465 protein-coding genes, 10 tRNA genes, 1 other RNA gene and 2 pseudogenes (2 of these 478 only partly in view) are annotated in these 437780 nt (G+C 67.3%); 244 read left to right on the forward strand and 234 right to left on the reverse strand.

Annotated elements, in window-relative coordinates; genetic code table 11:
* Nucleotides 1–748 carry the 5' portion of a potassium channel family protein gene (locus tag LT974_RS12710; RefSeq protein WP_232588009.1) on the reverse strand. 470 nt of this gene lie to the left of the window's left edge, so 748 of the gene's 1218 nt are visible here — the first part of the coding sequence; the start codon lies at nucleotides 746–748; its stop codon lies beyond the left edge, outside the window.
* Between the two features lie 82 nt (nucleotides 749–830).
* Here LT974_RS12710 and LT974_RS12715 point away from each other — a divergent pair, with 82 nt between their 5' ends.
* Complete coding sequence (locus LT974_RS12715) at nucleotides 831–1994, forward strand: NAD-binding protein (protein ID WP_232588010.1); 1164 nt, start codon at nucleotides 831–833, stop codon at nucleotides 1992–1994.
* On the opposite strand, the gene LT974_RS12720 is transcribed toward LT974_RS12715, so the two are convergent.
* The 7 genes from LT974_RS12720 to LT974_RS12750 form a co-directional block, all read right to left on the reverse strand.
* On the reverse strand, nucleotides 1995–3437 hold the full coding sequence (locus tag LT974_RS12720; protein WP_232588011.1) for an HPP family protein: 1443 nt from the start codon (nucleotides 3435–3437) through the stop codon (nucleotides 1995–1997).
* A gap of 44 nt (nucleotides 3438–3481) precedes the next feature.
* Nucleotides 3482–4210, reverse strand: a complete 729-nt coding sequence (locus LT974_RS12725) for a nucleoside phosphorylase (RefSeq protein ID WP_232588012.1) — start codon at nucleotides 4208–4210, stop codon at nucleotides 3482–3484.
* 44 nt (nucleotides 4211–4254) lie between these two features.
* Complete coding sequence (locus LT974_RS12730; protein ID WP_232588013.1) at nucleotides 4255–5184, reverse strand: WD40/YVTN/BNR-like repeat-containing protein; 930 nt, start codon at nucleotides 5182–5184, stop codon at nucleotides 4255–4257.
* 36 nt (nucleotides 5185–5220) lie between these two features.
* Nucleotides 5221–6111, reverse strand: a complete 891-nt coding sequence (locus LT974_RS12735) for a carbohydrate kinase family protein (protein ID WP_232588014.1) — start codon at nucleotides 6109–6111, stop codon at nucleotides 5221–5223.
* A 24-nt stretch (nucleotides 6112–6135) separates the two neighbouring features.
* Nucleotides 6136–6954: a DUF63 family protein gene (locus tag LT974_RS12740; RefSeq protein ID WP_232588015.1), complete on the reverse strand. Its 819-nt coding sequence runs from the start codon at nucleotides 6952–6954 to the stop codon at nucleotides 6136–6138.
* A 124-nt stretch (nucleotides 6955–7078) separates the two neighbouring features.
* A complete protein-coding gene (locus LT974_RS12745; RefSeq protein ID WP_232588016.1) occupies nucleotides 7079–7555 on the reverse strand; it encodes a hypothetical protein in 477 nt (158 codons plus the stop codon).
* Nucleotides 7556–7726: 171 nt separating this feature from the next.
* The gene (locus LT974_RS12750) at nucleotides 7727–8671 is read right to left on the reverse strand and encodes a ribose 1,5-bisphosphate isomerase (RefSeq protein ID WP_232588017.1); all 945 of its coding nucleotides are present in this window, start codon (nucleotides 8669–8671) and stop codon (nucleotides 7727–7729) included.
* Between the two features lie 79 nt (nucleotides 8672–8750).
* Here LT974_RS12750 and deoC point away from each other — a divergent pair, with 79 nt between their 5' ends.
* Both deoC and LT974_RS12760 read left to right on the forward strand, forming a co-directional pair.
* The gene (gene deoC / locus LT974_RS12755) at nucleotides 8751–9389 is read left to right on the forward strand and encodes a deoxyribose-phosphate aldolase (RefSeq protein WP_232588018.1); all 639 of its coding nucleotides are present in this window, start codon (nucleotides 8751–8753) and stop codon (nucleotides 9387–9389) included.
* Between the two features lie 73 nt (nucleotides 9390–9462).
* Entirely contained in the window at nucleotides 9463–10716 is a 1254-nt protein-coding gene (locus LT974_RS12760) for a tRNA (N(6)-L-threonylcarbamoyladenosine(37)-C(2))-methylthiotransferase (protein ID WP_232588019.1), read from the forward strand.
* A gap of 76 nt (nucleotides 10717–10792) precedes the next feature.
* Here the strand turns inward: LT974_RS12760 and LT974_RS12765 are convergent.
* From LT974_RS12765 to LT974_RS12775, 3 genes and pseudogenes are all read right to left on the reverse strand, one after another.
* Nucleotides 10793–12049 (reverse strand): annotated as a pseudogene (locus LT974_RS12765) (RNA-guided endonuclease InsQ/TnpB family protein).
* Nucleotides 12050–12213: 164 nt separating this feature from the next.
* Complete coding sequence (locus LT974_RS12770; RefSeq protein WP_232588020.1) at nucleotides 12214–12714, reverse strand: hypothetical protein; 501 nt, start codon at nucleotides 12712–12714, stop codon at nucleotides 12214–12216.
* Between the two features lie 71 nt (nucleotides 12715–12785).
* On the reverse strand, nucleotides 12786–12932 hold the full coding sequence (locus LT974_RS12775) for a hypothetical protein (RefSeq protein ID WP_232588021.1): 147 nt from the start codon (nucleotides 12930–12932) through the stop codon (nucleotides 12786–12788).
* 98 nt (nucleotides 12933–13030) lie between these two features.
* Here LT974_RS12775 and LT974_RS12780 point away from each other — a divergent pair, with 98 nt between their 5' ends.
* Nucleotides 13031–13303 carry a hypothetical protein gene (locus LT974_RS12780; RefSeq protein ID WP_232588022.1) on the forward strand — a complete coding sequence of 91 codons (273 nt, stop codon included), beginning with the start codon at nucleotides 13031–13033 and terminating at the stop codon, nucleotides 13301–13303.
* Here LT974_RS12780 and LT974_RS12785 read toward each other — a convergent pair whose 3' ends face one another.
* Together LT974_RS12785 and LT974_RS12790 are read right to left on the reverse strand one after the other, a co-directional pair.
* Nucleotides 13304–14197, reverse strand: a complete 894-nt coding sequence (locus LT974_RS12785) for a cation diffusion facilitator family transporter (protein WP_232588023.1) — start codon at nucleotides 14195–14197, stop codon at nucleotides 13304–13306.
* Between the two features lie 40 nt (nucleotides 14198–14237).
* Entirely contained in the window at nucleotides 14238–14780 is a 543-nt protein-coding gene (locus LT974_RS12790; RefSeq protein ID WP_232588024.1) for an HIT family protein, read from the reverse strand.
* A 122-nt stretch (nucleotides 14781–14902) separates the two neighbouring features.
* On the opposite strand from LT974_RS12790, the gene LT974_RS12795 reads away from it, so the two are divergent.
* A complete protein-coding gene (locus LT974_RS12795) occupies nucleotides 14903–15103 on the forward strand; it encodes a DUF7835 family putative zinc beta-ribbon protein (protein ID WP_232588025.1) in 201 nt (66 codons plus the stop codon).
* On the opposite strand, the gene map is transcribed toward LT974_RS12795, so the two are convergent.
* From map to LT974_RS12815, 4 genes are all read right to left on the reverse strand, one after another.
* A complete protein-coding gene (gene map, locus LT974_RS12800) occupies nucleotides 15100–15990 on the reverse strand; it encodes a type II methionyl aminopeptidase (RefSeq protein WP_232588026.1) in 891 nt (296 codons plus the stop codon). The two genes, LT974_RS12795 and map, sit on opposite strands and share 4 nt — an antisense overlap.
* 126 nt (nucleotides 15991–16116) lie before the next feature.
* On the reverse strand, nucleotides 16117–16929 hold the full coding sequence (locus LT974_RS12805) for an ABC transporter permease (RefSeq protein WP_232588027.1): 813 nt from the start codon (nucleotides 16927–16929) through the stop codon (nucleotides 16117–16119).
* The gene (locus LT974_RS12810; protein WP_232588028.1) at nucleotides 16929–17861 is read right to left on the reverse strand and encodes an ABC transporter permease; all 933 of its coding nucleotides are present in this window, start codon (nucleotides 17859–17861) and stop codon (nucleotides 16929–16931) included. The genes LT974_RS12805 and LT974_RS12810 overlap by 1 nt, the downstream gene beginning before the upstream one ends.
* Before the next feature lies 1 nt (nucleotide 17862).
* Complete coding sequence (locus tag LT974_RS12815; protein WP_232588029.1) at nucleotides 17863–19017, reverse strand: ABC transporter substrate-binding protein; 1155 nt, start codon at nucleotides 19015–19017, stop codon at nucleotides 17863–17865.
* A gap of 214 nt (nucleotides 19018–19231) precedes the next feature.
* Between LT974_RS12815 and LT974_RS12820 the strand changes: the two genes are divergently transcribed.
* The gene (locus LT974_RS12820) at nucleotides 19232–20332 is read left to right on the forward strand and encodes an ABC transporter ATP-binding protein (protein WP_232588030.1); all 1101 of its coding nucleotides are present in this window, start codon (nucleotides 19232–19234) and stop codon (nucleotides 20330–20332) included.
* 204 nt (nucleotides 20333–20536) lie between these two features.
* Here LT974_RS12820 and LT974_RS12825 read toward each other — a convergent pair whose 3' ends face one another.
* Nucleotides 20537–21469 (reverse strand): isoaspartyl peptidase/L-asparaginase, encoded by a 933-nt coding sequence (locus tag LT974_RS12825; protein WP_232588031.1) that lies wholly within the window; start codon nucleotides 21467–21469, stop codon nucleotides 20537–20539.
* 152 nt (nucleotides 21470–21621) lie between these two features.
* Here LT974_RS12825 and icd point away from each other — a divergent pair, with 152 nt between their 5' ends.
* Both icd and LT974_RS12835 read left to right on the forward strand, forming a co-directional pair.
* Nucleotides 21622–22881 carry an isocitrate dehydrogenase (NADP(+)) gene (gene icd, locus LT974_RS12830; RefSeq protein WP_232588032.1) on the forward strand — a complete coding sequence of 420 codons (1260 nt, stop codon included), beginning with the start codon at nucleotides 21622–21624 and terminating at the stop codon, nucleotides 22879–22881.
* A gap of 149 nt (nucleotides 22882–23030) precedes the next feature.
* On the forward strand, nucleotides 23031–23318 hold the full coding sequence (locus LT974_RS12835) for an SUI1 family translation initiation factor (protein WP_232588033.1): 288 nt from the start codon (nucleotides 23031–23033) through the stop codon (nucleotides 23316–23318).
* 4 nt (nucleotides 23319–23322) lie between these two features.
* On the opposite strand, the gene LT974_RS12840 is transcribed toward LT974_RS12835, so the two are convergent.
* On the reverse strand, nucleotides 23323–23670 hold the full coding sequence (locus LT974_RS12840; RefSeq protein WP_232588034.1) for a hypothetical protein: 348 nt from the start codon (nucleotides 23668–23670) through the stop codon (nucleotides 23323–23325).
* A 106-nt stretch (nucleotides 23671–23776) separates the two neighbouring features.
* Between LT974_RS12840 and LT974_RS12845 the strand changes: the two genes are divergently transcribed.
* On the forward strand, nucleotides 23777–24301 hold the full coding sequence (locus tag LT974_RS12845) for a DUF5817 domain-containing protein (RefSeq protein ID WP_232588035.1): 525 nt from the start codon (nucleotides 23777–23779) through the stop codon (nucleotides 24299–24301).
* A 46-nt stretch (nucleotides 24302–24347) separates the two neighbouring features.
* Nucleotides 24348–24689 (forward strand): hypothetical protein, encoded by a 342-nt coding sequence (locus tag LT974_RS12850; protein WP_232588036.1) that lies wholly within the window; start codon nucleotides 24348–24350, stop codon nucleotides 24687–24689.
* Here LT974_RS12850 and LT974_RS17785 read toward each other — a convergent pair.
* Together LT974_RS17785 and hmgA are read right to left on the reverse strand one after the other, a co-directional pair.
* On the reverse strand, nucleotides 24686–24820 hold the full coding sequence (locus tag LT974_RS17785) for a hypothetical protein (protein ID WP_269785400.1): 135 nt from the start codon (nucleotides 24818–24820) through the stop codon (nucleotides 24686–24688). The two genes, LT974_RS12850 and LT974_RS17785, sit on opposite strands and share 4 nt — an antisense overlap.
* Before the next feature lie 69 nt (nucleotides 24821–24889).
* Nucleotides 24890–26149: a hydroxymethylglutaryl-CoA reductase (NADPH) gene (gene hmgA, locus LT974_RS12855; RefSeq protein WP_232588037.1), complete on the reverse strand. Its 1260-nt coding sequence runs from the start codon at nucleotides 26147–26149 to the stop codon at nucleotides 24890–24892.
* 109 nt (nucleotides 26150–26258) lie between these two features.
* Here hmgA and LT974_RS12860 point away from each other — a divergent pair, with 109 nt between their 5' ends.
* On the forward strand, nucleotides 26259–26600 hold the full coding sequence (locus tag LT974_RS12860) for a thiamine-binding protein (protein WP_232588038.1): 342 nt from the start codon (nucleotides 26259–26261) through the stop codon (nucleotides 26598–26600).
* Nucleotides 26597–27751: a thiamine ABC transporter substrate-binding protein gene (locus tag LT974_RS12865; RefSeq protein ID WP_232588039.1), complete on the forward strand. Its 1155-nt coding sequence runs from the start codon at nucleotides 26597–26599 to the stop codon at nucleotides 27749–27751. The genes LT974_RS12860 and LT974_RS12865 overlap by 4 nt, the downstream gene beginning before the upstream one ends.
* A gap of 298 nt (nucleotides 27752–28049) precedes the next feature.
* Here the strand turns inward: LT974_RS12865 and LT974_RS12870 are convergent, their stop codons facing one another.
* Nucleotides 28050–28691, reverse strand: a complete 642-nt coding sequence (locus LT974_RS12870; RefSeq protein WP_232588040.1) for a hypothetical protein — start codon at nucleotides 28689–28691, stop codon at nucleotides 28050–28052.
* 155 nt (nucleotides 28692–28846) lie between these two features.
* Between LT974_RS12870 and LT974_RS12875 the strand changes: the two genes are divergently transcribed.
* From LT974_RS12875 to nadC, 4 genes are all read left to right on the forward strand, one after another.
* Entirely contained in the window at nucleotides 28847–30364 is a 1518-nt protein-coding gene (locus LT974_RS12875; protein ID WP_232588041.1) for an amidohydrolase, read from the forward strand.
* Between the two features lie 202 nt (nucleotides 30365–30566).
* Nucleotides 30567–31691: a quinolinate synthase NadA gene (nadA, locus tag LT974_RS12880; protein ID WP_232590263.1), complete on the forward strand. Its 1125-nt coding sequence runs from the start codon at nucleotides 30567–30569 to the stop codon at nucleotides 31689–31691.
* A 2-nt stretch (nucleotides 31692–31693) separates the two neighbouring features.
* Nucleotides 31694–33232, forward strand: a complete 1539-nt coding sequence (locus tag LT974_RS12885) for an L-aspartate oxidase (protein WP_232588042.1) — start codon at nucleotides 31694–31696, stop codon at nucleotides 33230–33232.
* Entirely contained in the window at nucleotides 33219–34028 is an 810-nt protein-coding gene (gene nadC, locus LT974_RS12890) for a carboxylating nicotinate-nucleotide diphosphorylase (protein ID WP_232588043.1), read from the forward strand. Before LT974_RS12885 ends, nadC begins: the two co-directional genes overlap by 14 nt.
* Here the strand turns inward: nadC and gpmI are convergent, their stop codons facing one another.
* Nucleotides 34029–35609 (reverse strand): 2,3-bisphosphoglycerate-independent phosphoglycerate mutase, encoded by a 1581-nt coding sequence (gene gpmI, locus LT974_RS12895; RefSeq protein ID WP_232588044.1) that lies wholly within the window; start codon nucleotides 35607–35609, stop codon nucleotides 34029–34031.
* A 52-nt stretch (nucleotides 35610–35661) separates the two neighbouring features.
* Nucleotides 35662–35925, reverse strand: coding sequence for a hypothetical protein (locus LT974_RS12900; RefSeq protein ID WP_232588045.1), 264 nt, complete (start codon nucleotides 35923–35925; stop codon nucleotides 35662–35664).
* Between the two features lie 160 nt (nucleotides 35926–36085).
* Between LT974_RS12900 and LT974_RS12905 the strand changes: the two genes are divergently transcribed.
* From LT974_RS12905 to LT974_RS12915, 3 genes are read left to right on the forward strand one after another with little or no spacing between them, the layout of a single operon-like run.
* Nucleotides 36086–37336 carry a DNA double-strand break repair nuclease NurA gene (locus LT974_RS12905; protein WP_232588046.1) on the forward strand — a complete coding sequence of 417 codons (1251 nt, stop codon included), beginning with the start codon at nucleotides 36086–36088 and terminating at the stop codon, nucleotides 37334–37336.
* 60 nt (nucleotides 37337–37396) lie between these two features.
* Entirely contained in the window at nucleotides 37397–38155 is a 759-nt protein-coding gene (locus tag LT974_RS12910) for an ABC transporter ATP-binding protein (protein WP_232588047.1), read from the forward strand.
* Nucleotide 38156: 1 nt separating this feature from the next.
* Nucleotides 38157–39764, forward strand: a complete 1608-nt coding sequence (locus LT974_RS12915; RefSeq protein ID WP_232588048.1) for a hypothetical protein — start codon at nucleotides 38157–38159, stop codon at nucleotides 39762–39764.
* Here LT974_RS12915 and LT974_RS12920 read toward each other — a convergent pair.
* Nucleotides 39761–40102 (reverse strand): DUF7113 family protein, encoded by a 342-nt coding sequence (locus LT974_RS12920; protein ID WP_232588049.1) that lies wholly within the window; start codon nucleotides 40100–40102, stop codon nucleotides 39761–39763. The two genes, LT974_RS12915 and LT974_RS12920, sit on opposite strands and share 4 nt — an antisense overlap.
* Nucleotides 40103–40198: 96 nt before the next feature.
* On the opposite strand from LT974_RS12920, the gene LT974_RS12925 reads away from it, so the two are divergent.
* Together LT974_RS12925 and LT974_RS12930 are read left to right on the forward strand one after the other, a co-directional pair.
* Entirely contained in the window at nucleotides 40199–42040 is a 1842-nt protein-coding gene (locus LT974_RS12925) for an ATP-binding protein (protein ID WP_232588050.1), read from the forward strand.
* A 73-nt stretch (nucleotides 42041–42113) separates the two neighbouring features.
* On the forward strand, nucleotides 42114–42539 hold the full coding sequence (locus LT974_RS12930) for a universal stress protein (RefSeq protein ID WP_232588051.1): 426 nt from the start codon (nucleotides 42114–42116) through the stop codon (nucleotides 42537–42539).
* Nucleotides 42540–42751: 212 nt separating this feature from the next.
* Here the strand turns inward: LT974_RS12930 and LT974_RS12935 are convergent, their stop codons facing one another.
* Nucleotides 42752–43918, reverse strand: coding sequence for a KaiC domain-containing protein (locus LT974_RS12935; protein WP_408611722.1), 1167 nt, complete (start codon nucleotides 43916–43918; stop codon nucleotides 42752–42754).
* A 118-nt stretch (nucleotides 43919–44036) separates the two neighbouring features.
* On the opposite strand from LT974_RS12935, the gene LT974_RS12940 reads away from it, so the two are divergent.
* Both LT974_RS12940 and mptA read left to right on the forward strand, forming a co-directional pair.
* The gene (locus LT974_RS12940; protein WP_232588053.1) at nucleotides 44037–44864 is read left to right on the forward strand and encodes an NAD(+)/NADH kinase; all 828 of its coding nucleotides are present in this window, start codon (nucleotides 44037–44039) and stop codon (nucleotides 44862–44864) included.
* Nucleotides 44865–44934: 70 nt separating this feature from the next.
* Entirely contained in the window at nucleotides 44935–45867 is a 933-nt protein-coding gene (mptA, locus tag LT974_RS12945; RefSeq protein ID WP_232588054.1) for a GTP cyclohydrolase MptA, read from the forward strand.
* Here mptA and LT974_RS12950 read toward each other — a convergent pair whose 3' ends face one another.
* Both LT974_RS12950 and LT974_RS12955 read right to left on the reverse strand, forming a co-directional pair.
* Complete coding sequence (locus tag LT974_RS12950; RefSeq protein WP_232588055.1) at nucleotides 45868–46668, reverse strand: TrmB family transcriptional regulator; 801 nt, start codon at nucleotides 46666–46668, stop codon at nucleotides 45868–45870.
* A gap of 238 nt (nucleotides 46669–46906) precedes the next feature.
* Nucleotides 46907–48529 carry a DUF255 domain-containing protein gene (locus LT974_RS12955; RefSeq protein WP_232588056.1) on the reverse strand — a complete coding sequence of 541 codons (1623 nt, stop codon included), beginning with the start codon at nucleotides 48527–48529 and terminating at the stop codon, nucleotides 46907–46909.
* 99 nt (nucleotides 48530–48628) lie between these two features.
* Here LT974_RS12955 and LT974_RS12960 point away from each other — a divergent pair, with 99 nt between their 5' ends.
* The 5 genes from LT974_RS12960 to LT974_RS12980 all read left to right on the forward strand — a co-directional run bounded on the left by LT974_RS12960 (nucleotide 48629) and on the right by LT974_RS12980 (nucleotide 50756).
* Nucleotides 48629–49225, forward strand: a complete 597-nt coding sequence (locus tag LT974_RS12960; protein ID WP_232588057.1) for an FxsA family protein — start codon at nucleotides 48629–48631, stop codon at nucleotides 49223–49225.
* A gap of 65 nt (nucleotides 49226–49290) precedes the next feature.
* A tRNA-Ile gene (locus tag LT974_RS12965) sits at nucleotides 49291–49364 on the forward strand.
* 172 nt (nucleotides 49365–49536) lie between these two features.
* Nucleotides 49537–50115, forward strand: coding sequence for a hypothetical protein (locus LT974_RS12970; RefSeq protein ID WP_232588058.1), 579 nt, complete (start codon nucleotides 49537–49539; stop codon nucleotides 50113–50115).
* Between the two features lies 1 nt (nucleotide 50116).
* Nucleotides 50117–50524, forward strand: coding sequence for a hypothetical protein (locus tag LT974_RS12975; RefSeq protein WP_232588059.1), 408 nt, complete (start codon nucleotides 50117–50119; stop codon nucleotides 50522–50524).
* A 1-nt stretch (nucleotide 50525) separates the two neighbouring features.
* Nucleotides 50526–50756, forward strand: coding sequence for a hypothetical protein (locus tag LT974_RS12980; RefSeq protein ID WP_232588060.1), 231 nt, complete (start codon nucleotides 50526–50528; stop codon nucleotides 50754–50756).
* A 13-nt stretch (nucleotides 50757–50769) separates the two neighbouring features.
* Here the strand turns inward: LT974_RS12980 and LT974_RS12985 are convergent, their stop codons facing one another.
* The gene (locus LT974_RS12985) at nucleotides 50770–50985 is read right to left on the reverse strand and encodes a hypothetical protein (protein WP_232588061.1); all 216 of its coding nucleotides are present in this window, start codon (nucleotides 50983–50985) and stop codon (nucleotides 50770–50772) included.
* 2 nt (nucleotides 50986–50987) lie between these two features.
* Here LT974_RS12985 and LT974_RS12990 point away from each other — a divergent pair, with 2 nt between their 5' ends.
* From LT974_RS12990 to LT974_RS13000, 3 genes are all read left to right on the forward strand, one after another.
* Complete coding sequence (locus LT974_RS12990; RefSeq protein ID WP_232588062.1) at nucleotides 50988–51290, forward strand: hypothetical protein; 303 nt, start codon at nucleotides 50988–50990, stop codon at nucleotides 51288–51290.
* A 323-nt stretch (nucleotides 51291–51613) separates the two neighbouring features.
* Nucleotides 51614–51820, forward strand: coding sequence for a hypothetical protein (locus tag LT974_RS12995; RefSeq protein WP_232588063.1), 207 nt, complete (start codon nucleotides 51614–51616; stop codon nucleotides 51818–51820).
* A 29-nt stretch (nucleotides 51821–51849) separates the two neighbouring features.
* Nucleotides 51850–52116, forward strand: coding sequence for a hypothetical protein (locus tag LT974_RS13000; RefSeq protein ID WP_232588064.1), 267 nt, complete (start codon nucleotides 51850–51852; stop codon nucleotides 52114–52116).
* Between the two features lie 237 nt (nucleotides 52117–52353).
* On the opposite strand, the gene ahbB is transcribed toward LT974_RS13000, so the two are convergent.
* Nucleotides 52354–53385, reverse strand: a complete 1032-nt coding sequence (gene ahbB / locus LT974_RS13005; RefSeq protein WP_408611687.1) for a siroheme decarboxylase subunit beta — start codon at nucleotides 53383–53385, stop codon at nucleotides 52354–52356.
* A gap of 117 nt (nucleotides 53386–53502) precedes the next feature.
* Between ahbB and LT974_RS13010 the strand changes: the two genes are divergently transcribed.
* The 4 genes from LT974_RS13010 (at nucleotide 53503) to LT974_RS13025 (ending at nucleotide 55722) form a co-directional block, all read left to right on the forward strand.
* Nucleotides 53503–54561 carry an anthranilate phosphoribosyltransferase gene (locus tag LT974_RS13010; protein WP_232588066.1) on the forward strand — a complete coding sequence of 353 codons (1059 nt, stop codon included), beginning with the start codon at nucleotides 53503–53505 and terminating at the stop codon, nucleotides 54559–54561.
* A 48-nt stretch (nucleotides 54562–54609) separates the two neighbouring features.
* On the forward strand, nucleotides 54610–55206 hold the full coding sequence (locus tag LT974_RS13015) for a peptidylprolyl isomerase (RefSeq protein WP_232588067.1): 597 nt from the start codon (nucleotides 54610–54612) through the stop codon (nucleotides 55204–55206).
* Nucleotides 55207–55257: 51 nt separating this feature from the next.
* Nucleotides 55258–55599, forward strand: a complete 342-nt coding sequence (locus LT974_RS13020) for a ferredoxin (protein WP_232588068.1) — start codon at nucleotides 55258–55260, stop codon at nucleotides 55597–55599.
* A gap of 40 nt (nucleotides 55600–55639) precedes the next feature.
* Nucleotides 55640–55722: transfer RNA gene (locus tag LT974_RS13025), tRNA-Leu, on the forward strand.
* Nucleotides 55723–55970: 248 nt separating this feature from the next.
* On the opposite strand, the gene crcB is transcribed toward LT974_RS13025, so the two are convergent.
* Both crcB and LT974_RS13035 read right to left on the reverse strand, forming a co-directional pair.
* Nucleotides 55971–56327: a fluoride efflux transporter CrcB gene (crcB, locus tag LT974_RS13030; protein ID WP_232588069.1), complete on the reverse strand. Its 357-nt coding sequence runs from the start codon at nucleotides 56325–56327 to the stop codon at nucleotides 55971–55973.
* Entirely contained in the window at nucleotides 56327–56707 is a 381-nt protein-coding gene (locus LT974_RS13035) for a CrcB family protein (protein WP_232588070.1), read from the reverse strand. Before LT974_RS13035 ends, crcB begins: the two co-directional genes overlap by 1 nt.
* A gap of 101 nt (nucleotides 56708–56808) precedes the next feature.
* On the opposite strand from LT974_RS13035, the gene LT974_RS13040 reads away from it, so the two are divergent.
* Nucleotides 56809–57261, forward strand: a complete 453-nt coding sequence (locus LT974_RS13040) for a DUF5813 family protein (RefSeq protein WP_232588071.1) — start codon at nucleotides 56809–56811, stop codon at nucleotides 57259–57261.
* Between the two features lie 248 nt (nucleotides 57262–57509).
* On the opposite strand, the gene LT974_RS13045 is transcribed toward LT974_RS13040, so the two are convergent.
* Together LT974_RS13045 and LT974_RS13050 are read right to left on the reverse strand one after the other, a co-directional pair.
* Nucleotides 57510–57737, reverse strand: coding sequence for an Lrp/AsnC family transcriptional regulator (locus LT974_RS13045; protein WP_232588072.1), 228 nt, complete (start codon nucleotides 57735–57737; stop codon nucleotides 57510–57512).
* Nucleotides 57738–58418 (reverse strand): potassium channel family protein, encoded by a 681-nt coding sequence (locus tag LT974_RS13050; protein WP_230891642.1) that lies wholly within the window; start codon nucleotides 58416–58418, stop codon nucleotides 57738–57740.
* An 88-nt stretch (nucleotides 58419–58506) separates the two neighbouring features.
* Here LT974_RS13050 and LT974_RS13055 point away from each other — a divergent pair, with 88 nt between their 5' ends.
* On the forward strand, nucleotides 58507–58743 hold the full coding sequence (locus LT974_RS13055; RefSeq protein ID WP_230891643.1) for an Lrp/AsnC family transcriptional regulator: 237 nt from the start codon (nucleotides 58507–58509) through the stop codon (nucleotides 58741–58743).
* Here LT974_RS13055 and LT974_RS13060 read toward each other — a convergent pair.
* Nucleotides 58740–59786 (reverse strand): thiamine pyrophosphate-dependent dehydrogenase E1 component subunit alpha, encoded by a 1047-nt coding sequence (locus LT974_RS13060; RefSeq protein WP_232588073.1) that lies wholly within the window; start codon nucleotides 59784–59786, stop codon nucleotides 58740–58742. The genes LT974_RS13055 and LT974_RS13060 overlap by 4 nt on opposite strands.
* Nucleotides 59787–59851: 65 nt before the next feature.
* On the opposite strand from LT974_RS13060, the gene LT974_RS13065 reads away from it, so the two are divergent.
* Nucleotides 59852–60166: a hypothetical protein gene (locus LT974_RS13065; protein ID WP_232588074.1), complete on the forward strand. Its 315-nt coding sequence runs from the start codon at nucleotides 59852–59854 to the stop codon at nucleotides 60164–60166.
* Here LT974_RS13065 and LT974_RS13070 read toward each other — a convergent pair.
* Both LT974_RS13070 and tmk read right to left on the reverse strand, forming a co-directional pair.
* Complete coding sequence (locus LT974_RS13070; RefSeq protein WP_232588075.1) at nucleotides 60155–60580, reverse strand: hypothetical protein; 426 nt, start codon at nucleotides 60578–60580, stop codon at nucleotides 60155–60157. The two genes, LT974_RS13065 and LT974_RS13070, sit on opposite strands and share 12 nt — an antisense overlap.
* A gap of 2 nt (nucleotides 60581–60582) precedes the next feature.
* Nucleotides 60583–61173, reverse strand: a complete 591-nt coding sequence (gene tmk / locus LT974_RS13075) for a dTMP kinase (protein ID WP_232588076.1) — start codon at nucleotides 61171–61173, stop codon at nucleotides 60583–60585.
* Nucleotides 61174–61425: 252 nt separating this feature from the next.
* On the opposite strand from tmk, the gene LT974_RS13080 reads away from it, so the two are divergent.
* From LT974_RS13080 to LT974_RS13110, 7 genes are all read left to right on the forward strand, one after another.
* Complete coding sequence (locus tag LT974_RS13080) at nucleotides 61426–62331, forward strand: complex I NDUFA9 subunit family protein (protein ID WP_232588077.1); 906 nt, start codon at nucleotides 61426–61428, stop codon at nucleotides 62329–62331.
* 173 nt (nucleotides 62332–62504) lie between these two features.
* The gene (locus tag LT974_RS13085) at nucleotides 62505–63686 is read left to right on the forward strand and encodes a tubulin/FtsZ family protein (protein WP_232588078.1); all 1182 of its coding nucleotides are present in this window, start codon (nucleotides 62505–62507) and stop codon (nucleotides 63684–63686) included.
* Nucleotides 63664–64449 carry a hypothetical protein gene (locus LT974_RS13090; protein ID WP_232588079.1) on the forward strand — a complete coding sequence of 262 codons (786 nt, stop codon included), beginning with the start codon at nucleotides 63664–63666 and terminating at the stop codon, nucleotides 64447–64449. Before LT974_RS13085 ends, LT974_RS13090 begins: the two co-directional genes overlap by 23 nt.
* 3 nt (nucleotides 64450–64452) lie before the next feature.
* Complete coding sequence (cofC, locus tag LT974_RS13095; RefSeq protein WP_232588080.1) at nucleotides 64453–65097, forward strand: 2-phospho-L-lactate guanylyltransferase; 645 nt, start codon at nucleotides 64453–64455, stop codon at nucleotides 65095–65097.
* A gap of 51 nt (nucleotides 65098–65148) precedes the next feature.
* Nucleotides 65149–65601 carry a hypothetical protein gene (locus LT974_RS13100; RefSeq protein WP_232588081.1) on the forward strand — a complete coding sequence of 151 codons (453 nt, stop codon included), beginning with the start codon at nucleotides 65149–65151 and terminating at the stop codon, nucleotides 65599–65601.
* The gene (cofG, locus tag LT974_RS13105; protein WP_232588082.1) at nucleotides 65598–66722 is read left to right on the forward strand and encodes a 7,8-didemethyl-8-hydroxy-5-deazariboflavin synthase subunit CofG; all 1125 of its coding nucleotides are present in this window, start codon (nucleotides 65598–65600) and stop codon (nucleotides 66720–66722) included. The genes LT974_RS13100 and cofG overlap by 4 nt, the downstream gene beginning before the upstream one ends.
* A gap of 39 nt (nucleotides 66723–66761) precedes the next feature.
* Entirely contained in the window at nucleotides 66762–68837 is a 2076-nt protein-coding gene (locus LT974_RS13110) for an adenosylcobalamin-dependent ribonucleoside-diphosphate reductase (RefSeq protein WP_232588083.1), read from the forward strand.
* Here the strand turns inward: LT974_RS13110 and LT974_RS13115 are convergent.
* Both LT974_RS13115 and cofH read right to left on the reverse strand, forming a co-directional pair.
* The gene (locus LT974_RS13115; RefSeq protein WP_232588084.1) at nucleotides 68834–69376 is read right to left on the reverse strand and encodes a metal-dependent hydrolase; all 543 of its coding nucleotides are present in this window, start codon (nucleotides 69374–69376) and stop codon (nucleotides 68834–68836) included. The two genes, LT974_RS13110 and LT974_RS13115, sit on opposite strands and share 4 nt — an antisense overlap.
* A 19-nt stretch (nucleotides 69377–69395) precedes the next feature.
* Entirely contained in the window at nucleotides 69396–70769 is a 1374-nt protein-coding gene (gene cofH / locus LT974_RS13120; RefSeq protein WP_232588085.1) for a 7,8-didemethyl-8-hydroxy-5-deazariboflavin synthase subunit CofH, read from the reverse strand.
* 150 nt (nucleotides 70770–70919) lie between these two features.
* On the opposite strand from cofH, the gene LT974_RS13125 reads away from it, so the two are divergent.
* The 4 genes from LT974_RS13125 to LT974_RS13140 all read left to right on the forward strand — a co-directional run bounded on the left by LT974_RS13125 (nucleotide 70920) and on the right by LT974_RS13140 (nucleotide 73755).
* Nucleotides 70920–72029, forward strand: a complete 1110-nt coding sequence (locus LT974_RS13125; RefSeq protein WP_232588086.1) for a phosphoribosylaminoimidazolesuccinocarboxamide synthase — start codon at nucleotides 70920–70922, stop codon at nucleotides 72027–72029.
* Nucleotides 72026–72364 carry a VanZ family protein gene (locus LT974_RS13130; protein ID WP_232588087.1) on the forward strand — a complete coding sequence of 113 codons (339 nt, stop codon included), beginning with the start codon at nucleotides 72026–72028 and terminating at the stop codon, nucleotides 72362–72364. The genes LT974_RS13125 and LT974_RS13130 overlap by 4 nt, the downstream gene beginning before the upstream one ends.
* 60 nt (nucleotides 72365–72424) lie before the next feature.
* Nucleotides 72425–72574 carry a hypothetical protein gene (locus tag LT974_RS13135; protein WP_232588088.1) on the forward strand — a complete coding sequence of 50 codons (150 nt, stop codon included), beginning with the start codon at nucleotides 72425–72427 and terminating at the stop codon, nucleotides 72572–72574.
* 101 nt (nucleotides 72575–72675) lie between these two features.
* Nucleotides 72676–73755, forward strand: a complete 1080-nt coding sequence (locus tag LT974_RS13140; RefSeq protein WP_232588089.1) for an archaeosine biosynthesis radical SAM protein RaSEA — start codon at nucleotides 72676–72678, stop codon at nucleotides 73753–73755.
* Nucleotides 73756–73774: 19 nt separating this feature from the next.
* Here LT974_RS13140 and LT974_RS13145 read toward each other — a convergent pair whose 3' ends face one another.
* The 3 genes from LT974_RS13145 to purS are packed head-to-tail and all read right to left on the reverse strand — an operon-like array spanning nucleotide 73775 to nucleotide 75245.
* Nucleotides 73775–74266, reverse strand: coding sequence for an MOSC domain-containing protein (locus LT974_RS13145; RefSeq protein ID WP_232588090.1), 492 nt, complete (start codon nucleotides 74264–74266; stop codon nucleotides 73775–73777).
* A gap of 53 nt (nucleotides 74267–74319) precedes the next feature.
* On the reverse strand, nucleotides 74320–74994 hold the full coding sequence (purQ, locus tag LT974_RS13150; RefSeq protein WP_232588091.1) for a phosphoribosylformylglycinamidine synthase I: 675 nt from the start codon (nucleotides 74992–74994) through the stop codon (nucleotides 74320–74322).
* Nucleotides 74991–75245, reverse strand: a complete 255-nt coding sequence (gene purS / locus LT974_RS13155) for a phosphoribosylformylglycinamidine synthase subunit PurS (protein WP_230891662.1) — start codon at nucleotides 75243–75245, stop codon at nucleotides 74991–74993. Before purS ends, purQ begins: the two co-directional genes overlap by 4 nt.
* Nucleotides 75246–75379: 134 nt before the next feature.
* Here purS and LT974_RS13160 point away from each other — a divergent pair, with 134 nt between their 5' ends.
* Nucleotides 75380–76393, forward strand: a complete 1014-nt coding sequence (locus LT974_RS13160; RefSeq protein ID WP_232588092.1) for a formyltetrahydrofolate deformylase — start codon at nucleotides 75380–75382, stop codon at nucleotides 76391–76393.
* Here LT974_RS13160 and LT974_RS13165 read toward each other — a convergent pair.
* Genes LT974_RS13165 through LT974_RS13195 form a run of 7 tightly spaced genes read right to left on the reverse strand, consistent with a single transcriptional unit; the run spans nucleotide 76390 to nucleotide 81751 of the window.
* The gene (locus LT974_RS13165) at nucleotides 76390–76812 is read right to left on the reverse strand and encodes a CBS domain-containing protein (protein WP_232588093.1); all 423 of its coding nucleotides are present in this window, start codon (nucleotides 76810–76812) and stop codon (nucleotides 76390–76392) included. The two genes, LT974_RS13160 and LT974_RS13165, sit on opposite strands and share 4 nt — an antisense overlap.
* A gap of 47 nt (nucleotides 76813–76859) precedes the next feature.
* Nucleotides 76860–78614, reverse strand: a complete 1755-nt coding sequence (gene arcS / locus LT974_RS13170) for an archaeosine synthase subunit alpha (RefSeq protein ID WP_232588094.1) — start codon at nucleotides 78612–78614, stop codon at nucleotides 76860–76862.
* A 44-nt stretch (nucleotides 78615–78658) separates the two neighbouring features.
* Nucleotides 78659–80131, reverse strand: coding sequence for a tRNA guanosine(15) transglycosylase TgtA (gene tgtA, locus LT974_RS13175; RefSeq protein ID WP_232588095.1), 1473 nt, complete (start codon nucleotides 80129–80131; stop codon nucleotides 78659–78661).
* A gap of 43 nt (nucleotides 80132–80174) precedes the next feature.
* Nucleotides 80175–80348 (reverse strand): hypothetical protein, encoded by a 174-nt coding sequence (locus LT974_RS13180; protein WP_232588096.1) that lies wholly within the window; start codon nucleotides 80346–80348, stop codon nucleotides 80175–80177.
* Between the two features lie 38 nt (nucleotides 80349–80386).
* On the reverse strand, nucleotides 80387–80944 hold the full coding sequence (locus LT974_RS13185; RefSeq protein WP_232588097.1) for an NUDIX hydrolase: 558 nt from the start codon (nucleotides 80942–80944) through the stop codon (nucleotides 80387–80389).
* 58 nt (nucleotides 80945–81002) lie between these two features.
* On the reverse strand, nucleotides 81003–81539 hold the full coding sequence (locus LT974_RS13190; RefSeq protein ID WP_232588098.1) for an AAA family ATPase: 537 nt from the start codon (nucleotides 81537–81539) through the stop codon (nucleotides 81003–81005).
* Between the two features lie 59 nt (nucleotides 81540–81598).
* On the reverse strand, nucleotides 81599–81751 hold the full coding sequence (locus tag LT974_RS13195) for a hypothetical protein (RefSeq protein ID WP_232588099.1): 153 nt from the start codon (nucleotides 81749–81751) through the stop codon (nucleotides 81599–81601).
* Between the two features lie 316 nt (nucleotides 81752–82067).
* Between LT974_RS13195 and LT974_RS13200 the strand changes: the two genes are divergently transcribed.
* Entirely contained in the window at nucleotides 82068–82514 is a 447-nt protein-coding gene (locus tag LT974_RS13200; protein ID WP_232588100.1) for a type IV pilin, read from the forward strand.
* A 164-nt stretch (nucleotides 82515–82678) separates the two neighbouring features.
* Here LT974_RS13200 and LT974_RS13205 read toward each other — a convergent pair.
* A tRNA-Pro gene (locus tag LT974_RS13205) sits at nucleotides 82679–82751 on the reverse strand.
* Nucleotides 82752–82924: 173 nt separating this feature from the next.
* Here LT974_RS13205 and katG point away from each other — a divergent pair.
* Entirely contained in the window at nucleotides 82925–85144 is a 2220-nt protein-coding gene (gene katG / locus LT974_RS13210) for a catalase/peroxidase HPI (RefSeq protein WP_232588101.1), read from the forward strand.
* A 63-nt stretch (nucleotides 85145–85207) separates the two neighbouring features.
* Here katG and LT974_RS13215 read toward each other — a convergent pair whose 3' ends face one another.
* Together LT974_RS13215 and trmY are read right to left on the reverse strand one after the other, a co-directional pair.
* A complete protein-coding gene (locus tag LT974_RS13215; protein WP_232588102.1) occupies nucleotides 85208–85651 on the reverse strand; it encodes a TIGR00725 family protein in 444 nt (147 codons plus the stop codon).
* Nucleotides 85651–86241 carry a tRNA (pseudouridine(54)-N(1))-methyltransferase TrmY gene (trmY, locus tag LT974_RS13220; protein ID WP_232588103.1) on the reverse strand — a complete coding sequence of 197 codons (591 nt, stop codon included), beginning with the start codon at nucleotides 86239–86241 and terminating at the stop codon, nucleotides 85651–85653. Before trmY ends, LT974_RS13215 begins: the two co-directional genes overlap by 1 nt.
* 310 nt (nucleotides 86242–86551) lie before the next feature.
* Here trmY and LT974_RS13225 point away from each other — a divergent pair, with 310 nt between their 5' ends.
* The gene (locus LT974_RS13225; protein WP_232588104.1) at nucleotides 86552–87835 is read left to right on the forward strand and encodes a tRNA pseudouridine(54/55) synthase Pus10; all 1284 of its coding nucleotides are present in this window, start codon (nucleotides 86552–86554) and stop codon (nucleotides 87833–87835) included.
* A complete protein-coding gene (gene rnhB / locus LT974_RS13230) occupies nucleotides 87832–88470 on the forward strand; it encodes a ribonuclease HII (protein WP_232588105.1) in 639 nt (212 codons plus the stop codon). Before LT974_RS13225 ends, rnhB begins: the two co-directional genes overlap by 4 nt.
* On the opposite strand, the gene LT974_RS13235 is transcribed toward rnhB, so the two are convergent.
* Complete coding sequence (locus LT974_RS13235) at nucleotides 88467–90074, reverse strand: Na+/H+ antiporter NhaC family protein (RefSeq protein WP_232588106.1); 1608 nt, start codon at nucleotides 90072–90074, stop codon at nucleotides 88467–88469. The genes rnhB and LT974_RS13235 overlap by 4 nt on opposite strands.
* 112 nt (nucleotides 90075–90186) lie before the next feature.
* On the opposite strand from LT974_RS13235, the gene nucS reads away from it, so the two are divergent.
* Nucleotides 90187–90999, forward strand: coding sequence for an endonuclease NucS (gene nucS, locus LT974_RS13240; protein WP_232590266.1), 813 nt, complete (start codon nucleotides 90187–90189; stop codon nucleotides 90997–90999).
* Here nucS and LT974_RS13245 read toward each other — a convergent pair.
* The 4 genes from LT974_RS13245 to LT974_RS13260 form a co-directional block, all read right to left on the reverse strand.
* Nucleotides 90996–92048 (reverse strand): sensor histidine kinase, encoded by a 1053-nt coding sequence (locus tag LT974_RS13245; protein ID WP_232588107.1) that lies wholly within the window; start codon nucleotides 92046–92048, stop codon nucleotides 90996–90998. The genes nucS and LT974_RS13245 overlap by 4 nt on opposite strands.
* Before the next feature lie 67 nt (nucleotides 92049–92115).
* Entirely contained in the window at nucleotides 92116–93654 is a 1539-nt protein-coding gene (locus LT974_RS13250) for a preprotein translocase subunit SecD (RefSeq protein WP_232588108.1), read from the reverse strand.
* On the reverse strand, nucleotides 93651–94511 hold the full coding sequence (secF, locus tag LT974_RS13255) for a protein translocase subunit SecF (RefSeq protein WP_232588109.1): 861 nt from the start codon (nucleotides 94509–94511) through the stop codon (nucleotides 93651–93653). Before secF ends, LT974_RS13250 begins: the two co-directional genes overlap by 4 nt.
* Before the next feature lie 54 nt (nucleotides 94512–94565).
* On the reverse strand, nucleotides 94566–95165 hold the full coding sequence (locus tag LT974_RS13260; protein WP_408611723.1) for a metal-dependent hydrolase: 600 nt from the start codon (nucleotides 95163–95165) through the stop codon (nucleotides 94566–94568).
* A gap of 102 nt (nucleotides 95166–95267) precedes the next feature.
* On the opposite strand from LT974_RS13260, the gene LT974_RS13265 reads away from it, so the two are divergent.
* Nucleotides 95268–95570, forward strand: coding sequence for a hypothetical protein (locus LT974_RS13265; protein WP_232588111.1), 303 nt, complete (start codon nucleotides 95268–95270; stop codon nucleotides 95568–95570).
* Here LT974_RS13265 and LT974_RS13270 read toward each other — a convergent pair.
* The gene (locus LT974_RS13270; RefSeq protein ID WP_232588112.1) at nucleotides 95567–96034 is read right to left on the reverse strand and encodes a DUF5812 family protein; all 468 of its coding nucleotides are present in this window, start codon (nucleotides 96032–96034) and stop codon (nucleotides 95567–95569) included. The genes LT974_RS13265 and LT974_RS13270 overlap by 4 nt on opposite strands.
* Nucleotides 96035–96042: 8 nt before the next feature.
* Nucleotides 96043–96609 carry a hypothetical protein gene (locus LT974_RS13275; protein WP_232588113.1) on the reverse strand — a complete coding sequence of 189 codons (567 nt, stop codon included), beginning with the start codon at nucleotides 96607–96609 and terminating at the stop codon, nucleotides 96043–96045.
* Between the two features lie 322 nt (nucleotides 96610–96931).
* Here LT974_RS13275 and LT974_RS13280 point away from each other — a divergent pair, with 322 nt between their 5' ends.
* From LT974_RS13280 to LT974_RS13290, 3 genes are all read left to right on the forward strand, one after another.
* Entirely contained in the window at nucleotides 96932–98209 is a 1278-nt protein-coding gene (locus LT974_RS13280) for a glucose-6-phosphate isomerase (protein ID WP_232588114.1), read from the forward strand.
* Between the two features lie 42 nt (nucleotides 98210–98251).
* Nucleotides 98252–99286 (forward strand): CPBP family intramembrane glutamic endopeptidase, encoded by a 1035-nt coding sequence (locus tag LT974_RS13285; protein ID WP_232588115.1) that lies wholly within the window; start codon nucleotides 98252–98254, stop codon nucleotides 99284–99286.
* A 68-nt stretch (nucleotides 99287–99354) separates the two neighbouring features.
* Entirely contained in the window at nucleotides 99355–99489 is a 135-nt protein-coding gene (locus LT974_RS13290; RefSeq protein ID WP_232588116.1) for a CopG family transcriptional regulator, read from the forward strand.
* Here LT974_RS13290 and LT974_RS13295 read toward each other — a convergent pair.
* A complete protein-coding gene (locus LT974_RS13295) occupies nucleotides 99486–99944 on the reverse strand; it encodes an NOB1 family endonuclease (protein ID WP_232588117.1) in 459 nt (152 codons plus the stop codon). The genes LT974_RS13290 and LT974_RS13295 overlap by 4 nt on opposite strands.
* Entirely contained in the window at nucleotides 99944–100186 is a 243-nt protein-coding gene (locus LT974_RS13300) for a PRC-barrel domain-containing protein (protein ID WP_059057654.1), read from the reverse strand. Before LT974_RS13300 ends, LT974_RS13295 begins: the two co-directional genes overlap by 1 nt.
* 147 nt (nucleotides 100187–100333) lie before the next feature.
* On the opposite strand from LT974_RS13300, the gene LT974_RS13305 reads away from it, so the two are divergent.
* The 4 genes from LT974_RS13305 to LT974_RS13320 all read left to right on the forward strand — a co-directional run bounded on the left by LT974_RS13305 (nucleotide 100334) and on the right by LT974_RS13320 (nucleotide 103989).
* The gene (locus LT974_RS13305) at nucleotides 100334–100816 is read left to right on the forward strand and encodes a plastocyanin/azurin family copper-binding protein (protein WP_232588118.1); all 483 of its coding nucleotides are present in this window, start codon (nucleotides 100334–100336) and stop codon (nucleotides 100814–100816) included.
* Nucleotides 100817–100895: 79 nt separating this feature from the next.
* Complete coding sequence (gene infB / locus LT974_RS13310) at nucleotides 100896–102698, forward strand: translation initiation factor IF-2 (RefSeq protein WP_232588119.1); 1803 nt, start codon at nucleotides 100896–100898, stop codon at nucleotides 102696–102698.
* A 435-nt stretch (nucleotides 102699–103133) separates the two neighbouring features.
* Entirely contained in the window at nucleotides 103134–103388 is a 255-nt protein-coding gene (locus LT974_RS13315; protein ID WP_232588120.1) for a hypothetical protein, read from the forward strand.
* Between the two features lie 52 nt (nucleotides 103389–103440).
* Nucleotides 103441–103989: a hypothetical protein gene (locus tag LT974_RS13320; protein ID WP_232588121.1), complete on the forward strand. Its 549-nt coding sequence runs from the start codon at nucleotides 103441–103443 to the stop codon at nucleotides 103987–103989.
* A gap of 187 nt (nucleotides 103990–104176) precedes the next feature.
* Here LT974_RS13320 and LT974_RS13325 read toward each other — a convergent pair whose 3' ends face one another.
* Together LT974_RS13325 and LT974_RS13330 are read right to left on the reverse strand one after the other, a co-directional pair.
* Nucleotides 104177–104548 (reverse strand): DUF5811 family protein, encoded by a 372-nt coding sequence (locus tag LT974_RS13325; protein ID WP_230888011.1) that lies wholly within the window; start codon nucleotides 104546–104548, stop codon nucleotides 104177–104179.
* Between the two features lie 68 nt (nucleotides 104549–104616).
* Nucleotides 104617–105090, reverse strand: a complete 474-nt coding sequence (locus tag LT974_RS13330; RefSeq protein ID WP_232588122.1) for a pyruvoyl-dependent arginine decarboxylase — start codon at nucleotides 105088–105090, stop codon at nucleotides 104617–104619.
* A gap of 224 nt (nucleotides 105091–105314) precedes the next feature.
* Here LT974_RS13330 and LT974_RS13335 point away from each other — a divergent pair, with 224 nt between their 5' ends.
* Entirely contained in the window at nucleotides 105315–105995 is a 681-nt protein-coding gene (locus LT974_RS13335; protein ID WP_232588123.1) for an IS6 family transposase, read from the forward strand.
* Between the two features lie 162 nt (nucleotides 105996–106157).
* On the opposite strand, the gene LT974_RS13340 is transcribed toward LT974_RS13335, so the two are convergent.
* Nucleotides 106158–106676 carry a hypothetical protein gene (locus LT974_RS13340; RefSeq protein WP_232588124.1) on the reverse strand — a complete coding sequence of 173 codons (519 nt, stop codon included), beginning with the start codon at nucleotides 106674–106676 and terminating at the stop codon, nucleotides 106158–106160.
* 139 nt (nucleotides 106677–106815) lie between these two features.
* A complete protein-coding gene (gene pan2, locus LT974_RS13345; protein ID WP_232588125.1) occupies nucleotides 106816–108048 on the reverse strand; it encodes a proteasome-activating nucleotidase Pan2 in 1233 nt (410 codons plus the stop codon).
* A gap of 105 nt (nucleotides 108049–108153) precedes the next feature.
* Between pan2 and LT974_RS13350 the strand changes: the two genes are divergently transcribed.
* Nucleotides 108154–108789, forward strand: a complete 636-nt coding sequence (locus LT974_RS13350) for an IS6 family transposase (protein WP_232588126.1) — start codon at nucleotides 108154–108156, stop codon at nucleotides 108787–108789.
* A gap of 44 nt (nucleotides 108790–108833) precedes the next feature.
* Here LT974_RS13350 and pepF read toward each other — a convergent pair whose 3' ends face one another.
* From pepF to LT974_RS13385, 7 genes are all read right to left on the reverse strand, one after another.
* The gene (gene pepF / locus LT974_RS13355; RefSeq protein ID WP_232588127.1) at nucleotides 108834–110630 is read right to left on the reverse strand and encodes an oligoendopeptidase F; all 1797 of its coding nucleotides are present in this window, start codon (nucleotides 110628–110630) and stop codon (nucleotides 108834–108836) included.
* 78 nt (nucleotides 110631–110708) lie between these two features.
* Nucleotides 110709–111503, reverse strand: a complete 795-nt coding sequence (truA, locus tag LT974_RS13360; protein ID WP_232588128.1) for a tRNA pseudouridine(38-40) synthase TruA — start codon at nucleotides 111501–111503, stop codon at nucleotides 110709–110711.
* Between the two features lie 3 nt (nucleotides 111504–111506).
* Nucleotides 111507–112805, reverse strand: a complete 1299-nt coding sequence (hisS, locus tag LT974_RS13365) for a histidine--tRNA ligase (RefSeq protein WP_232588129.1) — start codon at nucleotides 112803–112805, stop codon at nucleotides 111507–111509.
* 50 nt (nucleotides 112806–112855) lie between these two features.
* Entirely contained in the window at nucleotides 112856–113731 is an 876-nt protein-coding gene (locus LT974_RS13370) for a DMT family transporter (RefSeq protein ID WP_232588130.1), read from the reverse strand.
* Nucleotides 113732–113788: 57 nt separating this feature from the next.
* Nucleotides 113789–114382 carry a DUF7411 family protein gene (locus tag LT974_RS13375; protein ID WP_232588131.1) on the reverse strand — a complete coding sequence of 198 codons (594 nt, stop codon included), beginning with the start codon at nucleotides 114380–114382 and terminating at the stop codon, nucleotides 113789–113791.
* A gap of 3 nt (nucleotides 114383–114385) precedes the next feature.
* Entirely contained in the window at nucleotides 114386–114745 is a 360-nt protein-coding gene (locus LT974_RS13380; RefSeq protein WP_232588132.1) for a DNA-binding protein, read from the reverse strand.
* 96 nt (nucleotides 114746–114841) lie between these two features.
* Entirely contained in the window at nucleotides 114842–115297 is a 456-nt protein-coding gene (locus tag LT974_RS13385) for a 30S ribosomal protein S19e (RefSeq protein ID WP_232588133.1), read from the reverse strand.
* A gap of 140 nt (nucleotides 115298–115437) precedes the next feature.
* Between LT974_RS13385 and thiL the strand changes: the two genes are divergently transcribed.
* Nucleotides 115438–116298, forward strand: a complete 861-nt coding sequence (thiL, locus tag LT974_RS13390; RefSeq protein ID WP_232588134.1) for a thiamine-phosphate kinase — start codon at nucleotides 115438–115440, stop codon at nucleotides 116296–116298.
* Here thiL and LT974_RS13395 read toward each other — a convergent pair.
* From LT974_RS13395 to LT974_RS13410, 4 genes are all read right to left on the reverse strand, one after another.
* The gene (locus tag LT974_RS13395; protein ID WP_232588135.1) at nucleotides 116295–117410 is read right to left on the reverse strand and encodes a site-2 protease family protein; all 1116 of its coding nucleotides are present in this window, start codon (nucleotides 117408–117410) and stop codon (nucleotides 116295–116297) included. The two genes, thiL and LT974_RS13395, sit on opposite strands and share 4 nt — an antisense overlap.
* 124 nt (nucleotides 117411–117534) lie before the next feature.
* On the reverse strand, nucleotides 117535–117789 hold the full coding sequence (locus LT974_RS13400) for a DUF7123 family protein (protein WP_230888023.1): 255 nt from the start codon (nucleotides 117787–117789) through the stop codon (nucleotides 117535–117537).
* A gap of 272 nt (nucleotides 117790–118061) precedes the next feature.
* Complete coding sequence (locus LT974_RS13405; RefSeq protein ID WP_232588136.1) at nucleotides 118062–118823, reverse strand: molybdopterin synthase; 762 nt, start codon at nucleotides 118821–118823, stop codon at nucleotides 118062–118064.
* A gap of 41 nt (nucleotides 118824–118864) precedes the next feature.
* Entirely contained in the window at nucleotides 118865–119131 is a 267-nt protein-coding gene (locus LT974_RS13410; RefSeq protein WP_232588137.1) for a hypothetical protein, read from the reverse strand.
* Between the two features lie 103 nt (nucleotides 119132–119234).
* Here LT974_RS13410 and pyrH point away from each other — a divergent pair, with 103 nt between their 5' ends.
* The 3 genes from pyrH to LT974_RS13425 are packed head-to-tail and all read left to right on the forward strand — an operon-like array spanning nucleotide 119235 to nucleotide 123450.
* A complete protein-coding gene (gene pyrH / locus LT974_RS13415) occupies nucleotides 119235–119960 on the forward strand; it encodes a UMP kinase (RefSeq protein WP_232588138.1) in 726 nt (241 codons plus the stop codon).
* A 1-nt stretch (nucleotide 119961) separates the two neighbouring features.
* Nucleotides 119962–121608 (forward strand): lysine--tRNA ligase, encoded by a 1647-nt coding sequence (gene lysS / locus LT974_RS13420; protein WP_232588139.1) that lies wholly within the window; start codon nucleotides 119962–119964, stop codon nucleotides 121606–121608.
* 51 nt (nucleotides 121609–121659) lie between these two features.
* On the forward strand, nucleotides 121660–123450 hold the full coding sequence (locus tag LT974_RS13425) for a site-2 protease family protein (RefSeq protein ID WP_232588140.1): 1791 nt from the start codon (nucleotides 121660–121662) through the stop codon (nucleotides 123448–123450).
* Between the two features lie 15 nt (nucleotides 123451–123465).
* Here the strand turns inward: LT974_RS13425 and LT974_RS13430 are convergent, their stop codons facing one another.
* A complete protein-coding gene (locus LT974_RS13430; protein ID WP_230888029.1) occupies nucleotides 123466–123987 on the reverse strand; it encodes a PadR family transcriptional regulator in 522 nt (173 codons plus the stop codon).
* Between the two features lie 322 nt (nucleotides 123988–124309).
* Here LT974_RS13430 and LT974_RS13435 point away from each other — a divergent pair, with 322 nt between their 5' ends.
* The gene (locus LT974_RS13435) at nucleotides 124310–125926 is read left to right on the forward strand and encodes a heme-binding protein (RefSeq protein WP_232588141.1); all 1617 of its coding nucleotides are present in this window, start codon (nucleotides 124310–124312) and stop codon (nucleotides 125924–125926) included.
* A gap of 138 nt (nucleotides 125927–126064) precedes the next feature.
* On the opposite strand, the gene LT974_RS13440 is transcribed toward LT974_RS13435, so the two are convergent.
* Complete coding sequence (locus LT974_RS13440) at nucleotides 126065–127123, reverse strand: aldo/keto reductase (RefSeq protein WP_232588142.1); 1059 nt, start codon at nucleotides 127121–127123, stop codon at nucleotides 126065–126067.
* A 163-nt stretch (nucleotides 127124–127286) separates the two neighbouring features.
* Between LT974_RS13440 and LT974_RS13445 the strand changes: the two genes are divergently transcribed.
* From LT974_RS13445 to LT974_RS13460, 4 genes are all read left to right on the forward strand, one after another.
* Nucleotides 127287–128198: an acyltransferase gene (locus LT974_RS13445; protein WP_232588143.1), complete on the forward strand. Its 912-nt coding sequence runs from the start codon at nucleotides 127287–127289 to the stop codon at nucleotides 128196–128198.
* Nucleotides 128199–128278: 80 nt separating this feature from the next.
* Complete coding sequence (locus LT974_RS13450) at nucleotides 128279–128524, forward strand: DUF7577 domain-containing protein (RefSeq protein ID WP_232588144.1); 246 nt, start codon at nucleotides 128279–128281, stop codon at nucleotides 128522–128524.
* On the forward strand, nucleotides 128521–129231 hold the full coding sequence (locus LT974_RS13455; protein ID WP_232588145.1) for an Nmad3 family putative nucleotide modification protein: 711 nt from the start codon (nucleotides 128521–128523) through the stop codon (nucleotides 129229–129231). Before LT974_RS13450 ends, LT974_RS13455 begins: the two co-directional genes overlap by 4 nt.
* A 32-nt stretch (nucleotides 129232–129263) precedes the next feature.
* A complete protein-coding gene (locus tag LT974_RS13460) occupies nucleotides 129264–129524 on the forward strand; it encodes a glutathione S-transferase N-terminal domain-containing protein (RefSeq protein ID WP_232588146.1) in 261 nt (86 codons plus the stop codon).
* Between the two features lie 296 nt (nucleotides 129525–129820).
* On the opposite strand, the gene LT974_RS13465 is transcribed toward LT974_RS13460, so the two are convergent.
* A tRNA-Gly gene (locus tag LT974_RS13465) sits at nucleotides 129821–129891 on the reverse strand.
* Between the two features lie 121 nt (nucleotides 129892–130012).
* Between LT974_RS13465 and LT974_RS13470 the strand changes: the two genes are divergently transcribed.
* Entirely contained in the window at nucleotides 130013–130819 is an 807-nt protein-coding gene (locus LT974_RS13470) for an NAD+ synthase (protein WP_232588147.1), read from the forward strand.
* Here the strand turns inward: LT974_RS13470 and LT974_RS13475 are convergent.
* A pseudogene (locus tag LT974_RS13475) lies at nucleotides 130816–131554 on the reverse strand (enoyl-CoA hydratase/isomerase family protein). The gene LT974_RS13470 and the pseudogene LT974_RS13475 overlap by 4 nt on opposite strands.
* Before the next feature lie 59 nt (nucleotides 131555–131613).
* Between LT974_RS13475 and LT974_RS13480 the strand changes: the two are divergent.
* Both LT974_RS13480 and LT974_RS13485 read left to right on the forward strand, forming a co-directional pair.
* On the forward strand, nucleotides 131614–132276 hold the full coding sequence (locus LT974_RS13480) for a DUF7114 family protein (protein WP_232588148.1): 663 nt from the start codon (nucleotides 131614–131616) through the stop codon (nucleotides 132274–132276).
* Nucleotides 132277–132320: 44 nt separating this feature from the next.
* Nucleotides 132321–132392, forward strand: a tRNA-Thr gene (locus LT974_RS13485).
* 34 nt (nucleotides 132393–132426) lie between these two features.
* Here LT974_RS13485 and LT974_RS13490 read toward each other — a convergent pair.
* Nucleotides 132427–133266, reverse strand: a complete 840-nt coding sequence (locus tag LT974_RS13490) for an aldo/keto reductase (RefSeq protein WP_232588149.1) — start codon at nucleotides 133264–133266, stop codon at nucleotides 132427–132429.
* A 150-nt stretch (nucleotides 133267–133416) separates the two neighbouring features.
* Between LT974_RS13490 and LT974_RS18035 the strand changes: the two genes are divergently transcribed.
* The 4 genes from LT974_RS18035 to LT974_RS13510 all read left to right on the forward strand — a co-directional run bounded on the left by LT974_RS18035 (nucleotide 133417) and on the right by LT974_RS13510 (nucleotide 136385).
* On the forward strand, nucleotides 133417–133623 hold the full coding sequence (locus LT974_RS18035; protein WP_456298799.1) for a DUF7501 family protein: 207 nt from the start codon (nucleotides 133417–133419) through the stop codon (nucleotides 133621–133623).
* Between the two features lie 608 nt (nucleotides 133624–134231).
* Nucleotides 134232–134999, forward strand: coding sequence for a dihydrodipicolinate synthase family protein (locus LT974_RS13500; RefSeq protein ID WP_232588151.1), 768 nt, complete (start codon nucleotides 134232–134234; stop codon nucleotides 134997–134999).
* A gap of 57 nt (nucleotides 135000–135056) precedes the next feature.
* Nucleotides 135057–135824 carry a DUF6517 family protein gene (locus LT974_RS13505; protein WP_232588152.1) on the forward strand — a complete coding sequence of 256 codons (768 nt, stop codon included), beginning with the start codon at nucleotides 135057–135059 and terminating at the stop codon, nucleotides 135822–135824.
* Nucleotides 135825–135914: 90 nt separating this feature from the next.
* Entirely contained in the window at nucleotides 135915–136385 is a 471-nt protein-coding gene (locus tag LT974_RS13510) for a DUF7384 family protein (protein ID WP_232588153.1), read from the forward strand.
* 6 nt (nucleotides 136386–136391) lie between these two features.
* Here the strand turns inward: LT974_RS13510 and rdgB are convergent, their stop codons facing one another.
* From rdgB to LT974_RS13560, 10 genes are all read right to left on the reverse strand, one after another.
* The gene (gene rdgB, locus LT974_RS13515; protein ID WP_232588154.1) at nucleotides 136392–136946 is read right to left on the reverse strand and encodes an RdgB/HAM1 family non-canonical purine NTP pyrophosphatase; all 555 of its coding nucleotides are present in this window, start codon (nucleotides 136944–136946) and stop codon (nucleotides 136392–136394) included.
* Between the two features lie 37 nt (nucleotides 136947–136983).
* Nucleotides 136984–137259 carry a DUF5808 domain-containing protein gene (locus LT974_RS13520; RefSeq protein WP_232588155.1) on the reverse strand — a complete coding sequence of 92 codons (276 nt, stop codon included), beginning with the start codon at nucleotides 137257–137259 and terminating at the stop codon, nucleotides 136984–136986.
* Nucleotides 137260–137299: 40 nt separating this feature from the next.
* Entirely contained in the window at nucleotides 137300–138979 is a 1680-nt protein-coding gene (locus LT974_RS13525; RefSeq protein ID WP_232588156.1) for a bifunctional N(6)-L-threonylcarbamoyladenine synthase/serine/threonine protein kinase, read from the reverse strand.
* Between the two features lie 8 nt (nucleotides 138980–138987).
* Nucleotides 138988–139122 carry a 30S ribosomal protein S27ae gene (locus tag LT974_RS13530; protein ID WP_232588159.1) on the reverse strand — a complete coding sequence of 45 codons (135 nt, stop codon included), beginning with the start codon at nucleotides 139120–139122 and terminating at the stop codon, nucleotides 138988–138990.
* Nucleotides 139122–139433, reverse strand: a complete 312-nt coding sequence (locus LT974_RS13535; protein ID WP_230888051.1) for a 30S ribosomal protein S24e — start codon at nucleotides 139431–139433, stop codon at nucleotides 139122–139124. The genes LT974_RS13530 and LT974_RS13535 overlap by 1 nt, the downstream gene beginning before the upstream one ends.
* Before the next feature lie 78 nt (nucleotides 139434–139511).
* Entirely contained in the window at nucleotides 139512–140147 is a 636-nt protein-coding gene (locus LT974_RS13540) for a GTP-dependent dephospho-CoA kinase family protein (RefSeq protein WP_232588160.1), read from the reverse strand.
* A gap of 1 nt (nucleotide 140148) precedes the next feature.
* On the reverse strand, nucleotides 140149–140346 hold the full coding sequence (spt4, locus tag LT974_RS13545; RefSeq protein WP_059057698.1) for a transcription elongation factor subunit Spt4: 198 nt from the start codon (nucleotides 140344–140346) through the stop codon (nucleotides 140149–140151).
* A complete protein-coding gene (locus tag LT974_RS13550; protein ID WP_059057699.1) occupies nucleotides 140347–140910 on the reverse strand; it encodes a DNA-directed RNA polymerase in 564 nt (187 codons plus the stop codon). It lies immediately after the preceding gene.
* On the reverse strand, nucleotides 140911–141336 hold the full coding sequence (locus LT974_RS13555) for a twitching motility protein PilT (RefSeq protein ID WP_232588161.1): 426 nt from the start codon (nucleotides 141334–141336) through the stop codon (nucleotides 140911–140913). It abuts the gene before it with no gap.
* Nucleotides 141336–142574 carry a translation initiation factor IF-2 subunit gamma gene (locus LT974_RS13560; protein WP_232588162.1) on the reverse strand — a complete coding sequence of 413 codons (1239 nt, stop codon included), beginning with the start codon at nucleotides 142572–142574 and terminating at the stop codon, nucleotides 141336–141338. The genes LT974_RS13555 and LT974_RS13560 overlap by 1 nt, the downstream gene beginning before the upstream one ends.
* Before the next feature lie 168 nt (nucleotides 142575–142742).
* On the opposite strand from LT974_RS13560, the gene LT974_RS13565 reads away from it, so the two are divergent.
* Nucleotides 142743–143729 carry a DUF5787 family protein gene (locus tag LT974_RS13565; RefSeq protein WP_232588163.1) on the forward strand — a complete coding sequence of 329 codons (987 nt, stop codon included), beginning with the start codon at nucleotides 142743–142745 and terminating at the stop codon, nucleotides 143727–143729.
* A gap of 19 nt (nucleotides 143730–143748) precedes the next feature.
* Here the strand turns inward: LT974_RS13565 and LT974_RS13570 are convergent, their stop codons facing one another.
* The 4 genes from LT974_RS13570 to LT974_RS13585 all read right to left on the reverse strand — a co-directional run bounded on the left by LT974_RS13570 (nucleotide 143749) and on the right by LT974_RS13585 (nucleotide 151175).
* Entirely contained in the window at nucleotides 143749–144567 is an 819-nt protein-coding gene (locus LT974_RS13570) for an MBL fold metallo-hydrolase (protein WP_232588164.1), read from the reverse strand.
* The gene (locus LT974_RS13575; RefSeq protein WP_232588165.1) at nucleotides 144564–145880 is read right to left on the reverse strand and encodes an ATP-binding protein; all 1317 of its coding nucleotides are present in this window, start codon (nucleotides 145878–145880) and stop codon (nucleotides 144564–144566) included. Before LT974_RS13575 ends, LT974_RS13570 begins: the two co-directional genes overlap by 4 nt.
* 256 nt (nucleotides 145881–146136) lie before the next feature.
* On the reverse strand, nucleotides 146137–147819 hold the full coding sequence (locus LT974_RS13580; RefSeq protein WP_232588166.1) for a flippase activity-associated protein Agl23: 1683 nt from the start codon (nucleotides 147817–147819) through the stop codon (nucleotides 146137–146139).
* Nucleotides 147820–148115: 296 nt separating this feature from the next.
* Nucleotides 148116–151175 (reverse strand): FAD-binding and (Fe-S)-binding domain-containing protein, encoded by a 3060-nt coding sequence (locus LT974_RS13585; RefSeq protein ID WP_232588167.1) that lies wholly within the window; start codon nucleotides 151173–151175, stop codon nucleotides 148116–148118.
* A gap of 122 nt (nucleotides 151176–151297) precedes the next feature.
* Here LT974_RS13585 and LT974_RS13590 point away from each other — a divergent pair, with 122 nt between their 5' ends.
* The 3 genes from LT974_RS13590 (at nucleotide 151298) to LT974_RS13600 (ending at nucleotide 154123) form a co-directional block, all read left to right on the forward strand.
* Nucleotides 151298–152443: a thiolase family protein gene (locus LT974_RS13590; protein WP_232588168.1), complete on the forward strand. Its 1146-nt coding sequence runs from the start codon at nucleotides 151298–151300 to the stop codon at nucleotides 152441–152443.
* A 436-nt stretch (nucleotides 152444–152879) separates the two neighbouring features.
* On the forward strand, nucleotides 152880–153644 hold the full coding sequence (locus LT974_RS13595) for a glycosyltransferase (RefSeq protein WP_232588169.1): 765 nt from the start codon (nucleotides 152880–152882) through the stop codon (nucleotides 153642–153644).
* Nucleotides 153641–154123: a GtrA family protein gene (locus LT974_RS13600; RefSeq protein ID WP_232588170.1), complete on the forward strand. Its 483-nt coding sequence runs from the start codon at nucleotides 153641–153643 to the stop codon at nucleotides 154121–154123. The genes LT974_RS13595 and LT974_RS13600 overlap by 4 nt, the downstream gene beginning before the upstream one ends.
* 6 nt (nucleotides 154124–154129) lie before the next feature.
* Here LT974_RS13600 and LT974_RS13605 read toward each other — a convergent pair whose 3' ends face one another.
* The 4 genes from LT974_RS13605 to LT974_RS13620 all read right to left on the reverse strand — a co-directional run bounded on the left by LT974_RS13605 (nucleotide 154130) and on the right by LT974_RS13620 (nucleotide 160167).
* Nucleotides 154130–155992 carry a cation:proton antiporter domain-containing protein gene (locus LT974_RS13605; protein WP_232588171.1) on the reverse strand — a complete coding sequence of 621 codons (1863 nt, stop codon included), beginning with the start codon at nucleotides 155990–155992 and terminating at the stop codon, nucleotides 154130–154132.
* Nucleotides 155993–156083: 91 nt separating this feature from the next.
* Nucleotides 156084–158021: an AMP-dependent synthetase/ligase gene (locus LT974_RS13610; protein WP_232588172.1), complete on the reverse strand. Its 1938-nt coding sequence runs from the start codon at nucleotides 158019–158021 to the stop codon at nucleotides 156084–156086.
* A gap of 5 nt (nucleotides 158022–158026) precedes the next feature.
* Nucleotides 158027–158941 carry an MBL fold metallo-hydrolase gene (locus LT974_RS13615; protein ID WP_232588173.1) on the reverse strand — a complete coding sequence of 305 codons (915 nt, stop codon included), beginning with the start codon at nucleotides 158939–158941 and terminating at the stop codon, nucleotides 158027–158029.
* 53 nt (nucleotides 158942–158994) lie between these two features.
* A complete protein-coding gene (locus LT974_RS13620; RefSeq protein WP_232588174.1) occupies nucleotides 158995–160167 on the reverse strand; it encodes an inorganic phosphate transporter in 1173 nt (390 codons plus the stop codon).
* A gap of 135 nt (nucleotides 160168–160302) precedes the next feature.
* Here LT974_RS13620 and serS point away from each other — a divergent pair, with 135 nt between their 5' ends.
* Both serS and LT974_RS13630 read left to right on the forward strand, forming a co-directional pair.
* Nucleotides 160303–161682, forward strand: coding sequence for a serine--tRNA ligase (gene serS, locus LT974_RS13625; RefSeq protein ID WP_232588175.1), 1380 nt, complete (start codon nucleotides 160303–160305; stop codon nucleotides 161680–161682).
* A gap of 80 nt (nucleotides 161683–161762) precedes the next feature.
* A complete protein-coding gene (locus LT974_RS13630) occupies nucleotides 161763–162731 on the forward strand; it encodes a TIGR03557 family F420-dependent LLM class oxidoreductase (RefSeq protein WP_232588176.1) in 969 nt (322 codons plus the stop codon).
* Here the strand turns inward: LT974_RS13630 and LT974_RS13635 are convergent.
* A complete protein-coding gene (locus LT974_RS13635) occupies nucleotides 162683–163048 on the reverse strand; it encodes a nuclear transport factor 2 family protein (RefSeq protein ID WP_232588177.1) in 366 nt (121 codons plus the stop codon). The two genes, LT974_RS13630 and LT974_RS13635, sit on opposite strands and share 49 nt — an antisense overlap.
* Nucleotides 163049–163148: 100 nt before the next feature.
* Here LT974_RS13635 and LT974_RS13640 point away from each other — a divergent pair, with 100 nt between their 5' ends.
* Complete coding sequence (locus LT974_RS13640) at nucleotides 163149–163676, forward strand: DUF367 family protein (protein WP_232588178.1); 528 nt, start codon at nucleotides 163149–163151, stop codon at nucleotides 163674–163676.
* A gap of 259 nt (nucleotides 163677–163935) precedes the next feature.
* Here LT974_RS13640 and LT974_RS13645 read toward each other — a convergent pair whose 3' ends face one another.
* Both LT974_RS13645 and LT974_RS13650 read right to left on the reverse strand, forming a co-directional pair.
* On the reverse strand, nucleotides 163936–164463 hold the full coding sequence (locus LT974_RS13645; RefSeq protein WP_232588179.1) for a hypothetical protein: 528 nt from the start codon (nucleotides 164461–164463) through the stop codon (nucleotides 163936–163938).
* 468 nt (nucleotides 164464–164931) lie between these two features.
* The gene (locus LT974_RS13650) at nucleotides 164932–165339 is read right to left on the reverse strand and encodes a hypothetical protein (RefSeq protein WP_232588180.1); all 408 of its coding nucleotides are present in this window, start codon (nucleotides 165337–165339) and stop codon (nucleotides 164932–164934) included.
* A 366-nt stretch (nucleotides 165340–165705) separates the two neighbouring features.
* Between LT974_RS13650 and LT974_RS13655 the strand changes: the two genes are divergently transcribed.
* A complete protein-coding gene (locus LT974_RS13655) occupies nucleotides 165706–165849 on the forward strand; it encodes a 50S ribosomal protein L40e (RefSeq protein ID WP_230888073.1) in 144 nt (47 codons plus the stop codon).
* Nucleotides 165850–166073: 224 nt separating this feature from the next.
* On the opposite strand, the gene LT974_RS13660 is transcribed toward LT974_RS13655, so the two are convergent.
* Nucleotides 166074–166682: an MBL fold metallo-hydrolase gene (locus tag LT974_RS13660; protein WP_232588181.1), complete on the reverse strand. Its 609-nt coding sequence runs from the start codon at nucleotides 166680–166682 to the stop codon at nucleotides 166074–166076.
* A gap of 106 nt (nucleotides 166683–166788) precedes the next feature.
* Here LT974_RS13660 and LT974_RS13665 point away from each other — a divergent pair, with 106 nt between their 5' ends.
* The 3 genes from LT974_RS13665 to LT974_RS13675 are packed head-to-tail and all read left to right on the forward strand — an operon-like array spanning nucleotide 166789 to nucleotide 168197.
* On the forward strand, nucleotides 166789–166968 hold the full coding sequence (locus LT974_RS13665; protein ID WP_232590268.1) for a DUF5786 family protein: 180 nt from the start codon (nucleotides 166789–166791) through the stop codon (nucleotides 166966–166968).
* A 33-nt stretch (nucleotides 166969–167001) separates the two neighbouring features.
* Nucleotides 167002–167568, forward strand: a complete 567-nt coding sequence (locus tag LT974_RS13670; protein WP_232588182.1) for an endonuclease dU — start codon at nucleotides 167002–167004, stop codon at nucleotides 167566–167568.
* A gap of 32 nt (nucleotides 167569–167600) precedes the next feature.
* On the forward strand, nucleotides 167601–168197 hold the full coding sequence (locus LT974_RS13675; RefSeq protein ID WP_232588183.1) for a uracil-DNA glycosylase: 597 nt from the start codon (nucleotides 167601–167603) through the stop codon (nucleotides 168195–168197).
* A gap of 1 nt (nucleotide 168198) precedes the next feature.
* On the opposite strand, the gene phnE is transcribed toward LT974_RS13675, so the two are convergent.
* The 3 genes from phnE to LT974_RS13690 form a co-directional block, all read right to left on the reverse strand.
* Nucleotides 168199–169209, reverse strand: coding sequence for a phosphonate ABC transporter, permease protein PhnE (gene phnE / locus LT974_RS13680; RefSeq protein ID WP_232588184.1), 1011 nt, complete (start codon nucleotides 169207–169209; stop codon nucleotides 168199–168201).
* Nucleotides 169206–169949, reverse strand: a complete 744-nt coding sequence (gene phnC, locus LT974_RS13685) for a phosphonate ABC transporter ATP-binding protein (protein WP_232588185.1) — start codon at nucleotides 169947–169949, stop codon at nucleotides 169206–169208. Before phnC ends, phnE begins: the two co-directional genes overlap by 4 nt.
* A gap of 87 nt (nucleotides 169950–170036) precedes the next feature.
* Nucleotides 170037–171059: a phosphate/phosphite/phosphonate ABC transporter substrate-binding protein gene (locus LT974_RS13690; protein ID WP_232588186.1), complete on the reverse strand. Its 1023-nt coding sequence runs from the start codon at nucleotides 171057–171059 to the stop codon at nucleotides 170037–170039.
* Between the two features lie 130 nt (nucleotides 171060–171189).
* Here LT974_RS13690 and hisH point away from each other — a divergent pair, with 130 nt between their 5' ends.
* Nucleotides 171190–171900: an imidazole glycerol phosphate synthase subunit HisH gene (gene hisH / locus LT974_RS13695; RefSeq protein WP_232588187.1), complete on the forward strand. Its 711-nt coding sequence runs from the start codon at nucleotides 171190–171192 to the stop codon at nucleotides 171898–171900.
* A gap of 233 nt (nucleotides 171901–172133) precedes the next feature.
* Here the strand turns inward: hisH and LT974_RS13700 are convergent, their stop codons facing one another.
* The gene (locus LT974_RS13700; protein ID WP_232588188.1) at nucleotides 172134–172472 is read right to left on the reverse strand and encodes a hypothetical protein; all 339 of its coding nucleotides are present in this window, start codon (nucleotides 172470–172472) and stop codon (nucleotides 172134–172136) included.
* Between the two features lie 236 nt (nucleotides 172473–172708).
* On the opposite strand from LT974_RS13700, the gene LT974_RS17790 reads away from it, so the two are divergent.
* The 6 genes from LT974_RS17790 to LT974_RS13725 all read left to right on the forward strand — a co-directional run bounded on the left by LT974_RS17790 (nucleotide 172709) and on the right by LT974_RS13725 (nucleotide 178665).
* Nucleotides 172709–172840: a hypothetical protein gene (locus tag LT974_RS17790; protein WP_269785407.1), complete on the forward strand. Its 132-nt coding sequence runs from the start codon at nucleotides 172709–172711 to the stop codon at nucleotides 172838–172840.
* Nucleotides 172833–173885, forward strand: coding sequence for an isocitrate lyase (aceA, locus tag LT974_RS13705; protein WP_232588189.1), 1053 nt, complete (start codon nucleotides 172833–172835; stop codon nucleotides 173883–173885). The genes LT974_RS17790 and aceA overlap by 8 nt, the downstream gene beginning before the upstream one ends.
* Nucleotides 173878–175188, forward strand: coding sequence for a malate synthase AceB (gene aceB / locus LT974_RS13710; RefSeq protein WP_232588190.1), 1311 nt, complete (start codon nucleotides 173878–173880; stop codon nucleotides 175186–175188). Before aceA ends, aceB begins: the two co-directional genes overlap by 8 nt.
* A gap of 318 nt (nucleotides 175189–175506) precedes the next feature.
* Nucleotides 175507–176625, forward strand: a complete 1119-nt coding sequence (locus LT974_RS13715) for a tRNA (guanine(26)-N(2))-dimethyltransferase (RefSeq protein WP_232588191.1) — start codon at nucleotides 175507–175509, stop codon at nucleotides 176623–176625.
* Between the two features lie 22 nt (nucleotides 176626–176647).
* Nucleotides 176648–177844 carry a YihY/virulence factor BrkB family protein gene (locus LT974_RS13720; protein WP_232588192.1) on the forward strand — a complete coding sequence of 399 codons (1197 nt, stop codon included), beginning with the start codon at nucleotides 176648–176650 and terminating at the stop codon, nucleotides 177842–177844.
* Nucleotides 177841–178665, forward strand: a complete 825-nt coding sequence (locus LT974_RS13725; RefSeq protein WP_232588193.1) for a phosphatase PAP2 family protein — start codon at nucleotides 177841–177843, stop codon at nucleotides 178663–178665. The genes LT974_RS13720 and LT974_RS13725 overlap by 4 nt, the downstream gene beginning before the upstream one ends.
* Before the next feature lie 51 nt (nucleotides 178666–178716).
* Here the strand turns inward: LT974_RS13725 and glnA are convergent, their stop codons facing one another.
* Nucleotides 178717–180093: a type I glutamate--ammonia ligase gene (gene glnA / locus LT974_RS13730; protein WP_232588194.1), complete on the reverse strand. Its 1377-nt coding sequence runs from the start codon at nucleotides 180091–180093 to the stop codon at nucleotides 178717–178719.
* Nucleotides 180094–180217: 124 nt separating this feature from the next.
* Here glnA and lrp point away from each other — a divergent pair, with 124 nt between their 5' ends.
* Complete coding sequence (lrp, locus tag LT974_RS13735) at nucleotides 180218–180679, forward strand: HTH-type transcriptional regulator Lrp (RefSeq protein ID WP_232588195.1); 462 nt, start codon at nucleotides 180218–180220, stop codon at nucleotides 180677–180679.
* Between the two features lie 251 nt (nucleotides 180680–180930).
* Here the strand turns inward: lrp and thsB are convergent, their stop codons facing one another.
* The 6 genes from thsB to LT974_RS13765 form a co-directional block, all read right to left on the reverse strand.
* Nucleotides 180931–182595 carry a thermosome subunit beta gene (gene thsB, locus LT974_RS13740; RefSeq protein ID WP_232588196.1) on the reverse strand — a complete coding sequence of 555 codons (1665 nt, stop codon included), beginning with the start codon at nucleotides 182593–182595 and terminating at the stop codon, nucleotides 180931–180933.
* Nucleotides 182596–182765: 170 nt separating this feature from the next.
* Entirely contained in the window at nucleotides 182766–182987 is a 222-nt protein-coding gene (locus tag LT974_RS13745; protein WP_232588197.1) for a TRAM domain-containing protein, read from the reverse strand.
* A gap of 50 nt (nucleotides 182988–183037) precedes the next feature.
* Nucleotides 183038–183316 (reverse strand): hypothetical protein, encoded by a 279-nt coding sequence (locus tag LT974_RS13750; RefSeq protein ID WP_232588198.1) that lies wholly within the window; start codon nucleotides 183314–183316, stop codon nucleotides 183038–183040.
* Nucleotides 183317–183584: 268 nt separating this feature from the next.
* Nucleotides 183585–183666, reverse strand: a tRNA-Ser gene (locus tag LT974_RS13755).
* Nucleotides 183667–183712: 46 nt separating this feature from the next.
* Nucleotides 183713–183901: a hypothetical protein gene (locus tag LT974_RS13760; protein ID WP_232588199.1), complete on the reverse strand. Its 189-nt coding sequence runs from the start codon at nucleotides 183899–183901 to the stop codon at nucleotides 183713–183715.
* Nucleotides 183902–184285 (reverse strand): Rid family detoxifying hydrolase, encoded by a 384-nt coding sequence (locus LT974_RS13765; RefSeq protein WP_232588200.1) that lies wholly within the window; start codon nucleotides 184283–184285, stop codon nucleotides 183902–183904.
* Between the two features lie 117 nt (nucleotides 184286–184402).
* Here LT974_RS13765 and LT974_RS13770 point away from each other — a divergent pair, with 117 nt between their 5' ends.
* Nucleotides 184403–185245 carry a hypothetical protein gene (locus tag LT974_RS13770; RefSeq protein WP_232588201.1) on the forward strand — a complete coding sequence of 281 codons (843 nt, stop codon included), beginning with the start codon at nucleotides 184403–184405 and terminating at the stop codon, nucleotides 185243–185245.
* Here LT974_RS13770 and ilvA read toward each other — a convergent pair whose 3' ends face one another.
* Entirely contained in the window at nucleotides 185246–186475 is a 1230-nt protein-coding gene (gene ilvA / locus LT974_RS13775) for a threonine ammonia-lyase (RefSeq protein WP_232588202.1), read from the reverse strand.
* Nucleotides 186476–186741: 266 nt separating this feature from the next.
* On the opposite strand from ilvA, the gene LT974_RS13780 reads away from it, so the two are divergent.
* Nucleotides 186742–188043 (forward strand): MATE family efflux transporter, encoded by a 1302-nt coding sequence (locus LT974_RS13780; RefSeq protein ID WP_408611724.1) that lies wholly within the window; start codon nucleotides 186742–186744, stop codon nucleotides 188041–188043.
* 244 nt (nucleotides 188044–188287) lie between these two features.
* Here the strand turns inward: LT974_RS13780 and citZ are convergent, their stop codons facing one another.
* Nucleotides 188288–189424: a citrate synthase gene (gene citZ, locus LT974_RS13785; protein WP_232588204.1), complete on the reverse strand. Its 1137-nt coding sequence runs from the start codon at nucleotides 189422–189424 to the stop codon at nucleotides 188288–188290.
* A gap of 184 nt (nucleotides 189425–189608) precedes the next feature.
* Between citZ and LT974_RS13790 the strand changes: the two genes are divergently transcribed.
* Nucleotides 189609–190802 (forward strand): potassium channel family protein, encoded by a 1194-nt coding sequence (locus LT974_RS13790; RefSeq protein ID WP_232588205.1) that lies wholly within the window; start codon nucleotides 189609–189611, stop codon nucleotides 190800–190802.
* A gap of 1 nt (nucleotide 190803) precedes the next feature.
* Here the strand turns inward: LT974_RS13790 and LT974_RS13795 are convergent, their stop codons facing one another.
* Entirely contained in the window at nucleotides 190804–191397 is a 594-nt protein-coding gene (locus tag LT974_RS13795) for a hypothetical protein (RefSeq protein WP_232588206.1), read from the reverse strand.
* Between the two features lie 50 nt (nucleotides 191398–191447).
* Nucleotides 191448–191735 carry a DUF7536 family protein gene (locus LT974_RS13800; RefSeq protein WP_232588207.1) on the reverse strand — a complete coding sequence of 96 codons (288 nt, stop codon included), beginning with the start codon at nucleotides 191733–191735 and terminating at the stop codon, nucleotides 191448–191450.
* 85 nt (nucleotides 191736–191820) lie between these two features.
* On the opposite strand from LT974_RS13800, the gene LT974_RS13805 reads away from it, so the two are divergent.
* A complete protein-coding gene (locus LT974_RS13805; RefSeq protein WP_232588208.1) occupies nucleotides 191821–192777 on the forward strand; it encodes a succinylglutamate desuccinylase/aspartoacylase family protein in 957 nt (318 codons plus the stop codon).
* Nucleotides 192778–192983: 206 nt separating this feature from the next.
* Complete coding sequence (locus tag LT974_RS13810) at nucleotides 192984–194057, forward strand: pyridoxal-phosphate dependent enzyme (RefSeq protein ID WP_232588209.1); 1074 nt, start codon at nucleotides 192984–192986, stop codon at nucleotides 194055–194057.
* A gap of 2 nt (nucleotides 194058–194059) precedes the next feature.
* Here the strand turns inward: LT974_RS13810 and LT974_RS13815 are convergent, their stop codons facing one another.
* Nucleotides 194060–194275: a DUF7511 domain-containing protein gene (locus tag LT974_RS13815; protein ID WP_232588210.1), complete on the reverse strand. Its 216-nt coding sequence runs from the start codon at nucleotides 194273–194275 to the stop codon at nucleotides 194060–194062.
* A gap of 92 nt (nucleotides 194276–194367) precedes the next feature.
* Complete coding sequence (locus LT974_RS13820; protein ID WP_232588211.1) at nucleotides 194368–195630, reverse strand: tRNA(Ile)(2)-agmatinylcytidine synthase; 1263 nt, start codon at nucleotides 195628–195630, stop codon at nucleotides 194368–194370.
* 141 nt (nucleotides 195631–195771) lie between these two features.
* Here LT974_RS13820 and LT974_RS13825 point away from each other — a divergent pair, with 141 nt between their 5' ends.
* Nucleotides 195772–196734 (forward strand): transcriptional regulator, encoded by a 963-nt coding sequence (locus tag LT974_RS13825; protein WP_232588212.1) that lies wholly within the window; start codon nucleotides 195772–195774, stop codon nucleotides 196732–196734.
* Nucleotides 196735–196788: 54 nt separating this feature from the next.
* Here the strand turns inward: LT974_RS13825 and LT974_RS13830 are convergent, their stop codons facing one another.
* The 5 genes from LT974_RS13830 to LT974_RS13850 all read right to left on the reverse strand — a co-directional run bounded on the left by LT974_RS13830 (nucleotide 196789) and on the right by LT974_RS13850 (nucleotide 200791).
* Nucleotides 196789–197034 (reverse strand): glutaredoxin family protein, encoded by a 246-nt coding sequence (locus tag LT974_RS13830; RefSeq protein ID WP_232588213.1) that lies wholly within the window; start codon nucleotides 197032–197034, stop codon nucleotides 196789–196791.
* A gap of 91 nt (nucleotides 197035–197125) precedes the next feature.
* Entirely contained in the window at nucleotides 197126–198514 is a 1389-nt protein-coding gene (locus tag LT974_RS13835) for an NCS2 family permease (RefSeq protein ID WP_232590271.1), read from the reverse strand.
* 161 nt (nucleotides 198515–198675) lie between these two features.
* Entirely contained in the window at nucleotides 198676–199389 is a 714-nt protein-coding gene (locus tag LT974_RS13840) for a phosphoribosyltransferase family protein (protein ID WP_230888111.1), read from the reverse strand.
* A 97-nt stretch (nucleotides 199390–199486) separates the two neighbouring features.
* Nucleotides 199487–200014, reverse strand: coding sequence for an orotate phosphoribosyltransferase (gene pyrE, locus LT974_RS13845; protein WP_232590273.1), 528 nt, complete (start codon nucleotides 200012–200014; stop codon nucleotides 199487–199489).
* Between the two features lie 231 nt (nucleotides 200015–200245).
* Complete coding sequence (locus tag LT974_RS13850) at nucleotides 200246–200791, reverse strand: CDP-2,3-bis-(O-geranylgeranyl)-sn-glycerol synthase (protein ID WP_232588214.1); 546 nt, start codon at nucleotides 200789–200791, stop codon at nucleotides 200246–200248.
* A gap of 90 nt (nucleotides 200792–200881) precedes the next feature.
* Here LT974_RS13850 and LT974_RS13855 point away from each other — a divergent pair, with 90 nt between their 5' ends.
* The gene (locus LT974_RS13855) at nucleotides 200882–201721 is read left to right on the forward strand and encodes a proline dehydrogenase family protein (protein WP_232588215.1); all 840 of its coding nucleotides are present in this window, start codon (nucleotides 200882–200884) and stop codon (nucleotides 201719–201721) included.
* 48 nt (nucleotides 201722–201769) lie between these two features.
* Nucleotides 201770–202360: a DUF502 domain-containing protein gene (locus tag LT974_RS13860; RefSeq protein ID WP_232588216.1), complete on the forward strand. Its 591-nt coding sequence runs from the start codon at nucleotides 201770–201772 to the stop codon at nucleotides 202358–202360.
* On the opposite strand, the gene LT974_RS13865 is transcribed toward LT974_RS13860, so the two are convergent.
* Nucleotides 202361–203287, reverse strand: a complete 927-nt coding sequence (locus LT974_RS13865) for a branched-chain amino acid transaminase (protein WP_232588217.1) — start codon at nucleotides 203285–203287, stop codon at nucleotides 202361–202363. It abuts the gene before it with no gap.
* A gap of 143 nt (nucleotides 203288–203430) precedes the next feature.
* Between LT974_RS13865 and arcD the strand changes: the two genes are divergently transcribed.
* On the forward strand, nucleotides 203431–204882 hold the full coding sequence (gene arcD, locus LT974_RS13870) for an arginine/ornithine antiporter ArcD (protein ID WP_232588218.1): 1452 nt from the start codon (nucleotides 203431–203433) through the stop codon (nucleotides 204880–204882).
* Nucleotides 204883–204902: 20 nt separating this feature from the next.
* Here the strand turns inward: arcD and LT974_RS13875 are convergent, their stop codons facing one another.
* The 5 genes from LT974_RS13875 to LT974_RS13895 form a co-directional block, all read right to left on the reverse strand.
* A complete protein-coding gene (locus tag LT974_RS13875; protein WP_408611725.1) occupies nucleotides 204903–206588 on the reverse strand; it encodes a Na+/H+ antiporter NhaC family protein in 1686 nt (561 codons plus the stop codon).
* Between the two features lie 174 nt (nucleotides 206589–206762).
* A complete protein-coding gene (ribB, locus tag LT974_RS13880) occupies nucleotides 206763–207425 on the reverse strand; it encodes a 3,4-dihydroxy-2-butanone-4-phosphate synthase (protein ID WP_232588220.1) in 663 nt (220 codons plus the stop codon).
* Nucleotides 207409–208116 (reverse strand): CTP-dependent riboflavin kinase, encoded by a 708-nt coding sequence (locus LT974_RS13885; protein ID WP_232588221.1) that lies wholly within the window; start codon nucleotides 208114–208116, stop codon nucleotides 207409–207411. The genes ribB and LT974_RS13885 overlap by 17 nt, the downstream gene beginning before the upstream one ends.
* Nucleotides 208117–208185: 69 nt before the next feature.
* Nucleotides 208186–209142: a 4-demethylwyosine synthase TYW1 gene (twy1, locus tag LT974_RS13890; protein ID WP_232588222.1), complete on the reverse strand. Its 957-nt coding sequence runs from the start codon at nucleotides 209140–209142 to the stop codon at nucleotides 208186–208188.
* Nucleotides 209143–209198: 56 nt separating this feature from the next.
* On the reverse strand, nucleotides 209199–210209 hold the full coding sequence (locus tag LT974_RS13895; RefSeq protein WP_232588223.1) for a WD40/YVTN/BNR-like repeat-containing protein: 1011 nt from the start codon (nucleotides 210207–210209) through the stop codon (nucleotides 209199–209201).
* A 239-nt stretch (nucleotides 210210–210448) separates the two neighbouring features.
* Between LT974_RS13895 and argS the strand changes: the two genes are divergently transcribed.
* Complete coding sequence (argS, locus tag LT974_RS13900) at nucleotides 210449–212203, forward strand: arginine--tRNA ligase (protein ID WP_232588224.1); 1755 nt, start codon at nucleotides 210449–210451, stop codon at nucleotides 212201–212203.
* 154 nt (nucleotides 212204–212357) lie between these two features.
* Here the strand turns inward: argS and LT974_RS13905 are convergent, their stop codons facing one another.
* Entirely contained in the window at nucleotides 212358–213200 is an 843-nt protein-coding gene (locus tag LT974_RS13905) for a MinD/ParA family ATP-binding protein (RefSeq protein WP_232588225.1), read from the reverse strand.
* Between the two features lie 147 nt (nucleotides 213201–213347).
* Between LT974_RS13905 and prf1 the strand changes: the two genes are divergently transcribed.
* Together prf1 and LT974_RS13915 are read left to right on the forward strand one after the other, a co-directional pair.
* A complete protein-coding gene (gene prf1 / locus LT974_RS13910) occupies nucleotides 213348–214598 on the forward strand; it encodes a peptide chain release factor aRF-1 (protein ID WP_232588226.1) in 1251 nt (416 codons plus the stop codon).
* A gap of 330 nt (nucleotides 214599–214928) precedes the next feature.
* Nucleotides 214929–215198: a DUF7571 family protein gene (locus LT974_RS13915; protein ID WP_230891807.1), complete on the forward strand. Its 270-nt coding sequence runs from the start codon at nucleotides 214929–214931 to the stop codon at nucleotides 215196–215198.
* Nucleotides 215199–215521: 323 nt separating this feature from the next.
* On the opposite strand, the gene LT974_RS13920 is transcribed toward LT974_RS13915, so the two are convergent.
* Nucleotides 215522–216517, reverse strand: coding sequence for a radical SAM protein (locus tag LT974_RS13920; protein WP_232588227.1), 996 nt, complete (start codon nucleotides 216515–216517; stop codon nucleotides 215522–215524).
* Between the two features lie 119 nt (nucleotides 216518–216636).
* Here LT974_RS13920 and LT974_RS13925 point away from each other — a divergent pair, with 119 nt between their 5' ends.
* The gene (locus LT974_RS13925) at nucleotides 216637–217734 is read left to right on the forward strand and encodes a DUF373 family protein (protein WP_232588228.1); all 1098 of its coding nucleotides are present in this window, start codon (nucleotides 216637–216639) and stop codon (nucleotides 217732–217734) included.
* Here LT974_RS13925 and LT974_RS13930 read toward each other — a convergent pair.
* From LT974_RS13930 to LT974_RS13945, 4 genes are all read right to left on the reverse strand, one after another.
* A complete protein-coding gene (locus LT974_RS13930; protein ID WP_232588229.1) occupies nucleotides 217731–218573 on the reverse strand; it encodes a polyprenyl synthetase family protein in 843 nt (280 codons plus the stop codon). The two genes, LT974_RS13925 and LT974_RS13930, sit on opposite strands and share 4 nt — an antisense overlap.
* Nucleotides 218574–218721: 148 nt before the next feature.
* Nucleotides 218722–219696, reverse strand: coding sequence for an electron transfer flavoprotein subunit alpha/FixB family protein (locus tag LT974_RS13935; protein WP_232588230.1), 975 nt, complete (start codon nucleotides 219694–219696; stop codon nucleotides 218722–218724).
* 58 nt (nucleotides 219697–219754) lie between these two features.
* Entirely contained in the window at nucleotides 219755–220555 is an 801-nt protein-coding gene (locus LT974_RS13940) for an electron transfer flavoprotein subunit beta/FixA family protein (RefSeq protein ID WP_232588231.1), read from the reverse strand.
* Between the two features lie 87 nt (nucleotides 220556–220642).
* A complete protein-coding gene (locus LT974_RS13945) occupies nucleotides 220643–221791 on the reverse strand; it encodes a helix-turn-helix transcriptional regulator (RefSeq protein WP_232588232.1) in 1149 nt (382 codons plus the stop codon).
* A 209-nt stretch (nucleotides 221792–222000) separates the two neighbouring features.
* On the opposite strand from LT974_RS13945, the gene LT974_RS13950 reads away from it, so the two are divergent.
* Both LT974_RS13950 and LT974_RS13955 read left to right on the forward strand, forming a co-directional pair.
* Complete coding sequence (locus LT974_RS13950) at nucleotides 222001–223206, forward strand: DUF7094 domain-containing protein (protein WP_232588233.1); 1206 nt, start codon at nucleotides 222001–222003, stop codon at nucleotides 223204–223206.
* A gap of 51 nt (nucleotides 223207–223257) precedes the next feature.
* Entirely contained in the window at nucleotides 223258–223719 is a 462-nt protein-coding gene (locus LT974_RS13955; protein WP_232588234.1) for a type IV pilin, read from the forward strand.
* Nucleotides 223720–223744: 25 nt separating this feature from the next.
* Here the strand turns inward: LT974_RS13955 and LT974_RS13960 are convergent, their stop codons facing one another.
* The gene (locus LT974_RS13960) at nucleotides 223745–224389 is read right to left on the reverse strand and encodes a methyltransferase domain-containing protein (protein ID WP_232588235.1); all 645 of its coding nucleotides are present in this window, start codon (nucleotides 224387–224389) and stop codon (nucleotides 223745–223747) included.
* A 105-nt stretch (nucleotides 224390–224494) separates the two neighbouring features.
* Here LT974_RS13960 and ahaH point away from each other — a divergent pair, with 105 nt between their 5' ends.
* From ahaH to LT974_RS14015, 11 genes are all read left to right on the forward strand, one after another.
* Nucleotides 224495–224827 carry an ATP synthase archaeal subunit H gene (gene ahaH, locus LT974_RS13965; protein WP_232588236.1) on the forward strand — a complete coding sequence of 111 codons (333 nt, stop codon included), beginning with the start codon at nucleotides 224495–224497 and terminating at the stop codon, nucleotides 224825–224827.
* On the forward strand, nucleotides 224814–227018 hold the full coding sequence (locus LT974_RS13970; RefSeq protein WP_232588237.1) for a V-type ATP synthase subunit I: 2205 nt from the start codon (nucleotides 224814–224816) through the stop codon (nucleotides 227016–227018). The genes ahaH and LT974_RS13970 overlap by 14 nt, the downstream gene beginning before the upstream one ends.
* Before the next feature lie 59 nt (nucleotides 227019–227077).
* Nucleotides 227078–227293 (forward strand): F0F1 ATP synthase subunit C, encoded by a 216-nt coding sequence (locus LT974_RS13975; RefSeq protein WP_232588238.1) that lies wholly within the window; start codon nucleotides 227078–227080, stop codon nucleotides 227291–227293.
* Between the two features lie 22 nt (nucleotides 227294–227315).
* Nucleotides 227316–227903 (forward strand): V-type ATP synthase subunit E, encoded by a 588-nt coding sequence (locus tag LT974_RS13980; RefSeq protein WP_232588239.1) that lies wholly within the window; start codon nucleotides 227316–227318, stop codon nucleotides 227901–227903.
* Nucleotides 227900–228949, forward strand: coding sequence for a V-type ATP synthase subunit C (locus LT974_RS13985; protein WP_232588240.1), 1050 nt, complete (start codon nucleotides 227900–227902; stop codon nucleotides 228947–228949). Before LT974_RS13980 ends, LT974_RS13985 begins: the two co-directional genes overlap by 4 nt.
* Nucleotides 228946–229287 carry a V-type ATP synthase subunit F gene (locus LT974_RS13990; protein ID WP_232588241.1) on the forward strand — a complete coding sequence of 114 codons (342 nt, stop codon included), beginning with the start codon at nucleotides 228946–228948 and terminating at the stop codon, nucleotides 229285–229287. Before LT974_RS13985 ends, LT974_RS13990 begins: the two co-directional genes overlap by 4 nt.
* Nucleotides 229284–231035, forward strand: a complete 1752-nt coding sequence (locus LT974_RS13995; RefSeq protein WP_232588242.1) for an ATP synthase subunit A — start codon at nucleotides 229284–229286, stop codon at nucleotides 231033–231035. The genes LT974_RS13990 and LT974_RS13995 overlap by 4 nt, the downstream gene beginning before the upstream one ends.
* A complete protein-coding gene (locus tag LT974_RS14000; RefSeq protein WP_232588243.1) occupies nucleotides 231035–232453 on the forward strand; it encodes an ATP synthase subunit B in 1419 nt (472 codons plus the stop codon). Before LT974_RS13995 ends, LT974_RS14000 begins: the two co-directional genes overlap by 1 nt.
* A 210-nt stretch (nucleotides 232454–232663) precedes the next feature.
* Nucleotides 232664–233344 carry a V-type ATP synthase subunit D gene (locus tag LT974_RS14005; RefSeq protein WP_232588244.1) on the forward strand — a complete coding sequence of 227 codons (681 nt, stop codon included), beginning with the start codon at nucleotides 232664–232666 and terminating at the stop codon, nucleotides 233342–233344.
* 47 nt (nucleotides 233345–233391) lie between these two features.
* Nucleotides 233392–233784, forward strand: coding sequence for a DUF6276 family protein (locus LT974_RS14010; protein WP_232588245.1), 393 nt, complete (start codon nucleotides 233392–233394; stop codon nucleotides 233782–233784).
* A 103-nt stretch (nucleotides 233785–233887) separates the two neighbouring features.
* Complete coding sequence (locus LT974_RS14015; protein WP_232588246.1) at nucleotides 233888–234364, forward strand: TRAM domain-containing protein; 477 nt, start codon at nucleotides 233888–233890, stop codon at nucleotides 234362–234364.
* On the opposite strand, the gene LT974_RS14020 is transcribed toward LT974_RS14015, so the two are convergent.
* Nucleotides 234361–236430, reverse strand: coding sequence for a hypothetical protein (locus tag LT974_RS14020; protein WP_232588247.1), 2070 nt, complete (start codon nucleotides 236428–236430; stop codon nucleotides 234361–234363). The two genes, LT974_RS14015 and LT974_RS14020, sit on opposite strands and share 4 nt — an antisense overlap.
* Before the next feature lie 90 nt (nucleotides 236431–236520).
* Nucleotides 236521–238587, reverse strand: coding sequence for a hypothetical protein (locus LT974_RS14025; protein WP_232588248.1), 2067 nt, complete (start codon nucleotides 238585–238587; stop codon nucleotides 236521–236523).
* A gap of 121 nt (nucleotides 238588–238708) precedes the next feature.
* Here LT974_RS14025 and LT974_RS14030 point away from each other — a divergent pair, with 121 nt between their 5' ends.
* Entirely contained in the window at nucleotides 238709–239182 is a 474-nt protein-coding gene (locus tag LT974_RS14030; protein ID WP_232588249.1) for a Tfx family DNA-binding protein, read from the forward strand.
* A 1-nt stretch (nucleotide 239183) separates the two neighbouring features.
* Here the strand turns inward: LT974_RS14030 and LT974_RS14035 are convergent, their stop codons facing one another.
* Nucleotides 239184–240179: a mannose-1-phosphate guanylyltransferase gene (locus tag LT974_RS14035; RefSeq protein ID WP_232590275.1), complete on the reverse strand. Its 996-nt coding sequence runs from the start codon at nucleotides 240177–240179 to the stop codon at nucleotides 239184–239186.
* A gap of 201 nt (nucleotides 240180–240380) precedes the next feature.
* Here LT974_RS14035 and LT974_RS14040 point away from each other — a divergent pair, with 201 nt between their 5' ends.
* Genes LT974_RS14040 through LT974_RS14050 form a run of 3 tightly spaced genes read left to right on the forward strand, consistent with a single transcriptional unit; the run spans nucleotide 240381 to nucleotide 242356 of the window.
* Nucleotides 240381–241313, forward strand: coding sequence for a replication factor A (locus LT974_RS14040; protein ID WP_232588250.1), 933 nt, complete (start codon nucleotides 240381–240383; stop codon nucleotides 241311–241313).
* 1 nt (nucleotide 241314) lies between these two features.
* On the forward strand, nucleotides 241315–241905 hold the full coding sequence (locus tag LT974_RS14045; RefSeq protein WP_232588251.1) for an RPA family protein: 591 nt from the start codon (nucleotides 241315–241317) through the stop codon (nucleotides 241903–241905).
* Nucleotides 241906–241951: 46 nt separating this feature from the next.
* Nucleotides 241952–242356: a CopG family transcriptional regulator gene (locus tag LT974_RS14050; protein WP_232588252.1), complete on the forward strand. Its 405-nt coding sequence runs from the start codon at nucleotides 241952–241954 to the stop codon at nucleotides 242354–242356.
* On the opposite strand, the gene LT974_RS14055 is transcribed toward LT974_RS14050, so the two are convergent.
* The 4 genes from LT974_RS14055 to LT974_RS14070 all read right to left on the reverse strand — a co-directional run bounded on the left by LT974_RS14055 (nucleotide 242357) and on the right by LT974_RS14070 (nucleotide 244887).
* Nucleotides 242357–242809: a DUF5814 domain-containing protein gene (locus LT974_RS14055; protein WP_232588253.1), complete on the reverse strand. Its 453-nt coding sequence runs from the start codon at nucleotides 242807–242809 to the stop codon at nucleotides 242357–242359.
* Nucleotides 242810–242855: 46 nt separating this feature from the next.
* Nucleotides 242856–243224 carry an arsenate-mycothiol transferase ArsC gene (locus LT974_RS14060; protein ID WP_232590277.1) on the reverse strand — a complete coding sequence of 123 codons (369 nt, stop codon included), beginning with the start codon at nucleotides 243222–243224 and terminating at the stop codon, nucleotides 242856–242858.
* A gap of 135 nt (nucleotides 243225–243359) precedes the next feature.
* Entirely contained in the window at nucleotides 243360–244505 is a 1146-nt protein-coding gene (arsB, locus tag LT974_RS14065; RefSeq protein WP_269785410.1) for an ACR3 family arsenite efflux transporter, read from the reverse strand.
* A complete protein-coding gene (locus LT974_RS14070) occupies nucleotides 244498–244887 on the reverse strand; it encodes an ArsR/SmtB family transcription factor (RefSeq protein ID WP_232588254.1) in 390 nt (129 codons plus the stop codon). The genes arsB and LT974_RS14070 overlap by 8 nt, the downstream gene beginning before the upstream one ends.
* Before the next feature lie 122 nt (nucleotides 244888–245009).
* Here LT974_RS14070 and LT974_RS14075 point away from each other — a divergent pair.
* Nucleotides 245010–245082, forward strand: a tRNA-His gene (locus tag LT974_RS14075).
* Nucleotides 245083–245467: 385 nt separating this feature from the next.
* Here the strand turns inward: LT974_RS14075 and LT974_RS14080 are convergent.
* From LT974_RS14080 to LT974_RS14090, 3 genes are all read right to left on the reverse strand, one after another.
* Nucleotides 245468–246640, reverse strand: a complete 1173-nt coding sequence (locus LT974_RS14080; protein WP_232588255.1) for a CBS domain-containing protein — start codon at nucleotides 246638–246640, stop codon at nucleotides 245468–245470.
* A gap of 71 nt (nucleotides 246641–246711) precedes the next feature.
* Nucleotides 246712–247932 (reverse strand): iron-containing alcohol dehydrogenase family protein, encoded by a 1221-nt coding sequence (locus LT974_RS14085; protein ID WP_232588256.1) that lies wholly within the window; start codon nucleotides 247930–247932, stop codon nucleotides 246712–246714.
* A gap of 1 nt (nucleotide 247933) precedes the next feature.
* Nucleotides 247934–248899 (reverse strand): ring-cleaving dioxygenase, encoded by a 966-nt coding sequence (locus LT974_RS14090; RefSeq protein ID WP_232588257.1) that lies wholly within the window; start codon nucleotides 248897–248899, stop codon nucleotides 247934–247936.
* A gap of 126 nt (nucleotides 248900–249025) precedes the next feature.
* Here LT974_RS14090 and LT974_RS14095 point away from each other — a divergent pair, with 126 nt between their 5' ends.
* From LT974_RS14095 to LT974_RS14115, 5 genes are all read left to right on the forward strand, one after another.
* Complete coding sequence (locus LT974_RS14095) at nucleotides 249026–249211, forward strand: hypothetical protein (RefSeq protein WP_232588258.1); 186 nt, start codon at nucleotides 249026–249028, stop codon at nucleotides 249209–249211.
* Nucleotides 249208–250065: a BKACE family enzyme gene (locus LT974_RS14100; protein ID WP_232588259.1), complete on the forward strand. Its 858-nt coding sequence runs from the start codon at nucleotides 249208–249210 to the stop codon at nucleotides 250063–250065. Before LT974_RS14095 ends, LT974_RS14100 begins: the two co-directional genes overlap by 4 nt.
* 25 nt (nucleotides 250066–250090) lie before the next feature.
* Nucleotides 250091–250471 carry a cupin domain-containing protein gene (locus LT974_RS14105; RefSeq protein ID WP_232588260.1) on the forward strand — a complete coding sequence of 127 codons (381 nt, stop codon included), beginning with the start codon at nucleotides 250091–250093 and terminating at the stop codon, nucleotides 250469–250471.
* Between the two features lie 252 nt (nucleotides 250472–250723).
* The gene (locus LT974_RS14110; RefSeq protein ID WP_232588261.1) at nucleotides 250724–252778 is read left to right on the forward strand and encodes a DEAD/DEAH box helicase; all 2055 of its coding nucleotides are present in this window, start codon (nucleotides 250724–250726) and stop codon (nucleotides 252776–252778) included.
* A 69-nt stretch (nucleotides 252779–252847) separates the two neighbouring features.
* Nucleotides 252848–254659 carry a cbb3-type cytochrome c oxidase subunit I gene (locus LT974_RS14115; RefSeq protein WP_232588262.1) on the forward strand — a complete coding sequence of 604 codons (1812 nt, stop codon included), beginning with the start codon at nucleotides 252848–252850 and terminating at the stop codon, nucleotides 254657–254659.
* On the opposite strand, the gene LT974_RS14120 is transcribed toward LT974_RS14115, so the two are convergent.
* Together LT974_RS14120 and LT974_RS14125 are read right to left on the reverse strand one after the other, a co-directional pair.
* Entirely contained in the window at nucleotides 254660–255082 is a 423-nt protein-coding gene (locus LT974_RS14120; protein ID WP_232588263.1) for a DUF6789 family protein, read from the reverse strand.
* A 14-nt stretch (nucleotides 255083–255096) separates the two neighbouring features.
* Entirely contained in the window at nucleotides 255097–255378 is a 282-nt protein-coding gene (locus tag LT974_RS14125; protein WP_232588264.1) for a pro-sigmaK processing inhibitor BofA family protein, read from the reverse strand.
* Between the two features lie 92 nt (nucleotides 255379–255470).
* On the opposite strand from LT974_RS14125, the gene LT974_RS14130 reads away from it, so the two are divergent.
* Nucleotides 255471–255543: transfer RNA gene (locus LT974_RS14130), tRNA-Pro, on the forward strand.
* A 95-nt stretch (nucleotides 255544–255638) separates the two neighbouring features.
* Here the strand turns inward: LT974_RS14130 and LT974_RS14135 are convergent.
* The 4 genes from LT974_RS14135 to LT974_RS14150 form a co-directional block, all read right to left on the reverse strand.
* The gene (locus LT974_RS14135; protein ID WP_232588265.1) at nucleotides 255639–256406 is read right to left on the reverse strand and encodes a hypothetical protein; all 768 of its coding nucleotides are present in this window, start codon (nucleotides 256404–256406) and stop codon (nucleotides 255639–255641) included.
* Between the two features lie 100 nt (nucleotides 256407–256506).
* Nucleotides 256507–257166: an HhH-GPD family protein gene (locus tag LT974_RS14140; protein WP_232588266.1), complete on the reverse strand. Its 660-nt coding sequence runs from the start codon at nucleotides 257164–257166 to the stop codon at nucleotides 256507–256509.
* A gap of 44 nt (nucleotides 257167–257210) precedes the next feature.
* Entirely contained in the window at nucleotides 257211–259217 is a 2007-nt protein-coding gene (locus LT974_RS14145; RefSeq protein WP_232588267.1) for a BbrUII/HgiDII family restriction enzyme, read from the reverse strand.
* On the reverse strand, nucleotides 259204–260262 hold the full coding sequence (locus LT974_RS14150) for a DNA cytosine methyltransferase (protein ID WP_232588268.1): 1059 nt from the start codon (nucleotides 260260–260262) through the stop codon (nucleotides 259204–259206). The genes LT974_RS14145 and LT974_RS14150 overlap by 14 nt, the downstream gene beginning before the upstream one ends.
* Nucleotides 260263–260450: 188 nt before the next feature.
* Between LT974_RS14150 and LT974_RS14155 the strand changes: the two genes are divergently transcribed.
* The 4 genes from LT974_RS14155 (at nucleotide 260451) to LT974_RS14170 (ending at nucleotide 264734) form a co-directional block, all read left to right on the forward strand.
* A complete protein-coding gene (locus LT974_RS14155) occupies nucleotides 260451–262421 on the forward strand; it encodes a hypothetical protein (RefSeq protein WP_232588269.1) in 1971 nt (656 codons plus the stop codon).
* Complete coding sequence (locus LT974_RS14160) at nucleotides 262418–263470, forward strand: hypothetical protein (RefSeq protein ID WP_232588270.1); 1053 nt, start codon at nucleotides 262418–262420, stop codon at nucleotides 263468–263470. Before LT974_RS14155 ends, LT974_RS14160 begins: the two co-directional genes overlap by 4 nt.
* Nucleotides 263471–263517: 47 nt before the next feature.
* Nucleotides 263518–264141, forward strand: coding sequence for a DUF6339 family protein (locus LT974_RS14165; RefSeq protein WP_232588271.1), 624 nt, complete (start codon nucleotides 263518–263520; stop codon nucleotides 264139–264141).
* A gap of 320 nt (nucleotides 264142–264461) precedes the next feature.
* Nucleotides 264462–264734: a hypothetical protein gene (locus LT974_RS14170; RefSeq protein ID WP_232588272.1), complete on the forward strand. Its 273-nt coding sequence runs from the start codon at nucleotides 264462–264464 to the stop codon at nucleotides 264732–264734.
* Nucleotides 264735–264743: 9 nt separating this feature from the next.
* Here LT974_RS14170 and LT974_RS14175 read toward each other — a convergent pair whose 3' ends face one another.
* Nucleotides 264744–265034: a DUF7526 family protein gene (locus LT974_RS14175; protein ID WP_232588273.1), complete on the reverse strand. Its 291-nt coding sequence runs from the start codon at nucleotides 265032–265034 to the stop codon at nucleotides 264744–264746.
* Nucleotides 265035–265328: 294 nt separating this feature from the next.
* Here LT974_RS14175 and LT974_RS14180 point away from each other — a divergent pair, with 294 nt between their 5' ends.
* From LT974_RS14180 to LT974_RS14205, 6 genes are read left to right on the forward strand one after another with little or no spacing between them, the layout of a single operon-like run.
* The gene (locus LT974_RS14180) at nucleotides 265329–270929 is read left to right on the forward strand and encodes an LAGLIDADG family homing endonuclease (protein WP_232588274.1); all 5601 of its coding nucleotides are present in this window, start codon (nucleotides 265329–265331) and stop codon (nucleotides 270927–270929) included.
* Nucleotides 270930–271205: a DUF7854 family protein gene (locus LT974_RS14185; RefSeq protein ID WP_232588275.1), complete on the forward strand. Its 276-nt coding sequence runs from the start codon at nucleotides 270930–270932 to the stop codon at nucleotides 271203–271205. It begins immediately after the preceding gene.
* Between the two features lie 48 nt (nucleotides 271206–271253).
* Complete coding sequence (locus LT974_RS14190) at nucleotides 271254–271592, forward strand: DUF7855 family protein (protein ID WP_232588276.1); 339 nt, start codon at nucleotides 271254–271256, stop codon at nucleotides 271590–271592.
* Nucleotides 271589–272413, forward strand: a complete 825-nt coding sequence (locus LT974_RS14195) for a DUF7856 family protein (RefSeq protein WP_232588277.1) — start codon at nucleotides 271589–271591, stop codon at nucleotides 272411–272413. The genes LT974_RS14190 and LT974_RS14195 overlap by 4 nt, the downstream gene beginning before the upstream one ends.
* Nucleotides 272414–272439: 26 nt before the next feature.
* Nucleotides 272440–272937 (forward strand): DUF7857 domain-containing protein, encoded by a 498-nt coding sequence (locus LT974_RS14200; RefSeq protein WP_232588278.1) that lies wholly within the window; start codon nucleotides 272440–272442, stop codon nucleotides 272935–272937.
* The gene (locus LT974_RS14205) at nucleotides 272934–273587 is read left to right on the forward strand and encodes a MinD/ParA family ATP-binding protein (RefSeq protein ID WP_232588279.1); all 654 of its coding nucleotides are present in this window, start codon (nucleotides 272934–272936) and stop codon (nucleotides 273585–273587) included. Before LT974_RS14200 ends, LT974_RS14205 begins: the two co-directional genes overlap by 4 nt.
* Before the next feature lie 2 nt (nucleotides 273588–273589).
* On the opposite strand, the gene LT974_RS14210 is transcribed toward LT974_RS14205, so the two are convergent.
* A complete protein-coding gene (locus LT974_RS14210) occupies nucleotides 273590–274447 on the reverse strand; it encodes a transcription initiation factor IIB (protein ID WP_232588280.1) in 858 nt (285 codons plus the stop codon).
* A gap of 173 nt (nucleotides 274448–274620) precedes the next feature.
* Here LT974_RS14210 and LT974_RS14215 point away from each other — a divergent pair, with 173 nt between their 5' ends.
* Entirely contained in the window at nucleotides 274621–275127 is a 507-nt protein-coding gene (locus tag LT974_RS14215; RefSeq protein WP_232588281.1) for a DUF7858 family protein, read from the forward strand.
* Nucleotide 275128: 1 nt separating this feature from the next.
* Here the strand turns inward: LT974_RS14215 and LT974_RS14220 are convergent, their stop codons facing one another.
* Genes LT974_RS14220 through LT974_RS14240 form a run of 5 tightly spaced genes read right to left on the reverse strand, consistent with a single transcriptional unit; the run spans nucleotide 275129 to nucleotide 277725 of the window.
* A complete protein-coding gene (locus LT974_RS14220; protein WP_232588282.1) occupies nucleotides 275129–275872 on the reverse strand; it encodes a ParA family protein in 744 nt (247 codons plus the stop codon).
* A gap of 47 nt (nucleotides 275873–275919) precedes the next feature.
* A complete protein-coding gene (locus LT974_RS14225; protein WP_232588283.1) occupies nucleotides 275920–276354 on the reverse strand; it encodes an HIT family protein in 435 nt (144 codons plus the stop codon).
* A 31-nt stretch (nucleotides 276355–276385) separates the two neighbouring features.
* Nucleotides 276386–276841 (reverse strand): thioesterase family protein, encoded by a 456-nt coding sequence (locus LT974_RS14230; protein WP_232588284.1) that lies wholly within the window; start codon nucleotides 276839–276841, stop codon nucleotides 276386–276388.
* Nucleotides 276842–276866: 25 nt separating this feature from the next.
* Nucleotides 276867–277505, reverse strand: a complete 639-nt coding sequence (locus LT974_RS14235; protein WP_232588285.1) for a uracil-DNA glycosylase — start codon at nucleotides 277503–277505, stop codon at nucleotides 276867–276869.
* 1 nt (nucleotide 277506) lies between these two features.
* Complete coding sequence (locus LT974_RS14240) at nucleotides 277507–277725, reverse strand: DUF7860 family protein (RefSeq protein WP_232588286.1); 219 nt, start codon at nucleotides 277723–277725, stop codon at nucleotides 277507–277509.
* A gap of 54 nt (nucleotides 277726–277779) precedes the next feature.
* On the opposite strand from LT974_RS14240, the gene LT974_RS14245 reads away from it, so the two are divergent.
* Nucleotides 277780–278043: a hypothetical protein gene (locus tag LT974_RS14245; protein ID WP_232588287.1), complete on the forward strand. Its 264-nt coding sequence runs from the start codon at nucleotides 277780–277782 to the stop codon at nucleotides 278041–278043.
* 57 nt (nucleotides 278044–278100) lie between these two features.
* Nucleotides 278101–281382, forward strand: a complete 3282-nt coding sequence (ileS, locus tag LT974_RS14250) for an isoleucine--tRNA ligase (RefSeq protein WP_232588288.1) — start codon at nucleotides 278101–278103, stop codon at nucleotides 281380–281382.
* Between the two features lie 45 nt (nucleotides 281383–281427).
* Here ileS and prs read toward each other — a convergent pair whose 3' ends face one another.
* Nucleotides 281428–282276, reverse strand: coding sequence for a ribose-phosphate diphosphokinase (gene prs / locus LT974_RS14255; RefSeq protein ID WP_232588289.1), 849 nt, complete (start codon nucleotides 282274–282276; stop codon nucleotides 281428–281430).
* A gap of 25 nt (nucleotides 282277–282301) precedes the next feature.
* Nucleotides 282302–283138 carry an HVO_0234 family beta-propeller protein gene (locus LT974_RS14260; protein WP_232588290.1) on the reverse strand — a complete coding sequence of 279 codons (837 nt, stop codon included), beginning with the start codon at nucleotides 283136–283138 and terminating at the stop codon, nucleotides 282302–282304.
* An 89-nt stretch (nucleotides 283139–283227) separates the two neighbouring features.
* Between LT974_RS14260 and LT974_RS14265 the strand changes: the two genes are divergently transcribed.
* Both LT974_RS14265 and glmM read left to right on the forward strand, forming a co-directional pair.
* Complete coding sequence (locus LT974_RS14265; protein ID WP_232588291.1) at nucleotides 283228–283656, forward strand: hypothetical protein; 429 nt, start codon at nucleotides 283228–283230, stop codon at nucleotides 283654–283656.
* The gene (glmM, locus tag LT974_RS14270) at nucleotides 283653–285017 is read left to right on the forward strand and encodes a phosphoglucosamine mutase (RefSeq protein WP_232588292.1); all 1365 of its coding nucleotides are present in this window, start codon (nucleotides 283653–283655) and stop codon (nucleotides 285015–285017) included. Before LT974_RS14265 ends, glmM begins: the two co-directional genes overlap by 4 nt.
* Here glmM and LT974_RS14275 read toward each other — a convergent pair.
* The 4 genes from LT974_RS14275 to fer all read right to left on the reverse strand — a co-directional run bounded on the left by LT974_RS14275 (nucleotide 285014) and on the right by fer (nucleotide 288511).
* Entirely contained in the window at nucleotides 285014–286147 is a 1134-nt protein-coding gene (locus LT974_RS14275) for a DUF7118 family protein (RefSeq protein ID WP_232588293.1), read from the reverse strand. The two genes, glmM and LT974_RS14275, sit on opposite strands and share 4 nt — an antisense overlap.
* A 469-nt stretch (nucleotides 286148–286616) precedes the next feature.
* Nucleotides 286617–286982, reverse strand: coding sequence for a phosphoribosyl-AMP cyclohydrolase (gene hisI, locus LT974_RS14280; RefSeq protein ID WP_232588294.1), 366 nt, complete (start codon nucleotides 286980–286982; stop codon nucleotides 286617–286619).
* 42 nt (nucleotides 286983–287024) lie between these two features.
* Nucleotides 287025–287963 carry an A24 family peptidase C-terminal domain-containing protein gene (locus LT974_RS14285; RefSeq protein ID WP_232588295.1) on the reverse strand — a complete coding sequence of 313 codons (939 nt, stop codon included), beginning with the start codon at nucleotides 287961–287963 and terminating at the stop codon, nucleotides 287025–287027.
* A gap of 158 nt (nucleotides 287964–288121) precedes the next feature.
* Nucleotides 288122–288511 carry a ferredoxin Fer gene (fer, locus tag LT974_RS14290; RefSeq protein WP_232588296.1) on the reverse strand — a complete coding sequence of 130 codons (390 nt, stop codon included), beginning with the start codon at nucleotides 288509–288511 and terminating at the stop codon, nucleotides 288122–288124.
* 145 nt (nucleotides 288512–288656) lie between these two features.
* On the opposite strand from fer, the gene hisA reads away from it, so the two are divergent.
* Both hisA and hisB read left to right on the forward strand, forming a co-directional pair.
* Complete coding sequence (hisA, locus tag LT974_RS14295) at nucleotides 288657–289379, forward strand: 1-(5-phosphoribosyl)-5-[(5-phosphoribosylamino)methylideneamino]imidazole-4-carboxamide isomerase (RefSeq protein WP_232588297.1); 723 nt, start codon at nucleotides 288657–288659, stop codon at nucleotides 289377–289379.
* 249 nt (nucleotides 289380–289628) lie between these two features.
* The gene (gene hisB / locus LT974_RS14300; RefSeq protein ID WP_232588298.1) at nucleotides 289629–290270 is read left to right on the forward strand and encodes an imidazoleglycerol-phosphate dehydratase HisB; all 642 of its coding nucleotides are present in this window, start codon (nucleotides 289629–289631) and stop codon (nucleotides 290268–290270) included.
* 51 nt (nucleotides 290271–290321) lie between these two features.
* On the opposite strand, the gene LT974_RS14305 is transcribed toward hisB, so the two are convergent.
* Both LT974_RS14305 and LT974_RS14310 read right to left on the reverse strand, forming a co-directional pair.
* Nucleotides 290322–290618, reverse strand: coding sequence for a hypothetical protein (locus LT974_RS14305; protein ID WP_232588299.1), 297 nt, complete (start codon nucleotides 290616–290618; stop codon nucleotides 290322–290324).
* Nucleotides 290619–290710: 92 nt separating this feature from the next.
* The gene (locus tag LT974_RS14310) at nucleotides 290711–291286 is read right to left on the reverse strand and encodes a hypothetical protein (protein ID WP_232588300.1); all 576 of its coding nucleotides are present in this window, start codon (nucleotides 291284–291286) and stop codon (nucleotides 290711–290713) included.
* A gap of 167 nt (nucleotides 291287–291453) precedes the next feature.
* Between LT974_RS14310 and LT974_RS14315 the strand changes: the two genes are divergently transcribed.
* On the forward strand, nucleotides 291454–292809 hold the full coding sequence (locus tag LT974_RS14315; protein ID WP_232588301.1) for a tyrosine-type recombinase/integrase: 1356 nt from the start codon (nucleotides 291454–291456) through the stop codon (nucleotides 292807–292809).
* 4 nt (nucleotides 292810–292813) lie between these two features.
* Here the strand turns inward: LT974_RS14315 and LT974_RS14320 are convergent, their stop codons facing one another.
* The gene (locus LT974_RS14320) at nucleotides 292814–292978 is read right to left on the reverse strand and encodes a hypothetical protein (protein ID WP_232588302.1); all 165 of its coding nucleotides are present in this window, start codon (nucleotides 292976–292978) and stop codon (nucleotides 292814–292816) included.
* 1845 nt (nucleotides 292979–294823) lie between these two features.
* Between LT974_RS14320 and LT974_RS14325 the strand changes: the two genes are divergently transcribed.
* On the forward strand, nucleotides 294824–295354 hold the full coding sequence (locus LT974_RS14325; RefSeq protein ID WP_232588303.1) for an ACT domain-containing protein: 531 nt from the start codon (nucleotides 294824–294826) through the stop codon (nucleotides 295352–295354).
* On the opposite strand, the gene LT974_RS14330 is transcribed toward LT974_RS14325, so the two are convergent.
* Entirely contained in the window at nucleotides 295351–295641 is a 291-nt protein-coding gene (locus LT974_RS14330; RefSeq protein ID WP_232588304.1) for a hypothetical protein, read from the reverse strand. The two genes, LT974_RS14325 and LT974_RS14330, sit on opposite strands and share 4 nt — an antisense overlap.
* A 146-nt stretch (nucleotides 295642–295787) precedes the next feature.
* Here LT974_RS14330 and LT974_RS14335 point away from each other — a divergent pair, with 146 nt between their 5' ends.
* The gene (locus LT974_RS14335; protein ID WP_232588305.1) at nucleotides 295788–296462 is read left to right on the forward strand and encodes an IMPACT family protein; all 675 of its coding nucleotides are present in this window, start codon (nucleotides 295788–295790) and stop codon (nucleotides 296460–296462) included.
* Nucleotides 296463–296517: 55 nt separating this feature from the next.
* Nucleotides 296518–298623, forward strand: coding sequence for a S9 family peptidase (locus tag LT974_RS14340; RefSeq protein WP_232588306.1), 2106 nt, complete (start codon nucleotides 296518–296520; stop codon nucleotides 298621–298623).
* A gap of 123 nt (nucleotides 298624–298746) precedes the next feature.
* On the opposite strand, the gene LT974_RS14345 is transcribed toward LT974_RS14340, so the two are convergent.
* Nucleotides 298747–298983 carry a DUF7569 family protein gene (locus LT974_RS14345; protein WP_408611688.1) on the reverse strand — a complete coding sequence of 79 codons (237 nt, stop codon included), beginning with the start codon at nucleotides 298981–298983 and terminating at the stop codon, nucleotides 298747–298749.
* Nucleotides 298984–299058: 75 nt separating this feature from the next.
* A complete protein-coding gene (gene upp / locus LT974_RS14350; RefSeq protein WP_232588308.1) occupies nucleotides 299059–299739 on the reverse strand; it encodes a uracil phosphoribosyltransferase in 681 nt (226 codons plus the stop codon).
* 114 nt (nucleotides 299740–299853) lie between these two features.
* On the opposite strand from upp, the gene LT974_RS14355 reads away from it, so the two are divergent.
* Together LT974_RS14355 and LT974_RS14360 are read left to right on the forward strand one after the other, a co-directional pair.
* Nucleotides 299854–300546, forward strand: coding sequence for a DUF5828 family protein (locus tag LT974_RS14355; protein ID WP_232588309.1), 693 nt, complete (start codon nucleotides 299854–299856; stop codon nucleotides 300544–300546).
* A gap of 64 nt (nucleotides 300547–300610) precedes the next feature.
* Nucleotides 300611–301786, forward strand: a complete 1176-nt coding sequence (locus LT974_RS14360; protein ID WP_232588310.1) for an inorganic phosphate transporter — start codon at nucleotides 300611–300613, stop codon at nucleotides 301784–301786.
* A 13-nt stretch (nucleotides 301787–301799) separates the two neighbouring features.
* On the opposite strand, the gene LT974_RS14365 is transcribed toward LT974_RS14360, so the two are convergent.
* The gene (locus tag LT974_RS14365) at nucleotides 301800–303173 is read right to left on the reverse strand and encodes a hemolysin family protein (RefSeq protein ID WP_232588311.1); all 1374 of its coding nucleotides are present in this window, start codon (nucleotides 303171–303173) and stop codon (nucleotides 301800–301802) included.
* A 103-nt stretch (nucleotides 303174–303276) separates the two neighbouring features.
* Between LT974_RS14365 and LT974_RS14370 the strand changes: the two genes are divergently transcribed.
* From LT974_RS14370 to LT974_RS14380, 3 genes are read left to right on the forward strand one after another with little or no spacing between them, the layout of a single operon-like run.
* On the forward strand, nucleotides 303277–303567 hold the full coding sequence (locus LT974_RS14370; RefSeq protein WP_232588312.1) for a glutaredoxin family protein: 291 nt from the start codon (nucleotides 303277–303279) through the stop codon (nucleotides 303565–303567).
* Nucleotides 303567–304085 (forward strand): redoxin domain-containing protein, encoded by a 519-nt coding sequence (locus LT974_RS14375; RefSeq protein WP_232588313.1) that lies wholly within the window; start codon nucleotides 303567–303569, stop codon nucleotides 304083–304085. Before LT974_RS14370 ends, LT974_RS14375 begins: the two co-directional genes overlap by 1 nt.
* 45 nt (nucleotides 304086–304130) lie before the next feature.
* Complete coding sequence (locus tag LT974_RS14380; protein ID WP_232588314.1) at nucleotides 304131–304730, forward strand: L-threonylcarbamoyladenylate synthase; 600 nt, start codon at nucleotides 304131–304133, stop codon at nucleotides 304728–304730.
* A gap of 15 nt (nucleotides 304731–304745) precedes the next feature.
* Here the strand turns inward: LT974_RS14380 and LT974_RS14385 are convergent, their stop codons facing one another.
* The 4 genes from LT974_RS14385 to LT974_RS14400 are packed head-to-tail and all read right to left on the reverse strand — an operon-like array spanning nucleotide 304746 to nucleotide 307484.
* Nucleotides 304746–305423, reverse strand: a complete 678-nt coding sequence (locus LT974_RS14385) for a CRISPR-associated protein Cas4 (RefSeq protein ID WP_232588315.1) — start codon at nucleotides 305421–305423, stop codon at nucleotides 304746–304748.
* A 37-nt stretch (nucleotides 305424–305460) separates the two neighbouring features.
* Nucleotides 305461–306087, reverse strand: a complete 627-nt coding sequence (locus LT974_RS14390) for a hypothetical protein (protein WP_232588316.1) — start codon at nucleotides 306085–306087, stop codon at nucleotides 305461–305463.
* Nucleotides 306084–306722 carry a hypothetical protein gene (locus LT974_RS14395; RefSeq protein WP_232588317.1) on the reverse strand — a complete coding sequence of 213 codons (639 nt, stop codon included), beginning with the start codon at nucleotides 306720–306722 and terminating at the stop codon, nucleotides 306084–306086. The genes LT974_RS14390 and LT974_RS14395 overlap by 4 nt, the downstream gene beginning before the upstream one ends.
* Before the next feature lie 60 nt (nucleotides 306723–306782).
* Entirely contained in the window at nucleotides 306783–307484 is a 702-nt protein-coding gene (locus LT974_RS14400) for a conditioned medium-induced protein 4 (protein ID WP_232588318.1), read from the reverse strand.
* A gap of 105 nt (nucleotides 307485–307589) precedes the next feature.
* Between LT974_RS14400 and LT974_RS14405 the strand changes: the two genes are divergently transcribed.
* The 4 genes from LT974_RS14405 (at nucleotide 307590) to LT974_RS14420 (ending at nucleotide 311777) form a co-directional block, all read left to right on the forward strand.
* Nucleotides 307590–308171 carry a biotin transporter BioY gene (locus LT974_RS14405; RefSeq protein ID WP_232588319.1) on the forward strand — a complete coding sequence of 194 codons (582 nt, stop codon included), beginning with the start codon at nucleotides 307590–307592 and terminating at the stop codon, nucleotides 308169–308171.
* Nucleotides 308171–308869 carry an energy-coupling factor ABC transporter ATP-binding protein gene (locus LT974_RS14410; RefSeq protein WP_232588320.1) on the forward strand — a complete coding sequence of 233 codons (699 nt, stop codon included), beginning with the start codon at nucleotides 308171–308173 and terminating at the stop codon, nucleotides 308867–308869. The genes LT974_RS14405 and LT974_RS14410 overlap by 1 nt, the downstream gene beginning before the upstream one ends.
* The gene (locus tag LT974_RS14415; protein ID WP_232588321.1) at nucleotides 308866–309573 is read left to right on the forward strand and encodes an energy-coupling factor transporter transmembrane component T family protein; all 708 of its coding nucleotides are present in this window, start codon (nucleotides 308866–308868) and stop codon (nucleotides 309571–309573) included. Before LT974_RS14410 ends, LT974_RS14415 begins: the two co-directional genes overlap by 4 nt.
* Nucleotides 309574–309641: 68 nt before the next feature.
* A complete protein-coding gene (locus tag LT974_RS14420; RefSeq protein ID WP_232588322.1) occupies nucleotides 309642–311777 on the forward strand; it encodes a (Fe-S)-binding protein in 2136 nt (711 codons plus the stop codon).
* Between the two features lie 54 nt (nucleotides 311778–311831).
* Here the strand turns inward: LT974_RS14420 and LT974_RS14425 are convergent, their stop codons facing one another.
* Both LT974_RS14425 and LT974_RS14430 read right to left on the reverse strand, forming a co-directional pair.
* The gene (locus LT974_RS14425) at nucleotides 311832–312365 is read right to left on the reverse strand and encodes a GNAT family N-acetyltransferase (RefSeq protein ID WP_232588323.1); all 534 of its coding nucleotides are present in this window, start codon (nucleotides 312363–312365) and stop codon (nucleotides 311832–311834) included.
* Nucleotides 312366–312419: 54 nt separating this feature from the next.
* Nucleotides 312420–313664, reverse strand: coding sequence for an MFS transporter (locus LT974_RS14430; RefSeq protein ID WP_232588324.1), 1245 nt, complete (start codon nucleotides 313662–313664; stop codon nucleotides 312420–312422).
* A 320-nt stretch (nucleotides 313665–313984) separates the two neighbouring features.
* On the opposite strand from LT974_RS14430, the gene hemB reads away from it, so the two are divergent.
* From hemB to LT974_RS14470, 8 genes are all read left to right on the forward strand, one after another.
* The gene (gene hemB, locus LT974_RS14435; protein WP_232588325.1) at nucleotides 313985–314971 is read left to right on the forward strand and encodes a porphobilinogen synthase; all 987 of its coding nucleotides are present in this window, start codon (nucleotides 313985–313987) and stop codon (nucleotides 314969–314971) included.
* A gap of 655 nt (nucleotides 314972–315626) precedes the next feature.
* A complete protein-coding gene (gene hemL, locus LT974_RS14440; protein WP_232588326.1) occupies nucleotides 315627–316964 on the forward strand; it encodes a glutamate-1-semialdehyde 2,1-aminomutase in 1338 nt (445 codons plus the stop codon).
* Nucleotides 316965–316995: 31 nt separating this feature from the next.
* Complete coding sequence (locus LT974_RS14445; RefSeq protein ID WP_232588327.1) at nucleotides 316996–317460, forward strand: hypothetical protein; 465 nt, start codon at nucleotides 316996–316998, stop codon at nucleotides 317458–317460.
* Nucleotides 317461–317492: 32 nt separating this feature from the next.
* On the forward strand, nucleotides 317493–318008 hold the full coding sequence (locus tag LT974_RS14450; RefSeq protein WP_232588328.1) for a hypothetical protein: 516 nt from the start codon (nucleotides 317493–317495) through the stop codon (nucleotides 318006–318008).
* A 179-nt stretch (nucleotides 318009–318187) separates the two neighbouring features.
* The gene (gene hemC, locus LT974_RS14455) at nucleotides 318188–319384 is read left to right on the forward strand and encodes a hydroxymethylbilane synthase (RefSeq protein ID WP_232588329.1); all 1197 of its coding nucleotides are present in this window, start codon (nucleotides 318188–318190) and stop codon (nucleotides 319382–319384) included.
* The gene (cobA, locus tag LT974_RS14460; RefSeq protein WP_232588330.1) at nucleotides 319381–320112 is read left to right on the forward strand and encodes a uroporphyrinogen-III C-methyltransferase; all 732 of its coding nucleotides are present in this window, start codon (nucleotides 319381–319383) and stop codon (nucleotides 320110–320112) included. The genes hemC and cobA overlap by 4 nt, the downstream gene beginning before the upstream one ends.
* The gene (locus tag LT974_RS14465; RefSeq protein ID WP_230891879.1) at nucleotides 320109–320834 is read left to right on the forward strand and encodes a uroporphyrinogen-III synthase; all 726 of its coding nucleotides are present in this window, start codon (nucleotides 320109–320111) and stop codon (nucleotides 320832–320834) included. The genes cobA and LT974_RS14465 overlap by 4 nt, the downstream gene beginning before the upstream one ends.
* Nucleotides 320835–320879: 45 nt before the next feature.
* Complete coding sequence (locus tag LT974_RS14470; RefSeq protein WP_232588331.1) at nucleotides 320880–322283, forward strand: single-stranded-DNA-specific exonuclease RecJ; 1404 nt, start codon at nucleotides 320880–320882, stop codon at nucleotides 322281–322283.
* Here LT974_RS14470 and LT974_RS14475 read toward each other — a convergent pair.
* Nucleotides 322280–323323, reverse strand: coding sequence for a dipeptidase (locus tag LT974_RS14475; RefSeq protein WP_232588332.1), 1044 nt, complete (start codon nucleotides 323321–323323; stop codon nucleotides 322280–322282). The genes LT974_RS14470 and LT974_RS14475 overlap by 4 nt on opposite strands.
* Nucleotides 323324–324136: 813 nt before the next feature.
* On the opposite strand from LT974_RS14475, the gene LT974_RS14480 reads away from it, so the two are divergent.
* Nucleotides 324137–324460 (forward strand): DUF5783 family protein, encoded by a 324-nt coding sequence (locus LT974_RS14480; protein ID WP_232588333.1) that lies wholly within the window; start codon nucleotides 324137–324139, stop codon nucleotides 324458–324460.
* Between the two features lie 71 nt (nucleotides 324461–324531).
* Entirely contained in the window at nucleotides 324532–324888 is a 357-nt protein-coding gene (locus tag LT974_RS14485; RefSeq protein ID WP_230888231.1) for a NifU family protein, read from the forward strand.
* 69 nt (nucleotides 324889–324957) lie between these two features.
* On the opposite strand, the gene LT974_RS14490 is transcribed toward LT974_RS14485, so the two are convergent.
* The 4 genes from LT974_RS14490 to LT974_RS14505 all read right to left on the reverse strand — a co-directional run bounded on the left by LT974_RS14490 (nucleotide 324958) and on the right by LT974_RS14505 (nucleotide 326783).
* Nucleotides 324958–325251 carry a DUF7130 family rubredoxin-like protein gene (locus LT974_RS14490; RefSeq protein ID WP_230888232.1) on the reverse strand — a complete coding sequence of 98 codons (294 nt, stop codon included), beginning with the start codon at nucleotides 325249–325251 and terminating at the stop codon, nucleotides 324958–324960.
* 88 nt (nucleotides 325252–325339) lie between these two features.
* Nucleotides 325340–325573 (reverse strand): hypothetical protein, encoded by a 234-nt coding sequence (locus tag LT974_RS14495; RefSeq protein ID WP_232588334.1) that lies wholly within the window; start codon nucleotides 325571–325573, stop codon nucleotides 325340–325342.
* Nucleotides 325574–325689: 116 nt separating this feature from the next.
* Nucleotides 325690–326166, reverse strand: coding sequence for a hypothetical protein (locus LT974_RS14500; protein ID WP_232588335.1), 477 nt, complete (start codon nucleotides 326164–326166; stop codon nucleotides 325690–325692).
* A complete protein-coding gene (locus LT974_RS14505) occupies nucleotides 326166–326783 on the reverse strand; it encodes a DUF7344 domain-containing protein (protein ID WP_232588336.1) in 618 nt (205 codons plus the stop codon). The genes LT974_RS14500 and LT974_RS14505 overlap by 1 nt, the downstream gene beginning before the upstream one ends.
* Nucleotides 326784–327134: 351 nt before the next feature.
* Here LT974_RS14505 and LT974_RS14510 point away from each other — a divergent pair, with 351 nt between their 5' ends.
* From LT974_RS14510 to LT974_RS14535, 6 genes are read left to right on the forward strand one after another with little or no spacing between them, the layout of a single operon-like run.
* Nucleotides 327135–327881, forward strand: coding sequence for a hypothetical protein (locus tag LT974_RS14510; RefSeq protein WP_232588337.1), 747 nt, complete (start codon nucleotides 327135–327137; stop codon nucleotides 327879–327881).
* 14 nt (nucleotides 327882–327895) lie between these two features.
* Nucleotides 327896–328480, forward strand: coding sequence for a hypothetical protein (locus tag LT974_RS14515; protein WP_232588338.1), 585 nt, complete (start codon nucleotides 327896–327898; stop codon nucleotides 328478–328480).
* A 59-nt stretch (nucleotides 328481–328539) separates the two neighbouring features.
* Nucleotides 328540–329979 (forward strand): DUF1102 domain-containing protein, encoded by a 1440-nt coding sequence (locus LT974_RS14520; protein ID WP_232588339.1) that lies wholly within the window; start codon nucleotides 328540–328542, stop codon nucleotides 329977–329979.
* Between the two features lie 58 nt (nucleotides 329980–330037).
* A complete protein-coding gene (locus LT974_RS14525; protein WP_232588340.1) occupies nucleotides 330038–330916 on the forward strand; it encodes a hypothetical protein in 879 nt (292 codons plus the stop codon).
* Nucleotides 330917–330941: 25 nt separating this feature from the next.
* The gene (locus tag LT974_RS14530) at nucleotides 330942–332108 is read left to right on the forward strand and encodes a signal peptidase I (protein ID WP_232588341.1); all 1167 of its coding nucleotides are present in this window, start codon (nucleotides 330942–330944) and stop codon (nucleotides 332106–332108) included.
* 57 nt (nucleotides 332109–332165) lie between these two features.
* Nucleotides 332166–333377, forward strand: coding sequence for a DUF5305 family protein (locus tag LT974_RS14535; protein WP_232588342.1), 1212 nt, complete (start codon nucleotides 332166–332168; stop codon nucleotides 333375–333377).
* 33 nt (nucleotides 333378–333410) lie between these two features.
* Here LT974_RS14535 and LT974_RS14540 read toward each other — a convergent pair whose 3' ends face one another.
* The 3 genes from LT974_RS14540 to LT974_RS14550 form a co-directional block, all read right to left on the reverse strand.
* Entirely contained in the window at nucleotides 333411–339023 is a 5613-nt protein-coding gene (locus LT974_RS14540; protein WP_232588343.1) for a DNA-directed DNA polymerase II large subunit, read from the reverse strand.
* On the reverse strand, nucleotides 339023–339442 hold the full coding sequence (locus LT974_RS14545; protein ID WP_232588344.1) for a PPC domain-containing DNA-binding protein: 420 nt from the start codon (nucleotides 339440–339442) through the stop codon (nucleotides 339023–339025). Before LT974_RS14545 ends, LT974_RS14540 begins: the two co-directional genes overlap by 1 nt.
* An 86-nt stretch (nucleotides 339443–339528) precedes the next feature.
* Nucleotides 339529–339696, reverse strand: a complete 168-nt coding sequence (locus LT974_RS14550; RefSeq protein ID WP_230888236.1) for a DUF7556 family protein — start codon at nucleotides 339694–339696, stop codon at nucleotides 339529–339531.
* A gap of 181 nt (nucleotides 339697–339877) precedes the next feature.
* Here LT974_RS14550 and LT974_RS14555 point away from each other — a divergent pair, with 181 nt between their 5' ends.
* From LT974_RS14555 to LT974_RS14615, 13 genes are all read left to right on the forward strand, one after another.
* On the forward strand, nucleotides 339878–341719 hold the full coding sequence (locus tag LT974_RS14555) for an ABC transporter substrate-binding protein (protein ID WP_232588345.1): 1842 nt from the start codon (nucleotides 339878–339880) through the stop codon (nucleotides 341717–341719).
* 157 nt (nucleotides 341720–341876) lie between these two features.
* Complete coding sequence (locus tag LT974_RS14560; RefSeq protein WP_232588346.1) at nucleotides 341877–342893, forward strand: ABC transporter permease; 1017 nt, start codon at nucleotides 341877–341879, stop codon at nucleotides 342891–342893.
* 3 nt (nucleotides 342894–342896) lie between these two features.
* Complete coding sequence (locus LT974_RS14565; RefSeq protein WP_232588347.1) at nucleotides 342897–344381, forward strand: ABC transporter permease; 1485 nt, start codon at nucleotides 342897–342899, stop codon at nucleotides 344379–344381.
* Complete coding sequence (locus LT974_RS14570; protein ID WP_232588348.1) at nucleotides 344381–345466, forward strand: ABC transporter ATP-binding protein; 1086 nt, start codon at nucleotides 344381–344383, stop codon at nucleotides 345464–345466. The genes LT974_RS14565 and LT974_RS14570 overlap by 1 nt, the downstream gene beginning before the upstream one ends.
* Nucleotides 345463–346809 (forward strand): ABC transporter ATP-binding protein, encoded by a 1347-nt coding sequence (locus LT974_RS14575; protein WP_232588349.1) that lies wholly within the window; start codon nucleotides 345463–345465, stop codon nucleotides 346807–346809. Before LT974_RS14570 ends, LT974_RS14575 begins: the two co-directional genes overlap by 4 nt.
* A 3-nt stretch (nucleotides 346810–346812) precedes the next feature.
* Nucleotides 346813–347250: a DUF7555 family protein gene (locus LT974_RS14580; protein WP_232588350.1), complete on the forward strand. Its 438-nt coding sequence runs from the start codon at nucleotides 346813–346815 to the stop codon at nucleotides 347248–347250.
* Between the two features lie 60 nt (nucleotides 347251–347310).
* Nucleotides 347311–347910 (forward strand): DUF7529 family protein, encoded by a 600-nt coding sequence (locus tag LT974_RS14585; RefSeq protein ID WP_232588351.1) that lies wholly within the window; start codon nucleotides 347311–347313, stop codon nucleotides 347908–347910.
* 76 nt (nucleotides 347911–347986) lie between these two features.
* Entirely contained in the window at nucleotides 347987–348844 is an 858-nt protein-coding gene (locus LT974_RS14590) for a CBS domain-containing protein (protein ID WP_232588352.1), read from the forward strand.
* Nucleotides 348837–350564 carry a glycine--tRNA ligase gene (glyS, locus tag LT974_RS14595; RefSeq protein ID WP_232588353.1) on the forward strand — a complete coding sequence of 576 codons (1728 nt, stop codon included), beginning with the start codon at nucleotides 348837–348839 and terminating at the stop codon, nucleotides 350562–350564. The genes LT974_RS14590 and glyS overlap by 8 nt, the downstream gene beginning before the upstream one ends.
* A 2-nt stretch (nucleotides 350565–350566) precedes the next feature.
* Nucleotides 350567–351130, forward strand: a complete 564-nt coding sequence (locus tag LT974_RS14600) for a dolichol kinase (RefSeq protein ID WP_232588354.1) — start codon at nucleotides 350567–350569, stop codon at nucleotides 351128–351130.
* Between the two features lie 264 nt (nucleotides 351131–351394).
* A complete protein-coding gene (locus LT974_RS14605; RefSeq protein ID WP_232588355.1) occupies nucleotides 351395–355318 on the forward strand; it encodes a DEAD/DEAH box helicase in 3924 nt (1307 codons plus the stop codon).
* Nucleotides 355315–355824, forward strand: a complete 510-nt coding sequence (cgi121, locus tag LT974_RS14610) for a KEOPS complex subunit Cgi121 (RefSeq protein ID WP_232588356.1) — start codon at nucleotides 355315–355317, stop codon at nucleotides 355822–355824. Before LT974_RS14605 ends, cgi121 begins: the two co-directional genes overlap by 4 nt.
* Nucleotides 355825–355866: 42 nt before the next feature.
* Nucleotides 355867–356241, forward strand: a complete 375-nt coding sequence (locus LT974_RS14615) for a hypothetical protein (RefSeq protein WP_232588357.1) — start codon at nucleotides 355867–355869, stop codon at nucleotides 356239–356241.
* Nucleotides 356242–356631: 390 nt separating this feature from the next.
* On the opposite strand, the gene LT974_RS14620 is transcribed toward LT974_RS14615, so the two are convergent.
* From LT974_RS14620 to LT974_RS14635, 4 genes are all read right to left on the reverse strand, one after another.
* Nucleotides 356632–357378 (reverse strand): Yip1 family protein, encoded by a 747-nt coding sequence (locus tag LT974_RS14620; RefSeq protein ID WP_232588358.1) that lies wholly within the window; start codon nucleotides 357376–357378, stop codon nucleotides 356632–356634.
* A 62-nt stretch (nucleotides 357379–357440) separates the two neighbouring features.
* Nucleotides 357441–358172 carry a DUF2270 domain-containing protein gene (locus tag LT974_RS14625; RefSeq protein ID WP_232588359.1) on the reverse strand — a complete coding sequence of 244 codons (732 nt, stop codon included), beginning with the start codon at nucleotides 358170–358172 and terminating at the stop codon, nucleotides 357441–357443.
* 3 nt (nucleotides 358173–358175) lie between these two features.
* A complete protein-coding gene (locus tag LT974_RS14630) occupies nucleotides 358176–358724 on the reverse strand; it encodes a DsrE/DsrF/DrsH-like family protein (RefSeq protein WP_232588360.1) in 549 nt (182 codons plus the stop codon).
* The gene (locus tag LT974_RS14635) at nucleotides 358721–358957 is read right to left on the reverse strand and encodes a sulfurtransferase TusA family protein (protein ID WP_232588361.1); all 237 of its coding nucleotides are present in this window, start codon (nucleotides 358955–358957) and stop codon (nucleotides 358721–358723) included. Before LT974_RS14635 ends, LT974_RS14630 begins: the two co-directional genes overlap by 4 nt.
* A 210-nt stretch (nucleotides 358958–359167) precedes the next feature.
* On the opposite strand from LT974_RS14635, the gene LT974_RS14640 reads away from it, so the two are divergent.
* The 4 genes from LT974_RS14640 to LT974_RS14655 all read left to right on the forward strand — a co-directional run bounded on the left by LT974_RS14640 (nucleotide 359168) and on the right by LT974_RS14655 (nucleotide 362083).
* Nucleotides 359168–360343 carry an MBL fold metallo-hydrolase gene (locus tag LT974_RS14640; RefSeq protein ID WP_232588362.1) on the forward strand — a complete coding sequence of 392 codons (1176 nt, stop codon included), beginning with the start codon at nucleotides 359168–359170 and terminating at the stop codon, nucleotides 360341–360343.
* A complete protein-coding gene (locus tag LT974_RS14645) occupies nucleotides 360344–360829 on the forward strand; it encodes a YeeE/YedE family protein (RefSeq protein ID WP_232588363.1) in 486 nt (161 codons plus the stop codon).
* Nucleotides 360830–361188: 359 nt separating this feature from the next.
* Nucleotides 361189–361593, forward strand: coding sequence for a DUF6691 family protein (locus LT974_RS14650; protein WP_232590281.1), 405 nt, complete (start codon nucleotides 361189–361191; stop codon nucleotides 361591–361593).
* 58 nt (nucleotides 361594–361651) lie between these two features.
* Nucleotides 361652–362083, forward strand: coding sequence for a helix-turn-helix domain-containing protein (locus LT974_RS14655; protein WP_232588364.1), 432 nt, complete (start codon nucleotides 361652–361654; stop codon nucleotides 362081–362083).
* A gap of 15 nt (nucleotides 362084–362098) precedes the next feature.
* Here LT974_RS14655 and LT974_RS14660 read toward each other — a convergent pair whose 3' ends face one another.
* Both LT974_RS14660 and LT974_RS14665 read right to left on the reverse strand, forming a co-directional pair.
* The gene (locus tag LT974_RS14660) at nucleotides 362099–363319 is read right to left on the reverse strand and encodes a permease (protein WP_232588365.1); all 1221 of its coding nucleotides are present in this window, start codon (nucleotides 363317–363319) and stop codon (nucleotides 362099–362101) included.
* A gap of 120 nt (nucleotides 363320–363439) precedes the next feature.
* Nucleotides 363440–363512, reverse strand: a tRNA-Gln gene (locus LT974_RS14665).
* A gap of 151 nt (nucleotides 363513–363663) precedes the next feature.
* Here LT974_RS14665 and LT974_RS14670 point away from each other — a divergent pair.
* A complete protein-coding gene (locus tag LT974_RS14670; protein WP_232588366.1) occupies nucleotides 363664–364248 on the forward strand; it encodes an IMP cyclohydrolase in 585 nt (194 codons plus the stop codon).
* A 25-nt stretch (nucleotides 364249–364273) separates the two neighbouring features.
* Nucleotides 364274–364933, forward strand: coding sequence for a metallophosphoesterase family protein (locus tag LT974_RS14675; RefSeq protein WP_232588367.1), 660 nt, complete (start codon nucleotides 364274–364276; stop codon nucleotides 364931–364933).
* A gap of 21 nt (nucleotides 364934–364954) precedes the next feature.
* On the opposite strand, the gene LT974_RS14680 is transcribed toward LT974_RS14675, so the two are convergent.
* Nucleotides 364955–366139 (reverse strand): aspartate kinase, encoded by a 1185-nt coding sequence (locus tag LT974_RS14680; protein ID WP_232588368.1) that lies wholly within the window; start codon nucleotides 366137–366139, stop codon nucleotides 364955–364957.
* A gap of 136 nt (nucleotides 366140–366275) precedes the next feature.
* On the opposite strand from LT974_RS14680, the gene LT974_RS14685 reads away from it, so the two are divergent.
* Entirely contained in the window at nucleotides 366276–366653 is a 378-nt protein-coding gene (locus LT974_RS14685; protein ID WP_232588369.1) for a hypothetical protein, read from the forward strand.
* Here LT974_RS14685 and LT974_RS14690 read toward each other — a convergent pair.
* The 4 genes from LT974_RS14690 to LT974_RS14705 all read right to left on the reverse strand — a co-directional run bounded on the left by LT974_RS14690 (nucleotide 366650) and on the right by LT974_RS14705 (nucleotide 369615).
* Nucleotides 366650–367498: an ABC transporter permease gene (locus tag LT974_RS14690; RefSeq protein WP_232588370.1), complete on the reverse strand. Its 849-nt coding sequence runs from the start codon at nucleotides 367496–367498 to the stop codon at nucleotides 366650–366652. The two genes, LT974_RS14685 and LT974_RS14690, sit on opposite strands and share 4 nt — an antisense overlap.
* Nucleotides 367495–368418, reverse strand: coding sequence for an ABC transporter ATP-binding protein (locus tag LT974_RS14695; protein ID WP_232588371.1), 924 nt, complete (start codon nucleotides 368416–368418; stop codon nucleotides 367495–367497). The genes LT974_RS14690 and LT974_RS14695 overlap by 4 nt, the downstream gene beginning before the upstream one ends.
* 72 nt (nucleotides 368419–368490) lie before the next feature.
* Nucleotides 368491–369273: an ABC transporter permease subunit gene (locus tag LT974_RS14700; protein ID WP_232588372.1), complete on the reverse strand. Its 783-nt coding sequence runs from the start codon at nucleotides 369271–369273 to the stop codon at nucleotides 368491–368493.
* A gap of 87 nt (nucleotides 369274–369360) precedes the next feature.
* Nucleotides 369361–369615 carry a hypothetical protein gene (locus LT974_RS14705; protein ID WP_232588373.1) on the reverse strand — a complete coding sequence of 85 codons (255 nt, stop codon included), beginning with the start codon at nucleotides 369613–369615 and terminating at the stop codon, nucleotides 369361–369363.
* Between the two features lie 85 nt (nucleotides 369616–369700).
* Between LT974_RS14705 and LT974_RS14710 the strand changes: the two genes are divergently transcribed.
* Nucleotides 369701–371452: an excinuclease ABC subunit C gene (locus LT974_RS14710; RefSeq protein WP_232588374.1), complete on the forward strand. Its 1752-nt coding sequence runs from the start codon at nucleotides 369701–369703 to the stop codon at nucleotides 371450–371452.
* On the opposite strand, the gene LT974_RS14715 is transcribed toward LT974_RS14710, so the two are convergent.
* The 3 genes from LT974_RS14715 to uvrB all read right to left on the reverse strand — a co-directional run bounded on the left by LT974_RS14715 (nucleotide 371453) and on the right by uvrB (nucleotide 375405).
* Nucleotides 371453–372304, reverse strand: coding sequence for an ABC transporter permease subunit (locus LT974_RS14715; protein ID WP_232588375.1), 852 nt, complete (start codon nucleotides 372302–372304; stop codon nucleotides 371453–371455).
* Entirely contained in the window at nucleotides 372301–373266 is a 966-nt protein-coding gene (locus tag LT974_RS14720; protein WP_232588376.1) for an ABC transporter ATP-binding protein, read from the reverse strand. The genes LT974_RS14715 and LT974_RS14720 overlap by 4 nt, the downstream gene beginning before the upstream one ends.
* Before the next feature lie 72 nt (nucleotides 373267–373338).
* Nucleotides 373339–375405, reverse strand: a complete 2067-nt coding sequence (gene uvrB / locus LT974_RS14725) for an excinuclease ABC subunit UvrB (RefSeq protein WP_232588377.1) — start codon at nucleotides 375403–375405, stop codon at nucleotides 373339–373341.
* A 238-nt stretch (nucleotides 375406–375643) separates the two neighbouring features.
* On the opposite strand from uvrB, the gene LT974_RS14730 reads away from it, so the two are divergent.
* The 4 genes from LT974_RS14730 (at nucleotide 375644) to LT974_RS14745 (ending at nucleotide 378667) form a co-directional block, all read left to right on the forward strand.
* Nucleotides 375644–375919, forward strand: a complete 276-nt coding sequence (locus tag LT974_RS14730; protein WP_232588378.1) for a DUF7553 family protein — start codon at nucleotides 375644–375646, stop codon at nucleotides 375917–375919.
* A 464-nt stretch (nucleotides 375920–376383) separates the two neighbouring features.
* Nucleotides 376384–376884: a metallophosphoesterase family protein gene (locus tag LT974_RS14735; RefSeq protein WP_232588379.1), complete on the forward strand. Its 501-nt coding sequence runs from the start codon at nucleotides 376384–376386 to the stop codon at nucleotides 376882–376884.
* A 60-nt stretch (nucleotides 376885–376944) separates the two neighbouring features.
* Nucleotides 376945–377706 (forward strand): coenzyme F420-0:L-glutamate ligase, encoded by a 762-nt coding sequence (locus tag LT974_RS14740; RefSeq protein ID WP_232588380.1) that lies wholly within the window; start codon nucleotides 376945–376947, stop codon nucleotides 377704–377706.
* Complete coding sequence (locus LT974_RS14745; RefSeq protein WP_232588381.1) at nucleotides 377693–378667, forward strand: 5,10-methylenetetrahydromethanopterin reductase; 975 nt, start codon at nucleotides 377693–377695, stop codon at nucleotides 378665–378667. Before LT974_RS14740 ends, LT974_RS14745 begins: the two co-directional genes overlap by 14 nt.
* Here the strand turns inward: LT974_RS14745 and LT974_RS14750 are convergent, their stop codons facing one another.
* Complete coding sequence (locus tag LT974_RS14750; protein ID WP_232588382.1) at nucleotides 378668–378874, reverse strand: hypothetical protein; 207 nt, start codon at nucleotides 378872–378874, stop codon at nucleotides 378668–378670.
* A gap of 72 nt (nucleotides 378875–378946) precedes the next feature.
* Between LT974_RS14750 and LT974_RS14755 the strand changes: the two genes are divergently transcribed.
* Nucleotides 378947–379162: a DUF7573 domain-containing protein gene (locus LT974_RS14755; RefSeq protein WP_232588383.1), complete on the forward strand. Its 216-nt coding sequence runs from the start codon at nucleotides 378947–378949 to the stop codon at nucleotides 379160–379162.
* Nucleotides 379163–379290: 128 nt separating this feature from the next.
* Here LT974_RS14755 and LT974_RS14760 read toward each other — a convergent pair whose 3' ends face one another.
* A complete protein-coding gene (locus LT974_RS14760) occupies nucleotides 379291–379467 on the reverse strand; it encodes a hypothetical protein (protein WP_232588384.1) in 177 nt (58 codons plus the stop codon).
* Between the two features lie 522 nt (nucleotides 379468–379989).
* Here LT974_RS14760 and yciH point away from each other — a divergent pair.
* Complete coding sequence (gene yciH / locus LT974_RS14765) at nucleotides 379990–380283, forward strand: stress response translation initiation inhibitor YciH (RefSeq protein WP_058980746.1); 294 nt, start codon at nucleotides 379990–379992, stop codon at nucleotides 380281–380283.
* Between the two features lie 99 nt (nucleotides 380284–380382).
* On the opposite strand, the gene LT974_RS14770 is transcribed toward yciH, so the two are convergent.
* Both LT974_RS14770 and LT974_RS14775 read right to left on the reverse strand, forming a co-directional pair.
* On the reverse strand, nucleotides 380383–380748 hold the full coding sequence (locus LT974_RS14770) for a rhodanese-like domain-containing protein (RefSeq protein WP_232588385.1): 366 nt from the start codon (nucleotides 380746–380748) through the stop codon (nucleotides 380383–380385).
* A 47-nt stretch (nucleotides 380749–380795) separates the two neighbouring features.
* On the reverse strand, nucleotides 380796–381368 hold the full coding sequence (locus LT974_RS14775; protein WP_232588386.1) for an NUDIX hydrolase: 573 nt from the start codon (nucleotides 381366–381368) through the stop codon (nucleotides 380796–380798).
* 93 nt (nucleotides 381369–381461) lie between these two features.
* Here LT974_RS14775 and LT974_RS14780 point away from each other — a divergent pair, with 93 nt between their 5' ends.
* A complete protein-coding gene (locus LT974_RS14780; protein ID WP_232588387.1) occupies nucleotides 381462–381899 on the forward strand; it encodes a metal-dependent transcriptional regulator in 438 nt (145 codons plus the stop codon).
* On the opposite strand, the gene LT974_RS14785 is transcribed toward LT974_RS14780, so the two are convergent.
* From LT974_RS14785 to LT974_RS14800, 4 genes are all read right to left on the reverse strand, one after another.
* A complete protein-coding gene (locus LT974_RS14785; RefSeq protein WP_232588388.1) occupies nucleotides 381900–382319 on the reverse strand; it encodes a DUF5809 family protein in 420 nt (139 codons plus the stop codon).
* 24 nt (nucleotides 382320–382343) lie between these two features.
* Complete coding sequence (locus tag LT974_RS14790) at nucleotides 382344–382721, reverse strand: DUF5810 domain-containing protein (RefSeq protein ID WP_232588389.1); 378 nt, start codon at nucleotides 382719–382721, stop codon at nucleotides 382344–382346.
* A gap of 22 nt (nucleotides 382722–382743) precedes the next feature.
* A complete protein-coding gene (rimI, locus tag LT974_RS14795; protein ID WP_232588390.1) occupies nucleotides 382744–383247 on the reverse strand; it encodes a ribosomal protein S18-alanine N-acetyltransferase in 504 nt (167 codons plus the stop codon).
* A gap of 103 nt (nucleotides 383248–383350) precedes the next feature.
* Nucleotides 383351–385336: an aconitate hydratase gene (locus LT974_RS14800; protein ID WP_232588391.1), complete on the reverse strand. Its 1986-nt coding sequence runs from the start codon at nucleotides 385334–385336 to the stop codon at nucleotides 383351–383353.
* A 165-nt stretch (nucleotides 385337–385501) separates the two neighbouring features.
* Here LT974_RS14800 and LT974_RS14805 point away from each other — a divergent pair, with 165 nt between their 5' ends.
* Nucleotides 385502–385978 (forward strand): deoxyuridine 5'-triphosphate nucleotidohydrolase, encoded by a 477-nt coding sequence (locus tag LT974_RS14805; RefSeq protein ID WP_232588392.1) that lies wholly within the window; start codon nucleotides 385502–385504, stop codon nucleotides 385976–385978.
* Between the two features lie 28 nt (nucleotides 385979–386006).
* On the opposite strand, the gene LT974_RS14810 is transcribed toward LT974_RS14805, so the two are convergent.
* Nucleotides 386007–386555, reverse strand: coding sequence for a DUF7504 family protein (locus tag LT974_RS14810; protein ID WP_232588393.1), 549 nt, complete (start codon nucleotides 386553–386555; stop codon nucleotides 386007–386009).
* A 165-nt stretch (nucleotides 386556–386720) separates the two neighbouring features.
* On the opposite strand from LT974_RS14810, the gene LT974_RS14815 reads away from it, so the two are divergent.
* The 6 genes from LT974_RS14815 (at nucleotide 386721) to LT974_RS14840 (ending at nucleotide 392744) form a co-directional block, all read left to right on the forward strand.
* Entirely contained in the window at nucleotides 386721–387374 is a 654-nt protein-coding gene (locus LT974_RS14815) for a DUF502 domain-containing protein (RefSeq protein WP_232588394.1), read from the forward strand.
* Nucleotides 387375–387709: 335 nt separating this feature from the next.
* A complete protein-coding gene (locus LT974_RS14820) occupies nucleotides 387710–388564 on the forward strand; it encodes a helix-turn-helix transcriptional regulator (protein WP_232588395.1) in 855 nt (284 codons plus the stop codon).
* Between the two features lie 113 nt (nucleotides 388565–388677).
* On the forward strand, nucleotides 388678–389874 hold the full coding sequence (locus tag LT974_RS14825; RefSeq protein WP_232588396.1) for an ABC transporter substrate-binding protein: 1197 nt from the start codon (nucleotides 388678–388680) through the stop codon (nucleotides 389872–389874).
* Nucleotides 389875–389878: 4 nt separating this feature from the next.
* On the forward strand, nucleotides 389879–390991 hold the full coding sequence (locus LT974_RS14830; RefSeq protein ID WP_232588397.1) for a FecCD family ABC transporter permease: 1113 nt from the start codon (nucleotides 389879–389881) through the stop codon (nucleotides 390989–390991).
* Nucleotides 390991–391944: an ABC transporter ATP-binding protein gene (locus LT974_RS14835; RefSeq protein WP_232588398.1), complete on the forward strand. Its 954-nt coding sequence runs from the start codon at nucleotides 390991–390993 to the stop codon at nucleotides 391942–391944. The genes LT974_RS14830 and LT974_RS14835 overlap by 1 nt, the downstream gene beginning before the upstream one ends.
* A gap of 5 nt (nucleotides 391945–391949) precedes the next feature.
* Nucleotides 391950–392744, forward strand: coding sequence for a DUF7260 family protein (locus LT974_RS14840; protein WP_232588399.1), 795 nt, complete (start codon nucleotides 391950–391952; stop codon nucleotides 392742–392744).
* A 260-nt stretch (nucleotides 392745–393004) separates the two neighbouring features.
* On the opposite strand, the gene LT974_RS14845 is transcribed toward LT974_RS14840, so the two are convergent.
* The gene (locus LT974_RS14845; protein WP_232588400.1) at nucleotides 393005–393145 is read right to left on the reverse strand and encodes a hypothetical protein; all 141 of its coding nucleotides are present in this window, start codon (nucleotides 393143–393145) and stop codon (nucleotides 393005–393007) included.
* A gap of 25 nt (nucleotides 393146–393170) precedes the next feature.
* Nucleotides 393171–393656, reverse strand: coding sequence for a type II toxin-antitoxin system death-on-curing family toxin (locus LT974_RS14850; RefSeq protein ID WP_232588401.1), 486 nt, complete (start codon nucleotides 393654–393656; stop codon nucleotides 393171–393173).
* Between the two features lie 332 nt (nucleotides 393657–393988).
* Here LT974_RS14850 and LT974_RS14855 point away from each other — a divergent pair, with 332 nt between their 5' ends.
* The 4 genes from LT974_RS14855 to LT974_RS14870 all read left to right on the forward strand — a co-directional run bounded on the left by LT974_RS14855 (nucleotide 393989) and on the right by LT974_RS14870 (nucleotide 397590).
* A complete protein-coding gene (locus tag LT974_RS14855; RefSeq protein ID WP_232588402.1) occupies nucleotides 393989–394675 on the forward strand; it encodes a nucleotidyltransferase domain-containing protein in 687 nt (228 codons plus the stop codon).
* The gene (locus tag LT974_RS14860; protein ID WP_232588403.1) at nucleotides 394675–394908 is read left to right on the forward strand and encodes a hypothetical protein; all 234 of its coding nucleotides are present in this window, start codon (nucleotides 394675–394677) and stop codon (nucleotides 394906–394908) included. The genes LT974_RS14855 and LT974_RS14860 overlap by 1 nt, the downstream gene beginning before the upstream one ends.
* Complete coding sequence (locus tag LT974_RS14865) at nucleotides 394896–395165, forward strand: hypothetical protein (RefSeq protein WP_232588404.1); 270 nt, start codon at nucleotides 394896–394898, stop codon at nucleotides 395163–395165. Before LT974_RS14860 ends, LT974_RS14865 begins: the two co-directional genes overlap by 13 nt.
* Nucleotides 395166–395868: 703 nt before the next feature.
* Nucleotides 395869–397590, forward strand: a complete 1722-nt coding sequence (locus LT974_RS14870; protein ID WP_232588405.1) for a hypothetical protein — start codon at nucleotides 395869–395871, stop codon at nucleotides 397588–397590.
* A 142-nt stretch (nucleotides 397591–397732) separates the two neighbouring features.
* Here the strand turns inward: LT974_RS14870 and LT974_RS14875 are convergent.
* The 3 genes from LT974_RS14875 to LT974_RS14885 all read right to left on the reverse strand — a co-directional run bounded on the left by LT974_RS14875 (nucleotide 397733) and on the right by LT974_RS14885 (nucleotide 399957).
* A tRNA-Arg gene (locus tag LT974_RS14875) sits at nucleotides 397733–397805 on the reverse strand.
* Nucleotides 397806–397856: 51 nt separating this feature from the next.
* The gene (locus tag LT974_RS14880; RefSeq protein ID WP_408611726.1) at nucleotides 397857–399212 is read right to left on the reverse strand and encodes an MATE family efflux transporter; all 1356 of its coding nucleotides are present in this window, start codon (nucleotides 399210–399212) and stop codon (nucleotides 397857–397859) included.
* A 163-nt stretch (nucleotides 399213–399375) separates the two neighbouring features.
* Nucleotides 399376–399957, reverse strand: a complete 582-nt coding sequence (locus LT974_RS14885) for a 2Fe-2S iron-sulfur cluster-binding protein (RefSeq protein ID WP_232588407.1) — start codon at nucleotides 399955–399957, stop codon at nucleotides 399376–399378.
* A 93-nt stretch (nucleotides 399958–400050) separates the two neighbouring features.
* Between LT974_RS14885 and LT974_RS14890 the strand changes: the two genes are divergently transcribed.
* On the forward strand, nucleotides 400051–400632 hold the full coding sequence (locus tag LT974_RS14890) for a DJ-1/PfpI family protein (RefSeq protein WP_232588408.1): 582 nt from the start codon (nucleotides 400051–400053) through the stop codon (nucleotides 400630–400632).
* Between the two features lie 240 nt (nucleotides 400633–400872).
* On the opposite strand, the gene LT974_RS14895 is transcribed toward LT974_RS14890, so the two are convergent.
* Entirely contained in the window at nucleotides 400873–401826 is a 954-nt protein-coding gene (locus tag LT974_RS14895; protein ID WP_232588409.1) for a decarboxylating 6-phosphogluconate dehydrogenase, read from the reverse strand.
* A gap of 103 nt (nucleotides 401827–401929) precedes the next feature.
* Here LT974_RS14895 and LT974_RS14900 point away from each other — a divergent pair, with 103 nt between their 5' ends.
* The 4 genes from LT974_RS14900 to LT974_RS14915 all read left to right on the forward strand — a co-directional run bounded on the left by LT974_RS14900 (nucleotide 401930) and on the right by LT974_RS14915 (nucleotide 405003).
* Nucleotides 401930–402184 (forward strand): hypothetical protein, encoded by a 255-nt coding sequence (locus LT974_RS14900; RefSeq protein ID WP_232588410.1) that lies wholly within the window; start codon nucleotides 401930–401932, stop codon nucleotides 402182–402184.
* A gap of 75 nt (nucleotides 402185–402259) precedes the next feature.
* The gene (locus tag LT974_RS14905; RefSeq protein ID WP_408611689.1) at nucleotides 402260–403105 is read left to right on the forward strand and encodes an ABC transporter ATP-binding protein; all 846 of its coding nucleotides are present in this window, start codon (nucleotides 402260–402262) and stop codon (nucleotides 403103–403105) included.
* A 150-nt stretch (nucleotides 403106–403255) separates the two neighbouring features.
* Nucleotides 403256–404377 (forward strand): FecCD family ABC transporter permease, encoded by a 1122-nt coding sequence (locus LT974_RS14910; RefSeq protein WP_232588411.1) that lies wholly within the window; start codon nucleotides 403256–403258, stop codon nucleotides 404375–404377.
* A 209-nt stretch (nucleotides 404378–404586) separates the two neighbouring features.
* A complete protein-coding gene (locus LT974_RS14915) occupies nucleotides 404587–405003 on the forward strand; it encodes a hypothetical protein (protein ID WP_232588412.1) in 417 nt (138 codons plus the stop codon).
* A gap of 214 nt (nucleotides 405004–405217) precedes the next feature.
* On the opposite strand, the gene LT974_RS14920 is transcribed toward LT974_RS14915, so the two are convergent.
* Complete coding sequence (locus tag LT974_RS14920; RefSeq protein WP_232588413.1) at nucleotides 405218–406369, reverse strand: ABC transporter substrate-binding protein; 1152 nt, start codon at nucleotides 406367–406369, stop codon at nucleotides 405218–405220.
* 254 nt (nucleotides 406370–406623) lie between these two features.
* Between LT974_RS14920 and LT974_RS14925 the strand changes: the two genes are divergently transcribed.
* Genes LT974_RS14925 through LT974_RS14935 form a run of 3 tightly spaced genes read left to right on the forward strand, consistent with a single transcriptional unit; the run spans nucleotide 406624 to nucleotide 410884 of the window.
* Nucleotides 406624–409263 (forward strand): valine--tRNA ligase, encoded by a 2640-nt coding sequence (locus tag LT974_RS14925; protein WP_232588414.1) that lies wholly within the window; start codon nucleotides 406624–406626, stop codon nucleotides 409261–409263.
* A 43-nt stretch (nucleotides 409264–409306) separates the two neighbouring features.
* Complete coding sequence (locus LT974_RS14930; RefSeq protein WP_232588415.1) at nucleotides 409307–409723, forward strand: CBS domain-containing protein; 417 nt, start codon at nucleotides 409307–409309, stop codon at nucleotides 409721–409723.
* Between the two features lie 57 nt (nucleotides 409724–409780).
* A complete protein-coding gene (locus tag LT974_RS14935) occupies nucleotides 409781–410884 on the forward strand; it encodes an aminopeptidase (RefSeq protein ID WP_232588416.1) in 1104 nt (367 codons plus the stop codon).
* Nucleotides 410885–411018: 134 nt separating this feature from the next.
* Here the strand turns inward: LT974_RS14935 and rnpB are convergent.
* An RNA gene (rnpB, locus tag LT974_RS14940) (RNase P RNA component) lies at nucleotides 411019–411473 on the reverse strand.
* A gap of 258 nt (nucleotides 411474–411731) precedes the next feature.
* Between rnpB and LT974_RS14945 the strand changes: the two genes are divergently transcribed.
* Nucleotides 411732–412367: a TIGR00296 family protein gene (locus tag LT974_RS14945; protein ID WP_232588417.1), complete on the forward strand. Its 636-nt coding sequence runs from the start codon at nucleotides 411732–411734 to the stop codon at nucleotides 412365–412367.
* 15 nt (nucleotides 412368–412382) lie between these two features.
* On the opposite strand, the gene LT974_RS14950 is transcribed toward LT974_RS14945, so the two are convergent.
* Together LT974_RS14950 and LT974_RS14955 are read right to left on the reverse strand one after the other, a co-directional pair.
* The gene (locus tag LT974_RS14950; RefSeq protein WP_232588418.1) at nucleotides 412383–413537 is read right to left on the reverse strand and encodes a nicotinate phosphoribosyltransferase; all 1155 of its coding nucleotides are present in this window, start codon (nucleotides 413535–413537) and stop codon (nucleotides 412383–412385) included.
* A gap of 67 nt (nucleotides 413538–413604) precedes the next feature.
* Nucleotides 413605–415044 (reverse strand): Hvo_1808 family surface protein, encoded by a 1440-nt coding sequence (locus LT974_RS14955; protein ID WP_232588419.1) that lies wholly within the window; start codon nucleotides 415042–415044, stop codon nucleotides 413605–413607.
* Nucleotides 415045–415380: 336 nt separating this feature from the next.
* Between LT974_RS14955 and LT974_RS14960 the strand changes: the two genes are divergently transcribed.
* The gene (locus LT974_RS14960; RefSeq protein WP_232588420.1) at nucleotides 415381–415953 is read left to right on the forward strand and encodes a cysteine hydrolase family protein; all 573 of its coding nucleotides are present in this window, start codon (nucleotides 415381–415383) and stop codon (nucleotides 415951–415953) included.
* A gap of 96 nt (nucleotides 415954–416049) precedes the next feature.
* Here the strand turns inward: LT974_RS14960 and LT974_RS14965 are convergent, their stop codons facing one another.
* Complete coding sequence (locus tag LT974_RS14965) at nucleotides 416050–416868, reverse strand: hypothetical protein (protein ID WP_232588421.1); 819 nt, start codon at nucleotides 416866–416868, stop codon at nucleotides 416050–416052.
* Nucleotides 416869–416918: 50 nt separating this feature from the next.
* Between LT974_RS14965 and LT974_RS14970 the strand changes: the two genes are divergently transcribed.
* From LT974_RS14970 to LT974_RS14980, 3 genes are all read left to right on the forward strand, one after another.
* Entirely contained in the window at nucleotides 416919–417590 is a 672-nt protein-coding gene (locus LT974_RS14970; RefSeq protein WP_232588422.1) for a lipoate--protein ligase family protein, read from the forward strand.
* A 238-nt stretch (nucleotides 417591–417828) separates the two neighbouring features.
* Nucleotides 417829–419142 carry a dihydroorotase gene (locus LT974_RS14975; RefSeq protein WP_232588423.1) on the forward strand — a complete coding sequence of 438 codons (1314 nt, stop codon included), beginning with the start codon at nucleotides 417829–417831 and terminating at the stop codon, nucleotides 419140–419142.
* Nucleotides 419143–419189: 47 nt separating this feature from the next.
* Nucleotides 419190–420101 (forward strand): carbamate kinase, encoded by a 912-nt coding sequence (locus LT974_RS14980; protein WP_232588424.1) that lies wholly within the window; start codon nucleotides 419190–419192, stop codon nucleotides 420099–420101.
* Here LT974_RS14980 and LT974_RS14985 read toward each other — a convergent pair.
* The 5 genes from LT974_RS14985 to LT974_RS17795 form a co-directional block, all read right to left on the reverse strand.
* The gene (locus LT974_RS14985; protein WP_232588425.1) at nucleotides 420098–420448 is read right to left on the reverse strand and encodes a DUF7268 family protein; all 351 of its coding nucleotides are present in this window, start codon (nucleotides 420446–420448) and stop codon (nucleotides 420098–420100) included. The genes LT974_RS14980 and LT974_RS14985 overlap by 4 nt on opposite strands.
* Nucleotides 420441–421358, reverse strand: a complete 918-nt coding sequence (locus tag LT974_RS14990) for an ABC transporter permease (protein ID WP_232588426.1) — start codon at nucleotides 421356–421358, stop codon at nucleotides 420441–420443. Before LT974_RS14990 ends, LT974_RS14985 begins: the two co-directional genes overlap by 8 nt.
* The gene (locus LT974_RS14995; RefSeq protein WP_232588427.1) at nucleotides 421355–422368 is read right to left on the reverse strand and encodes an ABC transporter permease; all 1014 of its coding nucleotides are present in this window, start codon (nucleotides 422366–422368) and stop codon (nucleotides 421355–421357) included. Before LT974_RS14995 ends, LT974_RS14990 begins: the two co-directional genes overlap by 4 nt.
* A 49-nt stretch (nucleotides 422369–422417) precedes the next feature.
* Nucleotides 422418–424055, reverse strand: coding sequence for an ABC transporter substrate-binding protein (locus LT974_RS15000; RefSeq protein ID WP_232588428.1), 1638 nt, complete (start codon nucleotides 424053–424055; stop codon nucleotides 422418–422420).
* 150 nt (nucleotides 424056–424205) lie between these two features.
* The gene (locus LT974_RS17795; RefSeq protein ID WP_269785414.1) at nucleotides 424206–426935 is read right to left on the reverse strand and encodes an ABC transporter ATP-binding protein; all 2730 of its coding nucleotides are present in this window, start codon (nucleotides 426933–426935) and stop codon (nucleotides 424206–424208) included.
* A gap of 82 nt (nucleotides 426936–427017) precedes the next feature.
* On the opposite strand from LT974_RS17795, the gene LT974_RS15020 reads away from it, so the two are divergent.
* Nucleotides 427018–427515 carry a DUF7529 family protein gene (locus LT974_RS15020; RefSeq protein WP_232588429.1) on the forward strand — a complete coding sequence of 166 codons (498 nt, stop codon included), beginning with the start codon at nucleotides 427018–427020 and terminating at the stop codon, nucleotides 427513–427515.
* Here the strand turns inward: LT974_RS15020 and LT974_RS15025 are convergent.
* A complete protein-coding gene (locus LT974_RS15025; protein WP_232588430.1) occupies nucleotides 427512–428135 on the reverse strand; it encodes a DUF5806 family protein in 624 nt (207 codons plus the stop codon). The genes LT974_RS15020 and LT974_RS15025 overlap by 4 nt on opposite strands.
* Nucleotides 428136–428669: 534 nt before the next feature.
* Here LT974_RS15025 and LT974_RS15030 point away from each other — a divergent pair.
* Genes LT974_RS15030 through LT974_RS15040 form a run of 3 tightly spaced genes read left to right on the forward strand, consistent with a single transcriptional unit; the run spans nucleotide 428670 to nucleotide 429927 of the window.
* Nucleotides 428670–429038: a universal stress protein gene (locus LT974_RS15030; protein WP_232588431.1), complete on the forward strand. Its 369-nt coding sequence runs from the start codon at nucleotides 428670–428672 to the stop codon at nucleotides 429036–429038.
* A gap of 1 nt (nucleotide 429039) precedes the next feature.
* Entirely contained in the window at nucleotides 429040–429588 is a 549-nt protein-coding gene (locus tag LT974_RS15035; RefSeq protein ID WP_232588432.1) for a GNAT family N-acetyltransferase, read from the forward strand.
* Between the two features lie 45 nt (nucleotides 429589–429633).
* Nucleotides 429634–429927, forward strand: coding sequence for a hypothetical protein (locus LT974_RS15040; protein WP_232588433.1), 294 nt, complete (start codon nucleotides 429634–429636; stop codon nucleotides 429925–429927).
* Here the strand turns inward: LT974_RS15040 and LT974_RS15045 are convergent.
* Entirely contained in the window at nucleotides 429919–430362 is a 444-nt protein-coding gene (locus LT974_RS15045) for a universal stress protein (RefSeq protein WP_232588434.1), read from the reverse strand. The genes LT974_RS15040 and LT974_RS15045 overlap by 9 nt on opposite strands.
* Nucleotides 430363–430456: 94 nt before the next feature.
* On the opposite strand from LT974_RS15045, the gene LT974_RS15050 reads away from it, so the two are divergent.
* From LT974_RS15050 to LT974_RS15065, 4 genes are all read left to right on the forward strand, one after another.
* Nucleotides 430457–430888 (forward strand): universal stress protein, encoded by a 432-nt coding sequence (locus LT974_RS15050; protein ID WP_232588435.1) that lies wholly within the window; start codon nucleotides 430457–430459, stop codon nucleotides 430886–430888.
* 66 nt (nucleotides 430889–430954) lie between these two features.
* Nucleotides 430955–431983, forward strand: coding sequence for a hypothetical protein (locus tag LT974_RS15055; RefSeq protein WP_232588436.1), 1029 nt, complete (start codon nucleotides 430955–430957; stop codon nucleotides 431981–431983).
* A 53-nt stretch (nucleotides 431984–432036) separates the two neighbouring features.
* Entirely contained in the window at nucleotides 432037–433116 is a 1080-nt protein-coding gene (locus LT974_RS15060; RefSeq protein ID WP_232588437.1) for a DHH family phosphoesterase, read from the forward strand.
* Nucleotides 433113–433910: a BtpA/SgcQ family protein gene (locus LT974_RS15065; protein WP_232588438.1), complete on the forward strand. Its 798-nt coding sequence runs from the start codon at nucleotides 433113–433115 to the stop codon at nucleotides 433908–433910. Before LT974_RS15060 ends, LT974_RS15065 begins: the two co-directional genes overlap by 4 nt.
* Before the next feature lie 11 nt (nucleotides 433911–433921).
* Here the strand turns inward: LT974_RS15065 and LT974_RS15070 are convergent, their stop codons facing one another.
* The 3 genes from LT974_RS15070 to LT974_RS15080 are packed head-to-tail and all read right to left on the reverse strand — an operon-like array spanning nucleotide 433922 to nucleotide 435746.
* On the reverse strand, nucleotides 433922–434839 hold the full coding sequence (locus tag LT974_RS15070; protein ID WP_232588439.1) for a carbohydrate kinase family protein: 918 nt from the start codon (nucleotides 434837–434839) through the stop codon (nucleotides 433922–433924).
* Between the two features lies 1 nt (nucleotide 434840).
* Nucleotides 434841–435278, reverse strand: a complete 438-nt coding sequence (locus LT974_RS15075) for a DUF5807 family protein (RefSeq protein ID WP_232588440.1) — start codon at nucleotides 435276–435278, stop codon at nucleotides 434841–434843.
* A gap of 42 nt (nucleotides 435279–435320) precedes the next feature.
* The gene (locus tag LT974_RS15080) at nucleotides 435321–435746 is read right to left on the reverse strand and encodes a 30S ribosomal protein S6e (RefSeq protein WP_232588441.1); all 426 of its coding nucleotides are present in this window, start codon (nucleotides 435744–435746) and stop codon (nucleotides 435321–435323) included.
* Between the two features lie 146 nt (nucleotides 435747–435892).
* Here LT974_RS15080 and LT974_RS15085 point away from each other — a divergent pair, with 146 nt between their 5' ends.
* Nucleotides 435893–436171 (forward strand): hypothetical protein, encoded by a 279-nt coding sequence (locus LT974_RS15085; protein WP_232588442.1) that lies wholly within the window; start codon nucleotides 435893–435895, stop codon nucleotides 436169–436171.
* Here the strand turns inward: LT974_RS15085 and LT974_RS15090 are convergent.
* Nucleotides 436168–437109 carry an ABC transporter permease gene (locus LT974_RS15090; RefSeq protein ID WP_232588443.1) on the reverse strand — a complete coding sequence of 314 codons (942 nt, stop codon included), beginning with the start codon at nucleotides 437107–437109 and terminating at the stop codon, nucleotides 436168–436170. The two genes, LT974_RS15085 and LT974_RS15090, sit on opposite strands and share 4 nt — an antisense overlap.
* Nucleotides 437106–437780, reverse strand: the 3' portion of a protein-coding gene (locus LT974_RS15095; protein ID WP_232588444.1) for an ABC transporter ATP-binding protein. It continues 285 nt past the right edge of the window; 675 of the gene's 960 nt are visible here — the last part of the coding sequence; the start codon falls outside the window, past its right edge; its stop codon occupies nucleotides 437106–437108. Before LT974_RS15095 ends, LT974_RS15090 begins: the two co-directional genes overlap by 4 nt.

Here is a 437780-nt window from a genome sequence, read left to right on the forward strand (position 1 = left end):
CGACGGTGCCGTCGACGCGCTCCTCGCCCGCCAGCACCGAGACCTCGTCGCCGCGCGCGATGCCCGTAGGGACGAGCGCGCTCACCGACACCGCGCGCTTCCCGACCGGCGTGCGCTTGGAGACGCCCGCGGCGGGCGGCGCTGCGGCGACGGTCGCGCGGCCGTGCTCGTCGACGGTGACGGACGCCTCCTCGACGTCGAAGTCCGACCGCAGGCGGTCGGCGAACCGCGTCTCCAGCTCCGAGAGCGGGAGGTCAGCGGGGAAGCGCCACTCCGCGTCGTGAATCGACGCGCGCAGCGACTCCGGCAGCGGCGGGTAGCCTTCGAGGTCGCGGACGCCGCCGACGACGCTCACCGTGACCTCGTTGCGGCCGCCGACGAACTCGATGGCGTCGGTGTGGAGCGTGCGCTCGCGCAGCGACTTCAGGCTGAGCCGACGCGGGAGCGACGCGCCCATCTTGTCGCCGACCGAGTGCGTGTAGAACGTCAGCATCGCGACGACCAGCAGCGCCACCACCAGCGTCGTCGAATTCGCCGCCTGCGTGATTGTCGGGTCCGCGAACGCGAGGAAGCCGCCGTTGACCCCCGCGAGCGCGACGCCCAGCACCACGACACCGAACGCGGGCACGGAGAGCCCGGTGACGTACCGGAAGAGGAAGCCGAACCCGAACGACACCAGCGCCGGAATCACGCCAGCCAGCAGCCCGAGATAGATGCCGTGCAGCGCCTGCACGGGAGTGGAAGTCATACGACCGAGCACTCGCGCCCGGGACAAAACGCTACCGACGCGTGCCGTTGACGTTAAGACGGGGCACCACGCGCGTGGATGTATGGACGTACCGGGCGTGAAGCGAGTGACCGGACGGGTGGCTGTCGCGTTGACCCTCGCGGTCGCCGCGCTGTCGGTCGGCGTCGGCATCCTCGGCATCGTCGACCCGACCGCGAACTTCGGACCGTTCGCCCAGTACATTCCGCCCGCAATCAGTCAGACCGCGGGGTTCACCGGCTCGCTCACCGGCTTCCTGATGGTGATGAGCGCGTTCGGGCTGCGCCGCGGCCTCCGGGCGGCGTGGTACTCGACGATGGTGTTGCTCCCGGTCACCGCCGGCCAGGGGCTCGTGCAGGCGACGCCGTACTCGGTGCCGCTGGTCGTGCTGTCATTCGTCGCGTTCCCCGTGCTCGCCGTCGCGCGCAGCCGCTTCGACGAGCCGATTTCGCTGTCCACGAGCGCGGTCGCGGCGGGCGGCGCGCTCGCCGGCGTGCAGGCGTACGGCACCATCGGGACGTACGCGCTCCGCGGCGAGCGCGGGTTCACGGGCGTGAACACGATGCTGGACGCGTTCTACTACACGCTCGTCACCTCCAGCACCGTCGGCTACGGCGACGTCACCCCGACCACGCAGGAGGCGCGGCTGTTCTCGCTGTCCGTGCTCGTACTCGGCACCGCGAGTTTCGCCATCGCGCTCGGCGCGCTGCTCGGCCCCGCCCTCGAAGCCCGGTTCGCGAGCGCCCTCGGACGCATGACACAGAGCGACCTAGAGTCCCTCGACGGCCACGTGGTCGTCGCGGGCTACGGCGACCTGACGGAACCGATTCTGAGCGAACTCGCCGCCAGCGGCCGCCAGCTCATCGTGTTGACCGCCAGCGACGGTGACGCGTCCGCGCTCCGCGAGCGCGACGTGAACGTACTCGTCGGCGACCCCACCGACGAGGAAACCCTCGACCGCGCGGGCGTCGAACGCGCGCGAGCGGTCGTCGCGGCGACCAACGACGACGGCGAGGACGCGCTCGCGGTGCTCACCGTCCGCGAGAGCCACCCCGACGTACGCGTCGTCGCCGCCGCCACGGAGCAGGAGAACGAGCCGAAGCTCCGGCGCGCGGGTGCGGACGTCGTCATCAGCCCCGCGGTCATCGGCGGCCGGCTGCTCGCACGCTCCGCACTCGGCGACGAGAACGCTGAACAGGAGGCCGCCGACGTGGGCGACGAAGTGTAGTCAGGCGGTGTGGACGACCGCGATGTCCGTGTCGAGGTCGCGGACGCGCTCGTAGGTCGGCCGCGAGAAGAACTTCGAGGCGGCCGAGCGGTCGGTGCTCGCGCCGAGGAACACGAGGTCGTAGTGGGCGTCGTTTCGCTCGACGAACGCCTCGATTGACGACCGCGAGACGCGCGTCTCGCAGCGCGTGCCCACGGTCTCCGTGAGGTTCGCGAGCATCGACTCGGTGCGGCGGCGCTCGCGCTCGGTGTCGATGCACGAACAGACGCTGATGGAGCCGTTCCGGCCGGCGAGGCGCTCGGCGTAGTCAAGCATCGCGTGTGCGACGTTGGAGGCGCTGCGCACGGGGACCATGATGCGCTTCCAGCGCGTGCGCTCGCCGGTCGACTGGAGCGCGACGACGTCGACGTCGCTCCCGAACAGCGTCCGCAGGAACGGTGTCAGCGTGCCGTCCTCGTCGCACTCGAAGGGCGTGACGACGAGGTCGCAGTTCGCTTCGTCGGCAGTCGAGAGCACCGTCCCCGCAGGGTTGGCGTTCGCCACCGCGACCGCCACGTCGCACGGGACGCCGACGCTCGTCTCGATGCGCGCGGCCTGCTGTTCGAGTTCGCGCGCGGCGGCGTCGGCGGCCCGCTCCTCGGCGGTGGACTCGGCGTCCTCGACGTAGTCCGCGCCCTCGCCGCCGATGCATTCGCGCTCGGCGGCCGCGATTGCCTCGTCGTCGACGACGTCCAGCAGCACGACCTTCCCGGCGTCGTGGGCGGCGGCGATGCGTGCGCCCAGCATCGCGGTCTGCTCGGCGGTCTCCCCGCGCATCGGCACGACCACGTGGTCGTCGGCCTCCGTCGTCCGGTAGAGGTAGCGGGCGCGCTCCTCGTAGAATTCGCGTCGCCACAGCACGAACACGACCGCGACCAGCGACGCCGAGAGCGCGACGGCGACGACGTACGCGAACTGGGCGGTGCCCGTGACGAGCACGAGCAGCGCCGTCGAGAACGCGGTCGGGAGTTCGAGGTCCAGCGCCCACGTCGCGGCGCTCGTGAGGAAGACGCCGAGCGCGGCCGCACCCGCGTCGAGGCCGATTGCGGACGTCGGGACGCCGTACGCGAGCGCCGTGAGTTCGACGGCGGCCCAGCCGCAGAGCGCGCCGACCGTCAGCCCGCCGACGAACGTCCTCGGGTTCGAGTAGCGGCCCTCGGGCTCGGCGAACAGCGTGTACGTCCCCGACGCCAGCGGCGGGAACAGGAGGAAGGAGACGACGTCGACCGTCTCCGAGAGCAGCGTCACCAGGCCGACGAGCAGCGGCACGAACAGCAGCACGCAGACGTGGAGGAGGTTGCTCGTCGTCTCCAACCACTTCCGGAACGAGCGGAGTTCGCGGCGCTCGATGCGCGCGGCGCGCTGCCGGGCCGCCGCGAGCCGCCGCCGCAACTCCGAGAACATGTGCACGCAGTCGGCGAGCCCGGCAGTTGGGTGTTTCGGCTGGCCTACGCGAGTCGCGTCACGGCGTCCAGCGAGATGTCGATGGCGCGCGCGACGTTGTTCTTCGCCTTCTCGGGGAGTTCGTCGTCGCTGTCCGCGCCCTTCTGCGTGCCGGCGACGAGGTTGCCGTCGACCGTGCAGATGGCGCCCGCGGCGAGGTCCTTGCGGCGCGCCAGCGAGAAGACGGTCGCGGCCTCCATCTCGACGGCGAGCAGGCCGGCGTCGTTCCAGTCGTCGACGAAGTCCTCGTCCTCGTTGTAGAACGCGTCGTCGCTCACAATCGGTCCTACGTGAACCTCCTCGTCGTTGGCCTCGGCGGAATCGACGACACTTGTGAGCACGTCGTAGTCCGGGACGGCCGGGTAGACGGCGGACTCGTAGCGCTTGCTCGTTCCCTCCTCTTTGGCGGCACCGGTCGCGACAATCATGTCGCCGACCTCGATGTCCGCCTGGAGCGCGCCGATGGTGCCGACGCGGAGGAACGTCTTCACGCCCACGCGCGAGAGTTCCTCGACGGCGATGGCTGCGGAGGGACAGCCGATGCCGGTCGAGGAGATGGTGAGGTCGACGCCGTCGTAGGTGGCGTTGACGACCTTGTACTCGCGGTTCTCGGCGACGACCTCGCTGTCGTCGCAGTGGCTAGCGATGCGGTCGACGCGGCCCGGGTCGCCGGGCAGCAGCGCGATGTCGTGGACGTCGCCTTCCTCGACTAGCAGGTGGGGCTGTTTGGCCATGCCAGCGATTCGACGCTCGCGGAGAAAAAGAGCGGGGATTGCGGTCAGCGCGCGACCAGTCCACGTGGTCGTTCGGATTCCAGCGCAGCGGGCCACTCCGTGTCGATTCCGGTCCACGACGCGCCCCAGTCGTCGGTCTCGAAGAGCCCGCGGTTCGTCACCGCGACGGCTTCCCCAGGGCCAGTCGTCGCGAGCACGGACGCGAGCAGTCCGTTCGGTCCCGGTAGGTCCTCGCAGCGCTTCCAATCAGCATCTGCGCCGTCCTTACGGAAGACTGCGCTGCTGGCGGTGCCGGCGTCGTGGGCGCTACGCGGGCCGTTCGCGGCGGAGACGAGCACGCGCTCGGGGTTGGCGGGGTCGCAGACGACGCTCCAGCAGTACGTGCGGTCGAGGCCCGCTTCCACGGTGCGCCAGGAGTCGCCGCCGTCCTCGGTGACGTAGAAGCCGTCGCCGGCGGCCGAGTACGCGAGGTCCGGGCGGTCGTCGTGGGTCGCCATCGAGTGCGTGTCGTACGGACCGGAAGGCACGCGGTCCTGCCACGTCTCGCCGCCGTCCGGCGACAGCACGAGCGCGCCGGCTTCGACAGCGACGTAGAGCCGTTCGGACGTAGGTTCGACCCACCGGACGTGGTGCGTGGAGGGCCGCGGTGGGAACGCCCAGTCGTCGCTGGACGGCAGGTCGGTGAGCCCCTCGCGCTCGGTGAACGTCTCGCCGCCGGGCGCGTGGTAGACCGCGCTCGGCTCGGTTCCCGCCCAGACGCCCGACTCGTGGACGGCGACTGCGGTCACGTCGCCGACGTCCGCGACGCGCGTCCAGTCCTCGGTGTCGGACTGGCGGTAGACGCCGTCGCTGGTCCCGCAGTAGACGCCGAACGGGCCGGCGTCGAGACACTGCACGTCGTCGGAGCGAACCGTCTGGAGGCTGCCGTCGTCGAACGAGAGCACGCGGTCGGGGAACGCCGCGAGGAGTCGCATACAGTCGGCTACACGAGCCAGCCCCCTAAACGTGGGTCAGAACTGCTGGGCGAGGAACGCCTCGACTTCCGGGTACGTCGGCGCGGTGCGCGCGCCTTCCGCTTGCGCCGCGAGCGCGCCGCAGGCGTTGGCGAACTCCAGCGCGCGCTCGTAGTCGTCGGGGTGGTCGAGGAGGACGGCGATGAAGCCGGCGGCGAAGGCGTCGCCAGCCCCCGTCGTGTCCACGGGTTCGACGTCGAAGCCGGGGTGCTCGAACGAGCCCGTGGGCGTGTGGACGGTCGCGCCCGCCGCGCCGTGCTTCACGACGACGACGCGGTCGCCGACATCCGATTCGGCGTAGGTGGCGTCTTCTTCGAGGATTTCGAGGGCTTCGCGGTCGTTGACGAAGAGAACGTCACAGCGCTCGATGGTCGCCGCGTAGTCTCGCTCGTCGAGGCGGCGGCCGGGGTCGAACGAGACCGTCGCGCCGGCTTCGGTGGCGAGTTCGGCGACGCGCGTGGCGGTCTCGGGACGCTGGCTGGTGAGGTGGACGTGGTCGGCGGCCCGGACGTAGTCGGCGTCGACGTCCGCGGGCGCGACGGCTTCGTTGGCGCCGTCGTTGCCGAGCACCATCACCTCGCCGTCGCCGTCCACGACGAGGTACTTGACGCTCGTCTCGGCGTCGTCGACGACGCGGAGGCCGTCGAGGTCGACGCCGACGCGGTCGAGCTCCCGGCGCGCGAGCAGCCCGTTCTCGTCGTCGGCGACGCTCCCGACGAGCCCGGTGTCGACGTCGAAGCCCGCGAGCGCGACCGCGGCGTTGGCGGCGCTCCCGCCCCCGGAGCGGCGCTGGGAGACGATGCTGGCTTCGCCGTCGGGCTCGGGGAGGGCGTCGACGCGGAGCGTGACGTCCCAGTTGACGTGGCCGGCGGCGACGACACGAACCATGTGCCGGCGGTTGGGCCGGTCGCGCTAAAACCCTGCGGGATTCGCGGCGATGAAGAGCAAGACGTTGTGCGCGCCGGGACCGAGACCGACGGCGGCGACGACCGCTAGCAGGAGGTTCCCCTCGACGGGGTCTTCGCGGACGTACTCGGCGAGCAGGAGGACGACTGCGGCACCGAGCGCGGTCTTCACGAGGACGAACAGCCAGCCGACGCCGATAACCGAGGCGGTCGGGAGTTCAGCGGCAGCGTGCATGATGGCGGCGGAGAGCGGCGTCTGCTCGCCGAACCCGAGCACGTCCACGCCGACCGCGGTGGAGGTGCCGTCGAGGACGTGCGCGAAGACGGCGAGCGCGCCGGCACCGCCGACGGCGGCGACGTCGTCCGGTCGCAGTTGCTCGACTACCCACCACGCGACGTGCCCGATGACGGCGGCGGCGACGACGGCGCTGAGCGGCCACGCCAGCGTCAGCGTGTCGTGCGCGAGGCCGTAGCCGACGGCGGCAGCGGTTGGGAAGACGGCGAGCACGCCGCCGAGAGCTGCGGTGGCGAGCAGCGGGCGAGCGGTGCGTCGCGCGGCGAGCCACGTCGCGCCCGCGACGGTGAACGTCGTCGCGTAGACGGTCGGGGAGCCGAAGAACGGCGCGACTGTATCGGGGTAGAGGTCGAGTTGGAAGCAGACGTACAGCGTCGACCCGAGCACCATCCACGGGGCGAACGCGAGGACGGTGCGGTCGGTGACGGGCGGCGCTTCGCGGACGAGCAGCCACCCGACCGCGAGCACGGCGGCAGCGACGACCGCGAGGTACGGGAGCGACGGGAGCGCGAACCCGGAAGGCAGGACCATACCGGGAAGGCGGTTTCGTGCCTCGAAAGCCTTGTCGTTCCGGCGCTCGGCGGATTCCGGGCTCCACTGGGATCGAACAGTTCGACGGCTTCGTGAACGAACCAACCGCCAGATGATGGACGCATTAATCGCCGCCGACATCAACGGATTCGACGGCTCGACCGTTATGATAGACGCTGTACGACTCGAACTCATCCATCTTGTACGTAATCCGTATCCGGTACTCGATGCGATTCGGACAGTCCTCCGCGGAGTCCGAGTCGACAGTCCCGACATCGAGGCGGAGTTCGGTGTCTTCGACGACGTAACTGGCATCGCGGAGCACGGCCGTCCTCCGCGAATCGCCGTCGGCAATCCACCCCTCTACAGTTACTTGCTTTTCCGACGGTTCCACCGTGAACTCCGCTTTGTTCTGTTCACTGAGATTCTCAGTGCTCTGCAGACACTCGCTGTCGAGCGTCTCGAAGCTAATTTCCAGATTCGGGTCATCGATGTACGTCGTCGGGTTGGCGGTGGTCGTCTCGTTTCCCGAGGGAGTAACGCTCGCGCAACCCGAGATGAGCACAGTAGCGGCGGTGGACAGGAGGGCTCTCCGTCGCATGACGGGAGACACATGAATTGAACAAATAAGTTTTTATTACTGTCTTTGTTATTACAGATGGTGGATGTTTTATCGTTCTATGGTTTCTTTTCCAAATTGCGATAGAAGGCGGAGCAATAAGCGCCGGATGAGTGCCACTAGAGGTGGACGACTTCGGCAGCTTCGTGCCACTCACTCCTCCGCCCACGGCTCGCTGGTGCCCTCGCCGTACAGCTCCCGCATCAGCGTGACGACGCTCTCCGGGGGGAACTGACCGCGCTCGGTGACGATGGCGTCGACGTACCGCGGCGGCGTCACGTCGAACGCGGGGTTCTCCACGTCCGGGTCCCCCATCTCGGCGCGCTCCTCGTCGCCGAGTACTTCGGTCTCGTCGCGCATCTCGATTTCGACCGTGTGGCCGGTGAGCGTGTCCGGGTGGAGCTTCAGCGTCTGCGCGGCGACCATCACGGGGACGCCGCGCTCGCGGGCGGAGACGGCGAGCATGCTGGTCCCGATTTTGTTGACGACGGAGCCGTCGGCGGCGATGGAGTCCGCGCCCACGAGCACGTGGTCGACGTCGTCGAGGTAGCGCCGCGCGGCGTTGTCCACGACCATCGTCACCGGGACGTCCCACTCGCGGAGCTGTTTCGCGGTGATGTGGCCCTGCTTGCGTGGGCGCGTCTCCTTCACGACGGCCTCGATTTCCTTGCCGTCGTCGAGCGCGGCTTCGACGCACGCCAGCGCGTCCGTGGAGTGGCAGTGCGTCATGATGGTGTCGCCGTCCCGCAGGCGGTTCGCGCCGATTGCGCCGAGGTCGTCCTGCGCGCGGTCCAACTGGTCGCGGAAGCGCTCGGTCGCCTCGATAGTGGACGCGCGGAGGGCCGCCACGGAGTCGCCATCGACCTCGTTGAGCACGTAGCGGAGCGCGTTCGGCAGGCTGACCGCGGTCGGACGAGTGTTCCGCAGGCGGCGGGCCGCCGCCCGGAGTTCCTCGCGGAAGCCCGCGGGCGTGTCGGCGTCGCTGTCGCGGGCCTGCGCTTCCAACGCCTCCGCGGCGGCGCGCGCGATGGTCGCCGCGCCCCTGACTTCCATCTCCGCGATGTCCTCGGCGGTGGTCTCGACCTCCGGTGCGAGCATGCCCCCCGGTTCGTGCCGCGGGTAAAAGGGGTTGGCGTCCACCGGCCGACTTTTCACGTGGCCCCGCCTCGCCTCACGTATGAACCGCGAGGAGCTCGCCGCGCGCATCGACCACACCGTACTCGGCCCCGTGACGACGCCCTCGGATGTCGAGCGCGTCGTCGAGGAGGCCACCGAGTACGGGATGAACGTCTGCATCCCGCCGTGTTACGTCGCCGACGTGCGGAGCTACGCGCCCGACGACCTCACGGTCGCCACCGTCGTCGGATTCCCGCACGGCCAGCACGCCACGGCAGCGAAGGTCAGCGAGGCCCGCATCGCGCACGCCGACGGCGCGGACGAACTCGACGTCGTGACGAACGTCGGCCGCCTGAAGGCCGGCGAACTGGACGCCGTGCGCGACGACCTCGAAGCGGTCGTGGACGCCACGCCGCTGCCCGTGAAGGTCATCATCGAGACGCCGCTGCTCGACGACGAGGAGAAACACGACGCGTGCCAGGCCGCCGAAGACGCGGGCGCGGACATGGTGAAGACCGCGACCGGCTTCTCCGACGGCGGCGCGACCGTGCCGGACGTGGAACTGATGAGCGAGTACCTCCCCGTGAAGGCCAGCGGCGGCGTCGGCGACTACGCGGACGCGCAGGCGATGTTCGACGCGGGCGCCGAGCGCATCGGCGCGAGTTCCGGCGTGAACGTCGTGGAGACGCTCAACGAGTAGGCAGTCCTCGCCGGGAGCGTCGCCGGCTATCGTCGTACTTTTGCCCGCGGACGGCCAACAATCGAGTCAACGCATGGCCCAGTACCACATCGAGACGTACGGGTGTACCTCGAACCGCGGCGAGAGCCGCGAAATCGAGCGACGCCTCCGCGACGCCGGCCACCACAAGGTCGAGGGGGCCGACGAGGCGGACGTCGCCATCCTCAACACCTGTACGGTGGTCGAGAAGACGGAGCGCAACATGCTCCGGCGGGCCGAGGAACTCGAAGACGAGACGGCCGACCTCATCGTCACGGGCTGCATGGCGCTCGCGCAGGGCGAGGAGTTCGCCGACGCGGAGGTCGACGCTCAGGTCCTACACTGGGACGACGTGCCGGAGGCCGTGACGAACGGCGAGTGCCCGACGACGACGCCGGACGCCGAACCCATCCTGGACGGCGTCATCGGCATCCTCCCCATCGCCCGCGGCTGCATGAGCAACTGCTCGTACTGCATCACGAAGCAAGCGACCGGGCGCGTGGACTCCCCGCCGGTCGAGGAGAACGTCGAGAAGGCGCGCGCGCTCGTCCACGCCGGCGCGAAGGAGATTCGCATCACCGGCCAGGACACGGGCGTCTACGGCTGGGACGAGGGCGAGCGCAAACTCCCCGAACTGCTCGAACGTATCGCCACCGAAATCGAGGGCGACTTCCGCGTTCGCGTCGGGATGGCCAACCCCGGCGGCGTCCACGGCATCCGCGAGGAACTCGCCGCGGTGTTCGCCGAGCACGACGAAATCTACAACTTCCTGCACGCGCCCGTGCAGTCGGGCAGCGACGACGTGCTCGAAGAGATGCGCCGCCAGCACGAGGTCGAACAGTACGTCGACATCGTGGAGACGTTCGACGACTACCTCGACGAGTGGACGCTCTCGACGGACTTCATCGTCGGCTTCCCCACGGAGACCGAGCACGACCACGAGCAGTCGATGGCGCTGCTGCGGGAGACGCGCCCGGAGAAAATCAACGTCACGCGGTTCTCCAAGCGCCCCGGCACGGACGCCGCGGAGATGAAAGGCCTGGGCGGCCAGACGAAGAAGGACCGCTCGAAGGCGATGACCGACCTCAAGATGGCCGTGGTCGGCGACGCCCACGAGGCGATGGTCGGCACCGAGCGCGAGGTGCTCGTCACCGAGCAGGGGACCGGCGACTCCGTGAAGTGCTACGACGGCAGCTACCGCCAGATTATCGTGCAGAACGCCTCCGACTACGGCCTCGAACCCGGCGACTTCACGACCGTCGAGGTTACCGGCCACCAGACTGTCTACGCGTTCGGCGACCCCGTGTAAACTACCCCACCCTACTTCGCTCACCCACAAGGGATTCGCTCGTTGAGGGTGGGGCTTTGATGTGGACCCCCGGGAATCAGCTGTCGGCGGTTGGCCGATAGCCGTCACCGTTCAGTGTCCCACCATTTAGACGCACGTCTACTGGTGCGTCTGCGCTCCCCGACGTGGGCGAGGAACGCAGGCTGTGCTGTCGCTTCCGCATATATCGGAGCGCGACGTTTTTCGCGCCGTTGTAATCCGCGTTGATTTCGTACCCACACTTCAGACACTGGAACTGCTCACCGTCCCGGTTATCTTCGTGGGTGAACCCACAATCAGTCCGAGAACACCGTTGGCTCGTGTGGGCAGGCTCTACCTGTTCAACCGCGACACCTCGTTCTGGAGCTTTGTATTCGACGTACTCGACGAGACGGCGGAACGCCCACACGTGATGCCAGTCAGCGTGAGGGAGTCGCTCTCGAATATCCGTCAACTCCTCGAACACGATCACGTCGCAGTCGTAGGCAACCGCTTCGGCAACAAGCTCGTTGGCGACCGTGTGGATGTACTGTTTCCGCCACGCTCGCTCTCGGTTCCCGAGTCGAAGCACGGCGTTGTGAGCGGCTTGTGTGCCACGCTGTTGCATTTCCGCCCGACGGTTCTCGAACTCGTGGATCCAGTGGTCGTACTCGTCATCACTCCAGAATGTCCCTGTGCTAGCGACGGCGAGACTGTTCACACCGAGGTCGATACCGAGGACTGTCTGGTGCCCGGTATCGGCCGAACCCTCGATTTCAACAGCCTCTCCATCTCCGTCTACTTTCCGCGTTTTGACGTGGAAATAAAAATCGTCGGTCGCTTGGTCGTACTAGAGTGTACTCGTCCGAAACTCGTACTCCTCGGACAAGACGTACTCTTCGTATGGTGTGGGACTGTCCGCTGGCAGCTCGAAATCACACTCGATGCGTCCGTTCACCGTGGAGAGTGAGATTTTGTTTCGGTAGAACGTCGCACTGCGCTTGTCGTACACCATACTCCAGGAGGTGAACTCTGGTTTGTTCGTCCGCTTGCCGTTTTTCCAGCGGTCAACACCGCTATCGACGGCGTGGACGGCACGCCGGATGGCTTCTTGGACGAGGTTTGCCGTCAGATCAGTCTCCTCACGGAGCCGGTCGTACAGCGCATCTCTGGCTGTTACGTTCGAGGTAACGCAGTCTTCGTAGCTGGTGTTGTCCCAGCAGTAGTCACTGGCTTCGTTCGTGCAGTAGAGGAATTGCTCGGCGGTTTCGTGGAGGTCGTCGCGGTACTCGTCGGGTACGACGAGTTTGACCGGCGCGGTACGTCTGACCTCCATACTTCAGATGTTATCCTATCGGTACTTAATGATTCAGGAGTCGGGACGCTATTGGCTCGTGGGTTGTCGTGAGTGTCGGCTTCCTCCCCGGCCTACTCGCTTCGCGCTTCCGACCAGTCGGAAGCCCTCGCTCCTTGAGGCCGCGGGCTCCGCCTCGACACTGCTCACGCGCCCAACTCACCCGCGGACCGCCGTGCGGCGTACTCGATGCCGACCGTGAGTGCGGTCGCGGCCGACAGTATCGGCCCGAAGAAGAGCGCCCACACCCACAGGATGTCGGTCTCACCGCCGATGCGGAGGAACAGGTACCACGTCGCGGCGACGGTGGCGAACACCGCGACCGGGCCGGCGACGAGCCGCCAGCGGGCGAACGCGTACGCGGCGAATCCGGCCTGCGCGACGGCGACGACGAACGCGAGGGCGAGCCAGGCCGCAAGCAGGTGTAGGCCGCCGTAGTCGGGGAACGGGTACGCGGCCCAGTACCGGACGGCCCACCAGAGCACCAGCGACGCGACAGTCACGGGGACGCCGACCAGCGCGGCAGCGCGTCGGGGCGACCGGTCGGCCACGCGGACGGTCGCGAGCGCGGCAACGAGCGCTGCGCTGCCCGCGACGACGACCGTCACGGCGGTACTGCCGAGGACTGGCCAGGGCTGCCCGGGCATACACGTCGACTCGCAGCGACGCCACTTGACGGTGCGGGCACTCTCGAACGTGCTGCGAGCGCCCGCCGCTGCTACCGCTTCGTCTGGACGTTCGTGCTCCCGCACTCGGGGCACTTCGTCATCGACCCGAGCGTGGGATGGGTCCCGGACGCCCAGTTGCCGTTCGGGGGTGCAGTTCGGCCGCATTCGAGACACTGGAGCTGTCGGGCCTCGCTCATGGGAGAGCGTTCGGCGGACCCCCTCATAGAAGTTCCCGCCGATGCGGTCCTGACTGCCACAGTACCTTTGTGGTTGTGAACGTGTGTCATTACTAGCGATGGCGGCACTCGTCGAACAGCTCTACGACGTGCGACCCGGCGACGACGTCGTCGTCGAGACTGACGACGGCACGCGCGTCGCGGGGCGGCCGTCGCGCATCGAGCGCGACGAAGCCGGCGTCCGCATCGAACTCTGTCCCGGCCCGCGGAACGCGCCACAGTACCGGGTGCGCGCCGTCAGAACAGCGGACGGCTGGGAGCCGCCGCGCGTCGAACGCCGACCGATGGGTGGCGAGTGGACGGACTGCGGCGAACTCGCGGCACTCGCGTAGCTACTCGGGGTCGTCGCCCTTCCACTCGCCGAGCTCCTTCGGGTCGACGTGGACGAACACGTCGTCGACCTCCGGAATCTCGCGCACCGACTCGATGATTGCCGTCTCGATGTCGTGGGCCTCGTAGAGGCTCATCTCGCCCTCGACCTCGACGTGGAGGCTGACGTCGACCTCCGGGCCGACGTAGTGGGCGACGACGTCGTGTGCGCCCTCCACTTTGGGGTGGGCGAGCGCGCGGTCGAGAATCTCCTCGCGGAGGTCCTCCGGGGGTGCAGCGCCGACGAGGTAGTTGACGTTGTCGCGGACGATTTCGTAGCCCGTGTAGAGGATGCCGAGCGCGACCACCAGCGCCGCCACGGGGTCCAGAATCGGGTAGCCGACGGCGGAGCCGACGACGCCCGCCAGCGCCGCGCCCGCGGTGAGGATGTCGTTGCGGTTGTCGAGGGCAGTCGCGCGAATCGCCGGCGAGTGGTAGCGTTCGGCGACGTCCAGGCAGTAGTGGTAGAGCACGTACTTCCCGACCGCGGTGCCCGAGAGCACGACGACGCCGGCGAGCCCAGCGCTGCGGCCGTACGTCCCCGCAAGCAGGGAGGTAGACGCCGACCAGATGACGGCGACGCCAGCTCCGAGCACGCCAACGGCAACGAACAGCGAGACGAACGGCTCGATGCGCTCGTGGCCGTGTGGGTGCTCGAAGTCCGGCGGCTGCGTCGTGAGGTAGAGGCCGCCGAGCACGACCAGCGAGTACGCGACGTCCGCGAGGCTGTTGACCGCCTCGGAGCCGACCGCGATGCTGCCAGTCGTCCACCAGACGGTCGCTTTCGCGGCGACGAGGGCGAGGTTCGCGGCGAAGACGACGCCGCCGACCCGCCGGACCGCCGATCTCCGGTCCATCGACACGACCTACCCCGCCCGGGGGGTTCGGTGTTTCGATTCAGTCGAAATCGAGGCGCGGCGCGCCCGCGTCCGTCTCGACGGCGGCGGGGTGGGCGGCGAACGCCTCGTGGAGGCGGTCGTAGGACTCGTCGAGGGCTTCGACGACGACCTTCGTGTCGCTGACGACGGGCATGAAGTTGGTGTCGCCGCTCCAGCGCGGCACGACGTGCGTGTGGAGGTGGTCGTCGATGCTCCCACCCGCCGCGCCGCCGCCGAGGTTGAGGCCGGCGTTGAAACCGTCCGGCCCGAACGCGTCGTCGAGGGCGTCGAAAGTCGCCTGCTTGAGACGCGCGTGGCTCAGCAGCGTCTCGTCGTCGAGGTCGGTGTAGTCGCCGGTGTGCGCGTGCGGGACGACCATGCAGTGCCCGGGGCTGTACGGGTAGTTGTTCAACATCACGAACGCGTGCTCGGCGCGCGCGACGACGAGGTGCTCGCGGTCGTCGCCGCGCTCGGGGTACTCGCAGAACACGCAGTCGACGTCCTCGTTCTTCTCCTCGCGTTCCACCCACTCGATGCGCCACGGCGCGAACACCTGGTCCATAGACGGGAGTTGTCGGCCCGCGTCAGGTGCTTTTCGGTGGCATTCATGTCAGCCGTTCACATTCACCAGTTTGGCCGATTATTTACCGCCGGCAACTAGAATATACGATCGAAGTGGTACTGATGGCCAGCAAGACCCCTCAGGCCGACGCGATGACGGAGCCGTGTCAGAACTGCGGGTACGAGACCCCGCACACGGTCACCGTCGAACTCCGGACGGAGAGTGCCGACGACCAGAACGCGGCGTTCTCCCGGGAGCCCTATCGGGTAGCGACCTGCCGCGAGTGCGGCGACGTGCGGGCCACGCGGATGAACGACGCCTAGTTCGTCGTGACTTCGCAGCCGTCCTCGGTGACGATGAGCGTGTGTTCGTCCTGACTGACGAGCGCGCCCTCGCTCTCCTTCAGCACCGGGTACGACCGAACGATGTCTGCCATTTCGAGCCGCCGGAGACTCATCTCCGCGCGAGGCGCGTCCAGCCACCGCGCCGCGAACGGCAGCCCGTCGAACCGTTCGAGGTCGTCCAGGAGTTGGCGCGCGCGGCGGTCCCGGACGCTGCCCTCGCCGACGACTTCGTAGATTTCGGTGGCCGACCCCTCCGAGACCTTCCCCGTCCCGTCGGTGGCGAACGGCTCGATGGCGAGCACGTCCCCGACCTGTAGCTCCGTGCCGGACTCGACCGAGCGGTTCGGCACGTTCGGCCCCGTGTGCGCGTCGTAGACGTCGACGCCGTGGCCCGTCAGATTGACCACGGGGTTGTAGCCGTACGCCTCGATGACGTCCTGAATCTCCGCGCCGATTTCGCCCGTGTGGACGCCCGGCTCCACCGCGTCGACGGCGGCGGCGAGGGCTTCCTCGGCGGCTTCCACGAGTTCGGGGTTCCCGGAGAGGTCGACGGTCGTCGCGGCGTCCGCGATGTGGCCGTCCACGTGCACGCCGACGTCCAGACACACCATCTCTTCGCCGAACTCCGTGTCGTCGTCCGCGCCCGGCGCGGCGTGGCTGGCTTCCTCGTCGACGCTGATGTTGACGGGGAACGCCGGCTCGCCGCCGAGTTCACGGATGCGCTCCTCGGCGAACTCCGCGACCGCCAGTTGCGTGACGCCGACCTCGACGCGGTCGGCGGCCTCCTCCATCACGTCCGTCAGAATGTCGCCGGCTTCCACGTACTTCTCGTACGCCTCGGAGCCGACTTCGACGCTGTCTGCCATGCGTGCGTGTTCGCCCGAACGCCGGAAAGAGGTTGCGGGATTGCGCGGTCCACGTTCAATTACTCCTCGGGGAACCACTCGACGTCGCCGCGGAACGCGTCCGAGGAGGCGCTCTCGGGGAAGCTCCTACTCGCCGGCTGTGACGGCGCCGACGACGTTGCCGACGTTCATCGCGACGGCGAGCACCACCGCGAGCACGAGGAGGACGAGTGTCGCGATGACGTTGAGCCGCGGCGCCGTGCCGTACGCGAGCATCGCGTACATCGTCGTGGTGAGGACGTCCGTCGTCCCGGAGACGAAGTACGCGCGCACGAACTCCTCGAAGGAGCGAATCCACGCGAACAGGAACCCGGCGGCGATGGCGGGTGCGACCGCGGGCAGCGTCACGTCGCGGAACGCCTCGATGGGGGATGCGCCGAGGTCACGGGCGGCTTCTTCGAGGCTCTCGTCGAAGGCGGTGAGCCGCGCGGAGACGAGTAGCACGACGAACGGCAGCCCGTAGACGGCGTGCGTGAGTACGGTCGGAACGAACCCGGGAGTCAGGTCCAGGATGGTCCGGAGGTAGATGAGCAGGCCGATGCCGAGCACGACGCCCGGCACCACCATCGGCAGGATGACGGCGACCCGGAACGCGCCCGACAGCGGGAAGTCGTAGCGCACGAGCGCGACGCTCCCGGGGACGCCAACCGCGGTCGCGGCGGCGGCCGCCAGCGTCGCGATGCTGAAGCTGTTGGCGACGCTGCGGAGCAGGTCCTCGTCGGCGAGCGTCGCCCGGTAGTGCGCGAGCGTGAGCCCCTCGAAGGGGAACAGCGTCGACGCGTTCTCGGCGACCGAGAGCGCGACGATGAACACCAGCGGCACCCAGAGGAATGCGAGCACGACCGCGGTCCACCCGGTGAGCGCCTGGGAGAGCAGGCGGCCGCGAGTAGTCGCCGCCATCACTGCGCACCGCCGGCAGAGGCGCCGAGCCGCGCGTACCGCACGGCGACGGCGAAGGCGATGGCGACGAGCACGACCACGAACGTCGCGGCCGCGCTCGCGCTGGCGATGTTGTACGACTCCACTCGTCCGGCGATGAGCTGCCCGACCATTAGCACGGTCGACCCGCTGAGGAACTGCGGCGCGACGAACGCGCCGAACGACGGCACGAACACGAACAGCGACCCGGCGACGACGTTCGGCAGCGTGAGCGGCCAGATTACGTCACGGAACACCGCGACGCGCGAGGCGCCGAGGTCGCGAGCGGCCTCCACGAGGTCGAAGTCCACGGCGTCGATGCCGGCGTACAGCGTCAGCAGCATGTACGGGAACTGGGCGTGTGCGAGCCCGACGACGATGGCGGGGACGCCGAAGTCGAACGCGCCGACCGGGCCGAGGCCGAGCAGCGCCGCGAGGTCGTTGAGCACCCCGCCCTCCCCGAACAGCAGGTACCACGAGTAGAGGCGCACGAGGTACATCGTGAAGAACGGCAGCAGTACGAGGAACACGACGATTCGGCGGCCGCGCTCGCGGCGGGCGAGCGCGTACGCGACCGGGAACGCCGCTACCAGACAGACCAGCGTCGTCGCGGCCGCGACGCCGATAGAGAGCGTCAGCGACTGGAAGAACGGCGTCGTCCAGAACGGCGTGCCGTCGAACAGCGCGGCGTAGTTCGCCGCCGACGGCTCCCAGATTATCTCGTAGGCGTCGCCGACGCGGGCGAACGACAGCGCGACCATGAACGACAGCGGCGCGAGCAACAGCGCCGCAAGCAGGCCGCCGCTGGGTGCCAACAGCGCCGCGAGCCGCGCCCGCCGCGACCCGAACGCGCGCCGGAGTGCGCCGCTCTCCGCGGCTCCCGCTCCGTTCGCGTCGGCGTCGGCGCCCGCCATCTCAGGCCGTCTTCACTTCCTCCCACACCGACCGCCAGGCGTCCTCGTCGTCGACGGCCTTGAACGGAATCATGCCGTCGAGGCGGCCGGGGTCGATGGAGCCGTAGAGTTCGTTGCGGCGCTCCGAAAGGTGTTCGGAGGTCTGGGGGTTAACGCTGGGCGCGTGCCCCTCGCGGGCGAGCGTCGCGCCGCTCTCGGGCGCGATGTACTCGTCGACGACCTGCCACGCGAGGTCGGAGTGGTCGGTTTGCTTGGAGACGACGGCCGCCTCGAACCACGACATCGACCCCTCTTTCGGCGTCGCCATCTTCACCCAGTCGTTGCCGTCTATCCACATGTTGGTGAGGTTCATGCGGCCGGAGTGGCCGACGTGGAAGTCGCCCTTCTTGATGCCCTTCACGAACGACGCGTCGCCAGCGATGTAGCTGGAGAGCAGCGACTGCTTCTGGTCGACGAGCACCGACTTCACTTCCTCCAGCTGGGACTCCGAGAGCGTGATGCGGTCGCCCTCGAAGGCGTCGTGGAATCCGAGGTGGAGCGCCGCGGCGGTCATCGCCTTGAAGTGGTTGTCGTAGAGCGCGACCTTCCCGCTCAGGTCGACGCCCTCGACGCCCTCGAAGAGCACGCTCCAGGACTCCTCGTGCTCGGGGACGTCCCGGGAGTCGTACCCGTATCCGTAGAATCCGAAGCGAATCGGCACGCCGTACGGTGTGCCGCCGGCCGACAACTGACCGTTCGTGAACTCCTTGAACTTCTCGTAGAGGTTCGGATAGTTTTCGAGGTCGTCGAGCGGCGCCGGCTCGACGAGCCCGGCCTCCGCGAACCGCGGAACGTAGTTGTTGTTCGGGACGGCGATATCGTACTGTTCGTCCTGGCCGGACTGCCATCCGGAGAACATGTCCGCCGAGGATGTCGACTTCGTGATTTCGATGTTCACGTCGACGGCCGACTCGACGGCCTCCACGACGTCGTCGCGGGCGTAGTGCTCCCACGTGATGACGTTGAGTGTCGGTGTGTCCGACCCGCCACCGATGCAACCCGCGAGCGCCGTCGTCGTCGTCGCCGCGCCCGCTGCCGCGAGGAACGACCGACGGTTCACCGTGCCGCGGCCGGCGCCGTCCGGAGCGCCGCTCGCGGTGTCGTCGTGCGTGGTCATTATACTGCCGCACAGTAATTTCGCCCAGCGAATAAGGGGGCGAATACACGCAACACGTGTGGACACTCGTGACGGAGCCAACAGCCGGTATCGGGAATTCGAGCCCTCGAAACTCCTTCTACCGGCACAACCCGCCAGTGCGTAGCGTTACAGAAAGCGGCAATATAGGCGGACGGCAACGGGCGCATACGCGGCTACTTGTTAGCGCGAGCCGATGGACGCAGGTGCAGACGGACGCAGCGTCGCGGCCGACAGCGACGTTCTCGTCGAACTCGACGGCGTGCGGAAGACCTACGGGGAGACAACGGCCGTCGAGGACGTGACGCTGCGCGTCGAGCGCGGCGAGTTCTTCACGCTCGTCGGGCCGTCGGGCTGCGGGAAGACGACGACGCTGCGGCTCGTCAGCGGGTTCGAATCGCCGACAAACGGCGCCGTCCGTATCGACGGCCACGATGCCACCGGCGTCCCGCCGGAGCGCCGCGACACGAACCTCGTCTTTCAGCACCACGCCCTGTTCCCGCACATGACCGTCGCCGAGAACGTCGGCTACGGCCTCCGCAAGGACGACAGCGTCTCCGGCGACGAGCACGACCGCCGCGTCGCCGAGATGCTCGAACTCGTCGACCTCGACGGGTTCGGCGACCGGTCGCCGCCGGACCTCTCCGGCGGCCAGCAACAACGCGTCGCGCTCGCCCGTGCACTCGTCAACGAGCCCGCCGTGCTGTTGCTCGACGAGCCGCTGGCGAGCCTCGACCGCAAACTCCGCAAGGAGATGCAGTCGGAGCTACGCCACCTGAACGGCGCCGTCGACGGCTCGTTCTTCTACGTCACCCACGACCAGGAGCTCGCGATGGCGACCTCTGACCGCATCGGTGTGATGCGCGACGGCGAAATCGTGCAGGTCGGGACGCCCGAAGACGTCTACCGGAACCCCGCGTCCCCGTTCGTCGCCGAGTTCGTCGGCGACACCAACCTGCTCGACGGCCGCGTCGAAACCGCGGACGGCACGCCGACGCTGACCGTCGGCGACTGGCTCTCAGCCCCCGTCGAGACGGACGCCACCGGCGACGTCACCGCGTCGATTCGCCCCGAGATGCTCCAGCGCGTCGACGACCCGACCGCCGCCGGCGCGTTCCCCGCCGACGTCCGCGAACGTACGTTCCAGGGCGAATCGGTCCGCTACCACCTCGCCCCCACCGAAGCAGGGGGCGACGTCGAACTCCTCGCGTCAGTCCACGACCCCAGCATGCCACTGTCCACGGGGGACCAGGCGACGTTTGCGGTCACCGGCGACCCCGTCGTCTTCGACGACTGACGGCTCGCTGGCGCTGGTATAGTACTCGACGCGTCTCCCTACGGTCTCTCATTCCGCGGCAGTTCATTACGCTCACTTCCCCACCGTTCGCGGGTCACGCCGTTCGCCGTAACGTGGTTCGGAGCGAGCGGCAGCGAGCGAGAACCACGCTGCTCGCGGGTCGCTTCGCTCCCCGCTCGCGATAACGAGGGTCTTCGCTGACGCTCAGACCCTCGCTGTCTGCATCTGCTCGGAGTTGAACGCCTCCCCGACCGTCCCGTCGCTCCCGAGCACGATGACGCCCGCCGACGACCCCGTGAGTTCGCCGAACTCGGCGATGGCGCGGTCGGCCGCTTCCTGCGCGTCCAACCCGGATTCGAGGTGGCGGACGGCGCGCCGCGTCAGCGTCGCCTTGGCGATGTCCTCGCCCGCACCCGTCGCGGAGGCAGCGCCCGCGGGCGCGGCGTAGAACCCCGAACCGATTTGCGGAACGTCGCCGACACGGCCCGCGAGTGCGAGCCAGCGCCCGCCCGTCGACGTCGCCGCAGCGAGGTTGTCACCGTCGAATGCGACCGCGCCGACGGTGTCGTGGTCCTTCTGGTCGCGCCCCTCGGGGTCCTTGCTCGCGGCGCTACCGCTCGCTCGTTCCGTGGCCTCACTCCGTTCGGCCACGCGCTCCCCAAATTTGTCCTGAATCCAGTCGAGGTGGTCGAGCGGGCTTCCATCGGGGTGGTCGTCGAGGTCGTCCCAGCGCTGTTGGGTGTCGTCGCTCCAGAGGTCGCACTCCACGTCGACGCCGACGTCGGCGGCGAAATCGACGGCATGGACGCCGTTCAGGAGGACGTGGGGTGTGTCCTCCATCACGGCGCGTGCGACCGAGATAGCGGCCTCGACGCCGGGCATCGACGCCGCCGCGCCCGCCCCCCTATCGCTGGTCATCACACCCGCGTCCGTGCGAATCACGCCGTCGGACTGGACCGCGCCGCCCGTACCGGCGTTGAACCGGGTGTCGGCTTCGAGGATGCGAATCGCGGCTTCGACCGCGTCAACGGGGTCGTCCTCGCTCGCGCCCGCGTCGACCGCCTCGTCGAGTGTCGCCTGGCGCGGCACCGGTTCGTCCACGCTCGTGCCCGCGCCGCCGTGTACGATGACCTGCATACGGCGACCTGTCTGGCCCGGACGCTTAGTGTGTGCGGATTCGGGCGGCGTACCGCGGGAGAGCGACGGTTCCGCGCGCGCTACGTCACGTGTTGACGTGCCTGCGCGAAACAGCAGTCCTTTTAGGCGCATCGGGTGACGTTGATACGATTATGAGCTACGAGAACGTCGACATCCCCGAGAGCGGGGAGAAGATTACCTACGACGAGGACGCCGACGAAATCCAGGTTCCGGACAACCCGATCATCCCCATCATCTTCGGGGACGGCATCGGGAACGACGTCGCCCCCGCCGCACAGAACGTACTCGACGCCGCCGCCGAAGCGACCGGCCGCAACATCGAGTGGGCGCGCGTCCTCGCCGGCGAATCCGCACGCGAGGAGTACGACGAGAACCTCCCCGAGGAGACCGTCGAGGCCATCCGCGACCACCGCGTCGCCATCAAGGGCCCGCTGACGACCCCCGTCGGTGCCGGCTTCCGCAGCCTCAACGTCGCGCTCCGCAAGAAACTCGACCTCTACGCGAACGTCCGCCCCACCTACTACCTCGACGGCGTCCCCTCCCCCGTCAAGAACCCCGAGGCGATGGACATGGTGAACTTCCGGGAGAACACCGAGGACGTCTACGCCGGCATCGAATGGGAGGCCGGCACCGACGACGTCGAGGCGGCCCGCGACTTCGTCGAGGACGAGATGGGTGTTGATGATGTGATTCACGACGGCCCGGTTGGAATCGGCATCAAGCCCATCTCGGAGTTCGGCACGAAGCGCCTCGTTCGCCGTGCCATCGAGTACGCCATCGAAAACGACCGTGACTCGGTGACGCTCATCCACAAGGGCAACATCATGAAGTTCACCGAGGGCGCGTTCCGCGACTGGGGCTACGAGGTCGCCGCCGAGGACTTCCCCGAGGAAACCATCGATGAGGACACCCTCTGGGAGGAGTACGACGGCGACGCCCCCGAGGACACGGTCGTCGTCAAGGACCGCATCGCGGACAACATGCTCCAGCAGCTCCTGACGCGCACGGACAACTACGACGTCCTCGCGATGCCGAACCTCAACGGCGACTACCTCAGCGACGCCGCGGGCGCCCAGATCGGCGGCCTCGGCATCGCGCCCGGCGCGAACTTCGGCGACGGCCGCGTGCTCGCCGAACCCGTCCACGGCTCCGCGCCCAAGCACGCCGGCAAGGACAAGGCGAACCCGACTGCGCTGATTCTCTCCGGCAAACTCATGCTTGAGTCCATCGGCTGGGACGACGCCGCCGACCTCGTCCACGAAGCCGTCGAGAACCAGATTAGCGAGCACCGCGTCACCTACGACCTCGAACGCCAGGTCGAAGGCGGCGTCAAGCTCTCCACCTCCGAGTACGCCCAGGAAGTCGTCGAACGCATCAAAGCTCTCGCCTAAGACGAGGTCTTCGAACCCTCGGCTCGCACCGAGGACGTCGAGGACATCGCGTAACTCGCACCCCCACGTTCCGTTCTTCTTTCGACGCGCTACCGGCCAGCGACGCGTCGGCGACAACGCATATGCGTCTCGATAGCGTACTTCGAAACGTGCCAGAGGACAACGACTTCGGCGGCATCGACGTACCGGGGATGGAAGACATCGCGCGGGCCGAGCAGGAGCTGTCGGTCCACGTCGAGCGCCGCACGTACGACAAGCCCGTCACGGTCGTCGAGGGGTTCGACCCGGAGGTCACCGACGTCGGCGACGTGGCGACGACGCTGAAGAAGCGCCTCGGCGCGGGCGGCACGGCCAAAGAGACCAGCGTCGAGGTGCAGGGCGACCACGAGGACCGCGTGAAGGACGTCCTCGAAGAAGAAGGCTTCAACGTCGAGTAACGGGTCAGTCCGCGAGCGGGTTCGCGGGCACGCCGACCTGCTCGTGGCGTCGATAGACGTAGGCGGCGGCGACCAGTGGCGCGACGAGCGGGACGGCCATCAGGAAGTACAGGACCGAGGGCGTCCACGCTCCCGTGGCGGCGAGGTACTGTTTGTCGAAGTAGAGGAACGCCGGCGAGCACAGCGCGAGCAGGAAGCCGAGTGCGACGACGGCGAACACCGGGAGCATCGCGAACGGGTCCGGCGGGAGGACGACGCTGAGCGCGAGCGTGACGGGGAACGTCGCCGCGAGGAGCGCAATCGGCACCCACCAGCGGTCGCTGCGTCCCGTGTCGGCGGGTGAGTCGGTCACAACGGAGACGACGACACGGGCCGGTATCAATATTGGCCACGTTCGCGCCGGCAGCGACCGCGCGCGGACGGGACGTTTATGGGCGAAGCCGCCCGAATCTGGGACGATGACGTACGCGGTCGTCGGCTGCACGGACTGTGGCGCGCTGTGGGTCGTGGAGGGACGCCCCGACACCTCGGGGTGTCCGCGCTGCGAGCGACGCCACCAGTTCTCGAAGCTCCGGAAGTTCGTCCAGACCGACGACGAGGACCACGCCCGCGAGGTGCGGGCGTCGATGCTCGCGAACCGCGCGGGCCACGGCGACGCGTTCGCGGAACTGGACGACTTCACGACGCTCGGCGACTTCGCGGAAGACGCGGGGATGAGCGACGAGGAATTCCTCGATTCGGCTGGCGTCGACGTCGAGGCGGTGTCGGCCGTCGAGGAGCACGTCGAGCAGTCCGGGCGCAGCCTCGGGAAGCGCGAGGCCGTGCGGACGGCGCTGCGCGAACTCGACGAGCCCACGGAAGCCGAGGTGAAGGCGTTCGCGGCGGAGCACGGCGTCGATGGGGACTACGTCGAGCGCGCGCTCGACAAACTGCGGCGTGCCGGCGACGTCACCGAGTCCGGCGATGGCTACCGGTTACTGTAGCCGGCGACCCACACGTTCTTGCCGGTGGCTGTGCGACGTTCCGACGATGGACGGACGGCTGGCGCGAGTCTGGCAGGTCGTCGTCGGTGTGACGCTCGTGAGCGCAGCGGTCGTGGTCGTGCTGGCGAGCACGGACCCGTCGTGGCCGGTGCCTGGGGTGTCGACGCTGGCGGCGCTGGCTGGCGTGTTTGTGGCCGGGTTCACGCTCGCCGCAATCCTGCGCGTGCTCGCCGGCGAACACGACTACGGCGTCGGGAACCTGCTCGCAGTCGTCGGCTGGCTCCTCCTCCTCGTCGGCGAGCTGCTGGAGAGCGAGGCCGCGACCGTCGGCGGGATTGCGGTCGTGTTGGCGGCGGGCGCGTACCTCGTCTGGCTGGCGGTCGATTAGAGCGGGCCGCTGGGGAGCGCGCGCAGCAGCGTCAAGGAGAGCACGAGCACCGTGAGCAGGAGCTTCAGCACCCGGAGCACGCGCACCGCCCACGACCGGTCCTCCGGCTCGTCGCCCGAGTGTGCGTTCATATCCCAGTACAGGGCGTGGGGTGAAATAACTCCGTGTCTGCCGCACGGTGAAACTGAAAGTACTCCGGGTTAGCGGCCGAGTTCCGCGTGCGCCGAGGAGAGGTGGCGGGACGCGAGTGCGGCGAGCAGGCTGAGTTCGCCGGCGAGCGCACCCGCAGCGATGATTTCCGCGAGCGCGTCGGCGTTCGCGCCGGCCGGGTCGCCGCCCCCGCGCACGCCGAGGACGTCCAGCGCCTCGCGCTGCGTGGGGAGTTTGGTGCCGCCGCCGACGGTGCCGACTTCGAGGCTCGCGAGGTTCACCGAGGCGTAGAGTTCACCGGCAGACGAATCTGCCGAGCCCGCACTCGCTTCGCTCGCGCGGACATCTCCCCTGGCTTCGACGGTCGTGATGGCGTTCGAGCCCTCGACGACCTGTGCGGCGTCCTGCCCGGTCGCGAGGAAGACGGCGGCGACGGTGTTCGCGGCGTGCGCGTTGAACCCGAAGCTGCCGGCCTTCGCGGAGCCGATCAGGTTCTTGCGCGTGTTCGCTTCCTCGATGGCCTCGGGGGTGGTGTCGAAGCGCTCCTCGACGACGTCCCGGGGGATGGTGACGTCCGCGGTGACGGTGCGGCCGCGGCCCTCGACGGCGTTGATGGCGGCGGGTTTCTTGTCCGCGCAGAGGTTCCCGGAGAGCGCGACGAGTTCCGCGGGCGTCTCCGCCTCCACCACGTCGGCGGCGGCTTCGGTGGCGATGGTGGCCATGTTCATCCCCATCGCGTCCTTCGTGTCGTAGGCGAACCGGAGGAAGACGCTGTCGCCGACGACGTACGGCGTGACCTCCGTGAGTTCGCCGTGGCTCGTGGTGCTCTCGGCGACCTCGCGGAGCGCGTCGAAGTTGTCCTCGACCCACTCCGCAACCTCCGCGCCCTCGGTGACGTCCGCGACGCGGAAGACGGGTGCGCGCGTCATCCCAACTTTCGTCACCCGGGCGTTCGCGCCGCCCGCCGCCGTAATCGCCGAGCAGCCGCGGTTGACGGAGGCGACGAGCGCGCCCTCCGTCGTCGCCAGCGGGAGGTAGAACTCGTCGTCCGCAGCCCCGCCGTTGACCGCGATGGGGCCGGCGACGCCGAGCGGGAGCTGGGTGCCGCCCGCGAGGTTCTCGATGTTCGGGCCGACCTCGTCGGCGTCGAACGCGAACGCGCCCGTGGCGTCGAGACTGGCGTCGGTCTCGCGTTCGAGGAGTTCGCGGCGCGCGGCCGCCGCGGTGTCGGCATCGGCGTGGCCTTCGAGTTCGTAGAGCCGGAGGTCGCCGTCCTGCACGCGGTCGGCGAGGTCGCTGGCGTCGGTCATACCGGGGCGTCGTCGGCGCGACGCCCTGAAGGTTGCCCTTTCACGCGCGACGGCCGACTCCTCGTGGTAAATAGTGGGTTATATCACTCCGTAATCCAGAGTCGCGGGTATGACAGTCACCGCGATGCTGTCGGTCGCACCGCTGGACAGTCCCGACGTGGATTTCGACGCGGAGATAGCGAAGGCCATCGACGCGCTCGACGACTACGACGTGCGCTACGAGACCCACCCCATGGAGACCACCATCGAGGCCGACAGCCTCGACGAGGTGTTCGCCGCGGCGCAGGGCGCAACCGAGGCCGTGGACGCGAGCCGCGTCAGCACGAAGCTCAAAATCGACCACTTCCGTGAGGAGGACCTCGCCGTCGAGGAGAAAGTCGACCGCGTGGAGAACCACCTCGGTCGCACGGCCGCCAGCGACGACGCGCGCAACGGAGGGAACGAGCAGTGAGCCGGGAGAGCGGCGAGCGTTCGTCGTCGCGCCGGGCGTTCGTCGCAGCAGTCGGAAGCACGACTGCGCTCGGCCTCGCGGGCTGCATCGGGTCCACGGACACGAGCGAGACGACCACGACCACCGGAGGAACGACCACGACCACCGGCGGGACGACCGCGACAACGTCGGGCGAGCCGCAGTCGCTGAGGGTCGGGACGACGCAGGCGTACGTCGACGCGGTGTCCACGAGCGCCGGCGATTGGGTGAAGGCGACGTTCGAGTCGGAGTACGACGTGGACTTCGAGTGGGTCGTCCGCGAGAACGAGCTCAACGACTTCATCCAGCGCAAACAGCAGGGCGCCGCCCTCGGCGCGGACGGCTACGTCGGCGTCACGCCGACGGGGCTGGTGCGCGCGGACCGCAACCTCGACGAGTCGCTGTTCGCGGCGTTCGACACCTCGCGCATCTCGAACAGCGACGACGTCGTGGACGCCTACCGGTTCGACCCCCAGCAGCGCGTGCTCCCGACGGGGTCGTCGTACGTCTGCATCGTCTACGACGAGAACGAGGTGGACGCGCCCGAGACCCTCGACGACCTCACGAAGGACGCGTGGGCGGACAGCCTCATTCTCGCCAACCCCCAGGACACGGTGACGGGGCTGAGCTTCCTGCTGTGGACGGTCAAGGAGTACGGACCGGACGGCTACCTCGACTACTGGGACCGCCTCGTGGACAACGGCCTCCAGACTTCGGGGTCGTGGAACGCCGCCTACACCGCGTACTCCAACCAGGAGGCGTCGATGGTCGTCTCCTACAGCACCGACCAGGTGTACGCCTCCCAGAGCGAGGACACGGACATGGCGCGCCACCAGATTGCGTTCCCGAACGACCAGGGGTACGCGTACGTCTCCGGCGTCGCGCAGTTCGCGGACAGCGACAACGACGACCTCCTGCACACGTTCGCGGACTTCATGCTGGAGGCCGAGACCCAGCGCGAGGTCGCGGTGAAGAACGTCGGCATCCCCACGGTCTCGGACGCCAGCCTTCCCGAGGAGATGCAGCAGTACGCGCACGTTCCCGAGAACAAACTCCAGTACGGCTACGAGACGCTTCGGGACAACGCCGACGAGTGGCGCGAGGACGTGTCGCGTCGCATCGCCACGCAGTAAGCTGCTCGAAGCGCTTCTGGCCCGGCAGGACAGCAACTCTGCTATTCAGTACGGTAGAAAACGTCGAGAATTGGGAGTGGAGTTACTCTCGGCCGCGGATACGGCGAACCGCGACACGGATGCTGTCAATAGGGCCGAGATTGGGGGAGTTCGACATCGTCACTCCCCAATCCGACTCCTTACGCGACGTTTCACGCGGCTTCTCGCGTGATTTCTGGTCACTCGGAGTCATGGCTCAGTTAGACGTAAGTTGCCGCTCACAATTAAGTTTTGGCTAGTACGCTGATAGTGCCTGCAGTCAGTAGCCGTTGTCCCCATACATAACTCGGGTGAACACTTCGTCAGAGTTGAACAGTAGTCCGATAATTGCTATCCCCGAGAGCAGTTCTACAGCGAATACTAGAATGGACAGCTGCGAGCCCCGGATTTCGAGGAGGCCGACCGAGAACCCCCCGACGAAGTAGATAATTCCCGAGATTGCGAAGGTAATCGCCCACGTCAGTGCGTAGGCGTTGAATCGATGCACGACTGTGTTGCGTTGAATCCAGATTCCGTATGATTCGGACAGCTCCTCTAAGAACTCCACACGACTCAGCCGGCCAGTTTTCCCTACAGCAGTCGGGTCGATACCCACCTCAACGTTAGAGGACGTATACGCCATACTCGCGATGACCGAGGAGACTAACATCAGGAGAATTCCGGCACCGATGTGGAGATTGAAGAATCCATTCACGGGGATTCGGTCTGCCTGAACGGTGATCGAAAGCCCGCTGGCGAGAACACCGAGCGTAAGGATGTTTACTCGAAGGAGTTTGACCGCCTTGTCGTCCTCACCCTGGATTCTGGACACCTGTTTGTCCATCGTGTGGCGTGCTTCCAGACAGGCGGATCGGAGGTTCTCCGCGTAGGCCTCGCTGTCGTCGTCAGGCCCAGAGCTCATGCTTTCTGTGTTATATTCGGGGCATAAAAATTTGGCTCTAGGGGATCGAATAATTACACGCTCCCACGAGGCAGTGCACTGGATTCTCCAACGATAGTACAGCCGCGGCGACCGCTTCCCGAACGTCTAAGCGGCCGGCCGCCCGCCTTCGAGACATGACTGCGGCAGCCGACCTCGTGTTGCGAAACGGCGAGGTCCACACGCTCGGCGGCGCCGAGGAGACCTACGACGCGCTGGCGGTCCGGGACGGGCGCGTCGTCCAGCTCGCCAACGACTACGACGTCGAGTTCCTCGTCGGGACCGGTACCGAGGTACTCGACGTCGACGGCGGCGTCGTCCTCCCCGGATTCGTGGACGCGCACACGCACATGGAGACGGTCGGCCAGTACGGCGTCCACGCGGACCTCCGCGGCGCGAGCGGCCCCGAGGAAATCACGGAACGCCTGCAGGAGCGAGCAGCGGAGACGGACGAGGAGTGGGTTCTGGGCTACGGCTACGACGAGTCCGCGTGGGACGCCGACGACCTCCACCAGTCCGACCTCGACGCCGTCAGCGACGAGCGACCGGTCGCGGCCATCCGCGAGGACATGCACACCGCGACCGTGAACGCCGTCGCGCTCGACGCGTACGGCGAGGAGATGCCCGACGGGGACGTGCTCGGCGACGGCCGCATCGTCGAGGACGCCGTCGAAGTCGTCTACGAGGCGACCGAACCCGACCCCGAGGAGACCGAGTCGCTGCTGCGCGCGGCCCAGCGAGAAGCCAACGAGAAGGGCGTGACGTGCGTCCACGACATGGTGCGCCAGTCGCACTCGCCGCGGGCGTTCCGCGAACTGGACCTCGCCGACGAACTGACCGTCCGCGTGCGGCTGAACTACTGGAGCGACCACCTCGACGCCCTCCTCGAAACCGGCCTGCGGACGAACCACGGCTCCGGGATGGTCGAGGTTGGGGGCGTGAAGACGTACACGGACGGCAGTCTGGGCGGCCACACCGCGAAGCTCTCCGAGCCGTACGCGGACGCCCCGGATGAAGCCGGACAGTGGGTCGTCGACCCCGGCGATTTGCGGGAGTTCGTGGCGCGCGCGGACGACGCCGGCCTTCAGGTGACCGCGCACGCCATCGGCGACGAGGCAATCGACGCCGTGCTCGACGCCTACGAGGCGTGCGCGGATGCAGGGGAGAGCCGCCACCGCATCGAGCACGCCGAACTCGCCAGCGACGACGTAATCGAGCGCATGAGCGAGTTGGGCGTGGTGGCGTCGATGCAGCCGAACTTCCTGAAGTGGGCCGGCAGCGAGGGGCTCTACGAGGACCGCCTCGGCACGGAGCGCCGCGAGGCGAGCAACCGCTTCCCCGCCTATCGAGACTCGGATGTGCCGCTCGCGTTCGGTAGCGACTGCATGCCGCTGGACCCGCTGCTCGGCGTCCACTACGCCGTGAATCCGCCGACGGAGCCACAGGCGCTGTCAGTGACGGACGCGCTGCGCGCGTACACCGCGGGCGGCGCGTACGCCGGCTTCCGCGAGGACGAAATGGGGACAATCGAGGTGGGCGCATTCGCCGACTTCGTCGTGCTCGACGAGTCGCCGTGGAAACAGCCCGAGGCAATTCGGGACATCGACGTACAGGCGACCGTCGTGGACGGTGACGTCGTCTATCGCACGGACTGACGAATCCGCCTGTTCTGCAGATTGTTTCTTCGGAGTGTAATTCAACTCTCCATTCACCCGTCTATCCGCCTTCACTCGGAGTTTTGCCGATTTATTTTGTTTCAGGCTATAGTATTCTACTGGAGGCGATTATTGAAGAGAAAATATTTTCAAAGAAGGCGTTCGATGGCTATCGATACACCGGTGATCACACGTGCCAAATATGGACACTGCGGCGTTCGAGACGGACCTGAGCCTGTTCAAGTACGACAACCTGGAGCAACTCCCGGCCGAGTACCGGGCCCTCGACGCCGAGGAGCGCACGGAGCGCATCGAGGCGGCGAGAGAGGAACTCGGTGACGACGTGGTCGTGTTGGGTCACAACTACCAGCGTCGGGAAATCATCGAGCACGCGGACTTCATCGGGGACTCCTACCAGTTGTCGAAGGAGGCCGCGAACGCCGACGCCGACTACGTCGTCTTCGGCGGCGTGACGTTCATGGCCGAGTCGGCGGACGTCATCACTGACGACGACCAATCGGTCATCCTGCCGTCGATGGAGGCCTCGTGCCCGATGGCCGGGATGGCCGAAGCGCTCCAAGTCGACGCGGCGTGGGCCGACATCACCGCGGCAGCGCCCGACGAGGACGTCGTCCCCATCACGTACATGAACTCTTACGCCGACCTGAAGGCGTTCTGCGCCGAACAGGGCGGTCTCGTCTGCACGTCCTCGAACGCCCACCGCGCCTTCGAGTGGGCGCTCGAACGCGGCGACAAGGTGTTGTTCCTGCCGGACAAGCACCTCGGGGAGAACACCGCCCACCGCCTCGGCATAGCGGACGCGACGGTCGAGTGGGACCCGTGGGACCCCGACGGCAAGGACGCCGACGAGGTGGCGGACGCCGACGTCGTGCTCTGGGACGGCTACTGTCAGGTCCACGAGCGCTTCACGACGGACCACGTCGCGCAGGTGCGCGAGGACCACCCCGACGTGAACGTCGTCGTGCATCCCGAGTGCCGCCGCGAAGTCGTTGAAGCCGCGGACGTCGTCGGGTCCACGTCGACCATCACGCAGACTATCGAGGACGCCGACCCCGGGGAAACGTGGGCCATCGGCACCGAAATCCATCTTACGAACCACCTGCAGCGCTGGCACCCCGAGGTCGAGGTGGTGGCGCTCTGTGGGGACGCCTGCATGGACTGCAACGCGATGCGCCAAATCGACCCGAACTACCTCGCGTGGGTGCTCGAAGAACTGGTCGCGGGCCGCGAGCGCAACGTCGTCGAAGTCGCGCCCGAGGAGCAGGAACTCGCGCAGGTCGCCCTCGACCGCATGCTGGAGGTGTGACGATGGCCGACGAACACACCGCCGACGTGCTGGTCGTCGGCAGCGGCATCGCCGGGTGTGCCGCCGCGCTCGCCGCCGCGCGCGACGACGCTGACGTGTTAGTCGCGACGAAGGCCAGCAAGCCCGCCGACGCGAGTTCCGACTGGGCGCAGGGCGGCATCGCCACCACGCGGGGCGACCCAGCGAGCCTGAAAGCGGACGTCCTCGACGCCAGCGCCGCGACTGCCGACGAGGACGCGGTGGACGTGCTCGTCGAGAACGCCGCCGACGCCGTTCGGGACGTGCTCGTGGACACGCTCGACGTGCCGTTCGACGAGGCCGGCGACGACTACGACTTCGCGCAGGAGGCGGCGCACTCAGAGGAACGAATCCTGCACGTCGACGCGAACACTGGTCGGCACGTCCTGCGGCCGTTCCTCGCGCACCTCGACGATCACCCGAACGTGCGACTTCTCGAAGACACCGCCGCACTCGACTTGATTACTCACGAAGGCCGCGTGTACGGCGTGCTCCTCGACTCGTCGCAGGACGGCACCCCGGCGTTCGCGGGAGCGACGATTCTCGCGACGGGCGGCATCGGCGGCTGTTTCCGTCGCACGACTAACCCCGAGCACGCGACCGGCGACGGCGTCGCGATGGCCGCGCTCGCCGGCGCGGGCGTCGCGGACATGGAGTACGTCCAGTTCCACCCGACGGTCTACGACAGCGACGACCCGTTCCTGCTCTCGGAGGCAGTTCGTGGTGAGGGTGCCGTCCTGCGGAACGGCGACGTCTCCGAGCCCCGTGATTCGGTGGCTCGGGAAACGCAGTCTCCCGGCGGCGAGCGCTTCATGCCCGCGTACCACCCGGACGCCGAGCTCGCGCCGCGGGACGTCGTCGCGCGAGCCGTCGACACGGAACGCGAGGCGACGGGCGAGGTCACGCTGGACGTCTCGCCGCTGGAGTTCGAATCCGAGTTCCCGGGTCTCGCCGCAAAGTGCGAGGACCGCGGCGTCGACTGGGAGACTGGAATCCCCGTCGCGCCCGGCCAGCACTTCCTCTGTGGCGGCGTCGCCGTCGACCACGAGGGTCGTGCGAGCCTCGATCGCCTGTTCGCCGTCGGGGAGTGCGCGCGCACCGGCGTCCACGGCGCGAACCGCCTCGCCAGCACCAGCCTCCTCGAAGGACTTGTCTGGGGCTTGCGCGCGGGTGACGCGGCGGTCGGCCACGAAGCCGAGCGGGTGGAGACACCGGACCTACTGGACCGCGATCCCGACCTGTCGGCACGCTTCGCCGACGAGAAGTTCCACCGCTTGCGTCGCGTGATGGAGGAGTGCGTCGGCCTGCGCCGCGCGCCGAGTGACCTCCAGCGCGCCCAGAGCGTGCTCCGACGGCTGAAAGGAGAAGTCGACGCGTACGTTCGCACGCGCACGGCCCGCAGCCTCTACGAACTCCGGAACGCCGCCGTGACCGGGCTGCTGGTCGCGCGAGCGGCCGCCGAGAACGACCAGAGCGTGGGCTGTCACTACGTCGAGCGCGAGGGGAGTAATGCCAGTCACTGACGCCGTCGTCGAGCGGTGGCTGCGCGAGGACTTGGGCCACCACGACGTGACCAACGACGTGCCCGGCGAGACGGACGGTCGACTCGTCGCCAAGCAGTCAGGGGTCGTCGCGGGTCTCGACGCCGGAACGAGCGTCTTCGACTACCTCGGCTGTGACGCCGACGCGACCCGCGAGGACGGCGACCGCGTGGCCGCAGGCGACACCGTGTTGACCGTCGAGGGGCCCGCGAAGGCCGTACTGCGGGGCGAGCGTGTCGCGGTCAACGTCCTCGGCCACGCGTCCGGGGTCGCGACGAAGACGCGGCGCGCCGTCGACGCCGCACGCGAGGGGACCGAGGACGTGGCGATTGCGGCGACGCGGAAGACCACCCCGGGGTTGCGGGGCGTGGAGAAGCGCGCCGTCGTCGCGGGCGGCGGGGACACCCACCGCCTCGACCTCTCGCATATGGTGATGGTGAAGGACAACCACGTCGCGGAGATGGGACTCGAAGCCGCCGTCGCGCACTTCCGAGAACGCGCGTCGTTCGCCACCAAGATAGAAGTCGAAGCGGAGGACCCGGCGGATGCGGCCCGAGCGGCCGAGGCCGGTGCGGACGTCGTACTCTTGGACAACATGACTCCTGCGGAGACTCGGGAGGCCGTCGAAGCCCTCTCGGACGACGTGCTCGCGGAGGCCAGCGGTGGGATTACCGTCGAGGACGTGCCGGCGTACGCCGCGACGGGCGTCGACGTGATCTCGATGGGAGCGCTCACGCACTCCGCGCCCGCCCTCGACTACTCGTTCCGAACCGACTAATTAGTCGAGCAGCGACGTTCCGGTCATCGCCGTCGGTCGCTCCACGTCCAGCAGGTCGAGCAGCGTCGGCGCGACATCCCGGAGTGCGCCGCCCTCGCGGACGTCGCTGGCGTCCTCCTCGCTCTCCTCGGCGGGGCGGTGGACGAACGGGACGGGGTTGAACGTGTGTGCGGTGTGGGGGTCCTCGCGGGTGCCCATATCGTCGGCGTTGCCGTGGTCGGCGGTGACGCAGACGTCGGCGCCGGCGTCGCGGAGTGCGGGAACGAGGCGCGCGAGCTGGCTGTCGACGGTTTCGACGGCCTCGATGGCGGCCTCGTAGTCGCCGGTGTGGCCGACCATGTCGGGGTTCGCGTAGTTCAACACGAGCACGTCCGGGTCGTCGGATGCGAGCACGTCGAGCGCGACGTCAGTGACGTCCTCGGCGCTCATTTCGGGCGCGAGGTCGTACGTGGGGACGTCCGGGCTCTCGACGATTTCGCGGCGTTCGCCCGCGAACTCCACCTCGCGGCCGCCGTTCAGGAAGTACGTCACGTGAGGGTACTTCTCGGACTCGGCGACCCGCAGTTGGGTGAGGGAGTGCTCGGCGAGTACTTCGCCGAGCGTGTCCGCGGGGCGCTCGGACTCGAACGCGACCGGGAGGTCGAACGTCTCGTCGTACTCGGTCATCGTCGCCACCGGCACCTCCGGTGGGTCCGTCGAGACGCCTTCTTCCTCCCAGTCGTCGGGGCGGATGTCCGCGAGCATGCGGACGAGTTGGCGCGCGCGGTCCGCGCGGAAGTTGCAGAACACGACGGCGTCGCCCTCGCTGAGTGCGTCCCCGCCCCTCACGATGGTGGGTTCGACGAACTCGTCGGTGTCGCCGCGGTCGTAGCTCTCCTGGACTGCTTCGACCGCGGATTCGGCGCGGTGGTCGCCGTTCCGGTTGACGATGGCGTCGTACGCGCGCTTCGTGCGCTCCCAGTTCTGGTCGCGGTCCATCGCGTAGTACCGCCCGACGACGGTGGCGACGTCGCCGGTGTCGTACTCGTCGGTGACTTCTCGGAGGGTTTGGAGGTAGTTCTCGCCGCCGTGGGGTGCGGTGTCGCGGCCGTCCATGAACGCGTGCGTGGTCGCGGGGAGGTCGCGGCTGGCGGCGCATTCGAGGAGCGTGTGGAGGTGTTCGTGGTCAGAGTGGACGCCGCCGTCGCTGACGAGCCCCATGAAGTGGACGCGGCTGCCCGTGCGTTCGACGTGGTCGAGCGCGCCGCTGATGGCGTCGTTCTGGCAGAGCTCGCCGTCGGCGATGGCGTCGTTGATGCGGGTGTACTCCTGTCGAACGACGCGGCCGGAGCCGATGGTGAGGTGGCCGACCTCGCTGTTGCCCATCTGGCCGCGCGGGAGGCCGACCTCGCGGCCGTGCGTGGTGAGCGTACCGAAGCCGCCGCGGCGCGAGTACTCGTCGAAATTCGGCGTGTCCGCCGCCGCAACTGCGTTCAGTCGGTCCCGCGAGTCTTGCGAGTGGGACGTCGAGGCGGCTTCGCCGCCTCGGAAGTCGTGGTCGGCGAGCCCCCAGCCGTCGAGAATCACCAGCGCGGCCTGCATGTTCGGGGGTCCGCGGGCCGCCCGTATTTACGTGTCGTCTTCGGCCAGTGCGTCAGTCGCCGTCGGGCGCGCGGGCGTCCGCCGTCGCGTCGACGTCGAACTCGGCACCGCAATCCGCGCACGCCATGTGGCGACCGGGAACGGTGCGTTGGGCCGCGACGAGCCCGCACTCGGGGCAGACGCTGTACGGTCGCTCCTCGGCGGGTGCGCCGGGCTCTACGGCCATCCGAATCCACGCGTCTGGGTCGGCTTCGTCGTAGAGTTCCACGCCGTCGTCGGTGCGTCGCCAGTTGACCGTGGAGTCGCCCTGCGACATCTACCCCACCCTCTCTCCCGCGACCATTTAACTATTCTGACAAAAGTTAGCTCGCCCACGAGTAAACGCCGCCATCTGGTGGTTAGTGCGAGTGAAGAAATCGTCCCCCGGGGCCGCGCGAACGACTGCCTATTTGACCCTCCGCGCCCGAGGGACGGCCATGACCCTCGACCCCGTCCACTTCGACGGCATCGCGGAACTCGCGAGCCAGATTCGCCACGAGGTGGACGCCGAGGAGCACCGCGACGTCGCCGAGGAGACGTGGGCGAACTCCCTCGACCCGCTCTACGGCGACGACGGCCCCGTGCTGGAACCGCTCGCGGAACAGCGGCGCTCGGCCGCAGATGTCGAAGAGTTGGCGCTCCAGTCGTCGCCGTTCGACACCGCCCACGGCCTCGACTCTGGCACCATCAACCCGAAGACGTTCAAGAACGGGCTCGTGCTGGACCTCGCCCAGGCCGCGATGAGCGCGACGCCCAGCGACCTCGACCTCCACCGCTCGCGCACGGTCATCACGAGCGTCCACTCCAACGACGCCACCGTCCGCACAGATACGGACTGGCGCAAGTGGGACGAGGGGTACAGCCGCGGCCGCATCGTCCACACGACGCCGCTGGCCCGCGACCAAGAACGCGTAGTGCACGGCCTCGCGCTCTACCTCGCGGAGAGCCACCACGCCCTCGAACACGCCGACGATGTGGACGACCTCCTCCTGCTGGACGGTCCGGTCTACCCCAAGCAGCTCGTGAACTGGGCGGACCGCCACGCGAGCCTCGCGGACCTCGTCACCGAGAACGAGCTCGTCGGCGAGGTGCTGGAGAACTACGTCCGCCTCGTCGAGCGCTTCGCCGAGAAGGACGTGCCGCTGGCGGGCTTCGTGAAGAGTCCAGCGAGCCAGGCGCTCGTGCGCGCACTCCGCGACCGCGGCCGGCCGACGCCGTGGGCTAGCGACGCCGCGTTCTTCGGGCAGGTGCTCGAACGCCGCGAATTTATCGACGGCGACGACTACCACCGCATCACCGACGAACTGGCGTGGACGGGCTGGTTCACGTCCACCCTCGGCGCGGACGGCGTGTTCGCCGATTCCAGCGAACTCGGCGTCGAACGCGAACTCCCCGCGGAGTGCTACGAGGTCGCGTTCTTCGTCGTCTACGACCCGCGCACCGACCTCGTGCACAAGGTCGAACTGCCGCGCGCGTTCGCCGACAGCGAGGACTGCCGGGACGCCGTCGAGCGCTACGTCACCAGCCAGGTTGCCGCGGAAGCCGGGCCGCCCAAGCCCGTCGGGAAAGCCGACGAACTCGCGCGCATCGGCGCGACCGAGAAGGAGGAACTCGTCCGCAAGCTCGAGCGCTCCTTCGACAGCCGGCGCGACGAGAACTACGACGACCAGCGCTGGTCCGAGAGCTGATTGCGCGGCCCGCGAACCCGCGTCTACCTTTAAGTCGAACGAACCAGCAGTTCCGAGTGAATGACCGACCGCGCCATCGAGACGCGCAACCTCACGAAGCGGTACGGCGACGAGACCGCCGTCGAGGGGCTGGAACTCGCCATCCCCGCCGGCAGCGTCTACGGTTTCCTCGGCCCGAACGGTGCCGGGAAGACCACCACGATGCGGATGCTCACGACGCTCACGAAACCCAGCGACGGCACCGCGACGGTCGCGGGCGCGGACGTCACAAACCGCGATGCCGTCGTCTCGAACGTCGGCTACCTCTCCGAGGAGCCGCCGCTGCACGCCGAACTCACGGCCCGCGAGCAACTCCGGTACGTCGCCGGCCTCCGCGACCTCCCCGAGGCGGAGGCCGAGGCGCGCATCGACGACCTGCTCGGCCGCTTCTCGCTGGCCGGCGACGCCGACAAGCGCATCTCGGCGTACTCGAAGGGGATGAAACAGAAGGTCGGCATCATCCAGGCGATGCTCCACGACCCGGCCGTGCTCTTCCTCGACGAGCCGACGTCGGGGCTGGACCCCCGGGCCGCCCGCACCGTCCGCGACACCATCGCAGACCTCACCGAGGGCGACGCCACCGTCTTCCTCTCGACGCACATCCTCCCAGTCGTCGACGAGCTCGCGGACACCGTCGGCGTGCTCTACGACGGTCGCCTCGTCACCGAAGGGTCCCCGGAGCACCTCAAGACCCGCGCGGAAGCCGGCGACGAGCGCACGCTCGAAGACGTCTTCCTCGAAGTCACCGGCGGCATCGGTGACGCGGCCGAGGAGGCCTGAGATGCCCGCGTTCCCGGACCCGAACCACGCCGCCCGCATCGCCGTCAACGAGCTCCGCATCGCGTGGCGGACGCTCCGCGGGAAGAGCACCGCCCAACTCGCGTCCGTCGGCATCGTCGCCGTCTTCGGCGTCGCATTCACTGCGGCGGCCGCCTACGGCGCGTACCTGGGTGGCCGCGGCCTCGCAGAGAACCCTGGCGAACTGAGCCAGCTCGTCAGCCTCGTACCCGCCGGTCTCGCCACCATCACGCTGTTCATGGCGGCGTACCTGACCGTCGTCCAACTCGGCGACATCGACGTCCGCGACGGCTACCTCACCACGGTCCCCGCCCGCGACGTGGTCGGCGGCCTGCTGCTCGCGGGCTACGTGCGCGCTTCGGGCTTATTCGTCGCGCCGCTGCTGGTCGCCTCGGTCGCGTTCGCGGTCGGCGCGGGCTCCCCGGTGGCGTTCCCGCTCGCCGCGCTCGCCGTGCTCACGCTCACCGCGACCGCGTTCCTCGTCGGCTTCCCAATCGGTGTCGGCATCGCCTATCTCGCCAGCCGGTCGGCACTGGTCGCGCGGTTCAAGACGCTCATCGGCGCCGCCGCGTTCCTCGCGTACTTCGGACTCATCGTCTCCGGGACGTTCGACGAGGCTATCGACCCGATTATCGGCGTCGCGCAAGCCTCGCCCGTCTCGTGGTACGCCGACCTCGCTACGCTCGCGGTCGTCCCCTCCGCGAGCGCCGCGAAAGCCGGTGTCGTCCTCGCTGGCTCCATTCTCCTCGGCGCGGGCGGCGTGCTCGCGAGCGTCCGGCTCTCCGAGCGCCGCTGGTACACCGAGAGCGTCGAAGCCAGCGAACGCGAAACCGACTCCGTCTCCGGCGGCCGCCTCGATCGCCTCGTCGGGCGGCGGCCCGCGTGGGTCGCGCGGAAGAGTTGGCTACGCGCCCGCCGTGCCCCCATCAAACTCGTCTTCGTCGCCTACCCCGCGTTCCTGCTCGTGACGCCCGTGCAAGCGAGCGTCGAAGCCGGCCACGTCACCGCCTCGCTCCCGCCGTCGATTGCGCTGTACGGCGCGTGGATGACCGGCGCCGCGTTCACCCTCAACCCGCTCGGCGACGAGGGCGCAGTGCTCCCGGTCACCGCGATTTCGGGCGTCTCGGGTCGCGACTTCGTCGGCGGGCTCGTCGTTGCGAGCGCCGTCTTCGGCGTCCCGCTGACGGTCGCCGTCGCGGGTGGGCTCGCCGCCCTCAGTCCGCTTCCCCCGGTCGCGCTCGTATGTACGGTCGTCGCGGCCGCCGTCCTCCCGGTGCTTGCGGCTGCGCTCGCGGCTGGCGTGGGCACGACCTACCCAAAGTACGACGCCACCAGTATCAGCCGCAGCCGCGAGGTCGTCGTCCCCTCGATGTGGGCGTTCGGCGTCTACACGCTCGCGTTCCTGCTCACCGCCGGCATCGCCACCGCCGTTCAGGTCCCCGCGGCTGCCAGCGGGCTCGCAAACCTCCTCGGTGTCGCCGACGCCGCCGTCCACGTCGGCGCGCTCGCTGTCGGCGTGTTCCTCGCAGGAATCCTCGCGACCATCTCTGTCCGAATCGCGGTGCGCGCGTTCGACGACTACACCGCCTAGAGCTCGGCTTCGTGCTCGGGCTCGACCTCGATGTCGACGTCCGCGGGGTCGACGCCGATGCGCGCGAGCTGCGTGCGGACGTGCTCGCGGGCCGCGTCCAGCGCCTGCTCGCGCGTGTCGAACCCGCGCGGCATCGGTGATTCGAAGGCGACGTTGACGTCTCGCCCGCCGACCTCCTGGATGCTCCCGCCGCTCTCCACGGCGTAGAACTCGTCGCAGACCCAAACGTACGGCGCTGCCTCGTCGGGTGCGCCCTTGAACGACGGCGCTTCCTCGCCGCGCTCGTACAGCGTCCCCGTCAACGTCGTCCCGGCCGCCGAACCGCGCACCAGCAACATGCACGGCTGTACGGACGCGACGAGCATAAGCACGCGGACGCGGACGCACACAGCGCGAGGGAAAGCGGTTAGTGCGCGGCCCGCCACTCCGAGAGCATGAGCGACCTCGGGGACTTCGCGGACCACGACCGCGGCGACGACGCGGACACCGCCGAGAGCGACGCGGACACCGCCGACGACTTCGAACGCCCGGACCTCGACGACACCGGCAGCGACGACGGCCTCGGCGCGCTCGCGGTCTCGGAAGGCCTGCGCATCCACGAGGACGGTCAGGAGACCGCGCTGAAGGCGTACGTCACCGCGAGCAACCGGTCGTCGGTCCGGCTGGGCTCGTACCTCGTCGCGCCGTACCCCGGCGGCGAGAAGCTGTTCTGCAAGATTACCGGCCTGGAGTACGTGCAGGCGTTCCAGAGCGACGACGCCACCGAGATTCACGCGCGGCGCGCGATGCGCTCGGAGAGCGTCGACGAGCAGGACTACAAGTTCCTCGCGGAACTCGAACCCGTTGCCGTCCTCTACCGGGACAGAGAGGGACGAAGTCCCTCAGGCAATCGGACGCAGTCCGATAACGGCGACGACCTCAAGCGCCGGATGGCCGACCGCGTCCCGAAGCCCGAGACAGTCGTCCGAGAAGCGGACGACGCCACCGAAATCAAGACCGGGCTGAAGATTCCCGAGGACGGCGTCTTCCTCGGCCACCTCTCGGTCGGCGGCGAGAAGGTGCGGACGGCCGCCGAACCGCCGACCATCGACTACCGCGTGAAAGACGACTACGAGGCCGGCGACCCGCTGGTCTTCCGGCACACGCTCGTTGCGGGCGGGACGGGGTCGGGGAAGACTCACTCCGCGAAGAACGTGCTCCGGCAGTACCTCCACGAGGACCGCCGCTATCCCGTGGACACGGGCGGCGCGGAGCGCCGGATGGCGGTCGTCCAATTCGACCCCCAGGACGAGTACGCGCAGATGCACGACGACAACCCCGAGGCCGACGCCGGCGACGAGCGCCGCTGGGAGACACAGGGGCTCGCGCACGGGGGCCACGACGACACGGTCGCGTTCGTGCCGAAGGTCGGGTCGGCGTCGTACGCCGCCGACCACCACGACGCCGAGCGCGTCGAATTCACGATTCCGTTCTCGATGGTGCGGTCGAACCCGTGGCTGGTCGCGTCCAGCGGCCTCAACGACAATCAGTACGGCGCGCTCCACTTGCTGCTCGACCGGTTCTTCGGGCAGTACGGACAGGGCGGCACGTACGAGGAGTTCTGCTCGTTCCTCGACGACCCCGCGCTGAAGGAGGAACTCGACGAGTCCGGGCGCGTCCACGAGGCGACCTACGAGGCCGTGCTCCGGCGCGTTCACGGGATGCCGTCGGGGCTGTTCGACCAGGACGCGCGCCCGATTACGGAGCTCGTCGAAGACCGCCAGTTCGTCCGCCCGGGCCGGCTGTCGGTGGTGCCGACCTACCACATCAGCGACTCGCGAGCCGCCGAGACGGTGGTGCTGGCGGTGTCGAGTCTGCTCGTCGACCAGAAGCTCTCGAACGACCCGCGCTACGAGACCATCAAGGAGACGCCGCTCGTGGTCGGGATGGACGAAGCCCACAACTTCCTCGCGGACGCCGACAGCGTGCAGGCGAACAAGGTCGTCGGGAAGTTCACGGAAGCCGCCAAACAGGGCCGCAAGGAGCGCCTGGGCCTGTTCCTCATCACCCAGGACCCCCAGGACATCGCCGACCCCGTGTTCAAGCAAGTGAACACGACGGTCGTGTTGAACCTCGGGGACGAGGACGCCATCAACGCCGTGAACATTCCGTCGTCGCTGCAGTCGAAGGTCCCCTACATGGAGAAGGGCCAGATGGTCGTCTACTCGCCGGACAACTCCGAGCCCGTCGAGATTCAGGGGCTGCCGACGTGCCTGACGCGGCACGGCCGGGACTGACCACGGACGCCCCGTCGGGCGGTCCGCGGCCCATAGAATTTTCACCCGGGCTAGTGAACTTCGAGCCGACACCATGACGAAGATTCTCGTTCCCGTCGACGGTTCCGAGCAGTCGAAGGAAGCCCTGGAGTACGCCCTCGAACACTTCAAGGACGCCGATATTACGGCCATCAACGTCATCGACCCCATCGAGGCCGGGTACACGGCGCAGGCGACCGTGCCGGGCTACTCTGAGGAATGGTTCGAGCAGGCCAAAGACGCCGCCGAGGAGCTGTTCGACGAGGCCCAGCAGATTGCCGACGAGTACGACAAGGACATCGAGACAACGACGGAGGTCGGGCGACCGAGCCGCGCCATCGTCGACTACGGGGAGGAGAACGACTTCGACCACGTCGTGATGGGGAGCCACGGCCGCTCGGGTATCTCCCGCATCCTCCTCGGCAGCGTCGCCGAGAGTGTCGTGCGGCGCTCGCCGGTACCGGTCACGATAGTCCGATAGTACCTTTTGCTGCGGTCGCGCGCTTGCGGCGCGCTCGTCTGCTCACGGGCGCGTAGCGCCCGTTCGCACGGCCAGCGAGACCTACGGTCTCGCTCGGCTGGCAAAAGCTACGCTAAAAGCACTCCTCGTCGTTCGAAAGACGGCGGAGTGCTTTTTCCGCAAGTTTTTGCAAGCGAGCGGCCGGAGGCCGCGAGCGCAGCAAAAAGTGCGTTCTAGAAAATATTCGCTTGCCGATAGACACTGATACCCTGATGGGTGATTTCGTAAGGTTTCGTCTCGCGAGAGTGGTTGGCGTCCCGAATCTTCTGGATTTCGACGGCCAGACGGGTTTCGCGGAAGTCCTCGGGGCGGATGTAGCGGAGGACGACGACGGCGTCGGTGAGGTATTCGATGATGCCGTGGCGGGAGGCGAAGGGGTTGTCTTCGGAGGCTTCGCTGGTGAGCATCGTGGTGACGCCGGCGTCCTTGAGCGCTTTCGTGAAGTCGTAGATTTCGGTGCGGCGGACCGACTGGTCGTCGTACATCATCTCCAGAAGGGAGACGGAGTCGAGGACGAGGCGGCTGGCACCGAACTCCTCGACGAGCCGCGGGAGTTCGTTGCGGATGCTGGTGAGGGAGTTGGCCATCTCGATGGGGTCGATGTCGACGACCGCGAGATTTCCCTCCTCGGTGTGGCGGTCGAACTCCCAGCCTTTCTCGGTGGCGCTCTGGACGACGCGCTGCCGGGACTCTTCGAGCGTGATGTAGACGGCGCGTTCGCCGTTCTGGATGGCTTCGTGGAGGAACTGGAGGCCGAACGTCGTCTTCCCGGTCCCGGCGCCGCCGATGGCGACGATGAGCGAGCGCTCGGGGACGCCGCCTTGGACCATCTCGTCGAGGCCTTCGATACCGAAGTCGATGCGCGCGATGTCGGATTCGTACTCCTCGTCCTCCTCGAAGCCGCCGGGCCCGCCCGCGCCGACATCGGCGTCGAGGTCGAACCCGAAGTCGTCCTCGCCGCCGGACGGGGCGGCACCGGGACCACCGCCGCCGCCACCGCCGAATGCGGCCGCGAAGTCGTCCTCGAAGAGGTCTTCCTCGCCGCCCGTCGGTTCGCCATCAGCACCGCCGCCGAACGCTTCGGCGAACTCGTCGACTTCGCTCTCGGGGCCCGGCTCCGCTTCGTCCTCGGGCTCGGCTGGCGTCGGTGGTTCGGACGACGCTTCGCCGAACTCCTCCGGCGGTTCGGACGGCTCCTCGGGCGCTTCACTGAACGCTTCGCTCGGCTCCCCGGATTCGGACCCCGACGGCTCTTCTTCGGGTTCCGCTTCCGATTCCGCCTCGGTCTCCTCTTCGAAGGCCTTCTCGAACCAGTCTTCGTCCTCCTCGTCAGCCACGATGACGCCTCCGTACCGCGGCGCACTGCGCCGTCGGCTCCATGTCCGGGTGGTCGGGACACAGCGAAAAGTAGTTTCCGCCGCCCGCGGGTTTTTCAAGCACGGCTCCCCGAGTGAGCGTATGCGCGTTGGAATCGTCGCACAGCGGGGGAACTCGCGGGCTGCGTATCTCGCCGCGGACGTCCGCGAAATGCTCGCTGGCGGGGACGTTGAGGTGTGGCTGGACACGGCGACGGCGGACGCTCTCGACGGCGACGGCCACGAGGTCGCGGAGTTCGACGCCTGCGACCTCGTAGTGAGCATCGGCGGGGACGGCACGTTCCTGTTCGCGGCGCGGGGCGCGGGGTCGACGCCGGTGCTCGGCGTAAACCTCGGGGAGGTCGGCTTCCTGAACGCGGTCGCGCCGGAGGACGCCGTCTCGGCGGTGCGCCGGGAGGTCGAGCGCTACCGGGAAACCGACGAAGTGCGCCACCGAGAAGTGCCGCGGGCGGCGGCGTCGGGGGAGCGCGAGTGGTCGCTAACGCCGGCGCTCAACGAAGTCGTGATTCAGGGCGACCAGCGCGGCCACGGCCACGGCATCGACATCGAGGTGCGCGTGGACGGCTCGCTGTTCGAGGCGACACACGCCGACGGCGTCCTGATTGCGACGCCGACCGGGAGCACCGCGTACAACCTCAGCGAGGGCGGCCCGCTCGTGCAGCCGGGCGTCGGCGCGTTCGTCGTCAACGGCATGTGTGCGGACGAGGCGATGCCACCGCTGTTGACGCCGGTCGGCGGCGAGGTCACGGTGCGCGTGGATGGCCCGGAGTACGCCGTCGTCTCCAGCGACGGGTCGAACCGACAGCGCGTGAAGACGCCCGAAGTAATCACCGTCGAGGCAGCCGACGAACCAGCGCGCGTCGCCGGCCCGGACTCGGACTTCTTCCAGGCGCTGAAAAAGCTCAAATAACTATTCGGCGAACGGGAGCAAGTCGCCGGAACGGAAAGGGTTAGTGAGCTACCAGCCCTACCGCGGGATAATGAGCCAGCAGCTGCCGGACGTACAGGCGACGGAGCCGGAGGTTGCAGTCGGATTGAGTCAGGTCGGGGTGACGGGCGTCGAGAAGCTCGTGAAAATCGCCCGCGAGGACAAGCGCCCCATCGTGTTGACCGCGGAGTTCGAGGTGTACGTCGACCTCCCGCAGGGCCGGAAGGGCATCGACATGAGCCGGAACATGGAGGTCATCGACGAGACGCTCGAAGACGCCGTCTCCGAGCCCGTCTACCGCGTCGAGGAGATGTGCGGGGAGACCGCCGAGCGCCTGCTCGACAAACACGAGTACACGACGACGGCCACCGTCGAGATGGAGGCGGAGTTGATGATTCGGGACGAGACGCCCGCCAGCGGCCGCCCGACGCAGGGCACCGTCGACATTCTCGCGTCCGCGACCGCCGAAGAGGGCGAGCCGACCCGCGAGGAAATCGGCGCGCGCGTCGTCGGTATGACTGTCTGCCCGTGCAGCCAGCAGATGATGAGCCAGCACGCCCGCGAGAAACTCCAGGACCTCGGCGTCGGCGAGGAGAACGTCCGGGGATTCCTCCAAGAAGTCCCGCAGGCCGGGCACAGCCAGCGCGGGCACGCGACGCTCACCATCGAAACGTCCGGCGACCCGGACATCGACCTGATGGACCTCGTGGACGTCGCGCGGGACTCGATGAGCGCGCGCATCTACAACCTCGCGAAGCGCCCCGACGAGGACCACATGACGTACGCCGCCCACGCGAACGCGAAGTTCGTCGAGGACTGCGTGCGCTCGATGGCCGAGGACGTCGTCTCGGAGTTCGACCACCTCGACGACGACGCCGTCGTCACGATGAAGCAATCCAACGACGAGTCCATCCACCAGCACAACGCCCACGCCGAGCGCGTCGCGGAGTTCGGGGCGCTAAAGCAGGAAGTGAGCGGCGAGTAGTCAGTCCAGGGTCGCGGCGTCGGTCCACGTCTCCGCAAACACCTCGAAGACGTCCGCGGCGAACGTCGAGTCGTGGAGGTCTATCATCGCGAACGACTCGTCGGGCTCGACGGGGTTCGTCACTTCCAAGCAGACTTCGGCGTCGTCGACGATGGTGACGTTGCCCTCGACGACGGGGCCGATGCGGACCTCGTAGCCCGGGTGTTCGGCGAGCACGGTGACGTAGCGCTCGTTGACCTCGTCCGGGATGTTCGAGGAGAGGTCCTGGGAGATGAGCACGGAGACGTCGACGCCGCGTTCGAGCGCGTCTTCGAGGTGGTCGACGATGCGGCTGGTGGTGTCGGCGACGTCGAAGCTCGTGGATTCGAAGCCCGCCAGCAGCCGGATGGAGTCGTCGGCGGTGTCGATGCGTTCGAGCAGGAGGTCAAGCGAGTCCGCGGGGCCGAGCGCGGCCGTCCAGAACCCCTCCTCGGGCTCGGAGGGCGTCTGGAGGTCGGATTCCAGCTCGTCGACGACGGCCTCGTACTGGTCGGCCTTTTCCCGGAGTTCGCGCTTGCGGTCCTCCAGCAGGCGGTCGAGGGCGGTCTCGGGTTCGACGGCGACGTACTTCTTCGGGCGGCTGGCGGCCTGGCTTCGCACGAGATGCTGTGACTCGATGCTGCCGAGCACGTCGTAGATGCGACCCATCGGTACGCCGCTCTCCTCGGACAACTCCTTGGCAGTTGCCGGCCCGGTTCGGAGGAGCGCGCGGTACGCGCCGGCTTCGTACTCCGAGAGGCCGAGGTCCCGCAAATCAGCCATGTTGTTGCCTATTCGACAGCCGACGTGAAAAACGCTGCGCCGGTTTACGCCGCTGCGCCGCGGCGCTCACTCGAGCGGGTCCGGCGGCCGGGCCTCGATGTACGGGAGGTCGTCGAGCAGTTCGTCGAGGTCGACCGGAGAATCAGGTTGCTCGTGGGCCATCACCAGCGGCTACGCCGCGAACCGCCTTGAAACCCGATTTAGAGGGGTCCGTCGGACGCCGGTGGTCTCCCGAGAGCTATTGAGTGTTCGCGACGAGTTCCGCGAGCGCTTCGGGGGAGTCGACGGCCTCGCTGGTGCCGTCGGCCTCGACGAGCCACGCGGTCCCCGACTCGCCGTCGACGTTCGGGACGACGACCTTCTCGTGGTCGGCCATCCGGAGCGCCGCGCGGTGGAGGTCGCTGCCGGCCTCGTCCGCAACTTCGACGACGAGCGGGTCGCCAACGACCCGGGACGCGGCAGTGCCGTACGCCGCGACCTGTGCGCCCATGCGCTCGGCGGCACCGGCGAACGCGCCGACGGCGTCCGACGCGGCCTCGTGGTAGCGCGCGTCCCGCGTGAGGTAGTGGAGGTCCACGAGCGCGTCCGCCATCACGGCGGTGTCGTCGATGGGACGCAGCGGCTGGTCGAGCAGGCCAGCGCCCTCCAGGGGGCCGTCGAGGAACGCGCCCGTCGCGTCCTGCAGGTCGTCGATGGTGGCGTCCGCGACGGCGACCGCGGTGTCGAGGTAGTCGCCGCCGAGGACTTGGGCCGCCGATGCGAACGCCTGCACGACGCGCGCGCGGTCCGCGAGCAAGCCAGTCGGAGCGTCCGGTTCGTCGAAGTGGCGGACGGTCGCGCCGTCGACGAGTTCGTCCCGGAGGTAGTCGAGCGTGCGCTCGGCGTATCGGGTCGCAGTGTCGTCGTCGGTGTACGCCGCGAACGCGAGCAGGGCGTCCGCGGTGAGCGCGTTCACGTCCGCGTACGCCGTCTCGTCTATCGGGGGTTCCGCGTGGCTCGCGCGCTCGTCGGCGGACTGCTCGAAGTACTCGCCGGCGGCCTGACTCCCGCCGAACGCCTCGCCCGTCCACAGCGTGCCCGTCGCGTAGTCGATGGTGTGCTCGGCGGGCTCGCGGTAGTCCTCACTGCCCGTGTGGAGGTACGCCGACGCGAACGCGCGCAGCAGGCTGGCGTTCTCCGCGAGCACCTTCTCGCGCTGCGGGTCCGACCAGTCGCGGCCGTGCGCGAACCGGAAGAACCCGCCGTCCACGTCGTCCGCGAGGTTTCTCCGGACCGCGTCGAGCGTGCGCAGCGCCTGGTCGCGCTCGCGCTTGAGCGCGAACTCGACGGTCGCCGGCAGCGGGAACTTCTCGTCGGTCCCCCAGCCGCCGTGCTCGGGGTCGAACTGCTCGCCGAGCTGGCCCGCGAGCAGCCGCTCGATGTCGCCGTTCACGGGGCCGACCGGTGGCTCGCCGCCGCGGAGCGCGCGCGGCACGCTCCCCGCGTCCTCGCCCTGCTCGTCCCACGTCTCGCGGACGCGCTGGAGCACCTGCCGGAACCCCTCGGGTTCGAGGAACGTCGCACCCGCGAGGTGGTCGCCTCCGGGCGTCACGAACACCGTCGACGGGAACCCGCCCATGTTGTAGCGCTCCCGCACCCGCGGGTGGCGGTCGGCGTCCACGCGCACCGGCACGAAGTCGTCGTTGACGTTCGCGGCGATGCGCGGCTCGGCGTACGTCCGTTCGTCCATCTGCCGGCACCAGTCGCTCCACGACGTCACCAGCGACACCAAGAGCGGCACGTCGCGCTCGGCGGCCTCCGCGAAGGCCTCCTCGCCCCACTCGCGCCACTCCACGCGCGTCGCGTCGGCGGACTCGTCCATACGTCCGCTGCGCGGCGAACCCGGGAAACCGTTTCGACACGGGCGAACGCCGCCGCGCCCAACAGAAAGGCTATGAATCGCGGACGGCTACCCCGGCGTATGCCCCGACTCCGGTGGCTGTTCCTCGCGCTCCTCGTGATTCCGCTGGCGGACGCCCTCTTCCTGGTGTTCGTCGCGGGGCAGGTCGGCTGGCAGGTGACGGTCGCGCTCGTCGTCCTCACCGCCCTGCTCGGCACGCTATTCGTGCGCGCGGAAGGCCGCCACACTCTCCGACGCATCCAGCGCTCGCTCGCGCAAGGGAAGACGCCGACCGACGAACTCGTCGACGGCGGCCTGCTCATCGCCGCCGGCGCGTTCCTCCTCACGCCCGGCCTGCTGACGGACGCGCTGGGCTTCCTGCTGGTCTTCCCGGTCACCCGGTACCCGTTCCGCTACGCCGTCAAGGAGTGGGTCATCAAGCCCAAGCTCGAGCAGAAGACCGGCGGGTTCGCCACCGGGAACGTCTACACGTTCGGCTTCCCCGACGACGACAGCGGCGGCCCGTTCGCCGGCGCGGGCGGCGACGACGGTCCCGGCGGCAGCGGCCCGTTCGGCCCGGGCGCAGCGGCCGGCAGCGACGACGACGACACCATCGACCTCGACGAGGATTCCTACGACGTGGAATTCGAGGACAACGACGACGCCGACACCCGATGACGCACGACGGCGCGCTGTCGAAAGGAAACCCTTAATTGTACCAGCGGCAAACGTCCGGATGCGTTGGGCCAGTAGCTCAATTAGGTAGAGCGCCACTCTGATAAGGTGGAAGCTTCCGGTTCAAATCCGGACTGGCCCACTTCCTTTCTCTGTCGTTAACTGTGAGAGTCTTCTATGCGTTTGGTTTGAGAGTGACGAGTGCTGGTTTTCAACTAACAGCGTATGAATAACTAATACATGAGCCAAACTTCGTTTGAGCACCCCACACAAACACAGCGTGCGAAGGAAATCGAAGTCGAGAAAGAATAGAGATGCCCGACTACGACATACATTATACGGGTTTCTCGGCTCACTACGCTCCTCAGTCGATGAAAGATCTCCCAGTAGACCTCAGGCAACAACCAGAAGCCGCGAACGAAACTACGGTTCTCCCCGAGGATGACGTCCTGGTGGGTATTGACTGGCTTAACGCGTTCGTAGACCACGTTCCGAGAGGCGAGCTAATCTCCGGGAGCCACAACGAACTGACGCTACACTTCGAAAATCAAGGTGAGGACTTCCTGGAATCGGCCTATATCCCCTCGCTTGAAGTTGTCCAGCATCTTGGAGGTAGTACACAGATGACAAAGGGGTTCGATAGTGTCCCTTCGGTCGACATCCCTCCTGGCGAGACGAGTGACGTATCTATAACGGTCGAACCCCCTCTAGTCCCTGGACTAGCACAGGTCAAGTTCGCTCTGTTCACCGATGACGACGACAGAGTTCTACTAACCACCGCGAACGAGGATGAAGTGCGCTCTCACGAGCAATTAACCACAGTCAGCGACAGAGATCAGATCCGGACGATATTCCAGTTGAATCGGGACAACAATAGGCCCGAAAAATACTAAGATGAGTTCATCAAACGACAATCTTGACTCGGGTCACGATAACCCTCTATCGCCGGGAAGAGCTACGGAGCAGGTCGTTGAGACCGTTGATGTAACCTTCCAAGACCTATCAGAAAAGGACCAAGAAAGAATAAAAGACGAGGTCACCAAGAACCTGATAGAGACTGCGCCGATAGAGTCTCTGGTGATGACATACATGCAATCCCACGCGGAAGACGGTGAACTACAGCAAACGGTTCACCGTGTTGCCCGTCAAGTCGCCGCGTTAGTGGGTGCTACCCTCGTATTCGGGCTTATCGCAGTGTATGCCATCTGGTACGGAGTCACCAGCGGCGTGCTGCCGGTCGCCGCTACCGGGGTTCTGCTTCTCGGCGTGATTTTCTATCACCTCATGAGGCTCCGCGCCTGAAATGTCTCGGCTCAAGGGCCTCGGAAACGTCGCGAAACATCTCAACGCGGAGTGGGTAGCGAAAATTATCATCCTCCTCGGAATCTGGGCTTGGGGACCCCTATTCGGTGGGCTGGAAATGCAGGCGAATGTCCCCCTCGCACATCTAGTCCTTATGAGTCTCGCCATCATCTTCGCAAACCGGCTCTACGAAGACATACTCGAACCCCTACTTTCCCCCGACGGGAACTAGCCGCTTTTCTCCGTTACAGACTCGACACCACGGGGAAGAGCACGTGTCGCCAGAACGCATCGAGCGGCGTCCACACTCCGAAGGCGTGCTCGACGACGTCGTCGGCCGCGATGACTACGCCCGCGAGCGCTACGAGACGAGCGGGGAGCGGATACGCGCCCCAGAGCAGTCCGAGCGTGCACCAGGTTCTCCTCCCGAACGGTTTTGCTCTCTCGCCGCCACTGCCCACTCATGACCGACGACGTAACCGAGCTCGTGGACGACCTCCACGAGCGGGCGGCGGCGTTGAGCGGCGACGACGCGGCGCTCGGCGAGCTGTTCACGCCGGGGTTCATGGAGCGACACACGGACGCGGCGACGTTCCGGGGGTTCCTCGACGACAGCGACTGGGAGGTGGCGACGCGGTCGGACTTCGCGGCCATCGACGAGGCGGCGTTCGACGAGTACGTCGCGGCGCGCACGTCGTTCCCGGACTGGGAGGCGATGCTCGGGCAGGCCAGCGAGGAGTGGATGGCGCGCCAACTCGTCGGCTGACCGGGTTTTTGCAGGCACTGCGACTGCGCGCCGCTTTGAGTAGGGATGGGCGGGTACGGGGACGTGGGCATCGACACCAAACCCGGTGCCCGTTGGTCCCCTCCCCCGCTGACCGTCGAGGCCGACTGCCCCCACGCCCCACTCGATTCGGCCTCGACGTCGCGGGCTTCAGTGTCCCCGCTGGCGCGCCGCCGTATCCGTCGCGGCCGGCACTTTCCTGCATCGAACGCCGAGCGCAGCGACGGTCCCGCGAGCACGACGTGCCGTCGTCGGCGCGCGCGGGGAACCGGGGCTTTGACGCGGGCGGAGCGCGAACGCCCGGTATGGATTCACGCGTGGCGCTCGGACTCGTCATCGCCGCCGGGGTCGTGCTCCCCGGAGTCGCGAACTACTTCCTGCACCAGGCCGGCTTCTCGACGGTTGGCGCGGCGGTGTGGGCCGTCGGCTACGCGTCGATGGTGCTGGTGGTGTGGTACGGGTGGATTCGCCCCCTCGACCTCACCGGGCCGGACGGCGGAACGGAACCTTAAAGGGGATTTCGCGGCGAAATCCAGCCAGCATGGCGTTCACACCGCTGCCCCTCGTCGACGACTTCCTCGTGAACTACCACGTCGGGCACGCGCTCCTCGTTCTGTTCGCGTTGTCCATCGTCGGCACTATCCCACTCGGCTCCCGGAAGGTCGTGGCTCTGAACGCGTCGCTGTTCGGCGTCATCTTCTTCGTGACGCCCGCCTCACAGCTCGGCGGCGACCCGTTCACGTACCGGTTCCTCGGCGTCGCGCTGCTCGTCATCGCGCCGATTCTGTACACCACCGCGCGCGAGTAGCGAGCGAAGTCGCCGACTGCATCGGCGTCGGACGCCACTCGAATTCTCCTTTCGACTCCCCCGACAACGGTAGCTACTCGCCGACCGAACGCTAGCTACTCGCCGACCAAGTCGTCGTAGCGCGCGCCCGTCTGCTTCAACGTTTCGCTCGCACCTTTTTCTCGTTGGGTATGCGAAGCACACCCGCCTCGAAAAATCTGCACCAAAAAAAGCCGCTCCCTCACGGTCGCGGCCAAACTACTCGCCGACCAAGTCGTCGTAGCGCGCGCCCGTCTGCTTCAACGTTTCCTCGGAGTAGAGGCGCTCGTGGTCGAACGGCAGGTACTCGTCGGCGAGTTCGTCGATTTTCTCGTCGACGGCGTCGCTCTCGCGGCCGTGAATCATCGTGAAGAGGTTGTACGGCCAGTCCTGATCGGGACGACGCGGGCGGTGATAACAGAGCGTCACGTAGGGGAGTTCGCCGACGCTGACGCCGCGCTCGTCGAGTTCGTCGTCGGGGACGTTCCAGACGACCATGCAGTTGGCGTCGAAGCCGGTGACGACGTGGTTGACGACGCAGCCCACGCGCTTGATGCAGCCGTCCGCGAGCAGGCGTTCGGTAGCCTCGAGGACGTCCGCGACGGGCGCACCGATGGCGTCCGCGATGTCCCGGTACGGCGTCGCCGACAGCGGGAAGCCGTCCTGAATCGCGAGCAGGAGGTCGGCATCCAGCGTAGAGAGGTCGCCCGCCGCGCTCTCGCTGATGCGGGTCGCGGAAACCCCGGTGCTATCGAGACTCTCCCGCGCAAATCTGTCGCCGTTCACGACCGGGAACTCGAGGTCGATGTAGTAGTCCGTGAGCATCGGGAGGTTCAGCACCTCGCAGCCCGTCCGCGCCTCGATGTCGGCGAGAATCTCGTCGCGCTTCTCGCGGCTGCCGGCGGTGACGACGAACCACTGGTTGTACTCGTGGTCCCGGCGGTAGTTGTGATTGACCTGCTGGTAGCCGTTGATGACGTCGGCGACCTCGTCGTCGCGGTCGGCGGGCGCGCGCACGGCGGCGAGCGTGGACGACCCGATGACGGGTGGGTTGAGGACGGCACCGAACCGCCTGAAGACACCCTCATCGTGGAGGCGTTCGACACGTTCGAGCGCGTCGGCTTCAGTGACACCGAGGTCGTCGGCGACGACTTCGAACGGGCGCTCCCGAATCGGGAACCCGCTCTGGTACTCGTCGATGAGGCGTGCGTCCACGTCGTCGACGCGTTCGCGCCAGTCGGCGGCGGCCATTACCACGCGGTTGGGACTGCGTCGGCTACTGTTTACCGGTTCGTCGGCGGGCCGACTCGCGGGCCGCGCTCATCGAAACCGGGTGGATTTACGCGGGTGGAAATCCAACACGTCGACATGAGTGATTCGCACGGCGAGTGGCCGTTGCAGCGCCTGATGACGGAGGTCGTCGGCTCCGGGCCGAAGTCCGCCGAAGACATGTCCCGCGAGCAGGCGATGGAAGCATTCGAGCGCATCCTCGACTTGACGCCCGACCAGACGACGCTGGGCGCGTTCTGGCTGGCGAACCGCTGGAAGCGCAACAACGGCGAGGAACTCGGCGCGTACGTCGACGCGATGCGCCGGGAGAGCGTCGTCGCCGCCGAACCCGACGCCGACCCCGTGGACTGCGGCGCGAACTACGACGGGAAGGGCGACTCCGCGATTCTCGGCGTCGCCGCCGGCGTCGTCGCGGCTGCTGCCGGGACGCCCGTCGTCGTCCACTCCGGCGACCGCGTCCCGACCCAGAAGCAGGACGCCTACAAGCACGTCCTCGACGAGCTCGGCGTCCGGACCGGCCTCGAACCCGAGGAGTCCGCCGCGATGGTCGACGAGCACGGCTTCGGGTTCTACTACCAGCCGAACTTCAATCCCGTCGTGGACGCGCTCTGGGACCGCCGCGACAACATGGGCGTGCGGACGTTCGTGAACACCGTCGAGACGCTCGCGAACCCCGCGAACGCCGACACCCACCTCGGCTCGTTCTACCACCTCGCGTTCGCGAAGAAGGTCGTCGAGACCGCGCGGGAGAGCGAGGACGTCGGCTTCGACCGCGTGCTCATGTTCCAGGGGATGGAGGGCTACGACGACATCCGCCCCGGCTCGACGACGGTCGCCGAGTGGTCCGAGGGGGACGACCTGGAGGACTTCACCATCGAGACCGAGGACTACGGCATGGACATCGAGAGCGCGGACCTCGAAGTCGACGACGTCGCCGCCGACTCCGCCGAGATTACGGCGGACGTGCTCGCGGGCGACCGCCGCGACCAGTTCGCGGACGCCGTCAAACTCAACGCCGCGCTCCGCATGTACGCCGGCGAGGACGTCGACTCCATCGACGAAGGCATCGAAGCCGCCGCCGACGTCATCGCCAGCGGGCGCGCGGAGAGCCTGCTCGCGGACCTCTGCTCGTTCTAGTCGTTCTGAGTAGGTAGCGTTATCCGAGTTCGTCGCCTTCGCTGGGGTATGACCAAGAAGGCGACCCTCCACACGAGCGAGGGCGACATCACGGTCGAGCTGTACGACGAGAAAGCACCGACGACGGTCGAGAACTTCGTCAAGCTCGCGAAGGACGACCCCGCCGCCGGCGCCGACCCCGCGCCCGACACGAAGACGTGGGAGGACCCCGAGAGCGGCGAGGTTCGGGGCGACTCGCTGTACCGCGACGTCGCGTTCCACCGCGTCATCGAGGACTTCATGATTCAGGGCGGCGACCCGACCGAAACCGGTCGCGGCGGCCCCGGCTACGAGTTCGAGGACGAGTTCCACGACGACCTCCGTCACGACGACGCTGGCGTGCTCTCGATGGCGAACTCCGGCCCGGACACGAACGGCAGCCAGTTCTTCATCACGCTGGACGCCCAGCCCCACCTCGACGACCGGCACGCGGTCTTCGGGAAAGTCACGGACGTCTCCGAGCGAAACTCGGACGGCTCGGAAGACGAGCAGAGCGAGTCTTCCGGTGGCATGGACGTCGTCGAGGAAATCGGCAACGTCGACACCGACCGCAACGACCAGCCCGAGCGCGACGTCGTCCTCGAATCCGTCAAGATTCACGACTGATCGGGCTCCGGCGACCGACAGTTCAAAGCCCTCCAGCACTAATTCTGGCGCATGACTGACGACGCGGATGCCGTCGACCCCAGCGACATCGGCGAAACCGACGCCCCGCCAGTCGACGAGAAACCCTACAAGCTCGTCTTCGAGGCGAACAAGTGCTTCGGCGCGGGCAAGTGCGCGGAAGTCTCCGCGAATTGGGAGATGGACCTCGCCTCCGGGATGGCCAAGCCCGTCTCGTACTTCTTCGACGAGGACGGCCTCGACCACAACGTCGCCGCCGCCGACGCCTGCCCCGCGAAGAAAGGTGAGGGCGTCATCCACGTCGTCGACCGCCGCACGAACGAGGAAATCGCGCCCGACCCCCACGGCGACGGCACCCTCTCCGTCGACTGGTAGGACCGTAACGGACTTCTCCCCGCGGACTCCACGACGTAATGCGAGGATGGCCGAGCGGCCAAAGGCGGCGGGCTTAAGACCCGCTCCCGTAGGGGTTCGTGGGTTCGAATCCCACTCCTCGCATGCGACCTTTTGCGCTGCGGGCTGGCTCCGGGAGACCAGAGGTCTCCCGTGCCCTCGTTCACTACGTTCACGAGGACTCCGCCAGCCCTCGGCAAAACCTCGACCAAAAGCACTCCTCCCTCACTTCGCTTCGCTCCGTTCGGTCGTCGGCCCGCGCTCCCTGCGGTCGCGCGGTGAATCGCGACGCTCGGGCTTTTCAAGCCGCTCGCGTCGCGAATGCTACCTGTGGCGAACTCAGTCGCTACGAGCTACGCCACCAGCAGCCACGCCAATCCAATCGCCACACCAGCGCCGACCAGATTCCCGAGCGCGTGGAACGCGGCCGCGCCGAATCGCTCGTTCTCCACGAGGCCGACGACGTCCACGCTGAACGAGGAGAACGTCGTGAACGCGCCGCAGGCCCCCGTGCCGAGCAGCAGCATCGCGTCGTCGTTCGCGCCGGCGAACGTGAGCGCAGCGAGTACGAACGTCCCGAGCACGTTCACGACGAGCGTGCCCGTTGGGTAGCCCTCGGTCTGGACGGCCTCGCCGACCGCGTACCGGAGGACGGCGCCGAGCGCGCCGCCCAGGCCCACGAGTATCGGGGACGGAAGGAGGAGGTCCATCACGCGCCACCTCCGTAGCGAACGACGAGTGCGCGCCCGGCGACCACGCCGAGGAAGCCGAGCAAGTAGTTCGCGGCGACGTTCGCGACCATCAGTTCCGGCGAGACGCCCGCAGTCTGGACGGCGAACGTGCTGTACGTCGTCAGCGAGGAGAGGAAGCCAGTGCCGAGGAGTCTCTGCGCGCGCTCCCCGAGCGCGTCGCTGTCGGCGGCTACGTAGACGAGCACACCGAGCGCGAGGCTGCCTGTGGCGTTCACAACGAGCGTGCCGGGCAGGCCGGGCGCGAGCAGCGAGACCGCGTACCGGAGGTTCGCACCCGCGAACCCGCCGACGGCAACGAGCGCGAGCACGGCCAGCGCGCGGCGGTAGTCTAGTCCCATCGCTTCGAGCGAATCGCCGAAACGTGCGTGACAGCACTACTTACGGGCGTCGAAGTCCCGGAGCGCAACACCCAACTGCGAGCGTCACCTCCTAGCTCGTAATGACTGACATCGAGCAGGAGCTCGCCGACCACGGGCGTTTCACCCGTGCGGACGGCGAGTTCGTCCCGACGACGAACGACTGGGATGCCACCGTTTCAGTCGACGACGAGGCGGTCGAAATCACGGTAGTCGTGCCGACGCTGGACGCCGCGACGAAGGACGACGTGGCTGACGTCGTCGAGGACGGCTGGTACGACACGTTCGAGCGCCGCGTCGTCGACGCCGACAGCGTCACGCTCGCGAACGACGTCGAGGTCGAATCCGTCTCCCGCGAGGGCGGCGACATCACCGTCGAAATCACGTTCTCCCCCCGAACCGGGAAGGTGGCCGACGACGCGCTCGCGCTCGTCAACTACGTCGAAGGCACGTGGTTCCAGGGCGTCATCCCCGGCTACGACTACGTCGAGCAGGTCGACCAGATGCGCCAGCAGGCCGCGCAGAACGCCCAATAGCCACTTTTTGCGCTGCGCTCGGTCGGCATAGCCGCCCTCGCTCGCGGATACCTACCAGCCATTACGTAGTCAGTAACTGAGTATCCGGTGGCCGAGTGGTTCGAAGAACCCGAGGTCGCCGGTTCACTGCGCGAGTGAGTGAAACGAGCGAGCGCAGGCCGACGAACGACTGTAGGGAGTGAGGAGTGCTTTTTCCGCAAGTTTTTGCCGAGGGCCGCCGGAGGCGGCCCGCAGCGCAAAAAGTGCGATTACATGGAAATGTACGTCTCGGTGTCTTCGACGCCGTCCGTGTGCTGAATCTCGTCGGCGGCGATGTCCTTGACGTCGGTGGGGGAGTCGACGTCGAGTTTGGCGATGACGTCGACGTCGCCGGCGACGATGTGGGCGTCGATGACGCCGTCGGTGTCGGCGATAGCACCTAGGAGACGGTCGGCCTCGCCGGTGTTGGCTTTGACGAGGACGTAGGCGGTGACCATCTACGCCACCTCCGTGGCGGCGGTGGCTTCGCCGACGAGTATCTGGCGGACGTCGTCGAGCGCGTCGAACTCGGCGAGGACGGCGATGCGGTCGCCGACTTCGAGCGTGTCGTCGGGGAGCGGGAGGCCGAGCGCGCCGTCTTTCTTCCCGAACGCGAGCAGGCGGGCGTGGGAGGGGAGTTCGAGTTCGCTGAGCGTGTAGCCGTGCATGGGGGCGTCTTCGGTGACAGCGAACTGCACGATCTGGAGGTTCTCGGCGAGGTCGGCGATGGCGGTGACGTTGCCGCCGAGGAGCGCGTTCTTCGCGCCGATTGCGCCGAGGCGTTCGGGGTAGACGATTTCGTCGACTTCCTCGGCGTACTTCCGGTAGATGTTCTCGCGGTAGTCCTCGTCGATGCGCATGACGGTGCGGCAGCCGTGGTGTTTGCCGACCATGCAGGCGACGAAGTTGGTGTTGAGGTCGCCGGTGAGCGCGCCGAGGGCGTCCACTTCGTCGACGCCGGCGCGTTCGAGGGTGTCCTCGTCGGAGCCGTCGCCTTCGACGACGGCGAACCCCTCGTTTTTCGCGCGCTCGGCCTTGTCGTAGTCGTTCTCGACGACCGTGACCTCGTGGCCCTCGTTGTGCGTGATTCGGGCGGTTCGGAGGCCGACGCGCCCGGCACCGACGATGAGGATGTGCATACGCGTGGTAAGGCGGGGGAGCGCCAAATAGGTTTGTGCTGCGTTACCACGCAACAATACTTTTGGCGTCGCCCGCCGAACGGAGCGTATGGTTCACGCGTTCATCATGGTGAAAACCGGGGCGGGGACGGCCGCCGACGCCCGCGACCGCGTCGCCGACCTCGACGGCGTGGTCGCGTCCCACGTGGTCGCGGGCAAGTACGACGTCATCGCGGAGGTCGAGGGTAGCGAGATGCAGGACGTCCTCGGCACGGTGTCGAACCGCATCGGGACGGTCGCGGGCGTCACCGAGACGAAGACGTACATCTCGCTGTCCGCCGCCTAGAACTCCTGTTCCTGCGGGTCGTGGGTTTCGAGGTGCGACTCCAACCACGCCTTCTGGTCGTCGACGCGGGGCGTGCGCCCGGCGTACGCGTAGTCGAAGACCTCGTCGACGTCCGGTTCGCCGACCGCTTCGGCGGCGTCGATGGCGGCGTCGAGTTCGGCTTCGGCCTCGTCCCAGCAGCCCGCGACGAACTCGTCGTCGACGACGCCCTGCTCGCGGAGGTACGCCTCGTAGCGCTCCAGCGGGTCGGCGGTCCGCCACTCCGGCAAGTCCTCCTCCCCGGAGCGGTAGCGCTCGGGGTCGTCGCTCGTGGTGTGCGCGCCCTGTCGGTACGTGAGGCTCTCGACGAGCACGGGTTCGCCCGCGCGGGCGTCGTCGAGCGCGTCGCCGACGGTCTCGTAGACGGCGACCGGGTCGTTGCCGTCGACCTGCACGCCCTCGAAGCCGTAGGCCTCGGCTTTCACGGCGATGGAGTCGCTCGCGGTCTGTTTCTCGCGTGGCAGCGAGATGGCCCAGTTGTTGTTCTCGCAGAGGAAGACGACGGGCGCGTCGAAGACGCCCGCGAAGTTCATCGCCTCGTGGAAGTCGCCCTCGCTGGTCGCGCCGTCCCCGAAGTACGCGACGACTGCGTCCGCGTCGCCGGTGTAGTTCATCGCCATCCCAGCGCCGACGGCGTGGGGGAGCTGGCTCGCGATGGGGACCGCCTGCGGGAAGTTGTTGACGTCGTGGTCGGAGTGGCACTCAGCGTACCCCCGCCGGAAGAGGAGGATGTCGCTGGCGGGGACGCCGCGGGCGAGCTGCATCGCGTTCGAGCGGTACGTCGGGAACAGCCAGTCGCCGTCGGCCATCGCGTGCGCGGCCCCGACCTGCGAACCTTCTTGCCCGCGGAACGGCGGGTAGCCCGGCATCCAGCCGCGGCGCTGGAGGGAGAGCGCGCGCTCGTCGAACTCCCGCGCGAGAACCATGTCTCGAAATAGGTCGCGTGCGGTCGCCTCGTCGAGGGCGGTGTCGACGAGGACCCGTTCCCCGATAGCACGGTGCATACGGGCCCGTCGACGCACAGTCACTTACCGATAGCGAAAAACGGCCCGGGCACCAAGACAGGGGTATGGTCTCGGTCGTCACCGCCGCCGGCGTCGGCATCATCGTGCTCGTGCACACCGCGATTGCCGCCGTCGGCGCGCGCTACTTCCGCATCACCCTCGCGACGCGCTGGGGGTCGGTGCTGTACACCGCCGTCCTGATTCCGCTCGTCTACGTCGTCACGACGCTCGCGCTCGGCGTGCTCGGGCTCGGCGCGGGCGCGTTCGAGGATCCCGGCCGGCTCATCGTCGTGACGTGGGCGTTCCCGTTCTTCCTCGGGTGGTCTATCGACCTGTTCTGGATTCCCGCTCCCGAGGAATTCGAGGACTCACCGGAGTAGGTGGACGACGAAGAGCGCGGTCAGCGTCGGAGCGACGGTGAGTTCGCCGAACCCCGCCAGCGCCGCGACGGCCTCCCAGACGTAGCCCACGCCCAGCGTGCCGAACGTCGTCGCAGCGACGAGCGCGCCGCCGACGACCCGGACACCGACGACAGCGCTGCTGTCGACTGTGAGCGCGAGCACGGCGTCCACAATATCGAAGAGGAGGACCGCTGCGAGGACAGCACGTTTCGAGACGCGACGCCGCGGCCCCTCTCCGGGTGCGGGCCACAGGATGCGGAAGTTCTCGGGGAACAGCGACGGTAGGCGAATCGGTGGCAGTTTCAGGGAAAGGCCGCCGTCGTCGCTGTCACGGTCGCCGTCGTCGGCACGGTCGATGTGGTCGCCACCGTCTCCGCGGTCGTTGTTGGGCATCGCTACTCGGCGGCGAGTACGCGGTCGAGGACGTCCTCGGCGTCCGCCAGGACTGCCTCCGGGGACTGGGTGGCGTCGATGCGGACGAACCGCTCGGGCTCGTACTCGGCGAGCTGCTCGTAGTTCTCGCGGACGCGACTGAGGAACTCCACCTGCTCGAACTTGTTCGTGGCGCCCGCGCGAGCGGCGCCGGTCTCGGGGTCGACGTCGAAGAACAGCGTGACGTCCGGCGGGCGCGTCCACGGCTGGTGGATGCCGCGGACGTACTCCATCGGGCGGTCGACGACGCCGTCGAGCGCGACGCCCTGGTAGGCGAACCGGGAGTCCGAGTACCGGTCCGAAATCACGACGTCGCCGCGGGCGAGTGCGGGCTCGACGACCCGCGAGAGGTGGTCGGCGTGGTCGGCAGTGAAGAGAAACAACTCCGCGAGGGGGTCGGCGTTGACCTCGGCTTCGGAGCGCCGGACGGCCTCGCCGTACCACGAGTCCGTGGGTTCGTGGGTGAACGTGTAGCCGTCGCAGCGGGCGTCCCGCAGGGCCTCCCAGACCGTGGTCTTGCCGCTGCCGTCGATGCCCTCCAGCGTGACGAGCATGCCCGAACGACGACGACGGACGTACTAACGGCTTCGGGTTCCAGTTCGAGCACGGTTCACTGAAGATGACCTTCTGACGCGGAAAACGACCAGAAATCCCCCGCCCCCTTTCAGTCCCACCCGCTACCGGCTATCGAATGGTCCCCACGAGAGCATAACACGAACTGAACTCCCAGACCCGGCCGTTCCCGCCGATATATTACCCCCTGATGCGGGCATAGTTTTAGGGAGTTGCCGGCCGTCTTCGGTGATATGGACGTGCTGGTCACTGGCGGAACGGGATTCATCGGGACGCATCTGTGCCGGGAACTCGACGAGCGGGGCCACGAGGTGACCGCGCTCTCGCGGCACCCGGAGGAGGCGGCCCTGCCCGACTCCGTGGAGACGGTGGTCGGCGACGTGACCGCCTACGACTCCATCCGGTCGGCCGTCGAGGGCCACGACGCGGTCGTGAACCTGGTGGCGCTGTCGCCGCTGTTCAAGCCCAGCGGGGGCGACGACCGCCACTTCGAGGTCCACCTCGGTGGCACGGAGAACGTCGTCGAGGCCGCCGAGGAAGCGGGCGTCGACTACCTGCTCCAGTTGTCCGCGCTGGGCGCGGACCCGGACGGCTCGACGGCGTACATCCGCTCGAAGGGCCGCGCCGAGGAAGTCGTGCGGAGTTCCGACCTCGCGTACACCATCGTGCGGCCATCGGTCGTGTTCGGCGAGGGCGGGGAGTTCGTCTCGTTCACGAAGCAGTTGACGACGCCGTACGTCACGGGGCTGCCGGGCGGTGGCCGGACGCGGTTCCAGCCCATCTGGGTCGGCGACCTCGTGGGGATGCTCGCGGCCGCAATCGAGGACGAGTCTCACTGGGGGGAGACGTACGAACTCGGCGGCCCCGAGGAGTTGACGCTCGGGGACGTGACGCGGCTGGTCTACCGCTCGGAGGGGAAGTCCGTCCGGATTCTCCCGGTGCCGATGCCGCTGGCGGGTATCGGGATGCGGCTGGCGGACCCGCTGCCGTTCGTGCCGTTCGGCACCGACCAGTACCGGTCGCTGAAGTTCGACAACACGGTCGACGACAACGACGCTGAGGCGTTCGGCGTGGACGAATCCGAGTTGACGACGTTGGATGAGTTCCTCGGTGGAGACGGGGAACACGTCAGCTCGTAGAGAGTAGTCGTCAAGCTTAAACATCCCGAGGGGTCCGGCCGGGAGCGTCCCCAACGGAGAGTCCCAGACTGCGCCCCGTCCGGCGAAAACCAGTTTCGCCGCTGAACCGTCGGACACGTGTCTGCAAAAGCCTTATACCCTCGTTTCTACTCTAATTGTGCAAAGGGTTCCGTATGAAACTGGCAATGATCGGGTTCGGCCAGGCGGGCGGTAAAATACTCGACAAGTTCCTCGAGTACGACAAGCGGCACGACTCCAACATCGTGCGTGCCGCGGTCGCCGTCAACACCGCTAAAGCCGACCTCATGGGCTTGGAGCACGTTCCACAGGAGAATCGCGTCCTCATCGGACAGTCCCGCGTGAAGGGACACGGCGTCGGCGCCGACAACGAACTCGGCGCGGAAATCGCCGAAGAGGACATCGACGAGGTGCAGGGTGCAATCGACTCTATCCCGGTCCACGAGGTCGACGCGTTCCTCGTCATCTCCGGGCTTGGCGGCGGAACGGGCTCCGGCGGCTCCCCGGTCATCGCCAAACACCTCAAGCGCATCTACACCGAACCCGTCTACGGACTCGGCGTGCTGCCCGGCAGCGACGAGGGCGGCATCTACACGCTGAACGCCGCGCGGTCGTTCCAGACGTTCGTGCGCGAGGTGGACAACCTCCTCGTGTTCGACAACGACGCGTGGCGCAAGTCCGGCGAGTCGATGCAGGGCGGCTACGACGAAATCAACGAGGAAATCGTCACCCGCTTCGGCATCCTCTTCGGTGCCGGCGAAGTCGAGCAGGGCGGCGACGTCGCCGAGAGCGTCGTCGACTCCAGCGAAATCATCAACACGCTCGCCGGCGGCGGCGTCTCCACGGTCGGCTACGCCTCCGAAGGCGTCGACAACAACACCTCCGGCAGCGGCCTGCTGTCGCGGTTCACCGGCAGCGACGACAACGCCGTCGAGGACTCCGCCTCGACGACGAACCGCATCACGAGCCTCGTCCGGAAGGCGGCGCTCGGCCGACTCACCCTCCCGTGTGAAATCGAGGGCACCGAGCGCGCGCTGCTGGTCACCGCCGGCCCGCCGAAGTACCTCAACCGGAAGGGCATCGAGCGCGGCCGCAAGTGGCTCGAAGAGCAGACCGGCTCGATGGAGGTCCGCGGCGGCGACTACCCCGTGCCGAACTCCCAGCAGGTCGCGTCAGTCGTCCTGCTGTCGGGCGTGAACAACGTCCCGCGCATCAAGGAGCTACAGGAAGTCGCCATCGAGGCGCAGGACAACATCGACGACATCCGCGAGGAAAGCGAAGAGAACTTGGAGGAATTGGTCGAAGACGACGACGATGAACTTGAACCGCTGTTCTAAGCTAGCGGTCGCTCTCGTCGTCCTCCTCGCGGTCGCCGCGGTCCCGGCAGCTGCCGTCTCGATTAGCGGCGACGCGCCGGGTAGCGTGCAGGCTGGCGCACAACAGGAGACGACGTTCACCGTCGCCGACCCCTTCGAGAGCTACGAGGAGTGGACGCTCCAGGCGGAGACGGACCTGACCGACGTCACGTGGCAGATCGTCACGTTCGACAACGCGGGCAACCAGATCGACGAGGCGACGCTCACGGGGCAGTCGGTGAGCTACGACTTCGCGGCGTCCAGCGGCGCGGTACGCGCCGAAGTCACCATCGTCGGCACGGTGCCGTCGTCGAACGCGTGGTCGTGGAGCTACGACCCCGCGCAGACGATTACGTACGCGGAGTTCGTGCAGGCCCAATCCGGCGGTGCCAGCAACACGCTGGAAACGTACAGCACGCGGCCGTACACGACCGCGAGCCAGGAGGCACGCACCGCCATCAGTGACGCCGAGGCCGCCATCGAGAAGGCCGAGAGCGCCGGCGCGAGTGTCGGCGGCGCGAAGAGCGACCTCCAGGACGCCATCGAGTTCTACAACGGTGGCAACTTCGAGCAGGCGATTAGCAACGCCGAGCAAGCCGAGTCCGCCGCGAACAGCGCGGCGTCGTCGGCCGAGCGCACCGACCTCATCATCATGGTCGCCGCGGCGCTGGTCGTCCTGCTGTTGCTGGCTGGGGGCGTCTACTGGTACCTCCAGCAGCGCGACAGCTACGACAAACTCGGCTGAGGGATGCGAACCCTCGTCCCGTTCGACCCGACGAACCCGAACACGCGCCTCTCTTCCCTTCTCTCCGACGACGAGCGCCGAGCGTTCGCCACGGCGATGCTAACCGACGTTCTCACCAGCATCCGCCGAGCGGGTGGCGCGCCGACCGTGCTGGCGACTGCGCCACTCGACACCGACGTGGACGCGCCAGTAGCGGTCGACGACCGGTCGCTCTCGGTCGCGGTGAACGACGCACTCGCCGACGAACTCCCGGCTGCGGTTGTGATGGCGGACCTCGCGCTCGCTACGCCGGACGCCCTCTCGCGGATGTACGACGCCGACGCCGACGTGGTCGTCGCGCCGGGTCGCGGTGGCGGGACGAACGCGCTCGTCGTCCGCCACCCCGATTTCGGCGTGGACTACCACGGCACCTCGTTTCTCGACCACCTCGCCGCCGCCGACGCGGTGGGAGCGTCCGTCGAAACGGTGGACTCGTTCCGGCTCGCCGTCGACGTCGACGAGCCCGCCGACCTGCTCGACGTGCTCGTACACGGTGACAGCGCGGCCGACCAGGGGGAGGCCACGAGCCGCGCAGCCGCCGACTGGCTCCGCAACGCGGGCTTCCGGGTCGCCGTCGCGGACGGTACACCCGAGGTTGTCCGGGACTGACGCGGGCTGAGGAACCAAACGCCTAAACGACGGCCAGCCGACCGCACGGGTATGCAGCCGTTGCAACTCGCGCGGGCGGCCGCGGCGCTGCTCGGGCTGGCAGTGCTGGCGGCGGCGCTGTTCCAGGCCGTGCTGGCGACGCTGGCCGAACTCGGCGTGCCGTCGTGGGCGGCGTCGCCGACGGCCGTCGGCGCGGTGCTGCCGCCGGTGCTCGCGCTCGCGGACGCGTACACGCCGCTGGGGAGCCACGGCCGGACGGCCGCGCTCCGCGAGCGGCCCGCCACCCGTCTCGCCGCGGACGCGCTGCTGGCGGCGGCGGTCGGCGGCGTCGTCGGCTACGCGGGCAGCCAGCTCCTCCTCTCCGCGAGCGCGAGCAGTCTCGCGGAACTCGTCGTGGTGTCGGGGGCGTCGCTTTCGGGGTACGCGACGTTCGTCGCGCGGAACCTCGACGCGTACGCCGGCCGGGGCCCGGAGCCGGACGTCGAGGAGGAGATGCGGCCGTGAGTTCGATTCCGGGGGCGGACGCGTACGGCGTCGACGTCGAGATTCGAGACGCCGACCGGGAGGCCGCGCTCGCGGTCCGTCCCGAGGACGTCGAGACCGCCGAGGAGTTGACGTTCGCGCGCAACGTCTTCGTGCCGCTGACGACCGCGTGCCGGTACACGTGCACGTACTGCACGTACTACGACCCGCCCGGCGAAGCCGAACTGATGAGTCCCGAGGCCGTCCGGGAGACGTGTCGGACTGGCTCGGCGGCGGGCTGCACGGAGGCGTTGTTCACGTTCGGGGACGACCCCGACGACCGCTACACCGAAGTCCACGACCAGCTCGCCGAGTGGGGGTTCGACTCCATCCACGACTACCTCCGGCGCGCCTGCGAAATCGCCCTGGAAGAGGGACTGCTGCCGCACGCGAACCCCGGCGACCAGACGCGCGAGCAGATGGCCCACGTCGCGGACGTGAACGCGTCGATGGGCGTGATGCTGGAGACGACGGCGGACGTGCAGGCCCACGGCGGGCCGCGCGCGAAGAACCCCGGCCAGCGCCTGCACACCATCGAAGTGGCGGGCGACCTCGGCGTGCCGTTCACGACGGGCATCCTCGTCGGCGTCGGCGAGGACTGGGGCGACCGCGCGGACAGCCTGCTCGCGATTCGGGCGCTCCACGAGCGCTACGGCCACGTGCAGGAGGTCATCGTCCAGCCGGTCAGCCCGAACGAGCGCTGGACCGAGGACCCGCCGAGCCGCGAGACGATGCGGCGCACGGTGGCGATGGCGCGCGCGGTGCTGCCCGAGGACGTGGCAGTACAGGTGCCGCCGAATCTCGCGGACGCCCGCGCGCTGCTGGACTGCGGCGTCGAGGACTTGGGTGGCGTCTCCCCGGTGACGAAAGACCACATCAATCCCGACTACGCGTGGCCCGCGCTGCGCGAACTGGAGGACATCGCCGACCACGGCGGCGTCCCGCTGCGCGAGCGCCTCCCGGTCTACGAGCGCTTCCTCCCCGAGGACGGGCGCGAGAACGAGTGGGTGAGCGAGCGCATCGGGCGCGCCATCGAGTCCGGCGAGCGGTATCAGGCGGTGCTGTCGGGCGAACCGCTGGACGCGCACGGCCCCCAACACTAACCGCGCGGGCGTCGAAATTCGGGTAACGCGGCTAGTCCCATGCCCGAGGACGTCACGCTCCCCCGGAAGCGCGTGCGCGCCGACACGGTCGAGGAACGGCTCACGGACAACGCCGTCGAACACATTCTGCCGGCGCGGTACCTGCTCCGCGACGAGACCGGCGAGGTCGTGGAAACGCCCGCGGAGCTGTTCGAGCGCGTCGCCGACGCCGTCGCCAGCCCGGAAGACGACGCGGCGTTGTGGAGCGACCGGTTCTACGAGCTGCTGACGGGCCTGGAGTTCGTGCCGAACTCGCCGACGCTGATGAACGCGGGCGGGCCGCTCGGCCAGTTGTCGGCGTGCTTCGTGATGTCGCCGGAGGACGACTTGGACGACATCTTCGAGACGGTGCGGCGGGCGGCCCGCGTGTTCCAGTCGGGTGGCGGCGTCGGGTACGCGTTCTCGGAGCTGCGGCCGCGCGGCGACGTCGTCGCGGAGACCGGCGGCGTGGCGTCCGGGCCGGTGTCGTTCATGCGCGTCTACGACCAGATGTGCGAGACGGTGAAGTCGGGCGGGAAACGACGTGGCGCGCAGATGGGCGTGTTGCGCGTTGACCACCCGGACGTCGGGCGATTCTGCGTGGCGAAACGCGAGGAGGGCGAGCTGGAGAACTTCAACGTCTCCGTGGCGATCACCGACGACTTCCTCGACGCCCTGGACGCGGGCGAGGCGTACGAGCTCACGAACCCGCGGACGGGCGGAGTCCACGAGGTGACAGAGGCGACCGCGCAGTTCTACAACGCGAGCCACGCGGACGCCGACCCGCGGGTAGTCCCACAGAACTTCTGGCGGGACTACGGGGACAGCGTCGCGGGCGTCGACGAGTTCCGGGGCGACCTCGTGGAAGTTGGCGAGCCGATGACACTCCCAGCTAAATTCGTCTGGCGGCTACTCGTCGACGGCGCGTGGCGGAACGGCGAACCGGGCGTGTTCGCGGTCGACCGCGCGAACCGCGAGCACTCCTTCGACGTCGACGAGCACCCCGAGCATCGCATCGAGGCGACGAACCCCTGCGGCGAGCAGCCCCTCGAAGACTTCGAGGCGTGCAACCTCGGGCACGTGAACCTCTCGCTGATGGCAGCCGAGGACGCGCCGCTATGGGGTGAGTTCGAGCACGACGGCGACCTCGAAGCGCGCGTGGACGCGTTCCTCGACGAAGCGCTCGACACCGAACGCCTGGACCGCGTGACGCGCTGGGGGACGCGCTTTCTGGACGACGTGGTGACGGCCAGCGACTTCCCGCTGCCCGAAATCGAGCAGACGGTCTCGGAGATGCGGAAGGTTGGCTTGGGCGTGATGGGGTTCGCGGAGCTACTCGTCCAGTTTGGCGTGCGCTACGGCAGCGACGCGGGCGTCGAAATCGCCGACCGGGTGATGGCGCACATCGACCACGTCGCGACGGAGACGAGCCGCGAACTCGCCGCCGAGCGCGGGAAGTTCCCGAAGTGGGACGAGTCGAAGTACGCCGAGCCGACGGCGTATCCGGAGTGGTTCCGCCGGCACACGGCCGAGGACCCCGGAGCGTGGGCGGACGGCTACCCGATTCGGAACCACGGCGTGACGAGCGTCGCGCCGACCGGCACGACCTCGATGATAGCCAACACCTCGGGGGGTTGTGAGCCCATCTACGAGGTCGTCTACTTCAAGAACGTCGGCCGGGACGTGCAGGGAGCCGAGCCGCTCGTGGAGTTCGACGACTACTTCCTGCGCGTGCTGGAGGCCAACGGCGTGGACGTCGACGCCGTCGAGGCGGAAGCCAAGCGCCTCCTCAAGGCGGGCGAGTTCGAGGGCGCGCAGTCGCTGTCGGTCCCCGACGAGATTTTGGAATTGTTCCCGACCGCGCGCGAACTCCCGATGGACGCCCACGTGCGGGTGCAGGCGGCGTTCCAGGCGCACGTGGACGGCGCGGTCTCGAAGACCATCAACGTCGCCCACGACGCCACCCGCGGGGACGTCGCGGCCGCGTACCGGCGCGCCATCGACCTCGGCTGCGTCGGCGTCACCGTCTACCGCACGGGCTCGCGAACGGCGCAGGTGCTCACGACGAAGCCCGAGGAGACCGGGAGCGTCGACTAGTCCAGCAGGTCGGGGAGGCGCTTGCGGGCGAGCGCGTAGCCGACCGACACCGCGAGCATTCCGACTGTGAGCCGTCGCACGAGTCCGTCGTACAGCGCGAGCCCCGGAATCGAGAGCACGACGGCGGCGAGCAGGTCCTCGGGCGCGCCGTCGTAGCGAATCCAGCGCCGCGGGCGAATCCACTGACTGCGGGTGTGGGAGTAGACCCCGCGCTGGTCGTCGTTCACCCACGGGCGCGCGCCGAGCCCGCCGCCGAGCGCGTCGGTGACGGAGTGGACGGCCGCCGACAGCACGAAGAACGCGGCAGCGACCGTGAGCGCCGACGGCGAACCGACGGCGATGCCGAACGCCGCGGCGGCCAGCGGCCAGTAGTGCTCGGGATAGTGCAGCGTCTTCCGGTGTTCGAGCACGCCCAGGTCGAGGTCCGGGAAGACGCCGCCGGCCATCGCGGCGAGCGCGGCGGGCACGGCGAACTCGGGCGCGACCCAGAACAGCGGCGTCGCGAGCAGGACGCCCATCGCGGCGTGGGTCGTGGCCATCACGGCTGGCTCCCTCCCATCAGTCGTCGGCGCTCGCGGTGCCGCGCGAGCCGTCGGTGTCGCGGTCGGGAACGAGCGGCGTGCCGTCGGCCTGCGGGCCGAGCTGTGGGCCGAGCGTGTCGGCGTCGGGGTCGAGGACGCGGCGCTCGGTGTAGTCCGTGGAGCGCTCGACGGGCGTGCGGCCGATGGCCGAAATCATGTCGGCGTAGTCGGCGACCGAGCGGAACTCGCCGTGTTGGCCGCCCGCGCGCTTCGTAATCTCCTCGCTGAGGATGGTGCCCATGAAGTCGTCGGCGCCGCAGTTCAGGAGTTTCAGGCCCTTCGCGTTCCCGAACTTCACCCACGACGACTGGATGTGCTCGATATTGTCCAGGTAGAGGCGCGCGACGGCGACGAGGAGTTCGTCCTCGGCGTCGCTCGCCCCGGTTTCGACGACGCCACGGTCGTACAGCGGCGTCTCCTGATGGATGAAGGATAGCGGGACGAACTCCGTGATGTTACCGGTGCGGTCCTGGAGGTCCCGAATCACGTCGAGGTGGCGGACGCGGTGGGCAACGTTTTCGACGTGGCCGTACATCATCGTCGAGGTCATCGGGAGGCCGACGTCGGCGGCGGCCTCCATCGCGGCGACCCACTCGCCGGTGTCGATTTTCCCGGGGCAGATGACGTCCCGCACTTCGTCGACGAGGATTTCGGCGGCCGTCCCGGGAACGGTGTCGAGGCCGGCGTCGGCGAGTTCGCGGTAGACGTGGCGGTAGCTCCAGTCGACGCCGCGCTGGGCGTGGTGGGCTTCCTCGGGAGTCATCGAGTGGACGTGCGCGCCGGCGTCGCTCATCGCCGCGATTTGCTCGACGTACGTGTGCGGGTCGGTGGTGTAGCGCTCGGGCGGCTTGTAGTTGTGCTCGGGGTCGTCGGGGTCGAGGGCGGCGCGGTGGTCGTCGTTCAGGCCGAACGCGGGGTGGAGCCCCGAGACGGAGGTGACCTCGTAGACGCCGCGCTCGACGGCGTCTTTCACGACGTCGTGGGACTCCTGGGGCGTCTTCGTGAAGCCGGCGTGGTCGTCGGGTTCGTCGACCTCGAAGTTGTGCGCGGTGTCCTTGAAGTTGCAGAACAGACAGCCCGTGTTGCAGGCCGTGGTGACGTTGTTGTTGACGTTCGCGACGAACGTCACCTCGTCGCCGACGACCTCGGCGCGGCGGCGGTCGGCGGCTTCGAGGACGAGTTCCTTCCGCCGCGGGTCGATGCCTTCGGTGTCTGTGCCGGTGGTGATGAGTTCGATGCCGTCCGCGACGGAGAGCCGGCGGCCGTCGCGGGCGTTCGCCAGCGCGTTCTCGAACGACTGGTCGGTCTCGGGGACCACGTCGAAGTCGAACTCGCTGGCGGCGTCGGACATGTTCGAATCCACCGCGGCCACCGCCAAAAAGCCTGCCACAGCGGCCACCCCTTCGAAGTGATGCGCGAACGTGAACATCTCCACTCGAAGTGCTGGGGTTGTGGGCACGGGAGTGAAAGATTCATGGTGGTTGCCGTCGCGCATACAGCCATGACGAGCGTCAAAACCCTCCGCGTGGAAGCCGGGGCGACGCGGGACGCGCTGGGCCGGGGCGTCTTCGAGTTCAGCGACCGCTACTCGGTGTTCGACTGGGGGGAGATGCCCGACCTGATTCCGGGGAAGGGCGCGAGCCTCTGCACGATGGGCGCGTTCAACTTCGAACTCCTCGAAACCGAGGGCGTCCCTACACACTACCGGGGGGTCCGCGCGGAACCACGTTCCGCGGAACGTGCGAGCGGGGAGCGCAGCGACCCGCGAGCGGACAGCGACGGCGAGACCGTCGCGCTGGCGGACGCCGACGAACCGCCGACGGAGATGGAAATCGCGCTCACGCAGGTTCCGGACCTCCCCTTCGAGGGCCACGACGCCGACGGGACCAACGGGGAAGCCATCCACGGCGGCTACGACTACGGCGCGTACCACGCCGCCGCGGACGGCAACTACCTCGTGCCGCTGGAAGTCGTCTTCCGGAACAGCGTGCCCGTCGGGTCGAGCCTCCGCAAGCGCCGCGACCCCGGAGAGTTCGACCTCGACTACGCGGAGTGGCCCGAGGGGCCAGTCGACCTCCCCGAACCCGTCGTGGAGTTCTCCACGAAGTACGAGGAGCAGGACCGCTACCTCTCGCGCGAGGAGGCCGACGCCATCGCGGGCCGCGCGAGCATCGAGGAGCTGGAGGGGCTGGCGCGCCGCGTGAACGAGGTCGTCACCGAGCGCGCCGAGAAGGTCGGCTTCACGCACGAGGACGGGAAAATCGAGTGCCTCTACGTGGACGGCGAGGTGCAGGTCGCGGACGTCGCGGGGACGTTCGACGAGAACCGCTTCGCGTACGAGGGCCGAGAAGTATCGAAGGAGGTCGTCCGGCAGTACTACAAGCGCACCGACCCCGTCTGGGTCGACGCCGTCAGCACGGCCAAAGCAGAAGCAGACGAGCGCGGCGTCGCGGATTGGCGCGAACTCTGCGAGGCGTCCCCGGACCCGCTCCCCGCGGACCTCGTGCAGGCGACCGCGGACATGTACGCCGCGGGCGCGAACCGCTATACGGGCCACGAGTGGTTCGACGCGCCGCCGCTGGCCGACGCGCTCGCCGCGTTCGAGGAGTGACGCCGCGACGCTGGCGCGTCCTCGCGGTGGTCTCGATAGCCGCCGTGCTCGCGGGGTCGCTCGCGCCCGGCGCGACAGCCGGCGGGCTGCCCGCGGGTGTGGACAAATTCCTCCACGCCGCCGGCTACGCGATGATTGCGCTCTCGCTGGCGGGCGCGCAGCGAGCCGAGACGGGGCGGACACTCGTTTCTATCGTACTCGCTACGGCGCTGCTCGGCGTCGGCATCGAGGTCGTCCAGCCGCTCGTCGGCCGGACCGCGAGCCTCCTCGACGCCGTCGCGAATCTCCTAGGCGCGACGGCCGGCGCGTTCGGCTGGTGGGTCCGGACGAACTGACTGCGGTCGACACCCGCCGCGACCACGAAGTACATCAACGCGGAGCCGCGAGCCACAGACATGTTGAAGCACGCGACAGTCATCGACGCGACAGTCGGCCGGAGCTCGCAAATCGGCGTCTCGACGCCCGACGAAGACGAAGACGGCGAGGAGCAGCGCGCGGCATCAGTTGCTCGGCTGGTGTCGTGGTGTCGTCGTCTCGGTCTCTGATTCTCGGAACCCCGCGATTCGACGGCAAAACCGTCCGTTCTCGACGTGCGGACGAACGACCAGACGAAGCCGCTTTACGCCCGCGACGACACCAACTAGCCATGAGCGAGCCGAGCGCGGAGGTCTACGAGCAGGGGCGTGGGATGGACGCCCACAACAAGGTGATGCGGGAGCTGCGCGACGAGAAGGGCGCGAAAGACTACGCGCCCGACGAGCCGACGCGCGTCTGGCTAGACGAGGACAACACGCCGGACGGCGTCTACCAGAGCCTCACCATCATCCTCAACACCGGCGGGTGCCGGTGGGCACGCGCCGGCGGTTGTACGATGTGCGGGTACGTCGCCGAGTCCGTGGAGGGCGGGACGGTCGCCCACGACGACCTGATGGCGCAAGTCGACGCCTGCCTCGAACACGAGCAGGACGAAGCCGACGAGGAGAGCGGCCTGATAAAAATCTACACGAGCGGGTCGTTCCTCGACGAGCGCGAGGTGCCCGCCGAGACGCGGCAGGCCATCGCCGAGACGTTCGCGGACCGCGAGCGCATCGTCGTGGAGAGCCTCCCGGACTTCGTCGACAAGGCGAAAATCGAGGACTTCACCGCAGTCGGCCTGGAGACGGACGTCGCCGTCGGCCTGGAGACCGCGACGGACCGCGTGCGCCACGACTGCGTGAACAAGTACTTCGACTTCAGCGACTTCGAGGCGGCCTGCGCGGAGGCCCGGCAGGCGGACGCCGGCGTGAAGGCGTACCTGCTGATGAAGCCGCCGTTCCTCTCCGAGTCCGAGGCCGTCGAGGACATGAAGAAGTCCGTGCGGGAGTGCTCGGAAGTCGAGGGCTGCCACACGGTGTCGATGAACCCGACGAACGTCCAGCGGTACACGATGGTCGACCAACTACACTTCCGTGGGGGCTACCGGCCACCGTGGCTCTGGTCGGTCGCGGAGGTGCTGGAATCCACCGCGGACGCCGACGCCATCGTCGTCTCCGACCCGGTCGGCCACGGCAGCGACCGCGGCCCGCACAACTGCGGGGAGTGCGACGACCTCGTGCAGGAAGCAATCAAGGACTTCGACCTCCGGCAGGACCCCTCCGTGTTCTCGGAAGTGTCCTGTGAGTGCGAGGCGACGTGGGACGCGGTCGTCGAGCGCGAGACGAGCTACAACCTCCCGCTCGCCGAGTAGCGCGGACCTCGGTTACAGTTCAGTCGAGCGGTTCGACCGTGTCGCCGGGGCGAATCACGCCCGTTTCGAGCACGTCGGCCCGGAGGCCGCCGCGGTGCGCGAGCGCGTCGAGGACGTCTTCTCCGAGGAGGTCCTGCAGGTACTCGCAGGGTTCGCACAGCCGGTGGCCTCGGCAGACGACGCTACCGACCCGGAACCGCGTGCCGACGAGGTGGTTCAGCGCGACGTCCTGCGTGACGACGTTCCGGCGGTGCTCGCCGGGCGCGAGTTCGATGCCCGCCTCGCGCTCGATTGCCTCCACGGCTTCCGACTCGATGAGCGTCAGGTCGTAGCCGTCCTTTCGGTCCTCGTCGGCGTCCCACGTGACGAACGTCCCCGTCTCGATGTCGCTGAAGTAGCGGTCGCCGCGGAGGCCGCGTCCGGCGACGGCTTCGACGTCGCTGCGCTCGACCATCTCGACGCCGGCGTCCGGCGCAGTGTAGATTCGTTCGGCAGTGCCCACACCGTTCATACGCACCGAGTGGGTCTCTGGGGAGAAATACGTTCGCCGCGCGCCGACTCGTGTTACGCGAACGCGTCGAGGACGCCCTGTCCGTCCGTGAGTCCGAGTTCGGGGAGCGTCGCGCGCTCGGGGTGAGGCATCAGGACGGCGACGGACTCGTGCTCACCGAGCACGCCCGCGACCGCGCCCGTGGAGCCGTTCGGATTCGCAGTGTCGGATACCTCGCCGTCCGCGTCGCAGTAGCGGAACAGCACGCGGTCCTCGCTGACGAGGTCGTCGTAGCGCTCGTCGTCGATTTCGAAGCGCCCCTCGCCGTGCGCGATGGGGAGCGTGAGGACGTCGCCTTCGTCGTAGGCGGCCGTGAACGGCGTGTCGGCGTTCTCCACGCGGACGTTGACGTGCTCGCACTGGAAGCGCGCGCTCGCGTTCGTCGTGAACGCGCCCGGCGTGAGCTTCGACTCGCAGCCGATTTGCGCGCCGTTGCAGACGCCGAGGACGGGCACGCCGTCGTCGGCGAGGTCGCGCACGTCGTCCATAATCGGGGAGTGCGCGGCCATCGCGCCGGCGCGGAGGTAGTCACCGTACGAGAAGCCGCCGGGGAGGACGACGCCCGTGGTGTCGGCGGGGAGGTCGTCCTCGTGCCAGACGATTTCGGCGTCGACGTCGACGTGCGCGAGCGCGCGGACGGCGTCCCGGTCGCAGTTCGAGCCGCCGAAGCGGATAACGGAAACTGTCATTCTGCTGCTTCGACGGTTACGTCGTAGTCGTGGATGGTTGGGTTCGCGAGCAGACGGTCGGCCATTTCGCCTGCGCGGGCGGCCGCTTCGTCGCTGTCGGCAGCGTCGAGGTCGATTTCGAAGCGGTCCGCCGACCGCAGGTCCCCGAGCTCGAAGCCGAGGCGTTCGAGGGCTTTCTGGGTGGTCTCGGCTTCCGGGTCGAGGACCCCGTGCTTGAGTCGGACCGTCACCGTCGCGGTGTACGCGGTCATCGCGCTGATGTGTGCGTTCGTGGTCAAAGACTCTTTTGGAAGTGTTCGAAGATACACGAACGTGCCTACTGTCGGCTGCGCCGATTCCTGCGCGAAGGACGCCGCTTATGTCCGACGACGCCCTGGGGGCGTGTATGCCGAAGCCGAACGGCAGTCCAGAGACGGCAGCGACGACGAACGACCTGACCGAAATCACGGTCGTCGGAGCCGACCGCACGGGAATCGTCGCCGAAGTCACTGGACTGCTGTTCGAACACGGGGTCAACGTCGAGGACATCGAGCAGACCGTCCGCGACGGCGTCTTCCGCATGACGCTGCTGGCCGACACCAGCCCCATCGACGACGCCGACGACCGCTGGGAGGCCGAGGACGAAGCCGAGCCCGCCGACCTCGCGGGCGACGCGACGACGCGCGCGGCGTTCCGCGAGCGCCTCGCCGACATCGGCGACCAACTCGGCGTCGACGTCCGCGTGCGCTTCCCCGACGAACGCGACGAGGGCGTCGCCGTCCTCGTCACCAAGGAAGACCACTGCCTGCGCGCGCTGTTGGACGCCGACTTCGACGCCGAAGTTCGCGTGGTCATCGGGAACCACCCCGACCTCGAATCCGTCGCGCGCGAGCACGACGTCCCGTTCTACGACGTCGGCGACGGCACCGGTACCCCGGACGAGGAGCGCCTGCTCGACCTGCTCGACGAGTACGACGTCGACCTCGTCGTGCTCGCGCGGTACATGCGCATCCTCAGCCCGGACGTCGTCTTCCGGTACGCCGGCCGCATCATCAACATTCACCCGAGCCTGCTGCCCGCATTCCCCGGCGCACAGGCCTACCGGCAGGCCGTCGAAGAAGGCGTCCGCGTCGCGGGCGTCACCGCCCACTACGTCACCACGGACCTCGACCAGGGCCCGATTCTCACCCAACGCGCGTTCGACGTGCCGCCGACGGCGACCGTTCAGAACGTGAAAGACCGCGGGCAGCCCCTCGAAGCCGACGCGCTCGTCGAAGCCGTCCGCGTCCACCTCGCCGGCGACGCGACGGTCCGCCGCGGCAGCGTCGAAGTCACCGGCGACCACCAGTTCGGGATGCCCGACGAAGCCAGCGCGGCGAATCCCGATAGGCCCGTGGACGCGCCGCCCGCCGACGACTAGTCCGCCCACTCGTCGCGGCGCTCGTCGGCCTCGCGGGCCGCCGCGAGCAGGTCGGCCTGCGCTTCGAGGAGGTCCGTCGCCGTGACGATGCCAACGAGGTCGAGCCCGTCCGCGGCCGGGAGGTGGTGGATGCCGTAGTCGAACATCCGCGCGGCCGCCGCGCGCACGGTCGCCGACGGCTCGACAGTTATCAGCGGGCGGCTCGCGGCGGCGTAGACCGGAATCTCGCTGAGCGGCCGGTCGTACTCGTGGCCAGCCTCCATCACGTCCACCTTCGTGAGAATCCCCGCCGGGTTGCCGTCCTTCTCGACAACGACGCTACCTGTCCCCTCGTCGAGCATCCGTCCGACGGCCTCGCGGACGCTGTCGTCGGCCGGCGCCGCGAGCACGTCCGTGGACATCACCTCGCTCACCCGCATAGGTAATTGTTCACACACCACGGTCGTAGCTCTTTCGCCCGCGCTCGCTACGTTTGCTCGCTGTGGCGCACGTCGACGGCCATCCCGCGCGTCGCGTCGGCCATCGCCGGTCCGGGCATCGCCGCGCGCCCGATTGCGAACGCCTTCGGCCCCTCGACGACGACCTCGTCCCCGACCCGGATGTCGTCGTCGGCGTCGACGACGCCCGGCGCGAGCACGCTGCCCTCGGGAACGAACGCGTCGATTTCCACGCGCTTGGTCGGCGCGTCGCTGGCCACCCACTTGCGCGCGCCGGCGAGCGTGAACGACAGCGTCCCGTACTGGGGGACCAGCGCCGCCAACTGCTCGCCGTCGCCGTCCAGCGCCTGCAGTTTCGGATACCGGCCCTGCACCGTGAGGTCGTCGAACAACTCGTCGCCCGCGCCGTCCGCGATGAAGTAGTCGGCGACCGCGCGCAGCGTCGCCTTCTCGCGCTCCTCCACCCAAATCTTGGGCTCGCCCGCGAGCGCCGCGTTCAGCTCGCCGAGGCTCTCGTCGGTCGTCGGGTGGTCCTCGACCGTGAACTCGAAGGGCACGTCGACCTGGCCCGCGACGCGCTCGCAGATGTCGCGGTAGCCCTCCTCGGGGACGTGCGCGATGACGCGCGGGTAGTCCGTGCGGTCGATGTACTGCTTCAGCACGCTCGCGACGAAGTCCTTCTCCTCCTCGCTCCACCGCCCCGTCACCACGCTGTCGTAGTGCTGAGCGGGGTACGTCAGCTCCAACTCCTGCGGGACGACGCCGATTGGCGACGTCATCGAGACCATATGTGCGCGGTAGTTGGCGGCGTCCTGGAACTGCCGGTGGCTCTGACTCTCGCTGTACGGCTTCTTCGCCGAACACGGCACCAGCAGGAGCGGGTGGCCGTCGAGGCGCTTCTGGTAGCGCGTGGTCACGCGCTCGGCGAAGCGCTGAATCTCGACGCGCCGGAGCGTGTCCTCGGTCGCCGACAACAGCAGCGAGTCCCGCATGACGGGCGTGTGCTCCTCCAGGTAGGCGTACTGCTGGTCGAATTCGCGGAACGCCGCGGTGACCCACGCCTCGTGGCGGGCCTGCCCCTCGACGTAGTCGCGTAGGCGGCCGTCCCGAATCCGGCGGCGCACGCGGCCCAGTTCCGCCTGCAGCGCGTTGACGTTGTGGTCGACGCAGTCCTCGCGGTCGAACGCCGCGACGGGCTGCTGGCACGCCGGGCACGAGCACGGCAGTTCGTCGAGGTCTTCGAGGTCGTAGGCACCCTCGGTAGTGAGGTAGCGTCCCTGCGTCCCGCGAACGACGGCGCGGTCGGCGTCCACGAGGTCGACGCCCGCGTACACGAGCACGGCGACGTTCCGCGGCGTCGCCACCCCGGAGAGGTAGAGCGCGGTGTCGTCGGGAATCGCCTCGCGCGTGTCGACGACAGCCTCCCGGAACGCCGCGCCGTGCCCGACGGTTCCGGGAGCGCCCGACAGCACGTACGCGTCCGCGCCGTAATCGTCGGCGGTCTGCGGAGAGACGACGGCCGCGCTCGGGAACTCGACGTCGGGGTAGTCCGGCGCGAACGACTCCTGGACTTCCTCGGCCGTTCCGGACGGGAAGCCGCGGTACGGCAGCACGGTCAACACGGACTCGTCGCCCTCTGGCGTGTCCTGTCGCTGGACCCACTCGCTGCCCGCGTCCTCGACGACGTCGTCCGCGAGCGTCGGCGTCGTCACCGACTCGGCGAGCCGGAGCTCGCCCACGCGCGCCGCGGCGTCGCGCGCGTGCACTTCGAAGTACTCGGTCATACACGCAGTTCGGGGCCGCGCGCCCAATTGCCTTGCCTTTCGACCTACTCGCCGTCCGCGTCGATGTCCACGGTCTCGACGTCACCGGGCACGCGGTCGAGCGCGGAGTCCGGCCAGCCGCGGTGCGCGAGCGTGAACTCCGTCTCGGGGTTCGCGGCCACGAGTGCGGCGACGCCGTCGGCGGCGGCCTCGTAGCCCGCGCGGTCCATGCGGTCGGGCGTCTCCGCGGTCAGCGGGTACGTCGTGGACAGCGAGCGCGGGAACGGGCCGAACGGCGGCGTGACGTTCCACCACTCGTCGAAGCGGTCGTTCCCCGAGCCCTCCGTGAGGAGCACGTCGCCCTCCGCGGAGAGGCGTTCGAGGCGGCGGTGGTGGCGCACGACCTCGGGGCGGCGCGCGCTGTCCGCGGACGTGTAGAAGAACGCGTCCTTGCTCGCGGGGTCGGTGGCTTCCAGTTGCTCGCTGTGGTCGAGGAGCGCGCGGAACCCGTCGAGGGTGCGGGGGTGGGCGTGTGCACGGGCTTCCACGAGTTCCATCAGGTTCCCGGACTTGATGGCCTGTTTGACGCGCCGGAGTTCGCCGAAGGAGACGTGGAGGTTGTGCTCCGCGAGCAGTTCCTCGCGGGCGGCGTCGCCCATGCGCTCGACCTCGTCGGGCGCGTGCTCGGTGCAGACCGGGCACTCGCAGGGGAAGTAGTGGAGGCTGTCGAGGTGCTCGGTGCCGTGGACGGTGAGGTAGCGGTCGTCGCGGGCGTAGATGGCGTACGCCGCCGAGTCCAGGAGGTCACAGCCGAGTGCGGCGGCGAGCGCGAACATCATCGGATGACCCGCGCCGAACAGGTGGACGGGCGCGTCCCGACCGAGCCCGCGCCTCGCCGCCAAGACGGTTTCGGCGACGTCGTCGTAGCGGTACTGGTTCATCATCGGTACGACCGCGCCGACCGGGAACAGGTCGAGGTCCGTGTTGTAGGCGTGCCGCGCGGCCTCCTCGCGGAGGTCCGTGTGCGTCGCGCCCTGGACGGGCGCGTTCACGAGCATGTCGCCGACGTCGACGGTCTCGGCGAGTTCGAGGCGCTCCTGGGTGGTCGCGAGTTCTTCTTCGGCCTGCTCGCGGCTGGCGTCCGGCGGGGTCGGGATGTCCACCGGCGTCCCGACGTCACTGCCAATATCGTGCTGGAACTGGAGAATCTCCTCGGTGGTCGTGTCGATTTCGCCGTACTCGGCGAGCTGGAAGCTCCCCGAATCGGTCATGATTGCGCCGTCGAAGCCCAGCATCTCGTGGAGGCCTTCGTCGAGCGCGCGCTCGTGGAGGTCCGGGTCGTTGTTGATGATGTAGGAGTTTGTGATGAGCATCTCCGCGCCGAATTCCGGGAACCGCGACGGCTCCACGGTTATCAGGTTCGGATTGACGACCGGCATCAGCGTCGGCGTCTCCACGGTCACGCCCGCTCGCGGGACCTCCAACTCGCCGATGCGGGCCGCGCCGTCCTGCGCGGTCACCTCGAAGACCTCTCTCATTACTCGTGGGTAGCCAGCGGCGGCGCGTAAGGGTTTCTTTGTGCTACTCGCTGGTCTCGACGTAGAACACGCGCTCACGGGGGATGCGGCGGACGGTCCGGCCGTCCTCGCTGGTCACGAGCCAGTGGCCGGTGTCGTCGTTGAAGCCGAGATTCGAGTCGCTGGTCTGCCAGTCCGTGACCCCGCCCTCGGGGTCCTCGTAGATGATGACGCCCATACCGGAGCGTTGCGGCCGCCCGCGATAAAGACGGCGGCCTACCCGACTTCGTAGTTCAGCACGCCGAGCGCGGTGCGCCCGTCCCGAATCTCGCCGCTCCGGACGGACTCGAGTAGGTCGTCGTAGGGAGTCGTCGTCACGCGGATTGACTCGTTGAAGTCGAGGTCCTGCTCGCCGGTCGGCCGGCAGCCCTCCGCGAGGAAGTAGTGGTGGACGGCGTCCGCGACGCCGTTGGTCGGCTCGAACTCCCCGAACTTTTCGACGGACTCCGCCTCGTAGCCGGTCTCCTCTGTGAGTTCGCGGTGGGCGGCTGCCGCGAGGTCGGCGTCCTCGCTCTCGACGCCGCCAGCTGGCAGCCCACGGTTCACGCGTCCGACGGCTTGTCGCCACTCCTCGATGAGCACGACGTCGCCGTCGGGCGTGAACGCCAGCAGGACGACCGCGGGGTCGTCGACGAGGTAGTCGAAGTCCGTCTCCGTGCCGTCCGGCAGCCGGACCTCCTCGTGGGCGATCTCGAACCCCGGGCACTCGTAGGCCACGCTGCGGCTGGTCGTCTCCCACGCCAGCGGGTCGGCCGGCGAATCCTCCTCGGTCACGAACGCGGGTTCGCGCCGCGTCGAAAAAAGGCTGCCGCGACCGCTCGCCCGGCCGCGTTCAGAACAGCACGTCGACCTGCTCGCGGGTCGACGCCAGCCCCTCGGAGTTGTCCACGACGGCGTGCTCGCGCTCGATGCTGTCGAAGGACTCGCGGTACTGCTGGTGGATGGCGAAGTCCGCGTCGCTGGCGTCGCCCGAGCGCTGGCGGATGCGCTCCCGGACGACGGCCTCCTCGCACTCGACTTTCACGAGCGTCGCCGGCACGCCGAGGTCGTTCGCGGTGTTTTGGACGCTGTCCCGGAGGTCGCGGTGCTGGAAGGTTCCGTCGAGCACGACGCTGTCGCCACTGCGGACGACTGTGGCCGCGCGCTCGAACAGTTCGTCGTAGACCGCGCGCATTTCGGCGTCCGTGTACTCGGGGTCCGGGAACAGGTCGTTCCGGACGACGTCGGTCCGCAATAGCTCCGCGTCGAGCAGGTCGGCGGCGTGTTCGGCGACGGTCGTCTTCCCCGCGCCCGGCAGCCCGCAGACCACCACGATGCGCGGCTGCTGTTCGCCGTTCGATGCGTTCGCTGCGGCGCGCTCCCCGCTCACAGTAATCGACTGAGAAACGGCGCGCCCGGGATATGAACCTGTGGAATCCGTGCCGCGGCCTATCGCAGTTCGATACCGGACTCCGCGCTGAACTCCTCGGCGCACGTCGCACAGAGCACGAGCTCCACCTCCGTCGGCTCGGTGCCGCCCTGCGTGAACCGGACTGTGTACCCCTCGACGTCTCCCCCGTCGCCGCAGTTCGTGCAGGCCATCTGGTCGCCTTACTACGTCGGTCCCCGAACCGTTCATACATGATTTGTCGAGCCGTTTTACGTGGCGGGTCCCGGAACGCCCAGCAGGTCCGAGTGACCCACACGGATTCGATTCGACCCCGCAGAACTGTCGGTAAACCACCGTTAAGCAGTCGTTAACACGGCTCTCGGAACTAGTAAGCCCAGCGCCATTTGGAGAGGGAAGTTAAGTACGGTGAGCCGTTAGAAGCGCTAAGCACGGATTCGGCACGGAGGGGGAAGTTCCACGCGCGACGGGTCACCGTCGCAGCCGTTCCGGTCGCGTGCAGCAAACACCATGAAGAAAATCACTATGTTCGAGATGCCGGACGACGACGAACGCGGCGTATCACCGGTTATCGGCGTCATCCTGATGGTCGCGATTACGGTCATCCTCGCCGCGGTCATCGCGAGTTTCGTGCTCGGGTTCGGGGACCAAGTGAGTCAGAACGTTCAGGCTGGAGCGGATATTAGCGAAACTGATGACGGGTCGGTTACCGCAACTTGGATTAGCGAAGGGAACGCGGACCACCTGAATGTCTCCGTGTCGGACGATAGTAATGTTGCGTTTGATGAATCCAGTATAACCGGTTATGCCGAAATCCAACAAGTCGGCAATACAGCCACACTAACCACTGATGGGGATTCCCCACCTTATGATGTAACTGTGACCGTGACAGCCGTCGGTAGTGGCGGTTCACGGACAGTCGTTGCTCAGGAAGAGGTCTCCGTCGGATCAAGCTAACCGTTAAGCTCTTTCCGTCTTTTACGTATACGAATATATCTGATTGAGTGAGCGTGAAGAACCGGCGGCTCCGCGAGTAGGTCCGAGCGCGGAGGCTCACGTAGACCATCCCGTAGAGCGGTCGCTAAGTGTCGAGAAATGCGGGAAAAGGGGTATATGTGAAGTGGGCCGGCGCGAATTCGAATCGCGGTTACGGCCACCCGAAGGCCGAAGGATACCAAGCTACCCCACCGGCCCGCGTTTCTACGTTGTCTCGTTGTCGGTTTAACGCTTCCGAATTGCAGGAATCGAGGGGGCGGGAATGACACTCTCGGCGGCGAATACGGCGTGCTAACACGCTTCACAGTTGGTAATTGCCAACGTCATCGTTAACCGGGAGGCACGTCTGGTCGTGCGTAGGTAGTACTTCGATGAGCAACGACAAACCCGATCGCGGCACGGACGACCTGCGACCCGACGGGGGAAGCGGGGAACACTGGGAACCGAAAGGCGTCGACGACTGGTGGCCGAACCTGCTGGACGTCGACGTGCTCGACGACAACCGCCGCAACGTCGGTCCCCTTGAGGAGGACTTCGACTACGCGGACGCGTTCGAGGACATCGACTACGAGGAGTTGAAGGCGGACATCCAGGACGTCATGACGACGTCCCAGGACTGGTGGCCCGCCGACTACGGCACCTACGGCCCGCTGTTCATCCGGATGGCGTGGCACAGCGCCGGCACGTACCGGACCATCGACGGGCGCGCTGGCGCGGCCGGCGGCCTCCAGCGCCTCCCGCCGGAGAGCAGCTTCCCGGACAACGTGAACCTCGACAAGGCCCGCCGTCTGCTCCAGCCGGTCAAGGAGAAGCACGGCCGCAAGCTCTCGTGGGGCGACCTCATCATCCTCGCCGGGAACGTCGCCCTGGAGACGATGGGCTTCGAGACGTTCGGTTTCGCGGGCGGCCGCGACGACGAATTCAAGCCCAACCACGCCGTCGATTGGGGGCCCGAAACCGAGTGGGAGACCACGTCCCCCGAGCGCTTCGAGGACGGCGAGGTCGGCAACCTCAAAGACCCGCTCGCGAACACCGTGATGGGGCTCATCTACGTGAACCCCGAGGGGCCGTACGGCGAACCGGACGTCGAGGGTTCCGCGGCAAACATCCGCGAGGAGTTCAGCCGGATGGCGATGGACGACGAGGAGACGGTCGCGCTCATCGCCGGCGGCCACACGTTCGGGAAGGTCCACGGGGCCGACGACCCCGAGGAGCACGTCGATGTCGAGCCCGAGGACGCGCCGATCGACCTGCAGGGTCTCGGCTGGGACAACGACCTCGGCGAGGGCAAGGGCCCCGACGCGATTACCAGCGGCATCGAGGGTCCCTGGAACTCCGCGCCGACCCAGTGGGACATGGGCTACATCGACAACCTGCTGAACCACGACTGGACCTCGGTCAAAGGTCCCGGCGGCGCGTGGCAGTGGCGGCCGGTCGGCGACGACGTGGAGGACGCGCCGGCCCCACACGACCCCGAGGACACCGAGGAGCCGATGATGCTGACGACGGACGTCGCCCTCAAGCACGACGACGACTACCGGGAGATTCTGGAGCACTTCCAGGAGAACCCCGACGAGTTCCAGGCGGCGTTCGCGAAGGCGTGGTACAAGCTCATCCACCGCGACATGGGGCCGCCGGAGCGCCTCGTCGGCCCGGAAGTCCCCGAGGAGACGTTCGTCTGGCAGGACCCGCTCCCGGACGCGGACTACGACTTCGTCGGCGACGAGGCGGTCGCCGAGCTCAAGGAGGCACTGCTGGACTCCGACCTCTCGCGCCAGCAGCTCGTGAAGACCGCGTGGGCGTCTGCGTCGACGTACCGCGACAGCGACAAGCGCGGCGGTGCCAACGGTGCGCGCGTCCGCCTGGAACCCCAGCGTAGCTGGGAGGTCAACGAGCCCGACGAACTGGAGACCGTCCTGGCGACCCTCGAAGACGTCCAGGGAGACTTCAACAGTTCGCGCTCGGACGACGTCCGCGTCTCGCTCGCCGACCTCATCGTGCTCGGCGGGAACGCGGCCGTCGAGCAGGCGGCCGCCGACGCCGGCTACGACGTGGACGTGCCGTTCGAACCGGGCCGCACCGATGCCACGCAGGAGCAGACCGACGTCGAGTCCTTCGAAGTGCTCGAACCGAAGGCCGACGCCCTCCGGAACTACCTCGGCGGCGGGTACGACGACCGCCCCGAGGACCGGATGATCGACAAGGCCGACCTGCTCGACCTGTCGGCCTCCGAGCTGACGGTGCTGGTCGGCGGCATGCGCGCGCTCGGCGCGACGTACGGCGACGCCGACCGCGGCGTCTTCACGGACGACCCGGGCACGCTCACGAACGACTTCTTCGTGAACCTGCTCGACATGGACTACGAGTGGGCGGCCGTCGACGAAGACGAAGAACTCTTCGAGGTCCGCGACCGCGAGAGCGGCGACGTCGAGTGGGAGGCCACTCGCTTCGACCTCATCTTCGGGTCGAACGCCCGCCTCCGCGCCATCGCCGACGTCTACGGCGCGGACGACGCCGACGAGAAGTTCGTCGAGGACTTCGTGGACGCCTGGAGCAAGGTCATGAAGCTCGACCGCTTCGACCTCGAATAGCCCGGCTCCGCCCACTGCTCTGCGATTCTTTCTTTCGCGCTCGCTCCGCCAGCCTTGCGGCCGTCAGTCGACGCGCGCTTCCACGTAGTCCACGGCGTCCGCTGGCGTGTCGACGTCCTCGACGTGTGGTGCGTCGGGCGCACCGAGCCCCGCAATCGGCCGGTCGTAGATTGAACTGAAGCCGATTTCCGAGAGCGTGCCGCCCGCGCCGTCGACCGCGATGACCGCATCGCCGTTCATAACGACAAGCGCGTTCCGCGCGTGTCCCATGCTCGTCGCGATGGCCGTCTCGACGTACTCGTTGGCTGCATCGCGGTCCTCACCCGGGAGGATGCCGATTGTGTGGCCACCGGCTTCCCTCGCGCCGCGGCAGGCCGCGCGCATCACGCCACCGAGCCCGCCGCAAACGACGGTGTGCCCGCGCTCCGCGAGCAGCCGACCGACTTCGCGGGCGTTCTCGACGGCTTCGTCCGGTGGCGCGCTCGCGCCGATGACACTGACGCGCATCAGTACTCGGTGAAGCCGTCGGTGTCGAGGTAGTTGTGTGCGACCGTGATCGTGTGGTCGGCGTGCAGGATTTCGGGGCCGACGCGGACGCGCTGGTCGCTGCGGTCCGCGAGGAAGACGGCTTCCTCTTCGGTGAAGTCCTCGTGGTCCGAGAGCACGAAAATCGGGTCCTCGGGCGGTTCGACGGCCGCGAGCGCGTCGCCGTCCTCGTGGAGTTCCACGACGGTGCCGTCGAGGTCGTCCAACACCGTCCGGAACCCGCGCTTGGAGACGTGGATGCCGGGCGTCGACTCGGCCTCGCGGTGGCCGATGGCGCGGTCTTTCGCTTCCAGCGCTTGCTTGAGCAGGCCGGCGATGTTGCGCTCGTCGGGATTCATGTACCGCAGCTCACTGCCGTCGATGCGGACGGTGACCTCGTCGGCGAGCACGAGGTGCACCTGGACGGCCGTCCGGATGTCGTGCGAGAGGAACAGCGCGGCGTTGACGCACCGGCAGAGCACGTCCAGACGCCCCGCGCCGCCCGCGAGGTCGTCCAACGAGAAGTCGGGGTCGGTCGGCGCGTGGTGGCCGAGAACGACGAACTGGCGCATACCGACCCATCGCAGCCACGCGATTTACTCCTATCGACCGACCACAGCGCAGCCGATTGAACAGTCGCCCCCTGGTGGATTGAAAGGGCGAGGGCGTCTGCGGGAACCCCGACGACGTAAGCACCGCAGGGAGCAAAGCGACTGAGGAGCGCAGCGAGTCGCGGGACCGCAGACGCCCGAGGGCTTTCAGAAGGAAACAGAGCGAACAGCGGCAAAGACGAGACAACGAACGGTGAAGAGACGAGACGAAGCGGCGAATCACAGGCTAGAGACCGAAGAGTACGTACCAGCGGCCCCCGACACAACACCCATGACAGTCTTGGAGGACGCGCGACGGGTGCTGGCGGAGGACCCGATCTGCGACGCGTGCGTGGGTCGGTGTTTCGCGGAGCGGAGTTTCGGGTTGACGAACGCCGAGCGCGGGCGGGCGCTTCGGACGACTATCGCGCTGGCGGACGACGAGCCGTACGAGGGCGTCGACCCCTCCGAGTGCTGGGTGTGTGAGGGCGCGTCGGGGCGTTTCGACGAGTTCGCGGACCTCGTCGTGGACGCGCTCGCGGGCCAGAACTTCGACACGTACCAGGTGGGGACGCAAGCGCCGCCGCTCGTGGAGGAGAACGAGACGATGCTGCGGGACATCGCGGACTTAGCGGAGGACGCCGGTGAACTGTTCAAGTCCGAGTGCAACCGCGAGGTCGGCAAGCGCGTCGGCCGGGAGACGGGCGCGGACGTGGACTTCGAGCGCCCGGACGTGCTCGCGGTGCTGGACGTCGAACACGAGACGGTGAGCGTGACGGTGAACTCGGCGTTCGTCTACGGCCGGTACCGCAAGCTCGAACGCGGGATTCCGCAGACGAAGTGGCCCTGTAGCGACTGCAACGGAACGGGGACGCTCGTGGACTCGCCGTGTCCACACTGCGAGGGGACCGGCTTCCTCTACCCGGAGAGCGTCGAGCAGTTGACCGCGCCACCCGTAATCGACGCGATGGACGGCGAGTCGGCGTCGTTCCACGGCGCGGGCCGCGAGGACATCGACGCGCTGATGCTCGGGACGGGGCGGCCGTTCGTCGTCGAGGTACAGGAGCCACAGGAGCGCCACCCGGACCCCGAGGAACTGGAGGAGGCCATCAACGAGTACGCCGACGAGAAGGTCGAAGTCGAGGGGATTCGGCTGGCGTCCTACGAGATGGTGGCGCGCGTGAAGGAGCTGGACGCACGGAAGCGCTACCGGGCGCAAGTGGAGTTCGGCGAGCCGGTCACGGAAGAGGGGTTCGAGGCCGCACTCCTGGAGCTGGACGGCGCGACCATCCAGCAGGAGACGCCCCAGCGCGTGAAACACCGGCGCGCGGAGAAGGTCCGCGAGCGCGAGGTCTACGACATCGAGGGCGAACGAACCGACGACACGCACGCCGTCGTCGAAGTGGAGGGCGAGGGCGGGCTCTACATCAAGGAACTCGTCTCCAGCGACGAGGGCCGCACGGAGCCGAGTCTCGCGGGCGTGCTCGGCGTCGACGCGGAGGTGACGGCGCTAGACGTCGTGACCGTCGAGGGCGAGCGCGACGAGTTCGAGGACGAGGAGTTCTTCCGGGAATGAGCGAGCGGTTCGGCGTGGACGAGGCCGGCAAAGGCCCCGTCCTCGGGTCGATGTTCGCGGCGGCGGTCGTCGGCTCCACCGAGAACCTTCCGGCGGGCGTCGCGGACTCGAAGCGGCTCTCGCCCGCGCGCCGCGAGGACCTAGACGAGCGAATCCGCGAGCGTTGCGAGGTCGGCGTCGCCGAGATTCCCGTCGAGCGCATCGACGACCCCGAGACGGACATGAACACGCTCACCGTGGACGCGCAGGCGAGCGCGCTCGACGCGGTCGCGGCGGACGGCCTCGCGGGCTACGTGGACGCGGGGGACGTAGACGAGGCACGGTTCGGCCGGCGGGTCGCCGAGGGCGCGGCGGCCGACGTGGACGTGACCGCCGAGCACGGCGCGGACGACGAGTACGCGCTCGTGGCGGCGGCGAGCATCGTCGCGAAAGTCGCCCGCGACAGCCACGTCGAGGACATCGCTTCGGAGTACGGTGACGTGGGCTCGGGCTATCCGAGCGACCCGACGACGCGAGATTTTTTGCGGGAGTACGTCCGCGAGCACGACGCGCTGCCGGCGTGTGCCCGGGAGTCCTGGCAGACCAGCAGGGACGCGCTCGCGGCCGCCGAGCAGTCCGGGCTCGAGGAGTTCTAGTCGTTCTCGGGCGTGGGGACGTCGCTCTGCTTGGGATCGATACCGCGGCGGTTTGCGTCGAGTTCCGAGAGCCCGTAGACGAGCGCGACCAACAGGCCGACGCCAATCGGGAGCAGCAGCCACGGCGTGACGCGCGTGTACCCCCAGACGACGAGCAGGAGCGCGGAGACGGCCACGACAGTAACTGCGTAGTACAGTTGCGTGCGTACGTGGTCGATGAGGTCCGCGCCCGTGAACGTCGCCGACAGCACCGTAGTGTCGGAGATGGGCGAGGCGTGGTCGCCGAAGATGGCACCCGAGAAGACGACGCCGACGGCGGCCGCGACCATCGTGTGGCTGCCCGCGAGGTTCCACGCGACTGGCACCGCGATGGGCGTGACGATGCTCATCGTCCCCCACGAACTCCCCGTGGAGAACGCGACGAACGCCGCGGTGAACAGCACGATTACGGGGAGTAGCTCCGGCGACAGGAACTGCTCGACGGCGTTCGCGACGTAGGTTCCGGTGCCCAGCGCGTCGACGACGTTCCCGATGGACCACGCGAGCACGAGAATCGTCACCGCCGTCAGCATGATTCCGAACCCGTCGATGGTGGTGTCGACGCTCTCCCCCAGCGAGAGCACGCCGTACGCGAACCCGAGGACGTACGTGGAGACGACCATCGCGAACGACCCGAAGATGAGCGCGAGCGCGTAGTCGGCGTCCACGACCATGTCGTAGAGGCTGGCGTCCGGCGCGTACCCCGTGTACAGCGCGGAGCCGACGGTGACGAGGATGAGCACCGCGATGGGCGCGAAGAAGGAGAGCAGTTTCGGGTTCTCCGTCTTGGGTTCGCCGAGCGTGGCTTCGACGTCCTGCATCGGGCGGGCGTCCTCGCGGGTGACGTTGCCCGTGGTGGAGGCGCGGTGTTCGGCACCGAGCATCTCCCCGTAGTCCCGGCAGGAGAGCACGACGATGGCGACCATCGCGATGGCGAGAATCGCGTACATGTTGAACGGAATCGACTGCAGGAACACCGCGAAGGCGTCGGGGCGGTCGGCGGCTGCGACGCCCGCCGTCTGGTAGCCCGTCTCTATCATCGAGAGCTGGAACGCCACCCACGAGGAGATGGTGAGGGTGGCGACCGGCGCGGCCGTCGAGTCCACGATGTAGGAGAGTTTCTCGCGGGAGACGCCGAGGAAGTCGGAGACGTCTTTCATCGTGGAGCCGACGACGGCGGTGTTCGCGTAGTCGTCGAAAAAGAGGAGCAGCCCCAGCAGCCACGCAACGACGCCCGCGGTGCGCTTGCTGTCGATGTGGTCGAGCGCCCAGTCGCGGACGGCGTGGGAGCCGCCGAGCCGCCAAATCATCGCGACCGCCGAGCCCAACAGCAGCGTGAAGATGATGATTTGGGCGTGGAAAATGGAGCCTTCCCCATCTGCGGTCACCTGTGAGATGGAGCGCGCAATCCAGTCGAAGGTCTGTGCGAGGCCGACGCCGCCGGTGAAGATGACGGCGCCGGACCACACCCCGAGGAACAGCGACAGCACCGCCTTCCGCGTGATAATGGCGAGTGCGATGGCGAGCAACGGGGGGACGATAGAGAGGACGCCGAACTCGGACATACCTCCACCTTTCGCTCTAATGGCTTAAATGCCACTCTGGAGCGCTGACGCCGCCGGCCTGCCGCGGGCAATCCACAGCTTTATCGGTCGGCACGGCAACCGAGTGGAGACGATGGTCGTACAGCGACTGGACGCGCCCACCCCCGAGGAGTTCGTCGCCGCGGCGAAGGCGGCGTTCCGGGACGGCGCGGTGTTGACCGTACAGGCCCGCTGCGAGGTCGAGTACGAGGGCCGCACCAGCGGCTACCTCGACGAGGGCGACCGGCTGCTCGTCGCGAAGCCCGACGGAACCTTCCTCGTCCACCAGCCGACCGGCCACAAGCCCGTCAACTGGATGCCGGGCGGCGGCACCGTCGAAGCCCGCGAGAGCGACGGCGACGCGGTCCTGCTGGCGCGCCGCAGTAACCCCAGCGAGCGCGTCGAAGCCCGTATTCTGGAGGCGTACGGCGTCACGCGCTTCGAGGCCGAGGACGGCGCGACCTACGAGGAGTCCGGCACCGAGGCGGAGATGCACGAATACATCCAGAACAACCCCGAGAGCCTCGAAGACGGCCTGCGCATCGTCGAGCACGAACGCGAGACGAAGTACGGGTTCGTGGACTTCTACGCCGTCGATAGTGAGGGGGCGCCCGTGGTCGTGGAGGTCAAGCGGATTCAGGCGACGCTGAACCACTTCGACCAGCTCAAGCGCTACGTCGAACTGTACAGCGAATCGAACGGCGGCGAGGGGCGCGAGTCGACAGACGAGCGGTCCTCGATTGTGAGCGGCGACGCCGCGAACGACGTGCGCGGGATGTTGGTCGCGCCGTCCGCCTCCGAGCGCGTGCGGCGCGCGCTCCGCGACAACGACATGGAGTTCGTGGAGCTCGCGGAGTTCGGGCTGGACGCGAAGGGCGCGACGGAAGCCAAACTCAGCGACTTCTAGGCGGCGGGGAACGAGAGCACGACCTCGTTGCCGTCCTCGCGGTCGCCAAAGGAGAGGTCGCCGTCGTAGGCGTCGAGAATCCAGCGCACGAGCCAGAGGCCGACGCCGCTGCCGTGGCTGAGTTGCGTAATTTCGCGCTCGCCGGTCACCGTCTCCCGCTCGACGTCGGGAATCTCGGGGCCGTCGTCGCGAACGACGACTTCGACGCGGCCGTTCGTCTCGGTGACTTCGACGCCGACCCACGGCTCGTCGCTGTCGTTGTGCTGGATGGCGTTCTCGACGAGTTCGCGAATCGCGTCCGCGAGGTAGTCGCCGGCCACGGCCGTCGCATCGGTGGCAGTCACCTCGATGGTCGTCCCGGGATGCTCCTCGCGGAGGTCGGTGACGACGTCGGCGACGGCGCTGCCCACGTCGTAGGGACGGGGTTCGGGCGGGTTCTCGATGAGGTCGCGGATGGTCGTGATGTGTTCGTGGAGTTCCGCGAGTCGCTCGCCGGAGCCGTGGACGTCGTCGGCGAGGTCGTCGCTCGTCTCGTCGTCGGCCATCCGGACGCGCGTCGCGTAGCTGTACAGCCGTTGGGCTTCCGTGCGGAGGTTGTGGCGGACGAGTCGCGAGAGTACGTCGAGTTTCTCGTGTTCGCGGGCAAGTTCGCGGGCGCGGATGCGGCGCGCGTCGTTGACGCCGATGAGGACGTGCGCGACGGCGCTGACGGCGACGACGACTGTGCCGGAGAAGACGGGCGCGGCGGGCAGCGACGCGACCGCGGACTGGTAGGCGTACAGCAGCGCGAGCGCGGCACCGATGACGACGACGCCGAGCGCGTTCCAGCCGGCGATGCCGAGCGTCTGCCGGAGCGTGAACTCCGCGCGGTAGACGACGTAGCCGGCGGCGACGAGCGCGAGGCCGACGAGCGCGCCGAATCCCGCGAGCAGCCACCCCGAAGTCGGTGGCTGTGTGCTGAGCACGTGTCGCCCCATCACGGCGACGACGATGCCACCCGTGAGGCTGATGGTGGCGCTGGCGGCGGCGCGCCACGTATCTGTGTGCATAGTCGGTATGCGTCCGTAGGCAGGTTAAGCGTGGTGCTCGCGGCGGCCGACGAAAAAGACGGCGGCGTCAGTGCTCGCCGGTGAGGAGCCGGCGGAGGATGTCCCCGTACGCGGGGCGCGTGACGAGCACGCCGATGAGCACGCCGAGGATGGTGATGATGGCGAACCCGCGGAGGTCGCCGAGGCTGAGCACCGCGAGCGGACTCATCGCGATGATGGTGGTGACCGCGGCGGCCCCGATGACCCACAGCGCCTTGCGGAATCGGCTCTTGAACACGCGCTGGGAGCCGATTTCCTTGGTCATCACCTCGTCGGCGATGATGACGAGGTCGTCGACCCCGGTCCCGATGACGGCGATGAACCCGGCGATGTGCGAGAGGTCCAAGGCCAGCCCGCTCACGGCGGCGAATCCGAGCAGGATGACGACTTCGGCCAGCGCCGTGAACACCATCGGTATCGCGACCCGGGGGTCGCCGTACCGCGCGAACACGACCAGCGCCATCGCGATGGCGGCGGCGATACCGGTCACCAGCGACAGCGGCTTGTACCGCTCGGCGAAGCTCGGGGAGACGTAGTAGGAGTCCTGGAATTCGAGTTGCGTCGGGAGCGCGCCCGCCTGGAGGTTCACGCGCAGTTCGCGGGCTTCCTCCATGGAGTTGGCCGTGATGACGAACCGCGGGTCCTGCACGAAGTCGCCGTTCTCGAAGCTCTGGGCGAGGTTCGCGCGGACGCCGGCGTCGTAGACGACTTCGCCGTCGAGGACGGTGAGCAGGCAGTAGCCGCCGTCCGGGAACTGACAGTTACTGGTGCCCTGGCTGGACGTGAAGCCGTACTGGCGCATGTCCGCGGCGAACTCCTCGGCGGCGTCCTGCGTCAGCGAGACCGGCACCGACGGCCGTCCGTCGATGACTCGCGCGGTGCTGACGTCGCTGCGCTGGAGTTGGGAGTGCGAGAGCACCGTGGCGTTCGTCTGGTTGCCGTTCTGTGGGTAGTACGCCAACATCTCGACCTCGCCGCGCCCCTGGATGAGCGAGCGCACCTCGGAGGCGTTCTGTCCGGGGACTTCGACGACGATGTAGTTCCCGCCGGCCTGCGTCCGCGTGGAGTAGACGGAGGCCCCGGAGAAGCCCGTCGCGTCGATTTTCGTGGAGATGGTGTCGACGATTTCGCTCCGCGTCGCGGACGTGACGCCGCTGGAAACCGAGTCGTAGCTGTACCCCAGCGAGTCGAGGGCGGTCCTGACTTCGGCGGTCGTGTTGTTCGCGTACACTTCCACGACGTCGGGGCTGTCGGCTGCCGGGCGGTCGCGCGCGGTCACGCTCCCGGGTTCGAGCGAGAGCGCGTCGGCGACGTCGGCTTCGAGGGCTTCGCGTGCGCTCTCGTTGGTCGGAACGTCGACGCCCGACGCGGTGACGCCGACCGCGGTCGCACGCAGCCGCACGCCGCCGGAGAGTTCGAGGCCGTACTGGAGGTTCGTCGGCCGTGACGCGGCCTCCTCGTCCCCGCTGGCGGACGCGCCGATGCCCGGCGCGAACAGCGCGACCGACGAGCCGAGCAACAGGACGACGAGGAACGCGACCCGCCAGTTCTCGCGGAGCCAGCTCATCGCGCCACCCCCTCGAACTTGTACCAGCGAAGCAGTGTGACGTTCATCATGTAGGTGTTCACGAGGTCAGTCGTCAGCCCGAAGACGAGCACCAGCCCGATGTCCGTGAGCAGTTGGATGCCGAAGACGTAGGAGACGATGGTCATCACGATCATCGTGACGATGGAGGTCACGGTCATCGTGACACCGGTACGCATCGCGCGGTGGACACTCTCCCAGAACCCCCCGGAACGCCGGAGGACGTGGTTGTTCAGGAGGATGTCGGAGTCGACGCTGTAACCGATGAGCATCAACAGCGCGGCGACGGTCCCCAGCGAGAGCTCGATGCCGAAGACGTTCATCAGCGCGATGGGGACGACGATGTCGCTGAACGCCGACAGCACGACCGCGATGGAGGGAACGAACGTGCGGAAGAGGAGGAAGACGACGGCGCTCATGCCGAGGAAGGCGATGGCGAGTCCGAGGAGCGCGAGCTGCTGGGTGGAGCTACCGAACGAGGGCGCGATGCCCTGCGACTGGACGACCTCGAAGCCCGCGTCCCTGGCCTGCTGGGAGATGGCCTGCGTTTCGTCGGACTGGAACGTGATGAGGTACTGGGAGCCGCTCGTGCCGATAGACCGGATGGACTCGTGGTCCCGCTCGAACGCGGCCGTAATCTCCGATTGGGGCGCGTCCGATTCGACCACGAGCTCCGTTCCGCCGGTGAACTCGATGCCGGGGTCGGCCGGCCATCCCGTGAGGGCGAACGACGCGCCCACGACTGTGAGCGCGATTACCAGCAGGGCCAGCGGCGGAGCGACGAGCTGCCGCATGGAGTACTGACTGAGGTCGACCTCAGGGACCTCGAAACTGGGCATGAGTGCCGGTCGGGAGCGAGCGAGGTTAAGGCTTCTTATACCCAGCCAGCAGGACTACGGCGCGAACCGCTCGGGGACGTGGCGGCGGACACCGTCGGGCACCTGGGCGAACAGCCACGTCGCGATGGCGGGGAGGCGCTTTCGGACGACGACGTAGCCGGCCGAGAAGACGAGCGCGCCGGCGACGACCTGCTGGACGCTCGGGCCGAACGCCAGCGACGCGGGTACGCCGAAGACGGCGGCGACGGCGAGGTCCTCGGGGGCGCCGTCGTAGCGGACGAGCCGGCGCGGCGGGAGCCACCGACCGTGGAAGTGGCTGTAGACGGCGCGTTCACTGGTGGCCTCCCACGGTTCGAGTTCGAGACCGCCGCCGAGCGCGTCGCTGGCGGCGTGGAGCGCGGCGGCGACGAGGAAGACGGCCGCAGAGACGGTCCACGTCGTCGGCGAGACGAGCGCGACGACGGCGGCGACGGCCGCAGCGGCGCTGTAGTAGACCGGGAAGTGGAGGGTGCGGCGGTGGCCGGCGTAGAGGTCGAGGTCGGGGAGGACGCCGCCCGCGAGGCCGGCAGCGGCCACAGCGACCCCGAACTCGGGCACGACGAGTGAGACGAGCGCGGCGACCGCCAGCCCCACGAGCGCGTGTGTCGTCGCCATCATGGATGTGCTCTCTAGGCGGGCAGCCGGCTTGAAGATGTCGCCTGTCGAAGAACAGAATTCGGCGGTGGGTGTAAACCGGTCGTTCACGTACACGCACCCATGACCACGGTCACCGTCTCGTATCCGGCGGACGTCAGCGACTGGGAGCGCGACCAGTTGACGACCGACCACGTGCGGGCGTACCTCAAGCGGTCGAACCAGCGCGCCAGCGAGGGGGACACGTGGACTATCTCCGTGAGCGCCGGCTGTGGCGTCACCAGCCCAGAGATTCCGCTCCGCGTCGAGCACGTCGCTGGCGAAACGGCGCTCGACGAGACGGCCGAACTGGCGTTCGTCGAACGGGAAGCCGCCGGCGTCGACGCCGGCTGGGACGGCCAGAGCGAAGCGAGCCCGGAGAACTAGGGCAGGTAGCGGACGCTCACGAAGTCCTCGCCGGAGCGGACTTCGACGCGCTCGATGCCGATGCGGGCGGCGCGTGCGACCGTCTGCTCGTCGTCGAGCACGTCCTCGACAGTCTGCTCGACGCCGTCTTCGGGCACGCCGAGCACGTGAACTTCGCCGATACCCGCGCGCTCGACGGTCTCTATGTCGCCGGCGTCGAGACCCGCGGCAATCTCCTTGGATTTGGGCGTGGGCGTCTCGTCGCTGGCTTCGACGGGAATCTGCTTGCGCTCGACGACCTCGACGACGCTGTACGTGACGTTCATCGGCGGGTCCGGCGCGACCGTCGCTTCCAGCACGTCGCCTTCCGCCAGCCCCGGGTTCTCCGAGAGCGTGTGGACCTGCGCGTCCGTCACGTCCGAGAGCACCGCGGAGCCGTCCGCCGCGCTGGTGACGAGGAACGTCGCGGTCTTCTCGTCTGTCATCGACGGGCCTAGGCCGTCTCGCCGTTTCCGTGTTTCGACGCGAAGCCCCGGTGGACACCGTAGACGACGAGCGCGCCTGCCAGCACGAGCAGCGGCGACGCCACGGACGGAATCGCGTAGAGGAGTTCCACGACGGGCGCGAAGACCCCGGACGGTTCCGGGCGCGTAATCGCCTCGCTGCCCGACCCGAACTCCGCGGGCATCGACGCCACGAGCGCGAGGTAGACCGAGACGACGAAGACGTAGCCGGCAGCGCCGAGTGCGGCGTCATAGCGGTCGGCGACCTGTCGCTCTCGGCGGTGCCGGTTCGCGACGAACAACACCGGCGCGACGATGGGTACGAACACGAAGAGGCCGACGACAACGTAGAACGTCCGCGAGAGCGTCAGCGACCCGCCACCGGCGCCCGTCGTGTTCCCGATGAGTACGAGCAGCCCACCGACCGCGAGCGCGACCACCATCGCCGCGACAACGGTGCTGACGACCACGTAACTCCGAAATAAGAGCGAGTCGGACTGCCGGAACGCGTACGGGTACGCCGTCAGCAGTCCGGAGTAACTGTCGAACCGTCCCATTACACGAGATTCGGCGCTACCGGAGCAAAAGTACGGCGACTCGCCACAGTCGGTGGACACAGTTCCTGAATCTCGGACGTGGTTCGAGAACCAGAAAGCCCCCTCCCGCTCGCGGCACCTGCCTCGCTGTGCTCCTCGCTCACTGCGTTCGCTGCGGTGCTTGCGTCGGCACGCGCCGCGACCGGTCGGCCCCTTTCAGTCCCGGGAGACTCGCTCCGCTCGTCTCCCGACCCACCGCCTGCTACCGGGTGTCCGGACAGCGAACTCGGCCGGCGGCAGCGAGAGGCCAGCTCTTAAGCACGCCGCCGTCCCGGTACCCCACATGCACGTAGACGTGGGCAACGCCCTCGCGGTGGAGGCGACGCCGGGCGTCCCCGAGGACGCACTCGAACGACTGGACGACCGCGTCAGGGACGCACACGAGCGCATCGTCGCGGGGATGACCGGCGCCGAGTTCGGGTACGCGGCGCTGAATCTCCCGAAGACCGCGGACCCGGCCGCGATAGAACAGGCGGTCGAGCCGTTCGCGGACAGCGACGTCCTCCTGAACGTCGGCATCGGCGGGAGCGCGCTCGGCGCGGCGACGCTCGTGGACGCCCTCGACGGCGACCTGGACGCGTACTTCCTCGACAACGTCGACCCCGAGCACGTCACCGGGCTCCTGGAAGACATCGACCTCTCGCGGGCCGTCGTCCACATCGTCTCGCGCTCGGGAACGACCGCGGAGACGCTCGCGAACTTCCTCGTCGTGCGCGACGCGATGGAGGATGCGGGCGTCGACTGGACGGAGCGGACGTTCGTCACGACCGGGCCGGAGGGGAACCTCCGCGACCTCGCCGACGAGCACGACCTGCCCGCGCTCGACGCGCCCGAGGGTGTCCCCGGGCGGTTTTCCGCGCTCTCGACGGTCGGGCTGCCGGCTGCCGCGCTCACCGGCCACGACGTCGAAGCGATTCTCGACGGTGCGCGCGAGGGCCGCGCGGCGCTCACGGGGTCGCTGTTCGACTGCCCGGCGTACGCGTACGGCGCGACGGCGTACGCCCTCGACGTCCGCGGCGCGGGCATCAACGCGATGATGCCGTACGCCGAATCGCTGGAGACGTTCGCGGAGTGGTTCGCGCAACTGTGGGCGGAGAGTCTGGGGAAGGACGGCCTCGGGCAGACGCCCGCGCGAGCGCTCGGCGCGACCGATCAGCACAGCCAACTCCAACTCTACCGCGCTGGCCCCCGGGACAAACTCGTGACGCTCGTCCGAACGCGCGAGCGCGACGACCGCGAGATTCCGGAAACCGAACTGGAGGGGCTGGACTACCTCGCGGGCGGTAGCCTCGGCGAACTGCTGGACGCGGAGTTCGAGGCCACGGAAGCGAGCCTCGCCGAATCGGGCGTCCCGAACGTCCGCATCGAAATTCCGCGAATCGACGAGCGCTCGCTGGGCCGCCTGCTCTACGACGTCGAAGCCGCCTGCATCCTCGCGGGCGAACTGTACGAGGTGGAGACGTTCACCCAGCCTGCCGTCGAGTGGGGGAAAGAAGCCGCACGCGGCCTGCTCAGCGGCGAGCGCGGGCTCCCGGAGAAGACCGAACTCGTCGTCGAGTAGGACAACGGCACGCCTTTGTCCGAGCAGGCCGGATTCGGCAGCGTGAACGACCGGTACGCACAGACCGTCGGCTTCGTCGTCGCGGGCGTCGGGCTCGCCGCCACGTTCCTCGACTGGCCGGCCGACGCCACGCTCGCCGCACGCGCCGCCACCGGGTTTGCGCTGCTCGCCGCCGCCGCGTTCGGCGCGCGCCGGCACGGCGTCGACGTCCCGCGGCTCGACCTCGTCGCCGGCCTCGCGGGCGGTGGACTCGCAGTCGCCGCGACGGTCGGCATCAACGCCGCGACGACGGGACTGCCGCGTGGCCCGCCGCTCGCGCTGCTCGCTGGACTCGGGACGGTCGGCGCGGCAGTCGCGGCGAACGCGGGGCTGGACGCCGACGCGATCCGCGCCCGCGAAAAACACCTCGTCGTCGGCGTGGTCGTCTCGCTGGCCGCGCTCGTGTTCGGGTCGCTACTCGCGACCGTCGCTGTCGGCGTCGTCCCTGACGATCCGCTCGTCACAGTGCCCGTCAACACCGCCGTCGCGAGCGTCGGGTATGGACTAGCTGGCGTCGCGTTCGTGACGTGGTACGACGGCGGCATCGACGCCAGCCGGCCGTCGCGGGACGACGTGAAAGTCGCGGCTGTCGGGGTCGTCGCCATCTTCGCGGTCCACTACGCGCTCGTCGGGCTCGTTGTCTTCTTCGACCTCCCGCAGACCAGCCACACGCTTGTCGAGACCGCGCGCGAGCACCCCGGAATTTTGCCGCCGCTGGTCGTCCTCTCGTATCTCGCGGTCGGCCCCGGCGAGGAACTGCTCGCGCGCAACGGCGTCCAGAAGTACCTCTACGGTGCGTTCTCGCGGCGCGGCGCGGTCGTCGTCGGCTGTCTCGTGTTCACCGGCGCGCACGTCCTCGCGTACGCCGGCACGGGCGCGACGCCGGGCGCGGTGCTCGTGACGCTCGGCCGGCTATTCGTCGTCTCGCTCGTGCTCGGCGTGACGTACGAGCGCACGGACGACCTGTTCGCGCCGGTCGTCGTCCACGGCACGTACGACGCCGTCCAGTTCGCGGCCGCGTACGTCGCGTTCACCTGACGCACAGCGGCGGCCGTCTGACGCGGGGCTGACTAAGTATTACGGTCCGTGCTGCCGAATCAAACGGTATGCCTCGGAAGTACTCCGTCGTCTGTGGGGACTCTCTCGCATCGGACGTCGAGGAGTTGGCGCGGGAGTACGGGCTCTCCGAGCAGGAAGTGCTGCGCCAACTCATCGAGAACGGGCTCGAAGAGATTGACTAGCGGGGGCGCTTGCGCGCGAGGTCGCTGCCACAGACCGGGCAGCGCTCCTTCGATTCGTCGAACTCGCGGCCACAGCCCTGACACTGGAAGTTCCAGTTCCGGCGCTCGCTGATTCCTTCCTGCTCGATGACGTCGACGCCGACGCCGAGTTCGTCGGCGGCGTTCTGCACCGCGTAGTCGTCCGTGACGACCGTGCCGTCGAGTTCGTACGCCGCCGCCAGCAGCCGGAGGTCCGTCTCGGAGAGCACGTCGAGGTCGCCGGTCGTGCGCGCGGCTTCGCGGGCCGCCGCGAGCGCGGCCTCGCCCGGTACCTGCACCTGCATGCCGCCGCCCGCCATCGCGTCGTAGCGGTACGCCGCAGCGTCCTCCAGTTCGTCCCGGACGGCGGGAATCGACGCCGTCTCGCCGTCGGGCTCGTAGTCGTGGATGAACGCGGAGGCGTCGAGGACGTACACTATCGCTGAACGACGATGTAATCTTTGACCGCCTGCACGCGCCCGACGGGGACCCGGTAGTGGCCCTCGCCGTCGGTCGGGAAGTTGACGGTGACGTTCGAGTCCTCCAGCGGCTCCACGAGGAGGTCTTCGAGCTTCCCGCTCTTGAGGTCCATCGTGATGTTGTACAGCATGCCCAGTTCCGTGCCGTCCGACCCCATCACGGCTTTCCCGGAGAGGTTCTCGGCGAGGATGTCGGCCATACCCGGGAATCTCGGCTGGGATTCACATAAACCCCGCGGGGTCGTCGGACGCGCGACGCACGGCCCGCGGTTTCGTGGCCGATGCCGACGGCGAGTGGGGCGAGAGTTGGGAAAGTACTCAAGCAGGAAGCGCCGAAACGAGGGGGCATGAGACGCCGAAAACTCCTCGCGGCGGGTGCGAGCGCGCTGGCCGCGGCGCTCGCCGGCTGCACCGGTGGCGACGATTCCGGGACGGCGACCGGGACGACCGACCAGACCGCCACGACCAGTGAGCCGACCACGGCACCCGACCAGTCCGCCACGACCAGCGAGCCGAGCGCGACACCGACCGAGAACGGGAACGCGACTGTCGTCACCGTCGCGCCGGACGGCAACCTCGAATTCGCGCCGGAGTCGGTCACGGTGGCTGCCGGAACGACCGTGCGCTGGGAGTGGGACGGCAGCGGACACAACGTCCGACCCGCCAGCCAGCCGGCCGACGCCGACTGGACGGGAACCGAAGGCGGGAACGGGAAGACGTACGGCAGCGGCCACAGGTACGCGCACGCGTTCGAAGTGCCCGGCCAGTACGACTACTACTGCGCGCCACACAAGTCACTGGGCATGCGGGGCAGCGTCGTCGTGGAGTGACCAGCGACCCGTGACGATGGAATTATACGCCGCCGCCCGCTCTGTTCGGTCAACAACCGTTCTCTCGGAGGATTCTACTATGTCCGACGCAGACACCACCGAAGACCCCGGGGAGCTGCGGACGCCCATCGTCGCGGTCCTCGGCCACGTCGACCACGGGAAGACCAGCTTGCTCGACAAGATTCGCGGCTCCGCCGTCATCGAGGGCGAAGCCGGCGCTATCACCCAGCACATCGGCGCGACCGCCGTGCCGCTGGACGTCGTCAGTGAGGTCGCGGGGAGCCTCGTCGACCCCACGGAGTTCGACCTCCCCGGGCTGCTGTTCATCGACACGCCCGGCCACCACTCGTTCTCGACGCTACGCTCGCGGGGCGGCGCGCTCGCCGACATCGCCATCCTCGTCGTGGACGTCAACGACGGCTTCCAGCCCCAGACGGAGGAAGCCATCCGCATCCTCAAGGACACGGGGACGCCGTTCGTCGTCGCCGCGAACAAGATCGACACCATCCCGGGCTGGAACCCCACGGCGGACGCGCCCGTCCAGCAGACCTACGAGAACCAGTCCGACCGCGTGCGCAGCCAACTCGACGAGGCGCTGTACGAGCTCATCGGCGAACTCTCCGGTGCGGGCTTCTCCTCGGACCTCTACTGGCGCGTGCAGGACTTCCAGTCGAACATCGGCGTCATCCCGGTGTCCGCGGAGACCGGCGAGGGCGTCCCCGACCTCCTCACCGTGCTGATGGGGCTCGCACAGCGGTACATGAAGGCCGAGATGGAGGTGAACATCGACGGCCCGGGTGCCGGCACCGTGCTCGAAGTCAAAGACGAGCGCGGGTTCGGGACGACGCTGGACGTGATTCTCTACGACGGCACCATCCGGCAGGGCGACCAAATCGTCGTCGGCGGAACTAACGACACCATCGTCACCGAGGTACGCGCGCTCCTGAAGCCGCGCGAACTCGCGGAGATTCGCACGGAGAAGCGCTTCGACGACGTGGAGTCGATGCAGGCGGCGGCCGGCCTGAAGATTGCCGCGCCGGACCTCGACGAAGCGATGGCGGGCGCGCCGGTCCGCGTGGTCGGCGACCGCGACGTCGAGGACGTCGTCGAGGAAGTCGAAGCGGAACTGGCGGAGGTCGCCGTCGAGACCGCCGAGGAGGGCGTCGTCGTGAAAGCCGACACGCTCGGCAGCCTCGAAGCGCTCGCGAACGCCATGGAGGAAGCCGAGATTCCCGTGATGTCCGCGGAAGTCGGCGACATCGCGCCCCGCGACATCGCGATGGCGACGACCGCCGACGACGACAAACACCGCACCATCCTCGGGTTCAACGTGGACGTGCTCGGCGACGCCGAACAAAAGGCCGAGAACGAGGACGTCCGCATCTTCGACAGCGACGTCATCTACCAGCTCGTCGAGGACTACGAGGAGTTCGTCGAGGAGCGCGAGCGCGCCCAGCAGGAAGCCATCTTCGAGAACATCGTCCGGCCGGCGCGCTTCCGCATCCTTCAGGACCACGTGTTCCGGCAGAACGACCCAGCGGTCGTCGGCGTCGAAGTGGTCTCGGGGACGCTCAAGCGGAACACGCCGGTCGGCCTCATGGAGGGCAACGAACTCCACCGCGTCGGCGTCGTGAAGGGCATCCAGGACCAGGGCGAGGACGTCGACGAGGCGCGCGCGGGCAACCGCGTCAGCGTCTCCATCGACGGCCCGACGGTCGGCCGCGACATCAAGGAGGGCGACGAGCTCTGGGTGGACCTCCCCGAGAAGCACGCGAAAGTCCTCGAACAGGAACTCAGCGAGGAGATTCCGGCCGACGAGCGCGAGGCACTGAAGGCGTACCTCGAAATCCAGCGGAAACGCGACCCCTTCTGGGGGAAGTAGGTCTGGATTTATACACAATCTCTTTACAAGCCACCTGACAGTGTGCCTAAAGAACAAATCAACTTCGGTCGTTCTTTGTTAAGATTTGACCGAGGGGTTTGAAAAAGGATTTATTGCATCCTTATCGGATACAATTGAGAAGTTTATGGCTGTTAACAGAACGAATAGCATCTGCTTGGAAAACGTACAAATAGGAGACTAGCGGGTGGCGAATAGACTGTTTTATACAGGGGGTTACGGCCAACCAGTGTGTATGCGTATGTGTCTATGTAAAACCACTCGATAGTACTTGCTTTGCTGTTGAGTGTGCGCTAAGGGCCTATTCCTGATTTTTATACCCCGATTGGATTTTGAATATAATGTGCGTGCGTCGGTTTATACGTGCCACCGCATATACCCTTGTAGTGTATGAGATCCAATCATACAGAAGGAGAAATGAAGCAACTCATCCACGATGCAATTTGGAATGAGTTGCCAGATGAAAAGCGCCATGAGTTGCTAGAAGCAGACGAGATCAAGATTCTCGGAACTGAAATGGGCGCAACCAAAGCGTTAGTCCAGAATCGACTGCTAGACCACTTTGAGTACAAGCACTGGGTTGATACTGAGGTCGATGGAACAGAAGTGATGTTCAAAATCCTCGAAGACCGAGGAATAGCCCACGATAAGGTACTGTTCAGTATTAAGTAAACTTCCTATCGCAGTCCTAACTGTTAGGTAGGTATAGCGTTGTTGTGAGAATATGAACAGGCGAACCTACCTTGCTTCTGTTAGTGTCGGTACTGCATCGTTGCTCGCTGGCTGCTCTAGTAGTGGAGACAGTAACGAGACCACTACGAGCCTAACTACTACAGAACAAACAACGACTACGCAGACAACAACTACTGCGCCCGCAGAACACGAATATGCACCTGACCCGTGGAAGAACCTCGAAGCAGACCGAGGAGAGACTTCAACGACAATAACAGGGCAAGCAACCCTCGGAGCAGGACAGTACGCTATACGGCAAGCCCAGTTTAATCAACCGCTAAATGTGGAAGTTAGCGTTACCGTTCAAGACGGCAGTGCTATCGATATTTTTGGAATGAGTCCAGACGAATTTGACCGCTTCAGGGACCGTGAAAGCCCAGTCTACTATGACGGTTTTTACGAGACGGAAGTATCAGATACGACGATAACAGGGTCGATGCCAGCAGGAGACCATCGCCTCGTTTTCGATAACTCTCCTGTGTTTGGTTCTGAGCCGAGCGGGGAGGTTACGTTTGATTTCGAGACAGTGATTAGCGCCTGAGTATCTGCCTTAGGTCTCGTTCATGGTCCCGGTACGACGCCGTGCTTGCTGCGATACCGCTGGCGTTCGCTATCGCGTTCGTCTTCAAGGCGGCCGTCTAGGCGTCGCGCGTCGAGAGCGCGGCGTTCGGCTCGCTGGGTGCGGTACCGATGACGGCGTACGCGCTGTTTCTGGTCCCGCCGGAGAACTAGCGTGCGGTCTGCGGAACGTCGTCGCCGAGCGCGTGCTTCACCTGGAGGGCGGCGCTGGCGGCGAGGCCGCGCGCGACCTCCTCGCGGTCGTCGTCCGGAATCAGGTCGTCGTCGGCGACGCCGTCGAACTCGGGGGTGAACCCGGCGCTGACGGGGTTGCCGGCGGGCGGTCGAACGGCGACGGTGACCTGGATGCCGTTCGAACCCGAGCTAATCTCGGAGCCGACGACGTACTCGTCGGGCAGGAAGTCCCGCGTGCGAGCGGTAATCTGGGAGATGCTGTCCTGGAGCGCGCGCCGTTGCGTCCCCGTGAGGTCGGGTTCGGGTTCCGACGGCTCGGCACCACTGTACGGCGTGTTCCCGTGCATTCGCTGTTAGTAGGGTACCCCCACGTAAAGGCCTTTTAGTTTGGGTGGTATTCACACAGTCCGGCCGCTCAAATAATTGGTTCGCTGTCACCATACGCGGCGACCACGACCGCCGCCGCGTACTCGCCGGCGTCGGCTTCGGTGCTGGTCGTACGCACCGTCGCGTCGTCGAACGACCAGTCGCGGAGGTCCATGCCCGCGTCGATGCCGGTGCGCACGCGCGCCTCGACGTCCGCGGCGTCCGTGTCGCCGGCGACCTCGTAGAACAAGCCCGGGCCCTCGTCGCTTTTCGCCCACGCGAGCGCGGCGCTGACGTGGCGCGGCCCGGCGGCGTTGGCGTGCGCCTCCACGACCGTCAAGCGGTTCCCGGCGGGGCCGAGGTCCGGCGCGGTCCCCACAGCTTCGACGTCGGTGTCCGCGGGAATCACCGACGACACCGTGACGAGATTGTAGTTGTGGACGCCCGCGTCCGCGAGCGCGGCGTCGTAAGCCGCCATCTCCGTGGGCGCGGTGCCCGTCCCCCAGACGACGCTGATGGTCATACGAATGCGTCAGAGCGCGCGATACAAGAGGAGTGCGCTCCGGCGGAGAGCGCGCGGCCTTCAAATCCGATTACATAATTTATTGGAAATTACAGCAGATTCAGTGAAGTTATACTGAACTCACCACGGCGAGCTATCATAACAAATCTTGAGAATGTACAATCAACCGGCACTGTCTAGTTAAGCCAGTTTGAGAAGTGAGCAGGTCGTTGGGTGAGTTTGGGATGAAGCTCGCAAACCTGCTCAGTGAGTGCTTTGGGGCGGATTTAGAAGAAACTTGGGAGCGTGAGCGGACAGCAACGCCCGTCAGGGCGTTTGCTGTCCGCCTTCACGCGACTGGTTGTTCGCTCAGAGAGACAACAACGATTCTCGCGGAATTAGGTGTTGAACGCTCTCATCAAGCCGTTTGGCAGTGGGTACATCGGCTGGCTGACAGCGTTTCCGACCCGCCGACGGCTTCGCCGTCGCGGGTCGCGGTTGACGAAACTGCTGTCAAAATTAACGGTGAGTGGTCTTGGTTGTACGCTGCAATAGACCTTGACACGAAACTCATTCTTGACGTTGCGTTGTTCGGACGCCATGGCACGGATCCGGCGGCTGCGTTCCTGTCTGGACTGGCGGAGAAACACGATCTCTCAGACACCACGTTTCTCGTCGACCAGTTCGGCTACCGGACTGCCCTTGCTCGGCTAGAGCTGAACGGTCGGGTTGACTACACCGACCGAAACCTCATCGAAAAATGGTTTCACACCCTCAAAATGCGACTCGACCGTTTCCATAACTCGTGGGTGGGCAGTCGGCGGAGCGTTCGCCAGTGGCTTGCGCCATTTGCACATTACTACAACCACCTCAGGCCGCACCAATCGCTCGATGATCGAACACCAGCCGGCGAGGTCCTAAACTAGACAGTGCCGCTTGAGTAGTCGCTTCCTTGGTATAGGATTTCGTATGCCATTCCAAACTTCACAATTAACCCCTTATTATTAAATATTTTTAACAGAAATGTACAATATGTTCAATCATTTAGGAGGAGAGTTTTTTTTTTTAATTAGGAGAGGTTAGATATATTACCTATGAAGAGTGAAGGTAGAGTGAATATATGCAAGGAGAAACCCGGGAACCATTGCTATCGTATGCGCTATAAGTCGGAAAAGGAAATTCCCGCCAACGTAGATCGAAGATCCAACAGAAACCGCGAGAAATAGACCACCGGAAATCTTTCTTAACCGATCTGAACCACAGCCAAATGCCCCTCCCGTTGCAGCTGGGATGGTTCCTAAACCAATAACAAAAAATATCATCTCTTCATCCAGCAATTTTAGGGAGAATTCAGTAAATCCTAAAGCCGCACTAGTAAATATCAGAGTTACAGTTCCGACTGCTCCGAGAACGGATGTTGAACGGAGCTTACCAGTGATAGCCACGAAAATTGCTTCTCCGAATAGTATAGATAGGAATATAATTAGTAGCCAGTGCCCCGTAGATGGAAGGCTATCCGGTGACCCATTCCCATTTACAGCCCCGAGGATGAATATCCCGTATATAACTACAACCGCGATTAGTACTGATATAATCCGACGGAGCATGTTACATGCGTTATCATCTTTAAGTATAAGTTTTCTGGGAGTGAATAATTCTATGCGGCCTCGTAATTGACTATCTCAGAGACAGAGCTGCTCGTTTTATAATGGAAACTACCGGAGAAATAAGGGCAGAGTCCTGTGGTTACCGGATGTAGCTCGGGTAGTTCGGGCCGACATCGTCCTCGCCCTCGGCAACGAGCTTCTCGTAGGCCGCGTCGAAGTCCTCGCGGCGGACCTCGTCGCGGTCGTCCCGAATCGCGAACATCCCCGCTTCCGTGGCGAGGCTCGCGAGCTGTGCGCCGGAGAAGCCCTCGGTCTCCCGCGCGAGATCCGCGAACGCCACGTCGTCGGCGACGTTCATGTCGCCCGCGTGGATTTCGAGAATGCGCTCGCGGGCCTCCTCGGTCGGGTTCGGCACTTCGATGAGGCGGTCGAAGCGACCGGGACGGAGAATCGCGGAGTCCAGCATGTCGAAGCGGTTGGTGGCGGCGATGATGCGGACGTCGCCGCGCTCGTCGAAGCCGTCCATCTCGCTGAGCAGCTGCATCATCGTGCGCTGGACCTCGGCGTCGCCGCTGGTCTTCGAGTCCGTGCGCTTGGCGGCGACGGCGTCGATCTCGTCGATGAAGATGATGGCGGGCTCCTTCTGATCGGCGAGCTCGAAGAGGTCCCGGACGAGCCGCGAGCCCTCACCGATGAACTTCCGGACGAGCTCGCTGCCGGCCATCTTGATGAACGTCGCGTCCGTCTGGTTCGCGACGGCCTTCGCGAGCATCGTCTTCCCGGTGCCCGGCGGGCCGTGCAGGAGCACGCCGCTCGGCGGCTCCACGCCGACCTTCTCGAACTTCTCGGGGTTGACGAGCGGGTCCTCGACGGCCTCCCGGACCTCGCGGAGCTGCTCGTCGAGGCCGCCGATGTCGTCGTACTCGACGGTCGGCGACTCGTCGACTTCCATCGCCTGCGCGCGGGCGTCCGTCTCGTCGTCGAGGACGCGCTGCACGCTGAACGAGTCGTTGATGGCGACGCGGTCGCCCACTTCGAGTTCGTCGGCGAGCCGCGGGGACAGCTCCGTGAGGACTTCCTGGTTGTTGCCGTGCTGCTTGATGACGGCGCTGCCGTCCTCGGGCAGGTCCTCGACGGTGGCGAGGTACAGCGACGCGGTTTTGAGCGTCTCGTTCTCCCGCTGGAGGCGGTCGACCTCCTCGCGGAGCTCTTCGCGACGCGACTCGACGTCCTCCAGCTGGGACTGCAGCTGCTCGTGGATGTCGAGAATCTCTCCGTAGTGGTCTTGGAGCGCGTCGAAGTGTTCGTCCGGCGACGACTCGGGGTCGACGTCGAGCGTCGGCCGGTCAGGTAGTGAAGGACTACGCGACATTCGTTGGTGGTTGTAGGGGCCGCGCGTAGAAGTTCCTTTGGGTAGGCGGAACGGCGGTGTTCAGATAAGGATTGAAAGATGAGGCGGAGCGTTTTCTGAGTGTCTATGCCCGAAAACGCTCGCCTCAACGGGAATATCGACCAGATCGACTTAGAGTTTGTTGAACGAGAAGCGACACCGCAGCTGCTGATGAAGCTCAGTATTCAGCTCCATCTTGCTGGACTCTCACTTTCGAATACTGTCTCAATTCTTGAGCTATTCGGTGTCAATCGAGCTCGATCCACCGTTCATAATTGGGTGCACAAGGCCGACCTACAGCCCGAGTCTGGACGGAATCCGGATCACGTCGCGGTTGACGAAACCGTGATCCGACTCAATAACGAGCAATACTGGCTGTACGCCGCTGTCGATCCCGACACAAACAAATTACTCTATACAAAGCTTGAACCGACGCGTACGAACGTGATTGCTCGCTCGTTTTTCGCACAGCTCCGGGAGAAACACGACGTCGATGATGCCGTGTTTCTCGTTGATGGCGCACCCACGCTGAAAGACGCCTGCAACCGACACGGCCTCCGATTCCAGTATGAAAAACATGGGAATCGGAATGCTGTCGAACGTGTCTTTCGAGAGATAAAACGACGAACCTTATCGTTCTCAAACTGTTTCAGCAACGCCGAAGCAGATACCGCCGACGATTGGCTCAGATCCTTCAGCTTCGCATGGAATCAGCTTATCTGAACACTACCAGAGATAGATGATAGGCGGTCAAACCACAGGTATCGCTATTCTAGCAGTTCGACCGCCTCATCAAGGTGTTCTTCGTAAACATCGAGAGCGGTCTCGATGAACTTGGAGTTAGTTACGTCGACCCCGGCGTGGTCGAGGATATCGATGGGGTACTCACTGCCGCCCAGTTGCAGAGCCTCACGGTACTGGGTCGCAGCTTCATTACCACCTTCATTTAGGATCCGGTCAGCAATTGCAACTGCAGAGCTTATTCCAGTCGCATATTGATAAACATAAAAATTATAGTAGAAGTGCGGGATGCGCATCCACTCGCTGCGGATGTGGTCGTCGACGACGGCGTTCGCGTAGTAGGCTTCCTTGCGCTCGCCGTACACCTCGTCGACGCGGTCCGGCGTGAGCGCCTCGCCGTCCTCCGCGAGCGAGTGGAGACGGTGCTCGACGTCCGCGAACAGCGTCTGCCGGTACAGCGTCGAGCGGAACCGCTCCAGGTACTCGTTGAGGATGTGCTTGCGGAAGTGGTCGTCCTCGACGGTGTCCAGCAGGTGGTTGACGAGCAGCGCCTCGTTGACCGTGGAGGCGACTTCCGCCACGAAGATTTCGTAGTCCGAGTAGACGTAGGGCTGCTGTTCACTGGTGTACTGGCTGTGGAGGCTGTGCCCGAGTTCGTGGGCGAGCGTGAACATCGAGGAGATGTCGTCCTGGTAGTTCATCAGGATGAACGGCTGGGTGTCGTAGGTCCCCCCGGAGTACGCGCCCGAGCGCTTCCCGCGGTTCTCGTAGACGTCCACCCAGCGGGACTCTAACCCGTCGGCGACGCGGTTCTGGTAGTCCTCGCCGAGTGGCGCGACCGCCTCGACGACGCGCTGCTTGGCCTCCTCGTAGGGGACTTCGGGGCTCTCCGAATCCACGATTGGCATGTAGAGGTCCCACATCTGGACCTCGTCGACGTCGAGCGCCTCGCGCTTGAGGTCGACGTGGCGGTGGAGCTTGTCGAGGTTGTCGTCGACGGTCTCCACGAGGTTGTCGTACACCTCCGTGGGGATGTTCGCGCCGTCGAGGGCGGCCGCGCGGGCGGTGTCGTAGTTGCGCGCCTCCGCGAGCTTGACGTCCTTCTTGACCTGGTTCTTCATCGTCGCGCCGATGGTGTTGCGGACGTCGCCGATGGTCTCGAAAAAGGATTCGTGGACGGTCTGGCGGAACTCGCGGTCGGGGTTCTTCAGGAGCTTCGTGAAGTTCGCCTGCGAGATTTCGACGGCCTCGCCCTCGGGGTCCTCGACGGTCGGGAATTCGAGGTCCGCGTCCGTCAGCATGTTGTACGCGTCACTCGGCGCGCCGAGCACCTCGCCGAGGTCGCTGAGCAGTTCCTCAACCTCCGCCGAGCGCGTGTGCGGCTTCATGCGGAGGACGTCGTCGAAGTAGTGCTCGTAGGTCGCCAGTTCGGGCTCTTCTTCGACGAATTCCTGAAGTTCCTCGCGCGTGCAATCCTGCAGTTCCGGGCCGAAGAACGAGCTCGCGCTGGAGACGTCCGCCATCAGGCTGGACGCCCGCGCCCGCAGCGCCTGGTAGTGCTGGTCCCGCGTGTCCTCGTCCGAGCGCATGCGGGCGTACGCCGACACCTGCTCGGCTTCGCGGTGGATTTCGTCCCGGAGCTGGAGGGCTTCGAGGAGGGTCTCGCCGGACTCGGTGAGTCGCCCCTCGTAGGCTTCGAGGTCGTCGAGCCGCGACGCGACGTCCTCGTAGGCGGCTTCCCAGTCGTCGTCGGTCGCGTAGATGCTCTCCAAGTCCCACGTGTGTTTCTCGGACAGCTCGCTGCGTTCGGGAACGCTGCTCATGGCGTGTTCGTTCGGTGCAGGCCGGTTAAACGTTGATGAACGACGGGGCGATTGCCGGCGCTCGGCCGCGAACGTAACTCACAGGGAGTCGGCGACGTGACCGGCGACGCGCGCTCTCGCACGGCGTTCCTCGCGCAGGTCCGCGAACATCTCCCGAGTCGCGGCTGCAGCGGGCGGCTCGGCGTCGAAGTCGAGGTCGTAGTCGACATCGTGGAGCACCAACGGCCCCGCCGGCGCGGGCGGTACGCCCTCGGGTCCCTCGATTGGTTCGGCGGCGAGCAGCCGGTCGATGCGGTCGAAGTCGCCGCCGCCTGCGACCGCCTGCACGAGCGCGACGACGCGGCGCACGAGTTCGCGGCAGAATCCGCTCGCGCGCAGCCTCACCACCAAAAAGTCGCCTTCACGCTCGATGCCACCCGACACTTCGCGGACGGTGTTCGTGTCGTCGGGGGTGAGGTTGTGGAAGTCGTGCTCGCCGAGCAGCCGGTCGAGCGCGCGGCGCGCTCGCTTGTCGTCCTCGTCTCCAGCGAGCCAGAAGTACCGATACTCCCGCCAATTCGCGTCGTGAGTCGCATGAAAGTCCGCGGGCGCGTCGGCAGTCGCCCACGTGCGGAGCGGCCCGGAGAGTTCACTGTTCAGCCCGGACGGCGTCAGCCACGTGGGTGCGTCGAATGCGATGGTCTGCGCGCGCGCCGACACGCCGGCATCCGTGCGGCCGGCGGCGGCGTAGCCCGGTGGTTTCTCGCCCTCGAAGACGCCTAGGCGTCGGAGCGCGCCGAACAGTTCGCCCTCGACGGTCGTGACGTCGGGCTGGCGCTGGAACCCGTAGTAGGGGCGGCCGTCGTAGGCGACGCGGAACGCGCGACGGGGCATTCGTCAGGCGAAGTCCTGGTACCGAGGTTCGTCCCGGTCGCCGGGGAAGTCCTCGAAGGGCGCGGTGGTCTGGTCGCCGCTCGCCATGTCCTTGACGGTAACTTCGCCGTTCGCGAGGTCCTGCTCGCCGACGATGACGACGGTCGCCGCGCCGATGCTGTCGGCGTAGTTCATCTGCGCGCCGAAGCTCCGGTTGGCCACGTCGCTCTCGACGACGTGGCCGCGGGCGCGGAGGTCGCTGGCGACGCGCGCCGCCTCTGCCTCCGTGTCGCCGACCTGGAGCACGTAGTAGTCCGTCGCGAGGTCGCCCTCGGGGCGGACGCCAGCGCGCTCCAGCAGGAGGTTCAAGGGCGCGTGACCGGGCGCGACGCCGACCGCGGGCGTGGGCTGGCCGCCGAACGACTCGATGAGGTCGTCGTAGCGGCCGCCGCCGAACACGGAGCGCCCGATGTCGCCGGTGGCGTCGAAGCACTCGAAGACGACGCCGGTGTAGTAGTCGAGGCCCCGAGCTGTGGTCAGCGAGATGTCGCAGTACTCGCGGACGCCGAGGTTCTCGGCGGCGTCGAGGACCGCCTGGAGGTTCTGGACGGCGTCCGCGACGCGCTCGGTGCCGGCGAACTCGACGAGTGCGTCGAGGTCGTCGCCCGCAAGCAGGTCGTCGAACTGTTCGGCCTGGTCGTAGGAGAGGCCGGCGTCCGCGAGGCCGTCGAGGTACTCCGCCCGCTCGATTTTCTCGCGCTTGTCCACGACGCGGATGGCGTCCTCGGTGTCGACGTCGGCTTCGAAGGCGTTCAGCAGACCGCCGAGGATGTCGCGGTGGGAGACGCGGAACTCGAAGTCCTCGCCCGTGAGGCCGAGACTCGTCAGGCCGTCGGCGGCGACCGCCAGCACTTCGGCGTCCGCGCGCGGGTCGCTGGAGCCGAAGATGTCGACGTTCGTCTGGTAGAACTCCCGGAAGCGGCCCTGCTGGGGCTCCTCGTAGCGCCAGAACGCGCGCGTCGAGTACCACTTGATGGGCTTCGAGAGCTCCTGCTGTTTCGCGACGACCATGCGCGCGACCGTCGGCGTCAGTTCGGGCGTGAGCGCGACGTCGCGGCCGCCCTGGTCGGTGAACGAGTAGAGTTCGTCGACGATGCCCTCGCCGGACTTGTCGACGTACAGCTGCGTCGACTCCAGCGCGGGCGTCCCGATTTCCCGGAAGCCGTACCGGCGCGCCGCGTCCTCGACGGCGTCCATCGCCTCGCGGCGCGGCCCCATCTCCTCGGGGTAGAAGTCGCGGAATCCCTTGAGTCGGTCGTACATACCCCGTGGTTCGCCCGTGCCGCGCTTGAAAGCTTCCGTTCGCGGGGAGGCTACACGGCAATCAGACCGACGCCGACCACGGCGAGCACGGCAGCGCCGAGCCGCCGGCGCAAGCCGGGTTCGCCCAACAGTATGCAGCCGAGCAGGACGGCGACGATGGCCTGCCCGTTGACGAGCGTCGAGGCGATGCTGGCGGGTGCGCTAGCGAACGCGAGCGCGGTCACGTGCTCGGCGACTGCGACCCCAGCGCCGGTCACTGCGAACTTCCCGAGAAACGGCCGGATTCCGGTGACGGGCCAGCGACGGAGCGCGAGCGGCACGACCACGACGGCGACGCTCCCGAGATACACTGGCACCCAGAGCCGCGTCGGGAACGTGAACCCGTCGAGGACGACCCGGCGGCCGACGTCGCTGACGGCGAACAGCGCCGCCGAAACGAGCGCGAGTTGGGCGGCCCGGGAGTGGACGGCGCGCCGGAACGGTTCGAGGACGTCCCCGCCCTCGTAGTTGGCGAGGTAGACCGCGGTCGTGGCGACGACGATGCCGGCGACCGCCGTCGGTTCGAGGTACGCGCCGAGCACGAGCACCTCGATGGGCACGACGAACACCGGGACGATTTTCGCAATCGGCGCGACGTAGGAGACGTCGCCGACGGCCAGCGCCTGCACCGAGACGACGAACGCGAGCGCGCCGAACACGACGGTGCCGGCGAACACCGTAATCGACCACGCGTCCATCGGCGGGAACGCCGGCAGCCCGTTGCCGCCGGTCGCGACGGCGAACGGGAGGTACCATACGATGGCAGCGGCGTTGACGAACACCGTGAGGACGGCACCGTGTACGCCCACGAAGTATCGTTTCAGCGCGAAGAGATACACGCCCCACAGGCCCGCGGCGGCAAGCGCGTAGACTAACCCGGACTCCATTCACGCGAACGGAATCCGCGCCGAGAGAAGAGTGGTTCGATTGCGGACCGCCGACAGCTACTCGCGGAGGCCGTGGACGTACGTCTGGTCGTGGTCGGGGAACACCTCGCGGATAGCGTCCTCGCCGTGTTCCTCGCGGAGAATTGCGCGCAACTCGGCCTCGTAATCGGCGCGCGGAATCTCCTCGCTGGGGCCGACCTCGACGTCGAGTTCGGCGTCCACGAGGCGGTCGACGGCGCCGCGGCCGAAGCCGGCCAGCGGCGAGAGGTAGTCGACGCCGTGGCGGTCTTCGAGGCTCTGGGCTTGCGCCCGCGAGACCGTGGGCACGCGGTCGTCGCGGCGCGTGCCGTCGGCGACGGCGTCGAAGTCGAGGGCGGCGACGGCTTCCAGCGCTTCCTCGTGGACGTGCTGGATGCCGTTGCGCGGGTAGCCGTCCTCGCGCATGCGCTCGACGGCGTCTTTGGCGACTTCGCGGTCGAGTTCCAGCGCGCGGAACGCGAAGCCGGCGGCGTCGGCCGCCCGCTCGGCGTGCTCGTGCTCGTCAGTCACGCCGAAGTGCGCGGTGACGAGCGTGACGTCGTAGAACCGCTCGACGAGCAGCGCCGCCAGCGTGGAGTCCTTCCCGCCGCTGTAGAGCAAGCCCAGCCGCATCGCCTACCGGCGGTTGATGTTGAAGCTCTGGGAGTCGGGCTTGAGTTCGCGGAGCAGGTCTTTCATCTGCTCCTCGTCGATCTGGTCCTGGAGGCGACCGGACTGGGCGAGCGCGAGAATCTGCTGTTCGGCCTTCTCGGCGAACTCTGGCTTGCTCATCTTGATGGTGTTGAGGCGCTTGCGCGCGCCGTCGGTGAGGTGCTGTTTGAGCAGCGCCTGCTTCGGCTGTTCGGCCTGCTCACGCTGGGCCTGCTGGGCCGCGCCGGCGTCACCGCCGCCCTGCTGCTGTTTCTGCTGCTTGAGCTGTTCTTTCTTCTGCTGGCGCAGTTCTTCGAGCCGGTCGTCGTCCGGGCTTCCACTCATACGCGACAGTAGTCGGTGAATCCGGATAATTCTGACGCAACAGGGTGGTAGCGCCGTGGCTACGCGGGCAAGAACGGCGGAAAAGCGGCGGTAGCGTTACGCGTAGCGTTCGAGCTCGGGACGGTCGAGCGCTTCGATGACGTCGCCGGCCGTCTCGTCGAGGAGGCTGCGACCCTCGGCGGTGACGACGCGACCACGGTTGTGCTGCTGCTCGACGAGGTCCTCGTCTTCGAGCTGCTGGAGCGCGGTGCGGACGATGTTCCGGGAGCTGGACGTGCTGTCCGGCGGGGAGACGCCGTATCGGTTGGAGCCGTCGGTAGTGTCGCCGTAGGCCGTCGCGAGGCGCTTGACGCCGATGGGGCCTTCCATCGCGACCTTGCGGAGGATGCTGGCGGTGCGGCGCGCCCAGAAGTCTTCCTGCTCGGGGGGGAGTTCGCGGCCAACGCCGGTCTTTGCGAACTGCGCCCAGTCCGGTTCGTCGAGTCGGTCTTCGAGCTCGCTCGCGAGCTCGTCGACGAGCTCGTCAGCGGGAGCGTCGTAGAGGGTTGCCATTACGCGGAATTCACGTCGGATTCGTTTAAAGCCATCGTTAGGGACTCGTGCGGCGTCGTCGGGGCCTTCCAGTCGCCGACGGCGAGAGCGGGCGCGCACGCATCCGGGGCGTTTTAGGCCGCGACTGCGAACCCGGGGACATGAACGAACGGGCGGCCCTCGACGTGGTCGGTGGGCTCGTCGCGGGCGCCGGCGACGACGCCGCGGTCGTCGACGACACGGTGTTCACCATCGACATGCTCCACGAGACGACCGACTTTCCGGATGGCACGACCCGGTACACGGCGGGCTGGCGGTCGGTGGGCGCGTCGCTGTCGGACGTCGCCGCGATGGGCGCGGACGCGACGGCGGCGGTCGGCGTCTACGGCGCACCCGACTTCGACAGGAGCGAACTGCGCGCGTACGTCGAGGGCGCGCTGGACGTCTGCGAGGCGGTCGACGCGGAGTACGTCGGCGGCGACCTCGACGGCCACGACGAGTTCACGGTGGCGACGGCCGCCATCGGCCGCACCGACGACCCCGTCCTCCGGGACGGCGCGAGTCCGGGGGACATCCTCGTCGTGACGGGTGCACTGGGCCGGACCGCCGCAGCCATGCAGCAGTTCGACTCCCGAAATATCGAGCGGGCGAACGAGCTGTTCCGGTTCGAGCCGCGCGTCCGAGCGGGCCGTGTGCTCGCCGGGCACGCGACCGCGATGATGGACTCCAGCGACGGGCTCGCGCGCTCACTCCACCAGCTCGCGGAAGCCAGCGACTGCGGGTTCGCGGTGGACGGCGACGGCGTCCCGGTCGCCGACGAACTCCGCGGTGCCGTCGAGGACCCACTCGACACGGCCGTGACGTACGGCGAGGACTTCGAACTCGTGGCGACCGTACCCGAGAATGCGGTCGGAGCGGTGCGTGAGGCGGCGGACGTTCCAGTTTCGGTCGTCGGCGAGGTCACGGCGTCGGACGTGACGCTGGACGGCGAGCCGCTGGCGGACCGCGGCTGGACGCACTAGCCGACGATTTGGATGGGGACGGGCATGAAGCAGAGCGCGCCGAGGACGAACGTGAGCACACCGACGGCGACCCGGCGCCGGTCCAGCGACGCGTCGTCGACGGGGTCGACGCCGCCCGCGAACGTGATGACTGTCGCGATGATGCCCCAGACGATCCAGATGCCGGCGGTGTTGCCGGCGTCCGCGACGAGCCACTGGTAGCCCGCGAGCGCGAACAGCGCCGTCGGTACGAGGGGGGCGACGCGGTCGGCGTGCTCGCCGACCAGCGACCGGAGGACGTGGCCGCCGTCGAGTTGGCCGACCGGGATGAGGTTCAGGAACGTGACGAACATCCCGATCCAGCCGCCCATCACGACCGGGTTGATGGACTTCGCGGGGTCGCTGTAAGCGAGCGGCTCGCCGAGGACCGCGGCGATGGCCTGCAGTAGTGGTGGGTACGCGAACTGGACTTCGACGGCGTTCGCGGAGTTGACGAGTTCGGGTGGCACCGTGACGGGCGGCAGCGAGAGCCCGATGGCGGAGACGACGATGGCGGCGACGAGCCCGGCGAGCGGGCCGGCAGCGCCGATGTCGAAGAGGGCCTTCCGGGAGGGAATCCGGCCGCGCATGCGGATGACCGCGCCCATCGTCCCGAACAGCGACGGGAACGGGATGAAGTACGGGAGGGAGGCGTCGACGTCGTGGTAGCGGCTCATCGCGTAGTGGCCGAACTCGTGGACGGCGAGCACGCCGACAACCGCGAACGTGAACGGGAGCGCCTGCACGACCGCGGGCGAGAACGGGTCGACGTAGTACCAGCTCGCGCCGACGAACAGCGTCGACGCCAGCGTCGCGACGAACAGCGCGACGTTCGTCCACGGGATGCCGCCGTTGTCGGTGGCGGCGTCGTGGGGTTCCGCGACGAGAACGAGTTCGCCCGTGCGGCGCGCGAGCCGGACCTCGTAGCCGTGCTGGCGGAACGCCGGCCAGACGGTCTCCATGAGGGTCTCGCGGTCGGTCGCGGGGTCGCCGAAGTAGAGCACGCGGCCGTCGTCGCGGCGCACCTCGTAGACGTCGAAGACCGACGCGAACGAATCCGGGCTCGGAGCACCGTCGGGCGGCTGTGCCGACATCACCGGTGCTTACCGTTCCAGCGGTTTAAGGGCTGTCGGGAGACGCGCAGCTCCTGAGTTCGAAAAGCGGGACGCGAAGGGGGCTGCTGTTGTTCAGGGCGGGCGATGCGAGCGCGAGCGGCGATTACGCCGACTGCACGCGCCAGGTGGTGGCGCTCGTGTACGACCACTTCTCGACTTCGAGGTCGGTCGCGGACTTCGAGAGCTTCACCATGAGCGCGCCGATTTCCTTCGGGGAGAGGTCGACGTCGTCGGCGATGAACTTGCTCTTGAAGTACACCTCGCCGTCGGCGGCCTTCTCGCGGAGGTACGCCTTGAGCCGCGTCTCCTTGTCCTGCGGTTCGTCGGCGTCGGCGGAGGGGGATTGGGTTGCGCTCATCTTCGACTCAGCCTACTGGCTACGGGAGGTTATAAAGGGGTGAACGTTCGGGCAGATTCGGGCGATTTCAGCCGTAAATCGGATTTGGTGAACAATTTACGACCGTTCGAGAGTCGTTTAGATATTTTATAGCGGTTCTAGAGTGATTGTTTCCGGCCCTTATCTGTGTTATTAACGTCGGACGCACGGCGGTCAAAATCCGCCGTAGAACCGCGGTTGGGCGGCAGTATCGGCAGTGAAATCGTCGGCGCGCGGGAGAATGGTGGCCGCGACTACTGCTCGTGCTTCCAGAACTCGTCCTCGACGGTGACTTCCTTCTTGAAAATGGGGACCTCCTCCTTGAGCCGGTCGATGCCGTCCTCGACTGCCTCGAAGGCCTCGCCGCGGTGGCCGGCCAGCACCGCGACGAAGACGATGTCCTCGCCGGCTTCGATGCGGCCGACGCGGTGGTGGAGGCGGACGTCGAGGACGCCGTCGCGGACTTCCAGTTCTTCGCGGATGGTCGCGGTGCGCTCGGCGGCGACGGCGGCGTACTTCTCGAAGGTCAGCGACTCCGTCCACTCGTTGTCCTCGTCTTCGAGCGCGCGGACGCGACCCGTGAACGTCGCGATGGCACCCGAGTAGTCGGCGCGCGGCGACCGCTTCAGTTCTGCCACCAGCGAGGCCAGCGTCTCGAACGGATCGGCGGCCTCGACGGCTCCGACGGCGGCATCAATGTCCGGATTCTCGGCGTCCACCCGAAGCGCAGGGTCCTCGACGGCGGCGTCGTCGACGGTAATCTGGGGGACGCGCGCGTCCGGGAAGCCGACGAGCAGCGCGTAGTCGTGGTCCTGCGCGAGGTCGTCGAGCACGTCGTCGGCGGAGCGGTCGCCGCCAGCGCCCGTCCATCCGTCGCCGACGGTGTACGTGGTTCGATTTGGAGTGTCGGGGTCGCCGGCGCGAACGATACCGACGCGGCCGCGTTCGGCGAGCCGGTCGGCGAGGCGGTCCGCGACGCCGTCGGCGCCGTCGCCGACGATGCCGTGTAGTTGCATACTCGCACGTGGGGGTGCTCGCGGCTTGTAGGTGTCGCCAGCTACCGCGCCCGCCACCACCGCCAGCCGAGCCACAGGCCCACGAAGAGGAAGACGATTGCGACCACGTTGAGCACGTCGTCGTAGGGCGACGAGAGCAGGTCGCCAATCTGGAGCAGTGAGTACGCCAGCCAGAGGAGCGCGGCGGACGTCAGCACGAGCGCGCGGGTCGGCGGCAGCGAGCCGAACTGGTACCGCCACGCCACCCCGAACAGCACGAGCAACCACGCGAGAGTCAGGAGGACGGCCGGGTCGGTGACCGCGACCATACCGGGATGACGAGCGGCGACCGGATAACTGTTCGTCGCGTTCGCAGCCGCTGCTCGGGAGTTGACAACCCTTAAGGACGCAACAGGGCTATCACGGTGTAGTATGCGTGTCGTTGTTTCTATCGGCGGAAGCGTCCTCGCGCCCGACCTCGCCCACGACCGGGTCGAGGAGCACGCCGCCGCCATCGAAGAACTCGCCGACGCCGGCTGCGAACTCGGAGCCGTCGTCGGCGGCGGGGGTGTCGCGCGGGAGTACATTACGACGGCGCGGGAGCTCGGCGCGAACGAGATCGAGCTCGACGACATCGGCGTCGACGTCACGCGCCTGAACGCCCGCCTACTCATCGCGGCCCTCGACGGCATGGCGGCACCGAGCCCCGCCGAGGACTACGAAAAGGCCGGAGAAGCGATTCGCCGCGGTGACGTCGCCGTGATGGGTGGTGTGGTCGCCGGCCAGACCACAGACGCCGTCAGCGCGGCGCTCGCGGAGTACACGGACGCCGACCTGCTGCTGTACGCGACCAGCGTCCCCGGCGTGTTCAGCGCGGACCCCAACGAGGAGGCCGACGCCGAGCGCTTCGAGGAGATGACCGCGGGCGAACTCGTGGACATCATCGCGGACATCGAGATGAGCGCGGGGTCGTCGGCGCCCGTCGACCTGCTCGCCGCGAAACTCATCGAACGCTCGGGCGTGCGCACCATCGTCCTCGACGGCACCGACCCCTCCCGCATCGTGGACGCCGTGCTGTACGGCGAGCACGACGGGACGGACATCATCCCCGAGGGCACCGCCGACCAGATGACGTACTGGGCGGACAACGAGCGGTAACATGCATTCCGAAGACGACCCCTACATTCTCGGCGACGAACGCGGCTTCTGGGCCGACACCGCCGCCGACCGCGTCCTCGACCGCGACTCCGAGCAGCCAATTGTCATCAAGGGCGGCATCTCGCCGTCGGGCGTCCCCCACCTCGGGAACATGAACGAAATCGTCCGCGGCTACTTCGTCGCGGAAGTGCTGCGCGAGCGGGGCTACGACGTCCGCCAGATTTTCACGAGCGACGACCGCGACCCGCTCCGGAAGCTCCCGCGGAAGCTCGCGAACCTCGACGGCGACCTCGTCGACCTCGGGGACGTGAACGCGGGCGCGCTCGGGCAGAACCTCGGTGCCCCCTACACCGCGATTCCGGACCCGTTCGGCTGCTGTGCGTCGTACGGCGCGCACTTCTCGAATCTCATCGAGGAGTCCGCGGAGCTGCTGGGCATCGACGTGGAGATGGTGTCGAACACCGAACTGTACGAGGACGGCGACCTCGAAGCCGTCACGGAGTTCCTCCTCGAGAACCGGGAGACGGCCCGGGAGGTGCTCGGCGAGTACCAGGCGAAAGTCGACGCCGACTACGTGCCGTTCCGGCCCATCTGCGAGAACTGCGGGCACGTCACCGAGACCGACGCCATCACCGGCATCGACCTCGACGAGGGCGTCGTCGAGTACGAATGCAGTGATATCGAAGCCGGCGACCGCACCATCGAGGGCTGCGGGCACGAGGGCACCGCGAGTCTGCGCGACGGGAAGCTCCCGTGGCGCTTCGAGTGGCCCGCGCAGTGGCAGGTCTTGGGCGTCGACTTCGAGCCGTTCGGCAAGGACCACGCGGAGGGCTCGTGGCCCTCCGGGACCGACGTCGCGCGCAACGTCCTCGGCGACGAGCCACCGGTCCCGATGGTGTACGAGTGGTTCACGCTCGACGGCGAGCCGTTTTCCTCCTCGGAGGGCCACGTCGTCCTCGTGCAGGACGTGCTTCGCCTGCTGGAATCCGAGGTAGTCCGGTTCTTCTTCAGCAAGAACCCCCAGCGCGCCCGCGACTTCTCCGTCGAACGGCTCGACCAGCTCGTCGACGAGTTCGACCGCATGGAAGCCGTCTACTTCGGCGAAATCGACGCCGACGAGGACGAGCGCGAGCACGCCGAGCGCGTCTACCCGCTCATCGTGGACGACCCCCGCGAGGAGCGCATCCGCATCCCGTACACGTTCGCGGCCGTGCTCGGGATGACCGACGACCCCGCGCTCCGCGAGGAAATCGCGCGCCGCGAGGGCCACATCCCCGAGGACGCCCCCGACTGGGCAATCGAAGCCGCGCTCGATCGCGTCGAACGCGCCCGCGAGTGGGCTCGCCGCACGGACAACGAGTTCAACTACGACCTCAAGCGCACCGAGCTACCCGACCACGACTTCGACGACGCCACCGAAGCCGCCCTCGACGAGCTCGCGGCGTTCCTCGAAGCCGAGGACCCCGACGGGGACGAGCTCCAGGGCGAAATCTACGAGGCCGCCAAGCGCCACGACGTCGACATCGGCGCGTTCTTCTCGGCGGGCTACCGGCTGTTCTTCGACGAGGACCAGGGCCCGAAACTGGGGCCGTTCCTGGCGAAGCTCGACCGCCAGTTCGTGCTCGGGCGGCTCCGCCGGCGGCGCTGACCCCTTCGGATACCCAACGGCTTTTGCCGCGTGACCCCTGATTTCCCCGTAATGGATATCTGGACGGTCCTCGGCGTCGCCCTACTCGCGTACTGGGCCGGCGTGTCGTGGGCGAAGGCCCGCAACCTACTGCCGTCGTTCGCCTCCGCGACCGGACCGATTCTCACCCTCCACACGAAGCGCGGGAAGCGGCTGCTGGAGTGGGCCGCCACGCCCGAGCGGTTCTGGCGCGCGTGGGGGAACTTCGGGCTCGGCGTCGCGCTCGTCGTCGCCGCGGGCACGCTGTTCATGCTGATCACGTCGGCCGCGTCGACGCTCGCGAACCCGCCCGCGCCCTCCGCGGTGAACCAGCCGCGGAACGCGCTCGTCATCCCCGGCGTCAGCGACTTCATGCCGCCGTCCGTCGCCGCCGAGATCGTCGTCGGACTGTTCGTCGGGATGGTCGTCCACGAGTTCGGCCACGGGCTGCTCTGCCGCGTCGAAGGCATCGAAGTGGATTCGATGGGCGCGGTGCTGCTCGCGGTGCTCCCCATCGGCGCGTTCGTCCAGCCGGACGAGGAGAGCCAGCGCAACGCGGACCGCGGGTCGCAGGCGCGCATGTTCGCCGCGGGCGTGACGAACAACTTCCTCGTGGTCGTGGTCGCGTTCGCGCTGCTGTTCGGCCCGGTCGCGGGCGCGGTCGGCGTCGCAAGCGGCGGGCTCGTCGGCGACGTCTACGACGGCTCCGCGGCCGCGGCGGCCGGCGTCGGCGCGGGCGACCGCGTCACCGAAGTGGCCGGCACGCCGGTCGCGAACAACTCGGAGTTCCAGCAGGCGCTCCACGACGCCGAGAGCCGCGAAGTCACAGTGACGCTCGCGGGCGGCGAGCAGGTGCGCGTCGACCGCCACCTCCTCGTGACCGGGGTCGCCGCGGACTCGCCACTCGCCGACCTCGATACGGGGAGCGTCCTCACCGAAGTGAACGACACTGAGGTGTACACGCAAGCCGGCCTCGAAGCCGCCGTCCAGAACCGGACGGTCGCGACCTTCGAAACCGCCAACGGGACGAGCGTCACGGCACCAGCCGGCGCGTTCGTCACCATCGTCCCGAACGCGCCCGCAGACGAACACGGCCTGCCCGCCGAGGACGACGTCATCGTGACCCGGATGGGCGGCGAGCGCATCGCCACGGGGGGGAACATGCGGGACGCGCTTGCGGCGCGCGAACCCGGCGAGACGGTCACCGTCGAAGCGTACGTGAACGGAACTGTCGAATCCTACGAGGTCACGCTGGGCGAGCAGGACGACGGCTCCAGTTACTTCGGCGGCGTCATCGCCCCCGGCGTCAGCGGCCTCACCGCGTCCGGGTTCGGCGCACAGCTCTACCCCGCGGAGGCGTTCCTCACGCTGGTCTCCGGGAACGTCGACGGCACGGGACTGGGACTGCTGCTCGGCGGCGCTGCCAGCGGCCTCGTCGGCTTCCTCCAGGGCATCGCGGCGGCGCTGTTCCTCCCGCTGCTGAGCCTCATCGACCCCACGCTCGCGTTCAACTTCCCCGGGTTCGCGGGCGTGAACGAGAACTTCTACGTCGTCGACGGCGTCGTCCCGGATGCCGCCGTGTTCGTGTTCGCGAACGTCCTGCTGTGGACCGGGTGGATCAACCTCAACCTCGCGTTCTTCAACTGCATCCCCGCGTTCCCGCTGGACGGCGGCCACCTGCTCCGGACGGTCGCCGAAGCGGTCACCGCACGGCTCCCGATCAGCGACCGGCAGGCGGTCACCCGCGCAATCACCACGAGCATCGGGCTGACGATGCTCGCCAGCCTCGTAATCATGTTCTTCGGGCCGCAGTTGCTGAGCTAAAACAGGACCGGCCGGCTACTCCTCGAAGCCCATCCGCTCGGCGAACTCCTCGGGCGTGTCCTCGACGCGCTCGAACTCGTCGAAGTAGTACTCGTGGTGGCGGATGAGCTGCTCGGCGATCCACGCCGAGAACGCCTCGTCGAAGCGCCACCCGTCGCCCTCTTCGGGGTTGTCCACGGCGAAGCGCTCGTCGGTCGCCAACACCGCGAACACGTGGTAGAACCCCAGAATCACGTCCGTCACGTCGTCGGCCGTCTGGCCGACCTCCTCGCGCTTCTCCGCGAGCTTCTCGCGGCCCGCCTCCGTGATTTCGAAGTACTTCCGGTCGGGCTCGTCCTCGACCTCGATGCGCTCGGCGTACCCTTCCTCCTCGAACTTGTACAGAATCGGGTAGACCGACCCGTAGGAGGGCTCCCAGTGGCCGCCGCTGAGGTCCGTGATTTCCTTGAGAATCTCGTACCCGTAGCGGGGTTGTTCCTCCAGCAGTTCCAACACGAGATACGAGACGAGCCCTTTCGGCGGACCGCTCTTGCGCATTCACGCGGACGTTCCGCAGTTCGGCGGGAAAACGTTTCGGTCGCGGCTATCTGTCCCGTTTTCGGAGACTGACGCGGCGACCGGCTTCCTCAGCGTGTCCTCGAAAGCCCCGGCACGCTCGCTGCCTGCGACTCGCTGCGCGCTTCCCTCTCTCGCTGCGCTCGTTCGGTGCAGTGCTTGCATCGCCTCGGCTAGCGACCGCGCCGCCCCTTTCATTCCACCCGTCTGCTGGCTGGTCGGTTCTACACGAGACAGCAGGAGTGCCGACTGCTAACAGGACTGGTTAGGAAAACCCTTCTACGGCGAATCCGAACACCCGGGCATGGTAGACGCGCCGCAGACGGAGGAGGGCTGGTTCGCACTCCACGACTTCCGCACCGTGGACTGGGACGCGTGGCGGGACGCGCCCGAGCGCGACCGCGAGAGCGCACTGGCCGAAGCCGAGTCGTTCCTCGAACACCGCGAGGCGCTGGCCGGCGCGGACCAACGGCCCGCGGAAACGACGAGCGGCGAAGCCGCGAGCGACGCCGAAGCGGGCGACTCCGCGGTGTTCTCGATCACCGGCCACAAGGCCGACCTCCTGTTCGTCCACTTCCGGGAGACCCTGGACGAACTCGACCGCATCGAGCGCCAGTTCGAGAGGACGGCGTTCGCGGAGTACACCGAGCAGGCGCACTCCTACGTCTCGGTCACCGAGATTTCGGGGTACACGAGCCCCGAGTACTTCGAGGACCCCGAGAGCGTCGACGCGGGCCTCCGGAACTACATGGAGGGGAAGCTCACGCCCGAGATTCCCGAGGACACGTACGTCTCCTTCTACCCGATGAGCAAGCGCCGCCAGCCCGAGCAGAACTGGTACGACCTCCCGATGGAGGAGCGCGCGGAGCTCATGGCGGGCCACGGCGAAGTCGGCAAACAGTACGCGGGCAAAATCAGCCAAGTCATCGCGTCCTCCGTGGGCCTCGACGACTGGGAGTGGGGCGTGACGCTGTTCGCGGACGACCTCACGGACGTCAAGGACATCGTCTACGAGATGCGCTTCGACCCCGCGTCCTCGAGGTACGGCGAGTTCGGCGACTTCTACGTCGGCCGCCGCTTCCCGCCCGAAGACCTCGCGGCGTACATGGCCGGCGAGGAAGTCCCGACGCCCGAGGACGAAGGCCACGCGCACGCCCACGGCGAGAGCGAGCACGCGCACGGCGAAGGCGGCCACGGGCATGGCCACGGTGACAGTCACGACCACGGCGACGGCCCTGACCACGGTGACGCCGACGGCCACCACGACCACGGCGACGAAGAAGAGGAGAGCGAGGGCATCCGCGGCGAGCTCGAAGACCTCGACATCTACGCCGGCCAGCCCCACGGCGAGGACGTCTACGCGACGGTCCTCTACTCGGAGGCCGACACCGACGAACTGTTCGAGGAAGTCGAGGGCCTCCGGAGCAACTTCGACCACTACGACACGCACGTCAAGACCGCCGTCTACGAGGGCCGTAAGACGGATCGCGCCGCCGTCGTCTCCATCTGGGACACCGCCAGCGCCGCCGACACCGCCGCCGGCTTCCTCTCCGAGCTCCCCGACATCGTCTCCCGCGAGGGTCTACGACCCTCGGAACGAGCGAGCGGCGACGCCGCGAGCCGCGCCGGCGGGGAGTCCGGCTTCGGCACGATGGGGATGTTCTACGAGACCAAGCCCGAGCACACCGACGACTTCGTCGAGAAGTTCGACACCGTCGCCGACGTGCTCGCAGAGATGGAGGGCCACTTCGAGACCGACCTGATGGTGAACGTCGAAGACGAAGACGACATGTTCATCGCCAGCCAGTGGGCCTCCAAGGAGGACGCCATGGCGTTCTTCCGCAGCGACGACTTCGCCGACACCGTCGACTGGGGCCGCGACGTGCTCGCGGACCGCCCGCGACACGTCTTCCTCGCGTAAATTTTTGCGTCGGGGGTTCGCTCGCTCTGCTCGCGAACCCCGCTCGCAAAAAGTCACATAAAAAGGCCGCGCTCACTTCGTTCGCGCGGTGAAACGCCTCGCTTCGCTCGGCGTATGCTTCTCCGCGGTGGTTCGCTCTTAGTCAGCGGAGCCGATGAGCCCGGCTTCCTGCAGGTCTTCGCCGTCGACGCTCGTGCGGTAGTCCTCGTGGCTCATGCCGTCGAAGCGGTCGACGCCGAAGTTGTCCTCGTAGAGGTCCGCGACGCGCTCGCGCTCCTCGTCGCTGATGGCGGGCGTGTCGGGCGCGGCGACCCACTCGTCGATGTCGGCCTTCGAGCGGAACGTCGGCGTGACGGTCGCAACCTCGTCGAAGCTCAGGAGCCACTGGATGGCGGCCTGGCCCATCGTGCGCTCGCCGTTCCGCTCGAGGAAGCGGAGGGCGTCGACCTTCTCCCAGCCCGTCTCGTACCACTCCTCCGGGCGGAAGCCGCGGTGGTCGCCCTCGCCGAGTTCCGTGTCGGGGGTGACCTGCTCGTTCAGGAGGCCCGAGGAGTGCGGGACGCGCGGAATCAGGGACGTGGCGGCGTCCTGCTCGCGGACGTACTCCACGAAGTGGTTGTGGACGTCCTGTTCGAGCACGTTCCCGACGTACTGTACGGAGTCGAACGCCTCCTCGATTGCCTTCTCGCCCTCCGCGAGCCAGCCGATGGAGGGGCCGAGCGCGACGCCGATGGCGTCCGCGCGGCCGTCCTCGCGGAGCTCGTCCAGCAGCTCGAGGACGTCGGGCGTGAGTTCGGCGACGTCCGGGTTGTGGAGCTGGAGCACGTCGACGTGGTCCACGCCGAGGCGGTCCATGGACTTCTCGACGGCGTCGCGGAGGTAGTCGACGCTCATCTCCTTCGGGAGTTCACCGTGGCCCGCCTGCGGGTTGTTGTAGAAGTCGTAGCCGACCTTCGTCGCGACGGTCATCTCGTCGCCGTGCTCGGCCAGCACTTCCCCGAGCAGTTCCTCGCTGCGGCCGTGGCCGTAGACGTCGCCCGTGTCGAAGTACGTGATGCCCTGGTCGAGCGCGTACTCGACCATCTCGAGGGCGTCGTCCTCGTCGCGGTCGCCCCACCAGTCGGTGCCGATGACCCACGCGCCGAACCCGACTTCGCTGACCTCGACACCGGAGTTCCCGAGTTCGCGATGTTGCATACGCGCCAGTTGGGGAGACGCCCACTTAGCGGGTGCGGTTCCAGCGGGGTTCCCAGCGGGCGGAGTCGGCGTCGATACCGGCCCGCGAGCGGGTTCCGTGCCGATTCCGGGGCTTGCCGTCGGGACGGAAACCAATATCAGTGCCCGCGGCCGAGGTAGGGGTATGACCAAGCGCCACGTCTCCCTCCCGGACGACGCGGAGGCGACCCTCCGCGGGTTCGTCTCGGAGGTGGACGACCGACTCGCGACCGCGAGCGGGCCCGACGACCTCGCGGACGCCGTCACGGAGACGCTCGTGGACCTCCACGGCGCCCGCGACGCCTACGAGAGCTGGCAGAACGACGAGCACGTCTCGCCGACCGAGGCCGCGCGGCTGGCGAACTTCGACCCGCGCAACGCCACGCTCGAATCCGAGTACTACGCCGAGAAGGACGAGGACGCGTTCGCGCGCTCGAAGCCCCTGCAGTGGCTGTGGCGGCAGTTCGACAACACGCCGCTGGCGGACAACGTGGCGTTCGCGCTGCGCTTCCGCAGGATGCTCGCCGACCACCTCTTCGAGAGTATCGGCGACGGCGTCCGGCTGTTCAAGGGCATCTCGATGACGTACGGCCACAACATCGAGATGGGCGACAACGTCGTCGTCCACGACGACGTCCACCTCGACGACCGCGGCGAACTCACTGTCGGCGACCGCGCGAGTATCAGCGACGGCGTCCACATCTACACGCACGACCACGACGTCGTCGACCAGACCGTCGTCGAGAACTACCACACCATCGTCGGCGACGACGCCCGCGTCACGCAGGGCGCGCTCGTCCGCGCTGGCGTCCGCGTCGGCAAGAACGCCGTTGTCGGGTCGCGGGCGGTCGTCCAGAACGACATCCCCGACCACCACATCGCGGTCGGGATGCCCGCCAAGAGCATCAAAATCAAGCCCGGCTGGGAGTCCGAAGCCGAGCCGGTCGACGAGGCAGGCGAGAACCGCCAAGCGGAACGCCGCCTCGACTACGACCGCCCCGACGACCTCGATTCTTTCGACGAATTTCAGCGCGACCTGAACCCGCCGGACGCGTGAGAAAAGGGTCGGCTGAGTGAGTGCCACGGCCCGCACTGATGGGCGAAGGGCTGAATAGGCTCGCCGTGTTACGCCTACACATGGAATGGGGGTTGTTCGTGCTCGCGGTGCTGCTCGTGGCGGCGCTGCAGTTCGCCGTGTGGCGACGCCTCCAGAGTGAAGACGCCGGAACGCCGGGGGAGTCGGGCGTCGGCGACGGCGCTCGCTCGGGGAGCGGGCAGCCCTCGTCGGACGACGCCTCCAGCCTGCTGTGTCCGTCGTGTGGTGCCGAGAACGACGCGAGCTACCGCTTCTGCCGCGAGTGCGTCGCGCAACTGCATCCGTGACGCGGGCGGTCGCAATCAACGTCGCGGCGAACACGAACCAGCCGGGGTTCCGCGGGCCGCTGCGCGCGGACGGGTCGTTCGTCTACGTCCCGATTCCGGAGAGTGAGCCGACCAACGAGCCGACGCCGACGTATGCGGACCTCGACTTTCCCATCGAGATTCCCGACGACCTCCGCCAGACGCCGGTCCACCTCGACCCATCGTTCGCGGGGTACCCGTGCTGCGAGCGCTACACGTACGGCGACCCGCACGGCCTGAAAGCCCGCCCGCTGCTGGATCTCGACGCCGACGACCGCGTCTACTTCTACGCGACGCTCGACGCGCCAGCGGACCCAGCGGCGTGGATGGCCGACGACTGGGGGACCTACGTCATCGGCGAGTTCGTGCTCGCCCGCGACCCCGTGACGGGCGAGGCGTTCGAGGACCTGCCCGAGCGCGAACGTGCGGCGTTTGCGGGGAACGCCCACCTGAAACGCGACCCCTTCGACGCCGCCGTGCTGCTCGCTGGGTCCGACGACTCTCGACTCTACGACACCGCCGTCCCGCTGAGCGGCGCGCGCGGCGTCGACGCCAACCGCGCGGTCACCGAGTGGTCCAGCGACTCCGGGAACGGCCCGTGGTGGCGGCGGGCGCTCCGCTACGACGACGCCGCTCACGAGCGCCTCCGCGAGTGGGTGCAGCGGGAGTCGTACCCGCCGGTTCGCTGACGTTTACGTGGCTGGCCCGCCAACCCCCACACATGCTGGAACTGTACCAGTCCGAAGGCTGCCCGCACTGCGCGAAAGTCCGCGAGAAGCTCTCGGAGCTCGGCGTCTCCTACGTCACCCACAACCCACGGCTTCCGGGTGGCGCGGGTGGCGACGTCACGAACGAACAGACCTACGAGGAACTCCAGAACGGCGGCGAGGACCAGATTCCGTACCTCGTCGACACCGCCCGCGAGGAAGCGCTCTACGAGAGCGACGACATCGTCGACTACCTCGACGAACACTACACCTGACGGCGGCGCAGCAGCTACTCAGTTCGATATTCTTCGACCTCACGAACGGACAGCGACAGAGCAGTCGCTGTCCGGGTCGAGTGTCAGAGAAGTGCGCCGACCGGGAGTGAGCAGTCCGCAGGACTGCGAACATCGGAAGACGCCAGCGTCTTCCGGGAATTGAACCAGAGTCAGACGTGCTCGCTCACGTCGTTCGCTGCGCGCGACTGACAGGGCTCAATTTCCCTCGCGCATCTACCGAGATATCGAACGGCCAGCGACACAGCCGTCGCTGGCCGGTTCGAGTGTGAGAGGAGTGCGCCGTCCGGGAATTGAACCCGGGTCGCGGGCTTGGGAAGCCCGAGTCATACCACTTGACCAACGGCGCGCGGGGCGTCTGCGAGTAACTGACCGCCCCACTTGAACGTAGCGTTTCGGGGAGTGGGCGCGCGTTCACAAATCCCGGGGGTGGAGTGGGTTTTAGTCGGCCGCCGCCGAACGACGAGACGATGACTGCGCCAGACACGATTGCGCCGCTGGACTTGCGCTTCTCCGAATCGGAGTTGGCCGCGCGCCGCGACCGCATCCAGTCGTTCGTTCGGGAGACGCTGGAAGCCGCGGGCGCTGACCGCTGCGTGCTCGGGCTGTCGGGCGGCATCGACTCGACGACGGTCGCACACCTCGCCGTGGACGAACTCGGGACTGACGCCGTTCACGGGCTCGTGATGCCGGGCAAGGTGTCCAGCGAGCAGAACATGAGCGACGCCGAGCGCGTCGCCGACGACCTCGACATCGAGTACGACGTCGTGGAAATCGACCCCGTCGTCGACCTCCTGACGGACCTCTATCCGCCCGCGGAGGGCGACCAGCTCGCCGTCGGGAACGCGCGGGCGCGAACGCGCGCCGTGCTCAACTACCTCGTCGCCAACTACGAGAACGCCGTCGTGCTCGGCACCGGCAACCGCACGGAAGCGCTGGCGGGCTACTTCACGAAGTACGGCGACGGCGCGGTCGACTGTCACCCCATCGGGAACCTCTACAAGATGCAGGTGCGCCAGCTCGCGCGCGACCTCGGCGTCGAGGAGGACCTCGTGACGAAGACGCCGACCGCGGAATTGTGGGCCGACCAGACGGACGAGGCGGAACTCGGCGTCGACTACGACACCATCGACGCGGTGCTGGCGCTCCACGTCGACGGGAACGTCCCGGCGGGCGCGACGGCCGACCACCTCGGGATTCCGGACGGCGCCGTGGAGACGGTGCGCGGGCTCTACGAGCGTAGCAAGCACAAGCGCGCGGTGCCGCCGACGCCCTAAGTCTCGAACGGCCCGTCGGCCAGGAGGCGGGCGAACGCGTCGGCTTCCGCCCGGTCAGAAGATTCGCGGTCGGCTTCCGAGGTGAGCAAGCCGGCGAGTTCGCCGAGGGCAGCCGGGTCGTTGGCCGCGATTTCGTCCACGATCGTTCGCGGGTTCTCGACGATTCTGGAGACCAGACCGATGTCGCGGGCGGTCTCGGCGTCGATGGTGCGCCCGGACAGCGAGAGGTCCGCAGCGTGTGTGGACCCGACCGCGGCGGGGAGCCGACGGGTGCCACCCCACGCGCCGAACACGCCGAGCGAGACGCCGGGTTCGGCGAACGTCGCCGCCGGCGTGCAGACGCGGATGTCGCAGGCGAGCGCGAGTTCGACGCCGTCGTCAGAACGCGATGCGTTCTGACTGGCTCGCGAGAGCTTTGCTCTCGCGAACGCCACCACGTGCCGCGCCGTCCACCCCCGCAACGACGACGCTGTCCGCGTCCTCGATGGCGTTCATCGTACGCTAGCCGCGGCGCGCGAACGCCTCGCCGCAAGGCCCATCGAGACCGTGGACGGTATCGAGGTCGGCACCCGCACAGAACGCGTCCCCAGCGCCGTGGACGTACACGACCGGCTGGTCGGCGTCCGTCACGCCCTCGCGGAGGCCGTCGAGTGCCTGCGGCGTGAGCGCGTTCCGGGCGGCCGGCCGGTCGAGGGTCACCACGCGGACGGCCTCGTCGGCTTCCACGCGAAGCATACCGGACCGTGGCGGTGGTTTCCAAAGGTCTTTGCCGTTCCCGCCGCTACCTTCGGTCGATGGAGGAGGCCGAGCAGGCGCGGGCTGCCACCCGGGACGCCGTCGCGGACATCGAACCCGACGGCCTCCGGGTGGTCATCGACGACCACGTCGCGTCGTCCTCGATGCTCCCCGGCGTACTCACGATGCTGAGCGCCCGCGTCGTCGACGGCTCAGTCGACGACGACGCGGTGACGCGACGAGCGGCGGGCGTCCAGCTCATCTACGAGGGACTGCGCACGACGCGGGACCTCGTCACCGAGGAGCCGTGGGCGGACACCGACGAACAGGACCCTAGCGACGACCTCGACGTGCTCGCTGCGGACGTGCTCGTCGCGCGTGGCTTCCGGCTGCTCGCGCGCACCGAGGCCGCCGGGCACGCGGTCCAGACAGTCCGCGAGTTCGGCCGCCAACAGACCGACGAACAGGAGGGGCGGACGTCGGCGTCGCGCTCGCTTGAATCGAACGTCTTCGAACTCGCGGCCATCGCGGGCGGCACCGCGGCGGGCGGCGAGACGCCGGTCGCGCTCCGCCAGTACGTCGTCGGCCTCGCGGACAACGCGGCCGTCCCGCTGCCGGGCGCGGGCGACGCGCTCCCCGAGGAAGTCGAGGACGTGATGGCGAGAGTCGGCAGCCGGCAGGGGGACGAACGGGTCAGCCCGACGTCGACTGCGGACCGCTGAATCGAAACTCATAAAGAAGTCCTCGTGCCTTCATACGAATGCGTGCCTGGGTAGCTTAGCGGTAAAGCGCGTCCTTGGTAAGGACGAGACCGCGGGTTCAATTCCCGCCCTAGGCTCTTCTTCCGAGCGATTCACCGAGTAGCGCTGTGGCTACTCGGAGATGCCGTACGTGTCGCCGGTCCAGTCGCGTGCGGGGAAGTCGTAGACGGGCTGGTGGTGGTCGATGTCGTCGATGCGGGCGTGGTCTTCGTCGTCGAGTTCCCAGTCGAAGACGTCGAGGTTCGCGCGGACGTGCTCGGGCGTCGAGGACTTGGGGAGCGGGACGACGTCGTTCTCGACGGCCCACCGGAGCACGACCTCCGCGGGCGAGCGCTCGTACTTCTCCGCGACTGCCTGAATCGTGTCGTCGGCGAAGACTTCGGTGCGCGCCAGGGGTGCGGCGGCTTCGACGACGGTGTCGGTTTCCCGGCAGTAGTCGACGACGTCGTCCTGGGTGTTCCAGGGGTGGTACTCGATTTGGTTGACGGCGATGGGGGCGTCGCTGACGTGGTGGGCGCAACTGAGCTGGTAGGCGCTGAAGTTCGAGACGCCGACGTTCCGAACCTTGCCCTGCTCGTGCAGCGTCGCCATCGCATTCATCGTCTCCCGCAGCGAGATGGCGGGGTTGGGCCAGTGCACGAGGTAGAGGTCGAGGTAGTCGGTGCCGAGGCGGTCCAGCGTCGCCTCGCAGGATTCGATGACGGACTCGTAGTCGAGGTGTTTCGCGAGGACTTTCGAGGTGAGGAAAACGTCGTCGCGGTCGTACTCCGCGAGTGCGTCCCCGATTTCGGCTTCGTTGCCGTAGCCTTCGGCGGTGTCGACGTGCGTGTAGCCGGCGTCGAGGCCGGCACGCACGGCGTCGCGGACGGTGTCGCCGCCGATGTCCCACGTGCCGACGCCGATTGCGGGGAGTTCGTCGCCACTCGGGAGCGTCTTCGTCGGTGGTGTCATCGTCGCACCGTTGCGCGGAACCCCCAAAGGCGTTTGGCTCGTCGACAGTTTCGCGGAGCGACGGACCACCTAATTGGCATATAACCACGTTATACCAAAATAACCTGTATACGGAACAGCGTTATATTCTCTCGCTGCCGAGACTCGGACATGGCAACGAAGAACCCGAGCACCGACGCACACGAATCAGACGCGTACGAATCGGACCCCCACGAGTGCCCGTTCTGCGGGGAATACGTCGCCTCGCCGGGGAAGGGGTTCATGCTGCACGTCGAGGAGAATCCCGAGTGTGACGCGGACTTCGACGCGTGGCGCGATCGCGTCGCCAACGACGTCCCCGGCGGGTGGGCGGGGTAGAACGCAGGCGGAGGGGCCGCCGACCACGTCGGAGTGACGCGGGTCGGCGTCCTCGACCTCCGCGGCGACGCGTTCCTGTACGGCGTCCTCGACCTCCGCGGCGACCTGCTCTTCGAGACTCTGCTCGTAGATGCGCATATTTTCCTGGACGCGCAGGAAGTAGCCGAGCACGAGCCCGCCCTGGAGCGCGGCGACGCGGGCGTCCATCCCGAAGACCAGCAGGTAGCCGAAGCCGAGACTGAACGCCGCCCCGTAGACCACGTCGACGTAGAACTGCGTCTGCCGTCCACTGAACGCGGACATCGCTCGGTAGTACGCACTCACCCGTTCCCTATGCTGCGGGACGCGGAAGTCGGACGCGACGGCGTTGAGACGCCGCGGAAACGCGTCTGCGGCAGAGCGACTGTAGTCGGGTTCGGCCATCGTTCTCGAACGGCCAGTGGACGCGAGGCTCGTGCGAGAACGCGAAAGCGGGAGTGGGGAGTGCGGACGCGCGGGGGAGAGTCGAACGCGCGTCCAATCGATGGGTGCCTCCTCGTGCGTAATAAAGATTCGTCAGACACGCCGCGGCACGAAAGGCTACAGGGCAGGGAGCCGTCGGGCCGCGTATGAATGGACTCGGTGTGCCACTGATGACGCCCTTCGACGGGACCGGGAGTGTCGACCACGACGCGCTGGCGGCCCTCGCGGCGTGGGTGACCGACGAGGGGGCCGACTTCCTCGTGCCCTGCGGGTCGAACAGCGAGGTCGAACTGCTCACCGCCGGCGAGCGCGCGGCCGACGCGGGGGCGGACGGCTCGCTCGTCGTGACGCCGTTCTACTACGACCACGACCAGGCCGACCTCGCCGCCTACTACCGGGAGGTCGCCGAGCAGTCGGCGCTCCCGGTGTACCTCTACAGCGTCCCCGCGTACACGAGCGTGGAGCTCGCGCCGCGGACTGTCGAATCACTGGCGACGCACCCGAATATTGCGGGTATGAAAGACTCCGCGGGCGATCTCGCGGCGTTCCAGCGCACCCGGGAGTACACCGCCGGCGCCGACTTCGAGCTGTTCGTCGGGAGCGGCGGCGTGTTCGCGGCCGCACTCGACGCGGGCGGGGACGGCGGCATCCTCGCGGTGGCGAACGTCGTCCCCGAGCGCGCCGACGAAATCGCCGAACTCCACACCGCCGGCAAGGACGAGGCGGCGCGCGACGTGAACCGCCGCATCCTCGACCTCAACCACGCGGTCACCGCGGAGTACGGCGTTCCCGGGTTGAAAGCCGCGATGCGCTCGCGCGACCGGCCCGCCGGAACCGTCCGGTCGCCCCACCGGCCCGTCGACGACGACGCCGCGGCGGAACTCGCGGCGCTCGTCGGCGAAGCGCTGCCGTAGCTTGCGGCGTTGCGAGCGTCGGAAGACCCTTTAGCGCGGAGCGACCGATGTTGTGGCATGAATCGACGCAGATTCCTCGGCGCCGCCGGCGTGGTTGGGCTCGGCGCGCTCGCGGGCTGTTCGAGCGCGGTCGGCTCCGTCGCGCCGCCGTCCGTCCCAGAGGACCAGCTCTCCGAAGGCGGGTGGACGCAGACGAACGAGAGCGAGGAGACTGTCTTCGAGCAGAGCTACGGCCCCGTGACGGTCACCGCGAAGTCCACGTCCGTGACCTACGAGGACGAGGCGCTCGCCGCCGCCATCCGCGAGAAGGCCCTCGGGCAAGTCGACGGCACGCTCGCCATCTACTCGGCGTCACACATCAACTTCTCCCCGGACCTCAACAACCTCCCGGGCGGCGCCGGCCGCTCGGAGCTGCTCTCGGAGGTCGAGTCCGCCGCCGAGTCCCAGTTCGAGCAGCGGATGCGGGACAACGGCCTGGAGAACGTCACGAAGACCGGCGAGACGGAGTTCCAGACGGATTCGGGAGCCAGCCCCGGCATCAGCACGTTCCGCGGCGAGTTCCCGGTCGGCACGATGGAGTACGAAGCCAGCGAGGAGACGTTCACCATCGACGCGGGTGCCATCGAGGTCGCGGGCGACCTCGCGGTGTGGAACGAGGACGACTACGTGGTCGTCGCGGGCGGCGCGTACCCCGGTGAGAACTTCACGACGACCACCGAGAAAGAGCTCTCCGAAGCCATCTCGGTGACCGTCGACGTCGACCTCGGGCTCACCCCCAGCGAGTACCAGAGCGAGGTCCGCGGGCTGATGGCGGCGACAGAATGACCACGTGGCGGGACCTCTTCGACCGCGCTGCCGACCACGATACCGACGTGGCCGGCGTGCGCGCGGCGTTGGCCGAACGCCGGGCAGACGATGAGTGACGTGAGCCCCGCTCGGGTCGCCGCGGACGCCGACGTGCTCGCTGCCGACCTCTTCGTAGACGGCGACGCGCGCGCCGCCCTCGACCACGTGCGCTCGCATTCGTGGGCCGACCTCGTCGCCAGCGAGCCGCTGCTCGACGACGCCGAAACCGTGATTGCGGCGCTCGGCGACCCCGCCCTCGCCACGGACTGGCGCGAACGCATCGAGGCCGAGGCGACACTCGTGAGCCACCCCGAGGGCGACCAGCCCGCGCTCGGTGCCGCGCACGCCGGCGACGCCGCGCACGTCCTCACGTACGACGAGACGCTGCGCTCGGCGCGCACCGGCATGGAACTGAAAGGGCGCGTGGACGTCAGCGTGAAGGCGCCGGACGCGTTCGCGCGGCTGTTCGACCCGGAGAAGCTGTACCCAACAGTCGTCGGCGGCGACTACCCCGGCCCGGACCGCGACCCGCGCGAGTAGGAGTTGTCAGTCCTGGCGTTCCGCGAGCCAGTCGGCGAGTTTCGCGAGCGCGCGACCGCGGTGGCTGAGCGCGTTCTTCCGCTCGGTGTCCATCTCCGCGAACGTCTCGCCGTCGTGCTCGAAGATCGGGTCGTAGCCGAACCCGCCCTCGCCGCGCGGCGCGACGATGGTGCCCTGCACGGCCCCGGAGAACGTCTCGGTCACGTCGCCGTCCGTGTACGCGACCGTACAGCGGAACGCGCCGCGACGGTCCTCTAGGTCTTCGGCGAGGTCCCAGACGCGCTCGATACCGAGCGTGTCCTCGACGTAGGAGGAGTACGGGCCCGGGAATCCGTCGAGCGCGCGAACGAAGAGGCCGGCGTCGTCGACGATGATGGGGACGTCGGCGTCCTGGGCCTCGTAGGCGTCCTCCGCGCCGCGCGCGGCGATGTCGGCGAGCGCGTCGCTCTGAATCTCGGTGTAGTCGTAGTCGTGCTGGGTGACGTCGTAGATGTCCGCGAGATACTGTTCGGCCTCCCCGACCTTCCCGGGGTTCGTCGTCACGAACCGGAGCGTGCGCATACCGACGCGTCGGCGCGCACCGAGTTGGATGCGTCGATTAGTCGTCGACGACGACTTCCACGGCTTCCTCGACGGCGCCCTCCTCGTCGTCGCCCTCGCTCTGCTGTTGCTGCCAGAGCAGCACGCCAGCGACCGCCAGCACGACCCACGACCGCCAATTCGCGAGGTTCAGCGTGTAGCCGATGCCGAACGGCTTCTCCACGAGCATCCCCTCGCCGGGCTGCCAGTACGACTGCAGCATCCGGCTGAGCTTCGGGCGCTCGAAGTTGTACGGCACGCCGAACAGTTCGCCGCTGGACGGTTTCTCGGGCATACTCGTGGGTTCGGCGCCAGCCCCCAAATCAGTTTGGGGGCTACTGGTAACGCCCGCGCCCCTCGATGGCGCGCAGTTGGTCGAGCACCGATTCGTCGCCCGCCTCGCGGTAGGCGGCCTCGAACGCTACCGTCAGCGGCTCGGGGTCGTCGGCGGTGCCCGCGAGGCTCTGCTCGAAGACGTGGCAGTCCATCGCGTGGTCCTCGACGTCGTCCGTGTTGTAGCCGAGCCCGAAGTCGATGAGGAACGTGCGGTCGTCGCCGTCGCGCTCGCGGGTCGCTTCGCTCCCCGCTCGTTCGTTCCGTGACCGCTTCGCGGTCACGCGAACATTTCGCGTCGTCGGGTCCCCGTGGACGAACCCGGCGTCGTGAATCGTCGCGAGGTGGCGACCCACGTCCCGGACGCGGGACTCGGTGAGTGCGTCCCGGAGGTCGGTGTCGCCGACGTGCTGGAGCGTGAGCGTCGACTCGGGCACGTCGATGTCCCAGACGAGGGGCGTCGGGACGCCGTGTCGGCGCGCCTCGCTCGTGAGGCGGGCTTCGAGGACGGTGCGGTCGCGGCGCAGGCGGGCGTCCAGGGAAGGATGGCGGTACGCTTTCGGGAGGCGCGCCTTCGTCACGTGGTCGTTCTCGAACGTGACCGTGGCCTCGGCACCCTGCAGGACGTCGCTGTCGGGGCGCGCGGGCGGCTCGGGCTCGCGCCACGTCACCGGCACCTCGTCGGGCCGGAAGTTCGAGTCGATAGCCGAATTCTCGATGTCGAGCGTGTCGCCGGCGCGCGCCATCTTCTCGCCGAGCACCGCAATCATCCCCGCGTTGTCGCGCAGGAAGCGCGGTTCGGGCGCGAAGAAGTCCGCGCCGCGCTGCTCGCACATCGCTTCGAGCATCCCCCGCAGCCGGTCGTTCTGCGCGACGCCACCCCCCAAGACGAGTTCGTCCCGGCCGGTCAGCGAGAGCGCGCGCTCGGCGACCTCCGCGAGCATCGCGAACATCGTCTCTTCGAGCCCGCGGCAGACGTCCTCGACGGCCGTGCTGCCGTTGCGCTCGCCCTGCTCGCGCGACGAGCCCGTGCTCGCGTCGCTCGCGCGGACGCTGTCGTACTCCTGCTTGGCGGCGCTCATGATGCCCGAGAAGGAGAAGTCCATCCCCTTCACGACGTACGGCAGGTCGATGTACTCGCCGTCTTTGGCGTGGGCTTCGACTTTCGGGCCGCCGGGATGAGACCAGCCGACGTGGCGCGTGAACTTGTCGAGGGCGTTCCCGACGCCCGTGTCCATCGTCTCCCCGAGCACGCGGTAGCGGCCGTTCCGGTACGCGAGCACGTGGGCGTTCGCGCCGCTGGCGTTCAAGCAGACGGGCGCGTCGAACCCGGAGCGGTGGCGCCCGATTTCGAGGTGCGCCACCATGTGGTTGACGCCCACGAGGGGGACGTCCAGCGTCTGCGCGAGCGCACGCGCCGCGGAGCCGACGATGCGCAGGCACGGACCGAGACCGGGGCCACGGGAGAATGCAACCGCATCTATCTGGCCGTCGCTCTCGTCGAGGATGGTCTCCACGACCGCAGGAATCGCCGACCGCATGTGTTCGGCGGCCTCCCGCGGGTGGATGCCGCCGCTCTCTGGCACGTACGCGTCGGACTTGATGCCGACAGAATCAGTCTCGGAATCGTACAGCGCCGCGCTCGCACACCACGCAGTGCCCTCGATTCCGAGAACCCGCATCTACCGGGTCAGTCCCACTCGGTGTAGCCGCACTTCCCGCAGTACTGCCGGTCGCCGTGGTCTGCGAGGAAGGTGTCACCGCAGCGCGGGCACATCTCCTTGTCCGCCGTCCCGTCGTCGTTGTAGTAGTCGCTCCGCGGCATTATTCAGCCTCCTCCGCCTCGGCTTCCTCCTCCGCGCCGATCTTGTTGCGGTCGAGCATGTGCTCGTGTTCGACTTCCGCGGCGTCCTCCGGGGAGTCGTAGGTCTTCGCGCGGCCGACGGTCTTGCGCATCCCGAACTTCGTGTCGAGCTCGTGGACGACGACCTCCTCGGAGTCCTTGTCGAGTTTCGCTGCGAGGCTGTCCCGCACGGAGAGCCGCGACGGCGTGGCGTCCTCGTGTTCTATCTCGAATTTGACCTCAGTCCGGTGAAGCAGGGGGTTGTCTTCCTGCTCCAGAATCTCGATTTCCATGGTCAGTTGTTCGTATATGAACGCGAAATCAGTAAAAGCATTTCGAAGGGCTGATTGCGGCCGCGAGCGCGTTCGGACTCACTCCAGCAGCGCCCAGAACGCCTCGGTCGTCTCCAACAGTTCGCAGAGTTCGTGGGCCTGCTCTTCGAGCGCGCTCGTCACGTTCGCCAACACCATCCCCTCGCCGGGCTGCCCGTAGACGACGCTCGCGCCGATTGGGGCTGCGACGACCGCGGGCAGCGTCGCGAGGTCCTCCTCGCCAGTCACGGACAACAGCGTCGACCCCTCGGCGTCGATGGCCTCGACGAGCGCTTCGAGGAGTTCCTCCGAGATGGTGCCCGGGTCGCTCTCGACCTCGACGGTGCGGTCGGCGTCGGGCCGGCCGCCAGCGACCTCCGCGGTGACCGCCTCGCGTTCGGTCTTCCCGTCCACGACCGCGACCTTCGGCGGCGCGCCCGCCGCGACGAGGTGGTACGTCACGACGTCCCCGACCGCGATGATGGGGCCGCCGGCGTCCTCGGGAGCGTCAGCGTCCTCGCGAGGCGGAGCCGAGCGCGGGCTCGATGAGCTCTGCTCATCGGCGACCGAGGGCTCGCTGGAACTCGTTCCAGCGGCGTCCGCCAGCAGTCGCTGGGCGTCCTCGTAGACGGGACCCAGCGGCTCCTTGAACGCCCCGCGGGCGTCCGGTGGGAGCGTCGCGGCCGCGCGAGCCACGCTACCGGACCTTCAGCGCGTACTCGCCCGGCTCCGAGACCTCCATCTTCTCCGCGATTTCGGACTCCTCGGGGTGCGTGATGACCACGTACCCCGCCCAGTCCTCCGTGAGGCTCGTCGACGAGCAGTACGGACACATCTCCTCGTCCGGCTCGACGATGCGGTGGCAGTCGTGGCAGGCCAGGCGGTTCGACGCCATCTACTCGGCCTCCTCGCTCTGCTCGCGCTCCTCGCGGAGCCAGCCGTGCTTCCCGAGGCCGGGCTGTTTCGCCGTGAGCCCGATTTTGGACTCGCGGGGGTTGCGCTCGTCGATGCTCTTCGTGACGATGCGGGCCCGCACCGAATCGCCAGTGCCGATGACGCTGTTGGACTCCCGGGAGGCGAGTTGCTGGTTCTCCTCGTCGAACGCGAGGTACTCGTCGGAAATCTGGGAGACGTGCAGGAGCCCGTCGACGGGGCCGATGCCGACGAACGCGCCGAAGCTCACGACTTCGACGATTTCGCCGTCGACGACTTCCTGCATCTCGGGGTCGAACGTGACGGCGTCGAACTCCGCTTTGAAGTAGACGCCAGGACGATTCGGCAACACCGCACCCTCGCCGAGGTCGTGGACCTCAGTGACGGTGACGACGCTCCCGATGTCCTCGTCCATTCGCCCTTCCAGTTTGTCCTGCAGCAGCCGCTTCACGAGGTCCGGACTCACGTCCCCGAGGTGCTCGGGCGGAACCTCTATCGTGTCTTTCAGCCGTGCTCGCTTGTACATTTATGGTCGAGTGATAGTCATTTGATTCCGGCCCCTTAAATGAATTACCGGCACGCCCGCGTCGAGCAGGCGCTCACGGAGGGGGCCGTCGTTCGTGACGACCGCGTCGGCGTCGCCGTCGACGGCGAGCGCGTACAGCGCGTCGTCTGCGTACGATTCCTCGGTATCCACGGTCTCACAGCGGTCTGCCAGGTCCGCCGCCACGCTCGCAGCCGTCGCTTCCTCCCCGCCGCCCGCGCCGAGCTTCTCCAGCTCCGCGCGGACCGTCTCGGGGACGACGGCGTCGTATCCTCGCGGCTCGTCGCCGCTCGGGTTTCCCGGCGAACTACGTTCGCCGCTGGCAAGGATGCGGTCGAGCTCGTCGAAGACCCGCACTCCGGCCTCGACCGGCATCATCAGCGCGTTGGCGTCCATGGCGACCCGCATCACTCCGTGAGCGTCCCGACGCCGATGAGCCGCCAGCGCGCGCCGACGCGGCGGTTGATGGCGATTTTCGACCCTTCGGGCGCGCACACCGGCCGCTTGAGCTGGACGTCGCACTCGCCGTCGCGAGCGCTCGTCACGGAGCCGACGGTGGTCGCGGTGCCGACGGTCAACATCAGCGGTTCGCCGGTGTTGATCTCGTCGATGGTCTCGCCCTCCTCGGCGCCGACGAGGCGTTCGAGCAGGTCGACGTCCATCGTGAAGGAGTCCCACGTCGGCGGGAGCGTCTCCGGCGGGCCGGCGACCTGCCCGGCGAGCGCGTCACCCTTCGTGAGGCTCGGGTCCAGGCCGGTCCCGACGCCGAGCAGGCCACCGGGCGAGGCCGCGTCGACGTCCTCGCCGCCGGCCTGGAGGCTGCGGACGGTGGTCGAGACCGACCGCCACTCCGTCTTGCCGCCCTCCTCGACCTCGCGGCCGGGGCGGAGTTCGATGTCCTCGTCGACATCGAGTTCGCCCTGCACGAGACTGCCGCCGAGCACGCCGCCCAGCAGGCCGTCCCACGTGGTGCCGGGGCGGTTGATGTCGAACGAACGCGCGACGTACATCCGGGGGTCGGCGTCCGGGTCGCGGTCCGGCGTCGGAATCTCGCCTTCGAGCGCGTCGATGACGAGGTCGATGTTGATCTCCTGTTCGGCGGAGATGGGGACGATGGGCGCGCCCTCGGCGACCGTGCCCTCGACGAACTCCTGAATCTCCTCGTAGTTCTGTCGGGCCTGCTCGCCGTCCACGAGGTCGACCTTGTTCTGCGCGATGACGATGTTCTCGATGCCGATGATGTCCAGCGCCATCAGGTGTTCCTCCGTCTGGGGCTGGGGGACGGGCTCGTTGGCGCTGACGACCAGCACCGCGCCGTCCATGATTGCCGCGCCCGAGAGCATCGTCGCCATCAGGGTCTCGTGGCCGGGAGCGTCCACGAACGAGACCGTGCGCAGCACCTCCGTCTCGGTGCCGTGCTCGGGACACTCCTCGGCGACGGTGTAACACTCGGGTTCGTCGCAGTCCGGACACCGCCGCAGCGTCGCGTCGGCGTACCCGAGGCGAATGGAGATGCCGCGTTTCATCTCCTCGGAGTGCTGGTCCGTCCACTCGCCGCTGAGCGCCCGGACGAGCGTGGTCTTTCCGTGGTCGACGTGACCGACCAGTCCGATGTTCACCTCCGGTTGTCGGTGATTGTCTGCCATGTTCACAGAGTAATCTTGCGTGAATTTCGCCCCGAACGACTGATAAACCTACTGTTACAGAGGCGCCGGGTCAGCGAGCGTCAAAACGCCGCTTGCTGGCGCGATACAGCGCCGCCCACGCCGCGAGCGAACCAGGCGTTTAACCCCGTCAACGACGAACGGAGAGGCGTGCGAGAGTTCGGATTCGAACTCCGGCTGTGCGCCCACCTCGAAGCTAGCGGCGTTCCGAGCGTCGGCGACGCGGGCGTCGTCGCCCGGCAACTCGGCACGAGCGTTCACGCCGCGGGTGGCCGCATCGTGGACACCGTCTGCGTGCTCCCCGGGCCGGAGTTCGACGCCCGCACAGAACTCACCAGCGAGACGATACCGCCCGCGGTGCTCGACGCCGACGTTCCTGTCGGCGAGTACGAGCGCGTCACACGGGCCTTCGACGGCCCGCCGGAGCGCGCCCGCAGCCTCGCGGAGCGCGGCGCTGACACCGGCTTCCTGGACCTCGACCGCCGCGGCGGCCAGACGGTCGTCCGCCAGCACGCCCGCTACCCGGACTGGGTTGGCGGCCTCGTCGGCGTCGAGAACAAGCCCGACCTCGGGCGGCCGGGCGACCTCGAAACCCAAATGCGCCACGACGCCAGCCTCGGCGTCCTCGACTACGCGGTCGTCGCGACTGCCTCCCACGTCACGCGCGCCCACCTGAACCGGCTCCCCGACGCAGTCGGCGTCTGGCACGTGGACTTCGATGCGAGTGAACCAATCGACGTGATACGGGAACCCGAGCCCTTGGACTCCGCAGGCTCCGGGATGGAGGTGCTCGATTCGGAGCCGGGAAAGACGAACGTGCGACCGGTGACGGCCGCCGAGAAGGCGCGCCAGCGCCGTCGTGTCGCCGAGCGCGCGTACGGCAAGGGCTGGCGGACGTACGACCTCCCGGACTGCGCACGGGCTGCTCGCGGCGAGGCAGGCGATGCTGCTACGCTCCCGTTCTGTGCGTACAAGGACCGGCTCGTCGACCCCGCCAGCGAGTGCGGCGCTGACTGCCCAGGCTACGAGCCGGCGGACGCACCCGAAACGGACCTCGACGCCGAACGCGAGCGGAACACGCCGTGGAACGCGGATGCGGGCGGCCGGCGGCGGCAGTCCGGGCTCGACCAGTTCTAAGAGCCGTGCGGATAGCCAGTCAGAGCGTGAACGTCTCGCCGTCGACGGCGAGCGCGTCGTCGAAGGCCTCGTCTGCAGGGTAGAAGTGTGAGACGTGGACGACGCGCGTCTCGTCGGCGTCGAGTTCGTCGCCGAGCGCGAGCGCACCCTCCTTCGTCATGTGTTTCGTGCCGAACGTCCGCGCCACGCCGTCGCCGTCCTCGTGACGGCCGCCGACGGGGTGGTGGTCGGCGAGGTGCGCGGGGACGATGCCGTCCGCGAGCAGGAGGTCCGGATCCCGCATCGCGGCCAGCGACTCGTCGGGAATGTCGTACGTCGTGTCGCCCGAGAGTACGAGCTTCGCACCGCCGCGCTCGACGACAACGCCGTAGCACAACAGCGGCGGGTGGTCGACGGGCACGAGCGTCACGTCGAAGCCCGCGGCCTCGAAGGTCTCGTGTGGCGTGACCGCTCGTGGGTCGACGTTGTCGAGGTAGTCGTACTTCCGGGCGACGGTCTCGGCGACGCTCTCGCCAGTCTTCGGGTCAGTCTCGTCGGCGGCGTACACCGGGAGCTCGTCGAACAGCCGGTAGGAGTTCCCGAGACCGTCCAAGTGGTCGAAGTGGATGTGGGAGACGACGCCCGCGTCCGGCAGGGGGACGTCCTCCCGGAGGAACTGCGTGCGAAAGTCCGGGCTGAAGTCGAGGAGGAGCGCGTCCCCGCTGGCTTCGTCCTCGACGTGGACGGCGAACCGCGTGCGTTCGACGCCGCGGTCGCGGGCTGCCTGGCACGTCGCGCAGTCACACCCGGGCGTCGGCGTGCCCGTAGTGTCACCCGTGCCGAGCAGCGTGACCCTCATGCGTGGTCGTGGCCAGCGTGTGCAGCGTCGTCGTCGGGTTCGTCCGGGTCGTCGATGGCCTCTTCGAGCGTGTCGAGGTTGCGGAGGTGGTCGCGGTCCTCGAAGTCCGAGACGGCGGCCACCAGGTCGTCCTGCGTGAGCGTCCGGCGGTCCTCCATGAGCGCGTCGAGGACGGCCTCGCGGAGCACGAGCCGGAGGTCGCTTCCCGTCAGGCCCTCGGTCTCAGCGGCGAGCGCCTCGGCGTCGAGGTCGTCGACTGCGAGCTCACGGGTGACGATTTCCAGAATTTCGGCGCGCATCCCCTCGTCGGGGCGCGGGAACGACAGAATCTCGTCGAAGCGCCGCCACGCCGCCGCGTCGAGCTCGTCGGGGTGGTTGGTCGCGCCGATGAGCAACACGTCGTCGTTGACGAGGCTCACCTCGTCGATGCTCTTCAGGAGCGTGTTCACCGCGCGCTTGATGGCGTTGTGCTCGTCGCCCGTCCGCGTGGTGGCGACGAAGTCGAACTCGTCCATGAAGAGGATGCACGGCGAGAGCCGCTTGGCTACCTCGAAGACCTTCTCGACGTTCTTCGCCGTCTCGCCGAGGTACTGGCTCGTAATCATCGAGAGCTTCACCTCCACGAACGGCAGGTCGAGTTGGTGGGCGAGCCCCCGGGCCGTCGACGTCTTCCCGGTTCCGGGCGGGCCGACGAACAGCAGCTTCCCGATTTCGCTGAGCCCGATGGTCGCGAGGTAGTCGCGGTGCTCGATGGCCTTCGCAACCTTCGTAATCTCGGCCTCCTGCTCGTCGGTGAGCACGATGTCGTCGAGGGTCACGTCGATTTCCGCGGGCGAGCGCACCTCCACGAGGTCCAGCATCTCCTCGTCGTCCTCGTCGAAGTACTCCGAGAGCAGGCCGTCGATCCACTGCGGGTCGGCCTGCACGGGTCGGTTGTCCTCGCGGACCTCCTCGTAGTCCACGCCGAACTCGTCGCCGACGGCGTACGCCAGCACGGGGTTCTCGCGGACTCGCTCGGCGTCGGCGTTGTCGACGAACCAGTCGACGGCCATCTCGTCGTCCACGAGGCTCATGCTCCCCGCGAACGTGTCGCGGTCGGTGAACATCAGCCCGGAGATTGCCTCCCAGGGCTCGTCCACGCTGGATCCCTCGTTGACGGCTGTCTCCGTGGTCTTCGGCGGTCGCGGGACGCCGTCGTCCCCCCAGAGCACGGTGCGGTACGCGGGCGGCAGGTCGTTCTCGTCGAGCTCCCGGTGCTTGTCGTAGATGCGAGCCGACAACAGGAATTCGACGACGTCGAGCGCCTCAGTCACTACCACTGACCTACCACCTCGGGGCGCATAAGCGCGTCGCAGTCGTCCTGAAAGGAAAACAGTACAGGAGTGGTTTGCGTTGACATCATCTCAAACACCTCGAAAGCCCCGGCGCGCTCGGCGTCTGCGACTCGCTTCGCGCTTCCTTCACTCGCTACGCTCGTTCAGTCCAGTGCTTGCGTCGTCTCGACTGCCGACCGCGCCGCCCCTTTCAGTCCCGGAAGACTCACTGCGTTCGTCTTCCGTTCCACCGCTATCAGACCGTCGCGTTCGCGCGAATGTAGAACACGACCGCGCGGCTGTGCTGGTAGCCCTGATGGACGGTGCGGGTGTAGCCGCGTTCGGTGAGGGTGTCTTCGAGGGGGCCGTCCTCGTCGTCGAGCGCGATGACGACGGGCGGCTCGTGTTCGAACACCGTCTCGTTGTCGAGCGTGCTGGAGGCGTTCGTGCCGTACTGGTCGAAGTACCACGGCAGCGGCAGGCGCTCGAACCAGCCCGTGTAGCCGCCCCGCGTGATGTTCAACCGGGGCTTCTCGGCGAGGTCGTCGGGATGGTTGAACTCGTCGCCGTAGAACATCACGTCGACGCCGTCGTTGGTCGCGGAAATCTCACGAATCTCCTGCAGCGTGGGCTGCATCTCGCCGGCCGGCTGGGCGTACTGGACGAGCGTGTTGTCCGGCCCCTGTGGGTTCGCGTACGTCGTCTGCGCGGCGACCGCGCCCGTGCCGGCGGCGGCGACGAGGAGCGCGAGCGTGACGGCGCGAGCACCGGCAGAGTTCCCAGACGCGGCGGCCGCACGGCCGCGCTCGTAGACGAGCGCGACGCCGACGCCAGCGGGCACCGCCAGCGGCACGATGGCGTTTATCATCGTCCACGCCGCGGAGATGTCCGCGACCGCGGGGTAGCCGAACACCGAGAACAGCCCCCAGTAGAAACAGACCTCGACGACCGGCCGCGGCTCCTCGGTGGCGTACCGCTCGTAGAGGAAGCCGAGCACGGCGAACACGACGAGCGCGGTGGCGCCGACGCCGAGCACGGTGAGGTCGTGTTTCAGGAACGCGACGTAGGAGTGCTCCTGCATCCCCGTCGACCCCCAGAGGTCCACGAACTCGTTCCACGACCCGAGCGTCGCGTCGCGGAGCACGCCCGGCAGCAGCGCGGGGTCGCTGAGGGCTTCGTAGAGGTCGGGCTTGGGCGCGTAGAACGCGACGACGACCACGGCGGCCTCAGCGAGCGCAGCGACGAGGTGGAGTTTGTACTGCCACGCGGCGCGCGCAGCACGCCGGACGTGCGACCGCGCGATCGCCCAGCGCGACGCCTCCTCGTCGGCTTTCGCGAGCACGAGCCGGCCGTCGAGGACGAGCGCGAGCGCGCCCAGCCAGCAGACTGGGTAGAGGAGCGCGTTCTCCTTGGTCGTGAACGCGAGCGCGAACGGGAGCGCCGCGGCGTAGAGGTAGCGCGCCTTCCCGGTGTCGAGTGCCCGGACGAACAGCCCGAACGCAGTGAACATGAACGCCGCCAGCAGCAGGTCGTTGCGCATGAACCGCGAGTAGTACAGCAACACGGGGTTGGCGGCGAAGAACAGGCTCGTCGCTACGAGCGCGGGCTGCGAGAGGCGCTCGCGCAGCAGCCACGGCGTCACCACGAGGAGCGCGCCGACGACCGCGACGACCAGCCGCATCGTGAAGTCCGACGGTCCGAGCAGGTCGAAGACGACGCCGTTGACGTGCGGGAGGAACGGCCCGTGGATGATGGGGCGGTACGTCCACGCGCCGACCTCCATGTAGTGGAGAATCCAGTCGGCGACGCGGGCTTCGTCCTGGTGGGCGACCCGCCAGCCGAGGTTCCAGAGTCGTGCGAGGAGGGCGAGGGAGGCGACGGCGACGAGCGCGGCGGCGACGCGGCGTCGCGGCGTCCGGCCGCCACTGGACCGAGGCATACCACGCGATTGCGACGGGGTCGATAAACGCTTTCCGGATAGCGAGGGGCGGCGCGAAGCGCCGGCCCTCGAAAACGCGAACGCGGAGCGAAGCGATGCGTGAGCAGCGAGAGCCCGAACGGAGTGAGGGCTCTCGGGAAGTGAGCGGTGAGCGCAGCGAAGCGCGCCGCGAAGCGCCGGCCCTCGGGAACGCGAACGGCGACCGTCGGAGCCGTGAGCCGGGAGAGCCCGAGCAACGCGAGGGGTCTCCAGACGCGAGCGGGGAACGAAGTGACCCGCGAGCAGCGACGCCCGAATTACGACCCGTCCAGCCGTTCGGCGACGGCTTCGATGGGATGAGGGGGAATCTCGTCGGCGTCGTCGCGGTCGCCGAGTTGGGAGCGACAGGAGCCACCGGGGGCGACGACGCGGTCGGCGGGGCTGTCCTCGACTTGCTCGAACAGCCGACTACCGATGGCCTGCGAGAGGTCGTAATGTTCGTCGTGGTAGCCGAAGCTCCCGGCCATCCCGCAGCACGTGGTGTCGAGGGGGTCGACGTCGTAGCCGACGCGCCGGAGGACGCCGACCGCGTGGTGGTCCTTGTTGGTGGCGTTCTGGTTGCAGTGGCCGTGGTAGCTGAGCGCGCCGGCCGCGCCGGGGGAGCGGTCGGCGACGGGGAGCGTTTCGTCGATTCGGAAGGTGTCGAGGTACTCGCAGACGCCGTAGGCGTTGTCGGCGACGCGTTCGACCGGCGCGCGGGAGCCGCCGTCCGCAGCGCGAGAGGCGTCGCCGAGTAGGTCCAGATATTCGTCCTGGAACATCACGGCGTCCGAGGGCTCGACGAAGACGACGTCCCAGTCGTCGGCGACGCGCGGCTCGAGCTGGTCGACGTTGGCGCGCGCTCGTTCGCCGGCGCGGTCGAGCATCCCGGCGGAGAACGCCGCCCGGCCCGAGGGCGCGGCGTCGCCAGGAATCGTGACGTGGACGCCCGCTGCTTCGAGTGTGCGGACGGCGGCCTTCCCCGCAGCCGGGTAGGAGTAGTTCGTGTAGGTGTCTGGGAACAGGAGCACGCGGCGGTCGGCGTTTTCGGGCGAGACGGCGGCCCCACCGCGGGTCTCGAACCAGTCTTGGAGGGATTCGCGGCGGAACGGCGGCAGTTCGCGCTCGGGGGCGATACCGAAGACGGACTGGAGGAGTTTTCTCGCGCCCGGGAGTTCGGTCGCCCAGTTCGAGACGGGAGCGAGCGCGGAGCCGAGCTTCGAGGCCGCGTCGATGTCCGCGAACAGGCGCTCGCGCAGCGTCGCACCCGCTTCGTCGTGGTGGCGGTGCTTGGTCTCTGCCTTGAGCTTCGCCATGTCGACGCCCGTGGGGCAGTCGCTCTTGCAGCCCTTGCACCCGACACAGAGGTCCAGCACCTCCGACTGGAAGCGCTCGGAGTGGATTTCGTCCTCGGGGAGGTCGCCGCTGATTGCCGCGCGGAGCATGTTCGCGCGGCCGCGGGTCGTCTGGACTTCCTCCTTCGACGCGCGGTACGTCGGGCACATCACGTCCGAGTCGGTCTGCCGGCACGTCCCGCAGCCGTTGCAGCGCTCCACGAGTTCGGCGAAGCCACCGTCCTCGGAGAAGTCGAGCTCTGTCTGCGGTTCGACGGACTGGTAGTCGGGGCCGTACCGGAGGTGGTCGCGGTTGTCCGCGCCGACGCCGCGGTCCGCGTCCGGGCCGACGTCGGCGGCGCTCTCGCGGTAGACGACGTTCCCGGGATGCAGCCACCACTCGGGGTCGAAGGCGGTCTTCACCTCCTTGAACGCTGTCCAGAGGTCGGCGCCGTACATCTTGGGCGTGAATTCGGTGCGCGCCATGCCGTCGCCGTGCTCACCCGAAAAGGAGCCCTGATGGTCGAGCACGAGGTCGGTGACGGCCTCCGTGATGGAGTGCATCGCCTCGACGCCCGCTTCGTCCTTGAGGTTCAGAATCGGCCGGATGTGCAGGGTCCCCGACCCGGCGTGTGCGAAGTACGCCGCCGAGGTGTCGTGGTCGGCGAGAATTGCCTCGAACTGGTCGACGTATTCGGCGAGGTCTTCCGGGGGAACCGTCGCATCCTCGATGAACGGGTACGGCTTCGGGTCGCCCGGCAGCGACATCAGCAGCGGAATCGCGGCCTTCCGGAGTTTCCAGAGGTCGTCTTGCGCGGATTCCGTGTACGCCTCCAGAACATCGAAGGCAGGCCCCTCGTCGAGGAACCGCTCGTTCGTGGCGGCGACGGCGGCCGCGAAGTCGTCGTGGAGTTCGGAGTCGAACTCCAGCATGAGGGCGGCCTCGGCACCGTCGGGAATCGGCTCGACGTACGCCGCGTAGCCGTCCGATTCGGCGGCCAGCCGGAACACCTCGTCGTCCATCAGTTCGACCGCGCTGACGTCGTACTCCAGCGCCACGGGAACCATCCGCATCGCGTCGGTGAGGTCCGCGAAGCAGTACAGCGCCAGCGCCGTCTCCTCGGGCACGGTCACGAGCGACAGTTCGGCTTCGACGACGACGCCGAGCGTGCCCTCCGCGCCGACGAACAGTTTTGCGAGGTTCAGCACGCGCTCGCCGTCGTCGTTCTCGGAGACGACGCGGTCGAGGTTGTAGCCGGAGACGCGCCGTTTGAGGTCCGGGTAGCGCGCCTCGATTTCGTCGGCGTGCTCCTCGACGAGCGCGCGGACCGTTCGGTAGAGTTCGGCCTCGCGGCCGTCGCCGGCGACGAGTTCGTCCCACTCCGGAGAATCGAGGACGACCTCCCGGGCCTCGATGACCGAGCCGTCCGAGAGGACTGCGGTGACGGCCTCCGTGTAGGCGTCGGTGATGCCGTAGCGCACGGAGTGCGCGCCCGTGGAGTTGTTCCCGATGCCGCCGCCGACGGTCGCGCGGTTCGAGGACGCGGGGTCGGGCGCGAATTTGAGGCCGTGCTCGGCGAGGCGGTCGTCGAGGTCGTCCTGCACGACGCCGGGCTGGACGCGCGCCCGCTTCGCGTCCGGGTCCACGTCCAGCACGTCGTCCATGTGCCGGGAGACGTCGAGGACGACGCAGCCCGGGCCGACGGTCTGCCCTGCGAGCGACGACCCCGTGCCGCGCGGGAGAATCGGCACGCCGTGGTCGGTCGCCACTTCTATCGCAGCCCGCACGTCGGCTACGTCCATCGGGAACACGACGCCCGCGGGCTGAGCGCCGTAGATGCTGCCGTCCGTCGCGTACAGGACGCGGGCGTACTCGTCGAACGCGACCCGGCCGTCTACGCGCGAACGGAGGTCGTCCGCTAATTCGCGGTACTCGGCGGCGTCCGGCCGCTCGACGTCGAGTTCCTGCGCGGACCACGTGGCGTGAGTTCCCTCGGAAGTCACGTTCCGGAATCCACACGGTCGATAATTAAAGTTAGTCGTCGCGTCAAAACCAGCGCGGTAAACCGCGAGCACCGTGCGACGCGTTGTCGGAGGTTTATGGTCTGTCGCGCGTCAGTAGTGGTATGGCTAGCGACACCACCCCGGTCATCGCGGCAGCCTACCGAACCCCGCAGGGCAAGGAGGGCGGCGCGTTCGCGGACACGCGCAGCGAGGACCTCTCGATTCCGCTCATCGACCACATCCTCGACGAACACGGCCTGACGAGCGACGACATCGACGACCTCCAGTGGGGCGTCGCCCAGCAGCGCAACGAGCAGGACAACAACGTCGCGCGCGTCATCGCGCTCCTCTCGGAGCTCGGTGAGGACGTGCCCGCGGCGACCGTGAACCGCTGGTGTGCGTCCTCGATGGAGGCCATCATGCGCGCGGCGGACTCCATCAGCGCGGGCCAGCGCCAGGCCATCATCGCGGGCGGCGTCGAGAACATGTCCCGCGTGCCGATGGACGGCGACTCCTACCAGCACCTCCACCCCGAACTCGCCGAGCACTACAACGTCCCCGAACTCCAGATGGGGATGACCGCCGAAGAGGTCGCCGAGCGCCACGACATCAGCCGCGAGCAGCAGGACGAGTACGCGCTCCAGAGCCAGCAGCGCGCCGCCGAGGCCACCGACTCCGGACGCTTCGACGACGAAATCGTCCCCATCGAGACGGAGGAGGGCCTCGTCGAGGAGGACGAGGGCATCCGCCGCGACACGTCCCTGGAAGCGCTCGGCCAGCTCCCGACCGTGTTCAAGGGCGACGGCACGGTGACGCCCGGGAACGCCAGCCAGATTTCGGACGGCGCGGCCGCGACGCTCGTCACGAGCGAGCAGTTCGCCGAGGACCACGACCTCGACGTGCTCGCGTACGTCGGCGACCACAACGTCACGGGCGTCGACCCGCGCGTCATGGGCATCGGCCCCGTCCCGGCCACCCGGGAACTCTTCGAGCGCACCGGCGAGGACGTCGACGACTTCGACCTCGTGGAGCTCAACGAGGCGTTCGCGTCCCAGACCGTCTACGCGCGCGACGAACTCGGCATCGACAACGAGAAGTTCAACGTCAACGGCGGCGCTATCGCCATCGGCCACCCGCTGGGTGCCAGCGGCGCGCGCCTCCCGGTGACGCTGATTCACGAGATGAACGAGCGCGACGCCGAGAAGGGGCTGGCGACGCTGTGCGTCGGCTTCGGCCAGGGCGCGGCGATTACGTTCGAGCGGGGGTAGTCTACTGGCGTGCGAAGCACGTCGTTCACCGTGCCGCAGGCACGGGCGCGAGGACGACCATCGGGAGGACGACGCGTTTTTGGCCGAGCTTTTGCCGAACGAGCGGCCAGCGGCCGCGAGTGCAGCGCAAAAGGTCGTCGCGTCAGGGCGCGGCGATTACGTTCGAGCGGGGGTAGTCTACTGGCGTGCGAAGCGCGTCGTTCACCGTGCCGCAGGCACGGGCACGAGGACGACCATCGGGAGGACGACGCGTTTTTGGCCGAGCTTTTGCCGAACGAGCGGCCAGCGGCCGCGAGTGCAGCGCAAAAGGTCGTCGCGTCAGGGCGCGGCGATTACGTTCGAGCGGAAATAGGGCGACTGGATTTCTCGGGCGGGCGGCGCGTCGCCCGCGCCGAAACCACGAAACTGATACCGGAGCCTCGTTTCTCTCGGCGTAATGCGTTCCGTCGGCATCGTCGTCCCCGCGTACGACCCGAACGTCGAGGTGCTCGTGTCGTACCTGCAATCCCTCCGAGAAGCGCTCCAGCCCGAGCGCCTGCACGTGGAACTGGATGCGGGCACCGCGGAGACGGCCGCCGCGATTCGTGAAACGGGAACGACCGTCGACGACGCGGCCGAGCGCCGCGGCAAAGGAGCCGCCATCACCGTGGGGTTCGAGACGCTGGAGACGGACGTGCTCGCGTTCGCGGACGCCGACGGCGCGACGCCCGTGCCGTCGCTCGCGTCGGTCGTCGCGCCCGTTCGTGACGGCGACGCCGACCTCGCGGTGGGGTCGCGGCGCCACCCCGACGCGACCGTCGCCAGCCACCAGACGTTCGCGCGCCGGTTCCTCGGCGACGCCTTCGCGTGGCTGGCGCGCCGCCTCCTCGACGTCGACCTCTACGACTACCAGTGCGGCGCGAAAGCCATCACCAGCGAGGGCTGGGAGCAGGTGCGGGACCACCTCTACGAGCCCGGGTTCGCGTGGGACGTCGAACTCGTCGCGATGGCGGGCGCGCTCGACCTCCGCGTGCGGGAAGTCCCCATCGAATGGGAGGACCAGCCGGGGTCGACGGTGTCGCCGGTGGAGACGTCGATAGCGCTGTTCCGCGCGCTGCTGGCGTCCCGCCACCGGTCGAAGCTCCTGCGGGACAGCCAGCTACACGAAGCCATCGCGGCGCGCCGCGACGACCCCGCCGCGCTCGTGGAGCGGCAGCGATGAGCCGCGCCGACCGCCTGCGGGAGGCGCTGCCCGAGCGGCTCGCGGCGCTCGTCTCGACGGTGCGGTTCGGGCAGTTCGTCTCCGTCGGCGCCGTCGGTGCCGTCTTCGACGTCACGACGCTCGTCGTGCTGACCGAGCTGTTCGGCGTGCCGGCGGCCGTCGCGAACGTCGTCAGCATCGAGACGGCGATTCTCGTGATGTTCGCGGTCAACGAGCGCTGGACGTTCGCGGAGCACGGCGCGACCGACCTGCGCTCGATTGGCCGGCGGCTCGTGCGCTCGCACGTCGTCCGCGCGGGCGGGTCGACGCTACAGTACGTGCTGTTCGTCGCGGTGTTCTACAACGTCGCCGTCGACCTCTCGGTCGCGGGCGTGGACCTCTGGCTGGTCGTCGTGAAGGGCGGTGCCATCGGCGTGGCGATGCTCGTGAACTACGTCTTCGAGAGCCTGTTCACGTGGCGCGTCCACGCCGACGAGTAAGAGCAGTTAGTCGTGGGGGTGACACCAGTTCAGCGCCTCGCGGACCGCCTCCTTCCGGCCGAGGAACGTGAGGTGGTCGCCCTGCTGGAGCGTGAAGTCGCCCGACGGCACCTGATTCTCGTCGTCGCGGCCGACGAGCGCGATGATGCAGCCGTTCGGGAGCTCCGCGTCGAGTTCGTCGATGGTCTTCCCGACGAGGTCCTCGGAGGTAACTTCGACCTCCTGGACGTCGCCCGAGCGCCCGATTTCGGTCATCCAGTTGGCGAGCGCGGGGCGCTCGATGATGTTGTCGATGCCCCACGCGGTCGCCAGCGACGAGGAGACCGTACGGACGCCGAGGTCCTCGAAGGCGTCGACGTTGTCAGGGTTGTTCGCCCGGGCGATGATGGTGTCGACGTCGAACTTCGAGTCCGCGAGCTGGGAGACCAGCAGATTGGCGTCGTCGTCACCGGTGGCGGCGACGACGATGCGGGCGTTCTCCGCGCCCGCGGCGCGTAGCTCGTCGGTGTCCGTGCCGTCGCCGTGGTGGACGGTGAACCCCTCGTTCCGCGTTCGTTCGACCATCTCTACGTCCTTCTCGATGAGGACGACGTTCTCACCGCGGTCTTCGAGGCGCTCACCGAGCGCCCGACCGACGGTGCCGCCGCCGACGATGATGACACGCATTGGTATGACCTCAAGTGCTTGCGCGATGTGTCTTGCGAACCCCCCTTCGAAGACGACAGTCAGCAGGATGACGAGGAAGACGACGCCGACCAAGAGGCTGGCTGCTTCCTCCATCCCGTTGCTCTGGAGCTGGACGGCGAACAGCGTCGCGACCGACGCGGGGATGATGCCGCGCGGCCCGACGACGCTCATGAACGTCCGCTCGGAGAGCGTGTAGCGCTCCCCCCGGGTGGAGAGGAAGACGCCCAGCGGCCGGATGACGAGCGCGACGAGCGCGACGACGGCGAGCCCACCGACGCCGAGTTTGATGAGATTGTCGAACGACAGCAGCGCGGCGAGCCCGATGAACACGAACGAGAGGACGACCAGTGTCACGTCGCCCTTGAACGCCTCTATCTCCTCCTCGTAGGGGAGGTCGGCGTTCCCGAGCACCATCCCGGCGGTGGCGACGGCGGCGATGCCCGCTTCGCCGCGGAGGATGTCCGCGGCGCCGTACGCGACCAGCGCACTCGCGAGCACGATGAGCCGGGCGTTCTGTGGGGCGTTCCCGCGCGAGAGGTCGACGTGCCGGAGCAGGTACCAGACGATGCCAGCGACGACGAGGCCGAAGAGGACGCCGATGCCGAGTCGGACCGTGAACTCCTCGATAATCTGCATCCGGGTGAGCTCGGGGTTCTTGACGACCTCGAAGACGACGATGGCGAGGATGGCCGCGGTGACGTCGTTGACCACGCCCTCGGTTTCGAGCGCGGCGGCGACGCGATTGCGCACGGGCACGATGTCCAGAATCGGCGTGATGACCGTCGGCCCGGTGGCGACCAGCAGGCTGCCGACGAGGAACGACATGTCCCAGTTCGCGCCGAGCAGGTAGTGCACCGATAGCGCGGTCCCGACCAGCGAGATGGCGGCCCCGACTGTCGTGAGCCTGACCACCGCGCCCGGGGCTTCCCGGAGCTTCGGGAGCTTCAGGTGGAACGCGCCCTCGAAGACGATGATGGCGACGGAGAGCCCGACGATGCCGGACAGGGTCTCCGCGCCGCCGAACGTCTCCAGCGTGACGACGCCCAGCACTTCCGGGCCGACGAGAATCCCCGCGATGACGAGGAACAGCACGCTCGGCACTTGGAGGCGGTCCGCGATGACTTGCGACGCCACTCCGAGGGCGATTATCGTGGCGACCAGTGGGATGAGTTCGGAGCTCACAGGAGCACCTCCAGTACCGGCATCGTCCCGTGATTCAGCGCCGCTACCCTTAAAGCGCCCGGATGCCGGCAGCCACGCCCGACACTGCGAGCTACTCCGCGTAGATGTTGCCGATTTCGTCGGCGAACCGGTCGAGGATGTTGCGGCGCTTCTTCTTCATCGTCGGCGTGAGCAGGTCGTTGGCCTCGGTGAACTCGGTGGGGACGAGGCGGAAGCGCTTGAGCTGCTCGTACTCCTCGAACTGCTCGTTGACGGCGTCGACCGCCCGCTGGATGCGGGCTTCCACGCGGTCGTCCCGGCAGATGGCGGCCTTGTCGTCGGGCAGATCGATGCTCTCGCTGTTCGCCCACGTACGGAGGCCGTCGAAGTTCGGGACGACGACCGCGGAGACGAACTTGCGATTGTCGCCGACGACCATCGCCTGCTCGACCAGCGGGCTCGCGGCGAAGGCGTCCTCGATGGGGCCGGGCGCGACGTTCTTCCCCGTCGACAGCGTGAGAATCTGTTTCGCGCGTTCGAGGAAGGTGACGTAGCCGTCCGCCCGAATTTCGACGACGTCGCCGGTGCGGAACCACTCCTTCCCCTCGAGCTCCGTGAACGCCTGCTCGGTAGCGTCGTCGAGCCCCCAATAGCCGTCGAAGACCTGCGGGCCGCGTACGAGGAGTTCGCCGACGTCGCCGTCGCTTTCGTCGTGCTGCCCGGGGCTGGCGATGGTTTCGTCGACGCGAACCTCGGTGTCCACGAGCGGCGGGCCGATTGTGCCGGGCTTGGGGGCCTCGGGCGGGTTCACGCAGAGCACGGGGCTGGTCTCCGTGAGGCCGTAGCCCTCCAGAATCGGGAGGCCCATGCCGTGGTAGAGCGCGCACAACTCCGGGGACAGCGACCCGCCCCCGGAGATGAAGAAGTCGACGTTCCCGCCGAGCGCGTCCCGCACCTGCTCGAAGACGAGTTTGTCCGCGACGGCGTGTTTCGCGCGCAACGCCAGTCCGGGGTCGTCGGCCTCGTAGTAGTCGCGGCCGACGCCGGTCGCCCACTCGAAGATGCGCTCCTTGGTGGGGGATTCGGCAGCCTGCTCGCGGACGGCGTCGAAAATCTTCTCGTAGACGCGGGGGACGCTGGTGCCGACGGAGGGCTCGCAGAGCGCGAAGTCCTCCCGGAGCGTGTCCGGGGATTCGGCGTAACAGACGTGCGCGCCGGCGGCGAACAGCAGGAAGTGGCCGGCGAGCCGTTCGAGGACGTGCGCCAGCGGGAGGAACGAGACGACCCGGGTCTCCGCGGTGATGGCGGGGAGGTCGGGCTTGTCGGGTCGCGGGCCGAAGCGCTTCCGGCACTGGTTGACGTTCTCCCGGAAGTTCGCGTGGGTGAGCGCGACGCCCTTCGGCTGGCCGGTGGTGCCGGACGTGTAGATGAGGCTCGCGAGGTCGTCGTACGCCGGCTCCGCGACCCACTGTTCGTAGGTGTCGCGGTCGAAGGCCGCCTGTCCGCGCTCGCACACCTTCGAGAGCGCGATGGCGTCGTCGTCGGCGACGCGGTCCATCGTGACGACGAACTCCACGTCGAGGTCGCCCTGGACCTCGCGGACGCGGTCGAGTTCGGTCTCGCCCTCGACGACGACGCCGACAGCGCCGCTGTCGCCGAGGAGGTGTTTCACTTGCCGCGGGCTAGAACTCGGGTAGACCGTGGTGACTGCGCCGCCAGCCGCGAGAATGCCGAAGTCGCTCTGCGCCCACTCCATGCGGGTGTGCGCGAAGATGCCGACGCGCTCCCCGGCTTCGACCCCGAGGTCGCGGAACCCCGCCGCGAGATTGCGGACGACGTCCCGCATCTCGCCGTACGTGACGTCGGCGAACTCGCCGTCGGGCGCGGCCGGGAGCACGTCCGGGGTGAGCGTGCGGTCGTAGATACCGCCCTTGTACCCCTGTGCGGGGCGGTCCGCGTGTCGCTCCGCGGCGTTCTCGAACGTGCGGGCGAGGGTGGTCTGCCCGGTGACCTCGTCCTCGTAGTCGCGTTCCGCCTCGCGGAAGTCCATAGCGCCTAGTGGGTCTCCCGGGTCTTAAGATAGTGGAGAACGCCACGAACGTTCATTCTAGTTTCCGCGCGGGCCTTGTGGTCGCCCCAGACCTGCCAGACCTCGTTGGTGCTGGCGAGGTGGTCGATGGCGGCTTCCTCGCTGCCGCGCTCGACGACCTCACGTTCGACGGTTTCGACCCACTCCCGCAGCACTTGCTCGTACTGGCGGAGGACGGCGTCGACATCGTCCGGCCCCGGCCCGAAGTGCGCGTACAGCAGGACGTCGGGGTCGAGGCGGCGAATCAGTTCGGCGTCGGTGACGCACTGTTCGAGGTCGAAGTTCGGCGGCGGGCTCGTCTCCCGGACGCGGTCTTGCTCGGGGACCCAGATGCCGGCGGCGTCCGCTGTGAAGAGGGCGTCGTCGGCGTGGTCCTCGAAGACGACCTGGTGGGGGGCGTGCCCGGGCGCGTGGTGGGCGGTCAGTTCCCGGCTGCCGAGGTCGACGGTGTCGCCGTCTTCGAGTTCGACGATGCGGTCCTCGGGGACGGGTTCGGGTTCGACGTAGTACTGCCACTGATCGCCGACCGCCTCTTTGGTGCCCTCCACGAGCCGTGAAGGGTCCACGAGGTGGCGCGCGCCGATTTCGTGGACGTAGATGTCCGCGTTCGGACACTCCTCGGCGAGGAAGCCCGCGCCGCCCGCGTGGTCGAGGTGGACGTGCGTGACGAGAATCGCTTCGAGGTCCGCGGGCGCGATGCCGCACTCGTCGAGCGCGGCGAGGACGCGCTCGTAGTTCGTGCCGATGCCGGTGTCGACGATTGCTGGCCGGTCGGCGTCGACGACGTAGACGGAGCCGTACTCGCCGGTGTCGTACATGCCGGTGTCGACGTACGAGATGTCGGTACACTGTTCGACGTCGAAGACGTCGCCGGGTGCCATACCGGGAGTGGGGTGGCCGTACGCAAAAGATTTCGCGTGTGCGGGCCGCTCGGTCACGGCGTCCCCGCCACGGGAAGCACGAAGAACGCCAGGTAGGAGAGGACGGTCGCGGCGCTCGGCCCGAGAATCCAGAAGGAGACGAACCGCGCGACCGTCGACGGGTCGAACAGCGCCGCCGCGTCCTGCAGGTCGTCGGCGCGCGCCTCGCCGATTTCGGCGACGCCGTCGCCCGCCTCGACGGCGACCGCGCTCACGGAGACGCCACCCTCGACGTCGCCGCGCGCGAGATCCGCCGCCGTCGCCGTCCGGGACGCGCGCCCCCAGCCGAGTCCGACGATGGTCATCACCGTCGAGAGCGCGAGACTGATGGGGATGCCGAGCCACGACGCGGCGGTCGTAATCGTCGCCGCGACGACCGTCACGACCATGGCGGCCAGCAGCGGGAGGTCCGTGAGTTCGCTTCCAACCGACGCCATCGTGCGGCGCGCGATGGTGAACGCGCCGACGCCGATGGCCGCCGCCGCGAGCACGACCGCCGGCCCGGGGGCGAGGAGTCCGCCGCCGACCAGTGGTGCGACCGCGTTCGCGACGTTGCTCGCGCCCGCGGAGAACGACATGTAGCACGCCACGACGACGACGAGCGCGGTACTGACGAACTCCCGGAGCGACGTCCCCGGGCCGAGCGCTGGTCTGGGGATGAACGACGACCAATCGAGCGTGACCATCGGGCCGTCGGACTGCTCGACTTCGACGACGCGCTGCAGGTGGACGTAGAGGTAGCGCCCGACGACCCCGCCACACCAGAAGCCCGCGACTGGCGCGACCAGCCACCAGACGACGATTTCCCCGAGCACCGCCCAATCGAGCGTGCCCGTCGCGAGGCCGAGGCCCGCGATGGCACCGACCGCCGTCATCGACGTCGAGACCGGGACGCCGTAGGCGTTCGCGACCACCATCCCGAGCCCGATGAACACGAGCACGACGATGCTCGCCTCGACGGTGAACGCGCTCGGCGCGACGACCCCGCTGCCCAGCGTCTCGACGACGTTGCGCCCGACCGTCCAGCCGCCCAGCAGGGCGAACACCGTCATCAGCGCCGCTGCGGTCGTCTTCTTCGTGACGCCCGCGCCGACCGACGGCCCCCACGCGACGCCCGTCGACGACCCGCCGACGTTGAAGCCGACGAACGCCGCGGCCGCGACGGCGAGGACCAACAGGACCTCCATGTGTTCTCGCGTACGCGGTTCGGGGTGGTGTATATTCTGGATGTGGCCGATATTCGGGCGGTCGCCCGGCTCCGGTTCGTGAGCGGTTACGGGGATGCGATACGTTCTTGCCGGCGCCCCCGCAAACTCCGGCAAATGCTGAGCAGACAGTACGTCCGCGAACACCCCGAGGAGGTCCGCGACGCCCTGCGGAAGAAGGGCGTGGACGCGGACCTCGACCGGATTCTGGAAGTCGACGAGGAGTGGCGCGACCGCAAGGCCCGCGGCGACGAACTCCGCCACGAGCGCAACGAGGTCTCCTCGAAAATCGGCGAGCTCAAGCAGGAGGGCGAGGAGGAGGCGGCCCAGGAAGCCATCGAGCGCTCGCAGGAACTCAAAGACGAGCTCGAGGAAATCGAGACGTGCGCGGACGAACTCGAGGCCGAACTGGAGCGCAAACTGCTCACGCTCCCGATGGTCCCCCACGAGGAGGTGCCGGTCGGCGAGGACGAGTCCGACAACGTCGAGCGCCGCCGCGAGGGTTTCGACGACGTCCGCGACCTCCCGGACGAGGTCACGCCGCACTACGACCTCGGCGAGGAACTGGACATCCTGGACTTCGAGCGCGGCGCGAAAGTCTCGGGCGGCGGCTTCTACTTCGCCAAGGGCGCGGGCGCGCGCCTCGAACACGCGCTCGTCCAGTTCATGCTCGACGTCCACCGCGAGCAGGGCTACGAGGACGTCTTCCCGCCGATTCCCGTGAATTCGAAGTCGATGGAGGGGACCGGGCAGTTCCCGAAGTTCGTCGAGGACGCCTACCGCATCGGCGACGTCAACGATGCCGACTACGACGAGGACGACCTCTGGCTGCTGCCGACCGCGGAGGTCCCGGTGACGAACATGTACCGCGACGAGATTCTGCTCAGCGACGACCTCCCCCTGAAACACCAGGCGTACTCGCCGAACTTCCGGCGGGAGGCCGGCGAGCACGGCACCGAGACCCGCGGCATCGTGCGCGTCCACCAGTTCAACAAGGTGGAGATGGTGAACTTCGTCGAACCCGAACAGAGCTACGAGCGCTTCGACGGCCTCGTCGACGAAGCCGAGTCGGTGCTGCGCCGTCTCGGCCTCCCCTACCGGATTCTGGAGATGTGCACGGGCGACCTCGGGTTCACGCAGGCGAAGAAGTACGACATCGAGGTGTGGGCTCCCGGCGACGACATGCCCGAAGGCCCCGAGGAGGGCGGGCGCTGGCTCGAAGTTTCGTCCGTCTCGAACTTCGAGGACTTCCAGGCGCGGCGCGCGCGCATCCAGTACCGCCCCGAGCGCCACGAGAGCGCGGAGTACCTCCACACGCTGAACGGCTCGGGGCTGGCGGTGCCGCGCGTGCTCGTCGCCATCCTCGAATACTACCAGAACGACGACGGAACCGTCGACGTGCCCGAAGCGCTCCAGCCGTACATGAACGGCCAGGAAGTCGTGGAGGGCTCGGCGAAAGTTGGCGAGTCCGCGCTCGGCGCGGGCGAACGGGAGTAGCGCGCAGGTCGGCGAGTAGGCTTTTCCTCGTGCGCTGCGACCCGCCCCGTATGAACGCGAGCACGCGGAGGTGTGGGTGAATGGTGGAACTCGGCTACACGCTCTCCAGCGAGGAGCACGAGCCAAACGACCTCGTGGAGTACGCCGCCCGCGCGGAGGACGTGGGGTTCGACTTCCTCTCGATTTCGGACCACTTCCACCCGTGGGTGAGCCAGCAGGGCGAGAGCGGCTTCGTCTGGTCGACGCTCGGCGGCGTCGCGCACGCCACCGACGACATCCCGGTGGGCATCGGCGTCGTCTGCCCCATCATGCGCTACCACCCCGCCATCGTCGCGCAGGCGTCGGCGTCGGTGGCGTCGATGCTCGACGGCCGGTTCTTCCTCGGCGTCGGCACGGGCGAACTGCTGAACGAGCACATCGTCGGCGAGCACTGGCCCGAGCACGCGGTCCGCCTCGAAATGCTCGAAGAAGCGGTCGAAATCATCCGCAAACTCTGGGCGGGCGGCCAGCAGAGCCACCACGGGAACCACTACACCGTCCAGAACGCGCGGCTGTTCACGCGCCCGGAGGAGACGCCGCCCATCATCGTCTCCGCGTACGGCCCAGCCGCAGCGAAGAGCGCCGCCGAAATCGGGGACGGCTTCTGGTCGGTCGGCCCACAGGACACTGTCCGGACGTGGGAGGAGTACGGCGGCGAGGGCCCGCGGTACACGCAGTTGAGCGTCTGCTACGCCGAGACCGAGGATGAAGCAGTCGAGACGGCCCACGAGTGGTGGCCAAACACCGCGCTTCCGGGCGAACTCTCCTCGCAACTGCCGACGACCGCGCACTTCGAACAGGCCTGCGAGATGGTCACCAGGGAGGACATCGCCGAGTTGGGGCTCGTCACCAGCCCCGACCCCGAGGACCACGTCGCGGCCGTCGAGAACGCCGTCGAGGCGGGCTACGACCGCGTGTACGTCCACCAGGTCGGCCCGAATCAGGAGGAATTCTTCGAGTTCTACGAGGACGAGGTGCTGCCGGCGGTCGAGTCGATAGCGCCGGCGTAAGTCGTCAGTCCGCGGATTTCGCCGTCAGCGGTGTCGAAGGCGTCCACGAACGCGAACAGTTCGCGGCCGTCGTCGACGGCGAGCAAGCGCCCGTGGACCGCCACGCCCTCAGCGCCGTCGTACACCGCGTCGACGACGTGGCGGGTGTCGGTGCGCGGGCGGTCGTCGCGCATGAACGCGACGAACTCCTCGCGCCCCGAGAGCGTCATGTCCGGGCGGATGTGCTCGAACTCGGGCGCGAGCACTCCACGGAGGGCGTCGTAGTCCCCGGCGTCGATGGCGTCGTAGTAGGCCCGCGCGAGCGCAGCGTCGTCCATACCCGATGGTGGATTCGCCCGGATAAGAAACCGGTGGAGCGACGCACGGCAACCACCCGGCGAACGGGGTGTTTTTCCTCCGTGACGGACTACACGAGGTGTGGACCTGCACGTCCGGTACGAGGGCGACGACGACCCGAAGAAGTGCACGGCGCGCAAGCTCGCGCGCTTCGACGAGGCCGTCCTCCACGAGACGGCGCGCGCGACGCCGTACGGCGTCGTCCTGAACCCGCACGCCGACACCGCGCTGTCGCCCGCGGACGCCGACCACGGGCGGCTGGTGGCGCTGGACTGCTCGTGGGAGACCGCCGGCGAAGCGATGTTCGAAATCGACGGCGAGCACCGCGCGCTCCCGTTCCTCGTCGCCGCCAACCCCGTGAATTACGGGCAGCCGTTCCAGCTCAACACGGTGGAGGCGTTCGCCGCCGGGCTGTGCATCCTCGGCGAGCGCGAGCACGCTGAGCGCATCCTCTCGAAGTTCACGTGGGGGCACACGTTCCTCGAACTCAACGAGGAGCCGCTCCGGCGGTACAGCGAGTGCGCGGACTCCGCCGAAGTCGTCGCGGTGCAGGAGGACTATCTCGCGGACGAACCGGACGCGGCTGAGACGGAGGAGGAGTGCTCATGACCGGTGAGCTCGGAGACACGTACGTCGCAGCGCTCTAGCACTACACCGCCGAGCTACCGGCTGACGCCGATGAATATTAAGAAGTCACCGACATCCGGAACGTCGAAACTCCCGAAAAAGTTCCATCACGCGCATCGAACACCACGAGGGAGATCAACGGCAACTGGTACCATTATTATCAGCGGCACGGCGATGACACCATCAAATCCGAGTACATCGGCCTAGCGAATTCCAGTAAGTAATCTATCTACAGAGACGCTTACGCCGTGCCGAACCAGTCTTCAATATCGTTGTAGAACTCCTGAACGGTCTCCTGCTGGAAAGAACCCACGTAGCAGAGCGGATACCTCCGGTTGGATTCGTTTGTATATTTGAGGTATCCCTCAGGAGACCGGAGGCCACTATCATTTATGAACGAGTCTCGGTCGAAAACCACGTGATAGCCGCCGAAATCACCCAACGATCCCTTCCGATTGAATGCCAAGCAAGAAAAACCGCCATGCTGGAAATCTGTTCGCAATCCGCGGAGAAACGTGAGACGACGACTATAGTAGGGAAGCGTAGAGTGCTCTCCACTATTCGCAAACTGCCGTTGATGGATCTCAACGGAGCGCTCTGTATGTTGGTTAATGAGAACACGGATTGTCTCATTAAGCGAGTACAGCGACGAGAGATAATTATGGAGTAGACGCAAGACTTCGAACCCCTCTTCCTCGCGGTTCTCAGTCTGACAGACGAATACCGGGTTCGTCTTCAGGTCACCGTCGACGAACTCGTCCAGTTCCAAATAATTCTAGTCGACTGTTCGCTTTGCGACCAAGAGGCGCCGCTCAGCATTCGGCGAGAGTTACTCTGATGGAGTAATACGGTGGCCTGCTACTGCTTGAATTTGGAACTGAAAAACAGTCGAATCAGACGCTCCCACAGTACCTACTCCGAAGATTCGTCGTCAGTAAATCGAACTGCCGACAACGCCTTTCGCGTCGTCTCAACGTCGCCTCCCGCAGATTCGGCCACTTCTTCCGAGGTTGGCGCAGAGCGGGATTTTCCCATTATGGTGACGACTACTCACTGCAACCTCAAAAATATATTCCTCAGAAAGACAATCGAAATAGTCAATTCAAACATCATTTCTAGCTGAATTTCTCATAGGAGAACGACACCTTGCTCGGGCCCGAGTGTGTCGGCGGAATCTCGAATACGAATGTCGCCGTAACACCACCATCGAAAACATCCAACGCATCCACCGTGCCCGTCACCTCGTACACCTCTGTCTCAGCCCAATCCGGAGCCGGCTGATTGCTGTCCTCGTCGTTGTACTCCTGAATTTTCTTCGATTATACATCCAAATCGTCACTGGAGACCGCTCAACAACTTCCACCGAGAACCGGGCTTTCGTATTCCCCGTCGTAAACGCAATTTCAATTTGGCGTTCATCGCTCTTCGTCACCGGAAAGGTAGAGCTCTCGCTCCCGCGATTCCTATATCTCGAAGAATCGTTCGGATAGTCGTCATCACTATCCGGCACGTCATCTCCATCCGCATCCGGCGGAGAATTCTCGAGAACTCCAAGACATCCCGTTCCAGAGGCCAGCCCCCCGACGCCGAGGAGGACTGTTCGCCGCTTGAACTGCGTCGACTGCTTCCCTGTCTTCTCAACCATGCTGCTGTTCGTTCCTTATAATGCTGGCTCTAAAAATCCAAAATTGATAACGAAAACTAGAACCGGCGTATAACCGCCGGTTACTGGAAAAGCCGTAGCACCGTTCATGGACCGGTACTACGAATACCTCGACACCGACCCGGACGCCCGGCAGGCTGTCGACCCTCGCTGACCGGCTCGCTATCGGGAACTCGCTGGCGCTCGTTTACTTCGAGAACACCGAAAAGAAGCACTCGAACCGCACGATTTTCCAGTAGTGGTTCATCGAGTGCGTCGCCGGCTGACTGCGGGGACCGCGCGGACGACGCCGAACAGCCCAAGTCAGCATTCCGAACGCTTAAACGCGTTGGCGCCGAATCCGGCCCCATGAGCGAGACCATCGAGAAACGCCTGCTCGAGAAGCAGATTTGCATGCGCTGTAACGCCCGGAACCCGAAGCGCGCCTCCGAGTGCCGCAAGTGCGGGTACAAGAACCTGCGCCCGAAGGCCAAGGAGTCCCGCTCGACGTAATCGCGGTCAGTCTTTCTCGCCGTTCCACTCGTCTTCGAGCACCGAGTAGTAGCGCACGTCCCATCGACGCCGATTTCGTCGCAGTGGACTTCCTCCTCAGTTCGCAGCCGAGTTCATTCGGGAGCACGCGGTAGCGGCGGTGCTGGACGAACCCGTAGTTCGTAGCGAGGGGGCGAAAAAAGCGTCCTCGTGGTGTGACAGGCAGTTACAACGCAGAATCGGGGCTACTCGTCGTACTTGGGTTCGCGGCGCTCGGCGCGTTCGAGCGCGCGCTCGACGACCTCGCGCACGTCGCCGTGGAAGACGCTGCCGTGGCCCGCGTACATGTGCTCGACAGTGTCCGGCATCCGCTGGAGGAGTTCGCGGACGCTCCCGATGAGGCGTTCGCGGGACTGGCCGGGCATGTCGGTGCGGCCGAAGCTCCCGTCGTCGAACGCGCCGTCGTCGTGAACGACGACGTCGCCGGAGAACAGCGCGGCGTCTGAGACCAGCGAGACGTGGTCGGGGGCGTGACCGGGCGTGAACACGACGTCGAAGTCGTCGTCGCCGATTCTGACGTTGTCGCCGTCGCCGAGTTCGTGCGTGCGAAGGCGGTGGTCGGCGAATGCGTACACGTCGGGGTCGAAGGCGTCCACGACCGCGTCCAGTTGCTCGACGTGGTCGCCGTGCTGGTGGGTGAGGACGACGCGTTCGAGGTCGTCAACGTGACGCCGAATTTCGTCGACGACGCCGTCGAAGGCACCGGCGTCCACGAGCGTCGGCTCGTCGCCGGGGACGAGATAGGCGTTGCAGGTGAACGTCTCGGCGTCGAAGGTGACGTGGACTACGTCCATGCGAGCACCGTCGCCCGCTGGCGTGGTAAAACAGCGGGATTTTTGACGGGCGATTCCCTACTGGGCGGGGGACTTTTGAGGGAAGAGTCCGTACATGTACGTGAACATGGGTTTCGGGAGCTACGACGAATCCGAACAGGAGAATCAGTCTCTCGACTCAGCGGACATCGACGCGGAGGAGGACCTCGACACCGCGGAGTTCGAGCACAGCGGCGACGTGAGCTACGAAATCGGGGCGTCGAACGACGAACTGCTCGACCGGCTGCAGGACATCAAGGGCGAGTAGCGTGGTCGTCCGCCGGGAGCCGAGAGTAGGACTGTGAAGTCCGGGACGCGCGCGCTCGGCGTCGCGGAGTCCTATCAGGGGGATGCGTCGACGTTCGCCGGCGCTGTCGTGCGGGCGTCCCGAATCGCGGACGGGTTCTCGTTCACGTCGTGTACGGTCGGCGGCCTCGACAGCACCGCGGCCGTCGTCGACTGCTACCAGCAGTTGGGTCGCGAGGACGTCCAGTACGTCTTCGTGTCGGGTATCGCGCCCGCGTGGTTCAACGTCGTCGACCTCCACACCGTCCACGACGCGGTCTCGCGGCCCGTGCTCTCCGTCTCCTTCGAGGCCAGCGAGGGACTCGAAGCCGCCATCCGCCGGGAGTTCTCCGACGACGAACGCGACCGACGACTCGCACGCTACGAGCGCCAGCCCGACCGCGAGTCCGTACCCGTGAACGACGAACAGGTGTTCGTGCGCGCGGTCGGCTGCGAGAATCCCAAAGAAGTCGTGCGCGCGTTCACGCCCGAGGGCGGCCGTCCGGAGCCGCTGCGGGTGGCTCGATTGGCGGCACGCGCAGCCGACCGAAGGAAGGGCGCGGGCGACGACTCGGGTCTGTAACGCTTAACCCGGCAGCCGTGGTCGACTCACGCATGAGCGACATCGACGGCATGGAGGGCGTGGAAGTCACGGAGTGCACGCGCTGTGCGGACCTCACCGAGTCCCGCAGCCAAATCGTGAACGGCGACGGCCCCGAGGACGCCGGCGTGCTGTTCGTCGGGGAAGCACCCGGCGAATCCGAGGACGAGGAGGGCGTGCCGTTCGTCGGGCGCAGCGGCGACGTGCTCGACGACGAACTCCGGGACGCGGGGCTGCCGCGCGCGGACGTCCGAATCACGAACTGCGTGCGGTGTCGACCGCCCGAGAACCGCGACCCCAGTCAGGAGGAGCTGGCGAACTGCCGGCCGTACCTCGAACGCGAAATCGAACTCGTCGACCCCGAGGTCGTCGTCACGCTCGGGAAGGTGCCCGGCGAACACCTGCTCGGGCGGGACGTCGCGGTGACGAACGAAGCCGGCAGCGTCGAGCGCGTCGAACTCGGCGGCGAGCCCCGCGAAGTGCTGATTTGTCTGCATCCGGCGGCGACGCTGTACGACGCGAGCCAGCGCGAGACGTTCACGGAGACGATAGCAAAAGCGGCGACGATAGCGGGCGGGAACAGCGGGCAGTCCCAGTTGGGGGACTACTGAGTTACTGCCAGAGCGTGCGGACCATCCGCTGGGGGAACTCCACGATGAGTGCGATGAGCCCCTGGGACTCCTCGGTGCCGCGGATGTACGCGCGGACGCGCTGGCTGACGACTTCCACGGAGATGACGAGCACGAAGATGACCAGAATCGTCGCCATCATGTTCGTGTACTTGAACAGCCCGCGCTGAGTCTGGAGGACGTAGCCCAGACCGCCGCCGCCGATGAGCCCCATGGTGACGGCGATGCGCGTGTTGATTTCGAGGATGTACATCGTCCACGCGATGAACGGCGAGAACACCTGACTCAGCATGCCGAAGACGACGCGCTGGGGGCCGCTTGCCCCGGTCGAGCCGATGGCCTCGATGGGGCCGTCCTCGACCTCTTCGAGAGCGTCCGTGAACAGCCGGCCGAGATTCCCCATGGTGTCGGTGCCGATAGCGAGTGTCGCCGTGAACGGCGTGACGCCGCCCAGCGGGATGTAGATGAGCGCCCAGACGAGCGCGGGAATCGCGCGGATGACGCTCATCGTGCCGCGGAAGATGAAGTTGAACGGGTACGGCGTGACGCGCTCGGAGCCCAGCACGCCCAGCAGGAGCGCGCCCGGCAGCCCGAGCACGGTGCCCGCGAACCCCATCGCGAGCGTGATGAACATCTGTCCGGGGACGAACGTCCAATTCCAGAACGCGACGCCCGCGCCGTTGGTGTGGAGTTCGAAGAGGAGGTCGTTCTGCTGGATGAACGACCAGTACGCGCCCGTGTCCACGAATGGGATGCCGAAGATTTCGCCGGGCGGGAAGAACTGTCCGAGTGCGTCCCGGAAGTCCGGCCAGTACTCCATGATTTCGGCGATGGAGAAGCCGACCTGGCCGAGCGCCAGCGAGAACAGCCAGCCGAACACGACCAGCGCGAACAGGCCGAAGACCTGTCGCGCGCGCTTGTTGATGCGGAGGCGGGTGAACTGCTCCTGGACCGACTCAGAGACGGACTGCTCGGATTCTGACTCCGTGCTCATGCTTCGGCCTCCGTGCGAATCGCTTCGGTTTCGATGGTCCCGTAAATCTCGTCGATGACGTCGACCGTGAGGTCGTCGCGGTAGCCGTCGAAGATGACCTCGCCGTCCTTCATGCCGAGGAAGCGCTCCCCGAACTCGCGGGCGATGTTCACCTGGTGGAGGCTGGCGAGCGTCGACAGGCCGCGCTCGTCGGCCGCCGCACGGATGTACGCCATCACCTGTTCGGCCGACGCCGGGTCGAGGCTCGCAACCGGCTCGTCGGCGAGCAGGAGGTTCGGTTTCTGAACGAGCGCGCGTGCGATGCCGACGCGCTGCTGTTGGCCGCCGCTCATCTGCCCGACCGACTGCCCGGACTCCTCGAGCAGGCCGACGGTTTCGAGGGCGCGCAGCGCCTCGTACTTGTCCTCCTCGGGGTAGCGGCCGAGCAGACTGTTGAAGAAGGACGTGCGGCCGAGTGCACCCGTGAGGGCGTTGTTGTACGCGCTCATCTCCTCGATGAGGTAGTGCTGCTGGAACACCATCGCGACGTCGTCCCGCGGCCCCTCGACGGGGTCGCCGTTGATGGTGATGGACCCCTCCGTCGGCTCGGTGATACCGTTGAGACAGCGCAGAAGCGTCGACTTCCCCGCGCCGGACTCGCCGAGCACGACGACGAACTCACCGTCGGGGATGGTGAACGAGACGTCGTCGACAGCTTGAATCTCACCGTAGGATTTGCTCAGGTTTGAGACTTCAATCATTACTTGTGCGGCCGCCTGACCCGGCTGGCGGGCTTGTAGGGGGTCATCACGGGTGACAAATAGGTTAATCGATTAGGCGTGTCGGCGTTACGCGTTCCCGAGCTCGACGCCGAGCTCCTCGAAGGCGTCGCGGACCGGCTGGTAGTCCTCGACGGAGCCCTCGCTGAGCCCCGTGAACCAGAGCTGCTGGTCGTCCGAGAGGTCCTCGTTGATGAGGTCTTCCTCGGTGGCGCTCAGCAGCGCGTCGGTGACGTCGGACTTGACCGTCGCGTCGAGCCCCGAGCGGATGAGGATGGGCGCGCGCGGAATCGGGTTCGAGGATTTCAGCAGCTGCAGCTCCGGGGATTCGGTGCCGAGGTCGCCGTCGTTCTCGGCGGACATGTCGAGGAACTCCTGGGGGAACTGGTCTTTGGGGACGTGGGGGGCCGTGGAGAACGCGCCGGTACCGGCGGCCTTCACGGGGTCGCGGTTGATGAGCGTCTCGCGGGCTTGCGAGTGGTCCGACCACTGGCCCTCGAAGTCGTTGGGCGTGCCGTTGGGCGCGCCGCCGGTGTCGAGGCCCGCCTGCTTGAGCATGTACAGCGGGAAGATGGAGCCGCTCGTGGAGAGGCGGTCGGCGAACGCGACCGTCTCGCCTTCGAGGTCCGAGAGCTGCTCGATGTCGCTGTCCGGCGTCGTCGTGATGAGCGAGAAGTACTTCGCCGCGCCGTAGGCGATGCGGATGCCCGCGACTTCCGCGACGTCGTTGTCCGCGCTCTGGATGGCGATGGCCGGTGCGGCGTCCGCGACGTCCGTCTGGCCGGACTCCAGCGAGGAGTACACCGCCGCGTAGTCCGCGGCGACGCTGGAGGTGATGGAGACGTCCGCCTGGGATTCGAGGTAGTCGAACATCGGCTGGTACTGCTGCTGGACGTTGACGTCGGATTCGGCCGGCGTCAGCGTGAACGTGAGTTCCGTCGGGCCGCTCTCGGTCGTGCCGGCCGTCGTCCCGGACTCACCGCTCTCGGTGCCGTCGCCGTCGCCACCGTCACCGGTGCAGCCTGCGAGGCCCGTGAGTCCAGCGATACCTGTCGCACCCGCGATTTTGAGGAATTTGCGTCGTCCCGCCATGGGAAATTCGTTTGTGAATACGAGAGATAGTTGAAAAGGTTTGTCATTCAACTATATCGAACAGTAACCACCACTATGTAACAAACGGCGGAGGGAAACCCACTTGCAACTGGGGGGCGAAGTCACGAACATGAGTATCTCGTCGACCGACCAGACGACGGCCTCGGTCGTCGTCGTGGACTACGGGCTGGGGAACCTCCGGAGTGTCACGCGTGGGCTCGAACGCGCGAACGCGGCCGTGACAATCTCGGACGACCCCGGCGCACTCGACGACGCCGACGGCATCGTGCTCCCGGGCGTCGGCGCGTTCGGCGACGGCATGGAGAACGCCGGCCCGTTCCGCGACGCGCTCGTCGACGCCGCCGACGAGGGTCGCCCGCTGTTCGGCATCTGTTTGGGGATGCAGATGCTGCTCACGGAGAGCGAGGAAGCCGAACGCGAGGGCCAGGGCGACGTGCGGGGACTGGACTTGATTCCGGGGCGCAACCGCCGGTTCACGGGCGACGTGAAGGTCCCGCACATGGGCTGGAACGAGCTCGACGTCGTGCGTGACCACCCGCTCGTCGATGGCGTCGACACCGTCTCGTCAGAGACGCGACGAGCAGACGGAACCGCGGGCGGTTCCATCGACGGCGAGTACGCGTACTTCGTGCACTCCTACTACGCCGAGCCGGACAGCGACGACCACGTAGTCGCCGAGACCGACTACGGCGAGGCGTTCCCGTCCATCGTCGCCAACGACGAGGGCAACGTCTTCGGCACGCAGTTCCACCCCGAGAAGTCCGGGGAGACCGGGCTCCGGATTCTCCGGAACTTCGTGGACATCTGCGCCGACCAGTAGCCGTCAGCGATTCTCACACCCGAACGGCATTTCTCCCGCCCGGTTGACAGCGAGCATCCGCGAGCGAGCGGCTCGAAGAATCCGAGCGAAGCGGTTCACTCCACGAGCGAACGAAGTGAGTGAGTGGAGGCCGACGACCGAAGGGAGCGCCGTAGGCGCGAAGTGAGGGAGGAGTGCTTTTAGCGTAGCTTTTGCCAGCGAGCGGCCGGAGGCCGCGAGCGCAGCAAAAGGTACTAGATGAAATCCCTAACTTCACTATAATACATGTCGTGGTGGTCGACTTCGCCGACGCGTTCGGCGATGTCGGTGGCGATGGCGTGCCAGCAGGATTCGTCGTGGTCGAGGTTGTACTGGCTGTCTTGGCAGTTGCAGTTGCCTTCTTCGACAATATATTCGTCTTCGTGGCCGACGACGACGGTGAAGTCGTTGTACTGTTTGACGCGGCCTTCGCTGGCGGCTTCGATGGCGCGCTGGCCGCGGTCGCCGTGTTCGGCGAGGATGCGTTCGGTGATGGGGGCGGTGAGTTCGCCGGTGTCGGCGAGTGCGGCCCGCCAGTCGTCGACCTCGGGCACGACCCGCTGTTGGGCGGGGCGTGGTTTAGCAGGTTCGGTCGCGCGTCCGTGGTACGGGTTGGCGTATCAAAATAATTCCTTAATTATTGTTAATGCCATTCGAGCCATATTACATTATTATTCATTAACTTTATGCGGCTGGTCGTCCCGTCACCAGTTGCGATGCCCGTAGTACGCCACCGCACGACTGCTCGCACCGACTATCGACCGCCACAACGACCCACAGAAACCCCACCATGCCCACCTACACCGACATAGAGAACACCGGCGCGCCGGTCGTCCCGGACCTCCGGGGCGACGCCGACGAGGAAGAATCGCTCGCTGAGACCGTCTGGAGCCACCGACACACGGAGCCAACTGATGAGTGACGACTACCCCGACTACACGCACCGAGACATCGACAACGCCGCCGGCCGCGAGTTCCGCGAGCTGCTCGCGGACGACGACCCCTACGTGTTCGCGCCCGGCCTCTACCACGCCCTCGACGCGCGGCTCGCCGAACGCGCCGGCCACGACGCCGTCTACATGAGCGGCTACTCGACGGTCCTCGGGCAGTTCGGCTTCCCGGACCTCGAAATGGTGTCGATGACCGAGATGGTCGAGAACGCCAAGCGCATCGTCGACGCCACCAGCCTCCCGGTCGTCGCTGACGCCGACACCGGGTACGGCGGCGTCCACAACGTCCGGCGCGCCGTCCGCGAGTACGAGAAGGCCGGCGTCGCCGCGATTCACATCGAGGACCAGACGACGCCCAAGCGCTGTGGCCACATCGCCGGGAAGGAAATCGTCTCCCGGGAGAAGGCCCGCGCGCGCTTCGAAGCCGCCGTCGACGCCACGCAGTCCGAGGACACCGTCATCATCGCGCGCACCGACGCGTACGGCTCCGCGAACGGTGACTGGGAGGAACACCTCGAACGCGGCCGCATCTACGCGGACGCCGGCGTCGACCTCGTCTGGCCGGAGATGCCCGACCCGTCCCGCGAGGACGCCGTCGAGTACGCCGAAACCATCCACGAGACCCACCCGGACCTCGATCTGGCGTTCAACTACTCGTCGTCGTTCGCGTGGAGCGAGGAGGACGACCCGCTAACCTTCGAGGAGCTCGGCGACCTCGGCTACGAGTACATCTTCATCACCCTCTACGGCCTCCACTCGGGCGCGCACGCCGTCTACGAGGACATGGAGAACATCGCGAACAACGCCGAGCAGGCGCAGTTCGACCTCGAAGACCGCTACCTCGGCCACGAGACCGAGAGCCACCACGACCTCTCGCTGGTCAGCCGCTACCAGGACATCGAGACCCAGTTCGACCCCGAGGCTCGTCGCCGCATCGAGGAGTCCGAGGGGTACAGCGAGGACGAGAGCGACCCGATTACGGCCGACGACGAGGCCGCGGCGACGCAGGATGACTGACCCGACCGCGCGCCACTACGAGCGCGAGTTCGTGCGGACGTTCTTCACGTCCCCGACGGCCGTGGAGGGCGAGGACGACTCCGCGAAACTGCTGCGCAGCGCGGCGCAACTGCGCGGCATCGAGGCACCGGACGTCTGGGTGCCGGACAACGAGGACGCCACCGCGCCCTCGATGCGCACGGAGGGCGCACGGAACATCGTCGACGTGGTGAGCGAGCACGGGAGCGAGTTCCCCGGCGAAATCCACCCGCGCGTGGTCTGGCACCGCGAGCGCCCGTCCACCCGCTACCGCGGGTTCCAGCAGATGCTCACCATCGCCGACCCTGACGGCGGCGCTGTCGAGCACATCGACGGCTTCGTCGTCCCGGAGGTCGGCGACATCGACGACTGGAAGAAGGCCGACGAGGCCATCACCGTCGTCGAACACGAGCACGGCCTCGACGAGGGCAGCCTGTCGATGTCGGTCATCGTCGAGAGCGGCGAAGCCGAGCTCGCGATGGGCGACCTCCGCGAGGAGATGGGCAACCCCTCGAACAACCTCGAACGCATGTTCCTGCTCGTCGACGGCGAAGTCGACTACACCAAGGACATGCGCGCGATGACCCCCACCGGGGAGCTGCCACCGTGGCCCGAACTCCGCCACAACACCTCCCGGGGCGCTAGCGCCGCCGGCCTCGTCGCCGTCGACGGTCCCTACGACGACATCCGCGACGTCGACGGCTACCGCCAGCGCATGCAGGACAACCGCGCGAAGGGGATGACCGGCATCTGGTCGCTCACCCCCGAGCAGGTCGAAGTCGCCAACACCGCGCCACTCCCGCCCGAGACGGGGAGTTGGCTGCTCGACGTCGACGGCCGCGAGGTCGAACTCGACGCCGAGGACGACCGCCAAGTCTACGACGGCGACGACCTCTCCCTATCGGAGTCGGCCGGCGGCTACGTGCTCGGTGTCGGCGGCGACGAGCGCGAACTCTCGGAGGAGGAGCTCCGCGATGAACTGCTCGACCGGACGTCATACGTCCCCAGCATGAACGACATCGTCGACTCCATGGAGGAGTTCGAAGCCGCGAAGGAAGCGGGCAAGGGCGCCATCGCGATGACCCAGGCCGCCACCCTCGACATCGACGGCGTCACTGTGGACCTGAGCAAGGACCGGATGTGGGACGAGGCCACTTACCAAGCCGCTCAGACGCCGATTACCCTCTTCCAGGACGTCTACCAGCACCGCCCCGACCAGCACGACGACCTCCAAGCCAAGTACGGCGAAGACGTCGTCGAACGCGCCACGAACGTCGGGAACTGACGACGCGCGGCCGCACGCGGACGTGCTCAGCCCGCTCGCGGCCGTTCCGTCGGCATCCAGAATCTCGTAGCTCGGGAGGTTCTCGCCTCCCACTTCTCGCGACCCACAGTGCTCGCTGTGCTCACGCCTCGCTACGCTCACCGTTCGCGTGGTTCGAGGGCGCTTCGCGCCCTCGCAGCTCACGGCTCACTGTGTTCGCCGTTCGTCGTTCCGTGCTCTCCCGTCTGGTCGCGCACGCGCTCAGCGCTCGCTTATTCCGAGGAGGTTTCACCTCCTCGCAACCGTCGGCCTTTTTTCTGCGTCGCACCGAGTAGCGGTATGCTCGTCGAGGAAGGCGGCGTGACCGTCGAAGTACCCGGGGAGGCCGGCGGCGGCGAGGGTGTCGGCGAAGGCGTGTTCTTCAACCCCACGCAGGAACTCAACCGGGACCTGACGGTCGCGGCGCTGTCGGCGTACCGCGAGCGCGAGCCGCGCGCGGGGACGTACCTCGACGCGATGGCCGCCAGCGGCATCCGCGGCGTGCGCGCGGCCAACAACGACTGGAAAACGACGCTCGCGGACCTCGACCCCGATTCGGTCGAACTCTCGCGGGCGAACCTCGCGCGCAACGACCTCGACGGCGAGGTCGTCCAGCGCAACGTCAACAGCCTCCTCCACGAGGACGGCCAGTTCTTCGACGTCGTCGACCTCGACCCGTTCGGGACGCCGATTCCGTTCGCGGACGCGGCGTTCGCGAACGCCCGCAACCTCGTCTGCGTCACCGCGACCGACACCGCGCCGCTGTGTGGTGCGCACTTCGAATCCGGCGTCCGGAAGTACTCCGCAGTCCCCCGGAACACTGAGTACCACGCCGAGATGGGGCTGCGCGTGCTGCTGTCCGCGCTCGCCCGCACCGCCGCGCGCTACGACGTCGGCGTCACGCCCATCTTCAGCCACGTCAGCGACCACTACGTCCGTACGTACCTCGACCTCTCACACACCGCGACCGAGGCCAACGAAGCCATCGACGAACTCGGCTACGTCTACCACTGCCAGGAATGCCTCCACCGCGAGTACGAGTACGGCCTGATTGCGGACTCGCCGGAGACGTGTCCGCGCTGCGGCGGCCGGCAGGTGCTGCCTGCAGGCCCGCTGTGGCTCGGCCCCGCCCACGACAGAGAGTTCGTCGCGGGGGTCCGCGAGCACGTCACCGACTACATGGGTACCGCCAAGCGCGCGCGCAAACTACTCGATACCATCGCGGGCGAGCTCCACGAACCCACGCACTTCGACCAACACCGCCTCTACAAGCAGTGGTCCGAGCCCGCCGTGGGCATGGACGAGTTCCTCGACGAACTCCGCGAGGCGGGGCTGGCGGCCTCGCGCACGCAGTACGGCGGCACGACGTTCAAGACCGACGGCACGCTCGCCGACGTCGAGGCCGCGGTCCGCGAGTAGCCGGCGCGCAGTAGCCCGATTTATGACCCACCACGTCGAAGCCCGTGACGTGACACGAATCGGGTCCGCCGTCGGGGTCGCGCGGCGCGTGGTCGGGACGGCCCAGGACGAGCAAGTGACGTTCCTCTCCGCGGCTGTCGCCTACTACGCGTTCGTTTCGCTGATTCCGCTGCTGGTGTTGGCGGTCGCGGTCGGGACCGCGCTCGGCGGCGTCGAACTCGTCGACGGCGTCGTCGGCGCGCTCGACCAGTTCCTCACCGCGTCCGGCGAGCAGGCACTCCGGGACGCGATGACGAACGCGCGCGGCCGCACGAGCGCGACGGCCATCAGCCTCCTGCTGTTGACGTGGTCCGCGCTCAAACTGTTCCGCGGCCTCGACGTGGCGTTCTCGCAGGTGTACGGCGTCCAGGAGCCCGAGTCGCTGCTCGAACAGGTCGTCGACGGCGTCGTCGTGCTGCTGACGCTGCCGCTGGCGGTCGGCGCAGCAATCGTGGTGACCGTGCTCGTGCCGTATCTCGACGTCCTTCCGTACCTCGACCTCGCCAGCGCGCTGACGCTGCCGGTCGCGCTCACGCTGGTGTTCCTGCCGTCGTACTACGTCTTCCCGGACGTCGAGATGTCCGTCCGGGAAGCGCTGCCGGGCGCAGCGTTCGCCGCGGTCGGGTGGACGCTGCTCGTGCAGGGGTTCCGCGTGTACGCCGCGTACGTCGGCGGCGGCGAACTGTACGGGATTCTGGGCGGCGCGCTACTCCTCGTGACGTGGCTGTACTTCGGCGGCATCGTTATCACCCTCGGTGCGGTACTCAACGCCGTGCTGTCGGGACGACCTGACGACGACGAGAAGCCGGAGCCCGAGCCACCGAACGAGGCACCGGACGTCGCCGAGCTCGGCGCGGAAGTCGAGGCGTTGCGCGCAGAACTGGACGCCAAGACCGTGCGCAAGTCCGAGCTGGAGGCGGACCTCAAGCAGTACGTCCGCCAGCGCCTGCGCCGCGGAAAGGCCCGCGGCTGGGGGCCCTACCTCGTGTTGCTGTACGGCACCCTGATGACCGTCGGCGCGTTCCACTACCTCGACGGCGGCTGGTCGATACTGGCGATGCTCGTGGTGTGGCTGTCGACGCTGGGCCTGTACGTGCTGATGGTGTTGTTCGGCCTGAGCATCAACGCGGTCGGACTTCCGAGCCGCATCGCCGACCGCGTGCGGTCGTGGCGACGATGAGCCCGATCGACAGGAGCGTCAGCGTCACGGAGACGCTGGCGGGCGGCGTCCCCGAGACGCTGGTGCCGGTGTTTGTGGTGTTGACGTTCCTCGGGAGCACGTGGTTCGTGACGACCGTCGGCCCCGCGGTCTACCTGTTCGGCCCAAAGCGCGGCTGGCTGTCGCGCCGCGACGGCGCGCGCCTGCTCGCGGTGAGCATCGGCGCGCTCGCGCTCGTCGTGCTCGCGAAGGGCCTGTTCGCGGAGCCGCGGCCCCCCGAGTCGGTGATGCGCATCGCCGAGGACGGCAACGGCTTCCCGAGCGGCCACGCGACCGGCGCGGCGGCGTTCTACGGCGGGCTCGCGGCGCTGCTCGACGTGAACGACCGCGCGCGCCGGTACGCCGCAGCGGCCGGGATGATTGCGCTCGTCGCATTCACGCGGCTCGTGCTCGGCGTCCACTACCTCGGCGACGTGGTCGCGGGCGCGCTCCTCGGCACGGCGTTCGTCGCGGGGCTGCTCGCGCTCACCCGCCGCCGCATCGGCTACGGGTTCGTCGTCGCGGCCGTCACCGCCGTCGCGGCCGTCGTACTCGTTGGCCCCACGGAGGACCCGGTCGCGGCGCTCGGCGGGACGGTCGGCGCGCTCGTCGGCTGGTGGCTGGTGACCCGCCGCGGCGCGCTGCTGAACGACGTCCCGGTGAAGGCCGCGGCCCCCATTCTCGTCGTGCTCGGCGGGGCCGCAGCGCTCACGCTGAAAGTCGACGCAGTGTTGCCCGCGATCGGCGTCGCGCACGCTGTCGCCGGCGTCGCGTTCGTCGCGCTTCCGGTCCTGCGGCAGTAACGCCGTCGCTGGTCGGCGCGCGACGCGAAAGAAAACGCGGAGTGGAGCCGTTTAGAACTTCTCGAGGTAGCGGTCGAGCTCCCAGTCGGAGACGTCGACGCGGTAGTCGTCGTACTCTGCGTTCTTCGCTTCGAGGAACTTCTCGGCGACGTGGTCGCCGAGCGCGTCCAGGACGACCTCGTCGTCTTCGAGTTCGTCGAGGGCGTCACCGAGGTTCGACGGCAGCGTTTCGATGCCGTACTCCTCGCGCTTGGCCTCGTCGAACTCGTAGATGTTCTCGCGGACCGGGTCGTCGCAGTCGAGGCCGCGCTCGATGCCGTCGAGGCCGGCGTGGATGAGCGCCGCGAACGCCAGGTATGGGTTACACGACGGGTCCGGGAAGCGCGCTTCGATGCGGCTCGCGGACGGCACGCGCGCCGCGGGCTTGCGGATGAGCGCGGAGCGGTTGCGGTCCGACCACGCGACGTACACCGGCGCTTCGTAGCCGGGGACGAGGCGCTTGTAGGAGTTCACGGTCGGGTTCGTGACCGCGGCCAGCGCCGGCGCGTGTTCGAGGACGCCAGCGGTGAACTGCTTGGCCGTCTCCGAGAGGTCGAACTCGTCGTCGGGGTCGTGGAACGCGTTCTCGCCGTCGTCGGTGAACAGCGAGAAGTGCGCGTGCATCCCGGAGCCGTTGATGCGCGGGATGGGCTTGGGCATGAACGTCGCGTGGAGGTCGTGCTGGGCCGCGATGGCGCGCACGACGGTGCGGAACGTCCCGACGTTGTCGGCGGTCGTGAGGGCGTCGTCGTACTCGAAGTTGATTTCGTGTTGCCCCTCCGCAACCTCGTGGTGAGAGGCTTCGATTTCGAAGCCCATGTCTTCGAGACCGTAGATGATGTCGCGGCGGACGTCGCTCGCGAGGTCCTTCGGCGCGAGGTCGAAGTAGCCGCCGGCGTCGTTGGTCTTCGTCGTCGCGCGGCCGTCCTCGTCCTCCTCGAAGAGGAAGAACTCGGGTTCGGGTGCGGCGTTGACGGTGTAGCCCATCTCCTCGGCGCGGTCGAGGGCCTGCTTGAGCACGTAGCGCGGGTCGCCCTCGAACGGTTCACCGGTGGAGGTGTCGACGACGTCGCAGATGAGGCGCGCAGCGCCACCTTCTTCCTCGTCCTTGCGGGTGCGCCACGGAAGCACGGAGAACGTCTCGGGGTCGGGAACGAGGCGCATGTCCGACTCCTGGATGCGGACGAAGCCTTCGATGGACGAACCGTCGAAGTAGATACCGTCCTCGAACGCCTTCTCCGCCTGACTGGCGGGGATGGAGACGTTTTTCACGGTGCCGAGGATGTCCGTGAACTGGAGACGGAGGAAGTCGATGTTCTGTTCGTCTATCTTCTCGAGTACTGCCTGCTCGCTCGGGCTGAGGCCCTCACTAGGATTCCCGTTCGTCATATCTGTGGACAGTCCAGACGAGTACATCCACTATTAAAGCAGTAGCGGTTAGCGTAATTTTGGGAGATGAAACGATAACTGAACATTCGTAAACTTCTATATGCCGGAGACGGTAGGGGTGTGTATGACGTACGAAAACCTCGACGCGCACCTCGTCAACGAACTGCTGGCCGACGGCCGCGCCAGCCTCCGCAGTCTCGCCGACGAACTCGACGTATCGGTGACTACCGTCTCCAACCACCTCAAAGACTTGGAAAACGAGGGCGTCATCGAGGGGTACGTCCCGATCGTCGACTACGACCAGCTCGGCTACGACGTCACCGCCATCATCCAACTCAAGGTCGAGGGTGGCGCGCTCCCCGACATCACCGACCGCTTCCGCGACCACAAGCAGATGGTCTCCGTCTACGAGGTCACCGGCGACCACGACGTCATCGCCGTCGGGAAGTTCAACGACACCGACGACATGAACGCGCTCATCAAGGAACTGCTCTCGGACGCCGACATCAAGGAGTCCAACACGAGCGTCGTGCTCAACGCCGCCGCCGAACACCAGCAGTTCGAACTCGACGTCGACGACGAGTAACGCGACCACTCCTTTCTGCGACCGCGCGTGACCCGGAGCCGCCCCTGTCCAGCGAAACATCGAAAGAAAATCGTGAGTAGTCAGCGGACGGTGCAGCGCGGAGGAACGGGCGCATCCGGCAACCGGAGGTCGCCGGTTCACAGCGCGCGAAGCGCGCTGGCGCCGAACCCACCGAAGGTGGGTGACGGCGCTTTTTCCCCAAGTTTTTGCGAACGAGCGGCCGAAGGCCGCGAGTGTAGCAAAAAGTGGGTTTACATCATCCCGCCCATGCCGCCGCCCATGCCGCCTGCGGGGCCGCCGGCACCGCCCTCGTCACCCTTGTCGGTGGAGAGGTCGCCGGCGGAGATGATGTCGTCGATTTTGAGCACGAGGTTCGCGGCTTCGGAGGCGCTCGTGACGGCCTGCTCTTTGGCGTGTGCGGGCTCGACGACACCGGCTTCGAAGGTGTCTTCGAGGTTGCCGGAGAGCACGTTGAGGCCGGTGCGTTCCTCGCCGGATTCGTGCGCGGAGCGCAGGTCGACGAGCGTGTCGATGGAGTCGAGGCCGGCGTTCTCGGCGAGCACGCGCGGCACGAGCTCCAGGGAGTCCGCGAACGCTTCGACGGCGAGCTGTTCGCGGCCGGAGACGGAGTCCGCGAAGTCGCGGAGGCGGTCGGCGACTTCGACTTCGATGGCACCGCCGCCGGGGAGGACGCGACCGTCGCTGAGCGTCTGCGCGGAGACGTCGAGGGCGTCAGTGACGCCGCGTTCGAGCTCGTCGACGACGTGGTCGGTGGAGGCGCGCAGGAGGATGGTGACGCCGTGGGCGTCCTCGTCGTGACCTTCGACGTAGAAGAGTTCGTCCTCGCTGTCGCGGGAGATAGAGCCGCTGGCGACGTTGGCTGCGGTCGCGGAGTCGAGGTCCGTGACGACCGCCGTGTTGAGGACGTTCGTCAGGAACTCGATGTCGGACTTCTTGGTGCGGCGGATGGCGAGGATGCCCTCCTTCGCGAGGTAGTGCTGGGCCATGTCGTCGATGCCCTTCTGGCAGAAGACGACGTTCGCGCCGGTGTCGACGATCTGCTGGACCTTCTGCTTGAGCTGCTCCTCTTCCTGGTCGAGGAAGGACTGGAGCTGGTCGGGGCTCTCGATGTTGACGGAGGTGTCGGCTTCGGCTTCCTCGACCTCGATGGCCTCGTTCAGCAGGAGAATTTCGGCGTCCTCGACGTCCGTGGGCATCTCGTCGTGGACCGGGTCCTTGTCGATGGCGGCACCGACGAGGAGCTCGGAGTCACCGACCGCGCGGCCGGTCTGGGTCTCGACGTTGATGTTCGCGGCGTCGACGACGGTGCTGCCGTCGGCGGCTTCGACGGAGACCTGGTTGATGGCGTCGTAGATGATGCCGGAGAGCAGCTCCTTGTCGAGCTCGGCACCCTTGCCGGTCATGGAGGTCTCGGCGACGCTGCGGATGAGGTCCTCGTCCTCGGGGTCGACGTCGATGGCGACGTTGTCGACTTCCTCGCGGGCCTGCTCGGCGGCGAGGTTGTAGCCCTTGATGATGGCGGTCGGGTGGATGTCGCGCTCGAGGAGGTCCTCGGCGTTCTTGAGGAGTTCGCCCGCGATGGCGACCGCGGTCGTCGTGCCGTCGCCGGCCTCGTCTTCCTGGGTTTCGGCGACTTCGACGATCATCTCAGCGGTCGGGTTGTCGATGTCCATCTCCTGGAGGATGGTGACGCCGTCGTTCGTGATGGTGACGTCGCCCATCGAGGAGACGAGCATCTTGTCCATCCCTTTCGGGCCGAGTGTGGAGCGAACGGCGTCCGCGACGGCTCGTGCCGCGGAGATGTTGTGCTCCTGGGCGTCCTTGTCCTTCACGCGCTGTGCGTCGTCTCCCATGATGATCATGGGCTGCCCCTGCATCCGCTGTTGTTGTGCCATAGGTACCTGGATGATTGATTGTGATTCTATATAAAGTCTTCTATTCCGTTTCGAGACCGGTCCCGCACCGAACGGGAGAAGACGCCCTGAGTCCCGCGGAAAATCACTACACGGCCCGAATAGTGTGTTAGTCGTTCACATGAGACGAGCGCGGCGAACCGGCCTTTAAGTCAGGCGACGTCGGACTCGTGCTCGACTAGCTCCGCCATCGCGAACTCCGGCTCAACGCGGTCGATGCGCACCCGCACGCGGTCGCCCATGTCGGCCTCCGGCACCAGCACCACGAAGTCGTCGACGTGTGCGACGCCGTCGCCCTCGTCGCCGATGTCCTCGACGTCCACGACGTACTCCTCGTCCTCCTCGACCGGTACGGGTGTGTCTGATTCGCGCATACACTCCCGTTCCCGACCCGGCGAAAAGAGCGCTGGGGCCGATGCGGCGGTCAGGACTCGTGGTGCGAGCGCCACGCGTCTTCGAGGTCGTCGCGGAAGTCGTGGAATTCGTTGACCGCGTAGTGGTGCGCGCCGATGCGCTCGCCGAGCGGCTCGCCAGTCTCCTCGTCGACCAGCGCGTAGTACTCGCGGGCGACGTCGCCGTCCTCGCGCTCCTCCTCGACTTTCTCCAACAGGAGGTCGCCGTACTCGACGCTCTCGCCCAACTCGTGGTAGCCCAGTTCCAGCACCTTCCGCGCGGTGTCCTCGTCGATGTTCGGCGGTTCCATACCGACGACTCCGGCCGGCCCCCAAGTAGGCGCTGTGGCCGTTCGCTGGAAAACGCTGGATGCTCGATTACGCACTAGTTTGAGACGCCAACTCCCAAATAGAGCATACGCGCGGCTCTGCCTACCGGGATTTGAACTGGAGGAAGACGGTCCTGCTCGCTGTGTTGCGCGGGCTGCGACTTCCAGAGTTCAAATCCCGCCGTCGTTTACGAAACCATCGCGCGCCCAGCGACAGAACCGTCGCTGGGCGGCGCGAGTACGGTGAAAGCGCCGGGACAGGGATTTGAACCCTGAACCCCGTAAGGGGACACGCTTTCCAGGCGTGCGCTTTGCCATTCGGCCATCCCGGCCCGTCGTAACCTATCCGGGTCTGTCGTTTAAACCCTTCTTTTCGCGTCAGCGGAGGCGAGTGGCCGCGAGGTGGGCGACCAGCGAGGACGCCGCGAAGACGACGGCGGCGACGCCGAGCAGGGGGAGGAAGCCGACGCCGTCGCCGGTGAACAGCCGGTAGCCCTGCGCGAGCACGAGGAACGCGAGCGCGCCGACAGCGCCCCACGCCAGCGTATCCAACGTGGAGCGACGCATCTAGTCGCGCTGGGCGGCGACGGCTTCGATTTCGACGGCCGCGCCCTTCGGGAGCGCCGAGACTTCGAGCGCGGAGCGGGCGGGCGGGTTGTCCTGGAAGTACTCCTTGTACGCCTCGTTCATCGCGTCGAAGTCGTCGATGTCGTCGAGGAACACCGAGACCTTGAGCACGTCCTGCATCGTGAGGCCCTCGGCTTCGAGGATGGCTTTGACGTTTTCGAGGCTCTGGCGGGTCTGGGTGGCGATGGGTTCGTCGTCGAGGAGGTCGCCGTCCGGCGTCAGGGGAATCTGGCCGGCGGTGAAGACGAGGTCGCCGTCGGTCGTCGCCTGGCTGTACGCGCCGACCGCGGCGGGCGCGTCGGGGGTGTCGATGATGCGTTTCATGTCCGGTGAGTCGCGGTCACACGTATTAAAGACCGGCGTCAGCGTTCGACGGCGGCCGCGGAGCCGGCAGACCTTCGGAGCCACCAGGTTCGTGTCCGTTCGCCCGCAAACGAGCGTATGCGTGGCCGAACAGTCGCTGCCGGTCTCGCCGTATCTCTGGCTGGTGCCGCGGTGTGGCGAGCGCGCGACGTGCCGTTCAGTCCAGTGACCGGTGGGAGCCGCATCGGCGCGGAGTTCGTGACACGGCGCGGGCTCGCCGCCGAGGACGCCGAACTCGTCGGCGAGATGGACGACATGGCAGAGTTCGCGCGTCCCGACTTCGACCCGGAGCGCGTCGCGGGCGACGTGCGGCGGTTCTACGAGCGCACGACCGAGTACGAGATGTTGCTGCGCGCGCGCTGGCACCGGCCGTTCCGGACGGGCGCGCGGCTCGCCGCACCCGTGACGACCCGCCTCCGTCAGTTGAATCTCCCAGGGCCGAGCGACGAGGACTGGCACCGACTGGGAAGCGAGTTCGTCGCGCTCGACCCCGACGTCGACTCACGGGACGGCGCGCGGGCGTGGATTCGCACGGACGAGGCCGGCGAGGCGGTGTTCGTGGCGCTGTACGCGAGCCACGAGCGCGACGGCGAACGGTTCGTGAACATCGCGGCCCCGCTGCCCGGCAGCAACCTCTCGACGGTGCTGTGCATCGGCCACCTCGGCGCGGGCGAACAGACGGGCGTGGAGTTGACGACGAGAGCGCCCGGCGACCCCGGCCTCTACTGGGTCACGCCGCCCGTCGGATTCGCGCTCCCGGCGGACCAGCGGTTCCGCGTGTGGCCGACGGACGGGTCGGTGAGCGCGCCCGCAGAAGTAGACGACCCGACCGACGGCGACGCGGTGGCGCTGGCGACCCACGAGATGTGGCTGTGTGGCGCGCAGTTCCTCACCGTCGAGTACGCGGTCGTCCCCGCGTAGTCAGTTCTGGGGCCGTGGGCCGTTGAGCACGGTGACCTCGAAGCCCGCCTCGCGGATGCGGTCCAGGAGCGCGTCGACGTGCTCGGGGCCGCGGGTTTCGAGGTCGAGTTCGACTTCGGCGGCGTTCATCGCGATGTCGCGGTTCGTGCGGTCGTGCTGGATGGCGTAGATGTTCGCGCGCTCGTCCGCGACGACGTCGATGAGGTCGTCGAGTGCGCCCGGACGGTCCTTCAGGACGGTGCGAATTTTCACGTAACGGCCTTGGTCGACGAGCCCGCGCATCACAGCCGTCGTGAGGAGATTGAGGTCGATGTTGCCGCCGCAGAGCGCGGGCACGATGACCTCGTCGTCCTCGTAGACGAACTTCCCCTCCAGCAGCGCCGCGAGTGGCGTCGCGCCCGCGCCCTCGACGAGAGTCTTCCCGCGTTCGAGCATCAACACGAGCGCGGTCGCGATTTCGTCGTCGGAGACAGTGACGACCTCGTCGACGCGCTCCCGGACGACCGGGAACGTCTTCTCGCCGACCCGGCGCACGGCGATGCCGTCCGCGATGGTGTCTACGGAGTCGACGGCCTGCGGCTCGCCTTTCTGGAGCGAGGAGGCGACCGTGGAGGCACCTTCGGCCTGCACACCGACGACGCGGACGTCCGGGTCGTGGGCCTTCACGGCGGTCGCGACGCCGGAGATGAGCCCGCCGCCGCCGATGGGGACGACGACCGTATCGAGTTCGGGGAGGTCGTCGACGATTTCGAGGCCGAGCGTTCCCTGCCCGGCCATCACGCGCTCGTCGTCGAAGGCGTGGACGTAGGTGCGCCCCTCCTCGGCTTCGAGTTCGTGGGCGTGCGTCTGGGCGGCGTCGTAGTCGACGCCGTGGAGGACGACCTCCGCGCCGTAGCTCTTCGTCGCCTTGATTTTCGAGATGGGCGCGGTTTCGGGCATCACGACCTTCGCGTCGACGCCCGAGCGAGAGGCCGCGAGCGCGACGCCCTGTGCGTGGTTGCCCGCCGAGGCGGTGACGACGCCGGCGTCGCTCTCGGCCGCCGAGAGCGTGCGGATGCGGTTGGTCGCGCCGCGAATCTTGAACGACCCCGTGCGCTGGAAACACTCCAGTTTCAGGTGGACCTCCGCGTCAGTCATCGTGGAGAACGTGTTGGAGTAGTCCAACGGGGTGTGTCGAGCGACGTCAGCGACGCGCTCGCGGGCGTCGAGCACGTCGTCGAGTGCGATCATGGTCGCGACTACGACGCAGTTGCTGTTAACGGTTGGTGGTGTGCTCCAAGAATACGTGGGGAACGGAGCGTGTGACGATTGCGACGACAACCCGGACACTGATAAAACCGACCAAAGCACGGTGAAAGTGAAAATGGTCGGCTACGGCGGGGCGTCCCCTATTAGGGGCAGACCGACAGCGATTTTTCGCGGCGCTGAGAGTCTCGACCGTGCGCTCCCGACTCCGTGCGGTGTGGCGGCGCGTCTTCGCGCTCGCGTGGCCCGTGATGGCCGAGCAGACGCTCCGCACGCTGATGCGGACCGTCGACGTCGTCGTCACCGCCGCCATCTCGCCCGCCGCCGTCGTCGCGGTCGGTATCGCGGACCTCTACGCGCGATTCCCGCTGCGCGTCGGCCTCGGCCTCGGCGGCGGCGCCATCAGCCTCTCCAGTCAGGACACCGGCCGCGACGCCACCGTCACCCGCGACGAAGCCATCACGCAAGCCGTCCTCGTCGGCGCGCTCGCCGGCCTCCCATTCGCCGCGTTCGGCGTGCTGTTCGGCCCGGCCGCCATCCGCCTGCTCGGCGCCGCCCCCGACGTCGTCGCGCTCGGCAGCACGTACCTCGCCATCATCCTCCTCACGGCACCCGCGCGCCACGTCGCGCTCATCGCTGCCCGTGCACTCCAGGGAACGGGCGACACCCGCACGCCGATGTACGTCAACGCCGTCTCCAACCTCGGGAACGTCGCCGGTAGCGTCGGCCTCGGTCTGGGCTACTTTGGCCTCCCCGAACTCGGCGTCGTCGGCGTCGGCGCCGCGACCGCCGCCGCGAACACCTTCACTGCCGTCGCGCTCACCATCGCCATCGCGTCCTCGTACACCGCCGCCGGGTTCGCACGCCCGCGCTCTCGAATCATCACGAAACAGCTGTTCGCGGTCAGCCTCCCGAAAATCGCGGAAGGCGGCGTCTCCGCGCTCGCGGAGTTCCCGTTCAACGCCCTGCTGCTCTCGTTCGGCACGAACGTCAACGCCGCGTTCCAAATCGGCCGCCGCGTCTACCAGCAGGTCACCGGCCCGCTCTCCCGGGGCTACAACGTCGCCGCGAACGTCGTCGTCGGCCAAGCGCTCGGCGGAGGCGACCCCGGGACCGCGCGCTTCGACGGCTGGGCGGTCGCCGCGCTCGGCGTGCTCACGGTCGGTGCCGTCGGCCTCCTCCTCTCGTACTACGCCCGGCCGCTGGTCGCGCTGCTCGCCGACGAACCCGAGACCGTCCGACACGGCGTCTGGTTCGCCCGCGCGTACGGCCTGAGCGCGCCGTTCCTCGCGGCGTTCGTCGGGCTCTCGGGCGCGCTCCAGGGAGCCAGCGAGACCCGCGTTCCGTTCGTCGCGCGCGCCACCGGCATGCTCGGCTTCCTCGTCGGCTTCTCCTGGCTCGCCGGCCGCACGCTCGACTACGGCCCGGTCGCGGCGTACTGGGGCATCGCGCTGTCGAACGTCTGGATGGCTGCCGTCGTCGCCACCGGCTTCCACTACGGCGGCTGGGCGAGTCGCGCAGCGTCGATGATGGCGGAGCGAAGCGACGCGTAGAAGGACTCCGTCAGGGCGCGACTGGGTCTACCGTTCGTCCAGCGGCACGAAGTCGCGCTCCTCCTCGCCGACGTACCGGGAGCGCGGACGGATGAGGCGGTCATCCAGGACCTTTTGCGCTGCGCTCCCTGCGGTCGCTCGGCAAAATCTCCGCCAAAAGCACTCCTCGCTCCAGCCGCGCTCGCGATGCTCGCGCGTTAGTCGCTCGTCGGCCCGCTCACGAAGCGAGCGGAGAGTGAACGGCTTACCGCTCGTTGAGCGGCACGAACTCCTGGCCTTTCTCGCCGACGTACCGGGAGCGCGGACGGATGAGGCGGTTGTCCTCGTACTGTTCGAGCACGTGGGCGATCCAGCCGCCGGCGCGGGACATCGCGAAAATGGGCGTGTAGATGTCGACCGGGATGCCCATCTGGTAGTACGTCGACGCGGAGTAGAAGTCGACGTTCGGCGCGAGGCCCTTCTCCTCTTTGACGTACTCCTCGATGGCGACGCTCATCTCGTACCACTTCGTGTCGCCGGCGGCCTCGCCGAGTTCCTCGCTGCGCTCGCCGAGAATCTTCGCGCGCGGGTCCTTGACGTTGTAGACGCGGTGGCCGAAGCCGGCGACGCGCTTGCCGTTTTCGAGGGCGTCCTCGACCCACTCGACGGGCTCCTTGTCGGACTCGTCGATGGTCTGGAGCATGCGCATGACGTTCGCGTTCGCGCCGCCGTGGAGGCTCCCGCCGAGCGTGCCGACGGCCGACGTAATCGCGGAGTGGAGGTCCGCGAGCGTGCTGGACGTGACCAGCGAGGAGAACGTCGACGCGTTCAGCCCGTGGTCGGCGTGGAGCACGAGCGCCTGGTCGAAGACGTCCGCGAGCACGTCGTCGGGCTCCTCGTCGTTCAGCATGTAGAGGAAGTTCGCCGCGTGGTCGAGGTCGTCGCGGGGCGCGACGCGGTCGTCGCCCTCGCGCAGGCGCGTGAACGCCGCGACGATGGTCGGAATCTTGGCGGTGATGCGCTTGCCCTTCCGGAGGTTCGCCTCGCGGTCGGTGGGGTCGGCGTCGGCGTCCGGGTCGAACGCCGACAGCTCCGAGACCGCGGTGCGCAGCGCCGCCATCGGGCCCTCGTCGGCGGCCGCGAGGTCCGCGACGAGGTCGAGCACGTCGTCGTCGAGCTCGCGGTGCGCGGTCATCTCCTCGCTGAACGCTTCGAGTTCCTCCCCGTCGGGGAGGCGGCCGTGCCAGAGCAGGTAGAGGACTTCCTCGTAGCTCGCGCCGCGCGCGAGGTCCTCGATGGTGTACCCGCGGTAGACGAGTTTGCCCTCGTCGCCGTCGATGTAGCTCAACTCGGACTCCGCGACGAGCACACCTTCCAAACCCTTCTTGAGTTCGTCGGCCATGTGCGTGGGTTCTTGACGGTTCTACCTAATGTGTGTCGGTTTCCTTCACGGTCGTCTACGAAAATATTGCACGAGAGAACGATTACCGAGCGTTTCGTGTGAACTCGTAGCACGATTTTGGCGGTCGCAGCGAGCGCCCCGACTGACGCGAACGTTTTTCGGGGGCGGGGGCGAATCCGGGGACATGAGCGGCCGCGTCGAGTACGAGCCCGCGAGCGTGAAAGCCCTCCTCGCGGAGATGAAAGACACCGCCGAACTCCTCATCGACCTCTCCTACTCGGCGGTGCTGCACGGCAGCGACGACGTGGCGGCGGAAGTCCTCAAGCTCGAAGAGCGCATGGACGTCCTCCAGTTGCGCGCACGCATGAGCCTCCTGATGGCGGCGCGCAACCCCGAGGACGCGGAGACGCTCGCGCCCGTCCTGGGCGTCGTCGGCGCGGCCGAGAAAATTAGCGACGCGGCCGGAGACATCGCGAAGGTCGTCCTCGAAGACATCCGCGTGCCCGAGGCGATTCGCGCGGCGCTCCCCGAAGCCGTCGAGTCGCTGGAGCGCGCGGAGTTGGCCGCCGACTCCGAGTACGCCGGCCGCACGCTCCTGGACGTGAACTTGGAGACCGAGACCGGGGTGCGCGTGCTCGCAATTCGGCGCGGCGGCGACTGGCTGCTGAACCCGGACCGTGACACGGAACTGACGGCAGGGGACGTGCTGTTGCTCCGCGGGCCGGAGGAGCGCATCGGCGGCGTCTACGAGACGGCGACCGGCGAGGCCTACGAGCCGCCGGCGGTCCCCGAGCCGAGCATCGACGACCTCGGGCGCGCCGTCGACTCCGTGGTGACGATGAAGAACATGAGCGAGCTCTCCGTCGACCTCGCGTACGGCGCGGTGCTGTTCGACTCGACGGACCTCGCGGCGGAAGTCGTCGAGCTGGAAGCTGAAGTGGACGCGCTGAAGTCCCGCTTCGAGGCGTGGACGCTGCGGGCGGCGAGCCGCGTCGAGGACCCGGTGTCGCTGCGCGGGCTCGTCCACATCGCTACCGCGACGGAGGTCATCAGCGACGCCGCGGTCGAAATCAGCGAGGGCGTGCTGCGCGGGCTGGACACGCACGTCGTCGTCCAGGAAGCCGTCGAGGAGTCCGACGAGGTCATCGTCCGGGAGACCGTCGAAGCCGGGAGCGCGCTCGACGGCGCGACGCTCGGCGGGAAGGAAGTCGCGACCGAGACCGGGATGCGCGTCATCGCGGTGCGGCGGCCGGACGCGGACGTCGACGAGTGGGTCGTCCAGCCCGGCCCCGAGACGGAGGTCACGGCTGGCGACGTGCTGTTGGCGAAGGGGACGCGCGCGAGCGCCGACCGCCTCCGCGACCTCGCGTCGGCGTGAGTCAGTCCAGTACGTCGCGCTCGGCGGCGACCGCGCGGAGCGCGAGGTCCGGCAGCGGCACGGAGAGGTAGTCGCGGCCGTCCGCGTAGCCGGTCACGGAGAGCACCGCGGTGTCCGCGGTCTCGAAGCGCAACTCGAAGCCGACGGGGTCGTCGGTGATGCGCGGCGTCGTGACGCGCGTGTCGACGCCGCTGGCGACGACGTTCCGGCGGCGTTTCGCGAGCCGGGCAACCAAGTCGGAATCGACGCCGAGCGCGTCGTATCCGGACTTGCCGCCCCGTACGCGAGACAGGAGCCCGCCCGTTTCCGGTGGGTGGACGCCGTGCCGGGCGTACACGTAGCCGTCCTCGCGCCGGACGACGAGCCGAGCCGTGCAGTCGGTGCCCGCGAGTTCGACCGGACACGTGAACGCGTAGCGCTTGTCGGCGTGGCTGGTCTCGGCGACGTCGAAGTGCTTCCCGCCCGGAGACTTGTCCGCCCCACGCAGCGGCGCGAGCACGCCAGCAACGACGGCGGACGTCGACGGGAGTCCCTCGCCGCTGTCCGCGTCGTCACCCGTGTACGCGGCGAGCCGGGTCGGGAAGTCCTCAGCCATCTTCGAAAGGAAACAGACCCGCCGACAAGAGGTTTTCTTCGGCGAGCCAACTACTCTAGTCGGCGGTAGAGCCGGTACACAGCGCCAGCAGTGAAGGCGAACGTCGCGAGCAAGCCGACCGTGAACGCGAGCACGGCGGCCAGCGCGACCAGGTACGGCGTCGAGTACGGCGACCCCCCCGACGCCACGACGAAGAAGTAGTACGTCGCGACGGCGACCAGCAGGCCGACCGCGAACCCGCGTTTCGCCTGCGTCACGACGCCGAGCGCGCGCACGAAGTTGTCGACGCCGGGGCGGTCGGACGCCGCGTCGGCCGGCTGCTCGGACCGCTCGGACATATCTGGGGGTTGGCCGCGGCGCGTGAAAACAGCGCCGATTCCGGGACCGAACCGCTCAAGGCCACGCGTGCGTGGGATTACTGTAATGACTACGCTCGGCTCGGCGTCCGCGGACCCCGGGGAGTTCGACACCGGTCGACTCACCGTGGGCGAGATGCGGGACGGCACCGCAGTCGGCCTCCCGGTCGCGGTCGTGAACGGCGAACGCGACGGCAAAACGCTCTACCTGCAGGCAGCCAGCGACGGCGACGAACTGAACGGCGTCGGCGTGCTCCGCCGCGTCGTCCCCCAACTCGACCCCGCGGAACTCGCGGGCGAAGTGCGCATCGTCGGCATCACGAACTTCCACGCGTTCCAGGTCGCCGAACACCGCAACCCCATCGACGACACGAAGCTCAACCGGGCGTACCCCGGCAGCGCGAACGGCTCCTCCTCCGAGCGCATCGCACACGCGACGTTCTCCGCCGCCGAGGACGCCGACCTCATCCTCGACCTCCACCAGGGTTCGACCTCCCGCATGATAAACGAGGTGCGGGTGCGCTGCGGCCGCCACCACCGCCTCCACAGCGACTGCCTCGAACTGGCGAAGGCGTTCGGCTGCGGGCACGTCCTCGACCAGAAAGGCCCCGAGGGCCAGCTCGCGCGCGCCGGCCCCGTCGAAGGCATCCCCACCGTCGACCCCGAACTCGGCGGCGCCGTCGGCTTCGACGAGGAGTCCGTCCAGTACGGCGTCGACGGCGTCTTCAACGTCCTCCGGTACTACGGCTTCCTCGACGGCGACGTCGAGACCGAACGCCAGACCCGCGCGAAGGACTTCGACCGCTACGGCTCCCCCGTCGGCGGCATCGTCGAGTACAAACAGGACCTCGGCGACGACGTCCGCGCCGGCGACACCCTCTTCGAAGTCACCGACGTCTTCGGCACGCTCAAAGCCACCGTCACGGCCGACAACCACGGCATCTTCTGGCGCTCCCGCCGCCTCCCACAGGTCGCCACTGGCGAGTACGTCTGTTCGGTCGGCACGGACGTCGATTCATTCTAACCCACTTTTTCCAGCGCTCGGCGCGCTACGCGCGCCGTCGCTTGCAAAAACTTGGGGAAAAAGCACTCCTCCCTCCAGCGCGCCTTCGGCGCTTAGTCGGTCGTCGGCCTCGCGGCTTCGCCGCGAGTGAACCGCTCGCGCCTACGGCGCTCGCGGATGCTTTTGCTTCCGCCACGCTCAGGTGGCCCTGTCGTCTCTGCTCTCGTATGCTCGAATGCCGTTCCTGCGGTCGAACCTACGAGTCCGGGCCGGACGAGCCGTGGCGTTGCGAGTGCGGGCACGCGCTGGACTTCGCCGAGCAGCCGCTGCCGGACAGCGACGAGCCGGACGTCGACCCTCGCGAGGGACTGTGGGCGTTCGACGAGTTCCTCCCAATCGGGGCAGAGGTGACACTCGGCGAAGGATGGACGCCACTGGCCGATGCGCCGGAGTGGAACGCGCAGTTCAAACTGGACTACGTGTTCCCGTCCGGGAGCTACAAGGACCGCGGTGCGGCGCTGACGCTGTCGCGGGCGGCGGAGTTGGGCGTCGAACGAATCGTGGAGGATTCCTCGGGGAACGCGGGCGCAGCCATCGCGCAGTACGCCGCGCGCGCCGGCATCGACGCCGACATCTACGTGCCCGCGGACGCCAAGCAGTCGAAACTCGACGCCATCGAGGCCGTGGGCGCGACGGCGGTCCGAATCGAGGGGAGCCGGCAGGACGTGACCGACGCCTGCATTCGGGAGGCAGTCGGCGGGGACGCGTGGTACGCGAGCCACGCGTGGAATCCGGCGTTCTACGCGGGGACGTCGGCGTTCGCGCTCGAACTCGCGGCACAGCGCGACTGGACGGTCCCGGACGCGGTGGTGCTCCCGCTCGGCCACGGCACGCTGTTCCTCGGCGCGTACCGTGGATTCTCCGCGCTCGAAGCGGCGGGCTGGACGGAGTCGGTGCCGCGGCTGCTCGGCGTGCAGGCGACGGGCGTCGCGCCAATCGTCGAAGAGCTCCACGGACCAGCAGAAGCCGGCACGAACGACGTCGCGGACGGCATCCAGATTCGGGAGCCCGCGAGGAAGGGGCAGATTCTGGACGCCATCGACGCGACCGACGGCGACGCCATCGCATGCGACGCCGAAGCGACCGAGGAAGCACTGGATGCGCTCCACGAGCGCGGGTTCTACGTGGAGCCGACGAGCGCGGTCGGAATCGCCGGTCTAGAGGCGTATCGCGAGCGCGGCGTCCTCGATACGGACGACGACGTGGTCGTCGCGCTGACGGGCAGCGGACTGAAGCAGTAGGCCTACCGCCAGTCGGCGAGGGAGACGAACGCGTCGTCCTCGGCGGTGACCCACGTCGTGACGAGTTCGTCGCCGTCGGCGTTCGCGGGGAACAGCGTGCACGCCCGCTCGCCGTCCTGCACTTCGACGTGCGCGGCGAGTCGTCCCGCAGCGGCCTCGCTGTCGGTCGTCTCGCTAGCGACGCCAACCTCGTCGGGGGTCCGGCGGTCCGGGCGCATGGTTGCAGTTTAGGACGTGCTAGAATAAAGTGTTGTGGCTGCCTGTGAGAGTATGACAATCACCGAAAGCGAGTTAGCTGTCGGCTCGCAGGCTACCGCTCGGGGTGGGTAGGAGCGTTCCAGTCACCGCGAACCAGGGGTTTGGCGACGTGGCGGCGCGCGCACGGCGGCACCTCGTACCAGCCCACGTCGAGGTCGCGGTCGACGGGGCGCTCGACTTTCCCGGGCGCGGACGTCCCGCAGTCCCGGCAGCGGTAGCCCTGGTTCGCGCCCGCGCTCTCCATCGACGTGTCGCAGTCGGGGCACTGCGGCGTCACCGACTCCGTCTCGTCGAGGTCGCGGACCGCGAACTTCTCGAGTTTGAGCGTGCCGTCGCTGACCTCGCCGCAGACGGTGACGCGGTCGCCGGGCCGGAGCGCTCGCACGCGGTCGCGGAACCGCTTGGTCGGCTCGAACGCCGCACACTCCACGCGAACGCCGTCGTCCTCCACGGGGACGAAGACGTGGCCACCGCGCCGCGTCTCAGGTTCCCCGACGACAGCCGCGTCCGTGCAGTACGCGCGACCGTCTTCGAGGTCAGCGAGGTCGGCCGCGCGGAGGTGCGCGTCCGTCCCCTGGTTCGTGACGAACAGTTCGCTGGCGTGCACGCGCTCGCTCTCGATGGCATCCGCGACCGCGGTGACCGTCTCGGCATCGTCGCCACGAATACCGTAGAGGATGGGACCGGGCGTGTGCGGCACGCAGACCAACTCGCCCTCCTCGCGGTCGACAGTGTCCCACGCGTCGGGGTAGGCGTCGTCCGCGGCGGCGAACACGCTCTCGGCGTCGACGTCGCGCTCGGTCCCCCAGCGGTCGGGTGCGCGGTAGTCGATGTGTTCGCAGGTCCAGTCGTCGAACGCCGTCCACGCGCCCACGGCGGCGAGCGCGCCGACGACGCCGCGGCCGTTCTCCCACTGCGCGGTCTCGTAGCCGTGGGCGGCTGCGAGCGATTGTGCTTCCTCAGGGTCGAGGTGTTCGCGCATCGCGCGCTCGGCGAACTCGGCGACTGGCTCGGAGGCATCGGCCTCGGGCGCGACCACCACGCCCGGGTTCGTTCGGGGGTCGTCGACCTCGGCAACCTCGCCGACGACTTCCTCGGCGACCGCCAACCCCACTCTGGGGTCGGCGTCAGTGTGGACGGCGAGCGCGGCGTTCCCGCGCGTCTTGTACTCGACGGCGGGGTTCAGGCGCACGAGTAGCACGCGCTCGACGTTCGCGCCGCGGTCGCGCAATCGCTCGGCGACCAGGTGGGCGGCGTACGTCGTGCACATCCCGCGCTCGCGGGAGTCCGTGTCGTCGAGGGCGACGACCGTCATCGCCTCCGGTCTAGCGCCCGCGCGCTTTTCGCGCTTCCGGTCTGCAGCCCGAAGATAGTGGCGGCCGAATGACCGAAACCTCGGGGCAGCGCCGCCGTATCGGCACAACGCATATATGTGGCCGACGGCTTACACTCGTGTATGTCACGGTCGGTACTCATCGAGAACGTCACCGCCATGCTCGCGGACGCGGGGTTCACGGTGAGCGACCGGTGTGCGACGCGGCCCAAGAGCTTCGATGTGGCCGCCCGCCGCGAGAAGGACGTCATCCTCGTGAAAATCCTCGGCAACATCGACGCCTTCGACGCGCCGACCGGCGCGGAGATGCGGCGGCTCGGCACCTACCTCAACGCCACCCCGATGGTCATCGGCCTCCGCACCCGCGACGAGGAACTCAAGCCGGGCGTCGTCTACTTCCGCCACGGCGTCCCTGTACTCAGCCCCGACACCGCGATGGACTTCTTCGTCGAGGGCGTCCCGCCACTCATCTACGCGGCGCCGGGCGGTCTCTACGTGAACATCGACGGCGAGGTGCTCGCTGACCGCCGGCAGAACGAGGACCTGAGCCTCGGCCAGCTCGCGAACGAACTCGGCGTCTCCCGGCGCACCGTCTCGAAGTACGAAGACGGCATGAACGCCAGCATCGAGGTCGCGATGGAACTGGAGGACCTCTTCGGCGGCGACCTCACGTCGCCCGTCTCGGTGATGGAGGGGGCGGAGGAAGTCCGGGACGCCGACCCGACACCCGACGACCCCGAAGCCGACCCCGAGGACGTACCCGTGCTGTCGGTGATCGCGCGCGTCGGCTTCGAAGTCCACCCGACGGACCGCGCGCCGTTCAAGGCCGTCAGCGAGGACGCGTCCGGCGCGGACCGCCTGCTGACGGGACACTCGTCGTTCACGGACACCGCCGTCAAGCGCGCCCGCATCATGAGTTCGCTCGGCGCGATTACGCACACCCGCGCCGTCTACGTCGTCGACGAAGCCTCCCGGGAGTCCGTCGACGACACCGCCATCGTGGAGCGCGAAGAACTCGAAGACGTGCAGGACTCCGACGAGTTCCGCGACCTGCTCGCCGACCGCGGCGCGCAGTCCGAAGCCTGACGCTCGGTCGGTCGAATTCGTTTTCGCGGTGAAAAGCGGACAGGGGAAGTCCCGTTACGCGCCGTAGGTCTCTTCGAGGTACTCCACGATGTCGTCCGACTCCGGCATCCCCTCGATGCCGTGGTCGGTGTCGACGAGCACGGGGACGCCGGTCTGGCCACTGACTTCCTCGACTTCGTCGCGCTGGCTGTGCGAGCTCGGGACCTCGTGTTCGACGTAGTCGAGGCCGAGTTCGTCGAGTTTGGTCTCGACTTTCGCGCAGTACGGGCAGCCCGGCAGCTTGTACAGTTCGAGTGTCACGCCCGAAGGTACGGGGCGGCGACGCAAAGAAGCCGTGGATGCGGCGGACGACGCCGCCGTCAGGCCGTGGATGCGGCGGACGACGCCGCCGTCAGACTGCGGCGGCGAGCGCGCCGCTGGTGCGGACGTAGAAGTAGACGACGAACGCGAGCGCGAGCAGCCACTGGCCCGCGGAGACGTCGTCGTACTCGCCGACCGCGACCTTCACGACCGGGTAGGAGACGATGCCGGCGGCGATGCCGTAGCCGATGTTGTACGTGAACGGCATCATGAACACGGTGAGGCCGGCGGGAATCGCGTACGTGGTGTCGTCCCACGCGACGTCGGTGACGTTCGCCAGCATGATGACGCCGACGACGACGAGCGCGATGTGGCTGGCGTAGAGGGGGACGATGGCCGCCAGCGGGACGACCGCGAGGCTCGCGAGGAACAACAGCGCGACGACGAGCGCGGTGAGACCGGTGCGGCCGCCCTCCTCGACGCCCGTCGCGGACTCGATGTACGTGGTGACCGTGGACGTCCCGAGCATGCTACCGATGGTGGTGCCGATTGCGTCCGCCATCAACGGCTTGTCGATGTCCGGGAAGTTGCCGTCCTCGTCGAGGAAGCCCGCGACCTGCCCGACGCCGACGAGCGTGCCGGCGGTGTCGAAGAAATCCACGAAGAAGAACGTGAACACGATGAGCGCGAACGCGAACATGTCGATGCCTTCCGCGGGAGCGCCGACGAGCCCGTCGACGAACGCGCCCGCGAGCGGCGTGATGTCGTACTGTGCGCCGGTGAGGGTCGTCGTGAGCGTGCCCGGCGCGACGACGCCCGCCCACTCGATGACGTAGGCGGCGACCGTCGTGCCGAGGATGCCGACGACGATGGAGCCGGGGACGCCGCGGGCGTACAGCGCGAGCGTGAAGAAGAGGCCAGCGACGGCGAGCGTGGCGGCGGGGTCGGTCGCGATTTGGCCGAGCGTGACCATCGTCGCCTGGTCGGCAGCGACGACGCCCATCTCCTGGAGGCCGATGAGCGCGAGGAAGCCACCGATACCCGCGCCGACCGCGAGTTTGACGGGTTCGGGGAACGCGCGGATGATGGCTTTGCGCGCGCCGGCGGCGGTCAGGAGGATGAAGATGATGCCTTCGACGAACACCGCGGCGAGCGCGACCTGCCACGGGATGCCGAGCCCGATGACGACGGTGTACGCGAAGAAGGCGTTGAGCCCGAGGCCGGGCGCTTGCGCGAACGGCCGGTTGGCGTACAGCGCCATCACCGTCGTCGCGACGAACGCCGAGATGATAGTGACGACCGCCAGCATCTGCTGGACCTGGTCGCCGGTGTACCCCGGGATGGAGATTGCCTGGCCGAGCGTCGCGGGGTTGACGAGGACGATGTACGACATCGCGAAGAATGTCGTCACGCCCGCAAGCACTTCCGTTCGGACGTCCGTGTCGTGTTCGTCGAGTGCGAAGTAGTCAGCGAGCCCCATTAACGATGCACGTTCGGGCATAACTACACCGCCCGCTTAAGCGTTGTTATGCACGTTGGTAGTCCGTGTCTGTTGACGATGAAGAATCGTCCAGAAGATGCACGGTCGTGTCTAGAATCGGGCGACTGAGACGGACAGGGAGCAGCGTCGCGGTCGGAAGGTTATTCGAGTTCGGCGAGCGCGCCGACGGGGGCGTCCGTGAGTTCGCGGGCGCGCTCGACGCCGTCGTCGCCGACCGCGATGAGCGTGAACACGCCGGTGACGTCGGCGTCCGCAGCGCCGGCGATGTCCAGCAGAATCTCCTGGGTCTCGCCCGACCGGATGAGGTCGTCGACGACGAGCACGGTCTCGCCGCTGTCGATGGCCGACGCGGGGAGGTAGTAGGTCAGTTCGATGCCCGACGCGAAGCGCTTGCGGGCCTCGATGAACTCCTCGACGGCGGTCTCCTTGGACTTCTTGGCGTACGCGCAGCGCGCGCCGTAGTACGACGCCAGCGACGCCGCGAGCGTGATACCGTCGGTGGCGGCGGTGAGGACGACGTCCGGGCGCTCGAAGTCGAACGTCTCGGCGGCGACGGGCGCGACGAGGTCGAGGAACGACTGGTCGAAGACGACGCCGGAGTTGTCGACGTAGCCCTCGTCGTCGAGGCGGACGCGCGCTTCCAGTTCCTCGCGCAGGAGGCCAGCGCCGGCGTCTTCGACGACTTCGCGGGCGCGCTCGGCGCTCGGGAGGACGTGGCCGTTGACGTAGCGGTTGAGGTCGCCCGCGGGGAGCCCGGTCTCCTCGGAGAGCTCGTCGTACGTCCGGGTCTCCTTCAGCGTGCGCAGCACGTCGACCGCCCGCAACTGGAGGGCGGCCTTCTCTGCTCGGTTCATACGGATGCACACGTTTCCACAAACTTGAATATCCCGGAACTGTCGGCGTGCGAAGAAATCACAAACACGCTCATTCCTGGCGGCGCGACGCTCCGAACTACTCGGCGTCCAGCAGGTCGCTGGCCGTCACGAGCGCCTCCATCTCGACGCCGTGTTCGGCGAGCAGTTCGCGGCCGCCCTCCTCGCGGTCCACGACGAGCAGCGCGCGTTCGACTTCCGCGCCGGCGTCGCGGAGCGCTTCGACGGCGTCGACGGCGGACTGGCCGGTCGTCGCGATATCCTCCACGACGACGACTTCCTCGCCGTCTTCGAGGCGGCCCTCGATGCGGTTGCCGGTGCCGTACTCTTTGGCTTGCTTGCGCGCGATGACGTACGGCACGTCGGCTTCGACGGCCGTCGCGGCGGCCAGCGGGACGCCGCCGAGCGCGACGCCGCCGAGTTTCGCGTCCGCGTCGAGGCGGTCGGCGAACGCTTCGGCGATGGCGCGCAGGCAGTCGGGGTCGGTCTCGAAGAGGTACTTGTCGACGTAGTACTCGGAGGTACCGCCGTGGGAGAGCTCGAACTCCCCGAATTTGACGGCGTCCGCGTCGCGGAGCAGCTGGACGAGGTTGTCGGTCATTACCAGAGTTGGCGGGCCACCCGACCAAAAGGGGTGCGATTACCAAGTCGAGACGAATGTGGTGGAGCATCCGCGAGTGAGTGGTTCGCAGAACCCGAGCGAAGCGGTTCACTGCGCGACCGAAGGGAGCGCAGGTCGACGACTGAGGGACGCGAAGCGGACCGAAGGAGGAGTGCTTTTTCCCCAAGTTTTTGCAAGCGAGGCGCGCTTCGCGCGCCGAGCGCAGGAAAAAGTGGATTAGTATGGCTCGTTCTTCAGTCCCAGAAGATATGCGATGCCGTTGGTGACGACGTGGAGCAGGGGGGTGAGCACGAGGATGGCGACGACGACGTCGAGGGTGAAGGTGGCACCGAACCAGTCGGGGGCGGCGATGGCGGCGAGCGCGAGCGCGACGACGACGAAGTCGAGTTGGTCGAGGAGGGGGAAGGCAGCGCCGCGTTCGCGGCCGGTGCGGCGCTTGAGGAAGGAGGCGAGGATGTCGCCGAGTATCGCGCCGGCGGGGAGCGCGACCATCGCGGCGGGCGGGAACGTCGGGAGTGTGACGCCGAGCGCGTCGCTGGCGGCCGGTTCGACGGCGTTCAGGACGAACGCGAGCGCGACGCCGGCGAGCACGCCGACGGCGGTGCCGCGCCACGTCTTCCCGTCGCCGAGCACGCGCTTGCCGTCCCACGTGCGGCCGCCGTCGATGGGGCGGCCGCCGCCCGCCAGCACCGCGGCGTTGTTCGGCACGTACGCCGGCAGCATCACCCAGACCGCAGTCGCGACCGTCGCTACCAGACCCATGCGTGGGGGTGGACGCGGCCGGCGGAAAAACCCGCGGGTTCGGCCGGGGGAGGCGCGTCGCTTAAGGGACGTGACGCCGCAGATTCGGGTATGATACCGCCCATCGCGAGTGACTTCGTCGCGGGTGAGACGCCCGCGGAGGCCATCGAGCACGCCGAGTCGCTGAACGCTCGCGGCGTCGCCGCCATCCTGAACCTCCTGGGCGAGCACTACGCGGAGCGGCCGCCCGCGGACGAGGACGCCGCGGCGTACGAGGACCTCGTGTGCGACATCTCGAAGAGCGGCGTGGACGCCTGCATCTCGGTGAAACCCTCCCAAATCGGGCTGGACGTCGGCGATGACGTGTTCGCCGAGAACCTCGCGGGCATCGTCGAGGTCGCCGACGAGCACGACGTGTTCACGTGGGTGGACATGGAGGATCACGAGACGACGGACGCCACGCTGAACGCCTACGAAGACCTCACGACGGAGTACGGTGGCCGGGTCGGTGTCTGCATCCAAGCGAACCTCAAGCGCACCGAGGCGGACCTCGAACGCCTCGCGGCCCTCCCCGGAAAAGTCCGACTCGTGAAAGGAGCCTACGACGAACCGAAGTCGATTGCGTACAAGCGCAAGGAGCGCGTGAACCAGGCGTACCGCGACTACCTGGAGTACATGTTCCGGGAGTTCGAGGGCGGCGTCGCCGTGGGCAGCCACGACCCGGAGATGATAGCGCACGCCCGCGACCTCCACGACGAGTACGGCACCGACTACGAGGTCCAGATGCTGATGGGCGTCCGGGACGACGCGCAGGTCGACCTCGCGGCCGACGGCGTCGACGTCTACCAGTACGTGCCGTACGGCGACAAGTGGTTCTCGTACTTCTATCGGCGCGCGATGGAGCGCAAGGAGAACCTGTTGTTCGCGCTGCGGGCGGTTCTGGGGCGATAGGGCGGTCGTCTCGAAATCCCTATACGTCGGCGCTCAGTGGAACCCGGTATGACCTCGTGGAAGCGGGACTTCGCGAGCGGGCTCATCGTGCTCGCACCGATTCTGGTCACGCTGTACGTGCTCTACTGGCTGTTCTCGCTCATCGCGCGGTTCTCGCTGCTGGCGACGAACGTCGACGACCCCGTCGTGGCGGTCAGCCTGACGGTCGTCATCTTCGTGTTGTTGGTGTTCTCGGTGGGCTACCTGATGCGGACCGCGCTCGGTACGTTCGCCGAGGAAGTCCTGGACGACCTCATCAACCGGCTGCCGGGGCTGCGCATCGTCTACAACGCCTCGAAGATGGCCGTCGAGACGGTGCTGTCCGGCGGGGCCGACGAGTTCCAGAAGCCCGTGAAGGTCGAACCGTGGGACGGGATGCGCCTCACCGCGTTCAAGACGGGGAAGACGACCACCGACGGCCGCGAGGTGGTGTTCATGCCGACCGCGCCGAACATCACGTCGGGGTTCGTGATGGAACTCGAACCCGAGGACATCATCGAAGTCGAGGAGTCCACGGAGGACGCGCTCACGCGGGTGTTGTCAGCAGGGTTCGGGGAGAACGAGCGCGACGTCCCGGAGCAGTTCACCGACGACGAGTAGTCAGACGTAGTGGAACCACTCCGCGCGGTCGCCCGTCTCGACGACGTCGAAGAACGCCTGCTGGAGTTCCTCGGTGACGGGGCCACGCGTCCCGGAACCGATTTCGACGTTGTCGACCTGCCGGATGGGCGTGACTTCCGCGGCGGAGCCGGTGAAGAACAGTTCGTCGGCGGTGTTGAGTTCGCCCCGCGAGATGGAGACGTTGTCGTGGACGGTGTAGCCGCGTTCCTCGGCGAGCGTGATGACCGTGTCGCGGGTGATGCCGTCGAGGATGCTCTCGGAGAGCCCGGGCGTGAAAATCTCGCCGTCGCGCACGAGGAAGAGGTTCTCGCCGGGGCCTTCGGCGACGTTGCCCTCCTTGTTGAGGACGATGGCTTCGGTGAAGCCGTTGCGCCGGGCTTCCTCGCCGGCGAGCATGGAGTTGACGTAGAGGCCGGTAGTCTTGGCGTTGGTCGGAATCTGGCTGGAGGCGTGCTTGCGCCACGAGGAGACCATCACTTCGACGCCCTCTTCGAGCGCTTCCTCGCCGAGGTACGTCCCCCACGGCCACGCGGCGACGGCGACATCGGTCGGGCAGTCCTTCGGGGAGACGCCCAGCGAGTCGTAGCCGAAGTACGCGATGGGGCGGACGTAACACGACGCGAGGTCCTGGCGGTCGAGCAGTTCCACGGCCGCCTCGGTGAGCTCCTCGCGCGTGAAGTCGATGTCGAGGTCGTAGGGCTTCGCGGACGCGAACAGGCGGTCGAGGTGTTCCTCCCACCGGAACAGCGCGGGGCCGTTGTCGGTATCGTACGCGCGGACGCCCTCGAAGACGCCGCTGCCGTAGTGCAGCGCGTGCGTGAGCACGTGGGTCGTGGCGTCCTCCCAGTCCACGAACTCGCCGTTCATCCAGATGGTGTCGACGTCCATGTCGTCGAATCCGCTCATACTCCCGGGAAGGGTGGGCCGTATCATAAAACCACGAGTGCCGGCTACGGGCAGTCGTTGCCGGTGAGTTCGAAAACCGGCGCGAATGTCCGAGGATAATTCAACCGAGATGCTTAATTACCGTAGAGTATTACATTTGGTCGATGAGCGACCACGCACCCCTCACGTACGAGGACATCGACGAGGCTCGCCGCCCGAGCCTCGTCGAGGCGCTCGTGCCGATTCTCGCCGTCGTCGTCGCGCTCGGCGTCGGCTCCGGCTACCTCGGCCTCGCGCCACACGCCCCCCTCCTCTGGAGTATCGCCTTCACGGGACTGTTCGCGCGCTACCAGCTCGGCTACGACTGGGACGGCGTCTACGACGCCGCCACCTCCGGCCTTCGCATGGGCCTGCAGGCGATTCTCATCCTGTTCGTCATCTACGGGCTCATCGCCACGTGGATTAGCGCCGGCACTATCCCCGGCCTGATGTACTACGGCCTCGGCACGCTCACGCCGATAGTCTTCTTGCCCGTGACCGCCGTACTCGCGGCCATCGTCGCGTTCGCCATCGGTTCTTCGTGGACGACCGTGGGGACGCTCGGTGTCGCGTTCGTCGGCATCGGCGAGGGGCTCGGCGTCCCGCTGGCGATGACCGCGGGTGCCATCGTCTCCGGCGCGTACGCCGGCGACAAGCAGAGTCCCCTCTCGGACACCACGAACCTCGCGGCCGCCGTCACCAACGCCGACCTCTACGAGCACATCAAGGCGATGCGGAACGGCACCGCCATCGCATTCGGGCTCTCCGTGGTCGCGTACGCCGTCCTCGGCGTGTACTTCATCGAGGGCGGGAGCGCCGACATCGCCGCCATCAGCGGGCCGCTCGCGGACTCGTACGCGCTCGGACCGCTCGTGTTCCTGCCGCTCGTGGTGACGTTCGGACTCGCGGTCCGCGGCTACCCGCCGCTGCCCTCGCTGATCGCGGGCATCTTCGCGGGCGCGCTCACCACCGTCGTCGCGCAGGGCGCGAGCTTCACCGCCGCGTGGGACATCTTCCTCAACGGCACCGCCCCCGCCACCGGCAGCGACCTCGTCAACAGCCTCCTGACCGCCGGCGGCATCGCGGGCTCGGCGTGGACTATCGCCGTGGTCGTCGCCGCGCTCGCCCTCGGCGGCCTGCTCGAAGGCACGGGCGTGCTCGCGACGCTCGCCCACCACCTCACGACCGCCGTCTGGTCGCCGGGCTCGCTGGTCGCCGGTACCGGCCTCGCCGCCATCGTGACCAACGCCTTCTCCGCCCAGCAGTACATGAGCATCGTCGTTCCGGGGCTCAGCCTCCGGAACCTCTACGAGGAGTACGACCTCCCCGAGACAGACCTCTCGCGGGCCGTCGAGGCCGCCGGCACCCCGACCGGGCCGTTCTTCCCGTGGCACGCCGGCGCTGTCTTCATGACGAGCGCGCTCTACAGCGCCCCGGGCGCTATCTCGTGGTGGTGGGTGCCGTTCTACTTCTTCGGCATCCTCTCGCCGGTCGTGCTGTTCGCGATGGCGTTGACCGGTCACGGCTACACGCAGAGGGGAAAACCGACCGACGCCGCAGCCGTCGCGGACGACTGAGAAAACCTCGTTTTTCGGCCTTAGCCGCCGAGTGTCGCGAACGCGAACACGAGCAGCAGGTACGCGCCGACGACGACCACGGCGACCAGCGGCACGAGCGAAACGAAGTCGTGGCTCGCGCTCACTGTAGACGGTTCGCCGCGCGCGACGCGCTCGACGTCGTCGGCATCAACCTCGGACGCGGACGGCATCACCTCGGGTAGCCCCTTCCGGCGGGCGTCGAGTTTGTTCAGTGCGAGCACCGCGACGACGGTGAGCACGCCGGCGAGCGGAAGCGCGACGTACGCCGACTGCAGGCCGAACCCGTACAACACGAGGACGACGATGGTCGCGCCCGCGGCGGTCGCAGCGAACGGAATCTGGGTGTTCACGTGGTCGATGTGGTCCGACCCCGCGAAAATCGAGGACATCACCGTGGTGTCGCTGATAGGCGAGGAGTGGTCACCCCAGATAGCGCCGCCGAACAGCACGCCGATCAGTACCGGGAGCACGGACGGTCCGACGAGCTGGTAGCCCAAGGGAATCGACAGCGGCGTCAGAATTGCCATCGTCCCCCACGACGTTCCCGTCGTGAACGCGACGAGCATCGCGGCGACGAAGACGATGAGCGGAAGGAAGCTTCCGGGGACGCCACTACCGACCATCGTGTCGACGATGAACTGCGCGGTGCCGACGCGCTCGGCGGCGAGGCCGATAGCCCACGCCAGCACGATGATGGCGAGCGCGATGTTCATCGTCTTGAAGCCGTCGACGATGGTGTCGCTGGCCTCGTCGAGGTCCATCGTGCCGTACGCCAGCGACCCGACGAACCCAGTGAGCATGAACGCGAACGCGCCGTAGAGCAGCCCCATCGCGACGTCGGTCTCTTGGAACGCGGTGGCGACGTCGACGCCGGGCTGGTGGCCGCCACCGAGATACCACATCGAGACGAGGCCGACGACAAGCAGCGCGACGACGGGCACAAAGAAGTTCACGAGCGAGGGGTTCTTCTCGCTGGGTTCGCCGACGTCGTTGGAGACGTCAGACAACGGCGTGGCGTCGTCGCGAATCGTCTTCCCCGTGGTGCGGGCGCGCCACTCGGCGTCCAGCATCGGGCCGAAGAACCGCTGGGTGAGCGCGATGAACCCGACCATGAAGAACGCCATGAAGCAGTAGATGTTCCACGGAATCGACTGGAGGAACAGGCCGAACGGCGTCGTCCCGAGTTCGGCGGCGGAAACCCGGGCGGCCTCGAAGCCCGCGATAATCATCGACACCTGGTAGCCGATCCAGTTCGACACCGGCCCGAACGTCGTCACGGGCGACGTCGTGGAGTCGAGAACGTAGGCGTGCATCTCCCGCGAGGAGCGGTTCTCTTGGGAGAGTTCGCGGGTGGCGTTGCCGGTGACGACGGTGCTCGTGTACGAGTCGAAGAAGATGAACACGCCGACCAGCCACGTCAGGATCTGTGACTCGCGGGCGGTGCTGACGCGGTGGCCGATCCAGCGTTCGAGCGCGAGAATCCCGCCCGAGCGGTAGATGAACGCGGCCCCCGCACCCATGAAGAGGATGAGGATGATGAACTTCGTGTCGAACGGCGACCGTACGACCTCCACGAACCACTCCATCGTGAGCGCGGTCGCCGCGATTGGGTTCCACTGTTCGACGACGAGCGCCCCGACCCAGACGCCGGCGAACAACGACACCAGCACCTGGCGCGTGGTCATCGCGAGCGCGATGGCCAACAGCGGTGGGGCTAACGCGAGAATTCCGTACTCTGCCATCGGACGATACTACAGAATAGCTAGTGATAAAACTACGGACGTATCGTTAGGAAGGATTGACAGCCACGAACATCCACTGGGGTGCGGTGAGGGACGAGAGTCAGAAGAACGTCGACGTTACCCGCTGAACGCCGCCAGCAGGTCGCTGCCTTCCACGTAGACGAGGCCCTCGCGGTCGGCGTACGCCTTCGCGTCCGCGACCGAGAGCGCTTCGCCGGTCTCGTCGTCGAGCATCTCGCAGACGACCGCGGCGGGCGCGACGCCGGCTTCCTCGGCGAGCGCGACCGCGAGTTCCGTGTGGCCCTTCCGGTGGGACAGCGACGGCGCGGCGCGCAACACGTGGACGTGGCCGGGCGCGCGGAACTCCGTCGCGAAGTCCACGCTCGCGGGCTCCGCAGCCGCCTTCCCGAGTTCCGTGATGGTGAGCGCGCGGTCCTCGTCCGTGATGCCCGTGTAGGTGTCGCGGTGGTTCACGGGCAGCGAGAACGACGAGCGGTCGTCGTAGCCGAGGTGGCCGTGGTCGGCGGCCGGGTGGTCGATGACGTCGCCGAGGAACGGGAGGTCGAAGGCGTCCGCGGCGTCCTCGCCGAGCGCGACGCAGATGAGACCCCCGGCGTCGTTGCGGAGGCGGGCGACGTCGTCGGGCGTCACCGACTCGGCGGGGTAGACGAGGTCGACCTCGCCCTCGCGGTCGGCGGCGTCGTGGACGAGCACGGGCTCGCCGGCGCAGAACGCTGCGATGGCGCGCTCGACGCGGGTGGCGTTACTGCTCTTCGACACGAACAGTCACCTCGTCGCCGTCGAGCAAGCCGAGTTCCTCGCGGAGCTTCTCCGGCGCGATGAGCTCGGCCTGCGTCTCGTCGTGGTGGGTGCGGTCCGGGACGATGACGTGCGCCGGGGAGAACGAGCCGTCGTCGTCGTTCTCGACGGTCGCGTGGTAGCACGTCGCCGGGCCGTAGGTGCGCTCCTCGTCCTCCCAGCCCTCGATGCGCACGCCGTCCATCGCCTCCAGCGCGGAGCGGGCGCGCTGGCTCTCGTCGGTGAGTTCGACGTTGAGCGTGCCGAGGTACGGCTCGTAGCCGAGTTTCTCCTCGAACTGGCGCATGTAGCCGGGGAGGCTGATGTAGTGACGGCCCTCGCCCATCCCGCTGGTGACCGTCCCCGCGAGGGCGAGTTCGCCGGCGTCCTCGAAGATGCGGCGGTAGTCCTCGTACTCGCGTTCGAGCGTGCGCTCGCCGTCGTCGGTGATGGCGACCCACTGGCCGTCGTTGACGAGGTCCCGCTGGACGAGCCCGGCGTCCTCCAGCGCCTGGAGGCGGCGGGAGGCGGTCTGGTTGGAGGCGTCGAGGCGGCCCGCGAGGTCCCCGCAGGAGACCTTGACTTCGCCGCGGCGCGCGCCGTCGAGCGCGAGCAGCTTCAGCACGGCGAGCTCGTCGAACCCGACCTCGCGCGTGCCCGTTGCTTGCGACATGCCGTCAGATTCGGGCGCGCGCCGCATAAGAATACCGGAAGTGGAACGCGTCCCGAAAGTGAGAGCGCGTCAGTCCGCCGTCGAGCCCGCCCAGAACTCCGAGTCCGCGCGGAGCTTCGGCACCCACGTGTCCTGCTCGCGGGCGAGCAGCGCCACCCGCGAGACCTCCTGGTCGCGCAGCACCGTGTGTTCGGGCATGTGCGCTTGGACCTCGCGGGCGAACTCCAGGACGTCCTCGTGGTTCGGCATCGCGTCGCGGTCGAGGCGGTCCCGCGAGTCGCCGACGTGCATGTACGCCTTCAGTTCCACGAAGTCGGGGTCCGCGCGGTCGAAGAAGCCCGCGTACCAGTCCGGGTTCTGCATGTTCTCGCCGCCGACCAGCGTCGTCCGCAGCACGGTCCGCGTCTCGTCTTTGTCGTGGAGCACGTCCATCGTGTCCACGAGCTTCTCCCACGCGTCGTCCTCCGTCGCGCCCACCACGTCGTCGAACGTCGCGCGCTCGGGGGCATCAACGGAGACGTACAACTGCGTCGGGTCGCACTCCGCGAGGACTTCGGGACGCGTCCCGTTCGAGACGAGGAACGTCGTCAGGCCGCGGTCGTGGAACTCCTCGAGCAGTTCCGGGAGGTACGGGTACAGCGTCGGTTCGCCGTCCAACGAGATGGCGACGTGGCGCGGGTCCATCGCCTCCTCGAAGCGTTCTCTCGGGACGTCGTCGTTGCCGCCGAACCCCGAGAGCAGTTTCTTCTGAAGTTCGATGGAAGCGTCCACCACCGCTTCCGGGTCGTCCCACTCCACGCCGTCGAGTTCGTACGTGTGGCCGGCGTGGTCGCGCCAGCAGAACACGCAGCGCTCGTTGCACCGCACCACGGGCGTCATCTGGATGCAGCGGTGCGAGCGGATGCCATAGAACGCGTGCTTGTAACAGGTGCCCTCGCCGCGCAGGGAGTTCGCCGTCCACCCGCAGGTCTGGGCGGCGGTGTGGTTGTCGTGGTGGTAGTCCGGGTCGTCCACCTGCTTGGGCATACCCCGGGATTCGGCGAGCGCGTGGAAAAACGTGGCGTTCGGCGCCCAATTCGGAGTTAGCGTTCGAGAATCGTGCCGCTGGAGCCGACCGCGACGTCCGGGTCCGTGTCGCCGCCGTACGCGACGTCGTAGATGTCCGAGCCGACCGGCGTGTCGTACTCCTGCCAGCCGTTGGACGTGCGCTCGTAGACGTAGCCGCCGTTGCCTGCCGCCAGCACCGGCTTGTCCGGCGCGACGCGGTCGAGGCCCTGGAGCGCGTTCTCGCCGACGTCGATGGGCGTCCACCGCTGACAGCCACAGTCGTAGCGGTAGATGGTGCCGCCGCCCGCGGAGACGTACACCGTCTCGTCGTCGCCGAGCACGTCGTAGAACGACTCGTTGGCGTTCGAGACGCCGATTTGCGTCCACGTGCTGTTGAAGTCGGTGCTCTCGAAGGCGGCCTGGCTGGTGCTGATGCCGTAGGCGGTGTCGCTGCTGCCGCGGGAGAACGCGACGCCCGGGATGGTCGACCCGCCCGCGGGCTTGGTGACGGTCCCCCACTGCATGCAGTACGCGCCCTGGTCGTTCTGCTCGAAGAGTCCGTGGAGCGTCTCCCCGGAGCCGTTCGCGACGATGACGTGCTCGCGGTCGATGGTGCCCGTCGTCGCGATGGCCTCCCACGTGCTCGTCTTCCCGTCGGGAGCCGTGTAGTCGTGTTTCTTCCCCGTCATGACGTCGTAGGCGCCCATCGCGCCGGAGCCGCCCGCGAACCAGATGCGCTCGCCGTCGCTGGTGACGGCGACGTCGTTGAGCGGGTTGTTCGACGCGTCCGGGCCGCTGTCCACGACGAGCTGCCACTGGCTGTCGGCGCGCGCGAGGATGTTCCCGCTGGAGCCGATGGCGTGCGGGCCGTCGGCGGTCTGGACGACCGCCGTTATCGACTTCGACGTCGGCGACGACACCTCGGCCCACGTGCTACTGCTCTGTGCGGTCACCTGCGTCGCGGCCGCGCCGCCGCCGACGGCGACTGCGGCGGCACCGCCGGCTACTTTCAGGAACGTCCGTCGGGAGGTCGTGTGTTCTGCCATCTCACGTCACCGGTTGCACCGACGAATCGAATGAAAAATGTACATACTGGCTGTCTCCTAACAAAGAAAACCGAATAAGTGTATTCACGAACAAAATCGAACTAATATTCCGAATCTATCCATAATTTTCTAACTATCCGAGGTGTTGCAGTCGGGAAGCGTCGGCGCAGCCAGCCAGCGACCCGCGTCCGCTCGCCCGCTTCGGAAATCCCTTTAGCCGTCGCGTCGAACGAGCGAGCATGTTCATCGCTTTCCGCCGGGAAGTCGAGGCGGCCCTCGACGCCGCGCTCGACGACCTCGGCTACCCGACCGAGGACCTCGGCATCGAGGAACCGCCCGCGGACGTGCCCGCCGTGCTCGCGTCCAGCGTGGCGTTCCGACTCGCCGGCGAGGCGCAGGCACCGCCGCCGGAGGTCGCCGCCGAAATCGCCGACGCCGTCGACCTCTCCGACGCGGAGTACGTCGAGAGCGCGTCCACGCAGGGGCCGTACGTGAACTTCACGCCCAGCGAAGCGTACTTCGAGGGGACGCTCGAAGACGCACAGGAGACGGAGTGGGGCCGGCTCCCCGACACCGACACGTCGGTCGTCGTCGAGCACACGAGCGCGAACCCGACGGGCCCGGTCCACGTCGGCCGCGCCCGCAACCCGATTCTCGGCGACGCGCTCGCGCGCGTTCTCGACTACGCCGGCTACGACGTCACCCGCGAGTACTACGTCAACGACGCCGGCCGCCAGATGGCCGTGTTCACGTGGGCGTACGAGAACTTCGACGAGAGTGACCTTCCCGAGCCCGAACGCGAGAAACCCGACTACGAACTCGTGCGCTACTACCGGAAGGGCAACGAGTTCTTAGAGGAGGGCGACCCCGAGGCCGTCGAGGAAGCCGAAGCCGAAATCGCGTCCATCATCGAAGGGCTGGACGCCGGCGACGAGGAGACCTACGAGCGCGTCGGCGAGGTCGTCGACCAGGTGCTCGGCGGGATGAAACAGACCCTCGACCGCCTCCCCGCGACCTTCGACGAGTTCGTCAAGGAGACGCGGTTCCTCCGGGACAGCTCCACGCACGAGGTCGTCGAACGTCTCCAGGACTCCGAGTACGCCTACGAGGAGGAGGACGCGTGGCAGCTCGACCTCGAGGAGTGGGACATCGAGCAGTCGTTCGTCTTCCTGCGCTCGGACGACACCACGCTGTACACCACCCGCGACCTCGCCCACCACGAGTGGAAGTTCGACACCTTCGACCAGGCCATCACCGTGCTCGGCGAGGACCAGGAACTCCACGCGAACAAACTCAACGCCGCGCTGGACATCCTCGGCAACGACACCGACCAGCTCGAAGAAGTGTTCTACGCGTGGGTGAACCTCCCGGGCGGCGAGTCGATGAGCACCCGCCAGGGCACGGGCGTGGACATGGACGACCTCCTCGACGAGGCGGTCGCGCGCGCCGAGGACGCCGTCCGCTCCCGGCTGGACGACCGCATCCGCGGCGACGACCTCACCGACGAGGACGTCGAACGCATCGCCCGGCAGGTCGGCATCGGCGCGGTGCGCTACGACATCGTCTCCAAGCAGCCCACGAAGGCGATTACGTTCGACTGGGAGGACGCCCTCGACTTCGAGGGGCAGAGCGCGCCCTACGTCCAGTACGCCCACGCCCGCGCCTGCGGCATCGCGGCGGAAGCCGGCGACCTCGAACCCGAACTGGACGCCGGTCTGCTGGACACGCCCGAGGAGCGCGACCTGCTGAAGGCTATCGCGCGGTTCCCGGGCGTCGTCGAGGAAGCCGCGGCGGACCGCGAACCGCACCAGATTGCAACGTTCGCGCGCGAGTTCGTAGACACGTTCAACGGGTTCTACCGCTCCCGGCACGTCCTCAGTGAGGACGTCGACGACGACGTCGCGGCCGCGCGCCTCGCGCTCGTGAACGCCGCGCGGCACACGCTGGCGAACGCGCTGGACGTGCTCGGCATCGAAGCGCCCGAGTCGATGTAGGCGAAAAAGCAGTTACAGCGCGCCGACGTACACCAGCGAGCCGTAGATGACGAGCAGCGCGACCACGACGTAGACCAGCAGCCAGCCGGTCGAGACGGAGTTCTCGTTTGTCATAGTCGACACTCGGCGGCCGTGTTCGCTTAATTCTTCCCGTTCAGCCGAGCCGGCCGCCCGTCAGCCGCGAGAGCAGCGACCGGCGCTCGGGCTCCTCCTCGTCGCCGGCGACTTCCGCGAACGCCGCGCCTGCGGACACCTCGCCCTCCGCCTCGCCGTCGCGGAACGAGACGGGCGGCGACTCGCCGAGCAGCTCGTAGCCGAGTTCGCGGTACGACTGCGCGGCCGGGTTCTCCGGCGCGTAGACGACCAGCGGCTCGCCGGCCTCCTCGCTGTCGGCGACCGCGCCGTCCTCGGGAATCGTCCCGAGCAGCGGCGCGTCGATGCGCTCGACGGCCTCGTCGACGTCCACGGCCGACCCGCCGACGCGCGTCAGAATCAAGCCCGTGACGTCGCCGCCGACGCGCTCCGCGAGTTCGAGGGTTTTCTTCGTGTTCTCCAGCGCGGCGACCTGTGGCGTCGACACGAGCAGGACGTCGTCGGCGAGCCCGAGCGGCACGGTCGTGTCGTGGCTGAGGCCGCCGCCCGTGTCCACGATGGTGACGTCGTACTCCGCGCGGAGGTCCTCGGCGACCTCGCGGAGCTTCGAGGGGTCCGCGCGCCCGAAGTCCTCGATGTGCGTGCCGCCGACCATCGCGTCGAACTCCCCGGGTGCCTCTGCGACGGCGTCCAGCGTGTCCGCGTCCCCCGCGAGCACGTCGTGGAGCGTCGCCTCCGCTGGCTCCACGTCGAGGACAGCGCCGACGTTCGACATCCCGAGGTCGTAGTCCACGAGCACGACCGAGCGGTCGGCTTCCGCCATCACCGCCGCGAGATTCACGGCAGTCGTCGTCTTGCCGACGCCGCCCTTCCCGGAGGCGACGGCGAACACGCGTCCAGTCATACTCCCGGGTACACAGAGTGGCCCTTAAAGCGTTGGGCGGGATTCGAGGGCTCGAACGCCTCGACAGCCGGCCAGCAAGCCGGCGCGTTCTCCCGCCACCCCCGGAGGTCAAAGGTTACTTACGCGCACGACGGCTATCTTCGGGTAATGAGCGAGCAGGAGGGCGCACCGTCCGAGGACCGCCGAAAGTACGAGTTCCAGAAGGTCATCGAGGACCTGAAGGACTACACCGGGAGCGGCACCCAGCTGGTGACCATCTACATCCCCCCGGACAAGCAGATTTCGGACGTCGTCGCCCACGTCACGCAGGAACACTCCGAAGCCTCCAACATCAAGTCCAAGCAGACCCGGACGAACGTCCAGGACGCACTCAAGTCCATCAAGGACCGTCTCCGGTACTACGACACGTTCCCGCCGGACAACGGCCTCGTCGTCTTCTCTGGCGCCGTCGACACCGGCGGCGGCCGCACGGACATGGTGACTGAGGTGCTCGAATCGCCGCCCCAGCCCATCGAGTCGTTCCGCTACCACTGCGACGACGCGTTCCTCACCGAGCCCTTAGCCGAGATGCTCGGTGACAAGGGCCTCTACGGGCTCATCGTCCTCGACCGCCGCGAAGCCAACGTCGGCTGGCTGAAGGGCAAACGCATCGAGGCCGTCAAGTCAGCGAGCAGCCTCGTCCCCGGCAAACAGCGCAAGGGTGGCCAGTCCGCACAGCGGTTCGCCCGCCTCCGGCTGGAAGCCATCGACAACTTCTACCAGGAGGTCGCCGGGATGGCCGACGACCTCTTCGTCCCGAAACGCCACGAAATCGACGGCATCCTCGTCGGCGGCCCCTCCCCGACGAAGGACGAGTTCCTCGACGGCGACTACCTCCACCACGAACTCCAGGACTCCGTGCTCGGGAAATTCGACGTCTCCTACACGGACGAATCCGGCCTGAAGGAGCTGGTCGACCGCGCCCAGGACACGCTCGCGGAAGCCGACCTGATGGACGACAAGTCCGACATGGAGGAGTTCTTCAAGGAGCTCAACGGCGGCGACCTCGCCACCTACGGCTTCGAACCCACGCGCAAGAACCTCGTCATGGGCTCCGTCGAGACCCTGCTCATCTCCGAGGACCTCCGCAAGGACGTCGTCACCTACGAGTGCCCCAACGGCCACGAGGAACGCGAACTCCTCAACCAGCGCGCCGACACCCCCGAGCACACGTGCACGGAGTGCGGCGAAGACGCCGAAGTCGTCGAACGCGGCGACGCCATCGACCACCTCATGGAAATCGCGGACAACCGCGGCACGGACACCCACTTCATCTCCACCGACTTCGAGAAAGGCGAACAACTGCTCACCGCCTTCGGTGGGATTGCCGGGCTGCTGCGGTACGGCACGGGCGTCTAGAACGCACTTTTTCCTGCGCTCGCGGCCTCCGGCCGCTCGTCTGCTCACGGGCGCGTAGCGCCCGTTCGCACGGCCAGCGGGACCTTCGGTCCCGCTCGGCTTGCAAAAACTTGCGGAAAAAGCACTCCTCCTTCGCTCCACTTCGTTCCGCTCAGTCGTCGGCCCGAGCGCTCACTGTGTTCGCGCTCGGTGAACCGCTTCGCTCGGACTCTTCGAGCCGCTCGCTCGCGGATGCTTGTCTTTGTTGGTGTAGATGTTCGTCGACAGTCGCCTTTTCGCCGGCAGGGACAGGTACTTGTTACTCGGTCACATGGGCCAAGATGCATCGCCATGAAACCGTGCCAAAACTGTCAGACGGTCATCGACGAGTACGTCTTGGACAAACAACTCGAACCCCTGCGCGACCTCACAGTTGACGACTTCAACGTCTGCGCGGACTGTGCGACCGTCGTCGACGACGCGTGCGTGGAGTGTGGCGGCGCGGTGTACGTTCCCCGAAGCGACTCGGACGTCCCCGACTTCTGCCCGGCCTGCCGCTCGGACCTCATCGAGCAGACGGGCCACGACCCCGGCTGGCACCGCGACCCGATTTCGACCTGAAGCGCGAGCCGGCCGCTGCTACCGCTGTACCTTTTTCCGGCGCTCACGATGTTCGCGCCGCAAAAATCTACGCCGGGAGACCAGCGGTCTCCCGAGCCCTGCTTCACTCCGTTCAGCAGGACGCTAAAAAACCGCTCTACGCCAGCGGCGTCCGTTCGACCACTTGCCCGTCGTACGTTGGGTACTGGTCAGACCCACCGTTTTCCCGCTCGGGTGTCCTCGCTCCGCTGCAGGCACCTCTCGCGGCAAAACCCTGGACGAAAAACACCTCGTCCTCGCTGCGCTCGGACGAGCGAATCGTGCCTCCGGCGCGAATGCTCCACTCAGGCGAGCGGCGTCCGCTCTACCACTTGCCCGTCGTACGTCGGGTACTGCTCGACGATTTCGCCGCTGTCGATGTCGCCCTCCTCGATCATCTCTTCGAGAATCCACCACGCGACCTCGACGTGGCTGGACTTCACCGTGTAGAACTCCTCGGGGACGCCGAGTTCCCGGATGCGTTGAGGGGTGACGGTCGTCTTCCCGTAGACGAGCGTGCCGTCCTCGGTGACGTCGTCGAACTCCCGGCGGACGTTCCGCGCCATCCGCTTGAGCCGCGAGCGGTGCTGGGCGGCGTCCTTGAAGACGCTCGTACAGAAGTACACCTTCTCGTGGTCGGCCATCTCCTCGAGGATGGCGTCCTTCGAGCCGTCGACGGCGCTCATGTGGTCCTCCTGGAGCTCGTAGCCGGCGTCCTGCATGCGCTCGTAGTTGCCGTCGCTCATCTCGAACTCGTTGACGTTGCAGAAGTCGGCAGCGCCCTCGTCGAGGAAGTCGAGGAACTCCTCCTCGGCGCGGATGCCGGGAATCTCGAATGCGGGCGTCAGGCCCTCCTCGCGCGCGATGTACAGAATCTCCTCCCACTCGGTGCCGTGGAGGTCGCCCCACTGCTCGTACGGCGGGTGGAAGCGAATCTCGTCGAGGCCGGCCTCGCTGAGTCGGCGCATGTTCTCGCGGCCGCCCGTGATGCCCGTGTATAGGTGCGTGTGGTGGTCCTCGCCGAACTCGTCTTTCAGCAGGCGGAGGTACCGGCACGTGCGGTCCAGCACTTCCTGAGGCTCGCCGCCCGTAATCGAGGTGCCGAGTGCGTCCATCAGCTTCGCTTCCTGGACGATGTCCTCGTCGTCCTCGACGGGACGCTCGTTGGCGTACACCTGCTGGACGTTCTTCCGGTTCTCGCCCAGCGGGCAGTAGAAGCAGTCGCGCTGGTCGCAGTACCCGTAGACGAAGAGCACCATCTTGCCGCCCTTCGCGCACTGCTCGCAGCCCTTCGAAATCATTCGTTGGAACACCTCTACTCCCCGAGGGCTGAAAAACTGTGCGAATCCAACTGGACGGACGTCCGACTCGGTGTGGGCTCCCGAAAGCAGTTATACCGCCCTCCCGTACCTTCCAGCGAATGCTGCTCGTGCTGTGCGTGGACCTCGACGACGACCTCGGCCGGAAGACCGGCGTGCCGACGCCGGTGGTCGGGCGCAACGAGGTCGAGCACGCCGCGGTGTCGCTGGCGGAGGCCGACCCCGAGGACAGCGACGTGAACGTCCTCTTCGAGGGCGTCCACCTCCACGACCAGTACAGCACCGACGAGGAGGTAGAGGTCGCCGCCGTCACGGGTCTCGAACGCGGGGACGTCGCCGCCAACCGGAAGGTCGGCCGCGAAGTCGACGAAGTACTGGCGAGCATCCAGAGCGACGACCCCGTTCGCGCGGTGGTCGTCACGGACGGCGCACAGGACGAGTCCGTCGTCCCAGTCATCCGCTCGCGGGTGCCCATCGACGCCGTCAAGCGCGTCGTCGTGCGCCAGGCCCAGGACTTGGAGTCGATGTACTACACGCTCAAGCAGGTGATGAACGACCCCGAGACCCGCGGGACGCTGCTGGTGCCGCTGGGCATCCTCCTGCTCATCTACCCGCTGGCGGTGCTCGCGGACGTGCTCGGGCTGCCGGGCGCAGTCCTGGGCGTCTCATCGGCAGCGGTCGGACTGTACGCGCTATTCCGCGGGCTCGGCCTCGAATCCACCGTGGACGCCGCGGTCGAGCGCGTGCGCTCGGGGCTGTACACGGGCCGCGTGACGCTCATCACGTACGTCGTCGCGGCCGCCCTGCTGGTCATCGGCAGCGTCGAGGGGATGAACGAACTCGCGACCGTCCGGGAGAGCGCGGCCGGGTCGCTCGCACCGTCGACAGTCGTCGCGGCACTCACGTACGGCGCGGTCCGGTGGTTCGCGGCAGCCGGGCTCACCACGAGCCTCGGGCAAGTCACGGACGAGTACCTCGCCGAGCGGTTCCGCTGGCGGTACCTGAACGCGCCGTTCTACGTGCTCTCTATCGCAGCCGTCCTGCACATGCTGTCGGCGTTCTTCCTCGGCTACGTCACGCTCACCGAACTCGCCGCGGTGCTCACGGCCGGGACGCTGGTGAGCGTGCTCTCGACGCTGACGTTCGCGGTCGTCGAGTCGTGGCGCGCCGACCGGAAGGGCGGCCCGGACGCCGCCTAGGCTTCCCGCGAGACGACGAACTCCGCGAGGTACTCCAAGTAGTCGTAGGCTTCGCCGGCCGGCAGGTCAAGGCTGTCGAGGGCGTCCATCGCGCGCTCGCTCTCGCGCTCGGCGAGCGCGTTCAACTCCGCGGGAGACCGGTCGGTGACGCGCACGATGCTCGGGCGGTCCAGCTCCTCGTCGATGCCCGCGGGCTTCCCGAGCGCCTCGCTCTCCGCGGTGGCGTCGAGGACGTCGTCCCGAATCTGGAACGCGACGCCGACGCGCTCGGCGTACTCACCCAGCGCCTCTATCGAGCGACCGTCGGCGTCCGCCGCGACCGCGCCGAGTTCGGCGGCGGCGCGGAACAGCGCGCCGGTCTTCCGGCGCGCGAGTTCCATGTACTCCTCCTCGGTCTCCGGGCGGTCGACCAGCTCGATGGCTTCGCCCTCACCGAGTTCGACGAGCGCGTCGGTCACGCACTCCATCGCGCGGGGGTCGCGGGAGAACAGCGCGAACGCCTCCCCGAGCAGGCCGTTCGAGGCGACGAGCGCGGGGCCGTGGTCGAACGCCGCCCACGCGCTGGCCTTCCCGCGGCGGAGCGCGGATTGGTCGATGATGTCGTCGACGACGAGGGAGGCGTTGTGGACGAGTTCGATGCCGACCGCGAACCCCATCGCGTCCTCGCTGTCCCCGCCCGCGGCCTCGCAGACGAGCAGGGTGAGCGTCGGGCGCACGCGCTTGCCGCCCGCGAGCACGACGTGTTCGAGCTCGTCGCTGAGCTCCGACGGCTCCACGGCCGCAACGGTCTCCGCGAGCCGCTGCTCGATGGCGGCGCGGCGCGCCTCCACGTACTCCATTACCCGTGTCTCGGGGATTCGCGCGGAAATATATGACGGGATTCCCCGCCCAGCGGCGCGCACGCGTCGCTCCGGGTCCGACAGAACTGGAAACAGGGCGGCGCACAGCGCCCCGCTCGTCGCAAAAGGATACGCTACCAAGACCTCCTCAAACGCTCGGTGGTTCGCCGCCGAACGCTTCGATGAGCGCGGGGACGACGTCGAAGAGGTTGCCGACGATGCCGTAGTCCGCGATGTCGAAGATGGGTGCGTTCGGGTCCGTGTTCACCGCGATGATGGTGTCCGCGCCCTTCATCCCGGCGACGTGCTGGACCGCGCCGGAGATGCCGACGGCGAGGTAGACGTCCGGGGTCACCTGCTTGCCGGACTGGCCGACCTGCCGGTTCTTCGGCAGCCAGCCGTTGTCCACGATGGGGCGCGACGAGGAGAGCGTCGCACCGGTCACTTCCGCGAGTTTCTCGACGAGTTCGAGGTTCTCCTCCTCCTCGATGCCGCGGCCGATGGAGACGAGGAAGTCGGCGTCGCTGATGTCGACGTCGCCGCCGCCGACTTCCTCGAAGCCCTTGACTTTGGACCGGACGGCGTCCTCGTCGACGTCCACGTCGAATTCGCTAACTTCGGCGTCGCCGATGCCCTCCGCAGGCGGCCACTCGCCGCCGCGGATGGAGACGGCGAACGGGCCGTCGGCGACGTCGGCGGTCGTTTCGACCTTCGATCCGTACATCTCCCGCGTGACTTCGAGCGTGCCGTCAGCGTAGTCGAGGCCGACAGCGTCGGAGACGTACGGACGGTCGAGCCGGGTGGCGACGGCGGGCGCGTAGTCGAGGCCGTTGACGCTGTTGGGCACCACGATGAATTCGGGCGCGAGGTCGGCGGCGAGCGCGGTGAGGGCCTGCACGTAGACGTCGTGGTTGAACTCCTCGCCGTGCGCGACTGTGTGAATCCGGTCGACGCCCTCGCGGTTGAGCGTCTCGGCGAACGACTCGACGTTCCCCGAAATCACAGCCACGTGGAGGTCGCCGCCGGCGGCGTCCGCGAGGTCGCGGCCCGCCGAGAGCAGTTCGAGGCTGACGTCGCGCAGGTCGCCGCGGCGGTGGTCGGCGACGACGAGCACAGCAGTCATCGGCTCTCACCTCCGGTGAGAACGATGACGTCGTCGCGCGCCTCGCGTGCGACGGAAGTCATTCGCCGACCACCCCCAACTCGGTAAGCACGTCAGCGAGCTTCGCGGCCTGCTCGCCGGCGTCGCCGTCGAGGTACTGGGCCTCGCTCTCGGTCTCGGGCTCGTACATCGCCGTCACGTCGAGGCTGCTGGCGACGTCGTCGGCACCGACTCCGAGGTCGTCGAGACTCTGCACGTCGATTTCCTTCGACTGCGCCTGCCGGATGCCGCGGAGGCTGGCGTACCGGGGCTCGTTGATACCCGTCTGGATGGCCAGCACTGCGGGGAGTTCGACGTCGGTGAGCTCCTCGATGCCGCCTTCGAGTTCGCGGCGTAGCGAGGCGACGCCCTCGTCGAGGACGTGCTCGGTGTCGAGGGCGTTCACGACGGCCGCCCACTCGAAGCCGACCGTCTCCGCGAGTGCCACGCCGGTCGCGCCGAAGCTGTCGTCGTTGGCCTGCACGCCCGAGAACACGAGGTCGGGGTCCTCCGCCTCGACGACAGCGCCGAGCAGTTCGGCCTTCGTCTCGACGTCGAGCAGTTCGACGTCCGCGATGGCGTCGTCCCAGACGCGAACCGCGCGGTCGGCACCTTTCGCCAGCGCCATCCGAATCGTCTCCTCGCTCCGCTCGGGGCCGATGGTGACCGCGACGACTTCGACATCATCCCCGGCTTCGGCGAGCTGGACGGCCTCCTCGACGGCGTAGTCATCCCACTCGTTGAGGTCGTAGTCGAGGAACCGCTCCTCGATTTCCGTGCCGGAAATCTCGAAGTCGTCCTCGACGGTGGCGACCTCCTTGACGGTGACGAGAACCTTCATCGTGCGTGAGTGCTCCGGGGCGGAGGTAAACGTTTTCGGAACCGCGAGGAGCGCACGAACAGTTTCTCCGGCGTTCCAGGGGGAGCGTTACTCCTCGTCGACGGCGTCGTTGACGCCCTCGCCGGGCAGCGAGATGAGGTTCTCGCGGCCGATGCGGAGCTTCTCGACGCGGCCCTCCTCGGCCATCGAGGAGAGTAGCTGGGAGACTTTCGCCGTCGACCACCGCGTCTCCTCGACGATTTCGGACTGCTTCATCCGGCCGCCCTGCTCGCGCAGCAGTCGCTCGACGCGCTCCTCGTCGCTCAACAGCTCTGGGTCGACGTTTTCGGGCTCGGACTCGGCGGCTTCGCCCGCTGTTGCTGCCGCGGTGCCACCGGTCGGTTCCGTCGGTTCGGTCTCTGTGCCGGATTCGCCGGTCGGCTCGCCGGGCGAAGCCTCGCCGCCGGGCTTGCTACTCTGGATGCTATCGCGAACGCGGCGCAACCACGAGAGCGCCGGCTCGCCGCGGTAGTACGCCCACACGGACGCGCCGCCCGCGACGAGGGCGACGAGACCGACGAAGACGAGCGCGGCCATCGAGACGCCGACCACGGAGTTGGCTTCGGTGAACACGACGGCCGGTTCACCCGACCCGAACGTCTGCGGGCCGGTCCACCGGTACGCGCCGTTCGCGATGCTGTCCGGCCCGGGCTCGATCTGGTCGGTGTCGTAGCCGTCGGGCGTCCGAATCGTCAACGTCTGGTTCGCCGCGAGGTCGCCGAACCACCCTGTCGTGAACGCGTCGACGACCAGGCGCTCGTCCTCGACGCGCGAGAAGTTCGTCCACGTGAATTCGATGGTGAGCACGCCCGTGGAGTTGTTTCCTTCCTCGACGATGCGCGAGGACCGGCTGGCGTCCCGGATTTCCATCGACCGACCCACCCGGTCGCTGACCGACGGGACGACCGCGCGGAAGACGTCCACGGAGAACTCGCTGTCCGTCTGGCCGGCTTCGAACCGGTCGCGGAGCCGCTCGAACGCCGCGGTGGCGTTGGCGTCTTCGAGGGGGTACTTCGCGGAGACGTTCCAGCGCGCCGCACCGTCGGACTGAATCTGGACGGTGACGTCGACGCCCGAGGCTGCCGGCTCGGTATCTTCTTGGAGGGCGGCCGACTGTGGAGCGGGCGCTCCGACTGCACCGGCCACGGGCACGGCGAGGAGACAGACGACGGCGACGAGGAGGGCGGCCTGCCGCATACCAGTTCCGTCCACCCCGCTCGTGCAAAGTATTTTCTATCCCGTGGAATCCACCACCTCGCCGGCGACACGGCCGAATTCCGCAGCCACAGTCGTTACAGCGGTCTGACAGGGTGTTCCGGCGCGTGAACCGGCGGCGCTCCGGCCGGGACTCAGCCGTGGTCGTCGTCTCCGCATCGTTTTTGTCGGGTGCGGCCGAACGCGTTCTCATGTCCCGCGTCCGCCCCCTCCTCGCCGCCATCCTCCTCGTGGTCGCGACGACGGCCACGCTCGCCGCCAGCGGGGGCGTCGCTGCGCCCGTCGAGCCCAGCGACGACCCCGTCGTCGGTACGTCCGAGCGCTCCTCACACGTGCTCCTCCTCACGGAGGCTGACGCAGCGTCGTACGACGAACCGAACGCATCCGTGACGAGCACGCTCGAATCCGGCCACGCGGACCTCGCCATCGACCTCCAGCTCGGCGAGGTCGAACAGCGCCTCGACGCGGCCGACAACCGGTCCGCTCGCCGCGAAATCCTCCAGAACGCCACCGACAAGGCCGCCGAACGCGTCGCAGAACTCCGCGCTCGCGCGACCGCCGCCAACGACGCGTACCGGGACGGCGAGATGACCGCCGCGGCGTACGTCCGCACGCTGGGTGCGATTCACGCGGAAGCCAGCAGCCTCTCCTCGATGCTCGGGAGCACGTCCGCCCCGGGAACGCTGTACTCGTACGCCTACGACAACGGGTTCTCGGAAATCGGCACGCGAGTGTACCGGCTCCGCGCGCAACTGGCGACGGTCGAGGGGCCAGTCCGCGAACGAATCGCAGCCGTCGTGCACGGCGACCGTGAGCAGATTCGCGTGCACGTGACTGCCGGCAACGGCGTCATGCTCTCGACCATCGACGACGGGCGGTACGTCCGTGAGACCGTCCGTCCCGACAACGTTGAGGACGACCTCGGCGGCGACATCTCGGACGCGCCGGGTATCATCCAGGCGCAGTACCCGTGGTTGGCGAACCACTCGACGTCGCCGAGTATCGAGACGCGCGGCGGATACGCCTTCTACTACCGGGCGAACTACGGCCACGGGCAAATCACGGCGTACATCGACACGACGACCGAGCGCGTCTACGCGGAACACCACCAGCAGACGCTCGCACAGCTCCCCGCGGACGCCGAACGGAACGACACCGCGAACAACGCGACGCTGACCACGTCCCGGACGTACGCTGGCGGGCCGCTACTCGTGCGGATGGAGAACGAGGCCGGCGAACCGCTCGATACGACCGTCTCACTGAACGGGACGGTCGCCGGTGACACCGGCGACGACGGCCGGCTCTGGGTGTTGAGCCCCGCAGGCGAGTACAACGTCACGACGGTGCACGACGGCGCGAGGCTGGAAGTCAACGTGACCGCGCAACCGTCGCCGTGACGGCCGAAACCGACCGAGGCTTCTTGTAGGAGAGCGCGACCACGACAGCGCGTGGCTCGCGGCTACGCGCCCGTCGCCGTCGTGCTCCTGCTCGCGGTCACCGTCGTCGCCGCGGCAGCCGTCGCGACTGCGGTGCCCGCACTCCCCGGTGACCCACCGCCGCAGCGCGCAGTAGACGCCGACGCGACCAGCGACGGCCGCGTCACGGTCACGTTGCTCTCCGGAGAACCACTCGACACGCGGAGTGCGACCGTTCGCGTCGCGGTCGACGGCGAGCCGCTGGCGCACCAGCCGCCCGTGCCGTACTTCGCGGCGCGCGGGTTCCGTGGCGGGCCGGCCGGCCCGTTCAACGTCGCTGCGGACTCGTCGTGGACAGTAGGCGAAACTGCGTCGCTACAGGTCGCTGGGACGAACAGCCCCGACTTGCGGGTAGGTGCGACGCTCACCGTGCGCGTACTCGTCGGCGGGCACGTCGTCGCCGTCGCCGAGACGACCGTCGAGACGGCGTCGTAGTCGTCATCAGAGACGTGGGCGTTAGTCAGGCCGATGCGTCGGCCTGCTCGTCGTCGGGCGCTCGCGCGAGCGTGACGATGGCGCGCGGACTCCCGGGTTTCGCCTGCATCACGTGGTGTTCGACGTCGACGAAGCCGGCTTCCGCGAACATCCGGTCGGCCTCGGCCTCGTCGTAGAACAGCATGATTGCGTCCGCGACCTTCTGGAACACCGTCGAGTTCGGGTAGTCGGGGCCGACGACGACCGTCCACTCGCCGGGCTTGAGTACGCGCCGGATCTCGCGCAGGCCCTCCACGGGGTTGGGCCAGTACTCGATGGAGCCCGACGACCACACGGCGTCGAACGTGTCGTCCTCGAACGGCAGGCGCTCGGCGTCGCCGTAGTGGAACGCCACGGGGTCGTGCTTGCCGAGTTTCTCGCGTGCCTTCGCGAGCTGGTGGCGGCTCTGGTCGAGGCCGTAGACGTCGTCGGTGTACCGGAGCAGCCCCTCCGTGCCGAAGCCGGTGCCACAGCCCACGTCGAGCACGCGGTCGTCGGCGTCGAGGTCGAGCAGTTCGAGCGCCTCGTCGCGCATCTCCTCGTTCCACACGAACGGGTTGACGCGGTCGTACACCTTCGAGAGGTACTTGTAGAAGGTGCGGGCGCGCGCCTTGTCTTCGAGGACTCCCATTAACTCCGGAATTGCGCCCGAGGACGCATAATAGCTTGCGTTAGCGCCCGCGAACTTCGCAACTACCATATAGGCCGTGGCCAAAGTTCCGCCCGGTAAGAGTGTATGCCAAGGCCAGAGGTTCTCGAAGATATCAAATCGGCTGAATCGGACGCCGACGACATCGTGGCCGAGGCGGAGGAGGACCGCGAGGAACGGTTGTCCGAAGCCCGGCAGCGGGCCGATGAAATCCGCGACGAAGCGGAGGAGGAGGCTCGCGAACTGAAAGAACAAAAACTCGAAGCGGCACGCGAAGACACCGAGGCGGAGCGCGACCGCATCCTCGAAGAGGGCGAAGCCGAGCGCGAGCAGCTCGAAGCCCTCGCGGACGAGAACGAGGAGGACGCGGTGGCGTACGCCGTCGAACAGTTCGAGGAGGCGGTACATGCTCAGACCTGAGCGCATGAGCAAGGTGTCGGTGACGGGCTCGAAGCGCGTCATCGACGACGTCATCGAGACGATTCACGACCTGAATCTCGTCCACCTCTCGGACTACGATGGCGAAATCGAGGGGTTCGACAACGGCGACCCGATGGAGGGTGCCGACGACGCCTCCGAGAAGCTCGTCACGGTGCGGTCGCTGGAGTCGACCCTCGACATCGACGAGACCGACGCCGGCCCGACCCGCATCGTCACCGAGGAAGCCCTCGAAACGGAGCTCGAGGAGATTCGCATCGAAGTCAACGAGCTCGACGACCGGTACAGCGAGCTCGAAGACGAACTGCGCGACGTCGAGGAGCGCATCGACGCCGTCGAACCGTTCGCGGACCTCGGCATCGACCTCGACCTGCTCGGCGGCTACGACAGCCTGCAGGTCGCGGTCGGTGAGGGGAACGCCGACGATGTCCGCGACGAACTCCGGACCGCGGAAGCCATCGAGGCGTTCGAGCTCTTCGAGGGGGACGATACGCTCGCGGTGTTCGCGTACCCGCGTAGCGACGACCCCGACGCGCTCGACGACGCGCTCGTCGGCGTGGAGTTCGCGCGACTGGAAGTCCCGGACGCCGAGGGGAGCCCCGAGGCGTACGTCGAGGAACTCCGCCACGAGCGCGAGACCATCGAGTCGAAACTCGACAGCGTGGAGAGCGAACTCGACGACCTCCGCGTGGAGCACGCGGGCTTCCTGCTGGCCGCCGAGGAGAAACTCTCCATCGACGTCCAGAAGGCCGAAGTCCCGCTGCAGTTCGCGACCACCGAGCACGCGTTCGTCGCCGAGGGCTGGATTCCCAGCGACGAGTACGCGACGTTCGTCGAGGGCATCCAGGACGCCGTCGGCGAGCACGCTGCCGTCGAGGAACTCGAACAGGCGGACTACGAGCCGTCCGGCCACGGCCACCACGGCCCCGTGGAAGAGGGGCACGACGTGGAGGAGGCCGCGACGGACGGCGGGACGACCGCCGAATTCGACGACGACGACAGCCCGCCGGTCATCCAAGACAACCCCGGTGTGGCGCACCCGTTCGAGGCGCTGACCGAGGTCATCAACCGACCGAAGTACACGGAACTCGACCCGACGGTCGTGCTGTTCCTAACGTTCCCGGCGTTCTACGGGTTCATGATTGGTGACCTCGGGTACGGTATCCTGTACGCCGCCCTCGGCTTCTGGCTGTACCGCGGTTTCGACAGCGAGATGATTTCGAAGCTCGGCGGCGTCGCCATGTGGGCCGGCGGATTCACGGCCCTGTTCGGCGTGTTGTACGGCGAAATATTCGGTCTCCACCTCGTCACGGAGTACCTGTGGCACGGCGCGTTCGGCCTCGCGGACGCCCCGCTGAAGAAGGGGCTACACGTCGGCGCGTTCGCCGAACTGTGGCTCGCGGCGAGTCTCCTGTTCGGCATCGCGCACCTCGCCATCGGTTACGTGTTCGGGCTCGTCAACGAGGCGCGCTCGCACGGCGTCAAGGCCGCCGTCACGGAGAGTGGCGGCCCGCTGTTGCTGATGGCAGGAGTCGGCGCGTGGCTGTTCAGCACGCACATGCAGTCCGGCGGCGGGCCGCGCCCCGAACTGCTCTACCGTGCTGTGGACCTGATTCCCGGCGTCGTCGGCGGGTTGCCGCCGGTCGTCGGCCAAGTCGGCTTGGCCGCGGCGGTGCTCGGCCTCGTACTCGTGACGATCGGCGAGGGCGCCGCCGGGTTCCTCGAGAGCCCGACGTACGCGCTCGTCAACACCGTCTCCTACACGCGGATTGCGGCGGTCCTGCTCGCGAAGGCGGGCATGGCGTACGTCGTCAATCTGCTCGTGTTCGGCGCCTACGAACTCCACCTCGACGAGCCCGAGACGGTCGACTACATGTTCGGCCTGTTCTCGACGGTCATCGAGAACGAGACGCACTTCATGCTGTTCAGCACCGACACTCACGGGGGCGAAGTGCTGTTCCCCGGCCTGATTCACATGGGCACCGCGGGGGTGCTCGCCGGCATCGTCGTGCTCGTGCTCGGGCACCTGCTCGTGCTGGCACTTGGTGTCACATCGGCCGGCTTACAGGCGCTACGCCTCGAATACGTGGAATTCTTTAACAAGTTTTATGAAGGCGGTGGAGAGAAGTACAACCCGTTCGGTCACCAGCGAAACTACACCACTGAGGACTAAGTAAAATGTTCGACGCACTCACACAGTTCGCCACGATCGCACAGGAAACGGCAGGCAGTATGCCATCAATCACCCCGAAGGGCGCCGCCGCAATCGCCGTCGGCCTCGCCGCCCTCGGTGCAGGATACGCCGAGCGCGGCATCGGTAGCGCCGCCGTCGGCGCCATCGCGGAAGACCAGGACCTCTTCGGTACGGGCCTCATCCTGACGGTTCTCCCGGAGACGCTGGTCATCCTCGCGCTGGTCGTCGTGTTCGTCGTGCCGTCCGCATTCTAATCACCGTCCCCCCCTCTCATCTATGAGCTTGGAAACAGTAGTTGAGGACATTCGAGACGAGGCCCGCGAGCGCGCGAAGGAGATTCGGAACGATGCCGAATCGCGCGCCGAGAAGATTGTCGCGGACGCCGAGGCCGACACCGACGAGATTCGCTCCGACGCGGAGGCGGAGGCCGAGCGTGAAATCGAGCGGGAGCGCGAGCAGCGCCTCTCCAGCGCGAAACTCGAGGCCAAGCAGATGCGCCTCGAAGCGCGCCGCGACGCCCTCGAGGCCGTCCGCGAAACCGCCGAGGAGGAAATCGCCGCCATCGACGGCGACGACCGCGAGGCCCTCACTCGCGCCCTTCTCGACGCTGCGGCCGACGAGTTCGACGATGACCCGAACGTCAGCGTCTACGGCCGCGCGGACGACGAGGACCTCATCTCGGACATCCTCGACGACTACGACGGTTACGAGTACGCCGGCGAGCACGACTGCCTCGGCGGCGTCGTTGTCGAGAGCGAGACGTCCCGGGTCCGCGTGAACAACACGTTCGACTCGGTCATCGACGACGTCTGGGAGAACAACCTGAAGGAAATCAGCGCGCGCCTCTTCGACGAGGAGCAATGAGCGTGTACGGGTCGGCAAACTACGAGTACGTGGTCGCCCGCGTCCGCCACCGCCGAGCCAGCCTGTTCAGCGACGACGAGTACCGGAAACTGCTCCGCATGGGCACGGGCGAAATCGCCCGGTTCATGGAGGAGACCCAGTACGAGGACGCGGTGAACGCGCTGGGCTCGCGGTTCAGCGGCGTCGACCTCGTCGAGCACGCGCTCAACGAGACGCTCGCTGACGACTTCCAGGACTTGCTGCGGTACAGCGAGGGCCGGCTCTACGAGCAGGTCGTCCGCTACCTCCGCAAGTTCGACGCGTGGAACGTCAAGACCGTACTGCGCGGGCTCTACTCCGGCGCGACCGACGAGGAGGTCCGCTCGGACCTCATCGACGCCGGCGAGTTCGAGGACGCGTTCCTCGACCGCCTGGTCGCCGCCGAGTCCATCGAGTCCGTCGTCGAGCTGCTCGACGGCACGCTGTTCGAGACGTATCTCGACAGCGCGTTCGAGGCCTACGAGGAGTCCGGTACGCTGGTCCCGCTGGAGAACGCGGTCGACCGCGCGTACTACGAGAACCTCGTGCCCGACGCCTCCGCGCGCGGCGAGGCCGCGCAGCTCTACCGGGAGTTCCTCGAAGCCGAAATCGACTTCCGGAACGTCCGGAACGCGCTGCGGCTGGCGCGGTCGGGTGCCGACGTCGACCCCGCCGAGTACTTCATCGACGGCGGCGCGCTGTTCGACCGGAAGGAGGTCGGCCAGCTCGTCGCGAACCGTTCGACGCTGGTCTCGCGCATCCAAGAGAGCAAGTACGGCGACGAGCTCTCGAAGGCGCTGGACGAACTGGAGGACGCGGAGAGCCTCATCGGCTTCGAGCACGCCCTCGACCGGGCGCTGCTGGAGTACTCCGACCACCTCTCGTACGTCTACCCGCTGTCGGTCTGTCCGGTGCTGGCGTACGTCCTCGCGAAGGAACGCGAAGTGGACAACATCCGCGCCATCGCTCGCGGCCGCGAAGCCGGCCTGAGCGAGGCGGAAATCGAAGAGGAGCTGGTCATCCTATGAGCCAGGAGATCGCAGTCGTCGGCAGCCCGGAGTTCACTACCGGGTTCCGGCTCGCGGGCGTCCGGAAGTTCGAGAACGTCCCGCAGGACGAGAAAGACGAAGCGCTCGACGACGCAGTCGAGTCGGTGCTGGCGGACGAGGACGTCGGCATCGCGGTGATGCACGACGACGACCTCGACGCGCTCTCGCGGCAGGTCCGCGAGGAAGTCGAGACGAGCGTAGAGCCGACGTTCGTGACCATCGGCGGCGGTGCCGCCGGCGGGAGCGGACTGCGCGACCAGATCAAGCGAGCCATCGGTATCGACCTGATGGCCGAAGAAGACGAATCCAACGAATGAGTCAAGCAGAAGAAATCACTGACTCCGGCGTAATCGAGAGCGTGAGCGGTCCGGTCGTGACCGCCACGGACCTCGACGCCCAGATGAACGACGTCGTCTACGTGGGCGACGAAGGCCTGATGGGCGAGGTCATCGAAATCGAAGGCGAAGTAACAACCATTCAGGTCTACGAGGAGACCTCGGGCATCAGCCCGGGTGGCCCCGTGGACAACACGGGCGAACCCCTCACCGTCGACCTGGGTCCCGGCATGCTGGACTCCATCTACGACGGCGTCCAGCGCCCGCTGGACGTCCTGCAGGGCGAGATGGGCGCGTTCCTCGACCGCGGTGTCGACGCGCCCGGCATCGACCTGGAGAAGGAGTGGTCGTTCGAGCCCGTCGTGGAGGAGGGCGACCACGTCGAGGCCGGTGACGTCCTCGGCACCGTCGACGAGACGGTCAGCATCGAGCACAAGGTGCTCGTGCCGCCGCGAAGCGACGGCGGCGAGGTCACCGACGTGAACGCCGGCGAGCACACGGTCGACGAGCCCGTCGCCGTGCTCGACAGCGGCGAGGAAATCGCGATGCGCCAGGAGTGGCCGGTTCGGCGTGCGCGTCCGTCCAAGGACAAGCACACGCCGCGGACGCCGCTCGTCACGGGCCAGCGGATTCAGGACGGCCTGTTCCCGCTCGCGAAGGGTGGGACCGCCGCGATTCCGGGGCCCTTTGGCTCCGGGAAGACGGTCACCCAGCAGCAGCTCGCCAAGTGGTCCGACGCGGACATCGTCGTCTACATCGGCTGCGGGGAGCGCGGCAACGAGATGACGGAAGTCATCGAGGACTTCCCGGAGCTGGAGGACCCCCAGACCGGGAACCCGCTGATGGCACGCACGTGCCTCATCGCGAACACGTCGAACATGCCGGTGGCGGCCCGCGAGTCCTGCATCTACACGGGCATCACCATCGCGGAGTACTACCGCGACATGGGCTACGACGTGGCGCTGATGGCCGACTCCACCTCGCGGTGGGCCGAGGCCATGCGCGAAATCTCCTCGCGGCTCGAGGAGATGCCGGGCGAGGAGGGGTACCCCGCGTACCTCGCCGCTCGCCTCGCACAGTTCTACGAGCGCGCGGGCCTCTACACCACCCTCAACGACGACGAGGGGTCGGTGTCCGTGGTCGGCGCGGTCAGCCCGCCGGGCGGCGACTTCTCCGAGCCGGTCACTCAGAACACGCTGCGCATCGTGAAGACGTTCTGGGCGCTGGACGCGGACCTCGCCGAGCGCCGGCACTTCCCCGCCATCAACTGGAACGAGTCGTACTCGCTGTACAAGGACCAGCTCGACGACTGGTGGCGCGAGAACGTCTCCGAGGACTTCCCGGAGGTCCGGCAGTGGGCCGTCGACGTCCTCGACGAGGAGACCGAACTGCAGGAAATCGTCCAGCTCGTCGGCAAGGACGCGCTGCCGGACGACCAGCAGCTCACCCTCGAAGTGGCGCGGTATCTCCGCGAGGCGTGGCTCCAGCAGAACGCGCTCCACGACGTCGACACCAACTGTGAGCCCGAGAAGACGTACAAGATGCTCACGGCCATCAAGACGTTCAACGACGCGGCCTTCGACGCGCTCGAAGCCGGCGTCCCGGTCGACGAGATTCAGAACGTCGACGCAGCGCCGCGCCTCAACCGCATGGGCGTTCAGGAAGATTGGGACGAGTACATCGAGGAGCTGAAAGACGACCTCACCGAGCAACTACGGGACCTCTACTAATGAAAGAGTACAAGACAATCTCGGAAGTCAGCGGCCCGCTGGTGTACGTCGACATCGACGAGCCGGTGGCCTACGACGAGATGGTGGAAATCGAGACGCCTGACGGCGAAGTCAAGCGCGGTCAGGTGCTCGAATCCAGCGACGAGTTCGTCGCGATTCAGGTGTTCGAGGGCACCGAGGGCATCGGGCAGGACGCCTCGGTGCGGTTCCTCGGCGAGACCCTGAAGATGCCCGTGACCGAAGACCTCCTCGGTCGCGTGCTCGACGGCTCCGGTCAGCCCATCGACGGCGGCCCGGACATCGTGCCCGAGGAACGCCGCGACATCGTCGGCGAAGCGATCAACCCCCACGCACGGGAGTACCCCGAGGAGTTCATCCAGACGGGCGTCTCGGGCATCGACGGCATGAACACGCTCGTGCGCGGCCAGAAGCTCCCCATCTTCTCGGCGTCCGGGCTGCCCCACAGCGACCTCGCGCTCCAGATTGCGCGACAGGCGTCCGTCCCCGAGGAGGAGGAAAGCGAGGAGGGCGGCAGCGAGTTCGCCGTCGTCTTCGGTGCGATGGGTATCACCGCCGAGGAGGCCAACGAGTTCATGGAGGACTTCGAGCGCACCGGCGCGCTCGAACGCAGCGTCGTCTTCATGAACCTCGCGGACGACCCCGCCGTCGAGCGGACGGTCACGCCGCGGATGGCGCTCACCACGGCGGAATACCTCGCCTTCGAGAAGGACTACCACGTCCTCGTCATCCTGACGGACATGACCAACTACTGCGAGGCGCTCCGCGAAATCGGTGCGGCCCGCGAGGAAGTCCCCGGACGCCGTGGCTACCCCGGGTACATGTACACGGACCTCGCGCAGCTGTACGAGCGCGCCGGCCGCATCGAGGGCCGGGAGGGGTCGGTCACCCAGATTCCCATCCTCACGATGCCCGGCGACGACGACACCCACCCGATTCCGGACCTCACGGGGTACATCACCGAGGGCCAGATCATGATGGACCGCGACCTGAACAGTCAGGGCGTGACGCCGCCCGTGAACGTCCTCCCGAGCCTCAGCCGGCTGATGGACGACGGTATCGGCGAGGGCCTCACGCGCGAGGACCACGGCGACGTCTCCGACCAGCTGTACGCGGCGTACGCGGAAGGTGAGGACCTCCGCGACCTCGTGAACATCGTCGGCCGCGAGGCGCTCAGCGACCGCGACAACCTCTACCTGGACTTCGCGGACCGCTTCGAGGCGGAGTTCGTCGACCAGGGCTTCGACACGAACCGCAGCGTCGAGGAGACGCTGGACCTCGGCTGGGAGCTGCTCAGCCTCTTCCCGAAAGAGGAGCTCAACCGCGTCGACGAGGAGCTCATCGAGCAGTACTACGTCGAGGGCGAGGCCGCGGCCGAAGAGGCTGCGGCCGCCGACTAACCGCCGCGCTCGCGGCGTTTCGTCCACGATTTTTTGCGGCTCCGCGCGAACGACCAGGCACGCGTGCACGCTTCTCACCACCCTGCTACCGACCGCACGCCGCGCGGAGTCTCCGGTTCACGGATGGACCGCACACGAGCGGCGGTCGCTGGCGGCGGCGACTGAAAACGTTTACCTCCCTCCGTCCAGAAGTTGCCGCCAAGAGAGCACATGGCCCAGGACATCAAACCGACCCGGAAGAATCTCATGGAGATCGAGGACCGCATCGAACTCTCCGAGCGGGGCCACGACACGCTCGAACAGAAGCGCGACGGCCTCATTATGGAGTTCATGGACATCCTCGACCAGGCACAGGACGTCCGCAAAGACCTCGAAGCCGATTATGAGACCGCCCAGAAGAAAATCAACATGGCGCGCGCGATGGAGGGCGACATGTCGGTCCGTGGCGCGGCGGCGGCCCTCGAAGAACACCCCGAGATCACGGTCGAGTCCCGGAACATCATGGGCGTCGTCGTCCCGCAGATCGAGTCCTCGAAGGTCCGCAAGAGCCTCGACGAGCGCGGCTACGGCATCCTCGGCACGAGCGCGCGCATCGACGAGGCCGCGGAAGCCTACGAGGAACTCCTGGAGTCCATCGTGCTCGCGGCGGAAGTCGAGACCGCGATGAAGAAGATGCTCACGGAGATCGAGACCACCAAGCGCCGCGTGAACGCCCTGGAATTCAAGCTCCTCCCCGAACTGTACGAGGGCCAGGAGTACATCGAGCAGAAGCTCGAAGAGCAGGAGCGCGAGGAGATCTTCCGCATGAAGAAGGTCAAAGCGAAAAAAGAAGAAGACGAGGAAGAGGAGGAGGAAGCCGCGCAGGCCGCCGAGGAAGCGCTGGCGGACTGACCGGCCTCGTCCACGCCGGCTAAGTACCGGCCCAACCTCGTCCGGGTATGAGCTGTCCGAACTGCGGCGGCGACGAACTCTCTTTTCCCGTGCCCGACGCCGTCAGCGACTACCTCCCCGACGAGCGGCCAGCGGCGACGCTGTGCACGAACTGCCTACAGGTGTCGCCGGCCGACGAGGCCCCCGACGAGTATCCGGACTTCACACGGGTCAGCGACGCGTTCCCCGCGGCCGGTGAGACCGGAGCAGTCCTCGCGTGTCTACTCGCGCTGCTCGACCGACTGGTCGTCTATCGCAGCGACGCCGAGCAGGTCGCCACCGAGGCCGAGCGGCGCGGCGTCGACGTGTTGCTCGTGCTCGACCGGCTCGCCGCCGACGACGGCCTCGACCCCCACCTCGACCTCGCCCGGCGACGCCGCCAACTCGAACAACTCATCTAGCGCCGGGGCCGACCGCTGCCGGCGAGCGCCGGGGCGCTGACGCCGCTCCGGGACAGCGACGGCGTGCCGCAAGGGTTTAGCCGGCCGGCCAGTAACTCCCTGTATGGCAGACTGTCCACTCGCCGACGAATGCCCCAGTTTCCAGGAGCAAATCGAAGGGATGGGGTGTCAACACTACGGCGACCGCGGCGGGATGGAGTGGTGCAACCACTACAACCAGCCCATCAACGACCTGAAGACCGCGCCCGTAGTGCCCGGCGAGGAGGTCGTGCTGGAAGTCGACGACATGCACGAGAGCGGTGCCGGCGTCGGCCGGCAGGAGGAGAGCGGCTTCATCGTGATGGTCGATGGCGTGCTGCCGCCGGCCCGCGTGAAAGCCGAGATTACGAAAGTGAAGTCGAACTACGCCCGCGCCGACCTCGTCGAGAAGCTCCCCGACGAGCCCGAAAGCGAGGAGGACGAAGAAGCCGAAGCACGCGAGGAAGACGGCGAGGAAGCCGAGAGCGAGGAGGACGAAGAAGCGGAAGAAGAGGCTGAGAGCGAGCGGCTCGGCAGCCGCGAGAACTTCTGGGGCAACTAGCGGAACTGCTCGACCGAGAGGTCGTCGGTGAGGCGGACAGTCCCGTCGACGAGCACCGGGATACCCGAGTCTGCGAAGAACTCGTCTAGTGCCGACTGCGGGAGCGTCGTCTCCCGGACCGACGCGTCGTAGACGGCCGAGGACGTGTCCGTGTGCGAGTACGCCGACATCCCGCCGATGCCGCTCTTTCTGTGTGGGTAGTGATGGAGGGACACTGGCCACGCCCCGGACGCTGCCCGGACGGCGTCGGTGTCGAATTCGTGGAGAATGGAGACGTTGGAGTGGCTCTGTCGAACGTTGCTCTGCCCGTCGCCGAGAATCGTGTACCGGTCGGCCGGCGTGCCGGCGAGTTCGAGCGCGTCGAGAATCCCGTACAGCGGGAACCCAACGCCGAGGAGAGTCGCCGCCATTTCGCCGACCGACCGCGCGTCGTCGTCGGCCACATCGTCCACCGTGACGAAGCCACCGGCAGCGCCGGCAGTCAACAGCGCACGGCCCTGCTCGTAGGAGCGACAACCGTTCAGGAAGAACGCTTTCACGCCCGTTCGCGCCAGCGTTCTGGTGTCCAGCGCCCCGTCCGGACACATCATCCCCGAGTCCGTGACGTGGCCCACGAAGTGGAAGTAGTCCACGTCCTCGTACAGCGCCTCGCGTAGCTCCGCCGTCGACAGGTCGTGGGACACCCGCACGTCCGTCTCCCGGTACGGGTGCGAGTCGAACAGGGAGACGTCGCCCTGCTGGAGTCGGGCGTCGTTGAACACGACGTGCACGTCGAGCGCGCCGTCGTCAGCCGACGCCGAGAGGTCCCGTCGGAACGACCCCACCGTCGGGTTCGACGCCCGGACCGCGTGCCCGGGTGCGACCCACGAGTGGCCGGGCGTCCCGGCGTCCTCTGGCACGACCACGGAGCGCAGCGTCGGCGCTGCCGTGCTCGCGGACCGTGCGAGCGCGCCGTCCGTGGACTGGAGTGCATTCGGGGACGGCGTCAGGTCGGCCTCCGAGGCGAGCCGCGGTGGACTCCGAACCAGCGCCAGGTCGTCGAGTAAGTACGGGAGCACCGGTGCGTACGCCGAGTCCGCTTCGACGTCTGCCGTGTAGTGCCAGTCGAACAATCCTTCCGTCGCCGACCGCGGAATCTCGAGGTACTCGGCCGTGCGCTCGGCCAGCGGCAGCTCGAACAGCCGCTGGTAATCCAACTCCACGCGCTCCTCCAACGCCGTGACGACTGTCGTCCGGAACGGGTAGACGCCAGCTGTCCGCACCGCACAGTCCAGCGTGAACACGTGCTCCAGTATCGACCGCACGCTCTCGGTGAGGGCGTCGACGCAGAGGTCGCGGCTGCGACCGGCCGCGACGATTCGTGGCCGCGACCCCGGTTCGACGGTGGCACCGAGATAGTACACCAGCGGCGCCACCGTGTAGATAGCGCCATACTCCGGCGGTACCTCGATGCGCACCCCGGTTTGTGGTGCCGCGACCTCTGGTGGAATATCCAGCGTATCTCCTCGCTCGATGGCCGGCGGATGGCCCCGTAGCGTCGGCCACGACCGGTCCGGCGAGTGCGTCTTCAACGCCGACCCGAACGTCGACACCGCAGCCATCAAATCTCGCGGGTCCTCCGTCGTCGTCACCGTCCCCGCCGGCGTCTCGTGGTGCGACCGAATCCCGAGCACCACCCGCGTCGCGGCCTCCGTCTCGAGAACCGACCGACCGTCGTCGAAGCGAGTGGTCGGCGCGGCGTCCTCGACGCGCACGTAGAGCTTCGCGTCGGGCGGCGAGAAGTCGACCTCGTAGGTGCCCTGCGGCAGTCGCTCGGTGGGCGCCCCAGATTCGGTGCGGTGGATGGCTTCACCGTCGCGCCAGAAAATCACGTTGGCGAACGTCGGCATGCGGAGTTCGCGCGCTTCGACGGCGACCGCAGTATCGACGGGCATCGTGAAGCCGTCAGTCGACGCGGGCGTCGGGTCGACGGCCCGGTCCGTGTACAGCGGGAACTGTTCGCCCTCGACAGTGTCCCGTACGCAGATTCCGTGCTCCTCGTCGAGCACGTCGACGTGGAACGTCACGCGTCGCGGCCCCCGCTGGCGGCCGCTTTCCAGTACATATCCGGACATAGGATGTTTCGAGTAAAAACATTCGGCCCGCGGGACGGCGCTTCACTCGAAGTCCGCCATCGTCAGGGTCGGCGTGTACCGGAGCTCGCCGTCGAGCAGCACGGGTGCTGGGGAGGAATCGAGTAGCCGTTCGAGTTCCGAGTGCGAGATGGGGTCGCGACGAACGCCGCCGTTGGCGATGACTCCGTCGACAGCGGTGTACGTAGGAGCGACGAACGTACCCATCCCGTTCTCGTCGTAGGGATACTGTTGGATACTCACGGAGTAGGTGTCGGAATCGGTGTCGAACTCGTCCGTGTCGAAGGCGTACATCGAGGGGGTCCCACTGGCCCCACGACGGAACGCGAGCGTCCCGCTGCCGAGAATCGAGTAGCGGTCGGTCGGCATTCCAATACGACCGAGTACGTCCAAAACCGCGTACAGCGGGAACCCGCTGTCCAACAGCAACGAGATGTCGTGACCGACCCGACCCGCCACGTCGTCAGCCACGTCGTCCACCGTGACGATGCCACCGACGCTCCCAGCCGTCAACAGCGCACGCCCCTGTTCGTAGGAGCGACACCCGTTCAAGAAGAATGCACCGACACCGGTTCTCGCCAACGTCCGCGTGTCCAAGGTTCCGTTCGGGCACACCATCCCTTCGTCTGTGACGTGCCCCACGAAATGCAGGAAGTCAGTCTCCTCGTACAACGCTTCCCGCAACTCTGACGTGGTCAACGAGTGCGACACTTGGACGTTCGTCTCCGCTGTCTGGTGGGTGTCGTAGGCCGTCTCGTCGCTCGCGTCCAAGCGTGCGTCGTTGTACACGACGTGTACGTCTAATGCGCCGTCACCCTGCGGCCACTCGAATCCACGCCGGAACGACCCAACTGTCGGGTTCGCCGCGCTCGGCGAAAAGTCGTCAGCGATCCACGAGTGCCCCGGTGTCCCCATGTCCGCCGGGGCGACAGCCGAAAGCGGTTCCGACGTGGCGTCGGCGGCCGAACGAGCAAGCGCACCGTCACTCTCCCGCAGCGCGTTCGGGGAAGGCGTCAGGTCGACCTGCCCGGACTGCTGTGGTGGACTCCGCACAACCGCGAGTTCGTCTACCAAGTACGGGAGTGCCGGCGCGTACGCGGGATCCGCCGCCACGTCCGCCGTGTAGTGCCACTCCAAAATTCCCGCCGTCGCTGACCGCGGAACCTCGAGGTACTCGGCCGTCCGCTCGGCCAGCGGCAATTCGAACAGCCGCTCGTACTCTAATTCGACTCGTGCCTCCAACGCGTCGACAGCAGTCGTCCGAAACGGATAGACGCCGGCCACTCGAATGATGCAGTCCAGCGTAAATACGTGCTCCAAGACCGACCGCACGTTCCCTGCCAAGTCGTCCGCGTCCAAATCGTAGCTCCGGCCCTCTGCAATCACTCGCGGCCGGTTCCCCGGTTCGACGCTTGCACCGAGATAGTACGCTAGTGGCGACACCGTGTAGATGGCACCGTACTCCGGCGGCACCTCGACGCGAATCCCCGTATCTGGTAACGCAACCTCCTCGGGAATGTCGAGCTCGTCGCCCCGTCGAATCGCTGGCGGATGCCCCCGCAGCGTCGGCCACGACCGATCCGGTGAGTGCGTCTTCAACGCCGACCCGAACGTCGACACCGCAGCCATCAAATCCCGCGGATCGTCCGTCGTCGTCACCGTCCCCGCTGGCGTTTCGTGGTGCGACCGAATCCCGACGACGACGCGACTCGGGGCACCGAGGTCGAGGTAGGTGTGGTCGTCGACGAACTCTGCGGTCGGTTCCGCGTCCTCAACGCGCACGTACAACTTCACAGCAGGGCGTGAGAAGTCGACTTCGTACATTCCGCGGGGGAGCCGCGGCGCGTCGTCGCGCGTGGCCCGATGAACGACCGCTCCGTCCTGCCAGAAGATGGGAAGCACGAACGTCGACGCGTGAAGTTCGCCGGCGTCGATGGCGACCGCGGTGTCGACGGGCATCGTGAACCCGTCCGTGCTCGCGGGTTCCAGATTCGATTCGCGGTCCGTCCGTAGCGCTACCGCTTCGCCCTCGGACGTGTCACGAACGTGAATCCCGTGCTCGTCGTCGAGTGCGTTGACGTGAATCGTCACGCCCGACGACCCCGGCCCGCTGCCGGCCCTCGATGCATGGTGGTACTGAGGTGCCACCGCCTAAAAGGATTCTGGGGAGCCGTCCACGGGGTTTTTGCGTTCCGGCGGCGTCGGTCCACGCATGGACGAGGGGGTTCCGGACGCCGACGAGGTGTTGGCCAGCGCCGGCTTCGACGCCGACGAGAGCGTGCTGACGCGGCGGCAGGCGGAGGTGCTGGCGCTGCGCGAGCGCAGCGCGTCGCAGGCCGCCATCGCCGACCAGCTCGGGACGTCCCGCGCGAACATCTCGAAGGTGGAGGCGAGCGCGCGGGAGAACGTCGCGAAGTCCCGAGAGACGGTGGCGTTCGCGGAGGCGCTGCAAGCGCCGGTGCGCGTGGAAATCGACGCCGGCACGGACCTCTACGACGTGCCGGACATGGTGTACGCGGCCTGCGACGACGCGAACGTGAAGGTGTCGCTGTCCGCGCCCGAAGTGATGAAGCGCGTCAGCGACGCCGCCGGGTCCGCCGTTCAGGGTCGTGGCGTGCACGCGCCGCTGTTGGTGTCGGTGACCAGCGACGGCGACCTCCAAGTGCGGGAGGGCGACGACGAGTAACTCAGAACCGGTCGTTCTCGCGGAGTTCCGCGACGACCTCGCGGACGCGCTGGGCGTCGTCGGTGGGCACGACGAGCACGCGGTCGTCGAACGCCGCGACGACGAGGTCGTCCGCGCCAACCACGGAGACGTGTTTGTCGTCGCTCGCGAGGACGTTCCCCGACGCGTCGATGGCGAGTGTGTCGCCCAGCGTCGCGTTCGTCTCGTCGGCGAGGCGTAGCAGCGCGTCCCACGCCCCGACGTCGTCCCACGCGAAGTCCGCCGGGACGACCCGCACGTCGTCAGCGCGTTCCAAGACGGCGTAGTCAACGCTCACCGGGTCGGTTTCGTCGAACGCGCCAGCGACGTCACTCCCAGTTTCGAGCGCGTCCACGACCGCTTCGAGCGGGCCGCCGCGGGCGGCGTAGAGGAAGGCGTCGGGCGTCCACGCGAACATCCCCGCGTTCCAGTAGCAGCCAGCGTCGAGGAGTGCCTCGGCGGTTTCCTCGGCGGGTTTCTCGCGGAACTGGTCGACCGCGTAGTGGTCGGCGTAGTCGATTCCCGGTTGAATGTAGCCGTAGCCCGTAGCGGGGCGGTCCGGCTCGATGCCGAGCGTGACGAGCGCGTCCGTGCGGGCTGCCACGTCGACGGCGGTCTCGGCCGTGGCACGAAAGCCGTCGCCGACGACGTGGTCGCTGGGCAGGCAGAGGAGCACGGCGTCGGGGTGGCGCTCGCGGACCTCGCTGGCGGCGTACGCGAGCGCCGGGCCGGTGTCGCGGCCCACGGGTTCGACCAGAACGGTGGCCTCGGGGACGACGTCGCGGACGCGGTCGGCGTACGAGTCGCGCGTGACGACGAACAGTTCGTCCGCGAAGCCGGCGCGGTCGGCAGTCCGGCGGAGGAGGCTACGGTCGTCGTCGCCGAGCGCGAGGAACTGCTTGGGGCGGTGGCTGCGGCTCGCCGGGTAGAGCCGCGTGCCGGTGCTGCCAGCGAGCAGGACGGCGGCCGTAGTCACCACGCGGAACCACCGCGGTTCGCGGGCGGCGTCTCGTCGCGGGTGTCGGGCGAGCAGTGCATCGAGTCGGGCTTGCACGGCTCGCGTTATAGGCCTGTCCGCGGCTCCGATCTCCACTTTCACCGCGGTTGCGACAATTTAAATACGGTAGCGCACCAACCCCGATACGTCTCCCACCGAAAACACGCGGAGACGAATACGACCATGAGCGACCTTTCAGACACCGCTGCGGAGATACACGACGAGTTCTCCGAGCACGTCGACGCGACCGTCGACGACGTCGAAGCACGGCTACAGAAACTGGTTTCCGAGTACAAAGTCCCGCTCGACGAGGCGCGGCGCTCCGTCGAGAACCACTACCTCGACGAGGCCGGCCTCGACCGCGACGACCTCGCGGGCGGCGGCGGCAACGAGACCGTCGAAGTCGAGGACGTCGACGAACCCGAGCAGTGGGTCGACCTCACTGCGAAGGTCGTCGAACTCTGGGAGCCCCGCTCGGACTCCGTCGGGCAGGTCGGCCTGCTCGGCGACCCCACGGGCACCATCAAGTTCACCAAGTGGGCCAAATCCGACCTCCAGGACCTCCAGGAGGGCCAGACCTACCGTCTCGGCAACGTCGTCACCGACGAGTACCAGGGCCGGTACTCCGTGAAGCTCAACCGCACGACCTCGATTCAGGAAGTCGACGAGGAGTTCGACGTCGGCGACAACGAAGACGAGGTCGAGGGCGCGCTCGTGGACATCCAATCCGGGAGCGGGCTCATCAAGCGCTGCCCCGAGGAGGACTGCACGCGCGTCCTCCAGAACGGCCGCTGCAACGAGCACGGCGAAGTGGAGGGGGAGTTCGACCTCCGCATCAAGGGCGTGCTCGACGACGGCCGCGACGTCCACGAGGTCATCTTCGACGAGGAAGCGACCGAGGCGCTGACCGGCATCGGCCTCGAAGAAGCCAAACAGATGGCCAAGGACGCCCTCGACACCACCGTCGTCGCCGACGAGATGCGCGAGACGGTGCTCGGGCGCTACTACCGCGTGACCGGCCCGACGTTCGGCCGGTACGTGCTCGCCAACGACACCGAACAGCTGGGCGGGCCCGCGGACCCGGAAGCCGTCCTCATCGAAGCGAGGTCGATATAACATGAGTAACGCACCCACTCGCGAGGTCGCACGCCGCGCCTTCGCCGCCGAGTTCAACGACGCCGAGTTCACGTTCAAGGAGTCCGACGACGAGCGCGCGCCGCTGTACGCGCTGTTGCCGACCGGGGAGCGCGCGAACCGCGTATTCGTCGTCGGCACGCTCACCGAGACCGAGGACATCGGCGAAGATTCCGAATACTGGCGGGGCCGCGTCGTCGACCCGACTGGGACGTTCTTCGTGTACGCGGGCCAGTACCAGCCGGAAGCGGCGTCCGCGCTCCGCGACGCCGACACGCCGCAGTACGTCGCCGTGGTCGGGAAGCCGCGGACCTTCGAGACCGACGACGGGTCTGTGAACGTCTCCCTGCGGCCGGAGTCGATTACGGCCGTCGACGAGGCGACCCGGGACCGCTGGGTCGTCGAGGCTGCCGAGCGCACGCTCGAACGGCTCGACGCGTTCGACGACGAGGGTAACGAGTACGCCGAGCGCGCCCGCGCCGAGTACGGCGAGGACGTCTCCCCGTACCGCCGCGCGCTCCTCGAAGCGCTCGAGGACTTCGATACTGAGGCTGACGTGTCGGCCGGCGCGTGACTGTCTGACAAACGCTTATAGGGCTCGTTTCCTTATCTGGCGGTAGATGGGGAACAAGAACAAGACCATCTCGTTCCGCGTGAACGAGGACACGTTCGACGCGCTCCGGGACATCGCCGAGGAGCGCGACCTCTCGCTGTCCGCCGTGTTCCGGAACTACGTCGACTCGCTGGTCGCCCACGACGGCCAGGTCCGGGTCGTCCCCGAGAACCAGCCCGAATCCGTGGAGAGCGATGAGTTCCCGCCGAAAGTCGAGGTCCCGAAGAGCTTCGTGCGCGAGCACGAACGCCTCGAACTCGAAGCCGAACACCTCCGCGACCAACTGGAAGAACACAAGAAGTACATCGACTACCTCCGCGAGCAGGTCGAGTCCGAGGGCGACGTCGAGGAGGTCATCCACCTCGAAGAGCTGGACGGCGACGACGACGAAGAGCCCTACCAGCTCGGGTAGCTACCGCGACAGCTCGCGTTTCTCTCTGGTCGCGCGCTCGGCCTGTTCCGGGCGGCCGTCCACGTCGGCGAGGTCCTCGACGGCTTCGAGCGTGCGGACCGCGTCGTCGAGGAACGAGTAGATGTCGCCGGGGTAGGCGTACACCATGTAGTCCTGGGTCATCACGTCGACCATCGACTCGGGGTCCAGGCCCTGTGCGCGCAGTTCCAGGAGGTACTTGACGAACTTCCGCTCGGGGTGCCCGCAGTAGGGGTTCGACTCGCAGCCACAGTCGAGGAAGTCTTCCGAGAAGTCAAGCACTTTGTCGCGGGTGGCTTCGTCCAACTCGGAGAGGTCGCCCGTGAAGAGGATGTCCAGCGTCGCGCCGCTGAACGCGCTCTTCGGGAAGCGCGTATCTATCTGGGACGCTATCTGGCGCTGGTTCTTCACGTAGATTTTGTCCGTAACGGCCACAGTCACCCGACAGTAGGCGGCAGCCGTGGAAAAGCGTATCGTCCGGTCAGTCGTCGGCGAGTTCGTCGAAGAGCGCGGCGACCCGCTGCCGGACGTCGTCCCGAATCCGTGCGACGGCCTCGGGCGGCCGGCCGTCGGGGTCGTCGAGGTCCCAGTCGCGGTTTTCGCCCGCCCAGCCCGCCGGACAGACGTCCTCCACGGAACAGCCCATCGTAATCACGTAGTCGGCGTCTCGCACTTCCTCGAATGTGACTTCTCTGGGCGTGCGGTCTGCGACGTCGAAGCCCGCGTCGGCCATCGCGTCCACGACTTCCTCGTGGACGTGGTCGGCGGGGTCGGTCCCCCCAGTCACCAGGTCGAGTTCGGCTTCGAGGCCGCGGGCGGCGCACTCGCGCTCGGCGAACGCGTGCGCCATCTGGGAGCGGCCCGCATTCTGCACGCAGACGAACGCGAGGGTGGTCACGCGACCACCTCTCGCGGGGTGTGCAGAGCACGTCGCGCCACAGGTGAGACGGCGTTCTGCACGCAGACGAACGCGAGCGTGGTGATTTCAATCATCGGTGAGTGAGGCGTCGAGGTTGCCGGTGGTGTGGCCGGTCCAGTCGTAGCGGCGCTGGAAGTACAGCGCGACGTTCACGAGCGCCAGCAGGACTGGCACTTCGATGAGCGGGCCGACGACGGTGGCGAACGCGACGCCGGAGCCGACGCCGAAGACGGCGACGGAGACGGCGATGGCGAGCTCGAAGTTGTTCGACGCGGCGGTGAAGCCGATGGCAGTGGTCGTGGAGTAGTCCGCGCCGATGCCCTTCCCCATCCCGAAGCTCACGAGGAACATCACGACGAAGTAGACCGTGAGGGGGACCGCGACGAGCAGGACGTCGCCGGGCGCGGCGACGATGTTGTTCCCCTGCGTGGCGAACATCACGACGACGGTGAACAGCAGCGCGACGAGCGTCAGCGGGTCGATTTTCGGGACGAACTCGTTTTCGTACCAGTCCTCGCTGCGGAGCCGGGTGCCGGCGAACCGAGTGAGGAAGCCTGCGGCGAACGGGACGCCGAGGAAAACGACGATGGCCTCGAAGACTTGCGTGGGGCTGACGTCGAAGGCGGTGATGCCGGCAGCGAGCGCGTCCAGCCCGAACGCCGACGGGAGCACGAGCGCGAACAGCCAGACGTAGACGCCGTACGTGAGAATCTGGAAGAGGCTGTTGAACGCCACGAGGCCGGTGACGTACTCCGTGGAGCCCTCCGCGAGTTCGTTCCAGACGAGCACCATCGCGATGCAGCGCGCCATCCCGATGAACACGAGCCCGAGGAAGTACTCGGGGCGCGCGGGCAGCCCGGGGACGACCCCGCCGAAGAAGACGACCGCGAGCGCGAACATCAGCGTCGGGCCGATGAGCCAGTTCTGTACGAGGCTCAGGCTGAGGATGCGCCAGTTGCTGAACACGGCGCGCAGTTGCGAGTAGTCGGCTTTCGCCAGCGGCGGGTACATCATCAACACCAACCCGGTCTCCACGAGGTGGAGGTTCTGGATGGGCGCGGTCACCGACGGCGCGGCGAATCCGAGGCCGACGCCGGCGGCCATCGCGGCGAAAATCCAGACGGTGAGGTACTTGTCGAGGACGTCCATCGAGCGCGGGTCGCCGCAGGCCTCGCAGCCGCAGTTCGGGCCGTGCTCGTGGGCGCTACTCATCAGTCTCCCCGCGGTCGGCGGCGGCGAAGAGGTCGTTTGTGAGTTCGGTGGCGTCGTAGTACCGCCAGTTGCCGTCCTTCCGCCGAGTGACGAGTCCGGCGTCGACGAGGTCCGAGAGCGCGTGGCTGACGGCGCTGTCGGAGACGTCGACGAGCGGTTCGAGTTCGCAGACGCAGCGCTCGCCGTCGCTGGCGGCGAGCACGCGCGCGAGCCGGTAGCGGGTGTCGTTGCCGAGCACCGCGAACACGGACTGAGTGTCGTCGTCGAACGCGCCGTCGGCGAGCCCGTGGAGCTCGTCGAGGCGCCGCTCGACGTCGCCGTCGCAGCACTCCCCGAGTTCGTCGGCGAGCAGCCGTCGCAGTCGGTCGGAGCTCTGAGCCATACATTCTACCTGAACGTGGCTTCAGATAGTTGTTCCGATGTGAACTGCTGTTCAGATAGTGGGGTGGCCCGGCGCGTGTCGTAACGTATTTGAATTCCAGTCGGCTAGAGATGGATGCAGTGTCCGGGGTAGGGTAGTGGACTATCCTTCAGCCTTGTGGAGGCTGAGACGCGGGTTCGATTCTCGCCCCTGGACCTTTTCGCGACGAACGAAGTGAGGAGCGTAAAGTCCAGCAGGCGAGAGCGAACCCTGCAAGTCGCGCGCAGCGACCAGCGGGAGCGAGCACGTCTTGCTCCGGTTCGATTCTCGCCCCTGGACCTCTAATCTTCGAACGTCAACCGACCAGCGCCGCGTGCGCTGGTCGTTGACGAGAGTTCTCGAGCGTCCGAGAGAATTGAACCCTGTGAGCCGCAGCGCCGAGCGGAGCGAGGCGACCGTCTCACAACGGTTCGATTCTCGCCCCTGGACTGTTTCTTTCGAGCGACGACACGACGAACGACCGCGTAGCGTGTCGTTCGTCCGCGTCGCGAGCATATTGCGAACGACGAACGGGATGATAGTGGTACGCGCGCTCCAGTAGTCAGGGTGCGGATTGACCGCTCGCGCCGGGAATCTTCGGCTCCTCGCTGACGCCCGTCGACTGGATGATGTCGAAGGCAGTCATGAGGTCCGTGCGGGAGACGAGCCCGACCATCTCGTCGTCCTCGTCGACGACGACGAGGCGGCCGACGCCGTGCTCCTGCATGGCGTCGAGGGCGTCCATCGCGTTGCTGGACTGGGGAATCGTGTAGACGTCCTCGGACATCACGTCCTCGACGTGGATGGCGTCGCGCTCGACCGGTTCGACGTCGCGGGCGTCGTCGAGCGTGACCATGCCGACGACGCTGCCGTCGCGCATGACGGGGTAGCCGGTGTGGCGCTGTTCGAGCATGCGCTCCATGAGTTCGGCGACGGAGTCGTCGGCGTCGACGGTGTGGACGTCGTGGGTCATGATGTCGGCGACGCTGACATCCTGGAAGACGGCGTTCATGACGGTGCGCTGGGCTTCGCCGGACGCGCCGATGTAGATGAAGAAGGCGATGGCGATGAGGATGAGGTTGAACCCGAGCAGGCCGACGATGCCGAGCAGGAGCGCGAACAGCTTCCCGACCTCGGCGGCAATCTGGGTGGCGCGGGCGAACGAGCGCTTGCGGGCGAGCAGCGCGCGGAGGACGCGCCCCCCGTCCATCGGGAAGCCGGGCAGGAGGTTGAACGCGGCGAGCGCGAAGTTCATCAGCGCGAGGTAGCCGAAGACGAACCGGAACGTGTCCAGTGACGCTGGCAAGAAGTGGAGCGCGCCGAACGACAAGACGCCGAGCGCGATACTGACGACGGGGCCGGCGATGGCGATGAGCAGTTCCTGGCTCCACTCCTCGGGCTGGTCGGAGAGGCTGGCGATGCCGCCGAGAATCCACAGCGTGATGGAGTCGATGGGGAACCCGAAGTGCATCGCGACGACGCTGTGGCCGAGTTCGTGGAGGACGACGCCGGCGAACAGGCCGACCGCCGCGGCGATGCCGAGGTACCACCGCATGTTGCCGTCGGTGAGCGCGGCGGCGTCGAGGTTCGCGTTGAACGGCACGCTGTTGAGCGTCTCTATCCAGACGTCGACCTGCATCCCGATGAGGTAGGCGAACACCGGGAGAATCAGCAGGAACGTGACGTCGAGTTTGATCGGGATGCCGAACGCGCTCCCGATTTTGAAACTTCGCATACCCAACGATACCGGGGCGTCCCGCTTAAAAGCGGGGGCGGCGGTGGTCGGGCGCGGGCGCCAGCGACGGGTCAGTACGCCGCCCGGAGGACGGCTTCGATGTCATCGGTCGTGAGGTCGAGGCCGGGTGGCGCGTTCGCCACGAAGGCGTCCGCGACGACGGTTTCGGCGACCGCGGGGAACTCGCTGGGCTCGGGACCGGCGACGTCGGCCAGCGAGTCGGGCAGGCCGAGTGCGTCTCGAACGTCCGCGACAGCCGCTACGACCGCTTCGGCGGGGTCGGCAGCGTCCTCGACACCGAGCGCGTCTGCGAGCAGGTCGCGGCGGCCGTCCACCTCCGCGAAGAGGTGGCGGAGGACGTGGGGTGCGACGACGGCGTGGGCAGCGCCCTGCTGGACCGCGTAGCCGTCGGTGAGGCCGTGTCCGAACGCGTGAATGACGGAGAGCGTCGTCTCCCCTGGCCGCGAGATGCCGTACTGGACGAGCAACAAGCCCTCCAAGACGGGGTCGAGGGTGACGGCGTCGACACTCCCGCGCCCCAGTTCGCGCAGGCCGTCGGCGAGGAGGCCGAGCCCGTGGGCAGCCGTCGCGTCCGTGACGGGCGTGGCGTTCGCGGCGTACAGCGTCTCGATGCCCTTGTCGAAGCCGTTCATCGCGGAGCCGACGAGCACGTCCCGGGGCGTGGTAGCGACGAGCTCGGGGTCGTAGAAGACCGCACGCGGCATCAATCGACGGTCCGAGAGCCCGCCGCTGACGGGTACGTCGACCAACCCGGAGTCGGGATGAGCGTTCAGTCCGGCGACTATGGAGAGGTCCGCGCCGGCAAGCGTCGTGGGCACGGCGACGATGGGGTCGAGGTCGCCGTCGGCGGAGAGCGTGCCCGTCTCGGTGAACTCCCGGGCGGCTGCCTCGGCGTCTTGGCCGCCCGTAGCGAGTACGCTGACGGCTTTCGCGACGTCGAGACTACTCCCGCCGCCGAGCGCGACGAGGATGTCCGCGTCATGCTCGCGGTACGCGTCCCGGGCGTCGAGCGCGGTCGACAGCCGCTTCTCGGGCGTCGTCTCGGCGAAGACGCCCGTGAGTTTGTCGCCCAGTCCGGCACGAATCGGGTCCATCACGGCGGGCGTGCTGCCAACGGTCGACCCGCAGACGACGAGCGCGCGCTCGAATCCCTGCCGGTCGAGTTCGTCGGCGAGGTCCGCGACGCTCCCCACACCGTACCGGAGGACGCCGGGGTCGTAGTCGAAGCGGAACGGCTCGCCGACGCGGTCGCTCGTGGCTGGGTCAGTCACGCTACGAACCTCCGTCCTCCGCGTGCGGCGGCTCGAATTCGGGGAGCGCGGCCTCGATTTCCGCGCGTTCGTCCTCCAACCACTCGGGGAGGACGAGACTGGACCCGAGCTCCTCGACGTCTTCGTCGACGTCGAAGCCGGGGCCGTCGGTCGCGATTTCGAAGAGCACGCCGCCGGGCTCCCGGCAGTACAGCGACTGGAAGTACTTCCGGTCGATGGGGCCGCTGGCGGCGAGCCCGCGGTCGGCGCAGGCTTGCTTGTACGCCGCCAGGTCGTCGACGTTCTCGGTAGTGAATGCGACGTGGTGGACGGTGCCGACGCCCATCGTTCCGCGTCCGGCGTCCGTCTGCACGAGGTCCAGAATCGAGTGCGCGCCGCCCTCGGACGTCTGGTAACGCCGGCGGTCGCCGTCGTCGCCGACGTGCTCGTAGCCCAGTACCTCGGTGAGAATCTCTTCGGTAGGGCCGAACTCGCGGACCGCGAGCGTGACGCTGTGGAACCCGCGCAGTTGGTGTGCCTCGGGGACTGGGCCGTCGGGCCACGGCACCGCGTCCGAATCGCGGGCGTGCTCACTCGCAACCAGTTCGAGGCCGATACCGTCCGGGTCCGAGAACCGGAGGACGGTGTCGCCGAAGCGCTCGGCCTCCTCGACGGCGACGCCGTGGTCGTCGAGGCGCTCGACCCAGAAGTCCACGGAGTCCGGCGGAATCAGGTACGCAGTGTCGCGGGTCTGGCCCGCGCCGAACTCGCCGTCGCGGCCGCTGTCGGTCCACGGGAAGAACGTGATGTTCGTCCCCGGCGTCCCCTCGTAGTCGCCGAAGTAGAAGTGGTACGTGTTGGTGTCGTCGTGGTTGACGGTGCGCTTGACGAATCGCAGGCCGAGCGTCTCGACGTAGAAGTCGGCGTTCGCCTGCGGGTCGCCCGCGATGGCCGTGACGTGGTGAAGTCCCGGCGTCGGCTCTGTCATGCACCGACGTAGGCGGCCCACACACGTATAGCCACGTTAGACGGCACTGTCACCGGGTGACGACGGCGTTACCACCGGACGAGGGGGCCAGCGAACGGTTAACACGCCGGCGGGCGAACGCGACGTATGACCTGCCCGCACCTGGAGTACCGCGAGGAGGGCGACGGCCGCGAGTTCGACACCGCGCGGGCGTACTGCACGATTACCGGTGAGTTCATCCAGCCGATGCGCGCGGACGTCTGCAACGACCGCTACGACCTCGACCACGCCGCGCACTGCGAGATATTCCGCGAGCACGAGGGCGAATCGTGAGCTACGAGGACTTCCTCGCGGGCGACCCCGTCGTCGTGACGGCGGCGTTGACCGGCGGCATCCACGGGAAGGAAGCGAACCCGAACGTCCCGGAGACGCCCGAGGAGATCGGACGCGCGGCCGCGGCAGCGGAGGACGCTGGCGCCGCAGTCGTCCACGTCCACGCGCGGAAGCCAAACGGCGAGCGCTCGTTTTCGACCGAGGACTTCCAGGCCATCGACGACGAAATCCGGGCGCGAGCGGACGACGTCGTCATCCAGCACTCGACGGGCGGCACGGGCGCGCCCGACGACCTCCGGCACGAACCCTTGCGGACTGACCCCGCGCCGGAGATGGCGAGCCTCGACATGGGGCCGCTGAACCGCTCCGACCACCTCACGAGCGAGAACACCCGCGCGCTCGTGGACTCGCTGTACGACGAGATGGACGAGCGCGGCATCAAGCCCGAACTGGAGGTGTTCAACGACGGCCACCTCAACGAGGTCCACGGCCTGCTCGACCGGCGCGACCTCGCCGACCCCGTCTACGCCACGCTGATTTTCGGGCCGGGCACGCTCACCCGGCCGCGCCCGCGGAACTTCCTGAATCTCGTGTCGAACCTCCCCGAGGGCGCGGCGTTCAACACGCTCGGGTTCGGCCCGCACCAGCTCCCGTTCGCCACGATGGGCATCATGTTCGGCGGGCACGTCCGCGTCGGCCTCGAGGACAACGTCTACTACGAGAAGGGCGAACTCGCAGAGAGCAACGCCCAGCTCGTCGAGCGCGTGGTCGGCGTCGCGGAGACGCTCGGTCGCCCGGTCGCGTCGCCGGCCGAAGCCCGCGACGTCCTCGGCCTCTCGGACGGCTACGCCTAAGGCCCGGGACCGCCACGGTACGGGTATGACGGCTTCCGAGACCGCGAGCCACGTGGTTCGCCGCGCTGCCGACGTCGAGTACGAGACCGTGAACGCCGCCGAGGGAATGCGGAAGGGTGTGCTGCTGGACGGCTCGGACGGCGCGCCGCAGTTCGCGATGCGGCGGTTCGTCCTCGAACCGGGCGCGAGCGTCCCCGAGCACACGAACGAGGTCGAACACGAGCAGTACGTGCTCGCGGGCGAGTACACGGTCGGCATCGAGGGCGAGACCTACGAGGTGAGCGCCGGCGACAGCCTCCTCATCCCCGCGGGCGCGGTCCACTGGTACGACAACCCCGGCGACGAAGAAGGCGCGTTCATCTGCGCCGTTCCGAACGGCGACGACACCATCGAACTCGTGGAATGACGCAAACCACCGCCGAAAGCGACTGAACAGCCGGTACGGGGTGGACTGAAAGGGGCGGCAGGCTTGGCGAAGGCGGACGAAGTAAGCACCGCAGGAGCGAGCGTAGCGAGCGACGAGGAGCGCAGCGAGGCCCCCGAGCCAAGCCTGCCGGGGCTTTCGAGGAAACGTCGAAGACAACGCCGTCGACCACGAAACGCAACAGCAGACCTAGCAAGCGAATCGCTGAAATACCGTCCTCCCGTACGTTGGTTCGTGTCTGAGCAGGTCCAGCGCGTGGATACGTTGTTCCTCCACGAGACCGGAGACGACTACTTGGCGGTCGCTCAGCGGAGCGGCGACCGGTTGTTCCGCGCGAAACTGGAGTTGACGGAGCGGGACGCGGGGCCGCGTCCCGGACGATTTCGCGTGAAGACGGGGAGCGGCGAGGAGCCGCGCAGCCCCGACCAGTTCGTGGACATCGCGCGGCGCGCGGACCGCATCCGCATCAGCGAGCAGACGAGCCGGAGCGGCCGCGAGGAGCTCCGGGAGATGCTGGACGCCTACCAGCAGGACGCGAAGGTCGTGCGGACGTGCCGGTACTGCGCGGGGAAGGGGCGGTACTCGCCCATCACCTCGGAGACGGCCATCGAGGCGGACGGCGAGTTCATCTGCCAGGACTGCGCGATTCGAGAGTTGGAGCGCGAGCTGTCGTTCAACGGCGGCATGACGGGCGCGGCGCAGGACCGCCTCGAAGACCTGCTGCTGGAGGAGCAGGACCTCGACCGCATTACCGGGCTGCTGGGCGGGAATCTCGACCCGGACCTGACGAAGTTCGACGAAGTGAGCGCGACGACCGACGAGGTCGACCCGGTGCCGGTCGACAGCCTCGACCTCCACCCGGACGTGAAGGACCTCCTGACCGCGCGCTTCGACGAGTTGCTGCCCGTGCAGAGCCTCTCCGTGGAGAACGGGCTGCTCGACGGCGAGGACCAGTTGGTGGTGTCCGCGACGGCGACCGGGAAGACGCTCGTCGGGGAGATGGCGGGGCTGCACCGCCACCTCTCCGGAAAGGGGAAGATGCTGTTCCTCGTCCCCCTCGTCGCGCTCGCGAACCAGAAACACGAGGACTTCGAGGACGAGTACGGCGACCTCGCGAACGTCACGATTCGCGTGGGGTCGTCGCGGATTCGAGACGACGGCCACGCGTTCGACCCGTCGGCGGACATCATCGTCGGGACGTACGAGGGCATCGACCACGCGCTCCGCACGGGGAAGGACCTCGGCGACGTCGGGACCGTGGTCATCGACGAGGTGCACACGCTCAAGGAGGACGAGCGCGGCCACCGCCTCGACGGCCTCATCTCGCGGCTGAAGTACTACTGCGAGCAGCGCGAACAGCAGTACCGCGACTACGAGGGCGCGCAGTGGATTTACCTCTCGGCGACCGTCGGCAACCCCGGCGAACTCGCGCGGGGGATGCGCGCGAACCTCGTGGAGTTCGAGGAGCGCCCGATTCCCATCGAGCGCCACGTGACGTTCGCGGAGGGCAACGAGAAGCCCGACATCGAGAACAAACTCGTGCGCCGGGAGTTCGACAAGGAGTCCTCGAAGGGGTACAAGGGCCAGACCATCATCTTCACGAACTCGCGGCGGCGCTGCCACGAGATTTCCCGGAAGCTGGACTACCCGTCCGCTGCGTACCACGCGGGGCTGGACTACGGCGAACGCAAGTCCGTCGAGCGCCGGTTCGGGAACCAGGACCTCTCGGCGGTCGTGACGACGGCGGCGCTCGCGGCGGGCGTCGACTTCCCGGCGTCGCAGGTCATCTTCGACACGCTCGCGATGGGCATCGAGTGGCTCTCCGTCCAGGAGTTCGAGCAGATGCTCGGGCGCGCGGGCCGGCCCGACTACCACGACCGCGGGAAGGTGTACATGCTCGTCGAACCCGACGCCTCCTATCACTCCTCGATGGAGGGCACCGAGGAGGAAATCGCGTTCAAACTCCTCAAGGGCGAGATGGAGGACGTCGTCACGCACTACGACGAGACCGCGGCCGTCGAGGAGACGCTGGCGAACGTCACCGTCGGCGGGAAGGCCGCCAAGCGCCTCAACGACCGGATGCTCGGCGAAGTGCCGACCAAGCACGCGCTCGGGAAGCTCCTCGAATACGAGTTCGTCGACGGCTTCGAGCCGACGCCGCTCGGGCGCGCGGTGACGACGCACTTTCTCGAACCCGGCGCGGCGTTCACGATTCTGGACGGCGTGCGCAAGGCCAAACACCCCTACGACGTCGTCGCGGACATCGAGTTGCGCGGCGAACAGCAGTAGTTCGGCGAGCCCGCGGGCGGGCCGTACCTGCCGTTCGATTTTAACCGGAGGCGTGTAAACGGGTCGCACATGACGCTGGTCGCCGCGGCTGGACTGGCCGCGCTCTCGGTCGCCGCCGCCGGGCTCGTGCTCTACGCCGCGTGGCGCGCGGAACGGTCCCGCGACGCACCGCCGACGCCGCCGAGCGACGGGAACGCGCTCGCGGACGGCGGCGGGCGCGCCAGCAGCCCGGACGCTCCCGCCGAGCCCGACGGCGGCGAACCCGCGGACTCGGGCTACCTCCTCGGAACCTCGGCGTCGCACAAACTGAGTGGCGTCACGCGCTGGCTGACGACGGTCGACCACAAGGACATCGGGCTGCTGTATCTGGCGTTCGCCGCGACCGCGTTCCTCTGGGGAGGCACGGACGCGATGATGATGCGCACCGAACTGTACGACCCCGCGGTCTCCGTCTGGGACGAACACACGTACAACGCCCTGTTCACGATGCACGGGCTCACGATGCTGTTCCTGTTCGGGACGCCCGCGCTCGCCGGCCTCGGGAACTACCTGCTCCCGCTGTTCATCGGTGCCGACGACATGGCGTTCCCCCGCATCAACGCCATCGCCTTCTGGCTGCTCGTCCCCGCGCTCGTGCTCATGCGCGCCGGCCTGCTCTCGGACGTCCTCGGCCACGTCCTCGTCGGGGGCGGCCTCGGAGCGCTCGGCGAACAACTGCTCGCGCTCGCGCCACCTGCGACCGGGTGGACGTTCTACGCGCCGCTGTCCGTACAACTCGACCTCCCGACGGTGAGCGTCGTCCTGCTGGGCTTGCACCTCTCGGGGGTCGCCACCACGATGTCCGCCATCAACTTCATCGCGACCATCTTCACCGAACGCGAGGTCTCGTGGCGCGAACTCGACATCTTCTCGTGGACGATGCTCACCCAATCCGGGCTGATTCTGTTCGCGTTCCCGCTGCTGGGCAGCGCGCTCGTCATGCTCCTGTTAGACCGCACCGTCGGCACGACGTTCTTCGCCATTCAGGGTGGGAGCCCCATTCTCTGGCAGCACCTGTTCTGGTTCTTCGGGCACCCCGAAGTGTACATACTGGTGTTGCCGCCGATGGGCATCGTCAGCCTCCTCGTCCCGAAATTCTCGGGGCGGAAGCTGTTCGGGTTCAAGTTCGTCGTCTACTCCACGCTGGCGATTGGGGTGCTCTCGTTCGGCGTGTGGGCTCACCACATGTTCACCACGGGAATCGACCCGCGGCTCCGCGCGAGTTTCATGGCCGTCTCCATCGCCATCGCCGTGCCGTCGGCGGTGAAGGTGTTCAACTGGATTACGACGATGTGGAACGGCCACGTCCGGCTCACCGCGCCGATGCTGTTCTGCATCGGCGGCATCGGGACGTTCATCGTCGGCGGCGTCACCGGTATCTTCCTCGCTGCCATCCCCATCGACCTGCTGCTGCACGACACCTACTACGTCGTCGGCCACTTCCACTTCATCATCATGGGGCTGATTTCGTTCGCGGTGTTCGCGGGCGTCTACTACTGGTACCCCCTCGTCGTCGGCAAACACACCGACTACCGGCTCTCTGTCGCGCACTTCCTCCTCACCACCGTGGGCATCGTGCTCGCGTTCGGCCCGATGATGATTATGGGCCAGGAAGGGCTGCCGCGGCGGTACGCCTCCTACCCCGCGGAGTTCGCGGGCCTCCAGCAGGTCGCCACGCTCGGCGCGATTCTCATCGCCGTTGGCACCGTCGTCTGGCTGTTCAACCTCGTGCAGTCCTCCCGGATGGGCGCGCCCGTCACCACCGACGACCCCTGGGACCTCCGCGAACACGGCGACGACCGCACCGCCGAGTGGGACGAACTCCCCTACGGGCGCGAGTAATCAGACGTCTTCGAGGGAGTGGTAGACCGCGCCGAGCGTGAAGCCGTACAGCAGGTGCGCGAACAGCGTAAAGGAGAGGTGGAGCGCGCCCTCCAGCGACGACAAATCGGGCGACGCGACGACGACGTACACCACCCACAGCGGGATGCTGAACGCCATCCCCCGGATTGCGGGGTCGCCGCCGCCCGGCACTTGCGAAAGTAGGCGCTCCAGACGCACGAACACCAGCGGGAACAGCACCATCCCCGCCAGCAGGAACACGAACAACCCCAGCACGGGCTGGTCGGAGACGCCCGCGTACCGCGCTATCGCCGGGCCGACGCCCAGCTCGAAGCGCGCCTCGACCTCCGCGATGACGAGCACCACGGACATCACGATCGTCCCGGCGACACCACCACCAATCGCGCGTCGTATCGGGTCCATGCGTTGTCACCTCCTCAAACCACTAGCGGCACCGCCAACAGCCCCGGCACGAACGCCACCCCCAGCGTCGCCAGCAGGATGACGAGTATCGCGCCCGGCAGCCCGCCGACTGCCACCACGAGCAACGCCAGCGGCGTCACCGCCACCTGCGCCCCCAGGAACTCTGCGATGAGGATGACTACGAGCCCCACGACCGCGTTGACGATGAACGGCTTCACCGCGCGAATCACGCGGTACGCGCCGAACAACGCCACCAGTACGAGGACCGCGAGCCCGACCTCCAGCATCGTTGGCATACGTACCCGTGTGACACCTACCGCGAAAGTCGTTGTGGCGACAGCCCGCCGAACGAAACCCTTACGCCACACCCGGCGGTACATCTACGTGCGGGACCGTGGGGTAGCTTGGTATCCTTTCGGCCTTGGGTGCCGATAACCCCGATTCAAATTCGGGCGGTCCCACTACATACATAACCGTTTTCCCGGGTTCTTCGACACTTAGCGGCCGCTCTGCGGATCCCGGTGTTTTCACGGGTGGCTAATTAGTATCGAACTAATCAGCCCCGAAAGTCCTCTAACTGAGTGTTGTCTTCCACTCGGCGGTCGGTCTCCATCTCCTCGTCGTAGTTCGAGTAATCTACTCGGCCGTCGGAGATTCCTTGCTCTTCCTCGTACGTCTCGATCCACGCTCGAATCAAGTACTGGATGTACGGGGCGGGGATCGTATTCTTCGCTAAGTGCTGCTTCGAGTAGGGACGTGGGTCGTAGTCCTTCGCCGAGGCCCACCACTCTTTGGAGCGCTCCGAGAAGAAGAACGACGAAGTTTCGGTGTTGTCGGACGGCCCACGGTTCGTCAGGAGTTTTCGCTCGCGAGGAGGTTGTGGGACGCGGAACGACGTCTCGAACGCTCGTTCGTACTCAATCGGCAAGCCGAACATCCGCCCGTTGAGGATCGTCGGGTTCTCGAGCGGTGCCTTCGGTACGTTCTCGATGACGTAGTGGTCACAGAACTCGTCGGCTATCGCACGAGCACTCGGGATCATGTTCTCGTGATCCTCCGGGTCTCCGGAGATGCTCGTCGTAGCTGCCCAGCGCGTGCAGACCGGGTGGAAGACTCCGAGGTCGAACGTCACGTCGTCCTTGAACGGGAATCCGTGGCTCTTCCCGTCCCCGGTGATGTGCGCGTCCGCCTTGATCGGAGCACTCTCGTTCGTGTCTTCGGGGTCGATGCTGACCCTGACGACGTTGCCGTAGTTACTCAGAACCTCGCACTCGGTCCCATAGTCCGCGAAACAGTGGAGGATCAGTGGCTCGTCGTCGGTCATTCTGTACGCCCTCGCGAGACACTAGACACACTCTGCATACGTCGGAGTGGGAGAAGTCCGGCGACACGAGCCCCAGCAGTCATTACACGTTCGTAGACCGCTACGACTCATTAAAGTCTCGCGTATTCACCTCGTCGCGGTAGTACGTACAGTAGCGGCTGGCGAAGCAGGCCTCACAGTCTGGCCCGGCTTTCTGACAGACTGTGGCCCCGAAGTCCAGAAGTGCCATGTTGTACGTCTTCGCCTCGGGAGCACTCTCCGGGAGTAGGGACTCCGCGAACTCCTCCTCGCTGGCGGTGTTCACGAACTCGTCTCCGAAGACTCGTTCGTAGACCCGTCGAACGTTCCGGTCCAGTATCGGAACCCGTTCACTGTCCGCGAAGCAGACAGTAGCGTTCGCGACGTACGAGCCGACTCGTGGAAGTTGCCGGAGTTCGTCTCGCTCGCGCGGTAGTTCGTCGTACTCGTCGGCGATCGCCTCCAGCGCGGCAGCGCGCATATTGTGGAATCCGATCGGCTCGATACTGTCCGCGATCTCCGACAGTGACGCGGACTCGAGTGCGTCTAGGTCGGGGAAGCGACGGAGAAAGCGCGGGTACAGCTCGGCGACGTTGTCGGCCGGCGTCTGTGTGAGGAAGAACTCCGCGACGAACACCTCGTAGAACGATCTGTCCGGTTCCCGCCACGGGAACTCGCGGAGGTTCTCGCCCGCCCAGTCGAGTAGGTCTTCGCGGAATCGTCGGCGTCTCTCTCGGACCACGATAGTCGAGTGTCAGTCGGCTTCGTACTTACTTCTCCGCCCGTTCACTCGAAGGCGTCACCCGACTCGATGTCCTGTACGAGTCTCGTAACGCGCCCCGCGTTCGTGTCGCGTTCCCGCTGGCGTTCGTACGCCTGCTTCGCTTCCGCCAAGAGGTCCTCGTAGGAGTGGACGACGGCGTCCATGCGTTCCAAGAATCCCCCGTCGAAATCGCCGCGAGTGTCTTCGGGAACGACGACGACGACGTTCCCTGGCGGTCGCCCGGAATTACTCTCTGCTACTGCGTGTTCGAGTACGTCCTCGTACGTCTGTACTCGTTCCAGCAACTCGTTTCCGAGGTCGAAGTCCACGGGCTGGAACGCTACGAGATCCAGACCGTCCGACTGCTTGACTGCGATCACGTCGTCGTGGCCGTGAAGCGGCGAGTTCTCGCCGACGTCGTCCAGTTCGATACGGGCCACTCCACCGACACTGTCGGCTCGAGCGGTCTGTGTCCACGCGGGGTTCAACAACCACGGTCTCTCCCGGACGATGTCGGAGAGTTCCTCGGTCCACCCTCGTTCACTCAGCCAGACCTGAATCGCGTCGATGGCCTTCGCGCGCTGGGTCGCCATCTGGTCGAGTTGGGTCGACTCCACGTCGTCGAGCCCGTCGAAAGTACGTGACACGTCGGTGTCCGCGTCGGCAGTGAGGTCGTCGAGACGGTCGAGATTCTCCTTGTACTTGAGATTCTCGAACGCGAGGACGCCGTGTTTGAAGAGTTCTCGCCGCTCGTCGTCGTCCTCAACGGTGATCTGATTGATCTTCCCGAATAGACGCTGCGCTCGTTCGCGGTTCTCCGGAGACAGGCTCTCGAACCACATGTCGATGGGGCCGAACGAACGAGCTTCTTCCGCGCCCTGCGAGTTCCGGAGTTCGTTCCAGCGACTCGCGATGTGGTTGAGTTGGACCCTGAGGAAGTCGCGGAGGTCCTGATACCGCGGGTCCTCTTGGACGATGTCTTCCCGGTTCGAGGTCGCGATGTCCGTCTCGTCGTCGTAGTCGAGGAAGTCGGCGTGTATCTCGCCGACGAGGTACTTCGTGTACATCCGGCCGTCGTTGAAGTCCTCGAGGAGATCCGGCTTCGCCATCTTCCCGCGGACCAGCAGCGATATCTTGTTCAGATCGTCTGTCTCGTTCTGTCGACCGGGATAGTCTTCTACGAGGTCGCTCGGCTGTTCGACCGTCCCGATCCAACCACGAATCTCGTGCCCGTCCTCGGTCGTAGCCGGTCGCTTCTCGTGCTCTTCGAGCTTCGAGTCTCGACAGTAGTCGCGGTACTCGTCGCCGTCGAACGTCCAGAGGAACTGGACCTTGTGGAAGTAGTCCCGATCGGTCACCTTCACTGGCTCGTCGTTCACCAAGATCTCGAAGTTATAGTCGGGGCCGATGATACCGAACCGACGGGCGAGGCGTTTGCGTAGCGCGCTCTCGGCAGTCCGCAAGCGCTTCTTCAAGTCCTTCAGGACGATCTTCGTGCCCTCCTCTAAGTCGTCGGGGAACGTGTCGAGAGCCGTCGGCTGGTATCGTCCGTCACCGAGCCGCCCACCGTCTTCCTCCTCTTCGCTGATCGCCTCCTTGATCTCGTCGACGTTCATCCGGAAGGCGTGCTGCTCGCCGTCTTTGGAGGTGTACACTTCCACAGTGTTGGCGATCGAGAACAGCGACAGCTTACCGATTCCCTTCCGGCCCATGACCGGGCGACCGTGCTTCGGGGTCCGATTCGATCTGCCCTCGTCCTCGCGGCGGCGGTACCCCACGTGGAGGTACCGGTGGTTGACGTCGTACGCGTCCATCCCGTGCCCGTCGTCGACGATCTCGATGCGGTCTCCTTCGGTGTCGATGTTCACCTCGACTCGTTCGGCATCGGCGTCCCACGCGTTCGCGACGGCTTCGGAGAGTACCGCGGGGACGTTACTGTAGAGGTTCAGCCCGAGGTGGTTGAGGACGTTGAGGCTGAGGGAGAGTTCGTAGTCGGTGCTCGGCTCTGATTTGGGTTCAGGCTGCGACATTATAGTTCTCGACGTGTTCGACGATGGTCTCGCCGACGACTTCCGCGAGACGTACGGGGACGGCGTTACCGACGAACCGACCAACGGTCTGGTAGTGGATATCCTCTTCGTCCTCGACGAACTCGTAGTCCGGCGGGAACGTCTGGAGGATCGCGCCCTCGCGGAGCGAGATCGCGCGGTCTTGCTCTGGGTGGCCGAAGCGTCCGCTCCCGTAGTTGTAATACTGCGTCGTGATCGTGGGCGCGGTCGTGTCCCACTGCATACGACCGTAGACGCTCCCGAAGGACTGCCCACTCTCCTTCGTGTGACAGTCTAGTCGAATTTCCGGGTCCCAGTCACGCCACGTCCCTCCTGGCTTCGACTGTCGAATTCGTTCGATATTCTGCTCCTCGAGCGTCCGTGAACGGTGGAGAGGGTCGTTCTCGTCCACCCCGCCAGCGTCAATCTCGGGAACGACGCCGTTGCCGATCGCGTCTCGTACCGTCGGGTAGTTCGAGGGAGAGTGTGTCGGTCCCTTCAGTTCGATCGGACCGTACTTCGAGGCGAGAACGACGATCCGCTTCCGGTCTTGCGGAATCCCGTAGTCCGGACACTCTACGACGGAGAACGAGACGTCGTACCCCGCCCGCCAGAGAGTGTTCACGAAGTCCGAGTAGACCGGCTTGTTGCGGAGTTCGGAGACGTTCTCCATCACGACGATTCCGGGTTCGACCTCCTCGACGAGGTTCCCGAAGTCGCGGACGAGCCCCCAGTCGTCGCGCTCCGAGGAATCCTCGGCGTTGTTCAAGTTCGAGAACGGCTGGCAGGGCGCACAGCCCGCGAGGACGCTGACCGTCCCGTCGTCCAGCCACTCCGAGACCTGTTCGGCGTCAAGGTCCGCGACGTCGGCCTGCTCGAAGCGTGCCTCGTTGTTGGCCTCGTACGCGTGCTCGCACTCGTCGTCACGGTCCACGCCGACGGCGACTGGAATCCCAGCCGTCTCTAGACCGTGTGTCAACCCACCGACCCCGCAGAACAAGTCCACGGCGGTCGCGTCAGCTTTCATAGAGTACGAGTGATTCAGTCAGGGTATAAAACTGACGCGACTCAAAGCCCAGCGACCGAGTACTTCGTGGCGAGGTCTCGGGATGTCGTGATAGATATGGTAATTCATTTTTGCTGAGGAGTGTCCAATAAGGTCGAAAATATGCTCAACCAGAAACATTAGGACCCCACGCAACACTTGTCCTCTAAATGTCCGTTGGATGGAAATTCAGCCGGTCTTCGACTGACGAGGGACGGTCAGGGGGCAATCCGTCAGAATATGCCTTCGATCACGACCTGAAAGATTTCGTTCGCGAAACTCTCCAGAACTCAAACGACGCTGGACAAGACATCTCAGAAACGACGGAAGTTACGTACTCCTTCCGCGAACTAACCGGAGAAGACCTCGAGCGCTTCCTCGGCGCTATCGACTGGGATGAAGAGCATAGTGACCCCGCACGAGAGACGCTCAGGGAGCACATCAGAAAAGTTACTGATGCAGACAAAGATGCGACAGTAAGTCGTGTCCTCAAGGAGATAGAGGACGATGGACGACTCCTCGCGGTTACCGTGGAGGACAAGAATACCCACGGACTCTACGGTCCCGAAGGTGGGGACGGTCCCTTCTCGGCGCTCGTACTAGACGAGCTAATCACAGAAAAAGAAGGAGGTAGTGGTGCCGGCGGCAGTTACGGGCTGGGGAAAGCGGTCCTGTGGTCATGGTCGGGATTGAAAACAGTCTTCTTCAACTCGGTACCGAGTGATACGGACGAGGAGCCACCTCGTCTAATCGGTCGAACTCAACTCCCCGCTCACGAGTCGGATGCTGACGAGTACCGTTACGAGGGACGAGGCCTGTTTGGCGATGTAGACGCGGGAAGCACGCCAACTGCGATTGCAAGTACAAGTGGGTCGACAATACAAAAGTGGGGCGACGGACAGGGGAGACCGTACTCGGCCTGGGATGGGGCTGCATCCGAAGTCGCTGAAGAGATGGGAATATCTCGACCCGGCGATGTAACGGGGACAAGCGTTACCGTCCTTGGTTTCTGTGAGCCCGGAGGCAAATCACAGCCGTCGCCCGAGACACTCGCTACCGAGGTCGCCCGCGAAGCATCGAAGTGGTTCTGGCCGGCAATGCTTCGAGGAGACCTCGAGGTTACTGTCGAGACTGCTGACGAAGAGATAGACGTAGAACCCGACACGTACGAAGAGGTCAAGCCGTTCATTCGATGTATTCAGAACCGAAACAGCACCCGGGATGTCCTCGAGCAACCAGGCCACGTCGCCGTACAATCACCCACCTTCGAGATTGAAGATAAGGACACCGAAGACGGTGAGGAAGAGACAGAGAGTGGCCCGATAAACGTCTATGCGAGACTAGCGGACCCAGACAATAGCGGGAGTCTCGCGAACAAAGTCGCGTTAATTCGGGGTGCTGGGATGGTGGTGAAGTACTACAACCGGAACCGAGTCGTGTATGGGGATCGGGAGTTCCACGGAGTCGTTTTGGCCGGTAAAGCACGACGATGGACAGACGAAGAGCCAACACAAGCCGACAAAGACATCGATAACTATCTTCAAGCAGCGGAGCCACCCCGCCACGACAACTGGGAGTACACGAAGAACCTGAAATCGACATACGGGACTAGTAGTAGGACGACGATTCAGGACCTCCAGCGGGACATCATCACTGACGCTATCAAAAATCTCGTGAGACAAACGCGAGAGGAGGGGCGTCTCGTCGCGGGCCGGCTGGCCGATAGGTTGAGTCTTCCCGAAGGACGTGGGGAAGGTGTAGACTCCACAAATGGGCCTGGTGGCGGTGGTTCACCAGTTCTTCGCGGAACCACAGAAATCTCGTTCGACAGCGGGGACGGTGCGTGGAATTTCTCCGGGTATGCTCAAGTTAGAGAGGACGATTACGAAGCCTGGCAGGCGACGTGTACCCTTCAGAAAATCGACGAAGAAGGTCGTGTTCAAGGGACGATTCCGATTGATTATCTGGAGTGTGAAGACGAAGGCGTATATGTGGACGACGATCCGGATGAACCGGTCATCCGGTGTGGTCCGGACCAAGAATCAATCAGGTTCAGCGGGGCTTCCGACGTGAACCCGTTCCGCGGAGAGACTAAAATCAGAATTGTAGGCGAAGTCTTCAAAGGAGGGCTGCGGACATGAGCTCTCAACCAGAAGAAGAGCCAGAGACTGGGGAATTGGACCTCGCATCTCTGGATCCCTCGGACTTCCGGTCTCGGTCTGGGACGCTTGATGCGTCTGCACTCCCACACAAACATGCTCCAGAAGGGTTGGAGTGGGAGATTCAGTCTTGTGAGACGGACGGAGGCGAAGAACCACCTCGAGAACCGTCTACCAACGAGATTTCTCTCGTCGACGAGGATTGGGACTCCGTCACGTTGACTATAAATGTCGAACTTCCACAGTGGAGTTACGACCTCGTGTTTCCAGACCAAGGAGAACTAACCGCCAGGATTGGGGTCGTATACTGGTGTCGGCAGACGATACTACGTGACCGTTCAAATACGGTGGAGATCAGCGAACCGGGCACTAAGGAGTTCGAAGTCACGATCCCGCGAGAGGACGTCAGGCAATCCCTCAAAATCCAACCGGCACTCGTCTGCGTTGAGTGCACAGAAGACGCGGAAGACTTCGCGACACAGCCCGGGCACCGGATGGCAGAAGGAGAAGTTTGGACGGTCAAGACGGATCTGCAACAAACAACTCAGAATCTCCTCCAACCGGAAACGAAGAGGTTCAGTGAAGACTCAGACTTCCCCGGCGAAGATCACCTACTATTCGTTGACTTCGACCGTGATCCACCAGCACTGTACCTGAATGGCGATCATGAGCGTGTCGTCGCCGCCCTTGACAGTGACGCATACCAAGGGTGGGATGCCGCCGTACGTGACGTCGCCTACGACGTCATCGAGTCCGAGTTCTGGCCACAGATGCTATTGGAGGCTGCATCCGACATCACAGATAGCGGGGGCCCAGATGAAGCGTGGAAACAGGGCGTTATCGAGAAGTTTCGAGAGCCGATATACGGAGAAGATACGTCGTACGAAGAAGCGCTCGACATGTTGCGGGAGGACCTCAATTCGCCAAGCCGACTAGCACGCCTCATTCAAGAGATCGATGATGCGGTACAGTCACGGAACGACTCACCCAGCCACCTGAAGACTCTCCTTGACTTGGTCGATAACCGATGACTCAACTTCGAGAACTCACCGCGGCGGGACGCGCAGAAGTCAAGAAAGTGATCGAACAGGGGCAACCCGTAACGGAGATCCCAGAATCCACACTCCGTGAACACTCGTACGACATCAAAGGCGCATCGGCTGATTTGGAGGCACTCCGAGACGAGCTAGAGGGCGTAGTTGACGAGCACAACGAGAACGATCATAACATCGACGCTGCGGCCGCACCCTCAGTCCGAGAGTTCATCGACATCACACGGAGAACTGCCGCTAGACCGGGACTCTGGCACTGGCTGACCGTCAGCAAGTTCCCTGACTTCGTCTACCATCGCTGGCCGAACGCAGACGACGAAGAGAAGTTCCTAGACGGTGGTACGGACATCTACTCGAACGCCATCCACCAACTCTGGTGGGGAGCCGAATTGACTCGTGACGGCGACGACTACACCGTAACGAAACAGATGTTCGGACAAGGTCGACTTGCGAACGACGTCCTCGACAGCTGGTCTTCGAGGTACGAACCCGCCGCGAAGATTCACACGAAAATTCTCCTCGGCGAATCGTCCGACACCGTACAGAAGAAAAGTCGGGACATCCGCAACAAACTCTCAGTCTACAAACTTGATCTAATGACGGACGAAGAGATTGGAGAATTCATGGAACGAATCGTCGAACAGTCCTAATTCTTCGAGTCGTATTCTCCGAGGAGTCATCTATCATCTCTTCTAATTCCCGAGGTCAGTAGCGAAGTCGGCGTCCGTATCCTCAAGGAATCGCTGACCGTCGTCGGTGAGACAATACTTTGGCGCTCCCAATTTTAATCGAGTCCATCAGACCCGCTTCTTCGGGCGTGGTAAGTCTGCTCAGAGTTACCTATAGACTGTACGAAAGCTGGTCGACTATGTCCGACAGAAGGTCCAAATTCGCTCGCTGAATAGACTCAAGATACGACACCACACACCCAGGGAGAATACATTTACCGTCACCCCACCAACACGTACGCATGAGCGACCTGTCCCCGACTGACGTGGCACCGGCGTGGGTGTGGCTCGCGACGGCCGCGAGCGGCGTGCTCGCAGCAGTTGTACACGTCGTGGGCGGCGCAGCCTACGAGTCCGCTGTGGGCGTGCTGACCGCCGGCGCAGTCGTCGGCGTGCTGTACCTGCTCTACCAGTGGGGACAGATTCGGGAGCAGCCGACCAGCGCGAAGAGCGACCGCGAGAAGGAGATGCAAGCGGAAGCGGGCGGCTACGGCGGCAACGGCGGCGGTGGCTAGCCCGGCCGCCTATTCCACGCGGACGACGTCGTAGACGCCGACCATCTCCGTTTCTTCGACGCGCGCCGTGAACTCCGCGCCTTCCTCGGGCGCGTCGTCGGCGACGAGCGTGACGGCTTCGATGGGGTCGCGCAGCAGGAACGACTTGATGCGCTCGGGCCACGACGGCGCGCCGCCCTTCCGGCAGACGAGCACGTACCGAGAACTGGCGAGGTCGCGGAGGGCGGGCTGGAGGTCGTGGTCGTCGACGTCCTCAGGCGGGACGACGGCGAGCACTTGCGTGTGGAGCGTTTCGGGCACACGCGACCCGAGGGGTTCGACCGGAATGAGTCTTGCTCGAACGCGGCGCTTTTCCGACGCACGCGAACCCCACCGCGGGTCGCCGGGCTCGCGCTCGCCGTCGCAACAGTCGTGCTCGCGGCATCGCGAACGGACTCGACCGCGACGTAGCCGGCGAATGGCAATCCTGCCATCAGACGACTCCGGGATTTTCGAGGGTCACGTCGGGGGCGGCATAGCTGTTCGGGCGCGGACCACTTCCACCCCGGTTTGCGAACCTTCTTACGCGAGCGCGCGCTACCTACCGTGGACAGAATGGCCCAGGCCGCAAACCAGGAACTCGTCGACAGGTTCGAGGAGTTCTACCGCCGGTACTACAGCGACGACGTCGCGGAGCTCGCCCGCAAGTACCCCCGCGAGTCGAAGTCCCTCCACCTCGACTGGCGGGACCTCTACCAGATGGACCCCGACCTGGCCGACGACTACGTCAACCACCCCGACGACCTCCGGGAGGCCGCCGAGGAAGCGCTGCGCCTCTACGACCTCCCCGTGGACGTCAGCCTCGGACAGGCCCACGTGCGCGTGTTCGGCCTCGACGAGCACACCGAGATTCGCGCGATCCGCGCCGAACACCTCAACACGCTCGTCAGCGTGCAGGGGATGGTGCGGAAGGCGACGGACGTGCGCCCGAAAATCGAGCGCGCGGTGTTCGTCTGCCAGCGCTGCGGCGCCGAAACGGAGGTCCCCCAGGGCGACGCCGGCTTCCAGGAGCCCTACCAGTGCGAGAGCTGCGAGCGCCAGGGGCCGTTCAAGCTCGACCCCGAGCGCTCGGAGTTCGTCGACTCCCAGAAACTCCGGATTCAGGAGTCCCCGGAGGGCCTGGCGGGCGGCGAGACCCCGCAGAGCATCGACGTGCACGTCGCCGACGACATCACCGGCGAAGTCACGCCCGGCGACCACGTCACCGTCTCGGGCGTGCTCCGCCTCGACCAGAGCGAGGGCAGCAACGAGTCCCCCGTCTTCGACCTCTACATGGAGGGGACGTCGGTCGTCATCGAGGACGAGGAGTTCGACGAGATGAACATCACCGAGGAGGACAAACAGCAGATCGTCGAAATCTCGAACCGCGAGAACATCTACGAGCAGATGGTCGACTCGATGGCTCCGTCCATCTACGGCCACCGGGAGGCCAAGCTCGCGATGATTCTCCAGTTGTTCTCCGGCGTCACCAAACACCTCCCCGACGAGTCGAGGATTCGGGGCGACCTCCACATGCTCCTCATCGGGGACCCCGGAACGGGGAAGTGTCTCGACGGGGATACGCACGTAACGCTCGCTGACGGTACCAAACGCCCGATTCGAGATATCGTCGAGGAGAACCTCGATAACCCGAAGCCAGTCGACGACGGTGTGTACGACGACGGCGACCTCCCGGTGCTCTCGATGGACGCCGACGGAACACTCACCGAGCGGCGAGCGACCCGAGTCTGGAAGCGCGAAGCACCGGATCAGATGTACCGGATTCGCACGTCGAGTGGGCGCGAAATCGAAGTGACGCCCTCGCATCCGCTGTTCGTACAACGCGACGGGAGAATCGAAGCACGGACCGCGGACGAACTCGACGCGAACGAGTTCGTCGCGACGCCGCGGTCGCTACAGACGAACGGCGACGACACGCTCGACGTCGAGTACCGGAGCTCCGAGTCAGGGAACGCAGTCCGGCTCGACCTCCCGGAGACGTGGACGCCATCGCTCGCGCGGCTCGTCGGCTACATCATCGCTGAAGGGTACGCTGTGCTCGGCGACGACAACACCGGCGACGTCAGAGTGACGAACAACGACGACGAGATACTCGACGACGTCACCGAGGCACTGGACGCGCTCGGACTCAACTACGCGATTAGTGGACCACGAGAAGGAAAATCCGCGAAGACTGTCCGCTGTACCTCTGGCGAGTTTGCGAGTTTCCTCGAAAGCCTCGAACCAGTGATTCTACAACGGTCTGCGGACCAGCGCGTTCCCGACCCGATTCGCTGCGCGACGGCAGAGACGAAACGCGAGTTCCTCCGTGCGTACGTCGATGCCGAGGGACACGTTTCGGCGACACAGCGCGAAATCACGGTCGCCTCGATGAGCCGCGAACTGCTCAACGGCGTCCGCTCGCTCCTGCTCGCCTTCGACGTCACGTCGAGCATCGAAGCGCGGAACAACGGGAGCTATCGGATTCGCATCAGCGGCGACAGCTTCGAGCGGTACGTCGAACAAATCGGCTTCGTCACGGAGCGAAAGTCGACGGCAGCCGTCTCTTACGACGACCAGTCCTCGAACACGAACGTCGACGTAATCCCCGAAATCGGCGAGGAACTTCGCCGCATCCGGGAGACCCTCGAACTCTCTCAGTTCGACTGCAGCGTCCCGAGAACGACGTACCAGCACTACGAACGCGGCGACCGGAATCCAAGCCGGGACAGCCTCCGACAGGTCGTCGAAGCGTTCGAGGACCGAGTCGCGTGGCTACGGGAGGCGAAACGGAGTATTGAGAACGGGAGCTGGGAAGACGTCTCCGCAGTCCGGAACGAACTGAACGTCTCGCAGGCGGCGCTCGCGAGCGAGATGGACGTCGAACAGACCGCCGTGAATTACTACGAGCGGAACGACGCCGTTCCGGACGGCGGGAAGGTGACATCGGCAAAGAGCAGCCTCGGGGCGCGAATCGACGAGGCGCTCTCGGTCGAGACGGACGTCAAGCGCCTCCGCCACCTCGTCGAGAACGACGTTTCGTGGGACCGCATCGAATCCATCGAGCCCGTCGAACCGGCCGAGGAGTGGGTCTACGACCTCGAAGTCGAGGGGACCCACGCGTATCTCTCGAACGGCGTCGTCTCCCATAACTCCGCGCTCATATCATACGTTCAAAATATCGCGCCGCGGTCAGTCTACACTTCCGGCAAGGGGTCCAGCTCCGCGGGGCTGACGGCCGCCGCGGTCCGGGACGACTTCGGCGACGGCCAGCAGTGGACGCTGGAGGCGGGCGCGCTCGTGCTCGCCGACCAGGGCGTCGCCGCGGTCGACGAGCTCGACAAGATGCGATGTGTGACGGGGGATACGCTGGTCCACTTCGACGGCCGGGTGAGCCGAATCCGGGACTTCGCGGTCGACGCCGCCGAGTCTGGTGACCTCGAGGAGTTGCCGAACGGCCGGACGATCCGGGGGGTCGACGCCGACGTCTGGACGATGACCGAGTCCGGACGGCTCGAGAAACGCCCCGTGACGGCGGTCCACGAGTACGACGCGCCGAATGAGCTCGTGGAAGTGACACTGGCGTCCGGCGAGCGGCTGACCGCGACGCACGACCATCCGTTCTTCATCTTCGAGGACGGCGAACGCGTCGAGCAGCCGGCCGAGGAGCTCTCCGACGACGACTGGGTGTACGTCCCGCGGTCGCTGTCCGGGGCCGCAGCCGACGGCGGGTCGGTAGCCGAAGCGTCAGCGACGGCTTCCGACTCGTCCGGAGCGGACGGTGTCGAGCCGGAGTTCGCGGCAGTCCTGGGCTATCTTGCTGGCGACGGGGACCTCTACTACGACCGCGGCGAGGGAGTCTACGGTATCAGGTTCACGAACAAGGAAGAACAGTTGCTCGCTGACTTCGAGGATGCTGCCAGGAGCACGTTCGACGCCGAGCCGACGCGCCCGCCGAGCGAGCAGCGCGACGACGGCGTCGAAACCGTCCGCGTCCACGGCCGAGAGCACGCTGACCGCGTGCTCGACGCGGGAATGAACCGCGAGACGTACGACGGGAAGACGCTACCGGGCGACGTGACGGCGTCGTCGCGGGCAGCGAAGGCCGCGTTCGTTTGCGCGCTCGCCGACAGCGAAGGGTCGGTCGGCGACCGGCAGCTCCGCATCCACTCCGCGAGCTACGAACTGCTGCTCGGCGTGAAACACCTCCTGTTGGAGTTCGGGGTCTCCAGCCAGCTCCACCACCGGGAACACGGAGACAACCGCGACATCTATAATCTCACGGTCACGGACGCGGACTCGCTGGCCGCGTTCGACCGGTGGGTCGGGTTCACGCTCGACCGGAAGCAGGACGCGCTCGAGGACGCGGTCGAGCGCGTATCCGGCGAGCGGACGATTCGAGACGTGGTTCCGGACGTCGGTGGACGGCTCGAAGCGGCCCGAGAGTCGCTGCGTCTCCACCAGGCCGAGTGTGGCATCAACGACGTGACGTACTGCAACTTCGAGAACGGCGACGCGAACATTTCGATTCGGCTGGCCCGGGACGTCCTCGATGCCTTCGAGTCACGGCAACGTACGGCGGATCGAGACCGCCAGCGAGTGACAGACGCCGACTGGCGGACGCTCGAGAGCCTCCGTGACCGCTATCACGTCTCTCAGGACGAACTCGCGAACGGGACGGCGTTCAGCCAACAGCAGGTCTCCCGGCTGTGGGGCGAAGACGAGAGCTTGCTCGCGACGGTCCGGTCGCGGCTCCGGGAGGTCGTCGAAGGCGTCGCGGAGACGGACCTTACCACCCTCCGCGAGGTAGTCTACGGGGACGTGAAGTGGCGGCGAGTAGCTAGCGTCGAGCCCGTTTCTCCGGACGAAGACGACGACCGGATTCCGGTATTGCGTGGTGAACTCGCCGACAACCTCGGTGTTCCGGAGGACGAGACCGTCGAGGCAGCAGACGAGCTGCTCGCTCGAGAACCGGACGTCGATTCGTGGAGCGCGCTCCGGACGGCGCTGTCGCGGCACGGGATTGCTCACGAAGTGCTCGCGGCGGACCTCGGCGTGAACCAGAGTACGGTGACGCGGTGGCTGAACGAGGATGTCGAAACGGATCGGTTCGTCGAGGCCGCGAACGCCGCGCTCGACCGCATCCACGAGGTCCGTAGCGAGGCCGACCGGCTACGCTCAGAGATTGAGCGGCGCGAGCAGCCGAAGGTGTACGACCTCACTGTCGCGGGGACGCACAACTTCGTCGCGAACGGAATGATCGTCCACAACTCCGAGGACCGCTCCGCGATGCACGAAGCACTAGAGCAGCAGAAGATCTCGATTTCGAAGGCGGGCATCAACGCGACCCTCAAGGCGCGCTGTTCGCTGCTCGGCGCGGCGAACCCGAAGTACGGCCGCTTCGACCAGTACGAGCCCATCGGCGAGCAGATCGACCTCGAACCCGCCCTGATTTCGCGGTTCGACCTCATCTTCACGGTGACCGACGAGCCCGACCCCGAGGAGGACGCGAAGCTCGCCCGCCACATCCTCCAGACGAACTACGCGGGCGAGCTCAACACTCAACAGGAGCAGCTCGCGAGCGCGAACCACACCGCCGAGGAGGTCGACGCGCAGACGGACACGGTCGCGCCGGCCATCGACGCATCGCTCCTGCGCAAGTACATCGCGTACTCGCGGCGGAACTGCTACCCGACGATGTCCGACGAAGCACGGGAGGCCATCGAGGACTTCTACGTGGACCTCCGCGCGGAGGGCCAAGGCGAGGACGCGCCCGTCCCGGTGACCGCGCGCCAGCTCGAAGCGCTGGTGCGGCTCGGCGAGGCGTCCGCGCGCGTCCGGCTCTCGGACACCGTGGAGGTCGAGGACGCCGAGCGCGTCATCGAAATCGTGCGCTCGTGCCTGCAGGACATCGGCGTCGACCCCGAGACCGGCGAGTACGACGCAGACGTCGTCGAGACCGGGCGCTCGAAGACCCAGCGCGACCGCGTGAAGAACGTCAAGGCCATCATCAAGGAGATCGAAGACGAGTTCGACGAGGGCGCGCCCGTCGAGGAAGTGCTGGACCGCGCCGAGGAGGTCGGGATGGACGCCTCGAAGGCCGAACACGAGATCGAGAAGCTCAAAGAGAAGGGCGAGCTCTATCAGCCGAACAAGGACCACCTGCGGGCGATATAGATGGACCGGATTTCGGCGCTGCGGAACGTCGAGGACGCGCTCGCGGACTTCGAGGCCGGCGACGCCTCCCTGGGCGACGTGGAGGACCGCGTGCTCGGCGTGCTGCGGACGTACGCGACGGAGTTCGAAGACGGCGACCTGTCGGCGTACCGGGCGATCGGCGACCCCCGCGTCGAGGGCATCGTCGTCGTCGCCGACACCGAGGCAGCGGCGCGCGAGCGCGTCGCCGCCCGGGTCGACGCATCCCCCGAATTCAGGGTCGAGCCGGCCGATTGATTTCGTTCTTTCGTAACTAATTTTAACACTCGTCGATACGGTCAGATCGTGCTGTTGGTCGCGACGCACTCGCAGGCCGCTCGACAGAGCCTGCGCAACGTCTGTTCGACGCACGAGGACTGCGTCGTGCGGCGGTTCGGGCGCGCGGCGCTGCTCGCGGAGACGGAACTCGCGGCGTTCCACGCGCTTCGCCTCCGGGAGAAACATACTGGGGACGTGCAGGTCGAGCGCACTGCGCCCCTGAACGAGTTCAGCGACGTCCCCGAGTCGGTCCGCGACGCCGCGACCGCCTACGAATCCCGGGACGCCGCGAGCACGCCGTACGCGAAGTTCGCGGCGGGGACCGACCTCCCCGACCCCGAGTCGATGGCCGACGAGAAGCTATGAGAGTCGACCTCGCGGACGTCGAACGCCACGGGCGAGCAATCGATTTGCGGGACGTCGACGTAGCCGCCGAAGCCGTGCTGGCGGCCATCCGCGACGCCGACGACGAGCGCATCGAGTGCGCCAGCCCACAGCCGATTCACGAGCGCGTCGGCTTCCTCCACCACGGCCTGTCGGTCGCGCCCATCGCGGCGGTCGCGGCCGCCGCGCGCACCCGCGGCGCGACGACCGAACACGACGCGGAAATCCGGGCTGTCGAGGACGAACTCGCAGCTATCGACGTTCCCGAGGTGGACCTCACGACTGCGCGCGAGCGCGTCGCCGAGACGGCCAGCGACGTCGACCGGCTGCGGGAGCGCGTGGCGCGAGCGAGTGGGCGCGTCGAGGCCCGACGAGAGGCTGACGCGGACGCCAGCGACGCGGAAGCCGCGTTACGGGACGCGACCCGCGAGCTCGCCGCGCGGGAGACTGACCACCACGCCGCGAAAGAGGAGTTAGCGGCAGCCCAAGAGCGAGCGCGCGAAGCACGGGACGCCCGCGAGCGGAAGCTGGCACTTGCGGACCGTCGGGACAACCTTCGGCGAGCAGCGCGGCAAGCACTCGCAGACGCGTACGCCGACTGCTTCAGCCGCGCCGTCGACGCGTTCCCGGTGCCGAGCGAGCCAACCCACCCGCGCGAATTCTCGGGTCCAGAGTGGGTAGCAGGCGCTGCGGCCGCGCGATTCGCATGCCCGGGCGCACCGCTCGTTGTCGGTTGCGGGTTTGAGCGCGTGACGCGGGCCGCGGCCGCGCTCGATGCGCCGGTCGTGCTGGTGGAAGTTTAAGCCCGAGAGCGCGGCCACTCCCGGACATGGAGTTGGAGACAGCGGCCCACCGGCAGCACGGCGTGACGCTGGTCGCCGTCCGCGTGACCAACGACGGCGAGCACGCCCGGCGCGTCCGCGTCGCGAATCGGTGCGACGGCCCCGTGTTGCCGCCGCGCGAACAGGGCGTCCCCGTCCCGGGCTGGGACGACGGCGGCTGGGAGGGCGTCGTCGATGCGGGCGCGACGAAGCCGCTCGGTTACGCAACGCCCGCACCGCCTGCAGACCCGCCCGTCGAAGTCGCGTGGAGCGAGCGCGCTGCCGAGAGCGAACCGACTGCGGCGGAGACGCTGGCGGACCTCGGCGACCCGCGGCCGCCCGAAGACGCCGTCAGCCCGCCGACGACGGCGCTCCCGGACGGAGTGCGCGAGTGGCTGGACGAGGTCGCCGAGCGTGCGGCCGACGAGGAGACGACGGACGCCGACCGCGACGGGGTCGCGGCGCTGGCGGCACGCACGACCCGGCTCCGGGAGGACGTCGAGTGATTCTGGCGGTTTGCGGCGGGAAGGGCGGCGTCGGGAAGACGACGACCGCGCTCAACCTCGCGGCTGAACTGGACGCGGTGCTCGTGGACGCGGACCTCGGGATGGCAGACGTGCCGGCGAGCCACGGGCCGGACCTCCACGACGTACTCGCGGGGCGCGCGGATGCCGTGGAAGCGGTCCGCGAGTCGAGAGCCATTTCGATATTGCCGTGCGGCCGGACGCTCGCGGGCGCTCGCGAGGGCGACCCTCGACAGTTGGTGGACGCGCTGCACGCCGTCGCCGACGCGTACGACGACGTGGTCGTAGACTGTCCCGCCGGTCTGCGCGCGGACGTCGGCCTGCCGCTGCTGGTCGCGGACGCCTGCGTGCTCGTGACGACGCCCGACAGGGCGGCGCTCGCGGACGCGCTTCGCGCACGGTCGCTGGCCGTCGAACTGGACGCCGGGCTCGCGGCCGTCGCGTACAACCGGGCGAGCAGCGCCAGCGAGGAAGTAGCGAACGCGCTCGGCGCGCCGGTCGTCGCAGTTCCCGACGACGATTCGGTGGCGGCGGCGATGGATGCGGGACAGCCGGTCGCAGCAATCGACGAGGAGGCGGCGGCAGCGACGGGATTCGGGACGTTGGCAGAACGAGTACGGGAGACGACGTAGCGCTACTCCTGGAGGTCGTAGTACGTCGAGCGGAGCGTGACCGGCGTCACGTCCGCGACGTCGGCGGCGTCGGCTTGCGTGAGCGGTTCGTCGTGGTCGCAGGCGGCGGTGTAGAGGCAGGCCGCGGCGACGCCGCTCGGGTTCCGCCCGGAGACGAGATTCTGGGATTCCGCTTTTTCGACGTACTCGCGAGCGGCGCGCTCGACCGCTTGCGGGACGTCGAGTTCGGTAGCGTAGCGCGGCAGGTAGTCCCGCGGGTCGATGGGGCCGGTTGGCAGGCCGAGTTCGCGGTTCATCGCGTCGTAGGCCGCGGAGAGTTCGCTCTCGTCCGCGCGAGCGACGGCTTCGACTTCGCCGAGCGTGCGCGAGAGCGCGTTCGTCCGGCAGACCGCGTAGACGCCCGCGGCGGCGAACCCCTCGATGGAGCGCCCGCGGAGCAAGCCCTCGTTTTGCGCGGAGTCGAACAGCGCGCACGCCTGGTCGCGGACGCTACGCGGGAGGTCGAGCTTCCCGACGAGCCGCCGGATTTCGGTGAACCCGTACACCTGATTGCGGTCGGCCTTCGACGGGATGGACGCGCGCTTGTGCTGGCGGCGCATCCGCTTCAGGCGGCGGCGCTTGCGCCCCTTCACGCGCGTCGAGCGACCGATTTCCGTGGAGAGCCCGCGGTCGTGGCGAGCGCGCGTGAGCGGCGCGCCGGTACGCTCTGGGTTGGTGTCGTCGTCGGCGAAGCTGCGCCACTCGGGGCCGCGGTCGATGCGGTCCTCGGAGACGACGAGCCCACAGTCGGTACAGACGCGTTCGGTCGCACGCTGCCGGACGGCACCCTCGCACTCGGGGCAGGTCACTGACTGACTCATCACACCTGAACGTAGGCGCGGAAGCAGTATTTAAACACAGGTCGAAGCCCCCAGATTCGGTCGTTTCAGCGGTCGAGAGCGTACCGGTTACCGGTACGTTCATCGCGGGCAGCAATTAGATATCGTCCGGTTCAACTCGAAATTTTAAGTGTCGGGAGGTGGAACGGAGTGGTATGGGACTGGCGGACATCGCGGAGGGGGTGACGGTGACCACGCGCCAGCGCGAGCGCGGAGTCGCGAGCGTCGACCGGACGACCGAGTCGCTGGCGTCGCGGCTCACCGTGTTCGACGACGACCTCCCGGTGTCCGCGGACGCAGCAGCGACGATGGCGGAGGCGTACGCGGGCGGCACGAGCGTCGGCGACGCCGCGACGGAGGCCGGTGTCGCGCCGACGACCGCGGCGAAGACGCTCCACCGGCTCGGGTTCGAGGGACTGTCGCCGTTCTCCCCGCTCCAGCGCGAGATGCTCGACGACTGGCTGACCGCACAGTGCTCGCGGGCGGACGCCCTCGAACTGACGGGCGCGAACGAGCGGGAGTTCGCGCTCGCGGCCTTCGTCGCGACCCACGAACCAAATGAGGGCGCTGCAGGAGCCGTCGAGAGCGCGCTGTCGAACGCGCGGGACGCGATGGTCGAGAAGCAGGACGCGCTCGCGGCGACGCTCCCGGATTCGGACTGACTCAGGAGAGTTTCTGCCGTGCGGTGTCGAGCAGCGACTCGTCTTCGACGTCGACGGCCACGCTCGTCTCGAACAGCGATTCGGCCAGTGCTGCGACCTGTGCGGTGAACGCGCCGTCGCTGGCGAGCGCGGTCGGCATCTCCGGAATGGTGGTTTCGGCGTGCTCGGGAATCGCGTGGTCGGCGTCCGGCGGCGCGTCGTCAACGCGGTTGGCGACGGCGAGGTCGAACTCCGTGCCGACGTCTGCGAGGCGGCCGCGAGCGCGCTGGAGGCTGTCGACGCCACGATCGCCGGGCGGCAGGACGGCCGCGACGCGGTCCGCACTCGTGGCAGCGGCGACTGCCTGGTTCGCGGCGACCGGCGGCGTGTCCACGAGCACGAAGTCGTGAACGTCGGTGAGTTCGGCGAGCTGCGATTCGAGGCGTTCCGCGGCGGTCGGCGCTTTGGCGTCGGCGATGCGCGCGAACGGCGCGAACGCCGGGTAGGCCGCGACAGCGCCGGGCGCGTCCGGTGTGATATCGTGGCGCGCCGCGGCGGGGTCGGCGTCCGGGTCGGTGAGGAGCGACGTGGCGTCGGTGTCGATGCGACCGTCGACGTACTGCGCGAGCCCCTGCGTGGCGAATGCGGTGTCGAAGACGCCGACGCTGGCCCCGTCGCGCGCGAGCACGGCAGCAGTCTCGACAGCGATGCGGGTGGTGCCAGCGCCGCCGGCGACGCCGACGAGCGCGGCAGTTCGTGGCTGCATGCTAGTAGTTTCCCCGCCTACTAGCACTAAAATTTGTGTTTTGTGAGCTACTCTTCGCCGGCGCCCTCGGCGATGCTGTCCGCGATGTCGTCGAGTTCGTCGTCGGAGAGGTCGGGGCGCTCGCCGGCGATCGCGTGGACCGGCCGGCCGCCATCGTCGTCGAAGCGCGGGATGATGTGGCCGTGCACGTGCGGGACTTCCTGGCCGGCGGCCTCGCCGTTGTTGAACGCGACGTTGCTGCCGTCGGCGTCCACGACGTCCTCGACGATGGGCGTGAGGTAGTGCAGCGCCGCGAACATCATCTCGCCGCTCTCCGGCGGGACGTCGCCGAGCGTCTCGTGGTGGTCCTTGGGGATGACGAGCGTGTGTCCAGGCGCGAGCGGGTTCGCGTCGAGGAACGCGAGCACGTCGGCGTCCTCGTAGACGGCGCGCGCGGGAATCTCTCCATCCACAATCTGACAGAAGATGCAGTCCTCGGCCATACGCGGCCCAACACGGGCCTCGATTAAAAGCCTACTCGCGGCCGGCGACGCTGTCGCGGAACTGGTCGCGGTCGACGACGCGCAGCGTGAGGTCGCCGGTGGCCACGGACGCGCCGTCGTCGCGCTCGGCGCGACACGCGAACGAGAGGTCGGGGCGGTCGACGCCGACGAGCGTCGCGGACACGTCGACGTCGCGGCCGACTGCGACGGGCGCGAGGTGCGAGACCGACGCGCCACGGTCGACCACGCCCGTTCCTTCGGGGAGGTAGCCGCGGAGCGCCTCGCGGACGACGACCTCGAACTGCGCGAGGAGGTACGGCGTCCCGAGCACGCGCGTGGCCTCCTCGGGGTCGGCGTCGACGGCGGCGGGGTCGCCGGGCGGGTCGTCGTGGGAGCCGAACGCGACGGTGGCGTGCTCGGCGTCGAGCGTGAACGTGGACTCCCCGCGAACGTCGGCGTCGTCGAGGACGGCGAAGGCGTCCGTCATGCGTGACGGGACGGCGTACCCGGTGTTAGTCCTGACGGCGTGCGGCGGCGAGCGCGTCGCGGAGGCCGGCGACGTACTCGGCCCGGGAGAGGTCGAGCCGGGAGAGCCAGACGTCCTCGTAGGACGGGTGAAGGGCGGGAACGAGCGCGGCGTCGAACCCCGGCCAGTCGAGCGGACGGCCCTCGTGCACACAGTCGCCGACTGTCGAGACGAAGCCGTCAAGCGCGTGGTCGGCGAGCGAGAGCAGGCTCGCCGTGGCGTGTTTCCCGGTTGCGAGCACGGCTGTAGGCTCGATTTCGGCGAGTTCGGTTTCGAGGTGGCCGGCGCACGTCTCGCGTTCGTCGGGCATAGGGTCGCGGTTCTCCGGCGGGTGGCACTTCACGGCGTTCGTGAAGTAGGCGTCCGGGTGGCCGAGGTCGGCTGCGAGGTCGCGGACGCGACGGCCGGAGTGGCGGGTCGTGTACGCCAGTCCGGTGTAGTTGCCGCCGCGCCACTGCTCGGCGTCCGGGCCGCCAGCGCCGGGCGCTTCGCCGACGACCACGAGGTCGGCGTCGAGGCTTCCTTGTCCCCACGAGATGCAGTTCCGGGACTCGACGAGCGCGGGACAGCGCTCGCAGCCGGCGTCGAGGACGTGCCGTGTGTCCGGGTCGGGGAACTCGGCCACGCTACTCCGTGAGCGGGAGGGCGATGCCGAAGACGAACGGACAGACGACGATGCCGAGCACGCCCAGCACTTCCGCGTCGAAGAGGAGCGCGTGCTCCCAGCCGGGCAGCGAGCCGCCGGCGAGTTGGAGGCCGAGCGCGCCGATGACGAACAGCGCGAAGCTCGCCAGCGTGGAGCGTTTCACGAGCGACGAGTAGTCGAGGTTACCGTAACGTCCCATACGCGGAGAACGAGTGTCGTCGCTACTAAGCCTTCTGTCTCGAACAGAAGGGCTATGAGCGGCGACTGGCTACGGCTGGACATGCTCAGCAACTTCGCGGAACTGTTCGACCTCGCCGTCACTCTCGCGTACGCGGTGCTCGGCGCGGGGCTCGTGGGGACGGGCGTGCTCACCGAGCTGCGGAGTGTCGCCACGCTCGGCAGCGGCGAGCTGATCCTCGGCGCGTGGTTCGCCGTCATCGGCGTCGTCGCCATCGCCGCCGGCACGATGCTGTTCACGGACAAGGTGCGGGCGCGCGTCGGCAGCGGCGGCGCGTAACCCGGAGCCGACTGTACAACCGATTACCCTTTTAGGTGCGAGCGAGACGGGTACGCCATGAGCCGATTCGCCGACGTACCCGACCAGTACGACCCCGAGGACGTCGAGGACCGGGTGTTCGACTACTGGGACGACGTCGACGCCTACGAACAGGCCAAACAGCACCGCGCCGACGGCGAGGACTTCTTCTTCGTCGACGGCCCGCCGTACACGTCCGGCGCTGCGCACATGGGGACGACGTGGAACAAGACGCTGAAGGACGCCTACATCCGCTACCACCGGATGCAGGGCTACGACGTCACGGACCGCCCGGGCTACGACATGCACGGGCTCCCTATCGAGACGAAAGTCGAGGAGGAGCTGGGCTTCGAGTCGAAGAAGGACATCGAGGAGTACGGCGAGCAGAAGTTCATCGACGCCTGCAAGGAGTTCGCCGACCGGAACCTGGAGGGCCTGCAGTCGGACTTCCAGAGCTTCGGCGTCTGGATGGACTGGGACAACCCCTACAAGACCGTCGACCCGTCGTACATGGAGGCGGCGTGGTGGGCGTTCGACCGCGTGCACGAGCGCGACCTCGTCGAGCGCGGGAAGCGCTCCATCAGCCAGTGTCCGCGCTGCGAGACCGCCATCGCGAACAACGAAGTGGAGTACGACGACGTCGAGGACCCCTCCATCTACGTGACCTTCGACCTCGACGACCGCGAGGGGTCGCTGGTCGTGTGGACGACGACGCCGTGGACGATTCCCGCCAACGAGTACGTCGCCGTCGACGAGGAGGGTACCTACCAGCAGGTGCGCGCAACGAACACGACGACGACGCCCGAGGGCGAGGAACTCGTCGAGGAGGACGTCCTCTACGTCGCCGAGGAGTGCGTCGAAGACGTGCTGCGCGCGGGCGGCTACGACGACTACGAGGTCGCGGAGTCGTTCCTCGGCAGCCACATGCTCGGCTGGTCGTACACGCCGCCACTCGCCGAGGAAGTGCCCGCGAACCCCGTCGACGCCGACGGCACGCACGAAGTCTACCACGGCGACTGGGTGGAGGCCGACCGCACGGGCCTCGTCCACTCCGCGCCCGGCCACGGTGAGGAGGACTTCGAGCGCGGCGAGGAACTCGGCCTGTCGGTGTTCTGCCCGGTCGGCGAGGACGGCGTCTACACTGATGAAGCCGGCAAGTACGAGGGCCAGTTCGTCCGTGATGCCAACGAGGGCATCATCGAGGACCTCTCCCGGAAGGGGTCGCTGCTCGCCAAAGAGACAGTCACACACTCCTACGGGCACTGCTGGCGCTGCGACACGGGCATCATCCAAATCGTCACCGACCAGTGGTTCATCACCATCACGGACGTCAAAGACGAGCTCCTGGAGAACATGGAGGACTCGGAGTGGCACCCGCAGTGGGCGCGGGACAACCGCTTCCGGGACTTCGTGGAGGATGCGCCGGACTGGAACGTCAGCCGGCAGCGCTACTGGGGCATCCCGGTTCCCATCTGGACGCCCGCGAACGGCTGGAGCGGCGACATGGACGACGTGCTCGTCGTCGGCACCCGCGAGGAACTCGCGGCGCTCGCCGACCAGGACGTCGACCCCGAAACCGTCGACCTCCACAAGGACACCGTCGACGACCTCACCATCACGCACGAGGGGACGACGTACACGCGCGTCCCGGACGTTTTCGACGTCTGGCTGGACTCCTCGGTGGCGTCGTGGGGCACCCTGAACTATCCCGAAGAGGAGGAGGCCTTCGAGGAGCTGTGGCCCGCGGACCTCATCATGGAAGCCCACGACCAGACCCGCGGCTGGTTCTGGTCGCAACTCGGCATGGGCACCGCGGCGATGGGCGAGGTGCCCTACGACGAGGTGCTCATGCACGGCTACGCGAACATGCCCGACGGCCGCGGGATGTCCAAGTCGAAGGGCATCACCATCGAGCCCAACGAGGTCATCGAGGAGTACGGCGCGGACCCGATGCGGCTGTTCCTGCTGTCGGTGAGCCCGCAGGGCCAGGACATGCGGTTCTCGTGGGACGAGACCGAGAACATGCAGCGGGACCTCAACATCCTCTGGAACGTGTTCCGGTTCCCGCGGCCGTACATGGCGATGGACGACTTCGACGCGAACGTCCCCGCGGCGTTCGGCGGCGACGGTTCGGGCGTCTCCGTCGACGACGTCCACCTCGAAACGGTCGACCAGTGGCTGCTGTCGACGCTCCAGCGCGTCAAGGCCGACGCCACCGACCACTGGGACGCCTTCGAGCAGCACAAGGCCCTCGAGGAGATTCTGGACTTCGTCACGGGCGACCTCTCCCGGTACTACGTGCAGGTCGTCCGCGAGCGCATGTGGGAGGAGGGTGACTCCGAGTCGAAGACCGCGGCGTACGCCACCCTCCAGCGGGCGCTCTTGGAGGTCACCGCGATGCTGGCGCCGTACGCGCCGCTCGTGACGGACGAGCTCTACCAGCACCTCACTGACGGCGACGCCTACGACACCGTCCACATGTGCGACTGGCCCGAGGTCGAGGAGCGCTACCGCCAGCCCGCGCTCGAAGACGACGTCGCGGCACTGCGCGACATCGAAGAAGCCGGCAGCCACGCGCGCCAGCAGGCCGGCCGGAAGCTCCGCTGGCCGGTGACGCGCATCGTCGTGGACGCAGACGACGACCGCGTCGCGAGCGCGGTCCGCGACCACCCGAGTCTGCTGCGCGACCGCCTGAACGCGCGCCGCATCGAGGTCGTCGACGAGGGCGAGAACTGGGACGAACTGGCGTTCAGCGCGCGCGCCGACATGAGCGTGCTCGGCCCCGCCTTCGGCGACGACGCCGGCGAGGTCATGCAGGCGCTCAACGACGCGCACGTCGAGTCCGCGGACCTCGACGCGCTCGCCGAACAGGTCAGCGAGGACCTCGGTCGCGACGTCGAACTCACGCCGGAGATGGTGGAGTTCGTGGAGGAAGCGCCCGAGCACGTCGCAGGCGCGGACTTCGAAGGCGTCTCCGCGAGCGCTGCGAGCGGAGGCTCGTCGGACGAGCAAAGCGAGTCCTACGGCGGCACCGTCTACGTCGACACCGAACTCGACGAGGACGTCGAGAGCGAGGGGTACGCCCGCGAGGTCATCCGCCGCGTCCAGGAGATGCGCAAGGACCTCGACCTCGCGATGGACGCCGAGATTCGCCTCGACGTCGTGGTGTTCGACGACCGCGTCGCGCGGCTGGTCGCCGAGCACGAGGACCTCATCGAGGAGGAGACGCGCGCCCGCGAACTCGGCGAGGTCGAGGACGGCTACCGCGAGGAGTGGGACGTCGAAGGCACGAAGCTCGCGCTCGAAATCGAGGAGCTGTAGCGGGCGGCGAGCGCGCGGCAAAACGATATTTTTCGGAGAAGCGCGTTACAGCGACTGCAGCGTCTCCGCGATTGCGGGCGCAGCAGTCACAGTAGAGACGGCTCGCTCGATGGTGTCGGTGCCGTAGACGGCTTCGACGCCGGCGTTCGCGAGCTTGAGGCGGGCGTTCCCGGCGAGCAGCGGGTGGACGCACGTGACGTAGACGCGCGCCGGGTCGTCGAGCTCGCCGACGGCCTCGCTCATCGTGGAGCCGGTGGCGATGATGTCGTCGACGACGACGACGTCCCGGCCCGAGACGTCGACGTCGCTGGGCGTGACGGTGACCTCGCTGCCGGAGTGACGGTGTTTCTCGAAGTGGTCGATCTCGCCGACGCCGTAGCCGTCCCGGACGGACTGGGCGAGGCCGACGGCACCCTCGTCGGGCGCGAGGAAGACGGGGTCCGCGAGGGCCGCGGGAAGCGGGTTCGCGAGGTGTGCGGACGCGTCCACGCCGGTCGCGGGGACGTCGAAGAAGCCGAGCACGCTCTGCTCGTGCGGGCAGACGGTGACGACGCGGTCGGTGCCCGTGGAGATGGCGCGCGCCATCGCACGGGCCGAGACGGGTTCGCCGGGCTCGAACGCTTCGTCCTGGCGCGCGTAGCCCATGTAGGGAATGATGGTGACGATTTCGTCGGCACCGGCCTCGTGGGCGGCGTCCTGCAACTGGAGGAGTTCGACGTGCGCGTCACTGGAGACCGTGGACGCGACGACGACGGCGCGGCCGTCGACGGGTGGGACGCGGACGACGTGCTCGCCGTCCGGGAACGACTCGTACTCGACGCGCGCGAGGTCGTCGCCGAGCTCCGCCGCGAGCGCCGCGGCGAGCTGCTGGGTCGCGGACCCGCTCAGTATCATACCAGACGCGAGGCTTGCCGGCGGCTTACGCGTTTCCCTCGGCGACGACCGCGAGCGCGGACGCCGCGCGGAGCCCGAGGCTGCGGTGGCGGAACCCGTCCCCGGCGTCCGCGGCAAGCGTGCCGTCGGCAGTAAGCACGACGACGCTGTCGGTGGCGTACGCGACGTCGGCGACCGACTCCTCGACCGGGAGGTCGCGGGCGTGCCACGGGTCGGCAGGGTCGTCGGTCGCGTGCTCGTAGAGCGCGTCCGCGGTCGCGGCGTGGGCGCGCCCGAGGTCGCCCGCGTCGGCGGTCACGGGGTCGCTGGTAGCGACCGCGAAGTCGCCGTCGACGGCGTGCATCCAGCCCGCGCCGAGCCGGTAGAGGCCGTCGGGCGTCGCGGCCAGCGGGACGCCGGCGGCCGCGACGTCCTGTACGTCGTCCAGCCCGACCGCAGAGAGCGCGTCGTCCGTGAGGCGGTGGACGCCGTCCGCGGCGGCGACGAGGTCGGCGTCGAGCGCGCGAACCTCGCCGTCGACGGTACCGACGTTCGTCCACGCACCACTGTCGTAGCGCGCGAGGCGGCCGTCCTCGCCGGCCGCGAGCACGTCGCCGTCGTAGGCCGTGACCGCGACCGCGGGCCCGAAGCCGGTTCCCTCGAAGCCGTCGTCGTCGCCGACGAGCACGTCCTCGTCTGTTGCTGCGGCGATACCGCGCGCGGTCGCCGCGACGTCACGGGCGGTGCAGCGCTCGACGAGGCTGAACTCCCCGACTTTGTCCTGCGAGACGCGGGCGACGGCGACGCCGAGGTCGGCGGCGACGTACGCGTCGACGGTCTCGGACTGGTCGGTGTATACGCGCTTCTCGCGGATGGTCGGCATACCTGAACGCGTCTCGCGGGCGAGCGAAAGCGTTGCGGTTGCGTCGTGAACCGCGAAAAGCCTTTGCCGTGGCCACCGTATGCCGGCGCATGCGACGGCGGACGGTGCTCGCAGCGGTGGCCGCGCTTGCCGCCGGCAGCGGCTGTTCGCGGATGGTCGTCGAGGACCCGGTGGAGGTCCGGGTGCGGCGTGCCAGCGAGGCCGCCGTCGAGAACGCCGACACCCACTGCCCGCTGTCCGCGCCGTTCGTTGAAGTCCACCCCGCCCTTGAGCGCGTGCTGTCGTCGGCGACGACCGCACCCGACGGCGAGTGGGTCGTCACGGACGTCGACCGGGAGACCGGCGAAGCGCTCGCGGCGGACCTCCGGAAGCGCTGCAGGCAGGTCGACGCCATCTACCACTACGAGGACGACGAGTACCGGGTGCGCGTGGAGACCGGCGACGGCGGCGCAGGGAACCGGAACGGTTCGGGCAGTTCGGAAACGATTAGGCGCGGGCGGCCCCAGGAACGCACATGAAAGTGTTCGGGTCCAGCGGCACCCGGGGCGTGGCGAACGAGGAACTCACCCCCGGGTTCGTGCAGGGGGTCGCGAAGGCCGCGGGGTCGGTGTGGCGGACCGACCGCGTGGCGGTCGCGCGGGACACGCGAACGACCGGCCGGATGCTCGTGAACGCCGCGACCAGCGGCCTCCAGAGCGTCGGCATCGACGTCGACCGGCTCGGCGTGGTGCCGACGCCGGGCCTGCAGGCGTACGCCGAACGCGAGGGGATTCCCGCGGTGATGGTGACCGCGAGTCACAACCCCGCGGAGTACAACGGCGTCAAGCTCGTTGGCGCGGACGGCGTCGAACTCCCCGTGGACGAGCTGGAGCGCATCGAGCGGAAGTTCCTCACCGAGCAGTTCGACGAGGTCGCGTGGGACGCGGTCGGCGCGGACGTCGCCGTGGAGTCCCCGCGCCGCGAGTACGTCGAACAGCTGCTGGCCGCCGTCGACAGCGAGACCATCGCGGACGCGAACCTCACGGTCGCGCTCGACCCCGGCCACGGCGCGGGCGCGCTCACCAGCCCCGAGTTCTACCGCCGGCTCGGCTGCAAGGTCGTCACCGTGAACAGCCAGCCCGACGGCCACTTCCCGGGCCGGGACCCCGAGCCCGTCGCGGAGAACCTCGACGACCTCGGCGGTCTCGTACGCGCGACCGACGCCGACGTCGGCATCGCCCACGACGGCGACGCCGACCGCGCCATCTTCTTCGACGAGCGCGGCGACTACGTCGAGGGCGACGCGACGCTGGCGGCGCTCGCGGAAGCCGAACTCGACGAGAACGACACCACCGTCTCCGCGGTGAACGTCAGCCAGCGCCTCGTGGACGTCTGCGACCGAACGGGCGCGGACCTCGAACTCACGCCCATCGGGAGCACCCAGATTATGACTCGCATCCGCCAACTCGAATCCGAGGGCGAGACCGTGCCGGTCGCCGGTGAGGGCAACGGCGGGGTCATCTTCCCGGGCTACCGGATGACCCGCGACGGCGCGTACACCGGCGCGCGCTTCCTCGAACTGCTCGCCGACGGCACGGCCAGCGAGGTCGTCGCGCCGTACAGCGACTACCACAACGTCCGCATCAACGTCGGCTACGACAACGACGCCGAGCGCGAGGCGCTGCTCGGCGCGGCCGAAGAACAGGCGCTGGACGCGGACGCCGAGCGAACCACCATCGACGGCTACCGACTCGACTACGGGGACGCGTGGGTGCTCGCGCGCCCCTCGGGCACGGAACCCGTCGTCCGCATCTACGCGGAAGCCACCAGCGAGGAGCGCGCGAGCGCCCTCGCCGACGAGCTCGCGGCCGCGCTCCGCGCCGCGAAAGCCGGCGTCTAGAGCCGGTCGAGGGCGTCCCGGAGTTCCCGCTCGGCCTCGCGGGCGGCCGCGAGGTCGTCGGCGACCCCGGACTCGATGCGCTGTTTCTCGGAGTCGGTGAGTTCGTGTTCGGCGACCGCAGCCGTGCGCAGGCGCTGGTAGTCGTCGTCTCGGACCCGCCGACGGACTGCGTGGAGCGCCGCGAGCACGTCGTCGGCGGCGAACCGCGCGACGACTGAGACGAGCTCCTCCAGCCGGTGCCGGAGTTCCGCGGCGGGCGCGGGCGGCCACCCGACCGTGAGCGGCTCGGCGTCCAGCCGGTCGAGGTACGTGCGGTTGCCGCCGACCGCGCGCTTCAGTGCCCGCGGCTCGGCGACGTAGTGGTCGAGTTTTGACGGCGAGTATTCGGCGAACTCCAGCAGTTGTGGGAGGGGTTCCGTGCCGGCCTCGCGGTCCGCGACGAACGCCGCGAGGTCGTCGGGCACGGAGTCGAAGCCCACGAGCGGGTACGACTGCGTGGTCTCCACGAACCCGAGCACGTCACGGGCGGGCGCGGACTCGCGGAACTCCCGGAACGCCGCACGCACGCGCTCGTCGTACGTCTCGATTGGGTCGCGTAGCGTCTCCACGGGGGCGTCGAGGTCCGCGTCCCCGAGCCGCTGGAGGCGTTCCAGTTGCTCGACCTCCGCGGCGTACTCGTCGGCGCGCTCCGCTACCCGCGTCCGCGTGTCGCCGTACGCCTCTCGCGCGTCCGCGAGGTCGTCGAGCCGGCCGACGAGCTCTCGCGCGTCCGCGAGTCGGTCGCGCGCCTCCGCGAAGTCGCTCTCGGAGAGCCGGCGCTTCTTGAACAAGTCCAGAAGCGACTCGAAAGCCTCCCGCTCCGGGAGGTCCTCGTTCAACTCCTCGACGAACGCCACGAGGTCGTCCTGGAAGTCGATGTACGACTTGAAGTCCCCCGTGCCGGTGGCGTCGGCCTCGTACTGGTCGAACAGCCGTTCGAGGCCGTCGATGGCCTCTTGGAGGGTTCGGAGCCGGTCCTTGCCGACGTCTTCGACCGCGTCGCGGGCGTCCTCGCGAGCGTCCCGCGCGGCTTCGAGGTCGGCGACGAGGCCGGACGGGTCGGTGGTGCGGGCGGCCTGCGCGTCGGGCATTACGTGAACGGTGGGCGCTCGCGCTGATAGGCTTTCTGTGCGACGCAGGGCAGCATCGTGGAACACTGCGAATGGTCCAGACAGCACCTCCTCGAAAGCCCCGAGGCTGTAGACTCGGTGCGCTCGCTGCGCGCGCTCCCTAGGGTCGCGTGCTTACTTCGCGCGCCTTCGTCTACAGCCTCGCCCCTTTCAATCCGCCCAATTGCCGGTTGGTCAGCCAGCAGGGTGGGAATGAAAGGGGCGGCATGCTACGGGAAGCACGGCGACGTAAGCACTGGACCGAGCGTAGCGAGGGAAACGCGCAGCGAGCCGCGGGAGTCACGCGAGCACCGCGAGCGTGACAACGGAAGTCGCAGCCCGCGAACGCAGTGAGCCGGAACGTCTTCCGGCAGCGTAGCCTGCCGGGGCTTTCGAGGTCAGCGAAAGAGCAGTCAAAACGACGAATACGAGCAGAGAATCAAAAACGGAGTCAGTACACGTCGTCGGGGTCGAAGACCTGCTCGCCGACGACTTCCCCATCGAGCGTGCGGTGGAAGCAGGAGTGGTAGCCGGTGTGGCAGGCACCACCGGATTGGTGGACGCGATAGAGGAGCGCGTCGCCGTCGCAGTCGACGCGGACTTCCTCGATCTTCTGGGTGTGGCCGCTGGTCGCGCCTTTCTCCCAGAGTTCCTCGCGGGAGCGCGAGTAGTAGTGCGCGCGGCCGGTCTCGACGGTCTGCTCGACGGCGTCGCGGTCGGCGTACGCGAGCATCACGACCTCCTCGGTCTCGACGTCCTGGGCGACGACCGTGACGAGGCCGTCGTCGCCGAAGTCGAGGTCGACTTCGAAGTCCATACGGGAGCGAGGCGGGCCGGCCGGTTAGCGGTTGCGTCCGCGTCAGGCGGGCACGAGGCCGAGCGCGTCCATCACCCAGAAGAGCACGTCGCCCCCCGCGAGCGCGACCAGCAGGCCGACGAACAGCGGGATGATGAACGGGACGCCCGGCGTCACCCAGACCTCCTCGTTGTCGACGATGACGTCGAGGCCTTCGCGGAGGTCGGCGGGCGTGGTGCCGTACGCGGAGCCCTCGATGGCTTCGAGGAACGCGGCGGCACCCCACGGGTCGCCGCTGCCGTCCGTGACGACCGCGCCGCCGGTCGGGTCGTTGGGGTCGTCGGGGAGCGTGTCGGGGTCGCGGAGTTCCGGGTGCTCGCGGAGGTCCGCGAGGTCGAGGCCGCGCCACCGGAGGTACATCCGGAGCGCGTCCAGGTCGAGGCCGTCCCGGGTGAAGCCGTCGTGGGTTTCGAGGAGGCTGCCGTGGGTGTCGGTGAGTTCGGGGACCGGGACGCGGCGGCCGACGAACATCACGACGGAGAACTCGCCGACGAGGGCGTTCCGGCCGCCGAGCACGAGCGGGTACGCCAGCCCGAACAGGACGGTGTTCGTGAGAATTGTCAGCGAGAACACGCCGAGCGTGGTCTCCACGACCGGCAGCGAGTACCCCAGCAGTTCGTAGGAGGGGTAGGTCGGGAAGACGACAGCGAGCGTCATGAACGCGCGGGCGTCGGCGCCGCCGAACCCGCCGACGTACCAGAACGCGTACGCGAGAGGGACGACGAAGAGGAGGCTGAACGCGACGCGGACGGCGAACGGCTGGAAGGCGTACGGCGTGCCGAGCGCGGTGTAGCCGTCCCAGACCAGGAGGACGGCACCGAGCAGGACGAGCGGCCCCCAGAGGTCGTTCGGGACGCGGCGCGTCCGCCAGTCCCGGAGCGCCGCCCAGCCGAGCGCCGGCACGACGAGCAACCGCAGGAGGTCGGGTATCGAGGCGTCCACTACCGAGTGTCGGGGACGCCGCCGGCTTAGGTGTTGTCCTTACCCGTGGACGGCGGCCGCTACGCGGAACTACGTACGGTTGCAGCGGAGAAGACACGCCGTCCTCGGTGGACGGCGACTCGCAAAAATTCGGGGTCGGGTGCGACTCGTGTCGCGGCTTAGATGACGCGGTTCTGTAGGTAGTCGAGGTGCTTGGCGTTGTAGACGATTTTGACCTCGTCGGCGTCCGGGGAGCCGATGCAGGTCAGGCGGACGTTCTTCTCTTCGACTTCCTCGTCGGAGAGAATCTGCTGCATGTCCATGTTGATTTCGCCTTTCTTCACGATGGCCGCGCAGTTCGCACACGCGCCGGCGCGGCACGAGAACGGCCAGTCGTAGCCCTGCGCTTCGGCGGCTTCGAGGATGTACTCGCCCTCGGCGACTTCCAGCGAACCGTAGTCTTCCTCGTCGAGGCCTGCGTCGTCGGCCTTCTCGAAGAGGTCGTCGTCGTCCATGTCCCAGCCCTGGTCGTCCAGAGTCTCGTAATTGAGGTATTCAACCGTCGGCATCGTTCGAAGCGTTCGCAGTCCGCCGGCATAGTAGTTTTCGTTCTCGTCGAACGACGGGAATGGGCGCAACACCCCACGAACGTTCGATTTTCGGGAATCCGCCAGTGACGGGACGCTTTTAGGGGAGCCACCCGGACACGACGGTATGGCGTTCGAGTCCTTCGAGGTCGTACCGGCGGTGGACATGCAGGACGGCGAGGTCGTCCAGCTCGTGCAGGGCGAGCGCGGCACCGAGCGGCGCTACGGCGACCCCGTGGAGGCCGCCCAGCGGTGGGTGTCCGCGGGCGCGCGCACGCTCCACCTCGTCGACCTCGACGGCGCGTTCGAGGGCGAACGCGGGAATGCCGAGGCCGTCGAGCGCATCCTCGACGCGACGAGCGTCGACGTCCAGGTCGGCGGCGGCATCCGCAGCGTCGCCGACGCCACCGAACTCTTGGAGCGCGGCGTCGACCGCGTCATCCTCGGCACCGCGGCCGTCGAGAATCCGGAAATCGTCGGCGAAATCAGCGCGGAGTACCCGGGCAGCGTGATGGTGAGCCTCGACGCGAAAGACGGCGAGGTCGTCGTCGAGGGCTGGACAGAGGGCACGGGGCTGGACCCCGCGGAGGCCGCCCAGCGCTACGCAGACCTCGGCGCGGGCTCGATTCTGTTCACGAACGTCGACGTCGAAGGCCAGCAGGAGGGCGTCGAGACGGAGCCCGTCCAGCGACTCGCCGACAGCGTCGACATCCCGGTCGTCGCGAGCGGCGGCGTCGCCGAAATCGACGACGTCCTCGCGCTCCGCGACGCGGGTGCGGCCGCCGTCGTCGTCGGCACCGCGCTCTACGAGGGGAACTTCACCCTCGAAGAAGCCGAGGACGCGCTGTAGTGGCGGATTCCGGACCACCACACGCTGTAGCAGACTACCCAACCGGTAGCGGGTGGACTGAAAGGGGCCGACCGCTGGCAGTCACTCGCGACGCAAGGACCGCAGGCCGGAGGCCGAGGACCGCAACGAGCGAGCGGCCGCCAGCGGGGGGGGCTTTCGGGGAAGCGTCGTCGTGACTGAAAAGACGAGCAAGTCATAGTCTACCTAGCAGGCGGAACGGCCTTGTAGACGGACGTTCACGTGGCGTACATGACCGACCGGACGGCCGCCGTGAGCCGCGAGACGGCGGAGACGGACATCGACGTGACGCTGGACGTGGACGGGGACGGCGACAGCACCGTGGACACCGGCGTGGGCTTTTTCGACCACATGCTGGCGTCGTTCTCGAAGCACGGGCTGTTCGACTTGACCGTGCGTTGTGACGGCGACCTGGACATCGACGACCACCACACGGTCGAGGACGTGGGCATCGCCGTCGGGGAGGCGTTCGCGGAGGCGCTCGGGGACAAACGCGGCATCGAGCGGTTCGCGGACCGCCGCGTGCCGCTGGACGAGGCGGTCGCGAGCGTCGTCGTGGACGTCTCGGGGCGGCCGCTGTACGAGTTCGGGGGGGTCTCCGGGAGCGGAGCGACCGGAGGTTCGTCACGGGCGCAGCGAAGTGACGGCAAGTTCAGCCAGCCGTACGTCGGCGAGTTCACGAGCACGATGGCGGCGCACTTCTTCCGGTCGCTGGCGATGCACGCCGGCCTGACGCTACACTGCGAGGTGGAAGGGGAGAACGCCCACCACGAGATAGAGGCGCTGTTCAAGGGCGTCGCGCGGGCGCTGGACGACGCGACGCGCATCGACGAGCGGCGCTCCGGGACGCCGTCGACGAAGGGAGAACTGTAGCGGCCGACGACGAGTCGGCGTGCGCGACCCGTGGGCAGGCGTGCTATCGCGTTATTCGCGGAGGCACGCCGAGCAGCTGCCGGGCGTCGTCAACGTGACGCGGTACTCGGCCTCGACCGGGCCGCTGCCGTTCTCGCTGGCGACTATCGAGTCCCACTTCGGGAAGACGAACTCCGGCTCGCCGCCGCACTCGAAGCACACCGCCATCGAGCAGCCCCCCGGCTCCGCGTGGCCGTTCAGCCAGCTCGTCTCGCAGGCCACGCAGAGGCCGCCCTCCACGGTGCCGGAGGACCGCTTCACCGTGATTCGGTCGTAGTCGCCGCCGCGGCCGCATCGGAAACAATCCATCGTGTGTATCTCGCTGGTCCCGGCGGAGCAGCGCTTCGAGTAGGACAGTGACACAGGACCTTATCAGTATTGGGGGACGCCGCGACCGGCGCTCAGGTCGTCCGCAAGCCCGCAGGGGATTCTTCGAGGTCGCCGTTCTCGACGGCGGCTTCGACGGCTTCCTTGAACTCGCGGCCGCCGAGGTCGTAGGCGTTCGTCGCGAGCGCGCGCAGGTCGTCGCGGGGCATCGTGCCGTCGCGGTTCTGGAGCAAGCGAATCACTTGTGCGTAGCCCGACGGCCGGCGCTTCGACTGCGTGCCGCCGGTGTCGGCTTCGTCGCCGCCCTCAGTCCCCGTGGCTTCCTGGTCGTCCGCACTCCCGGATTCGATGACGATGCCATCGTCCGCGTCGGACTCGGCGGTCGAATCGGCGGATTCGGCCGCGTCGATTTCGGAATCGTCGTCTGTCCGCTCGGCGGATTCAGTCACAGACTTGTCCTCGGCTCCGGGAGCCGCGGCGGGCGGGGAGCCCGCGGCGTCGAGCAGCGGGTCGACGACCGACTGGAGGGTCGCGCGGCAGTCCGTGCAGAGCGCGAGGCGTCGGGACTCGCCGGCGACGGAGGCGGGCACGACCTCGTAGACGCCGTCGGCGGCGTCGCCACAGAAGTCACACGTGTCGAGTTGGCGCATGCACGGGAGGACGAGGCGGGGCGGCAAAAGTCCTGCCGAGCGCCGCGCACCCACACCGTTTTGCCGGCCCGCCGCCTGCGTCGTCGTATGTTCGAGGATATCTGCAGATGGACTGAATAAGCCTGTGGGAATCAAGATTGAAGTAACTCGGCTTAGACAGGGAGTGTATGAGCAATCAGACGCCACGCCATCGCTTTGGGACGTCGCTCGGGAGGTTGAAGGACGCTTACGAGGATGGAGACGTCCACGAGGATGACTATCGAGCGGTAGTCAGGATGTGTGCTGGATTCGACGACGAGACGTATGTTGAATCTGACGTTGGGGATGGGACGATTTACAAGTACGACGAACTGCTTGGGGTGCCGTTAGAGGAGCTGCCGAGTCTTGAGGATTCTAAATCCAGTTTGACGTTGCGGAATTACACGGATCGGCTACGGCGGTTATCGACTGAAGCCGATGCTCTATTAGTCGACCATGATGCTGATGGATTGAGTATCCTCTTGAGGAAGTTCGAGACGGGTGAAGCGGATTCGGTGAAGGATGAAGGCATCACCCATAATACTGTGAGGACCTATCAGACGGCGTTACGGACGTTCATCAACGCGACTGATAGCGTGGATGTCGATGCCGATGACATCGAGATGTATGCGCCTGAGGACACGAGCGTAGATGAACAAGACGTATTCGACAGTGAGGACGTCCAGGCGTTGCGTGATGCAACCGATAACCCACGTAATCGAGCGATACTGGAGATGCTGTTGAATACGGGGCAGCGATTAACGGCTATTCGCACGTTGAAAGTCGGGGATATGGACGTCGATAACGGGGTATTCTATTTGAATAAGGAGTACAGTGACGGCTTGAAGGGGGCGGACGAAGACAGTCGAAAGCGTCCGTTGTTAGGTGCTCGTGGTCCTGTCCGTGATTGGCTTGACTATCACCCATGCAGGGATCGGGACGACTTCGAGGACGCATATCTGTTCACGGCCACGACGTTGTCCGCGACCGACGACTACGGGGAGATGATGAGCGAGTCAGGGATTCGGTATCATCTTGATAAGATTCACGAGAAGGCAGGCGTCGATAAGCCGTCTAACGCCCACAACTACCGTCATTTCTTCGTGACGAATGCAGTGAAGAACTGGGATTTAGACAAGGACGCCGTGAAGGGCTTGATTGGCCATGGAGCGGATTCGTCGGTAATGGAGACGACGTATTCGCATCTGACCATGGATGATTATATTGAGGATGCAGAGATAGCAACGGACCTGCGGGAACCCGACGAGGATGACCCCGTCGTTCCAGCTGCTTGTACTGTCTGTGATTATCCGCTACCTGACGGGGCAAAGGCGTGTCCGAAATGTGGGCAAGCCTATACTGCGGACGCTAAGAGCGTGCAAGACGACGTCGAGGATTCACTGTATGAAGGCAAAGGCGAGGCTGAGGACGACGAGGAGGAGGAAGCAGTTGACAAACTACGGCGGCTGTTGAAGGAAAACCCCGAACTACTGGACGAATTGTAACTGGCTACGCCGACGCCTCCTGCGTTTCGGTTGTCGAGGGACGGGGCCTCTCCGCATCGGCGTTCAGTAACTTCTTTGCTATCCATCCAGCGGGGTTGTCACGCTCTACGAGTAGTACGAGGTCCTCACGGTCGATGTCGTAGCTTTCGCCGTTGATGTTGATGGTCATCTGTTGTCGGTCGTCACGGGTGTGATGCCGTGATCCCGAAATGTGCGAGTCCTCGACGTCTCGTAGTGCGACAGTCTGTTGTTCGTGTTACTGGCGGATAAATCCTGTCGGCTGTGAACGCACGCGTGCAGAACACACAATTATTGTAGTGAAATAGTATGAAATATATTAATTAGGCTCCGTTGAGCCCTACTTAAAAGACGGATTCAACCCTAGTACTAGTACAGCCATCCGTTCGGGCGCGCACGCGAGAACCGCTGGGTGATTCAAGGGTATCACCCGCCAATAATGATACGCGCACCAAGACAGCGATAAGGTGCGCTGGTCAGAAATGAAGACAGACACAGCAGCACTAATAGCAGCAGCTAAAGCGTTAGGTTTGCTAAACACCCTGATTCGAGTATATTCGAGTAGAGGAGATCAAGAAAGCTGACTCATAATTCCATTCTTGGTGCTTATCCAACCACAACCATCCGTGAACTAGATTTGCATCACAGAGCCCATATATCTGTTACAGCCGTCTTACTGAGCCTACACGATGGTTCTACCCTATGGAAATAATATAATCCTCTAAGACCCCATTTGAGGGGCAGAAAGAGTGTGATGAGTAGAGGCATTCATCCTAAACAGGGAGGCAGGATCAATTAACGTGGAACGGGGAAGGCCGCAGGGAGTATTTCCCGCCGCTCTTGCGGCGTAACGCGTTGCGCGCGGCCCGGTGGATACTCAAAAATTGGGGTATACTGCGGTGGTTAATGTGCTATTGTATACTTGTTAGTCACTGTGCTGTTAATACCAACCCAGTCATTTTTCGCGAGCGGGCCTACGTGCGTGCGTATACGCTGATAATATGACGAACCTATAATGATTGTTCATTATAGTATATCGGAGGTGGGTGGTGATACGTTGGGGGTACTCGATGGCGGGTTGCCATCCTTCCTGTCCTCACTTCGAGGACGTGGTTAGATCATGCCGCCGTGACTGGATTCGGGGCTTTCGCACGCGCCCGTGCATACGCATAGCAAGGTCGCCCCTGAGAAGTTCCTCCTATGATCGGTGTTGGTGCTCGTAAGTGACCCGTGTCGGTGTTATAACTCGGCGTGAGCTGGTGTTGTGACGCCTATACTTCTCAATTATTATTGGGTATAATTTTCGTGTTGGTGTTACTCGTACGCATATGCACTACACACTCGGCTTGCAAGAAAGTAGACTACTTCCTGTGTGGTTTGATGGTTGCCACCCGCTCGATGGCGTTACAGTTGTAATTCTATTCCGTTTATTGTGGTTTAATTTCCTGATATTTTTCGTGTATTTCTCTATTGGCTGATGCCCTCCCCCGTGTTCTGGAATGTTCTCTCTGTCTCTAATTGTGTGTATGGGGGGTGTAGTGGGGTTTTACGGGAATATTAGGTTTTTGTTCATCGAGGAGACGGGATTGAGTTAGAGTAGGAACAGCCAGAGGCAGGCGAGGAGAAAGGTAGCGACGGATGCTGCGTAGCATTCGCCAGTGTGCTTTGAGCTGACGCCTGCTGCAAGCATGAATAGTATGCTAACTACGAGGAATGCGAAGAATACATCGAGCATGGCGCTCGTGTTAGTGTAGTAACTTGTATCGGTGGTCCTTGAGTCTGGTGGGTAGATTGTCGGTCGGGTACTGTATTCCGTTATCACTCATTTATCTGGTTTTCTGGTACGACGATTTGCTTATAAAGTATATACTATGTGGTACCAGATTCGCCGTTTATCCTTTCTTTCGTGTTGAGATAGTGTTTAGTGAAGGTAGTTTGTGGTGAAATGACTGCATCCCGAGATTCAATAGCGTAGGAGGATTGGTATCGAGTATGAATGGAGGTGAGTCTTGATTTGCCTGATGGGTTTCAGTCCATCATGCAGAAGTTCGCGGGGAGCCCCGGCCAGCAGGCCGTCATCCGGCTGCTGCTCGAACGGGGGTTCTCCGTGAACGACGACGGCCGCGTGGTCTCCGGCGACATCGAGATTCCGTACACGCAGGTCGCCGAGGCTGCGGGCGTCGACCGCCGGGTCGTGGACTCGACGACAGAGGCCATCCTCGAGGACGACGAACTCCGCCGCATCTTCCAGAACATCAGCCAGATTCCGAGCCTGATGGACCTCGCGCCCGTCCTCGACTTGACCGTCGTCACCGTCGAGGTGCAGGACGCCGACGAGCCCGGCATCGTCGCCGAAGTGACGGGGCTGCTCGCCGAGCACGGCATCAGCATCCGGCAGACGATTAGCGAGGACCCCGAATTCACGGACGAGCCGCGGCTCTACCTCGTCACGGACGAGGACCTGCCCGGTGACGTGTTGACTGAACTGATGAACAAGCCGTTCGTGCGGTCGGTCGAGCTCTCCTAGCGGTCGCCGACGACGCTCGCGATGACGAAGAGGTAGCCGATGGTCGTGAGCGCGTAGTTGACCGTCAGGAGGACGATGGCGTTCCGGAAGTCCTGAGAGAACGCCGACACCGTGGTGGCGATTGCGGCCGCGACGATGATGGAGAAACCAAGCGAGAGCAACAGCATCTCCCGGCGCTCGGTCTGGAGGTAGGCGTTGGCGGCTATCGCCACCATCGCCAGTCCCGAGAGGGAGAGCGCGATGCTGAAGAGCACGTAAATGAGTTCCAGCGTCGTCAGCGCGGCCATCGACGTTCTGTTGCGCGAGCGTACGCATAACCCTTTGGGAGCGCGGCGCTGCCCCGTACTCCGGGTGACACGCGACCGTGCGTCGCCCGGCAGACGCCCCACGCGCAACCGCAAACGGGAACGTGCTCGCTCCCCGAGACGAGCACGTGACTGACGCGTACCGGACGCTCGCGGGCCGCGGCGAGGCCGACTTCGAGGTGCAGGGTTCGGAGTTCGTCGGCTACGCCACGCCCGCCCCCACCGTCGAGGACGCGGAAGCGTTCGTCGAGTCCGTCGAGCGCGAGCACGCCGACGCCACGCACAACGTGCCTGCCTACCGGGTGCGTGTGGAGTCCGGCGTTCCCGACGAGCGAAGCGAGTCGGGAGCACGCGGGACCGGACGGTCCCGCGGCGGGCCGGGAGATGGGTACATGCTCCGCGAGTACCAGTCCGACGACGGCGAGCCGACGGGCTCCGCCGGGAAACCCGCGCTGAACGTCCTCCAGCAGCAAGACGTCGAGAACGCGGTGGTCGTCGTGACGCGGTACTACGGCGGCACGAACCTCGGCGTCGGCGGGCTCGCGCGAGCGTACTCGCGGGCCTCGAAGGAAGCCATCGAGGCCGCCGGCGTCGTCGAGCAGCGCCCACAGGAACGGTTCACCGTCACCGTCGAGTACGACGACTCGGGCACCGTGCGGGGGATTCTGGAGAGCGCGGACTGCGACTTCGACGCCGACTACGGCGAGACGGTGGCCTTCGACGTGACCGTCGCCAGCGAGGACGCCGGCGACCTCCGCGAACGCATCCAGAGCGCGACCAGCGGGCGGGCGGCCGTCAAGTAGCCGGAAGACTTCGGGGAGCCAAACGCCTATGCGCGCGCCGAGAATGGGTGCCGACATGAATCGCGTCGAGGCCAGCGACTACTTCGAGTTCTCGCGGCTCTCCCACCCAGCGGTATCGCCGGATGGGGAGCGCGTGGCGTACGTTCAGCAGACCCCGGTATCCGAGACCGAGTACGAGGCGACGGTGTACGTCGCCCCGACCGATGGTGGCGAGCCGCAGCGCTTCACCGTCGAAGAGGGGATGGACTCCGAGCCGGCGTGGAGTCCGTCCGGGGACCGCATCGCGTTCGTGTCCACGCGCGGTGCGCGTGGGCGGCAAAGCCGCCCACGGAACGACGAGGCCGGTGAAGCCGGCCTCGCCCACGACGAGCGACCGCAGTTGTGGGTCGTCCCGACTGACGGCGGCGAGGCCGAGCGGGTGACGGACGTGGTGGGCGGCGTCTCCGGTATCGCGTGGGGTCCCGACGGTGACCACATCGCCTTCCTGCAGTCGGTGCGTCCGGAGGAAGTCGAGGCCGGGCACGACCTCGAAGTGGCTGAGGAGTACGAGCGCGATGACCCCGACCCTAGAGTCATCGACCGCCACGTCTACCGGTCGAACGAGTCGTACGCGGACGGCGCGCGCTCGCACGTCTACACCGCCGACGTCGACGCGGGCGAGGTCGAGCGCGTCACGAGCGGCGACGTCGACTGCCTCCGGCCGGCGTGGGGCGACGACCTCTACTACCCGATTCGGTACGGGAGCGACGACGAACTCCGGTGGGAAGTCGAGGCCTACGACCCCGAGGACGGCGAGACGGAGACGGTCACCGTCGTGGAGGGCTGGGGGCCGACGCTGGCCGTGGATTCGTCCCGGCCGCACGACCGCATCGCGTACACGACGACGCCCGCCGACGAACCGACGCTCGTCCAGACGGAAGTCGAGGTGTTCACCAGAGAGGTCGGCGAGGTCTCGAAGCCGACCGGGGGCCTCGACCGCGACCTCGAACTGTGGAACGCGAGCCACGCGCCCGAGTGGGGGCCGGCCGGCGACCACCTCTACGTCTGCACGCCCGAGGAGGGCGGCTACGTGCTGCGCCGACTCGACCCGAAGACGGGGGCAGCCGAGGTCGTACTTGGCGGCGACCGCCACGTCCACGGGTTCTCCGTCTCCCGTGATGCCGTCGGCGTCGTGCAGTCGGAGTGGGACCATCCCGGGGACGTGGTGGCGGCGACGCCGGGCGGTGCCGAGGAGGTCAAACTGACGCGCGTGAACGCCGACTACCTCGACGAGCGCGCGGTCCGCGAACCCGAGGAGGTGCGCTTCGAATCCGGGAACACCGAGATTCAGGGGTGGGTGCTGACGCCGCCCGACTACTCGCCCGACGAGGAGTACCCGCTCGCCGTGGAGATTCACGGCGGCCCCCACCGGATGTGGTCGACGACGGGGTCGATGTGGCACGAGTTCCAGACGCTGGCCGCGCGCGGCTACGTCGTCTTCTGGTGCAACCCCCGCGGCTCCACTGGCTACGGCAAGGAATTCATGACCAGCATCGAGCGCAACTGGGGCGACGTGACGATGCAGGACGTGATGGCGGGTGCCCGCGAGGTCGCGGAGCGCGAGTACGTCGACGAGGAGGCGGCGTTCGTCACGGGCGGGAGCTTCGGCGGGTTCATGACCGGCTGGATCGTCGGCCACACGGACTTCTTCGCGGGCGCGGTCGCCCAGCGCGGCGTCTACGACCTCACGGGGTTCTACGGCTCCACGAACGCCTACAAGCTCGTCGAAGGCGACTTCCGCGCGGTACCGTGGAGCGACCCCGAGTTCCTCTGGGACCAGTCGCCGGCCGCGTACGTCGAGTACGTGGACACGCCCACGCTCCTGCTGCACTCCGAGCAGGACTACCGCACGCCCGCCAACACCGCCGAACTGTTCTACCTCTCGCTGAAGAAGCACGACGTGGACACGCGGCTCGTACGCTACCCCCGCGAAGGCCACGAACTCTCGCGCTCGGGCGAACCCGGGCACGTCGTCGACCGAATCGAGCGCATCGTCCGGTGGTTCGACGGCTACACCGAGCACAGCGACGCCGACCGCGCGCTCGACCGGCCCCGGAACGACGGGCTCACGGCTGGCGACGAGACCGCGGAGGAAAACGGCGCTGACGACGAGCGCGAGTAGTCGGGAGCGCTCGGGACGGCTATAGAGCAGTTCGGGGGTCGGCTTCGGGAGCGCGCAGGGAACCGCAAAATCACGTGACTACGGGAGGTTCGGGAGGTGAAACGAAGGGGTCGCAGTGCGGGGTTAGTCGACGATGATGTCGGTGTCGTCGTCGGCTTCCGACACCGTCGTCTCGGGTTCGGGTTCTTTGGGGCGCATCTCCGCGTCGTAGCGGTCGATCCAGTTCGCGAAACACTCCGGGCAGAGCCGCTGGCTGTCGATTTGCGAGCGGTCGACGGTCACCCGGGCGGTCCGCGAGAGCGGGTCCGCCACCGACTCCCCGCACCAGTCACACGGCTCCGTGTCCTCGCTCATGGCCACGAACAGAACGGGCGGCGTCTTATACGTTCGGCACCGCGAGCGCCCGCAACGCCCGCTTCGGGCGCGCGCCCCGAATCAGGTCGTGCGGAACGCGCGGTCGCCGGCGTCCCCGAGGCCGGGAACGATGAAGCCGTCGTCGTCGAGGTGGTTGTCGATGGCGACCGTCAGCAGGTCCGTCTCCGGAAACTGTTCGCCGACGCGGAGCAGGCCGTCGGGCGCGCTCACCGCGGACAGCACGAACAGGTCCTCGACGTCGTCGGGCGCGACTTCGGTGACGTGGTCGAGCACCGTGCACATCGTCGAGCCCGTCGCGAGCATCGGGTCCGCGACGATGACCGTGTCCTCGGGCTTGATTTCGGGGAGTTTCACGTAGTCGATAGTGATGGGGAACTCGCCGGCCTCGTTCATGCCGGCTTCCTCGTCGCGGCCCGCGCTGATGACGCCCTGTTTGGCGCGCGGGAACGCCTTCAGCAGACCCTCGACGAACGGCGTCGCCGCGCGTAGGACGTTGATGATGACGACGTCGTCGAGGCCCTTCACGCGCTCGCCGGTCGTCTCGGTGAGTGGGCTCTCGATGGCGACGAACTCCGTCTCCATCGCGCCGTCGATGATCTCGTACCCGCAGATCCGGCCGAGCTTCACGAGGCCCTTGCGGAACTCCACCTGCTCGGTCTCGACGTCGCGGAGCCGCGAGAGGGTGTCTTTCGCCAGCGCGTGCGTGAGCACGTTCGCGTCGCCGCGGTCCTCGATAGGCATACGTAACGACGGTCCCCGAATCCGCTTAAAACCCGCTATCGCTCGCGCGCCGGATGTGGTGCGTGCACACGATGCGACAAGATGTTATTGGGGGGCGTCGTAGGGGTGTCAACGATGGAGGAGAGCGTCGCCGGGTTCAAGGAACGCGGCACGTGGGGAGACGTCGTCGAGCACGGGGAGCGCGTGACACAGGCGCTGCGCGAGGCCGACGCCCACGAGCAGTACCCGGACGCCTTCGAGGAGTGGAACGACTGGCGGCCGAAGTCACACGAGCGCATCGAGGAGGAGGTCAGCGAGAAGACCGCCGAGCAGGCCAGCGTCGGCGAGAGCGAAGGCGAGAAGGAAGGCCGTTCACCCGACGAGGAACTCCAGACGGCGGGCGAGCGCCTCACCGAGTCCTACGAGGAACTCGAAGAAGGCGAACCCGACACTGCCGTCGAGAAGTGGCAGGACTCGCTGGGCCACGTGAAGCGCGCGGCGGACACCGCCGGCCGGCAAGCCCTCCGGAAGGTCGAGAACGTCGTCTACCAACGCGTGATGACCCAAGTCGCGCCCTACTACTTCGACAACGACCTCGTGAGCGCGAACATCCAGCGCATCCGCAGCCAGGAGGAGTTCGTCTTCGAGGTGAACGTCAACGACGACGACATCAAGGACGGGGTCCGCGACCACCTCGAATCGTTCGAGGACATCGACCGCTGGCACGTCGACACCGAGCGCGAGACCGAGACCGCGGAGGCCGTCGAGGGCGTCGAGCCGCCCGAGCAGAACGGCGACGACGCGGACACGAAGTCCACGACGAACTGAGCAACCGCCCGGCAGCCCGACAGGTCGGTAATCTCTTAGGTGGGCCGTACGGAGAACGGGCGTAATGGCTGGAGCCGGACTCGCGGTACTCGTGATCGCGGCGGTAGCGAGCCTGTTTATGGCGTGGGCCATCGGTGCCGGCTCGTCGGGGTCGACGCCGTTCGCGCCCGCGGTCGGCGCGAACGCCATCACCGTGATGCGCGCCGGGTTCGTCGTCGGCATCCTCGGGTTCGCCGGTGCGGTCTTCCAGGGCGCGAACGTCTCCGAGGCGGTCGGCAGCGAACTACTCGTCGGCGCGAACCTGTCGCCGCTGGCCGCCACGACCGCGCTCATCATCGCCGCGACGCTGGTCGCCGTCGGCGTGTTCACCGGCTACCCGATAGCGACCGCGTTCACGGTGACGGGCGCGGTCGTCGGCACCGGGCTGGCGATGGGCGCTGGGCCGGCGTGGGCGAAGTACCAGCAGATTACGACGCTGTGGGTGCTCGTGCCGTTCGTCGGCGGCGGCATCGCGTACGTGACCGCGCGCGGCCTCCGTAGCATCGACCGCGACACGCTCACGGTGCCCGTGCTCGGCGCGGTCGTCGGCGCCATTCTCGCGAACGTCCAGTTCGTCTTCCTCGGGCCGTCCGGCACGAGTCAGTCGCTGGCCCGCGCGGCCGCGGTCAGCGCCGGCCAGTTCGAACTCGGCGTCCACGCGAGCGTCACGCTGCTGTGCGCGCTCGGCGTCGCGGGCGTGCTCTACCAGGACCTCAAGGGCGACCCGGAGCGCGGCCAGCGACACTTCCTGCTCGCGCTCGGCGGGCTCGTCGCGTTCTCCGCGGGCGGCAGTCAGGTCGGGCTCGCGGTCGGGCCGCTGCTCCCGTTGGTCGGCGGCGAGGTCCCCCTAACGCACGTGCTCGTCGGCGGCGGCATCGGCCTTCTCGTCGGGTCGTGGACGGGCGCGCCGCGCATGATCAAGGCCATCAGCCAGGACTACTCCTCGCTGGGGCCGCGGCGCTCGATTGCCGCGCTCATCCCGAGCTTCGCCATCGCCCAGACCGCCGTCTTCTTCGGCATCCCCGTCTCGTTCAACGAAATCATCGTCAGCGCCATCGTCGGCTCCGGCTACGCCGCCTCGACCGGCGGCGGCGTCAGCAAGCGCAAGATGCTGTTCACGGTGCTGGCGTGGGTGGCGTCGCTGGCGCTCGCGCTCGGCGTCGGCTACGGCGGCTTCCTCGCGATTGACGCGATTCTGTAGAAGGAGTGGGCGGCTACGCTTCGTGCATATCGTCGTCTTCGAGGGACTCGTGTTCGGTCTCGTCGGTGGCTTCCTCCTCGGGGAGCCGACGCACGCGAGCTTTCATGATGCGGGTGTTCTCCACGCGCTCGGCGGTGAGTTCGACGTCCTCGAAGCGGAACGTCTCGTCCTCCTCGACCAGCCGGCCGGCGCGATTGAAGATGAACCCCGCGATGGTCTCGAACTCCTCGCCCTCCGGCAGGTCGATGTCGAGGGCGCCGTTGACCTCCTCGATGTTCACCTCGCCGCGCACGCGGACGGTGTCGTCGTCGACGAAGTTGAGGGGGAGTTCCTCCTCGCCCTCCAGGATTTCGCCGACGATTTCCTCGGTGATGTCCTCGGCGGTCAGCAGGCCCTCGGTGGTGCCGAACTCGTCGATGACGATGACTAACTGGACGCGCTCGTCCTGCATCTCCCGGAGCAGGTCGTCGACGTTCTTCGACTCGGGGACGTGCAGCGTCGGCTCGATGAGGTCCTCGAGTTCGATGCCCTCGCTCTCCCCGTAGAGGTACTCGCGGACGAGGTCTTCGAGGCTGACGACGCCGATGATGTTGTCGAGTGCGCCCTCGTAGACCGGGATGCGCTCGTGGCCGGCCTGCGTGCACGTCTGAATCGCCTCCTCGATGGTGGCGTCCTTCGGGACGGCGTTCATGTCCAGGCGCGGCGTCATCACTTCCTTCGCGATGGTGTTGTTGAACCGGAAGATGCGCTGGAGCATCTCCCGCTCGTCCTCCTCGATGACGCCCTCGCGCTCCCCGGTCTTGATCATGTCCTGAATCTCGGAGCGCGTGACGTAGCTCGTCTCGATGGCGGCGCGGCCGCCGGTCACCTGATTGACCCACCGCGTCAGGTGGTCGAAGAGGACGACCAGCGGGTAGAGCAAGCGCTCGGACCACTTCAGGGGGCCGGCGATGGTGAGCGCCCACGACTCCGTGTTCTCGACGGCGTAGGACTTCGGCGCGCTCTCCCCGAACAGCAGGACGAGCGCGGTGACGCCGAACGTCGCCGCGAGCACGGCTTGGCCCTGCGAGAGGTAGAAGCCCAGCAGGCCGGTCGCGATGGAGGACATCGCGATGTTCACGAGGTTGTTGCCGACGAGAATCGTGATGAGCAGCCGGTGCGGGTCGCTCTTGAGCTCCGCGACGAGGTTCGCGCCGGGCCGGCCGTCCTCCTGGAGCGCTTCGATGCGGTGGCGCGCCAGCGAGAACATCGCCAGCTCCGACGACGAGAAGAACGCCGACAGCCCCATCAGAACGACCATCGCGACGGCGCCGATGATGGCGATGACGTCCTGCGTGAGCTCGACCCCAAACAGGGACACTGCCAGCGGGAGCGACGAAGTACCCATTCCAGCCTCCCTTTTTAGCGCGCGGGTTAAGAGTTTACTCACTACACCCGCGGAGGCCGCCGCGGGCGAAGCGTTTACCCGGGTTTCGAGCGAAGAGGCGCACATGAGCGCGCGAACCGCACCGCCGCGACCCGAGCACAGCGACGCCCACGTGACGCTGTACCGCCTGCAGGCGTGCCCGTTCTGCGAGCGCGTCGTCCGCAAACTGGACGAACTCGGCATCGACTACCACTCCCGGTTCGTCGAGCCGATGCACTCCGACCGCGACGCCGTCAAGCGCATCGTCGGCGCGCGCACGGTTCCCGCCATCATCGACGACGAGACGGGTGTAGCGATGGCCGAGAGCGCGAACATCGTGGAGTACCTCGACGCCACCTACGGGGGTGACGACTGATGGAACTCGACTTCGAGGTCGTCGACCTCCCCGAGACCGACCACGTCGAGGAGGGCGACGAGGCGCCCGACTTCACGCGGCCGCTCGTGAACGACGAGTACTGGGAAGACGTCGCGCTGTCGGACCTCCTGAACGAGGGTCCCGTCCTCCTGGTGTTCACGCCGGTGGACGGCGCGTTCCCGACGACGTACATCTGGAACGAACTCCGCGAGCGCGGCGTCGCGGAGTACGGCGTCCAGATTGCGGGCGTCTCCATCTCGTCGCCGTACGAGCACAAGACCACCATCGAGGAGCGCGACATCCAGGACTTCGCGGGGCTGTTCAGCGACCCGCAGAACGGCGTCGCCGAGCAGTACGGCATCAGCCACGACCTCGACGGGATGGCGGGCGTCAGCGAACCCCGGCCCGCGGTGTTCCTCGTCGCCGCCGACGGCACCGTCGAGTACGCGTGGGTCGCCGAGGAGTGGCCGAACTTCCCGGAGTACGACGCGGTCGAGGACGCGCTCGCCGGCCTGTAGACCGAGACTGTAACGCTTTTTCGCGCGGCGACCGACCACCCGGGTATGACTGTCAGCGACGCGGACCTCGACGCGGCCGCCGACGCCATCCGGGAGGGCGGCCTCGTCGTCTACCCGACGGAGACGGTGTACGGTCTCGGCGCGGACGCCCTCGACGCGGCTGCCGTCGAGGCCGTCTTCGAGGCGAAGAGCCGAGACCACGACAAGCCGCTCTCCGCGGCGTTCCCGGACGCGAGCAGCGCCCGCGAGCACGTCCGAATGAGCGACACCGAGCGCGCGTTCGCCGACGCGTTCCTCCCCGGACCCGTGACGCTCGTCTGCGAGAAGCGCGACAGCGTGCCGAACGTCCTCACGGGCGGCCGCGTGAAGGTCGGCGTCCGCGTCCCCGACCACGACGTCGCGCTCGCGCTCCTCGACCGCGTCGCGCCAATTACGGCGACGAGCGCGAACGTCTCCGGCGAACCGAGCGTCACGAACCCCGCCGACCTCGACCCCGCGTTCCGGGAGCACGTCGACGCCGTACTGAACGCCGGCGAGACCCCGGGCGGGACCGGGAGCACGGTCGTGGACGTCGAACGCGCCGAGATTCTCCGCGAGGGCGCGAACGCCGACGCCGTCCGGGACTGGCTCGCCGAGCACGCGTAGCGCGACCGCTCGCGCTCAGTCGTCCCCGAGCGACAGCAGCGACCCGAGTGTCCGGGTCTTCGTGCCGCACTCGTCGCTGTACTCGCACGCGCCGCACTTCGCGCCGTCGTGGAGCCGCGGCGGCGGACCGTCGAGCGCGCGGACGGTACGGAGTGCGCGCCGATAGGCGGCTTTCCGCCGGGTCGTCAGCGTGAGTTCGCGGACGACGCCGTGGCGAGCGTACTCGACGTACGCGCGCTCGACCGACTGGTGCTCCCGCCACGCGAGCGCTTTCGCGGCGGCGACCGCGCGCACCGATTGGGGCTCCCACACCCCCGCTTCGGGTGGGCTCCCGGGCGTGACCACCGACACCGCCAGCGGGCCAGTGTGAACTTTTCCCATACGTCCGTGTGCGTCCTTCCCGCGGACGAACACGGCAGTTTCCGCGGGATCGGCGACGCGGGGGTGGCGGTCGAGGCTGGCGCGGAGGTTCGACCGGAACTCGGGGGGTTCGACGGCGAGGTCGTAGGTCGCGAGCGCAGCCTCGGAGGCGACCGCCAGCGCGTCGTACTGGCCGGCGAGGTCGCGGGCGTGGTTGTGCTCGGCCGGCGGGCTGCGGTCGTCGCGACGCGCGTAGTAGAGCTGGCGCGGGCAGTACGCGGCGCGCGCGAGGTCGCTGAACGCAACAGAATTCGAGCGGTCGTCGTCGGACACGCCACGGGATGGTCCCGTCCCCGTATTTGAACGTTCGCTACCGGGAGAGCCACCAGTTCTCGACGGTCTCGGCGACGCCGACGAGGTGGGCCTGGCCGAACACGCCGACGATGAGCGCGCCGAGCGAGTTGTACATGAAGTCCTTCACCGTGTCGTCGAGGCCGTGCTGGGCGAGCGGCATCGTCAGCCCGGTCTCCTGGGCGGCGACGTCGAGGCCGAACTCGAACAGCTCCCAGACGACGCCGAACGACAACACGACGACGAAGAGGTAGACGAACGCGATGCGTGACGGGATGGTGATGTCCTCGTGGTGGAGGTCGATGGCGCGCGCGACCGTGTAGCCCGCGCCCGCGACCAGCGACGCCGACAGCGCGTGCGTGACGTGGTCCCACCACGGGATGTGGACGTACAGCCCCGAGGAGCCGAGCACGTGGAGGAAGACGGCGGCGGTGAGCCAGAGCGCGAGCCACGGGTCCAGCGGGAGGTCGTAGCGACGCTCCAGGAGCGCGGGAACGAACGTGATGAGCAGCGTTATCGAGCCGTTGACGACGGCCTTGGAGTTGCCGCGGAGGAAGCCGTAGACGACGAGCGCGGCGAGCACGACCTGCATCGTGCGCGTGATGGCGCTCTGGGTCGCGGGCGCGGGCCGTGGGAGTAACGTCATACCGGCACCACCCGGGAGAGCGCGCGGCGCAGCCAGCGGTCGCGTCGCCGGAAGTACGCGTCGAAGAGGACGCCCGCCGCGAACCCGGCGAGCGTGACCCAGACGAACTCCATCATCAGCGCGTAGTTGTCCGTGAGGTAGGAGGTGCCGAGGAACTGGTCGAAGTTCCAGCGGACGACCGCCCACGCGGCACCGGAGGCGAGCGTCGTCAACACGACGAGCACGACGGCGAACCAGTGCGTGACCTCCAGCGCGGTGAACAGGTGGAGTTCGACGACGACGACGAGCGCGAGCGCGGCGAGCGCGAAGTACGTCGCGAACGTGCCGACGGTGCCGCCGAACAGCCCGCGCACGAGAATCGGGAGCAGTGCGAGCACGAGCAGTTCCCACGGGAGCATGACGCGCCACTCGCGGAAGGCGACCGCCGGCACGAGGACGATAGCGCCGGCGGCGGCGACGAAGACCATCCACTGCCGGTCGAAGTCGAGGACGCTGTCGGCGAACACGAGCGCGAGCACGGCGACCAGCAGCCACGCGAGCACGGCGTTCGTCCAACTGTCACGGAACAGCCGTTCGAGCACGTCCTCGGCGAGCTCCGCGCTGGACGCCTCGTCGGAGGGGGCACCGTCGCTCATTCGTTCGTGCTGTCGGGAGAAACAGGCATAAAACCGCCGGCACGCACAGCCGCCCGGCGCTTAGATGTCGATGTTCGTCTCCTGGCCTTCCGTCGCGCCTTCGAGGCCGTCCTCGTGGACGGAGCTGGTGAGCCGCTCGGAGAGCTCGCGGTCCTGGAGCGCGTTCTCGAATTCCGCGCGGTAGCGGTCGTTGAGCCGCCGGCGTTCCTCGCGGGTCTCGACGACGCGCTGGTAGTGCCGGATAGTCCCCACGTCGACGTCCTCAGGACACTCCGTGTTCTGATGGGCTGCGGAAGACGACTCCGTCGTCTTCCGAACGCCGAGTTCGTCTGCGAGGTCCTCGACGGACTCGTCGGCGTCGCGCACGCGGTCGAGGGGGGCGTCGGTGTCGGCCTCGCGGAGCAGGTGGAGGTCGAGGCGGGCATCGATTACGGTCTGCTCGTCGACGTCCTCAGAACACTCCGTGTTCTGATGGGCTGCGGAAGACGACTCCGTCGTCTTCCGAGCGCCGAGTTCGTCCGCGATGTCGGCGTCACCGTCCTCGTCGTAGAAGCGCTCGACGAGCGTCGTGAGTTCGTCGACGGACAGCGACGTCTCGAAGTCGAGGTCCTCGCGCATCTCCGCGACCGTCTCGCGGAGCCGGGCTTCGACGTCGGCCTCGGAGGCGAGCGACCCGTGGGTCTCCTCCTGGGATTCGGTGACAGTGTCGCCGTCGGCGACGTCGACGAAGATGTCCCGGAGTTCCTCGGTCTTCTCGTCCATGTAATAGTGACACCCTAGCGGAGTGCGCCGCTATATGTCTGTTGGCTTACCACGCTAGCCCCGTAAACCAGAGAATTGAAACCGGTTGACGAGAGTGGTCGGTCCGTGAGCGTCGAATCCGACTCCGTCGACCTCGTCGGCGACGAAATCGTCGAACGTGTCGCCCGCGCCGCCGTCTTCGCGGCGCTCGCGGGCGCGTTCGCGTACGTATCGTTCCCGAACCCCGTCTCCCCGGCCCCGGTCACGCTGCAGGTGCTGGGCGTGTTCCTCGCGGGCATCTACCTCGGCCCCGTCTGGGGCGGCCTCTCGCTGGCGCTGTACCTCGCGGCGGGCGCGGTCGGCGCACCCGCCTTCGCGGGCGGCAGCGCGGGCCTCGGCGCACTACTGGGCCCCTACGGCGGCTACCTCTGGTCGTACCCGGTCGCGGCCGCGCTGGTCGGCCTGCTCGCTCACGGCACGAGCGGGCTCTCGAAACCCCGGGACGTCTCGGTCCCGCGACTCATCGCCGCGATGCTCGCGGGCACCGTCGTCGTCTACGCGGGCGGCACGCTCGGCTACGCCGTCGTCCAGAACGTCGGCCTCTACCGCGCGTTCCTCGTCGCCGCCGTCGCGTTCGTCCCCGCGGAGGCGTTCAAAATCGCGGCTGCGGTCGGCATCACGCGCACCGAAGATCTCGGCGCCGCCTGATGCTCGCCGTCGACGACCTCACGCACCGCTACGGCGACGCCGCCGCCCTCGACGGCGTCAACCTCGACGTCGCGGACGGCGAGTGCGTCGTGCTCGCGGGCGCGAACGGCTCCGGGAAGACGACGCTGGTCCGCCACCTCAACGGCCTGCTCGAACCCGACGAGGGGGAGGTCCGCGTGAACGGCACGCCCGTCCACGACGACCTCGTGGCGGCGCGCGCGAGCGTGGGCATGGTCTTCCAGGACCCACGCGACGGCTTCGTCGGCGCGACCGTCGGCGCCGACGTCGCGTTTGGCCCGGAGAACCTCGGCCTCCCCCGCGAGGAAATCGACGACCGCGTCACTGAGGCCCTTCACGCGGTCGAACTCGCGGGCCGCGCCGACGAGCGCATCGACGAACTCTCGGGCGGCGAGCAGGCCCGCGTCGCCATCGCCGGCGCGCTCGCGATGCGCCCCGACCACCTCGTCCTCGACGAACCGTTCACGGGCCTGGACTGGCCCGCGCGCCAGTCTGTCCTCGACCGCCTGCGCGCGCTCCACGACGCCGAGACGAGCCTCGTCGTCGTCACCCACGACCTCCGCGACGTCTGGGAATTTGCGGACCGCGTCGTCGCGCTCGCGGACGGCGAGATTGCGGCCGACGGCCCGCCCGAGCGCGTCCGTGAACGCCTCCCCGACCTCGGGGTGCGCCTGCCGTGACGCTCGCGTACCGGCCCGGCGACGGCGTGCTGCACGCCCTCGACCCGCGCGCGAAACTCGCGCTGCAGGCCGCGTTCGCGCTGGTCGCGTTCGCACACACCACCCCAGTCGGTCTCGCGCTGTTGACGCCGCTGGCAGTCGTCGCGCCGTACCTCGCCGACGCCTCCCCGCTGGCCGCGCTCCGCGAGTTCCGGGTTGCGCTCCCGTTCCTCGTGGCCGGCCCCGTCGTCGCAGCACTCACGCTCGGGCCGCCGTGGATTCGCCCCGAAGCGGCCGCGGCCGCGGCGCTGGCGTCCTACCGCGTCGTGCTCGTACTGCTCGTCGCGGCCGCGTACGTCTACAGCACCCCGACGCGGGGCTCGCGGGCGGCCGTGCGGTGGCTGCTGCCGGGGCGCATCGGCGCGGTCGCGGGCGTCGGCGTCGCGCTCGTCTTCCGCTTTCTTCCCGTGCTCCAGTCGGATTTGGCGGGCCGGCGGGACGCCGTGAACGCGCGCCTCGGGAGCGAGCGACCGCTCCGCGAACGCATCCGCCTCGTCGCCGTGGGCGGGCTCGCTCGTGCACTCGACCGTGCGAGCCGGCTGTCGGTCGCGCTCCGCGCGCGGTGTTTCGCGTGGAACGCCACGCCACCGCCGCTCGCGTACCGGGGCCGCGACTGGCTGGCGACCGGCGTCGCGCTCGCGCTGGCGGCCGCCGCGCTCGTTTGAGCAGAAACTGTTGGCGCGTGGTCTTCCGGTTGCCAACCTTTATGCGGGTCGTCGCCGGGGCTTGAGGTATGCCCTCGTACATACTAGCGCAAGCAGGGGCCGAGACCCGGCCCACGTTTTGGCGCATCGGCCACGTCGGCGAGGTGTTATTCTACTACCTCGCCGCCGTCGCCGTCGCCATCTTCCTGTACGGCGTCTACGACCGCTTCGCCACGTACGCCCGCGGCTCCGACGACCCCGTCGACAGACTCAGCGACCTGCCCGCGCGCGTGCTCACCGCGGCGAAACTCGTCGTCTCCAACGAGAAGCAGTTCGACCGCGACCTCTACGCCGGCCTCATGCACACATTCATCCTCTGGGGCTTCCTCACGCTGTTGATTGCGACCACCATCCTCGGCATCGACATGGACCTCTGGACGCTCCTCCTCGGCCAGCCCTCCTTCTTCGTCGGCGACTTCTACCTCGCGTACTCCTTCGTCGCCGACGCCATGGGCCTGCTGTTCGTCGTCGGCGTCGGCATGGCCATCTACCGCCGCTACTGGGTCAAATACGGCCGCCTCTGGGGGAAACACACCAGCACCGAGGACGACCTCTTCGTCTGGACGCTCTTCCTCCTGGGCGTCGGCGGCTACGTTACTGAAGGCGTCCGTATTCTCGGGACGAGTGCGACCCGCGACGTCTCCTTCGAGACCGTCTCCTTCGTCGGCTGGTTCGTCACGGACGTGCTGCAAGCAGCAGGCGTCACCGCCGACGCCGCAGCTGCCGCCTACCCGGTCGTCTGGTGGAGTCACGCGCTGCTCGCGCTCGCGTTCGTCGCCAGCGTCCCCTACGCCAAGCCGTTCCACATGCTCTCCAGTTACGCCAACCTCGTCACCCGAGACGAGGACGCCGGCCGCCGCCTCCCCCGCGTCCCCGAGGACGCAAGCCCCGAGGAAATCGGCCCCTCCGAGATAGAGGACTTCACGTGGAAGCAGTTGCTCGACCACGACGCCTGCACGAAGTGCGGGCGCTGCTCGTCGGCCTGCCCCGCGAAGGCCGCCGGTCGCCCGCTCGACCCCCGCGACGTCATCCTCGACCTGAAAGCCTACCGCGAGGGCATAGAGGCGGGTGACCGGGAGGAGGTCGACATCGTCGCGGACGGCGGCACCTCCGTCGTCGACGCGCAGACGATGGAGTCCTGCATGAGTTGCATGGCGTGCATGGACGCCTGCCCGGTGGACATCGAGCACGTCACGCAGTTCACGGAGATGAACCGCCGCCTCACCGAGTCCGGCCAGATGAACAAGAACGTCGAGGAGGCCGTGATGAACGTCTTCCAGAAGGGCAACACGTTCGGCGACCCCGACCGCAAACGCCCCGACTGGACCGACGACCTGGACTTCGAGGTGCCCGACGCCCGCGAGCAGGACGTGGAGTACCTCTGGTACGTCGGCGACTACCCGAGTTACGACGAGCGCAACCAACACGTCGCGCGCTCGCTCGCCCGGGTCTTCGAGGAAGCGAGGGTCTCCTACGGCATCCTCTACGAGGACGAGCAGAACGACGGCAACGACATCCGCCGCGTCGGCGAGGAAGGCCTCTACGAGATGGTCGCCGAGGAGAACATCGAGGCCTTCCAGCAGTGCGACTACGACAAAATCGTCTGCACGGACCCCCACTCCTACAACACCTTCTCGAACGAGTACGAGCAGTTCGGCTTCGAGGACGGCGACTCGGTCTACCACTACACGCAGGTCGTCGAGAACCTCGTCAATCAGGGCGCGCTCGGCCTCACGGGGACGGAACTGGACGAGACGGTTACGTACCACGACCCCTGTCACCTCGGCCGGTACAACGGCGAGTTCGAGGCGCCCCGCGAGGTCGTGCGCGCGACCGGCGTCACGCTCGACGAGATGCCCCGCAACCGCAGTGATTCGTTCTGCTGTGGCGGCGGCGGTGGCGGTCTCTGGATGGACTTCGAGGAGGAGACCAAGCCCAGTGAGGAGCGCATCCGCGAGGCCTTAGAGGACACGGACGCCGGCCCGGACGTCGACCGCTTCGTCGTCGCGTGCCCGATGTGCATGACGATGTACGAGGACGGCCGGAAGACGGGCGGCTACGAGGACGACATCGAAATCACGGACGTCACTGAACTACTCGTGGAAGCCATCGAGGCGAAAAACGAAGGGAACAGTGCGGGCGCGACGAGCGCAGCAGCGGACTAACAGCGTCACCGCGAGCGGCGGAGCCGGAGCAGCGCGGGCGACTGACGGAGCCCGTCAGTTGTCCAGCCACTCGTCGGCGAGCAGGCCGTAGGAGTACGCGTCGACGTACTCGCCGTCGAGGATGGCGTCGTCGCGGCGACGGCCCTCGCGCTCGAACCCGAGTTTTTCGAGGGCCTTCCACGACGGCTCGTTCGGCACGAGGACGCGCGCGTCGACCTTGTGGAAGCCACACTCGCCGAACGCGTAGTCGAGGAACAGCTCCGTCCCCTCCGTGACGTAGCCGTTCCCCTGGTGTTCGGGCGCGACCCAGTACATGAGGTTGCCGCGCTCGCCGGGCGCACTCACCCAGCCGAACGCCACAACTCCGACCGGCTCGGGGTCGCCCTCTTCTCCCTCAGTGCAGATGAGGAAGTGGTAGTCCTCGTCTTCGAGCATCTCCGCGACGTCCTCGACGGTCTTGATGGTCGTGTCCGTCAGCGGCACGCGCACGTCGGGGTGGTTGCGGCCGTACTGGATGAACTCGTGGTCCTCCTCCTCGATGGGGTGGAGGGAGACGCTGTCGCCAATCTGGAAGGCTGGTCCGGGCATAGTCGACGGTGACGCTCGCGAGCGGTTATAGGTTCGCTGAAATTCAGTTCACCACTACCACTCGGTGAGCGCCTGTGCGCCGTGCGAGCGCACGAGCACCGCGAGGAAGGTCGCGACGCCGGTGAGCGCGAACGCGCCGCCGACGTAGAACGCCCACTCCATCCCGAACTGCGACATGAGGTACCCGCCGAGGACGGGCGCGAGCACGCTGCCGGGACGCCAGACGAGTTCGCGCACGCCGAACGAGGACGCGATGCCCTCGCCGTCGATGCCCTCGTCGGCGAACAGCGCCATGCTCGCGGGTTCGCGGAACGAGTCCGCGATGCCGAGGAGGCCGTTGGCGGCGACGAGCGGCACGAACGCCGTCGACGCCGCACCCAGCAGGGGGAGCGAGGCCGGGAAGCCGAGCGCGGACCCGATGGCGGGCGTGAACGGGACCGCGAGCGCGACGAAGCCGTAGGCAGCGCCGCCCGCAGCGACGAATAGCGAGCGCCCGTAGGTGTCCGAGAGACGGCCCGTGAACGGCTGGAACAGCATGTTCGTGAACTTCTCGGCGCTGAGCACGACCGCGAGGACGGTGCCGCTGTACGCGAGGCCGCCCTGTGCGGCGGTGACACCCGCGAAGACGGCGACCCACGAGCGCACGAGCGTGACGGCGACGGCGTACTGCGCGCGGAAGCTCGTGAGCGTGAGGATGCGGCCGTTCAGCGCGAGGTTGCTGAACGGGAACCCCTCGATGCGGGTGTCGTCGGCGTCCAGCAGCACGAGGACCGCAACGAACGCGACGACGAACAGCACCGCGAGCACGTAGAAGACGGGTTCGAAGCCGTAGCGGTCGTAGAGCACGCCCGCGGCGGCGAGGCCGAGCAGCGACGCGGCCAGCCGCCACGAGTTCGCCTTCCCGATGTAGTTCGCGCGCGTCTCCGCGGTCGCGAGCTCGCCGACCAGCGAGAGGCTCAACAGCCCCATCCCGGTCGCGAGAATCCCCTGCCCGCCACGAACTGCGACGAGTTGCCACGAGGTCTCGACGAGCGTGAACGCCAGCGAGACGACGACGCCGAACGCGAGCAGTCCGAGGAAGATGGCGCGCTTGTCGTAGCGGTCGCCCGCCCACGCCAGCGGCACGACGACGAGTGCCTGCGTCGCCGTGAACCCCGCGTAGAACAGTCCGAGCATAATGCCCGACGCGTCGAGCGCGTTGGCGTACTTCGGCAGGAGCACCGCGAGCGCGCTGAACCCGAAGCCGCCCGCGAACCGCGAGACGTACAGCGAGTAGAGTTGGAGTCGGTCCCGGTCCACAGTCGCGGGTAGATTGGGTGGGCAAAGACGGTTGTGAAACCGGACGGCGACGTGGGCCCTCGGCGATGTCACAGCCGACCGATTCGGCCAGTGAGACGCCCGCTACCCTGGCGGATTGAAAGGGCGAGCGGCTCCCTGCGAAGGCGGACGAAGCAAGCACGTGAGCGACCAGCGGGAGCGAGCGCGCGCAGCGAGTCCCCCGAGCCGAGGGCCGCTCGCCCTTTCAGGTGTCAACGTCGTCCACGGCAGCGTTCCAAGCAACTACGATAACTGACGCCGGTTCCGCGAACCCTTTTGGCTCGCGGCTCCCAGACTCCTGCATGGACCTGACGGACCGACCGCGGCGGCTGCGGCGGGACGGCGTGCGCGGGCTGGTGTCGGAGACGATCCTGGCGCCGACGGACTTCGTCGCGCCCGTATTCGTGGACGCGACGACCGACGAGCGGGTGCCCATCGAGTCGATGCCTGGCCACGAGCGCGTGCCGGTCGACGAGGCGGTGGCGCGCGTCGAGGAGATTCTCACGACGGGCGTGGAGGCCGTCATCGTGTTCGGCATTCCGGCGTCGAAAGACGAGCGCGGCACGCGGGCGTACGCCGACGACGGGGTCGTCCAGGAGGCCGTGCGTCGCATCACGAGTGAGACGGACGCGTACGTCATCACGGACGTCTGCCTCTGTGAGTACACGAGCCACGGCCACTGCGGGATTCTCGAGGAGCACGCCGACGAGGACCCCGACCTCACGGTGAAGAACGACGAGACGCTGGACCTCCTGGCGAAGACGGCGGTCTCGCACGCGGAGGCGGGCGCGGAGATGATTGCGCCGTCGTCGATGACCGACGGGATGGTCGCGGCCATCCGCGAGGCACTGGACGCCGCGGGCTTCACGGACGTCCCCATCATGAGCTACGCGGCGAAGTACGAATCGGCGTTCTACGGGCCGTTCCGGGACGCCGCGGACGGCGCGCCCGCGTTCGGCGACCGGCGGCACTACCAGATGGACCCCGCGAACCGCCGCGAGGCAACGCGGGAGGTCGCACTCGACGTCGAGCAGGGCGCGGACGTGTTGATGGTCAAGCCCGCGCTCCCGTACCTCGACATCGTCTCGGACGTGCGCGAGCAGTTCGACCGCCCGGTCGCGGCGTACAACGTCTCCGGCGAGTACGCGATGCTGCACGCTGCCGCGGAGAACGGCTGGATGGACGTCGAGGAGACCGCCCGGGAGTCCCTGCTGTCCATCAAGCGCGCGGGCGCGGACCTCATCATCACGTACTTTGCAGAGGACGTCGCCGAGTCGCTGTCGGAGTAGCGCACGGCTCGCGGTCCCGCTGCGCTCGACCGCGCGCCCGCTTCCCCGGCCATTTCCGGCAATTATTTCGTAGACGTGTGTCCAGTATCGACAGTCGAACGCCCAGTTATCTGGACGATTTACGACCTTATATGGACTAAATCCGATTGTAATTCGAGCGCTCGTCTACCCTATACGAACTAAACAACACATTCGTCAAGCAAACTTTTACATACCATCCAGTCCTGTCACTGTACTGTAGATGCGTGAAACGAACGCCCCGGTTTCGAATCTGGGAGTGGACGTGCGTACATCCATAACGCCTGTGTCAGCCACGCCCGGATTCGACGGTGGACCCACCCGAAACCCGGACTGTGTGCTCGCGCCCCGTGCAGGCGCGCTTTCGCGGGCGGACGTGCCCGAATTCGGGTCCCCGACCGGCGGCGTCGGGTCGCGCATCTCCACGGGGGTGATACAGTGACACGACCACGAAACCGTCTGTGACCACAGCGGACTGTGCTCACCGTGTGTTCGCCGGCCAGCATCGTCGGACTGTGCTCACCGGCCGGCACTTTCGCGGTTGCGGCTGCGACTGATTCTGTGTGACCTCGCCTCGGTAGCGACGCCGAACGTCGAACCCATCAACTATTTTCGGGGACCCCTCCAACGCTCCTCCATGAACCGCGAGACGTCACGCGACCTCTACGACCGCTCGCTCGACGTACTCGTCGGCGGCGTGAACTCCACGGTGCGGGCCGCCCCGCAACCGTACCCGACGTTCGTCCGGAAGGGCGACGGCGGCCACGTCGTCGACGCGGACGGCAACCGCTACGTCGACTGGGTGATGGGCCTCGGCCCGCTCCTGTTGGGCCACGACCTCCCCGAACCAGTCGAAGCCGCCGTCCAGCAGCGCACCAGCGAGGGTCCGATGTACGGCCTCCCCACGGAGCTGGAGGTCGAGCACGCGGAGTTCGTCGCGCGCCACGTCCCGAGCGTCGAGATGATGCGGTACGTCAACACCGGAACGGAAGCCACGACCTCGGCGGTGCGGCTCGCGCGGGGCTACACCGGCCGCGACAAAATCGTCGTGATGCAGTCCGGCTACCACGGCGCCCAGGAGTCCACGCTCGTCGAGGGCGACAGCGAGGAGCGCGGCCCGTCCAGCGCGGGCATCCCCGCGGCGTTCGCCGAACACACGATTCCCGTCCCGTTCAACGACACCGACGCCGTTACCGAGGTGTTCGAGGAGCACGGCGACGACATCGCCGCCGTCCTCGTGGAACCCATCCTCGCGAACAAGGGCATCGTTGAACCCATCGACGGCTACCACCAGACGTTGCGCGACCTCACCCGGGACAACGGCGCGCTGCTCGTCTGGGACGAGGTCATCACGGGGTTCCGCGTCGGCGGTCTCGGCTGCGCGCAGTCGAAGTACGGCATCACGCCCGACGTCACGACGTTCGGGAAAATCGTCGGCGGCGGCTTCCCCATCGGCGCCATCGGCGGCCGCACCGACATCATGGAGGAATTCACGCCCGTCGGCGACGTCTTCCAGGCGGGGACGTTCTCCGGCCACCCGGTAACGATGGCCGCGGGCCTCGAGACGCTGAAGTACGCCGCGGAGAACGACGTCTACGAGCACGTCAACGGTCTCGGCCGCAAACTCCGCGAGGGCCTCACCGACATCGTCGCCGAGCAAGCGCCCGAGTACACCGTCGTCGGCACGGACAGCCTGTTCAAGGTGCTGTTCACGCGCCGCGCCGACGCCCAGTCCGGGCCGTGTGCGGACGGCTGCGAGCAGAACCCCGAGTGCGACCGCTTCGACGCCTGCCCGAAGAACGGCGCCGACGTCGGTCGCGGCGCGGTCGACCGCTGGAACCGCGTGTTCCGCCCGCAGGTCCTCGACGACGGCGTTCTACTCTCCCAGAACCAGTTCGAGTCCCAGTTCGTCGCCTACGGCCACACCGAGGAGGACGTCGAGCGCACGCTCGAAGCCTACCGGAACGCCCTCTAGGCTTTTCTTCTCCGGGCGCGAACACCCGGGTATGGCAGAGACGCCCTCCACGGAAACGGACGCGCGCAGCGACGCCAATCCGGAGTCGGGCTGGTGGTACTGGGTCGCGGCGGTTCCCGTCTACTACGTAATCGGGACCGTGCTCGGATTCGTCGTCGGACTCGCCGCGTTCGCGTTCGCGCTCACCGGCATGGGCACGATGGACCCCGGAACGATGGAACCGGGCATGGGGTTGCCGATGGGCGTCGGCTTCGGGTTCGCCGGCGTGTTCGTGATCGTCTTCGTGCTGGCAGCGGTCGGCTTGCTGCTGTCGCTGGTGTTCCCGCTGGCCATCTACTACGACGCGACCGCCGTCGAGGACGCGCCCGGTCGCTGGAACCCCGACCCCGTGCTCTACGGCCTGCTCGGGCTCGCGGGCCTCGTCGCCCAACCCCTCCAGGTGCCGCTGGCGGTGTACTACCTGTACAAGCGCCACGAGTCGGTGGGTGTCCCGTGAGGTACAAACGCCGTGACGCCTAACGGACGGGCATGAGTGAGGTCCGCGTGGACTCGCGGTGGTGGTACTGGGTCGCCGCAGTCCCGCTGGTCACCGCGTTCTGGGTGGTGTGTTCGGTGTGGATGTTCGTCGTCGTCCAGGTCGTCCCGGAGGCCGTCGTCGCTGACGCCGGCGAGGTGCTCTCGCTGCCCGCCGTCGCGCTCGGCATCCCCGCGCTCGTGGCGTTCCTCGCGCTACCGCTGGCGCTCTGGATGGACGGCCACGCGGTCGACGCCGCGGGCAGCGACTGGCCCGGCGACGACTTCTCCGCGCCCGGCATCGCCGTGCTCGCGGACGCCCTCGTCGTCGCTGGGAGCGTGTTGCTGTTCCAGGGCGCGACCCTCGCCGCGCTCGTCATCGTCGCCGGCGCCGCCCTCGGCACGTGGGTCTCGGCTCGCTACCTCCGCGACCGCCGCGACCACGTCGCGATGCCCGCCTCCTTCTGGGAGTGGCGCGACGAACTGCGCGCGGGCGACCGCAGGGAGCCCGCCGCCGGCGAACGCGAGTAGGTCGCCTCGCGACGGTTCGGATTTGATTTTCTCGTCGTGCGTTACGTGATAGTCACGCGGCTCGCGGGTCACTGCACTCGCGGCTCACTTCATTCGCCGCCCGCGCTAACGTGGTCTCCCTGCGGTCGACCACGCAGACAAACGCAGGGGGTTTCAACCCAGCACGCCGAGATACGTACATGACCGACGCGATACGCCTCGCCACCCGCGGGTCGGACTTGGCGCTCCGACAAGCCAGCGAGGTCAAGACCGAACTCGAAGACCACCGCACCGACGTGGAACTCGTGGAAGTGGAGACCACCGGCGACCGTATCGACGACGAACTCATCCAGGACCTCGGGAAGACGGGCGCGTTCGTGCGCTCGCTCGACCGGAAAGTGCTGGACGGCGACGTCGACGCGGCCGTCCACTCGATGAAGGACGTGCCGACCGACGTCCCCGAGGATCTCGTGGTGGCGGCGGTGCCACGTCGCGGGAACCCCGCGGACGCGCTCGTGACGCCGAACGGCACGAGTCTCGAGAACCTCCCGGCGGGCAGCGTGGTGGGGACCGCGAGCCTGCGCCGCGGCGCGCAGATTCAGGCCCACCGCCCCGGCCTCGAGGTCGAGCCGATTCGCGGGAACGTCGACACGCGCGTGGAGAAACTGCTCGCGCCCGCGCTCCAGGACGAGCACGAGCGCCGCACGGAAGCCGAGAAGGAGCGCATGAGCGAGGACGCGCGCCAGCAGGAGCGCGGCGACTACGAGGCCAGCGAGACCATCGAGGAGGGCGTCGAGAACCTCGACAACGACAGCGAGAGCGACAGTGAGAGCGGCGGCGACAGCGCGCCGGACAACCGGCAGAACGCGGAGTTCGACCAGCCCGTCGAGGAGTGGTTCGAGTCGCTGACGCCGCTCCAGCAGTCCGCGCTCGGCCGCGAGGTCGAGACGGCGTTCGACGCGGTCGTGCTCGCGCAGGTCGGCCTCGAACGCACCGGCCTCACCCACCACGTCCACGACGAGGAACTCCCGACGCACACGCACGTGCCGGCGCCCGGTCAGGGCGCGCTCGCGATTACGGCGCGGAAGGACAGCGACGTCGCCGACGTGCTCCGGGACGCGCTCGACCACGTGCGCTCCCGGGTGGAGACGACGGCCGAGCGCATCGTCCTCGAGGAAGTCGGGGGCGGCTGCATCGCGCCAATCGGCGTCTACGCGCTCGTGCAGGGCGACGTCGTGCGGACGGACGTCCAAGTGTTCAGTCGGGACGGTACCGAGCAGGTCGGGGAGACGCGCGAACTCGACATCGAGAACTACGCGAGGGACGCCCGCGCGTTCGCCGCGGACCTCCGCGAGCGCGGCGCGACCGACCTCATCGAGGAGGCCCAACGGGAATGACTGGCACCGTCTACCTCGTCGGCAGCGGCCCGGGCGACCCGGAACTGTTGACAGTGAAGGCCGCGCGGCTGCTCGAGGACGCGGACGTCGTGCTTCACGACAAACTCCCCGGTCCAGCGATTCTCTCCGAGATTCCCGAGGACAAACGCGAGGACGTCGGTAAGCGCGCGGGCGGCGAGCGCACACCACAGTCCGCCATCAACGAGCGCATGGTCGAACTCACGCGAGAAGGCAACGACGTCGTCCGGCTGAAGGGCGGTGACCCGTTCGTGTTCGGGCGCGGCGGCGAGGAGATGGTGTACCTCGCCGACCACGACGTACCCTTCGAAATTGTCCCCGGCATCTCGTCGGCGGTCGCCGCGCCCGCCGCAGCGGACATCCCGGTGACCCACCGCGACCACGCCTCCTCCGTCTCGTTCGTCACGGGTCACGAGGACCCGACGAAGGAGGAGTCCGCGGTGGACTGGCAGGCGCTCGCTGACACCGGCGGCACCATCGTCGTGCTGATGGGCGTCGGCAAGCTCCCCGACTACACGCAGGCGCTCCGGGATGCAGGGATGGACCCCGAGACGCCCGTCGCGCTCGTCGAGAAGGGGACCCGGCCCGGGCAGAAGGTCGCGACGGGCACCCTCGACACTATCGTCGAGGCGCGCGACGAGGCCGGCATCAAGCCGCCCGCCGTCACTGTCATCGGCGGCGTCGCAGGGGTGCGGGAGGAACTCCGATGACGAAGCCGACGGTCGCGGTGTTCCGGCCCGCGGACGACCGCCTCGACGACGCGACCGCACTCCTCGAATCCCTCGACGCGGAGCCGGTCCCGGACCCGATGCTCGCCGTCGAGCCGACCGGCGACATCCCGAGAGACGGCGCTGACTACGTGCTGCTGACGAGCAAGACCGGCGTCGAGCTCGCCGCCGAGGCGGGCTGGACGCCCGGCGACGCGACCCTCTGCGCCATCGGCGAGTCGACTGCCGACGCCTGCCGCAAGGCGGGCTGGCCGGTCGACCTCGTGCCCGAGGAGTACACGAGCAGCGGGCTCGTCGCCGCGCTCAAGAGCGAGGTCGACGGCGCGCGCGTGGAGGTCGCGCGCTCGGACCACGGCTCCGCGGTGCTCACGGACGGCCTGAACGCCGCCGGCGCGTACGTCCACGAGACGATTCTCTACGAACTCGTGGTGCCCGCTGAGGCCGGCGACTCCGTGGAGCTGGCTGCCGGCGGCGACCTCGACGCCGCGCTGTTCTCGTCGTCGCTGACCGTCGACCACTGGCTCGACGAGGCCGAACAGCGGGGCATCAGAGAGGCCGCGCTCGCCGGCCTGAACGACGCCGTCGTCGGCTGCATCGGCCCACCGACCCGCGAGACCGCCGAATCGCTGGGTGTCGGCGTGGACGTCGTCCCCGCGGACGCGGACTTCGAGCAGTTGGCGCGCGCGGTCCGCGAACGACTCTGACGTCGAGCCGGTAGTTTATACCCGAAGCCGCGCTACCTGCTCGTGATGGACGCTCCGGTCCCGGAACTCGAAGCGCGGGCGACGGCGTGTGCGGACGCACTCGAAGCCGCCGACTCGGTATTGCTCGCGTCGCACATCGACGCCGACGGCCTGACGAGCGCGGGCATCGCCGCGAGCGCGCTCGAACGCGCCGACATCCCCCACGACGTCGTCTTCTCGAAACAGCTCGACGACGAGGAAATCGCGGGTATCGCCGCCCACGACCACGACACGGTGCTGTTCACGGACTTCGGGAGCGGACAACTGGACGCGATAACCGAACACGAGCGGGCGGGCGACTTCACCCCAATAATCGCGGACCACCACCAGCCCGCCGACGCGGACACGCAGTTCCACCTGAACCCCCTCCTGGAGGGTGTGGACGGCGGGAAGGAACTCTCCGGAGCGGGCGCGGCGTACGTGCTCGCGCGCGCCCTGCTCGGCGAGGACGCGACCGACCTCGCGGCGCTCGCGATCGTCGGCGCGGTCGGCGACCGGCAGACCGTCGACGGCGAACTCGTCGGCGCGAACACCCAGATTGCCGCAGAGGGCGTCGAGGCCGGCGTGCTCGACACTGCGAAGGACCTCGCGCTGTACGGCACGCAGACCCGCCCGCTCCCGAAACTGCTGGAGTACGCCAGCGAGGTGTACGTCCCCGGCATCACGAACGACGAGAACGGCGCGGTGCGCTTCCTCGACGGCCTCGACTTGGAACTGCACGACGGCGGCGACTGGCGGACGTGGGCCGACCTGAGTCACGACGAGCGCCAGACGGTCGTGAGCGCGCTGCTCAAGCGCGCGGTCCGCCACGGCGTCTCCAGCGAGGACGTGACGAAGCTCGTCGGGCAGACGTACACGCTCACGGCCGAGGAGCCAGGGACCGAACTCCGGGACGCCAGCGAGTTCTCCACGCTGCTGAACGCGACGGCCCGCTACGAGCGCGCGGACGTCGGACTCGCGGTCTGTCTCGGCGAGCGCGGCGAACCCCTAGAGGCCGCCCGAACGCTGCTACGCGAGCACCGCCGGAACCTCTCGGAGGGCCTCCAGTGGGTGAAACGCGAGGGCGTCACGATCGAGGACGACCTCCAGTGGTTCCACGCGGAGGACCGCATCCGGGAGACCATCGTCGGCATCGTCGCAGGGATGGCGCTCGGCAGCGACGCCACCGAGAGCGACCGCCCCATCATCGGGTTCGGCTACAAGAACGACGAGGAGACGAAGGTCTCCGCGAGGGGGACGTCGCGGCTCGTCGACCGAGGCCTTGACCTCTCCGCAGTGATGAGCGAGGCCTCACAGGCGGTCGGCGGCGACGGCGGCGGTCACACGGTCGCAGCGGGCGCGACTGTTCCCCGGGGCCGCGAGCAAGAGTTCCTCGACGAAGTCGGCGACGTGCTCGCCGACCAACTCTAGTCCCAGGTCGCCTCGCAGACGCGCAGCCAGTTCTCGTGCGCGAGCTTCCGGAGTGCTGAGTTCTCGTAGCCAGCGTCGCGGAGCGCCGCGAGCACGTCGCGGGTCCCGGCGGCGTCGCCAATCGAGTCGGGAATCGTGGCGCCGTCGAAGTCCGAGCCGAGCGCGACGTGCTCGACGCCCATCCGGTCGACGTGGTCGACGACCACGTCGAGGCTCGTGTCCGCGTCGTTGGCCCCGTCCGGCCGGAGCGCGCTCGCCGCGAACGTCAACCCGACGACGCCGTCCGTGTCGGCGACGGCGTCGAGTTGCTCGTCGGTGAGGTTCCGCGAGGACGGACAGACCGCATGTGCAGCAGTGTGAGAGACGACCAGCGGGGCCGTCGACGCGTCGTGGACGTCCCAGAACCCCTGTTCAGTGAGGTGCGCGCAGTCCACGAGCACGCCGTCGTCGTTGCAGCGCTCGACCAGCCGGCGGCCGCGCTCCGTGAGACCACCGCCGACGTCGGGCGAACTCGGGAATCGGAAGGGGACGCCGTCCGCGAACGCGGTGGGGCGACTCCACGCCAGTCCGAGCGACCGCAGGCCGCGCTCGTAGTAGTCCGCGAAGTTCGAGCGGTCCGGGCGAATCGGCTCTGCGCCCTCGAAGTGGACGACGACGCCGAAGTCGTCCCCTTCGATGCACGCCCGCAGGTCCGCGGCGGTCTCGACGCGCCGGACGCCAGGCCTCGCGACGAGGTCGTCCAGCGCGGCGAGCATCTCGTCGGCCGCGTTCGCGGCGAACGACGGCGCGAGCGGCGGTGGCGACCGAATTCGGTAGCCGTCGTCGGTTTCCACGCGGTTGCCGTCCGCGTCGGGCGCGAACTGCTCTTCGGAGGGGACGAACACCGCGAAGAGGCCAGCAGCGAGCCCGCCGTCGCGTGCCCGCGGCAGGCCGAGGTGGCCGTCGTCGCGGCCGTCCACGAGGTCGTCGACGGTCGCTTCGCCGCGCCAGACCGCGAGCGCGGCGTCGTTGTGGCCGTCGACGACGGCAGGTGAGTCCATCTGGTCGCATCGACAGACGGCGACGCGTAAAACGATTGCGCCGCGCTACAGCGACAGCCGTGACGAGTGTTTCTGTATCGCAGTATAGAATTTATTACCGCATGAGCGGGGAAGAACGAGAAATACAGAACAGCCCCAGAGGCGGCCCTCACGCTGCAGGGTCGACGGTTCAGGCGAACCTGGGGAACAGGTGGATAACTCGATGTCGAGCAAACGACGGTCACGAGCGGGATCGTGCTGGTCCCATGACAGCGTGAACGAGGGTGCTCGGAAGAGAGCGAATCGAGTGGTATCGACGAACCGGGTTGCACAGTGCGGGCAACACGTGCAAACGAACGGTAGCTGTGAGTCGTAGCAAACTGGACCTCTAGACGCGACTGTGAGTGCGACGCGCTCGTTGGCTACGACTCCCGAACTGGTCGAACTGGTGTCCGGTAGACCGCGAACGTCAGCCCAACACCTCCGGCAGTACCGTCGGCCTGGTCTCGCGTGCTCGCACGCGCACGCGAGCACAGGGAGCACGTGAACATCAGGGGAGACGCCGTGACGCGGAGTGGGAGAGTCAATATCTCACTCTGGGCCTGCGAATCCCACCATCTCGGTCGGCGGCTTCGAGGGGCTGGTCGGTTTCGGGCCGGCCCACGGTTCTATTGCGTCAACGAACCGCACCGCCTCTCCGCGTGTATCCAGTGAGGGTCACGAACCAAGTATACATTCTATTCTACGATATAGAATTAGGTGTGGCACGCGAACCAGCCAACCGGTTCGCGGCTACCGACGGGCACTTCAATCCGACACGGCAAACAACAGGTAATGAGCGACCTGACGCCCGAGGAGTTCGAGGAGGAGAAGTACGTCGACTACTTCCCGAAGCTCCAGACCGCGTACAAGAGCGCCTTCGAGACGATGAACGAAGCGTTCGACTCGGACATCGTCCACGGCATCGACCAGACGATTCTCGCCGAGAGCGAGCCCCACTACGAGGGCGACGGCAACTTCACCGTCGAACTCCCCGACGACCCCCTCGAGAAGCTCGACGGTGTCGTCGCGACCGACGAGAAGACCCAGCACGTCCTCGACCGCTACCTCGAGGAGCTTCGGGCGGAACTGCGCGCGCAGTTCGACGTAGAGGCATAACTGCGAGCGGACCTCCGGAGCGAACATCTTGCACCACAGGAGATAAGCCACGTCAGCACCAAGGGGTTCTTATGAGCACCGAGAGTCAGAGCGGCGACGACCTGGAGGAGCGCGTCAACAACTTCCTCCGCCGGAACTTCCCCCAGATTCAGATGCACGGCGGCACGGCCGCCATCCAGAACATCGACCGCGAGGAGGGCGTCGTCGACCTCCAGCTCGGCGGCGCGTGTTCGGGCTGTGGTATCTCCCCGATGACGATTCAGGCCATCAAGTCCCGGATGACCAAGGAGATTCCCGAAGTCGACGCCGTCAACGCCGACACCGGCATGGGCGGCGGTCACGACAGCGGCATGAGCCCGTCGTTCCCCGGCGAGGACGCCGACGGCGAGGACGTCGAGGAAGACGAAGGCCCGCAGGCCCCGTTCTAACTCTGAACTTCTCCACGTTTTTCGCGCTGCTGAGCGACTGCTCTCTCGTGAACCGACCGCAGGAGAGGGTTAGTCTTCAGTCCAGTAGTAGATTGCTTCCTTCTCGACGCCGCAGTTCGGACACTCCTCGGGGAACGACTCCTGGAGGTCGCCGAGTTCGCCGCACTCCGAACACCGCCACATGAGCTCGGCTTCGCCGAACTCGTGGCCGGCGCGCTCGTGCTCGATGGAGAGCGCTTCGACGCCCTCGCGAGTCGTCACGTAGAAGCCGTCCTCGTCGAAGCCGCGAATCGTCCCGAGTTTCTCGCCGTCGTCGTCGTAGACGGCCGTCCCGAGGCCGACACTAGGAGTTTCCTCACTCATACGTAGTCGTTCAGCACGGGTCGTGATAAAATCAATTGCCGGTCCGTAGCGGGGCCACGGTGCCGCGCCGTCGCGCACCACGGCAGCGCTACGACAGCTCCGTGAGCAGTTCCGTGAACAGGCCGCCCGGGGAGTCGATTTCTTCGACGCGCTGTTCGACGGTGTCGCCTTTCACGCCCGTGACGTTCGACATCGACACGACGGTGTCGCGTTCGTCCTCGCGCACGGCCCACGCGACGTTGCCGATGATGCGCACTTCCTCGCAGTCAAGGCGGTACTCGTCGCCCGCAATCGGCACGTCCAGGAAAACGGTCGCGGTCATGGTCCAGCGGCGCTTCGTCGTGAACCACCAAGACCGTCGTGGCCGATTGTGGGTGGCGCGTCACCGCGCCGTCAGTCACAGCGTTCGATAGAGAACCGAACAGGCCATCTAATCCGTCACGACGCCCCCTGTCCGGGGTTACAGTTGTTCGGGCGTGATTCGTTGACGTCGGCGGTTACGGTCGCATCGAATCCGTCACCGACAATTTCGACCGTTATCTCGGTTGCGTTGAAGTCGAGGTTGTACGTTTTTCGCGCTCCGGGACCGATATGGCTGCTCGGCTCTTCCTGTGCATCTCCCGCTGCCTCGGTGATGCGTTCGACGGTTATGTCCCTCGAGTATCGATTCCTCACCGAGACGTACACCTCAGTGTTCCCAACACCCTGACCGCTGCTGGCGTTCGCACTACTCGACGCTCCGTTACTATTCTGGGGAGCACACGCAGTGACTCCGACGTACGCGTCCTCGCTGTCCACGACGTTCACGGAGACACCGCGCTCGGCGCTGACGCTCGTGAACCCGAGTGTCCCGGTAGCGAGCATGCTCACCGCAGCGAGCGCGAGCGCGATGCTGACGACTCGTGGAACGTTCATCAGCCCCGAAGTTCCGGTGGTTCGTCGGTTGCTCCGATGCGTTGCCCCCGTGCATAGTACGTGTGCGCGACTGCAGAGACCGCGAACATCGCAGTGACGGCAATCCCCCACGCGACGTCCGGCAGCACCGCGAACGGCCACGCGCCAGTCCAGACCGCCGCCATCAGGGCCGCTGCCACCCCCGAGAGGCCGAGATAATAGACGCTCCACGGAATCTCGTTGCCCTGCACGACGTCCATGTAGACCTCGATGTCGTCGAGGGAGTCCGTGGGCTCGACAGTCCCACGGTTCTTGTCGAAGTTGACGACGCCGACGTCGTCCATCTTCGGCAGGTGTGACTGCTGGAGCGCGGTGTAGACACGCTTGCGCTCCTCGTAGGACACCTGATCGACGTCGACGCCGTACTCCCATGCGGCGACCTGCTCGGCGACGTCTCCAATTTCGGCAGTGCTATCCGCTGCTTTCAGCGCGTGTGCAGCATACCGCCGCCGCCGGTTCGAGAGTACGTCGAACAGTTCGTCCTCCGTCGGCGGCTCAGTTGACACCTCGTCGCCCGGTTCCCCCTCCCCTGTATCGGCGGGCTTCCCCTGCCCCCGATGTTGTGACGCCGATGACACGACAAGCAATCCTTCTCTACTACGCGCCCATAAGTGTTGGCTATAATTAACGTATCAATATCTGACGATAACAACCGCGAAGATGCTCGTTCCGCGGTTTCTAGGCGTTCACTCCCCAAATTTCAGATATTAATTCGAGAATAGTTCCGTGATGCGAACCGGTTTTCGGCCGCTCAGGTGTGCCTTGACGGTCACTCAGGCAGGGGTTGTCGGTGGACAGCAGCTTCTCAGGTGCGGTCAGACGGTCGGCCGACGAACGACAGACCGAGGCTGAACTCGCTCAATCGTGTCAATACTACCTACCATAGGGGTGATGGGGGAAGTGAGCGCTCTGGTGGACCGCGGTGGTCCATGGGAGTGCACAGCGAGGTAACTCCAACAATGCAACGTCGCAAATTCATCGCCGGACTCGGATCGCTCGCTGCCGCCGGGGCAGCTGGAATCGGTACGGGCGCGTTCACGACTGTGCAGGCGAACCGGAGCGTTAGTGTCTCCGTAGCTGACGACACTGATGCGCTGCTGGCTCTGACTCCGGATCCGGACGATGATAATACGAATGAGTCGGAGAATGCGGACTACCTGAGCTGGAACAACGGTCAAGTCAGCATCAATATTGATGATGCTGCTGGCACCACCGGGTCAGGTGTCAACGCCAACGCGACGACGCAGATTAATGACCTGTTCAAGGTCGTGAACCAAGGAACCCAAGCTGCTGTCGTCTACGTGGATCCAGACAGTATCAGTGACAGCAATTATACTTTCGATAATTCGGGTACTGGTATTATGATCGATCCGCAGGCTTCCAACCGGCCGAACGGGGAATACACCAACACCAGTGGGTTGGCCGCAGGTGTTGAGGATGATCAGATTTCCCTGACAGGTGGAGACTCCGGCCCCACTTGGGATGGGGTAGGGAGCAACAATAATGACTCACTCGAAGAATACGTCCTCGGGCCGGGCGAATCGTTCGATTTCGGTCTGTACGTCAAGACAGACGATTCAGTCGACGATACTTCGAGTATTAGCGAGACAATCGAGATCGTCGCTGATGCAACCCGTGTTCCGAGCAGCTACACGGGAGACGGAAGCAGTAGTTAAAGCCGGTAAAGATAATGAAACGGCGCACCCTCGTGGCCGGCCTTGGTAGCCTCACGGCGAGTAGCGTACTCGCTGTGGGAGCGGGTGCGTTCACGAGCGTCAGCGCGACACGCCGTGTCACAGTCCAGACGAGCGGGGACAACGACGCTCTGCTCGGACTTAAACAGCTCGGCGACGGGACCAGGACGGTTTACGGGAGAAGCGTCGAAGGTGGATCTCCGGAACAGGTCGCATTCAGCTTTCCTGGGACCGGAGAGCTCGCATCCGGCTCGGATCTGGGACTCGGGACCGATTCGGTGTACGAGTTCGATCGAGACGCTGGAGAGTCAGATGATTCCCATCCGACCGAGGGTCTACTCCGAATAATAAACCAAGGCACACAGCCGGTCATGGTGCACTCGGAACACAACACCGAATCCGCACTCGAAATCGAGCTGTACGACGTGACCGACGCCGACGAGACCGCACTCCGTGACAACCACCCAGTCCTCGACAGCGGCAGCTACGTCGACGTCGGATTTCGAATCCGAACCCACGGCGCCAGTCCCGGTGAGTTCGACGAGACGCTAACTATTGTCGCCGACCATCCCGACGAATAACCCACCCCGGCTGATCGGCGGTTCGACTCCGCCGGTGGGTTTCTGACGATGCGAGACAGATGAAACGCACCCTCGCACTCGCTGCGGCGCTCGCGCTCGCGGGAACACTCGCGTTCCCGTCGGTAGCCGCGCCGCTGTTCTCCGGGCCGACCGACGCCCTCGATAACGACGTTGAGCTCGCGCCGAGCAGTGACTACGCGTACCTCGACGACGGCGAGCTCGTCGTCGACCTGTCGGCGGCGAACCCCGACGCGGAGGGCGTGAACGACGACGCCGTGACGAGCATCGATGACGTGTTTCGGGTGAGGTACAATGGCTCGCAGTACGCGCACGTATGGCTCACTCACGAGTCCGATGCGGTGACGTTCTACGCGAACGGCGAGCCCGTACAGTCCGAGGCAGCGAACGTGACGCTCGCACCGAACGAGACAGCCGCGGTTGGGATGCGTGTGGACACGACCGGTGAGACCGCGGACGGGCTCATCGATGAAATTACAATTCACGCGCGGGCGGCCGAGCCCGAGGACGTCGCCGGCAGCGAGAGTGGAGACACAGATACAAACTCGGTCTCGTCCAGCGGGTCGACAGTACAGACGTGGGCGCCCGACGCGACTTCGCGGCGGTTCGTCGCGCTCGATGTGAGTGCGGGGGAGACGACGACCTTCAACGCATCCAGACTCGCCCTGGACGGTACGGACGGCGAACTCACGCTCGACGAAGCCGACGTCGCGACCACGGGCGAGTCGCTGTCGCTGGACGTCGACGCGACCGGGACCGAGAACTCGCGCTCTCGAGTAGCCGAGCGAGGCGCGGAGGCACTCGGCGCGGTCAGCGTGGCGGACCGGCTGGACAGCGCGGGGCGCGCGACGTTGCGGTTCAGCGTCCCCGAGGGGTACTTCGAGGCGCGCGGTATCGCGCCCGAGCACCTCGCTGTCTACCGCGACGACGGCGGCACACTCTCGAAACTCTCCGTGACGATGACCGGCGAGCGCGGCGGTCGCGTGCGGTTCGAGACCGAGACACCTGGATTCTCGACGTTCGTGGTGGCCGCAGACCGTGCACGCCTCCGAGTCACCGACGCGACGCTCGAACGTGCGAGCGCTGCACCCGGAGAGGCCGTCGCGGTGACGGCGAACATCTCGAACGAGGGCAGCATCACGGGTGAGCGGACCGTCACGGTGTCCGTCGACGGGAGCGTCGTCGCGGAGCGTACGGTCGAGGTCGAAGCCAGCGAAACCGCGACCGTGACGGCGCAAGTCGCGCACGACGAGACCGGCGAGCACGCGGTCACCGTGGACGGCGTCGACGCCGGGACCCTCGTCGTGCAGGCCGACGATACGGGTAACGCGACCACAGAACAGTCCCCGGCCGAGAACGCAGCCGACGAGCCTGTGCGGGAGGCGGCCGGATTCGGGCTGACTGACTTGCTCGGACTGGGAGCGGTCCTCGCGATCGTCGCGGCGTCGCTCGTGCTCGCACGGAGGACACCGTGGCGATGACGGGAACGACACCGGTGCGGCGGGTAGTCTTTTGCCAACCACGCGAGCAGTTCGACGTATGAATCGGGGATACGGCCCGCAGTCGTTCCGGGCGGCTCTCCGTGACGCCGTCAGGCTACGGGACTGTCTCGCGCTGTCGGTCGTCCCCGCCGTCGTCCTCGGCGTCTTCACGCTCCCCGAAGCGACTCGCGAGTCGCTGGCGTTCGCGTACCGCGACCCGACGCTGGTGACAGCATACGCGGCCCACTTCGTCCACTTCGAGGTGGAACATCTTGTGGCGAACCTGCTCGGGTATGCGCTGCTCGCGGGTTTCGGGTACGTGCTCGCGGTGCTGGCGGACTGCCGGCGACTGTTTGGCGTCGCCGCCGTGACGTACGTGCTGGCGTTCCCCGCCGTGTTATCTGGACTGAACCTCGCGGTGCCGCGGAACGCAATCGGATACGGGCTTTCGGGCGTGAACATGGCGTTCGCGGGACTACTTGGCGTGGTACTCGTGGCGTACGTCGGCCGGCAACTCGACGCGAGGGTTCGCGTCCGGTACGCACCCGGCGTGTTCTTCGTGGCCGTTACCGTCGTCTCGCTAGTCGCACTTCCGGCCAGGCGTGCGTCGGTCGCGCTCGCAGCGCTGAGCGCAGTCGTCGCTGCCGGGTACGCAATCGCCGTGTGGCGGGCGTGGAGTGCGTCACCTGGGCCAGTCTCGCAGGAGTGCAGCACTCGACCCGGATGGTTCGACGTTGGCGTGCTCGGTGCCGTGGCGTTCCTCGGCTACCCGTTCGTCGGATTCCCAGCGCCAACACCCACCGACGGCAGCGTGGTGAACGTCTACGTGCACTTGCTCGGGTTCTGCCTCGGATTCATCGTCCCGTACGTCGCGCTCGCGGCGGGCGCGTTCGACGCGGGCGGAGAAGCAGTGGAACGAACGTCCGAGGGTTTTTGACGGATTGACACGTTCGACCGAGTGAATGTCCGTCCGCCGCGCACTCACGCTCGGCGCTGAAGCCCTCGTCGTCCTCGTCGTCGTCGCTCTGCTCGTCGGCCAACTGCTCGGCACGCCCGTCCTGCTGGGGTACGTCGAAACTGGGAGCATGGAACCGACGATGGAGCCAGGGGACGGCTTCGTCGCGATACCGACGGCCATCGACAGCGACGTCGAGGAGGGTGACGTCATCGTCTTCCGCGCAGAGGAGCTCCAGGGCGGCGGCCTCACCACGCACCGCGTCGTCGGCGAGACCGACCGCGGGTACATCACCAGAGGTGACGCGAACCCGTTCACCGATCAGGACGGCGGCGAACCGCCCGTGAAGGACGCACAGGTCGTCGCGAAAGCGCTCCAGGTCGGCGGCACGGTGGTCGTCGTTCCGAACCTCGGCACGCTCGTCACCGGACTCCAGGGCGCGTTCGCCGACGTTCAGCGCCAACTCGCGACAGCGACCGGGACGCGCGCGCTGCTCGGCACGCAAGGCATCGCCTACCTCCTCCTAGGGCTGTCGGCGCTGCTGTACGTTTTCGACCTGTTCTTCGCAACGAGCGGTCCCGACCGGAGCCGCGACCGAGACCGTGACCGCGACCAGGGGATCTCGCCGGGACTCGTCGTCGCCGCCCTCGCTGCAGTGCTCGTAATCGCCGCGACCGCCGCGATGGTGGTGCCTGCGGGTACGCAGGAGTTCGGCATCGTGAGCGCGGAGTTCGCCTCCGAGAACCCCACAGTTATCGAGCAGGGTGAGTCCGCGAAGCTGCCGTACAGCGTTCCGAACGCCGGCCTCGTTCCGGTCGTCGCGTACGTCCAGCCGGCCAGCGAGGGCGTCTCGGTGACGCCCGAGCGCGTCCACGTCGACGGTCGCGGCGAAGCAGCCGTCGACGTCACGCTGTCCGCGCCCGAGGAGACGGGGTACTATCGGCGGTTCGTCACCGAGCACCGCTACCTCGCGGTGCTCCCGACTTCGATGATTGAGTCACTGCACGGCGTCCACCCGTGGCTCCCGATTCTCGTCATCGACGCCGCGCTCGCGGGCGGCATGGCGGTGCTCGGGCTGGTCGTGCTCGGTGGACGTCGCGTTCGCGTGCGGAAGCGGGAGTCGCGCCACGACCGGTCGCTGTGGCAGCGCGCGCTCCGGTATCTGACACGGTGACGGGGATACGGTTGGTTTATCGACAAGTCTATACAACCGCGTTACACAGGGGGAGCCATGGGGGAGGGGACACGTTGGCTCAGGGTTCGGGCAGTCGTATCGGCGTGGGTTCCCGTACTAGTCGCGGTACTGGCGGTGTTCGCACTCGCGGGCGGGTGGGCAGCGTATACGGCTCACGCCGCGCCCGGAACCACCACGGAGCAGTCCGAGCAGGCGCACTGGACCGTTACGGGTGAGTTCCAGCACTCCGCGGACGTCACCCGCGAGAACCCGATTTTCGACGTGGGAACGACGCTCTCGAACCGCTCGACGTACTTCACGGGCGCGTCGCCCGTGCTCGACGGACGGTACGTCGCAACGTACACCGGCATCGACGCCGCGGCCGCGTCTATCGACCTCGACGCCGCGCTCGTTATGCGGTCGGTTGGTGAGGACACCGTTTACTGGACCGACCGAACATCGCTGGACGAGGCAAGCGTAGACGACGTACAGGCCGGTGAATCGACCAACATCGCCTTCGCGCTGAACGCCACTCGGATCGCGAACCGGCAGTCAGCGATTCAGGAGTCGCTCGGACAGACACCCGGCGACATTGAGGCGTTCGTCGCAGTCCGCACGGCCGTCAACGGAACCGCAGACGGGCGGCCTGCCTCGCTGTCGCTCACGCATCGTCTCCCCATCTCGGTCGACGGCGACGCGTACACCGTCGGCCCCGCGGAAACCGGCAGCGAAACCGTGACAACGACCGAGACGGTGACCGTCACCAACGAGTACGGCTTGCTGTGGACGGTCGGCGGCCCGCTACTCCTCCTCGGTGGCGTCAGCGGGCTCGCGATACTCGGCGTCGGGCGACGCCGGGACGCGTTCGCGCTGTCGGAGAATGAGCGCGACCTGCTCGCGTTCCGCGACGAGCGCGCGGAGTTCGACGAGTGGGTCGTGCGGGCCCGGCTTCCCGACTCCGTCCACGACCGACAGCGGGCAGAGGCGGCGTCGCTCGCGGACGTCGTGGACTTCGCTATCGACTCGGACACTGGCGTCGTCGAGGACACCGAAACCGGGACGTTCTACGCTATCTCCGAGCAACTGCTCGTCGCGTACGAACCACCCGCACTGGCTCGCAGCGCCGACACGGATGGCGACACGAGAGCCGGATTACTCGACGGTGTCTACGAACAACTCGATAGTATCGAAGACGAAACCGACAGCGAAACAGGCGAGAGCGAAGCGACCGACGGCGACCACGAGGAGACCCCGCGACCGCAGGACTAAGCGCGGACGGTGGCGGTTGCGTCCCCGAGTGGATTACATGAAGTCCGCGATGCCTGACTGCTTGTTCTTGTCATTCTCGAAAATCGACTCGAGACTCGCCTCCAGGACTTCCAGGCGCTGTTTCGTGTACTCGCGGCAGTCGTACTCCTCGGCGACCGTGATTGCCGTGTCCATGTACTTGTTTACGGAGCCCTCGTGGACGGTCAGATTCACGCGCCCGCCACACTCCCGGCAGTCGCCCGTCAGCGGCATCCGGCGGTACTTCTCCCCGCAGTCCAGACACCGCGTCTCCTGGCGGCTGAACGCGCGCAGGTTCCCGATGAGGTCCGGGAGGAAGTGGTACTCGATGACGCGCTCGGCGACGTCCGTCTCGTCGACCGCCCGGAGTTTGCGCGCCAATTCGAGCTGGGCGTCCATCTTGTCCATCATCGACCCGAGCGTCTTGTACGCCGACAGGCTCGGCCCGAGGTGGATGTCCGACGTGTCGTGGGTGTGCTCGAAGCCCGCGTACTCCGTGTCGGTGCCGAGGCTCTCCTCCGCAATCTCCACGAGGTCCTCGACCTCACCAGGGTCGGCCATCTCGCGGGTCGCCTCGTAGAACTCCCGCGGGTACTGGCTGACGACGTCCATGTTGTGCGCCTCGTCGTCGATTTCAGTGGGGTCGATGCGCGAGGACATCACCAGCGGCGCGTCCATGGAATTGTGAGCGTACAGCCAGTTCGCGGTGAAAACAGGGTCGCCCCCGACCTGGAGGTCGTAGAGATACCCGTCGTAGTCGACGGAGCCAATATCTTTGACGCGCAGATACGAAAGGTCCCCGTCCACAAGCGGGCGTAGTTCCTCAAGCGCGGCCTCGGCCTGCGACGGCAACTCCTGTTCGTCGAGCGTATCGACGATCTCGGTGAGTTTCTCCAACGAGATGTTGTCGCGACGCTTCAGGTACTTCGGAATCGTCTGTTTCACGCCCGCAATATCCATCTCGCGGAGTTCCATCAGCGTAGACGGAATCGAAACGACGAGACTCTTGGGGAGATATGGATCGTCTCCGTCGAGAAGTCGGTGAAGCGGATTATCGTTCGCGCCGCCGGAGACCGTTACGGTGTGGATGTCTTGTCTGTTGCCGTCACGGTTCGTTTTTGTTGAAACGTTCGCGACGAGTCCGAGACGGTGTAAGAGGAACATGATTCCGTCTTTCACGTCGTCGCTGGTCGTGTGGAAGCTAACTGTCGTCACGTTGTCGTTGGAGCTGTCGCTTCCGTCACCAGCAATAAAGCCTCGCAGGAAGTCGAGCACTACCGACCGCGGCGCGTGGAGGATACACTCTGGAACAACCTTCTCGCTCGAATCATACGAATCAGCGTTCTCGAAGCCGAGCGAGTAGAGTACCTCCCTGAACACGGCGGGGAACCGTAGTTCGTAGGCACGATTCGACCAGCGTCGTCCCGGTTCGGTCCCGAGTTTATCCGTAGCGATGTCGGCCGCACGGTCGATGAGATCTTCGTCGGCGTTGTGGATGCAGGGGTTGACGCTTGAGGTAGTTCCCTCAGCGACGAACAAGCCTAGGAGCCAGGCGAAGTCCTCGTCAACCTCGATTGTTCGCGTAATGCCGAGTGAGGAGCCTTCAAGTCCGATCTCGATGTCAGTCGGTACGTCAAGTTCACTGTGGGCGAGAATCTGCTGGAACCGCTCAAATCCGATTTTCGACTTACTGAGTCGGTATGCGAGTCCCGCGTCGAACGCTTCATGTGTCTCGCTCCCTCGGTCGGTTGTCTCCCAGGCCGTCCGTAAGAGTTCCTCAACATCATCGTCGATGACAACGTACGGGTCATCGACACAGTCGGTGACATCCAGGGTCGTTTCCCGGGTGTCGACATCGAGGTCGCGTGGGGCAACAACCAAATCACCGGCTTCGAGGTCCGCACCGGCAACTTCCTCGATACCATCATCGTACCGGAAGAGGCTGTGGTGTTCCGTTATCTCCAGCGACCGACCGAACTGCGTCTCCACGCGAACGAGTTGCTCGTCGTCATCCGCCCGGTAGCGAATCGCTTTCTCGATTGGTTCCAGTGATGCCTCGTGGTTGTCGTCGAACGCGTACGTCTGCCAACCCTCAGCGTAACAGGTCCGTTTGCGGAACTTCCCGTCCGTTTCAATCGGCGATTCAAGCTCACTCCAGAACTCCTCGAAGGTTAGGAACCGAACGTCGCCGTCCGGGTCGACAGCGACGAGCCGAGAATCCTCGGCGACACTCCCACCGCGCTGGTCCGGCAGGTACGACTTCGAGAAGTTGATGAGGCCGTCCATCAGGAGCATCACGCAATCTTCGTCACCATCACACTGCTTTGCCGCAATACCGTTCGCGAACAGCGAATGCGTATCGGCGACCGTGAGACAGTACGTGTGTGCAGTATCTGACTGAACGTATTCTATCTCTGAGATGTCGTCGAGGACCGTCGAGCCGCCGTCCGTCGCCGCGGCCACTTCTGGCTCGGGATGCGAGTCTGCACGCGTGCTCAACAGTAGCGACTCGTCACCGTCGAGATCACATGCTTCGGCGGAATCAACGCCGTCGCCGGTCCAGTACTGGACTTCGTGGTCCGGCGTAACGGTAAGTTCACGACCAGATTCGGCCTCGATACGAACCATGTGGTCGGGTGCGGGATGCTTCGAGACGGCCTCAACCGGCTTCTGTACGACGTCACCGTCCTCAGTCACGGACGGCACAAACACGTCACCGTCGAGCTCCTGGACGAGCGTCCCGAAGTCGTCCTCATCCGCTGTTTCGGGGTCGAGACGATTCTCGACGAGTGTCTTGATTGGGTCGTGGTGCCACTCGCCGGCTTCGTCCTCGAACCACACCTTCGTCTCCGGGTGGAAGCAGTTCCGACGCTTCGCGGCGTGAAAGTACGGATGCGCGTAGCCAACCGACGCTGACGTGAAGCCGATAACTCTGCCGACGACGGCGGCAGAGGTGTGGGGCGCCATCCCGAAGACGAGTTCGCCGACGAGGTCGTCGCGTTCCTCCAATTCGTAGAAGGCGTCGAGGCCGTAGTACTGGGTGAGGAGGTCGTCGACGAAGTCCGCGGTCTGGAGCATGTGCTCGGCAGCCCCATCGGAGAGTACGATGTCCTGCACGCGGAGTTCGACCAGTTGGTCGTCGTGCTCGAGGGGGTCGCCGTGGATGTCCTCCTCGTAGCCGAGTTCGCGGAAGTGTTCGACGGTGACGTCGAGTTCGCTGGGTTTGACCGACGTGACGGGGAGGTCGGTCATATCGTAGCGGACGGTGCCGTCCTTGAACGCGGAGACGTCGTGTTTCGCGCGGAGAACGCCCTTCTCCATGGGTTCGGGGACTTTCTCCGCGGACATCAGTCCCTGGACGCCCTTGAGCTGGTCGAAGGCGTTCTCGCGCTCGCCGACCGCCTGAAGCGCGTTACGGTACTCTGCGCCGACGTCGACGGTCTGGACTTCGACGTTGTCGAGTTCGCGCTCGCAGCGCGGACACTCGACGCGGCCGGACTCGTCGGGGTCGGCGCTAATGTTGCAGTCCGGGCACTCGTAGTGGGGGTCGGTCCACTCGCCGCAGTCCTCGCAGCGCGGCTCGAACGTGTGGTCGCCACAGTCCGGGCACTCGCGGACGCCCAGTTGCACGTCGAGTTCGCCGGGCGTGTCGCTCATGTCGGGAGCGTGCCGGGCGGCCTGGCTGACGTCGCGCTGGCTGCCGCCGGCTTCGCCGATGGGGAAGAGGGTGTGGACCGCGGGGGAGAGGTCGCGGGATTCGGACTTCTCCGGGCGGCCCATACGGTTCCCGATGCGCGTGGGCGCGCGTTCGCGGACCTCGAACGGGGCGACTTCGTTGACGGCGGCGAGCGCGTTCGGCCACTCGCGGGCGTCCGCGGAGAGGTCGTCCCATTCCCGGGCCAAATCGTCGGTGAGGCCCAAGGAGCGCGCGAACGGCCGCCAGTCCGGAATCCGAATCTCGTCGTCGTCCTGCGTGTGCTCGACGAGCAGCGCTTCCAGCGGCTCGCGGACCGCGTCCTCGTTGGGGACGACGAGGTCGCCGTCCTCCTGCTCGGCGTCCGTGACGGCGTCGGCGAGTACCTCGAAGTCGGCGACCTCGACGTCGTGCCAGAGGTGCGTGTACTTCGGGTGGAGGGGCGCGTCGTAGTCGGTCGCCCACTCCAGCGCCTGGTCGGCGTCGGGGGCTTCGAGGTCCACGTACGGCGAATCTCGGAGTGCCTGAATGTCCGCACCCGCTGCCTCGAAGTCCTGAATCCACCACTCCGGGGCGTAGGAGGCGGGCGCGAGCTCGTGGTTGTTCTCGACGAACTCGCCGTAGTTCACGAGGTACTCGCCGACGTCCAAGATTTCGACGACGCCGTTCCGAACTTCGAGGGCTTCCTCGGGGTCGTCGATGCGGCGGACGTCGCCGTTCGCGAGCTTGACGGTCGGCCCCTCGATGGAGTCGACGGGCACGATGCCCGCCGCCTTCCCCGGGCGCTCGGTCTTGATTTGGGTGCCGGTCGCGAGGAAGTCGTCCACGAGGTGCATCGTCGCGGGGTGGATGCCCGCCGTCGCGAACCCGTGGTTGCGCGAGCGCCCGTAGCGCAGGCGGAAGCCCCCCTCGTTGGAGGGGTGGCCGAAGACCGGGCGGCCCGCGATGAGGTCGCGGAGGAACTTGTTCGACGGGTCGACGCGGGGCGGGCCGTCGGGCTCCTCGCTGGCGTCGTCGGCGTCGGCGGCCTCCGCTTCGCTCGCGGCTTCGCCGCTCGCGTCCTCCGAGGCCTCCCCCTGGTCGGCCTCGCTCTCCCCGATGGTGCCGTCGATGAGATCCTGCAGCCACGGCCACTCGACCTCGTCCAGATTTCGGGTGTAGCGCTGAATCTTGGGGGCTTTCAGCGCGATCCCTTCTGCGAGCACGAGGCACATCCCGCCGCGCGCGGAGTTCGTCGCGATGCGTTCGAGGTCGCGGAAGCCGTCGACTTCCTCGTCGCCGGTCGCCTCCCCGTCGAGCATGACGGGGCAGTGCTCGGTGATGAACTTCGTCTCCTTGTCCTTCGGCGAGTACTGGAGGCCCGTCTCGGAGTCGTAGAGGGCGACCTCCTCGGCGTAGCGCTCGATTTCGTCGTCGCGGGGTTTGAAGCGGTCGATGTCCAGCAGCGCGCGGGCGTAGTCCGCGACCAGCACGGACAGCGCCTGCGCGGTCCCGCCCGCGGACCGGATGGGGCCGGCGTAGTAGACGGCGACGTACTCGGTGCCGTCGTCGTTGGCGTTGACCTCGACGCGGTCGATGCCCTCGATGGGGGCCGCGACTACGCCCTCCGTGAGGAGTGCGACCGCGGTGCGGACCGCGCCCTCGACTTTGCCGGCTTTCGTCTCGTAGTCGCCGACGCGCCCCTCGACGAAGTCCTCGACGAGTTCGAGCGCGGCCTCCTCGCGGCTCATCTCGCCTTCGAGGTCGCGCACGCGCTCGGCGACGCCGTCGATGCCGAGGATGTTCTCGACGCGGTCGGCCATGTCCTTCGCGACCGGAATCTCGACCTCGGGCTCGGGGTCCTCGCCGCGGCGCTTCGCGCGCTCGGCGACGTCGAAGGCCTCGTCGAGGCCGGCTTCCAGGGTCGCGAAGTAGGCCTCGTCCTCGGGCCGCATTACAGCCAGAGGTCGAGGTCGGTAGCGTCGTCGTGCTCGCGGACCAGCTCGGTGTCGAGCTCGCGGACGTACAGCTCGCCGGCGAACACGGTCGCGCGGTCGAGGTGCCCGGCCAGCGCCTGCCCGGACCGCCGCGAGAGGGTTACGTGCGTGTGCGCGAAGGGTTCCCCGTCGAGGTCAGCGACGTTCCCGACGCAGGCTGCGACCTCCAGTGGTTCCTCGAAGCGCGCGGCCTGATACTCGAAGTCGTCCTGGTCGTAGTACCAGAGTTCGGCGTCCTGGACCGCGCCCATACCGACGAACCACGCGGCGTCGATGCCCTCGTCGGCCGCCAGCGACTCGATTTCCTCGCGCCAGTCGGCACCGTGGTCGAGTCGCGCAACGAACTCGCGGCCGCCGGTGACTTCGCGGACGTTCATGGATGCACCCAACGGGCGCGCCAGCAAAAGTCCTACCGTCTGGGTGCCGCGGCACTACGAGAAGTCAGAACGCCGTCGCAGCCGGCCTATCGCCAGGCCGAGAGCGCGGTCGCGTGGTCCGCTGTTACCGACATCCACGCCTCGTCGCAGGAAATGTCCGCGATGACGAGTCGGGACTCGGGGCCCTCGTCGTCGAGGGAGGCCATCACGTCGGTGCCGGACGGGTTCGCCGGCTGCGCGGCGTCAGTCGCCATGACGTATGATACAACGTGACACCCACTACTTAAGCCCGTCGGAGTGACAGGAGTGGCCGAAGTATGATTCTGTCGGCCACGCCCGCATCGGGTTGTACGTACGTTGCACGTTCCGGTTTTAGGATGGGTACATCCACAGAAGCGGTAATTTTATCCCTATAGATTAGTAATCTGGGTTTGGATGACAGACACTGACAACCTCTCCCGTCGGCGGTTCCTGCAAGGAACCGGCGCCGCTGCGACCGCAGCCGCCCTGGCCGGATGTACCGATGGCGACGGCGACAGCGACGGCACGACCGAAGAACCGAGCGGAACCACGAGCGCGCCGAGCGACGAGAACCGTTATCGCGGCCGGCAGATCGGGACGGCGGACTCGATGGACCCCGTCTACGCGACGGACGTAGTGTCCGGGACACACATTCAGGAAATCTTCGACGGCCTGACCAACTACGTCAACGGCACGGTCAACGTCGAAACCCTCCTCGCGACGGACTACACCGTCTCCGACGATGGGACAACCATCACCTTCCAGCTCAAGGAAGGCGCGACGTACAACAACGGCACGGAGGTCACCGCCTCCGACGTCGTCTACTCGTGGGAGCGCCTCGCGGCCTCCGAGAACTCCAACCGCGCGGGCTTCATCCTCGACTTCCTCGGTGTCGTCTACGAGACCGAGACCGACAGCGAGGGCAACGAGCAGTACGTCCCCGGCAGCATGGACGTCGAAGCGACCGGCGACTACGAGCTCACGGTCACGCTCTCGGAGCCGTTCTACGCGGCCCTGGAGCTCATCGCGTACTCCTCGTTCTTCCTCGTGCCGGAGGGCATCGTCGGCGACATCGAGGGGTACGAGGGCGAGGTCGAGTACAGCGAGTTCGCGTCGACCAACCCGGTCGGTGCGGGCCCGTACGAGCTCACCGAGTGGAGCGAGGCCACCAGCATCACCCTCGACGCCCGTGACGACTACCACGGCGAGGAGATTCTGAACGAGGGCCTCGACTACTCCGTGTTCACGGAAGCGAACGCCGCGTACACGTACGCGACGTCGAACGTCAACGCCGACAGCCCGTACATCCCGTCGGCGCGGTACGACCCCGAGCTGCGGAACTTCGAGGGGACGGACGACCGCGGCCGCCAGTACGGTACCTACGGCCCGTTCGACCCCAACGACATGACCGCCCAGTACTACGAGGTCGCCACCCTCTCCACGAACTACTACGCCTTCGACACCGAGAACGTGGAGAAGCCGGTGCGGCAGGCGGTCGCGCACGCGATGGACCAGCAGGCCATCAACCAGGACATCATCAACACGCCCAGCAAGCCGGGCTACTTCTTCACGCCGCCGGCGATGTTCCCGGGCGGCGCACAGCGCTACAACGAGCTCCAGTCCGAGTACCCGTACGGGGCCTCGGCGCAAATCGACCAGGCGCGCCAGGTCATGGAGGACGCCGGCTACGGGCCGGACAACCAGTACGAACTCACCTTCGACATGCCGTCCAGCACGGCGTCGTCGTGGGGGGAGAACGCGTACAGCCTCCTGCGTGACAAGCTCCAGCAGGCACACATCTCGCTGGAACTCCGGACGGGCGACTGGAGTACGTTCCTCAACCGCGGCCGCAACGGCAACTTCGGCCTCTACTTGCTCGGCTGGGTCGCCGACTACCCCGGCGCGGACAACTTCCTCGCGCTCATCAACCCGCCGAACACGTTCTTCCAGCAGGGCGGGTCGTCGTACATGCGCTGGTCGACGGACACCGGCGACGCTGCCGACGAGGCGAAGGAAGCGTGGCAGACCGTCCAAAACAACCTCGGCCTCTCCGAGGAGGCTGCCTCGGCCCGCGAAGAGGCCTATCTCGAACTCGAACGCGCGAACTGGGAGGACGCCGTCCTGCTGCCGTTCCTGCACGGCATCGAGCAGAGCTACAGCTACGAGTGGATCGACTCACCGCGCTTCGGCGCGATGGGGCCGTCCCGCAAGAAGAGCCACCGCACCGAAATCGGCGACCGCAGCGAGTACCAGTAGCGACTCCGGCAATCCCCTCGCCCTCCATTCGGCAATCCACATTTTCGTACGGCAGAGCCGGTAACTCCGACACATGGAGTGGCCAAAGCGCAAGACCTAAACACGCAAATTCGTATAGAAAGATGCGAACGAGTCACACAACTCGTCGATTACGCCCATGAGCCGGTGGACATACTTCGCGAAGCGCCTCGTGCTCGCTATCCCCGTGATACTCTTCGGGACGTCGCTGACGTTCCTCATCATCTACGCGGGTCCGATCGACCCCGCGACGGCCATTCTCGGACAGAAAGCGACGCCAGAGCGCATCCAACAGATACACGAATCGCTCGGCTTGAACCAACCGCTATGGGAGCAGTACGTGGACTTCATCGTCAACATGTTCACGTTCAACCTCGGCGACTCGTGGGTCGTGCAACCGAACACGCCCGCCTACGAAGTCATCGCGAACTTCGCGCCCCGCACCATCCTGATGGGCGCGTGGGCCGTGCTGTTGCCGCTGTTCATCGGCATCCCGTTGGGGTTCTACGCCGGCCTCAACCCGAATACGCTCGGTGATTACTCCGCCTCCTTCGGCGGGATCGTCTGGCGCGCGATGCCGAACTTCTGGCTCGCGGTGATGTTGATGATGATTCTCTCTAACTCCGAGAAGTTCCTCCTCGGCTTCGACTGGCAGAGTTTCATCGTCTCCACGAACGTCGCCGGCGCGCCGGACATGAACAATATCTGGAACTTCGGAAACTTCCTGCAGGCCTCGAAGCTCGTCCTCCCCGCCTCGCTCGTCCTCGGGTCGGCGTCGATGGGCAACGAGATGCGCATCGGGCGGACCGCATTCCTCGAAGTGAAAAACTCCAACTACGTCGAGATGGCGCGGGCGAAGGGGCTGCCCGGCCGCACCATCGTCTGGAAGCACATCTTCCGGAACGCGCTCATCCCGCTGATTCCCGTCATCACCGCGGAAGCCGGCGTCCTCGTCGGCGGCTCCGTGCTCGTGGAGACGGTGTTCGGCATCAACGGCATCGGCTGGCTGTTCTTCAACGCCGTCACGAACGGCGACCTGCCGTTGTCGGGCGCGTTGATGTTCCTGTTCATCCTGTTGCTCGTGGGCTTGAACATTCTCCAGGACTTCCTGTACACGGTCGTCGACCCCCGTGTCGGGTTCGAGAGCGAGGGCTAACACATGCAAAGCGAAACCGAACAGGTAGACTCCACGCTCGTACAGCGAATCAGACAGAACCCGACGCCCGCCGTGCGCTGGGCCGCGGTGATGGCCGCCCTCGTCCTCGCCGAACTCGGCGCGCTCGCCGGAGTCGTCATGGCGGTTCCGTGGGACGTTCCAGTCAACGCCATCGCCAGCACCGTTCCCGTGCTCGGCGACATCTTCGCGTCGATAGCGTCCGTGTTCGCGGCCGCCGGCGACGCCGTCGCGAACCTACCGACGCTGCTCAGCCGCGAGTGGATTCCCAACCAGGGCTACTTCGTGCCCGGTGAGGGGTGGCAGAACACCTTCATGGGCCTCGAACCGAAGCACGCGTGGCTGCTCCGCGTCGGCCTCGTCTACGCGTACGCGTTCGCGTTCCTCTACTGGATGTGGCGGGGTTACCTCGTGTTCCGCCGCCACTACCGGTACGCCGACTGGACGCCCGCCGACGACATCGTCGACCGCTTCCGCGGGCACACGTGGGGCCAGTTCGGCCTCGTGCTGGTCGTCGTCTTCCTCGTGATGGCGGCGTTCGCGCCGACGGTCAGCCCGGTGACCCAGGAGAAGAACATCATGCAGCCGTACGGCCACGAGGTCACGTACTTCGACAGCGACAGCGGCAGCGTCGAGACGGTGACCGTCGGCGCCGCGAACCTCAACTCCCAGTCCGCGGGCACGCAGGGCAACGTCGGCCCGTGGACGTACGACTCCTACGACCGATTCCACCCGGCCGGCACGCTACCCTCCGGAAAAGACCTCTTCACGTTCCTCGCGTACGGCGCCCGTATCTCCCTGTTCATCGGTATCGTCGCCTCCGGCATCGCGGGCGGCATCGCCCTCGGGCTCGCACTGTTGACGTCCTACTACAAGGGACTCGCGGACATGACGGCGGTCGTGATGAGCGACGCGTTCTCCGCGATGCCGCGGCTGCTCGTGCTCATCATGCTCATCTACGTCCTCCAGGACCACTGGATAATGGACGTCTACAGCGGGGCGTTCCTGCTCGCCCTCCTGTTCGGCATATGGGGGTGGATGGGGCTGTGGCGCTCCATACGTGGGCCGTCGCTGCAGATCGTCGAGAACGAGTGGATTACGGCTGCCGAGGGCTTCGGCGAGAAGCCGCGGCGCATCGTCACGAAACACGTCGCGCCGTACGTGTTCAGCTACCTGCTCATCTACCTCTCGATGTCCCTGGGCGGGTACATCATCAGCGCCGCGGGGCTGGCCTACCTCGGGCTCGGCGTGACCGCGCCGACCCCCGAGTGGGGCCGCGCCATCTCGGTCGGACAGAGCCTCATCCAGACGCAGTCCTGGCACGTCTCCGTCCTGCCGGGGGTCGCCATCACGCTGCTCGTGCTCGGGTTCAACGCGTTCGGCGACGGCGTGCGCGACGCCCTCGACCCGAAGGCCGGCGGCGAAGGCGACGCGGCCGGCGAGGCCGCGGCCGCAGGGGGTGGTGCGTGATGAGCTCCCAGCAGTACGCCGACGAGGACCGCGGCGACCAGGAATCGCTGCTGCAGGTCGAAGACCTGCAGACGGCCTTTTTCACCGACAAGGAGACGATTCGCGCCGTCGACGGCGTGAGCTTCGACATCAGCCGCGGCGAATCCGTCGGCGTCGTCGGCGAATCCGGCTCGGGGAAGTCCGTGACCGCCCGCTCCATCATGGGGCTGGTCGACAGCCCCGGCCGCGTCGTCGGCGGCTCGATCAAGTACAAGGGCGAGGAGCTGACGGATAACTCCGAGAAGGAGTGGCGGAACGTCCGCGGCGGCGAAATCGCGATGGTGTTTCAGGACCCGTTGACGTCGCTGAACCCCGTCTACACCGTCGGCAACCAGATCAAGGAATCGCTGCGACTCCACCAGGGGCTGCGCGGCCGGGAGGCCACCGAGGAAGCCATTACCCTCCTCGAAGACGTCGGCATCCCGGACGCGCCGCGGCGGGTCGACGAGTACCCACACAAGTTCTCGGGAGGGATGCGCCAGCGGGCCGTCATCGCGGTGGCGCTGGCCTGCGACCCCGACCTGCTCATCTGCGACGAGCCGACGACGGCGCTGGACGTGACCATCCAGGCCCAGATTCTGGACCTGCTCGAAGACCTCAAAGTCGAGCACGACCTCGGCATCATGTTCATCACGCACGACCTCGGCGTCATCGCCGAGATTACCGACCGCGTGAACGTGATGTACGCCGGGGAGATGGTCGAGTCCGCGCCCGTCGAGGAGCTGTTCGACAACCCGAAGCACCCGTACACGGAGGGGATGCTGGAGAGCATTCCGGGCCGCAACGAGCGCGGGGAACCCCTCCGCACCATCGAGGGCGAGGTGCCGACGCCGAACGAGCCGGCGACGTACTGCCGGTTCGCGCCGCGGTGCCCGAAGGCCTTCGACGATTGCGAGCAGGTCCACCCGGTGCAGGTGGACGTCGCGGACGGTGCCGAGGAGCACCGCGCGGCGTGTCTGCTCTACCCCGAGGACGTCTCGCAGAACGAGGCGGTGCAACTCCACCGGTCGCGTGACGACGACACCGAACGAGAGGTGAACGAATGACGGCGCTCTACCAGCAGGAACGAGAGGCGGAGATGGCGGCGAAGACCGGCGAGACGCTCGTCGACGTTCGCGACCTCCGGACGTACTACGGCGGCAACGGCATGTTCGCCGAGAACCCCGTGAAGGCCGTCGACGGCGTGAGCTTCGAAATCGAGCGCGGGGAGACCCTCGGGCTGGTCGGCGAGTCCGGCTGCGGGAAGTCGACGCTGGGCCGGACGCTGATGCAACTGGAGACCGCCACGAGCGGCGAGGTCCGCTACGACGGCACCGACATCACGACGCTGTCGGGCACGGACCTCAAGGAGTGGCGGCAGAACGTTCAGATGGTCTTCCAGGACCCGGACTCCAGCCTCAACGACCGGATGACGGTCGGCGAAATCATCATGGAGCCGCTGAACGTCCACAACTGGCGGACGCCGAAGGAGCGCCGCCAGCGCGTCCGCGAACTCCTGGAGACGGTGGGGCTCAGCGAGGAGCACTACTTCCGGTACCCGTTCCAGTTCTCCGGCGGGCAGCGCCAGCGCATCGGCATCGCCCGCGCGCTCGCGCTCGAACCCGACTTCCTCGTGCTGGACGAACCGGTTTCGGCGCTGGACGTCTCCGTGCAGGCGAAGATTCTGAACCTCCTGAACGACCTCCAGGCGGAGTTCGGACTCACGTACCTCATCATCGCCCACGACCTCTCGGTCGTCGAGCACATCTGCGACCGGGTCGCGGTGATGTACCTCGGGAACATCATGGAGCTCGGGCCGACCGAGAACCTCTTCGAGGCCCCCGCGAACCCGTACACGAACGCGTTGCTGTCGGCGATTCCGGAGGCCGACCCGTCGGCGAACAAAGATCGCATGACGCTGCGCGGGACGCCGCCGAGCCCGCGGGACCCCCCGGAAGGCTGCGTGTTCAGTACGCGCTGCCCGATGAAGATTCGGCCCGAGGCGTACACCGACCTCGACGACGAGGTGTGGGAGGGCGTGGAGGTGTTCCGGGAGATCGTCCGCGAGCGCGCCGGCATCACGAAGTCCACGACCGACCGCGTGAAGGAGCTGTTGGGGATGGACGCCGGCGGCCCCGACATCGAGGAGGTCGTCGACGACGTGTTCGGCGACCTCGACGTGCCCAGCGAGGTCAGCCAGCACGTCGACACGGCCGTCGAGTACGTGAACCACGACGACGTGGCCAGCGCCCGCGAACACCTCCGCGAGGAGTTCGGGAGCGTCTGCGAGCGGGAGGTGCCGGAGAACCACGTGGTCGACGACACCGGGCGGTTCAGCCACTGTCACCGCCACCGCAGTGAGTACGAGGAGCCCGGGGAGTTCCTCGAATCACACGGGTACAGCCGATAATTGATGGCTGGTGCCACGTCCGGCGTGCCGGACGCGCCGACCGATCGCCTCGGCCAACTGCTGGACGCGGTGGCGTACGCAGTCTGGTTGACCGCCGCGTTCGCGGTCGTGTCGGGGGTGCTGGCGCTGCTCGTGGGCGGGCAGGTGGCACCGGGCGTGAAGTACGGGCTGTTCGTGTTCGGCTGGCTGGCGTTCGGCTACGGGACGTTCAAACTGTTGCCGTCACGGCCGTGGAAGGACGACGACGAGCGCGGCCCCTTCGAGACGGCTGCGGGCGAGGACACTCAGTTCCAGGCGCTCGTCCAGCGACTGCCGCCAGCGCGGTTCCGCCCGGTTCCCGTCGTCCACCGCCTCCCGACCGGCGTCCGGGTGTTCCTCGCGTCGCTGGTGATGTTGGGAACGTCGCTCGCACTCGAACAACTGTTCGGAATCGGGCCGTAGCGTCGCTGTAACGCCGTCTGTCGCGGAACTTTCTTACGTGTGAGAACACAACCCGCACCCATGCCGAAGAAGCCCCTCCGCGACGACGACCTCCCCGAGGAGCAAGCGGAGCGACAGGACCGACAGGAGCGTCTGGAGAGCCTGGAGGCGAACGCCGACGAGTACAAGCAGTCCTGGACGGCGACCCTCGAAGACATGCACGCGCTCGCCGAGCAGCGCGAAGCCGAGGGATGGGACGTCCTCGAACTGATTGCGGGCGACACCGCGCCGATGGGGCGGGACACGAACGACGAGGAGGGTGAGTTCGGGCTCTCGTACGTCGTCGGCGCGGAGGACGCCGAGGCGTTCCGCGAGGTCTTCGAGGCCGGCGAATTCCCCGTCTACGACGTCTACCGGCAGACCCAGATGGGCCACGTCTTCCTCGTGACCGAACTCCGGGACCCCGACACGGAGCAGGTCGTCTTCGTCGCGGGGGCGTACGTCCAACGCGACGAGCAGATGTGCGCGTACACCGCCCGCGAGGAGGGCGAGATGTACACGCACGTCCGCAAGCTCGACGGGACGGAACTGGGCGTGTTCCGCCACGAGGGCTACGAGAAGTTCTTCCCGCACGCCGACCGGATGCCCGACCTCGCCGAGGGCTGGACGAGCGACGCGTAGACGGCCGGAGTCGGACGCGAGACGCGCGGAATCGGTGTCGTAGCCTACAAATGGGTGGGGAAAGTACGACGCCTACATGAACGTCGCTGACGCGATGACCCCTCGGGATGACGTGGTTACCGTCGAGCTTCCGGGGACGCGGGACGACATCCTCGAGTACATTCAGGAGCGGGCGTTCTCCTCCGTGCCCGTGGTGAAGCCGACGAGCGACGGCGAGCAGTACCGGGGGCTGGTCTCCCGGGACGACCTCATCGAACACCCCGAAGAGGACCAGTTGGCGATGCTGATGCGGGACGTGCCGACGACGACCACGGACGCCACCGTCCGGGAGGTCGCGGCGCTGCTGCACCGCGAGGGAACGCGTCGCGTCCCGGTCATCGAGGACGGCCGCCTCGAAGGCATCGTCACGGTCACCGACGTGGTGCGCGCCATCGCTGACGGCGAGGAGGACGGCGACACGGAGGTCGGCGAGCTCGCGCGCGAGGACGTGAACACGACGTACGCGGAGACGCCGCTGACCGTCGCGGAGCGCGAAATCTCGTACGCGAACGTGCCCTACACGGTCGTCCTCGGTGAGGACGCCGAGATGGCGGGAATGCTGACGGAAGTGGACATCATCGAGGTCGCGCGCGTCGTCGAGGGCGAAGCCGACACTGGTGACTCCATCGCGGACGACGACGACGACTGGAAGTGGGAGTCCATCAAGGCGGTCGGGGCGCGCTACCTGCCGACGCGGAACGTCGAGATTCCGGCAGCACCCGTGCAGGAGTTCATGACTCCCGACGTGGTGACGGTGACCAAGCGCCGGACCGCCCGCGAGGTCGCACAGACGATGCTGACCAACGACGTCGAGCAGGTGCCGCTGGTGTCCGGCGACAGCCTCGTCGGCATCGTGCGCGACGTCGACCTGCTGGCGGGGCTGACCGATGAGTGAGCTCGACGAGCTCGCGCGGCGACGCGGATTCTTCTTCCAGGCGAACGAGGCCTACGGCGGCGTTTCCGGGTTCTACACGTACGGCCCGGAGGGCGCGGCGCTGAAGCGCAACGTCGAGGAGACGTGGCGCGACCGCTTCGTCACCCGCGAGGGGAACATGGAAATCGACGCGCCGACGGTCACGCCCGAACCCGTCTTCGTGGCGTCCGGGCACCTCGACGGCTTCGACGACATGCTCGTGGAGTGCGCTGAGTGCGGGGAGAGCCACCGCGCGGACCACGTCGTCGAGGACAACACGGACATCGCGGACGCCGAGACCTACCCCACGGAGAAGGTCGAGGAAGTCATCGCGGAGCACGACCTCGTCTGTCCGTCGTGTGGCGCGCCGTTGGCGGGCCAGTCCGTCGACGAGTTCAACCTGATGTTCGAGACGTCCATCGGGCCGGGGTCGGGCCAGCCGGGCTACCTGCGCCCGGAGACCGCCCAGGGGATGTTCACGGAGTTCCCGCGGCTGAAGGAGTACGCGCGCAACCAGTTGCCGTTCGGCGCCGCGCAAATCGGGACGGGCTACCGGAACGAGATTAGCCCGCGGAAGGCGCTCGTACGCGCCCGCGAGTTCACGATGGCGGAACTGGAGTTCTTCGTGGACCCCGAGGGCGACGGCCCCGACCTCTCCCGGGTTGCGGACGTCGAACTGCCGCTGTACCCGGCGGGCGCACAGGAGTCCGCGGGCGAGGAGTACCTCCACGTGACGCCGCGCGAGGCGCTCGACGAGGGCGTCGTCGGCGACGAGTGGGTGGCGTACTTCCTCGCGCGCTCGAAGGTGTGGTTCGAGCGCGTCGGCGTGGACATGGAGCGGTTCCGGTTCCGCCAGCACCTCCCCGGCGAACTCGCGCACTACGCCTCGGACTGCTGGGACGCGGAGGGCGAGGTCGACGGCGACTGGATCGAATTAGAGGGCGTCGCCTCCCGCACGGACTACGACCTCTCGAAGCACAGCGAGCACGCCGACGATACGTTCACCGTCTTCAAGCAGTACGACGAGCCCAAAACCGTCGAGCGCGCAACCGTCGACCCCGACATGTCGTACCTCGGGCCGGAGTTCGGCGGCGACGCCGGTGCCGTCGCGGACGCCCTGGAAGCGCTCGCGGAGCGCGACCGCTCGACATTTGACGGCGACGAGGTAACCGTCGAAGTAGAGGGTGAGGCGTACGCGGTGCCGACGGAGAAGACCGGCTTCGCCGTCGAGGAAGTCACGGAGTCCGGCCGCCACATCGTCCCGCACGTCGTGGAGCCGGCGTTCGGCGTCGGCCGAGCGGTGTACACGGTGCTGGCGCACAACTACGACGAGGACGAAGTCGAGGGCGAGACCCGCGACGTGCTGCGATTGCCCGCGGAAGTATCGCGGACGACGGTCGGCGTGTTCCCGCTGATGGACAAGGACGGCCTCGGCGACACCGCCCGCGACCTCGCGGCGGACCTCCGCGAAGCCGGGCTCTCGGTGACGTACGACGACTCCGGGAACATCGGCCGGCGCTACCGCCGCCAGGACGAAGTCGGGACGCCGTACTGCGTCACCGTCGACTACGAATCCCTCGAAGACGACACGGTGACGCTGCGGGACCGCGACACCACCGACCAGGTGCGGGTCGACGCCGACGACCTCGTCGACGTACTGCCCGCGCTCCGGGACGGCGAGCGCGACTTTGCGGACCTGTAACGGTGAGCGAACTCGACCGTCGGCTCGTGCACGCCAGCGGCGCGCTCCTCCCCGGCGCGTTCCTCGCGGGCGTCCTCCCGTGGTCGGCGGTCAAGTGGCTGCTCGTCGCCGGGTCGATTCTCACCGCAGCACTCGAAGTGCTGCGGCTCTCGGGCTACGTCTCGTGGCGGATTTTCGACCGCCTCACTCGCGACTACGAACAGGACAACCCCGCGGGGTACGCGCTGTACACCTTCTCGTGGACGGCGACCGCGTGGCTGTTCGACCCCACGATTGCGGTGCCCGCGATGCTGATGCTGGCGCTCGCGGACCCCGCCAGCGGCCTGCTCTCCCGGACCAGCGGCCTCGAAATGAAACAGGGGTGGGTGTTGCTCGCGACGTTCGGCATCTGCATGGCCATCGCGAGCCTGCTCGGCGTGCCGCCGGCTGCGGCCGCTGCCGGCGCGCTCGCCGCGACGGTTGCCGACGGCACTAACCCGGTAATTCGCGGCTACGTCATCGACGACAACGCCTCCATCCCACTCGGCGCGGCTGCCGCGATGTGGCTCGTGTGGATGTTCGTGTGAAGTCAGTATAGGGACCGCTGCTGGCTCAATCTTTTACGACATCTCGAAAGCCCCGAGGCTGTAGAGTCGGGGCTCTTGCTGTGCTCCTCGGCCTTCGGCCTGCGGTGCTTACGTCGCCTACCTTCGTCTACGAGGCGGTCGGCTCTGCCGACCGCCTCATACCGTGGCGTTCACGAGACGCTAGCGGCGGATACACGAGGAGAAGCGAAACCACGTTCGAGCGGTGCGACAGTTTAAACCGCGGGACGCGCCTACTTCGGCGTAATGAAAGTCGCGGACGTACCCGGGCTCCCCGAGGGGGTCGCCGACCACCTCGAATCGGGGGGTATCGAGGAGCTCTACCCGCCGCAGGCGGCGGCCGTGGAGGCGGGCGTCGCCGAGGGTGAGAGCCTCGTGGCGAGCGTGCCGACCGCCAGCGGAAAGACCCTCATCGCGGAGTTGGCGATGCTGTCGGCGGTCGCGGACGGCGGGACAGCACTGTACATCGTGCCACTGCGCGCGCTCGCCGGCGAGAAGGCCACCGAGTTCGAGGCGTTCGAACAGTTCGGGTTCTCCGTGGGGGTCTCCACGGGGAACTACGGGGACGACGGCTCGCGGCTGTCGGACAACGACATCGTCGTCGCGACCTCCGAGAAGGTCGACTCGCTCGTGCGCAACGGCGCAGGCTGGATCGACGACCTCTCCTGCGTGGTCGCGGACGAGGTCCACCTCGTGGACGACGACCACCGCGGCCCGACGCTGGAAGTAACGCTGGCGAAGCTCCGCCAGCGCGTGCAGGACCTCCAGGTGGTGGCGCTGTCGGCGACGGTCGGCAACGCCGACGAGATAGCGGCGTGGCTGGACGCCGAACTCGTGGACTCGGAGTGGCGGCCCATCGACCTGCGGACTGGCGTCCACTACGGGCAGGCCGTCCACTACGACGACGGCACGCAGGAAGAGTTGGCGACCGGCGGCAGCGACAGCCAGACCGCCGCCATCGTGGAGGACACGCTCGCTGACGACGGCTCGACGCTCGTGTTCGTGAACTCGCGGCGGAACGCCGAAGCCGCGGCGCGCCGGCTCGCGGACGTGACCAAGCAGGGCATCAGCGACGACGACCGGCAGCGCCTCCGGGAGGTTGCCGACGAAATCCGGGGCGTCAGCGACACCGAGACCAGCGACGACCTCGCGGACGCCGTGGAGAAGGGCGCGGCGTTCCACCACGCCGGGCTCTGCGTAACGGGCGACGCACAGATTCTTCGACAGGACGGGACATTCGCCGCGATCGAGGACATCGTATCAGACGGCGACGGGGGCGAGGTAATCGGCCTCGAAGACAAATCAATCACCTCCGTCGAGGTTACGCACACGTTCGAAATGGGGCAAAAGCCGGTGTTGGAGGTGACGACAAAAACAGGGAACACGCTCGGTCTCAGTCGGAATCACCCACTCCCGGTACTCCGCAAGGACGGTATCGAATGGGTTCGGACGGAGGAATTATCCGCGGGAGAGTACGTCGCCCGACCTCGGCGTCTCGACTTGAACCCCACTCCACCGTCATTCAGAGAACTGTTACCGGAGTCTGCTCGAGCCTACCAACGATACGGCGACGTTGCTCGGCTGTCCTCGAAAATCGATCACGAAAATGAGCCCGATGAGTTCCGTGCTCGGTACACAGAAGACCGGAATATCGACGTCGGGACACTCGACTCGTTGTGTGAGGCAGCGGGCGAGCGCACGGAAAAATATCTTCATCGAGTAATTAGCGACGGCGGCAGCAAACCGATTCGTGCGCCCGAGCAGATTACGCCGGACATCTGTTGGCTTGCAGGAGCAGTTTCCGGAGACGGCTACCTACGAGACCACGCAGTGGTTCTCAGCGGCCAGGACTCCGTTCTTGAGGAGTTCGACCGAATTGCTCGAGAGACGTTCAAACGAAGTACGTCGACGGGAACCGGTGGTTCCGGAACACCCCACCGGAAGCTCGATTCGAAAGTGGTCGCCGACGTACTAGAATCGTCATTTGGCATTCCTCGCGGGGAAAAGAGCGATATAGTTACAATTCCGACAATCCCGCTGACGGACGAGCTTCTTGGCTCGTATATCTCCGGCCTCTTCGATGCCGATGGATCCGTTTCTCCACGACAGAACGGTGACGGGGCGCCGTGTGTGGAGTTCTACTCGACGAGTGCCGAACTCGTCACTCAATTAAAGACTGCTCTCCTTCGGTACGGGATAATCGCACACAGAGATCTGCGCGAGGTAGCAGGTAGGACGGAGGAGATAGACGGGAGAACGGTCACGTCCCGGAAAAACGTCCACCGGCTCACTATCTACGGGGTCGAGCAGCTTCAGCGCTTCCGACAAAAAATCGGTTTCCGTCACCCAGACAAGTCCAACGCGCTTGCCGACTCGATCGCGATGAATCCGTCCGGTAGTCGAGGGCAGAACGACTGTATCCCGCCAACAATTGGACCGACGGTGAGAGAAATCCGCCAGGAAGTCGGTGCTTCGATGTCCGACATCGATCCGGCGGTCGCGAAATCGACGCTCTCTCGATTCGAGAACGAGAAAAACCCAATAAAACGGACGACGTTCCAGCGTCTTGCAGACTCCCTCGAATCTGAATTTCTCCAAGACATCGCGACGGCAGAGATATACTGGGATCGGATTGAATCTATTGAAGACGGTGAGCCAGAACGGCTCTACGACCTGAGCACGTCTTCACACAACTTCGTCGCGAACGGAGTTCTTGCCCACAATACGTCCGAGCACCGCGAACTCGTCGAGGAGGCGTTCCGCGAGCGCGCCATCAAGGTCGTCTCCGCGACGCCGACGCTCGCGGCGGGCGTGAACACGCCGAGCCGCCGGGTCGTGGTTCGGGACTGGCAGCGCTACGACGGCAGCGCGGGCGGGATGCAGCCGCTGTCCGTGCTGGAAGTCCACCAGATGTTCGGGCGTGCGGGTCGCCCCGGCCGGGACCCGTATGGCGAAGCGGTGCTGCTCGCGAACGACCACGACGAGTTAGAGGAGCTGTTCGACCGCTACATCTACGCGGAGCCCGAGCCCGTGCGCTCGAAACTCGCGGCGGAGCCCGCGCTCCGGACGCACGTGCTCGCGGCGGTCGCGACTGGCTTCACGACCACCGAGGACGCGCTCCACGAGTTCCTCGGAGAGACGCTGTACGCGACACAGACCGACGACCCCGGGCGGCTGAAGAGCGTCACGCGGGACGTACTGACGTACCTCGAACGGAACGGGTTCGTGGAGCGCGAGGACGGCACGCTGCGCGCGACCAGCACCGGCCACCTCGTGAGCCAGCTGTACGTCGACCCGATGAGTGCGGCGACGCTCGTCGACGGGCTGCGTGCCGCCGAGCGCGCGGAGACGGCGGACGAGGCGAGCGACCGACCTGCGAGCCGCGCGGGGGAAGCGACGTTCCAGACCGCCGGCGAGCTGCAGGACGACAGCGGTCCCGAAGCGAGCGACGACGAGAGTGACGAAGCGACCGATGAGACGGTCGACGGTGAGGCCGTGAGCCCGACGCCGTTCGGCCTGTTCCACCTCGTGAGCCGGACGCCGGACATGTACGAACTCTACCTCCGCTCGGGGGACCGCGACGAGTACACGGAGCTCGCCTACGAACGCGAGGACGAACTGCTCGGGCCGGCGCCCCGCGAGGAGGAAGCCGCTTTCGAGGACTGGCTGTCCGCGCTGAAGACCGCGAAACTGCTCGAAGACTGGGCCTCCGAACTGGACGAGGACCGCATCGCGGAGCGCTACGGCGTCGGCCCCGGCGACATCCGCGGGAAGGTCGAGACCGCGGAGTGGCTGCTGCACGCCGCCGAGCGCCTCGCGGGCGACCTCGACGACGTGGAGTCCGCGGCCGCCGTGCGCGAGGCGCGCAAGCGCGTAGAGTACGGCGTCCGCGAGGAACTCCTGGACCTCGCGGGCGTGCGCAGCGTCGGCCGGAAGCGCGCACGACGTCTCTACAACGCGGGTATCGAGTCGCGGGCGGACCTCCGGAACGCCGAGAAGAGCCTCGTGTTGGGCGCGGTCCGGGGCCGCGAGAAGACCGCCGAGCGCATCCTCGAAAACGTCGGCCATCCGGACCCGGAGATGGACGCCGTGAATGCGGACGCAGACGCGGTGGCGGCCGCCGAGGAGGCCGACCGGAGCGGGCAGGCGAATCTGGGGGACTTCTCGTGAAACTGGTCGCGGGCACCGCAGCCGTCGAGGACGTGGAGGCGTTCGTTGCGGCCCTCCCGGACGGCGGCCATGAGACTGCGGTGCAGGCGTTCGACGCCGACTACGTCGCGGGCCGCGAGCACCTCGCGTCGGCGGTCGAGCACGCCGACCGCGCGTTCGACCGCGGGGAGAACGTCGCCAACGACCGCGCGGTCGAAATCCTGCTGTACGCGGCGGGACGCCGGCAGATTCGGGAGGCCCTCGCGATGGGCGTCGCCGAGGGCAAGCAGGAGGTCGTGGTCGTCGTCGCGGGCGGCGACGAGGTCGACGCGGCGGCCGCGGTCGTGGCGTTCCTCGACGACGCTGCCGTGCTTCCGGCCGTGGAGCCACCCGAGGCGGGCGTCCACGGGGACCGCGAGACGATTCGGGAGTTCTTCGACGTGGGCGACGCCGAGTTGGACGCGGCCGCGGGCGGCCTCGCGGGCATCGTCCGGGAGCGCGTGGCGCTACTGGACGTCGAGAAGTAGGCGGCCAGCACGCATTTGGCGGGCGCGTCGAACCACCTAGGTATGAGCGACGACGCTGATTACGTGCCGGAGGAGTCGACCGAGGAGTTCCCCAGCGAGCACGAGGAGCCGCTCGCCGAGCACGTCGAGGAAACCCTCGAAGCGATGGAGGCGGCCGTCCAGGGGTCGAGCTACCCGACGAATGCGAGTTCGCTGAAGGCCGAGTACGCGACCGAGCGCGACGAAATCGTCAACGAGACGGAAGCGCTGGCGGACGTCTTCGACCGGCTGGTGCCCGAGGAGTACGCCACGCCCGAGGATGCCCGCGAGGCGATTCTCGGCGAATTGACCGGGCGGGCGGGCATCGAGCACGGCGACCTCGCGGAGTACAACTCCGAGCGCGAACTCGACGCGATGGACCTCGTGCAGGACGAGTAGCGAGAAACGGTAGCACACCTCGTTCCAGTCGAAACGAAGGGGTGCCGAATGGTCGCCGTCCCGTGGTTCTGCTGTCGGAAAGGTAGTGCCGGGGTCGCGTTGCGCCGTAGCTATCAGTTGATTTTCCACTCGAAACGCCGCCCGCGAAGAGCAGACAGTCGTCAGACATCCGGAGTGCGGCGCGTCACTGACGCAGGTCGCGGCGGTCGTAGTGGCGCTAGCAGCTCCGGCAGTAGTACCGGCCGTCGCGCTGCCGGCGCAGTCGCGTGTGGCCGCGCGGACACTTGACGCGCCAGCCCGCGTCGGACGGATGGTCGCCCATGTAGCCTCGTCTGACGCACGTCGTACACAAGAACGGAATCCTGCCGCGCGGTGAAACTGAAAGTGGCGTCAGGCCAGCGAGAGCACGAACAGCAGGACGGCGACGATACCGGACGCGGCGGCCGCGCTGCCGAGCGTGGCGTCGTGGCTCTCGCGGAGGCCGTGCGTCCAGATGTACACTTGCCACGCACTGCCGACGAGCGCGCCGAGCACGCCGATGGCGGTGCCAGTCGTGTTCGTGAGCCGCCGGAGCTGGTCGGCCAGCAGCTCCGGGTCGCTGGCGAAGTCGACGCCCGACAGCAGGAAGACGAGGCCGACCGCGCCGAGCACGGTCTGGACGAGTTGGGCCGGCGTCGCCCAGCCGGTGACCGCCAGCGTCGCGGTGAACGAGCCGCGGCTCCCGGTGAACGCGCCGACTGCGTGCAGCGCGACGGCGACCAGCACCCAGCCCAGTAGAGTGCCGAAGAAAATCACGGGGATGCGTCCGTATATCGCGTCCCGGAGCTTCGCGCCGACCGAGACCTGCCCGGTCCGGGGTTCGTCGATAGTACAGGGTTCGGGTAGCGAGCCGTTCATCTCCGCGAACGACTGGCACGTCGATTCCGGCCACGGCTCCATCGTCGTGACCGTGACGGTGGCGTCGATTTGGGCGGCCATGTACTCGCCGATGGCGACGAACACGACGGTCGTGACCGCGGCGACCGCGACGACGACCAGCGCGGCGCTGCCCAGCGACCGCTCGGGCGGGTGCGTCCCGAAAAACGAGCGCGGGTCGAACAGCAGCGTCCGCAGGGCGTGGAGGGCGTCCCGAAGCATGGGGACGGGTGGTTCGCCCACGGTGCGTTTCAACGTACCGGCGACTCGCGGCGCGTGCGAGGTCAGTCGTGCTTGCGGAGGGATTCCTCGCGGAGTTCGCCGCGCGCGTGCCACGCGCGCGGCCGGCACGCGACGGCGACCGCAGTTCCGTACGTCACGGCGACGGCAGCGGTCACGGCGACGCCGGGCAGCGAGCCGATGGCGGCACTAGCCGGCCACGACGCCGGGGAGAACGCGGTGACGCGCACTACCCACGCCACGAGCAACACCGTCGACAGCGGCAGGTAGATGCGACGCAGGCGGTGGGCAATCGCCTCCTCCGCGGAGACCTTGATGGTGGGTTCGCGGTAGTCGCGGGCGAGGCGCTCGCGCCAGTCGGCGTCCGGCGACGTCTCGTCGGGCGCGAGGCCGGCGGCGACGACGTTCTCCTGGAGCGTGCGGACGCGGCTCCGCCAGATGTCGTAGCCGCGGTAGCGGCGCGCCTCCACGCCGAGGAACGCGCCGAGCGCGACGATACCGACGAGCAGGAGGTAGTGAGGGTTCGAGCGCCCGGAGAACGCCCACGTGAGGACCGCCGCCATCACGACGACCGCCCAGTTCGTGGTGCGGTCGAGGCGCTCGCGCCAGAACTTCATGCGGTGGATTTCCCCGCGGTAGACGTGCGCGAGCGCGGAACTGGGGCCCATGTCGGCCTCGAACAGTCCCACGCCGAGTTCGGGGTCCGTGGCGACCGCTTCCTGACCGGTCGCGGTCTGCGCTTCGCCGTCAGTTGGGTCCGAAGTGTCGTCAGCCATCGGTCAGACGAGCAGCTGGACGTCCGCGTCGGCCATGTCCCGGAGCGCGGTGGCGGCGCCGACGCCGACGGTGACGCCGTCGTAGAAGTCGTCGGCGTCGTAGTCCAGCAGGTCAATAGTCATCTGGCAGGCCTGGAACTCCACGCCCATCTCGATGCCCGTTTCGAGGAGGTCGGCGACCGAAGCAGTGCCGTTGGCGTCGAGTTTGCGTTCCAGCATGCGCGTGGTCACGCGGTCCATCCCGGGCAGCGCCGCGACGGCGTTGGGAACCGGGAGGTTGGGGTTGCCGACGGCGCTCAGTTCGAGGCTGTCGGCGCGCTCCTCGTGGAGGACGTCCAGCCCCCAGAACGTGTGGAAGACGGTGACGTCCCAGTCGAAGGCGGCGGCCGTAGTTGCGAGGATGAGCGGCGGGTACGCCATGTCGAGCGTGCCCTTCGTGGCGACGATGCTCAGTTTCGGCTGGTCGTCGTCGGCATCGTCGAGGCGGGCTTCGAGGTCGGCGACGCGCGCCGCGAGTTCCTCGCGCGTCGGTTCGGCTGATTCCGCGCTCATCGTTCCGTCCGGCGGACGTAGTGCGTGTAGACGTCGCCGTCCTCGGTCTGGTCGAGGAGTTCGACGCCGGCGGTGCCGTCGGCCCACCCGGCGAGGTCGCTGACGCTCCCGGGGTCAGTCGCGCGCACTTCGAGGACGTCGCCGACCACGAGGTCGTCGGTCGCCTGTTTGGTCTCGACCACTGGCATCGGGCAGCTCAGTCCGGTCGCGTCGAGGGTTTCGTCTGCATCCATGATTGTGCTCGGCCCACAATACCGACCAACCAGTGAAAAATTCGTCGATAGCAATCCGTTATTGTCACAATAAGACAATACCAATATAGACAGATATCGGCCTAAATGGCATTTACGAGAGTGTTCCGGATAGGTTCAGGTTTAGTATTGTAGGAACTACACTCATCTACGCGAAGGCTTATTCGTTCGCGTCCGGTAGCCACAGCCGAGATGCAACCCGAAGACTTCCCGGCGACCGACGCGATCCCCGACAGCGTCGCGCCGAGCGAACTGAAATCCCGCATCGACGCCGGCGAAGACGTCTTCGTCCTCGACGTGCGCGCGGCGAGCAACTACCAGGAGTGGCACATCGACAGTGGCGTCGAGTCGCTGAACGTCCCGTACTTCGAGTTCCTCGACGGCATCCCCGAGGACAGCCTTGCAGCACTGCCCGACGACCGCACGGTCACGGTGGTCTGCGCGAAGGGCGCGTCCAGCGAGTTCGTCGTGGGCCGCCTGCTCAACGCGGGCTACGACGCCGAACAGCTCGCCAACGGCATGCGCGGCTGGGCGCGGGTCTACGAGTCCCACGAAGTCAGGACGAACGGCGATGCGACAGTCGTGCAGTACCGACGTCCGTCCAGCGGCTGTCTCGCGTACCTCGTCGCCTCGAACGGCGAGGGCGCAGTCATCGACCCGCTACGCGCGTTCACCGACGCGTACGTCGAGGACGCTCGCGAGCGCGGCGTCGACATCACCTACGCGCTCGACACGCACATTCACGCCGACCACGTCTCGGGTGTCCGGGAACTCGCCGCGGCGACCGGCGCGACGGCAATCCTCCCCGAAGTGGCCGTCGCGCGCGGCGTCGACTACGACGCACCCTTTGAAACTGTCGCGGACGGCGACGAACTGACGGTCGGCAACGCGACCGTCGAGGCCATTCACACGCCCGGCCACACGACCGGGATGACGGCGTACCGCGTCGACGACGTCCTGTTCACGGGCGACGGCCTGTTCACCGGGAGCGTCGCGCGCCCCGACCTCGAAGACCCCGACGCCGCCCGCGACGCCGCCGAAACGCTGTACGACACGCTCCACGAACGCGTACTCGCACACGACCCCGACACGCTCGTTGCGCCCGCACACTACGGCGACGGCGCGGTGCGGCGCGAGGACGACACGTACACCGCGCGACTCGACGGGGTTGTCGACCGCGTGGACGCGCTCTCGCTGGACCGCGAGGCGTTCGTGGCGTTCGTCACCACCGACATGCCGCCGCAACCCGCGAACCACGAGGACATCGTCGCGACGAACCTCGGCGAGCGCGCGCCCGGCGACGACGAGGCGTTCACGCTCGAACTCGGGCCGAACAACTGCGCGGCCAGCGGGGAGGCGGCCGAGTAGATGACGGGCGCACTCGTCGCCGCCGACCTGTTCCCGCGCGGCATCGCGCAGTACCTCGTCGGCGGCGTGTTCGTCGGGCTGGGGGCCGCCATCATCTACTTCGGCACCGGCATCATCGCGGGCGCGAGCACGTTCCTCGAATCCACGCTGTCGTACGTCTCGGACGTCCCGCGGTTCGAACGCGCGAAGTACGTGCGCTCGCGGGACTGGCGGGTCGTGTTCACCGTCGGCATCGTCGCTGGCGCCGCCGTCTACACGCTCGTCTCCGGGAGCGGCGCGTGGACGACGGACGTCCAGTGGTGGCGGCTGCTCGGCGGTGGCGTACTCGTCGGTATCGGTACGCGCGTCGGAAAGGGCTGTACGTCGGGCCACGGCGTCTGCGGCGTCGGGTCGCTCTCCGATGCCTCGCTCGTGAACGTCGTGACGTTCCTCGGCGTCGCTATTGGAACGGCGCAACTGGTGCAGGCTGTGGGGGTGTCGCCGTGACCCGCGAGGACGCAGCGACCGGAGGGAGCGAGTCCTCGGATAGTCGAGCGGGGACCGAAGAGACCCGCGAGGACGCAGCGACCGGAGGGAGCGAGTCCTCGGATAGTCGAGCGGGGACCGAAGAGACCCGCGAGGACGCAGCGACCGGAGGGAGCGAGTCCTCGGATAGTCGAGCGGGGACCGAAGAGACCCGCGAGGACGCAGCGACCGGAGGGAGCGAGTCCTCGGATAGTCGAGCGGGGACCGAAGAGACCCGCGAGGACGCAGCGACCGGAGGGAGCGAGTCCTCGGATAGTCGAGCGGGGACCGAAGAGACCCGCGAGGACGCAGCGACCGGAGGGAGCGGACGCAGCCCGTGGGTGCTGGCCGTCGTCCTGCTTGGCGGGATCGTGTTCGGGTTCGGGCTGGCGCTCAGCGGGATGGCGAAACCCGAGGTCGTCCTCGACTTCCTCCAGTTGGATGACCTCGGGCTCGTCTTCGTGATGGGCGGCGCGGCCGTCGTCTCCGGGCTGTCCTTTTTCGTCGCGACGCGGTACCTCGACCGTGCGCCGGTGACGGGGACGAGATACGGCCGGCGGCTGAAAGACCTCGACCGGAACGTCGTCGTCGGCGGTGCGGTGTTCGGCGTCGGCTGGGGGATTTCAGGCATCTGCCCGGGCGCGGCGTACGCCAGCCTCGGCATCGGCAACCTCCCGATTCTGTGGGGCGTCGCGGGGATGTTCCTCGGGGCGTACGCGCAGGGGTACTGGCGGAGCCGCGACTGACGGTATTGCATGGCCTCTACAAACCTTTTTACGGCTCAGCGGCGTACTCCCGCCCGAGATGCCAGATTCGATGCGCGGCTACCTCCAGCGGGACATAGAGTGCGAGGCGCTTCTGGAGTGCTTCCACGGTCTCCGCGACCTCGACCGGCGCGTGTTCGGGCTGCTCGTCGAGACCGGCGAGCCACTGACCGTCGACGAACTCAGCGACCGCATCGACCGCGAGCGCTCGACGGCCTACCGGTCGGTCCAGCGGCTGATGGACGCCGGCCTCGTCGAGAAGCGCCAGGTGAACTACGACCACGGCGGCTACTACCACGTCTACGAGCCCGCCGACCCCGACGAAATCGCCGACGAGATGCAACGCATGCTCAACGACTGGTACGCGAAGATGGGGCAACTCATCGGCGAATTCCGCGGGGAGTACGCGCACGTCGAAGCGGCCGACACGGACGCCGAACCCGAGACCGCGGCGCCGCCCGCCGACCAGTAACGCGAACGTTCCCCGTCAGTGCGCGTGCGCTCCCTCGGCTTCTTCGTCGGCGCTCGTGCCGTACATCAGGTAGAGTTCCGCGAGGAACACCAGCGTGAACGCCGCGTTCAGGTATCGCGTGTATCCCGACGGCGCGGTGCCGCCGGCTTCACCCGCCGTTGGGACGAGCCCGAGGCCGTACCAGGCGTAGTGGATGACGATGCCGGAGACGACGGCCGTCACGAAGATGCCGACGAACAGTACCGCCGCCATCCGCAGCCCGTAGTACCGCCGGTAGGCGTCGGTGATGGTGGGAACGATGAGGTCCGCGAAGATGAAGCTCATCACGCCGCCGAACGCGATGCCGTTGCTCCAGAGGATGACCGCGAACGGGACGTTCCCGACCGAGCAGACGAACGTCACGACGCCGACCGTGACGCCGATTATCGCGCTCGCGGCGACCCACGAGAACGACCCCTGCGCGCCGACATCGAACAGCGTCGTCCACCACGAGCGCGGCACGAACGCGCCGATGAGCCCCGCGACCAGGAAGCCGGCGACGATGTCCGTCCACAGCATCTGCCACTCGCCGACCGCGTTCTTCGCGGCGAGTCGCCACCCGCGCTTCGTCGCGAGACTCGGGTGGAGCGACTCGACCTGCTGTTCCTCCTGGTAGGTTCGTTTGCAGGACTCCGAGCAGAAGTACTCGGTGCCGCCGTCGACGTCCAGCGTGACGACGTCGTCGCTGGTCGGGTCGACGTCCATCCCGCAGACGGGGTCGCGGACGCCCTCCGCGGACTGGACGTGGTCGCGGGCGGCCGCGAACCACTCTTCGGGCACGACGTACTGGAAGACGGCGGCGAGCAGGACGATGAGCAACAGGCCGGCGGCGTAGTCCGCGAGCACGAACTCCCAGCCGAGCAGAATCCACATCACGAGCCCGAGCTCGATGACGAGGTTCGTGGACGCGAACTGGAACGCCGCCAGGCTCGCTATCGGCGACGCGCCCTTCTTGAAGAGGCTCTTCGTCGTCGCGACCGCGCCGAACGAACACGACGACGACGCCGCGCCGAACAGCGTGCCGAGGCCGAGCTCGCGGAGGCCGGACCCGCCGAGCACCCGGGACATCCGCTCCTCGCTGACGAACGTCTCGACGGCACCCGCGATGGTGAACCCGAGCACGAGCGCCCACCACGTCTCCCAGAACATCTCCCCGCCGAGTCGGAGTCCCTCGGCGAGCGTGTCGACGACGCTCATGTGTGAAGGTACGGACGCCTCGCTTAGTGGCGTTGTGGTTGCGTTCGTTCGGCGACGAACCCGCGGAAGTTTGGAAAGCAAAGCGGTCGTGCGGCTACGGGACGAAGCGTCGCAGAGAAGTAGTCCATCCTGGATTCGAACCAGGGTCGAAGCCCCCAGAAGGCTTCAGGATTGGCCGCTACCCCAATGGACTGCTCGCACACGGTAGAAGACGATTGTGGCTTATGAGTGTTGCGAACCCCGACGACGGAGACGCGCCGAGCAGCCGTGACGCCCCATCGCATCGACACCGCGAACGTGTGTAGTTCGACGCCTATTTGCCGTCCGAGAATGCACGTTCTCGTATGTACGTCGGACGGTTCGTCGTCGTCGGTCCGGACGTGGCAGCGTATCGAGTGTCCTCGCGGTCGTTCCCGAACCGCCAGGTAGTCGAGCGCGAGGAGGCGTTGACGGTCGCGCCAACGCCGGACGCGCCAGAGACGGACAACCCCTACGTGTCGTACAACTGCTACCGGACGGCGGCGGGGCACGCGGTCGTCGGGAACGGCAGCCACGTCGACCCGATTGCGGAGAAACTCGAACTCGGCTATCCGGCGCGGGACGCGCTCGCGGCGTCGCTGCTCGCGCTCGACTACGAGAAAGACGACTACGACACGCCCCGTATCGCAGGTGTGCTGACGCCCGACGGTGACGCGTTCGTCGGGACCGTGCGGAAGGACGCGCTGCTCGTCGAGGCGGTCGACGAGCCGACGCTCGTCGCGACCTACGAGAAGGACAGCCCCGAGCCAATCGGCTTCGAGGCCGACACCGCGAGCGAGGCGGCCGCAGAGGCGTACAGTGCGGCGTTCGAGCACGCGGTCTGTGCGGTCGGCGTCGTGCGCGACGACGACGGGTACGCGACGGCAATCGAGAACGGGCCGGAGAACTAAGGGCGACCGGGCCCGACCGGCAGACATGAAGGTCGGCGTCGTCTCGGACATTCATTCGAATCTTGTCGCGCTGGAGGCGGTCCTCGACGACCTGCCGGACGTGGACGCGCTCGTCTGCGCCGGCGACGTCGTCGGCTACAACCCGTGGCCCGCGGAGTGCGTGGACGCGCTCCGCGAGCGCGACGTGCCGACCGTGATGGGGAACCACGACCGAATGGTGGCGACCGACCGGAACTTCGGCGGGAACGGGATGGCGCAAGCAGGCGTCCGGCACGCCAAGCGGGAGTTGAACGACGTCCAGCGCGGCTGGGTCGAACGGCTCCCCCGCGAGCGCACGCTGTTCGACGGGCGTGTGAAGGTCGTCCACGACCACCCCGAGGTGCAGGACCGCTACACGTACCCGGAGGCGTTCGGCCCACACCTGCTCGGCGACGAGGCCGTCCTGATTCTCGGGCACACGCACGTCCAGCACCACGAACGCTACGACGAGGGCACCGTTCTGAACCCGGGGAGCGTCGGACAGCCCCGGGACCGCGACCCGCGCGCGGCGTACGCGGTGCTGGACGTGGAAGCTGCGACGGTCGAAGAACATCGCGTCGGGTACGACGTTGCCCGGGTAGCGGAGGCGATACGAGAATCGGGGTTGCCGGACGCGACCGCCGAGCGACTCGCGGACGGCCGATAGCGGCGGGCCGGCCGAAAGAAGCTACGACCTGAAGTGGTCCTGAACGATGTCTAGCGTCTTCTCGCGGTCGTCCCAGTCGACGAAGACGGCCATGGAGGTGGCGCTGGAGATGATGTCGATGACGTTGATGCCGGCTTCGGCGATGGGGTCGACGATGCGCCGGAGGACGCCCGGCTGGTTCGGGAGCTCGCCGCCGAGGACGCGGATGACCGCGACCTCGTCGCGGACGGTGACCGAGGAGAGTTCGCCGACCTCGATGACCTCGCTGTGGAGGACGTTCTCGGCGCGCTCGGCGACGTCCTCGTCGACGTAGAACGTCATCGAGTCCATGCCGGAGGCGACCGCGTCGACGTTGATGTCGCTGTCGTGGAGCGCCGTCGACAGCGTCGACATGATGCCGGGGCGGTTGCGGATGGCGCGCCCAGCGACGGTGAGACACGCCAGCGGCGTGTCCCGCATGTCGATCATGTTCTCGAACTGACCCTCGATTTTCGTGCCGCCCGAGAGCAGGTCGCCGTGCTGGTAGTGGATGACGCGGACGTCGAGGTTGTCATCCTTGAACGAGAGGGCAGAGGGCGCGACCACCTCGGCACCGCGGAAGGAGAGGTTGCGGAGTTCGTCGACGGTGATTTCGCCGACGTTGCGCGCGCCTTCGACGACGTGGGGGTCGCCAGTCATGACGCCCTCGACGTCGGTGACGATGACGACCTCGTCGGCGTTTGCGTACCGGCCGAGCATCACGGCCGTGGTGTCGCTGCCACCGCGGCCGAGCGTCGTCACGTTGCCCTCGTGGTCCTCGGCGAGGAAGCCCGTGATGACGGGGACGACCTCGTCGAGGTCGTCGGCGAGTGCCTCGACGCGCTTTTTCGTCTCCTCGACGTCGACCTCGCCGCGGTCGTTGGCGACGACCGGCCAGTCATCGCGGCCGGGTTCGAGGAACACAGCGTTGACGCCGCGGGCGGCCAGCGCCGCCTTCAGCATCCGCACCGACGTGCGTTCGCCCATCGAGACGATTTCCGCGCGGTCGGCGTCGTCGGCGTCGAACGTGATGTCGTCGAGGAGTTCGTCGGTCGTGTTCCCCATCGCCGACGCGACGACCGCCAGTTCGTGGCCGGCAGCGACCGCGTCCGCGATGGAGTCGGCGGCCCGCTCGATGCGGTCGCCGCTCCCGAGACTAGTGCCGCCGAACTTCGCGACTACGCGCATCGCTTCCCACCGGTCCTCGGAACCGTGCTCATAGCCGGGTCGTAGGGACGCGGGCGGTGATAACTGCTTGCATGCACGAAACGGTTGCCGTCCTCGCGGCCGCGGCGTTAAGTTGGTCGCTCGCGTACTTGAGGGCATGAACGTTCGTGACGCGACGGCCGAGGACGCGGCCGCGCTGGACGCGCTTGCCGACGACGACCTCGACGCCGCGCGCCTCGTCAGGGACCGCACGGTGCGCGTCGCGGAGACCGACGGCGACCTCGCGGGGTTCGTCGCGTTCGACGCGTGGCGTGGGGCCGTCCACGTCACGCGCCTGGCGGGCGACCCGGAGACGCTCGGCGAACTACTGGACGGCCCCCGCGAGTTCGCGGCCTACGAGGACCTCGCGGTAGAGGCCGTGCTAGTCGAGGGGGACGACCTCGGCGACGTCCTGTTGAACGAGGGGTTCGAGGACGCGGGGGCGGGGCCGCGCTTCGACGGCGAGCAGACGCGGCGGTACCGCTACGTGCCCTAGAGGTCCGCGCGCTCGAAGACGTAGTAGCCGAGCGCGGGCACGACGACGAGCCACGCGAACATCGTCGCGAGCGCGGCCCACTTCGAGAGGTAGATGGGCGGGTTCTGTGGGAACAGCTGGGCGACGATGGTGCTGTTGCCGGGGAGGAACTGGAGGACGGCGTTCGTGAACGCCGACGACGGCGGGATGCGGTTCAATAGGAGGTACCACTCGGGGGGCGTACTGTTGAGTCCGGGACCGAACGTGCCCTCGAGCAGGTAGTGGACGCCCGCGGGGATGGCTCCCCACGCGACCTCGAAGACGACGAAGAACGCGGCGGCGACGATGGTGGCGCGCCCGGAGTCCTGCGTGGTCGCGGAGAGCCCGACACCGATGGCAGTGTACAGCACGGCGAGCAGCACCGTGAGCGCCGAGAAGCCGAGGAACGCCAGCGCGTCGAAGCTGTCGTAGAGCGCGACCGTGACGACCGCCGCCACGACGAGCCCGACGACGACGGAGACGCCGAGCACCGCGCCGCGGCCCACGACTTTCCCGACGATGGCGTCCCGGCGGGTGTGGGGTAGCGACAGCAGGAACTTCGCGCTCCCGGATTCGACTTCGCCGGCGATGGCCTTGTGCGACATCACGAGCGCGGTCAACGGGATGAGCAGCGTCACCGGGCTGAGCAGGAAGAAGATGAGCCCGAGCGTCTCCAACTCCCCACCGCCCTGGCCGCCGCTCTGGAGGAGCGTGTAGACGTACGCGACGCCGGCCATGAACAGCACGAACAGCGCGGTGAGCGCCCACAGCGCCTTCGAGCGCGCGGCGTCGTGGAAGTCCTTGCGCGCGATTGCCGGCCAGCTCATGCCGACACCTCCTCCTCGCGGCCGTTCGTGTACGCCGCGAACACGTCGTCAAGCGACGCCTCGCGGGTGGCGAAGTCGACGACTTCCCCGCCGGCGGCCTCGATGGCGTCGAGGATGTCGGTCTTGGACGCGTCGTCGGCGCTTACGGTGAGCACGTCGCGGTCGGTGTCGATGCTCGTGACGCCGGGGACGCCCTCGACGGCTTCGACGACGTCGGGCGTGAGTTCCTCGACGGTGACCGTCAGCGTCGAGCCCGTGCCGGCGGCCTCCCGGAGCCCGCGGATGGTGTCCTGGGCGACGAGTTCGCCCTGCTGGAGGATGCCGACGCGGTCACAAACGGCTTCGACCTGTTCGAGGATGTGACTGGAGAAGAAGATGGTCGCGCCGCGGTTGGCCTCCTCAGTGATGATTTCGCGCATCTCGCGCGCGCCGTTCGGGTCCAGCCCCGTCGAGGGCTCGTCGAGGATGAGGAGGTCGGGCTCGCCGACGAGCGCGATGGCGAGCGCGAGCCGCTGCTGCATCCCTTTCGAGAAGCCGCCGGCCTTCCGGTCGGCGGCCTCCGGAATGCCGACGCGCTCCAGCAGGGCCTCGACGTCGTCGTCGGCGTCCTTCGACTCAATAGCGAATTCGAGGTGCTGGCGGGCCGTAAGGCGTTCGTAGACGTGGAACCCCTCTGGGAGGACGCCGATGCGCTGGCGGATGGCCAGCGACTCGTCGTGGGCGTCGTGGCCGAGCACGGTCGCGGTGCCGGAGGTGGGGCGCACGAAGTCCAGAAGGATGTCGATGGTGGTGGACTTCCCGGCACCGTTCGGCCCGAGGAAGCCGTATATCTCCCCGGACTGGACCTGGAGGTCGAGGTCGTGGAGGGCGGTGACGTCACCGTATCGCTTGGTGACGCCGGCGAGTTCGATTGCTGCCATGCGGGGGAGGTCGCACCGCCGGCCTAAATCGGTTGGGGTGGTTCGCAGCGCGAGCGACCGCGCGTCGGCGTCTCAGAGTTCGATGCGGGCGAATCGATGCGCCGCGAGCGCGAACGCGGCGAGCGTCCACGCGAGCAGGACGGCCACGCCGACGCCGTCGGGAACGGAGCCGGTCGTCGCGACCGGGTCGATGCCGACGACGGTGAGCGCGTTCGCGTACGCGTACAGCGGGCTGGCGACGACGAGCGCGTCCGTGAGGCCGCTGCTCACTTGTACGCCGAACTGGCCGGCGAGGACGACGCGCCCGAGGCTCAGCGCAATCGGCCAGAACAGCGCGAGCGCGAAGAAGCCGAAGGTGGTCGCGGCGGCGAGCGTCGTGGACGTCGAGCGCGCGGTGAACACGAGCGTCGCGGCGACGAACGCGGCGGCCAGCAGCGCGGCGAGCGCGAGCACGGCGAGCACGCGGACCGCCGGCACCGGCGCGCCGCGGAGCGCGTAGACGACGGTGGCGACGATGATTGCAGCGACGACGGCCAGGAGCGTCGTCGTGAGGCGGGCGGCGCCCGCGCCCGCGAGGAACGTCGAGCGCGTGTGCGGCAGCGAGAGCGTGAGCCGGACGCGACCGCTGGCGACGGCGCTCGGCACGGCTTCGTGAGTGAGCGTGCCGGCGGCCAGCGGCACGGCGAACAGGAACAGGAGCGCGAGCGCGGTCGGGAGCGGGGTGACGCCGGCGCCGTTCGTGGCGCCGTACGCGAGGACGGCCGCCAGCAGCGCGAAGAAGCCGCCGAACACCGCCAGCGAGTTGTCGGCGTGGAGGGCACGGAGGTCGCGGCGCGCGACGACCGGCCACGTCACGCTACCACCACGGGGAGGGCTGACTGCATGGTCGGGCGCTCGCGGTGCGCGGTGAAGTGTCTTGCTCCCGGCTGCAGCCGCTGCGAACTACACGCGGTCGTCGGGGTCGTGGGAGTCCCGCATCCGGCTGGCTTCCTGGCCGTAGCGCTCGCGGTCCTCGGGGTCCTCGACGGGTTCGAGGTCGTCGACCTCGGCGTCGACGGCGGCGGTGGGGTCGCCGGCGTTCAGCGAACGCTGCTTGCGGAGCACGCGGTCGCCCTCTGGCGTCGCGTAGACGAGGTTGAGCAGGCCCTTGTCGGTGTACTCCCGGAAGACCAGCCAGACGCGCTCGGTTTCGGGCATGGGTGCGGGTTCGACGGCATTCGGTTCAAGCCTGGCGGTTCGGCGACCGCGCAGTTGAAAGTCGCCGCGGCCGTACCTCGAAGCGATGGACGCGGACGCGGTTCGGGAGCGCGCGAGCGACCTGCCGACGGAGCCCGGCGTCTACCAGTTCCTCGACGACGACACCGTCCTCTACGTCGGGAAGGCGGTGGACATCCGGGACCGCGTGCGGTCGTACGCAGACCCGCGAAGTGAGCGCATCGCGCGGATGGTCGAGCGCGCGGACGCAATCGACTTCGCGGTGACGGACACGGAGACGCAGGCGCTGTTGTTGGAAGCGAATCTGGTGAAGCGCCACCAGCCGCGGTACAACGTCCGCCTCAAGGACGACAAGTCCTACCCGCTCGTCCAGTTCACGGACCACGCCGCCCCCCGCATCGAGGTGACCCGCGACCCCGACGAGGGCGCGGCGGCGTACGGTCCGTACACGGACAAGGGCGAGGTGGAGATCGTGGTGAAGGCGATTCGTGAAGTGTACGGGCTCCGCGGCTGCTCAGACCACAAGTACCGGAACCGCGAGCGCCCCTGCCTCGACTACGAGATGGGGCTGTGTTCGGCACCCTGTACGGGCGAAATCAGCGGGGCCGACTACGCTGCGGACGTCGAGTCGGCGCGCCGGTTCTTCGAGGGGGAGACGGGCGCACTCGCGGACCCGCTCGAACGCGCGATGGAGCAGGCCGCGCAAGCGCAGAACTTCGAGCGCGCGGCGAACCTCCGAGACCGCCTGGACGCCGTCGAAGCGTTCCACGGCGGCGCGGGCGCGGCGGTCGCGGGCGGCGACGACGCGGCGACGACGGACGTGCTCGGCGTCGCCGTGGAGGGCGAGGACGCGACGGTCGCGCGCCTGCACGCCGAGCGCGGGCAGCTCGTGGAGCGCGACCAGCACCACTTGGATGCCCCAGAGAACGAGAGTCCGGCCGACGTGCTGGCAGCGTTCCTCGTGCAGTTCTACGCGGAACGGGAGCTCCCGGACCGCCTGCTGTTGCCCGAGCGCCACGGCGACGACGACGTGGCGGCGTGGCTCGACGAAGCGGGCGTCGAGGTCCGCGTGCCGGGCGCGGGCCGCGAGGCGACACTCGTCGACTTGGCGCTGAAGAACGCCCATCGGCGGTCGGGCGAGCGGGACGAACTCGGCGCGCTCGCGGACGCGCTGGGCATCGACCGGCCGACCCGCATCGAGGGCTTCGACGTGAGCCACGCGCAGGGGAAAGCCGTCGTCGGCAGCGACGTCTGTTTCGTGGACGGGAGCGCCGAGAAATCTGACTACCGCCGGAAGAAGCTCAGCGAGGAGAACGACGACTACGCGAACATGTACCGGCTGCTGCGGTGGCGCGCGGACCGCGCGGTCGAAGCTGAACGTGCCGGCGGGCACGCGGGCGACGACCGCCCAGACCCCGACTTGCTGCTCATCGACGGCGGCGAGGGGCAACTGGACGCGGCACGCGAAGCCCTCGCGGATGCGGGCTGGGACGTGCCGGCGGTCGCGCTGGCGAAAGACGAGGAGGTCGTCATTACAGAGCGCCGGACGTACGACTGGGACGACGACGCGCCCCAACTGCACGTTTTACAGCGCGTGCGCGACGAAGCCCACCGGTTCGCAGTCGCGTACCACCAGACGCTCCGCGACGACGTGGAGACGACGCTCGACAACGTCGACGGCGTCGGCCCGGAACTCCGCAAGCGCCTGCTGCGGCGGTTCGGGAGCGTCGAGGGCGTCCGCGATGCCTCAGTCGAGGACTTGCGGGACGTGGAGGGCGTCGGGGAGGCGACCGCGGAGACGCTGGCGAGCCGGCTCTGACTACCCGAGCTCCGACCGGCGGAAGGAGAGGAAGCCGACGAGCAGCGAGCCAGCGCCCCACGCGACCATCACGGCGGCGTTGAACCAGAACTCGCGGTAGAACTCGTCGGGCTGGCCGACGAAGTTCGAGTTGATGCTCTCGTACGGCGTGGGGAGCAGTCCGTGATAGACGACTTCGGTGGCGAAGAGGTACGACGTCGCGGGCGAGAAGGAGTTTATCATCAGTTGCGTCGACTGGGAGACGCTGGTGCCGAGGAGGTCCGCGGCCGTGCTGACGAGGTTCGGCAGCCCGATGACGGGGAAGAAACCGAACCAGAACGGCACCAGCAGGAAGTACGCGCCGAAGACGCCGAGCATCGCGCGCGAGCGCTTGCTCGTGAGCGCGGAGATGCCGACGAAGATGCCGACGAACGAGAACACGTACAGCGCGGTGACGCCCGCGAACACGGCGAACCGGCCGACGTCCGGCGCGTTCGTGAACGTCGCGAGCGCGACGACGAACCCGACGGCGACCGCGACGAAGACGGCGGCGACCGCGACGCCCAGCCGGGCCGTGAGCTTCCCGAAGACGTACTCGGCGCGCGTGTTCGGCAACCCCATCGCGTACGTGATGGCGCCGCTCTCGCGGTCGCCCGCGATGGCGAGGTAGGTCAGCGGTGCCAGAATCAGCGGCACGACGAGGAAGACGAAAAAGGAGACGTCGAACAGCGCCCGGTAGGGGTCGTCGTAGATGCTGATTTCGAACGCGAAGATGAGCGCGACCAGCGCCGCGAACACGCCGACGACGCCGAGCACGACGTACGACCGGCGAGCGTTCGTGAAGTCGTCGCGGGCGACCGTGTAGAGGCTCACGCCGCGTCACCCCCGGTCGCGCCGGCGGCGACAGCCGGCTCCTCGACGGCCGGCGTCTCGCGCTCGCTGTCCGTGTACTCCTCGAAGAGCGTCTCCAGCGAGGCGTCCTCGACGGTGATGTCGGTGACGGTGGTGGCGTCGTCGAGCGTGCGGAGCGCGGGCATCTTCGCTCGTGGGTGTGTGCAGGCGATGCGCACAGTGCCACCGACTACCGAGACGTCGCGGACGCCGTCGATGGCGGCCACGGGGTCGGTGTCCGGGACGGTCGCGACGTCGGCCGCGACGACGGATTCGGCGTCGATGCGCTCGCGGAGGTTGTCGATGGTGTCGACGGCGGTTATCTCCCCCTGGTTCATGATGCCGACGCGGTCGCAGACCTGCTCGACCTGCCCGAGCACGTGACTGGAGAAGAACACCGTCGCGCCGCGCTCGGCCTCCTCGCGGACAATTTCGCGGAGGAGCTTCGCGCCCTTCGGGTCGAGGCCGCTGGAGGGCTCGTCCAGAATCAGGAGGTCGGGGTCGCCGACGAGCGCGATGGCGAGCGCGAGGCGCTGCTGCATCCCCTTCGAGTAGCCGCCCGCGGCGCGGCGGCTGTCGGCGGGGTCGAGGCCGACTCGATCGATGAGTGCGTCCGGGTCGTCGTCTGCGCCCTTCGTCTGAATCGCGGAGCGGACGTGCTCGCGGCCGGTGAGGTTCTCGTAGACGTGGAACCCCTCGGGGAGGAGGCCCGTGCGCTGGCGGACCGCGCGGGACTCGCGGGTGGCGTCGTGGCCGAGCACGGTCGCGGACCCCTCGCTGGGGTCGAGGAACCCCAACAGCACGTTGATGGTCGTGGACTTCCCCGCGCCGTTCGGCCCGAGGAAGCCGAACACCTCGCCCTCTTCGACGGTAAGGTCCAGGGCGTCGACGGCGACGAGACTGCCGAAGCGCCTCGTCAATCCGTTCGCGTCGATAGCTGGCATGCGCCCGAATCGCGCCCGTCGACACATCAAGCCAGCGGTAGGTCAAACAGCGATGAGAGCTATCGACTCGGGCTACCACTCGCCGGGTTCGGGCGCGACGCCCGCGTCCTCGCCCTCGTTCCCCCCGGCAAGGTCGTACTCCTCGCGGAGTTCTCGGATGCGGTCGCGGATGTCCGCCGCGAGTTCGAATTCGAGGTTGCTGGCGGCCGCTTCCATGCGTTCTTCGAGGTCCTCGACGAGGACGGCGGCCTCCTGCTCGTCGCTCGGGCCGTCGCCGGCGACGTCGGACGTGTCGGTCTCCGCGCCGGGGAGATTCATGTCGCCGACTTCCTTGTCGATGGTCGTCGGCGTCGTGCCGTGGTCCTCGTTGAACTGGCGCTGGATGCGGCGGCGGCGCTGGGTCTCCTCGATGGCGTCCCGCATCGCGTCCGTGCGCTCGTCGGCGTACAGCACGACCTCGCCGTTGACGTTCCGGGCGGCGCGCCCCATCGTCTGGACGAGGCTCGTCTCCGAGCGCAGGAACCCCTCCTGGTCGGCATCCAGAATCGCGACCAGCGAGACCTCCGGGATGTCCAGCCCCTCGCGCAGGAGGTTGATGCCGACGAGCACGTCGTACTCGCCGAGCCGGAGCCCGCGCACGAGTTCGTGGCGTTCGAGCGTGTCCGTCTCGTCGTGCATGTACTCGACGGCGACGCCCGCCTCTTCGAGGTACTCCGTGAGGTCCTCGGCCATGCGCTTGGTGAGCGTCGTCACGAGCACGCGCTCGTCGTTGGCGACGCGGTCGTCGATGCGGTCCATCAGGTCCTCGACCTGGCCCGTGGCGTCGGCGATGTCGATTTCGGGGTCGACGAGGTGCGTCGGGCGGACAATCTGCTCGACGACCTGCGCGGACTGCTCGCGCTCGTAGTCGCCGGGCGTCGCGGAGACGTACAGTGTGTTGTCGGTCTTCTCCTCGAACTCCTCGAACGTCAGCGGGCGGTTGTCGTACGCGGTCGGGAGCCGGAAGCCGTTCTCTACCAAACTATCTTTCCGGGACTTGTCGCCCGCGTACTGGCCCTTGATTTGGGGGACGGTACGGTGGGACTCGTCGATGACCGTCAGGAAGTCGTCCGGGAAGTAGTCCAGGAGGGTGTAGGGCGCGTCCCCGGGCTCGCGGTCCGAGAGGTACACCGAGTAGTTCTCGATGCCCGAACAGTAGCCCGCCTCCGCCATCATCTCGAGGTCGAACGTGGTGCGCTCCTCGATGCGCTGGGCGGCGACCATGTCGCCGTTGCGCTCGAAGTGGCGGACGCGCTCGTGCATGTCGTCCCGAATCTTCTCGATGGCCTCCTCCATCTCGCTCTCGGGCACGGAGTAGTGCTCCGCCGGGTGGAAGAGGACCGCGGGCTCCTCGCTCTCGACGGTGCCTTCGAGCGGGTCGAGTTTCGCCATCCGGTCGACCTCCTCGCCCCAGAACTCCACGCGCACGGGATAGCGGCCGTACATCGGGAACACCTCGACGGTGTCCCCCCGGACGCGGAACGTGCCCTGCGTGAAGTCCACGTCGTTGCGCTCGTAGTTCAGGTCCACGAGCCGGCCCAGGAGTTCGTCGCGCTCGATTTCCTGGCCGACTTCGAGGCGGAGGCTCATCTCCTCGTAGTTGCCCGGGTCACCGAGCCCGTAAATCGCGGAGACGGAGGCCACGACGATGACGTCGTCGCGCGTCAACAGCGAGCGCGTCGCGGAGTGGCGCAGCCGGTCGATTTCGTCGTTGATGGAGGCGTCCTTCTCGATGTACTTGTCCGTCTGCTCGACGTACGCCTCCGGCTGGTAGTAGTTGTAATAGGAGACGAAGTACTCGACGGCGTTGTCCGGGAAGAGGTTCCGGAGTTCCTCGTAGAGCTGGGCCGCGAGCGTCTTGTTGTGCGCGATGACCAGCGTCGGCTGCTGGAGCTCCTCGGCCACCCACGAGACGGTGTTGGTCTTCCCGGAGCCCGTCACTCCGAGCAGCGTCTGTGCGTCGGCCCCGTTCTCGAACCCCTCGACCAGCTGCTCGATGGCGTCGGGCTGGTCGCCCGCGGGGTCGAACGGCGCGTCCACGCGGAACGGCACGTCGGCCTCCGGCCGGTCCGGCTGGAGGGAACCGCTGGCGTCGCTCATTACGTGGTAATGGGCGTGGAGGCACTTCAGCAGCGTGCCCGAGCGCAGCGAGGGCACGTTATTAGCGAACGCGGAGCAGGGCGATGCGTGAGCAGCGTGCCCGAGCGTAGCGAGGGCACGTTCTGGCGAGCGGTGAACAGAGTGAGCCGCGAGCAGCGTCGAGGACGCCGTCGGCGAAGGGTCGGGTCCCTGGTAGTCACACCGCACCTATTTCCCGGGCCCGGTCGATATTCGACGCATGGTACGCGAAGACTTGCGCGCGGCGAGCGACCACCTTCGAGCCGCCTCCGTCGCCGCCGACGACTCCGACCACGAACAGCGCCTCTACGACCAGTCCGACGCGCTCGCGGACCTCGCGACGGCCGACGACGGCCCCGACCACGGCCGCCTCGCCCGCATCACGCACGCGCTCGACGACCTCGCGGACGCCGTCGAGGACGAGGAAGCACGCGAGAGCATCGCCGACGCCAAAGCCAGCGTCGAAGCCTACCGCGAGACTGTCGACGGCGTCTAAGACGCACTTTTTCCAGCGTTCGGCGCGCTCCGCGCGCCTCACTTGCAAAAATTTGCGGAAAAAGCACTCCTCACCCCCCTTCGGGGGTTCGTCGGCCTCGCGGCTTCGCCGCGAGTAAACCGCGAGCGCCGTACGGCGCTCGCGGATGCTTGCTCGTCGGCTACGTAGGTTCAAGTAGGAGAGCGAAGCCAACCCTGCGCGTGATCTGACAGTCGCCGCGAGCCGGCGGATACGGAACGGCGGCGGACCGGCTCGCGGACTCGAACGCCGCCTGCAAGCCATAAGCGTCGCTGGTGCGTTCCGAGACGGGCGACTCGGGAGAAAGGCCTCGTCACAAGGGGCTCGGAGGGGGTAACTCCTCGTCACCGTCGCCCGGGAGTACGGTAGGGGCTCCCGGGAGAAGAGCCTTTCACTCCCGTCCAGCGGCTTCAACGTATTTCTTGCTGGCCGCCGAAGCCCGGGGTATGCGCCGTCTCGCAGTCGTCAGCGACACGCACGTGCCGTCCCGCAAATCCGAGATTCCGGGGTTCATCGAGCAGGAGCTGGAGGACGCAGACGTCGTCGTTCACGCCGGCGATTTCGACAGCGAAGCCGCCTACGAAACTGTCGAGTCGCTCGCGGGCGGCGACCTCGTGGCCGTCCGCGGGAACATGGACCCCGTCTCGCTGGGGCTGCCCGCAGTGGAGACGCTGTGGGTCGAGGATCGGCAGTTCGTCGTCGTGCACGGGAGCGGTCCGCTGTCCGGCTACGAGAACCGCGTCCTGCAAGCCGTCCGCGAAGAGCGCAACGACGAGGCCGCCATCGGCATCGCCGGGCACACGCACGAACTCACCGACGAGACCGTCGACGGCGTCCGCCTCCTGAATCCGGGGAGTGCGACCGGTGCCGAGCCGGCCGAGGAGGCGACGATGCTGACGGTGGACGTCGACGGCAGCGACGTCGACGTCTCCGTCGTGCGAGCGTAGTCGAGTGGCCGGCGTGTCCGGTACCGCCGGGGCTTTTGTGAGGGGCAACGAAGGTCGAGTATGCACGCGTTCGCGGTGCCGGAGTTCCCGGAGGTGCGTTCGGGCGACAGCCTCGCCGACCTCGTCGCCGAGCGCACCGAGTTGGCGAACGGCGACGTCGTCTGTATCGCCAGCACGGTCGTCTCGAAGGCCGAAGGACGGACGGCGTCGCTGTCCGACTACCCAGCGGGGCCGCGCGCCCGCGAAATCGCCGACCGCCTGAGCGAGATTACGGGCGAGCAGAAGGACCCGCGGTTCGCGCAGGCCGTCCTCGAAGAGTCCGTGGACCTGCTGATGGAAGCGCCGTTCCTGTTGACGGAGACGACGTTCGGCCACGTCGGCGTGAACGCCGGCATCGACCGGTCGAACACGGGCGGCGCCGAGCTACTGTTGCTCCCCGAGCGACCGACGGAGAGCGCCGAGCGCATCCGCGACGGCCTGGACGCGGACGTCGCGGTGGTCGTGACCGACACGTCCGGGCGGCCGTTCCGGCACGGCCAGCGCGGCGTCGCCCTCGGCTGGGCGGGGATGCCGGCGTCCCGGGACTGGCGCGGGGAGACCGACCGCGATGGCCACGAACTCGAAGTGACCGTCGAGAGCGTGGTGGACGAACTCGCGGCGACCGCGAACCTCGTCTCCGGGGAGGGCGACGGCGGTACGCCAGTCGTCGTGGTGCGGGAGTTCGAGTTTGGCGACCACGACGGCAGCGAGGAGTTGTACCGCGAGGTCGACGGTGACTTCGTGCGGCAGGCGCTCCGGGGGTGGGAGTATGCGCGGAATTGAACTGACCCCCGAGATTCCCGTCAGCGAGGTCGCTGACCTCGCCTCGCAGGCGGAGGCGGCTGGCTTCGACGCGGTGTTCGCGTCGTGTCACTACAACAACCGCGACCCGTTCGTCGCGCTCGACCGCATCGCGGCTAGCACCGAGGACGTGCAACTCGGCCCGGGGGTGGCGAACCCCTACGACACGCACCCCGTGAAACTCGCGTCGCAGGTCGCGACCGTCGACGAGGTCAGCGACGGGCGAGCAATTCTTGGGCTGGGTGCGGGCGACGCGTCGACGCTCCGCAACCTCGGCGTGGAGCGCGACCGGCCGCTCCGCCGGGTGCTGGAGACGATGAAGGTCTCGCAGGACCTGTGGGCGGGCGAGCGCGTCGACCACGACGGGACGTTCGTCGCGCGGGACGCCGGCCTGAATTACGAGGTCGGCGAGGTTCCCGTGTACGTGGGCGCGCAGGGCCCGCACATGCTCCGGATGGCGGGCAAGCACGCGGACGGCGTGTTGGTGAACGCGAGCCACGAGCGGGACCTCGCGTGGGCGGCCGACCGCATCGCGGAGGGCGAAGCCGACCGCGTGGTGTCGGGGGAGCCGGACGTTGCGGCGTTCGCGTCGGTGTCCATCGCGGAGGATGCCGCCGCCGCGCTGGAGGCCGCGCGGCCGCCGGTCGCGTTCATCGCGGCGGGCGCAGCGCCGCCCGTGCTGGAGCGCCACGGCATCGACGCCGAGCGCGCGAGCGATATCGGCGAGGCCATCGAGGCAGGTGAGTTCTCGGCGGCATTCGAAAAGGTGTCCGAGCGGATGTTGACGGCGTTCTGCATCGCGGGCGACCCCGAGGACGTTGCCGAGCAGTTGGCGGCGGTCGGGGAGCACGTCGACAGCGTGGTAGCGGCGTCGCCGCTCGGGCCGAACCGAGAGAAAGCGGTGTCGTTGCTCGCGGACGCGTTCGACGCTGCAGGGGTGTAGCTACTGGGGGCGGCGCTGGCGCTGCGTGGCGGTATCCGGGACGACTGCTTCGGCGAGTGCGCCGAGGGTGAGCGCGCCGAAGCCGCCGGCGGCGAGCGTGACAAGCGCACCGCCGACGAGGACGAGCGCGGCCGAAATCGGGTCCGTGCTGGCGGCGGTGACGATGTTCTCGGCGAGCGAGACGGCGTTGTCGATGAACCAGACCATGTGCGGCCGTGGGTGAGCCGGTCCCTTAGATGCTCCGGGACGGTTATGGCAGTCGCAGCCGAACTGGGGAGCGTGTCCGACGACGCCACGCTCGACGCGTTCGCGCCCGAGGAAACCGGGAACGAGCAACAGGGGGAGGAGTTAGATAGTACTGACACGGCCGACGCCGTGCCCGTGACGAGTTCGTGGAGCGACGCGTCAGTCTGCGAGGCCTGCGGTGAGGCCGCGGGCCGCCGCTGGCTGGACGGCGGCGAGAGCGTGTGTGCGGCCTGCAAGCACTGGTCGTAAACCGGCACTGTCGTGAGTGACCGGGAAACATACAAGTGACTGCTCTCCTGCCGTTCGACAACTGACGGCCGCCTCCCGGCCCGGATGGGGCCCAAATCGGTGGGAGTGGGCCGACACTCCACCCGCCCTCAACACGCCTGGTCTGGGGCGTGCTCGCTCGCCTCGCGGTCGCGGGGGCGCGGTACTCCGGGCTCACCGGCCGTGTCTACCGAGCGGTGTGGCTGCGCTGGCTGCCCCGCGGCGACCCCCGCGAGGAAGTCGAGGGGGCCTTCGAGCGCGCGGAGGACGTCCTCGGACGCCAGCATCGCGAACGCGAACGGGGAGACGGTCCGCGAGTTCGTCGCCGACGTCCGTGCTGACGACCGTGCGGCCGGGTTGCGGCCCTCAGGGAGCGCGCGCGGTACGCGAGTCGCGGCGACGCAGCCGACGCCGCCGAAGCGAGGCGGCTCGCGCGGTCGCTGCCCACCGAAAACAGCCGCCTACCCGAGCCTGGTGGTGTTCAGATAAGGATTCATCTGAACACAGCTTCAGCCGGCGAACCAGCCGATTTCCTGGTGGATTGAAAGGGCGAGGTGGTCTCGACGAACCCCGGCGAAGTAAGCACGTGAGCGACCAACGGGAGCGAACGCGCGCAGCGAGCCGCGGGAGTCTCGTGAGTGCAACGAACGAGACCACGGGAGACGAGCACTGCGAGTCTCCCGACGGTCGAGACCACCGAGGGCTTTCAAAACGCAACGGCATCTCCGCTACTTTCGTCTGCTTATCTGAACACTGCCCCGAGCCTCGGCGATAGTGTTTAATAGGCGGATTTCGTACGCACACGTGTAATGTCTGAGGTGTGCTCGACGTGCGGGTTGCCCGAGGAACTCTGCGTCTGCGAGGACGTCGCCAAAGAGTCCCAGCAAATCGAAATCCGCATCGACGAGCGACGCTACGGAAAGGAAGTTACCGTCATCGAAGGATTCGACCCCAACGACGTCGACCTCGACAGCCTGTCGTCGGACCTCAAGTCGAAGTTCGCGTGCGGCGGCACTGTCGAGGACGGCGAAATCGAACTCCAAGGCAACCACTCGGGGCGCGTGGAGGACTTCCTCCGCGACAAGGGCTTCAACGTCGCCTAACCCGCGCGTCGACGACCACCACTTCTCTCTCAGTATTCGCGCCGCCGAGCCGCACGGCTCCGCAGTTTAGTTAGTTCAGAAGGACCGCAAGTGCTGCGTTCAGAACGGGGACTCGGTCGGAGATTCGGTGTCGGGGCCTTCGTCGTTCTCGTCGGCGACGACCTCGCCGTCCCAGCCGGTGATGCCGCTGGCGAGGCTCTCGACGCGCGCGTCCTCGTCGAGGCCCTCGTAGGACTGGACGAGTCGCGCGGCTTGCTGGCTGGCCTGCCCGTGCGGGCAGACGGTGACGACGCGGTCCGCGCCGTCGAGCCGGTCGACGGACTGTGGGAGTTCGGAGAACGGGATGTTCTCGCTGTCCGGGATGTGGCCGCGCTCGAAGGCCGCCCGCGGGCGGATGTCGACGACGCGGACGTCCTCGTCGTCGAGGAGTGCTTTGAGTTCGTCGGCGGAAATCTCGCCGTCCATGTGCCGTACCTCGGTCTGCGCGGAGTTACGGCTTGCGGTCGGAGAAACTAGAGGTAGCCGTCGGCCTGCGCCAGCAGCAAGCCCTCGATGGTGGCGTCGTTCGCGGGCGGCGCGCGCGCCACCGACAGCGCCTCGTCGACGGGCACGCGCTCGACCGAGAGGAACTCGTTGTCGTCGAGGTCGCAGCCGACCTCCGTCAGCCCCTCCGCGAAGACGATGCCGCGCTGGTGGCGGAGCACGCCCGTCGCCGTCCAGAACGATTCGAGGAAGTGGACGTCGTCGGCCTCGTAGCCGGTCTCCTCGCGGAGTTCGCGGCGGCCCGCCGAGACGTACGACTCGCGGTCCGGGGTGGGCGCGACGTCCTCGGTAGCCTCGTTTGACTCTTCCACAATACCTGCCACCAACTCCATGCACTGCTCGCGAATCGTCGGCCGGTACTGGTCGACGAACAACACGTCCCCGTCGTCGACGGCGACGACGACGACCGCGGGCGGGAGTTCGGCCCAGTAGTAGTCTTTCAGCGAGCCGTCGGGCTGCTCGACGCGGTCGTAGCCGCCGTCGTACCAGCTCGTCTCGTACTCGGTCACGGCGTCGACGACCGGCCAGTCGTGGTCGTGCATGGCCGGCCGTACGCACTCGCCCACAAAGTCTCCCGGGGGCTCGGCGTGGCCAGGAACAGCCTTTTCCCTCCGAGGAGCGGACCAACACGCGAGATGAGTGGGGGAGAGCTCTCGAAGACGGCCGGCCGCTACCTCAGCGCCATCCTGCTGGTGTCCGCCCGGGAGGGACGCCCGGCGAAGACCGGGGAGGTCGCCGACCGGCTCGACGTCGACCCCGCGACCGTCACCGAGCGCATGGCCGACTTCGCGGAGCGCGGGCTCGTCGACTACGAGCGCTACGAGGGCGCGACGCTCACCGGCGACGGCGAGACCGTCACGCGCGAACTCATGTGGAAGCGGTGTCTCGTCGAGAACTTCACGACCGACGACCTCGGGCTCGACGGCGTCGACACGGACTCGATCGGCGGCGCGCTCTCCGAGGAGGCCGCTCGCGCGCTGAAACGCCACATCGACCACCCCTGCACGGGGCGGTGTTCGGCGCCCGACGCGGACTTCGCGGAGTGCTGTCCGGACTACCAGATTTCGCGGTAGTCAGAGGACCGGCTCGTAGAACGTGCTGAACGCGATCCGGCGAAGGGTCGCGACGGCGGCGTCTGGCTCGTTCTGGAACGTCGTCGCCACCAGCGCGTCCGCGAACGGCACGTAGTGCCACGCGGCGTTGTCCACCTCGTCGCTCCCGTTCTCGTGGACTTCCGCCTCTGGGTGGTCGGCTTTCGCGGCCTCGAATTCTTCGTCGTCGCCGACCTCGATTTCGAGGAGCGAGGCGAACATGGCTTCGCGGGCGGCGCCAACGACGTCGCTAGTGACGCGCTCGTCGTACTCCTCCTTGGAGAGCTCCATCGCGCGCGCCACCTCGCGGGTGACTGTCTGTGCGGCCGGCCCCACGCCCTCGAAGCGCTCACGGACCTCGGCTTCGGTCGCCGGCGCGAGCACGCCACGCGTCTCTGTCATGCGCGAAACGTCGGCCTGCACGCCCTACTGGGTTTCGGAGTCGTCGTCGCCGTCTTCGGAGTCGGGGCTCGCCAGCGAGGACTCGTGGAGCTGCTCGGTGATGTCCTGTGCTTCGTCGAGAATCGCGGCGGCCTCCCCGGAGAGGTCGGCGTCACCGTGCTGTTCGACGGCCGGCATCTCGCGGCCGTGCGGTTCGGTGACTGTCTCGGTGTCCGTCTCCTCGGCGTGCGGGGTCACGTCGGGGGCCAGCGACTCGGGGTCGCGGTCCTCCCAGTCCGGGACGGTGTCGTCCAGCCACGCCTCGTGGTCGCCGCCGCGGACCAGCGCCGTGAACGCGAGGTGGTTCGCGAGGTGTTCGCCGTCCGCCTCGTCGACGCCGCAGACCGGACACTCGTAGCCCATGCGAACAGCGAGGGGCTACCGCCTAAAACGCGTCACGGTCTTCGAGGTTCGCGACGAGCACGTAGGCGTCCTCGCCGTCGGAGTAGTACTGCGGGAGCGTGCGCAGGTACTCGAAGCCGTGCTTCTCGTAGAGGTTCATCGCGGGCTCGTTGCTCTGCCGGACTTCCAGTTTCACGCTGCGGACGCCCTGGCCGGCGAGCGCGGACAGCGAGCGCCGCAACAGTGCCGCACCGATGCCCTCGCCGCGGCTGTCCGGGCGGACCGCGATGTCCTTGACGTGGCCGAGCGGCTGGCGGTGGTTCGGAATCGTGTCCGCGACGATGTAGCCCGTAATTTCGCCGTTCACGGCGACGGGGCCGCCGGTCTCGCTGACGAGGAACGCGGGCGTCCCGACCTGCCGCTCGAACGCCGAGTACGGCCACGGCTGGTCGAACACCTCCTTCTCGATGCCGAACACGTCCAGCAGGTCCGCACGGGATGCCTGCCGGATAACCGTGTCCGACGACGGCGGTGCGACGGTCGTCACGATACCCCCTAGGGACACCGCGGATAAAGGCGCTGTGGCAGCCGAAGATTGCACGGAGCCGTCGCTGTCGGGCCGAGAAAGAAAGGAGAGTGCGTCGAGACGCTTAGTCGTCGGCGGAGCTCGTCGCGCCGCTGTCGCCGTGGCGCTGCTTCGTCAGCGAGAGCTTCCCGCCGGCCGCGAGCGTGCGGCGTTCGCGGTCGGACGCGTCGAGGTAGGCGGTCGCCTCCCAGTCGTCGTTCACGCGAATGGTGAACTCCTCCTGGCCGGACTCGACGCCCGCGCGGGCGTCGTCGACGATTTCGACGTCGTCGCCCTGCTCGATGCGTTCGTAGGTCTCCTCGTCGATGGTGAGCGGAATCAGGCCGAAGTTGAACAGGTTGGCCTTGTGGATGCGCGCGAAGCTCTGTGCGAGCACCGCTTCCACGCCGAGGAACATCGGGCACATCGCCGCGTGCTCGCGGGAGGAACCCTGCCCGTAGTTCTCGCCCGCGACGAGCACGCTGCTACCGGCGTTCTTCGCGCGCTCGGCGAACGTGTCGTCGATGCGCGAGAGCGTGAACTCCGAGAGCCGCTCGATGTTCGAGCGGAACTTGAGGATGTCGGAGGTCGCCGGGATGATGTGGTCCGTCGTGATGTTGTCCTCCATCTTCAGGAGCGTCTCGCCGGAGACGTCCTCGTCGATGGGGTCCTTGACGGGCACACTGGAGATGTTCGGGCCCTTGATGAGGTCGTCGTCGATGGCCTCGTCGGGCGTGATGATGTCCGGGTCGTCCGCGCCGTAGCCCGCGGAGTACTTGTCTGCGAGCTCGAAGCCGGGCGCTTCGAGGTCGCCGAGGTCGTCGGCGAGGTCGCGCGGGTCGACGATTTCGCCGGCGATGGCCGCCGCGGTGGCGACTTCCGGCGAGCAGAGGTACACCGAATCGTCCTCGATGCCCGAGCGGCCCTCGAAGTTCCGGTTGAACGTCCGCAGCGAGACGGAGTCGGAGGCCGGAACGTGGCCGATGCCGATACAGGCACCGCAGGTCGCCTCGGAGAAGTTGACGCCGGCCGCCATCATCTCGGCGGTCCAGCCTTCACGGGCGAGCATCTCGGAGGCCTGCTTGGAGCCGGGCGCGACAATCATCTCGGTGCCGGCGTTGACCTGGCGGTCTTCCAGCATCTTCGCCGAGGGCAGGATGTCCTCGTAGGCACCGTTCGTACACGAGCCGACGATGACCTGCTCGACCTGTTCGCCCTCGACCTCGCGGACCGGGACGACTTCGTCGGGCATCGACGGCTTCGAGACGAGCGGTTCGAGGTCCGAGAGGTCGACGACGATTTCGTCGGCGTAGTCGGCGTCCTCGTCGGGGCCGAGGTCGACGAACTCGTCCTCGCGGTCGAACTGCGCGAGCCACTCCTCGGTCTTCTCGTCGGTCGGGAAGATGGAGGAGGTGGCACCCAGTTCGGTGCCCATGTTCGTGATGGTGGTGCGCTCGGGCACCGAGAGCGTCTCCACGCCCGGACCCGTGTATTCGAGCACCTTGCCGACGCCGCCCTTCACGGAGAGGCGACGGAGGAGCTCGAGGATGACGTCCTTGGCGGTGGCCCACTCGGGGAGTTCGCCCTCGAGGCGGACGCTGACGACTTCCGGCATCTCGACGTGGTAGGCGCCGCCGCCCATCGCCACGGCGATGTCGATGCCGCCAGCGCCGATGGCGAGCTGACCGAGCCCGCCGGGGGTCGGCGTGTGGCTGTCCGAACCGAGGAGCGTCTTGCCGGGTGCGGCGAAGTTCTCCTTGTGGACGTTGTGGCAGATGCCGTTCCCGGGCCGGGAGAAGTACGCGCCGTACGTGCCGGCCGCCGAGCGCAGGAAGCGGTGGTCGTCGGTATTCTTAAAGTCGAACTGATAGGTCTGGTGGTCGCAGTACTGAGCCGCGAGTTCCGTCTGGACTTCGTCCATTTCGAGGGCTTCGAACTGCAGCCAGACCATCGTCCCAGTCGTGTCTTGGGAGAGTGTCTGGTCGATCTCGATCCCGATTTCCTCACCGGGCTCGAGTTCGCCCTCGACGAGGTGGTCGTCGAGGATTTTCTCCGTGAGCGTCTGTCCCATAGCGTCCGAAGATGCCCCTTCGAAGATTATAAATCCCGCGTGTTTCAGGACTCGCGTATTCGCCTAATACGCGGCCTAAGACCTTATTTGGTTAGTGTGAACTATCCACACGAAACGGTGGCGTCGATCGACAGAGCATAGGGCCGCGAGAGCGACTCCAACGCCATGTACGAGAGCGGCGCGTTCGTCGCCGACCACGTCGATCCGGTCACGGAAGCACAGGTCCAGCCCAACGGCGTCGACCTCACCGTCGAAGCCGTCCTCGAACAGCGCGAACCCGGCCGCATCGGCACCGAGGGCAAGACCATCGGCGACCGCCAGCCGGTCGAGCCCGATACTGGCGACGGCGCCGAGACGTTCTCCCTGTCCCCGGGCGGTTACATCCTCCAGTACGCCGAGACCATCGCCATCCCCGAGGACCACGTCGGCTTCCTCTACCCGCGGTCGTCGCTGTTGCGCAACTCCTGCATGCTCAACACCGCGGTCTGGGACGCCGGCTACACCGGGAAGGGCGAGGGGCTGTTGCAGGTCCACCACGAGGTCGAACTCGAACGCGGCGCGCGCGTCGCCCAGCTCGTGCTCGCCGACGCCGAGCACGCCGACACCTACGGCGGGTCGTATCAGGGCGAGCGCGTCGAGTAGCCGGCAGTGTTCAGATAAGCAGACGAAGTTAGGCCTCGCGGACGTCGTCGAACAGTTCCGAAAGCGTCGTCGCGACGTGTGCTGGCTGGTCGGTGGTGTCGAGGCCGGCGACGACACGAGCGTCGTTCGCGGCCGCACACGACGTCAGCGCGTGCACGAACCGGAACGCGGTCTCGGTGGACGTCTCGCCGAGTAGCACCGAGAAGTCGTCGACGTAGACGGTCGTCTCGCCGTCCCACGTCGACACGTAGTCGTTGACGAGCACGCCGACGCCCGCGACGTCCTCGACCTCGGAGACGGTCTCGACGGCACCCGTCGCAGCAGCGGCGACGTCGGTGGCCGCACTAGCGCCGGTGTCGGGCGTCGTGGCGGCGGCCGCTCGCGAATGCTCCCCAACACTCACGACGGCGGCGCGCTCCGGACCGGCCTGGAACTCTCCGAGCCACGCTTCTGCAGCAGTCTCGTAGGTGACACCGAGAACGTTCGACGACGGCGGGACGTCCGCCTCGGCGGCCGTCGCGTTCGCCCCGGTGACGAGAACGTGCGTCGAATCGCCGGTAGGCCCCTCCCCTCGCATTCGTGTTCATCTGATAATCTTACCCCACCGACATAAACTTTGACATGTAGTCTCTGCGGTGACACGAACGCACCCCACCGCCACACTTTTCTCCGCAGCACGCCCGTTCGGGATATGCGGCTCAAGGAATCTCTGAAGAGCAGTTTTCTGGCGGGAGTGGTGCTGGTGGCACCGCTGGTCGCGACGCTCGTCATCCTCCGGTTCGTCACGAACCTGCTGGCCGGCCAGATGCAGCCCATCGTCGAAGGGACCCGGCTCGCCAGGTACACCGCCGACAACTACCTGCTCGCGCAGCTGGTCGCGCTCGCGGTGTTGCTCGTCGCGGTCACCGTGCTCGGCGCGTTCGCCAAGCGACCCGTGGGGCGGCGCGTGTTCGGGCGAACCGGCCGCCTCGTCAACTTCGTCCCGGTCTTCCGCACCATCTACGGCAGCGTCAAGCAGATGGCGAACTCCGTCTCGACGCGGAGTTCGGACTTCGAGTCCGCGGTGTACGTCGAGTACGAGCGCGACGGCCTCTACCGGCTCGGCCTGAAGACCGGCGAGAGCCCGGGCGGCGTCGGCGACGTGGCCGGCGAACCCGCGCACAACGTCTTCGTGCCGGGCAGCCCCAACCCCACGCAGGGTGCGCTCCTGATGGTCCCGGAGAGTCGCGTCTACGACGCCGACCTCAGCGTCCGCGCCGCCATCCGCATCCTCATGACGACGGGCATGGCGGACGGGTCGGGAGGCGACGCCATCGAGCTGGACGACGAGGAACTCGCCGCGATGGGCGTTGCCCCGGCCGACGACGACCGCGACGAGACCGCGGACCAGCCGTAAGCGAGCGTCAGGGCGGGATAGTTGACTCCTACGTCCACATCGACTTCACCGAGACCGACTTCTTCACCGACCGGCTGTTCCCGGTCGCCAGCAACGTCCGCTACCACGCCACCAGCCTCGACGTCTTCACGCTCGTCCGCATCTACTTCGACGACGAAGGCCTCTTCGTCGCGCTCGACTGGGACGAGCCGATCGGACCCGTCGTCGGTGCCGTCGAGGACGTGCACGCGGGCTGACGAGGGAACCCGAACGTGTGCGGTCGAGAGCAGCGTTCTCGACGCGGCGGGGCGCGGAAGTAGAAACTGATTTAGGCCAGCCTAAACTGTTGAGTGGTAATGACGGCGGCAAACCCGGAACCGATCGCAGACGATTCGGAAGCGCCGATGTCCAGCGACGCCATCGAATCGGTGGCGTTTCTCGCGCGCTCCGAACACCGGCTCCGCGTGCTCGACCTGCTCAGCGACGGCCCCCGAAGCCGGGACGAACTGAGTGAGAAGACGGGGGTGACGCGAGTCACGCTGAGCCGCATCCTCGGCGACCTGACCGACCGCGGACTGATAGCGCGACACACCGCGGCGAACGACTACGCGCTGACGGGCTTCGGCGACCTCGTCTACGAGGACTTCACGCGGCTACTCGGAACGGTATCCGTCGGGCAGCGCTACCCCGACGTAGTGGGACGGCTACCGACGGAGTGGTTCGGCTTCGACCTGCGGCATCTCCGCGACAGCGAACTCGTCACCGGCGGAGCCGCGGACCCGCTGTCGGCCGCCCGCATCGTGGCCAACACCGTCCGGGAGGCGTCGAGTTGCCGCTCGCTGCTCGGGACGTTCATCTCGGTGCCGATGTACGCCTTCGAGGAGGCGCTCCGGGCGGGCGACGCACCCGAAGGGATGGTCGTCTTCGACGCAGGCGTCACCGAGACGATGCTCGACGACCCCGACCTCCGGGAGCGCTGGCAGGAGATCGAGGCGGCCGTCGGGTCGACGGTCTACTACAGCGTCGACGACCGCGTACCCTGTAGCATCGACCTCGTCGACGACGAGACGGTGTTCCTGACCGTCGACCGCGAGCACGACGGCGGGTTCGACGTCCTGCGGTGTACCCACCCCGAGGTTGTGGCGTGGGCTCGTGAGACCGTGATGAAATATCGAGAAGACGCGGTGCCGCTCGGCCAGCGCGCCGAGTGAGCGACGGGCTGCGTTCGGGGTGCCGCTGTCGTAACACGCCGTGAACACGTGAAAGAGCCTCGTTACAACGGAAGGCAGGAATCACTAACATAGTTTAGGTGCGCCTAAACTGTATGGTCCGAAGACGCCGAGTGCTCGCAGGGAGTGCAGGACTGCTCGCGGCTCTCGCCGGCTGCACCAGCAGCGGCACTTCCGAGCGCGAAACGAACGCGGAGCCAACGGACGCACAGACAGAAACCGCGACGGACGACCCCGCGACGACGGAGAGCGCCACGCCGTACACCGTCGACATCGCGCCCCACGGGGAATTCACCTTCGAGGACGTCCCCGAGACGTACTCCGTCATCCCCAGCGTCTACCTCGATGTCGGGATGGCGCTGGGCATCCAGCCCACTGCCGCGACAGACATGGCTCGCGCGCCGCGGAAGATGTACGACATCCTCCCCGACGTCACCTTCGACGAGGAGGAGATCACGGCGCTGGCGTCCGGCTCGGAATCCGGCTACGACAAGGAGAACTTCTACGCCGCCGACCCCGACGTCAACCTCATCGACCCCCGGAGCCTGAGCCGGTTCACCGACTGGGACGACGCCGACATCCAGGAAATCGAGGACGCAACCGGCCCGTTCGTCGCCTCCGAGATTCGCTTCGGCCCAACCCACCCGTTCGGTCCCCAACAGGACACCTACTACGAACTCTACGACGTCTTCGAGAAGGTGGCGACCGTCTTCCAGCGTCAACAGCGCTACCAGCAGTGGGTGTCGCTGCACGACGAGTTCCTCTCGAACATCGAGTCCGAACTACCGCCCGAAGACGAACGCCCCTCGGTCATCGCGTTCTGGCGGGGCCTGGACCCGAGCGGCGGCCAGTTCTACGTCTCGCCGCTCCACCAGTACCACAACCAGACCAAACCGCTGTCCCGGCTCGGCCTCGAAGACGGCTACGACGCCGAAGTCCCCAGCGGCGGCACCATCGGCTACGAGGAGATTCTCGAACACGACCCCGACTACATCGCCGCCGTCGGGTCGCTGACCTCCGACATCCACGAGCAGTTCGTCGACCAGATCGTCGAACCGTTCGAGAACAACCCGAACGGCCAGGACCTCACCGCCGTCCAGGAAGGCAACTACATCCGCATCGGCGGCCAGTACCAGGGCCCCATCGTCGACCTCTTCGCCACGGAAGCGACCGCCAAGATGGTCTGGCCCGAAATCTTCGGCGAATGGCCCGGTCGGGTCGAAGACGTCCCCGAGGACGAGCAGCTGTTCGACCGCCAGCGCGTCAGCGACATCATCAACGGGAACGCCTAACGCGATGGCACAGGTACTCGACCGCCTCGCGAAGCTACGCGCAGCCAGCGCCGACTGGTACGACACCTCCAAACTCGCGCTCGTCGTCGTCGGCAGCCTCGCCGTCCTGCTCGGCTCGACGATACTGCAGGTGAGTTTCGGCGCGTACCCGTTGACGCTGGGTGAAGCCTGGCAGACCGTCTTCGACGCGCAGGTGTTGTTCAGCCTCGACGTCTGGCGGTGGGCGTTTCTCGGCGCGAACGTCCCCGAGTGGCTGACGCGCGAACAACTCATCGTCTGGAATCTCCGGCTGCCGCGCATCCTCGTCGGCGTGCTCGTCGGCTCGAACCTCGCGGTTTCGGGCGCGCTCTTCCAGATTATCACGCGCAACGAGCTCGCCAGCCCCTACATCCTCGGCGTCAGCGACGGCGCCGGGCTGGTCGTGCTGCTGACGCTGACGTTTTTCTACGGCCTCATGCCGGTCCTCCCGTTGTTCGCCGCAATCGGCGGTGGATTGGCGTTCGTGCTCGTGTACGCCATCGCGTGGAAGAACGGCACCAGTCCCGTCCGACTGGTGCTGGCGGGCGTCGTCGTCGGTACCGTCTTCGGGTCCGTCCAGCGCGCGCTGTTCTTCTTCATCGACGACCTCGGCGTCGCGATGGCCGCGCAGGCGTGGCTCTCGGGCACCCTGATGAACTCCGGCTGGCAGGAGGTGCGAATCGCGCTCCCGTTCACGGTGCTGTCGATGGTGCTGGCGTTCGCCGTCACGCAGGAACTGGACGTGCTGGCGCTCGGCGAGGACCGCGCGGACTCGCTGGGGATGCCCGTCGAGAAGATGCGGTTCGCCATCGCCGGCATCGGCGTGCTCTCGACGGCCGCTGCCATCGCCGTCGCGGGCCTCATCGGATTCGTCGGCCTCATCGTCCCGCACATGGTCCGGAACATCGTCGGCAGCGACTCGAAACTGCTGCTGGCGGGCTGTCTGTTCCTCGGACCGGCGCTCTTGGTCAGCGCGGACGTCGGCGCGCGCCTCGCGTTGAGCCCCATCCAACTCCCCGTCGGCGTCATCACCGGCATCGTCGGCGGCCCGTACTTCCTCTACCTGATGCGGAAGCAGACCAACCTGGGTGAAGTCTGATGCCCGGCGGACGCGCCCCACGGGTGGAGCGGGAACCGGCCGACGAAGCCACCGAGCGAACCGCCAGCAGCGCTACGCGGGCCACTTCGGAGACGGAGCCCGCCGATTTCAGCGGGACGGACCTCGTCATCGGCTACCCCGGGACGGACGACCCGGTCATCGACGGCGAGTCGATTGCCGTCCCGCCGGACGAAGTGACGGCGCTCATCGGCCCGAACGGGAGCGGGAAGTCGACGCTCCTGAAGGGGCTCGCGGACAAGGTCGCGCCCGACGACGGGACCGTGCTCGTCGACGGCCGGACGATAGACGAGTTCGGGTCGAAGGAACTCGCGCGCACGCTCGGGTTGCTCTCCCAGGAGAACGTCGTTCCGACCGGCATCTCGGTCGAAGACCTCGTCGAGCGCGGGCGCTACCCGCACACGGGGTTTTTCGACTCGCTCTCGGACGAGGACCGGGACGCCGTCGACGACGCGATTCGGCTCGCCGGCATCGAACACCTCCGCGAGCGCGACGTCGACAGCCTCAGCGGCGGACAGAAGCAACTCGTCTGGATTGCGATGACGCTCGCCCAGGACACCGACGTGCTGTTGTTGGACGAGCCGACGACGTTCCTCGACCCCCACCACCAGCTCGAGGTGATGGAAATCGTGGAGACGCTGCGCGACCGCAGCGACACGACGGTCGTCGTCGTCCTCCACGACATCAATCAAGCCGCGCGCTACGCCGACCACGTGGTCGCGCTGAAGGACGGCACGGTGCACGCACGCGGCCCGCCGGAAGAGGTCGTCACAGAGGACCGGCTCGCCGCAGTCTTCGACATCGAGGTCGCCGTCGCGGATACCGAACACGGCCGGCGAGTCGTCCCACTGGAACCGCGCCACGAGAGCCCCGAGTCGGCGGACGCCAGCGGTGCGAGCCGCGACGCCGTCCGGGGAAGTGATACCGGAGAGTGAACACGATGAGAGCGGAGACGTACGTTAAGCGCGCTCGCGAGCAGGTCCACGCCGAGCGGGACGCCACGCGCGAGAAACTGGCGGCCGTCGAAGCGTTCACCGAACGGGTCCGGGCGCTCTCACCGGAGACCGCGACCGCCGCCCCGACCACCGGCGCGCACACCACCGGAGAGACCCTGCAGCGGAGCGCGTCGGGACGGACTGAAAGCCGCTGTCGTCGCGTTCGCGCCGCGTTCGCGGACACCGTTCGGCCGCACAGTGTCGCGGACATCGACGGCGACGAGTCGCTACTGGAGACGATACAGGAAGAACTCTCGGAGCCAATCGCGGTGGCGCTCGCGTCGACGACCGACGCCACGTTCACGGCCGACCTCCGGGCCGCAATCGTCTCGACGTCGCGGGACCGCTGCGACGAGCTGCGCGCAGCTGGCCGCGTCCTCGACCGCGAGTGCGAACAGGTCGACGCGGCCGCCGAGACGATAACGGACGTGACCGACTGGCTGACGGCCGCGGACGGGACGGCGCTGACGGAACTGGGGTTCGACGCGCTCCGGGAGCGCCACGCGACCCTGACGCGGCACCGCGACCGGTGCGACCGCCTCGCGGCCGAACGCCAATCGTTCCTCGGGAAGACGACCCGAGAAGACCCGCGAGCGGCATTCGACCACCGGACGCTCGTCGAGTACACGCACCGGGACGCCGGACCGACCTACCCGGTGTTGGCTGCGGCCGTCCGCGTCGATTCCGTGTGTGCAGACTGCCAGCGGGCCGTCCGCGACCACCTCACCCGATGCGTGTGAACATTCCACACGAACGGGGCAAGCGCGTATATCAGCCAGCAACTAATCGGTCGAGCACACCAGAAGTAGCCGCTATCCGCCGGTTCGTGGCCGGCGACAGAAAGCGGGCGCGAAGGGCGTTCGTTTGACGTACGAACGACTCGTCCTTGTAGGCATGAGACGGTCGATAGCGGCCAGTTCAGACCCCCATCTGAGAAGAGGGGTATCAGTCGGTGCATCCTCGACATCAGACGGCGAGAAGCGACGACCGAATCTGCCGGCTATTCGTCTTCGAGTGCGTCGTAGACCTCGCGGTTCGCCTCCCGGTCGGCGGCAGCCACCCGGCGCACCAGTTCGTGGCGGAGGTCCTCCATCACCACGTCGAGCGGCGACTCCGACTCGACTCCTTCTTCGGTCGCCATACCCCCACTAGCAGACCGAGTATCGTTAATCCTTCTGGTCACCCGAGTCCCCCGTCAACTGCTCGATACCGTACTGGAGGAGGTCTTCCCGCCACCGCTCCATCTCACCCGCCAAGTCCAACTCCTCGGTGTGCGTTCGAAGGTACTCGACTACGGCTGATTCATCGACTGTTCGTTCGTCGGTGCCGAACTGTTTCAGAAGCTTCCTGACCTCCTCGTCGTAGGCGAACCGGTAGCCGTTCAGGAAGTAGAAGACGACCACCGTGTTCAGCGCTCGCTTGTTCGCATCCACGAACGGATGATTGGCGACGAGCAGCCGCAGCAAGTGATACGCCTTCTCGTGAATCGATTCCGGCGCGGAGTCGAAGTGTCCCTCCTCGATGTACGTCAATACGAACTCAATGTCGCCCCGGTCTCGGACTCCGGAGGGCGTGTTGGGGTACTCCGCCACGATGTCCTCGTGGATAGCGAGGACGTCCGCGACCGACGGGTACCACAGCGAATCACCCATTCGATCCGAGGTCGAAGGGCCACCGAGGTAGTCGTTTCGTTCAGGAAAGATAGGAGTTCTCGCAGCAACCAGCGGATGCAGATACCACATCTCCGAGACCGAACGAAAGGACGAACACTGCGTCCATCGCCCTGATATCCCGCCGCATCCGTGCGGTTCTAACCAGAAAATCGGATACGGGCGCGAAGGGCACCAGTAATACGCTGTGACGAAACCCGGATATCGCCCCGACAGCCAAATCCGTAGCGGGCCCGCCCCGAGAGCAGATCAGGGGGAGTAGACACCCAAGCACACCACAACTCTTTTGCACATACTGCAAGTATTTCCCTATTATGCAAAACGGGGCGCGTGTGCTACTGGACTACCCCCTCCCCGAAGAGCGGGTTTTCCGGTACCAGGCGATGCAAGACATCCTCCACCATCTCGTGAACAATCCGTTCGAAGAATTCACACAAAAGGAGCTAGCGACGATCACTGGAGCCGACATCTCGTCGGTCTCTCGGTCAGTCGATCTTCTCGAACAGCTCGGCACCATCACCGTCTCCGAGGAAACGCCCGCGAAAATCGCAATCGACCAGGACCATCTCACCGCATCCAATCCGCTCCTGACAATCCCACAGGAGGAGTTCCGGAAACCCGTACAGACGTTTCTTGAGGAGGTCTCCGACGACATCGACGCCTCCGAGGAGGTGGACGAGCTCGTCGGTGTGGTGCTGTTCGGGAGCGTCGCACGCGGGACTGCCGACCGGAGCAGCGACATCGACCTGCTCGTGCTCGTCGATGGCGACGCGACGTACGCACGACGGCTCACCTCGAAACTCGCCAGGGACCTCGAAACCCGAGCGTTCGACGGCGACCGCTACCAGTTCGAGGTCCTCGTCGAAACACCCGAATCAGCCGCCTCCCGCGGCGACGACCTTCGGGAGATTTTCGACGACGGCATCGTCGTCGAACGAACCGATGCGTTAGCAGACGTTCGGGCAGCAGTCTACCAAGACGACGGAGAGGTGACGGAGTGATGCCACTCACGCTTGACGACGTCGAGTCAGAGCTCTCTGAGGCTGAAGCCGCATTTCGGCACGGCAATCAAGAGCCGGAAGCAGGGCTTGACGTGTCTGATGCTGGCTTCGTGCAGTTACGAAAAGCGTGCCGATCACTCTCCGGGGCCGACCAGCTCATGGCTGACGGATATTACACGCTGACGATCGAAGCCGCCTTCACGTCCATCGAGAAGACGTTGTGTTCTGGTTGATCGACGAGGGGCACCAGGACCCAGCGAACCCGCCACAATCACACACGACGGCAATCAACCGGAGCGCTGACGTCGGATTCATCAGCCCTGAGTTCGCCGCCAGGCTGGACGACCTCTGGACGGATAATCGCGCACAGACGTACTACCAGGACGGGATGGCGACACAAGCGCGAGCCACGACGATGCTCGCGCTCGCAAACCGCATTCACAAGCAAGTCGCTCACTTGGCCGGCCAACACCACGAGTGCATCTGCTGACCCGCAGAAACGACTCCAGCAATTCACTGTCCGCGGAGGGACTGCTAAGTACAGGGAGGAGACCCATCACCCAACAACGACTTACTGGCTTCGACGGCCCACGAAATTACGAATTGGTTCCCACCACCACCGCCATTTCCACACCCACAATATTGCGCCGATAATCAGTGAATACGTGATGAGTGTGGTTTGGTTCGAGTACAGTCCATAGATCGGGAAGACAAGCACCAACAGAAGGAGTAGGAGGAGCCGGTTCGAGATGAACTGAGAGCGGGTCACGGCTGACGTGATGTATGGACTGTCAATACTTGAATCCATCTTGGTGACAGTACATTCGCACACGAACTTCGCGGGCAATACAGAACAGGCTCGGTTGTAACGAACAACCCAGAACACGCCTCTAGAGGGAAGCGACCACCAACGACGAATCAGGATCAGCAGATCGTTTTCTCCTGGCATATCGCCTGGGTGCGTTCGTCACACTGCATAACGAGACTCATACACAGCCGAATCCAGTAAGCCCGCAGAACTCACCGTTGTCCGGCGATTAGTGGCCAGCAGGAGTGAGCGGGCGCGAAGGGCACCAGTAATACCCTGTGACGAAACCCAGATACCGGCATTCCAGTTGAGAACACCAGGACGCTTCCCCAGCGACTACCAGAACCCCCGAAGGTATATCTAGGCGGCTGCGTCGTACACACCTATGGCAAATCGGGGCGAGGAGGAGCCGGACTGGACGCGCACCCACTCGGTTTCTCGTCGGCATGCGCTCGCGCTCGGTGCAGCAGCGATGGGCAGTTTCGCGGGCTGTTCGAGACTCTCGGACGGCCCTTCGGAGCCAGCGGAGACGACGACCGAACAGCCGTCACTCGCCGAGACGCTCGCAGTAGACGCCGAGTTCACAATCGACGAGGTGACACTCGAAATCGGGAGCGCCGCCTATCCGGATGACTCGCTCTTGGGGACACTTCGCCTCTATGCAGCGCCGAACCTCGACCGCTCCAACCGGACGGTCATCGCCGAGACAGCTATCGACCAACGCGAGGCGAGCGCCGAACACACCCTCGAACCAGACTACGACCTCGGCTACGCGCAACACTTCCAGTTCACGCTAGAGTCGGACGGAGCTGACGAGGAACCTCTCTACAGTCCGGCGGAGACGTTCGTCCCGTTCTACAACGCCGCCAGAGACACGGAGATGATTCGGCAGGAGCCACCAGCCACACCAGAAGGCGACTGGGCGTACACCGACCCATTCTACAAGACGGACTTCTGGTTCGACTCTCCAGACGAGAGCCCGTTCAACACGCCTGAAGTTCCCGAAGACGAGTACGACCGGGACTGGTACGACTATCGGAACATCACGATGACCGCTCTCATCCGCTTTCCGACCTACGAGAACATCACCGAATTTCCGGGGTCAGAAGAAGATACGGCTACTCACTCGCCCGCCTTCGATTGGGCGGTCGTCAATCTGAACCTCGATGCGTGGGAGCTCATCGAGGCCGTCCGCTGGAACTCGATTGCGACCCAGAAGCTCGAAAGTGGAGAATACTCCTACGGAGACGGGGACGCAGGACTTGTTGGCGGCGTAGAAGATTATGCGAGCGCTAGTAATTCCTCTCGTGATCTTATGTTAGATGCGTCAGCCCAGGACGACCCATATAGTGCATATATTAGTTTGCGCTATGGAGGTGCGAGATGGGACGAAGTAGCCACTAATCCGGTATTGATGAACGGTAGTCGTCCGTTCTCAATACGGGCAGCAGAGGAATTAGAGAACGCTTTTGACAATCCGAGCTTCACCACGCTCGAATACCAGGACTACCACAAAGCAATCGCCCTCCAGGTCTTCGTCGGCCAGAACCCGTTCGGGTTTGCGACGGGCAGTTACGTGAGCACACCTGAAGAGACCGTGAACAAGTGGTACAAAATCAGTACGGGTCAAGGTGGGCCGTCTGGGAACTGTCAGGACGGGACAGCGATGTACGGTGGAATCGCAGTCCACCTGCTTGACTCGACGTACGGCATCGTCGGCATGCAAGGCAGTGTCGGCTACCACATCATGGGCGGCTTGCTCGACCTAGAGAAGTCAGAACGACCGTACGAAGTCTGGCCCGACCACCCCTCTCCAACTGCGTCTGACGTGTTCACGTTCGAGACGGACTACGGAACTGTGAGCCCAGTCGAGTGTACGTATCCAGACCCGACAATCGGCTGGAAGAACTCTGGCGGGGGCGATTACGAACTGCTGTCGTATCTGGCAAATACGAGTGTCCAATCCCAACTCTTGCTCAACGGTTCTTATGAACCAGACGTTGACGGGGAACTCAGAATGTCGGCTCAAGATCCAATTATTCAGTGGGAACTCCATACCACAGAGTACGCCGTTATCGATGACATCGAGAACTTCCGCGCGTCCTGACTTGCTCGGTCAGTAGCTACTGTCTCTCGAATTACCGACTAGGCACGTTCGTCACACCGCATGACGAAACTCATACACGGACTAGTCCATCAAGCACGCAGAACCCACCATTATCCGATGGTTCTTCGCCGACGACAGGTAGCGGGCGCGAAGGGATTTGAACCCCTGACATCTTGGTCCGGAACCAAGTGCTCTGTCCGCTGAGCTACGCGCCCTCGGCGTGTGGTAGCGGGGGCGGCGGTATAACGGTTGTGAGTCCGAGTCGGTCAGGCGGCCTCGGGCTCGTCGGCGTCGACGAGCGTGCGTTTCCACGTGCCGCGCGTGAACCACGCGGCGGCGACGATTGCGCCGGTGATGTTCCCGAAGGCCATTCCGACCCAGATACCGGTGGCACCCCAGTCGAGCACGAACGCGAACAGGTAGACCGTGAGGACGCGGCCGATCCACAGCGTCACCATCGAAATCACCATCGCGGTCTTCGTGTTGCCGGCGCCGCGGAACGCGCCGAGCAGGACCTGGACGACGCCGACGAAGACGAACTCGATGGCGCGGATGCGGACGTACGTCGACCCGTACTCGACGATTGCGGCGGCGTTCTCCGCGCCGGGGCTGAGAAACACCGAGACGATGGGGCGCGGGAAGATGACGGCGACGATGGCGACCGCGAAGAGGACGCCGGCGGCGACTTTCGCGGCGAGCCAGACGGCGCGTTCGGCGCGCTCGGTCTGTTTCGCGCCGAGGTTCTGGCCGACCATCGTGTTGGTGGCGCGGCCGAGCCCCATCGCGGGGAGGAACACCAGCGAGATGAGACGGTTGCCGAGGCCGAACGCGCCCACGACGGCGGGCGCGAACGACGCCACCATCGCGGTGAGCGTAATCATCGCGAGCGCGCTCGTGGACTGCTCGGCGGCGCTGGGCGTGCCGACACGGACGATGCGGGAAATCATCGAGACATCCGGCGCGAACTGCGACAGCGAGATGTCGGGGCCGGCGTCCGTGAAGAAGAGCACGTAGACGCCGACGGCGGCGGCGACGAGGCGCGCGAAGATGGTGGCGACGGCAGCGCCCGCGATGCCCATCTCGGGGAACACCCACCAGCCGAAGATGAGGAGCGGGTCGAGGACGACGTTGATGGCGACGCTGACGAACATCACGCGCATCGGCGTGCGGGTGTTGCCGTAGCCGCGCATCAGCGCGGAGAACACGAAGAAGCCGAACAGCGCGGGCATCCCGAGGAAGAACACTTCCATGTAGTCGCCGGCCAGCGGCACGACGACCCTGGCAGTCTCGGCCTGCGCAGGGAGCAACGCGAGCATGTCCCGGGTGACGAAGTGGCCGACGACGCCGAGGACCGTCGAGATGGCGACGACGAAGCCCATCGTCTGGGCGGCGACCTTCCCCGCGGAGCCCTCGCTGTCGGCTCCCGTGTACTGCGCGACGAGAATCGAGCCGGCGGTCGTGAACCCGCCACCGACGGAGATGAGGAAGAAGACGAGCGGGAACGCGAGGCTGATGGCGGCGACGGCGTTCCCGGACAGCCGGCCGAGCCAGAACGTGTCCGCGAGGTTGTACGTCACCTGGAGGAGCTGGATGACGACCATCGGCCACGCGAGCCGAATCATCGGGCCGACGAGGTCGCCCTCGGTGATGCTGCTCGTCGAGCGGGTTTCGGGCACTACGGGCCCTCACGCAGCGGCCCGTTTTGAAAACTCCGGCTCGAAGAAAGCCAGCAAACCGCACGAGTTGCCGGGAGACGCGGAAACGCGAGAAGAACGGGACCGACAGTTACGGCGTCTCGTCGGTTTCGAGGGAGAATTCCGCGGTCGGGTAGGCGGTACACGTCAGCATGTATCCCTTCTCCATCTCGTCGTCGCTGAGCGTCTCGTTGTTCGTGTGCTGGACGAGGTCGTGGGAGTCCTCGCCGCTGGCGATACGGCCACCGCACGACAGGCACTGGCCCTGACGGCAGGCGTACGGCAGGTCCCAACCCTCCTCTTCGCCGGCGTCGAGGAGGCTCTCGTTGTTCCCGACCTCGATGGTCTCGCCTTCCTTGACGAACTCGATTTCGTAGTACTCGACTTCGTCCTCCGGGATGGACTCGGGGTCGAAGCCTTCCTCCTCCTCGCCCTCCTCTTCGAGTTCGCCTTCCGCAGCGCCGCCCGCGACTGCGCCGGCACCGCCGCCACCGCCGATGGAGCGGTTGTACGGCTCCGGGAAGTCGGTCTCCGGAACCGTCGAGGCGCGCTGTTCGAGGACCTCGCTGGCGATGTCCTCGGGGACGGGCTTCGGCGTGCCCTTCAGGAAGTGGAGCCCAACGAGCGTGAGCGCCATCCCGACACCGAGCAGCAGCCCCAGTGTGTTCACCATGTCCGGCGGTACGGAGAGGGTGCTTAACAGTATTGTGATTGCTCACCGCCCCGCTCCGGGCGAGTTTTGAGGGGGTGGCGCGAACGCCGCCGCATGGACGTCGAGATACTGCTGTACGAGGGGTTCGACGAGTTGGACGCGGTTGCACCCTACGAGGTGTTCCGGACGGCCGCCGACTTCGGCGCGGACGTCGACGCGAGCCTGCAGACGCTCGTGCCGAGCGATCGCGTGACCGCGAGCCACGGCCTCCGCGTCGAACCCGACGACGTGCTCATCGGCACGCCCGACCTCGTGCTCGTGCCGGGCGGCGGGTGGAACGACCGCGGCGAAAATGGCGCGTGGGCAGAGGTGCAGGACGGCACGCTCCCGGAACGCCTCGCCACGCTCCACGAGGGCGGCGCGACCATCGCCACGGTCTGCACGGGCACGCTCGTCGCCGCGGAGGGCGGCCTGCTGGAGGGACGACCAGCGACCACCCACGAATCGGCGAAGGACGACCTCGCGGACTACGGCGTCGACGTCCGCGACGAGCGGTTCGTCGACGACGGCGACGTGCTCACTGCGGGTGGCGTTACTTCCGGCATCGATCTCGCACTCCACCTCGTCGAACGCGAATTCAGCGCCGAAGTCGCACAGAAAGTCGCCGACGAAATCGAGTACGAGAACAACTACTGACCGAATCGGCTGTTAGTCGTCGCTCACAGTCTACTGCGCTCGCGGCTCACTCCGTTCACCGCTCGCGTTTCCGTGGTTCTCGGTCGCTCGCTACGCTCGGCTCGCGGCTCACTCCGTTCACCGCTCGCGTCTCCGAACCACGCTCTTCCTCCGAACCACGCTACTCCTTCCGAGCGACCTGCCTCACGGGTCGCTCCGCTCCCCGTTCGGCCAGTAGTTGCTCTCAGTCGCTCGCTCCGCTCACTCCTTCCGAGCAACCTCGTGTCTGCCAAACCCGTACCGCAGCCGGTTCGCCAGCCGCCGCGCGAACCGCCCCTCGCCGTCACCGCTGGCACGAGAGTCGAAGCGCTCGGCGAGCGCCTGGTAGATAATCGGGAGCGGAACCTCCTGTTCGAGGCTCTCCTGAACCGTCCACGTGCCCGTGGAGCCGCCGGCGACGTGGTCGGCGACGTCACCGAGGTCGTTGCCCTCCTCGCGGAACGCTTCCTCGCAGAGTTCGAGCAGCCACGAGCGGATGACGGCACCGTTGTTCCACGTGTTCGCGACGGCCTCGAGGTCGAGGTCGTAGCGACCCTCGTGGAGGAGTTCGAAGCCCTCGCCGTACGCCTGCATGAGCGCGTATTCGACGCCGTTGTGGACCATCTTCACGTAGTGGCCCGAGCCCGCAGGTCCCATGCGGTCGTGGCCGTCCGGGCCGGTCGCAACCGCGTCGAAGACGGGCACGAGCTCGTCGTACGCCCACTCGGGGCCGCCGACCATCAGCGAGAAGCCAAGTTCCGCGCCAGCGGGGCCGCCGGAGGTGCCGCAGTCGAGGTACGCGAACTCGTATTCGCCGGCGCGCCGCGTGGAGTCCTCGAAGTGGCTGTTGCCGCCGTCCACGACCACGTCGCCTCGCGGGCGTTGCCCGCTCGCTGATTCGGTCGAGCGTGGCTCGACCCCGTCGAGTTCGGGCGCGAGTTCGTCGAGCGCGGCGTCGACGGGGTCGCCCGCGGGGACCATCAGCCAGATGCGCTTCTCGTCGCCGAGTTCCGCCGCGAGGTCGGGAATCGATTCTGCGGGCGTCGCGCCGGCGTCCGCCGCACTCGTGCGGGCGTCCGCGTCGATGTCGAACGCGACCACGTCGTGGCCCGCGTCCAGACACCGGTCGACGACGATGCGTCCCATGCGGCCGAGACCGATAACGCCGAGTTCCATACGACGAACTTCCGGGGCCGGAAGGTAGTGGTTGCGGTTGCCCCGTCGCGGTCGGAACGGCGCGACCACAAGGTTTCAGTCGGCTGGGCCGCGACTCGCGGACATGCGCACGCTCCCGGTGGTCCTCGCGGTCGTGCTCGTGAACGACGCCGTCCTCCTGCTGGCGCTGGACGTCGCGGTGCCGACGTGGCTGGTCGTGCTCGGCGCTGCGTTCGCGCTGACGGTACCGATACTGGTCGCCGTCAGCGCGACCGTCGAGCGCGAATCCGCGTCGAACGCGGAGTTACAGCACGAAATCGAGGGATTGCGGGAGCGCGTGGCGGCGCTGGAGGGCGGCGGTCGAAGGGAAAACGATTAACCTTAGGCCCGCCTAAACCACGACCGTGTTACGAAGCGTCGGCGTCAACCGGACTGGCTCTCGGGGTGAGCGGTAGTGTCGCTCGAAGGAACCACCGCCGAGCGCGCGGAACGGGCGAGCGAGGCCGGCGAGGAGGCCCGTTCGGCGCTGTTCGGTGACGACCTCGAAGTGACCTACGCGACCGCCGAGGAGCCGGTCGTGACCTGCGACCGCGTCGACATCCCGGAAGGCGAGATTACCGCGTTCGTCGGGCCGAACGGCAGCGGGAAGTCGACGCTGCTGAAGGCGCTGTCGAACCACCTCGACCGCGACGCGGGCGCGGTCGTCCTCGACGGCAAGGACATCCAGGAGTACGGACAGAAGGAGCTCGCCCGCGAACTCGGCTTGCTCTCCCAGGAGAACACCTCGCCGGGCTCCATCACCGTCGAGGACCTCGTCTACCACGGGCGCTACCCGCACCGCGGGTTCTTCGACGCCGTGACCGACGAGGACCGCGAGGCGGTCGAGCGCGCCATCGACCTCGCGGGCGTCGACCACCTCCGCGAGCGCGAGGTCGGCGGGCTCAGCGGCGGACAGAAGCAGCTCGCGTGGATTGCGATGGTGCTCGCCCAGGAGCCGGACGTGTTGCTGCTCGACGAGCCGACGACGTACCTCGACCTCCACCACCAGTTGCGCGTGATGGAGACTATCGAGCGGCTCAACGAGGAGGACGGCGTCACGGTCGGCGTGATCCTCCACGACATCGCGCAGGCGGCGCGCCGCGCGGACTACCTCGTCGCGCTCGAAGACGGCGCGGTCTACGACTGGGGGCCGCCGGTCGAGGTGCTGACCGAGGAACTGCTCTCGGACGTGTTCGGCGTGGACGCGGCCATTTCGTACACGCCCGACCCCCAAATCATCCCGAAGGGGTCGCTGGACTGAGCGTGCCCCCGGTCGCCGGGTCCACCCGCCGGAGCGCGGAACGAAATCCTTTTGCGTCGTTTAGGCAACCCTAAAGTAGATGGACACGACTCGGCCCCGCCCAGCCCCCCACGACGAACGACCCACTCGACGACGCACGCGGAGGGACGCATGTCAGTAGGCGACTCCGAGCGCCTCCGCGACGAGATCGACCGCTCGCTGCTCGCCGTTGTCGCCGCGAGCCTCGTCGTCGTCGCGGCCGGCGCGGTCGTGCAGGTCCGGTACGGCTCGTACCCGATGACCCTCGAACAGGCGCTGGCCGCGCTGTTCGACACCGACGTGCTCTACGACCCGCGCTGGCTGCTGAAATTCGTCGTCGGCGAGTCGCTGATGCGGACGATTACGGGCTTCCAGGGCGAACTCCCGAGCCTCGCGACGGACACGGTCGTCGTCTGGACCATCCGGCTGCCGCGCGTGGTCGCAGCCGTCGTCGTCGGCGCGAGCCTCGCGGTCTCGGGCGCTATCTTCCAGGCGGTCACGCGCAACGAACTCGCCAGCCCCTACATCCTCGGCGTGTCCTCCGGGGCCGGCCTCGCCATCCTCCTCACGCTCGTCGTGTTCAGCGGGCTCAACGCCTACCTCCCAATCATCGCCGCGCTCGGCGGCGCGGCCGCGTTCGTGCTCGTGTACGCCATCGCGTGGCAGAACGGCACCAGTCCCGTCCGGCTCGTGCTCGCGGGCGTCATCGTCAGCACCGTCTTCACCTCCCTCCAGCAGGGGATGTTCTACTTCGCGGAGGACCTCGGCGTCGTCCAGAGCGCCATCGCGTGGACGACGGGGTCGCTGACCGGCGTCGAGTGGCGGCACATCCGGCCCGCGCTCCCGTGGGCGGTCGGCGCGGTCGGGCTGTCGATGGTGAGCGCCCGCCAACTGAACGTGCTCGCGCTCGGCGAGCAGACCGCGCGCTCGCTGGGCATGGCCGTCGAACGCACGCGCTTCCTCCTGGCGGGCGTCGCCGTGCTCGCCGCCGCCGCGAGCATCGCCATCGCGGGCATCGTCGGCTTCGTCGGCCTGCTCATCCCGCACGTCGTCCGGAACATCGTCGGCAGCGACTACAAGCAGTTGATGGCGGGCTGCCTGTTCGCCGGCCCCGCGCTGATGGTCGCCGCGGACGTCGTCGCGCGGCTCGCGCTCCCCGTCGGCCAGGTGCCCGTCGGCATCGTCACCGGCGTCATCGGCGGCCCGTACTTCCTCTACCTGATGCGCCGCCAGCAGGACGTCGGCGAACTGTAGCGGTCACTGCTCGGTCGCAGTGAAACGCGCGTCTTCGCCGCGCGTATTCTGATTCGTGGCTGGTGGTTGCTTCTCTCTGGGGTACGATGCGGACTTTTCGTTGCGACTGAGACTGTACTGAATTGTCTGCGAAGTTTGTGGGCGAATTGCGTTTCGGACACCAGCCCTATCGGAAAAGAATTTTCTACTATTCGGCCATTCTACCGTCCATGAAAGTGTCGAAGACAAATATCGTGGAATACTGCTTCGGTCAAGAGGTCAATAGAACTGCTGTAGCAACCCTCCTCTCAGTAGCAGTATTCTCAGCAGTTTACATTTCGTCCCTATATAACACAGATATTGTCCCTCTCCTCGTAAACACTACTCAAGGCGGAGTTGTAGTGTTACTCCTACTGGCGGCTGCATACTACTATCACGAGAATCGAGGGGTTCTGGTCGCCTTCCTCATCGTCCTCGCTCCCATCTACGCAGTTTTCATTCGGCTCGTTGAACTTGGGAACATTGCACCCAGCCCCCTCAGGGAAGCAGTCGTCGAAGCGGTGCCGTTAACCCTGCTGTTCGCCGTTCCAATCACTATTCTCTCTATCGGCCTCGCACTCGTCTACGAAAGATTCTCCACGAACTAACCGGACCACGAAACATCAACAATAGCCGTCAAACGTAACCAGAAGGCGGGGAAGAATAGCGCGATTTTCGAGTTACCGTTGATACACTTCTATACTGCACCTAGCGATTTCCAATCCACGCTCTTCCTGCTTAGCTAGCCAGTATCCGGGTTACGTTACAGCGTGTTACTGCTGGCTTTCGCGCTCGTCTCGCGAAAAAGTAGCCGGGCCGCGCTCAGAAGTCGCCGTTGACGATGTTCGCGACCTGCTCGCGGTCGAACAGCTCCTCGTCGACGTCGTAGACCTGCTGTGCCGCGCGTTCGGTGAGCACGAGGTTCGTGATCGGCCCCTGGTAGAGCGGGCCGCCGCGGTAGACGTCGCCGTTCTGGACGGCGGTGAGGTCGCTGGCGGTGGTATCGTCCTGGAGGAACGAGACGATCGTGTTCTGGAACTCCTCGGCGGTCTTGTGTTCCTGGCCGCGCAGCAGGAGAACGTCCGGGTCGATTTCGAGCAGCGTCTCGAAGTCGACTTCGGCGCGGGAGGCGTGGAAGTCGCGGACGTCGGTCTCGTCGAGGGCGTCCCGGACCTGGAGGTCGCGCCACTGCTTGAAGCTCGTTCCGTCGCTGACGAGGTACGGGGAGAACGACGTGGGCTCGTCGCCGGACGCCCACATGATGGCGACGCGCGGGCGCTCGCCCTCGGCGGGCACGACGTTGCTGACCCGGGACTGGAAGTCCTCGTGGAGGCTGGCGAAGGCCTCGTAGCGGTCGGTGCGCTGGAACAGCTGCGCGAGCTTCTCGAAGGCCTCGTACAGCGTGTAGTACTGGTAGTCGCTGTGCCAGTCGTAGCCGGTCGAGAAGATGCTGTTGCCGAAGAACGGCGCGACGCCCTCGCTAATCTCGTCGACGTCGGCCTGGTTCCAGCCGCTGAAGCGGTTCATCAGGAAGTTCGGGTCGATGACGTGGACGTCGGCGTCCAGCGAGTAGAACAGCTCCCTGTCGACGCCGCCCTGATAGAGGGAGGTCATGCCGCTGGCGTCGACGGAGACGCCGTCGATTTCGTCGTAGTACCGGGTGTGGTAGCGGTTGGCGAGCCAGACGGCTTCCGGCGGCTCGCGGCCGAGCGCGACGCCCATGTCCGCCCAACTCCCGTTGTTCGCAACCCACGTCTCGGGCACGGAGTCGAAGGTGACGTCGCCCATGGGGGCCATCGAGACGGTGTAGGAGCCGTCGTCGGTCTGGGTGGTCGTTCCCTCGTCGGTCGTCGTGCCGGCGGTCGTGCTCGACTCTGTGGTCGTCTCTTCATTCCGCGAGTCGCCGGTACAGCCGGCGAGCAGGCCGGCGACGGTGGCTGCGGTCCCGGACTTGATGAACGTGCGTCGTCGCATACTCGTTTAGGTTCGCCTAAAGAATAAAAGGCCGTCGGTTTTTCGGCCCACCTAAAGGAACGGCGTCGGCGCGTCGCGGTTCCGGCCGGAGCGGGCGTCGTGCCACGGCCCCACCCGGGACGGGAACCTTTATGGCCGCGCCACCGCTCCGCTGACGTATGCGCGTCGAGCTCGCGGTAGTACGTGTGTAAGCCCTCTTCTCGTCACGAACCGGACACACAGACACGCGACCGCGGCCGACGACCCACCCAGCTATGACGAACATTCCGGACAGCTACGACCCCGACCGCATCGAGACCGAGTGGCAAGACGACTGGCAGGACTCCGACGTCTACGAGTTCGACCCCGCCGAGTCGGACACCCAGTACGTCGTCGACACGCCGCCGCCGTACCCCACCGGGAACCTCCACCTCGGCCACGGCCTGCAGTGGTCGTACATCGACTTCGTCGCGCGCTTCCACCGCCTGCAGGGCGACGCCGTCCTCTTCCCGCAGGGCTGGGACTGCCACGGCCTCCCGACCGAAGTCAAAGTCGAGGAGAACCACGACATCCACCGCACGGACGTCTCCCGCGAGGAGTTCCGGGAGATGTGCGTCGAGCACACCGAGGCCCGCATCTCGGAGATGAAACAGACGATGCGGGAGCTGGGCTTCTCCCAGGACTGGTCGGCGGAGTTCCGCACGATGGACCCCGAGTACTGGGGACAGACGCAGTCGTCGTTCGTCGAGATGGCCGACCAGGAGATGGTCTACCGCGACGAGCACCCCGTCAACTGGTGCCCGCGCTGCGAGACCGCCATCGCGGACGCGGAAGTCGAGAACGTCGACCGCGAGGGCACGCTGTACTACGTCACGTTCGAGGGCGTCGGCAACGACGACATCGAAATCGCGACCACGCGCCCGGAACTGCTGGCGGCCTGCGTCGGAATGGCGGTCGACCCCGACGACGAGCGCTTCGAGGGCCGCGTCGGCGACACGTTCGAGGTCCCGCTGTTCGGCCAGGAGGTCGAACTGCTCGCGGACGACGACGTCGACCCCGACTTCGGGACCGGCGCCGTCATGATTTGTACGTTCGGGGACAAGCAGGACGTCGACTGGTGGGCCGAGTACGACCTCGACCTCCGGTCGGTGTTCACCGAGGACGGCCACCTCACCGAGGAGGCCGGCGACTTCGCGGGGCTGTCCATCGACGACGCGAAGGGCGAAATCGCGGACGCGCTCGACGACGAGGGCCACCTGAACGGCACCGAGCCCACCGAGCAGAGCGTCGGCGCGTGCTGGCGGTGTGACACGCCCATCGAGATTCTCTCCAAGGAGCAGTGGTTCGTCGAGGTCGACCAGGACCTCGTCCTGGAGAAGGCCGAGGAGGTCGAGTGGATTCCCGAGCACATGCACGACCGCCTCGTCGACTGGGCGGAGGGCATGGAGTGGGACTGGGTCATCTCCCGCCAGCGCGTCTTCGCGACGCCGATTCCCGCCTGGGAGTGCACCGATTGTGGCCACTGGCACATCGCGGACCGCGCCGAGACGCCGGTCGACCCCGACGAGGAAGACCCCGCTGTCGGCGCGTGTCCCGAGTGTGACAGCCACGACTGGCGCGGCGAGACCGACGTCATGGACACGTGGATGGACTCCTCGATTACGCCGCTGCACATCTCCGGGTGGCCCGAGGACATCGACCTCGACGAGTTCGAACCCGTCGGCCTGCGGCCGCAGGGCCACGACATCATCCGCACGTGGGCGTTCTACACGCTCCTGCGGACGGGCGCGCTCACCGACGAAGCGCCGTGGGACGACATCCTCGTCAACGGCATGGTGTTCGGCCCGGACGGCAACAAGATGTCCAAGTCCCGCGGGAACGTGGTCGCGCCCGACGAGGCCATCGAGGAGTACTCCGCGGACGCCGTCCGCCAGGCACTCGCGCTCGGCGGCCAGCCCGGCAGCGACGTCCAGTTCCAGTGGAAGGAGGTCAAGTCCGCCTCCCGCTTCCTCACGAAGCTCTGGAACATCGTGAAGTTCGCGGGCGGGCACTTCGACGAGGACACGCCCGACGTCAGCGACCCGGCCTACCGGGACGCCGACCGCTGGCTGCTCTCGGAACTGACGCGGGTCGCCGACGAGGTCGAAGCCGAGATGGAGGCGTACCGCTTCGACACCGCGCTGCGCACGCTCCGCGAGTTCGCGTGGGAGGACCTCGCCGACGACTACGTCGAGCTGGTCAAAGGCCGGCTGTACAACGGCCGGCCGGGCGAGCGCGCCGCTGCCGAGAAGACCCTCTACACCGCGGTTACGGCGGTCGTCCGGATGCTGTCGCCGTTCAGCCCGCACGTCACGGAGGAAATCTGGAACCACCTCCCGGGCACCGAGGGCAGCGTCCACAACGCCGCGTGGCCCGAGGTCGACATGCTCGACGAGGACGCGGAGGTCGCCGGCGAGTACATCGCCGAGACCGCCAGCGAGGTCCGCGCGTGGAAGTCCGAGAACCACATCCCGCTGAACGAACCCCTCGACCGCATCGAGCTCTACTTCGAGCCCGGCCAGGAGGCGAGCCTCGACACGTACGACCTCAGCGAGACCGTCAACGCCCCCATCAAGCTCGTGGAGGGCCGCCCGGACATCGAACTCGTCCCGGTCGAGGTCGACGCCGACGAGTCCGAAATCGGCCCCGAGTTCCGCAGCGAGGCGGGCGCGGTGATGCAGGCCGTCGACGCCGCCGACCCCGCCGAGATTCAGGCGCAGATGCACTCCGGCGACGTCGTCACCGTCGAAGCCGCCGGCGAGACGTACGAACTCGACGCCGACTGGCTGACCGTCGAGACGGAGTACCACGCCCAGACCGGCGAGGAAGTCGCCGTCATCGAGACGTCGTTCGGCACCGTCCTCGTCTACGAGTAGGGCGGCCACCACCTTCTACTGGCGCGCGAGCGACCTCGCGAGCATGGTCGACCCAACAGCGCCACGAATCGAGGACGTCGTACGCCTCCCCGAGGACGCGTTCCTCGATCAGGTCGCGGAGACGATGCACGCAGAAGACGTCGGCAGTGTCGTCGTCACGAGCGACACGACCGACCTCACAGGCATCGTCACTGACCGGGACCTCGCGCTCGCACTCCGGGACGGCATCGACCCCGAACAGACGACCGTGGACGAGGTGATGACGCCCGATCCCGTCACGGCCGAGAAGAGCGCGGAGATATTCGAAGTCGTGGAGACGATGCGCGACGAGGGCGTCCGCCGGCTCCCGCTCGTGGACGACGCGGGCGACGTCGTCCGGCTGGTGAGCCTCGACGACGCGCTCGTGTTGCTCGGCGAGGAGATGGCCGACGTCGCGGGACTCGTCGAAGCACAGGTGTAGCCCCCAGCACCGTCCGGAACCCGGCTGCTTTTTCGCCGCCGCCCGCGAGAGCAGGATATGGACCCCCGCATCGAGGACCACGCCGAAGTGCTGGTGGACTGGAGCGCGCGCGTCGACGCTGGTGACGACGTCGTGTTGCGCGTCGGCCCGGACGCCCACGAGCTCGCGGTTGCGGTCGCCGAGACGGTCGGCGAGCGCGGCGCGAATCTCGTCTCCGTCTACGACTCGAACGAACTCCAGCGCGCGTGGGCGCTCGCCCACGGCGACGACTTCGACGAGGACCCCGAGTACGAACTCGCGCTCTACGAGAACGCCGACGTCGTGCTCTCCATCGGCGGCGGCCGCAACACCAGCGAGGGCTCGGACATCCCCGCGGAGACACGGCGCGCGCAGTCGAAAGCCCGGCAAGGCATCCGGGAGGCCCGGATGGACACGGACTGGGTGTCGACGGTCCACCCGACGCGGTCGCTCGCCCAGCAGGCGAACATGTCCTTCGCGGAGTACCGGGAGTTCGCGTACGACGCCATCCTCCGCGACTGGGAGAGCCTCGCCGACCAGATGGCGAACATGAAAGAGATTCTCGACGCGGGCAGCGAGGTCCGGCTCGTCAAGGAGGACACCGACCTCACCATGAGCATCGAGAACCGGACTGCCGTGAACTCCGCGGCGTCCGTCGAATACGACTCCCACAACCTCCCGTCCGGCGAGGTGTTCACCGCGCCCCACGCCACCGAGGGTGAGGTGTTCTTCGACGTCCCGATGACGATTCGCGGCGAGCGCGTGCAGGACGTCCACCTGACGTTCGAGGATGGCGAAGCCGTCGACTACAGCGCCGCCCAGAACGAGAGCGTTGTCGGCGAGGTGCTGGATACCGACGAGGGGTCGCGTCGTCTCGGGGAACTCGGTATCGGGATGAACCGCGGCATCGACCAATTCACCGACTCCATCCTCTTCGACGAAAAGATGGGCGATACCGTCCACCTCGCGGTCGGCCGCGCGTACGAATCCAACTACCCCGAGGGCCACGAGGACGAGGCCAACGACTCCGCGGTCCACGTGGACATGATTACGGACGTCAGCGAGGACTCGTTCCTCGAAGTCGACGGGGAAGTCGTCCAGCGCGACGGGACGTTCCGGTGGGAAGACGGGTTCGAAGCGTAACGCGAGCGCGTACAGCCGATAGCGGTCGCTGTCTTTTAGCGTCCTGTCGAGCGACGCGAGACAGGGTTCGGGAGAGCAAGCTCTCGCGGCATAGATTTTTGCGGGGTCGCGCATCGACTCCGCAAAAAGGTACGAGCTCGAGGGGAGTAAGCCCCCTTCTGTTCGGCCTGGCATTCGGCTGAGCGTCCACACGGCCCCTTGCGGGCGTGTCGGGCTACCTTGCGCGCGTGGACTTGCACCGGCGGGGATTAGCCGTTCCATCGGTCCCCTTCCTTCAGCGAACGGGGACGCCGTTCGCATCGGGGCTCGCGGTTACACCGCTCGCCCGTAACGTGGTCGGCTGACGCCGACCACGCCAGCTCACGGCTTGCGCCGTTCGCGTTTAACGCGGCGAAGCCGCGCTTCCCTCGGCGGGTTAGCTTCCTTCCCTCGCGGGTCGGGTCGCACGCCTCATCGGTGGGGGAGGGACGTGTCGTCTCTGTTCCAGTGCCGACGGTCTCCCGTCCCGGATTTGCATCCGGCCGCCTGCCCGAACGGGTGGGGGGACTTTCCTCATGCCTCTCGGCACGGGAGCCAGGCTCCCTCTGCTCGCTGGTTCTAGGAGTGCCGCGGCGTTAAGGGGTTCGGTTGGGCGGGCCGTCGAAGCGCGTGTCGACGAACCACGTCGAGTATTCAACCTTGTGGCCGGCGGAATTATACAGAATCGTTGTCAACGTTCCAATCAGTACGCGCGAATCCGTCTCACGTTCCGCGATTCGGCCGTCCTACGCAGCCGAGGAGAAATCCTTCACGGTTCTCGCCCGTGAGGGGAAGAGTTCAAGTTAATCCTTGCCATAAATAGAGTCGTATGGCCGAGGCCCAGTCAGTAGTACTTTCCTTCGAGGACGGCGCTCGGACGGTTGAACTAGCACGCGAATCCGTCGAGGCGTTCGTCCAGAACGGCCAGCGCGAGCAGCCCGGAAGCATGCGGGACGCCTTCTACAACCGAACGAGCGCGTTCGTGCGATTGGAGTCGACCCACGGCCGCGGCCGACTCCGAGGCTGTGCGGGCGCCCAAGAGTCCGCCCGCGACCTCGGGAGCCGCGACCAGCAGCTCGGGCACGCCATCGTCGAGGCGTCCATCAAGGCCGCCTCGGAGGCGTCGTGTGGCTCCGAAGTCGAGGCCGCGGAGCTGCCGAACCTCCGCGTCTCCGTCTGCACCGTCTCGAATCTCGTTCTCACGGACGACCCCGTCGAGGACATCGAGCTCGGCGTGCACGGCGTCGCCATCGACGGCGACGGCAAGCACGGCTGGATGTATCCGACGCTGCCCGTCGAGAACGACTGGAGCGTCTTCGAGTACCTCGACCGGACGTGCCGGAAGGCGGGCCTCCCGAACGGCGCGTGGGAGGACGACGACGTGATGGTCACCCTCTTCGAGGGACAGGTGTTCCGGGAGACCGGCGAGGACGCCGAGGAACCCGTCGAAGAACTCACCGCGTAGAAGCGCGCGCTACTGTTACTCCGCGCTATCCCTGAACCCGACACGCCCGGCGTCGTCGAGCGCGCGGTCGGCGGCGTTCTCGATGCTGAACGACCGGACGAGGTCGCCGTCCCGAATCAGCGGATCCAAAAGCGACGTGCCGTCCGTCGGGCCGGGGCGGGCGGCGAGGCCGACGTGGTGGCCGCCGTCGCGCGTGCGGTAGACGTCTTTCTTCCCGGAGAGCTTCCCGCGCTTGGCGGCGGGCTCGCCATCGACTTCCACGATGTCGAGCGCGAAGTCCACGGGGTCGGCGTTCGAGACGTGGCTGCCGACGCCGAAGCCGTCCGCGACGTCCCTGAGCTCCCGGAGTTCCGTCGGGCCGAGACCGCCGCTGAGGAAGACGTCGACGTCGCGGCGGTCGCGGGCATCCAGCTCCCAGCGAATCTCGCGGACGATGTGCCGGAAGTCGCCGCGGCGCGAGCCCGTGGTGTCGAGGCGGACGCTGTCGAGGTCGTCGCCGAGTTCGTCGATGGCGCGCAGGACTTCGTCCTTCTCGTCGCTGTACGTGTCGCAGAGCGCAACCCGCGGGACCGACTCGTCGACGGCGTCGTCGAACGCGCGCCACGCCGCCTCCTGGTTGCCGCGCCCGAAGCAGATGAGGAGGGCGTGGGGCATCGTCCCGCCGGCTTCGCGCCCGATGACGTCGCCGGCGGCGAGGTGGGAGAATCCGTCGAGGCCGCCGACGAGCGCGGAGCGCTCGACCATCGCCGCAATCGAGGGGTGGACGTGGCGCGCGCCGAAGCTCAGCACCTGTGAGTCGGGCGCGGCGCGGCGGGCTTCGAGCGCGGCGGTCGCGACGCCGGAGGCATGCGAGAGGAAGCCCAGCAGCGAGGTTTCGTAGCGCGCGAAGTCGCGGTAGTCGCCCTCGATGCGGAGGACGGGGCCGCCGTCGAACAGCGTCCCCTCAGAGATAGCGTCCACGTCGACGGGGAGGCCTTCGAGGAGGTGGGCGGCGTCCTTGACGCCCGCGAACAGTTCGAACTCCCCGGTCGGGAACTGGTCGGCGGTCACCTCCGTGACCACGCGGGGGTTCTTCCCGGCGAACTCCAGCGTCGTCTCGGTGCGCTCGAAGTACGCGTCGGTCGCGCGGCCGCTCTCGATGGCCTCCGGCGGCACGACGTCGAAGGTCACGCAACCACCCGGCGAGTAGCCTGCATGCCTGCGGGTAGACCCGCCCCAGCGAAAAAGCCTCGCCTCCCTACTTCGAGTGGACGTCGTCGAGGTCGTCGGTTGTCGGCGCGTTCACGATAGTGACTTCGTTCCCGGAGCGCGTGACGCGGAACGCGTCCGCGAACTCGCTCTCGTTCTCGGGGATGCGCCAGCGCGCGGTCTGGGCATCGACGCGCTCGCCACCCCAGTACTGGAGGAGTTGGCGGTACGTCCGCGCGAACTCGCGGGCCTCGCCGTCGGAGTCGAAGGCGAGCCGCCACGTGTACGCGGTCTCGGTGCCGTTCTCGTACACCCAGAGCTGCTCGCCGTCCCAGCCCGCGACGGGCTGGGTGGCGTAGTCGAACGGCGAATCCTGGTCGATGTTGCCGTTCGCGCCGTAGTTCAGCGGGTTCAACACGGCGTCCTGCGGGTGGCGGTCCTGCTCGTAGGCGGGGTAGCCGAACATCGCGGTGAGCCCGCCGACGCCGACTTCGCCGTGGGGCGCGCGGCCGCCCGGCGTGACGCGCTCCCAGTCGTCGCTAGAGCGGTCGGGAAGCGTGACGTCGCGGGGCTGGTCGCTGCCGTACTTCTCGGGCTGGGCAACCTGCTCGGAGGACGCCGGCGGCTCGTCGTAGACGCCCGCGACCGCGTCCCAGCCGCCGTCACTGTGGACGTGCTCGACGAACGCCGACCCCGCGCTGTACGGGAAGTACTTCATCATGTAGACGCCGAGGTGGATGCTCCCGCCGCCCCCGCCACCACCGCCCGCGGCTTCGGGCGTGGCGCACTCCCACTCGGCACCGCAACGGTCGCCGTACTGGCTGTCGAGGAAGCTCGCTTCGCCCTCGATGAGGCCGTTGTGGGCGTTGGCCTTGTCCCGGGTGGGCGAGGAGAAGTTCGCCTGGAAGTTCCGGAACTGCAGCGCGTGCATCAGCTCGTGACCGAGCGTGTTCTCGTCGATGGTCGGTGTCTCGGACTCGGCGATGACGACGATGCGGTCGTCCCGTGGCGTGTAGAATCCGAGCACGTTCGACCCGCGGTTGGAGTTCTGGACGGACAGCGAGTCGTTGCGCTCGCCGACGAGGAACAGCGCCTCGAATTTCACGTTGTCGAACGTCGCCATCGCGTCGCTGGAGTTCCCGGAGCCGGTGTACTCGTCGCGGTACGTCGACCGCGAAATGACGTCCACGGGGACCGGCTCCTCGAATTCGAGGCTGCGGAGCTGTTCGACCCGCGCCATCGACCGATTGATGACCTGGTCGCGTTCGGTTTCGTTGAGGCCGTCGTCGACGGTCACGGGGAGGGACTCGTTGTGCCAGTAGCCGCCCTCCCAGCCGAGCGTGTCGCCGGCGGGGTCGGCGTAGTCGAAGTCGCTCGTCGCGGGCGCAGTCGTGGTCTCGACGGCCCCGCCACCAGTCCCAGCGGGGGACTGACAGCCGGCGAGCACGACCAGCGCGACGAACGCCACGGCCAGAGTACGGCGTGTCATTACACGCGGTTCGGTCTCGACGGGGTAAAACGCTACGCACAGGCACACCGCGCGTGGGCGGCAGTGTTCAGATAAGCAGACGAAAGTAGCGGAGATGCCGTTGCGTTTTGAAAGCCCTCGGTGGTCTCGACTCCCGCGGCTCGCTGCGCGCGTTCGCTCCCGTTGGTCGCTCACGTGCTTACGTCGCCGGGGTTCGTCGAGACCGCCTCGCCCTTTCAATCCACCAGGAAATCGGCTGGTTCGCCGGCTGAAGCTGTGTTCAGATGAATCCTTATCTGAACACTACCCGCGTGGGCTGGCCCAACGGCTTAGTGGCTCGCCGGCGAGCACTCGCGCATGGAGTTCGACCCCGACAGCACCGCGGTCGTCGTCGTGGACGTCCAGAACGGCTTCTGCCACCCCGAAGGGAGTCTGTACGCACCCGCCAGCGAGGAGGTCGTCGACCCCGTGACGGCCCTCGTCTCCCGAGCGCGGGAAGCGGACGCGAGCGTCGTCTGCACGCGGGACGTCCACCCGCCCGAACAGTTCGAGGACAATCGCTACTACGACGAGTTCGAGCGCTGGGGCGAACACGTCGTCGAGGGGACGTGGGATGCCCAGCTCCACGACCGCCTCGACGTGCGCGACGAGGACTACGTCGTGGAGAAACACACCTACGACGCGTTCTACCAGACCGGCCTCGAAGGCCACCTCGACACGCACGGCGTCGACGACCTGCTGGTCTGTGGGACGCTGGCGAACGTCTGCGTGCTCCACACCGCGGGGAGCGCGGGCCTGCGGGACTACCGGCCGGTGCTCGTCGAGGACGCAATCGGCTACATCGAGGAAGAACACCGCGAGTACGCCCTCGACCACGCCGACTGGCTGTTCGGCGAGGTCCTCGACCGCGAAGAGGTCGCGTTCCGATAGGAGCGCTGCGCCGGCGGCGAACAGCAACACGAGCACGTACGCGGCGACGATTAAGAGCGTGGGCGGGTCTCGACGCGACGCGGCCCCAGGGAACCGCTACTCGACGCCGACCGTGACGCTGTCGCCGACCGCGAGGTCGTGTTCGGGCGCGACGAGTTTGACGCCGAGCCGGTCGATGCCGAGCCACAGCGAGAGCCCGCGAACCGGTTCGCCGTTCGCCGTCACGGTGACGTCCCGCCACGCGACGGTGCGGCCGTCCGCGACGTCGCCGGCGTGCGTGCCGAGGAACGAAACCGAATCGTCGGTCTCACCCTGCCCGAAGACGCCACCGCCCTCGTAGTGCGGGACCCCGCCGTCAAGCACGCGGCCGTCGTCGATGGCGATACCGGCGAAACACTCACCCGGTGCGTGGTGTTCGGGCGCGTCGAGCAGCGCGTACGTCCCCCCGGTTTCGACGACCTCGCCGGTGCCGTCCCACGATACTGGTTCGACGGGCGCGTCGAGGTCGAGCGGGAGGGACCCCGACGCTCGCACGGCGTCGCCGTCGCGCTCGCGGAAGCCGAGGTGGACGTGGTTGTCGACCCACGGCGCGAAGAAGCCCGAGCGCACCATCCGCCCGAGGTCGTCGCCGACTACGACGGTGTCGCCGGCTTCGACGGCGGGCGCGACGTGGAGGATGCGCGCGAGGAAGTCGCCCGTGTCCACGACGATGAGGTGGTCGTGGTCGACGGCGTACGGCTTCGACGGGCAGCGGACGGTCCGCGTCTCCACGACGTCGCCTGCGACCGGGCTAGGTGCGCGAGCGGTCTGGGGGTACAAGTCGACCGCACAGCCGGTGTCGTGGGCGGGGTACGGCGAGTTGTAGAGGGACACCCGCGGGTAGCGCGCGAGCACGTCGCCGTCCAGCGTGACCATACCCGCGAATCGGACCGTGAGGATTTACCGCCGTCGGTCGAAGGACCGGTATGCGCGTGCTCCGCGGGCGAGCCGACAGCCCCGACGCCGACCGCGCGGCGACCCGTGACCTCTTCGATTCCGTCGGGGAGACTGGCGAGCCGGCGGTCCGCGTGTGGGCTCCGGGCCACCAACTCGCGTTCGGCCGCAGAGATACCAACAGCGACGGCTACGAGGCGGCCCGCGAGGCTGCACGAGAGCACGGTTTCCCACCAATCGAGCGCAGCGTCGGCGGGCGCGCGGTCGCGTACACGGAGACGACGCGCGCGTTCGCCAGAGTCACGCCAGTCGAGGGCGTCCGCACGGGCCTCCAGGAGCGCTACGACGCGATGGTCGCGGACGTCGTCGACGCGCTCGCGGCGGTCGGCGTGGACGCCCACGAGGGCGAACCACCCGAGTCGTTCTGCCCGGGCGACCACTCCGTCTCCGCGGACGGCAAACTCGCGGGCATCGCCCAGCGCGTGACGAAGGACGCCGCACTCACGTCGGGCGTGCTCGTTGTCGACGACCGCGACGAGATTGCCGACGTGCTCTCTGCTGTCTACCCGAAACTGGGGGTGCCGTTCGACCCGAAGTCAGTGGGAAGCGTCGCAACCGCTGGCGGCGACACGGAACGCGTCAGGGACGAATTGGAGAGCGCGCTCGTCGGCGATGCAGAGGTCGACGTGGAACGGCTTTCGTGACCGACGACCAGACGCTCAGCAATTGAAACAGCCGGTAGGCCTGGCGGATTGAAAGGGCGAGGCGCGCTCGCGGCCGGAGGCCGTGTGCGATCCGCGACCACTATCCGCGAAGCGTAGCGAGCGGATATGTCGCGGAGCGTGCGCGAGCGTGCCGAGGGCTTTCTAGGAGGCGGCACCGAGTAGCGAGCGGTGAGTACGTCTCCGCAGTACTTAGGCCGGTGCCTGAAGACGACCACGTATGCGAGTAATCCGGAACGCGACGCTGGCGGACGGGCGGGAGCGCGACATCCGAATCGAGGACGGCCGCATCGACGCGGTGGGCGAGGACCTCGACGGGGAGACGCTCGTCGACGCTACAGGGAAGCGCCTGCTGCCAGGGATGATAGACGCGCACGTGCACTTCCGCCAGCCCGGCTACGGGCACAAGGAGACGTGGGCGACGGGGTCGCGGAGCGCGGCGGCGGGCGGCGTCACCACCGTCGTCGACCAGCCGAACACGGAGCCGCCGACGGTGACGGGCGCGGCGTTCGACGAGAAGGCCGAGTACGCCGCCGACTCGCTCGTGGATTGGGGTATCAACGGCGGCATCACGGCGGACTGGGACCCCGAAACGCTGTTCGACCGGCCGCTGTTCGCGCTCGGGGAGGTGTTCCTCGCGGACTCGACCGGAGACATGGGTATCGACGCGGACCTGTTCGCGGACGCGTGTCGGCGCGCGGCCGAGGAGGACGTGGTTGTCACCGTGCACGCCGAGGACGCCGACCTGTTCTCCGAGAGCGTGCTGCCAAGCAGCACGGACACAGCGAGCGGCGACGAGCCGCGAGCGGACGCGCACGACCGCGACGACGCGGACGCGTGGAGCGCGTACCGGACCGCCGAGGCCGAGGAGGCGGCCGTCGAGCGCGCGGTCGGTGTCGGCGGGAACGTCGGCGCGACGGTTCACGTCGCGCACACGTCGACGCCCGAGGGCGTTGACGCGGCGCGGGCGGGCGGCGCGACCTGCGAGGTGACGCCCCACCATCTCTTCCTCTCGCGCGAGGACCTCGACGAGTTGGGGACGTTCGGGCGGATGAACCCGCCGCTGCGCAGCGAGGAGCGCCGCGAGGCGCTGTTCGAGCGACTCGCGGACGGCGAGGTGGACGTCGTGGCGACCGACCACGCGCCCCACACGCGCGACGAGAAGGACGCGAGCATCTGGGACGCGCCCTCCGGCGTGCCGGGCGTCGAGACCGCGCTCCCGCTGCTGCTCCAGACCGCCAGCGAGGGGCGACTGAGCTACGAGCGCGTGCGGGACGTCACCGCCGCGAACCCCGCGGACATCTTCGACCTGCCCGACAAGGGGCGCATCGAAGCCGGACGGGATGCCGACCTCGTGCTCGTCGACCCGGACGCCTCCCAAGAAATTCGCGGCGACGACCTCCACTCGAAGTGCGGGTGGACGCCGTTCGAGGGAATGAGCGGCGTGTTCCCTGAGTTGACGATGGTGCGCGGGACGGTCGTCTGGGACGGCGAGGGCTTCGGCGACCACGACGGCGAGAACGTCCGCGCCTGAGCAGAGCTGCCGGCAGGGCTTAGTGGCGCGGTGGCGACCGTCCACGTATGCGAACGGTCGTCGCGCTCGGCGGGAACGCGCTCGCGCCGGGCGGCGAAGCCACGATAGCCGCCCAGCGCGAGCGAATCGAGGCGACCGCCGACGAACTCCGAGCACTCCACGACGAGGGCCACGGCCTCGTGTTGACCCACGGGAACGGCCCGCAGGTCGGCGCGCTGCTCCGCCAACAGGAGACCTCGGACGCGCCCGAGCGCCCCCTCGACGTGCTCGTCGCGGAGACGCAGGCCCAAATCGGCTACCTCCTCCAGCAGGCCCTCCACGAGCGCGTCGACGCCAGCGTCGCGTCGGTCGTCACCCAAGTAGCGGTCGACCCCGAGGACCCGGCGTTCGGCGATTCGTCGAAGCCAATCGGCCCGTACCTGAGCGCTGAGCAGGCCCGCGAGCGCGAGTTCGAGACGGCAGAAGTGACGACGCCCGAGGGCGAGACGGCGTACCGGCGGGTCGTCCCGTCCCCCGAGCCGACGCGAGTGCTGGAGGGCGAGCGCATCGAGAGCCTCGGCGCGGACGGCGCACCCGTCGTCTGCGGCGGCGGTGGCGGCGTCCCGGTGGCCGTCGCGGACGGCGACATCGAGGGAGTAGCGGCGGTCGTCGACAAGGACCACACGACGCGGCTCGTCGCCGAGCGCGTGGCTGCCGACGTACTGGTGATGGCGACGGACGTCCCCTGTGTCTACACGGACTTCGGGACGCCCGAGCAGTCGCGTATCGAGGACGCGACCGCCACGGAGCTGCGCGAACACCTCGCCGGCGGCGAGTTCGGCGAGGGGAGCATGCAGCCGAAAGTGCGGGCGTGTCTGCGGTTTCTCGACGCGGGCGGCGAGCGCGCGGCCGTCGCGGAAACCGAGGATATTGCTGCGGCGGTCGCGGGCGACGCCGGCACGCAGATTCGCCCCGGTTAGACGCCGAGTGCGACCGACACGAGCGCGGCGGCGAACGCCCAGCCCGCGCCCGCCCACGACAACACGAAAAACGCCTCGCGAGCGCCGGCTTCCGTCCACGCGGAGCCGACGTCGACGTACTGCTGGACGCCGCGGAGCGTCTCGCCGAGGCCGACGGCGGTCGCCCACGCGAACACGCCGAACCCGAGCACGAGCGCGCCGAGCGCGAACGCCGTGTCGGTCGCGCCCTTCGGGGACGTGACCGCGAGTAGCACCAGCGAGAGGGTGACGCCGACTGCGGCGCCGCGGAGCGTCCAGCGGCCCGCGCGGGCGGCGAGGTCGCGCAGGCTGGGGGGAGAATCAGTCAATCGCTTCCCGCATCCGCGGGTCGAGCGCGTCACGCATGCCGTCCCCGAGGAGGTTGAACCCGAGAACGGTCAGCGCGAGCAGCAGGCCGGGGAAGAACGACCACCACCACGCCCCCGAGAAGAGGCCGTACTCGACGCCGTTCGAGAGCATCATCCCCCACGTCGGTTCGCCGGGGCTGGCACCGAACCCGAGGAAGGACAGCGCGGCGATGTCGATGATGGCGAGCCCGAAGTTCAGCGTCGACTGGACGGTGATAGGGGCCAGACAGTTCGGGAGCACGTGGCGCACGAGCAGCCGGGGGTCGGTCGCGCCGAGCGCGCGCGTCGCCTCGATGTACTCGTCCTCCAGAACTTTCAGCGCGGCACCGCGGACGACGCGGGCGAACCGCGGCGTGTACACGAGCGTCAGCGCCGCGACCGCGCGCCACAGCCCGAGGTCGTCCGGGAAGATGGTGACGAGCGCGAGCGCCAACAGTAGCGACGGGAACGACAACAGCACGTCCATCGTGCGCATGATGACGTTGTCCGTGAGGTCGCCGTAGTACGCCGCGATGATGCCGAGGCCGACGCCGAGTACGGTCGAGGCGGCGACCGTGACGGTGCCGTACAGCATCGCGTACCACGCGCCGTACAGCACGCGCGGGAAGATGTCGCGGGCCTGGCCGTCGGTGCCGAACCAGTACTGCGCGCTCGGCGCGGCCTCGGTCGGGTTCGTGCCGAACTGCGTCGACGTGATCGCGCCGAGGTCGTAGGTGAACCGGGCGTAGATGGCGACCGCGAACACGCCACCGATGAGCGTGAGGCCGAGGACGGCCAGCCGGTTCGACAGCAGTTCGGAGAGAAACGGGCTCGCGCGGAGCCGCTCGACGATGCCACGCTCGACGTCGGGAGTTTGGGTTTCGGTGCTCATTGTTCGATGCGGGGGTCGAGGACGGAGTACGTCACGTCGACGAGGAGGTTCACCAGCGTGTACATCACCGCGAACACGAGCACGGTGGCTTGCACGACCGGGTAGTCACTCTGGTTGATGGCACTGACCAGCAGCGTGCCGATGCCGTTGATTTCGAAGACGGTCTCGGTAAGCACGGCACCGCCGAGCAGCGCCCCGAACTGGATGCCGATGATGGTGATGACGGGGATGAAGGCGTTCCGGAGGCCGTGTTTCATCGTCGTAATCTTCTCGCCCTGGCCCTTCGCGCGGGCAGTCCGCATGTAGTCCTGGCGGATGACCTCGATCATCGACGAGCGCATCATCCGCGAGATGAGCGCCATCTGGTAGATGCCCAGCACCACGACGGGCAACAGGAGGTGCCGGAACGCCGACCGGAACGCGGGGAGGTCGCCCTCCAGGAGCGTGTCCACGAGGATGAAGCCGGTGACGGAGTCGATGAAGTGCGCGGAGCCGATGCGGCCGCTGGTCGGCAGGACGCCGAGGAACTGCGCGAACAGCAGGATGAGCAGCGGCCCGCTCCAGTAGATGGGGATGCTGATACCGCTGAGCGCGCCGATGCGCGTGAGGTGGTCGGTGAGGGTGTCCTGCTTGACCGCGCTCAGGATGCCCAGCGGCAGGCCGAACAACAGGCCCGCGAGCTGGCCGAGCACCGCGAGTTCGATGGTGATGGGGAGGCGGTCGGCGAGAATCTGGCTGACCGGCGTGCCGCGCTGGATCTGGTAGGACTGGCCGAGGTCGAAGGTGGCGACGTCGCCGAGGAAGCGGAGGTACTGCTGCCAGAGCGGGTCGTTCAGGCCGAGGTCCGCCCGGACTTGCTCGATGAACGCCCGGCTGGCCCGGTTCCCGGCGATGGCGACCGCTGGGTCGCCCGGCGAGAGGTGGAGGATTGCGAACACGACGGTCGCCACCCCGAACAGCACGGGGACGAGGAGCAGCAACCGTTTTGCGACGAACCGCTTTGAGACCATTACGCGAAGGGGGGAGTGCGAGAATTAAAAAGGTCCCGTCGTGGGGCCGTTATTCCAGTTCGACGAGGTCGAGGTGCGGGCCACCGATGGCCGAGATGGTGTAGTTGCTCACGCGGTTGCTGACCCCGCGCACCTCCTCGGCGTAGTCGATGTACACCCACGGTGCCTCGTCGTGGGCAATCTGGGACGCCTCCCGGTAGAGCTGTGCGCGCTCGCTCTGCTCGGTGGACGTCTGCGCTTCCTCGACGCGGTTCATGAAGTCGGTGTTCGCCCACGCCGACCGGTTCGACGTGTTGAACCCCTCGGTGTCCCACGACACCCAGTCCTGGCCCTGTGGCACCTCGCACTGCGGGTGGAGGAGGACGTAACAGAAGTTGTCGGGGTCGGCGTTGTCAGTGTACCAGCCCGCGAGGCTGGCGTCGTGGCGACCCTCGGAGGTGTACGTGAGGTAGTCCGAGAACTGCCGGTCGTCGATGGTGACGCTGACGCCGACCTCGTCGAGATTCGACCGGATTGTCTCGGCGGTCGGGAGCGGCGCGGGGTTGTAGCCGCGGGGGTTCTGGAACGTCGTCAGCTCGAAGGAGAAGCCGTCGCCGTAGCCGGCTTCTTCGAGCAGCGACTGCGCCTGCTCGGGGTCGTGGGGGTACGGGCTGAGGTCGTCGCTGTGACCGAACAGCGCGGGCGGAATCGGCTGGTCGGCCTGCTCGGCGATGCCCGAGTAGATGTTCTCGACGATGGACTGCGTGTCGATGGCGTAACTGATTGCCTTCCGGACGCGGCGGTCGCGGAACGCCTCCACGCGGGACATGTTGAAGCTCATGTAGCCGATGTTGATACCCTGCGTCGTCTCCGCGGAGGCGGTGTCGGAGTCCTCGATGGTCTGGATGGTGTCGGGGTCGAGCCCGTCGATGATCTCCATTTCATCCTCGATGAGTGCCTGCGCCCGCGTGGAGTTCTGGCTGCGCGTGAGGAACAGCAGTTCGTCGACGTTCGCGCCGTCGCCCCAGTAGTCGTCGAAGGCGGTGAGCTGGATGCGCTTGTTCGCGTTGTCGAGTTCGGAGAGCTCGAAGGGCCCGGTGCCGACCATCTCCTCGTCGAGGTTGGTGTCGCCCTCGATGGCGTCCTGGGAGATGACCACGGAGACGAACATCGCGAGGTTCCGGAGGAACGGCGCGTACGTCTGCGTGAGCGTGATGTTCAGCGTGTAGTCGCCGTCCTTGGAGACGCTGTCGATCCAGTTACCGAGCGTGAACGGCCCGTACGCGGACGCGTCCTCGAAGTAGTGCTCGTAGTCCTCGTCGACGAAGCGCCGGTAGCTGGCGATGAAGTCGTCAGCGGTGAACTCCGTGCCGTCGTGGAAGGTCACGTCCTCGCGGAGCTGGAGCGTGACGTTCGAGCCGTCCATCGTCCAGTCGGTCGCGAGGTTCTCCGTGAGCGACGCTTCGCCGGGCGTGAACCCGATGAGCGTCTCGTAGGCCTGGTTGGTGACCTTCGCGACTTCCCCGCTGGTGGTGTTGTGCGGGTCGAGCGTCGAGGAGTGCGAACCCCGGCCGTACCGGAGCGTGCCGCCGCCACCGCCGCCACCGAGACAGCCGGCAACGGAACTCGTCGCGGTCGCGGCGACGGTCGCGGTGCCGGCGGCCTTCAGGAAACTGCGCCGTGAGACCTGACTGTCATTACCTGCCATAAGAGGACACCCGAGAGCGACCCAAATAATAGTATCGGATAGTCGTGGTGTAATCGGCACACGCCGCCGGGGCCGCCCGCCGACGAACTTCGGCCGGGGACAAAATTGCCGCAAACTCCGGGATGGCGACGGGGCAGCCGCGGCCCCGAGTCACTCAGCATCGGAGAACAGGTGACACGCTGCCGGGTGGGCCTCGTCGCCGAGGTGGGGGTCCGTCCGCTCGCAGACGCTCTCGAAGGTCTCGCTGAGGACCGCTTCCGCGCCGTCCCAGTCGCCCTCGGCGAGGTGGTCGAAGGACTCATCGACGGCGTTCCGAGCCTCACCGGAGAGCGGCTCCTCGAAGAACTGGTCGTGGAGGACGGCGTAGAGGTCGCTGCCGCTGTCCGCGACCGCCCGGTCCGCGGGAGCCTCGCCGGCCGCCTGCTCGCGCGCGGCGTCGAGGTCGATGTCGCGGGACTCCACGCGCTGCCGGTAGAACATCACTTCGCGGTAGCGCTCCTGCTCGATGTCGAGGTCCTCGGGCGGAATCACGGACGGACACCGCGTGCGGAAGTGACAGCCCGACGGCGGGTCGATAGGCGACGGCACGTCCCCCTTCAGGATGGTGCGGTCGCCGGTCTCGGCCAGCGGGTCGGGCTCGGGAATCGCCGACAGCAACGCGTTCGTGTAGGGGTGTTTGGGGTCGCCGAACAGCTCGTCCGTCCCCGCGACCTCCACGATTTCCCCGAGGTACATCACCGCGACCCGGTCGGAGATGTGGCGCACCACGGAGAGGTCGTGGGCGATGAACAGGTACGTGAGCCCGTACTCCTCCTGGAGGTCCTCCATGAGGTTGATAATCTGGGCCTGCACGGAGACGTCGAGCGCGCTCACGGGCTCGTCGGCGACGATGAAGTCGGGGTCGACCGCGAGCGCCCGCGCGATGCCGACGCGCTGGCGCTGCCCGCCCGAGAGCTCGTGCGGGTAGCGGTCGTACTGGCTCGGGTCCAGCCCGACCTCTTCGAGGAGTTCGACGACGCGTTGGCGGCGATGGCCCTCCGCGAGGCCGTGAATCTTCAACGGCTCCATGACCGTCTGCCCGACCGTCATCCGCGGGTCGAGACTCGACATCGGGTCCTGGAACACCATCTGCATGTCCTTGCGCTTCTCCCGGAGTTCGGTCTTCGAGAGGGTCCCGAGGTCGTCGCCCGCGAACACGACCGTGCCGTCGGTCGGCGGGTCGAGGTGGAGGAGCGCGCGCCCGGCCGTCGACTTCCCGCAGCCGGACTCGCCGACCAGCCCGAGCGTCTCGCCCTCGTGGACGTCGAGGCTGATGCCGTCGACGGCCTTCACGCTGGGCTCCTCGCCCGGCAAGAACCGGTCGAGCCAGCCCGACTCCTGCGCGTAGTACTTGCGCATCTCCTGGAGTTCCACGAGCGGCTCGCCGATTTCGTGTTCGGCCGCCGTGGAGACGCCCTCCGCCCCGTACTCGCTCTCGTCGAACTCCGGGAGGATGCACTTCGAACGGTGGTCGATGTCCTCGGCGCCGTGCTGGAGGAACGGAATCTCGCCCTCGCGGCACTCGGGTTGCGCCCACGGGCAGCGGTCCGCGAAGTGGCAGCCGTCGGGCATGTCGATGAGGTCCGGGACGTTGCCCTCGATGGGCGTCAACCGCTCTTTGTCCTCGGTCGGAATCGACTCCAGCAGCGTGTACGTGTACGGGTGGCTGGGGTTGTGGAAGATTTCCTCGACGGGACCCTCCTCGACGATTTCGCCCGCGTACATCACCGCCACCCGGTCGCAGGTCTCGGCGACGACGCCGAGGTCGTGGGTGATCATCAGCACGGACATCCCGAACTCCTCTTGGAGGTCGTCGATGAGGTCCAGAATCTGGGCCTGGATGGTCACGTCCAGCGCCGTCGTCGGTTCGTCGGCGACCAGCAGCCGCGGCTGGCACGCCAACGCGATGGCGATGAGCACGCGCTGGCGCATCCCCCCGGAGAACTCGTGGGGGTACTCCTCCAGCCGCGAGGTTGCCTCCGGAATCCCGACCTCGGTGAGGATGTCGACGACGTCCTCGAACACCTCTTCGTCGTGTTCGCGGCCGCCGACTTTCGGGAGAATCTCCCGAATCGCGTTCAGCCACGTGTCGGGCTTGCGGTCGCCGTACCGGTGGAGGCGCAGCGACTCGGCGACCTGCTCGCCGACGGTCACCGCTGGGTTCAGCGATGTCATCGGGTCCTGGAAGATCATCCCCATCTCGCCGCCGCGCACCTTCCGCATCGCCTCCTCGGGGGCGTCCGTGAGGTCGAGGACGCCGTCGGTCACATCCACGTCGGCCGCGTCCGCCCCGCGCAATAGTTCGGCGCGTGCATCGTCGTCCACGTAGACGAAACCGTCGTCGGCGTCGTCGATGGCGGTTTCGAGGGCGTCCGCGACGACGGACTCGGTCGCGCCGGAGTCGAGCCGGTCGGCGGCTTCGCGGACGTCGTCCGCGAGGTCGGCGGGGTCGTCGGCACCGGTGAGGTCGGCGGACATCCCGCGGAGTTCCGCGGGTGCCGACTCGACGCCTTCGCCGACGCGGAGGTCGCCGACGACTTCCCAGACGGCGTCGACGAGTTCGAACGGGTACGGGACGACGCTGCCCTCGAAGTCGCCAGCGAGGTCGGCGGCGAGGTCGGCCGCACGGAACGTCACGCGACCGTCCACGACCTCGCCCGGGTCGTCGACGAGGTCCATCGCCGACAGCGCCGTGACGCTCTTCCCGGAGCCGGATTCGCCGACGAGCCCGACGGTCTCACCCTCCTCGATGGTGAGGTCGATGCCGTCCACGGCCTTCACCGCGCCGCGTTCGGTCTCGAACTGCGTCCGCAGGCCGGAGAGCGACAGGAGGTCAGTCACTGGGCAAAATTCGCAGTCCACCCAAGAAATACCTTGCGGGACTTGGGCAACGCTTATCCCCGGCGCTGCCCGCGACACAGACATGAACGACAACCTCGCCACCGACGGCCCGACGAACCAGCCGACGGAGCAGGGCTGGCAGGCCGTCGTCGAGGACATGGCGGCGACCGCCGAGGCGTACCGGGACCGCGGCTGGACGACGCTGGAACTCCACCCCGGCGACTCGGTGCTCGTCGACTCGGAGTTCCGCACCGGCCTCGACGTGGTGCTGCCCGGCGACGAGTACGAAGACCTCGAAGCGGTCGCCGAGGACACGACGTTCACCGACGTGGACGTCTTTCAGGCGGCCGCTAACAGCACGACGTACCTGCTCGTCGTGGAGAAAGACCCCGACAGCGAGACCGCGGTGTTCGTGCCCGCGTACTACGACACCGCATCCTCTGCGGAGAAGCTCGACACGATTCGCGCGAACGACGAACTCCGGCTGTTCTGCCGCCGGCTGAACGACGACTACGTTGAGTTCGTCCACGCGGACGTCGACCCGTTCCTCCCCGACGACGCGCGGCCGGACCGCGTCTAGTCGTCGGCGCTCGCGTCCGCGTCGATGGTGTGCCCGCAGTTCGGGCACTCCGTGCCGTCGTGGCGCAGTTCGTCGCTCGCCGACCGCACGTCCCGCATCACCGACGAGATGCGCTCCTCGGCCTCTAGCTCCTCCTCGACGGCGAGGTCGACGCCCTCCACTTCGAGGAGGAACTTCGCGACCTCCGTCACCTCGTACATCAGGTCGTCGAGCTCGTCGGCCGTGAAGAACCCGGACATCGCGCCGTAGAGGAACGTCGCGCCCGCCATCCGGACTTTGTCCTCGAACGCCGACCGCGCCTGATTGACCGCCTGTGGGCTGTACGTGTCGGTCATGAACGGCACCAGCTCCGGGAGATTCTCGCCGATTTTCGTCATCTCCACGCCGGTCTCCGTGCGGAAGTCCGCGCAGAGCCGGGCTATCGCCCACTCGCGGGCCGTGATGTAGGTTCGGTCCCGGAGGAACTCGTTGACGCGGTCGTACTGCGCGCCGTCCATCTTCGAGAACCGCGCGTACTCGCGGACGTCCTCGGGCACGTCGTCGGTGTCGTCGGTCGGGGCCTCCGTCGGCTCGACGGCCGGCGTGAGGTCCCAGTCTGCGGGAGAAGCGCGTTCGGGCATGGCGTAGGGTTGCCGTGTTGAGCGCAAAAGCGTGTCGCCGGGAACTTCGAACGAAGTTCCCGAACGGACGAGCGGGGAACGTAGTGACCCGCGAGTCCCGGCGAGACCTCGAACGAAGTGAGAGGTCTCGGAAACGTGAACGGCGAGCGCGTGCTCGACCGGAGGGAGAGCACGTTATGGCGAACGGCGAGCAACGCGAGCCGTGAGCCGTGAGCGAAGCGACCCGTGAGCGGCGTGGGGAAGTCAGCCCAGCGAGAAGTTCCCGAAGGGAGAGCACGAAACGGCGAACAGTGAACGGAGCGTGAGTCGCGTTGCTCAGAATCCCGCAGTTCGGAGGCGACTCGCGTTGCTCAGAACCCCGCAGTTCGCGGGTCGCTTCGCTCCCCGCTCACATATTCGGAGGCGACTCGCGTTGCTCGTCGCCTCCCGGTTCACGGCTCCCTGCGGTCGCCGTTCACGTATTCGGAGACGGTTCCCTGTCGGTCACCGTCTCCCAGCCGAATCCTTTTACTCGGCGGCGCTGACAGTCCGACTATGAAAGTGCTGCTCGGCATCGGCGGCGCAGACGACTCCCTCGACGCGCTCCACGAGACTGTCGAGCGGGCGGTCGAGACCGGCGACGAGGTGACGGTGGCTGTCGTGGAGAACCCCGACAGCGACCGGTCGCCCGAGGACCTCGTGGAGGTCGCTCGGGAGACGCTAACCGAGGCCGGCCTGGCGACGGACGTACGGCAGTTGTCCGGCGACCCGGGGAGTAGTATCGTACAGTTGGCCGAGACCGAGGAGTTCGACCAGATCGTGCTCGGGGGCGGCCAGCGAAGCCCGATGGGAAAGATTCGCCTCGGCAACATCGCGGAGTTCGTGCTGTTGAACGCGCGCGTATCCGTGAAGTTGGTGCGTTAGCATGGCCGACGAACGAGCGTACCCCGACGAGGTCGCGGACGAGTTCCCGCGGCCGCCGCGGGAGTTCGAGGACGGCGAAGGCCGACCCATCGAAGTGCGGGCGTGGGAGGGCGAGCACGGCCCGGGCGACGACGCCTTCGAGGCGGTCGTGGAGATGTACGTGGAGTTCGACCCGGCGGACCGCGCGCAGGGCGTGCCGCCGGTCGGCGAGCAGCGCATCCGGGAGTGGCTGGAGAACCTCTTCGAGCAGGACGGCTACGACGTGCTGGCGTGGGACGACGACGAGGTGGCGGGGCACGCGACGCTCGTGCCGGACAACGAGTCGACGTACGAGCTCGCCATCTTCGTCCACCAGGACTACCAGGGCGCGGGCATCGGCACGAAACTCATCGAGGCGCTGCTCGGCCACGGCCAGGAGCACGGCGCGGAGTACGTCTGGCTGACCGTCGAGCGCTGGAACCGGCCGGCGGTCGCGCTCTACGAGAAGGTCGGCTTCGAGACGGCGGCCGCCGAGAGCTTCGAGATGGAGATGGCGATTCGACTGAACTGACACGGTTCGGGTAGTGTTTTCACGGGCGCGGCGGAACTTCCGGACATGGCTTCCCCCGATTGGTCCGACGAGCACATTTCTCTCGCGAACCGGTTCACCGCGCAGGTCGTGTTCGCGTGGCTCACGTTGGTCGGGATGAGTTCGGTGCTCACTCGAATGGGGATGTTCGGCGTCCTGCTCGTGGTGGTCCTGACAATCGGCGCGACGTGGCTGCTCGTCCACGCGCTGTTCACGCACGTCGACAGTCTCGTGCAGACGCGCCTCGAAGAAGCAGGGATGACGGGAACGCCGACGAACCCGGGAGGAGACGACGTTAGCGCCGATTCGTCGTCAGACTGAGAGGACCGGCTGGCTGGCGTACAGCAGCACGTACTCGGCGGCTTTTTCGAGGACGTCGCCAGTCTCGTCGCGCAGCCCCTCGCGGGGGATGGTGAGGAAGTCGGCGTCGACGTCCGCCGCACAGTCGAGGATGACGCTGCCGGGGTGCTGAAGTTTGCGCGTCGTGGAGAACCCGTACGCGATGGTGGCGTCGACGTGGACGTCCTCGGGCGCGAGTTCCTCGACGTCGTTGAGGAACGTCCGGGTCTCGTCGGCGAGTTCCGGTTCGTCGACTTCGCCGGCGTGGATGCCGCGGCTGACCGTCTCGCCGAGGACGTACAGCGCGTGGGCGTCGGCGTCGTACCGGTCCGCGACCGCGAACGCGTACTCGGCGGCCGTGACCGAGGCGTCGGTCCCGTCCACGGGCACGAGCACGGTGTCCACTTCGAGGCTCATGGCTGCGTCTGCGCGGGCGGGCTACTAAAGCGCTCCGCGTGTGCGGGCACCACTGCCGCGTGGGTTTAAGGGGCGCGGGCGCGCAGCGTCGAGTATGATAGAGACGGTGGTCATCGCGACCGACGGGTCCGAGAGCGTCGGGCGCGCCGTCGCGGTCGCGCTCGACTTCGCGGAGCGCTTCGACGCGGACGTTCACGCGCTGTACGTCTTAGAGGAGAGTGAGGTCGAGAGCGCGCCCGCGGAGGTCCGTGAAGAGATGCACGACGCTCTCGAAGCACGCGGGGAGGAAGCCGTCGCAAGCATCGCCGAGGACGCCGACCAGCGGGTGACGACGGCGGTCCGCGAGGGGCGGCCGGCGGCGGAAATCAGCCAGTACGCCCGCGACGTGAACGCCGACGTGGTCGCGACCGGGACCCGGGGCCGCCACGGCGAGAACCGCTTTCTCATCGGGAGCGTCGCCGAGCGCGTCGTCCGGACGTGCCCGGTGCCCGTGTTGACGGTGCGCCAGCTCGACGAGAACGAGTAGCGGGAGTACAGCGAGCGTCTGACCCAACGCGGGCTTTTTTCCTTCGGGAGCCTGGTCGTGTAGTCGATGCCCTCCACGCGCCGCCGGTTCCTCGCGGCAGTCGGGACGACTGGTATCGCCGGCTTCGCCGGGTGTAGCGCGTTCGACGGCGGCCGTCCGGACGTGAACACCGGGAGCGGCCTGCACGCGGACACGAGTCGCGCGCTCGACGACGAAGCCGTGTACCTCGCCGGCGACACCAGTGACCTCCCCGACCCGCCGAAGACCGCGGAGGCGGTCGCGGGGGCCGACGTCGTGCTCGCGACGCCGAGCGCGGATCGCGCGGACCTCACCCGAGCGCTGCGGGCGGACAAGCCCGTGGCGTTCGCGGGCGGCGGCGCGCAGGCCGCGCTCCGCGACCTGCTGGAAGCCGCCCGCGGGGAGTACACGTTCGGCGTCGAGGCAGTTCGCGCGAGGCCCGTCGAGACGGTCGTGGCGGTTCCGGGCGGGAGTGGGACCGTCGAGACGTACACGTGCGTCGCCGAGGGCGGGTGGGCAGACCCCGTACTCGACCCGCTCGGGTGGGCGCTCGCGGGCCGCGTCCCCGAGTGTGACACGTTCGTCCCGGAGGCGTCGACGGACGATAGTTTCGAGTACGTGGGCGCGGCGAACGTCGTCGGCTGCCTCGAAACCGGGGAGGCGTACGCCTCTCGAACGGCCGCATCCGCGGCCGAAACCGACGTCGGTCGGTTCGTGCGCTTGCAGACCGCGGTACACGCGTCGGCAGGCGACGGCTACGCCGTCGAGGAAGCCGTTCGGGAAATGGACCTCCCCGACGACCAGAACATCGACGACCTGTACCCGAACGGATACGCCGAGGATGACGTGGGAGTGGTGAACAGCTCCGACAATCTCCGGAGCCAGTTCGAAATCGTGGTGACGCCCGCGTCCGACCGCGCCCGGAGCGCGCTCACCGGCTGTGGCGGCTTCCGGACCGAGGGCGCGGTCGGCTACGACTACCGCAGTAGTTTCCAGTGGAAACGCGACCGGCTGCTCGGGAGCAACCGCCACTATGCGAGCGCGACGGGCCGCGGCGAGTGGCACCTCGGCGGCTGACCGCCTACCCACCGAACCACTGGGTTCTTTGCGCGGCCGCGCCTCCGGCCGGTATGGAAGATTGGGTCATCGAGGACGAGGACATGCCGCCGGAGCGGAAGTCGTTGCTCCCCGGCAAGGGCTTCTTCATCCCGGACAGCATCCACGAGGAGCGCAAGGACCGAGAGATTCGAGAGGAAGCGGCGGGCGCGGACGTGCTCGTCGTCGCGGACCCGGACGCCGACGGGATGGCCTGTGCGGCCATCGTCCGCGAGGTGTACGGCGACGCGGCGCTCGTGCCCGCGGGCCCGCACGAACTCGAAGACGGCCTGCGGCGCGCCGCGGAGTTCGGCGAACTCGACTGCACGGTGTACGTCTGTGACCTCTGCCCGGACAAGTACGCGTACGTCGAGGACGAACTCGCGTACCTCGTCGAGCACGCCAGCGACGTGCACTGGTACGACCACCACCAGTGGACCGAGGACACCGAGGCCGCCGTCCGCGAGGCGGGCGTCGACCTCGTCGTCGGCGACTCCGAGGAGGAGTGCACGGCCGACGTCGCGGTGCGCTCCATCGACGCGGACCTGCCGCGGTACCTCAAGGAGCTGGCGGCGGTCACCCGCGACCACGACCTCTGGCTGAAGGAGGACCCGCGCAGCGACGACCTCGCGGACTACTCCTACTGGGTGGACACCGACGAGTACATGGAGACGATTCAGGAGCACGGCCCGGACCTCCCGGAGGACGTCATGGAGTTCCTCGAAGAGCGCCGCGTCGAGAAGAACGACTTCATCGACCGCGCGGTGTCGCGGGCGTCGCTGCGCGAGGTCAACGGCTGGACCGTCGGCGTCACCTACGGCCGCTGCTCGCAGAACGAGGTCGCCGAAGCGCTCCGCGAACAGGGAGCCGACGCGGCAGTCGTCGTCAAGCCCTCCGGGAGCGCGAGCATCCGCGGCACCGAGGAGTTCCAGCGCGCCCACGAGGTCGCTCGCCAAGTGAACGGCGGCGGCCACCCGAAGGCGGCGGGCTGCAAGCCCGACATCTACGAGGACATGCTGGACTACGCGAACCACTGGACGTCGCAGGGCGCGACCGCGAAACAGGTCATCCTCGACGGGTTCCGCAATCTCGACCCGGAGGACGACGACGAATGAGTTTGGGGTTCGCACGCGAACGACCCATCGTCGGCATGGTCCACCTCGACGCGCTGCCGGGCGCACCGGGCTTCGACGGCGACCGTGCGGGCATCCGCGAAGCCGCGCTCCGTGACGCCCGGAGGCTCGAAGCGGGCGGCGTCGACGCGATTCTCGTGGAGAACTTCGGCGACGCGCCGTTCTACGCCGACGACGTGCCGAAGCACGTGGTAGCGTCGATGGCGGCGCTCGGCCGCGACCTGCGCCGCGAGACCGACCTGCCGCTCGGCGTGAACGTCCTGCGCAACGACGCCGAAGCGGCGATTGCGGTCGCCGCGGCGGCGGACGCTGACTTCGTGCGCGTGAACGTCCACACGAGCGCGCGCCTCACCGACCAAGGTGTCGTCGAGGGCCGGGCAGCCGAGACGCTCCGGTTGCGCGACCGACTGGACGCAGACGTCTCGATCCTCGCAGACGTCGACGTGAAACACTCCGCGTCGCTCGCGGAGCGGCCGCTCGGCGAGGAAGTCGCGGAGCTCGTCGAGCGCGGGCTCGCGGACGGGCTCGTCGCCAGTGGCTCGGGCACCGGCGAGGAAGCCAGCCTCGACCACGTCAGTGACGTCGCCCGCGCTCGTGACGAACTCGACGCCGACGCGCCGCTGTTCGTCGGCAGCGGCGTCACCCGCAAGACGGTCGCTGAGACGCTGGGCGTCGCGGACGGCGCCATCGTCGGCACCGCGCTGAAGGAGGGCGACGAGACGACCGCGCCCGTGGACGAATCCCGGGTTCGGTCGCTCGTCGACGCGAAGGAGTAGGACGGGAACGGCTATTCTACGCTTGGCAGGTCCTCACGCGTTGCGAGCGCGCCGCGTGCGCCCTCGCTCGTGCAGTTCCGGGCAGCAGCGGCGGCAGCGACGCGGCCCGCTCGCGTCGCGGTGGCGTCGCCGAGCAGCCACGCGTGGACGAGCGCGGCAGTGAAGGCGTCGCCCGCGCCGGTCGTATCCACGACGTCGGCGTCCACCGCAGGGATGTGCTCGACGCCGCTCCCATCGGCGAGATAGGCGCCGTCGCTGCCGACTGTGACCGCGACGCGGCCGGCGCCGGCATCCTGAACGTTCCGCGCGGCGATGTCCGGTGCTACGCCGAGATACGAGCGCGCCGCGACTTCGTTCGTGACGAAGAGGTCGGCGGTCGCGGCCGCCTCGTCGATGGCTTCGGGTGTGGCGCCGCGACCGTCGAGTTCGGACAGTGAGCCCGCGAGGTCGAACGCGAGCGCCGCAATCTCGCCGGCCTCACGCATCGCGACGAGGTCGCGGACCACTTCGTCGGGCGCGTACGCGCTCGTAAATACGCAGTCCGCATCGCGGAGGCGTTGGCGGTCGGCGTCCGCGAGGCGGAGGCCCGGGACGCTGTCGCCGCCCGCGACGATCATGCGATCGCCGTCCGGCCCGCGGAGGACGAGACAGTACGAGGTCGGGTCGTCGCCGCGACGCACGCCCGCCGCGTCGACGCCCCGGTTACCGAGGGACGCGAGCACGCGGTCGCCAGCGTCGTCGCGGCCGATGCGGGAGACGACGCCCGTGTCGTGGTCGAGTGCGGCGAGCGCGCACGCGACGTTCGCGGCGACGCCGCCGGCGCGCTCCTCGTACTCGCGGACGAACGCGCCACCGTCGGTCTCGGGGAGATTCGACAGGCCGTAGACGCGGTCGAGGACCGCGCTCCCGACCGCGACGACCGTCGTCATCTCAGCGCTCGCCCGCCAGCCACTTGTCGGAGTACGACTCGCCGCAGGAACAGTAGACGTAGGCGTGAATGACGTCGCCCTCCGCGTAGAGGCCGCCGACCTCCTCGTTCTGGGGTTCCGCGAACGAGAACGCGAACTGCGGGCTGTGGTCGGCGGGGCCGCCGCTGGCGTGCGGGCAGTCGCCGCCCGCGAGGTCGCTGTCCACGTGCCCGGGGTTGTCCATCGCGGCGGACCCGAAGTCCATCGCGCCCATCCCCGTGATTTTCTTGAAGACGCTGCGGCCGCGCTCGCCCTCGACGACGAGCACGACCCCATCGTCGACCCGTTCGGCGTCGTCGCGGTCGGCTAGCTTGTCCACGTCGGAGACGTACGACTCGGAGAGGTAGAGTGCGACGTCGTCGGTCCTGTCGCCGGCGAGATACGCGTCGTAGTCGCTCACGGCGACGAATACGCGACGAACGCGAAAAAGCGTGGCGTTCCGTTAGGCTTCGGCTTCTTCGGCGTCCGCTTCCTCGGCCTCGGCGTCGCCCTCACCGTAGAGGGACTCGACGGACTCTTCGCCGCGCTCGGCGATGGAGACGTTGAGCTGAGCGACGGCCTCGGAGACTTCCTTCCCGCGGACGGTGACGCGCTTGCGCTCGCCGTCGTCCTCGGGGTTGAAGCCGGGGCCGCCCGTGAGCAGCACGTCCTGCAGGGCGGCACCGTCGACGTCGCTGCGCATCGGTCGGCCGGCGGCGTCGCTGCCGCCCGTGATTTCGACCGTGTAGCCGTCGAGGCCGACGGCTTCGCCGTCGACTTCGTCGCCGATTGCGAGGCCGAGGAACCGGTTCGCGTCCTGTCCGTCTACCTCCTGCTGGTAGCTTCGCCCCGACTCGGGGTCGGCGACGACAACTTGGAACGTAGCCATGCGTGGAACCAGTCGGGCGCAGTTCAAAAACCCGTCGAAGCCGCTCCCGCCGGCAGGACGCTCCTCACGGGGGAATTGTGGGTGCTGGGGCGTGGCCGACATCCGAGCGTTGAAGGCGCGGCCCACACAACCACGCGGTGACCGACATGGATCGCGAACTCCTGATGGACCGCCTCGAAGCCGAGTTCGGCGGGACGCCCGCGGAGCGCCGCGTGGTCGCGCGGATGGCCGGCGACCTCGCCGACGCCGAGGCGCTCGCCGACGACCTCGACGTCGAGGTGACGCCCGAGGCCGTTCTCGACAACTTGCGCGACGCGCCGGGCGGGTCGCCCGCGGAGCGCTGGAATTGGTGGATTGGCGCGCTGGAAGCGTCCCACGGCGGCTACCGGCGGTTCCGCGTGACGGCGTGGCAGCAGGACTCCTAGACGGAGCGCCGGCCGAGCGCGGCGACCGCGGCAGTTACGGGCACCAGTATCCACGCCGCGAGCGATGCGAGCAGCACGCCCTGGCTCAACCCCGTCCCGGTGAGGACGCCCGCGATGCCGCCCGCCGTCGTGGAGACGGTGCGGAGCACGAGCACGCGGAAGAGGTCCGCGGGGTTGGCGAGCACCGCAACGGAGACCGCCCACTGCGGGAGGTCGAAGGTGGCGATGGCACCGAGCGCGACGAGGTCGTGGACGAGCACGAACCACACCCACGCTGCGAGCGCGCCGCCCAGCGCCCGCGTCTCCTCGGTGGCGAGCGCGGACGCGAGCACGCCGATGCCGAGGAACGCCAGCGCCGCGGCGATGGCCGTCAGCGCCACCCACGCGTACGCGCCGACGACACCCGCGCCGGCGTACCGGACGAGGAGCGCGCCGCCGACTGCGAACCCGAGCAGCATGCCGCCGCCGACCGCGGCCGCGCGCCCCGCGTACTTCCCGACGACCACCGAGGCGTTCGACAGCGGGAGCGCGAGCAGCATTTCGAGGCTACCGGACTCGTCGGCACCGACGATGGCGTCGTAGCCCGCGGCGAGCGCGACCAGCGGGACGACGTAGACGCCGACCTGCGCGAAGCTCGCGAGCACGGCACCGACGCGCGTCGGCCCGACCGCGGAGCCGCCGAGGACGACCAGCGCCACCGAGAACAGCGCGAACACGACCGCGGCACCGACCGCCCAGCGCCGGCGGACCGCGAGCCGGTACTCGCGGGCAGCGACCTCGACGGTGCCGCGGACGGTGTCGCGGATGCCGCCGCGCTCCACGAGGTCCGTAGACGTGGCGCCGTCGGCCGCGAACTCCGGCGGTTCGTCGACGACCGCAGTCGCGCCGCCGTCGGTCGCGGGCTGCTCGTCCGCGGCGTCGGCGCTACCGGCCGTCACGCCCGCTCACCCCCTGTTTCGACTGCAACGTCGCCGCCGGCCGCGACCTCCTCGCGGAACACCGCGTCGAGACCGGGCTCGGTGACCTCGACCGATTCGACGTCGGCAGCTTCGCGGAGCGCGTCGAGCGCGTCGAAGACGCCGTCGCGCTCGCAGGTCAGGTGGAGCCGGGAGCCGTCGCGGTCCACGCCCGAGACGGCCGCGTGGTCGAGGAAGTCGGCGGCGGCCGCGTCGGGGTCACTGGCGACGGTCGCGTCCACGGAGACGGTGTCCGCGGCCGCCCGCCGGAGGTCCTCGACGCTGCCCGAGACGGAGACGTCGCCGTCTTCGAGGACGGCGACGCGGTCGCAGAGGCGCTCGATTTCCGGGAGGACGTGGGAGGTGACGAGCACCGTCACGTCCGTCTCGGTGGCGAGCGCGTCCACGATGGCGTGGAAGTCCGCGACGCCCGCCGGGTCGAGGCCGGCGGTCGGCTCGTCGAGGAGGAGGACGTCCGGGTCGCCGACGAGCGCGGTCGCGAGCCCGAGTCGGCGGTTCATGCCGTTCGAGTAACCGCCGACGCGGCGGTCCGCGGCGTCGCCGAGGCCGACCGTGTGGAGCACGCGCTCGACGCGGCGGTTCCGCGCGTCGGCAGGGACGCCGCGCACGCGAGCGTGGAACGAGAGGACTTC

This window comes from Halobacterium noricense, assembly GCF_021233435.1.
Taxonomy (GTDB): Archaea; Halobacteriota; Halobacteria; order Halobacteriales; family Halobacteriaceae; genus Halobacterium; species Halobacterium noricense.

Bases quoted from the DNA above. Each gene is read 5' to 3' on its own strand.
- mptA (WP_232588054.1), top strand. From the start codon at position 44,935: ATGAGCCAGCAGCTGCCGGACGTACAGGCGACGGAGCCGGAGGTTGCA.
- LT974_RS14730 (WP_232588378.1), top strand. From the start codon at position 375,644: ATGGTACGCGAAGACTTGCGCGCGGCGAGCGACCACCTTCGAGCCGCC.
- LT974_RS13055 (WP_230891643.1), top strand. From the start codon at position 58,507: ATGGTTCACGCGTTCATCATGGTGAAAACCGGGGCGGGGACGGCCGCC.
- LT974_RS13165 (WP_232588093.1), bottom strand. From the start codon at position 76,812: ATGCGGGTGAGCGAGGTGATGTCCACGGACGTGCTCGCGGCGCCGGCC.
- aceA (WP_232588189.1), top strand. From the start codon at position 172,833: ATGAGTGACGACTACCCCGACTACACGCACCGAGACATCGACAACGCC.
- LT974_RS13590 (WP_232588168.1), top strand. From the start codon at position 151,298: ATGGCTAGCGACACCACCCCGGTCATCGCGGCAGCCTACCGAACCCCG.
- LT974_RS14980 (WP_232588424.1), top strand. From the start codon at position 419,190: ATGCGAACGGTCGTCGCGCTCGGCGGGAACGCGCTCGCGCCGGGCGGC.
- LT974_RS14400 (WP_232588318.1), bottom strand. From the start codon at position 307,484: ATGGACGAGAAGACCGAGGAACTCCGGGACATCTTCGTCGACGTCGCC.
- LT974_RS14230 (WP_232588284.1), bottom strand. From the start codon at position 276,841: ATGACGGACGCCTTCGCCGTCCTCGACGACGCCGACGTTCGCGGGGAG.
- LT974_RS13335 (WP_232588123.1), top strand. From the start codon at position 105,315: ATGAAGCTCGCAAACCTGCTCAGTGAGTGCTTTGGGGCGGATTTAGAA.
- LT974_RS13815 (WP_232588210.1), bottom strand. From the start codon at position 194,275: ATGCGCCCGGACCGCCGGACCCCCGACGAGGTTGGCGTCGCTAGCGAG.
- LT974_RS14605 (WP_232588355.1), top strand. From the start codon at position 351,395: ATGAAAGTCGCGGACGTACCCGGGCTCCCCGAGGGGGTCGCCGACCAC.
- LT974_RS14740 (WP_232588380.1), top strand. From the start codon at position 376,945: ATGCACGCGTTCGCGGTGCCGGAGTTCCCGGAGGTGCGTTCGGGCGAC.
- LT974_RS14535 (WP_232588342.1), top strand. From the start codon at position 332,166: ATGGGGGAGGGGACACGTTGGCTCAGGGTTCGGGCAGTCGTATCGGCG.
- LT974_RS12720 (WP_232588011.1), bottom strand. From the start codon at position 3,437: ATGTTCTCGGAGTTGCGGCGGCGGCTCGCGGCGGCCCGGCAGCGCGCC.
- LT974_RS14070 (WP_232588254.1), bottom strand. From the start codon at position 244,887: ATGGCTCAGAGCTCCGACCGACTGCGACGGCTGCTCGCCGACGAACTC.
- LT974_RS14095 (WP_232588258.1), top strand. From the start codon at position 249,026: ATGACCTGCCCGCACCTGGAGTACCGCGAGGAGGGCGACGGCCGCGAG.
- LT974_RS14325 (WP_232588303.1), top strand. From the start codon at position 294,824: ATGGAGGTGAGTCTTGATTTGCCTGATGGGTTTCAGTCCATCATGCAG.
- LT974_RS13050 (WP_230891642.1), bottom strand. From the start codon at position 58,418: ATGCACATCCTCATCGTCGGTGCCGGGCGCGTCGGCCTCCGAACCGCC.
- LT974_RS14580 (WP_232588350.1), top strand. From the start codon at position 346,813: ATGGCTGGTGCCACGTCCGGCGTGCCGGACGCGCCGACCGATCGCCTC.
- LT974_RS12750 (WP_232588017.1), bottom strand. From the start codon at position 8,671: ATGCTCGCACCGGAGGTCGAGACCACCGCCGAGGACATCGCGGAGATG.
- LT974_RS14540 (WP_232588343.1), bottom strand. From the start codon at position 339,023: ATGCGGCCCGAGGACGAGGCCTACTTCGCGACCCTGGAAGCCGGCCTC.
- purQ (WP_232588091.1), bottom strand. From the start codon at position 74,994: ATGACAGTTTCCGTTATCCGCTTCGGCGGCTCGAACTGCGACCGGGAC.
- LT974_RS13290 (WP_232588116.1), top strand. From the start codon at position 99,355: ATGCCTCGGAAGTACTCCGTCGTCTGTGGGGACTCTCTCGCATCGGAC.
- LT974_RS17790 (WP_269785407.1), top strand. From the start codon at position 172,709: ATGCCCACCTACACCGACATAGAGAACACCGGCGCGCCGGTCGTCCCG.
- LT974_RS14675 (WP_232588367.1), top strand. From the start codon at position 364,274: ATGAAGGTCGGCGTCGTCTCGGACATTCATTCGAATCTTGTCGCGCTG.
- LT974_RS14530 (WP_232588341.1), top strand. From the start codon at position 330,942: ATGTCCGTCCGCCGCGCACTCACGCTCGGCGCTGAAGCCCTCGTCGTC.
- LT974_RS14590 (WP_232588352.1), top strand. From the start codon at position 347,987: ATGAACGTCGCTGACGCGATGACCCCTCGGGATGACGTGGTTACCGTC.
- map (WP_232588026.1), bottom strand. From the start codon at position 15,990: ATGGCAGACAGCGTCGAAGTCGGCTCCGAGGCGTACGAGAAGTACGTG.
- lysS (WP_232588139.1), top strand. From the start codon at position 119,962: ATGCATTCCGAAGACGACCCCTACATTCTCGGCGACGAACGCGGCTTC.
- LT974_RS13330 (WP_232588122.1), bottom strand. From the start codon at position 105,090: ATGACCATCAGCGTCGTCTGGGGGACGGGCACCGCGCCCACGGAGATG.
- LT974_RS14210 (WP_232588280.1), bottom strand. From the start codon at position 274,447: ATGAGTCAGTCAGTGACCTGCCCCGAGTGCGAGGGTGCCGTCCGGCAG.
- LT974_RS13600 (WP_232588170.1), top strand. From the start codon at position 153,641: ATGAGCCGCGCCGACCGCCTGCGGGAGGCGCTGCCCGAGCGGCTCGCG.
- LT974_RS13895 (WP_232588223.1), bottom strand. From the start codon at position 210,209: ATGGCAGAACACACGACCTCCCGACGGACGTTCCTGAAAGTAGCCGGC.
- LT974_RS12925 (WP_232588050.1), top strand. From the start codon at position 40,199: ATGAGCGACCTCGGGGACTTCGCGGACCACGACCGCGGCGACGACGCG.
- LT974_RS13860 (WP_232588216.1), top strand. From the start codon at position 201,770: ATGACCTCGTGGAAGCGGGACTTCGCGAGCGGGCTCATCGTGCTCGCA.
- LT974_RS14120 (WP_232588263.1), bottom strand. From the start codon at position 255,082: ATGGACCCGATACGACGCGCGATTGGTGGTGGTGTCGCCGGGACGATC.
- LT974_RS12795 (WP_232588025.1), top strand. From the start codon at position 14,903: ATGGCCAGCAAGACCCCTCAGGCCGACGCGATGACGGAGCCGTGTCAG.
- LT974_RS14365 (WP_232588311.1), bottom strand. From the start codon at position 303,173: ATGGGTACTTCGTCGCTCCCGCTGGCAGTGTCCCTGTTTGGGGTCGAG.
- crcB (WP_232588069.1), bottom strand. From the start codon at position 56,327: ATGGACCTCCTCCTTCCGTCCCCGATACTCGTGGGCCTGGGCGGCGCG.
- LT974_RS14885 (WP_232588407.1), bottom strand. From the start codon at position 399,957: ATGGTGAACACACTGGGGCTGCTGCTCGGTGTCGGGATGGCGCTCACG.
- LT974_RS14185 (WP_232588275.1), top strand. From the start codon at position 270,930: ATGGACCGGATTTCGGCGCTGCGGAACGTCGAGGACGCGCTCGCGGAC.
- infB (WP_232588119.1), top strand. From the start codon at position 100,896: ATGTCCGACGCAGACACCACCGAAGACCCCGGGGAGCTGCGGACGCCC.
- LT974_RS13985 (WP_232588240.1), top strand. From the start codon at position 227,900: ATGAGCGTGTACGGGTCGGCAAACTACGAGTACGTGGTCGCCCGCGTC.
- LT974_RS14570 (WP_232588348.1), top strand. From the start codon at position 344,381: ATGAGCTCCCAGCAGTACGCCGACGAGGACCGCGGCGACCAGGAATCG.
- LT974_RS13425 (WP_232588140.1), top strand. From the start codon at position 121,660: ATGGATATCTGGACGGTCCTCGGCGTCGCCCTACTCGCGTACTGGGCC.
- LT974_RS12940 (WP_232588053.1), top strand. From the start codon at position 44,037: ATGCGCGTTGGAATCGTCGCACAGCGGGGGAACTCGCGGGCTGCGTAT.
- LT974_RS12770 (WP_232588020.1), bottom strand. From the start codon at position 12,714: ATGCCCGGGCAGCCCTGGCCAGTCCTCGGCAGTACCGCCGTGACGGTC.
- LT974_RS14125 (WP_232588264.1), bottom strand. From the start codon at position 255,378: ATGCCAACGATGCTGGAGGTCGGGCTCGCGGTCCTCGTACTGGTGGCG.
- LT974_RS14930 (WP_232588415.1), top strand. From the start codon at position 409,307: ATGGTCGACCCAACAGCGCCACGAATCGAGGACGTCGTACGCCTCCCC.
- LT974_RS13790 (WP_232588205.1), top strand. From the start codon at position 189,609: ATGAGCGGCCGCGTCGAGTACGAGCCCGCGAGCGTGAAAGCCCTCCTC.
- arcS (WP_232588094.1), bottom strand. From the start codon at position 78,614: ATGACCGAGTACTTCGAAGTGCACGCGCGCGACGCCGCGGCGCGCGTG.
- LT974_RS13380 (WP_232588132.1), bottom strand. From the start codon at position 114,745: ATGAGTGGAAGCCCGGACGACGACCGGCTCGAAGAACTGCGCCAGCAG.
- LT974_RS14640 (WP_232588362.1), top strand. From the start codon at position 359,168: ATGCAACCCGAAGACTTCCCGGCGACCGACGCGATCCCCGACAGCGTC.
- LT974_RS12870 (WP_232588040.1), bottom strand. From the start codon at position 28,691: ATGAGCTCTGGGCCTGACGACGACAGCGAGGCCTACGCGGAGAACCTC.
- LT974_RS14855 (WP_232588402.1), top strand. From the start codon at position 393,989: ATGCAAAACGGGGCGCGTGTGCTACTGGACTACCCCCTCCCCGAAGAG.
- LT974_RS12825 (WP_232588031.1), bottom strand. From the start codon at position 21,469: ATGCAGGTCATCGTACACGGCGGCGCGGGCACGAGCGTGGACGAACCG.
- LT974_RS13525 (WP_232588156.1), bottom strand. From the start codon at position 138,979: ATGCGGGTTCTCGGAATCGAGGGCACTGCGTGGTGTGCGAGCGCGGCG.
- purS (WP_230891662.1), bottom strand. From the start codon at position 75,245: ATGACCGCGTACACCGCGACGGTGACGGTCCGACTCAAGCACGGGGTC.
- LT974_RS14695 (WP_232588371.1), bottom strand. From the start codon at position 368,418: ATGGCAGCAATCGAACTCGCCGGCGTCACCAAGCGATACGGTGACGTC.
- LT974_RS14520 (WP_232588339.1), top strand. From the start codon at position 328,540: ATGAAACGCACCCTCGCACTCGCTGCGGCGCTCGCGCTCGCGGGAACA.
- LT974_RS13200 (WP_232588100.1), top strand. From the start codon at position 82,068: ATGAAGAAAATCACTATGTTCGAGATGCCGGACGACGACGAACGCGGC.
- trmY (WP_232588103.1), bottom strand. From the start codon at position 86,241: ATGCGCCAGTTCGTCGTTCTCGGCCACCACGCGCCGACCGACCCCGAC.
- hemB (WP_232588325.1), top strand. From the start codon at position 313,985: ATGGACCTGACGGACCGACCGCGGCGGCTGCGGCGGGACGGCGTGCGC.
- LT974_RS13935 (WP_232588230.1), bottom strand. From the start codon at position 219,696: ATGACTGCTGTGCTCGTCGTCGCCGACCACCGCCGCGGCGACCTGCGC.
- LT974_RS12970 (WP_232588058.1), top strand. From the start codon at position 49,537: ATGCCCGACTACGACATACATTATACGGGTTTCTCGGCTCACTACGCT.
- LT974_RS12990 (WP_232588062.1), top strand. From the start codon at position 50,988: ATGACCGACGACGTAACCGAGCTCGTGGACGACCTCCACGAGCGGGCG.
- LT974_RS13820 (WP_232588211.1), bottom strand. From the start codon at position 195,630: ATGACGGTCGTCGCCCTCGACGACACGGACTCCCGCGAGCGCGGGATG.
- LT974_RS14970 (WP_232588422.1), top strand. From the start codon at position 416,919: ATGCGCGTGCTCCGCGGGCGAGCCGACAGCCCCGACGCCGACCGCGCG.
- LT974_RS14425 (WP_232588323.1), bottom strand. From the start codon at position 312,365: ATGCCCGGACCAGCCTTCCAGATTGGCGACAGCGTCTCCCTCCACCCC.
- LT974_RS14220 (WP_232588282.1), bottom strand. From the start codon at position 275,872: ATGCAGCCACGAACTGCCGCGCTCGTCGGCGTCGCCGGCGGCGCTGGC.
- LT974_RS13035 (WP_232588070.1), bottom strand. From the start codon at position 56,707: ATGGGACTAGACTACCGCCGCGCGCTGGCCGTGCTCGCGCTCGTTGCC.
- LT974_RS13405 (WP_232588136.1), bottom strand. From the start codon at position 118,823: ATGCAACTACACGGCATCGTCGGCGACGGCGCCGACGGCGTCGCGGAC.
- LT974_RS12905 (WP_232588046.1), top strand. From the start codon at position 36,086: ATGACCCTCGACCCCGTCCACTTCGACGGCATCGCGGAACTCGCGAGC.
- tgtA (WP_232588095.1), bottom strand. From the start codon at position 80,131: ATGAGAGAGGTCTTCGAGGTGACCGCGCAGGACGGCGCGGCCCGCATC.
- LT974_RS13655 (WP_230888073.1), top strand. From the start codon at position 165,706: ATGAGCGAGACCATCGAGAAACGCCTGCTCGAGAAGCAGATTTGCATG.
- LT974_RS13275 (WP_232588113.1), bottom strand. From the start codon at position 96,609: ATGGGACGGTTCGACAGTTACTCCGGACTGCTGACGGCGTACCCGTAC.
- LT974_RS13855 (WP_232588215.1), top strand. From the start codon at position 200,882: ATGATACCGCCCATCGCGAGTGACTTCGTCGCGGGTGAGACGCCCGCG.
- LT974_RS14620 (WP_232588358.1), bottom strand. From the start codon at position 357,378: ATGCTTCGGGACGCCCTCCACGCCCTGCGGACGCTGCTGTTCGACCCG.
- LT974_RS13630 (WP_232588176.1), top strand. From the start codon at position 161,763: ATGGTGGAACTCGGCTACACGCTCTCCAGCGAGGAGCACGAGCCAAAC.
- LT974_RS12730 (WP_232588013.1), bottom strand. From the start codon at position 5,184: ATGCGACTCCTCGCGGCGTTCCCCGACCGCGTGCTCTCGTTCGACGAC.
- LT974_RS12860 (WP_232588038.1), top strand. From the start codon at position 26,259: ATGACAGTCACCGCGATGCTGTCGGTCGCACCGCTGGACAGTCCCGAC.
- LT974_RS14010 (WP_232588245.1), top strand. From the start codon at position 233,392: ATGAGCTGTCCGAACTGCGGCGGCGACGAACTCTCTTTTCCCGTGCCC.
- LT974_RS13070 (WP_232588075.1), bottom strand. From the start codon at position 60,580: ATGCCCAACAACGACCGCGGAGACGGTGGCGACCACATCGACCGTGCC.
- LT974_RS14835 (WP_232588398.1), top strand. From the start codon at position 390,991: ATGCCCGGCGGACGCGCCCCACGGGTGGAGCGGGAACCGGCCGACGAA.
- LT974_RS13260 (WP_408611723.1), bottom strand. From the start codon at position 95,165: ATGGCGACGACACACGCGCTCGTGGGGCTGGCGGTCGCCGCGCTCGTC.
- LT974_RS12735 (WP_232588014.1), bottom strand. From the start codon at position 6,111: ATGGTTCGTGTCGTCGCCGCCGGCCACGTCAACTGGGACGTCACGCTC.
- LT974_RS12715 (WP_232588010.1), top strand. From the start codon at position 831: ATGGACGTACCGGGCGTGAAGCGAGTGACCGGACGGGTGGCTGTCGCG.
- LT974_RS14080 (WP_232588255.1), bottom strand. From the start codon at position 246,640: ATGCGAAGTTTCAAAATCGGGAGCGCGTTCGGCATCCCGATCAAACTC.
- LT974_RS14900 (WP_232588410.1), top strand. From the start codon at position 401,930: ATGCGCACGCTCCCGGTGGTCCTCGCGGTCGTGCTCGTGAACGACGCC.
- LT974_RS13100 (WP_232588081.1), top strand. From the start codon at position 65,149: ATGCAGCCGTTGCAACTCGCGCGGGCGGCCGCGGCGCTGCTCGGGCTG.
- LT974_RS12780 (WP_232588022.1), top strand. From the start codon at position 13,031: ATGGCGGCACTCGTCGAACAGCTCTACGACGTGCGACCCGGCGACGAC.
- LT974_RS13010 (WP_232588066.1), top strand. From the start codon at position 53,503: ATGAGTGATTCGCACGGCGAGTGGCCGTTGCAGCGCCTGATGACGGAG.
- ilvA (WP_232588202.1), bottom strand. From the start codon at position 186,475: ATGATCGCACTCGACGACGTGCTCGACGCCCGCGAGCGCGTCGCTGAC.
- LT974_RS13440 (WP_232588142.1), bottom strand. From the start codon at position 127,123: ATGCAACATCGCGAACTCGGGAACTCCGGTGTCGAGGTCAGCGAAGTC.
- LT974_RS14615 (WP_232588357.1), top strand. From the start codon at position 355,867: ATGAGCGACGACGCTGATTACGTGCCGGAGGAGTCGACCGAGGAGTTC.
- LT974_RS14850 (WP_232588401.1), bottom strand. From the start codon at position 393,656: ATGGGTGATTCGCTGTGGTACCCGTCGGTCGCGGACGTCCTCGCTATC.
- LT974_RS14710 (WP_232588374.1), top strand. From the start codon at position 369,701: ATGGACGCGGACGCGGTTCGGGAGCGCGCGAGCGACCTGCCGACGGAG.
- LT974_RS14005 (WP_232588244.1), top strand. From the start codon at position 232,664: ATGGCCCAGGACATCAAACCGACCCGGAAGAATCTCATGGAGATCGAG.
- LT974_RS14380 (WP_232588314.1), top strand. From the start codon at position 304,131: ATGACTGTCAGCGACGCGGACCTCGACGCGGCCGCCGACGCCATCCGG.
- LT974_RS13875 (WP_408611725.1), bottom strand. From the start codon at position 206,588: ATGACCACGCGCCAGGTGCTGGTGTCGTTGTTCGCCGGCGTCTGGGTC.
- LT974_RS14390 (WP_232588316.1), bottom strand. From the start codon at position 306,087: ATGACGTTACTCCCACGGCCCGCGCCCGCGACCCAGAGCGCCATCACG.
- LT974_RS14225 (WP_232588283.1), bottom strand. From the start codon at position 276,354: ATGGCCGAGGACTGCATCTTCTGTCAGATTGTGGATGGAGAGATTCCC.
- LT974_RS13975 (WP_232588238.1), top strand. From the start codon at position 227,078: ATGCCATCAATCACCCCGAAGGGCGCCGCCGCAATCGCCGTCGGCCTC.
- LT974_RS12740 (WP_232588015.1), bottom strand. From the start codon at position 6,954: ATGGTCCTGCCTTCCGGGTTCGCGCTCCCGTCGCTCCCGTACCTCGCG.
- LT974_RS14040 (WP_232588250.1), top strand. From the start codon at position 240,381: ATGAGCGACCTTTCAGACACCGCTGCGGAGATACACGACGAGTTCTCC.
- LT974_RS14790 (WP_232588389.1), bottom strand. From the start codon at position 382,721: ATGGGCTACGAGTGTCCGGTCTGCGGCGTCGACGAGGCGGACGGCGAA.
- LT974_RS14670 (WP_232588366.1), top strand. From the start codon at position 363,664: ATGTACGTCGGACGGTTCGTCGTCGTCGGTCCGGACGTGGCAGCGTAT.
- LT974_RS14495 (WP_232588334.1), bottom strand. From the start codon at position 325,573: ATGACCGCGACCGTTTTCCTGGACGTGCCGATTGCGGGCGACGAGTAC.
- LT974_RS14060 (WP_232590277.1), bottom strand. From the start codon at position 243,224: ATGGCGCACGCGTTCGCCGAGCGCGAGTGCGCCGCCCGCGGCCTCGAA.
- LT974_RS13045 (WP_232588072.1), bottom strand. From the start codon at position 57,737: ATGGTCACCGCCTACGTCCTCGTCAAAGCCAACACCGGCGAGGCCGAC.
- LT974_RS15060 (WP_232588437.1), top strand. From the start codon at position 432,037: ATGGAAGATTGGGTCATCGAGGACGAGGACATGCCGCCGGAGCGGAAG.
- hisH (WP_232588187.1), top strand. From the start codon at position 171,190: ATGAGTATCTCGTCGACCGACCAGACGACGGCCTCGGTCGTCGTCGTG.
- LT974_RS13060 (WP_232588073.1), bottom strand. From the start codon at position 59,786: ATGCACCGTGCTATCGGGGAACGGGTCCTCGTCGACACCGCCCTCGAC.
- LT974_RS13225 (WP_232588104.1), top strand. From the start codon at position 86,552: ATGACAGTCTTGGAGGACGCGCGACGGGTGCTGGCGGAGGACCCGATC.
- LT974_RS14045 (WP_232588251.1), top strand. From the start codon at position 241,315: ATGAGTAACGCACCCACTCGCGAGGTCGCACGCCGCGCCTTCGCCGCC.
- LT974_RS13750 (WP_232588198.1), bottom strand. From the start codon at position 183,316: ATGGAACCGCCGAACATCGACGAGGACACCGCGCGGAAGGTGCTGGAA.
- LT974_RS13320 (WP_232588121.1), top strand. From the start codon at position 103,441: ATGAACAGGCGAACCTACCTTGCTTCTGTTAGTGTCGGTACTGCATCG.
- LT974_RS13350 (WP_232588126.1), top strand. From the start codon at position 108,154: ATGCCCGAAAACGCTCGCCTCAACGGGAATATCGACCAGATCGACTTA.
- LT974_RS15070 (WP_232588439.1), bottom strand. From the start codon at position 434,839: ATGACGACGGTCGTCGCGGTCGGGAGCGCGGTCCTCGACCGCGTCTAC.
- LT974_RS13840 (WP_230888111.1), bottom strand. From the start codon at position 199,389: ATGAACCGAGCAGAGAAGGCCGCCCTCCAGTTGCGGGCGGTCGACGTG.
- LT974_RS13690 (WP_232588186.1), bottom strand. From the start codon at position 171,059: ATGGCGGGACGACGCAAATTCCTCAAAATCGCGGGTGCGACAGGTATC.
- arcD (WP_232588218.1), top strand. From the start codon at position 203,431: ATGAGCGACCACGCACCCCTCACGTACGAGGACATCGACGAGGCTCGC.
- LT974_RS15080 (WP_232588441.1), bottom strand. From the start codon at position 435,746: ATGGCTACGTTCCAAGTTGTCGTCGCCGACCCCGAGTCGGGGCGAAGC.
- LT974_RS13635 (WP_232588177.1), bottom strand. From the start codon at position 163,048: ATGGACGACGCTGCGCTCGCGCGGGCCTACTACGACGCCATCGACGCC.
- LT974_RS13795 (WP_232588206.1), bottom strand. From the start codon at position 191,397: ATGGCTGAGGACTTCCCGACCCGGCTCGCCGCGTACACGGGTGACGAC.
- LT974_RS15000 (WP_232588428.1), bottom strand. From the start codon at position 424,055: ATGGCAGGTAATGACAGTCAGGTCTCACGGCGCAGTTTCCTGAAGGCC.
- LT974_RS14305 (WP_232588299.1), bottom strand. From the start codon at position 290,618: ATGGATTGTTTCCGATGCGGCCGCGGCGGCGACTACGACCGAATCACG.
- LT974_RS14685 (WP_232588369.1), top strand. From the start codon at position 366,276: ATGAACGTTCGTGACGCGACGGCCGAGGACGCGGCCGCGCTGGACGCG.
- LT974_RS18035 (WP_456298799.1), top strand. From the start codon at position 133,417: ATGGCAACGAAGAACCCGAGCACCGACGCACACGAATCAGACGCGTAC.
- LT974_RS13620 (WP_232588174.1), bottom strand. From the start codon at position 160,167: ATGGAGGTCCTGTTGGTCCTCGCCGTCGCGGCCGCGGCGTTCGTCGGC.
- LT974_RS13145 (WP_232588090.1), bottom strand. From the start codon at position 74,266: ATGAACGGTGTGGGCACTGCCGAACGAATCTACACTGCGCCGGACGCC.
- LT974_RS13305 (WP_232588118.1), top strand. From the start codon at position 100,334: ATGAGACGCCGAAAACTCCTCGCGGCGGGTGCGAGCGCGCTGGCCGCG.
- LT974_RS12815 (WP_232588029.1), bottom strand. From the start codon at position 19,017: ATGACCACGCACGACGACACCGCGAGCGGCGCTCCGGACGGCGCCGGC.
- LT974_RS13125 (WP_232588086.1), top strand. From the start codon at position 70,920: ATGACGAGCGTCAAAACCCTCCGCGTGGAAGCCGGGGCGACGCGGGAC.
- LT974_RS14820 (WP_232588395.1), top strand. From the start codon at position 387,710: ATGACGGCGGCAAACCCGGAACCGATCGCAGACGATTCGGAAGCGCCG.
- LT974_RS12775 (WP_232588021.1), bottom strand. From the start codon at position 12,932: ATGAGCGAGGCCCGACAGCTCCAGTGTCTCGAATGCGGCCGAACTGCA.
- LT974_RS13980 (WP_232588239.1), top strand. From the start codon at position 227,316: ATGAGCTTGGAAACAGTAGTTGAGGACATTCGAGACGAGGCCCGCGAG.
- LT974_RS14485 (WP_230888231.1), top strand. From the start codon at position 324,532: ATGAGCACCGAGAGTCAGAGCGGCGACGACCTGGAGGAGCGCGTCAAC.
- LT974_RS15025 (WP_232588430.1), bottom strand. From the start codon at position 428,135: ATGCCCGAACGCGCTTCTCCCGCAGACTGGGACCTCACGCCGGCCGTC.
- LT974_RS14320 (WP_232588302.1), bottom strand. From the start codon at position 292,978: ATGACCATCAACATCAACGGCGAAAGCTACGACATCGACCGTGAGGAC.
- LT974_RS17785 (WP_269785400.1), bottom strand. From the start codon at position 24,820: ATGAACGCACACTCGGGCGACGAGCCGGAGGACCGGTCGTGGGCGGTG.
- LT974_RS13265 (WP_232588111.1), top strand. From the start codon at position 95,268: ATGACCACGGTCACCGTCTCGTATCCGGCGGACGTCAGCGACTGGGAG.
- LT974_RS12810 (WP_232588028.1), bottom strand. From the start codon at position 17,861: ATGGCGGGCGCCGACGCCGACGCGAACGGAGCGGGAGCCGCGGAGAGC.
- pyrH (WP_232588138.1), top strand. From the start codon at position 119,235: ATGCGTGTCGTTGTTTCTATCGGCGGAAGCGTCCTCGCGCCCGACCTC.
- LT974_RS14830 (WP_232588397.1), top strand. From the start codon at position 389,879: ATGGCACAGGTACTCGACCGCCTCGCGAAGCTACGCGCAGCCAGCGCC.
- prs (WP_232588289.1), bottom strand. From the start codon at position 282,276: ATGATACTGAGCGGGTCCGCGACCCAGCAGCTCGCCGCGGCGCTCGCG.
- spt4 (WP_059057698.1), bottom strand. From the start codon at position 140,346: ATGGCGTCGAACCGCCTGGCCTGCCACGACTGCCACCGCATCGTCGAG.
- LT974_RS14265 (WP_232588291.1), top strand. From the start codon at position 283,228: ATGCGACGGCGGACGGTGCTCGCAGCGGTGGCCGCGCTTGCCGCCGGC.
- uvrB (WP_232588377.1), bottom strand. From the start codon at position 375,405: ATGAGCGACGCCAGCGGTTCCCTCCAGCCGGACCGGCCGGAGGCCGAC.
- LT974_RS14245 (WP_232588287.1), top strand. From the start codon at position 277,780: ATGAGCGGCGACTGGCTACGGCTGGACATGCTCAGCAACTTCGCGGAA.
- katG (WP_232588101.1), top strand. From the start codon at position 82,925: ATGAGCAACGACAAACCCGATCGCGGCACGGACGACCTGCGACCCGAC.
- LT974_RS14770 (WP_232588385.1), bottom strand. From the start codon at position 380,748: ATGGACGGCGAGATTTCCGCCGACGAACTCAAAGCACTCCTCGACGAC.
- LT974_RS14450 (WP_232588328.1), top strand. From the start codon at position 317,493: ATGAGTGAGGTCCGCGTGGACTCGCGGTGGTGGTACTGGGTCGCCGCA.
- LT974_RS14635 (WP_232588361.1), bottom strand. From the start codon at position 358,957: ATGGATGCAGACGAAACCCTCGACGCGACCGGACTGAGCTGCCCGATG.
- LT974_RS13460 (WP_232588146.1), top strand. From the start codon at position 129,264: ATGCTGGAACTGTACCAGTCCGAAGGCTGCCCGCACTGCGCGAAAGTC.
- LT974_RS14975 (WP_232588423.1), top strand. From the start codon at position 417,829: ATGCGAGTAATCCGGAACGCGACGCTGGCGGACGGGCGGGAGCGCGAC.
- LT974_RS13905 (WP_232588225.1), bottom strand. From the start codon at position 213,200: ATGACTGGACGCGTGTTCGCCGTCGCCTCCGGGAAGGGCGGCGTCGGC.
- LT974_RS13015 (WP_232588067.1), top strand. From the start codon at position 54,610: ATGACCAAGAAGGCGACCCTCCACACGAGCGAGGGCGACATCACGGTC.
- LT974_RS13505 (WP_232588152.1), top strand. From the start codon at position 135,057: ATGAATCGACGCAGATTCCTCGGCGCCGCCGGCGTGGTTGGGCTCGGC.
- LT974_RS14050 (WP_232588252.1), top strand. From the start codon at position 241,952: ATGGGGAACAAGAACAAGACCATCTCGTTCCGCGTGAACGAGGACACG.
- LT974_RS14945 (WP_232588417.1), top strand. From the start codon at position 411,732: ATGGCCGAGGCCCAGTCAGTAGTACTTTCCTTCGAGGACGGCGCTCGG.
- LT974_RS13315 (WP_232588120.1), top strand. From the start codon at position 103,134: ATGAAGCAACTCATCCACGATGCAATTTGGAATGAGTTGCCAGATGAA.
- LT974_RS13215 (WP_232588102.1), bottom strand. From the start codon at position 85,651: ATGCGCGTCAGTGTCATCGGCGCGAGCGCGCCACCGGACGAAGCCGTC.
- LT974_RS13250 (WP_232588108.1), bottom strand. From the start codon at position 93,654: ATGAGCTGGCTCCGCGAGAACTGGCGGGTCGCGTTCCTCGTCGTCCTG.
- LT974_RS13115 (WP_232588084.1), bottom strand. From the start codon at position 69,376: ATGGCCACGACCCACGCCGCGATGGGCGTCCTGCTCGCGACGCCGCTG.
- LT974_RS12885 (WP_232588042.1), top strand. From the start codon at position 31,694: ATGGCCGACGAACACACCGCCGACGTGCTGGTCGTCGGCAGCGGCATC.
- LT974_RS13560 (WP_232588162.1), bottom strand. From the start codon at position 142,574: ATGGCAGACAATCACCGACAACCGGAGGTGAACATCGGACTGGTCGGT.
- LT974_RS13530 (WP_232588159.1), bottom strand. From the start codon at position 139,122: ATGCCGCGGAGCGACTACTACAACGACGACGGGACGGCGGACAAGGAG.
- LT974_RS14195 (WP_232588277.1), top strand. From the start codon at position 271,589: ATGAGAGTCGACCTCGCGGACGTCGAACGCCACGGGCGAGCAATCGAT.
- LT974_RS13810 (WP_232588209.1), top strand. From the start codon at position 192,984: ATGCTCGAATGCCGTTCCTGCGGTCGAACCTACGAGTCCGGGCCGGAC.
- LT974_RS14965 (WP_232588421.1), bottom strand. From the start codon at position 416,868: ATGGTCACGCTGGACGGCGACGTGCTCGCGCGCTACCCGCGGGTGTCC.
- LT974_RS14470 (WP_232588331.1), top strand. From the start codon at position 320,880: ATGGACGCTCCGGTCCCGGAACTCGAAGCGCGGGCGACGGCGTGTGCG.
- secF (WP_232588109.1), bottom strand. From the start codon at position 94,511: ATGCCCAGTTTCGAGGTCCCTGAGGTCGACCTCAGTCAGTACTCCATG.
- LT974_RS14925 (WP_232588414.1), top strand. From the start codon at position 406,624: ATGACGAACATTCCGGACAGCTACGACCCCGACCGCATCGAGACCGAG.
- LT974_RS13480 (WP_232588148.1), top strand. From the start codon at position 131,614: ATGGAGGAGGCCGAGCAGGCGCGGGCTGCCACCCGGGACGCCGTCGCG.
- glmM (WP_232588292.1), top strand. From the start codon at position 283,653: ATGAAAGTGTTCGGGTCCAGCGGCACCCGGGGCGTGGCGAACGAGGAA.
- LT974_RS13410 (WP_232588137.1), bottom strand. From the start codon at position 119,131: ATGGTCGCGGTCACCGACCCGGCCGTCCTCCTGACTCTCGCGTGGTTG.
- LT974_RS14660 (WP_232588365.1), bottom strand. From the start codon at position 363,319: ATGAGCGTCGTCGACACGCTCGCCGAGGGACTCCGACTCGGCGGGGAG.
- LT974_RS12850 (WP_232588036.1), top strand. From the start codon at position 24,348: ATGGACGGACGGCTGGCGCGAGTCTGGCAGGTCGTCGTCGGTGTGACG.
- nadA (WP_232590263.1), top strand. From the start codon at position 30,567: ATGGACACTGCGGCGTTCGAGACGGACCTGAGCCTGTTCAAGTACGAC.
- LT974_RS13650 (WP_232588180.1), bottom strand. From the start codon at position 165,339: ATGGTTGAGAAGACAGGGAAGCAGTCGACGCAGTTCAAGCGGCGAACA.
- cofH (WP_232588085.1), bottom strand. From the start codon at position 70,769: ATGTCCGACGCCGCCAGCGAGTTCGACTTCGACGTGGTCCCCGAGACC.
- LT974_RS14585 (WP_232588351.1), top strand. From the start codon at position 347,311: ATGCCGAAGAAGCCCCTCCGCGACGACGACCTCCCCGAGGAGCAAGCG.
- argS (WP_232588224.1), top strand. From the start codon at position 210,449: ATGTTCATCGCTTTCCGCCGGGAAGTCGAGGCGGCCCTCGACGCCGCG.
- LT974_RS13160 (WP_232588092.1), top strand. From the start codon at position 75,380: ATGCCGAAGCCGAACGGCAGTCCAGAGACGGCAGCGACGACGAACGAC.
- LT974_RS13235 (WP_232588106.1), bottom strand. From the start codon at position 90,074: ATGTCCGAGTTCGGCGTCCTCTCTATCGTCCCCCCGTTGCTCGCCATC.
- LT974_RS14480 (WP_232588333.1), top strand. From the start codon at position 324,137: ATGAGCGACCTGACGCCCGAGGAGTTCGAGGAGGAGAAGTACGTCGAC.
- LT974_RS12845 (WP_232588035.1), top strand. From the start codon at position 23,777: ATGACGTACGCGGTCGTCGGCTGCACGGACTGTGGCGCGCTGTGGGTC.
- ahaH (WP_232588236.1), top strand. From the start codon at position 224,495: ATGCCAAGGCCAGAGGTTCTCGAAGATATCAAATCGGCTGAATCGGAC.
- LT974_RS13615 (WP_232588173.1), bottom strand. From the start codon at position 158,941: ATGGCACCCGGCGACGTCTTCGACGTCGAACAGTGTACCGACATCTCG.
- fer (WP_232588296.1), bottom strand. From the start codon at position 288,511: ATGCCGACGGTTGAATACCTCAATTACGAGACTCTGGACGACCAGGGC.
- LT974_RS14315 (WP_232588301.1), top strand. From the start codon at position 291,454: ATGAGCAATCAGACGCCACGCCATCGCTTTGGGACGTCGCTCGGGAGG.
- LT974_RS14920 (WP_232588413.1), bottom strand. From the start codon at position 406,369: ATGCGACGACGCACGTTCATCAAGTCCGGGACCGCAGCCACCGTCGCC.
- LT974_RS12725 (WP_232588012.1), bottom strand. From the start codon at position 4,210: ATGGCCAAACAGCCCCACCTGCTAGTCGAGGAAGGCGACGTCCACGAC.
- nucS (WP_232590266.1), top strand. From the start codon at position 90,187: ATGGTCGTACAGCGACTGGACGCGCCCACCCCCGAGGAGTTCGTCGCC.
- LT974_RS14745 (WP_232588381.1), top strand. From the start codon at position 377,693: ATGCGCGGAATTGAACTGACCCCCGAGATTCCCGTCAGCGAGGTCGCT.
- LT974_RS13090 (WP_232588079.1), top strand. From the start codon at position 63,664: ATGAACTTGAACCGCTGTTCTAAGCTAGCGGTCGCTCTCGTCGTCCTC.
- citZ (WP_232588204.1), bottom strand. From the start codon at position 189,424: ATGGCCGACGAACTCAAGAAGGGTTTGGAAGGTGTGCTCGTCGCGGAG.
- LT974_RS15040 (WP_232588433.1), top strand. From the start codon at position 429,634: ATGGCTTCCCCCGATTGGTCCGACGAGCACATTTCTCTCGCGAACCGG.
- hisB (WP_232588298.1), top strand. From the start codon at position 289,629: ATGACCGACCGGACGGCCGCCGTGAGCCGCGAGACGGCGGAGACGGAC.
- LT974_RS14750 (WP_232588382.1), bottom strand. From the start codon at position 378,874: ATGGTCTGGTTCATCGACAACGCCGTCTCGCTCGCCGAGAACATCGTC.
- LT974_RS13940 (WP_232588231.1), bottom strand. From the start codon at position 220,555: ATGAAGGTTCTCGTCACCGTCAAGGAGGTCGCCACCGTCGAGGACGAC.
- LT974_RS14630 (WP_232588360.1), bottom strand. From the start codon at position 358,724: ATGAGCGCGGAATCAGCCGAACCGACGCGCGAGGAACTCGCGGCGCGC.
- LT974_RS13720 (WP_232588192.1), top strand. From the start codon at position 176,648: ATGACCCACCACGTCGAAGCCCGTGACGTGACACGAATCGGGTCCGCC.
- LT974_RS13835 (WP_232590271.1), bottom strand. From the start codon at position 198,514: ATGGGGCTCGCTGACTACTTCGCACTCGACGAACACGACACGGACGTC.
- hemC (WP_232588329.1), top strand. From the start codon at position 318,188: ATGACCGACGCGATACGCCTCGCCACCCGCGGGTCGGACTTGGCGCTC.
- rdgB (WP_232588154.1), bottom strand. From the start codon at position 136,946: ATGCGCACGCTCCGGTTCGTGACGACGAACCCCGGGAAGGTCGGGGAG.
- cobA (WP_232588330.1), top strand. From the start codon at position 319,381: ATGACTGGCACCGTCTACCTCGTCGGCAGCGGCCCGGGCGACCCGGAA.
- LT974_RS14145 (WP_232588267.1), bottom strand. From the start codon at position 259,217: ATGTCGCAGCCTGAACCCAAATCAGAGCCGAGCACCGACTACGAACTC.
- LT974_RS12805 (WP_232588027.1), bottom strand. From the start codon at position 16,929: ATGGCGGCGACTACTCGCGGCCGCCTGCTCTCCCAGGCGCTCACCGGG.
- LT974_RS14090 (WP_232588257.1), bottom strand. From the start codon at position 248,899: ATGACAGAGCCGACGCCGGGACTTCACCACGTCACGGCCATCGCGGGC.
- LT974_RS13510 (WP_232588153.1), top strand. From the start codon at position 135,915: ATGAGTGACGTGAGCCCCGCTCGGGTCGCCGCGGACGCCGACGTGCTC.
- LT974_RS13770 (WP_232588201.1), top strand. From the start codon at position 184,403: ATGCGTGGCCGAACAGTCGCTGCCGGTCTCGCCGTATCTCTGGCTGGT.
- LT974_RS14260 (WP_232588290.1), bottom strand. From the start codon at position 283,138: ATGCCGACCATCCGCGAGAAGCGCGTATACACCGACCAGTCCGAGACC.
- LT974_RS13990 (WP_232588241.1), top strand. From the start codon at position 228,946: ATGAGCCAGGAGATCGCAGTCGTCGGCAGCCCGGAGTTCACTACCGGG.
- LT974_RS12950 (WP_232588055.1), bottom strand. From the start codon at position 46,668: ATGGCTGATTTGCGGGACCTCGGCCTCTCGGAGTACGAAGCCGGCGCG.
- LT974_RS13715 (WP_232588191.1), top strand. From the start codon at position 175,507: ATGCTCGTCGAGGAAGGCGGCGTGACCGTCGAAGTACCCGGGGAGGCC.
- thiL (WP_232588134.1), top strand. From the start codon at position 115,438: ATGAACGAACGGGCGGCCCTCGACGTGGTCGGTGGGCTCGTCGCGGGC.
- LT974_RS13300 (WP_059057654.1), bottom strand. From the start codon at position 100,186: ATGGCCGACATCCTCGCCGAGAACCTCTCCGGGAAAGCCGTGATGGGG.
- twy1 (WP_232588222.1), bottom strand. From the start codon at position 209,142: ATGCCCAAGCAGGTGGACGACCCGGACTACCACCACGACAACCACACC.
- LT974_RS12960 (WP_232588057.1), top strand. From the start codon at position 48,629: ATGCCCCGACTCCGGTGGCTGTTCCTCGCGCTCCTCGTGATTCCGCTG.
- LT974_RS14720 (WP_232588376.1), bottom strand. From the start codon at position 373,266: ATGCCAGCTATCGACGCGAACGGATTGACGAGGCGCTTCGGCAGTCTC.
- LT974_RS14680 (WP_232588368.1), bottom strand. From the start codon at position 366,139: ATGCGCGTAGTCGCGAAGTTCGGCGGCACTAGTCTCGGGAGCGGCGAC.
- LT974_RS12900 (WP_232588045.1), bottom strand. From the start codon at position 35,925: ATGTCGCAGGGCGACTCCACGGTCAACTGGCGACGCACCGACGACGGC.
- aceB (WP_232588190.1), top strand. From the start codon at position 173,878: ATGACTGACCCGACCGCGCGCCACTACGAGCGCGAGTTCGTGCGGACG.
- LT974_RS13435 (WP_232588141.1), top strand. From the start codon at position 124,310: ATGGTAGACGCGCCGCAGACGGAGGAGGGCTGGTTCGCACTCCACGAC.
- LT974_RS14180 (WP_232588274.1), top strand. From the start codon at position 265,329: ATGGCCCAGGCCGCAAACCAGGAACTCGTCGACAGGTTCGAGGAGTTC.
- LT974_RS14170 (WP_232588272.1), top strand. From the start codon at position 264,462: ATGAGCGACCTGTCCCCGACTGACGTGGCACCGGCGTGGGTGTGGCTC.
- LT974_RS14490 (WP_230888232.1), bottom strand. From the start codon at position 325,251: ATGAGTGAGGAAACTCCTAGTGTCGGCCTCGGGACGGCCGTCTACGAC.
- LT974_RS14375 (WP_232588313.1), top strand. From the start codon at position 303,567: ATGGAACTCGACTTCGAGGTCGTCGACCTCCCCGAGACCGACCACGTC.
- tmk (WP_232588076.1), bottom strand. From the start codon at position 61,173: ATGCTCGTCACGCTGGAGGGCATCGACGGCAGCGGCAAGACCACGGTC.
- LT974_RS14135 (WP_232588265.1), bottom strand. From the start codon at position 256,406: ATGACCGACGACGAGCCACTGATCCTCCACTGTTTCGCGGACTATGGG.
- hmgA (WP_232588037.1), bottom strand. From the start codon at position 26,149: ATGACCGACGCCAGCGACCTCGCCGACCGCGTGCAGGACGGCGACCTC.
- LT974_RS13395 (WP_232588135.1), bottom strand. From the start codon at position 117,410: ATGTCGGCACAGCCGCCCGACGGTGCTCCGAGCCCGGATTCGTTCGCG.
- LT974_RS13825 (WP_232588212.1), top strand. From the start codon at position 195,772: ATGTCACGGTCGGTACTCATCGAGAACGTCACCGCCATGCTCGCGGAC.
- LT974_RS12975 (WP_232588059.1), top strand. From the start codon at position 50,117: ATGAGTTCATCAAACGACAATCTTGACTCGGGTCACGATAACCCTCTA.
- lrp (WP_232588195.1), top strand. From the start codon at position 180,218: ATGACGTACGAAAACCTCGACGCGCACCTCGTCAACGAACTGCTGGCC.
- LT974_RS14515 (WP_232588338.1), top strand. From the start codon at position 327,896: ATGAAACGGCGCACCCTCGTGGCCGGCCTTGGTAGCCTCACGGCGAGT.
- LT974_RS14410 (WP_232588320.1), top strand. From the start codon at position 308,171: ATGCTCGCCGTCGACGACCTCACGCACCGCTACGGCGACGCCGCCGCC.
- LT974_RS13180 (WP_232588096.1), bottom strand. From the start codon at position 80,348: ATGGGCGTCATCATCTACGAGGACCCCGAGGGCGGGGTCACGGACTGG.
- LT974_RS13780 (WP_408611724.1), top strand. From the start codon at position 186,742: ATGGCCGAGCAGACGCTCCGCACGCTGATGCGGACCGTCGACGTCGTC.
- LT974_RS13850 (WP_232588214.1), bottom strand. From the start codon at position 200,791: ATGGGTCTGGTAGCGACGGTCGCGACTGCGGTCTGGGTGATGCTGCCG.
- LT974_RS14955 (WP_232588419.1), bottom strand. From the start codon at position 415,044: ATGACACGCCGTACTCTGGCCGTGGCGTTCGTCGCGCTGGTCGTGCTC.
- LT974_RS14575 (WP_232588349.1), top strand. From the start codon at position 345,463: ATGACGGCGCTCTACCAGCAGGAACGAGAGGCGGAGATGGCGGCGAAG.
- LT974_RS13570 (WP_232588164.1), bottom strand. From the start codon at position 144,567: ATGAGGGTCACGCTGCTCGGCACGGGTGACACTACGGGCACGCCGACG.
- LT974_RS14275 (WP_232588293.1), bottom strand. From the start codon at position 286,147: ATGCCCGACGCGCAGGCCGCCCGCACCACCGACCCGTCCGGCCTCGTC.
- LT974_RS13610 (WP_232588172.1), bottom strand. From the start codon at position 158,021: ATGGACTTCCGCGAGGCGGAACGCGACTACGAGGACGAGGTCACCGGG.
- ahbB (WP_408611687.1), bottom strand. From the start codon at position 53,385: ATGGCCGCCGCCGACTGGCGCGAACGCGTCGACGACGTGGACGCACGC.
- LT974_RS14840 (WP_232588399.1), top strand. From the start codon at position 391,950: ATGAGAGCGGAGACGTACGTTAAGCGCGCTCGCGAGCAGGTCCACGCC.
- LT974_RS14240 (WP_232588286.1), bottom strand. From the start codon at position 277,725: ATGGGACGTTACGGTAACCTCGACTACTCGTCGCTCGTGAAACGCTCC.
- LT974_RS13020 (WP_232588068.1), top strand. From the start codon at position 55,258: ATGACTGACGACGCGGATGCCGTCGACCCCAGCGACATCGGCGAAACC.
- arsB (WP_269785410.1), bottom strand. From the start codon at position 244,505: ATGAGTAGCGCCCACGAGCACGGCCCGAACTGCGGCTGCGAGGCCTGC.
- hisS (WP_232588129.1), bottom strand. From the start codon at position 112,805: ATGTACGACCGACTCAAGGGATTCCGCGACTTCTACCCCGAGGAGATG.
- LT974_RS14000 (WP_232588243.1), top strand. From the start codon at position 231,035: ATGAAAGAGTACAAGACAATCTCGGAAGTCAGCGGCCCGCTGGTGTAC.
- LT974_RS14445 (WP_232588327.1), top strand. From the start codon at position 316,996: ATGGCAGAGACGCCCTCCACGGAAACGGACGCGCGCAGCGACGCCAAT.
- LT974_RS12875 (WP_232588041.1), top strand. From the start codon at position 28,847: ATGACTGCGGCAGCCGACCTCGTGTTGCGAAACGGCGAGGTCCACACG.
- LT974_RS14560 (WP_232588346.1), top strand. From the start codon at position 341,877: ATGAGCCGGTGGACATACTTCGCGAAGCGCCTCGTGCTCGCTATCCCC.
- LT974_RS14625 (WP_232588359.1), bottom strand. From the start codon at position 358,172: ATGGCTGACGACACTTCGGACCCAACTGACGGCGAAGCGCAGACCGCG.
- LT974_RS14910 (WP_232588411.1), top strand. From the start codon at position 403,256: ATGTCAGTAGGCGACTCCGAGCGCCTCCGCGACGAGATCGACCGCTCG.
- LT974_RS14735 (WP_232588379.1), top strand. From the start codon at position 376,384: ATGCGCCGTCTCGCAGTCGTCAGCGACACGCACGTGCCGTCCCGCAAA.
- LT974_RS13375 (WP_232588131.1), bottom strand. From the start codon at position 114,382: ATGCGGCTGGGCTTGCTCTACAGCGGCGGGAAGGACTCCACGCTGGCG.
- LT974_RS12760 (WP_232588019.1), top strand. From the start codon at position 9,463: ATGGCCCAGTACCACATCGAGACGTACGGGTGTACCTCGAACCGCGGC.
- LT974_RS14200 (WP_232588278.1), top strand. From the start codon at position 272,440: ATGGAGTTGGAGACAGCGGCCCACCGGCAGCACGGCGTGACGCTGGTC.
- LT974_RS12785 (WP_232588023.1), bottom strand. From the start codon at position 14,197: ATGGACCGGAGATCGGCGGTCCGGCGGGTCGGCGGCGTCGTCTTCGCC.
- LT974_RS14115 (WP_232588262.1), top strand. From the start codon at position 252,848: ATGACGCTGGTCGCCGCGGCTGGACTGGCCGCGCTCTCGGTCGCCGCC.
- LT974_RS13385 (WP_232588133.1), bottom strand. From the start codon at position 115,297: ATGGCAACCCTCTACGACGCTCCCGCTGACGAGCTCGTCGACGAGCTC.
- LT974_RS13270 (WP_232588112.1), bottom strand. From the start codon at position 96,034: ATGACAGACGAGAAGACCGCGACGTTCCTCGTCACCAGCGCGGCGGAC.
- LT974_RS14645 (WP_232588363.1), top strand. From the start codon at position 360,344: ATGACGGGCGCACTCGTCGCCGCCGACCTGTTCCCGCGCGGCATCGCG.
- LT974_RS12980 (WP_232588060.1), top strand. From the start codon at position 50,526: ATGTCTCGGCTCAAGGGCCTCGGAAACGTCGCGAAACATCTCAACGCG.
- hemL (WP_232588326.1), top strand. From the start codon at position 315,627: ATGAACCGCGAGACGTCACGCGACCTCTACGACCGCTCGCTCGACGTA.
- deoC (WP_232588018.1), top strand. From the start codon at position 8,751: ATGAACCGCGAGGAGCTCGCCGCGCGCATCGACCACACCGTACTCGGC.
- LT974_RS14525 (WP_232588340.1), top strand. From the start codon at position 330,038: ATGAATCGGGGATACGGCCCGCAGTCGTTCCGGGCGGCTCTCCGTGAC.
- LT974_RS14555 (WP_232588345.1), top strand. From the start codon at position 339,878: ATGACAGACACTGACAACCTCTCCCGTCGGCGGTTCCTGCAAGGAACC.
- LT974_RS13915 (WP_230891807.1), top strand. From the start codon at position 214,929: ATGAAACCGTGCCAAAACTGTCAGACGGTCATCGACGAGTACGTCTTG.
- prf1 (WP_232588226.1), top strand. From the start codon at position 213,348: ATGAGCGAGCAGGAGGGCGCACCGTCCGAGGACCGCCGAAAGTACGAG.
- LT974_RS13660 (WP_232588181.1), bottom strand. From the start codon at position 166,682: ATGGACGTAGTCCACGTCACCTTCGACGCCGAGACGTTCACCTGCAAC.
- LT974_RS13595 (WP_232588169.1), top strand. From the start codon at position 152,880: ATGCGTTCCGTCGGCATCGTCGTCCCCGCGTACGACCCGAACGTCGAG.
- LT974_RS15055 (WP_232588436.1), top strand. From the start codon at position 430,955: ATGCCCTCCACGCGCCGCCGGTTCCTCGCGGCAGTCGGGACGACTGGT.
- LT974_RS14995 (WP_232588427.1), bottom strand. From the start codon at position 422,368: ATGGTCTCAAAGCGGTTCGTCGCAAAACGGTTGCTGCTCCTCGTCCCC.
- LT974_RS13945 (WP_232588232.1), bottom strand. From the start codon at position 221,791: ATGCGGCAGGCCGCCCTCCTCGTCGCCGTCGTCTGTCTCCTCGCCGTG.
- LT974_RS14330 (WP_232588304.1), bottom strand. From the start codon at position 295,641: ATGGCCGCGCTGACGACGCTGGAACTCATTTACGTGCTCTTCAGCATC.
- LT974_RS14845 (WP_232588400.1), bottom strand. From the start codon at position 393,145: ATGGCGACCGAAGAAGGAGTCGAGTCGGAGTCGCCGCTCGACGTGGTG.
- LT974_RS15065 (WP_232588438.1), top strand. From the start codon at position 433,113: ATGAGTTTGGGGTTCGCACGCGAACGACCCATCGTCGGCATGGTCCAC.
- LT974_RS13925 (WP_232588228.1), top strand. From the start codon at position 216,637: ATGCTGCTCGTGCTGTGCGTGGACCTCGACGACGACCTCGGCCGGAAG.
- LT974_RS14355 (WP_232588309.1), top strand. From the start codon at position 299,854: ATGGAGGAGAGCGTCGCCGGGTTCAAGGAACGCGGCACGTGGGGAGAC.
- LT974_RS12955 (WP_232588056.1), bottom strand. From the start codon at position 48,529: ATGGACGAGTCCGCCGACGCGACGCGCGTGGAGTGGCGCGAGTGGGGC.
- LT974_RS13865 (WP_232588217.1), bottom strand. From the start codon at position 203,287: ATGAGCGGATTCGACGACATGGACGTCGACACCATCTGGATGAACGGC.
- LT974_RS14880 (WP_408611726.1), bottom strand. From the start codon at position 399,212: ATGATTCGGCTCGCGTGGCCGATGGTCGTCATCCAGCTCCTCCAGGTG.
- LT974_RS13085 (WP_232588078.1), top strand. From the start codon at position 62,505: ATGAAACTGGCAATGATCGGGTTCGGCCAGGCGGGCGGTAAAATACTC.
- LT974_RS14215 (WP_232588281.1), top strand. From the start codon at position 274,621: ATGGGACTGGCGGACATCGCGGAGGGGGTGACGGTGACCACGCGCCAG.
- pan2 (WP_232588125.1), bottom strand. From the start codon at position 108,048: ATGTCGCGTAGTCCTTCACTACCTGACCGGCCGACGCTCGACGTCGAC.
- LT974_RS13245 (WP_232588107.1), bottom strand. From the start codon at position 92,048: ATGCACACAGATACGTGGCGCGCCGCCGCCAGCGCCACCATCAGCCTC.
- LT974_RS14825 (WP_232588396.1), top strand. From the start codon at position 388,678: ATGGTCCGAAGACGCCGAGTGCTCGCAGGGAGTGCAGGACTGCTCGCG.
- LT974_RS14340 (WP_232588306.1), top strand. From the start codon at position 296,518: ATGAATCGCGTCGAGGCCAGCGACTACTTCGAGTTCTCGCGGCTCTCC.
- LT974_RS14550 (WP_230888236.1), bottom strand. From the start codon at position 339,696: ATGGCGACTGACGCCGCGCAGCCGGCGAACCCGTCCGGCACCGACGTG.
- LT974_RS13930 (WP_232588229.1), bottom strand. From the start codon at position 218,573: ATGGAGTACGTGGAGGCGCGCCGCGCCGCCATCGAGCAGCGGCTCGCG.
- LT974_RS15045 (WP_232588434.1), bottom strand. From the start codon at position 430,362: ATGAGCCTCGAAGTGGACACCGTGCTCGTGCCCGTGGACGGGACCGAC.
- LT974_RS14780 (WP_232588387.1), top strand. From the start codon at position 381,462: ATGAGTGGGGGAGAGCTCTCGAAGACGGCCGGCCGCTACCTCAGCGCC.
- upp (WP_232588308.1), bottom strand. From the start codon at position 299,739: ATGCCTATCGAGGACCGCGGCGACGCGAACGTGCTCACGCACGCGCTG.
- LT974_RS14785 (WP_232588388.1), bottom strand. From the start codon at position 382,319: ATGACAGAGACGCGTGGCGTGCTCGCGCCGGCGACCGAAGCCGAGGTC.
- nadC (WP_232588043.1), top strand. From the start codon at position 33,219: ATGCCAGTCACTGACGCCGTCGTCGAGCGGTGGCTGCGCGAGGACTTG.
- ileS (WP_232588288.1), top strand. From the start codon at position 278,101: ATGAGCCGATTCGCCGACGTACCCGACCAGTACGACCCCGAGGACGTC.
- hisI (WP_232588294.1), bottom strand. From the start codon at position 286,982: ATGGACTTCGAAGTCGACCTCGACTTCGGCGACGACGGCCTCGTCACG.
- LT974_RS14160 (WP_232588270.1), top strand. From the start codon at position 262,418: ATGAGCTCTCAACCAGAAGAAGAGCCAGAGACTGGGGAATTGGACCTC.
- LT974_RS13950 (WP_232588233.1), top strand. From the start codon at position 222,001: ATGTCCCGCGTCCGCCCCCTCCTCGCCGCCATCCTCCTCGTGGTCGCG.
- LT974_RS13970 (WP_232588237.1), top strand. From the start codon at position 224,814: ATGCTCAGACCTGAGCGCATGAGCAAGGTGTCGGTGACGGGCTCGAAG.
- LT974_RS13370 (WP_232588130.1), bottom strand. From the start codon at position 113,731: ATGGAGTCCGGGTTAGTCTACGCGCTTGCCGCCGCGGGCCTGTGGGGC.
- LT974_RS13445 (WP_232588143.1), top strand. From the start codon at position 127,287: ATGACCAAGCGCCACGTCTCCCTCCCGGACGACGCGGAGGCGACCCTC.
- LT974_RS14150 (WP_232588268.1), bottom strand. From the start codon at position 260,262: ATGAAAGCTGACGCGACCGCCGTGGACTTGTTCTGCGGGGTCGGTGGG.
- LT974_RS13765 (WP_232588200.1), bottom strand. From the start codon at position 184,285: ATGAAACGCATCATCGACACCCCCGACGCGCCCGCCGCGGTCGGCGCG.
- LT974_RS13675 (WP_232588183.1), top strand. From the start codon at position 167,601: ATGAGCGACATCGACGGCATGGAGGGCGTGGAAGTCACGGAGTGCACG.
- LT974_RS12915 (WP_232588048.1), top strand. From the start codon at position 38,157: ATGCCCGCGTTCCCGGACCCGAACCACGCCGCCCGCATCGCCGTCAAC.
- LT974_RS14810 (WP_232588393.1), bottom strand. From the start codon at position 386,555: ATGCGAGGGGAGGGGCCTACCGGCGATTCGACGCACGTTCTCGTCACC.
- LT974_RS14705 (WP_232588373.1), bottom strand. From the start codon at position 369,615: ATGCCCGAAACCGAGCGCGTCTGGCTGGTCTTCCGGGAGTACACCGAC.
- LT974_RS12820 (WP_232588030.1), top strand. From the start codon at position 19,232: ATGGACGCAGGTGCAGACGGACGCAGCGTCGCGGCCGACAGCGACGTT.
- LT974_RS13665 (WP_232590268.1), top strand. From the start codon at position 166,789: ATGGGTTTCGGGAGCTACGACGAATCCGAACAGGAGAATCAGTCTCTC.
- LT974_RS13760 (WP_232588199.1), bottom strand. From the start codon at position 183,901: ATGCGTCGCTCCACGTTGGATACGCTGGCGTGGGGCGCTGTCGGCGCG.
- LT974_RS13040 (WP_232588071.1), top strand. From the start codon at position 56,809: ATGACTGACATCGAGCAGGAGCTCGCCGACCACGGGCGTTTCACCCGT.
- LT974_RS15050 (WP_232588435.1), top strand. From the start codon at position 430,457: ATGATAGAGACGGTGGTCATCGCGACCGACGGGTCCGAGAGCGTCGGG.
- LT974_RS12745 (WP_232588016.1), bottom strand. From the start codon at position 7,555: ATGCGACGGAGAGCCCTCCTGTCCACCGCCGCTACTGTGCTCATCTCG.
- rnhB (WP_232588105.1), top strand. From the start codon at position 87,832: ATGAGCGAGCGGTTCGGCGTGGACGAGGCCGGCAAAGGCCCCGTCCTC.
- LT974_RS14465 (WP_230891879.1), top strand. From the start codon at position 320,109: ATGACGAAGCCGACGGTCGCGGTGTTCCGGCCCGCGGACGACCGCCTC.
- LT974_RS15035 (WP_232588432.1), top strand. From the start codon at position 429,040: ATGGCCGACGAACGAGCGTACCCCGACGAGGTCGCGGACGAGTTCCCG.
- gpmI (WP_232588044.1), bottom strand. From the start codon at position 35,609: ATGCAGGCCGCGCTGGTGATTCTCGACGGCTGGGGGCTCGCCGACCAC.
- LT974_RS14310 (WP_232588300.1), bottom strand. From the start codon at position 291,286: ATGCGCCAACTCGACACGTGTGACTTCTGTGGCGACGCCGCCGACGGC.
- LT974_RS12930 (WP_232588051.1), top strand. From the start codon at position 42,114: ATGACGAAGATTCTCGTTCCCGTCGACGGTTCCGAGCAGTCGAAGGAA.
- LT974_RS13340 (WP_232588124.1), bottom strand. From the start codon at position 106,676: ATGCTCCGTCGGATTATATCAGTACTAATCGCGGTTGTAGTTATATAC.
- truA (WP_232588128.1), bottom strand. From the start codon at position 111,503: ATGCCCCGTCGCGCGTTCCGCGTCGCCTACGACGGCCGCCCCTACTAC.
- LT974_RS14105 (WP_232588260.1), top strand. From the start codon at position 250,091: ATGACGGCTTCCGAGACCGCGAGCCACGTGGTTCGCCGCGCTGCCGAC.
- LT974_RS14545 (WP_232588344.1), bottom strand. From the start codon at position 339,442: ATGAACGTCCGCGAAGTCACCGGCGGCCGCGAGTTCGTTGCGCGACTC.
- LT974_RS14895 (WP_232588409.1), bottom strand. From the start codon at position 401,826: ATGGAACTCGGCGTTATCGGTCTCGGCCGCATGGGACGCATCGTCGTC.
- hisA (WP_232588297.1), top strand. From the start codon at position 288,657: ATGGCGTTCGAGTCCTTCGAGGTCGTACCGGCGGTGGACATGCAGGAC.
- LT974_RS14655 (WP_232588364.1), top strand. From the start codon at position 361,652: ATGCCAGATTCGATGCGCGGCTACCTCCAGCGGGACATAGAGTGCGAG.
- LT974_RS15020 (WP_232588429.1), top strand. From the start codon at position 427,018: ATGAACGACAACCTCGCCACCGACGGCCCGACGAACCAGCCGACGGAG.
- LT974_RS14015 (WP_232588246.1), top strand. From the start codon at position 233,888: ATGGCAGACTGTCCACTCGCCGACGAATGCCCCAGTTTCCAGGAGCAA.
- LT974_RS13995 (WP_232588242.1), top strand. From the start codon at position 229,284: ATGAGTCAAGCAGAAGAAATCACTGACTCCGGCGTAATCGAGAGCGTG.
- LT974_RS15030 (WP_232588431.1), top strand. From the start codon at position 428,670: ATGAAAGTGCTGCTCGGCATCGGCGGCGCAGACGACTCCCTCGACGCG.
- LT974_RS14935 (WP_232588416.1), top strand. From the start codon at position 409,781: ATGGACCCCCGCATCGAGGACCACGCCGAAGTGCTGGTGGACTGGAGC.
- LT974_RS13580 (WP_232588166.1), bottom strand. From the start codon at position 147,819: ATGCCTCGGTCCAGTGGCGGCCGGACGCCGCGACGCCGCGTCGCCGCC.
- LT974_RS13470 (WP_232588147.1), top strand. From the start codon at position 130,013: ATGACTGCGCCAGACACGATTGCGCCGCTGGACTTGCGCTTCTCCGAA.
- LT974_RS15085 (WP_232588442.1), top strand. From the start codon at position 435,893: ATGGATCGCGAACTCCTGATGGACCGCCTCGAAGCCGAGTTCGGCGGG.
- LT974_RS14360 (WP_232588310.1), top strand. From the start codon at position 300,611: ATGGCTGGAGCCGGACTCGCGGTACTCGTGATCGCGGCGGTAGCGAGC.
- cofC (WP_232588080.1), top strand. From the start codon at position 64,453: ATGCGAACCCTCGTCCCGTTCGACCCGACGAACCCGAACACGCGCCTC.
- LT974_RS13555 (WP_232588161.1), bottom strand. From the start codon at position 141,336: ATGCGGGTCGCCATGGACGCCAACGCGCTGATGATGCCGGTCGAGGCC.
- LT974_RS13535 (WP_230888051.1), bottom strand. From the start codon at position 139,433: ATGGAAATCGAGATTCTGGAGCAGGAAGACAACCCCCTGCTTCACCGG.
- LT974_RS14370 (WP_232588312.1), top strand. From the start codon at position 303,277: ATGAGCGCGCGAACCGCACCGCCGCGACCCGAGCACAGCGACGCCCAC.
- LT974_RS13135 (WP_232588088.1), top strand. From the start codon at position 72,425: ATGTTGAAGCACGCGACAGTCATCGACGCGACAGTCGGCCGGAGCTCG.
- phnC (WP_232588185.1), bottom strand. From the start codon at position 169,949: ATGATTGAAGTCTCAAACCTGAGCAAATCCTACGGTGAGATTCAAGCT.
- LT974_RS14870 (WP_232588405.1), top strand. From the start codon at position 395,869: ATGGCAAATCGGGGCGAGGAGGAGCCGGACTGGACGCGCACCCACTCG.
- LT974_RS12995 (WP_232588063.1), top strand. From the start codon at position 51,614: ATGGATTCACGCGTGGCGCTCGGACTCGTCATCGCCGCCGGGGTCGTG.
- glnA (WP_232588194.1), bottom strand. From the start codon at position 180,093: ATGACGAACGGGAATCCTAGTGAGGGCCTCAGCCCGAGCGAGCAGGCA.
- LT974_RS13195 (WP_232588099.1), bottom strand. From the start codon at position 81,751: ATGGCCTGCACGAACTGCGGCGACGGGGGAGACGTCGAGGGGTACACA.
- LT974_RS13805 (WP_232588208.1), top strand. From the start codon at position 191,821: ATGACTACGCTCGGCTCGGCGTCCGCGGACCCCGGGGAGTTCGACACC.
- LT974_RS13725 (WP_232588193.1), top strand. From the start codon at position 177,841: ATGAGCCCGATCGACAGGAGCGTCAGCGTCACGGAGACGCTGGCGGGC.
- LT974_RS13550 (WP_059057699.1), bottom strand. From the start codon at position 140,910: ATGTACAAGCGAGCACGGCTGAAAGACACGATAGAGGTTCCGCCCGAG.
- LT974_RS14565 (WP_232588347.1), top strand. From the start codon at position 342,897: ATGCAAAGCGAAACCGAACAGGTAGACTCCACGCTCGTACAGCGAATC.
- LT974_RS14690 (WP_232588370.1), bottom strand. From the start codon at position 367,498: ATGAGCTGGCCGGCAATCGCGCGCAAGGACTTCCACGACGCCGCGCGC.
- LT974_RS14155 (WP_232588269.1), top strand. From the start codon at position 260,451: ATGTCCGTTGGATGGAAATTCAGCCGGTCTTCGACTGACGAGGGACGG.
- icd (WP_232588032.1), top strand. From the start codon at position 21,622: ATGAGCTACGAGAACGTCGACATCCCCGAGAGCGGGGAGAAGATTACC.
- LT974_RS14760 (WP_232588384.1), bottom strand. From the start codon at position 379,467: ATGCTGGCGTCCGAGGACGTCCTCCGCGCGCTCGAAGGCCCCCTCGAC.
- LT974_RS14860 (WP_232588403.1), top strand. From the start codon at position 394,675: ATGCCACTCACGCTTGACGACGTCGAGTCAGAGCTCTCTGAGGCTGAA.
- glyS (WP_232588353.1), top strand. From the start codon at position 348,837: ATGAGTGAGCTCGACGAGCTCGCGCGGCGACGCGGATTCTTCTTCCAG.
- LT974_RS14800 (WP_232588391.1), bottom strand. From the start codon at position 385,336: ATGGGACAGACGCTCACGGAGAAAATCCTCGACGACCACCTCGTCGAG.
- LT974_RS14475 (WP_232588332.1), bottom strand. From the start codon at position 323,323: ATGGACTCACCTGCCGTCGTCGACGGCCACAACGACGCCGCGCTCGCG.
- LT974_RS14805 (WP_232588392.1), top strand. From the start codon at position 385,502: ATGTACGAGAGCGGCGCGTTCGTCGCCGACCACGTCGATCCGGTCACG.
- LT974_RS12920 (WP_232588049.1), bottom strand. From the start codon at position 40,102: ATGTTGCTGGTGCGCGGTTCGGCGGCCGGGACGACGTTGACGGGGACG.
- LT974_RS12790 (WP_232588024.1), bottom strand. From the start codon at position 14,780: ATGGACCAGGTGTTCGCGCCGTGGCGCATCGAGTGGGTGGAACGCGAG.
- LT974_RS13920 (WP_232588227.1), bottom strand. From the start codon at position 216,517: ATGATTTCGAAGGGCTGCGAGCAGTGCGCGAAGGGCGGCAAGATGGTG.
- LT974_RS13065 (WP_232588074.1), top strand. From the start codon at position 59,852: ATGGTCTCGGTCGTCACCGCCGCCGGCGTCGGCATCATCGTGCTCGTG.
- LT974_RS14915 (WP_232588412.1), top strand. From the start codon at position 404,587: ATGAAAGTGTCGAAGACAAATATCGTGGAATACTGCTTCGGTCAAGAG.
- LT974_RS13400 (WP_230888023.1), bottom strand. From the start codon at position 117,789: ATGAGCGCAACCCAATCCCCCTCCGCCGACGCCGACGAACCGCAGGAC.
- thsB (WP_232588196.1), bottom strand. From the start codon at position 182,595: ATGGCACAACAACAGCGGATGCAGGGGCAGCCCATGATCATCATGGGA.
- LT974_RS14510 (WP_232588337.1), top strand. From the start codon at position 327,135: ATGGGAGTGCACAGCGAGGTAACTCCAACAATGCAACGTCGCAAATTC.
- LT974_RS14775 (WP_232588386.1), bottom strand. From the start codon at position 381,368: ATGCACGACCACGACTGGCCGGTCGTCGACGCCGTGACCGAGTACGAG.
- LT974_RS13800 (WP_232588207.1), bottom strand. From the start codon at position 191,735: ATGTCCGAGCGGTCCGAGCAGCCGGCCGACGCGGCGTCCGACCGCCCC.
- LT974_RS14960 (WP_232588420.1), top strand. From the start codon at position 415,381: ATGGAGTTCGACCCCGACAGCACCGCGGTCGTCGTCGTGGACGTCCAG.
- LT974_RS14030 (WP_232588249.1), top strand. From the start codon at position 238,709: ATGGACGAGGGGGTTCCGGACGCCGACGAGGTGTTGGCCAGCGCCGGC.
- LT974_RS13430 (WP_230888029.1), bottom strand. From the start codon at position 123,987: ATGCGCAAGAGCGGTCCGCCGAAAGGGCTCGTCTCGTATCTCGTGTTG.
- LT974_RS13490 (WP_232588149.1), bottom strand. From the start codon at position 133,266: ATGACACCACCGACGAAGACGCTCCCGAGTGGCGACGAACTCCCCGCA.
- LT974_RS13325 (WP_230888011.1), bottom strand. From the start codon at position 104,548: ATGCACGGGAACACGCCGTACAGTGGTGCCGAGCCGTCGGAACCCGAA.
- LT974_RS12910 (WP_232588047.1), top strand. From the start codon at position 37,397: ATGACCGACCGCGCCATCGAGACGCGCAACCTCACGAAGCGGTACGGC.
- phnE (WP_232588184.1), bottom strand. From the start codon at position 169,209: ATGAGCACGGAGTCAGAATCCGAGCAGTCCGTCTCTGAGTCGGTCCAG.
- serS (WP_232588175.1), top strand. From the start codon at position 160,303: ATGCTGAGCAGACAGTACGTCCGCGAACACCCCGAGGAGGTCCGCGAC.
- pepF (WP_232588127.1), bottom strand. From the start codon at position 110,630: ATGAGCAGCGTTCCCGAACGCAGCGAGCTGTCCGAGAAACACACGTGG.
- LT974_RS13960 (WP_232588235.1), bottom strand. From the start codon at position 224,389: ATGGGAGTCCTCGAAGACAAGGCGCGCGCCCGCACCTTCTACAAGTAC.
- LT974_RS14500 (WP_232588335.1), bottom strand. From the start codon at position 326,166: ATGAACGTTCCACGAGTCGTCAGCATCGCGCTCGCGCTCGCTGCGGTG.
- LT974_RS13520 (WP_232588155.1), bottom strand. From the start codon at position 137,259: ATGCCCGAGAAACCGTCCAGCGGCGAACTGTTCGGCGTGCCGTACAAC.
- LT974_RS13140 (WP_232588089.1), top strand. From the start codon at position 72,676: ATGAGCGAGCCGAGCGCGGAGGTCTACGAGCAGGGGCGTGGGATGGAC.
- LT974_RS14990 (WP_232588426.1), bottom strand. From the start codon at position 421,358: ATGAGCACCGAAACCCAAACTCCCGACGTCGAGCGTGGCATCGTCGAG.
- LT974_RS14395 (WP_232588317.1), bottom strand. From the start codon at position 306,722: ATGAGCGACGGTGCCCCCTCCGACGAGGCGTCCAGCGCGGAGCTCGCC.
- LT974_RS14890 (WP_232588408.1), top strand. From the start codon at position 400,051: ATGGACGTCGAGATACTGCTGTACGAGGGGTTCGACGAGTTGGACGCG.
- LT974_RS13280 (WP_232588114.1), top strand. From the start codon at position 96,932: ATGCACGTAGACGTGGGCAACGCCCTCGCGGTGGAGGCGACGCCGGGC.
- yciH (WP_058980746.1), top strand. From the start codon at position 379,990: ATGTCTGAGGTGTGCTCGACGTGCGGGTTGCCCGAGGAACTCTGCGTC.
- LT974_RS13450 (WP_232588144.1), top strand. From the start codon at position 128,279: ATGGAATGGGGGTTGTTCGTGCTCGCGGTGCTGCTCGTGGCGGCGCTG.
- LT974_RS13110 (WP_232588083.1), top strand. From the start codon at position 66,762: ATGCCCGAGGACGTCACGCTCCCCCGGAAGCGCGTGCGCGCCGACACG.
- LT974_RS13080 (WP_232588077.1), top strand. From the start codon at position 61,426: ATGGACGTGCTGGTCACTGGCGGAACGGGATTCATCGGGACGCATCTG.
- LT974_RS13885 (WP_232588221.1), bottom strand. From the start codon at position 208,116: ATGTCGCAAGCAACGGGCACGCGCGAGGTCGGGTTCGACGAGCTCGCC.
- LT974_RS14420 (WP_232588322.1), top strand. From the start codon at position 309,642: ATGCCCTCGTACATACTAGCGCAAGCAGGGGCCGAGACCCGGCCCACG.
- LT974_RS13745 (WP_232588197.1), bottom strand. From the start codon at position 182,987: ATGCGCGAATCAGACACACCCGTACCGGTCGAGGAGGACGAGGAGTAC.
- LT974_RS13000 (WP_232588064.1), top strand. From the start codon at position 51,850: ATGGCGTTCACACCGCTGCCCCTCGTCGACGACTTCCTCGTGAACTAC.
- LT974_RS13500 (WP_232588151.1), top strand. From the start codon at position 134,232: ATGAATGGACTCGGTGTGCCACTGATGACGCCCTTCGACGGGACCGGG.